At 46.0% G+C, this 461,373-nt stretch carries 339 protein-coding genes, 1 tRNA gene, 1 other RNA gene, 12 pseudogenes, 1 riboswitch and 1 other annotated feature (2 of these 355 running past the window's edge); of the genes and pseudogenes, 213 read left to right on the forward strand and 140 right to left on the reverse strand.

Annotated features, from left to right (window positions below; all coding sequences use genetic code 11):
* The 92 genes and pseudogenes from hslU to AD710_RS19335 all read left to right on the forward strand — a co-directional run.
* A protein-coding gene (gene hslU / locus AD710_RS15800) for an ATP-dependent protease ATPase subunit HslU (protein WP_049628465.1) crosses the window boundary here: on the forward strand, window positions 1-891 show its 3' portion. Its footprint begins 513 nt before the window's first position; only the last 891 of its 1,404 coding nucleotides appear in the window; its start codon lies beyond the left edge, outside the window; it ends in the stop codon at window positions 889-891.
* Between the two features lie 37 nt (window positions 892-928).
* On the forward strand, window positions 929-1,708 hold the full coding sequence (gene codY, locus AD710_RS15805) for a GTP-sensing pleiotropic transcriptional regulator CodY (RefSeq protein ID WP_013352252.1): 780 nt from the start codon (window positions 929-931) through the stop codon (window positions 1,706-1,708).
* Window positions 1,709-2,062: 354 nt separating this feature from the next.
* The gene (gene flgB / locus AD710_RS15810) at window positions 2,063-2,452 is read left to right on the forward strand and encodes a flagellar basal body rod protein FlgB (protein ID WP_016936126.1); all 390 of its coding nucleotides are present in this window, start codon (window positions 2,063-2,065) and stop codon (window positions 2,450-2,452) included.
* Entirely contained in the window at window positions 2,452-2,904 is a 453-nt protein-coding gene (gene flgC / locus AD710_RS15815) for a flagellar basal body rod protein FlgC (RefSeq protein WP_016936125.1), read from the forward strand. The genes flgB and flgC overlap by 1 nt, the downstream gene beginning before the upstream one ends.
* Before the next feature lie 10 nt (window positions 2,905-2,914).
* The gene (fliE, locus tag AD710_RS15820) at window positions 2,915-3,235 is read left to right on the forward strand and encodes a flagellar hook-basal body complex protein FliE (RefSeq protein ID WP_047475015.1); all 321 of its coding nucleotides are present in this window, start codon (window positions 2,915-2,917) and stop codon (window positions 3,233-3,235) included.
* A 42-nt stretch (window positions 3,236-3,277) separates the two neighbouring features.
* Window positions 3,278-4,888, forward strand: coding sequence for a flagellar basal-body MS-ring/collar protein FliF (fliF, locus tag AD710_RS15825; protein ID WP_049628466.1), 1,611 nt, complete (start codon window positions 3,278-3,280; stop codon window positions 4,886-4,888).
* Window positions 4,889-4,900: 12 nt separating this feature from the next.
* Window positions 4,901-5,917: a flagellar motor switch protein FliG gene (fliG, locus tag AD710_RS15830; RefSeq protein ID WP_003154256.1), complete on the forward strand. Its 1,017-nt coding sequence runs from the start codon at window positions 4,901-4,903 to the stop codon at window positions 5,915-5,917.
* Window positions 5,910-6,662: a flagellar assembly protein FliH gene (gene fliH, locus AD710_RS15835; protein WP_049628467.1), complete on the forward strand. Its 753-nt coding sequence runs from the start codon at window positions 5,910-5,912 to the stop codon at window positions 6,660-6,662. Before fliG ends, fliH begins: the two co-directional genes overlap by 8 nt.
* Window positions 6,659-7,975: a flagellar protein export ATPase FliI gene (gene fliI / locus AD710_RS15840; protein ID WP_016936121.1), complete on the forward strand. Its 1,317-nt coding sequence runs from the start codon at window positions 6,659-6,661 to the stop codon at window positions 7,973-7,975. Before fliH ends, fliI begins: the two co-directional genes overlap by 4 nt.
* 5 nt (window positions 7,976-7,980) lie before the next feature.
* Entirely contained in the window at window positions 7,981-8,424 is a 444-nt protein-coding gene (fliJ, locus tag AD710_RS15845) for a flagellar export protein FliJ (RefSeq protein WP_016936120.1), read from the forward strand.
* An 11-nt stretch (window positions 8,425-8,435) separates the two neighbouring features.
* Complete coding sequence (locus AD710_RS15850; RefSeq protein ID WP_049628468.1) at window positions 8,436-9,080, forward strand: MotE family protein; 645 nt, start codon at window positions 8,436-8,438, stop codon at window positions 9,078-9,080.
* Window positions 9,081-9,086: 6 nt separating this feature from the next.
* Window positions 9,087-10,430, forward strand: coding sequence for a flagellar hook-length control protein FliK (locus AD710_RS15855; RefSeq protein ID WP_049628469.1), 1,344 nt, complete (start codon window positions 9,087-9,089; stop codon window positions 10,428-10,430).
* The gene (flgD, locus tag AD710_RS15860) at window positions 10,431-10,862 is read left to right on the forward strand and encodes a flagellar hook assembly protein FlgD (protein ID WP_049628470.1); all 432 of its coding nucleotides are present in this window, start codon (window positions 10,431-10,433) and stop codon (window positions 10,860-10,862) included. It begins immediately after the preceding gene.
* A gap of 24 nt (window positions 10,863-10,886) precedes the next feature.
* Window positions 10,887-11,663, forward strand: coding sequence for a flagellar basal body rod protein FlgG (gene flgG / locus AD710_RS15865; protein WP_049628471.1), 777 nt, complete (start codon window positions 10,887-10,889; stop codon window positions 11,661-11,663).
* Window positions 11,664-11,702: 39 nt separating this feature from the next.
* Window positions 11,703-11,918 (forward strand): swarming motility protein SwrD, encoded by a 216-nt coding sequence (locus AD710_RS15870; RefSeq protein WP_003154243.1) that lies wholly within the window; start codon window positions 11,703-11,705, stop codon window positions 11,916-11,918.
* Entirely contained in the window at window positions 11,915-12,334 is a 420-nt protein-coding gene (gene fliL / locus AD710_RS15875; RefSeq protein ID WP_016936115.1) for a flagellar basal body-associated protein FliL, read from the forward strand. Before AD710_RS15870 ends, fliL begins: the two co-directional genes overlap by 4 nt.
* 33 nt (window positions 12,335-12,367) lie before the next feature.
* The gene (gene fliM / locus AD710_RS15880; RefSeq protein ID WP_016936114.1) at window positions 12,368-13,366 is read left to right on the forward strand and encodes a flagellar motor switch protein FliM; all 999 of its coding nucleotides are present in this window, start codon (window positions 12,368-12,370) and stop codon (window positions 13,364-13,366) included.
* Window positions 13,356-14,492, forward strand: coding sequence for a flagellar motor switch phosphatase FliY (gene fliY, locus AD710_RS15885; RefSeq protein WP_049628472.1), 1,137 nt, complete (start codon window positions 13,356-13,358; stop codon window positions 14,490-14,492). Before fliM ends, fliY begins: the two co-directional genes overlap by 11 nt.
* Window positions 14,493-14,518: 26 nt before the next feature.
* Entirely contained in the window at window positions 14,519-14,881 is a 363-nt protein-coding gene (gene cheY / locus AD710_RS15890) for a chemotaxis protein CheY (RefSeq protein ID WP_003154238.1), read from the forward strand.
* Window positions 14,882-14,895: 14 nt separating this feature from the next.
* The gene (fliZ, locus tag AD710_RS15895; protein WP_016936112.1) at window positions 14,896-15,549 is read left to right on the forward strand and encodes a flagella biosynthesis regulatory protein FliZ; all 654 of its coding nucleotides are present in this window, start codon (window positions 14,896-14,898) and stop codon (window positions 15,547-15,549) included.
* Window positions 15,542-16,207, forward strand: a complete 666-nt coding sequence (gene fliP / locus AD710_RS15900; RefSeq protein ID WP_016936111.1) for a flagellar type III secretion system pore protein FliP — start codon at window positions 15,542-15,544, stop codon at window positions 16,205-16,207. The genes fliZ and fliP overlap by 8 nt, the downstream gene beginning before the upstream one ends.
* 14 nt (window positions 16,208-16,221) lie before the next feature.
* On the forward strand, window positions 16,222-16,491 hold the full coding sequence (gene fliQ / locus AD710_RS15905) for a flagellar biosynthesis protein FliQ (RefSeq protein ID WP_013352270.1): 270 nt from the start codon (window positions 16,222-16,224) through the stop codon (window positions 16,489-16,491).
* Between the two features lie 6 nt (window positions 16,492-16,497).
* Entirely contained in the window at window positions 16,498-17,277 is a 780-nt protein-coding gene (gene fliR, locus AD710_RS15910) for a flagellar biosynthetic protein FliR (protein WP_049628473.1), read from the forward strand.
* The gene (gene flhB / locus AD710_RS15915) at window positions 17,277-18,356 is read left to right on the forward strand and encodes a flagellar biosynthesis protein FlhB (protein WP_016936109.1); all 1,080 of its coding nucleotides are present in this window, start codon (window positions 17,277-17,279) and stop codon (window positions 18,354-18,356) included. The genes fliR and flhB overlap by 1 nt, the downstream gene beginning before the upstream one ends.
* A gap of 33 nt (window positions 18,357-18,389) precedes the next feature.
* On the forward strand, window positions 18,390-20,423 hold the full coding sequence (gene flhA, locus AD710_RS15920) for a flagellar biosynthesis protein FlhA (protein WP_016936108.1): 2,034 nt from the start codon (window positions 18,390-18,392) through the stop codon (window positions 20,421-20,423).
* Window positions 20,423-21,514, forward strand: a complete 1,092-nt coding sequence (flhF, locus tag AD710_RS15925) for a flagellar biosynthesis GTPase FlhF (RefSeq protein WP_049628474.1) — start codon at window positions 20,423-20,425, stop codon at window positions 21,512-21,514. Before flhA ends, flhF begins: the two co-directional genes overlap by 1 nt.
* Window positions 21,511-22,401: a MinD/ParA family protein gene (locus AD710_RS15930; protein ID WP_049628475.1), complete on the forward strand. Its 891-nt coding sequence runs from the start codon at window positions 21,511-21,513 to the stop codon at window positions 22,399-22,401. Before flhF ends, AD710_RS15930 begins: the two co-directional genes overlap by 4 nt.
* The gene (locus AD710_RS15935; RefSeq protein WP_049628476.1) at window positions 22,401-23,468 is read left to right on the forward strand and encodes a protein-glutamate methylesterase/protein-glutamine glutaminase; all 1,068 of its coding nucleotides are present in this window, start codon (window positions 22,401-22,403) and stop codon (window positions 23,466-23,468) included. Before AD710_RS15930 ends, AD710_RS15935 begins: the two co-directional genes overlap by 1 nt.
* Window positions 23,469-23,473: 5 nt before the next feature.
* Complete coding sequence (gene cheA, locus AD710_RS15940) at window positions 23,474-25,492, forward strand: chemotaxis protein CheA (RefSeq protein ID WP_049628477.1); 2,019 nt, start codon at window positions 23,474-23,476, stop codon at window positions 25,490-25,492.
* Between the two features lie 22 nt (window positions 25,493-25,514).
* Window positions 25,515-25,988, forward strand: coding sequence for a chemotaxis protein CheW (cheW, locus tag AD710_RS15945; RefSeq protein ID WP_016936103.1), 474 nt, complete (start codon window positions 25,515-25,517; stop codon window positions 25,986-25,988).
* A gap of 15 nt (window positions 25,989-26,003) precedes the next feature.
* On the forward strand, window positions 26,004-26,633 hold the full coding sequence (cheC, locus tag AD710_RS15950; RefSeq protein WP_014417781.1) for a CheY-P phosphatase CheC: 630 nt from the start codon (window positions 26,004-26,006) through the stop codon (window positions 26,631-26,633).
* Complete coding sequence (cheD, locus tag AD710_RS15955) at window positions 26,630-27,130, forward strand: chemoreceptor glutamine deamidase CheD (RefSeq protein WP_016936101.1); 501 nt, start codon at window positions 26,630-26,632, stop codon at window positions 27,128-27,130. The genes cheC and cheD overlap by 4 nt, the downstream gene beginning before the upstream one ends.
* Window positions 27,131-27,156: 26 nt before the next feature.
* Window positions 27,157-27,921, forward strand: a complete 765-nt coding sequence (sigD, locus tag AD710_RS15960; protein ID WP_003154217.1) for an RNA polymerase sigma-28 factor SigD — start codon at window positions 27,157-27,159, stop codon at window positions 27,919-27,921.
* 27 nt (window positions 27,922-27,948) lie between these two features.
* Window positions 27,949-28,425 (forward strand): DUF6115 domain-containing protein, encoded by a 477-nt coding sequence (locus tag AD710_RS15965; RefSeq protein ID WP_049628478.1) that lies wholly within the window; start codon window positions 27,949-27,951, stop codon window positions 28,423-28,425.
* A gap of 144 nt (window positions 28,426-28,569) precedes the next feature.
* Window positions 28,570-29,310 carry a 30S ribosomal protein S2 gene (gene rpsB, locus AD710_RS15970; RefSeq protein WP_016936099.1) on the forward strand — a complete coding sequence of 247 codons (741 nt, stop codon included), beginning with the start codon at window positions 28,570-28,572 and terminating at the stop codon, window positions 29,308-29,310.
* Window positions 29,311-29,409: 99 nt separating this feature from the next.
* The gene (gene tsf / locus AD710_RS15975; protein ID WP_047474979.1) at window positions 29,410-30,291 is read left to right on the forward strand and encodes a translation elongation factor Ts; all 882 of its coding nucleotides are present in this window, start codon (window positions 29,410-29,412) and stop codon (window positions 30,289-30,291) included.
* Window positions 30,292-30,436: 145 nt separating this feature from the next.
* Window positions 30,437-31,159 carry a UMP kinase gene (gene pyrH / locus AD710_RS15980; RefSeq protein ID WP_016936098.1) on the forward strand — a complete coding sequence of 241 codons (723 nt, stop codon included), beginning with the start codon at window positions 30,437-30,439 and terminating at the stop codon, window positions 31,157-31,159.
* Between the two features lie 2 nt (window positions 31,160-31,161).
* A complete protein-coding gene (gene frr, locus AD710_RS15985) occupies window positions 31,162-31,719 on the forward strand; it encodes a ribosome recycling factor (RefSeq protein ID WP_016936097.1) in 558 nt (185 codons plus the stop codon).
* Window positions 31,720-31,844: 125 nt separating this feature from the next.
* Window positions 31,845-32,627 (forward strand): undecaprenyl pyrophosphate synthase, encoded by a 783-nt coding sequence (locus tag AD710_RS15990; protein WP_016936096.1) that lies wholly within the window; start codon window positions 31,845-31,847, stop codon window positions 32,625-32,627.
* A 3-nt stretch (window positions 32,628-32,630) separates the two neighbouring features.
* A complete protein-coding gene (locus AD710_RS15995) occupies window positions 32,631-33,428 on the forward strand; it encodes a phosphatidate cytidylyltransferase (protein ID WP_016936095.1) in 798 nt (265 codons plus the stop codon).
* A gap of 55 nt (window positions 33,429-33,483) precedes the next feature.
* Window positions 33,484-34,635, forward strand: coding sequence for a 1-deoxy-D-xylulose-5-phosphate reductoisomerase (gene dxr, locus AD710_RS16000; protein WP_049628479.1), 1,152 nt, complete (start codon window positions 33,484-33,486; stop codon window positions 34,633-34,635).
* 6 nt (window positions 34,636-34,641) lie between these two features.
* Window positions 34,642-35,910 carry an RIP metalloprotease RseP gene (rseP, locus tag AD710_RS16005; RefSeq protein ID WP_155816698.1) on the forward strand — a complete coding sequence of 423 codons (1,269 nt, stop codon included), beginning with the start codon at window positions 34,642-34,644 and terminating at the stop codon, window positions 35,908-35,910.
* Between the two features lie 31 nt (window positions 35,911-35,941).
* A complete protein-coding gene (gene proS / locus AD710_RS16010) occupies window positions 35,942-37,636 on the forward strand; it encodes a proline--tRNA ligase (RefSeq protein WP_049628480.1) in 1,695 nt (564 codons plus the stop codon).
* A 111-nt stretch (window positions 37,637-37,747) separates the two neighbouring features.
* A complete protein-coding gene (locus tag AD710_RS16015; protein WP_049628481.1) occupies window positions 37,748-42,061 on the forward strand; it encodes a PolC-type DNA polymerase III in 4,314 nt (1,437 codons plus the stop codon).
* A 240-nt stretch (window positions 42,062-42,301) separates the two neighbouring features.
* Window positions 42,302-42,772, forward strand: coding sequence for a ribosome maturation factor RimP (gene rimP, locus AD710_RS16020; protein ID WP_016936090.1), 471 nt, complete (start codon window positions 42,302-42,304; stop codon window positions 42,770-42,772).
* A 39-nt stretch (window positions 42,773-42,811) separates the two neighbouring features.
* Window positions 42,812-43,933, forward strand: coding sequence for a transcription termination factor NusA (gene nusA / locus AD710_RS16025; protein WP_049628482.1), 1,122 nt, complete (start codon window positions 42,812-42,814; stop codon window positions 43,931-43,933).
* Between the two features lie 13 nt (window positions 43,934-43,946).
* Window positions 43,947-44,222: a glucose-induced regulator RulR gene (gene rulR / locus AD710_RS16030; protein ID WP_003154193.1), complete on the forward strand. Its 276-nt coding sequence runs from the start codon at window positions 43,947-43,949 to the stop codon at window positions 44,220-44,222.
* 1 nt (window position 44,223) lies between these two features.
* Entirely contained in the window at window positions 44,224-44,526 is a 303-nt protein-coding gene (locus AD710_RS16035) for a YlxQ family RNA-binding protein (RefSeq protein WP_003154192.1), read from the forward strand.
* A 19-nt stretch (window positions 44,527-44,545) separates the two neighbouring features.
* Complete coding sequence (gene infB / locus AD710_RS16040; RefSeq protein ID WP_049628483.1) at window positions 44,546-46,696, forward strand: translation initiation factor IF-2; 2,151 nt, start codon at window positions 44,546-44,548, stop codon at window positions 46,694-46,696.
* Window positions 46,693-46,971, forward strand: a complete 279-nt coding sequence (locus AD710_RS16045) for a DUF503 domain-containing protein (RefSeq protein ID WP_016936087.1) — start codon at window positions 46,693-46,695, stop codon at window positions 46,969-46,971. Before infB ends, AD710_RS16045 begins: the two co-directional genes overlap by 4 nt.
* A gap of 16 nt (window positions 46,972-46,987) precedes the next feature.
* Window positions 46,988-47,341: a 30S ribosome-binding factor RbfA gene (gene rbfA / locus AD710_RS16050; RefSeq protein ID WP_003154185.1), complete on the forward strand. Its 354-nt coding sequence runs from the start codon at window positions 46,988-46,990 to the stop codon at window positions 47,339-47,341.
* An 83-nt stretch (window positions 47,342-47,424) separates the two neighbouring features.
* Window positions 47,425-48,354, forward strand: coding sequence for a tRNA pseudouridine(55) synthase TruB (gene truB / locus AD710_RS16055; protein ID WP_049628484.1), 930 nt, complete (start codon window positions 47,425-47,427; stop codon window positions 48,352-48,354).
* A gap of 19 nt (window positions 48,355-48,373) precedes the next feature.
* Window positions 48,374-49,315: a bifunctional riboflavin kinase/FAD synthetase gene (ribF, locus tag AD710_RS16060; protein WP_016936085.1), complete on the forward strand. Its 942-nt coding sequence runs from the start codon at window positions 48,374-48,376 to the stop codon at window positions 49,313-49,315.
* 165 nt (window positions 49,316-49,480) lie between these two features.
* Window positions 49,481-49,750 carry a 30S ribosomal protein S15 gene (rpsO, locus tag AD710_RS16065; protein WP_003154182.1) on the forward strand — a complete coding sequence of 90 codons (270 nt, stop codon included), beginning with the start codon at window positions 49,481-49,483 and terminating at the stop codon, window positions 49,748-49,750.
* Between the two features lie 173 nt (window positions 49,751-49,923).
* Complete coding sequence (gene pnp, locus AD710_RS16070; protein WP_016936084.1) at window positions 49,924-52,047, forward strand: polyribonucleotide nucleotidyltransferase; 2,124 nt, start codon at window positions 49,924-49,926, stop codon at window positions 52,045-52,047.
* A gap of 111 nt (window positions 52,048-52,158) precedes the next feature.
* Complete coding sequence (locus AD710_RS16075; protein WP_016936083.1) at window positions 52,159-53,118, forward strand: polysaccharide deacetylase family protein; 960 nt, start codon at window positions 52,159-52,161, stop codon at window positions 53,116-53,118.
* Window positions 53,119-53,158: 40 nt separating this feature from the next.
* Entirely contained in the window at window positions 53,159-54,394 is a 1,236-nt protein-coding gene (locus AD710_RS16080; RefSeq protein WP_016936082.1) for a M16 family metallopeptidase, read from the forward strand.
* 75 nt (window positions 54,395-54,469) lie between these two features.
* Window positions 54,470-54,727, forward strand: coding sequence for a YlmC/YmxH family sporulation protein (locus AD710_RS16085; protein ID WP_003154176.1), 258 nt, complete (start codon window positions 54,470-54,472; stop codon window positions 54,725-54,727).
* A gap of 156 nt (window positions 54,728-54,883) precedes the next feature.
* On the forward strand, window positions 54,884-55,774 hold the full coding sequence (dpaA, locus tag AD710_RS16090; RefSeq protein WP_016936081.1) for a dipicolinic acid synthetase subunit A: 891 nt from the start codon (window positions 54,884-54,886) through the stop codon (window positions 55,772-55,774).
* A gap of 2 nt (window positions 55,775-55,776) precedes the next feature.
* Window positions 55,777-56,367, forward strand: a complete 591-nt coding sequence (gene dpaB, locus AD710_RS16095) for a dipicolinate synthase subunit B (protein WP_049628485.1) — start codon at window positions 55,777-55,779, stop codon at window positions 56,365-56,367.
* 133 nt (window positions 56,368-56,500) lie between these two features.
* A complete protein-coding gene (gene asd, locus AD710_RS16100; RefSeq protein WP_003154169.1) occupies window positions 56,501-57,541 on the forward strand; it encodes an aspartate-semialdehyde dehydrogenase in 1,041 nt (346 codons plus the stop codon).
* A gap of 88 nt (window positions 57,542-57,629) precedes the next feature.
* Window positions 57,630-58,844 carry an aspartate kinase gene (gene dapG, locus AD710_RS16105; protein WP_049628486.1) on the forward strand — a complete coding sequence of 405 codons (1,215 nt, stop codon included), beginning with the start codon at window positions 57,630-57,632 and terminating at the stop codon, window positions 58,842-58,844.
* Window positions 58,845-58,874: 30 nt separating this feature from the next.
* Window positions 58,875-59,744 carry a 4-hydroxy-tetrahydrodipicolinate synthase gene (dapA, locus tag AD710_RS16110; protein ID WP_003154166.1) on the forward strand — a complete coding sequence of 290 codons (870 nt, stop codon included), beginning with the start codon at window positions 58,875-58,877 and terminating at the stop codon, window positions 59,742-59,744.
* Between the two features lie 178 nt (window positions 59,745-59,922).
* A complete protein-coding gene (rnjB, locus tag AD710_RS16115) occupies window positions 59,923-61,590 on the forward strand; it encodes a ribonuclease J2 (RefSeq protein WP_049628487.1) in 1,668 nt (555 codons plus the stop codon).
* A 115-nt stretch (window positions 61,591-61,705) separates the two neighbouring features.
* Window positions 61,706-62,443, forward strand: coding sequence for a ClpP family protease (locus AD710_RS16120; protein ID WP_049628488.1), 738 nt, complete (start codon window positions 61,706-61,708; stop codon window positions 62,441-62,443).
* Window positions 62,440-62,649: a YlzJ-like family protein gene (locus AD710_RS16125; RefSeq protein WP_016936075.1), complete on the forward strand. Its 210-nt coding sequence runs from the start codon at window positions 62,440-62,442 to the stop codon at window positions 62,647-62,649. Before AD710_RS16120 ends, AD710_RS16125 begins: the two co-directional genes overlap by 4 nt.
* Window positions 62,650-62,783: 134 nt before the next feature.
* Window positions 62,784-65,147, forward strand: coding sequence for an FtsK/SpoIIIE family DNA translocase (locus AD710_RS16130; RefSeq protein WP_049628489.1), 2,364 nt, complete (start codon window positions 62,784-62,786; stop codon window positions 65,145-65,147).
* Between the two features lie 124 nt (window positions 65,148-65,271).
* A complete protein-coding gene (locus AD710_RS16135; protein ID WP_016936073.1) occupies window positions 65,272-65,997 on the forward strand; it encodes a GntR family transcriptional regulator in 726 nt (241 codons plus the stop codon).
* 111 nt (window positions 65,998-66,108) lie between these two features.
* Window positions 66,109-67,341 (forward strand): bacillibactin exporter BcbE, encoded by a 1,233-nt coding sequence (locus AD710_RS16140; protein ID WP_049628490.1) that lies wholly within the window; start codon window positions 66,109-66,111, stop codon window positions 67,339-67,341.
* Window positions 67,342-67,444: 103 nt separating this feature from the next.
* Window positions 67,445-67,900, forward strand: a complete 456-nt coding sequence (locus AD710_RS16145; RefSeq protein WP_016936071.1) for a MarR family winged helix-turn-helix transcriptional regulator — start codon at window positions 67,445-67,447, stop codon at window positions 67,898-67,900.
* Window positions 67,900-71,019 (forward strand): MMPL family transporter, encoded by a 3,120-nt coding sequence (locus AD710_RS16150; RefSeq protein WP_049628491.1) that lies wholly within the window; start codon window positions 67,900-67,902, stop codon window positions 71,017-71,019. The genes AD710_RS16145 and AD710_RS16150 overlap by 1 nt, the downstream gene beginning before the upstream one ends.
* 151 nt (window positions 71,020-71,170) lie before the next feature.
* The gene (yfmF, locus tag AD710_RS16155) at window positions 71,171-72,451 is read left to right on the forward strand and encodes an EF-P 5-aminopentanol modification-associated protein YfmF (RefSeq protein ID WP_047474934.1); all 1,281 of its coding nucleotides are present in this window, start codon (window positions 71,171-71,173) and stop codon (window positions 72,449-72,451) included.
* Window positions 72,448-73,734: an EF-P 5-aminopentanol modification-associated protein YfmH gene (gene yfmH / locus AD710_RS16160; RefSeq protein ID WP_049628492.1), complete on the forward strand. Its 1,287-nt coding sequence runs from the start codon at window positions 72,448-72,450 to the stop codon at window positions 73,732-73,734. The genes yfmF and yfmH overlap by 4 nt, the downstream gene beginning before the upstream one ends.
* A 58-nt stretch (window positions 73,735-73,792) precedes the next feature.
* Window positions 73,793-74,521: an elongation factor P 5-aminopentanone reductase gene (gene ymfI / locus AD710_RS16165; protein WP_049628832.1), complete on the forward strand. Its 729-nt coding sequence runs from the start codon at window positions 73,793-73,795 to the stop codon at window positions 74,519-74,521.
* 75 nt (window positions 74,522-74,596) lie between these two features.
* Complete coding sequence (locus AD710_RS16170; RefSeq protein WP_003154150.1) at window positions 74,597-74,854, forward strand: DUF3243 domain-containing protein; 258 nt, start codon at window positions 74,597-74,599, stop codon at window positions 74,852-74,854.
* A gap of 129 nt (window positions 74,855-74,983) precedes the next feature.
* A complete protein-coding gene (locus AD710_RS16175) occupies window positions 74,984-75,775 on the forward strand; it encodes a DUF3388 domain-containing protein (protein WP_007409819.1) in 792 nt (263 codons plus the stop codon).
* Between the two features lie 18 nt (window positions 75,776-75,793).
* A complete protein-coding gene (locus tag AD710_RS16180) occupies window positions 75,794-76,681 on the forward strand; it encodes a helix-turn-helix domain-containing protein (RefSeq protein ID WP_049628493.1) in 888 nt (295 codons plus the stop codon).
* A gap of 74 nt (window positions 76,682-76,755) precedes the next feature.
* The gene (pgsA, locus tag AD710_RS16185) at window positions 76,756-77,337 is read left to right on the forward strand and encodes a CDP-diacylglycerol--glycerol-3-phosphate 3-phosphatidyltransferase (protein ID WP_016936065.1); all 582 of its coding nucleotides are present in this window, start codon (window positions 76,756-76,758) and stop codon (window positions 77,335-77,337) included.
* Window positions 77,338-77,354: 17 nt separating this feature from the next.
* The gene (locus AD710_RS16190) at window positions 77,355-78,605 is read left to right on the forward strand and encodes a competence/damage-inducible protein A (protein WP_049628494.1); all 1,251 of its coding nucleotides are present in this window, start codon (window positions 77,355-77,357) and stop codon (window positions 78,603-78,605) included.
* 171 nt (window positions 78,606-78,776) lie between these two features.
* Window positions 78,777-79,820, forward strand: coding sequence for a recombinase RecA (gene recA, locus AD710_RS16195; protein ID WP_016936063.1), 1,044 nt, complete (start codon window positions 78,777-78,779; stop codon window positions 79,818-79,820).
* 165 nt (window positions 79,821-79,985) lie between these two features.
* Window positions 79,986-81,167 (forward strand): serine hydrolase domain-containing protein, encoded by a 1,182-nt coding sequence (locus AD710_RS16200; protein ID WP_016936062.1) that lies wholly within the window; start codon window positions 79,986-79,988, stop codon window positions 81,165-81,167.
* 292 nt (window positions 81,168-81,459) lie between these two features.
* Window positions 81,460-83,019, forward strand: coding sequence for a ribonuclease Y (gene rny / locus AD710_RS16205; RefSeq protein ID WP_016936061.1), 1,560 nt, complete (start codon window positions 81,460-81,462; stop codon window positions 83,017-83,019).
* A gap of 60 nt (window positions 83,020-83,079) precedes the next feature.
* Window positions 83,080-83,874 carry a TIGR00282 family metallophosphoesterase gene (locus tag AD710_RS16210; protein ID WP_049628495.1) on the forward strand — a complete coding sequence of 265 codons (795 nt, stop codon included), beginning with the start codon at window positions 83,080-83,082 and terminating at the stop codon, window positions 83,872-83,874.
* A gap of 200 nt (window positions 83,875-84,074) precedes the next feature.
* Window positions 84,075-84,335 (forward strand): stage V sporulation protein SpoVS, encoded by a 261-nt coding sequence (gene spoVS, locus AD710_RS16215; RefSeq protein WP_003154135.1) that lies wholly within the window; start codon window positions 84,075-84,077, stop codon window positions 84,333-84,335.
* A gap of 256 nt (window positions 84,336-84,591) precedes the next feature.
* Complete coding sequence (gene tdh / locus AD710_RS16220; protein WP_049628496.1) at window positions 84,592-85,638, forward strand: L-threonine 3-dehydrogenase; 1,047 nt, start codon at window positions 84,592-84,594, stop codon at window positions 85,636-85,638.
* Window positions 85,639-85,650: 12 nt separating this feature from the next.
* Entirely contained in the window at window positions 85,651-86,829 is a 1,179-nt protein-coding gene (locus AD710_RS16225) for a glycine C-acetyltransferase (protein WP_156187180.1), read from the forward strand.
* A gap of 142 nt (window positions 86,830-86,971) precedes the next feature.
* Window positions 86,972-88,501 carry a tRNA (N6-isopentenyl adenosine(37)-C2)-methylthiotransferase MiaB gene (gene miaB / locus AD710_RS16230; protein WP_049628498.1) on the forward strand — a complete coding sequence of 510 codons (1,530 nt, stop codon included), beginning with the start codon at window positions 86,972-86,974 and terminating at the stop codon, window positions 88,499-88,501.
* 2 nt (window positions 88,502-88,503) lie between these two features.
* The gene (locus AD710_RS16235; protein ID WP_016936057.1) at window positions 88,504-88,935 is read left to right on the forward strand and encodes a regulatory iron-sulfur-containing complex subunit RicA; all 432 of its coding nucleotides are present in this window, start codon (window positions 88,504-88,506) and stop codon (window positions 88,933-88,935) included.
* Between the two features lie 255 nt (window positions 88,936-89,190).
* Window positions 89,191-89,736, forward strand: coding sequence for an outer spore coat protein CotE (gene cotE / locus AD710_RS16240; protein WP_016936056.1), 546 nt, complete (start codon window positions 89,191-89,193; stop codon window positions 89,734-89,736).
* Window positions 89,737-89,853: 117 nt separating this feature from the next.
* Window positions 89,854-92,439 carry a DNA mismatch repair protein MutS gene (gene mutS / locus AD710_RS16245; protein WP_049628833.1) on the forward strand — a complete coding sequence of 862 codons (2,586 nt, stop codon included), beginning with the start codon at window positions 89,854-89,856 and terminating at the stop codon, window positions 92,437-92,439.
* Between the two features lie 15 nt (window positions 92,440-92,454).
* Entirely contained in the window at window positions 92,455-94,320 is a 1,866-nt protein-coding gene (mutL, locus tag AD710_RS16250; protein ID WP_049628499.1) for a DNA mismatch repair endonuclease MutL, read from the forward strand.
* A gap of 87 nt (window positions 94,321-94,407) precedes the next feature.
* Window positions 94,408-94,666 (forward strand): annotated as a pseudogene (locus AD710_RS19335) (tyrosine-type recombinase/integrase); the annotation flags it as partial.
* A 336-nt stretch (window positions 94,667-95,002) separates the two neighbouring features.
* On the opposite strand, the gene AD710_RS16255 reads toward AD710_RS19335, so the two are convergent.
* Window positions 95,003-95,212 (reverse strand): hypothetical protein, encoded by a 210-nt coding sequence (locus tag AD710_RS16255; RefSeq protein ID WP_049628500.1) that lies wholly within the window; start codon window positions 95,210-95,212, stop codon window positions 95,003-95,005.
* A 741-nt stretch (window positions 95,213-95,953) separates the two neighbouring features.
* Here AD710_RS16255 and AD710_RS16260 point away from each other — a divergent pair.
* The 13 genes from AD710_RS16260 to AD710_RS16320 all read left to right on the forward strand — a co-directional run bounded on the left by AD710_RS16260 (window position 95,954) and on the right by AD710_RS16320 (window position 166,964).
* On the forward strand, window positions 95,954-96,631 hold the full coding sequence (locus AD710_RS16260; RefSeq protein WP_049628501.1) for an MBL fold metallo-hydrolase: 678 nt from the start codon (window positions 95,954-95,956) through the stop codon (window positions 96,629-96,631).
* Between the two features lie 314 nt (window positions 96,632-96,945).
* The gene (fabD, locus tag AD710_RS16265; protein ID WP_049628502.1) at window positions 96,946-97,815 is read left to right on the forward strand and encodes an ACP S-malonyltransferase; all 870 of its coding nucleotides are present in this window, start codon (window positions 96,946-96,948) and stop codon (window positions 97,813-97,815) included.
* A gap of 134 nt (window positions 97,816-97,949) precedes the next feature.
* On the forward strand, window positions 97,950-98,924 hold the full coding sequence (locus tag AD710_RS16270) for an acyltransferase domain-containing protein (protein WP_049628503.1): 975 nt from the start codon (window positions 97,950-97,952) through the stop codon (window positions 98,922-98,924).
* 1 nt (window position 98,925) lies between these two features.
* Window positions 98,926-101,166 (forward strand): ACP S-malonyltransferase, encoded by a 2,241-nt coding sequence (gene fabD, locus AD710_RS16275; protein ID WP_049628504.1) that lies wholly within the window; start codon window positions 98,926-98,928, stop codon window positions 101,164-101,166.
* 67 nt (window positions 101,167-101,233) lie between these two features.
* Window positions 101,234-101,482 carry an acyl carrier protein gene (locus tag AD710_RS16280; protein ID WP_016936047.1) on the forward strand — a complete coding sequence of 83 codons (249 nt, stop codon included), beginning with the start codon at window positions 101,234-101,236 and terminating at the stop codon, window positions 101,480-101,482.
* A 51-nt stretch (window positions 101,483-101,533) separates the two neighbouring features.
* Window positions 101,534-102,796, forward strand: coding sequence for a hydroxymethylglutaryl-CoA synthase family protein (locus AD710_RS16285; RefSeq protein WP_049628505.1), 1,263 nt, complete (start codon window positions 101,534-101,536; stop codon window positions 102,794-102,796).
* Complete coding sequence (locus AD710_RS16290; RefSeq protein ID WP_049628506.1) at window positions 102,793-103,566, forward strand: enoyl-CoA hydratase/isomerase; 774 nt, start codon at window positions 102,793-102,795, stop codon at window positions 103,564-103,566. The genes AD710_RS16285 and AD710_RS16290 overlap by 4 nt, the downstream gene beginning before the upstream one ends.
* 9 nt (window positions 103,567-103,575) lie before the next feature.
* Window positions 103,576-104,325, forward strand: a complete 750-nt coding sequence (locus AD710_RS16295; protein ID WP_049628507.1) for a polyketide synthase — start codon at window positions 103,576-103,578, stop codon at window positions 104,323-104,325.
* Between the two features lie 28 nt (window positions 104,326-104,353).
* Window positions 104,354-119,284, forward strand: a complete 14,931-nt coding sequence (locus tag AD710_RS16300) for a non-ribosomal peptide synthetase (protein WP_049628508.1) — start codon at window positions 104,354-104,356, stop codon at window positions 119,282-119,284.
* A 1-nt stretch (window position 119,285) separates the two neighbouring features.
* Window positions 119,286-132,692: a type I polyketide synthase gene (locus AD710_RS16305; RefSeq protein ID WP_049628509.1), complete on the forward strand. Its 13,407-nt coding sequence runs from the start codon at window positions 119,286-119,288 to the stop codon at window positions 132,690-132,692.
* 16 nt (window positions 132,693-132,708) lie between these two features.
* Complete coding sequence (locus AD710_RS16310) at window positions 132,709-143,214, forward strand: type I polyketide synthase (RefSeq protein WP_049628510.1); 10,506 nt, start codon at window positions 132,709-132,711, stop codon at window positions 143,212-143,214.
* Complete coding sequence (locus AD710_RS16315; RefSeq protein WP_049628511.1) at window positions 143,204-159,496, forward strand: non-ribosomal peptide synthetase; 16,293 nt, start codon at window positions 143,204-143,206, stop codon at window positions 159,494-159,496. The genes AD710_RS16310 and AD710_RS16315 overlap by 11 nt, the downstream gene beginning before the upstream one ends.
* A gap of 13 nt (window positions 159,497-159,509) precedes the next feature.
* Window positions 159,510-166,964, forward strand: a complete 7,455-nt coding sequence (locus AD710_RS16320; RefSeq protein WP_049628512.1) for a beta-ketoacyl synthase N-terminal-like domain-containing protein — start codon at window positions 159,510-159,512, stop codon at window positions 166,962-166,964.
* Window positions 166,965-167,103: 139 nt separating this feature from the next.
* On the opposite strand, the gene AD710_RS16325 is transcribed toward AD710_RS16320, so the two are convergent.
* Entirely contained in the window at window positions 167,104-168,315 is a 1,212-nt protein-coding gene (locus AD710_RS16325; protein WP_049628513.1) for a cytochrome P450 family protein, read from the reverse strand.
* 359 nt (window positions 168,316-168,674) lie between these two features.
* On the opposite strand from AD710_RS16325, the gene AD710_RS16330 reads away from it, so the two are divergent.
* Together AD710_RS16330 and AD710_RS16335 are read left to right on the forward strand one after the other, a co-directional pair.
* Entirely contained in the window at window positions 168,675-169,046 is a 372-nt protein-coding gene (locus AD710_RS16330) for a NucA/NucB deoxyribonuclease domain-containing protein (protein WP_231595085.1), read from the forward strand.
* Window positions 169,047-169,107: 61 nt separating this feature from the next.
* Window positions 169,108-169,863 carry a YoaK family protein gene (locus AD710_RS16335; RefSeq protein ID WP_047474880.1) on the forward strand — a complete coding sequence of 252 codons (756 nt, stop codon included), beginning with the start codon at window positions 169,108-169,110 and terminating at the stop codon, window positions 169,861-169,863.
* A 34-nt stretch (window positions 169,864-169,897) separates the two neighbouring features.
* On the opposite strand, the gene AD710_RS16340 is transcribed toward AD710_RS16335, so the two are convergent.
* On the reverse strand, window positions 169,898-170,260 hold the full coding sequence (locus AD710_RS16340; protein WP_016936035.1) for a protein YmzB: 363 nt from the start codon (window positions 170,258-170,260) through the stop codon (window positions 169,898-169,900).
* 182 nt (window positions 170,261-170,442) lie between these two features.
* Window positions 170,443-171,771: a serine protease AprX gene (locus AD710_RS16345; RefSeq protein ID WP_016936034.1), complete on the reverse strand. Its 1,329-nt coding sequence runs from the start codon at window positions 171,769-171,771 to the stop codon at window positions 170,443-170,445.
* A gap of 164 nt (window positions 171,772-171,935) precedes the next feature.
* On the opposite strand from AD710_RS16345, the gene AD710_RS16350 reads away from it, so the two are divergent.
* The 3 genes from AD710_RS16350 (at window position 171,936) to AD710_RS16360 (ending at window position 173,644) form a co-directional block, all read left to right on the forward strand.
* On the forward strand, window positions 171,936-172,169 hold the full coding sequence (locus AD710_RS16350; protein ID WP_049628515.1) for a hypothetical protein: 234 nt from the start codon (window positions 171,936-171,938) through the stop codon (window positions 172,167-172,169).
* 254 nt (window positions 172,170-172,423) lie between these two features.
* Window positions 172,424-173,131 (forward strand): poly-gamma-glutamate hydrolase family protein, encoded by a 708-nt coding sequence (locus AD710_RS16355; RefSeq protein WP_045926688.1) that lies wholly within the window; start codon window positions 172,424-172,426, stop codon window positions 173,129-173,131.
* A 60-nt stretch (window positions 173,132-173,191) separates the two neighbouring features.
* Window positions 173,192-173,644, forward strand: coding sequence for an OsmC family protein (locus tag AD710_RS16360; RefSeq protein ID WP_016936030.1), 453 nt, complete (start codon window positions 173,192-173,194; stop codon window positions 173,642-173,644).
* A 13-nt stretch (window positions 173,645-173,657) separates the two neighbouring features.
* Here the strand turns inward: AD710_RS16360 and erbB are convergent, their stop codons facing one another.
* The 3 genes from erbB to AD710_RS16375 form a co-directional block, all read right to left on the reverse strand.
* Window positions 173,658-174,011 carry an SMR family multidrug efflux transporter EbrB gene (erbB, locus tag AD710_RS16365; protein WP_049628516.1) on the reverse strand — a complete coding sequence of 118 codons (354 nt, stop codon included), beginning with the start codon at window positions 174,009-174,011 and terminating at the stop codon, window positions 173,658-173,660.
* A gap of 17 nt (window positions 174,012-174,028) precedes the next feature.
* Window positions 174,029-174,343 carry an SMR family multidrug efflux transporter EbrA gene (gene erbA / locus AD710_RS16370; protein WP_016936028.1) on the reverse strand — a complete coding sequence of 105 codons (315 nt, stop codon included), beginning with the start codon at window positions 174,341-174,343 and terminating at the stop codon, window positions 174,029-174,031.
* A gap of 138 nt (window positions 174,344-174,481) precedes the next feature.
* Window positions 174,482-174,808: a hypothetical protein gene (locus AD710_RS16375; RefSeq protein WP_049628517.1), complete on the reverse strand. Its 327-nt coding sequence runs from the start codon at window positions 174,806-174,808 to the stop codon at window positions 174,482-174,484.
* A 101-nt stretch (window positions 174,809-174,909) separates the two neighbouring features.
* Here AD710_RS16375 and AD710_RS16380 point away from each other — a divergent pair, with 101 nt between their 5' ends.
* From AD710_RS16380 to AD710_RS16420, 9 genes are all read left to right on the forward strand, one after another.
* Window positions 174,910-175,314, forward strand: coding sequence for a YmaF family protein (locus AD710_RS16380; protein ID WP_049628518.1), 405 nt, complete (start codon window positions 174,910-174,912; stop codon window positions 175,312-175,314).
* Window positions 175,315-175,412: 98 nt separating this feature from the next.
* Window positions 175,413-176,357, forward strand: a complete 945-nt coding sequence (gene miaA, locus AD710_RS16385) for a tRNA (adenosine(37)-N6)-dimethylallyltransferase MiaA (protein WP_016936025.1) — start codon at window positions 175,413-175,415, stop codon at window positions 176,355-176,357.
* 39 nt (window positions 176,358-176,396) lie between these two features.
* Entirely contained in the window at window positions 176,397-176,618 is a 222-nt protein-coding gene (gene hfq, locus AD710_RS16390) for an RNA chaperone Hfq (protein ID WP_003154064.1), read from the forward strand.
* 95 nt (window positions 176,619-176,713) lie between these two features.
* Window positions 176,714-176,989, forward strand: coding sequence for a YmzC family protein (locus AD710_RS16395; protein WP_049628519.1), 276 nt, complete (start codon window positions 176,714-176,716; stop codon window positions 176,987-176,989).
* An 82-nt stretch (window positions 176,990-177,071) separates the two neighbouring features.
* A complete protein-coding gene (locus AD710_RS16400; protein WP_016936023.1) occupies window positions 177,072-177,287 on the forward strand; it encodes a hypothetical protein in 216 nt (71 codons plus the stop codon).
* Between the two features lie 259 nt (window positions 177,288-177,546).
* Window positions 177,547-177,939 carry a class Ib ribonucleoside-diphosphate reductase assembly flavoprotein NrdI gene (gene nrdI / locus AD710_RS16405; protein ID WP_016936022.1) on the forward strand — a complete coding sequence of 131 codons (393 nt, stop codon included), beginning with the start codon at window positions 177,547-177,549 and terminating at the stop codon, window positions 177,937-177,939.
* Window positions 177,899-180,001, forward strand: coding sequence for a class 1b ribonucleoside-diphosphate reductase subunit alpha (nrdE, locus tag AD710_RS16410; RefSeq protein ID WP_007611605.1), 2,103 nt, complete (start codon window positions 177,899-177,901; stop codon window positions 179,999-180,001). The genes nrdI and nrdE overlap by 41 nt, the downstream gene beginning before the upstream one ends.
* Before the next feature lie 17 nt (window positions 180,002-180,018).
* Window positions 180,019-181,008, forward strand: coding sequence for a class 1b ribonucleoside-diphosphate reductase subunit beta (gene nrdF / locus AD710_RS16415; protein ID WP_049628520.1), 990 nt, complete (start codon window positions 180,019-180,021; stop codon window positions 181,006-181,008).
* 48 nt (window positions 181,009-181,056) lie between these two features.
* Window positions 181,057-181,677, forward strand: a complete 621-nt coding sequence (locus AD710_RS16420; RefSeq protein WP_049628521.1) for a hypothetical protein — start codon at window positions 181,057-181,059, stop codon at window positions 181,675-181,677.
* 48 nt (window positions 181,678-181,725) lie between these two features.
* On the opposite strand, the gene AD710_RS16425 is transcribed toward AD710_RS16420, so the two are convergent.
* Complete coding sequence (locus tag AD710_RS16425; RefSeq protein WP_016936019.1) at window positions 181,726-182,484, reverse strand: N-acetylmuramoyl-L-alanine amidase; 759 nt, start codon at window positions 182,482-182,484, stop codon at window positions 181,726-181,728.
* 307 nt (window positions 182,485-182,791) lie between these two features.
* Here AD710_RS16425 and spoVK point away from each other — a divergent pair, with 307 nt between their 5' ends.
* From spoVK to glnA, 5 genes are all read left to right on the forward strand, one after another.
* Window positions 182,792-183,760, forward strand: coding sequence for a stage V sporulation protein K (spoVK, locus tag AD710_RS16435; RefSeq protein ID WP_032864740.1), 969 nt, complete (start codon window positions 182,792-182,794; stop codon window positions 183,758-183,760).
* Window positions 183,761-183,888: 128 nt separating this feature from the next.
* On the forward strand, window positions 183,889-185,151 hold the full coding sequence (hflX, locus tag AD710_RS16440) for a GTPase HflX (RefSeq protein WP_016936016.1): 1,263 nt from the start codon (window positions 183,889-183,891) through the stop codon (window positions 185,149-185,151).
* Window positions 185,152-185,167: 16 nt separating this feature from the next.
* Window positions 185,168-186,433 carry a methionine gamma-lyase family protein gene (locus AD710_RS16445; protein ID WP_016936015.1) on the forward strand — a complete coding sequence of 422 codons (1,266 nt, stop codon included), beginning with the start codon at window positions 185,168-185,170 and terminating at the stop codon, window positions 186,431-186,433.
* A 109-nt stretch (window positions 186,434-186,542) separates the two neighbouring features.
* Window positions 186,543-186,947, forward strand: coding sequence for a MerR family transcriptional regulator (locus tag AD710_RS16450; protein ID WP_007410366.1), 405 nt, complete (start codon window positions 186,543-186,545; stop codon window positions 186,945-186,947).
* A gap of 57 nt (window positions 186,948-187,004) precedes the next feature.
* Entirely contained in the window at window positions 187,005-188,339 is a 1,335-nt protein-coding gene (glnA, locus tag AD710_RS16455; protein ID WP_049628523.1) for a type I glutamate--ammonia ligase, read from the forward strand.
* 469 nt (window positions 188,340-188,808) lie between these two features.
* On the opposite strand, the gene AD710_RS16460 is transcribed toward glnA, so the two are convergent.
* A complete protein-coding gene (locus AD710_RS16460) occupies window positions 188,809-189,903 on the reverse strand; it encodes an L-dopachrome tautomerase-related protein (protein WP_049628524.1) in 1,095 nt (364 codons plus the stop codon).
* 574 nt (window positions 189,904-190,477) lie between these two features.
* Here AD710_RS16460 and AD710_RS16465 point away from each other — a divergent pair.
* Together AD710_RS16465 and xynB are read left to right on the forward strand one after the other, a co-directional pair.
* Complete coding sequence (locus AD710_RS16465) at window positions 190,478-191,869, forward strand: MFS transporter (protein WP_016936012.1); 1,392 nt, start codon at window positions 190,478-190,480, stop codon at window positions 191,867-191,869.
* A 42-nt stretch (window positions 191,870-191,911) separates the two neighbouring features.
* A complete protein-coding gene (gene xynB, locus AD710_RS16470; RefSeq protein WP_049628525.1) occupies window positions 191,912-193,513 on the forward strand; it encodes a xylan 1,4-beta-xylosidase in 1,602 nt (533 codons plus the stop codon).
* 111 nt (window positions 193,514-193,624) lie between these two features.
* Here xynB and xylR read toward each other — a convergent pair whose 3' ends face one another.
* Window positions 193,625-194,779, reverse strand: coding sequence for a transcriptional repressor XylR (xylR, locus tag AD710_RS16475; RefSeq protein WP_016936010.1), 1,155 nt, complete (start codon window positions 194,777-194,779; stop codon window positions 193,625-193,627).
* A gap of 241 nt (window positions 194,780-195,020) precedes the next feature.
* Here xylR and xylA point away from each other — a divergent pair, with 241 nt between their 5' ends.
* The 3 genes from xylA to ppsA all read left to right on the forward strand — a co-directional run bounded on the left by xylA (window position 195,021) and on the right by ppsA (window position 200,950).
* The gene (gene xylA / locus AD710_RS16480) at window positions 195,021-196,358 is read left to right on the forward strand and encodes a xylose isomerase (protein WP_049628526.1); all 1,338 of its coding nucleotides are present in this window, start codon (window positions 195,021-195,023) and stop codon (window positions 196,356-196,358) included.
* 115 nt (window positions 196,359-196,473) lie between these two features.
* On the forward strand, window positions 196,474-197,976 hold the full coding sequence (xylB, locus tag AD710_RS16485; protein WP_049628527.1) for a xylulokinase: 1,503 nt from the start codon (window positions 196,474-196,476) through the stop codon (window positions 197,974-197,976).
* Between the two features lie 376 nt (window positions 197,977-198,352).
* The gene (gene ppsA / locus AD710_RS16490) at window positions 198,353-200,950 is read left to right on the forward strand and encodes a phosphoenolpyruvate synthase (protein ID WP_049628528.1); all 2,598 of its coding nucleotides are present in this window, start codon (window positions 198,353-198,355) and stop codon (window positions 200,948-200,950) included.
* Between the two features lie 295 nt (window positions 200,951-201,245).
* Here ppsA and AD710_RS19345 read toward each other — a convergent pair whose 3' ends face one another.
* Window positions 201,246-201,344 carry a YjcZ family sporulation protein gene (locus tag AD710_RS19345; RefSeq protein WP_076982999.1) on the reverse strand — a complete coding sequence of 33 codons (99 nt, stop codon included), beginning with the start codon at window positions 201,342-201,344 and terminating at the stop codon, window positions 201,246-201,248.
* A 506-nt stretch (window positions 201,345-201,850) separates the two neighbouring features.
* Here AD710_RS19345 and AD710_RS16495 point away from each other — a divergent pair.
* The 3 genes from AD710_RS16495 to AD710_RS16510 all read left to right on the forward strand — a co-directional run bounded on the left by AD710_RS16495 (window position 201,851) and on the right by AD710_RS16510 (window position 203,867).
* Window positions 201,851-202,036 (forward strand): hypothetical protein, encoded by a 186-nt coding sequence (locus tag AD710_RS16495; RefSeq protein ID WP_016936005.1) that lies wholly within the window; start codon window positions 201,851-201,853, stop codon window positions 202,034-202,036.
* A gap of 351 nt (window positions 202,037-202,387) precedes the next feature.
* Window positions 202,388-203,302 (forward strand): helix-turn-helix transcriptional regulator, encoded by a 915-nt coding sequence (locus AD710_RS16505; RefSeq protein ID WP_049628529.1) that lies wholly within the window; start codon window positions 202,388-202,390, stop codon window positions 203,300-203,302.
* 64 nt (window positions 203,303-203,366) lie between these two features.
* Window positions 203,367-203,867: a DinB family protein gene (locus AD710_RS16510; protein WP_049628530.1), complete on the forward strand. Its 501-nt coding sequence runs from the start codon at window positions 203,367-203,369 to the stop codon at window positions 203,865-203,867.
* A gap of 117 nt (window positions 203,868-203,984) precedes the next feature.
* On the opposite strand, the gene adhP is transcribed toward AD710_RS16510, so the two are convergent.
* Window positions 203,985-205,001 carry an alcohol dehydrogenase AdhP gene (gene adhP / locus AD710_RS16515; RefSeq protein ID WP_049628531.1) on the reverse strand — a complete coding sequence of 339 codons (1,017 nt, stop codon included), beginning with the start codon at window positions 204,999-205,001 and terminating at the stop codon, window positions 203,985-203,987.
* A gap of 252 nt (window positions 205,002-205,253) precedes the next feature.
* Here adhP and AD710_RS16520 point away from each other — a divergent pair, with 252 nt between their 5' ends.
* The 12 genes from AD710_RS16520 (at window position 205,254) to AD710_RS16575 (ending at window position 213,379) form a co-directional block, all read left to right on the forward strand.
* A complete protein-coding gene (locus tag AD710_RS16520; protein WP_442853079.1) occupies window positions 205,254-205,901 on the forward strand; it encodes a gamma carbonic anhydrase family protein in 648 nt (215 codons plus the stop codon).
* Window positions 205,902-206,142: 241 nt separating this feature from the next.
* Window positions 206,143-206,256 carry a hypothetical protein gene (locus AD710_RS16525; RefSeq protein WP_049628532.1) on the forward strand — a complete coding sequence of 38 codons (114 nt, stop codon included), beginning with the start codon at window positions 206,143-206,145 and terminating at the stop codon, window positions 206,254-206,256.
* 52 nt (window positions 206,257-206,308) lie between these two features.
* On the forward strand, window positions 206,309-206,599 hold the full coding sequence (locus AD710_RS16530; RefSeq protein WP_049628533.1) for a YozQ family protein: 291 nt from the start codon (window positions 206,309-206,311) through the stop codon (window positions 206,597-206,599).
* A gap of 244 nt (window positions 206,600-206,843) precedes the next feature.
* The gene (locus AD710_RS16535; RefSeq protein WP_049628534.1) at window positions 206,844-207,284 is read left to right on the forward strand and encodes a UPF0715 family protein; all 441 of its coding nucleotides are present in this window, start codon (window positions 206,844-206,846) and stop codon (window positions 207,282-207,284) included.
* A gap of 28 nt (window positions 207,285-207,312) precedes the next feature.
* Complete coding sequence (locus tag AD710_RS16540; protein ID WP_045926665.1) at window positions 207,313-208,074, forward strand: GNAT family N-acetyltransferase; 762 nt, start codon at window positions 207,313-207,315, stop codon at window positions 208,072-208,074.
* 173 nt (window positions 208,075-208,247) lie between these two features.
* Window positions 208,248-208,790, forward strand: a complete 543-nt coding sequence (locus AD710_RS16545; protein ID WP_049628535.1) for a GNAT family N-acetyltransferase — start codon at window positions 208,248-208,250, stop codon at window positions 208,788-208,790.
* A gap of 180 nt (window positions 208,791-208,970) precedes the next feature.
* The gene (locus AD710_RS16550; protein WP_049628536.1) at window positions 208,971-209,330 is read left to right on the forward strand and encodes a hypothetical protein; all 360 of its coding nucleotides are present in this window, start codon (window positions 208,971-208,973) and stop codon (window positions 209,328-209,330) included.
* A gap of 83 nt (window positions 209,331-209,413) precedes the next feature.
* Window positions 209,414-209,704 (forward strand): DUF3902 family protein, encoded by a 291-nt coding sequence (locus AD710_RS16555; RefSeq protein ID WP_116746182.1) that lies wholly within the window; start codon window positions 209,414-209,416, stop codon window positions 209,702-209,704.
* A 132-nt stretch (window positions 209,705-209,836) separates the two neighbouring features.
* A complete protein-coding gene (locus AD710_RS16560; protein WP_049628537.1) occupies window positions 209,837-210,316 on the forward strand; it encodes a DUF4944 domain-containing protein in 480 nt (159 codons plus the stop codon).
* A 340-nt stretch (window positions 210,317-210,656) separates the two neighbouring features.
* Window positions 210,657-211,304, forward strand: coding sequence for a DUF3885 domain-containing protein (locus AD710_RS16565; protein ID WP_049628538.1), 648 nt, complete (start codon window positions 210,657-210,659; stop codon window positions 211,302-211,304).
* Between the two features lie 171 nt (window positions 211,305-211,475).
* Window positions 211,476-212,549: an LLM class flavin-dependent oxidoreductase gene (locus AD710_RS16570; protein WP_016935993.1), complete on the forward strand. Its 1,074-nt coding sequence runs from the start codon at window positions 211,476-211,478 to the stop codon at window positions 212,547-212,549.
* 209 nt (window positions 212,550-212,758) lie between these two features.
* On the forward strand, window positions 212,759-213,379 hold the full coding sequence (locus AD710_RS16575; protein ID WP_049628539.1) for a lytic polysaccharide monooxygenase auxiliary activity family 9 protein: 621 nt from the start codon (window positions 212,759-212,761) through the stop codon (window positions 213,377-213,379).
* Between the two features lie 160 nt (window positions 213,380-213,539).
* On the opposite strand, the gene AD710_RS19350 is transcribed toward AD710_RS16575, so the two are convergent.
* Complete coding sequence (locus AD710_RS19350; RefSeq protein ID WP_016935991.1) at window positions 213,540-213,629, reverse strand: YjcZ family sporulation protein; 90 nt, start codon at window positions 213,627-213,629, stop codon at window positions 213,540-213,542.
* A 144-nt stretch (window positions 213,630-213,773) separates the two neighbouring features.
* Here AD710_RS19350 and AD710_RS16585 point away from each other — a divergent pair.
* Window positions 213,774-214,320 (forward strand): annotated as a pseudogene (locus AD710_RS16585) (GNAT family N-acetyltransferase).
* A 377-nt stretch (window positions 214,321-214,697) separates the two neighbouring features.
* On the opposite strand, the gene AD710_RS16590 reads toward AD710_RS16585, so the two are convergent.
* Together AD710_RS16590 and AD710_RS16595 are read right to left on the reverse strand one after the other, a co-directional pair.
* Window positions 214,698-214,880 carry a hypothetical protein gene (locus AD710_RS16590; protein WP_442853085.1) on the reverse strand — a complete coding sequence of 61 codons (183 nt, stop codon included), beginning with the start codon at window positions 214,878-214,880 and terminating at the stop codon, window positions 214,698-214,700.
* Between the two features lie 173 nt (window positions 214,881-215,053).
* Window positions 215,054-217,471, reverse strand: a complete 2,418-nt coding sequence (locus tag AD710_RS16595) for a peptidase G2 autoproteolytic cleavage domain-containing protein (RefSeq protein WP_049628541.1) — start codon at window positions 217,469-217,471, stop codon at window positions 215,054-215,056.
* Between the two features lie 276 nt (window positions 217,472-217,747).
* Here AD710_RS16595 and AD710_RS19660 point away from each other — a divergent pair.
* The 5 genes and pseudogenes from AD710_RS19660 (at window position 217,748) to AD710_RS16610 (ending at window position 220,594) form a co-directional block, all read left to right on the forward strand.
* A pseudogene (locus tag AD710_RS19660) lies at window positions 217,748-217,902 on the forward strand (TM2 domain-containing protein).
* Between the two features lie 147 nt (window positions 217,903-218,049).
* A complete protein-coding gene (locus AD710_RS16600; protein ID WP_016935986.1) occupies window positions 218,050-218,484 on the forward strand; it encodes a dUTP diphosphatase in 435 nt (144 codons plus the stop codon).
* A 212-nt stretch (window positions 218,485-218,696) separates the two neighbouring features.
* Window positions 218,697-219,521 carry a poly-gamma-glutamate hydrolase family protein gene (locus AD710_RS16605; RefSeq protein WP_049628542.1) on the forward strand — a complete coding sequence of 275 codons (825 nt, stop codon included), beginning with the start codon at window positions 218,697-218,699 and terminating at the stop codon, window positions 219,519-219,521.
* Between the two features lie 106 nt (window positions 219,522-219,627).
* A complete protein-coding gene (locus AD710_RS19910; protein WP_016935984.1) occupies window positions 219,628-219,777 on the forward strand; it encodes a hypothetical protein in 150 nt (49 codons plus the stop codon).
* Window positions 219,764-220,594 (forward strand): prohibitin family protein, encoded by an 831-nt coding sequence (locus tag AD710_RS16610; protein WP_016935983.1) that lies wholly within the window; start codon window positions 219,764-219,766, stop codon window positions 220,592-220,594. The genes AD710_RS19910 and AD710_RS16610 overlap by 14 nt, the downstream gene beginning before the upstream one ends.
* A 26-nt stretch (window positions 220,595-220,620) precedes the next feature.
* Here the strand turns inward: AD710_RS16610 and AD710_RS16615 are convergent, their stop codons facing one another.
* Complete coding sequence (locus AD710_RS16615) at window positions 220,621-221,070, reverse strand: YndM family protein (RefSeq protein WP_047474802.1); 450 nt, start codon at window positions 221,068-221,070, stop codon at window positions 220,621-220,623.
* A 156-nt stretch (window positions 221,071-221,226) separates the two neighbouring features.
* Between AD710_RS16615 and AD710_RS16620 the strand changes: the two genes are divergently transcribed.
* Window positions 221,227-221,655: a hypothetical protein gene (locus AD710_RS16620; RefSeq protein ID WP_047474799.1), complete on the forward strand. Its 429-nt coding sequence runs from the start codon at window positions 221,227-221,229 to the stop codon at window positions 221,653-221,655.
* Between the two features lie 338 nt (window positions 221,656-221,993).
* On the opposite strand, the gene lexA is transcribed toward AD710_RS16620, so the two are convergent.
* Window positions 221,994-222,614: a transcriptional repressor LexA gene (gene lexA, locus AD710_RS16625; protein ID WP_007611720.1), complete on the reverse strand. Its 621-nt coding sequence runs from the start codon at window positions 222,612-222,614 to the stop codon at window positions 221,994-221,996.
* 152 nt (window positions 222,615-222,766) lie between these two features.
* On the opposite strand from lexA, the gene yneA reads away from it, so the two are divergent.
* The 6 genes from yneA to AD710_RS16655 all read left to right on the forward strand — a co-directional run bounded on the left by yneA (window position 222,767) and on the right by AD710_RS16655 (window position 227,116).
* The gene (gene yneA, locus AD710_RS16630; protein ID WP_016935980.1) at window positions 222,767-223,078 is read left to right on the forward strand and encodes a cell division suppressor protein YneA; all 312 of its coding nucleotides are present in this window, start codon (window positions 222,767-222,769) and stop codon (window positions 223,076-223,078) included.
* 15 nt (window positions 223,079-223,093) lie between these two features.
* Window positions 223,094-223,744 carry a YneB family resolvase-like protein gene (locus AD710_RS16635; RefSeq protein WP_016935979.1) on the forward strand — a complete coding sequence of 217 codons (651 nt, stop codon included), beginning with the start codon at window positions 223,094-223,096 and terminating at the stop codon, window positions 223,742-223,744.
* A 68-nt stretch (window positions 223,745-223,812) separates the two neighbouring features.
* A complete protein-coding gene (locus AD710_RS16640) occupies window positions 223,813-224,046 on the forward strand; it encodes a DUF896 domain-containing protein (RefSeq protein WP_003153997.1) in 234 nt (77 codons plus the stop codon).
* A 165-nt stretch (window positions 224,047-224,211) separates the two neighbouring features.
* The gene (gene tkt, locus AD710_RS16645; protein WP_049628543.1) at window positions 224,212-226,215 is read left to right on the forward strand and encodes a transketolase; all 2,004 of its coding nucleotides are present in this window, start codon (window positions 224,212-224,214) and stop codon (window positions 226,213-226,215) included.
* A 150-nt stretch (window positions 226,216-226,365) separates the two neighbouring features.
* Entirely contained in the window at window positions 226,366-226,812 is a 447-nt protein-coding gene (sirA, locus tag AD710_RS16650) for a sporulation inhibitor of replication protein SirA (protein WP_049628544.1), read from the forward strand.
* A gap of 85 nt (window positions 226,813-226,897) precedes the next feature.
* Complete coding sequence (locus AD710_RS16655) at window positions 226,898-227,116, forward strand: YneF family protein (protein ID WP_003153994.1); 219 nt, start codon at window positions 226,898-226,900, stop codon at window positions 227,114-227,116.
* A gap of 73 nt (window positions 227,117-227,189) precedes the next feature.
* Here AD710_RS16655 and AD710_RS16660 read toward each other — a convergent pair whose 3' ends face one another.
* Window positions 227,190-227,363: an aspartyl-phosphate phosphatase Spo0E family protein gene (locus AD710_RS16660; protein WP_012117647.1), complete on the reverse strand. Its 174-nt coding sequence runs from the start codon at window positions 227,361-227,363 to the stop codon at window positions 227,190-227,192.
* Between the two features lie 201 nt (window positions 227,364-227,564).
* Here AD710_RS16660 and AD710_RS16665 point away from each other — a divergent pair, with 201 nt between their 5' ends.
* The 3 genes from AD710_RS16665 to AD710_RS16675 all read left to right on the forward strand — a co-directional run bounded on the left by AD710_RS16665 (window position 227,565) and on the right by AD710_RS16675 (window position 229,289).
* Window positions 227,565-228,272 (forward strand): cytochrome c biogenesis protein CcdA, encoded by a 708-nt coding sequence (locus AD710_RS16665; protein WP_049628545.1) that lies wholly within the window; start codon window positions 227,565-227,567, stop codon window positions 228,270-228,272.
* 84 nt (window positions 228,273-228,356) lie between these two features.
* Entirely contained in the window at window positions 228,357-228,719 is a 363-nt protein-coding gene (locus AD710_RS16670) for a response regulator (protein WP_016935975.1), read from the forward strand.
* A gap of 78 nt (window positions 228,720-228,797) precedes the next feature.
* The gene (locus AD710_RS16675) at window positions 228,798-229,289 is read left to right on the forward strand and encodes a CcdC family protein (RefSeq protein ID WP_095240656.1); all 492 of its coding nucleotides are present in this window, start codon (window positions 228,798-228,800) and stop codon (window positions 229,287-229,289) included.
* 27 nt (window positions 229,290-229,316) lie between these two features.
* Here AD710_RS16675 and AD710_RS16680 read toward each other — a convergent pair whose 3' ends face one another.
* The 4 genes from AD710_RS16680 to sspO all read right to left on the reverse strand — a co-directional run bounded on the left by AD710_RS16680 (window position 229,317) and on the right by sspO (window position 230,767).
* Window positions 229,317-229,745 (reverse strand): DUF2621 domain-containing protein, encoded by a 429-nt coding sequence (locus tag AD710_RS16680; RefSeq protein WP_016935973.1) that lies wholly within the window; start codon window positions 229,743-229,745, stop codon window positions 229,317-229,319.
* 232 nt (window positions 229,746-229,977) lie between these two features.
* Complete coding sequence (locus AD710_RS16685; protein ID WP_049628546.1) at window positions 229,978-230,349, reverse strand: Hsp20/alpha crystallin family protein; 372 nt, start codon at window positions 230,347-230,349, stop codon at window positions 229,978-229,980.
* 94 nt (window positions 230,350-230,443) lie between these two features.
* On the reverse strand, window positions 230,444-230,590 hold the full coding sequence (locus AD710_RS16690; RefSeq protein ID WP_003153984.1) for a small acid-soluble spore protein P: 147 nt from the start codon (window positions 230,588-230,590) through the stop codon (window positions 230,444-230,446).
* Between the two features lie 30 nt (window positions 230,591-230,620).
* Entirely contained in the window at window positions 230,621-230,767 is a 147-nt protein-coding gene (gene sspO, locus AD710_RS16695) for an acid-soluble spore protein SspO (RefSeq protein WP_003244839.1), read from the reverse strand.
* Between the two features lie 231 nt (window positions 230,768-230,998).
* On the opposite strand from sspO, the gene acnA reads away from it, so the two are divergent.
* From acnA to AD710_RS16725, 7 genes are all read left to right on the forward strand, one after another.
* Window positions 230,999-233,725, forward strand: a complete 2,727-nt coding sequence (gene acnA / locus AD710_RS16700; protein WP_049628547.1) for an aconitate hydratase AcnA — start codon at window positions 230,999-231,001, stop codon at window positions 233,723-233,725.
* A gap of 60 nt (window positions 233,726-233,785) precedes the next feature.
* Entirely contained in the window at window positions 233,786-234,295 is a 510-nt protein-coding gene (locus AD710_RS16705) for a TlpA family protein disulfide reductase (RefSeq protein ID WP_045925797.1), read from the forward strand.
* Between the two features lie 78 nt (window positions 234,296-234,373).
* Entirely contained in the window at window positions 234,374-234,499 is a 126-nt protein-coding gene (locus tag AD710_RS19360) for an FbpB family small basic protein (protein ID WP_012117651.1), read from the forward strand.
* A 63-nt stretch (window positions 234,500-234,562) separates the two neighbouring features.
* Window positions 234,563-234,709 carry an acid-soluble spore protein N gene (locus tag AD710_RS16710; RefSeq protein ID WP_013352427.1) on the forward strand — a complete coding sequence of 49 codons (147 nt, stop codon included), beginning with the start codon at window positions 234,563-234,565 and terminating at the stop codon, window positions 234,707-234,709.
* Window positions 234,710-234,733: 24 nt separating this feature from the next.
* Window positions 234,734-234,976 carry a small acid-soluble spore protein Tlp gene (gene tlp / locus AD710_RS16715; RefSeq protein WP_032864748.1) on the forward strand — a complete coding sequence of 81 codons (243 nt, stop codon included), beginning with the start codon at window positions 234,734-234,736 and terminating at the stop codon, window positions 234,974-234,976.
* An 85-nt stretch (window positions 234,977-235,061) separates the two neighbouring features.
* Window positions 235,062-235,478: a YbgC/FadM family acyl-CoA thioesterase gene (locus AD710_RS16720; RefSeq protein WP_016935968.1), complete on the forward strand. Its 417-nt coding sequence runs from the start codon at window positions 235,062-235,064 to the stop codon at window positions 235,476-235,478.
* Window positions 235,479-235,492: 14 nt separating this feature from the next.
* Window positions 235,493-235,792: a hypothetical protein gene (locus AD710_RS16725; RefSeq protein WP_016935967.1), complete on the forward strand. Its 300-nt coding sequence runs from the start codon at window positions 235,493-235,495 to the stop codon at window positions 235,790-235,792.
* A gap of 32 nt (window positions 235,793-235,824) precedes the next feature.
* Here the strand turns inward: AD710_RS16725 and AD710_RS16730 are convergent, their stop codons facing one another.
* Window positions 235,825-236,112 carry a HesB/YadR/YfhF family protein gene (locus AD710_RS16730; protein WP_016935966.1) on the reverse strand — a complete coding sequence of 96 codons (288 nt, stop codon included), beginning with the start codon at window positions 236,110-236,112 and terminating at the stop codon, window positions 235,825-235,827.
* An 86-nt stretch (window positions 236,113-236,198) separates the two neighbouring features.
* A complete protein-coding gene (gene plsY, locus AD710_RS16735; protein WP_016935965.1) occupies window positions 236,199-236,780 on the reverse strand; it encodes a glycerol-3-phosphate 1-O-acyltransferase PlsY in 582 nt (193 codons plus the stop codon).
* Window positions 236,781-236,931: 151 nt separating this feature from the next.
* Between plsY and AD710_RS16740 the strand changes: the two genes are divergently transcribed.
* The 3 genes from AD710_RS16740 (at window position 236,932) to parC (ending at window position 242,156) form a co-directional block, all read left to right on the forward strand.
* The gene (locus AD710_RS16740; protein WP_016935964.1) at window positions 236,932-237,339 is read left to right on the forward strand and encodes a CoA-binding protein; all 408 of its coding nucleotides are present in this window, start codon (window positions 236,932-236,934) and stop codon (window positions 237,337-237,339) included.
* 423 nt (window positions 237,340-237,762) lie between these two features.
* A complete protein-coding gene (gene parE / locus AD710_RS16745; protein WP_016935963.1) occupies window positions 237,763-239,730 on the forward strand; it encodes a DNA topoisomerase IV subunit B in 1,968 nt (655 codons plus the stop codon).
* A gap of 2 nt (window positions 239,731-239,732) precedes the next feature.
* Entirely contained in the window at window positions 239,733-242,156 is a 2,424-nt protein-coding gene (gene parC, locus AD710_RS16750; protein ID WP_049628548.1) for a DNA topoisomerase IV subunit A, read from the forward strand.
* Between the two features lie 69 nt (window positions 242,157-242,225).
* On the opposite strand, the gene AD710_RS20240 is transcribed toward parC, so the two are convergent.
* Window positions 242,226-242,351, reverse strand: a complete 126-nt coding sequence (locus tag AD710_RS20240; RefSeq protein ID WP_013352436.1) for a hypothetical protein — start codon at window positions 242,349-242,351, stop codon at window positions 242,226-242,228.
* A gap of 24 nt (window positions 242,352-242,375) precedes the next feature.
* Window positions 242,376-242,729, reverse strand: a complete 354-nt coding sequence (locus AD710_RS16755; RefSeq protein ID WP_049628549.1) for a hypothetical protein — start codon at window positions 242,727-242,729, stop codon at window positions 242,376-242,378.
* A gap of 378 nt (window positions 242,730-243,107) precedes the next feature.
* On the opposite strand from AD710_RS16755, the gene AD710_RS16760 reads away from it, so the two are divergent.
* The 4 genes from AD710_RS16760 (at window position 243,108) to AD710_RS16775 (ending at window position 247,728) form a co-directional block, all read left to right on the forward strand.
* Complete coding sequence (locus tag AD710_RS16760; protein ID WP_049628550.1) at window positions 243,108-244,526, forward strand: alanine/glycine:cation symporter family protein; 1,419 nt, start codon at window positions 243,108-243,110, stop codon at window positions 244,524-244,526.
* A gap of 157 nt (window positions 244,527-244,683) precedes the next feature.
* Window positions 244,684-245,496 (forward strand): hypothetical protein, encoded by an 813-nt coding sequence (locus tag AD710_RS16765; protein WP_049628551.1) that lies wholly within the window; start codon window positions 244,684-244,686, stop codon window positions 245,494-245,496.
* A gap of 1 nt (window position 245,497) precedes the next feature.
* Entirely contained in the window at window positions 245,498-246,106 is a 609-nt protein-coding gene (locus AD710_RS16770) for a DUF4166 domain-containing protein (protein ID WP_049628552.1), read from the forward strand.
* Window positions 246,100-247,728 (forward strand): YndJ family protein, encoded by a 1,629-nt coding sequence (locus AD710_RS16775; protein ID WP_049628553.1) that lies wholly within the window; start codon window positions 246,100-246,102, stop codon window positions 247,726-247,728. The genes AD710_RS16770 and AD710_RS16775 overlap by 7 nt, the downstream gene beginning before the upstream one ends.
* Before the next feature lie 765 nt (window positions 247,729-248,493).
* On the opposite strand, the gene AD710_RS16780 is transcribed toward AD710_RS16775, so the two are convergent.
* The 22 genes and pseudogenes from AD710_RS16780 to AD710_RS16895 form a co-directional block, all read right to left on the reverse strand.
* Window positions 248,494-249,663, reverse strand: coding sequence for a Gfo/Idh/MocA family protein (locus tag AD710_RS16780; protein WP_049628554.1), 1,170 nt, complete (start codon window positions 249,661-249,663; stop codon window positions 248,494-248,496).
* Entirely contained in the window at window positions 249,664-250,614 is a 951-nt protein-coding gene (locus tag AD710_RS16785) for a sugar phosphate isomerase/epimerase family protein (RefSeq protein ID WP_049628555.1), read from the reverse strand.
* A 17-nt stretch (window positions 250,615-250,631) separates the two neighbouring features.
* Window positions 250,632-251,914: pseudogene (locus AD710_RS20120) on the reverse strand (MFS transporter).
* 176 nt (window positions 251,915-252,090) lie between these two features.
* Entirely contained in the window at window positions 252,091-252,948 is an 858-nt protein-coding gene (locus AD710_RS16795) for an AraC family transcriptional regulator (protein WP_049628556.1), read from the reverse strand.
* A gap of 78 nt (window positions 252,949-253,026) precedes the next feature.
* Complete coding sequence (locus tag AD710_RS16800) at window positions 253,027-254,178, reverse strand: MFS transporter (protein ID WP_049628557.1); 1,152 nt, start codon at window positions 254,176-254,178, stop codon at window positions 253,027-253,029.
* A gap of 497 nt (window positions 254,179-254,675) precedes the next feature.
* Complete coding sequence (locus AD710_RS16805) at window positions 254,676-256,175, reverse strand: cellulase family glycosylhydrolase (protein ID WP_049628558.1); 1,500 nt, start codon at window positions 256,173-256,175, stop codon at window positions 254,676-254,678.
* Between the two features lie 500 nt (window positions 256,176-256,675).
* Window positions 256,676-257,947 carry a glucuronoarabinoxylan endo-1,4-beta-xylanase XynC gene (locus AD710_RS16815; protein ID WP_016935952.1) on the reverse strand — a complete coding sequence of 424 codons (1,272 nt, stop codon included), beginning with the start codon at window positions 257,945-257,947 and terminating at the stop codon, window positions 256,676-256,678.
* Window positions 257,948-258,023: 76 nt separating this feature from the next.
* A complete protein-coding gene (locus AD710_RS16820; RefSeq protein ID WP_049628560.1) occupies window positions 258,024-259,562 on the reverse strand; it encodes a glycoside hydrolase family 43 protein in 1,539 nt (512 codons plus the stop codon).
* 307 nt (window positions 259,563-259,869) lie between these two features.
* Window positions 259,870-267,726, reverse strand: a complete 7,857-nt coding sequence (locus tag AD710_RS16825; RefSeq protein ID WP_049628561.1) for a non-ribosomal peptide synthetase — start codon at window positions 267,724-267,726, stop codon at window positions 259,870-259,872.
* Window positions 267,727-267,814: 88 nt separating this feature from the next.
* Complete coding sequence (locus AD710_RS16830; RefSeq protein ID WP_049628562.1) at window positions 267,815-283,900, reverse strand: non-ribosomal peptide synthase/polyketide synthase; 16,086 nt, start codon at window positions 283,898-283,900, stop codon at window positions 267,815-267,817.
* 45 nt (window positions 283,901-283,945) lie between these two features.
* The gene (locus AD710_RS16835; RefSeq protein ID WP_049628563.1) at window positions 283,946-295,894 is read right to left on the reverse strand and encodes a non-ribosomal peptide synthetase/type I polyketide synthase; all 11,949 of its coding nucleotides are present in this window, start codon (window positions 295,892-295,894) and stop codon (window positions 283,946-283,948) included.
* A 19-nt stretch (window positions 295,895-295,913) separates the two neighbouring features.
* A complete protein-coding gene (gene fabD / locus AD710_RS16840) occupies window positions 295,914-297,116 on the reverse strand; it encodes an ACP S-malonyltransferase (protein WP_049628564.1) in 1,203 nt (400 codons plus the stop codon).
* 603 nt (window positions 297,117-297,719) lie between these two features.
* Window positions 297,720-298,505, reverse strand: coding sequence for a 3-hydroxybutyrate dehydrogenase (locus AD710_RS16845; RefSeq protein WP_049628565.1), 786 nt, complete (start codon window positions 298,503-298,505; stop codon window positions 297,720-297,722).
* Window positions 298,506-298,517: 12 nt separating this feature from the next.
* Window positions 298,518-299,174, reverse strand: coding sequence for a 3-oxoacid CoA-transferase subunit B (locus AD710_RS16850; protein WP_049628566.1), 657 nt, complete (start codon window positions 299,172-299,174; stop codon window positions 298,518-298,520).
* 17 nt (window positions 299,175-299,191) lie between these two features.
* Window positions 299,192-299,893, reverse strand: coding sequence for a CoA transferase subunit A (locus AD710_RS16855; protein ID WP_016935944.1), 702 nt, complete (start codon window positions 299,891-299,893; stop codon window positions 299,192-299,194).
* Between the two features lie 24 nt (window positions 299,894-299,917).
* On the reverse strand, window positions 299,918-301,363 hold the full coding sequence (locus AD710_RS16860) for a GntP family permease (RefSeq protein ID WP_049628567.1): 1,446 nt from the start codon (window positions 301,361-301,363) through the stop codon (window positions 299,918-299,920).
* Window positions 301,364-301,676: 313 nt separating this feature from the next.
* Entirely contained in the window at window positions 301,677-302,873 is a 1,197-nt protein-coding gene (locus AD710_RS16870; RefSeq protein ID WP_049628569.1) for a cytochrome P450, read from the reverse strand.
* A gap of 1 nt (window position 302,874) precedes the next feature.
* Complete coding sequence (gene bioB, locus AD710_RS16875) at window positions 302,875-303,894, reverse strand: biotin synthase BioB (protein WP_016935940.1); 1,020 nt, start codon at window positions 303,892-303,894, stop codon at window positions 302,875-302,877.
* 2 nt (window positions 303,895-303,896) lie between these two features.
* Window positions 303,897-304,598 (reverse strand): dethiobiotin synthase, encoded by a 702-nt coding sequence (bioD, locus tag AD710_RS16880; protein ID WP_049628570.1) that lies wholly within the window; start codon window positions 304,596-304,598, stop codon window positions 303,897-303,899.
* Window positions 304,595-305,749: an 8-amino-7-oxononanoate synthase gene (bioF, locus tag AD710_RS16885; protein ID WP_049628571.1), complete on the reverse strand. Its 1,155-nt coding sequence runs from the start codon at window positions 305,747-305,749 to the stop codon at window positions 304,595-304,597. Before bioF ends, bioD begins: the two co-directional genes overlap by 4 nt.
* Complete coding sequence (gene bioA, locus AD710_RS16890) at window positions 305,739-307,085, reverse strand: adenosylmethionine--8-amino-7-oxononanoate transaminase (protein ID WP_049628572.1); 1,347 nt, start codon at window positions 307,083-307,085, stop codon at window positions 305,739-305,741. The genes bioF and bioA overlap by 11 nt, the downstream gene beginning before the upstream one ends.
* Window positions 307,082-307,852: a 6-carboxyhexanoate--CoA ligase gene (locus AD710_RS16895; protein WP_049628573.1), complete on the reverse strand. Its 771-nt coding sequence runs from the start codon at window positions 307,850-307,852 to the stop codon at window positions 307,082-307,084. The genes bioA and AD710_RS16895 overlap by 4 nt, the downstream gene beginning before the upstream one ends.
* A 191-nt stretch (window positions 307,853-308,043) precedes the next feature.
* On the opposite strand from AD710_RS16895, the pseudogene AD710_RS16900 reads away from it, so the two are divergent.
* From AD710_RS16900 to AD710_RS16910, 3 genes and pseudogenes are all read left to right on the forward strand, one after another.
* Window positions 308,044-308,504 (forward strand): annotated as a pseudogene (locus AD710_RS16900) (GtrA family protein).
* 6 nt (window positions 308,505-308,510) lie between these two features.
* Complete coding sequence (gene galU, locus AD710_RS16905) at window positions 308,511-309,404, forward strand: UTP--glucose-1-phosphate uridylyltransferase GalU (RefSeq protein WP_049628575.1); 894 nt, start codon at window positions 308,511-308,513, stop codon at window positions 309,402-309,404.
* Window positions 309,405-309,478: 74 nt separating this feature from the next.
* Window positions 309,479-310,069, forward strand: a complete 591-nt coding sequence (locus tag AD710_RS16910) for an undecaprenyl phosphate transporter UptA (protein WP_016935933.1) — start codon at window positions 309,479-309,481, stop codon at window positions 310,067-310,069.
* Between the two features lie 55 nt (window positions 310,070-310,124).
* Here AD710_RS16910 and AD710_RS16915 read toward each other — a convergent pair whose 3' ends face one another.
* The 17 genes and pseudogenes from AD710_RS16915 to AD710_RS16995 form a co-directional block, all read right to left on the reverse strand.
* The gene (locus tag AD710_RS16915; RefSeq protein WP_049628576.1) at window positions 310,125-311,654 is read right to left on the reverse strand and encodes an acyl-CoA carboxylase subunit beta; all 1,530 of its coding nucleotides are present in this window, start codon (window positions 311,652-311,654) and stop codon (window positions 310,125-310,127) included.
* 17 nt (window positions 311,655-311,671) lie between these two features.
* Window positions 311,672-312,451 carry an enoyl-CoA hydratase gene (locus AD710_RS16920; RefSeq protein ID WP_049628577.1) on the reverse strand — a complete coding sequence of 260 codons (780 nt, stop codon included), beginning with the start codon at window positions 312,449-312,451 and terminating at the stop codon, window positions 311,672-311,674.
* 15 nt (window positions 312,452-312,466) lie between these two features.
* Window positions 312,467-313,366, reverse strand: coding sequence for a hydroxymethylglutaryl-CoA lyase (locus tag AD710_RS16925; protein ID WP_045927042.1), 900 nt, complete (start codon window positions 313,364-313,366; stop codon window positions 312,467-312,469).
* Between the two features lie 15 nt (window positions 313,367-313,381).
* A complete protein-coding gene (locus tag AD710_RS16930; protein ID WP_016935929.1) occupies window positions 313,382-313,594 on the reverse strand; it encodes an acetyl-CoA carboxylase biotin carboxyl carrier protein subunit in 213 nt (70 codons plus the stop codon).
* Complete coding sequence (locus AD710_RS16935; protein WP_049628578.1) at window positions 313,591-314,940, reverse strand: acetyl-CoA carboxylase biotin carboxylase subunit; 1,350 nt, start codon at window positions 314,938-314,940, stop codon at window positions 313,591-313,593. Before AD710_RS16935 ends, AD710_RS16930 begins: the two co-directional genes overlap by 4 nt.
* Window positions 314,941-314,961: 21 nt before the next feature.
* Window positions 314,962-316,614: pseudogene (locus AD710_RS16940) on the reverse strand (AMP-binding protein); the annotation flags it as partial.
* Window positions 316,615-316,646: 32 nt separating this feature from the next.
* On the reverse strand, window positions 316,647-317,789 hold the full coding sequence (locus AD710_RS16945; RefSeq protein WP_049628580.1) for an acyl-CoA dehydrogenase family protein: 1,143 nt from the start codon (window positions 317,787-317,789) through the stop codon (window positions 316,647-316,649).
* 139 nt (window positions 317,790-317,928) lie between these two features.
* Window positions 317,929-319,467, reverse strand: a complete 1,539-nt coding sequence (locus AD710_RS16950) for a glycoside hydrolase family 10-like protein (protein WP_049628581.1) — start codon at window positions 319,465-319,467, stop codon at window positions 317,929-317,931.
* Window positions 319,468-319,585: 118 nt separating this feature from the next.
* Window positions 319,586-319,966 carry a DUF1360 domain-containing protein gene (locus AD710_RS16955; RefSeq protein WP_045927036.1) on the reverse strand — a complete coding sequence of 127 codons (381 nt, stop codon included), beginning with the start codon at window positions 319,964-319,966 and terminating at the stop codon, window positions 319,586-319,588.
* Window positions 319,967-320,038: 72 nt separating this feature from the next.
* On the reverse strand, window positions 320,039-323,842 hold the full coding sequence (locus AD710_RS16960; RefSeq protein WP_049628582.1) for a non-ribosomal peptide synthetase: 3,804 nt from the start codon (window positions 323,840-323,842) through the stop codon (window positions 320,039-320,041).
* Between the two features lie 18 nt (window positions 323,843-323,860).
* Window positions 323,861-334,631: pseudogene (locus AD710_RS16965) on the reverse strand (amino acid adenylation domain-containing protein).
* Between the two features lie 25 nt (window positions 334,632-334,656).
* Window positions 334,657-342,303: a non-ribosomal peptide synthetase gene (locus AD710_RS16970; protein ID WP_049628583.1), complete on the reverse strand. Its 7,647-nt coding sequence runs from the start codon at window positions 342,301-342,303 to the stop codon at window positions 334,657-334,659.
* A gap of 15 nt (window positions 342,304-342,318) precedes the next feature.
* On the reverse strand, window positions 342,319-350,016 hold the full coding sequence (locus AD710_RS16975) for a non-ribosomal peptide synthetase (protein ID WP_049628584.1): 7,698 nt from the start codon (window positions 350,014-350,016) through the stop codon (window positions 342,319-342,321).
* Window positions 350,017-350,041: 25 nt separating this feature from the next.
* Window positions 350,042-357,700, reverse strand: a complete 7,659-nt coding sequence (locus tag AD710_RS16980) for a non-ribosomal peptide synthetase (RefSeq protein ID WP_049628585.1) — start codon at window positions 357,698-357,700, stop codon at window positions 350,042-350,044.
* Window positions 357,701-358,174: 474 nt separating this feature from the next.
* Entirely contained in the window at window positions 358,175-359,650 is a 1,476-nt protein-coding gene (gene dacB / locus AD710_RS16985) for a D-alanyl-D-alanine carboxypeptidase/D-alanyl-D-alanine endopeptidase (protein ID WP_049628586.1), read from the reverse strand.
* Window positions 359,651-359,669: 19 nt separating this feature from the next.
* On the reverse strand, window positions 359,670-360,638 hold the full coding sequence (locus tag AD710_RS16990) for an aldose 1-epimerase (RefSeq protein ID WP_049628836.1): 969 nt from the start codon (window positions 360,636-360,638) through the stop codon (window positions 359,670-359,672).
* A gap of 115 nt (window positions 360,639-360,753) precedes the next feature.
* On the reverse strand, window positions 360,754-362,142 hold the full coding sequence (locus AD710_RS16995) for an MATE family efflux transporter (protein WP_045926207.1): 1,389 nt from the start codon (window positions 362,140-362,142) through the stop codon (window positions 360,754-360,756).
* A gap of 228 nt (window positions 362,143-362,370) precedes the next feature.
* On the opposite strand from AD710_RS16995, the gene AD710_RS17000 reads away from it, so the two are divergent.
* A complete protein-coding gene (locus AD710_RS17000) occupies window positions 362,371-362,913 on the forward strand; it encodes an IseA DL-endopeptidase inhibitor family protein (protein ID WP_045926206.1) in 543 nt (180 codons plus the stop codon).
* 348 nt (window positions 362,914-363,261) lie between these two features.
* On the opposite strand, the gene AD710_RS17005 is transcribed toward AD710_RS17000, so the two are convergent.
* From AD710_RS17005 to AD710_RS17015, 3 genes are all read right to left on the reverse strand, one after another.
* A tRNA-Arg gene (locus tag AD710_RS17005) sits at window positions 363,262-363,334 on the reverse strand.
* Between the two features lie 39 nt (window positions 363,335-363,373).
* The gene (locus tag AD710_RS17010; protein WP_045926205.1) at window positions 363,374-363,919 is read right to left on the reverse strand and encodes a site-specific integrase; all 546 of its coding nucleotides are present in this window, start codon (window positions 363,917-363,919) and stop codon (window positions 363,374-363,376) included.
* 315 nt (window positions 363,920-364,234) lie between these two features.
* Window positions 364,235-364,465, reverse strand: a complete 231-nt coding sequence (locus AD710_RS17015) for an excisionase family DNA-binding protein (RefSeq protein WP_016936555.1) — start codon at window positions 364,463-364,465, stop codon at window positions 364,235-364,237.
* Between the two features lie 243 nt (window positions 364,466-364,708).
* Here AD710_RS17015 and ggt point away from each other — a divergent pair, with 243 nt between their 5' ends.
* Window positions 364,709-366,484, forward strand: a complete 1,776-nt coding sequence (ggt, locus tag AD710_RS17020; RefSeq protein WP_049628587.1) for a gamma-glutamyltransferase — start codon at window positions 364,709-364,711, stop codon at window positions 366,482-366,484.
* A gap of 46 nt (window positions 366,485-366,530) precedes the next feature.
* Here the strand turns inward: ggt and AD710_RS17025 are convergent, their stop codons facing one another.
* From AD710_RS17025 to AD710_RS17040, 4 genes are all read right to left on the reverse strand, one after another.
* Window positions 366,531-367,706: an MFS transporter gene (locus AD710_RS17025; RefSeq protein WP_049628588.1), complete on the reverse strand. Its 1,176-nt coding sequence runs from the start codon at window positions 367,704-367,706 to the stop codon at window positions 366,531-366,533.
* A 140-nt stretch (window positions 367,707-367,846) separates the two neighbouring features.
* Window positions 367,847-368,149 carry an ArsR/SmtB family transcription factor gene (locus AD710_RS17030; protein WP_045926203.1) on the reverse strand — a complete coding sequence of 101 codons (303 nt, stop codon included), beginning with the start codon at window positions 368,147-368,149 and terminating at the stop codon, window positions 367,847-367,849.
* A gap of 31 nt (window positions 368,150-368,180) precedes the next feature.
* Window positions 368,181-370,109 (reverse strand): threonine--tRNA ligase, encoded by a 1,929-nt coding sequence (thrS, locus tag AD710_RS17035; RefSeq protein ID WP_049628589.1) that lies wholly within the window; start codon window positions 370,107-370,109, stop codon window positions 368,181-368,183.
* A gap of 51 nt (window positions 370,110-370,160) precedes the next feature.
* Window positions 370,161-370,385, reverse strand: a binding site (T-box leader).
* A 365-nt stretch (window positions 370,386-370,750) separates the two neighbouring features.
* Window positions 370,751-371,614, reverse strand: a complete 864-nt coding sequence (locus AD710_RS17040) for a LysR family transcriptional regulator (protein ID WP_049628590.1) — start codon at window positions 371,612-371,614, stop codon at window positions 370,751-370,753.
* Window positions 371,615-371,732: 118 nt separating this feature from the next.
* On the opposite strand from AD710_RS17040, the gene AD710_RS17045 reads away from it, so the two are divergent.
* Window positions 371,733-372,713, forward strand: a complete 981-nt coding sequence (locus tag AD710_RS17045; RefSeq protein ID WP_049628591.1) for a zinc-binding dehydrogenase — start codon at window positions 371,733-371,735, stop codon at window positions 372,711-372,713.
* Between the two features lie 420 nt (window positions 372,714-373,133).
* Here the strand turns inward: AD710_RS17045 and gltD are convergent, their stop codons facing one another.
* Together gltD and gltB are read right to left on the reverse strand one after the other, a co-directional pair.
* Window positions 373,134-374,615 carry a glutamate synthase small subunit gene (gltD, locus tag AD710_RS17055; protein ID WP_045926200.1) on the reverse strand — a complete coding sequence of 494 codons (1,482 nt, stop codon included), beginning with the start codon at window positions 374,613-374,615 and terminating at the stop codon, window positions 373,134-373,136.
* A 16-nt stretch (window positions 374,616-374,631) separates the two neighbouring features.
* Window positions 374,632-379,191 carry a glutamate synthase large subunit gene (gene gltB / locus AD710_RS17060; protein ID WP_049628593.1) on the reverse strand — a complete coding sequence of 1,520 codons (4,560 nt, stop codon included), beginning with the start codon at window positions 379,189-379,191 and terminating at the stop codon, window positions 374,632-374,634.
* 145 nt (window positions 379,192-379,336) lie between these two features.
* Here gltB and AD710_RS17065 point away from each other — a divergent pair, with 145 nt between their 5' ends.
* Window positions 379,337-380,239 carry a glutamate biosynthesis transcriptional regulator GltC gene (locus AD710_RS17065; protein ID WP_049628594.1) on the forward strand — a complete coding sequence of 301 codons (903 nt, stop codon included), beginning with the start codon at window positions 379,337-379,339 and terminating at the stop codon, window positions 380,237-380,239.
* A gap of 58 nt (window positions 380,240-380,297) precedes the next feature.
* Here AD710_RS17065 and proB read toward each other — a convergent pair whose 3' ends face one another.
* The 4 genes from proB to AD710_RS17085 all read right to left on the reverse strand — a co-directional run bounded on the left by proB (window position 380,298) and on the right by AD710_RS17085 (window position 383,829).
* Window positions 380,298-381,416, reverse strand: a complete 1,119-nt coding sequence (gene proB, locus AD710_RS17070; RefSeq protein WP_049628595.1) for a glutamate 5-kinase — start codon at window positions 381,414-381,416, stop codon at window positions 380,298-380,300.
* Window positions 381,417-381,437: 21 nt separating this feature from the next.
* The gene (gene proC / locus AD710_RS17075; RefSeq protein ID WP_049628596.1) at window positions 381,438-382,286 is read right to left on the reverse strand and encodes a pyrroline-5-carboxylate reductase; all 849 of its coding nucleotides are present in this window, start codon (window positions 382,284-382,286) and stop codon (window positions 381,438-381,440) included.
* A 176-nt stretch (window positions 382,287-382,462) separates the two neighbouring features.
* Window positions 382,463-382,831, reverse strand: a complete 369-nt coding sequence (gene rtp, locus AD710_RS17080) for a replication termination protein (RefSeq protein WP_016936568.1) — start codon at window positions 382,829-382,831, stop codon at window positions 382,463-382,465.
* A 281-nt stretch (window positions 382,832-383,112) separates the two neighbouring features.
* Entirely contained in the window at window positions 383,113-383,829 is a 717-nt protein-coding gene (locus AD710_RS17085; RefSeq protein ID WP_049628597.1) for a 3-ketoacyl-ACP reductase, read from the reverse strand.
* A 129-nt stretch (window positions 383,830-383,958) separates the two neighbouring features.
* Between AD710_RS17085 and AD710_RS17090 the strand changes: the two genes are divergently transcribed.
* The gene (locus tag AD710_RS17090) at window positions 383,959-384,264 is read left to right on the forward strand and encodes a DUF948 domain-containing protein (protein ID WP_049628598.1); all 306 of its coding nucleotides are present in this window, start codon (window positions 383,959-383,961) and stop codon (window positions 384,262-384,264) included.
* A gap of 64 nt (window positions 384,265-384,328) precedes the next feature.
* Entirely contained in the window at window positions 384,329-385,090 is a 762-nt protein-coding gene (locus AD710_RS17095) for a hypothetical protein (protein WP_047474673.1), read from the forward strand.
* Between the two features lie 30 nt (window positions 385,091-385,120).
* Here AD710_RS17095 and AD710_RS17100 read toward each other — a convergent pair whose 3' ends face one another.
* From AD710_RS17100 to AD710_RS17110, 3 genes are read right to left on the reverse strand one after another with little or no spacing between them, the layout of a single operon-like run.
* Window positions 385,121-386,368: an RbtT/DalT/CsbX family MFS transporter gene (locus AD710_RS17100; RefSeq protein WP_049628599.1), complete on the reverse strand. Its 1,248-nt coding sequence runs from the start codon at window positions 386,366-386,368 to the stop codon at window positions 385,121-385,123.
* 36 nt (window positions 386,369-386,404) lie between these two features.
* On the reverse strand, window positions 386,405-387,883 hold the full coding sequence (locus tag AD710_RS17105; protein WP_049628600.1) for an FGGY-family carbohydrate kinase: 1,479 nt from the start codon (window positions 387,881-387,883) through the stop codon (window positions 386,405-386,407).
* Between the two features lie 18 nt (window positions 387,884-387,901).
* Window positions 387,902-388,903: a 2-hydroxyacid dehydrogenase gene (locus tag AD710_RS17110; protein WP_049628601.1), complete on the reverse strand. Its 1,002-nt coding sequence runs from the start codon at window positions 388,901-388,903 to the stop codon at window positions 387,902-387,904.
* Between the two features lie 121 nt (window positions 388,904-389,024).
* A riboswitch (SAM riboswitch) is annotated at window positions 389,025-389,117 on the reverse strand.
* A 146-nt stretch (window positions 389,118-389,263) separates the two neighbouring features.
* On the opposite strand from AD710_RS17110, the gene AD710_RS17115 reads away from it, so the two are divergent.
* Both AD710_RS17115 and AD710_RS17120 read left to right on the forward strand, forming a co-directional pair.
* The gene (locus tag AD710_RS17115) at window positions 389,264-391,318 is read left to right on the forward strand and encodes a molybdopterin oxidoreductase family protein (protein ID WP_049628602.1); all 2,055 of its coding nucleotides are present in this window, start codon (window positions 389,264-389,266) and stop codon (window positions 391,316-391,318) included.
* An 83-nt stretch (window positions 391,319-391,401) separates the two neighbouring features.
* Entirely contained in the window at window positions 391,402-391,686 is a 285-nt protein-coding gene (locus AD710_RS17120; protein WP_016936576.1) for a hypothetical protein, read from the forward strand.
* A gap of 45 nt (window positions 391,687-391,731) precedes the next feature.
* Here AD710_RS17120 and AD710_RS17125 read toward each other — a convergent pair whose 3' ends face one another.
* Window positions 391,732-391,956, reverse strand: a complete 225-nt coding sequence (locus AD710_RS17125) for a hypothetical protein (RefSeq protein ID WP_045926188.1) — start codon at window positions 391,954-391,956, stop codon at window positions 391,732-391,734.
* A gap of 198 nt (window positions 391,957-392,154) precedes the next feature.
* On the opposite strand from AD710_RS17125, the gene AD710_RS17130 reads away from it, so the two are divergent.
* The gene (locus tag AD710_RS17130; RefSeq protein ID WP_049628604.1) at window positions 392,155-392,733 is read left to right on the forward strand and encodes a MarR family winged helix-turn-helix transcriptional regulator; all 579 of its coding nucleotides are present in this window, start codon (window positions 392,155-392,157) and stop codon (window positions 392,731-392,733) included.
* A complete protein-coding gene (locus AD710_RS17135) occupies window positions 392,726-393,007 on the forward strand; it encodes a hypothetical protein (RefSeq protein WP_049628605.1) in 282 nt (93 codons plus the stop codon). The genes AD710_RS17130 and AD710_RS17135 overlap by 8 nt, the downstream gene beginning before the upstream one ends.
* A gap of 30 nt (window positions 393,008-393,037) precedes the next feature.
* On the opposite strand, the gene AD710_RS17140 is transcribed toward AD710_RS17135, so the two are convergent.
* Window positions 393,038-393,502, reverse strand: coding sequence for an SMI1/KNR4 family protein (locus tag AD710_RS17140; protein ID WP_049628606.1), 465 nt, complete (start codon window positions 393,500-393,502; stop codon window positions 393,038-393,040).
* Between the two features lie 13 nt (window positions 393,503-393,515).
* Window positions 393,516-394,511: pseudogene (locus AD710_RS17145) on the reverse strand (HNH/ENDO VII family nuclease); the annotation flags it as partial.
* Between the two features lie 120 nt (window positions 394,512-394,631).
* On the opposite strand from AD710_RS17145, the gene AD710_RS17150 reads away from it, so the two are divergent.
* On the forward strand, window positions 394,632-394,829 hold the full coding sequence (locus AD710_RS17150; RefSeq protein ID WP_049628607.1) for a hypothetical protein: 198 nt from the start codon (window positions 394,632-394,634) through the stop codon (window positions 394,827-394,829).
* Between the two features lie 87 nt (window positions 394,830-394,916).
* Here the strand turns inward: AD710_RS17150 and AD710_RS17155 are convergent, their stop codons facing one another.
* Complete coding sequence (locus AD710_RS17155) at window positions 394,917-395,222, reverse strand: hypothetical protein (RefSeq protein WP_016936335.1); 306 nt, start codon at window positions 395,220-395,222, stop codon at window positions 394,917-394,919.
* Between the two features lie 12 nt (window positions 395,223-395,234).
* Window positions 395,235-396,650, reverse strand: a complete 1,416-nt coding sequence (locus tag AD710_RS17160) for a hypothetical protein (protein ID WP_049628608.1) — start codon at window positions 396,648-396,650, stop codon at window positions 395,235-395,237.
* Between the two features lie 50 nt (window positions 396,651-396,700).
* Between AD710_RS17160 and AD710_RS17165 the strand changes: the two genes are divergently transcribed.
* Complete coding sequence (locus AD710_RS17165) at window positions 396,701-397,066, forward strand: DUF1433 domain-containing protein (protein ID WP_049628609.1); 366 nt, start codon at window positions 396,701-396,703, stop codon at window positions 397,064-397,066.
* Between the two features lie 89 nt (window positions 397,067-397,155).
* On the opposite strand, the gene AD710_RS17170 is transcribed toward AD710_RS17165, so the two are convergent.
* The 5 genes and pseudogenes from AD710_RS17170 to AD710_RS17190 form a co-directional block, all read right to left on the reverse strand.
* Entirely contained in the window at window positions 397,156-397,488 is a 333-nt protein-coding gene (locus AD710_RS17170) for a hypothetical protein (RefSeq protein WP_049628610.1), read from the reverse strand.
* Window positions 397,489-397,619: 131 nt separating this feature from the next.
* Window positions 397,620-398,066 (reverse strand): annotated as a pseudogene (locus tag AD710_RS20245) (M15 family metallopeptidase); the annotation flags it as partial.
* 7 nt (window positions 398,067-398,073) lie between these two features.
* Window positions 398,074-398,367 (reverse strand): annotated as a pseudogene (locus AD710_RS17175) (hypothetical protein); the annotation flags it as partial.
* A gap of 139 nt (window positions 398,368-398,506) precedes the next feature.
* Window positions 398,507-399,114, reverse strand: a pseudogene (locus AD710_RS19380) (peptidase G2 autoproteolytic cleavage domain-containing protein); the annotation flags it as partial.
* Window positions 399,115-399,269: 155 nt separating this feature from the next.
* The gene (locus AD710_RS17190) at window positions 399,270-400,016 is read right to left on the reverse strand and encodes an SDR family NAD(P)-dependent oxidoreductase (RefSeq protein WP_010334554.1); all 747 of its coding nucleotides are present in this window, start codon (window positions 400,014-400,016) and stop codon (window positions 399,270-399,272) included.
* A 168-nt stretch (window positions 400,017-400,184) separates the two neighbouring features.
* Between AD710_RS17190 and AD710_RS17195 the strand changes: the two genes are divergently transcribed.
* Complete coding sequence (locus AD710_RS17195) at window positions 400,185-400,553, forward strand: winged helix-turn-helix transcriptional regulator (protein ID WP_049628613.1); 369 nt, start codon at window positions 400,185-400,187, stop codon at window positions 400,551-400,553.
* Between the two features lie 688 nt (window positions 400,554-401,241).
* On the opposite strand, the gene csaA is transcribed toward AD710_RS17195, so the two are convergent.
* From csaA to AD710_RS17215, 4 genes are all read right to left on the reverse strand, one after another.
* Complete coding sequence (gene csaA, locus AD710_RS17200; protein ID WP_049628614.1) at window positions 401,242-401,574, reverse strand: chaperone CsaA; 333 nt, start codon at window positions 401,572-401,574, stop codon at window positions 401,242-401,244.
* A 67-nt stretch (window positions 401,575-401,641) separates the two neighbouring features.
* Window positions 401,642-402,352, reverse strand: a complete 711-nt coding sequence (locus AD710_RS17205) for an AraC family transcriptional regulator (protein WP_049628615.1) — start codon at window positions 402,350-402,352, stop codon at window positions 401,642-401,644.
* Between the two features lie 53 nt (window positions 402,353-402,405).
* Entirely contained in the window at window positions 402,406-402,972 is a 567-nt protein-coding gene (locus AD710_RS17210) for a TetR/AcrR family transcriptional regulator (protein WP_049628616.1), read from the reverse strand.
* Window positions 402,972-403,691 (reverse strand): MBL fold metallo-hydrolase, encoded by a 720-nt coding sequence (locus AD710_RS17215; protein ID WP_049628617.1) that lies wholly within the window; start codon window positions 403,689-403,691, stop codon window positions 402,972-402,974. Before AD710_RS17215 ends, AD710_RS17210 begins: the two co-directional genes overlap by 1 nt.
* Window positions 403,692-403,915: 224 nt before the next feature.
* Between AD710_RS17215 and AD710_RS17220 the strand changes: the two genes are divergently transcribed.
* Window positions 403,916-404,437, forward strand: coding sequence for a CcdC protein domain-containing protein (locus tag AD710_RS17220; RefSeq protein ID WP_016936586.1), 522 nt, complete (start codon window positions 403,916-403,918; stop codon window positions 404,435-404,437).
* 29 nt (window positions 404,438-404,466) lie between these two features.
* Here the strand turns inward: AD710_RS17220 and czrA are convergent, their stop codons facing one another.
* Window positions 404,467-404,772: a Zn(II)-responsive metalloregulatory transcriptional repressor CzrA gene (gene czrA, locus AD710_RS17225; RefSeq protein ID WP_173363131.1), complete on the reverse strand. Its 306-nt coding sequence runs from the start codon at window positions 404,770-404,772 to the stop codon at window positions 404,467-404,469.
* Between the two features lie 218 nt (window positions 404,773-404,990).
* Between czrA and AD710_RS17230 the strand changes: the two genes are divergently transcribed.
* Entirely contained in the window at window positions 404,991-405,656 is a 666-nt protein-coding gene (locus tag AD710_RS17230) for a lysozyme family protein (RefSeq protein WP_016936588.1), read from the forward strand.
* A gap of 61 nt (window positions 405,657-405,717) precedes the next feature.
* On the opposite strand, the gene AD710_RS17235 is transcribed toward AD710_RS17230, so the two are convergent.
* Window positions 405,718-406,257 (reverse strand): DUF420 domain-containing protein, encoded by a 540-nt coding sequence (locus tag AD710_RS17235; protein WP_016936589.1) that lies wholly within the window; start codon window positions 406,255-406,257, stop codon window positions 405,718-405,720.
* A 144-nt stretch (window positions 406,258-406,401) separates the two neighbouring features.
* Window positions 406,402-407,184: a VLRF1 family aeRF1-type release factor gene (locus AD710_RS17240; RefSeq protein WP_049628618.1), complete on the reverse strand. Its 783-nt coding sequence runs from the start codon at window positions 407,182-407,184 to the stop codon at window positions 406,402-406,404.
* 189 nt (window positions 407,185-407,373) lie between these two features.
* Between AD710_RS17240 and AD710_RS17245 the strand changes: the two genes are divergently transcribed.
* Together AD710_RS17245 and AD710_RS17250 are read left to right on the forward strand one after the other, a co-directional pair.
* A complete protein-coding gene (locus AD710_RS17245) occupies window positions 407,374-407,877 on the forward strand; it encodes a hypothetical protein (protein WP_395941011.1) in 504 nt (167 codons plus the stop codon).
* Between the two features lie 65 nt (window positions 407,878-407,942).
* On the forward strand, window positions 407,943-408,920 hold the full coding sequence (locus tag AD710_RS17250) for a S66 family peptidase (protein WP_049628619.1): 978 nt from the start codon (window positions 407,943-407,945) through the stop codon (window positions 408,918-408,920).
* 33 nt (window positions 408,921-408,953) lie between these two features.
* Here the strand turns inward: AD710_RS17250 and AD710_RS17255 are convergent, their stop codons facing one another.
* The 7 genes from AD710_RS17255 to AD710_RS17280 form a co-directional block, all read right to left on the reverse strand.
* Window positions 408,954-409,346, reverse strand: coding sequence for a hypothetical protein (locus AD710_RS17255; RefSeq protein WP_049628620.1), 393 nt, complete (start codon window positions 409,344-409,346; stop codon window positions 408,954-408,956).
* A 158-nt stretch (window positions 409,347-409,504) separates the two neighbouring features.
* Window positions 409,505-410,371, reverse strand: a complete 867-nt coding sequence (locus AD710_RS17260) for a 3D domain-containing protein (protein WP_016936592.1) — start codon at window positions 410,369-410,371, stop codon at window positions 409,505-409,507.
* A 235-nt stretch (window positions 410,372-410,606) separates the two neighbouring features.
* Window positions 410,607-412,385 (reverse strand): DNA helicase RecQ, encoded by a 1,779-nt coding sequence (recQ, locus tag AD710_RS17265; protein ID WP_047474646.1) that lies wholly within the window; start codon window positions 412,383-412,385, stop codon window positions 410,607-410,609.
* Between the two features lie 102 nt (window positions 412,386-412,487).
* A non-coding RNA gene (gene ssrS / locus AD710_RS19385) (6S RNA) lies at window positions 412,488-412,673 on the reverse strand.
* Between the two features lie 224 nt (window positions 412,674-412,897).
* A complete protein-coding gene (locus tag AD710_RS17270; RefSeq protein ID WP_003153791.1) occupies window positions 412,898-413,524 on the reverse strand; it encodes an FMN-dependent NADH-azoreductase in 627 nt (208 codons plus the stop codon).
* Window positions 413,525-413,669: 145 nt separating this feature from the next.
* Complete coding sequence (locus AD710_RS17275; protein WP_049628621.1) at window positions 413,670-414,161, reverse strand: TraR/DksA family transcriptional regulator; 492 nt, start codon at window positions 414,159-414,161, stop codon at window positions 413,670-413,672.
* Between the two features lie 88 nt (window positions 414,162-414,249).
* Window positions 414,250-414,630 carry a hypothetical protein gene (locus tag AD710_RS17280; protein WP_045926174.1) on the reverse strand — a complete coding sequence of 127 codons (381 nt, stop codon included), beginning with the start codon at window positions 414,628-414,630 and terminating at the stop codon, window positions 414,250-414,252.
* Between the two features lie 92 nt (window positions 414,631-414,722).
* Between AD710_RS17280 and AD710_RS17285 the strand changes: the two genes are divergently transcribed.
* Window positions 414,723-414,956 (forward strand): hypothetical protein, encoded by a 234-nt coding sequence (locus AD710_RS17285; RefSeq protein ID WP_045926173.1) that lies wholly within the window; start codon window positions 414,723-414,725, stop codon window positions 414,954-414,956.
* Here the strand turns inward: AD710_RS17285 and AD710_RS17290 are convergent.
* Complete coding sequence (locus AD710_RS17290; RefSeq protein WP_049628622.1) at window positions 414,943-415,425, reverse strand: Hsp20/alpha crystallin family protein; 483 nt, start codon at window positions 415,423-415,425, stop codon at window positions 414,943-414,945. The genes AD710_RS17285 and AD710_RS17290 overlap by 14 nt on opposite strands.
* Window positions 415,426-415,498: 73 nt before the next feature.
* Here AD710_RS17290 and AD710_RS17295 point away from each other — a divergent pair, with 73 nt between their 5' ends.
* Complete coding sequence (locus tag AD710_RS17295) at window positions 415,499-415,771, forward strand: hypothetical protein (RefSeq protein ID WP_016936599.1); 273 nt, start codon at window positions 415,499-415,501, stop codon at window positions 415,769-415,771.
* Window positions 415,768-416,001, forward strand: coding sequence for a hypothetical protein (locus AD710_RS17300; RefSeq protein WP_003153785.1), 234 nt, complete (start codon window positions 415,768-415,770; stop codon window positions 415,999-416,001). The genes AD710_RS17295 and AD710_RS17300 overlap by 4 nt, the downstream gene beginning before the upstream one ends.
* 44 nt (window positions 416,002-416,045) lie before the next feature.
* Here the strand turns inward: AD710_RS17300 and AD710_RS17305 are convergent, their stop codons facing one another.
* On the reverse strand, window positions 416,046-416,390 hold the full coding sequence (locus AD710_RS17305) for a PH domain-containing protein (RefSeq protein ID WP_003153783.1): 345 nt from the start codon (window positions 416,388-416,390) through the stop codon (window positions 416,046-416,048).
* Between the two features lie 373 nt (window positions 416,391-416,763).
* Complete coding sequence (locus AD710_RS17315) at window positions 416,764-416,967, reverse strand: DUF6501 family protein (RefSeq protein ID WP_007407979.1); 204 nt, start codon at window positions 416,965-416,967, stop codon at window positions 416,764-416,766.
* Between the two features lie 182 nt (window positions 416,968-417,149).
* Between AD710_RS17315 and AD710_RS17320 the strand changes: the two genes are divergently transcribed.
* From AD710_RS17320 to AD710_RS17330, 3 genes are all read left to right on the forward strand, one after another.
* Window positions 417,150-418,637 carry an aldehyde dehydrogenase family protein gene (locus AD710_RS17320; protein WP_045926171.1) on the forward strand — a complete coding sequence of 496 codons (1,488 nt, stop codon included), beginning with the start codon at window positions 417,150-417,152 and terminating at the stop codon, window positions 418,635-418,637.
* A 95-nt stretch (window positions 418,638-418,732) separates the two neighbouring features.
* Window positions 418,733-420,616 carry a terpene cyclase/mutase family protein gene (locus AD710_RS17325; protein WP_049628623.1) on the forward strand — a complete coding sequence of 628 codons (1,884 nt, stop codon included), beginning with the start codon at window positions 418,733-418,735 and terminating at the stop codon, window positions 420,614-420,616.
* Window positions 420,613-421,458 (forward strand): superoxide dismutase, encoded by an 846-nt coding sequence (locus tag AD710_RS17330; protein WP_049628624.1) that lies wholly within the window; start codon window positions 420,613-420,615, stop codon window positions 421,456-421,458. The genes AD710_RS17325 and AD710_RS17330 overlap by 4 nt, the downstream gene beginning before the upstream one ends.
* A gap of 39 nt (window positions 421,459-421,497) precedes the next feature.
* On the opposite strand, the gene AD710_RS17335 is transcribed toward AD710_RS17330, so the two are convergent.
* Entirely contained in the window at window positions 421,498-422,835 is a 1,338-nt protein-coding gene (locus AD710_RS17335; RefSeq protein WP_049628625.1) for a sodium-dependent transporter, read from the reverse strand.
* A gap of 204 nt (window positions 422,836-423,039) precedes the next feature.
* Between AD710_RS17335 and AD710_RS17340 the strand changes: the two genes are divergently transcribed.
* Complete coding sequence (locus AD710_RS17340) at window positions 423,040-424,011, forward strand: bile acid:sodium symporter family transporter (protein WP_049628626.1); 972 nt, start codon at window positions 423,040-423,042, stop codon at window positions 424,009-424,011.
* A 27-nt stretch (window positions 424,012-424,038) separates the two neighbouring features.
* On the opposite strand, the gene AD710_RS17345 is transcribed toward AD710_RS17340, so the two are convergent.
* The 9 genes from AD710_RS17345 to cdaS form a co-directional block, all read right to left on the reverse strand.
* Window positions 424,039-424,785, reverse strand: coding sequence for an MBL fold metallo-hydrolase (locus tag AD710_RS17345; RefSeq protein WP_049628839.1), 747 nt, complete (start codon window positions 424,783-424,785; stop codon window positions 424,039-424,041).
* 73 nt (window positions 424,786-424,858) lie between these two features.
* Window positions 424,859-426,106: a 2-oxoglutarate dehydrogenase complex dihydrolipoyllysine-residue succinyltransferase gene (gene odhB / locus AD710_RS17350; RefSeq protein ID WP_049628627.1), complete on the reverse strand. Its 1,248-nt coding sequence runs from the start codon at window positions 426,104-426,106 to the stop codon at window positions 424,859-424,861.
* A 15-nt stretch (window positions 426,107-426,121) separates the two neighbouring features.
* Window positions 426,122-428,956 (reverse strand): 2-oxoglutarate dehydrogenase E1 component, encoded by a 2,835-nt coding sequence (gene sucA / locus AD710_RS17355; RefSeq protein WP_049628628.1) that lies wholly within the window; start codon window positions 428,954-428,956, stop codon window positions 426,122-426,124.
* A 227-nt stretch (window positions 428,957-429,183) separates the two neighbouring features.
* Window positions 429,184-431,100, reverse strand: a complete 1,917-nt coding sequence (locus AD710_RS17360; protein ID WP_016936609.1) for a vWA domain-containing protein — start codon at window positions 431,098-431,100, stop codon at window positions 429,184-429,186.
* 10 nt (window positions 431,101-431,110) lie between these two features.
* Window positions 431,111-432,001 carry an AAA family ATPase gene (locus tag AD710_RS17365; protein WP_016936610.1) on the reverse strand — a complete coding sequence of 297 codons (891 nt, stop codon included), beginning with the start codon at window positions 431,999-432,001 and terminating at the stop codon, window positions 431,111-431,113.
* 77 nt (window positions 432,002-432,078) lie between these two features.
* The gene (locus AD710_RS17370; RefSeq protein ID WP_049628629.1) at window positions 432,079-432,669 is read right to left on the reverse strand and encodes a superoxide dismutase family protein; all 591 of its coding nucleotides are present in this window, start codon (window positions 432,667-432,669) and stop codon (window positions 432,079-432,081) included.
* A gap of 80 nt (window positions 432,670-432,749) precedes the next feature.
* Entirely contained in the window at window positions 432,750-433,991 is a 1,242-nt protein-coding gene (locus tag AD710_RS17375; protein ID WP_049628630.1) for a C40 family peptidase, read from the reverse strand.
* A gap of 322 nt (window positions 433,992-434,313) precedes the next feature.
* Window positions 434,314-435,525 (reverse strand): macrolide family glycosyltransferase, encoded by a 1,212-nt coding sequence (locus AD710_RS17380; RefSeq protein WP_049628631.1) that lies wholly within the window; start codon window positions 435,523-435,525, stop codon window positions 434,314-434,316.
* A gap of 118 nt (window positions 435,526-435,643) precedes the next feature.
* Window positions 435,644-436,270 (reverse strand): sporulation-specific diadenylate cyclase CdaS, encoded by a 627-nt coding sequence (gene cdaS / locus AD710_RS17385; protein WP_049628632.1) that lies wholly within the window; start codon window positions 436,268-436,270, stop codon window positions 435,644-435,646.
* A 277-nt stretch (window positions 436,271-436,547) separates the two neighbouring features.
* On the opposite strand from cdaS, the gene AD710_RS17390 reads away from it, so the two are divergent.
* Entirely contained in the window at window positions 436,548-437,909 is a 1,362-nt protein-coding gene (locus AD710_RS17390) for an MATE family efflux transporter (RefSeq protein ID WP_049628633.1), read from the forward strand.
* A 13-nt stretch (window positions 437,910-437,922) separates the two neighbouring features.
* Window positions 437,923-438,759: an STAS domain-containing protein gene (locus AD710_RS17395; protein ID WP_016936617.1), complete on the forward strand. Its 837-nt coding sequence runs from the start codon at window positions 437,923-437,925 to the stop codon at window positions 438,757-438,759.
* Window positions 438,760-438,797: 38 nt separating this feature from the next.
* Here AD710_RS17395 and bshB2 read toward each other — a convergent pair whose 3' ends face one another.
* From bshB2 to rarD, 4 genes are all read right to left on the reverse strand, one after another.
* Entirely contained in the window at window positions 438,798-439,463 is a 666-nt protein-coding gene (gene bshB2, locus AD710_RS17400) for a bacillithiol biosynthesis deacetylase BshB2 (RefSeq protein ID WP_015417637.1), read from the reverse strand.
* A gap of 17 nt (window positions 439,464-439,480) precedes the next feature.
* Complete coding sequence (locus AD710_RS17405; RefSeq protein WP_016936618.1) at window positions 439,481-439,831, reverse strand: YojF family protein; 351 nt, start codon at window positions 439,829-439,831, stop codon at window positions 439,481-439,483.
* Window positions 439,828-440,106 carry a hypothetical protein gene (locus AD710_RS17410; protein WP_049628634.1) on the reverse strand — a complete coding sequence of 93 codons (279 nt, stop codon included), beginning with the start codon at window positions 440,104-440,106 and terminating at the stop codon, window positions 439,828-439,830. The genes AD710_RS17405 and AD710_RS17410 overlap by 4 nt, the downstream gene beginning before the upstream one ends.
* 67 nt (window positions 440,107-440,173) lie before the next feature.
* Complete coding sequence (rarD, locus tag AD710_RS17415) at window positions 440,174-441,070, reverse strand: EamA family transporter RarD (RefSeq protein WP_016936620.1); 897 nt, start codon at window positions 441,068-441,070, stop codon at window positions 440,174-440,176.
* A 97-nt stretch (window positions 441,071-441,167) separates the two neighbouring features.
* On the opposite strand from rarD, the gene AD710_RS17420 reads away from it, so the two are divergent.
* Complete coding sequence (locus tag AD710_RS17420; RefSeq protein ID WP_016936621.1) at window positions 441,168-441,632, forward strand: hypothetical protein; 465 nt, start codon at window positions 441,168-441,170, stop codon at window positions 441,630-441,632.
* 34 nt (window positions 441,633-441,666) lie between these two features.
* On the opposite strand, the gene AD710_RS17425 is transcribed toward AD710_RS17420, so the two are convergent.
* Window positions 441,667-441,903, reverse strand: a complete 237-nt coding sequence (locus tag AD710_RS17425; RefSeq protein WP_049628635.1) for a hypothetical protein — start codon at window positions 441,901-441,903, stop codon at window positions 441,667-441,669.
* A 102-nt stretch (window positions 441,904-442,005) separates the two neighbouring features.
* Here AD710_RS17425 and AD710_RS20130 point away from each other — a divergent pair.
* Window positions 442,006-442,341, forward strand: a pseudogene (locus AD710_RS20130) (hypothetical protein); the annotation flags it as partial.
* 38 nt (window positions 442,342-442,379) lie between these two features.
* On the opposite strand, the gene AD710_RS17430 reads toward AD710_RS20130, so the two are convergent.
* On the reverse strand, window positions 442,380-442,724 hold the full coding sequence (locus tag AD710_RS17430; protein WP_016936623.1) for a transcriptional regulator YodB: 345 nt from the start codon (window positions 442,722-442,724) through the stop codon (window positions 442,380-442,382).
* A 129-nt stretch (window positions 442,725-442,853) separates the two neighbouring features.
* Between AD710_RS17430 and AD710_RS17435 the strand changes: the two genes are divergently transcribed.
* Window positions 442,854-443,462 (forward strand): nitroreductase family protein, encoded by a 609-nt coding sequence (locus AD710_RS17435; RefSeq protein WP_045926160.1) that lies wholly within the window; start codon window positions 442,854-442,856, stop codon window positions 443,460-443,462.
* 43 nt (window positions 443,463-443,505) lie between these two features.
* Here AD710_RS17435 and AD710_RS17440 read toward each other — a convergent pair whose 3' ends face one another.
* Together AD710_RS17440 and AD710_RS17445 are read right to left on the reverse strand one after the other, a co-directional pair.
* Window positions 443,506-444,108 (reverse strand): alpha/beta hydrolase, encoded by a 603-nt coding sequence (locus tag AD710_RS17440; protein WP_049628636.1) that lies wholly within the window; start codon window positions 444,106-444,108, stop codon window positions 443,506-443,508.
* A gap of 2 nt (window positions 444,109-444,110) precedes the next feature.
* The gene (locus tag AD710_RS17445; protein WP_049628637.1) at window positions 444,111-445,034 is read right to left on the reverse strand and encodes a ring-cleaving dioxygenase; all 924 of its coding nucleotides are present in this window, start codon (window positions 445,032-445,034) and stop codon (window positions 444,111-444,113) included.
* Between the two features lie 185 nt (window positions 445,035-445,219).
* Here AD710_RS17445 and AD710_RS17450 point away from each other — a divergent pair, with 185 nt between their 5' ends.
* Both AD710_RS17450 and AD710_RS17455 read left to right on the forward strand, forming a co-directional pair.
* Entirely contained in the window at window positions 445,220-445,420 is a 201-nt protein-coding gene (locus AD710_RS17450) for a DUF3311 domain-containing protein (protein ID WP_003153716.1), read from the forward strand.
* Entirely contained in the window at window positions 445,420-446,910 is a 1,491-nt protein-coding gene (locus AD710_RS17455) for a sodium:solute symporter family protein (protein WP_049628638.1), read from the forward strand. Before AD710_RS17450 ends, AD710_RS17455 begins: the two co-directional genes overlap by 1 nt.
* A gap of 35 nt (window positions 446,911-446,945) precedes the next feature.
* Here the strand turns inward: AD710_RS17455 and AD710_RS17460 are convergent, their stop codons facing one another.
* Together AD710_RS17460 and bglA are read right to left on the reverse strand one after the other, a co-directional pair.
* Window positions 446,946-448,424, reverse strand: coding sequence for a glycoside hydrolase family 30 protein (locus AD710_RS17460; RefSeq protein WP_049628840.1), 1,479 nt, complete (start codon window positions 448,422-448,424; stop codon window positions 446,946-446,948).
* 99 nt (window positions 448,425-448,523) lie between these two features.
* Window positions 448,524-449,966 carry a 6-phospho-beta-glucosidase BglA gene (gene bglA, locus AD710_RS17465; RefSeq protein ID WP_049628639.1) on the reverse strand — a complete coding sequence of 481 codons (1,443 nt, stop codon included), beginning with the start codon at window positions 449,964-449,966 and terminating at the stop codon, window positions 448,524-448,526.
* A 241-nt stretch (window positions 449,967-450,207) separates the two neighbouring features.
* On the opposite strand from bglA, the gene AD710_RS17470 reads away from it, so the two are divergent.
* The gene (locus AD710_RS17470) at window positions 450,208-450,933 is read left to right on the forward strand and encodes a GntR family transcriptional regulator (RefSeq protein ID WP_016936631.1); all 726 of its coding nucleotides are present in this window, start codon (window positions 450,208-450,210) and stop codon (window positions 450,931-450,933) included.
* A gap of 54 nt (window positions 450,934-450,987) precedes the next feature.
* Here the strand turns inward: AD710_RS17470 and ctpA are convergent, their stop codons facing one another.
* A complete protein-coding gene (gene ctpA, locus AD710_RS17475) occupies window positions 450,988-452,394 on the reverse strand; it encodes a carboxy-terminal processing protease CtpA (RefSeq protein ID WP_045926156.1) in 1,407 nt (468 codons plus the stop codon).
* 146 nt (window positions 452,395-452,540) lie between these two features.
* Here ctpA and AD710_RS17480 point away from each other — a divergent pair, with 146 nt between their 5' ends.
* Together AD710_RS17480 and AD710_RS17485 are read left to right on the forward strand one after the other, a co-directional pair.
* On the forward strand, window positions 452,541-453,242 hold the full coding sequence (locus AD710_RS17480) for a class I SAM-dependent methyltransferase (RefSeq protein ID WP_016936633.1): 702 nt from the start codon (window positions 452,541-452,543) through the stop codon (window positions 453,240-453,242).
* Between the two features lie 92 nt (window positions 453,243-453,334).
* Window positions 453,335-453,589, forward strand: a complete 255-nt coding sequence (locus AD710_RS17485) for a hypothetical protein (RefSeq protein WP_016936634.1) — start codon at window positions 453,335-453,337, stop codon at window positions 453,587-453,589.
* A 44-nt stretch (window positions 453,590-453,633) separates the two neighbouring features.
* On the opposite strand, the gene AD710_RS17490 is transcribed toward AD710_RS17485, so the two are convergent.
* Both AD710_RS17490 and deoD read right to left on the reverse strand, forming a co-directional pair.
* Window positions 453,634-454,452: a M15 family metallopeptidase gene (locus tag AD710_RS17490; RefSeq protein WP_049628640.1), complete on the reverse strand. Its 819-nt coding sequence runs from the start codon at window positions 454,450-454,452 to the stop codon at window positions 453,634-453,636.
* An 83-nt stretch (window positions 454,453-454,535) separates the two neighbouring features.
* Window positions 454,536-455,234: a purine-nucleoside phosphorylase gene (gene deoD, locus AD710_RS17495; RefSeq protein WP_047474591.1), complete on the reverse strand. Its 699-nt coding sequence runs from the start codon at window positions 455,232-455,234 to the stop codon at window positions 454,536-454,538.
* A 136-nt stretch (window positions 455,235-455,370) separates the two neighbouring features.
* On the opposite strand from deoD, the gene AD710_RS19680 reads away from it, so the two are divergent.
* Window positions 455,371-455,496, forward strand: coding sequence for a hypothetical protein (locus AD710_RS19680; RefSeq protein WP_003153701.1), 126 nt, complete (start codon window positions 455,371-455,373; stop codon window positions 455,494-455,496).
* A 40-nt stretch (window positions 455,497-455,536) separates the two neighbouring features.
* Here the strand turns inward: AD710_RS19680 and AD710_RS17500 are convergent, their stop codons facing one another.
* The 3 genes from AD710_RS17500 to AD710_RS19395 form a co-directional block, all read right to left on the reverse strand.
* Entirely contained in the window at window positions 455,537-455,857 is a 321-nt protein-coding gene (locus tag AD710_RS17500; protein WP_003153700.1) for a YodL domain-containing protein, read from the reverse strand.
* Window positions 455,858-455,916: 59 nt separating this feature from the next.
* A complete protein-coding gene (locus AD710_RS17505) occupies window positions 455,917-456,528 on the reverse strand; it encodes a phosphatase PAP2 family protein (RefSeq protein ID WP_016936637.1) in 612 nt (203 codons plus the stop codon).
* A gap of 74 nt (window positions 456,529-456,602) precedes the next feature.
* Complete coding sequence (locus AD710_RS19395; RefSeq protein ID WP_013352563.1) at window positions 456,603-456,776, reverse strand: YozD family protein; 174 nt, start codon at window positions 456,774-456,776, stop codon at window positions 456,603-456,605.
* A 119-nt stretch (window positions 456,777-456,895) separates the two neighbouring features.
* Between AD710_RS19395 and AD710_RS19915 the strand changes: the two genes are divergently transcribed.
* The gene (locus AD710_RS19915; protein ID WP_014418137.1) at window positions 456,896-457,039 is read left to right on the forward strand and encodes a hypothetical protein; all 144 of its coding nucleotides are present in this window, start codon (window positions 456,896-456,898) and stop codon (window positions 457,037-457,039) included.
* On the opposite strand, the gene AD710_RS17515 is transcribed toward AD710_RS19915, so the two are convergent.
* The 6 genes from AD710_RS17515 to AD710_RS17540 form a co-directional block, all read right to left on the reverse strand.
* Window positions 457,036-457,716, reverse strand: coding sequence for a hypothetical protein (locus AD710_RS17515; protein WP_016936639.1), 681 nt, complete (start codon window positions 457,714-457,716; stop codon window positions 457,036-457,038). The two genes, AD710_RS19915 and AD710_RS17515, sit on opposite strands and share 4 nt — an antisense overlap.
* Window positions 457,717-457,863: 147 nt before the next feature.
* On the reverse strand, window positions 457,864-458,088 hold the full coding sequence (locus AD710_RS17520) for a YozE family protein (RefSeq protein WP_016936640.1): 225 nt from the start codon (window positions 458,086-458,088) through the stop codon (window positions 457,864-457,866).
* A gap of 74 nt (window positions 458,089-458,162) precedes the next feature.
* Window positions 458,163-458,441 carry a YokU family protein gene (locus tag AD710_RS17525; protein ID WP_016936641.1) on the reverse strand — a complete coding sequence of 93 codons (279 nt, stop codon included), beginning with the start codon at window positions 458,439-458,441 and terminating at the stop codon, window positions 458,163-458,165.
* Window positions 458,438-459,859, reverse strand: coding sequence for a lysine 2,3-aminomutase (gene ablA, locus AD710_RS17530; RefSeq protein WP_049628641.1), 1,422 nt, complete (start codon window positions 459,857-459,859; stop codon window positions 458,438-458,440). Before ablA ends, AD710_RS17525 begins: the two co-directional genes overlap by 4 nt.
* A gap of 12 nt (window positions 459,860-459,871) precedes the next feature.
* On the reverse strand, window positions 459,872-460,714 hold the full coding sequence (ablB, locus tag AD710_RS17535) for a putative beta-lysine N-acetyltransferase (protein ID WP_049628841.1): 843 nt from the start codon (window positions 460,712-460,714) through the stop codon (window positions 459,872-459,874).
* On the reverse strand, window positions 460,692-461,373 hold the 3' portion of the coding sequence (locus AD710_RS17540; protein WP_049628642.1) for a peptidase. The gene runs 620 nt beyond the window's last position; only the last 682 of its 1,302 coding nucleotides appear in the window; its start codon lies beyond the right edge, outside the window; it ends in the stop codon at window positions 460,692-460,694. Before AD710_RS17540 ends, ablB begins: the two co-directional genes overlap by 23 nt.

Here is a 461,373-nt window from a genome sequence, read left to right on the forward strand (position 1 = left end):
GCGAGCCTTGAAGAGAAAAGAAAGCGCATGGCGCATCAGCTCGCATTGGGAGAGCTCGAAGACTATTACGTCTCCGTAGAGGTGGAAGAGCAGCAGCCGTCGATGTTTGACATGCTGCAAGGCTCCGGCATGGAGCAGATGGGCATGAATATGCAGGATGCGCTGAGCAATCTGATGCCTAAAAAGAAGAAACGCCGCAAAATGACGGTCAGAGAGGCAAGAAAGGTTCTGACCAATGAAGAGGCAAGCAAATTAATCGATATGGATGAAGTCAGCCAGGAAGCCGTGTTAAGAGCTGAAGAGGGCGGCATTATCTTTATTGACGAAATAGATAAAATCGCAAAAAACGGAGGGGCTTCTTCCTCGGCCGATGTCTCGAGAGAGGGCGTCCAAAGGGATATCCTTCCGATTGTCGAAGGCTCGACCGTCGTCACGAAATACGGCTCCGTCAAAACCGACCACGTGCTGTTTATAGCCGCCGGGGCATTCCATATGGCCAAACCGTCTGATCTGATTCCGGAGCTGCAGGGGCGCTTTCCGATACGTGTAGAACTGAGCAAGCTGACGGTGGATGATTTTGTGAAAATTCTCGTCGAACCTGATAATGCGCTGTTAAAACAATATCAGGCTTTATTGCAGACAGAAGGTATATCTCTTGAATTTTCTGACGAAGCTATTCGTAAGATCGCCGAAGTGGCTTATCATGTGAATCAGGATACGGACAACATCGGAGCAAGAAGGCTTCACACGATATTGGAACGTCTCTTGGAGGACCTGTCGTTTGAAGCGCCGGACGTGACGATGGAAAAAGTCGCCATCACGCCGCAATACGTTGAAGAAAAGCTCGGATCGATTGCAAACAACAAAGATCTAAGTCAATTTATATTGTGAAAATTTAATAACAGGAATTCTAGGAGGATTATTTAACATGGCTTTACTACAAAAAACACGAATTATTAACAGCATGCTGCAGGCTGCGGCAGGCAAACCCGTAAACTTTAAAGAAATGGCAGAAACGCTTCGCGACGTCATTGATTCTAATATTTTCGTCGTCAGCCGCAGAGGAAAGCTTTTGGGCTACTCTATTAATCAGCAGATCGAAAATGACCGCATGAAAAAAATGCTTGAAGACCGCCAGTTCCCGGAAGAGTACACGAAAAACCTTTTCAACGTTCCGGAGACATCTTCAAACCTTGATATCAACAGCGAATATACGGCTTTTCCTGTTGAAAACAGAGACCTGTTCCAAGCGGGCTTAACGACGATTGTGCCGATTATCGGCGGAGGAGAGCGTCTGGGCACATTGATTCTGTCCCGTCTGCAGGACCAATTTGAAGATGATGATCTCATTCTTGCTGAATACGGAGCAACCGTTGTAGGAATGGAGATTTTAAGAGAAAAAGCAGAAGAAATCGAAGAAGAAGCGCGAAGCAAAGCAGTTGTTCAAATGGCGATCAGTTCTTTGTCTTACAGTGAACTTGAAGCGATTGAGCATATCTTTGAAGAGCTTGACGGAAACGAAGGCTTGCTTGTGGCAAGTAAGATTGCCGACCGTGTAGGCATTACCCGTTCAGTCATCGTTAACGCGCTGAGAAAGCTCGAAAGCGCCGGCGTTATTGAATCCAGATCACTTGGAATGAAGGGGACTTACATTAAAGTTCTGAACAATAAATTCCTTATTGAATTGGAAAACCTAAAATCTCATTAATCCAAAAGCAGGATCCCTAAAAGCGGGGATCCTGCTTTTTTTTATGGACAATAGGTGAAAAGTTGGAGTTTAAAGTTGATTATTGGAATCTGATCTGAGATAATCCATCTTGCTGTGTGAGAAAAAGGGGAAGATACAGAAATTCAGCTATTTTCAGTCTTATATTAACCAAAAGCTTGTAGTCCAAATACTCTAGGACTTAATACCTATGTGCAAAATAGATACAAATGAGCACTTTTTTTTAGCCTAACTTCATAGACTTTAAGCCTGTTATTTCTTACAATAAGCATATGGTTTTACAATTCTCGACAAGGATTTTTAGGAGAAAAATATCTGAAATGGAGGTAAGTGGATTTGGACTTATTTTCTGGAACTATACAAAATCTTGAGAATGCCTTGGGGAGAGCGGACATTAAGCAAAAAGTCTTAACTAATAATATCGCCAATATAGATACACCGAACTATAAGGCAAAAAAAGTCTCTTTCCGAAATTTGTTAGATCAGGAAACATCCAATCTTGAGGCTGTAAAAACCGACTATCGACACGTTGACTTTACGGATTCGGGGGACGATTATTCCATCGTGTCCAGCGGTGACACATCGTACCAGCAAAACGGAAACAATGTCGATATCGACAAAGAAATGACAGATTTAGCCGAAAACCAAATTAATTATCAGGCTTTGGTTGAAAGAATGAGCGGCAAATTCAATTCCCTGAAAACAGTCTTGACAGGAGGAAAATAATGAGTGGCTTTCAAAGCTTAAATATTTCTGGGTCTGCTTTAACTGCACAGCGTGTCCGGATGGACGTCGTATCGTCCAACCTGGCCAATATGGACACAACGAGAGCGAAGCAGGTCAATGGCGAGTGGGTGCCTTACAGAAGAAAGCTGGTTTCTCTCCAATCCGGAGGCGAATCATTTTCGTCCCTTTTAAATTCCAAGATGAACGGAATCGGAAACGCCGGAAATGGCGTAAAGGTATCTTCGATTACGGAAGACCCATCCGCTTTTAATCTTGTTTACGATCCGGAAAATCCCGATGCGAATAAAGACGGATATGTACAAAAACCTAATGTAGACCCATTAAAGGAAATGGTGGATCTTGTCAGCAGCACGAGATCATATGAAGCAAACGTGACGGCATTGAACGCCTCCAAAGGCATGCTTTTAAAGGCTTTAGAAATCGGAAAGTAAGGTGATGTAAGTGGTTAACGCTATTACTCCTTTTCAGCTTCAACAAACCCAAAACACTCAAAACGTAACGAATCAATTAAATCAAGCTCAAAAAACTGATTCTTCAAATCAAACAAGCTTTTCGGAGCTTTTAAAAAACTCAATTGATTCGTTAAATGAGTCGCAAGTGAAATCTGACCAAATAACGAACGAACTGGCTGCAGGAAAGGATGTAAACCTTGACGAGGTCATGATCGCTGCCCAAAAAGCAAATATTTCTCTGACGGCCGCTACCGAATTCCGCAATAAAGCCGTGGAAGCCTATCAGGAAATCATGAGAATGCAGATGTAGTGGTCAGATGAAAGAGAATGACTGGAATGACCGGGGGTTAACATGAATCGTACTCTAACGCAAATGAAAACCAAAACGGCAGCGTTTTGGAATAACAGATCAAAAACACAGAAGATACTCATGGTAAGCGGCTTGGCCGCATTCATTATTTTACTCATCGTCGTTATTATTTTTACTTCGTCTGAAAAGATGGTGCCTCTTTATAAAGACTTGTCCGCGGAAGAAGCGGGGAAGATTAAAGAAGAGCTCGATACGAAAAAGGTGTCTTCTGAACTTGCTGACGGCGGCACGGTCATTAAGGTTCCTGAGAGCCAAGTGGATTCGCTTAAAGTGCAGCTTGCCGCGGAAGGCCTGCCGAAAACGGGTTCAATTGATTATTCGTTTTTCGGACAGAATGCGGGCTTCGGCCTGACAGATAATGAGTTTGACGTTTTAAAAGTTGAGGCGACTCAGACTGAATTGTCAAACCTGATAAATGAAATGGACGGTATTAAAAGCTCGAAGGTCATGATCAATATGCCGAAAGAAGCTGTGTTTGTCGGTGAAGATCAGCCGGAAGCATCCGCATCGATCGTTTTGCAGATTAAACCGGGCTACTCGCTTGATCAAAGCCAGATCAACGGGCTGTACCATCTCGTTTCTAAAAGCGTCCCGAACTTAAAAGAAGATAATATCGTCATAATGGATCAAAATTCTACATATTATGACAAAAGCGACAGCGGTGCAGGGTCCGTTTCTGACAGTTATGCTTCTCAGCAAGGTATTAAGTCGCAGGTCGAAAAGGATATTCAAAAACATGTCCAATCACTGCTCGGCACAATGATGGGGCAGGATAAAGTCGTGGTTTCGGTTACGGCAGATATTGACTTCACGAAAGAAAAACGCACTGAAGACATTGTCGAGCCTGTCGATAAAGATAACATGGAAGGCATAGCGGTAAGCGCTGAAAAAGTTGCGGAAACGTATAAAGGCGACGGCGCGGCCAACGGCGGAACAGCCGGAACGGGCAGCAATGACACCGCGAACTATAAACAGGCGAATGACGGTTCAAACAGCGGAGACTACGAAAAAAGCAGCAATAAAATCAACTATGAAGTCAACCGCATTCATAAAGAAATCGCAGAAAGCCCGTATAAAGTGCGTGATTTAGGCATTCAGGTCATGGTGGAACCGCCGAATCCGAAAAATGCCGCCTCATTATCAGCGCAGAGACAGGCTGATATACAGAAGATTTTAGGAACGGTTGTCAGAACGTCCCTTGATAAAAATGAAACGCAAAATCAAAACCTGACAGCCAATGATATCAACAATAAAATCGTTGTCTCCGTACAGCCGTTTGACGGGAAAACAAGCCTGAACACAAATTCGGCACAATCTTCGGGTCTCCCGATCTGGGTATACATTACAGGCGGGGTGCTGCTTGCAGCCATTATTCTGCTTATTATTCTCCTCATCAGAAAGAAACGCTCTCAAGAGGATGAGTATGAAGAATATGAATATGAAACGGCGCCAGAGCCGGTTCGACTGCCTGATATCAACGAAGAGAAAAATGAAACGGAAGAAACAGTCAGACGAAAACAGCTTGAAAAAATGGCTAAAGAAAAACCGGAAGACTTTGCAAAATTGCTTCGAAGCTGGTTGGACGAGGATTAGGGGGAATGGAAAATGGCGAAACGTGATCAGAACAAGCTTACAGGAAAACAAAAAGCAGCCATCCTCATGATTTCCTTAGGTCTTGATGTATCAGCCTCTGTGTACAAGCATTTGTCTGAAGAAGAAATTGAAAGATTGACTCTCGAGATTTCGGGAGTCAGAAGCGTCGATCATCAGAGAAAAGATGAAATCATTGAAGAATTTCATAATATCGCAATCGCTCAGGATTATATTTCTCAAGGCGGTTTAAATTACGCCCGCCAAGTGCTTGAAAAAGCGCTCGGAGAAGACAAAGCGGTAAGCATTTTAAACAGGCTGACCTCTTCATTGCAGGTAAAGCCGTTTGACTTCGCAAGAAAAGCGGAGCCCGAACAGATTTTGAATTTCATTCAGCAGGAACATCCCCAAACGATGGCGCTGATTTTATCCTACCTTGACCCGGTGCAGGCCGGACAGATTTTGTCTGAGCTGAACCCGGACGTTCAGGCTGAGGTGGCGAGAAGGATTGCGGTTATGGACAGGACGTCTCCTGAAATCATAAATGAAGTGGAGCGGGTTCTTGAACAAAAGCTGTCCTCCTCCTTTACGCAGGATTATACGCAGACAGGCGGCATAGAAGCCGTTGTTGAAGTGTTGAACGGCGTAGACAGAGGAACGGAAAAAACGATCCTTGATTCATTAGAAATACAAGATCCTGAATTGGCGGATGAAATCAAAAAACGGATGTTTGTCTTTGAAGATATTGTCACCCTTGATAACCGTGCGATTCAGCGCGTGATCAGGGATGTTGAAAATGACGACCTCCTGCTGTCATTGAAGGTTGCGAGCGAGGAAGTCAAAGAGATCGTCTTCAGCAATATGTCACAGCGTATGGTTGAAACGTTTAAAGAAGAAATGGAAATTATGGGGCCTGTGCGTTTGCGTGATGTGGAAGAGGCGCAATCAAGAATCGTGGGCGTCGTCCGCAAGCTTGAAGAAGCCGGTGAAATTGTAATCGCGCGAGGCGGAGGAGACGATATTATTGTCTAATATCATTAAACAGCAATCATCATTTTCTCCTGAACAAAAACGGCGCAAGCTTTCCTTGCAGGAAGTCAGGAAAACGCATCCCCAGCTCGACCTGGAGGAAGAAAATCCTGAAGCTCTCATGGCTTTTGCCAAAGCAGAAGCCGACAGGGTATCTGAAGAAGCGAAAAATCAGCTGGATTACACCCTCCGGCAGATTGAGGAAGAGAAAAGCCGCTGGGCGGATGAAAAACAAAGACTGATGGAAGATGCAAAGGCAGAAGGATATAACGAAGGCATGGCATTGGGAAAAGCCGAGGCTCAGGCCGAATACGCAGACCTCATCAGCCGGGCCAATGCCGTTATGGAAATGGCCAGACAGTCAGTCGAGGAAAAGCTGGAAAGCGCTGAGGAAGAAATCATTGAGCTTTCCGTTGCGCTCGCTAAAAAAGTATGGCGGCAAAAAAGTGATGATAAAGAAGCTTTTCTTCTGTTAGTCAAACAGGTAATAGCCGAAGTGAAAGATTATGATGACATTTCCATTTATGTGGACCCGGAATATTATGAGACGGTTCATCAGCATATGGATGAAATTCAGCAGCTGTTATACAAAGAATGCAGGTTAAGCTTGTATGCCGATGAAAAAGCTGCAAAGGGAACGTGCTCCATAGAAACACCGTTCGGACGGGTTGATGCAGGAATAGACACCCAGCTGATGCAATTAAAGCAAAAGCTTTTAACGGCGCTTGAGGCGGGAGCGGAGCAATGAAGACACAGTATTTAATAGACTCGATTGAAACAGCGGATCCGTACAAACGCTACGGTAAGGTTAAACGTGTCATCGGGCTGATGATTGAATCAAAAGGGCCCGAAAGCTCGATCGGAGATGTTTGTCTCATTTATCCGAAAGGTCATTCAAAAAAAGCGATTAAAGCTGAGGTTGTAGGCTTCCAGGATGAAAACATACTGTTAATGCCTTATCTGGAAGCGGCAAGCATTGCCCCGGGCAGCATTGTGGAGGCTACCGGCGAGTCTCTCCGTATCAAAGTAGGCGCAGGTTTAATCGGACAGGTTGTTGATGCGTTCGGTGAGCCTCTTGACGGCAGGGCGCTTCCGAAAGGATTGTCTCCCGTTTCGACGGAACAGCCGCCACCAAACCCGATGAAACGGCCGCCGATACGGGAAAAGATGGGTGTCGGTGTCAGGTCGATTGACAGTCTGCTGACAGTAGGAAAAGGGCAGAGAATCGGAATTTTTGCCGGAAGCGGAGTCGGAAAAAGCACTTTGATGGGAATGATCGCAAAGCAGACCGAAGCCGATCTAAACATCATCGCACTCGTCGGTGAACGGGGGCGCGAGGTGCGGGAATTCATTGAGAAGGATTTAGGCGAAGAAGGCTTGAAACGCTCGATTGTCGTAGTCGCGACTTCTGATCAGCCTGCATTAATGCGTTTGAAAGCGGCATATACAGCGACCGCCATTGCGGAATATTTCCGTGATAAAGGCCGGAATGTCATGTTCATGATGGACTCCGTCACGAGGGTTGCGATGGCTCAGCGTGAAATCGGGCTGGCAGCGGGGGAACCGCCGACAACAAAAGGATATACACCTTCCGTGTTCGCTATTCTGCCCCGTTTACTGGAAAGAACGGGTGCGAATGAACAAGGGACGATAACCGCTTTTTATACAGTTCTCGTTGACGGAGACGACATGAATGAACCGATTGCCGATACGGTGCGCGGAATATTAGACGGGCATATCGTTCTCGATCGGGCGCTTGCCAACAAAGGGCAGTTCCCGGCGGTGAATATTCTGAAGAGCATCAGCAGGGTTATGTCTAATATTTCAGACGCCGCGCATATAGAGGCGGCCAACAAATTCCGCGATCTTCTGTCAACTTATCAAAACTCTGAAGACCTCATTAATATCGGAGCTTACAAAAGAGGGTCATCGAGAGAAATTGATGAAGCGATTCAGTTTTATCCGCAGCTCATTCAATTTTTAAAACAAGGAACTGAAGAACCTGCTCAATTGGAAGACAGTATTGCGGTATTGACGAGTATGACAGGAAAAGAGGAATAAACATCGTGGCGTACCAATTCAGATTTCAAAAGCTGCTGGAATTAAAAGAGAATGAAAAAGACCAAACATTGTCTGAATACAGACAATCGGTTTCTGAATTTGAAACAGTGGCTGAAAAACTATATGAAAATATGAGCAAAAAAGAATCGCTCGAAAAAGACAAAGAATCAAAGCTGAAATGCGGGATGAGCGTTCAGGAAATGAGACATTATCAGCAATTCGTCTCTAATCTTGAGAACACCATCTATCATTATCAAAAACTTGTCATTATGAAACGAAATGAAATGAATGAGAAGCAGGAACAGCTCACCGAAAAAAACATTGAAGTAAAGAAATTTGAAAAAATGCGGGAAAAACAATTTAATATGTTTGCTCTTGAAGACAAAGCTGCAGAAATGAGGGAAATGGACGATATTTCAATCAAGCAGTTTATGATTCAGGGGCATTAGGAGCGAATAAAATGGCCGATAAAGAAAAGAGATCTGGAAAGTTCGGTTCAATCCTGCTTTTTATCATGATCCCGCTGATTTTTCTGATCATCGTCGCAAGCATCATCCTTTGGGCTGCCGGCGTTGATGTGATGAAGCCGATTCAGGAAACAGCCGCAAAAACGCCTGTTTTAAAAGAATTGGTTCCCGAAACGAAAGAAATGAAAAGCGCGGCGGAAAAGCAGAAGGAAGACAGAACGGCTTCTCTTGAAAAGACCATAAAGGAACAAAAAAGTGAAATCAACATTTTAAATAAAGATTTGGACACAAGCAAATCCGAAATCGACAATCTGAACCAGAAAATCCGTTCATTGAAACAGGAAGCTGAACAGCAGCAGAAAACGGAACAGCAGCAGAAAACGGAACAGCAGCAGAAAACGGATGAAACGAAAAAAGACGCTTCGGGTTCAGCGGGAAAAGATAAAATGATCAACATCTATAAAAGTATGGACAGCGGTAAAGCGGCAAGCATTATCGTAAAGCTGAAAGAAAAAGAAGCCCTCGATATTTTAAACGGACTAAGTAAAAAGCAGCTTGCTGAAATCTTGACGAAAATGACTCCTGAACAAGCGGCTAAATATACAGAAAAACTATCCGCTGACGGAAATAAGGAGTGATGTAAGTTGAAGCTGCTTGAAATAACGGGGAATCGCACGCAGACTGCGCAAAACAGCAATGTGAAGATGAATGTAAACAGCTTAGGCCTATTTCAGAACCGGCTTCTGTCGGAAATCACTTCTCAACAGAAGCCCGGAGATGAGGCGAAAACAAGTGATGCAGAGCTGAATGATGCTCTCTCGAAAATCGGTGATTGGCTGAAAGCCGGCCCGGAAGATAAAGAACTTCAGCTGAAACAGCTGCTTGAGGCGGTCAAAGCCCTTGAAGGAAAGCAAACGGCTGAAACAGCTCTTCCTTTATTGAAGCAGCTTGCTGAATCTGTTGAAGACATGTTAGCCGGCAAACGGCATGGGGTGAAGCCTGAAAAGATTGAGCCGGGTTCGCCCGCTAATGACGGGGATTCCGGGCGAGACGCGCTTGAAACAGGCCTCCTTTTCATTCAAGAAGCCGCAGCCCAGCTATTTGCGCATCAAGAGAATCAGCCGGACAGCGCACAGGCAAAGGCGGTTTATCAGGAAGGCGACCGTTTATTAGCAGCGTTGAAAAAACAAGGCGTACCGGACCGCGTGATTCAAGACCTGCGGCAGACGCTGTTTCCGAAAAATGAATCTGCATCTAAGCTTTATTCTATGTCGGCCGCTGAGCTGAAGAGCTTTCAAAGCGTCGCTGAGCAGCTTGCGGGCCTTTCTCAAAAAGGAACAAAGGAATGGAATATGGCTGAAACTGAGCTGAAAGCTTTTGTGTTATCTCAATCATCTGAATCGTCCCAAGAGTCTGCCGGGAAAACGGAACAGCAAAACGGCGGCACGATTTCTCAAGTGAAAGCATCTGACAGCAAATTGTCCGCGCATATACTGTTTTCGGGAACGAGAAGTCTTGCCGGCATTCAGCAAGCGTCCGCAGGAGCCGAACAGCCGCCGGCAGAAAATAAACCGTTAACAGACCAGGTCATCAGCGGCTGGAAACAGATGAAATACACGCCTTTCGGGAAAACGACCGGAAGCTTTACGATTCGTCTTAATCCTGAGAACCTCGGTTTTGTCACGATAAAGGTGACAAACGAAAATGGGATGTTTCAAAGCAAAATAATCGCATCAAGCCAGTCTGCGAAAGAGCTGCTGGAACAGCATCTTCCTCAGCTGAAACAGTCGCTTCCGAATATGTCGGTCCAAATCGACCGTTTTACCGTCCCGCTTCAAAGCGGGGATCAGCAGCCGGTTTACGGTCAGACAGCCGATCACAATAAACAGCAGCAGCAGGGACAGAGAGAGCAGAAAAACCAGCAGCAGTCAGGCGATTTCGGAGATATGCTGGAGGAGCTTTCTCTCAATGAAATGGAGGAAGAATAGTTGACATCTGTAAACTCGGATTATGCCGCAGCGGGCGCTTCTAATACGAAGAGCACCGCCGCCGTAAACAGCAGCACGAATTTAGGGAAAGACGAATTTCTGAAGATCTTAATGACACAGGTTCAAAACCAGGACCCGCTCAATCCGGTTGATGACAAAGAATTCATCAGTCAGATGGCGACATTTTCTTCATTGGAGCAAATGATGAATATGAATACGACGATGACTAAATTTGTAGAAAATCAAGATCCGTTTACGATGTATGTGAACTGGATCGGCAAAAATGTCACATTCAGCGACAGCGACGGGAAGGACCAGACAAGCCCTGTCAATTCAGTCAAACACTCAAACGGTAATTACGTGCTCGTGCTTGAAAATGGCAAAGAGGTCAGCCCGTGGGATGTCACGGCAGTCAGCGATACATCTAAATAAAAAGAAACCCAGGGGGAATTTAACATGTTACGTTCATTATATTCCGGTATCAGCGGCATGAAAAACTTTCAGACAAAACTAGACGTAATCGGCAATAACATCGCCAACGTCAACACAGTGGGATTTAAGAAAAGCCGCGTTACATTTAAAGATTTGATCAGCCAGACAGTCTCCGGCGGTTCAAACGTGACCAATTCAAAACAAATCGGCTTGGGTGCCGCGACTTCTTCCATTGATGTCGTTCATTCAACCGGCGCCCCGCAGGCTACACAGAATAAAACCGACCTAGCCATTGACGGAGACGGCTACTTTCAGATTAATACAGGTGCGGGAATCGTTTACACACGTGCAGGGAATTTCGGGAAGGACAATAAAGGCAACCTTGTTACGACTGACGGCTACTACCTTGAAAAAATCGGCGGGGGCAAAATCAATATTCCGACTGACGCGAAAGATTACAGTATCGGTGCAGACGGAACCGTTACATACACTGATGCAGGGGATGCGGTTCATGATGCCGGACAAATCGGTCTGGTCACGTTCCCTAACAGCGCCGGTCTGGAAAAAATCGGAGGAAACCTTTACAGACAATCATTAAGTTCAGGAGCTGCGAGTGCTGTCACCGCTCCGGGCGAAAACGGCTCAGGTAAGCTTTTGGCAGGCTATCTTGAAATGTCAAACGTTGATCTGACAGATGAATTTACCGAAATGATCGTTGCTCAGCGCGGTTTCCAATCAAACTCAAAAATCATTACGACTTCAGATGAAATCCTTCAGGAGCTGGTTAATCTGAAACGGTAAGGAGGGAGGGGAGGCGGTAAGGCCGCTTCTCCGGATTGAATGATTCAAGTCACCCGTTTAAACGGCCAGCCTTTTACGCTGAACGCGCTGTTTATCGAACAGATTGAGTGCTTCCCCGACACGACGATTACGCTGTCCAACGGCAAAAAGTTCGTAGTGAAAGAACCGGAAGAAGCAGTTCTTAAAAAAGTCATTTCGTTTTACCATAGCATACAAATATTTTCACTGGATCAGGGAATAGAGGAAGAAGAATGAAAAAAAAATTAGTCATTATTATGCTGATTATTTTAATTGTCGTTGCCGGCCTCGGAACGGCAGCATATTTTGTCGTCAGCGGACATTCAGACAAAGACAAAAAGCCTACAATCGATGAAGTCGTTGCAGCCACTGTGTCTGTCGACGATATCACGACGAACTTAAAGTCCGACAGCATCATCCGCATCGGCATCAAGCTTGAAACCGACTCGGAAAAAGCGAAGGAAGAACTTGAAAAACGCGATTTTCAGGTGAAAGACAACATCATTTCCATTTTAGCCGATACAAGCGCCGGAGAGATTGAGGGAGACAAAGGAAGAGAAGCGTTTAAACAATCCTTAAAAGAAAAAGTAAACAGCTATCTCCAAGAAGGAAAAGTTCAGAAAGTGTACATTACCTCCTTTAATCTGCAATAAAAACAAATTTGACAGAATACGGAGGTGAAGAAAATGTCTGGAGAAGTTCTCTCTCAAAATGAAATAGACGCACTGCTTTCAGCCATTTCGACGGGTGAGGCGGATGCGGAAGAGCTGAAAAAGGAAGTTAAAGAGAAAAAAGTAAAGGTATATGATTTTAAACGGGCGCTCAGGTTTTCGAAAGATCAGATACGGAGTTTAACCCGGATACATGATAACTTTGCGAGGCTTCTCACAACTCACTTTTCCGCCAAGCTCAGAACATATATCCATATATCTGTCAGCTCAGTTGACCAGGTGCCGTATGAAGAATTTATCCGCTCCATACCGAACATGACGATCCTGAATTTGTTCGATGTTCATCCGATGGAAGGCAGGATCATGATGGAGGTTAATCCCACCATCGCATACGCCATGCTTGACCGCGTCATGGGAGGCATCGGCATCACCCATAACAAAGCTGACAATCTTACGGAAATAGAAACGAACATTATTTCTAACTTATTTGAAAATGCACTGGGTAACTACAAAGAAGCTTGGCAATCCATTGCTGATATTGATCCTGAAATGACTGAATTTGAAGTGAATCCTCAGTTTGTGCAGATGGTTTCGCCAAATGAAACCGTCGTGGTCATTTCTCTCAATACGCAGATCGGTGAAATCAGCGGTGTCATTAATCTTTGTATTCCCCATGTCGTACTTGAGCCGATAATCCCTAAGCTTTCCGTACATTATTGGATGCAATCAGATCGGAATGAAGCGAAGCCCGAAGAAACGAAGTCGCTTGAAAAGCGCATCATGACGGCACAAATTCCCGTAGTAGCTCTCTTGGGAGCTTCTGAACTGACAATAGAAGAATTTTTAAGTTTGGAAGCCGGGGACTGTATAACTCTGGACAAATCAGTGACTGATCCTCTTACTGTATTGGTCGGAAACAAACCGAAGTTTTTAGGGCAGGCCGGCCGGGTGAATCGAAGACAGGCAGTGCAAATTTTAGATCACGACATAAGAGGTGAACAAGATGAACAATAGATTATCTCAAGATGAAATCGATGCTCTTCTTAATGGCACAGGAAGTCAAGAGGATACAGAACAGCCTCAAAAGGCGACCTTGTCTGAACTTGAGCGCGATACGATCGGAGAAATCGGGAATATTTCATTCGGCAGCTCAGCTACGGCGCTGTCCACTCTTTTAAATCAAAAAGTGGACATTACGACACCGAGTGTGACCGTCATTTCAAAAAGCAAAATCAGTGATGAATTTCCTCATCCGTATGTTGCCATTGAAGTGAACTACACAGAAGGATTTGACGGCAGCAATTTGCTCGTCGTAGAACAAAGCGACGCAGCCATCATCGCGGATTTGATGATTGGCGGAGACGGCCAAGGCGCCGATCCGTCCCTCGGGGAAATCCACCTGAGCGCCGTGCAGGAAGCAATGAATCAAATGATGGGCTCGGCTGCTACATCGATGTCGACCGTATTCAGTAAAAAGATCGACATTTCTCCGCCGCGGGTTGAACTTCTGGATGTGACGGAAGAAAAAGGGACGGACAGAATACCGGAGGATGACCTGCTCGTAAAAGTTTCATTCCGCCTGAAAGTCGGTGAATTAATCGATTCGAGCATCATGCAGCTTTATCCGCTTACGTTTGCGAAAGATCTGATCGCGGAGCTGATGAATACAGATCAGCCTGTGGCAGAAGCCGCAGAAGCCGTATCACAGCCGCAGGAAACATACGAAACGCCGCAGCCGGAACCGGCCGTTCAGCAGGAACCGCAGGCAAAACCCGAGCTTCCGAAGAGACAGGGAACCGCTAAAAAAGCTGCTCCCGTTCAAGTCGCTCCGGTGGAATTCCAGGCGTTTGACCAAAATGCATCGGCGGCGCACGGTTCAAGAAACAACCTTGATATGCTGATGGATATCCCGCTTTCCGTTACGGTCGAGCTCGGCAGAACGAAGAGAAGCGTCAAAGAAATCCTTGAACTTTCTGCGGGAAGCATTATTGAGCTTGACAAGCTGGCGGGTGAACCCGTTGACATCCTGGTCAATCAGCGGATCGTAGCAAAGGGCGAGGTCGTTGTTATAGAAGAAAACTTCGGCGTGAGAGTTACTGACATTTTAAGTCAGGCAGACCGCCTTAACAATTTAAAATAAGCGAACATAGAGGAGAGAAACAGATTATGGCACACAGAATTTTAATTGTAGACGATGCAGCATTTATGAGAATGATGATCAAGGATATTTTGGTGAAGAACGGTTTTGACGTTGTAGCTGAAGCTTCAGACGGAGCACAGGCGGTCGAAAAATTCAAAGAGCATTCACCCGACCTTGTGACAATGGATATTACAATGCCTGAAATGGACGGAATTACCGCATTAAAGGAAATTAAACAAATCGATCCGCAGGCGAAAATCATCATGTGTTCGGCAATGGGCCAGCAGTCAATGGTCATTGACGCGATCCAAGCCGGCGCAAAAGACTTTATCGTGAAGCCGTTCCAAGCGGACCGCGTGCTTGAAGCCATTAATAAAACATTAAGCTAAAGGGTGTACGACTGTTGAAAAAGAGTCATGGTTTACTAGCTTTGATTTGTTGTTTCGTTTTACTCAATGTACATCCGTTTCCTGCTTTTGCGGCGGAGTCTGATAATTCCACCGTCAACGAATGGTTTGACAAACAATCAACAAACAAAACAGAGAAAAAAAACGATACATCGAAACAAACGGCTGATCAAGAGATAGGGGATGCTTCTGCATCTTCTGTCTCCGCTTTTGATTTTGTAAAGATGATTGGGGCATTATTATTTGTCATTCTGCTGATCTATGGATTTGTCAAACTGATGAATAAAAGAAACCGTCTGCTGAAGCCGTTTCAATATGTAGAAAATATCGGCGGAACGTCAGTCGGCCAAAACCGTTCCGTGCAGCTGATTAAAGTGGGGAACAGCGTACTTGTAGTCGGTGTCGGCGAGACGATACAGCTTTTAAAAGAAATTGAAGATGAAAAAGAGCGAGAGGCGATTCTGAGCCAATACGAAGAGGCGATGTCCTCAAAAGTGGAATGGACCAAACTCGTAAATCCGCGTAAGGATGGAGAAAAAAAGCCGCAAACGATGCTTCCCTCGTTTTCAAAAGCGCTGAAAGAACAGCTGAGCGAGCTGAAACAAAGCCGTTCTGAAGGAAAAAAGAAAGGCCCGTATCATCATGAATGAATTTATTAATCTTTTTAATTCAAGCAGTCCGACCGAAGTCAGCTCTACTGTTAAGTTACTGCTGCTTTTGACCGTCTTTTCAGTGGCGCCGGGTATTTTGATTTTGATGACCTGCTTTACGAGAATCGTCATCGTCCTGTCTTTTGTGAGAACCTCACTGGCGACGCAGAACATGCCTCCGAATCAGGTATTAATCGGTCTTGCGCTGTTCTTAACGTTTTTTATTATGGCTCCGACTTTTTCAGAGATTAATAAGGATGCCTTAACGCCGCTGATGAACAACAAAATCAGTCTCGATGAAGCATATACAAAAGCCGAGAAGCCGATTAAAGAATACATGAGCAAGCATACAAGGCAAAAGGATCTGGCGCTGTTTATGAACTACGCCAAAATGAAAAAGCCCGAATCGATTCAGGATATTCCTTTGACGACGATGGTGCCCGCTTATGCGATCTCGGAACTCAAGACCGCTTTTCAAATGGGCTTTATGATTTTTATTCCGTTTTTAATTATCGATATGGTCGTGGCGAGCGTCTTAATGTCAATGGGAATGATGATGCTTCCGCCGGTTATGATCTCTCTGCCCTTTAAAATATTGCTTTTCGTTTTGGTCGATGGATGGTATTTAATCGTGAAATCTTTGCTTGACAGCTTTTAGGGTAGGTGCTAATTGTGAGTTCAGAATTTGTAATTTCCATGGCGGAAAAAGCCGTATACGTAACACTGATGATCTGCGGGCCGCTGCTTGCGATCGCGCTGATCGTCGGTTTGCTCGTCAGTATCTTTCAAGCGACAACTCAAATCCAGGAACAGACGCTTGCGTTCATTCCGAAAATCGTGGCGGTAATGCTCGGACTGATCTTTTTTGGTCCTTGGATGCTGTCGACGATTCTTTCGTTTACAACTGATCTGTTCTCTCATCTGAACCGATTTGCAGGGTAGAATCAAATGAATTCCATCATTGATTTATTTCCCGCTTTTTTATTGGTTTTTATTAGAATTTCTGCTTTTTTTGTAACGGTGCCGATATTCGGGCACCGGAATCTGCCGGCGGTTCACCGAATCGGTTTTGCTTTCTTTCTTTCGGTGATCTGCTTCAGTACGCTGAAACATGCGCCGTTAGTTGACATAGGGGAACAGTATATGCTGCTTGTTATAAAAGAGGCCGTTGTGGGCTTGAGCCTCGGGCTGATTGCTTTCATGATGCTGGCAGCCATTCAGATCGCGGGTTCCTTTATTGATTTTCAGATGGGTTTTTCCATCGCGAATGTCATTGATCCGCAATCAGGAACGCAAAGCCCGCTGATCGGCCAATTCGTTTATACGCTGGCGCTGTTATTTATGCTCAGCGTAAACGCCCATTATCTATTATTGGACGGGATTTATTACAGCTTTCAGTATATTCCGCTTGACCAGGCATTTCCGTCGTTTGGAAATGAGCACTTTGGACTTTTTATCGCAAAAAGCTTCAATGCCATGTTTATTATCGCTTTTCAAATGTCTGCGCCGGTTGTGGCCAGTCTGTTTTTAGTTGATTTGGCGCTTGGCATTGTGGCGAGAACGGTGCCGCAGCTGAACGTTTTCGTTGTCGGGCTTCCTCTGAAAATAGCCGTGAGTTTTATTATGCTGATCGTTTGTATGGCGGTGATGTTTGTCCTCGTCCGCAATATCTTCAGCCTTACCGTTGAAACAATGCGAAATTTATTGGCATTGGTCGGTGTGACGTGATGAGACTCAGACTGAATCTGCAATTCTTTGCCGGTGAAAAAACGGAGAAAGCCACCCCGAAAAAACGAAAAGATACAAGAAAGAAAGGTCAGGTCCCGAAAAGTACGGATGTGAATACAGCCGTTTCTTTACTGATTATCTTTCTTTCGCTGATCGCGCTCGGCCCTTACATGCGGGACAGACTGCTGTCCTTTATTAAAACGTTTTATACGAAATCGATAGCGTTAGATCTGTCAGCGTCTAACGTGCATGAGCTTTTTGTGGATACAGTGAAAGATATCAGCCTCATCCTCGCGCCGATTATGCTGGTCGCGCTTGTGGCAGGTGTCGTGAGCAACTACATGCAGGTGGGTTTTCTGTTTTCTGCAGAAGTTCTCAAACCTGACCTGAACAAGCTCAGCCCGCTGAAAGGATTTAAGCGGATATACAGCATGAGGGCGATTGTTGAACTGGTTAAATCGATTTTGAAGATTGCCGTAGTCGGTTTTGCCGCCTTTATGGTGCTCTGGCTGCATTATGGCGATATTCTCCGCCTTCCGCTTTTAACGCCTGCGGAAGTGCTCACATTCGTATCTAAGCTCACTCTTTGGATGGGGCTTGCGGGCTCAGGGGCTTTAATGCTGCTGGCCGGGCTCGATTACTTATATCAGCGTTTTGACTATGAGAAAAACATCAGAATGTCAAAGCAGGATATAAAAGATGAATACAAAAAATCGGAGGGCGACCCGATTATCAAGTCCAAAATTAAGCAGAAGCAGCGGGAAATGGCGATGAGGCGAATGATGCAGGAAGTGCCGAAAGCTGACGTCATCATTACCAACCCGACCCACTATGCGATCGCTCTAAAATATGATGAAAAGAAAATGGATGCCCCTTACATTGTTGCCAAAGGGGTCGATCATCTCGCATTAAAAATCAGGCAGATTGCCAAAGAACATGATGTCATGACGATTGAAAACAGGCCGCTCGCGCGTGCGTTATATGATCAGGTTGACATCGACCAGGCCGTGCCGGAAGAGTTTTTCAAAGTCATTGCGGAAATTTTGGCTTATGTCTATAAAACAAAACAAAAAGTATAGTGAATTTCAGATTCAAAAGGAGAGAAAAACAGCATGTCAACAAGAGATTTATCGGTTTTAATAAGTGTTGTCCTCATTGTGGCAATGCTGGTGATTCCATTCCCTCCATGGTTGTTAAGTATATTGATCATCATTAATATCTCTCTTGCGTTGATCGTGCTTCTCACCACAATGAATATGCAAGAACCGCTGCAATTTTCGATATTCCCGTCATTGCTGCTGTTATTGACGCTGTTTCGGCTTGCGCTCAATGTGTCGACGACTCGTTCGATTCTTTCTCACGGAGAAGGGGGAAAGGTTGTTGAGACATTCGGGAATTTCGTTGTCGGCGGAAATGTGCTGGTAGGGCTTGTTGTCTTCATTATCTTGATTATTATTCAGTTTATCGTCATTACAAAAGGCGCCGAGCGGGTATCGGAAGTGGCGGCGAGATTTACGCTCGATGCGATGCCCGGAAAACAAATGAGTATTGACGCGGATTTAAACGCCGGCATGATTACGGAGCAGGACGCGAAACACAGACGTGAAAAAGTCGCCCGGGAAGCGGATTTTTACGGCGCGATGGATGGTGCGAGCAAATTTGTCAAAGGGGATGCGATCGCGGGTATCATCATCGTGATGATCAATATTATTTTCGGGATCGTAATCGGCATGCTGCAGCAGGGGATGAGCATACAAGAAGCTGCTTCTCACTTTACAATGCTGACGGTCGGTGACGGTATCGTTTCTCAAATGCCGGCTTTGCTTATTTCAACGGCTACGGGGATTGTCGTGACGAGAGCGGCATCTGAAGGGAACCTCGGTCATGATATTACAGGCCAGCTGTTCGCTTATCCGAAGCTCTTATATGTAGCCGCGGGAACTGTTCTTTTGCTTGGTCTTCTCACGCCGATCGGGATTCTGCTGACGGGTCCGATTGCCGGTCTGCTTGCATTCGGCGCTTATAAGCTGTCCAAAACGGATAAGCCGAGCGAAGAAGAGGAAGAAATTCTTGAAGAAGAGGCTCAGGCGGATGAACTGAAAAGCCCGGAAAGCGTTGTGCAGCTTTTACATATTGATCCGATTGAATTTGAGTTCGGATACGGACTGGTGCCGCTCGCAGACGCGGGGCAGGGCGGTGATCTTCTTGACCGCATCGTCATGATCAGACGACAGCTGGCGCTTGAATTAGGGCTTGTCATTCCGGTTGTGCGCATCAGGGATAATATCGCGCTTCAGCCGAATGAATACAGATTGAAAATTAAAGGCAATGAAGTCGCTAAAGGAGAGCTCCTGCTTGATCATTACTTAGCGATGTCACCGACACCTGAAGATGACGTGATTGAAGGAATTGAAACGATTGAACCGTCGTTCGGGCTTCCTGCAAAATGGATCAGCGAAGCTGCGAAAGATGAAGCGGACATGCTAGGGTATACAGTTGTTGATCCGGCGTCAGTCGTATCTACGCATATTACGGAAAAAATTAAGCAGTATGCCCATGAACTGGTCGGCAGACAGGAAACAAAGCAGCTGATCGATCATCTGAAGGAAAATTATCCTGTGCTTGTTGAGGAAGTCACGCCAAATCCTCTTTCTGTCGGCGATATTCAAAAGGTGCTTGCTAAATTGCTGAGAGAAAAAGTTTCAATCAGAAACTTGGTGACCATTTTTGAAACACTTGCCGATTACGGAAGATTAACGACCGATTCAGATCTTTTGACGGAATACGCGAGACAGTCGCTTGCCAAACAAATCACGGCCCAATATGCGAGAGAGCATGAAACGCTGAAAGTCATCACATGCTCAGGCCGGGTCGAAAAAGCAATTGCAGACGGCGTGCAGCAGACTGAACAGGGCAATTACCTGTCGCTTGATCCTGAGGTTTCAGACAGTATCATCCGTTCTGTCGCTAAAGAGGCCGAGCAGCTTTCCATCCGGCAGGAGACGGCGATTCTTCTCTGTTCGCCTGCTGTCAGAATGTATGTAAAACAGCTGTTAGAACGCTATTTCCCTGATCTTCCGGTTCTTTCTTATAATGAGCTGGAAGCAAACGTTGAAGTACAGAGCATTGGAGTGGTGGATATTTAATGAAAATAAAAAAATTTACAGCCGCTTCAATGCAGGATGCCGCGAAGCAAATTAAAAAGGAACTCGGCAACGATGCCGTCATTTTACATTCCAAACAAGTAAAGAAGCGAAAATGGCTGGGGCTGCGGTCGCAGCCGGCTGTTGAAGTGGTCGCCGTTTTAGATCGTGACGTCAGGGAAACGAGAAAAACGCCGCCGGCTCCCGGTGAAGACATGAAAAAGACGGAAACGGCGAAAAAAGCCGAGCCTGTTCAGCCGCTGCATCTTCCGGATCATGGTACATCTGGTGATCTGGCACGTTATAAAGAAGTGCTCCCCGAACCAATAAAAAAAGCCGAGAGACTATTGAAGCAAGCAGGTCTTCCTGACAATACGCAAAACGCCGTTTTGAGTGAATTGCTACGTTCTTCGATTGCCGCCGGTGATTTAACTGAAGACAATGTCAGCCCGAAACTGCAGGATTTGTTAGTGAAAAAACTCCCCTCAGCAGACAGGTGGCAGGAAGGGATTCAATCAAAATACGTCGTGCTTTTCGGTTCGACCGGGGCCGGCAAAACGACCACACTTGCAAAACTTGCTGCCGCATCAACGCTGACAGAGCACAAAAAAATTGCATTTATGACGACGGATACTTACCGGATTGCCGCAGTCGAACAGCTGAAGACATATGCGGAGCTGCTTCAGGCTCCTCTTGAAGTATGTTATTCAAAGGAAGACTGTCTGAAGGCGCAGGAAAAATTCGCTGAATATGACCATGTTTTCATTGATACAGCCGGAAGAAACTTTAAAGAAGAGCAGTATATTACGGAATTGCAAGAGATGATTCCGTTTGAAGCAGGCTTACAATCCTTTCTCGTATTATCTTCATCTGCAAAATATGAAGATATGAAACAGGTGCTGAAACAATTTTCCGGTGTGCCGGTCAATCAATTCATTTTTACGAAAACGGATGAAACCGCCTCACTCGGCTCCGTGTTTCAAGTGCTTTCTGAATCGAGAATCGGGGCCGCCTATTTGACAAATGGACAGGATGTGCCTGAAGACATCCTGTCGGCTTCACCAGAACAATTTGTCAGGATGCTTTTGACATGAAACCCGATCAGGCAGAGTCATTAAGAAGAAAAATGAGACAGCGGCAAATGGCCAAGCCGGAGTTTTATGAAAAAAAAGCGAAGACATTAGCCGTCATCAGCGGCAAAGGCGGCGTCGGAAAATCTAATTTAACATTAAACATGGCTGTTGCCCTGCAGGAAAAAGGAAAAAAAGCACTCATCATTGATCTTGACATCGGGATGGGCAACATTGATGTGCTGATCGGTGCGGCATCTGCCCGCACTATTATTGATGTGATGGAGAATCGGTACGTGTTGGCTCAATCACTGTCCTCCGGTCCGAAAGGCCTTCACTACATATCCGGAGGAACGGGGCTTGAGGCGATCTATCAAGCTGACAGAGAGAAGTGGTCAGCATTTATGAATGGTCTTTCCGCTGTATTAAGCGATTTTGATTACGTTCTGTTTGATATGGGAGCGGGACTTTCAAAAGAACAGCTGCCGTTTATTTTATCGGCTGAAGACATTCTCGCCGTGACAACGCCTGAGCCGACGGCAATTATGGATGCCTACAGCGCGATCAAACATCTCACCCTCGCGGATGAGCGGCTGACCATAAACATTGCCGTCAATCGCGCCCGGGCCCAAAAACAGGCGCTGGACACATACAGCCGCCTTTCTTACGCGATTCACACGTTTTTAGGCGCGGAGGTGCGTTTCGCCGGCTCCATCCCGGATGATCCGCTGGTAAGTCAAGCTGTCATTGACCAGGTGCCTTTTTTAATAAAAAGTCCTCAAGCAAAAGCCAGCAGGTCCGTCCGTCTTTTGACGGATGTCTTGTTTCAAACGGAAGAAAACAAACCAAGAGAAGAGAAACCGGCATTTATTGAGAGATTATCTTCTTTTTTAATGAGGAGGACTTTATAGTGATTCGTGTGCTTGTCGTTGATGACTCAGCTTTTATGAGAAAAATGATTACCGATTTTCTGGCTGCGGAAGTGCAGATAGAAGTCATCGGGACAGCCAGAAACGGAGAAGAGGCGCTGAAAAAAATAGAGCTTCTCAAGCCGGATGTTGTCACGCTTGATATTGAAATGCCGGTCATGAACGGAACGGATACATTGCGGAAAATCATCAGCATATACAAACTTCCCGTTATCATGGTATCAAGTCAGACGCAGCAAGGAAAAGACCGAACGATCAACTGCCTGGAAATGGGTGCCTTTGATTTTATCACCAAGCCTTCCGGGGCGATTTCACTTGATCTTTATAAAATTAAAGAACAGCTGATTGAAAGGGTGATTGCCGCGGGACTGTCCTTCGCAAAAGAAACTGAGCCGGCGGTGAAAGAGCCCCTCACCCCGGAACGTCCGGCTGCTGTGGGATTTGAGAGGCCGAAAGCAAAATCTGCTAAGCAGGCCGTGTTCATTGCGACCTCTACAGGCGGACCGCGGGCTTTGCAAAAGGTGATTCCGAAGCTTCCGAAGGATTTAAAGGCGCCTGTATTTGTCGTTCAGCACATGCCTGAAGGCTTCACCGCTTCACTTGCAGACAGACTCAACCATTTGTCAGATATTCAGGTCAAAGAAGCGGAAAACGGTGAAGAGGCGAAAGACGGATGGGTGTACATCGCGCCCGGCGGAAAAAATATGACGGTTGCCGAGGAAGGCGGAAGGCTCCGCATCATTCTTGACGTTCTTGATACGGAAAGCCGGCATAAACCGTCAGCCGATTATTTGTTTCGTTCGGCAAGCCGATTGTCTGATTATGAAAAGGTAGCCGTCATTATGACCGGCATGGGCAGCGACGGAACCGAAGGCGTAAAAGAAATGCTCAGAACAGGCTGCGTTAAAACGATTGCGGAATCCGACGAATCCTGTGTTGTGTTCGGGATGCCGAAGTCAGCGATAAAAGCGGGCCTCATTCATGAGATTAAACATGTGGAAGAAATCGCGGCATCCATCACCGGATGTGTGAAAAAAGAGAGGGTGTGAATCAATTGGATATGAATCAATATTTAGATGTCTTTATTGATGAAAGTAAAGAGCACTTACAGACATGTAACGAAAAGCTGCTGCTGTTGGAAAAAGATCCGTCAGACCTTCAGATTGTGCATGACATCTTCAGAGCTGCCCATACGCTGAAAGGTATGAGCGCAACGATGGGATATACTGATCTGGCGCATTTAACTCACTTGATGGAAAATGTGCTGGACGCCATCCGCAACGGAGAGATGCCGGTCACATCAGATTGGCTGGATGTACTGTTTGAAGCGCTGGATCATCTTGAAGAGATGGTGCAGTCCATTATTGACGGAGGAGACGGCAAACGTGATATTTCTGAAGTGAGCGCAAAGCTCGATGTAAACGCGGTGCATGAGACTGCCGCTTCAGCTGAAACAGCAGAACCGCCGGCTTCAATGAAACAAGCTTCAGTTGAATGGAATTATGATGAGTTCGAACGGACTGTCATCGAAGAGGCAGAAGAGCAAGGATTCAGCCGCTATGAAATAACGGTTTCCCTGAATGAAAACTGCATGCTCAAAGCCGTTCGCGTGTACATGATATTTGAAAAGCTGAATGAAGCAGGTGAAGTCGCAAAAACGATACCCGCTGCGGAAGTGCTTGAGACGGAAGATTTCGGAACGAATTTTCAGGTGTGCTTCTTGACAAAGCAGTCTGCTGAGGAAATTAAAGACCTCATCAGCGGCATTTCAGAAGTGGAGAACGTCGAAATTTCTGTCGGCGCGCCGTTAAAAACGGCCGAAAAACCACAAGCAGCTGAACCGGTGAAGGACGTTCCGGTTAAAAAGACTGACAAGCAGCCGAATCCGCAAGCGAAAACGGAAGAACAGCCGAAGCATCACAGCGGCTCGAAAACGATTCGTGTCAACATTGAAAGACTGGATTCTTCAATGAACCTTTTTGAAGAGCTTGTCATTGACCGCGGACGTCTTGAGCAGATCGCCAAAGAGCTTGATCACAATGAATTGACTGAAACCGTTGAACGCCTGACCAGAATCTCAGGAGACCTTCAATCTATTATTCTGAATATGCGGATGGTTCCGGTAGAAACCGTCTTTAACCGTTTCCCAAGAATGATCCGCCAGCTTCAAAAGGAACTAAATAAGAAAATTGAATTGTCCATTATCGGCGCTGAAACAGAGCTTGACCGCACGGTGATTGATGAAATCGGCGATCCGCTTGTCCATTTAATCAGAAACAGCATCGATCACGGCATCGAAGCGCCTGAAGTGCGGGTGAATAAAGGAAAACCGGAATCTGGCCATGTCGTGCTTAAGGCATATCACAGCGGAAACCATGTCTTTATTGAGGTTGAAGATGACGGGGCCGGCCTGAACAGAAAGAAAATTCTCGAAAAAGCGCTCGAACGGAATGTCATCACCGAACGTGATGCTGAAACGCTTGAAGATAATGAGATTTACGAGCTTATTTTTGCTCCGGGCTTCTCGACTGCCGATCAAATTTCTGATATTTCAGGCCGGGGTGTCGGCCTGGACGTTGTGAAAAACAAACTTGAATCACTCGGCGGCTCGGTCAGTGTCAAATCCGTGGAAGGCCAGGGTTCTCTTTTCAGTATTCAGCTTCCGCTGACACTTTCAATTATCTCCGTTCTTCTCATTAAACTTGAAGAAGAGACATTTGCGATACCGATCTCTTCTATTATAGAGACGGCTGTGATTGAAAAGAAAGATATTCTGCAGACGCATGACAGAGAAGTGATTGATTTCAGAGGACAGATTGTTCCGATTGTCTACCTGAAAAAAGAATTCGGCATTACGGATTCAAAACAGGATGCGGATCAGTTCCATGTGATCGTCGTGAAAAAGGGCGATAAATCCACTGCTTTTGTCGTGGACTCTTTTATCGGCCAGCAGGAAGTCGTACTGAAATCACTCGGAGACTATTTAACGAACGTCTTTGCGATTTCCGGCGCTACGATTCTCGGAAACGGAGAAGTGGCGCTGATTATTGATTGCAATGCGCTGATCTACTAAAACGACACGAGGAGGTGCCCTTATGACTGCTGAAATCAAAACAGGTGAAAAAATGATTGTGTTTATGATAAACGGGAAAGAATACGCTATCTCAGTTTCCCAGGTGAAATCAATTGAAAAGTGGCAAAAACCGACGAGAGTCCCGGGTGTGGAACCTTATATCCGCGGTGTTATCAATCTGCGCGGGGTGATTACGCCGGTTCTTGATTTAAGAAAACGTCTGAACCAGCCTGAACAGGACATCACAGAAGAGACGCGGATTATCATTATTTCTTACCGCGACGCCGATGTCGGGTGGGTTGTGGATGAGGCTAATGACGTCATCACCGTGCATGAAAATGAAATTGAATCCGCGCCTGAAAGCCAGACAAAGGAAGCGGATGTGTGGATTAAACAGATCGTCAAGCAAGATAACAGGCTCCTCAATATTATCGATGCGCATGCGGTGCTGGATAAAGGTGCTTCTGCATCTGCATCCGGAGAGCCGAATGCTTAAAGGGGATAAGACAACATGAGTAAGTTTGAAGCGATCAAAGAAGAGCAGATGGATATTTTGCGGGAAGTCGGAAATATCGGGGCGGGTCACTCAGCCTCTGCCATGGCTCAGCTGCTGAACAGAAAGATAGACATGGAAGTGCCGTTTGCGACCTTATTGACATTTGATGAGCTCGCTGATTTTTTCGGAGGTGCCGAAACGCCGGTCGCCAGTATCTTTTTAAGAATGGAAGGCGACATGACCGGTTCTATCTTTCTCATCATGCCTTTTGATCAAGCGGAACAGTTTATCAGAGAGCTGATCGGAAATCCGGATTTTGATATTGACCAGTTGGGTGAAGATCATTTGAGTTCTTCTGCTTTACATGAGTTCGGCAATATTTTAGCAGGTTCCTATTTAACAGCATTGGCTGATTTGACGAAGCTCGAGATTTATCCGAGTGTGCCGGAAATCTCACTGGATATGTTCGGTGCGGTTATCAGTGAAGGACTGATGGAGCTCAGCCAAGTCGGGGAACATGCCATTGTCGTGGATACTTCTATTTTTGACCAAGGCAGCCGGCAGGAGCTCAAAGCCCATATGTTTATGCTTCCGGACTATGATTCTTTTGAAAAGCTCTTCGTCTCATTGGGTGCGGCTTTATGAGCCGTGCGGAAGCAGCAGTCGTTAAAGTGGGGATTGCGGATGTTCAAATCGCGCGTTATCCGGATAAAATCCGGACTTCGGGTCTCGGTTCATGCGTGGGACTGGTTTTATACGATAAAGACAAACAAACGGCGGGACTCGTTCACGTGATGCTTCCGGACTCCGGTTTATCGAAAACGGCGGAACTGAACCGCGCAAAATATGCAGACACCGCCGTAAAGACGACGATTGACATGCTTTTAAAAGCCGGATGCCGCAAGTTTGCCCTGAAGGCAAAACTCGCCGGGGGAGCCGAGATGTTTAAGTTTAAAATGACAAACGATCTGATGAAAATCGGCCCAAGGAACGTAGCGGCCATTAAAGAGCAGCTTTCATTGTATAACATTCCGGTCATCAGTGAAGATACCGGCGGCTCAAGCGGCCGGACGATTGAATTTGAGCCAAAGTCCTGCATGCTGCACATCCGAACTGTTAAACAAGGTGAAACAACGATTTAATTAAGGTATGAGGTAGGGGGATAACAATGCAATCCTTGAATTATGAAGATCAGGTGCTTTGGTCGCGCTGGAAAGAGTGGAAAGATCCTAAAGCCGGTGATGATTTAATGCGCCGTTACATGCCGCTGGTCACATATCATGTCGGCAGAATTTCCGTCGGACTGCCGAAGTCGGTGCATAAAGACGATCTAATGAGCCTTGGTATGCTTGGTTTATATGATGCCCTAGAAAAATTTGACCCCGGCCGGGATTTAAAATTTGATACCTATGCCTCGTTTAGAATTCGCGGTGCAATCATCGACGGGCTGCGTAAAGAAGATTGGCTGCCCAGAACTTCACGGGAGAAGACAAAAAAAGTCGAAGCGGCGATCGAAAAACTTGAACAGCGCTACCTTCGGAATGTGACGCCTTCAGAGATCGCAGAAGAACTGGGGATGACGGAGCAGGACGTAGTATCAACGATGAATGAAGGGTTTTTTGCCAATCTCTTATCAATTGATGAAAAGCTTCACGACCAGGATGACGGTGAGAATATTCAAGTCATGATCAGAGATGACAAAAATGTGCCGCCGGAAGAAAAAATTATGAAGGACGAGCTGATCGCCCAGCTTGCAGGCAAAATTCACGAGCTCTCTGAAAAAGAACAGCTTGTCGTCAGCTTATTTTATAAAGAAGAACTGACTCTGACCGAAATCGGACAAGTCCTGAACCTTTCGACCTCCCGGATTTCGCAGATTCATTCAAAGGCGCTGTTTAAATTAAAGCATCTGCTTGAAAAAGTAATTCAATAATGAACTCATGGTTAGCGAGTGAAAAACATGTCAACACTATTATGGCTTTTAAGCTTTATGCTTCACGGCATACTGCTTTATGCCGTCATTATTCTGTATACGAGGTTTTCAGCCCTCAAGGAGACGGAGCGTCAGCAGAAGAAGATTCTTGAAGAGACGGAAAACACCCTTGCTGCGTTTCTGCTTGAGTTAAAAGAAGAAAATGAAAGACTCGAAGATGCCAAAAACCGGGCTGATCAAGCGCCGGACGCAGAAGACACGGAATCCCGGCCCGTCAAACCGCAAAAAGAGCCTGATATTCCGGATCACATGGAAAAACTCATCAGTGCAACGGAACAGGCCGAAAGTGAGGAAAACAGCGGCGCGCATTCGTTTGAAGAACGCGTTGCAGAATTATATGAACAGGGGCTCACTCCCGCGGAAATTGCCAAACGGATGAAGAGCGGTAAGACAGAAATCGAGCTGTTTTTAAAATTTCGCGGCAAAGCTGTAAAGGATTCTTGATTGTCGCATAAAGCTGTGTTATATTATGTCTTGGTGTTAAATACACACGCTTAACGATTTATGCAGAGGGTGCTGCAGGCGGCAGTTCTGTACAAAAATGACTTAAGCGGAGGAAAAAAAACCATTATATTAGGAGGAAATAACATGTCAGTCATTTCTATGAAGCAATTGCTTGAAGCTGGTGTTCACTTCGGTCACCAAACACGCCGTTGGAACCCAAAAATGAAGCGTTACATTTTCACGGAGCGTAACGGAATCTACATCATTGACCTTCAAAAAACAGTCAAAAAAGTAGAGGAAGCTTACAACTTCACTAAAAATCTTGCTGCTGAAGGCGGAAAAATTCTTTTCGTCGGAACAAAAAAACAAGCTCAGGATTCTGTTAAAGAAGAAGCTCAGCGCTCTGGCATGTACTTTGTCAACCAACGCTGGTTGGGCGGTACATTAACAAACTTTGAAACAATCCAAAAACGTATTAAACGTCTTAAAGACATTGAAAAAATGCAAGAAAACGGTACGTTTGAAGTACTTCCGAAAAAAGAAGTTGTTCAATTGAAAAAAGAATTAGAGCGTCTTGAAAAATTCCTCGGCGGAATTAAAGACATGAAGGATCTTCCTGATGCATTATTCATCATCGATCCTCGCAAAGAGCGCATCGCTGTTGCGGAAGCTCGCAAATTGAACATTCCTATCATCGGAATCGTAGATACAAACTGTGATCCTGATGAAATTGATGTCGTAATCCCTGCAAACGATGACGCAATCCGCGCTGTCAAACTTCTTACTTCTAAAATGGCAGATGCAATCTTAGAAGCGAAGCAAGGCGAAGAAGAAGCGGAAGCTGCTGAAGAGACTGCACCTGAAACAGAAACGACAACTGCGTAACCTAATCAAAAGGTGATAAGAGGGACTGCCTTTTATCACCTTTTTTCAAGAAAAATGTATCTATACATATCTTGTTTACACATATAAGGAGGAATTTAAATGGCTATTACTGCACAGCAGGTAAAAGAACTGCGTCAAAAAACAGGCGCTGGTATGATGGACTGTAAAAAAGCGTTGACTGAAACTGACGGAGATATGGACAAAGCAATCGACCTTCTGAGAGAAAAAGGAATTGCGAAAGCAGCTAAAAAAGCTGACCGTATCGCTGCTGAAGGTTCTACTCTTATTAAAACTGACGGCAACAAAGGCGTTATCTTAGAAGTAAACTCTGAAACTGACTTCGTTGCAAAAAACGAAGGCTTCAAAGAGCTTCTGGACACGCTTGCTGACCACCTTCTTACAAACGCTCCTGCTGATCTTGAAGAAGCAATGGGACAAAAGATGGAAAACGGTTCTACTGTTGAAGAATACATCACAAGCAACGTTGCTAAAATCGGAGAGAAAATCACTCTTCGCCGTTTTGCTGTTCTTACAAAAGAAGACAGCGAAGCGTTCGGTGCTTACCTTCACATGGGCGGCCGCATCGGCGTATTATCTGTTCTTAGCGGAACAACTGACGAAGATCTTGCAAAAGACATCGCAATGCATGTTGCAGCGGTAAATCCTCGTTACATTTCACGCGACCAAGTGTCTGAAGAAGAAGCAAACCACGAGCGTCAGATCCTGACTCAGCAAGCTCTTCAAGAAGGCAAACCGGAAAACATCGTAGCTAAAATGGTTGAAGGCCGTCTGAACAAATTCTTCGAAGAAATTTGCTTATTAGACCAAGCTTTCGTTAAAAACCCAGACGAAAAAGTGAAACAAGTTGTGGCTGCGAAAAACGCATCTGTTAAAACATACGTCCGCTACGAAGTTGGAGAAGGTATTGAAAAACGCCAAGAAAACTTTGCTGAAGAAGTTATGAACCAAGTGAAAAAATAATGGCGGAAAGCCTCGGCGAATCTTTCGCGGCTTTTCAGGCAGTATAGGGGACACTACTTGTGTTCCCTATTTTTAAAACTATATTTACAAACTTTTTTTTCTCTTGCATAATAGGAAACGGCAATGTTTACACTTGGAGGTTATTATGGAAAAACCAAAATACAATCGTATCGTTTTAAAGCTTAGCGGAGAAGCGTTGGCAGGAGAACAGGGAAACGGGATTAATCCGACTGTCATCCAATCCATAGCTAAACAGGTAAAAGAAATCGCTGAGCTTGACGTCGAAGTGGCCGTAGTCGTAGGCGGCGGCAACTTATGGCGCGGAAAAACAGGCAGTGACTTAGGAATGGACCGTGCGACTGCCGATTATATGGGCATGCTTGCCACTGTCATGAACTCACTTGCCCTGCAGGACAGTCTTGAAACTCTCGGAATCCAGTCCAGAGTGCAGACATCAATTGAAATGCGTCAGGTCGCTGAGCCTTACATCAGAAGAAAAGCCATCCGCCACCTGGAGAAAAAACGCGTTGTGATTTTTGCCGCGGGAACAGGAAACCCTTATTTCTCTACGGACACAACCGCAGCGCTGCGTGCCGCTGAAATCGAAGCGGATGTGATCTTAATGGCGAAAAATAATGTCGACGGTGTGTATAATGCTGATCCGAGAAAAGATGAGTCAGCCGTTAAATACGAACAATTATCTTATCTCGATGTGTTAAAAGACGGGCTGGAAGTCATGGATTCTACGGCTTCTTCACTATGTATGGATAATGATATTCCGCTGATCGTCTTTTCTATTATGGAAGAAGGAAATATTAAGCGTGCCGTAATCGGCGAATCAATCGGAACGATCGTAAGGGGGAAATAACGTTGTCAAACGAAGTATTAACACAAACAAAAGAACGCATGGAAAAAGCGGTTGCCGCTTATTCACGGGAATTGGCGTCAGTCCGCGCAGGACGTGCCAACCCGTCTCTATTGGATAAAGTGACAGTAGAATACTACGGTGCCCAAACACCTTTAAACCAGCTGTCTTCCATCAATGTGCCTGAAGCGCGTATGCTTGTTGTCACACCGTATGACAAAACAGCAATCGGCGATATTGAAAAAGCGATCCTGAAAGCTGATCTTGGCGTAACTCCGACAAGTGACGGCACAATTATCCGCATCGCGATCCCGGCTCTGACGGAAGAAAGACGTAAAGAACTTGTCAAAGTCGTGAAAAAATATGCGGAAGAAGCGAAAGTAGCAGTCCGTAATGTCCGCCGTGACAGCAATGATGAACTCAAGAAGCTTGAGAAAAACGGAGACATTACAGAAGACGAGCTTCGTGCTTCCAGTGAAGACGTTCAAAAGCTGACAGACGAATATGTGTCAAAAATTGACAGTGTCACAAAAGACAAAGAAAAAGAAATCATGGAAGTTTAATGAAAAACTATGTACAATAGATAATGTGAAAAGACCCTCTCATGTTTACAGGGGGTTTTTTTGTTAATACTGTTGATTACATTGATCATCAGCAATGCAACCTTTTTGGGTGACGGAGGAATCTCATGCTCAACATACTCAAAAATTGGAAGAATCAGCAGAATGCGGCTTCCAACTTAGAACGGTATACAAAAGAAGACATACTGAAGGGTGAAATTCCCGCACACATCGCCATTATTATGGACGGAAACGGGCGCTGGGCGAAGAAACGCTCACTTCCGCGGATTGCCGGACATCATGAAGGAATGAAAGTGGTAAAAAGGGTGACAAAGCTCGCAAATCAGCTCGGCGTCAAAGTTCTGACGCTTTATGCGTTTTCCACGGAGAACTGGAAGCGCCCGAAGATGGAAGTCGACTTTTTAATGAAGCTTCCGGAAGAGTTCCTGAATACGTACCTTCCTGAATTGATAGAGGAAAATGTACAGGTGAAAATTATCGGAGACGAATCTGCGCTCCCTTCTCATACGTACAGGGCGATTGAGAAGGCTGTAAAAGATACAGAACAAAATGACGGGCTGATTCTCAATTTCGCTTTGAACTACGGCGGGCGCACGGAAATCGTCAATGCGGCAAAAGCATTGGCCGAACAGGTGAAAAGCGGCACGCTGAATATCGAAGACATTGATGAAGCGCTCTTTTCCGGGCATTTAATGACAGAATCACTTCAGGATCCGGAACTCCTTATCAGAACGAGCGGAGAAATCAGACTGAGCAATTTTATGCTTTGGCAGGTGGCTTACAGTGAATTTGTTTTTACAGATGTCCTGTGGCCCGATTTTAAAGAAGATCACTTTCTGCAGGCAGTGGGAGAATTTCAGCAGCGGGGCCGGAGGTTTGGCGGAATTTAGAGGATGGTGGAAATGAAACAAAGATTGTTAACGGGTGTTCTGGCAGCGGCACTATTTTTATTTTTGGTTATTTTCGGAGGATTGCCGTTCACCGTATTTGTTTACGTGATGGGAAGTATAGCGCTTTTTGAGCTTTTGCGGATGAAAAAGCTCAGATTTTTTTCTTTTCCGGGGCTGATCAGCCTCTTGCTGTTATGGCTGTATATGATGCCGGATGAGTATCATTTTTTTGACGCGAAAATGGAAGTGACGATTTTCGCCGTACTGATACTGCTCAGCTATACGGTGCTTGTGAAAAACACCTTTACGTTTGACGAAGTCGGGTTCATCGTCCTCGCGACGGTATATATCGGACTGTGCTTTCATTATTTTATTGAAATCAGAAACATTGAAACAAACGGGCTTTTGTATATCTTTTATGCCTGCGTTGTCATATGGTCAACAGACTCGGGCGCATATTTTGTCGGAAAGTCGCTCGGGAAGCGGAAGCTGTGGCCTGAAATCAGTCCCAACAAAACGGTGGAAGGGTTTCTTGGCGGTATTGCGATCGCTCTTATTTTTACGGCTGTTTTCCAGCTGTTTGCGCACCTTCCGATTTCATACCCGATTCTTTTGGTCATCACACTTGTTCTGTCTGTTTTCGGACAGATCGGGGATTTGGTTGAATCAGCGCTTAAGCGGCACTATGATGTGAAGGATTCGGGAAAAATCCTTCCAGGGCACGGCGGCATTTTAGATCGATTTGACAGCTTTTTGTTTGTCATGCCGTTCTTATACTTTCTGCTTGCGCTTTTTTCATGAGAAAGGCTAATATGAAAACAAGACCGATCTGGACGCATAGAATGGGAGTGGCATTTTGAAGAATATTTGTCTTTTAGGAGCAACAGGATCAATAGGAGAGCAGACGTTAGACGTATTGCGCATGCATCAAGATCAATTCCGTCTCGTCTCGATGACTTTCGGTAAAAATGCCGAGAAAGCGATACCGTTGATCAGAACGTTTCAGCCGAAATATGTAGCAGTCGGCGACATGGATACATATCAAAAAGTGAAAGAGGTGTCTTTTTCTCATGAATGTCAAATCGGCATCGGAGAAGAAGGCCTGATTGAAGCGGCAGTCATGGATGAAGTGGATATCGTGGTCAATGCGCTGCTCGGAAGCGTCGGTTTAATTCCGACTTTGAAAGCGATTGAACAGAAAAAAACAATTGCGCTTGCAAATAAGGAAACTCTCGTCACTGCCGGGCATATAGTGAAAGGACACGCAAAACAATACGGCGTTCCTCTTCTTCCGGTCGACAGCGAACATTCCGCTATTTTTCAGGCGCTGCAAGGCGAACAGAGCAAAAATATCGAGCGTCTGATCATTACAGCATCCGGAGGCAGTTTCAGAGATAAAACGCGGCAGGAGCTTGAGTCTGTAACGATTGCCGACGCCCTTAATCACCCGAACTGGTCGATGGGCGCAAAGATTACGATTGACTCGGCTACAATGATGAATAAAGGGCTTGAAGTCATTGAAGCGCATTGGCTGTTTGACATTCCGTATGAACAGATTGACGTTGTTTTACATAAGGAGAGCATCATTCATTCGATGGTTGAATTTCACGACAGAAGCGTCATCGCCCAGCTCGGAAATCCGGACATGAGGGTGCCGATTCAATACGCGCTGACATATCCGGACCGGCTGCCTCTGCCTGAAACAAAAAGGCTTGAATTATGGGAGATCGGAAGCCTCCATTTTGCGAAAGCTGACTTTGAAAGGTTCCGCTGCTTACAATTTGCCTTTGAATCAGGTAAAATAGGGGGAACGATGCCGACGGTTTTAAATGCGGCTAATGAAGAAGCAGTTGCCGCTTTTCTTGGCGGACGGATTTCGTTCTTAACGATTGAAGATCTGATTGAAAAAGCATTGAACCGCCACAGCGTTATTCAGGATCCGAGTCTTGCGGATATCCAAGAAGTGGACAAAGACACCCGGGGATACGTTAATTCAATACTCACATAAGGTGGTATGTTCGTGAATACAGTTATCGCGTTTATTATTATTTTCGGAACGCTCGTTTTCTTCCATGAGCTGGGGCATTTACTGCTCGCCCAAAGAGCGGGAATCCTTTGCCGTGAGTTTGCGATCGGTTTCGGGCCCAAAATCTTTTCATTTAAAAAGAATGAAACCGTGTATACGATCAGGCTCCTTCCGGTCGGCGGGTTCGTCCGCATGGCCGGTGAAGATCCGGAGATGATTGAAGTCAAACCGGGTTATACCGTCGGTCTTCTTTTTAATAAAGACGACGAAGTGGAAAAAGTCATCATTAATCAAAAGGAAAAATACCCCGACGCTTTAATTATCGAGGTAGAGACGGCTGATCTTGAGCACGAAATGAAGATTACCGGGTACGAGCAGGGGAAAGAAGATGAGCTGGCGGGCTTTACTGTCAGTCAGACCTCTTTTTTCATCGTAGACGGAGAAGAAGTGCAGATTGCGCCTTACAACCGTCAATTCGGGTCAAAACCCGTATGGCAGCGGATTAAGGCGATTGCTGCCGGTCCGATTATGAACTTCATCTTAGCGTATGTCATTCTCGTCATGCTTGGATTTATTCAGGGCGTGCCTTCGAATCAGCCTGAGCTCGGGAAGCTGACAGACAATGGACGTGCTGCGGCTGCCGGTTTACAAGAAGGCGACTATATCCAGAGCATTAACGGTGAAAAAATGCGGTCATGGACTGACATCGTGACAGCGGTAAAAGACAATCCCGGGAAAAAAATCGATGTCGCCGTCAAACGGGACGGCAAATCGTTTCATATCTCGGTTACCCCTGAAGCCGTAAAAGATGAAAACAAAAAAACAATCGGCCGCTTCGGCTCTTATGCGCCGACTGAAAAAGGCGCGTTCGCAGCGATCGCTTACGGCGCGACATCTACTGTTGATGTCACAAAGGCGATCCTGACCAACTTAAGCAAAATCGTGACAGGCCAGTTTAAGCTTGATATGCTTTCGGGTCCTGTGGGGATTTATGATATGACGGATCAGGTTGCAAAAACCGGCATCATCAATCTATTCCAGTTTGCGGCATTTTTAAGCATCAACCTTGGAATCGTCAACCTGCTGCCGATCCCGGCGCTTGACGGCGGACGGCTGCTGTTTTTATTCATTGAAGCAATCCGCGGTAAGCCGATTAACCGTGACAAGGAAGCATTTGTCGTATTTATCGGCGTAGCTTTCTTAATGCTTCTTATGCTGGTTGTCACATGGAACGATATCCAGCGTTTATTCTTATAATTGACTAGTAAAAAATCAGAGGTGCGAAGACATGAGACAAAGTTTGACGCTTATTCCGACCCTGAGAGAAGTGCCGGCTGATGCTGAAGCAAAAAGCCATAAGCTTCTGCTGAGAGCGGGATTTATCAGACAAAATACGAGCGGGGTTTACAGCTACATGCCCCTTGCTTACAGGGTCATTCAAAACATTCAGAAGATCGTGCGTGAAGAAATGGAAAAAATCAACGCGGTGGAAATGCTGATGCCGGCCCTTCAGCAGGCCGAAACATGGCAGGAATCAGGCAGATGGTATACGTACGGGCCTGAATTGATGCGTCTGAAAGACCGTCACGGCCGCGAATTTGCTTTAGGCGCGACGCATGAAGAAGTCATTACTTCTCTCGTGCGCGATGAGGTGAAATCTTATAAGCGTCTGCCGCTCACTCTTTACCAGATCCAGTCTAAATTCAGAGATGAAAAACGCCCGCGTTTCGGGTTATTGCGGGGACGCGAATTCATCATGAAAGATGCGTATTCTTTCCATGCCTCTGAAGAAAGTCTGGAGGAAACATACCAAAACATGTACGGCGCATACAGCAGCATTTTCGCACGGTGCGAATTAAACGTCCGTCCCGTTATCGCTGACTCAGGCGCAATGGGCGGAAAAGACACGCATGAATTTATGGCTCTTTCCGAAATAGGGGAAGACACCATCGCTTATTCCGATGAATCCTCTTACGCAGCCAACACGGAAATGGCCGAAGTTGTCATGAAAAGCGAGCCTTCCAATGAAAAACCCGAGGCGCTGGAGAAAATTGATACGCCGAATGTTAAAAGCATTGAAGAGCTGGCTTCTTTCCTTCAGATTGAACCGAGCGCCTGCATCAAATCCATGCTGTTTAAAGCGGATGACCGCTTTGTTCTCGTGTTAGTAAGGGGCGATCATGAGGTCAATGACGTAAAAGTGAAAAACCTTCTAAACGCGGAAGTGGTTGAGCTTGCGTCTCATGAAGAGGTAGCGGAGAAGCTTGGCACGGAGCCGGGATTTGCGGGGCCGATCGGCGCTGCCGGCGACATTGAGATTTATGCTGACCAGGCTGTGAAAGTCATGGTAAACGCCGTAAGCGGCGCGAATGAAAAAGACCGCCATTACAGAAACGTAAACCTCGAACGCGATGCGTCCGTAAAAGCATATGCCGATCTTCGAATCATTCAGGAAGGCGATCCGTCACCTGACGGAAAAGGCACGATCCGCTTCGCTGAAGGGATTGAGGTCGGACAAGTCTTTAAGCTCGGTACGCGTTACTCTGAAGCGATGAATGCGACATACCTTGATGAAAACGGGCGTGCGCAGCCGATGCTGATGGGATGTTACGGAATCGGCGTATCAAGAACGCTTTCAGCAATCGCCGAACAGCACCACGACGAAAAAGGCCTGATCTGGCCGAAAAGCGTTGCTCCGTATGATCTTCATATTTTGGCGCTGAATATGAAAAACGAAGCGCAAAAAGAGCTTGCCGAGCAGCTATACGGTAAATTCCAAGCCGAAGGTTATGAGGTGTTATACGATGACCGCGCTGAACGCGCAGGCGTGAAATTTGCTGACTCTGACCTGATCGGCCTTCCGATCCGCATCACTGTCGGTAAACGTGCAGATGAAGGCATCGTAGAAGTGAAAATCCGCAAAACCGGTGAATCTGCCGAAGTTTCAGTGGATGAGCTTTCTGAATTTATCAAGACGAAGTAATCACCATAACGAATCGTACAAAATCATGTTAAAATAGAGAAAAAAGAAGGTACCTCATCACCTGCGGAGGTACCTTCACTTATGATGTTTTAAGGGAGGGATACTGTCTGAATGGAACAGTTATCAGTAAACAGAAGACAGTTTCAGATTCTTCTTCAGCAGCTTAATATGACAGATGATACCTTCATGACATACTTTGAAGACGGAGAGATTGATAAACTGACAATCCATAAAGCAGAAAAGGCCTGGCATTTTCAATTTCGCTTTAAGGCTCTTTTGCCGTATCAAATATATGACTCATTCATGATGAGATTAACACAATCGTTTGCTCACATCGCCCGGGTCACGTCGTCCATTCAAGTCATTGATCCTACAGTGTCAGAGGAGCTTGTACAGGATTATTGGACACGCTGTATCGAAGAGCTTGAAGGAACCTCGCCGCCGATGGTGGCACTTTTGAATCAGCAGAAACCGAGGCTCAAGGGAAACAAGCTGATCGTGAAAACAAAAACAGATACAGAAGCATCGGCGCTCAAAAATAAATACAGCGCTCTGATTCAGCACAGCTATCGCCAATTCGGTTTTCCGGAACTGCAGCTGGATACCGAAACTTTCGTGTCTGACCAAGAAGTCCAGAAATTCCGCGAGCAAAAGCTTGCTGAAGATCAGGAGCGGGCGATGCAGGCGCTTATCGAAATGGAGAAGAAGGAAAAAGAGGGCGATGAGGATCAAGCGCCGTCCGGCCCGCTTGTCATCGGCTATCAAATTAAAGAGAACGAAGAAATCCGGACGCTTGACAGCATCATGGATGAAGAAAGAAGAATTACGGTGCAGGGCTATGTGTTTGATGCTGAAACACGCGAGCTGAAAAGCGGGCGCACGCTCTGCATTTTCAAAATAACCGACTATACAAACAGTATTTTAGTAAAAATGTTTGCAAGAGAAAAAGAAGACGCCGCCCTGATGAAAACACTGAAAAAGGGCATGTGGGTGAAAGCGCGGGGAAGCATCCAAAACGATACATTCGTCAGAGACCTCGTCATGATTGCAAATGACGTGAATGAAATAAAAGCCGAAACCCGTGAAGACACCGCTCCTGAAGGCGAAAAGCGGGTAGAGCTTCATCTGCATTCCCCGATGAGTCAAATGGACGCTGTAACGGGAATCGGAAAGCTTGTCGAACAGGCGAAAAAATGGGGGCATGAAGCGATTGCCTTAACTGATCATGCCGTCGTGCAGTCCTTCCCGGATGCCTATTCCGCCGCGAAAAAACACGGCATTAAAATGATTTACGGGATGGAAGCCAACATCGTAGATGACGGCGTTCCGATCGCATACAATCCCGCTCACCGTCTTCTTGAAGAGGACACATATGTCGTCTTTGACGTTGAAACGACAGGTCTGTCCGCTGTGTATGACACGATCATTGAGCTGGCCGCAGTCAAAATAAGAGGCGGAGAAATCATTGATAAATTTGAAGCGTTCGCCAATCCGCATCATCCGCTGTCAGCAACGACGATAGAGCTTACCGGGATTACGGATGACATGGTCCGCGACGCTCCCGATGTCGTTGACGTCGTCCGGGATTTTAAAGAGTGGATCGGCGATGATGTGCTTGTGGCTCATAACGCCAGCTTTGATATGGGATTTTTAAATGTAGCGTACAAGCGCCTTCTGAAAACGGAAAAAGCGAAAAATCCGGTCATTGATACGCTGGAACTCGCGCGTTTCCTGTATCCTGAATTTAAAAATCACCGCTTAAATACGTTATGTAAAAAGTTTGATATTGAATTAACCCAGCATCACCGTGCGGTCTTTGACGCTGAAGCAACGGGATACCTGCTGTTGAAAATGCTCAAAGACGCGGCTGAAAAAGATATTTTTTATCATGATCAGCTGAATGAGAATATGGGACAATCCAATGCTTACCAAAGATCGAGACCTTATCACGCAACATTGCTTGCCGTAAATGAGACCGGCCTGAAAAATCTGTTTAAGCTCGTGTCGATTTCTCATATTCAATATTTCTACAGAGTGCCGCGCATTCCGAGGTCACAGCTTAACAAATACAGAGAAGGCCTGTTAATCGGCTCTGCCTGTGACAGGGGAGAGGTTTTTGAAGGTATGATGCAAAAATCACCTGAAGAGGTTGAAGATATCGCATCCTTCTATGACTACCTTGAAGTGCAGCCGCCGGAAGTATACAGACACCTGCTGCAGCTTGAGCTCGTCCGGGATGAAAAAGCGCTGAAAGAAATCATCGCCAACATTACGAAGCTCGGGGAAAAATTGAATAAGCCGGTCGTTGCAACGGGAAATGTCCACTATTTAAACGATGAGGATAAAATTTACCGAAAGATCTTAATTTCTTCCCAAGGCGGCGCCAACCCGTTAAACAGGCACGAACTGCCAAAAGTGCACTTCAGAACGACAGATGAAATGCTGGAGGCTTTCTCTTTTCTGGGTGCGGAAAAAGCGAAAGAAATCGTAGTTCATAATACGCAGAAAGTCGCTTCGATGATCGAAGAGATCAAGCCGATTAAAGACGACCTGTACACGCCGAAAATTGAAGGTGCTGATGAAGAAATCCGTGAAATGAGCTATCAGCGCGCGAGAAGCATTTACGGTGAGGAGCTTCCTGAAATTGTTGAAGCGAGAATAGAAAAAGAATTAAAAAGCATCATCGGCCACGGATTCGCCGTTATTTATCTCATTTCGCATAAGCTTGTAAAACGGTCTTTGGATGACGGCTATCTCGTCGGCTCCCGTGGGTCCGTCGGTTCATCACTTGTGGCGACCTTAACGGAAATTACTGAAGTGAACCCGCTTGCTCCGCATTATGTGTGCCCGAGCTGCCGGTATTCCGAATTCTTTAATGACGGATCAGTCGGTTCCGGTTTTGACCTTCCGGATAAAAGCTGTCCGTCTTGCGGCACTCCTTTGAAAAAGGACGGACATGATATTCCGTTTGAAACGTTCTTAGGCTTTAAAGGTGACAAAGTACCCGATATCGACTTGAACTTCTCAGGTGAGTATCAGCCGCATGCCCATAACTACACGAAAGTGCTGTTCGGGGAAGATAATGTTTATCGCGCGGGAACGATCGGCACCGTTGCGGAAAAGACGGCTTACGGATATGTGAAAGGCTATGCGGGCGACCACAACCTTCATATGCGCGGCGCGGAGATCGACCGCCTTGTACAGGGCTGCACCGGCGTTAAGAGAACGACCGGCCAGCACCCGGGGGGCATTATCGTTGTGCCGGATTACATGGATATTTACGATTTTTCACCGATTCAATTCCCAGCTGATGCGACGGGGTCTGAATGGAAAACGACTCACTTTGACTTCCACTCCATTCATGATAACCTGCTGAAGCTTGATATATTGGGGCACGATGATCCGACAGTCATCCGGATGCTTCAGGATTTAAGCGGAATTGATCCGAAGACGATTCCGACAGATGATCCGGAAGTCATGAAGATTTTCCAAGGCACAGAATCGCTCGGCGTCACTGAAGAACAGATCGGCTGTAAAACGGGGACGCTCGGCATTCCTGAATTCGGGACGCGATTTGTGCGACAGATGCTTGAGGATACAAAGCCGACGACGTTCTCTGAGCTCGTCCAGATTTCCGGGCTTTCCCACGGAACGGACGTATGGCTCGGCAATGCGCAGGAACTGATACACAACAATACGTGTGAACTGAGCGAAGTGATCGGCTGCCGTGATGACATTATGGTTTACTTGATTTATCAGGGCCTTGAGCCTTCACTGGCCTTTAAGATCATGGAATTTGTCCGTAAAGGCAAAGGCCTGACGCCGGAATGGGAAGAAGAAATGAAAAAGAACAATGTGCCGAACTGGTATATTGATTCATGCAAAAAAATCAAATACATGTTCCCGAAAGCCCACGCCGCTGCATACGTGCTGATGGCGGTGCGGATTGCATACTTTAAAGTGCATCACGCGCTTTTATATTATGCTGCGTATTTTACCGTGCGCGCAGATGACTTTGACATTGATACGATGATTAAAGGCTCGACTGCCATCAGAGCGGTGATGGATGATATCAGCTCTAAAGGGCTTGATGCTTCGCCGAAGGAAAAAAACCTCCTGACCGTGTTAGAGCTTGCGCTTGAAATGTGTGAACGCGGCTATTCTTTCCAGAAGGTCGATCTATACCGTTCAAGCGCTTCGGAATTTATCATTGACGGCAACAGTCTGATTCCGCCGTTCAACTCGATTCCGGGGCTTGGAACCAATGCCGCTCTCAATATTGTAAAAGCGCGGGAAGAAGGAGAGTTCCTTTCAAAAGAGGACCTTCAAAAACGTGGAAAAGTGTCAAAAACCATTTTAGAGTATTTAGACCGCCACGGCTGTCTGGAGTCGCTCCCGGATCAAAATCAGCTGTCTCTGTTTTAAGCTTTGAGCACAGCCGTCTGAGCGGAGTTTGATTTGCATTAAATATATGGTTATGGTATAGTTTTATTGGAAATGCTAACGATTACCGAGGCAAAGAGTGGGGAAACCCGCTCTTTTGTATTGAACAGGCAATTTTGCCTCGACATGTCCATCGTTTTCTCAAAGCCCCTGCTCTTTAGAAGCAGGGTTTTTATGCAGAGGAACGGCTGATATGATATCGACAGCACAAGGAGGAAAAACATGAGCAAAAAAGTGACTGATACCGTTCAAGGAATGGCTCAGCCCATACTGGATGACCTTCAGCTTGAACTCGTAGACATTGAATTTGTCAAAGAGGGTCAAAACTGGTTCCTTCGCGTGTTTATTGATTCCGATAACGGTGTTGATATTGAGGAGTGCGCCAAAGTCAGCGAAGCGTTAAGCGAAAAGCTGGATGAGGCCGATCCGATCACTCAGAACTACTTTCTTGAAGTATCTTCTCCTGGAGCCGAGCGTCCATTAAAGAAAAAAGCCGACTTCGAAAAATCACTGGGTAAAAATGTGTACATGAAAACGTACGAACCGATTGACGGTTTAAAAGTGTTTGAAGGCAAATTGGCTGAATTTGATGGACAAACTGCTACAATAGAGATGACAATTAAAACAAGAAAGAAACGGGTCAATATTCCGTATGAAAAAATAGCTAACGCAAGATTAGCTGTAACATTTTAATCAATGAAGTATTAGTGTTTAAGGGGGGAGACCGCTAACATGAGCAGTGAACTATTAGATGCCCTCACGATTCTTGAAAAAGAAAAAGGCATCAGTAAAGACATTATCATCGAAGCAATTGAAGCTGCCTTAATTTCTGCGTATAAGCGAAATTTTAACCAGGCGCAAAACGTACGGGTCGATCTGAACCGTGAAACGGGCACCATCCGCGTGTTCGCCAGAAAGGATGTCGTAGACGAGGTATACGATTCAAGGCTTGAAATCTCGCTTGACGACGCTCAGCACATCCATCCGAACTACCTTGTCGGAGATGTCGTTGAAATAGAAGTAACGCCGAAAGACTTCGGCCGCATTGCCGCGCAGACGGCGAAACAAGTTGTGACGCAGCGTGTCCGTGAAGCTGAGCGCGGCGTGATTTACTCAGAATTTATCGATCGTGAAGAAGACATCATGACGGGAATTGTTCAGCGCTTAGACAGCAAATTTATTTACGTGTCTCTCGGCAAGATTGAAGCGCTGCTGCCCGTTAACGAACAAATGCCGAATGAGAGCTATAAACCTCACGATCGGATTAAAGTATTTATCACAAAAGTCGAAAAAACGACAAAAGGGCCGCAGATCTATGTATCAAGAACGCATCCCGGTCTTTTGAAGCGTCTTTTTGAAATCGAAGTGCCGGAAATTTATGACGGAACGGTCGAGCTGAAATCCGTTGCCAGAGAAGCGGGCGACCGCTCCAAAATCTCTGTCCGCACTGATGATGCTGACGTTGATCCCGTCGGTTCATGCGTCGGTCCTAAAGGCCAGCGCGTGCAGGCGATCGTCAATGAACTGAAAGGCGAAAAAATTGATATCGTCAACTGGTCTGATGATCCGGTTGAATTTGTTGCCAATGCGCTCAGCCCATCTAAAGTGCTGGATGTCATCGTCAACGAAGAAGAAAAAGCCACGACTGTCGTTGTTCCTGATTACCAGCTTTCTCTGGCGATCGGAAAAAGAGGGCAAAACGCCCGCTTAGCTGCGAAACTGACAGGCTGGAAAATTGATATCAAAAGTGAAACGGATGCAAGAGACCTTGGCATCTATCCGAGAGAGCATGAAGAAGATGACGATTTAGAGCCGCTCTTTATGGAGCCTGAAACAGCAGAATCGGATGAATAAGAGGTGACTTTAGGTGAATAAGCGAAAAAAAATTCCTCTGCGTAAATGTGTGGTAACGGGGGAAATGAAGCCTAAAAAGGAACTGATCCGAATTGTCCGTTCAAAAGAAGGAGAGATTTCAGTCGATCCGACAGGCAAGAAGAACGGGCGGGGTGCCTATATCACCCTGGAGAAAGAATGCATCTTAGCTGCGAAAAAGAAAAACACATTGCAAAATCAATTTCAATCACAAATCGATGACCAGATTTTCGAAGAATTGCTGGAACTGGCGGAAAAGGTGAAAAAATAACATGTCTGGAATGGAATGGTTTCCCTTGCTGGGTCTGGCCAATCGAGCTCGTAAGGTCGTGTCGGGCGAGGACTTGGTTATAAAAGAAATTAGAAATGCGCGTGCAAAACTTGTTCTGCTGACAGAAGATGCATCTGCGAATACTGCAAAAAAAGTATCCGATAAATGCAATTATTATAAAGTACCTTATAAAAAAGTCGAAAGCCGCGCGGATCTCGGCCGCTCTATCGGCAAGGAATCACGTGTCGTTGTCGCCGTCACTGACCAAGGTTTTGCGAATAAGCTGATCAGCTTGCTCGATTAATATTTTTGGGGGTGAACGAATGGCTAAAATGAGAGTATACGAATATGCAAAAGCCATCAATGTTTCAAGTAAGGAAATTTTGACTGCGCTGAAAAACATGGATATAGTAGTAAATAACCATATGGCAACGCTTGAAGAAAAGACCATTAAGCAGCTTGATGCGAAATTTAAAAAAGGCGGCGCCGGCGTTAAATCTCAAAAGCCTGCGGAAACGAACAAAAACAAGCAGCCGCAAGGGGTTAATCAGCAGCCTGCTGGGAATCAACCAAACAAAATTCGAGACGGAAAGAAGAATGACGTGCAGAATAATCAATTTAACAAAAACAAGAAGAACAACAACAACAAAAACAAAAACAAACGCAATCATAACAACAAAAATCAGCATCAGCAAAAACCGCTGAAGCCGAAAAAAGAGCTTCCTGAGAAAATTACGTTTTCCGGCTCTTTAACAGTCGGAGCTTTAGCCGAGGAACTTGGCAAAGAGCCGTCTGAACTCATTAAAAAACTGATGCTTCTGGGCGTAATGGCTACGATTAACCAGGAGCTTGACAAAGACACAATCGAACTGATCGCATCTGAATACGGTGTGGAAACAGAAGAAGTGATTGTGCTCGAAGAAACTGAGCTTGAAAAATACGAAGAGGCTGACAAAGAAGAAGATCTTCAAATCCGTCCGCCTGTCGTGACGATCATGGGCCACGTTGACCACGGGAAAACGACCCTTCTTGACAGCATCAGAAAAACAAAGGTTGTTGAAGGAGAAGCGGGCGGAATCACCCAGCATATCGGGGCTTACCAGATCGAAGAAAACGGCAAAAAAATCACGTTCTTAGATACACCGGGACACGCGGCGTTCACAACGATGCGCGCGCGCGGAGCGGAAGTAACCGATATTACCATTTTAGTCGTAGCGGCTGATGACGGCGTTATGCCGCAAACAGTCGAAGCCATCAACCATGCGAAAGCGGCTGAGGTTCCGATTATCGTTGCCGTGAATAAAGTGGATAAAGAGAGCGCGAACCCTGACCGTGTCATGCAGGAGCTGACTGAATACGGACTCGTTCCTGAAGCATGGGGAGGAGAAACGATTTTCGTTCCTCTGTCCGCGCTTACAGGCAAGGGAATTGACGAGCTTGTCGAAATGATTCTGCTTGTCAGTGAAGTAGAAGAGCTGAAAGCCAATCCGAACCGTCAGGCAAAAGGAACGGTTATTGAAGCTGAGCTTGATAAAGGAAGAGGATCTGTCGCGACACTTCTCGTTCAAACGGGAACATTGCATGTCGGAGATCCGATCGTTGTCGGTAACACATTCGGCCGCGTGCGGGCCATGGTCAATGATCTCGGCCGCCGCGTGAAAACAGCCGGACCGTCCACACCTGTAGAGATCACGGGCTTAAACGACGTACCGCAGGCTGGCGATCAATTCCTCGTCTTTAAAGACGAGAAAACAGCCCGTTCTGTCGGTGAAGCGCGCGCTTCCAAACAATTGGACGAACAGCGCAGCGACAAAGCGAAGCTGAGCCTCGATGATCTGTTTGAACAAATTAAACAAGGTGATGTCAAAGACATCAACTTAATCGTAAAAGCGGACGTTCAAGGTTCTGCAGAAGCGTTAACGGCCGCTCTTCAAAAAATTGAAGTAGAAGGCGTAAAAGTGAAAATCATTCACACAGGCGTCGGTGCGATTACGGAATCAGACATCATTCTCGCATCTGCTTCAAATGCAATCGTTATCGGGTTTAATGTGCGCCCAGACGGAAATGCTAAGAGCACGGCTGAAGCAGAAAATGTAGATATCCGCCTTCACCGTATCATTTACAAAGTCATCGAAGAAATTGAAGCGGCGATGAAAGGAATGCTTGATCCTGAATACGAAGAAAAAGTCATCGGCCAGGTTGAAGTGCGCCAAACATTCAAAGTGTCGAAAATCGGCACGATTGCCGGCGGATATGTAACAGACGGCCACATTACACGTGACAGCGGACTCCGCTTGATCCGTGACGGCGTCGTTATCTTCGAAGGCGAAGTAGACGTTCTGAAACGCTTCAAAGATGATGTGAAAGAAGTTTCACAAGGATATGAATGTGGTATTACAATTAAGAAATACAATGACATTCGCGAAGGTGACATCCTTGAAGCGTATGTCATGCAGGAAATCGAAAGAAAGTGATCGGATTTGCGGAATGTGAATGCATCATTTACGATGCGGGATCATTAAAGGAGAAACGGGCCGTTCTGAAGCGGATTATAACGAGGGTCCGGAATAAGTTCAACGTGTCGGCCGCAGAAATCGGCTATCAGGACACTTGGCAGAGGACCAGCTTCGGAATCGCCGTCGTCTCCTCCTCTCACGTTCAGGCGGAAAAGGAGATTCAGCGCGTACTCGCGTTTATTGACTCCTTTCCCGAAATAGAACGGACGATCACTAGAACAGAGTGGTTTTAACTTAGAGGTGATTGAATTGAGTATGAGAGCAAACCGTGTCGGCGAACAGATGAAAAAAGAGCTCGGAGATATTATCAGCCGAAAGCTGAAAGATCCGAGAATCGGATTTCTGACTGTAACAGACGTACGTGTTTCAGGTGATTTGCAAATAGCGAAGGTGTATATCTCCGTTCTCGGCGGAGAGAAAAAGAAAGAGGAGGCGCTGAAAGGGCTTGAGAAAGCGAAGGGATTTATCCGTTCTGAAATCGGCAGCCGAATCAGACTCCGCAAAACGCCAGAGCTTGAATTTGAATTTGATGAATCAATTGAATACGGCAACCGTATTGAAACACTGATTCACGAACTGCATTCAGATAAACCGTCTGAATAACGGGAAAAGAGGATGGGCGTTGTCGTCTGTCCTCTTTTCTGCGTTTTACAGGGATACAATGATAACAAAGGAGCGAAAGACAGATGGTTAACGGAGTTCTCCTTTTACATAAACCGGTCGGCATGACTTCTCACGACTGTGTAATGAAAATAAGAAAACTGTTAAAAACAAAGAAAGTCGGGCATACGGGAACGCTTGATCCGGAAGTGTCAGGCGTACTGCCGATCTGTGTCGGACGGGCCACAAAGATTGTTGAGTACGTCACCGACAAATCAAAAACGTACGATGCTGAGATCACTCTCGGTTTCTCCACATCGACTGAAGACCAGACGGGGGAAACCGTCAGCGTAAAACCTGTCAAGGAGCCGATAAAAGAAGCGGATATCAAAGCCGTTTTAGACGAACTGAAGGGGCCGCAGGAACAAGTGCCGCCGATGTATTCCGCGGTCAAGATCAACGGGAAAAAGCTCTACGAATATGCCAGAGCCGGTATTGAAGTGGAACGGCCGAAGCGGAATATCATGATTGAGGATATCGCGCTTACTTCACCTGTCACTTATAAGGATGATACAGCGTCATTCCGTTTCACAGTCACGTGCTCAAAAGGCACTTACGTCAGAACATTGGCGGTGACAATCGGTGAAAAGCTTGGCTATCCCGCTCATATGTCCCACCTCATCCGCACCGCTTCCGGCGATTTCAGCCTGGATGAGTGTTTTACGTTTGAGGAGCTTGAGCAGCAGGTTTCAGCCGGCACGGTTGCAGAGCATGCGGTGCCTATCGAAAGAGCGCTCAATCATTTGCCGAAATGGGTCATAAGTGATACATTAGCTAAGAAAGCTGAAAACGGGTCAGTGTTTGACATACCGGCGGAATTTTCTGCAATGACAGCTGACGCCCGTATAGCTGTCTGTACCGAAGCCGGAGAATGTGTGGCCATTTATATGCCGCACCCTTCAAAACATGGACTGCTGAAACCGGCTAAAGTGCTGATGCAAAAAAGCGAACAATAAGAAAAAAGGTGACCGTTCTGTGAAGACGATACATATTTCTCATCCGCATCATTTACAAAAAGAAGAGCAGCCGGCGTCTGTCATGGCCCTCGGCTACTTTGACGGCGTTCATTTGGGACACCGGAAAGTAATCGGAACAGCCAGACAAATTGCCGAAGAAAAAAACCTGTCGCTTGCCGTCATGACGTTTCATCCGCACCCCTCCCATGTTCTGGGCAGGGACAAAGAGCCAAAGGATCTGATTACGCCGCTTGAAGATAAAATCAGCCAGATCAGCCGTTTAGGCGCTGATGTGCTGTATATCGTAAAGTTTGATGAATCGTTTGCGGCTCTTTCTCCAAAACAGTTTGCCGAGGAGTATATTTTAGGATTGAACGCCCGGCACGCGGTGGGAGGCTTTGATTTTACGTACGGAAAATACGGAAAAGGCACGATGGCTACGCTGCCGGACGATTTAGACGGCAAGGCCGAATGCACGACTGTCGAAAAACAGACCGAGCAGGACAGAAAGATCAGCTCCACTTATATCCGGTCAGCGCTGCAGGATGGCGACGTGGAGCTGGCGCACACGCTCCTCGGCCAGCCGTATTTTATCAGGGGCACTGTGATCCACGGAGACAAAAGAGGCCGCACCATCGGCTTTCCGACGGCGAATATCGGTCTGCACAACAGTTATATCGTGCCGCCGACAGGCGTGTATGCCGTGAAGGCCGAAATAAAAGGCAGGGTGTATGAAGGCGTCTGCAATATCGGCTACAAACCGACCTTTTATGAAAAGCGTCCCGATCAGCCGTCAATTGAAGTTCATTTATTTGATTTTCAACAGGATGTATACGGAGAAGACGTTAAAATCGAGTGGTATAAACGCATCCGGAGCGAACGGAAGTTTAACGGCATCGACGAACTGACGGCTCAGATTGAGAAAGACAAACAAGAAGCGATCCGTTTTTTCAGCAAATAACGGAAAAAACATCAAAAGTACACAAATTTTATTCTAAAAGATTTGCATATGGGCGCGATTTTTAGTATCATATGTTTCGTAGTCTTAAAACCATTGCTTGGCAATCCGAAGTCACCGACGGTTGCTAGGTAACTGGGGCTAATTATAATATGGAGGTGAAACAGGATGGCAATTACTCAAGAGCGTAAAAATCAACTCATCAGTGAGTTCAAAACACACGAATCTGATACTGGATCTCCAGAAGTTCAGATCGCTATCCTAACAGACTCAATTAACAACTTGAACGAGCATTTGCGTACTCATAAGAAAGATCACCACTCACGTCGCGGTCTTCTTAAAATGGTAGGTAAACGTCGTAATCTTCTTACGTATCTGCGTAATAAAGACGTAACTCGTTACCGTGAGTTAATTAACAAACTAGGCTTACGTCGATAATCGTAAAAAGCGGGAGGATTCCCGCTTTTTTATCGTATTAAAGCGAAAAAAATAATAATAAAAAACAATGAAATCCTTTTACATACTACTTTGACATTGATATGTTCAATTCATTTCGTTCATAATAGGAGTAATTGATTATTTCACACATTAAGAGAGGAGCTCGTAATCGAATGGGACAAGAGAAACATGTCTTTACCATAGATTGGGCCGGCAGACAGCTTACAGTAGAAACCGGCCAGCTTGCCAAACAGGCAAACGGCGCTGTTATGGTCCGCTACGGCGATACCGCAGTGCTCAGCACAGCAACCGCATCAAAAGAACCGAAACCGCTAGATTTTTTCCCGCTTACCGTTAATTATGAAGAAAGATTATACGCAGTCGGTAAAATTCCGGGCGGCTTTATTAAAAGAGAAGGCCGTCCGAGTGAAAAGGCCGTTTTAGCCAGCCGTCTGATTGACCGCCCGATCCGCCCGCTTTTCGCAGACGGATTCCGTAACGAAGTACAGGTCATCAGCATTGTCATGAGTGTCGATCAGAACTGCTCATCTGAAATGGCTGCAATGTTCGGTTCATCACTCGCTCTTTGCGTTTCCGATATTCCGTTTGAAGGCCCGATTGCGGGTGTGACGGTAGGCCGCATTGACGGGGAGTTCATCATCAATCCGACGGTTGACCAGCTTGAAAAAAGTGATATTAACCTTATCGTTGCAGGCACAAAAGACGCCATCAACATGGTGGAAGCGGGAGCGGATGAAGTTCCTGAGGAAATCATGCTTGAAGCGATTATGTTCGGCCACGAAGAAATTAAGCGCCTGATCGCTTTCCAAGAAGAAATTGTTGCGGCAGTCGGCAAAGAAAAAACGGAAATCGCACTGTATGAAATTGATGCAGAGCTCAGCGAGAAAGTGAAAAGTCTTGCGGAGCCGGATCTGCTCAGCGCCATTCAAGTTCATGAAAAGCATGCGCGCGAAGATGCGATCAGTAAAGTGAAAGATGCAGTCGTCGCGAAATTTGAAGAAGAAGAGCACGATGAAGATACGATCAAAAAAGTGAAACAGACACTGTCTAAACTTGTGAAAAACGAAGTGCGCCGTTTGATCACAGAAGAAAAAGTCCGTCCTGACGGCCGCGGCGTCGATCAAATCCGCCCGCTTTCTTCAGAAGTCGGCCTTCTGCCGAGAACGCATGGCTCAGGGCTGTTTACGAGAGGACAGACCCAGGCGCTCAGCGTATGTACATTAGGCGCTCTTGGCGACGTTCAGATTCTTGACGGTTTAGGCGTGGAAGAATCAAAACGGTTTATGCATCATTATAACTTCCCGCAATTCAGCGTAGGGGAGACAGGCCCGATGCGCGGACCGGGACGCCGTGAGATCGGTCACGGGGCTCTTGGAGAGCGTGCGCTTGAGCCGGTCATTCCGAATGAAAAAGACTTCCCGTATACGGTTCGCCTCGTATCCGAAGTGCTTGAATCAAACGGTTCCACTTCACAGGCCAGCATTTGCGCGAGCACGCTTGCTATGATGGACGCCGGTGTTCCGATTAAAGCGCCTGTTGCAGGTATCGCGATGGGACTTGTGAAATCAGGCGAGTACTACACAGTATTAACGGATATTCAAGGAATGGAAGATGCCCTCGGTGACATGGACTTTAAAGTAGCCGGTACGGAAAAAGGCGTAACAGCGCTGCAAATGGACATTAAAATCGAAGGTCTTTCAAGAGAAATCCTTGAAGAAGCGCTTCAGCAGGCGAAAAAAGGAAGAATGGAAATCCTGAACAGCATGCTCAGCACGCTTGGTGAATCAAGAAAAGAACTTTCTCAATATGCACCGAAAATTTTAACGATGACAATTAATCCGGATAAAATCCGTGACGTTATCGGGCCGAGCGGCAAACAAATCAACAAAATCATTGAAGATACCGGTGTTAAAATTGACATTGAACAAGACGGCACCATCTTTATTTCTTCTACTGATGAAAGCAGCAACCAAAAAGCGAAAAAAATCATCGAAGATCTTGTCAGAGAAGTCGAAGTCGGCCAGCTTTACCTCGGTAAAGTCAAACGGATTGAAAAATTCGGCGCTTTCGTTGAAATCTTCAGCGGAAAAGACGGTCTCGTTCACATCTCTGAACTTGCGCTCGAACGGGTCGGCAAGGTTGAGGATGTTGTGAAAATCGGTGACGAAATCCTTGTGAAGGTAACGGAAATTGACAAACAGGGACGTGTCAACCTGTCGCGTAAAGCAGTGCTGCGCGAAGAGAAAGAAAAAGAGCAGGAACAACAACAATCTTAAATGAAAACCTAACAAGGAGCCTGGGAGACCCGGCTTCTTTATTTTGAGAAAGACAACCGCGGGTTCTACCTTGTCCTCTTTATACATAATGTGTGATGAGGGGGGAAGGACATGTTGAAAAAATTCGTGCCGTTTGCCGTTTTTTTATTTCTTTTTTTTGTTTCGTTTGAAATGATAAAAAACCCGTATACAGTTGATTACATAGACGCAATGAAAAAAGACGCAGTGACTGTGTCAGCATCAAAAGATCCGCTTTATGAGGAATTGCTGCAAAAAGCGCCGGAGTATGAAGTGAAGCCGCAAGATGCGAGGATTGATAAAATATGGAAGAGTATACCGGGATATAACGGTTTAAAGGTCAATGTGGAAAAATCCTATAAACAAATGAAAAAGGACGGAGAATTTCATGAAGATGATCTTGTCTATGAACAGGTAAAACCGAAAGTCCATCTCGATTCTCTTGCGCCCGAACCCATTTATAAAGGAAATCCCGATAAACCGATGGTCGCTTTCCTGATAAATGTCGCCTGGGGAAATGAATACGTGGAGCAAATGCTGCCTATTCTGAAACAGCATCAGGTCAAAGCAACTTTCTTTCTTGAAGGGAAATGGCTGAAAAACAATCAGGAACTTGGGAAAAAAATAGCGGCAGACGGACATGAAATCGGAAATCATTCATACAATCACCCAGATATGAGCAAACTGACTTCAGGAAGCATTTCCGAACAGCTTGACAAAACCAATGCACAAATCAGCGAGACGCTCGGCATGAAGCCGAAATGGTTTGCGCCGCCAAGCGGCAGCTTCAGAAAAGCCGTGGTCGACCTTGCGGCGGAAAAAGGAATGGGCACCATCATGTGGACCGTTGACACCATAGACTGGCAAAAACCGTCTCCGGCTGTTTTACAAACAAGAGTGTTGAGCAAAATACATAACGGAGCCATGATTTTAATGCATCCGACTGATCCGACTGCGAAAAGCCTGGAAACACTGATTACAAAAATCAAAGAAAAAGGCTATGCGCTCGGCTCGGTGTCTGACTTAATGGATGAAAACAGGCTGATGAAGTAGCAGGCGGCAGTTTGCCTGTCTTTGAATAGGAGGAACAAACTTGATAAAACGCTATACATGCCAAAACGGTGTAAGAGTTGTGCTTGAAAATAATCCAACGGTGCGGTCTGTGGCAATCGGCGTCTGGATCGGAACGGGATCACGCCATGAGACACCGGATACAAACGGTATTTCGCACTTTCTCGAGCATATGTTTTTTAAAGGAACAAATACCAGGTCAGCACGGGAAATCGCAGAATCCTTCGATCGGATAGGCGGCCAAGTGAATGCCTTCACTTCAAAAGAATATACGTGTTATTACGCAAAAGTGCTGGATGAGCATGCCAACTACGCACTTGATGTGCTGGCTGATATGTTCTTTCATTCTGCTTTTGACGAGGATGAACTCAAAAAAGAAAAGAACGTCGTATATGAAGAAATCAAAATGTACGAAGACGCGCCGGACGACATTGTCCACGATCTGCTGAGCAAAGCGACATACGGCAATCATTCGCTCGGCTACCCGATTCTCGGGACGGAGGAAACCCTTTCATCGTTTAACGGCGATTCTCTCAGACAGCATATGGATGACTTTTACACACCGGACCGCGTCGTCATTTCTGTCGCCGGAAATGTTACGGAACAATTCATTAAAGACGTGGAGAAATGGTTCGGTACATACGAAGCGAAGGGCAAAGCTAGCGGCATCAGCGAGCCTGAGTTTCATTATGAAAAGCTCACCAGAAAAAAAGACACGGAACAGGCGCACCTCTGCCTTGGCTTCAAAGGTCTGAAAGTCGGGGATCCGGATGTTTACGATTTAATCGTTTTAAACAACGTGCTGGGCGGAAGCATGAGCAGCCGTCTTTTCCAGGATGTGCGTGAAGATAAAGGGCTGGCCTATTCTGTATACAGCTATCACAGTTCTTATGAAGACAGCGGTATGCTGACGATTTACGGAGGCACCGGCGCCAATCAGCTCGATCTTCTGTCTGAAACCATTCAAGAAACGTTATCGGTGTTAAAACGTGACGGCATTACCCCGAAAGAACTGGAAAACAGCAAAGAGCAAATGAAGGGAAGTTTAATGCTCAGCTTAGAAAGCACAAACAGCAAAATGAGCCGGAACGGGAAAAACGAACTTCTGCTCAGAAAGCATAAGACGATGGATGAAATTATCGCTGAATTAAATGCAGTCAGCCTGGAAAGCGTCAACGGTCTCAGCCGCCGATTATTTACGGATGATTACGCATTATCGCTCATCAGTCCGACCGGAAATATGCCGGCCTCATCTTAAACGGGAAGTCTGCCTCTCTAGGGGGGCAGGCATTTTTTTTTGCCCGGAATCATATAGTACAAGGGGGTGGCTATCATGAGGCTCAGTGAACTGTCAGGTAAAGAAATTGTAGACATTAAACGGGCGGAGCGGCTCGGCGTGCTCGGCCAGACTGATTTGGAAATTAATGAACAGGACGGGCAAATTACCGCGCTGTTGATCCCGACGGTAAAATGGTTTGGATTGCGAAAACAAGGCCACGACATCCGTGTCCCCTGGAACCATATTCAAAAAATCGGGTCAGACATGATCATTTTAGACGTTCCCGGGGAGATCACTCCTCCTGAAGAGTAGACTGTATTCATTTTTCGCAAGCACCGGCTCAAACAGCCGGTGCTTTTTTTATGAAAAAGACGCTGTACATTCACCGCCCTTTCTCTTTGCACATACGATGAAGAGGAGGATGACACTTAAAAGATCCAGTAACTGTAAAGAAGGTGAACGTTTCAAATGTTAACCGGATTGACAATTGCGATTATTGGCGGTGACGCAAGACAGCTTGAGATTATAAGGAAGCTGACAGAACAGCATGCCGATATTTATCTTGCAGGATTTGACCAATTGGATGACGGTTTTACAGGAACCGTCAAATGTAAAATTGATGAGATTCCATTTCCGAAAATAGACAGTATCATCCTGCCTGTATCGGCAACGACCGGAGAAGGCATTGTCTCAACGGTTTTTTCAAATGAAGAAGTGGTATTAAAGCAGAGTTACCTTGAGCAGACACCGGAGCATTGCGTGATTTATTCAGGCATCTCTAATGCATACCTTGAGGGCATCGCCAGCGAAGCCGGCCGCAAGCTTGTTAAATTATTTGAGCGGGATGACATCGCGATATTCAACTCGATTCCCACAGTTGAAGGGACAATCATGATGGCGATTCAGCATACGGATTATACCATTCACGGGTCAAATGTCGCCGTTCTCGGCATGGGGCGCACCGGTATGACGATCGCCCGGACGTTTGCAGCGTTGGGAGCGAAGGTAAAAGTGGGCGCGCGGAGTTCGGCTCATTTGGCCCGTATATCGGAAATGGGGCTTTCTCCTTTTCAAATTGAAGAACTTACTGATCATGTAAATGATATTGATATTTGTATTAACACCGTACCGAGTCTGATTCTGAATCAAAGCGTTTTATCGCGCATGACGCCGAAGACCTTGATTTTGGATTTAGCATCCCGTCCGGGCGGAACGGATTTCAAATATGCTGAAAAACAGGGCATTAAAGCGCTGCTTGCTCCGGGTCTTCCGGGAATTGTGGCTCCGAAAACAGCCGGACAGATTATTGCGAACGTATTGAGCAAGCTTTTGGCAGACTTAAAGAAAGAGGGGAATTAGCCATGTCTCTGAATGGGAAAAGAATCGGATTCGGATTAACCGGCTCACATTGCACATATGAGGAGGTTTTTCCGCAAATAGAAGCACTTGTCAGACAAGGGGCTGAAGTCCGGCCGATTGTGACGTCGACCGTCCAATCGACCGATACGCGCTTTGGAGAGGGGGGAGATTGGGTCAGAAAAATTGAAGAAACAACAGGTTTTGAGGTAATTGATTCCATCGTAAAAGCGGAGCCTCTCGGGCCGAAACTTCCGCTCGACTGCATGGTCATCGCCCCCTTAACCGGAAACTCAATGAGCAAACTCGCAAATGCGATGACTGACAGCCCCGTCCTTATGGCTGCGAAAGCCACGATCCGCAACAGCCGCCCGGTCGTGCTCGGCATTTCGACAAATGACGGCCTCGGTTTAAACGGAACGAATTTAATGAGGCTGATGTCCGCAAAAAACATATTTTTCATCCCATTCGGCCAGGATGACCACGTGAGAAAACCGACATCTCTTGTCGCCAGAATGGATCTCCTTCCGATTACGGTAGAAAAAGCGCTTTTGCATCAGCAGGTTCAGCCTGTGCTTGTACAGCATCAGTCATAAAAAATCAAGACACATAAAATCATTCCGGAATAAAAAAATTCGGTCAATCCGTGACTATTCTATGGTAAAATAAAACGTAAAATGCAAAGTCAATTCAACAAATGATGCTTAATTGGCGGAAGGAGTTTTACAGATGGGAAGAGGATTACACGTAGCAGTTGTCGGAGCGACGGGAGCCGTAGGGCAGCAAATGCTGAAAACATTGGAAGACAGAAACTTTGAAATCGAAACACTCACACTACTATCCTCAAAGCGTTCTGCTGGTACGAAAGTAACGTTTAAAGGCGAAGAGTATACAGTGCAGGAAGCTGTTCCGGAAAGCTTCGAAGGCGTTCATATCGCGCTATTCAGCGCCGGCGGAAGCGTATCACAAAGCCTGGCGCCTGAGGCTGTAAAACGGGGAGCCATCGTAATTGACAATACCAGCGCATTCCGCATGGATGAAAATACACCGCTTGTAGTGCCTGAGGTGAACGAAGGTGATCTGCATAAACATAACGGCATTATCGCCAACCCTAACTGTTCAACGATTCAGATGGTGGCGGCGCTTGAACCGATCCGCAAAGCATACGGCTTGAAAAAAGTCATTGTATCTACTTACCAAGCTGTGTCCGGAGCCGGCAATGAAGCGGCGAAAGAACTGTACAGCCAGACGAAGGCGATTTTAAACAATGAGCCTGCAGAACCGTCCATTATGCCGGTTAAAGGGGACAAAAAGCATTATCAAATCGCTTTTAACGCCATTCCGCAAATTGATAAATTCCAAGATAACGGCTACACGTTTGAGGAAATGAAAATGATTAATGAAACGAAAAAAATCATGCATATGCCGAAGCTGGAAGTGGCTGCGACATGTGTCAGACTGCCGATTGAAACAGGCCACTCAGAATCTGTTTACATTGAGCTTGACCGTGATGACGCAACCGTGGAAGACATTAAACAGCTTTTAAAAGAGGCTCCGGGTGTTACGCTTCAGGATGATCCTGCGGAGCAGCTTTACCCGATGCCTGCTGATTGCGTCGGCAAACGGGATGTATTTGTAGGAAGAATCCGTAAAGATTTGGATAGAGCAAACGGTTTTCATTTGTGGGTTGTTTCTGATAACCTGTTAAAAGGCGCCGCTTGGAACTCGGTTCAAATTGCGGAAAGCCTGCAAAAACTGAACCTCGTATAAAACAAACGTATTTTCTATAGGCGAACAGAAGAGAGTAAGGCTCTGCCTGCTCTCTTCTGTTACGTCAGACTAATTTGGAGTGAAAATAGTGAAAATCATTGTTCAAAAATTCGGCGGAACATCCGTAAAAGATGACAAAGGCCGCAAGCTTGCGTTAGCACACATTAAAGATGCCATCAGTGAAGGATATAAAGTTGTCGTTGTCGTATCGGCGATGGGAAGAAAAGGAGACCCGTACGCGACGGATTCTTTGATCGGGCTTCTTTACGGCAGCCAGTCCGACATTTCTCCGAGAGAGCAGGATATGCTTCTGTCTTGCGGAGAAACGATTTCGTCTGTTGTTTTTACCAGCATGCTGAAGGAAAACGGCATAAAAGCCGCAGCTTTAACAGGAGCCCAGGCCGGCTTTTTAACCAATGCCCAGCATACTGACGCCAAAATTTTAGAAATGAAAACAGAGCGGCTGTTCGCGACACTCGCCAGCCATGATGCCGTCGTTGTGGCAGGATTTCAGGGAGCGACTGAAAAAGGCGACACGACGACGATCGGCAGAGGAGGAAGCGATACATCAGCAGCGGCGCTCGGCGCGGCGGTTGATGCTGAGTTTATCGACATTTTTACGGACGTGGAAGGCGTCATGACAGCTGATCCGAGAATCGTGGAAAATGCTAAGCCGCTTCCGAATGTCACATATACTGAAATCTGCAACCTTGCCTATCAGGGCGCGAAAGTCATTCATCCGCGCGCGGTGGAAATCGCCATGCAGGCAAAGGTGCCGATCCGCGTGCGCTCGACTTATTCAAAAGACAAAGGAACTCTGGTGACGTCCCATCATTCGTCTAACGTCGGCAGCGATGTGTTCGAACGGCTGATCACGGGGATTGCTCATGTAAAAGACGTAACGCAATTTAAAGTTCCCGCCAAAATGGGGCAATACAATGTACAGACAGAAGTCTTTAAAGCAATGGCGAACGCCGGCATCAGCGTAGATTTCTTTAACATTACGCCGAGTGAAATCGTTTATACCGTAGCCGGCAGTAAAACGGAAGCCGCGCGCAGCATTTTGGCCGAATTAGGCTATGAACCGACAGTGACGGAAAGCTGTGCGAAAGTGTCAGCGGTCGGTGCCGGAATAATGGGTGTGCCGGGTGTTACGTCAAAAATCGTCTCCGCACTTTCAGATAAAGGCATTCCGATTCTGCAATCCGCCGACAGCCATACGACGATCTGGGTGCTCGTTCATGAAAAAGATATGGTAACGGCCGTAAATGCGCTGCATGAAGTGTTTGAACTTTCAAAGTAAATGTGATTGAATCATGATGAGGTGAAAAAAATGAATGTCGGAAATATTTCTACAGCGATGATTACCCCTTTTGACAGTAAAGGGAATGTAGACTTTCAAAAACTGTCTACATTAATCGACTATTTGTTGAAAAACGGCACGGATTCTTTAGTCGTCGCAGGGACGACCGGCGAATCTCCGACACTTTCAACGGAAGAAAAAATTGCACTCTTTGAATTTACAGTCAAAGAAGTGAACGGACGCGTGCCTGTTATTGCGGGTACGGGAAGCAACAATACGAAAGACTCCATCAAACTGACAAAAAAAGCTGAAGAAGCCGGCGTCGATTGCGTTATGCTTGTCACGCCTTATTATAATAAGCCTTCCCAAGAGGGCATGTACCGTCATTTTAAAGCCATAGCTGAAGAAACGTCTCTTCCTGTTATGCTTTACAACGTGCCGGGCAGAACGGTCGCTTCGCTTGCGCCGGAAACGGCCATCAGACTTGCGGAGATTCCGAATATCTCTGCGATTAAAGAAGCGAGCGGTGATCTTGACGCGATTACGAAAATCATCGCCGAAACGCCGGAAGATTTTTACGTCTATTCAGGTGATGACGGGTTAACCCTTCCTATCCTCGCAGTCGGCGGAAGAGGAGTCGTGTCAGTGGCCAGTCATATTGTAGGTTCTGACATGCAGCAAATGATTAAAAACTATACAAACGGGCAGACGGCAACCGCGGCACTGATTCATCAGAAGCTTCTCCCGATCATGAAGGAGCTCTTTAAAGCGCCTAATCCGGCTCCGGTCAAAACGGCGCTTCAGCTGAAAGGCCTTGATGTCGGATCTGTGCGTCTTCCTCTTATTCCGCTGAATGAAGATGAACGCCTGAGCCTGAGCAGCGTCATCAGCGAACTGTAAGAAAAAATTTATACAGTTAAAATACGCGGTCATTCTCATTTTTATCGTGAGTTTGACCGTTTTGTCTACATATTGGTTTTCCCTAAACCTTCCGCTTCTTCTTGTTTTCTAAAATTGATATCAGTTATAATAGGAACAAGTGATGATGGACGGGTATGAGACTAGGAGGATACAGATTTTGAAAAAGAAAAATACAGAAAACGTCAGAATTATCGCCCTTGGCGGTGTCGGAGAAATTGGGAAGAACCTATATGTCATTGAAATTGACTCGGACATATTTGTAGTAGATGCGGGGCTCATGCACCCTGAAAATGAAATGCTCGGTATTGATGTCGTGATTCCGGATATTTCTTACTTGGTAGAACGGGCTGACCGCGTGAAGGCCATTTTTCTGACACACGGACACGATGAAAACATCGGAGGCGTCTTTTATTTATTGAACAAGCTGTCGGTGCCGGTATACGGAACGAAGCTAACGCTTGCTTTGCTGAGAGAAAAGCTCAAGCAGTACGGGCATAATCGAAAAGCTGATTTACGTGAAGTTCACTCCAAATCAGTCATTACATTTGAATCAACAAAAGTATCGTTCTTTAAAACGATCCACAGCATCCCGGATTCAGTGGGAGTCAGCTTTAAAACATCACTTGGCTCTATTGTATGCACGGGAGACTTCAAATTTGACCAGACGCCTGCTTATCACCAATCATGTGATATCGGCGAAATCGCCAAAATTGGAAACGGCGGTGTGCTTGCCCTGCTTTCTGACAGCGCCAATGCGGAGCGCCCGGGATATACTCCGTCAGAAGCACATGTAAGCGGTGAAATTTCCGATGCGATGTACAATTCAGACAACCGCGTCATCGTTGCCGTATTCGCGTCTAATATCAACCGGATTCAGCAAGTGATTCAGGCTGCCGCCCAGAACGGCCGCAAACTTGCAATCGCCGGAAAAAACCTGCAAAATGTGCTTCAGCTTGCGCGCAAGCTCGGCTATATTGAAGCAGAAGATGAATTGTTCATTCCGGTGCAGGATGTGAAAAAATATCCGAAACGGGAAGTGGCAATTGTTACAGCCGGAAGCCATGGTGAGCCGTTAGCCGCTCTTACGCGGATGGCCAAGCAGGCGCACAAGCAGCTTAACATTGAAGAAGGAGATACCGTTGTCATTGCATCAACACCGATTCCGGGACATGAATTGGTATATTCCCAAACCGTCAACCAGCTTGTCCGCGCCGGGGCTCAAGTCATTTTCGCCCAAAAACGCGTGCATGTGTCCGGTCACGGTTCGCAGGAAGAATTAAAACTCATGCTTAATTTGTTAAAACCGAAATATTTAATTCCGGTTAACGGTGAATTCAGAATGCAAAAAGCGCATTCCAAAATCGCTGAAGAAATCGGCATGAAACGCAGCGACATTTTCTTAATTGAAAAAGGCGACGTCGTTGAATTCCGCGGCCAGAATGTGAAAATCGGGGATAAAGTCACGTACGGAAACGTTCTGATTGACGGCCTAGGTGTCGGCGACATCGGCAACATCGTGCTGCGAGACCGCCGCTTATTGTCACAAGACGGCATTCTCATTGTCGTGATTACGCTTGATAAGCAGAAAAAGAACCTCGTATCGGGTCCTGAAATCATTACGCGCGGTTTCGTATATGTCAGAGAATCAGAAGGCTTAATTGTACAAGCTACTGAGCTCGTCCGCTCAATCGTGACAGAAGCGACGGAAACATCCGCCGTAGAATGGTCCACGCTGAAACAAGCCATGCGCGATGCGCTGAACCAATTCCTTTATGAAAAAACAAAACGCAAGCCGATGATCATTCCGATCATTATGGAAGTATAATGTACACAAAAGCCGGAGCGCATGATGCTCCGGCTTTGTTTTTGTTCATCTCCCGGATGGAAACCCGCTTCTTTGTTCATAATACAAAGAGACATTCGGAAAGGGTGAAGATAAAATGGAGCATCGTATGGAAAACACCGAAGAACAGCAGCCCGAAAAATCAGATGCGAAAGACAGCATTATGAGCAAAATTCAGCAGCTGGGAGAGACATCTCTGCCGCAAATGTCTCAAGATACCAATATTCACTGTCTGACAATCATTGGCCAAATTGAGGGGCATGTCCAGCTGCCGCCGCAAAATAAAACAACCAAATATGAACACGTCATTCCGCAAATCGTCGCCATTGAGCAAAATCCGAAAATTGAAGGACTTCTGATTATCTTAAACACCGTCGGCGGTGATGTGGAAGCGGGGCTTGCGATTGCAGAGATGCTCGCATCTTTGTCAAAACCGACCGTTTCAATCGTACTCGGCGGGGGACACTCGATAGGTGTGCCGATCGCCGTGTCATGTGATCATAGTTTTATCGCGGAAACAGCGACTATGACCATTCACCCCGTTCGGCTTACAGGTCTGGTTATCGGGGTTCCGCAAACATTTGAATACTTGGACAAAATGCAGGAGCGGGTCGTCAACTTTGTGACCCATCATTCAAATATTTCCGAAGAAAAATTCAAAGAACTGATGTTTTCAAAGGGAAACCTGACCAGGGACATCGGAACGAACGTAGTCGGAAAAGATGCGGCTGATTACGGATTAATTGATGCCGTCGGCGGCGTCGGACAGGCGATAAAAAAGCTGAATCAGCTGATTGAAGAACGAAAGGGCAAGGAAGGAATGATGATTCAATGATCCTTTATACCGTCATGCCTCAAGAAGTCGTTTACGGTCAGGAAAGAGAGCAAAGCGCGCATGAACAGGTAGACTATGCCGGTGTGCCGCTGTTAGTCGAAATGAAGGGAAATGAAGCTGAAGTCGTACAGATTTTAAGTACGAACCCGATGGATTTTCTGAATCCGGACATCGCTCCGGGGCAAAAAATCAAGTTGAAAATCTAACCGGCATTCAGTCCGTTTCTCGGGGGCAAAATATGCTATAATAGGGGAATCCTACAGAAAAACGCAGCCGGTAAAAGGCTGCTTTTCTTCATGATGTATGATTTTACATTTTTTAACGCAGTAAGGTGATGAGTGTGGCAAAGAAAAAACGGAAATCTAAAAAGAAACAAGAGAGTAAGCTCAATCTAAAATACGAACTAAGCGGACTGCTCTGCGTTGCAATCTCGATTATTGCTGTTTTGCAGCTCGGCGTTGTGGGACAGACATTTGTGTACTTGTTCCGTTTTTTTGCCGGAGAGTGGTTTATTTTATGCTTAATTGCGCTCTTCCTTCTGGGAATTTCGCTGTTTTGGAAAAAGAAGAGTCCAAGTCTTTTAACGAGAAGGAAAGCCGGATTGTACTGTATTATCGCCAGTATTTTGCTGCTGTCTCACGTACAGCTCTTTAAAAATCTGTCTCATCACGGGTCGATTCGGTCCGCAAGTGTCATCGGCAACACGTGGGAGCTGTTTATGATGGATATGAAACAGCAGGCCGCCTCGCCTGATTTGGGCGGCGGTATGATCGGCGCGGTACTGTTTGCAGCTTCCCACTTTTTATTTGCATCAACGGGTTCACAGATCATGGCGATCGTGCTGATCTTAATGGGGCTGATTCTTGTAACGGGGCGTTCACTGCAGGAAACGCTCAAAAAATGGACGAGCCCCGTCGGCCGGTTTATCCGCGGTCAATGGCAGGCGTTTCTTGAGGATATGAAAACGGTCAGAACGAATATGTCTTCGCCGAAAACAAAAACCAAATCGGGCAAAAAACAAAAACGGGTTCAAAAGAAAAAAGAAGTGCCTGAGCCAGAAGAAGAGGATGAGGAAATCATTTCGCCGATCATCCATTCAGAGCCGATTATTTCAAGCTTCTCAGACCGTCAGGAGAAGCGTGACGAACCGATGATTTCTGAAGAGACGCAGGAGACGGCTCAAATGGTAAAAGAAGAGCCCTCCGGCGGCGCTCAAGACAGTGACGAACCGGCGGCTGCGGCTCCGCCCATGACGTTTACAGAGCTTGAAAATAAGGATTACCAAATGCCTTCATTGGACATTCTGGCTGACCCGAAACATACAGGCCAGCAGACAGATAAGAAGAACATTTACGAGAATGCAAGAAAACTCGAACGGACTTTTCAAAGCTTCGGCGTAAAGGCGAAAGTGACGCAGGTTCATCTCGGTCCGGCGGTCACAAAATATGAGGTCTATCCGGACGTTGGGGTCAAAGTCAGTAAAATCGTGAATCTGAGTGATGACCTCGCACTCGCGCTTGCCGCGAAGGATATCCGGATAGAAGCGCCGATTCCGGGGAAATCAGCAATCGGCATCGAGGTGCCGAACGCTGAAGTTGCGATGGTTTCGTTAAAAGAAGTGCTTGAATCCAAGCTCAACGACAAGCCGGATGCGAAACTTCTGATCGGGTTGGGGCGAAACATTTCCGGGGAGGCTGTGCTTGCCGAACTGAACAAAATGCCCCATCTGCTCGTCGCTGGGGCCACGGGAAGCGGGAAAAGCGTCTGTGTCAACGGTATTATTACAAGCATCCTGATGCGAGCCAAACCGCATGAAGTGAAAATGATGATGATTGACCCGAAAATGGTTGAGCTGAATGTGTATAACGGCATTCCTCATCTGCTTGCGCCGGTCGTGACAGATCCGAAAAAGGCCTCACAGGCTTTAAAAAAGGTCGTCAATGAGATGGAGCGCCGCTATGAACTGTTCTCCCATACGGGCACGAGAAATATAGAAGGCTATAACGACCATATCAAGCGGTCAAATGCCGAAGAAGAAGTAAAGCAGCCTGAACTGCCGTACATCGTCGTTATCGTTGACGAGCTTGCCGATCTGATGATGGTCGCTTCTTCCGACGTGGAAGATTCGATTACGAGACTTTCACAGATGGCTCGGGCGGCAGGCATTCATTTGATTATCGCGACACAGCGGCCTTCAGTCGATGTCATTACCGGAGTGATTAAAGCCAACATTCCGTCGAGAATTGCCTTCAGCGTCTCATCTCAGACCGATTCACGGACGATTTTAGATATGGGCGGCGCTGAAAAACTTCTCGGCCGCGGAGATATGCTGTTTCTGCCTGTAGGCGCGAATAAGCCTGTGCGGGTCCAGGGAGCATTTTTATCGGATGAAGAGGTTGAGCATGTCGTAGATCATGTCATCACACAGCAAAAAGCGCAGTACCAAGAAGAAATGATCCCGGAAGAAACCGCGGAAACACACAGTGAAGTGACGGATGATCTGTATGACGAAGCGGTCGATTTGATTATCGGCATGCAGACGGCATCTGTCTCCATGCTTCAAAGACGGTTCAGAATCGGATACACGAGGGCCGCGCGTCTGATCGACGCAATGGAGGAACGGGGCGTCGTCGGGCCGTATGAAGGAAGCAAACCGAGGGAAGTACTATTATCAAAAGAACAATATGATGAGCTCTCTTCTTAAAAAGGAGAGAGCTTTCGCTTAAAATGATACCGCCAAAATCATTCCTATTTATTTTTTTATCAAAACATGATATAGTTGTCCCAATTGTTCAATAATTTATGAAAGTGGTTTACGGAGGGGAAACATGTCTACAAAAGCTGACAATCGTCACTTGTATTTAAAAGTGATTGAGCGAATCAAAGAGGATATACAAAACGGAATTTACACCGAAAAGGAAAAGCTTCCTTCTGAATTTGAGCTTTCAAAATCGATGGGTGTCAGCCGGGCAACTCTGCGTGAAGCTTTACGTATCCTTGAAGAGGAGCATGTGATTATCAGAAGGCACGGTGTGGGCACTTTCGTCCATACAAAACCGCTGTTTCTTTCAGGTATTGAACAGCTCAACAGTGTGACGAAAATGATTCAGCAAGCGAACATGGTGCCAGGTACGATTTTTTTGTCGTCTCAGGTTATTACACCGTCTGATGAAGATATCGCAAGATTCCGGCTTGAGCCTGAGCAGGAGCTTTTTTATTTGGAGCGCGTGAGAACGGCAAGCGGCACTCCGGTCGTTTACTGTCTGGATACGATTCCGATGGACATTCTGCCGAATTCTTTCTGTCATGAACAGGAATCCATTTTTGATCTCTTGGAAAAAAACTCCGAATCTGTGATCAGCTATGCCGTTGCTGATATTGAACCGATCGGATACCACGATACGATTTCACCGGTTTTGGAGTGCGAACCGGAGACGGCGCTTTTATTGCTGAAACAAACCCACTATAATCAGCATGATGAGCCTGTGCTGTATTCATTAAATTATTTCCGGGCTGATAAGTTCAGCTTTCATGTTGTCAGAAAACGTTTTTAAAACAGACGCGTCATGTGTCTGTTTTTTTATTTGCGCCGTTCGTACATACTTTGTTTGCTGCAAGGCACAATAAAACAGGAAACAACCAAGTATAGTGAATGGGTGAATAAGTTGAGTAAGAAGAAAAATGGAACGAAAAATATCATTGCTTTGGCTTCTGTACCGCTCGTCATGACACTCGGGAATTCGATGCTGATTCCTGTCCTTCCGATGATTGAAAAGAAGCTGTCCATATCGTCTTTTCAAGTATCGTTAATTATAACGGTATATTCGATTGTGGCGATTATTTGTATTCCGATTGCCGGATATCTGTCCGATAAATTCGGAAGAAAAAAGGTCCTTCTGCCTTGTCTTCTCATAGCCGGTGCGGGCGGCGCGATTGCCGCGATAGCTTCGACCGCGTTCAAGCATCCATATCCCATTATCTTGGCGGGACGGGTGCTTCAGGGAATCGGTTCGGCAGGGGCGGCTCCTGTTGTGATGCCGTTTATCGGTGATTTGTTCAAGGGGGATGATGAGCGGATTACCGCGGGGCTCGGCGACATTGAAACGTCAAACACAGCCGGGAAAGTACTAAGTCCGATTCTCGGGTCGCTCTTGGCTGCTTGGTTCTGGTTTATGCCGTTTTGGTTCATTCCGTTTTTTTCGCTCATCAGTTTTTTTCTCGTTTTGTTTATGGTGGATAAGCCGGAAAAAAAGCAAAAAGAAGTGCCTTCTATTTCCGAATTCGTGAAAAATGTGGGTCACATATTTAAGCGTGACGGCCGCTGGCTCTTTACGGTATTTATCATCGGCTGCGTGATTATGTTTTTGCTGTTCGGGGTTCTGTTTTATTTATCAGACTCGCTGGAGAAGAAGTACGGAATTGACGGTGTGGCGAAAGGAGCGCTTTTGGCAATCCCGCTTTTATTTTTATCCGTCAGTTCGTATATAGCAGGCAGAAAAATCGGGAAAGACCAAGGCAAAATGAAGTTTTGCATCGTTTTCGGAATGAGTACCGTGACACTGTCATTTATCGGCCTGTGGTGGAATCACAGTTTTTATTTATTATTTATCTTCTTGTGTGTCAGCGGTATCGGTATCGGAATGGCATTGCCGGCTTTAGACGCTGTCATCACAGAAGGCGTAGACAACGAGGAATCGGGAACCATCACCTCATTTTATAACAGCATGCGGTTTATCGGAGTAGCGGCGGGACCGCCGATATTTGCCGCACTGATGTCAAATGCGGGCTGGCTGATTTTCATTTTATCTGCTTTTTGCGGCATTGTATCAGTATTTTTAGCGCTGTTAAATATCTCTTCACAAGCAAAAGAAAAAAAGGAATCATTAAAGACGGTGTAATCTGCACTGTCTTTTTTTATTTGATTCTGAATATTGACATGATACCGTCAGCTCGTTATTCTTTAATAGTTAAACATATTAACTATTAAAGGAGGGGGAAAAGGTGCATGAAGAAAAAATAAAACAGCTCATTCAGCGTTATTCCGATGTATACCTGCACGTCTTAAAAAAAATTGACAGCATTATCGCCGAAAAAGTGAACAAAGAGCTGACATTGGATCAATATTACATACTCCGCTATATTATGCTCAATCCCGATTGCAAATCAATTGAACTGGCAGCAGTATGCCACGTCAACAAAAGCGCCATTACATCCATGACGAACCGCCTGTATGAAAAAGGATACATCAAAAGAGAACGGAGCCAAAGCGACCGCCGGAGCATTCTGTTAAACGTCACGGAAAAGGGGACGGAAGTATTTCACCGAGTGGAGCGGCGGATTGAGGATCTCGTTCGTTCATACATTATGCATTTTGATGAAGACGAGGCGGAAATGTTCGTTAATATATACGAAAAATTATATCGACTGATGATGACAGAGGAGGATCGGCAGACATAATGAAAAAGATTATCCAAGCCCGCTGGATTATCGCCGCGGCATGGATCGCCGCAACGGTGATGTTTATGCTTACAGCGCCTGATATGGCTGAATTGACACGGGAGAAAGGGCAGATTTCCGTACCGGACGGATATTCCTCTTCTTACGCCCATAAACTGCTTGATGAAATGTCTGATTCAGACGCACCGTCTTCTTCAGCCGTCATCGTATTTCACGAGAAAGGCTTAATGACAGACAAAAAAGCTCGTTTGCAGGAGGCTGTGAACACCTTATCTGAACATAAAAAAGCGCTTCATATTAAAACGGTGACCTCATATTTCGGGGAAAAAAATGAAGACGTCAAAAAACAGCTTCTGTCAAAAGACAGACAAACGATGCTCGTTCAGCTGCAGCTTGATACATCGAAAAATGACATCCTCAAAATAAAAAACAAAATTGATAAAGAACTGAAACCGTACGGTGTATCATACGGCATCACAGGCCAGTCGCTGATTGACGAAGATGTGTTGAAAAGCTCGCAGGACGGCTTAAAAAAGACTGAATATATAACGGTTGCCTTTATCCTGATCGTGCTGATTCTTGTATTCCGATCAGTGGTTGCTCCGTTTGTGCCGCTATTATCTGTATTAATTTCTTATTTAGTCAGCCAGTCCATTGTCGCATTTTTAGTCGATCAGCTGGATTTTCCGCTCTCAACCTTTACGCAGATTTTTATGGTTGCGATTATGTTCGGCATCGGCACAGACTATTGCATCCTGCTTCTCAGCCGCTTTAAAGAAGAACTGTCTCACGGCGCTGATATAAAAGAAGCGATCGTTGTGACCTATAAAACGGCCGGAAAGACGGTTTTATACAGCGGCGGAGCGGTATTGATCGGATTTGCCTGCATCGGATTTGCGACATTTAAACTGTATCAGTCGGCAGCTGCCGTTGCGGTCGGCGTCGCGGTGCTGCTGCTTGCACTCATGACGATCGTGCCGTTTTTTATGGCTGTTTTAGGAAAAAGACTGTTTTGGCCTGTTAAGGGCGATATTTCCCATCCGCAAAGCAAAGCATGGGAAACGGCAGGGCGGTTTTCATTTAAAAGGCCGCTCATCAGTCTTGCAATCGTGGCGGTATTCACCGTCCCGCCTATCCTTCTTTACAAAGGCGCTCTATCTTACAACAGCCTTGACGAAATCGGGGATAAATATGAATCCGTTCGCGCGTTTAATACGATTTCAGACGCATTCGGCCCCGGAGAACTTCTTCCGGCGACAGTTGTCATCAAAAATGACGACAAATTAAATACCGAAAAACACCTGATTGATATCGAAAAAATCAGCAGAGAACTTGAAAAGACAGAAGGTGTGAAAACGGTCAGAAGCGCCACGCGCCCTGCGGGAAACGGATTGAATCAATTATTTGTCACAAATCAGGCAAAACAGCTTCAAGAAGGGCTTGATAAAGGCAATACAGGACTTGAAAAAATAACGGACGGTTTAGGGCATGCCGCAAAGTCGTTAGCTGATTCACAGCCGCAGATTGAAGAGTCGGGAAAAAGCGTCAATCAGCTTATTGACGGAACACTGTCTCTGAAATCCGGGCTTTCTGATATAGGAGAAAACCTGAATAAACTGCAGGCGGGCGTCAATAAGAATAAAGCCGGTGTCGCTCAAATGAGAAAGCAGATTGAAGAACAGAAACAAATGCTCTCTATGCAGCTCAGCCAAAATAGCGGTCTCGCTTCAGAAACGCAAAACGCTTTAAAGCTGGTCAAAACCGTTCTGCCGATGAAAAATGAAGCGAGCAGGCAGCTTGCTGATTTGAACAAACAGCTTAACCGGCTGCCGTTTGCAAAACTGGAAGCATCGATACCGGCAGTGAAAGCTGATCCGTCCTATCAAGTGATCAAATCTGCTTTTACAGATGTACAGTCAGCCGTTTCCAAAGCAAATAGAGACGCCGAAGCGTTTTCTAAAGAGGTTGACAGTCAAAAGGATCATCTGCAGCAAGCGGAAAAACAATTTTCCCGACTGTCAGCCGCCCAGAAAAAGATTGACACCCAAATTAACGCAATGATTAACGGCCTGATCCAAATTGAAAACGGCCTTCAGCAAGTGTCAGACGGCCAGGGGGCTCTCGCCGGACAAATGCCGCGCCTTGAATCGGCGGCAGGGCAGCTCGCGGAGGGTCAGAAAAAAATGCAGAGCGGTCTCGGTGATTTTTCTTCCCAGCTCAGCGATCTTTCTTCCGGCCTTAACGATAGTGTAAAAGGGCTTAAGAAAGTGTCAAGCGGCATGATGGGGGCGAATGATTATCTGGGTGAACTTCATAAGGCGTCAGACAAAGAAATGGCCGGCTGGTTTGTGCCGAAAGACGCCTTGGAAAATAGCGATTTCACAAGCGTGTTTAATACGTACATGTCAGATGACAGAAAAACGACAGAATTAACCGTTGTTCTTGATAACAACCCTTATTCAAATACGGCTATTCAAGATATTGAAGCGATCAAAGCGAGCGTTAAAAGGATCATTCCGAACACGGATCTGAAAAATGCCTCTTTCGGCGTCTCCGGGGTTTCCAGCATGAATGCCGATTTAAAAGAAGTATCGGATTCAGATTTCAAACGGACGGCAATGTTTATGCTGGCGGGCATTTTTCTGATTCTCATCGTGATGCTGCGCTCCCTCATTATGCCGGTTTATTTAGTGGCTTCGCTCGTCCTGACGTATTTCGCATCCATCGGGGTGACGGAATACATCTTTACACACTTCTTCGGGTATCCGGGCGTAAACTGGGCCGTGCCGTTTTTCGGCTTTGTCATTCTGATGGCTCTTGGTGTGGATTATTCCATCTTTTTAATGGACCGCTTTAATGAGCTGAAAAAAGAAGGGACGGAAGCCGCGATGATCAGCAGTATGAAAAATATGGGCTCGGTCATCATTTCGGCGGCCATTATTTTAGCGGGAACTTTTGCGGCCATGCTGCCGTCAGGCGTTCTCTCCCTTTTGGAGATTGCAACCGTGGTATTAACCGGCCTCCTCATGTATGCAATTGTTGTCCTTCCATTTTTTGTACCGGTCATGGTGAAAATATTCGGAAGAGCCAACTGGTGGCCTTTCAATTTGAAAAAATAACGTACAATGCCTCTGCCTGTTTTCTGGCAGAGGTTTTTTGTTTCCTTATAAATCCTCCAGTTGATATAATTACATCTGCGCACTCTTTTTTGCGAATGCTGAATTTTGGTCATAATACATACTATTAAAGAATGAACGAAGGAGGTTTCACATGACTTACGTAAATGAAATGAAGTCAAAGCACGGCGGAATCACCGCCCACATCGTAAAGACTGAGAAATTTAAAACCGTTTCACTGACGTTTAAAATGCTGGCTCCTTTAACAAAAGAGCTCGTAACAAAAAGGGCGCTGTTTCCTCATGTGCTTCTCCGCGGTACAGAAAGCCGGCCGAAAACCGCTGATTTGCGTTCTTATTTCGATGAGCTGTACGGGACATCCGTTTCCGCTGATCTGACAAAAAAGGGAGAACGTCATGTTATTACGTTCCGGCTTGAGATTCCCAATGAAAAATATCTGAAGGACCGCACACCATTATTGGAAAAAGGGCTTCAGCTTTTATCAGAGCTTGTCTTTTCGCCTGCTTTGGAAAACGGCGCCTTCCTGCCCCTTTATGTCACGCAGGAAAAACGGACGCTGAAACAGCGGATTCAAGCCGTATATGACGATAAAATGAGATATTCTAATCTCCGTCTCGTTCAGGAAATGTGCAAAAGCGAACCGTATGCCCTTCACGTCAACGGCGAGATCGATGATGTCGAACACATTACGCCGCAAGATCTGTATGAAGCCTATCAAAAAGCCATACGCGAAGATCAGCTGGACCTGTATGTCATCGGTGATGTTGACACAGATCAAGTGAAAACGGCTGTTGATACGTATTTTAAAACGGACGAACGGGCGCAGCAGCCTTTAGAAAGAAGCACGGCGAATGAACAGCCTGACCCGAAGGAAGTCATTGATGAAGAGGACGTCAAACAAGGCAAACTGAATATCGGATTCCGGACCAATACGACATACACAGACCCGGACTATCCGGCATTGCAAGTGTTTAACGGGCTGTTCGGAGGTTTTTCTCATTCAAAGCTGTTTATAAATGTCCGTGAAAAAGCGAGTCTCGCCTATTATGCAGCCTCAAGGGTGGAAAGCTTCAAAGGGCTCCTGATGGTCATGTCAGGCATTGAAGTGAAAAATTATAAGCAGGCCGTCACCATTATTGAAGAACAATTTCAGGCTATGCAAAACGGTGATTTTTCAGAGGACGATATCGCCCAAACGAAAGCCGTTATTAAAAACCAAGTGTTAGAAACGATTGATACGGCATACGGCTTAGCGGAATTTCTGTATCAGCAGGCTTCAGCCCAAGTGGAGATACCGATCGAAACTTTCCTTGACAATATCGAGAAAGTGACGAAAGAGGACATTATCAATGTCGGAAAGAACATCAAGCTGGATACGACTTATTTCTTAAAAGGGACGGGGGGAGCATCTTGACTAAACCGATAAACTACGAACAGCTGCAAGAAACGCTGTATCATGAAAAAATGGCAAACGGCCTTGATGTCTATGTGCTGCCGAAACAGGGCTTTAATAAAACATACGCCGTGTTTACGACAAAGTACGGTTCCATTGACAATCAGTTCGTTCCTTTAAATAAGGAAGAAATGGTTCACGTCCCTGACGGAATCGCGCATTTTCTTGAGCATAAACTGTTTGAAAAAGCGGACGGCGACGTGTTTCAGGATTTCAGTAAGCAGGGGGCATCGGCAAATGCCTTTACTTCATTTACACGAACCGCTTATCTGTTCTCCAGCACTTCAAATGTAGAGAAAAACCTGGAAACACTCGTGGATTTTGTTCAAGATCCGTATTTCACGGAAAAATCAGTGGTAAAAGAAAAAGGTATCATCGGCCAAGAAATTAACATGTATGATGATAATCCGGATTGGCGGCTGTTTTTCGGTCTTATCGAAAATATGTATAAAGACCACCCCGTGAAAATTGACATTGCCGGAACGGTAGAAAGCATCTCACATATTACGAAAGATCTGCTGTATGAGTGTTATGAAACATTTTATCACCCGAGCAATATGCTGCTCTTTATCGTCGGTCCCGTTGATCCTGAAGCGATCATCAGCCAGGTGCGGAAAAACCAGGAGAAAAAGCCGTTTACAGATCAGCCTGAAATCAAACGTGAAGAAGTTCAGGAGCAGGAAGCGGTTTTCCGCCGGGAGCAGGAATTAAAAATGAACGTCCAAGGCTCAAAATGTCTTGTCGGCTTAAAGGCGAAAAACCCTTATAAAACGGGGCGGGAGCTGTTGAAGCACGAGCTCAGCATGAACCTCATGCTTGAATGTCTCTTCGGAAAAAGTTCACCGCATTACGGCGACTTGTACGACAAAGGCTACATTGATGAAACCTTCAGCTTTGATTATACGGCTGAATACGGATTCGGTTTTGCCTCTGTCGGAGGAGATACACCGGAGCCGGATAAGCTTGCTGACGAATTAAAACAGATGCTGCTTGATGCGGGATCAGCCGTGACTGCGGAAAAACTTGACCTGGCGAGAAAAAAGAAAATCGGGTCATTTTTAAAAGCGCTCAATTCGCCTGAATATATCGCCAACCAATTCACGCGCTACGCCTTTTTAGATATGAGTCTGTTTGATGTTGTAACCGTACTGGAGCAGATCACCCTGGAAGACGTAGAGCGGGTCATTAAAGAAGAAGTGTCAGAAGACAGGCTGACAGTCTGCAAAGTCGTGCCAAAATCATAAAAAAACATCCCTCACGCCCTGAGGGATGTTTTTCTGGGGAAAGAAGGAATGTTGATTGATGAAACAGACAGCGCTCGTCACCGGAGCAAGCGGCGGAATCGGACAAAGTATAAGTGAAGTCCTCGCAAAAAACGGATATGACGTGCTTTTGCATTATCATTCTAATAAAGAAGCCGCACACAGGCTTGCGGAAAGATTGAGCGCATCATTCGGTGTAAAAGCTTCCGTTATTCAGGCGGATCTGTCCTCACCGAAAGGCGCGGAGACACTCAGCCGCTCCGTTAAACAGCCTGTGGATGCTCTGATATTAAACAGCGGCAAAAGTCATTTCGGCCTGATTACGGACGTGACGGATGACACGGCCCGGGAGATGGTGCAGCTGCATGTGACGAGCCCGTTTTTGTTGGCGCGTAATCTGGTGCCCGGCATGATCCGGAAAAAAAGCGGTGGCATCGTCGCGATCGGTTCCGTATGGGGAGAAACAGGCGCATCGTGCGAAGTGTTATACAGCATGGTCAAAGGAGCGCAGCATTCGTTCGTCAAAGCGCTTGCCAAAGAGCTCGCTCCGAGCGGCGTCCGCGTGAACGCAGTCTCACCGGGCGCCGTTGATACGAATATGCTTGATCAGTTTACGTCTGATGAAAAAGAAGCATTGGCAGAGGAAATACCCGCGGGCCGGCTGGCAAATCCCGAGGAAATCGCCGAAGCGGCAGCGTTTTTATTATCGGAGAAGGCTTCCTATATTACCGGACATATATTATCGGTAAACGGCGGCTGGCACTGCTGAAAAAAATGTGTGTATAGTTTGCATCTGCACGGACAAAATAATTTTGTAACAACAGATGAAATGGAGGAAGCCAACATGTCAGTACTAGAAAACTGGGATAATTGGAAGAATTTCCTTGGTGACAGATTGAACTATGCACAGGAAAAAGGGATGAGTGATGAAACGATCACTGACCTCGCTACAGAAATCGGCGGTTACCTTGCGAACGAAGTCGACTCGAAAAACCATCAGGAAAAAGTGCTTGCTGATCTTTGGAGCGTTGCTTCTGAAGATGAACAGCGCGCCATTGCAAATATGATGGTGAAGCTTGTTGAAAATAACAGCACTCATTAAGAGGGGAGGATTTTCTCCTCTCTTTTTTTATGTTTTCCTCTATAGAGCAACATTCTTCTTTCTAATTAGAGAAAAATGTTTTATGATAAAGGAAGGTAAAAATTTGCCACAATGGAGGGGGTATATCATTTGGCAAAGCTCGAATGGTATTTTGAATATGAAATTCAAGTGAACCGCCCCGGCCTGCTCGGGGATATTTCATCTCTTCTCGGGATGCTGTCAATTAATATTGTCACAATTAACGGTGTCGACCTTTCCAGAAGGGGAATGCTGCTCAGATGCCGGCATATAGATCAAATTAAACGATTGGAATCAATTTTAAAAACAATGGAGACCATTAAAGTAACGAAGCTGAGAGAACCGAGGCTTCGCGACCGTCTCGCAGTCCGTCACGGAAGATACATTCAGCGTGATGCCGATGATAAAAAAACCTTCCGCTTTGAAAGGGACGAGCTTGGCCTTTTGGTTGACTTTATGGCTGAGCTGTTTAAAAAAGAAGGGCACAAACTGATCGGAATCCGGGGAATGCCGCGGGTCGGAAAAACGGAGTCCATCGTTGCCTCAAGCGTCTGCGCCAGCAAAAGATGGCTTTTCGTATCTTCAACGCTGTTAAAACAAACGATCCGCAGCCAGCTGGTTGCCGATGAATACAGCACGGAAAACGTGTTTATCCTTGATGGCATCGTTTCGACAAGACGGGGCTCTGAGCGCCATCTTCAGCTCGTCAGTGAAATTATGAGGCTCCCGGCGACAAAGGTCGTGGAGCACCCGGATATTTTTGTTCAAAATTCGGAGTATACGCTCGATGATTTCGATTATATTATCGAACTCAGAAATGATCCTGACGAAGTCATTACATATGAACATGCAGAAGAACCGCAAATATTTGATCAGACCGGTTTTTCAAGCTTTGATTTTTAATATTGGAAGGTGTTTGTTGTGACAGAATTAGCAATCCGGCTTAAAGAAGCCAGAGAGGAAAAAGGGATGTCATTGGATGAACTCCAGGCGGCGACGAAAATTCAGAAAAGATACTTAACCGCTCTGGAAGAAGGCTCCTATGACGTCATTCCCGGCAATTTTTATGTGCGGGCGTTTATCAAGCAATACGCAGAAGCTGTCGGGCTTGATTCAGACCAATTATTTGAAGAATATAAAAAAGACATCCCGAACACGTATCATGACGATGTGTCGGAGAAAATCTCCGGTCTCGCCATGCAAAGGGAGCTGCCTAAGTCCTCAAAGGCGGCGGAATGGCTTCCGACCGTTCTTATTGTCATCGGTGTGATTATCGTCATTGCGATCGTGTATGCGATTATTCAGTTTGGAATAAGCAAGTCCGGGCAGACTGACAGCAATAAGGCCGTCACCCAAAGTGAGAGCAAGTATGAGATTCCTAAGGATTCTGCGCTGAAAAACGACGGTAATACAAATGACGGAGCGCACACTGACAGCAAAAAAGACAAAAAAGCGCCAGAGCAGAAAAAGAAAGAAAAGAGCAGTGAAAAGACAGAGATCAAAGCGGCCGGAACAGAAGGCTCCGCTTCTTCATACAATGTTTCCGGAGCTTATAAGTACAAGCTTGAACTGATTGCTTCCGACAACGCTTGGATCCGCGTCCGTGATGACAGCGGCGGTTCCTTAAAAGAAGGGACGCTGCAAAAAGGCGAAACCTACAAAAAAGACATCACAGATCAAAAGCAGATTGAAATACGCACGGGCTATGCCCCTAATCTGAAAATTAAAATCAACGGAGAGGTTCTGTCTTATGAACTCAATCCGCATGATGTGATGGCGCAGACCATAACAATCAAGATGAAAAAATAAAAGGGGAAAAAGTCATCTGAACGATTAAGATGACTTTTTCTTCACGTCCGAGTACATATTATTGGAGGGGCTTTATGTTTAACTTACCGAATAAAATCACACTGGCAAGAATCGCTTTAATTCCTGTATTTATGATTATCATGCTTGTTCCTTTTCAGTGGGGCAGCCTTCATATAGGGGATGAATCGATTCCGGTCGCACATCTTACGGGAGCTGTTTTATTCATTATCGCATCAACGACTGACTGGGTGGATGGCTACTACGCCAGAAAGCTGAACCTCGTGACAAACTTCGGGAAATTTTTAGATCCGCTGGCTGACAAGCTGCTTGTGTCTGCGGCATTAATTACGCTTGTGCAGTTTGACCTGGCGCCGGCGTGGATGGTCATCGTCATCATCAGCCGCGAATTTGCCGTAACAGGACTAAGACTTGTGCTGGCGGGAACGGGGGAAGTCGTAGCCGCCAATATGCTGGGGAAAATTAAAACATGGGCTCAGATCATCGCTGTTGCAGCGCTTTTACTTCATAATCTCCCGTTTGAGCTCGTTTCTTTCCCGTTCGGCGATATCGCTTTATGGGTGGCCGTGCTCTTCACAGTCATTTCCGGCTGGGATTATTTTGCGAAGAACTGGGATGCGTTAAAAACATCTAACTAAGAAAGAAGGACTTGAACATGGAATTAGCAAAAAAAGCGGAAATCATTGCAGTCGGCTCAGAGCTTCTGCTCGGCCAGATCGCCAATACGAACGCTCAGTTTATCAGTAAAGAGCTGGCGGAAATCGGCGTAAACGTGTTTTACCACACCGCTGTCGGTGACAATCCGGAGCGGCTTAAGCAAGTTATCCGCATTGCCGAAGAGCGCTCGGACCTGATTATTTTTTCAGGCGGCCTCGGACCGACCAAGGACGATTTAACAAAAGAAACCATTGCAAACACGTTGGGACGCCCGCTCGTTTTGAATGACGAAGCGTTCCGGTCGATTGAAGAGTATTTCGCGAAAACAAAACGGACCATGTCGCCGAATAACCGCAAACAGGCGCTCGTTATTGAGGGCTCGGACGTTTTGGCGAATCATTTCGGCATGGCGCCGGGAATGCTTGCAGAGCACGGATCAAGGCTTTATATGCTGCTTCCCGGACCGCCGAGCGAGCTGCGTCCGATGTTTGAAAATGAAGCGAAGCCGCTGCTTCTTAAAAAGCTCGGTTCAAATGAGAAAATCGTTTCAACCGTGCTGCGGTTTTTCGGAATCGGTGAATCTCAGCTTGAAGCTGATTTAGAAGATATCATTGACGCGCAGACGAATCCGACGATTGCGCCGCTTGCTGCTGACGGCGAGGTCACGCTGCGTTTAACGGCGAAACATGCCGATGAAAAAGAAACAGAACGGCTTTTAAAAGAAACGGAAGCCGCCATTTTAGAACGTGTCGGTGAATTTTTCTACGGATATGATGATACGTCCCTGGTGAAGGAGCTTTCAAAAGCATGCAGACAGAACGGAATCATGATTTCCTCTGCCGAAAGCTTTACAGGCGGACTGTTTTCAGAGTGGGTGACTGATTTAAGCGGCGCGTCTCAACTTTTTGCAGGGGGCGTGGTCTGTTATTCCGACAGCGTGAAACAGCATGTGCTCGGTGTGAAAGCCGAGACGCTCGCAGATAGTGGAGCAGTCAGCAAAGAGTGCGCGCGCGAGCTTGCCGCCGGTGTCAGAAAGCTGACCGGAAGCGATATCGGTATCAGCTTTACAGGAGTTGCGGGTCCGGATCCGCAGGAAGGGCATGCCCCGGGCCGCGTCTTTATCGGCATTTCCGCGGAAGGAAAAGAAGAGGTGCATGAATTTAACTTTGCCGGATCAAGAACCGGCATCAGAAAGCGTGCCGCTAAATACGGCTGCCATCTCATTTTAAAAATGCTGGATCAAAAATAAAGTTTTAAAAGGGCGTTTTCTCTGATTTTTAATTTTTACGAAGGGAATTATGTTCTTTTGAAGAAAAGCGAACGCGGAAAAAATCCGAATATGCGTTCGCTTTTTTCTTGGCAAATGTCAGTAAACAAGGTATAGTATATGTAGTGGCAAGATAAAGGAGGAAAAAAATAAATGAGTGATCGTCAGGCAGCCTTAGATATGGCTCTTAAGCAAATAGAAAAACAATTCGGCAAAGGTTCCATCATGAAGCTCGGGGAAAAAACGGATACAAGAATTTCAACGGTGCCGAGCGGCTCCCTTGCACTTGATACCGCTCTCGGAATAGGCGGATATCCGCGCGGACGGATTATTGAAGTGTACGGACCTGAAAGCTCAGGTAAAACGACCGTAGCGCTTCACGCAATCGCTGAGGTTCAGGAAAAAGGCGGACAGGCAGCATTTATTGATGCTGAGCATGCCCTTGATCCTGTTTATGCGCAAAAGCTCGGTGTCAATATCGAAGAGCTGCTTCTGTCTCAGCCGGATACGGGAGAGCAGGCGCTGGAGATTGCTGAAGCGCTGGTGCGAAGCGGAGCTGTTGATATCGTAGTCATTGACTCTGTTGCGGCGCTTGTTCCAAAAGCTGAAATTGAAGGTGACATGGGTGACTCACACGTCGGTTTACAGGCGCGTCTCATGTCTCAGGCGCTCCGTAAGCTTTCCGGGGCCATCAATAAATCTAAAACAATCGCAATCTTTATTAACCAGATTCGTGAAAAAGTCGGCGTTATGTTCGGAAATCCGGAGACGACACCGGGCGGACGCGCGCTGAAATTCTATTCTTCCGTGCGTCTTGAAGTGCGCCGTGCTGAGCAATTAAAGCAGGGCAACGACGTGATGGGGAATAAAACGAGAATTAAAGTCGTAAAAAACAAAGTCGCTCCTCCGTTCCGTACGGCTGAAGTGGACATCATGTACGGTGAAGGAATCTCCAAAGAAGGGGAAATCATCGACCTTGGAACTGAACTTGATATCGTGCAAAAAAGCGGCTCGTGGTATTCTTATGAAGAAGAACGCCTCGGACAGGGCCGTGAAAATGCCAAGCAGTTCTTAAAAGAAAATAAAGACATCATGCTGATGATTCAAGAACAAATCCGTGAACATTACGGTTTGGACAATAACGGTGTTACGGAAAAATCGGAAGAAACTCAGGAAGAGCTTGAATTTGAAGAATAAAAGCACGATCAAAAGGGCGGAATAAGCAATTTCCGCTCTTTTTTTGTGTGTTTAAAAAACACTGGCTGTTTCGGAAAATTTTATCTGAAATGTTACAACTTTTTTCACCCTTCACTCGTCTAACATCATGGCGAAAGTTGAAATTATATCTGAGGAGGAAAAAAGATGACGAGCCCCCGCCGCACAAGAATTAACAAAAAAAGAAAGAAGAAATTGATGAAAACGGGAGGGCTGTTTCTTTTTCTGCTGCTTGTCACTGTTTTTATTATGATCTGGACCGTCACAGCGCATCACCGGGAGAAGGATTCTGTTAAAAGTGCTCCCGCCGCTCAATCTGATTCTTCAAATGACCAGACTCAACAAAAAAAAGAAAAGACGCAAAAAGAGAAAACACCTAAATCAATCGATCACAATAAACGGATCAGCAATTACTTGCAACAGATCGGGTTCAGCGGCACAGCAATGGTCGTAAAAGATGGAAAAGTTGTGCTGAAAAAAGGTTTTGGCTATGCGGACCGAAAACAAAAAATCAAAAACAATCCGGAAACATCATATTATATCGGTTCTTCACAAAAGGCGTTAATCGCGACGGCTGTCCTGCAGCTTGAAGAAAAAGGGCTGCTCCAGACGAGTGACCCCGTCAGTACATACTTGCCGAATTTTCCTAACGGCACGCGCATCAAACTGAAAAATCTGCTCAATCATACGTCCGGCATAAACGGACATATTGAGGGTCAGGGACCGATTTCTCCCATTGATTTAATTAAGGATATAGAATACCGCGGAATTAAACGGCAGCCTGGGGTTTGGGATTATAGAGATTCCAATTATTCAGTGCTCGCCTATATCGTATCTCAGGTCAGCGGGGAGTCATACGAACAGTATATAAAAGACCACGTATTCAAACCGGCCGGAATGAAGCATGCCGGATTTTACAAAACATTTGCTGAAGCCAAATATCCTGCCGTCGGCTACAAAGTTGATGAGAGCGGACAGCTTGTAACGCCTCACATTTTGGACTTATCACAGCTGTATGGGGCGGGCGACATGTATATGAGTGCTGAAGATCTTTATAAATTTGATAAAGCGGTCGTCAACGGTACGCTTCTTTCAAAACAAAGCTTTACAAAAATGTTCACAGCCGGAAGCAGTGCCGCTTACGGCATGGGATTTTACATTGATCCGGGAAGCTATTCCAACCACGGTGTAATGCCCGGTTACAACATTTTGAACAGCTTCAGCCATTCGGCAGGCAAATATGTCATTTTACTGTCAAATATTCAGAATAACGCCAAATTAGGGCAGGTAAACAATAGAATTTACCAATTGCTTAACCAGCCGGACTAAACGAGCCTTCATTTGCGAAAAGCAGATGAAGGTGTGGTATGATATATACATGGCGAAGATTCTGAGCCGAAGGCGAATCGTTAAGCTGGCAAGCTTGACAAGTATTTCCGACACAATTACAATGAAGTTGTAACATTTGTTTTTTTAACATGATTGTTAAACCATTTAAACTTGACAAGGGCATGAGAGATTCATTCCCTGTGAAGGTTCTGTATGTTGAGAAAATCTGACAATGTACATGCCGGCACTTATTTAAGCAACAACCAAGTTCATAGCAAGAGGAGGTGAAAGTATGACCCTAATGACGGTTCTCATCTCCATTTTGCTGACTCTGCTCGGTTTAGTTGTTGGCTACTATGTTCGTAAAACCATTGCCGAAGCAAAGATTGCGGGCGCACGCGGTGCTGCCGAGCAAATCCTTGAAGATGCAAAGCGTGATGCTGAAGCACTGAAAAAAGAAGCTCTGCTTGAAGCAAAGGACGAAATCCATACACTTCGAATAGATGCTGAACAGGAAGTTCGTGAAAGACGAAATGAGCTTCAAAAACAAGAAAACCGTTTACTTCAAAAAGAAGAAAATCTTGACCGTAAACATGAAGGAATTGATAAACGGGAAGCGATGTTGGAGAAGAAAGATCATTCTCTGAATGAACGACAACAACATATTGAAGAGATGGAAAGCAAAGTGGATGAGATGATTCGTATGCAGCAGTCAGAACTCGAACGCATTTCGAGCCTGACACGGGATGAAGCGAAACAAATCATTCTTGACCGGGTTGAAAATGAGCTTTCACATGATATCGCCATCATGACAAAAGAAACCGAAAACCGTGCGAAAGAAGAGGCGGACAAAAAGGCGAAAAACATTCTGTCGCTTGCTTTGCAGCGCTGTGCAGCAGATCATGTTGCCGAAACGACGGTATCGGTCGTCAATCTTCCGAATGATGAGATGAAAGGACGTATCATCGGCCGTGAAGGGCGTAACATCCGTACGCTTGAAACGCTTACAGGTATCGACCTGATTATTGATGACACCCCTGAAGCAGTCATTCTTTCCGGATTTGATCCGATCAGACGGGAGACGGCAAGAATCGCTCTTGATAAACTCGTGCAGGATGGCCGTATTCACCCGGCGCGCATTGAAGAAATGGTTGAAAAATCCCGCCGCGAGGTTGATGACTATATCCGGGAAATGGGTGAACAGACGACGTTTGAAGTCGGCGTTCACGGACTTCATCCGGACCTGATCAAGATTCTCGGCCGATTGAAATTCCGTACAAGCTACGGGCAAAACGTACTGAAACATTCCATGGAAGTGGCGTTTTTAGCCGGTTTAATGGCTTCCGAACTTGGAGAAGATGCAAAGCTTGCCAAGCGGGCCGGTCTTCTGCATGACATCGGAAAAGCAATTGACCATGAAGTGGAAGGAAGCCACGTGGAAATCGGAGTGGAGCTTGCGACCAAATATAAAGAGCATCCAGTCGTCATTAACAGTATTGCGTCACACCACGGAGACGAAGAGCCGACTTCCATTATCGCCGTTCTTGTCGCTGCCGCTGATGCACTGTCAGCCGCAAGACCGGGTGCGAGAAGTGAAACGCTCGAAAACTATATCCGCAGACTTGAAAAGCTTGAAGAAATCTCCGAGTCTTACGAAGGTGTTGAAAAATCATTTGCGATTCAGGCAGGCCGTGAAGTTCGCATCATGGTGAAACCGGACTCCATTAATGATTTAGAAGCCCATCGTTTGGCGCGTGATATCCGTAAACGAATTGAGGACGAGCTTGATTATCCGGGCCACATTAAAGTGACCGTGATCAGAGAAACTCGAGCCGTAGAGTATGCAAAATAAAGTGATGCTTAGCGCATCACTTTATTTTTTTGAGCCCCAGAAAAGAAAGGAATGGAATTTATGAGAATTTTATTTATCGGGGATGTTGTCGGTTCCCCGGGCCGCGACATGGTAAAAGAATATGTCCCGAAACTGAAAGCGAAACATAAACCGCATTTTACGATTATTAACGGAGAAAATGCAGCACACGGAAAAGGACTGACGGAAAAGATCTACCACAGCCTGATGGAAGCCGGAGCCGATGCCATTACAATGGGAAACCATACGTGGGATAAAAGAGAGATCTTCGACTTTATTGATGATGTGCCGCATCTTGTCCGGCCGGCGAACTTCCCGGAAGGTACGCCGGGCAAAGGCATTACCTATATTAAATCGAACGGAAAAGAGCTTGCCGTCATGAATTTACAGGGACGGACGTTTCTTCCGCCGCTTGATGATCCGTTTGCTAAAGCGGATGAGTTAATAGAAGAAGCGAAAAAGCGCACACCGTACATTTTTATTGATTTTCACGCCGAAGCGACAAGCGAAAAAATTGCGATCGGCTGGTACACAGACGGAAGAGCCTCTGCCGTGGTTGGCACACATACACACGTACAAACGGCAGATAACCGCATTTTGCCGAAAGGAACGGCATATATTACTGATGTAGGTATGACGGGTCCGTATGACGGAATCCTTGGTATGGACAGAGAAACGGTCATCAAGCGGTTTAAAACCAATCTTCCTGTCCGGTTTACCGTTGCGGAAGGGAAAACAACGCTGAGCGGAGTGCTCATCGACATCGATGAGCAAACGAAAAAAGCCGTAAATATCGAACGGATTTTAATCAACGATGACCATATGTTCTTTGAATAGGTGATCATGTGTTTATTTTATAAAAATATTAAAAGGAAAAGCAGGAATATAGCAACTTCTTAGTGAATATAGTAGAAATGGAAGGTAGCCCGCTATTTTTGAAAAGCATTGTGGGGGATGGCTTTTTGGATAGCAACATCTAATAATGATTGTTCTAATGAACACTCACTTATCCATTGTAAAACTAAGGGGGAGCAGAAATGGAAATCTTAAAAGTTTCAGCGAAATCAAGTCCAAATTCAGTGGCAGGCGCGCTTGCCGGCGTATTAAGGGAACGCGGAGCTGCCGAAATTCAAGCAATTGGGGCGGGTGCCTTAAATCAGGCTGTTAAAGCGGTTGCGATTGCCAGAGGCTTTGTCGCGCCAAGCGGCGTAGATTTGATTTGTATTCCGGCTTTTACAGATATACAGATTGACGGAGAAGAAAGAACGGCGATTAAGTTAATCGTCGAACCCCGTTAAACCAAAACCTGTTCATTCTCAACCTGCTTGCATAAGGCGAGCAGGTTGTTTTTATTGCTGTCATATTTTCTCACAATATTATATTGATAGTACGAAGAGATGATAAATGGCTTTATTCATATAATATTCAAAAAAAATCCCGCCCATTTTTCCGGACGGAAGCAATTGTATTTACTGAATAGACACTGCTGTTTACCTCCTTCTTAAGCCATGTTACAATCCAGTTATTACAGTGTATTTTTGAGGGGGAGTGTACATGTTGGAAGGAAAGATGAAAGCTGTCGTCAAAAATGAAAACGCTTTCGGAGCAACTTTGAAAGAAATTTCCATACCTTCCATTAATGAGAATGAAGTTCTCATTAAAGTACAGGCCGCATCTATATGCGGTACAGATGTGCATATTTATAATTGGGATCAATGGGCGCAGGAACGAATCAAAACACCTCAAGTATTCGGACATGAATTCAGCGGTATCGTAGCAGAAACAGGCAAGCACGTCACAAATGTCAAAACAGGTGACTATGTATCGGCGGAAACCCACTTCGTCTGCGGAATTTGTGTCCCCTGTTTAACAGGAAAACATCATGTGTGCACTCATACAAAGATCCTTGGCGTGGATACAGCCGGATCCTTCGCTGAATATGTCAAAGTGCCGGCTCAAAACATTTGGAAAAACCCTGCTGACATGGATCCTGCCGTCGCCTCAGTTCAAGAGCCGCTTGGCAACGCGGTGCATACGGTGCTGGAAAGCGGCCATCTGGCGGGCGGCACCGCTGCAATTATCGGCTGCGGGCCGATCGGACTCATGGCGGTGGCTGTGGCTAAAGCGGCCGGCGCGTCCCGCATTGCAGCAATTGATAAAAATGATTACAGACTGGCTCTTGCAAAAAAATTAGGAGCCGTAATCACGATTTCAGCTGACAAGGAAGACCCGCTTAAGGTCATTGACGCCTTAACGGGCGGAGAAGGAATAGACCTTGTCTGCGAAATGTCAGGGCACCCTGCAGCAATAATACAAGGGTTAAAGATGGCCGCCAACGGAGGAAGATTTCATATGCTGAGTCTGCCGGAACACCCGGTGACGATTGACCTGACAAATGACGTGGTGTTTAAAGGGCTGACCGTTCAAGGCATCACAGGCAGAAAAATGTTTGAAACATGGCGGCGGGTATCACATTTGCTTGAATCCGGCCTTGTTGATCTGACTCCGGTGATTACCCATCAGTTTCCGCTTGAAGAATTTGAAAAAGGGTTTGACCTGATGAGAAAGGGCCAGTGCGGCAAAGTCATTTTGATTCCATAAAGGGAGGGTTCTATCATGAAAGAATTTGAATATCTAAAAGCAGAGCTTGATAAAATGAAAGAAAATAACACGTGGCAGCAAATGAAACAAATTGAAACGAAGCAGGGGCCGTCGGTGGCAGTCAAAGGGGAGAACGTTATTCAGCTTTCATCGAACAATTATCTCGGTCTGACGTCGCACCCAAGGCTTGTCAAAGCGGCCAAACGCGCTGCGGAGGAATTCGGAGCGGGTACGGGGTCCGTCCGGACAATCGCGGGAACATTTACGATGCACAATGAGCTGGAGAAGAAACTGGCAAACTTTAAAAAAACAGAAGCGGCACTTGTTTTTCAATCAGGATTTACAACGAATCAAGGCGTTTTATCAAGCATTCTTACAAAAGAGGATATCGTGATATCTGACGAATTGAACCACGCTTCCATTATCGACGGGATCAGGCTGACGAAAGCAGATAAAAAGGTGTACCGCCATGTCGATATGGCCGATTTGGAAAGGGTGCTGAAAAAATCAATGAATTACCGCATGCGCCTCATCGTCACGGACGGCGTATTCTCAATGGACGGAAACATCGCTCCATTACCTGACATTGTCAAACTTGCAGAGGCGTACGATGCTTTTGTCATGGTTGACGATGCGCATGCTTCCGGCGTACTCGGAAAAAACGGAAGGGGAACGGTTAATCATTTTGGGCTTGACGGAAGAGTTCACATTCAAGTGGGCACATTAAGCAAAGCCATCGGGGTTCTTGGCGGATATGCCGCAGGGTCGCAGGTTCTGATCGATTATCTGCGCCATAAAGGCCGTCCTTTCTTATTCAGCACTTCTCATCCGCCTGCGGTAACGGCCGCATGCATAGAAGCCATTGACGTCCTGCTGGAAGAGCCGGAGCATATGGAAAAGCTATGGGAGAACACGGCGTATTTCAAAGACAAACTGGTTCAAATGGGGCTGACCCTTACAAAAAGCGAAACACCGATCGTGCCGGTATTAATAGGTGAGGAAGAAAAAGCCCAGGCATTATCAGACCTTTTATTGACCCGCGGCGTCTTTGCACAAAGCATCGTATATCCGACGGTCGCTCAGGGAAAAGCGAGAATCCGCACCATTATTACGGCGGAGCATACAAAAGAGGAGCTTGACCGGGCGCTTGAAGTGATCCGTTCAGCGGCAAAAGAGCTTCAGCTTGTATAAGAGGGAAATGATTCCCTCTTTTTTATTTCTTATTGATTCTTATTCTCAATAAGGTGTACAATAATAGGCTGGCGGTTGTGCCAAACGCTTTTAACCAGTATACTTGAGGGTGGAAGTTTCGGTTGAAAGGAGACATTCGAACATGAATGAAAAGCAAAAGCAGGAAAGCGGACAAGTAAATCCAGCGGACAAAAAATCCGAAAAGGATTACAGTAAGTATTTTGAAACCGTATATATTCCGCCTTCTTTAAAAGATGCGAAAAAACGGGGCAAAGAATCCGTTCAATATCATAACGATTTTAAAATCTCAGAAGAATTTAAAGGTCTCGGAGAAGGCAGGAAGTTTTATATCCGCACGTACGGATGCCAAATGAACGAGCATGATACGGAAGTCATGGCGGGTATTTTTATGGCGCTCGGTTATGAAGCGACAAATTCGGTCGATGATGCGAATGTCATTTTATTAAACACCTGCGCCATCCGGGAAAACGCTGAAAACAAAGTGTTCGGTGAGCTCGGTCATTTAAAAGCGCTCAAAAAAAATAACCCGGATCTGATTCTGGGTGTATGCGGCTGTATGTCACAGGAAGAATCAGTCGTAAACCGCATCCTTAAAAAGCACCCGTTTGTCGATATGATTTTCGGCACGCACAACATTCACCGCCTGCCGGAACTGTTATCAGAAGCCTATTTATCAAAAGAGATGGTTATTGAAGTGTGGTCGAAGGAAGGGGATGTCATTGAAAACCTTCCGAAGGTCCGCAACGGAAAAATTAAAGGCTGGGTCAACATTATGTACGGCTGCGATAAGTTCTGCACATACTGCATTGTGCCGTATACCCGCGGAAAAGAGCGGAGCCGCCGTCCTGAAGAAATAATCCAGGAAGTCAGAAGACTTGCAAGCGAAGGCTATAAAGAAATCACGCTGCTCGGTCAAAACGTTAATGCGTACGGAAAAGATTTTGAGGACATGACGTACGGACTCGGTGATTTAATGGACGAACTGCGTAAAATTGATATTCCGAGAATCCGGTTTACGACGAGCCACCCGCGTGACTTTGATGACCATCTGATCGAAGTGCTCGCCAAAGGCGGCAACCTGCTTGACCATATCCATCTTCCGGTTCAATCAGGAAGCTCGGCGATGTTAAAAATGATGGCGCGCAAATATGACAGAGAACGCTATCTGGAGCTTGTCGGAAAAATTAAAGCGGCGATGCCGAACGCTTCACTCACTACCGATATCATTGTCGGTTTCCCGAATGAAACGGATGAACAGTTTGAAGAAACCCTTTCGTTATATCGCGAAGTGGAATTTGACAGCGCATATACGTTTATCTACTCTCCCCGTGAAGGCACGCCTGCAGCGAAGATGAAAGACAACGTTCCGATGAGGGTCAAAAAAGAACGTCTTCAGCGCCTCAATGACTTGGTGAAAGAAATTTCAGCCAAAAAAATGAAGGAATATGAAGGCAGGACTGTCGAAGTATTAGTTGAGGGAGAAAGCAAAAATAACCCTGACATTCTTGCCGGCTATACGGAAAAAAGCAAGCTCGTCAACTTCAAAGGGCCGAAAGACGCCATCGGCAAGATTGTACGCGTCAAAATCGAACAGGCGAAAACATGGTCGCTTGACGGTGTGATGGCAGGAGAAGCAATCGAGGTGAAATAATAATGACGCTTTACTCTAAGAAAGACATTGTCCAGCAGGCAAGAAACCTTGCGAAAATGATTTCTGAAACAGAAGAAGTTGATTTTTTCAAACGCGCCGAGGCGCAGATTAATGAAAATGAAAAAGTCTCTGCGATTATCAATCAGATTAAAGCTCTGCAAAAGCAAGCCGTTAACCTGAAGCATTATGAAAAGCTTGAAGCTTTGAAACAAGTGGAAAGTAAAATTGACGCCCTGCAGGAAGAGCTTGAAGGAATTCCGATCATTCAGGAATTCAGAGATTCCCAGATTGAGGTCAATGATCTTCTTCAGCTTGTCGCCCATACGATTTCCAATCAGGTGACAAATGAAATCATTACGTCTACCGGCGGCAACCTGCTGACAGGAGAAACCGGTTCAAAAGTAAAACATTCGAACAACAGCTGTTCTCTTTAAACACGGGGCCATCATCGGCCCGTGTTTTTTTGTCTTTCAAGAACTAATTGTTATATGTACTAAATATTCATCTTATCTGTTGTTTCGGCCCATTTTCCCTCAAAAAGTTTTATCAGACTTAAAAGTAAAGTTTCTGGGCGAGGCTGCATACAATGAAACAGAAACTTTGTATTTTTATATTTTTATTATAAAAATGCACATGAGACAAATGCCCAGCATAAGATAACACGAAGAAGAACAAGGAGGCCTATCGGAATGTCTGAATACAGGGAAATTATTACGAAAGCGGTAGTTGCGAAAGGCAGAAAATTCACCCAGTGCACAAATACAATCTCACCTGATGAAAAACCGTCAAGTATATTGGGCGGCTGGATTATCAATCACAAATATGATGCCGAAAAGATCGGGAAGACTGTAGAAATTGAAGGGTATTATGATATAAACGTCTGGTACTCTTACGCTGATAATACAAAAACGGAAGTTGTAACCGAGAGAGTGAAATATGTTGATGTGATTAAACTCAGATACAGAGATACTAATTACTTAGATGACGAACACGAAGTCATCGCCAAAGTGCTACAGCAGCCGAATTGTCTTGAGGTCACCATTTCTCCTAACGGAAATAAAATCGTCGTTCAGGCCGAGCGGGAGTTTTTAGCGGAAGTGGTCGGGGAAACGAAAGTAGTCGTAGAAGTAAATCCAGACTGGGAAGAAGACGATGATGATGATTGGGAAGACGATCTTGACGAAGAATTAGAGGATATTAACCCTGAATTTTTAGTCGGAGATCCTGAAGAATAAGCAGAGGCTAGGGGAGTCAGCACCCCAAGTCTCTTTTTTATATATAAAGATATCACTCTTTTGTTTATGTTATAATGGGATGCGGAAAACAGAAGATACATAGTGAGGGATTAAATGATGGCTAGTTATACGCCTATGATACAGCAATACTTGAAAATAAAGGCAGAGCATCAGGATGCCTTTTTATTTTTTCGGCTAGGTGACTTTTATGAAATGTTTTTTGAAGATGCAAAAAAAGCGTCACAAGAGCTTGAAATTACACTGACGAGCAGAGACGGAGGTTCAGCTGACAAAATTCCGATGTGCGGCGTGCCTTATCATTCTGCGGCGGCTTATATTGAACAGCTGATTAAAAAGGGCTATAAAGTCGCGATCTGTGAGCAGACGGAAGATCCGAAGGCGGCTAAAGGCGTTGTGAAACGGGAAGTCGTCCAGCTGATCACGCCGGGAACCGTGATGGACGGAAAAGGCATTCATGAGTCGGAAAACAACTTTATCGCTTCGGTTTCCGAATTTCGTGACGGATACGGCCTTGCTTTATCGGATTTAACGACCGGAGAAAACCTGGCCGTATTTATTGAGCGGATTGAAGATGTCATGTCAGAGATTTATTCAGTCGGCGCAAAGGAGATTGTCGTCTCAAGCAATTTTAATGAAAAGACAGCAGCCCAGCTGAAAGAACGGTGCGGCGCAACGATCTCCATCGAAGACGGAGAAATGACAGAACAGATCGAAATCGCAAAGCACTTGCCGGGCGAAGAGCTGACAAAGACGTTTATGCGTTTATATACGTATTTGCAGAAAACGCAAAAACGGAGTCTGGATCATCTGCAGCCGGTTCAAGTGTATGAATTGGAAGAAGCGATGAAAATTGACCTGTATTCCAAGAGGAATCTTGAACTGACGGAAACGATCCGTTCAAAAAGCAAAAAAGGCTCGCTGCTTTGGCTTTTGGACGAAACGAAGACAGCAATGGGCGGCCGGCTTCTCAAACAATGGATTGACCGTCCGCTGATCAGAGCATCCCAAATCGAAGAACGCCAGGAAATGGTGGAGACGCTGATCAATCATCTGTTTGAGCGTGAAGATCTGCGCGAGCGCCTTAAAGAAGTGTATGATTTAGAGCGTCTTGCGGGCCGGGTCGCATTCGGAAACGTCAATGCAAGGGATTTAATCCAGCTGAAAGAATCATTAAAACAGGTGCCGAGCATTAAAGAGCTTGTAGGGTCTCTGAACCATAAAAAAGCAAAAGAACGCGCCGGCTTGATTGATCCGTGCAATGATCTGCTTGATCTGTTAGAGGATGCGCTTCATGAAAATCCGCCGTTATCTTTGAAAGAAGGCAACTTAATAAAAGACGGCTATCACCAGAAGCTTGATGAGTACCGTGACGCCAGCAAAAACGGCAAAGACTGGATTGCCAGACTGGAGCAGCAGGAACGCGCTTATACGGGCATCCGTTCATTAAAAGTTGGCTTTAATAAAGTGTTCGGCTATTATATTGAAGTCACAAAAGCAAACCTTCATCTGCTTGAGGACGGGCGGTATGAGCGGAAGCAGACGCTCACAAACGCCGAACGGTACATTACGCCGGAATTAAAGGAAAAAGAAGCGCTTATTTTAGAGGCGGAAAACAACATTTGCGAGCTGGAATATGAGCTTTTTGCCGAACTGCGAGAAAAAGTTAAGAAATTTATTCCGCGTCTGCAGCGTCTTGCTAAGCAAATGAGTGAGCTGGACGCGCTGCAATGCTTTGCCACGATCAGTGAAAACAGGCATTACACAAAACCCGTCTTTTCTGATAACGAGGTCAAAGTCATTGAGGGGAGACATCCTGTCGTTGAAAAAGTGATGGACAGTCAAGAATACGTGCCGAACAATTGCCTGATGGGCGATTCACGGGAAATGCTCCTGATTACGGGTCCGAATATGTCGGGTAAAAGCACGTATATGAGACAGATCGCACTCTTGTCCATCATGGCCCAGATCGGCTGTTTTGTGCCCGCAAAAGAAGCGGTTCTGCCGATTTTTGATCAAATCTTTACGAGAATCGGGGCTGCGGATGATTTGATTTCCGGACAAAGCACCTTTATGGTGGAAATGCTGGAAGCGAAAAACGCGATTGTAAACGCCACAAAAGACAGCCTGATTCTGTTCGATGAAATCGGACGCGGGACATCAACGTACGACGGAATGGCGCTGGCACAGGCAATTATTGAATATGTTCATGATCATATCGGCGCTAAAACACTGTTCAGCACGCATTATCATGAACTGACGGTGCTTGAAGATAAGCTCCCTCAGCTGAAAAACGTTCATGTGCGCGCCGAGGAATATAACGGCACGGTCGTGTTTCTCCATCAAATTAAAGAAGGAGCCGCAGATAAAAGTTACGGCATTCATGTCGCCCAGCTTGCCGAGCTCCCGGATGATCTGATCAGCCGCGCGCAGGAGATCTTAAAACAGCTTGAGCAGACAGGAGATAAACCGGAGCTTCCGGCGGCACCTGAGAAAAAGCCCGCCGTCAAAGAAGAACCGGCACAACTGTCCTTTTTTGCTGACAGTGATAAAAAACAGAAGGCACCGGCTGTTTCTCATAAAGAAAAACAAGTGCTTGAAGCCTTCAAGTCAATCAATATTCTTGATATGACGCCGCTTGAGGCAATGAATGAAATGTACAAACTGCAAAAAAAATTAAAATAGAAAGAGGTGACGGACTTGGCAAAAGTCATCCAGCTGTCAGATGAACTTTCAAATAAAATAGCGGCCGGTGAGGTGGTGGAACGGCCTGCATCTGTCGTTAAAGAATTGGTGGAAAACGCCATCGACGCAAACAGCACAGTCATTGAAATCGATATAGAGGAAGCGGGACTTTCGTCGATTCGGGTGCTTGACAACGGCGAAGGTATGGAAACCGATGATTGCAAACGGGCTTTCCGCCGCCACGCGACCAGTAAAATCAAAGATGAAAACGACCTGTTCCGAGTGAGAACACTCGGTTTCCGCGGAGAAGCTTTGCCAAGTATCGCGTCTGTTTCTCATCTGGAAATCAAAACGAGCATCGGCGAGGGAGCGGGAACTCATCTCATTCTTCAAGGCGGGAATATCATTTCTGAACAGAAATCCTCCAGCAGAAAAGGAACGGAGATCATCGTTACCAACCTGTTTTTCAATACACCCGCCAGATTAAAATATATGAAAACCGTGCATACGGAACTCGGTAATATTACGGATGTCGTCAACCGGATCGCCCTTGCGCATCCGGAAGTATCCATCCGCCTCCGCCACCAGGGGAAAAATCTTCTGCAGACAAACGGCAACGGAGACGTGCGCCATGTACTGGCCGCGATTTACGGGACGGCGGTTGCGAAAAAAATGATACCGCTCCATGTCAGCTCGCTTGATTTTGAAGTCAAGGGCTACATTGCGCTGCCGGAAATCACGCGTGCATCCAGAAACTATATGTCATCTGTCATTAACGGTAGATACATTAAGAATTTCCCGCTTGTAAAAGCGGTGCATGAGGGCTATCACACGCTTCTGCCGATCGGCCGCCATCCGATTACGTTTATCGAAATTACGATGGACCCGATTTTGGTCGATGTCAATGTCCATCCGTCGAAGCTTGAAGTCCGCCTCAGCAAGGAGACGGAACTGCATGAGCTGATCCGCGACGGGATAAAGGAAGTATTTCAAAAGCAGCGGCTTATTCCGAGCGCCCAGCTTCCGAAAAAATCAGCGCCGGCGTCGGTCAAAAACGAACAGCAATTCATAACGTTCGAGGAAAGTGCCCCTGAGCGGAAACTGCCGGAAAAAATGCCGGAACCGTCGTACTCGCCGATGAAGCTGAGTTCGGTCGTAAAAGAGCCGGCTTCGGTAATAGAAGAAGAGTTCCTCCCGAAGGAAGCGGATGATGACGTGCCGTCGGAGATCAGCATGCCGGAACCGGAAGCGCCTGTTTCCGATATTCCGGAGCCTGTCTCTGAAGAAATACGGGAAGAAAGGGTCCCGGTGATGTATCCGATCGGCCAAATGCACGGGACCTATATTTTAGCCCAAAACGAAAACGGGTTATATATCATTGACCAGCATGCGGCTCAAGAGCGGATTAAATACGAATATTTCCGGGAAAAAGTCGGGCAGGTTGAGCCTGAAGTGCAGGATATGATCGTGCCGCTCACCTTTCATTATGCGGCAAATGAAGCGCTGATTATTGAACAGCACCAGCAGGAGCTTGAAAGCGTCGGGGTATTTTTAGAAGCATTCGGCACGAACAGTTATATCGTCCGCTGTCATCCGGCCTGGTTTCCAAAAGGAGAAGAGGCTGAATTGATTGAAGAAATCATTCAGCAGGTGCTTGACGCCAAGCGGATCGACATTAAAAAGCTGCGGGAGGAAGCGGCCATTATGATGAGCTGTAAAGGCTCGATCAAAGCGAACCGCCATTTGCGCAACGATGAAATCAAAGCGCTCTTGGACGATCTGCGCCGAACGACAGACCCGTTCACATGCCCGCACGGCCGGCCGATTATTATTCATCACAGCACGTATGAGATGGAGAAGATGTTTAAGCGTGTGATGTAGAATGGGTTCGTGTGGGATGTATCCCTCGTGCCCACATTTTGCCCACTGATTTTTAGCTGTTTAGGTATTATCAAACCGATTAATGCTGAATATCTTTTCAAAAGCCGCGAAGGGATCAACAAGCCCATTTCCCGATCGATGGCCGATAAGATTTTAAGGGATGTCACTGAGCATGTCGGTTTGGATGATATAGGCACACACGCTGAGAAAAACATTCGGATACCATTTTTATAAGCGAACAAAAGACGTTGCCATGCTGCAGGAGATTTTTAATCACTCAGACCAGCGGACAACCCTTCGATACTTTGGAGTCAATCAGGATGCCATGAAGAAATTTAAAATATAAGCAGGCTCATCTCATAAACAAGATGAGTCTTTTTTCTGCATATTTCTATTGATTCCCTTCAAAAAGCATACGTGGAATTCATTTTAGGTGTATGGCTTGAAAACAGAGGGGGAAAGGGCTGAAACATCAGGGGAAACAAGATTTAAACTTGTTTTAATGTTTAAAGGGTCAAATGATTATAAAAGTAATCGGAAATCTAGGTGATTATCATGATTTTTATGAGTACCTCCTTTTACAAATTCACAGGGAGATGGAGGAAGAATTTAAATAAATTTGAATTTGGTGAGCTGACAATCTAAAAAAGTCAAAGGGGACTAGTAATTAGCCCCCCTAAATTTAGTTCTTCCTACGTTTTTTTCTGTTTTTGATTAAACTGAAAACGACTAAGAGAACGACACCGACAGCAACGACATAAAATGAAATTTCTGCTGCTGGGGTGTTAATATTCTTAAGAACAAGGATAAGCCCTATTAAAACTATAGGAATGATGTAAGTTAGAATTCTTATCGCTTTTGGGCTCGGTTCAGCGTTTCTTTTATTTTCCATAATTACCTCCGTCTAAAGCTTAACACAGATTAAATTTGCTCATCACCAACAATAGTCCCATTTAAAGGGAAAACATAAGAGTTTAAGTCATCCATCAATCGGCGTACGTGCCGTTTGGTTCAGAAGATACTTTATCTTTCTGGCATAAAAGATTACTCAGGAGAGAATGCACCGGCTGTTCCAAGTTTTGGACTGTACTCTGGCAAAAGAAAGTAAAGAAACAACATCTTGTGTGTGAGTTACGTCGTATTTTTTCTGATTCGAATTGTGGGTTAATGCCAGCTCATAAGCATAACATTGAAATTCGATGTCAGGAACTAAGGTATTCTGATATATTTTGAGGAAGCCGAATGGGTTTAGTTTAGCTTGAAGAAAAGGAATGAAATAAGAATCAAGATTGAGAGTCTTTTAAAGACTGATCATACTCTCTGGCTATTTCGGCAATTCCTTTTCCAAATAAAAACTCGATTTGTTTTTATTCTTTTTATCCGGAAATTATACCATTCTTCATTTTCTGAATAAAATCTCCTAAAGTATTCATGTAAATGAATATTCTTATTTACTTATATATTACGATAATAAATGTTAAATACCGACGGCTGGTTCTTTTGGTTGATTTGAACAGTTTTTTATCTTTACCGGAAAATCCATGGAAAAACGTGTTGTCATCTGGTAAAGTGGTTACAGCCGGCTGGGCGGCGGCAGCAGTCTGCCCGGATCTTTTGAATGGGAATGGTGACAATGGATCATACATATGAAGTGCATCAAATTAAAACCTATCACCAGATGTGGTCCAACTATTGTTATATTATCGCAGACCGTTCAAAAAAATCTGCGATAGCGGTGGACCCGTCCTGGGAAATCGACAAAATAACCGATAAACTGCATGAATTGGATGTTGATTTATCAGCTGTTTTATTAACACATTCACATTATGACCATGTAAACTTGGCGGAGCCGCTTCAGCAAATCTATCACTCTGATGTATACATGTCGTCAGCTGAAATCGATTACTATCAATTCCGGTGCAGAAACTTAATAGCGCTTGAAGACGGCCAGACCTTTGCGGCGGGGGGATTTATCATCAAGAGCATACTGACTCCGGGACATACGGCCGGAGGGATGTGCTATTTGCTTTCTGATCACCTTTTTACCGGTGACACCGTGTTTACCGAAGGTTGCGGTATATGTCAGGACAGAGGCAGTTCTGCGGAAGATATGTTTAACAGTATACAGCGGATCAAAGCCTCCATTCCGCCGCATGTACGAGTATATCCTGGGCATTCTTTCGGGGAGAAACCGGGTCGAAAAATGGAGAGTCTTTTGAAAAACAATATTTACTTTCAAATTGACAAAAAAGAACATTTCGTGAATTTCCGCACCAGAAAAAATCAAAAAGGGCTGTTTCATTTTAAGTAGCGTATAATTTAGTTCTATTTAACTGCTTTTTCTTTCGGGATTAGAAATGTCTGAAATGAAATAATAGTAATTGCTTTCTTTTTGTCGATTCATGCCTGAGTAACAAGGGTTTGCGGGAAGGAGCGCAAGGCAGGATGGGTGGGACATTCTGCTTATATCCGTTCCGAAAGACCTAAACACGCCTTCTCCTGGGAAAAAATAGGCATTATTCAGGAGTCCGCATAGGATAAATTAACTTGACATGGTATTTTTGTGAAGTTACTATCAATTTGAACATGCTTCTTAACTGAATCCGAGAAAGGATGGCTGAGAAAATGATTGCATACTTATTCCCAGGACAAGGTTCTCAAAAACAGGGAATGGGAAGTTCATTGTTTGATGAATTTAAAGACTTAACTGAGCAGGCTGATGACACACTCGGATATTCTATGAAACGGCTTTGTCTTGAGAATCCGTATTCCAACCTTCACAAGACGCAGTTTACTCAGCCCGCTTTATATGTAGTCAACGCGTTAAGCTATTTGAAAAAAATCCAAGACAATGACATAAAGCTGGATTATGTGGCCGGCCACAGTTTGGGAGAATATAATGCGCTGTTTGCCGCAGGCGCTTTTGATTTTATTACGGGCTTGCAGCTTGTCCGTAAAAGAGGCGAATTAATGAGTATGGCCACTGACGGAAAAATGGCCGCTGTTATGGGATTAACTGCACCTCAAGTGGCAGACGTCCTTCAAACGAACGGATTACATACGATTGATATTGCCAATATGAATTCTCCTCATCAAATTGTCATCTCCGGACGAAAAGAAGACATTGAAAGAGCCAAAAGCGTATTCGAAGGAATAAAAGATGTGACGATGTTTCATCCGTTAAACGTAAGCGGCGCTTTTCACTCGAGATATATGAGTGAAGCAAAACAAGAGTTCGAAAAATTTTTACAGTCATTTCATTTTTCTGCTATATCAATTCCTGTCATTTCTAACGTCCATGCCAGACCTTATGAACAAGACGAAATCCCCTCCGTTCTGGCTGATCAGATCGACCATTCAGTACGATGGCACGACAGCATCCGCTATCTCCTGAACATCGGGCGGATGGAATTTGAAGAAGTAGGCCCGGGCCATGTGCTGACAGGACTTATTCACCGCATCAAAAAAGAAACTGAAGCTTCACCCGCCATGTAGCGGAACATAAGACAAAATTCTTTTCTCACACAACATTGCCCAGTCATACAACATCACGATCACTTCACTTCACGACATCACGAAACACTCACAAATCAATATTTTAAAAAAATATGCAGCGAAAAGGAGAACAAATGAGCCAGCCAATTGTTTTCATGTTTTCCGGACAGGGTTCCCAATATTATCACATGGGAAAAGAGCTGTTTGCACATAACGCCGTTTTTCGGCAGAAAATGCTCGACTTGGACGATTTTGCCGCCAGCCGTTTCGGTGTTTCTGTCCTTAAAGAGATTTATCATACAGCCAATCGTCTGTCCGATCCATTTGACCGCCTTCTTTTCAGCCATCCCGCCATTTTTATGGCTGAGTACGCACTCGCGTATGCTTTGGAACAAAAAGGCATACGTCCCGATTGTGTAATCGGAGCGAGCCTCGGTGAATATGCGGCGGCCGCTGTGTCAGGTGTGCTCAGCCCCGAAGACGCTTTAGATTGCGTGCTGGAGCAGGCCGAAATCATTACGGAAACATGCCGCAACGGCAGCATGCTTGCGGTACTGGGGAATCCGAAATTATACCAAGATGATCCGCTGTTCCATGAAAATAGTGAATTGGCCGCTGTTAACTATCAATCTCACTTTGTCATCTCTGGAGAGCGGGGACACATCAAAAAAATCATGGACGACCTGAGAGAAAAGCAGATTCCTCATCAGCTGCTGCCGGTATCATACGGGTTTCACTCAGCGATGGTTGATCAGGCGGAGCATCCGTACAAGCGCTTTTTGGCTCAGAAATCAATCCGGACTCCGTTTATTCCGTTCATTTCCAGTGCGACTGGAGAGGCTGAGACGGATATTCAAGCGGACTTTTTCTGGAATGCCGTCAGAAAGCCGATTCGATTCCGCGAAGCGCTTCAATTTGCTGAAAGCCGCGAAAAGGGATTGTATATCGATGCCGGGCCTTCCGGAACATTGGCCGCATTTGCCAAACAGATTCTTCCCGCAGGATCGGCTGAACGCATCCGTACCATTATGACGCCGTTCCATAAAGAACAAACCCATTTGCAGCAAATCGAAGACATCATTTTATCATCGCCCGGAAGGAGACTGTAAGATGATCAGCTTTGTTTTTCCCGGCCAAGGTTCACAAAGAATTGGGATGGGAGAGGAGCTGTTCGGCCGCTACTCTGAATTAACCGCAAAGGCCGATCATATTCTCGGATATTCCGTTCAGGAGCTGTGCAGGGACGGAGAACGTCTCAATCAGACTCAATTCACTCAGCCGGCACTCTATGTCGTCAATGCCCTGAGTTATTTGAAAAAAACAGAAGAAACCGGCTTGAAACCGGATTTTACCGCCGGACACAGTTTAGGAGAATATAACGCGTTATACGCCTCGGGAGCCTTTGATTTTGAAGAAGGCTTGCAGCTGGTCAAAAAGAGGGGCGAACTGATGAGCCGCGCAAAAGGAGGCGGCATGGCAGCGGTGATCGGCCTGACTCATGAGCAGGTGACGGACGTTTTAAGAGAATATCAATTACATATGGTTGATATCGCCAACATGAACACACCGCAGCAAATTGTCCTTTCCGGATATAAAGAAGATATTGAAAAAGCCGCAGCCGTATTTGAATCTGTAAATGGCGTGAAAATGGTTCACCGCTTAAATGTCAGCGGCGCTTTTCATTCCAGATACATGCTCGAGGCGAAGGAGGAGTTTTCACGGTTTATTGAATCTTTCCATTTTAAGCGGCTGTCCATTCCGGTCATTTCAAATGTGACGGCAAGGCCTTATGAGCAGAGTGAGTTGAAAGAGACACTCGCCGCGCAAATAACGGGATCTGTGAACTGGACAGACAGCATCCGTTTCTTAATGGGACGAAAGAACATGAGCTTTGAAGAAATCGGTCCGGGAAAAGTGCTGACCGGACTGATTCAAAGAATTACAGCTGAAGCGAAGCCGATAACAGATGAAATCAAAGCTCCGGCTGCGGCTGAAAAAAGCACAATTACGGCGGCATCTTTAGGCAATGAAGAGTTTAAACGTGATTATCGGCTGAAATACGCCTATCTGGCCGGCGGCATGTACCGCGGAATCGCTTCGAAGGAGATGGTCGTCAGGCTGGCCAAAAAAGGAATGATGGGCTTTTTCGGAACGGGCGGATTGAGCATCGGACAGACGGAGGACGCCATTTTGTCAATTCAGCATGAGCTTCGTGACGGCGGTTCCTTCGGCATAAATGTTGTACATAATATGAAGCATGCAGATTCTGAAGAAAAAATGGTTGATCTTTTACTGAAGCATGGGGTGCAGAATTTGGAAGCATCAGCATTTTTAACGGTTACTCCCGCTTTAGTCAGGTTTCGCGCTAAGGGATTAAAGCGAGGTGCTGACGGACAAGTGACAGCGCGTCAGCGGATTATCGCCAAACTGTCCCGTCCGGAAGTAGCGGAAGCGTTTCTCAGCCCGGCGCCTGATCATATGTTGCAAAAGCTTGCAGCCGAAAACAAGATTACCGCTGAGGAAGCGAATCTGATGAGAGAAATACCCGTTGCGCATGACATCTGCGTGGAGGCCGATTCGGGCGGCCATACTGACGGCGGAGCTGCCTACAGCCTCATGCCGGCGATCGTCCGTTTAAGAGATGACATGATGAAAAAATATCGATACGGCAAAACCGTCCGTATCGGAGCCGCAGGGGGTATCGGAACGCCTGAGGCTGCCATGGCCGCATTTATGCTCGGCGCTGATTTTATTGTGACCGGGTCCATTAACCAATGCACCGTTGAAGCGGCGACAAGCATTCCCGTCAAGGATCTGCTTCAGCAGATGAATGTACAGGACACGGCTTACGCGCCGGCCGGCGATATGTTTGAATCAGGCAGCAAAGTGCAGGTATTAAAGAAAGGACTGTTCTTCCCGACCCGCGCCGCTAAACTGCATGAACTGTATCAGCGTCACGGCTCAATTGAAGAAATTGATGAAAAGACAATCAGACAAATAGAAGAGAAGTATTTTAAGGCAAGTGTAAGCAGTGTTTATGAAAAAGTGAAGGCGCACTATTCGAGAGAAGACATTTCAAAAGCCGAACGGAATCCGAAACAGAAAATGGCGCTCATATTCAAATGGTATTTCAGGCAAAGCTCCGCCTCGGCGATTAAAGGAGATCCCGCTGCCAAGGTAGATTACCAGATTCATTGCGGGCCGGCATTGGGAGCCTTCAATCAATGGGTGAAAGGTACGGAGCTGGAATCCTGGAAAAACCGCCATGCCGATGGAATCGGCCTGCGGCTGATGGAAGAGACGGCCTCGCTTTTGAATCAGAAGTTACGTTCATTTTTGCAAACGTGTTGACAAGACGAAATGATAGATTGAAAACATGGAATATTCATAAAAAGGATGAAACAGGGAGGAACTGACAATGAGTAAAGATAGAATCTTTGAATTGCTGCAGAACACAATTTACGAGGTTTTGCCTGATTTAGAAGGCGAACGGCTCTCACATGAAGACCGTTTAGTTGATTTGGGGGCGGATTCGGTGGATCGTGCAGAAATTATCACGATGATGCTGGAGGAATTATCTTTGCAGATCCCGCGTGTGGAGTTGACAGGAGTCTCAAACATCGGCGAATTGGCTGAAAAGCTTTATGAAAAGGTACAGGCCGTCTGATAAAACGGCGCAAAAATCTGAAGCTCAAAATTCATATTGGAGGCGAAGTTCATGACTGCTGCCGGAATAGAAGCGATAAATGTGTTTGGCGGGACGGCATACCTCGATGTCATGCAGCTGGCGGAGTACAGAAACTTAGACCCTGCCAGATTTGAGAATTTACTGATGAAAGAAAAAGCGGTGGCGCTTCCCTATGAAGACCCCGTTACATTCGGCGTTAACGCGGCAAAGCCGATTATCGACCGATTGACAGAGGCTGAAAAAGACAGAATCGAGCTGCTGATTACCTGCTCGGAGTCCGGCATCGACTTCGGAAAATCACTCAGTACATATATTCATGATTACTTAGGCCTCAACCGGAACTGCCGTTTATTTGAACTGAAGCAAGCCTGCTATTCAGGAACGGCGGGCCTGCAGATGGCGCTTAACTTTATTTTGTCGCAGACGTCCCCAGGAGCGAAAGCGCTTGTCGTTGCGACGGATATTTCCCGGTTTTTAATTGCCGAAGGCGGCGATGCGTTAAGCGAAGATTGGTCTTACGCAGAACCGAGTGCCGGAGCGGGTGCCGTCGCCTTATTGATCGGTGAAAATCCGATCGTATTTCAGGCGGATGCGGGCGCAAACGGCTACTACGGCTATGAGGTGATGGATACATGCCGCCCGATCCCGGACAGTGAAGCCGGTGACGCTGACTTGTCATTGATGTCTTACCTTGATTGCTGTGAACAGACATTTCGCGAGTACAAAAAACGTGTGCCGGGCGCTGACTACAAAGAGACGTTTCACTACCTTGCCTTCCATACGCCATTTGGCGGCATGGTAAAAGGAGCCCACCGGACGATGATGCGCAAGTTTGCAAAAGCGAAAAACGCTGAGATCGAACAGGATTTTCAAACAAGGGTAGAGCCGGGGCTCCGCTACTGCCAACGAGTCGGCAACATTATGGGTGCAGCCTCTTTATTGGCTCTTGCCAGTACGATTGACCAAGGGGCATTCGGCACTTCTAAACGGATCGGCTGTTTCTCCTACGGGTCAGGGTGCTGTTCGGAATTTTACAGCGGTGTTGTAACGCCTGAGGGACAGGCGCGGCAGCATTCTTTCAAGATAGAACAGCATCTGAACGACAGATACAGGCTGTCCATGGAGGAGTATGAAGAACTGTTTAAAGGCAGCGGTTTGGTCAAATTCGGAACCCGGAGCGTCAAATTGGACATGAATATGATTCCGAACATTTTAGACCATCATACCGGAAGCCCCCGTTTATATTTGGAAGAAATCACGGAATTTCACCGGAAATACAGGTGGATCCCGTGACCTATGAGACGATAAAGGTCCGTTTTCAGCAAAACGTCTGTTTCATCACCTTTTATCGGCCTGAAGCCAACAATACGATTAATGAGCGTTTAGTGGAGGAATGTCTGCATGTTCTTTCTGAATGTGGGGACTCCGTCACCTCCGTAGTGCTTGAAGGGCTGCCGGAGGTATTTTGTTTCGGGGCGGATTTCGATGAGATGTACGAGAAAATGAGACAGGGCATGCAGCATGCGGAATCACAGGAGCCGCTTTACCGTTTGTGGCTGGCATTAAAATCCGGGCCGTACATCACCATCGCCCGCGTGCGCGGAAAAGTAAATGCGGGAGGTGTCGGATTTGCTGCCGCGTGCGATATCGTCATCGCAGACGAGAGTGCTTCATTCAGTTTATCTGAACTGTTATTCGGGCTGTATCCCGCATGCGTTCTGCCGTTTTTAATTCAAAGAATCGGATTTCAAAAGGCGCATTATATGACGATTATGACAAAGCCCGTGCCGGCAAGGCAGGCACTTGAATGGGGACTTTGTGACGTATGCGTTTCGGACAGCGCAACAGAGCTGAGAAAGCATTTGCTGCGCCTTCGCCCGCTGTCGAAAAAAGCAGTCATCCGCTATAAACGATATATGGATTCCTTAAACGACCTTGTTCATCGTTCGAAATCCGCTGCTTTAGCCGAAAATCAAGCGATGTTTTCAGATCAGGATAACCAATCAGCCATCATCCGTTATGCAGAAACGGGGCGGCTTCCTTGGGAAACGGAGAACAGTTAGGAGGATATCATGCCGAACGCCGCAGTTGAACTGCTCGAAATTGAATCGGAAATTATCCAAGTGACAATGCAGGATAAAACCCACAAAAATGCCTTCTCCAAAGAGCTGACGGATGGATTGATGGAGGCTTTCGCCCGTATTAAAAAATCGTCCGTCTATAAAGCTGTGATTTTAACAGGCTACGGTCATTACTTTGCTTCCGGAGGCACACAGGAAGGCTTACTCAGGATTCAGCAGGGCATCACGAAATTTACGGAAGACCGGATGTACTCTTTGGCGCTGGAATGTGATATCCCCGTCATTTCCGCGATGCAGGGTCACGGAATCGGAGGCGGGTTTGTCATGGGGCTTTTCAGTGATTTTGTCATTTTAAGCAAAGAAAGCGTGTATACCGCAAACTTTATGAAATACGGCTTCACCCCCGGAATGGGCGCTACCTTCATCGTTCCGCAGAAGCTTGGGCCAAGCCTCGGACATGAAATGCTGTTAAACGGAGGCCATTACCGCGGCGGTGATCTGGAGAAAAGAGGGGTGCCTTTTCCAGTGCTTCCGAGGCAGGAAGTATTGGGATACGCACAGGAACTGGCCCGTGAGCTTGCGGAAAAACCGAGAAACTCGTTAATCACATTGAAAAGGCACTTGGTGACGCCGTTTCGCGAGCAGCTTCCGGCCGTCATTGAGAAAGAGTTAATCATGCATGACCAGACGTTTCATGATGATGAAGTGAAAAAACGAATCACGACGATGTACGGAGTATAAGACATACAGATGAAATGGAGGCAGCTCTATGAAAAGTGATATGAAGGCAAGCGGGTTACTCAAGCCATCTGTCAGCTATGGAAAATCATTGCGGCTTTCAGCGGATCAGCCGATGACGATTCCTGAAGTCCTGCATAAAACCGCCGCCGCAGCGAATGATCAAAAGGGCATCACATATATACAGCCTGACGGCACCGAAGTGTATCAGACTTACAGCGGTTTGAAAAAGATCGCTCTTTCGATTGTGAAAGGACTCCGCCAATCAGGCGTGAAAGCCCATGATGAAGTCATTTTACAGCTCAGTGACAATTCTCAGCTGATTCCTGCCTTTTGGGGCTGTGTTTTTTTAGGAGCGATCCCGGTTCCGCTTGCGGCCGCTCCGGCTTATACAGAAATGAACAGCGGGACGCAAAAACTGAAAGACGCTTGGACGCTTTTGAATCAGCCGTATGTCATCACAAGCCGTGAAGTGCTGACGGAGATGACTGAATGGGCGAAGGATCAGGAGCTTTCTGGGTTCTGCGCTTTGGCGGCAGAAGATCTTTCCGCGCATGAAATGGATACAGACTGCCATTATCCCCGTCCGGAAGATCTGGCGATGCTGCTGTTGACCTCGGGAAGCACGGGCACGCCGAAAGCCGTGATGCTCAGCCATGAAAACGTCGTCTGCATGGTCAAAGGAAATATTCAGATGCAAGGCTATACAAGTGAGGATGTCACGTTTAACTGGATGCCTTTTGACCATGTCGGCGGCATCGGAATGCTTCATCTGCGTGATGTTTATCTCGGGTGTGAAGAAATCAACATACCGAGTGAATCCATTTTGATGGACCCTTTAAAATGGCTCGATCTGATTGATCATTACCGTGCTTCAGTCACGTGGGCGCCCAATTTTGCCTTCGGACTTCTCGCCGATTTCGCAGAAGAGATTCAAACGCGGAAATGGGACTTATCCTCCATGCGTTATATGCTGAACGGAGGGGAGGCCGCGGTTGCGAAAGTCGGACGCAGAATTATGGAGCTTTTAGAGCCGCACGGTCTGCCGGCTAATGCCATCCGTCCCGCATGGGGAATGTCTGAAACGTCTTCAGGGGTTATTTTCTCAGATGAATTCACGCTGGAAAACACGAGTGATGACGACCGCTTCGTGGAGATCGGTCTGCCGATTCCGGGGTTTAATATGAGAATTGCGGATGACCGCAATCAGGTGGTGGAAGAAGGAGAAATCGGCCGCTTCCAAGTGTCGGGTCTGACTGTGACGAGCGGATATTATGAGCGGCCGGACTTAAATGAGACTGTCTTTACAGAAGACGGCTGGTTTGAAACGGGAGATCTCGGATTTCTGCGGGAAGGCCGTCTGACGATAACGGGCCGCACGAAAGATGCCATCATTATCAACGGTGTGAATTATTACAGCCACGCCATTGAATCAGCCGTTGAGGAATTGCCGGAAATTGAAACGTCATATACAGCGGCATGCGCCGTCCGGCCGAATCAAAGCACGACAGATGAGCTGGCGATTTTCTTTGTGACATCCGTTCCGTTGGATGAGAGCCGCCGGACGAAGCTGCTTCATCACATTCACCAGCATGTGACACAGCGAATCGGCGTCACCCCTGACTATCTGCTTCCGGTTGCGAAAGAAGACATTCCTAAGACGGCAATCGGAAAAATCCAGCGCACCCAGCTGAAACATTCATTCGAACAAGGGCAATTTGCTTCATTACATAATAACGGGCAAGAAGACGGCACTTCGGAATCAGCTTCTAAAGAGAAAGAAATTGAACGGGATTTTATCCGCTTTCTGAAAGAGGAACTTTCCATCGCGGATGAACTTGTTGATTCAAATACACCGCTTCAAAGTCTTGGCGTCAATTCGATTAAGATGATGAAACTCGCCAGATCAATCGAAAAAACGTATCATATCCGGCTGACGGCAAGAGAGCTGCACAAAAACCCGACGATTGGCGCTTTAGCCGCTTATACTGCTGAAAAATCGGCAAGCATGTCCGCTGACCAACACCCGGCAAAAGCCGAACCGCCGGCAGAACGGGAGAGCAAACAAACGGCGCCAGCGCTTTCAGAAGTTCAAAAAGGGCTGTGGACATTGCAGAAAATGTCGCCGGAATCGGCTGCATACCATGTCCCGCTCTGTTTCCGATTCACATCAGAAATCGACAAAGAGAAACTGAAACAGGTGTTTCAGCTTGTATTAAAACAGCACTCGATACTCAAAAGCGCCGTAAAGGAAACAGACGGCGGGTTTTATTTTGCAGAAGCGGCTGATCCTTTTGTATTTTCGGAAGAAGATATTTCTGACGTAAATGAATCACAAATATCAACTCTGATACGAAAAAAAGTGAAAGAGCCGTTTGTCAAAGAAGGCGGGCCTTTGCTGCGTGTGCAGCTGCTTTCAAAATCCATCTCGGAACATTATCTTTTAACGGTCATTCACCATATCGTGTTTGACGGTATTTCATCCATTACATTTATTCACAGTCTGCTGGATCACTATCAGGCGCTGCTGCAGGGAGAAGAATTTACAGCTGGTGCTTCCGTACATTCAGATTACGCGGTTTGGGAAAAGCGGTACTTGGCAAGTGAGGAAAGCAAGAAAGACCGCGCTTACTGGATGGAACAGCTCGGAGGCGACCTGCCCGATCTTCAGCTTCCGCCGATGCGCACGGACAGCAGTGCTCCGGAGTTTACAGAAGAAACGCTGACACGCAGGCTTCCTGAACGGCTGCTGAAAAATGTCACGGCATTTGCCGCATCGCGTTCGATTCATTTGTCCACCGTCATGCTGAGCTGCTACATGGTGCTTTTAAGCAAGTATACGGATAAGGAAGATATTGTGACAGGCATGCCTGCAATGGTCAGACCGGAAGAACGCTTTGACGGGGTGATCGGCCATTTCCTTAACATGCTTCCCATCCGGAGCAGAGCCGGACGGAAAGAAACATTTGCTGACTTTGTTCAAAAGGTGCAGGATGCGGTTTTGGACGGACTGGATCACTCATTTTATCCGTTCCCGAAAATGGTGCGTGATGTTCATGCGACACCTCGGCAGAACGGTTCGCCTATTTTCTCTAATGCTTTTTTCTATCAGAATTTTTTGCAGCATTCAAGCTATCAATCGATGCTTGATGAATACAAGGAATTCTCCTGTGAGTTTGTAAAAGGCATTCATCAGGAAGGGGAATATGATCTTGTATTTGAAATGTGGGAAGAAGCATCGGGCATGGATCTTACGATTAAATACAGCACTGAATTATTTGATGAAGCCGGGGCAGCCAGACTTTTTAACCAATTTGTACAGGCAGCAGAATCTTTGACGGCAAACGCGGATATGCCGCTTGAGAATGTTTCTCTCATGGCAAAAAGCGAGGAGCAAAAGATTTTTAAGACTTGGAATGAGACAAGCCGCGAGTATCCGGATGCCTGCTTCCATGAATTATTCGAACGTCAGGCGGCAGAAACGCCTGATGCCTGTGCGGTTATATATGAACAGCAAAAACTGACATACCGTGAACTTGATGAAAAAAGCACGAAACTGGCGCTCTATTTGCAGGCGCACGGCGCGGGGCCTGATGATCTCATCGGCATTTATACAGATCGTTCATTGCATATGGCTGTCGGCCTTCTCGGCATTTTAAAAGCCGGGGGAGCGTATGTGCCGCTTGATCCTTCTTACCCCGCTGACAGATTGGAATATATGATTGCTGACAGCAGGATCTCAATGTGCCTGACGACAGCTGATTTAGAGCACTCTTTGAACTGGGGAGGCGTACAGACAGCAGCCATTGATCGGGATTGGTCTGATATTGAAGAGACCGCGGGGGAAAGAATGGCGCTGAAACGGCTGGTGACGCCTGAAGACCTGGCGTATGTCATTTACACGTCGGGCAGCACAGGCAAACCGAAAGGCGTTATGATTCCGCATCGGGCGCTGACCAATTTCTTGATCTCGATGGCGCATGAACCGGGGCTTTCGTCCGAAGATAAACTGCTTGCCGTCACGACATATTGCTTTGACATCGGGGCATTGGAGCTGTACCTTCCCTTAATCACAGGAGCGGAATGCCATATCTGTAAGACAGAAGTCACAAAAGATGCCCGGAAGCTGAAAGAATTGATTAAGGAGTACAAACCGACGATCATGCAGGCGACGCCGTTTACGTGGAAAATGCTCTTTCATTCCGGATGGACAAATGAAGAAAAGGTGAAAATCCTTTGCGGCGGTGAGGCGCTTAGCGAGCAATTGAAGCAGCAGTTTCTCGATACGAAAAGTGAGGCTTGGAATATGTTCGGGCCGACAGAGACGACAATCTGGTCCGCGGTGCAGCGTATAACGGAAAATGAGAGCGCGCTTACGATCGGGCGCCCGATCGCCAACACCCGTGTGTATATGATGGATTCCAACCTCAACCCTGTTTTAGAAGGGGTGCCGGGAGAGCTTTGTATTGCGGGAGACGGATTGGCAAGAGGGTATTTCAACAAGCCTGAGCTGACGGACAAAGCCTTCGTCAGCCACCGGCTGGAACAGGGATCAAAGCTTTATAAAACAGGCGATATGGCGCGTTTTCTTCCCGGCGGCCGCATTGAATACATGGGACGGATGGACAGCCAAGTCAAAATCCGCGGCTATCGGATTGAACCCGGAGATATTGAGAGCCGGCTGAATGCCCATCCGGCCGTACAGGAAAGCGTTGTTGTTGTAAACAATCACTCCGGAAATGAAAAGCTTTGCGCATTTTATATCCTGAAAAACGGAGAAAAGCTTCCGTCTTCAAAGGAATTGCGCAGGCATTTGAAACAAGCGCTGCCGGCCTATATGGCGCCAGCTTCCTTTATCCGTCTTGAAGAGCTGCCGCTTACGCCGAACGGAAAAGTTGACCGCAAGCTTCTTGCAGCGCGCGATCTGACAGAGAAAAAGCCGGAAACAAAAACATTTTCTTCATCTCATATTCAGCAGGCGGTGCTTGCGATTTGGCAGGACGTATTAAAAAGCAGTGACATAGCGCTTGATGACCGCTTTTTTGATGCGGGAGGGGATTCGCTCCTTGCCGTAACTGTCACTGACCGGATGACGCAGGAACTGGATTGTGATTTCAGTGTGACGGAGCTGTTTGAATACGCGACGGTAAAAGACATCAGCCGGTATATCGCTGAACAAAAACCGCCAGAAGCCGTTTTTGCATCTGTATCAGAAAAGAAAGTGAATGCAGAAAACCGCAAAAACCTGATGGGGAAATTTCCCGATTATTATGATGAAAGCGTCGCGGTTATCGGTATATCCTGTGAGTTTCCGGGAGCGAAAGACCATTATGAGTTTTGGAATAACATCAAAGAAGGCAAAGAAAGCATCACCTTCTTTTCAAAAGAGGAGCTCCGCCGTTTCGGTGTTTCTGAAGAGCTGGCTGATCATCCCGGCTTCGTCCCGGCTAAAGCCGTTTTAGAAGGAAAAGAAATGTTTGATCCGGGTTTCTTCGGCTTTTCACCGAAAGATGCGGAATATATGGATCCTCAGCTGAGAATGCTTTTGCTCCATTCATGGAAGGCGATTGAGGATGCGGGATATGTCTCAACAGACATTCCGGAAACAAGCGTGTATATGTCTGCAAGCGCCAACTCTTACCGCAGCCTGCTGCCGGAGGAGACGACAGCACAGCTGGAAACGCCGGATGGCTATGTGTCATGGGTGCTTGCCCAAAGTGGGACGATTCCGACGATGATTTCTCATAAACTCGGGTTGAAAGGGCCGAGCTATTTTGTCCATGCCAACTGCTCATCTTCTTTAATCGGCCTGCATTCGGCTTTTCAAAGCCTGCAGTCCGGCGAAGCCAAGTACGCCCTTGTCGGCGGTGCGACCCTTCATACGGAATCAAGTGTCGGGTATGTTCATCAGCCTGGGCTGAATTTTTCAAGCGACGGGCATATTAAAGCGTTTGACGCGGCTGCTGACGGAATGATCGGCGGTGAAGGGGCCGGTGCCGTGCTTTTGAAAAAAGCGTCCGATGCCGTTAGGGACGGCGACCATATTTATGCGCTGCTGCGCGGAATCGGCGTCAATAACGACGGAGCGGATAAGGTCGGATTTTACGCGCCGAGCGTCAAAGGACAGGCTGAGGTCATTCAGAAGGTCATCGATCAGACGGGCATCCATCCTGAAACGATCGCGTACGTTGAAGCTCACGGCACGGGAACAAAACTCGGCGACCCGATCGAACTGTCCGCGCTTCAATCTGTGTACGGCCGATATACAGATAAAAAACAATACTGCGGCATCGGTTCAGTCAAAACAAATCTTGGGCATTTGGATACAGCCGCCGGAATGGCGGGCTGCATCAAGGTCGTCATGAGCTTATATCATCAGGAAATCGCGCCGAGCATCAATTACAAAGAGCCGAATCCTCATCTTCATTTAGAAGACTCTCCGTTTTACGTTGCGGAAGGGAAAAAAGAGTTAACCCGTGAGAACACAGCACACCGCATGGCTTTAAGCTCTTTCGGGCTTGGCGGAACAAATACACATGCGATTTTTGAAGAATATCCCGAGGTGTCTGAAGCAGCAGAATGGACAGGTCCGTACATTATTCCGCTGTCTGCCAGAAAACAAGACCGTCTGAAGGAGTACGCAAAACGGCTGCTGGCTTTTCTCGATGCAAAAACGGACGCCGATCTTGCGGATATTTCCTACACTTTCCAAGTCGGAAGGGAAGCGATGGAGGAGCGTGCGGCCTTTATCACAAGCAGCGCTGCGGAGCTGAAGCGGCAGCTTGCCGATTTTATCAATGATAAGCCGGCTGTAGAAGGCTGCTTCAGGGGAGAAAAACAGCAGGCAAAAGACATCGCCTGGCTTTCTGATGATGATGACAGCGCTGAACTCATTGAGAAATGGCTTGCGAAAGGAAAAGGTTCGAAGCTATGTGAAATGTGGAGTAAAGGTGTCGCTATCAATTGGCACAAGCTTTACAAAGACAAGCATCCGAAGCGGATCAGTGTGCCGGTCTACCCGTTTGCAAAGGAACCGTACTGGCCGAAAAAAACTGAAACGAAAACATCTGCCGCACATACCGAAATCTCAGTTTTACACCCGCTCGTGCAGCAAAATACGTCAGACTTGGCCGTTCAGCGGTTCAGCTCACGGTTTACAGGTTCTGAATTTTTCCTGAAGGATCATGTGGTCAGAGAAAAAGCGGTGCTGCCGGGAGCGGCATATTTGGAAATGTCTTATGAAGCGGTAAAACGGGCGCTTGGCGGCTTATTAAAGGACCAAGACAGAATAACGCTCCATCATACGGTCTGGATGAAACCGATCGTCGTTCACGAACAAGAGCGCCAAGTCCATATTGCGCTGTTTCCTGAAGAAGACGGCATCATCTCGTATGACATTTACAGCGTAAACGCTGACGATGAAGAAGTGCTGCACAGCCAAGGACGGGCTGAAATCATAAAGGCAGACCGAGAGCCTGAGGCAGACCTTTCTGCCATACAAAGCAGGTGCACAGCGGACATTCTAGATCCGGCGTCCTTTTACCGGGAAGGCAGGAGCAGGGGGATGTTTCACGGAAAAGCCTTCCAAGGCATTAAGTCCGCCTTTATCGGTGAAAGAGAAGTGCTTTCTGCCATACAGCTTCCGGATTCTGTTTCTCATACGAACGGACAATTTACGCTTCATCCGAGCATCATTGATTCGGCTATTCAGACGGCCACGATCTGCATTATGCAGGAGTTTTCCGGACAAAAGCTGATTCTGCCGTTTGCGCTGGAATACCTTGAAGTCATCAAAGCGTGCACGCCGACTATGCGGGCGCATGCACGCTTCAGCGAAGGATATCAAACCGGTGATTCCGTGCAGAAAGCCGACATTGACCTGTACGACGAAACAGGAGCGCTTTGCGTGAAGGTGAGAGGCTTCTCTACGAGAGTGCTTGAAGGCGATGCAGAATCGGCTCAGCCATCCGGCTCGGAAAAGGTCTTGTTTACACCGGTGTGGAAAGAAGCTGCGGCATCCGAGAAAGCTTCTGTCCATGCTGATGAGCATTTGATCATTCTTTGTGAAGATGCAGTTCATCTAAAAGATGAAGCGGCATCCGGCCTGAAAGACGCCGAACTGCTGATTGCGGAAGGTGAGGGCGGAACAGCCGCTGAACGCTTCCAAACCTATGCGCGGATGATCGCTGAACACATCCGGCGGATTATGAGCGAAAAAAGGCAGGGCCGCATTCTGATTCAGACCGTTATTTCAGCAGACGGCAGCCAGCAATTGTTTGCCGGATTAACAGGTTTGTTAAAAACAGCCGAGCTGGAATACGGAAAACTTGACTGTCAGCTCATCGAAATAGATTCAATCGGCGAAATGCCGGCTGTCGCTCAAAAACTGAAAAACGATAGTCATCGGCCGCATGATAAACACATCCGTTATAAAGGAGAAAAAAGGTATGTGAAGGCCTGGGAAGAAATGCATCCTGCAGGAAGCGGACCCGTCTGGAAGGACGAAGGCGTATACCTGATTACCGGAGGCGCCGGAAGCTTAGGTTTGATGTTTGCAAAAGAAATCACTGATCGCGTAAAACACCCGAAGATCATTCTGACTGGCCGCTCAAATGTGACAGAAGCCAAGCAGCGTGAAATCGCCATGCTTCAACATGCAGGCGCACATGTCATCTGGAAAAAGCTGAATGCGGCAGACCGGCGGGAAAATGAGGCGCTGATAAAAGAGATTACGGCGGAATTCGGGGAGCTTAATGGAATTATTCACGCTGCGGGCGTGATACAAGACCGCTTCCTGCTGCAAAAAACGAACGAAGAATTCCGGGAAGTGCTGGATCCGAAAGTGATCGGCACCGCTTATTTAGATGAAGCCAGCAAAGACTGCAGCCTTGACTTTTTCGTATTGTTCTCCAGTGTCTCCGGCGTTCTCGGTAATGTCGGGCAGGCTGATTATGCCGCCGGAAACGCGTTTATGGATGCGTACGCCGCTTACAGGCAGTCCCTTACGGAGAATGGTCTGCGGCACGGAAAAACGGTCGCCTTTAACTGGACGCTGTGGAAAGATGGCGGTATGCAGGCGGGAGACGAGACGGAGAGAATGATGAAAAAAGCTTTCGGCATGGTTCCGCTTCAAAAGGATGCCGGCCTGTCTGCATTCTATGAAGGTCTGGCTCAGGAAAAGCCGCAAGTGTTAGCAGCTGAAGGCTATAAGGCAAAGTTAAAACAGACGTTCCTATCCATTTCTGAAGCTGACAAGCAGCAGGAGAAGACGGCAGAGCCTGTATCAGCCGTTTCATCAGGCAGATGGCACGATTCGCTTATCCGAATGGTCAGTTCGATTTTAAAAGTCAGCCAAGACGAGATTGATATCGATACGGAGCTGAGTGAATACGGCTTTGATTCTGTATCATTTACCGTTTTTACGAATCAATTAAATGAGGCGTATCAGCTGGAGCTGGCGCCGACGATCTTCTTCGAGCACGGCACGATCCGCAGTTTAGCGGAATATTTGACAGATGAGGATGCCGGCTCTCCTTCTCAGCCGGAAGAAAAACAAGATGAAGAGGAAGCTCTTCCGATGCTTCATACCGCTTTGACAGACATGGTAAGCGGAATATTAAAAGTCGGCCGTGAGGATATTGAGATTGAGACGGAATTGAGTGAATACGGTTTTGATTCGGTAACGTTCACCGTCTTTACAAATCAATTAAATGAAGCGTATCAGCTGGAGCTGGCGCCGACGATTTTCTTTGAGCACGGGACGATCAGCGGCCTGGCCGGATATTTGGCAAAAGAGCACCCGGGCCGTTTCGGTGAAAAGAAGAAAGAGACGCCGAAAAAAGAGCAGCCAAAAGCCCATAAGCCGAAAACGCAGAGAAGAAAGCGTTTCGCGACGGTAATGCACGCTGCGGCAGAGACAAAAGAACCGCGCCGCTTTGACCCGGTTGCGATTGTTGGAATCAGCGGCCGATTCCCGGGCGCGAAGGACATAGAGGAATTTTGGCGCAATCTGAAAGAAGGAAAAGATTCTATCACAACGATTCCGAAAGACCGCTGGGATTGGGAAGCGTTTAGTGGCGACCCGAATCTTGAAGGGAATAAAACGAATATCAAGTGGGGCGGCTTTATCGACGGAATAGCTGAATTTGATCCGCTGTTCTTTGGAATTTCACCGCGGGAAGCCCAATATTTAGATCCGCAGCAGCGGCTGTTATTGACTTATGCGTGGCGGGCGATAGAAGATGCGGGCTGTAAGCCGGAGAGCCTTTCCGGCACAAATACGGGCGTCTTCATCGGAACCGGAAATACCGGTTATAAAGATTTGTTCACAAGAGCCGGTCTTGCGCCGGAAGGACATGCAGCAACAGGCAGCATGATTCCTTCCATAGGTCCGAACCGTCTGAGTTATCTGTTAAATCTTCACGGGCCGAGCGAGCCGATTGAAACAGCATGTTCAAGCTCGCTTGTGGCGATCCATCGGGCGGTATCCGCCATAGAAAACGGAGAATGTGACATGGCGATTGCCGGAGGGATCAATACGATTTTGACGGAAGAAGCGCATATCAGCTACAGCAAAGCAGGCATGCTCAGCAAAGACGGAAAATGCAAAACCTTTTCCAAAGACGCCAACGGGTATGTCAGAGGAGAAGGCGCGGGCATTCTGATGCTGAAGAAATTGACAGATGCCGAACGGGACGGAAATCCGATTTACGGCGTCATCCGCGGGACGGCTGAAAACCACGGCGGCCGGGCGAATACGTTAACCTCGCCGAATCCGAAACTGCAGGCTGACTTATTGGTGAAAGCATACCGGAAAGCGGGAGTAGACCCGAGCACCGTCACTTATATTGAAGCGCACGGTACAGGAACGGAATTGGGTGATCCGATTGAAATAAACGGTTTGAAAGCGGCGTTTCACGAGCTGGCGAAAACAAATCAAGAGCCTGAAGTCTCCGGTCACCGCTGCGGCATCGGTTCGGTCAAAAGCAATATCGGCCATTTAGAGCTTGCCGCGGGAGTATCAGGCGTCATGAAAGTGCTTTTGCAAATGAAGCACAAAACGCTGGTGAAAAGCCTTCATTGCGAGACGATCAATCCTTACATTCAGCTGGATGACAGTCCTTTCTACATCGTGCGGGAAAATCAGGAGTGGACCGCTGCGGAAGATAGAAACGGAAATGCGATTCCGCGCCGGGCCGGGGTCAGCTCATTTGGCATCGGCGGGGTCAACGCCCATATTGTCATTGAAGAGTATGTCCCGAAAGAAACCGCTCAGCCTGAGCACAGCCCGGAAAATCCGGCAATCATCCTTTTGTCAGCCAAATCAAAAGAAAAACTGTTTGAACAGGCGCAGCAGCTGCAAAAAGCGATCCGCCAAACGCCGTACACAGATCAAGACTTGGCGGCTGTCGCTTATACGCTGCAAACCGGAAGAGACGAAATGGAAGAGCGTCTGACCATTCTTGCAGCGACGATGGCGGAATTGGAAACAAAGCTGGAAGCATTTACGGAAAATGAGAAAAACATCGCCGGACTGTATACCGGCCAGTCCCACCGCAATAAAGATACGTTTGCACTGTTTACGGCGGATGAAGATATGGACATCGTCATTGACGCCTGGATCAGAAAAGGAAAATTCGCCAAGCTGGCAGAGGTATGGGTGAAAGGCGGCGTGTTGAATTGGAACCGGCTGTATGAAAAAGGCACGCCGCGTTTACTCAGTCTACCGTCTTATCCATTCGCAAAAGACACGTATTGGGTGCCTGAGAATCCTGACAAAAATAAGGTCCATACAGAGGAACGGATCAAACGTATTCTGACGAAACAATGGGAACAGAGCCCGCTTGAACTGCGTGAACCGTATACACGCCCCGTTGCGATTTTGACCGGCGGGGACACGATCAATCTCGCAGAAGAAATCGCAGCGCATATCCCGAATCACCGTATCATCACCGCATCAGGCTTTACCGGTGAATATGACTGGCATGCGTTTGACGGAGTCATCGACCTCCTCGGCGCAGCGAAAGAAGATTCTGAAGACATGACCGGTATCCAATGGCTTCAGCAATTGATTGAGCATGGGCATAAAGAAGGAATGACACTGCTTTGTGTCACGAAAAACCTTGAGTCAATAGAAAAAGAGGCCAATCAAATAACAGGAGCAAAACGGGCCGGTCTGTACAGAATGCTGGCGTACGAGTACAGCCATCTGTCATCAAGGCATCTCGACCTTGAAGGAGCGCTTTCGGACGACATATTGGCGAAGCAAATTGCCGATGAGTTTCATGCCCGTACTGATGATGCGGAAGTATGCCGTAGAGGCGGCGTGCGTTACCGTGCCGTATTGAGAGCCTCAGAAAACATAGAGATGAAAGGCGGGCGAATTGATTTTCCGCACGGCCATGCGCTGCTGATTACCGGGGGCACGAGGGGGATCGGTCTTTTATGCGCACGCCATTTTGCCGAACATTACGGAGTGAAAAAACTGGTGCTTACCGGCCGTGAGACCCTTCCGCCGCGAAATGAGTGGACGGGCCGCCTGAATGAGGTGCCGGATTCTGTAAAAGCGAAAATTGAAGCCGTTCTTGACTTGGAATCCAAAGGTGTACAAGTGAAGGTATTGTCAGTCCCGTTAGCGGATGAAGCCGGACTGAGACAAGAACTGGATCAGATCAAACAGACGCTTGGACCAATCGGCGGGGTTATCCACTGCGCGGGTATGACCGATAAAGAGACGCTCGCATTCATCAGAAAAACCGATGAGGATATACAGCGTGTGCTCGAGCCGAAAGTAGACGGGCTTCAGGCGTTATACAATGTGCTCAGCGGTGAACCGCTCAAGTTTTTCGTCCTGTTTTCTTCCGTGTCAGCTGCGATACCGGCGCTTTCAGCAGGACAGGCCGACTATGCCATGGCCAATGCGTATATGGATTATTTTGCAAACTCATACAAAGAGCAGCTGCCGATCGTAAGCATTCAGTGGCCGAACTGGAAAGAAACCGGAATGGGCGAAGTAACGAACAAAGCTTATAAAGAGAGCGGGTTATACAGCATCACGAATGCAGAAGGATTACAGCTTCTTGACGGCATACTTCTCTCTTCAGCCAGGGGCCCTGTGCTGCCGGCCGTTTTGAATCCTAAGCTGTGGAAACCGGAGCAGTTCATGCGGCAAAGCAGCCAGGATAAGCCGATAAGTCCGGCTGCGGTAAAACCGAATAAAACAGCTGATTCGGCTGCGGACAATGAACAATTAACAAAGAAAACAGAAGAGTGGCTGACGGGATTATTTTCTGAAGAGCTGCGGATTGACCAGGATCAGCTTGAGACAGACGTATTATTCCAAGATTACGGAGTGGACTCCATTATCCTTGCCCAGCTTTTGCAGCGGATCAATCGGAATCTCTCAGCATCGCTTGACCCGTCCATTCTGTATGAATATCCGACGATTCAATCTTTCGCAAATTGGCTTCTCGATGGATATACAGAAGTTTTGTCAGATCTGTTTGATATGGCGGCGGGGCCTGTTATGAAGGCGCCGGCTGAGCCGGTAATTGAAACACAAGCCGTTAAGGCGGAAGAAGAGCCGGCCGGAAAACAGATTCACGGGGAAGATATCGCGGTCGTCGGCATGTCCTGCCGGTTTCCCGGGGCAGCTTCCTTAGAGGCATACTGGTCACTTTTGGCTGAAGGCCGTTCAGCCGTCCGTCCTGTCCCGGCTGAGCGTTGGGGTTTGAAGACACCTTATTACGCAGGAATGCTTGATGGAATTCATCAATTTGATCCGGATTTCTTTCTGCTGGCTGATGAGGATGTGAAGGCAATGGACCCTCAAGCTTTGGCTGTTCTGGAAGAATGTCTTAATCTGTGGTATCACGCGGGCTATACGCCGGATGAGATAAAAGGAGAGGCAATTGGTGTGTATCTTGGCGGACGGAGCCGGCACAGACCGGGTGAAGAGAAACTGCTGGACGCGAAAAATCCGATCGTCGCGCTGGGCCAGAACTATTTGGCCGCAAATCTCTCTCAATATTTTGATATGCGCGGCCCGAGTGTTGTCCTCGATACGGCTTGCTCTTCTGCTTTAGTCGGAATGAATATGGCCGTGCAGGCCCTTGCAACAGGAGAAATAAAAGCGGCCGTTGTCGGCGGTGTAAGCCTGTTTGAATCTGAAGAAACCCATAAATTGTTTGAACAGCGCGGCATTTTAAGTGCATCGCAGTCGTTCCATGTATTTGACGAACGCGCCGATGGAGTCGTACTGGGTGAGGGTGTCGGAATGGTTCTTTTAAAAACCGTGTCTCAGGCCGTTAAAGACGGAGATTCCATTTATGCCGTGGTGAAGGCGGCTTCTGTCAATAATGACGGAAGAACGGCGGGGCCGGCTACGCCGAGCCTTGAAGCGCAAAAGGCCGTCATGAAGACAGCTCTTGAAAAAAGCGGAAAACGGCCGGAAGACATCACTCATATTGAAGCGAACGGCTCAGGTACGGTCGTCACTGATCTATTAGAACTGAAGGCCATTCAATCCGTCTACCGCACAACAGATGGCGGACCGCTCGGAATCGGATCTGTGAAACCGAACATCGGGCACCCGCTTTGTGCGGAAGGAATTGCAAGTTTCATAAAAGTTGTGCTCATGCTGAAAGAAAAGAGCTTTATCCCGTTTTTATCAGGTGAGCATGAACTTGCACATTTCGACAGAGAAAAGGCCAATATCCAGTTCAGCCGCACTCTGACAGACTGGCCGTCACCAATACCGGCGGCAGGAATAAACTGCTTTGCCGACGGCGGAACAAACGCCCATGTCATTGTAGAAGCGTGGCAGGAAGACGAAGGACGCCGAATCAAGCGCCATCCTTTAACACCGCCTGCATTAAATAAGCGGCTGATTTCGCAGGGCAAAGAAGAAACGAACGAAAAAGCTGCGGCAAACATCTGGGATACCTATGAAGTGGAGGTTTAACGTGAAGAACTTCAATAAGCAAATCACTTTATCGCTGAAAAATCCGTTTATTTTACATCATGACGTTTACGGAGAAAAAGTCCTTCCGGGATTGGCTTATATTGATATGTTTTATCAGATTTTCAAAGAGCGCGGGTATTCATATGACGGGCTTCAGCTGCGCCATTTATCCATATATCAGCCGCTTATTGCGAAAGAAGACAGCGCCGTCAAGCTTACGGTTGAATGTACAAAGGTAAAAGAAGGGCGCTGGAAACTGACCGCAAAAGGGACTGAGGTCAGCGGCGGACGAGTGCAGCCGGACGAACGTATTTACGTCAAAGCAGAAATGCATGAGACGGCTCCCGCAGTTTTCAGTGACACGCTTGATCTTGACTCTGTCAAACGCGAGGCGGAACGCACCATCGATTTAAATGAGCTGTATGCACAATGCAGAAGTCAGGAATTGGTTCACAGCGGATATATGAAAGCAGAAGGAGAAGTGTTTGAGGAGCGGGACGGCGTCACCTTTGATTTATCGCTCGGAAAAGACGCGATGGGACAGGCCGGAGGGTTTTTGTTCCATCCGACTCTTCTTGACGGAAGCGGCGTCGGCGCAAACCTATTGATTTCATCGCTGTTAAATGGGGAAAAGAGGCTGTTTCTGCCTCTTTTCTATGAATCTTTTACAGCTTCCGAACCTTTGCAGGGCGGATGCATCACGAGAATCAAACGTTCGTCGCTCCGGCAGGAAAAGGAGCTCATTTACATTACACTGGAGTTTTTTAACGCATCCGGCCGGAAAGTAGCTGAGCTGAAAGATTTCACAAGCAAGCTCGTGCGGGATGCCGAGCTGATCAATACAGAACGAAAGACTGCTGAGAAGTCTCCTGAAAAAGCCGGTTTACCGGAAGTTGCGGCATCACTTGAAGGCGGACACCCGCATGAGGAAGCAGAGCGGTATGTCATGAATCTGATGGCGGAAAAAATCGGCAAGCCGCTTGAACAGATTGATTCTCAAGTCGGCTACTATGAAATGGGGCTGACATCGTCCGGACTGCTTGACGTCGTCGAAACGATCAGCGAAAAAATCGGCGAAACTCTTTCACCGACTTTGCTGTTTGAATATACGACGGCAGCAGAGCTTGCGGCTTTCCTGACTGAGCAGCACGGGAGCCATTTCAGCGCGCCTCAGGCAAAAATGGAGAAGCAGCCGCAAACAGAAAAAAGGCGGAAAAGCAGTGTGCCGCAAGATGAAGATATCGCCATTATCGGGATGGCCGGCCGCTATCCGCAGGCCGAAAATATTCACGAATTCTGGGAAAACCTGAAAGAAGGAAAAAACTGTGTCACCGAAATTCCAGAGTCTCGCTGGGACTGGCGCCGATTTGAAAATGTAAAGTCGCCTTCGGGAAAGAGCATTTCAAAATGGGGCGGATTTATTGATGATCCGGATTGCTTTGATCCTCAATTTTTCCGGATTACGCCGCGGGAAGCTGAAACAATGGACCCTCAGGAACGGCTGTTTTTACAAACATGCTGGGAAACGATTGAGGATGCCGGATATACGCCGAAGTCGCTCGCGGAGGCGCGCGGACAAAATAAGAGACAGCGCGTCGGCGTCTTTGCCGGGGTGATGCACAAGGACTATACGTTGGTCGGAGCTGAGGCTTCTTCTGAAGATCATGTATTCCCGCTATCTCTTAATTATGCGCAGATCGCAAACAGAGTTTCATATTTTTGTAATTTTCACGGGCCGAGCATGGCGGTCGATACGGTCTGTTCATCTTCGCTGACTGCGGTTCACCTTGCTGTGGAGAGCATTCGGCGCGGGGAATGTGAATCGGCTGTTGCCGGAGGCGTCAACTTGTCACTGCATCCGAATAAATATCTGACATACGGTTTATGGGACATGTTTTCAACAGACGGGGTCTGTCATACGTTCGGGAAAGACGGAGACGGCTATGTACCGGCTGAGGGAATCGGTGCCGTTTTATTAAAACCGCTGCGGGAGGCGGTAAAAGACGGAGACCGGATTTACGCGGTAGTAAAGGGCAGTGCCGTCAATCACGTGGGAACAGTAAGCGGGATTTCTGTGCCGAGCCCGGTCGCGCAGGCCGATTTAATTGAGGAATGCCTGGATAAAGCGGGAATCGATCCGCGCACGGTCAGTTATATTGAGGCGCACGGGACCGGAACGTCTCTCGGCGATCCGATTGAGGTTCAAGGCCTTGTCAAGGCGTTCCGCCAGTATACACAGGACAAGCAGTTCTGTGCCATCGGATCAGTGAAGTCCAATATCGGACATGCTGAATCGGCGGCGGGCATCAGCGGGTTAAGCAAGGTCGCCCTGCAGCTTCACTATAAAACGCTGGTGCCGTCTCTGCATTCCGAGGAGCTGAATCCGTATTTAGATTTTGAACAATCACCGTTTTATGTCCAGCATCAAACCGAAGCATGGCAGCAGCCTTCTGTGACGGAAAACGGAAACGAAACAGTATATCCGCGGCGTGCCGGGATCAGTTCTTTCGGGGCGACAGGTTCAAATGTGCATCTCATTCTGGAAGAATTTATTCCGGAAGAATCACACAGAACAAATGCTGAACCTGCGGAAGAACAGACATTCATTTTCCCGGTTTCTGCCCGAAACGAAGAACGGCTTAAAGCGTATGTTGCGAAGCTCTCTGCATTTATTCATCCCGGCGTGCCGCTTGAGGATGCGGCATATACACTTCAGGTCGGCCGTGAGCAAATGGAGGAGCGGGTTGTTTTCACCGCACAGAATATAACACAGCTTAAAGAACGGCTGGGAGATTTTCTGGCGGGGCAAACGTCCGGCGGATGCTGGCGGAACAGAGCTGATAAAACGAAACAGGCAGAGCTTGCTCCTGACTTGATACATAAATGGCGTTCTTCCGGAAGTCTGGAGATGATTGCTGAGAAGTGGGCCGGCGGAGGAACGATGGATTGGAATCTCTTATACGGTGAAAACAAACCGAATCGGATCAGCCTGCCGACATATCCGTTTGAAAAAACACGGTATTGGGTGCCCGAGGCGGCGAAAAAAGATTTGTTACCGCAAAAAAATGCAAGCATGCTGCATCCGCTCCTGCATGAAAATGTATCAAACATGTCAGGCGTCCGTTTTCGCTCCTCTTTTAGCGGCGGAGAATTTTTCCTGCAAGATCACGTCGTCAAAAACGAGCGGACGTTACCGGGCGCGGCTTATCTGGAAATGGTCCGGGCAGCCGTTGAACACGCGGCAGAAACGAAAGAAGAAGGAACAGTCCGCCTGAAGCATGTCGTATGGATACGTCCGTGTACAGCGGCGGATGAGTCGGCAGAATTGTATCTCCGTCTTTATGACGAAGAAAATGGGGACATGGGATTTACGGTTTATCGTGAATCGGCTTCATCAAAACAAGAGCCCGTTCTCTATGCGCAAGGAAGCGCGGCGTTTGTCCAGGCGGGCGAACCGGCGAAAATCGAGATTGACAAATTGAGAGAATCACGCCGTCTGATCACACCTGACGCTTGCTATCAAGCTTATAAACAGATGGGGATTGAATACGGGGATGCTCACAAAGCGGTCACGGCAATCTATGCAAAAGACAGCGAAGTGCTTGCGAAACTCTCACTCCCGTCATCTGTTTCTCATACAAAAGATCAGTTTGTCCTCCATCCGAGCCTCTTGGATGCGGCATTCCACGCGACAATCGGGTTGATGCTTGATAGAGACGGAACTGACATAAGGCCGATGCTGCCGTTTGCTTTGGAGCAGATTGATGTGCTGAAAAGCTGTAAAAGCAATATGTGGGTTTCCATTGCGTACAGCGGCGATAGCAAGCCTGAAGATGCCGTGCAGAAGCTGGATATTGATATATGTGACGAACAAGGCAATGTATGTGTGAAAATGACTGGTTATTCCGCACGGGAAATTGAAACGGATAAAACAGATACACTATTTTTGGAGCACGTATGGGAAGAGAAGGCCGCTGTACATGAAAAAGCGCCAGTCCATTTCAAAACCCGTCACGTGATGATATCTGACCGGTTTACAGAACAGATGAACAGCATACAGACAGACTTCAGCTGTTACGTGCTCCGTGATCAGCATAAGAGTGAAGACGAACGGTTTGAAGCCTGTGCAGTTCAGGCTTTTGAAGAAGTGAAGAAAATCATCGCTTCAAATTCCGGCGGGCGCGAGCTTATTCAGATTGTCGTGCCTCAAGAAGCGGATACGCAGCTCCTTTGCGGCTTAACGGGGCTTTTGAAAACAGCGGCGCTTGAAAACCCGAACCTGACCGGCCAGCTGATTGAAGCGGAGCCGGACGTCAAGGCAGACACGCTGTCACGATATGTAAAAGAATGCAGCGCTCACCCTGATGACAAGCATATTCGCTATGAAAACGGCAGGCGCTATACTGCGCAATGGCAGGAAACGGGTCTTGAACAGTTTGGCGCCGAAAAGCCGTGGAAGGATAAAGGTGTTTATCTGATCACTGGCGGTGCGGGCGGTCTCGGATTTTTGTTCGCCAAAGAAATCGCCCGGCATGCAAAAGGCGCCGTTCTTATTTTAACGGGGCGTTCTCTGTTGGATAACCGTAAAAAAGCCCAGCTGCAAGAGCTGTCCGGCCTTGGCGCACAAGCCGTGTACAAACAAACGGACATGACAGATAAACAAGAAGTTCAATTGCTCACAGCGGACATCTGCCGGCAGTACGGCGGCTTAAACGGTATCATTCACAGCGCCGGAACGATAAAAGACAACTATATTCTGAAAAAGAACAAAGATGAACTCCGTGATGTACTGGCGCCGAAAGTCTCCGGGCTGGTTCATCTTGATGAAGCATGTAAGGACATAGAACTTGATTTTCTGATTCTTTTCTCTTCCGGAGCGGGAAGCGCCGGAAGCGCGGGCCAAGCAGATTATGCGATGGCCAATGCGTTTATGAACGCTTTCAGTGAAAAAAGAAACCGGCAAAAGGCCCGAAATGAACGCCATGGACACACTCTTTCAATCTGCTGGCCGCTTTGGAAAGACGGCGGGATGACGGTTGACGCCGAAACGGAAGCCATGCTGACAAAAGAAAGCGGCATGGTCCCTATGAAAACAGAAAACGGCATTCAAGCCTTGTACCGCGGGTGGGCAAAAAAGACATCCCAGATCATGGTGACGGAAGGCTACGCCGCAAAAATCCGGGCGTTTCTGAAAAAATCAGCGGATGATCAAGAAGAAACGGAAAGCGAACCAGAAGTATCGGCAGGCTTTTCATCAGGCGGAGAGAACATGCTTGCGGAAAAAACGGAGCATTTCTTGAAACAGGTGCTTTCGGAAGTAACCAAACTTCCTGTCGGCAGCATTGACGCCAAGGCGCCTATGGAAGATTACGGAATTGATTCAATTATGATTATGCATTTGACGGGACGGCTGGAAAAGAGCTTCGGTTCATTATCAAAAACATTGTTTTTTGAGTACCAGAATATTGAATCGCTGGCGCAATATTTTATGAAAGCTCACCGCGGCACGCTGCTGGAAGTGACCGGAATGAAAATGGAGGAACCCCCAGCAGCCAAACCGGATCTGCCGGAGAAAACAGAAGAAAAGCCTGTATCCTATCGCAGTGAAGGCAAAAAAGGCTTTGCGCAAGTCCGCACAGACATGCGGAAAATCCAGCAGCTTCCGGAGCGTGAAGATATCGCGATTATCGGTCTGTCAGGACGATATCCGCAGGCCGAAAATCTTCAGGAATTTTGGAAGAACTTGAGTGAAGGCACCGACTGCATAACGGAAATTCCAAGCGGCCGCTGGGATCACAGCCTTTATTACGACGCTGATAAAGATCAAGAAGGCAAGACGTACGGAAAATGGGGAGGATTTTTGAAAGACGTGGACAAATTTGATCCGCAATTCTTCTCTATTTCGCCCCGGGATGCAAAATTGATGGACCCGCAGGAGCGGTTATTTCTGCAATGTGTCTACGAAACGATGGAGGATGCCGGTTATACGCGCAAAAAGCTGACCGGAAAATCGGGTGACCTGCAGGGCGCCAATGTCGGTGTTTACGTCGGCGTCATGTATGAGGAATACCAGCTTTACGGAGCCGAAGAACAGGCGCGCGGAAAATCGCTCGCCTTGACCGGAAATCCGTCATCCATCGCGAACCGGGCTTCCTATGTATTCGGTTTTAACGGTCCGAGTATGGCTCTTGATACGATGTGCTCTTCTTCTTTAACAGCCATTCACCTGGCGTGTCAAAGCTTGCGGAACGGGGAATGCGAGGCGGCATTTGCCGGGGGCGTCAATGTATCCATCCATCCGAATAAATATTTGATGCTCGGCCAGAACAGATTTTTATCAAGCAAAGGGAGATGTGAAAGTTTCGGCGAAGGCGGAGACGGTTATGTGCCCGGTGAAGGAGTGGGCGCCGTACTCCTCAAGCCGCTTTCTAAAGCGAAAGCGGACGGTGATCATATTTACGGCCTGATCAAAGGAACGGCCGTGAACCATGATGGAAAAACAAACGGGTATTCCGTCCCGAATCCGAACGCCCAAGCCGCGGTTATCAAACAGGCGTTAAAAGACGCGGGAACCGATCCGAGGGCGGTCAGCTACATCGAAGCCCACGGCACTGGAACTTCACTCGGCGATCCGATTGAAATCACAGGTCTGACAAAAGTCTTTTCAGAACTAACACAAGATAAACAGTTTTGCGCCATCGGCTCAGCAAAATCCAATATCGGGCACTGTGAAAGCGCAGCAGGCATCGCGGGGCTGACGAAGGTGCTGCTGCAAATGAAACACAAGAAGCTTGCGCCGTCACTGCATTCCCTGACGCTTAACCCGAATATTGATTTTCCGAGTACGCCGTTTAAAGTGCAGCAGACGCTTGAAGAGTGGAAAAGACCGGTCATAAATGATAAGGAACTGCCGAGAACCGCGGGGCTTTCCTCTTTCGGAGCCGGCGGCGTCAACGCTCACATCGTCATCGAAGAATATACCGCTGATGAGGATAAAGAGACGGCTTTTGCCGCACCTCATCCGTCGATGATCGTCCTTTCCGCAAAAAATGAGAAACGGCTTCAAGAACGGGCGAAACGGCTTCTTGATGCACTGCGGAGCGGGCGTTACAAGGAATCGGATCTGGGCCGGATCGCCTATACGCTTCAAACCGGCCGTGAAGCGATGGAAGAGCGTCTCGGTCTGATTGTCAGCAATTTGCGCGAGCTTGAAGAAAAGCTTGACGGATTTACCGGCGGCAAAGATTCAATTGATCAGCTCTATAGCGGACAAGTCAGACAGAATAAAGACACGATGGCGCTGTTTGCGGCTGATGAGGACATGGAAAAAACCATTGAGGCATGGCTTGAAAAAGGCAAAGCCGCAAAGGTATTAGAGCTTTGGGTAAAGGGCCTTCCGCTCAATTGGGATAAGCTGTATCAAATGGGCAGACCGCAAAAAATCAGTCTCCCGGCTTACCCGTTTGCAAAAGACCGTTATTGGATCGACACATCAGCTGATGCAGCTGTCAAAAAACCGGTGGAAACAAAGCCTGCACCGATCGCACCGGAGGCCGCTCCGGAACCGGTCATTGAAGCAGCACCTCTTTGCGAGGAGACTTCGAAAGAAAAACCGTCCAACATTACATTGCAGCCTTTGAGCGGCACGGAATCAAAAAGAACGGCACAGCCCGCTGACCGTCCGGCGGTTTCCGTTGAAAAAGTAAGTGCCGAATTAACGGAAAGTTTGGCGGACGTTTTATATATGGATCCCGGCGATATCGACGGAGACGACACTTTTATTGATATCGGTATGGATTCAATCACTGGTCTTGAATGGATAAAGGCCGTTAATAAAACGTACGGCACGTCTCTTACGGTGACGAAAGTATATGATTATCCGACCATCCGCCAGTTTGCGGCCTTCTTGCAAAAAGAGCTCGGGACAGCACCGATCCTTGAGGAAGTAACCGAACCGCAGAAAACGGAGGCCGTGAACAAACCGTCCAACATACTTCTGCAGCCTTTAACCGCTCATAAGCAGCCGGTGATACAGGCAGAAGCGGATATTCTCGAGGCGATGTCTGAAACGGCAGCTTCCGCCGAACCGGAAGAACCGATTGAAGCGGTGCATGACGAGTTATCAAAAGCACTTGCTGATGTATTGTACATGGAGCGGCATGAAGTAGATATTGATGAGGCCTTTATTGACCTGGGCATGGATTCAATTACCGGGCTTGAATGGATAAAAGCCGTTAATAAACGGTACGGCACGGACTGTAACGTAACGAAAGTGTATGATTATCCGACCATCCGTCAATTTGCCGATTTTCTGCGCACGCATCCGTCTGTCTGCGGCAGAAAAAAACAGGCGGTTCCCGTACGTCCAAAGCCGCTTACGCAGCAACATGCCCTGCAGGAGAAAACACCTGCCGAGCCGGAGAGATTAACGGTTCAAAAGGAATCTGAACCGGTGCAGGCCAAACGGGAGCCTAATGACGAGATGGCGGACGCGATAGCCATCGTAGGCATGTCGGGCAAATACCCCGATGCACCGGATCTTAAGACGTATTGGGACAATTTAGTGCGTGCGAAAAACGCCATTCGCGACATCCCGCTTTCCCGCTGGGATGTAAACCAATACTATGATCCGACCTTAAACAAGAAGGGCAAAGTATACTGCAAATCAATCGGTATGCTTGACGGCATTGAAGAATTTGATCCGCTGTTTTTTAATATTTCTCCGTCTGAAGCTGAACTTATGGACCCGCAGCACCGGATATTTTTACAGGAAGGCTTTAAAGCCTTTGAAGATGCGGGCTACAGCTCAAAAGAATTAAGCGGGAAAAATTGCGGCGTTTATTTAGGGATTATGAACAATGAATACGGCATGATGTTAAATAAACATCAGACAGGAGGAAGTGCAACGGGCAACAGTTTCAGCATCGCGGCGGCCCGCCTGCCTTATTATCTCAATTTGAAAGGGCCGGCGATTCCGATCGATACGGCATGCTCTTCATCTCTCGTCGGGACTCATTTGGCGCGTCAGGCGCTGTTGAATCATGAAATTGACATGGCGCTTGTCGGCGGCGTGACCTTGTATTTAACGCCTGAATCATACATCAGCATGTGTGAAGCCGGAATGCTGTCTCCTGACGGCCAATGTAAAGCATTTGATAACAGCGCAAACGGATTTGTGCCTGGCGAAGGCGCGGGGGCGCTCGTTCTGAAAAGGCTGAAAGATGCGGAAGCCGATCAAGACCATATTTACGGAGTCATTATCGGATCCGGAATTAACCAGGACGGAAAAACAAACGGCATTACCGCACCGAGCGCGAAAAGCCAAATGGATTTAGAGCGCCAAGTGTATGAAACGCACAACATCCACCCTGAGAGCATCACCTATGCGGAAATGCACGGCACTGGCACAAAGCAGGGGGATCCGATTGAATTAGAAGCTTTATCTTCTGTATTTAAGGAAAAAACGGACCGAAAACAATTTTGCGCCATCGGTTCGGTTAAATCGAATATCGGACATACGTCGGCGGCGGCAGGCGTAGCAAGCGTTCAGAAAGTTCTGCTGTCGATGAAGCATCAAAAGCTTGTGCCGAGTCTTCATTTCAGCACGCCGAATGAACATTTTGATTTCGATGACTCGCCTTTATTTGTCAATACCGAACTCAAACCTTGGGAAACAGGCGGAGCACCGCGGCGGGCCTGTGTCAGCTCATTCGGCTACAGCGGCACAAACGCTCATCTCGTCATTGAAGAGTACCAGCCGAAAGACCGGGACAGCCGAAAACCTGATGAGACAAACATTTTTGTACTGTCGGCGAAAAAAGCGCGGCAGCTAAAAGCCTATGCCGAGTCGATGATCGAATTTGCAAAAGCCAATCAGGATATCCATCTTTCAGATATGGCGTACACGCTTCAAACCGGGCGTGACGCAATGGACTACCGTCTTGCGGTTACAGCCGGTTCGAGAGAAGAACTGATCAGCCGTTTAACCGATTTTGTATACAGCAATACGGGTGAAGGGATATATGAAGCCCACATCAAAACGGCAAAAAAAGAAATCAAAGCATTTGAAACGGACGATGATATGAAGCAGCTTGTCAGGTCATGGTTCGATAAGAAAAAATATGGCAATATAGCGGAATTGTGGGCAAAAGGGCTTCACGTGGACTGGAACAGACTCTATCAAGGCGAAAAACCACGCAGAATCAGTCTGCCGGCTTACCCGTTTGCCAAGGAGCCGTACTGGCTGCCTCAAGTGAAATCTGCATCGGAGGAAACGGAAGACCGGCGCGAAGCTGTACTTTTAGAAAAGCAGTGGGTTCCGTGTGAGATCGAGTCTGCCGATGAAAAAAGCGTTCAGAAGGTCATGATTCTGGCTGATGCAAGGACAAGGGGACTTGCCGAAGAGACTGCAAAGCATTTCGATGACTCGTTCATTCTCCCGGTCGATTCGGCAGACACTGCAGCTAGCGATTGGAATCACATAGATGGCGCAATCGATCTGACGGGATGCGGAGACGAAGACCTTTCACTGGAAGGGATCAGCCGGCTCCAGGCTCTGATTGATACAAGCCGCCGTCAAGTGCGGCCGCTGACGCTGCTGTATGTAACAACAGGCTTGGAGCCGTTTCAGCAGAAAACGATTCATCTCGCAGGAGCGGCAAAAAGCGGCCTGTACAGAATGCTGCAAAGTGAGTATCAAAACGTGACATCAAGACACATGGATGCCGATACAGATACAAATCAGCAGACACTTGCCAAACAGATTGCGGATGAATTTTCAGCGGACAGCACAGAACCGGAAGTCTGCCTCCGAAACGGACAGAGATACCGCGCTGTATTCAGGGAGATTCCAAAATGGGAGCGATCAGAACAACAGCCCGCACCGTTCCCGGAAGATCATGTGCTTTTCATTACCGGAGGGACGAGAGGGCTCGGTCTTTTATGCGCACGCCATTTCACAGAAAAACACGGCGTGAAAAAAGTGGTGCTGACAGGCAGGGAGCCGATTCCTCCCCGCCATGAACGGTCAGCTGTGAATACACGGCTGAAAGAGAAAATACGGGCGATTGAAGCGCTAGAAGCAAAAGGTGTGCAAGTAGCGGTCATCAGTCTGAAATTGTCTGACCGTGATGCGGCGGCAGCGGAAATTGAAACGATCCGGCGCACGATGGGACCGATCGGCGGGGTCATTCACTGTGCAGGCTCGGTTAATTCAGTAAATCCGGCGTTTATCAGAAAGACTGCTGACGACATACAAGAGGTGCTGGAACCGAAAGTCGCCGGGCTTCAAACTTTAAGCAGCCTTTTTACAAATGATCCTTTGCGATTCTTCGTCTTATTTTCTTCCGTATCTGCTGTCGTTCCGGCGCTTGCCGCGGGGCAGTCGGATTATGCGATGGCAAATGCGTACATGGATTACTTCGCGGCTGCTCATCAGCATCAATATCCGATGGTCAGCATTCAATGGCCGAATTGGAAGGAAACCGGATTGGGTGAAGTCCGCACAGAAAGCCTGAAGCAGACCGGACTTTTAGGACTGACGAATGCGGAAGGGATTGACTTGCTGGACCGCATTTTGTCTGAAAACATCCGCCCGGCCGTTCTGCCGGCCATCGTTGATCGAAGCGGATGGCATCCTGACAGGCTGCTCAGTCAAAAGAAAAAACAAAAAGAGGCTGAAGCAGAAATAAACGGTCAAATCGAGGAAAAACAATCAGACTCAGACCTTCTTTTTGATACGAAGGCATGGCTTGTAAAACTGTTTTCTGATGAGCTGAAAATCGCTCCGGATGAACTGGAAACAGACGAACCGTTTCAGGATTACGGGGTTGATTCGATCATTTTAGCGCAGCTTTTACAGCAAATGAATCAAGCGCTCAAAAAGGACTTAGATCCGTCTGTTTTATATGAACATCCGACGATTGACGCGTTTGCCGAATGGCTTGTATCCAACAGTCAGCCGCTGCTCACAAGGAAGGAATCTGATGCAGAAACCGCGGTTCCCGCCAATGTGCAAACCGTTCAAGCTGAACAAAACCGATATGCCGAAAATGAAGACATTGCCGTCGTCGGAATGAGCTGCCGCTTTCCGGGAGCGGAATCGTTAGAACAATATTGGGATTTGCTGAGAAACGGCAGGTCCGCGATCGGCTCCGTGCCGGCCGAACGATTCGGTTACGAAAATCAGTATGTTGCGGGCTTGATTGAACATATGGATCACTTTGATTCCGATTTCTTTTTCATACCGGAAAACGACGCGAAAGCGATGGATCCTCAGGCATTGGCGGTGCTGGAAGAAAGCGTAAGGCTTTGGTGCCATGCCGGCTATACCCGTGAAGAAATCAAGGGTATAGAAGCCGGTGTGTATATCGGAGGCCGCAGCCAGCATCAGCCTGATCCTGAAAGCCTTGCGAATGCCCGCAATCCGATCGTTGCGGGCGGGCAGAACTATTTAGCTGCAAACGTTTCGCAATTTTTTGACCTGCGGGGGCCGAGCATCGTGCTTGATACGGCTTGTTCGTCGGCTTTGACAGGAATGAATATGGCCGTACAGGCACTGAGAAGCGGCGATATCAAAATAGCGGTAGTCGGCGGTGTCAGTATGCTGAACACGGATGCGGCGCACCGGATGTTCCAAGAGCGCGGGCTGTTAAACGAAAAACCGGTATTTCATGTATTTGATAAGCGTTCAGGCGGCGTTGTCCTCGGAGAAGGAGTGGGCATGGTGCTGTTAAAAACGGTAAGCCAGGCGCAAAAAGACGGCGACACGATACACGCAGTCATTAAGGCCGCCGCCATGAATAATGACGGCAGAACGGCAGGACCGTCAGCCCCTAATGTTCAGGCGCAAAAAGACGTTATGCAAAGCGCGCTTTTAAAAAGCGGTAAGAAGCCGGAGGATATCACTTATATCGAAGCAAACGGATCGGGTTCCGCTGTGACTGATTTACTTGAGCTGAAGGCGATTCAATCCGTATACCGCTCAGGTCAGCATGTTCCGCTCGGCATCGGGTCAATCAAGCCGAACATCGGGCACCCGCTTTGTGCAGAAGGGATCGCAAGCTTCATAAAAGTCGTATTAATGCTGAAACACAGACAAACGGTTCCGTTTCTCTCAGGGGATGAACCGATGCCGCATTTTGATATAACAAAGACCGATTTGTATTTTAATAAAACAGCCGGCGAATGGGATGCAGCCAGACCGTCTGCGGCCATCAACTGCTTTGCCGACGGCGGAACGAACGCCCACATCATTCTGGAAGCTTGGGAAGAAAAAGATACCCGACTGAAAAGAAAGCCGCTGCCTGCACCGTCATTAAGACGTAAGGGTCTCGTAAAAGAACCTGATGCACCGGTGAAGAAACAAGAGCTTCCTGCCAAGAAAATGTTCTGGAAAGCATTTAAATAGAGAGGAGTGGGAAGAAATGATATCGGAAAAAATCAATATTTCACTGGATCATCCTATCATGAAGGGCCATACGGTCTTTGGTGAAGCGGTATTGCCCGGTCTTAGTTATATCGATTTGATTTATCAGGTTTTTCAGGAGCACGGTTATTCATACAATGAGCTCGAACTGAAGCATGTCACGATTTATCAGCCTTTAACCGTCAGTGAAACGGCTGCAATCATTCTGACCATTCAATGTTCTGAAAGCGGAGATGGAAAGTGGCTCATCTCCCTTTCCGGACAGAAACAGCAAGATGACCAGCTGTCAGACAATATACAATATGCGACGGCTGAAATGGTGAAAAGAGACGCAGTCACATTTGACGAAACCATTGATTTCAGCGAGCTGAAGCAGTCAGTCCGATCTTTGGATCTCGATGACATGTATCACCGCTGCCTGGATCATGACCTGGTTCATTCCGGGATGATGAAATCGAGCGGACGATTATACGAAACAGAAGACGGCATGCTGGCTGAGCTTTCTTGCGAAGAAGGAAAGGATTTCTTTTTATTCCATCCCGCCCTTTTGGATGCGAGCGGTATCGGGGCAAGCAGCTTGCTTTCTGAAACAAACCGGCTTCACCTGCCTTTATATTATGAATCGTTCAAAGCCGCCGGCAGGCTTCAATCAGAGTGTACGGCGCGTATTGCCGCTTCCGGCGTCCGTCAGGAAAAAGAACTTACAACGATGACAATCGAGTACTTCAGCCGTTCCGGACAGAAGGTGGCTGAGCTTAAAAACATTACGGGAAAAGCGGTTCGGCTCGAAGAAGACGGGCACACAGCAGGACAGAATAAACAGGATGCAAAAGAGCCGGAAAGCGCAGATGAAAAAGACATCATTCTGTTTTTGAAGAAGCTTTTGGCTGATAAGCTTGGTCAGCCTTGGGAGACGCTGGACGTTCTTGCCGGCTACTACGAGCTCGGGCTGGATTCATCTTCTTTGCTTGAGGTTGTCCAGGATATCAGTAAAAAGGCGGGTGCGGAACTCGCGCCCACTCTTCTCTTTGAATATACGAATATAAAAGAACTGGCAGCCTATCTGAAAAAGACCGTTTCATTTGAATGTGCGGAACGTGCAGCCGAATCACCGGACGTGCCAGAACATCATGAAAACACCGGTGACATTGCGATTATCGGAATGGCCGGCCGCTATCCGAAAGCGGAAAATCTGGCGGAGTTTTGGGAAAACCTTAAGGCGGGCACGGATTGCATCACTGAAGTTCCGAAGTCCCGCTGGGATTGGAAAACATATAAAAACGTAACGTCCCCATCTGGAAAGACCGTATCAAAATGGGGCGGTTTCATCGACGATGCCGACTGCTTCGATCCGCAGTTTTTCAGAATCTCACCGCGTGAGGCGGAAATGATGGACCCGCAGGAACGCCTGTTTTTAGAAACCTGCTGGGAAACGATTGAAGATGCGGGGTATACGCCTGAAACGCTTGGAAATAAAGGGGCGAAACAGCATCCGATCGGCGTTTTTGCAGGGGTGATGCATAAAGATTATTCCTTAATCGGCGCAGAACAATTATCGGAAACTGATCCTTTTCCGGTTTCGCTGAATTATGCGCAGATCGCCAACAGAGTGTCCTATTATTGTGACTTCCACGGGCCGAGCATCGCGGTTGATACCGTTTGTTCCTCATCATTGACCGCCGTTCATCTGGCGATTGAAAGCATCCGCCGCGGCGAATGTGAAGCCGCGCTTGCGGGCGGGGTGAACTTGTCGCTCCACCCGGCGAAATATCTGAGCTACGGAAGCGTCGGCATGCACTCAAGCGACGGCCGCTGCCGCACGTTCGGCGAGGGCGGTGACGGCTATGTTTCCGGAGAAGGAGTCGGTGCGGTATTACTCAAGCCGCTGGAAAAAGCAGAACAGGACGGCGACCGGATTTACGCAGTTATTAAAGGAAGCGCCGTTAACCACGTCGGGAAAGTAAGCGGGATTACCGTCCCGAGCCCTGCTGCACAGGCAGAAGTCATTAAGACATGTCTGAAAAAAGCGGGGATCAGCCCGCGGACCGTCAGTTATGTGGAAGCTCATGGAACGGGCACTTCGTTAGGCGACCCGATTGAAATTGAAGGTCTGTCAAAAGCGTTCAGCGAAGGGACGCAGGATCAGCAATTTTGTTCCATCGGTTCAGTCAAATCAAATATCGGCCATGCAGAATCGGCGGCGGGCATCAGCGGATTAACAAAGGCGGCGCTGCAGCTTCATCACAAAACGCTTGTCAAATCTCTGCATTCCGCGGAATTAAATCCATACGTGAAATTTGAGAAGTCTCCTTTTTACGTACAGCAGCAGACTGCTCCTTGGAAGCAGCCGGCAGCGGAAGAAAACGGAAAAGTCACGTATTATCCGCGCCGGGCCGGGCTCAGTTCCTTCGGGGCATCAGGTTCGAATGCCCATATCATTTTAGAAGAATACATTCAGCCGGAACACAAAGCGCCTGCACCTGAGAACGATGCAGCCAAAATCATCCCGCTGTCCGCAAGAAATAAAGACAGGCTTCTGGCCTATGCGGAAAAACTAGCCGGGTCGCTTTCCGAAAAGACGGTGCTGTCTGAACTGGCTTACACGCTTCAGACAGGACGCGAAGCAATGGAGGAGAGAGCGGTCTTCCTTGCAAATGACACCCGCGAATTGAAGCAAAAGCTGAATGATTTCGTAAAAGGAAGCGACAACATCCCCGGATTTTGGCGCGGACAAGCCGAGATGCCGGAACTGAGCGAACCTGCTCCTGAAACAGGTGATCCGGTACAGCTTGCCGGTTTATGGGCAGAAGGGAAAACAGTAGATTGGAATAAGCTGTACGATGCGGATAAACCGCGTAAAACAAGCGTTCCGACATATCCATTTGTAAAAGAGCGCTATTGGATTCCGCAGCAGAAAAAACACGGGAAAAGCCTGTCAGGCACTGTGCTGCATCCGCTTTTACATGAAAATACGTCAGATTTTTCACAGCAGCGTTTTACTTCTCTTTTTACGGGAGATGAATTTTTCTTGTCTGACCATGTCGTCAACGGACAAAAAATTCTGCCGGGCGTCGCCTATTTAGAAATGGCCGCAGAGGCGGTGAAAAAGGCCGCGGCCGTAACGGACAAAGGCCATAGCGTCACACTCAGACAGGTCGTTTGGGTCCGGCCGGTCATGATTGAAAACAAACCGAAGGAAATACATATTGCCCTTTATCCAGAAGATAACGGTGAGATTACCTATGAAATATACAGTGAGGCAGAAGTAAACAGCGAAGATCCGGTTATTCACAGCCAAGGTGAAGCGGTCATTGCCGCACAGGGCAGTGCTCAGTTAGATATAGAGTCTGTCAAGGCTTCCTGCGATTTAGGGATCGTGACGGGGGAAGAATGTTACAGTGCTTTTGAAAAGATCGGCCTGGATTACGGAGAGGCATACAGGGGCGTACAGCAATTGCTGATCGGGGAAGACCGGTTACTGGCCCGTATTTCACTCCCGGATTCCGTTCAAGACGATAAAGAGCTGTATACGCTTCACCCGAGTATAATGGATGCCGCTTTTCACGCCTCCGTCGGTCTGCTTGTCCGCTCGATTCATGACAATGCAGACAGCCATGAGCTTTCTTTGCCGTTTGCGATGCAGGAAGTGGAAGTGTTCGGGCCGTGTCCTGAACAGATCTGGTCATATATCCGGTATACAGAAGGCAGCAAAGCAGATGACAACGTAAGAAAATTTGACATTGATATGTGCGATGATGCCGGTACGGTTTATGTTCGGATGAAAGGCGCGTCCGTCCGGGCGCTTGAACCAAGCCAAACAGCGGTCGGTGAAACTTCAGAGGCGCCTGTCGGCCATACGATGATGATTCCGGCATGGGAGCCCGCTGCACTTATAACTACCGGGAAAGCGAAAACGGCGGATAAGCAGACTGCGGTTTTCGGAGGAACTGACAGAAGCCGCGCGCGCATCAAAGAGCATCTGCCGAATGCTTCTTACTATCCAATCAGAAGCACGGATGATATCACATCTCTTGCAAACTTGCTTGAAGGACAAAAAGAACTGGAGCAAATCATTTGGCTCGCGCCGCAGGCTGAGAGTGCTGACATCCTTAAGGAACAGGAGCGCAACGTTTTTCATGTGTTCAAGCTGATGAAAGCTTTGCTTGCCTTAGGATACGGAGGGAAACATCTGGACTGGTGCTTCGTCACTGCAAATGCCCAGCCGTTTTCAGATCAGGACAGTGCTGATCCGTCACAAGCAGCGGTCAGCGGACTTGCCGGGACGATGGCGAAAGAATATCCGCATTGGAATATCCGCATGATTGACACAGAAACGGACGGCATCTGGCCGATCGGCGAGGCGCTTTCTCTTTCTGCCGGGAAAAACGGAAGAGTTTGGGCATACCGCAATCAAGAGCTGTATGAGCGGCAGCTGATACCGCTTGACAATATGCCGAAAAACGGCACGCTGTACCAAACAGGCGGGGTTTATGCCGTGATCGGAGGCGCCGGGTATCTCGGTGAGGCATGGAGTGAATATATGATCCGCCGCTACAAAGCACGCGTCATTTGGATCGGAAGAAGCACGCTGAATGATTCGATACAGGCGAAACTCGACCGGCTCAGCGCATTCGGCCCGGCGCCTGAATATGTTTCCGCCGATGCCGCTGACAGGGATTCCTTAGAGCGGGCTTATCAGCTCATAAAAGAGCGTCATACAAAAATTAACGGCGTCATCCACTCGGCAATGGATCTGTCTGAGCAAAGCTTAAATAATATGAAGACAGAAGAATTCCAATCGGTGCTGCGGGCAAAAGCCGATGTAAGTGTATCTATGGCGGAGGTATTTGGACGGGAGCCGCTTGACTTTGCGCTCTTCTTCTCCTCGCTTGTGGCATTTATCCATAATGTGAAACAAAGCCATTATGCCGCAGGATGCGCCTTTAGTGACGCATTTGCGAAGGAACTTGCTCAGAAATGGAACTGCCCGGTCAAAGTCATGAATTGGGGCTACTGGGGCAGCAGCGAGGCGGCTGAAGACGGCAATTTTATTCAGCTGATGGATCAGATCGGATTGGGATTGATCGAACCGGACGCTGCGATGGAGGCGCTGGAAACCCTTTTGACGCTGCGGGTTGACCAGGCTGCTTTCATTCATACGACAAAACCGGTCGCAGTAGAGGGAATGAATGAACGAGAAAAGATGTCTGTTTATCCGCCTCAGCCGCTTGTATCAGGACAACAGCTGAAGGTTGCTCCGCCGGGCGCACGTCTTGTAAGAGAGACCGGGCATCAGGAACTTGATGATTTTCTGTATCAGCTATTGATCGCCCAGCTAAAAGAGGCGGACTTGCTGACGCCGCAAAGCCTTAAAGCGTATGAGCCTGAACACGGCTATTTTAAAAAATGGCTCAATCAAACGATCGCTTTCCTTCTGGAACATGGTTATCTGGAAGGGAATGCGGATTCATATAAATTGTCGGCGCGAGCCGAAGACACAACCGCCTCGCTATGGCAAAAATGGGAGCAGGAAAAAGAGGAATGGCTCAATAACGCCGATACAAAAGCGATGACTGTTTTAGCCGAGACGATGCTTAAAGCACTGCCGGACATTCTGCGCGAAAACGTGCCTGCGACAGACATCATGTTCCCGCACTCTTCAATGGAACTCGTTGAAGGAATTTATAAACACAACCAAGTCGCGGATTACTTCAACGGCGCCCTGTCAGATACATTAACAGCCTATGTGAAAGAAAACATCAGTAAAAATCCAAAAGCCGAGATCCGCATCCTGGAAATCGGAGCGGGCACTGGCGGCACAAGCGCGGGGATATTTGAAAAGCTTAAGCCGTATCAAAACCATATCAAAGAGTACTGTTACACCGATGTATCGAAAGCTTTTCTCGTGCATGCGGAGACAGAATACGGCAAACAGAATCCTTATCTGACTTATAAACTTTTTAATGCAGAAGAACCGCTTTCCGGTCAGGACATAGAGCCGGGCGCATACGACATCGCCGTTGCCGCCAATGTGCTCCACGCGACAAAAGACATACGCCAGACGCTGAGAAACGCCAAAGCCGTTTTAAAAGACAACGGTTTGCTGCTCTTAAATGAGATGGCGGGCAACAGCCTGTTCCCGCATATTACTTTCGGTCTGCTTGAAGGCTGGTGGCTGCATGAAGATTCCAACCTTCGAATTCCGGGATGCCCGGGCTTGTATCCGGAAAGCTGGAAGCGCGTGTTAGAAAGTGAAGGCTGGCATTCTGTCTTCTTCCCGGCAGAAGCGGCACATGAATTAAGCCATCAGATTATAGCGGCAAAAAGCAATGGCATTGTGCGCCAAAAAACGCTTAAAGCTGAGACCGGAAAACGGACCGCACCACAAAAAGCGCCGGAACTTCAGCCGCAAACAACGGCCGAAAAAAGCACAGCCTTAACAGAAAAAAGCACCGAGTACTTGAAAACGTTAATCGGAGAAACGTTAAAAATTCCGCCGGCTCAAATTGATCCGAAAGCGCCGCTTGAAAAATACGGAATTGATTCTATCGTCGTCGTACAGCTGACAAATGCGTTACGAAATGTGTTAGACCAAGTCAGCAGCACTTTATTTTTTGAATACCAGACGATTGAGGCTCTCGTCGGCCACTTAATCAAAACGAAAAAAGACGAGATGATCAAACTGACGGGACAAACGCCTGTTCAGGAAGAACCGGCGGCATCAAAACCGCAGGCTGTACAGCCGGCTAAGCCGCTTCGCACTGACTGGCGGCGGAAAGAAAAACAGGCAGCCAAAGAGACCGCCCGGCAAAGTTCAGTTCGCGACGTGGCGATTATCGGCGTATCCGGACGCTACCCGCAGGCCAAAACAGCGGCTGAGCTTTGGGCAAACATTAAAAAAGGAAAAAACTGCATAGAAGAAATCCCGCGGGAGCGCTGGAACTGGCAGGATTACTACGATGAAGAAAAAGGTAAAGAAGGCTCTATTTATACGAAATGGGGCGGCTTCATTGAGGATATGGACAAGTTCGATCCGCTGTTCTTTCAGATTTCTCCTTTGGAAGCGGAGCGAATGGACCCGCAGGAGCGATTATTTTTAGAAACGGCGTATGCGAGTATCGAGGATGCCGGCTATACGCCTGACAACCTGTGCCAAAGCAGAAAAATCGGCGTTTTTGCCGGAGCGATGAACAAAAACTACCCGACAGGCTACGGCTACTGGTCCATTGCCAACAGAGTATCTTACCTTTTTGATTTCCAAGGACCGAGCATTGCCGTTGACACAGCCTGCTCTTCTTCCTTGACGGCCATTCATCTGGCGCTTGAGAGCCTATACAGCGGTTCAAGCGAATGCGCGATTGCCGGCGGCGTAAATCTTGTGACCGACCCGGTCCATTATATGAATCTGTCAGTCATGAACATGCTTTCTGCAAGCGACACGTGCAAATCGTTCGGAGACCGCGCGGACGGTTTTGTCGACGGAGAAGGGGTAGGCGCGGTCGTATTAAAGCCGCTGGATCAAGCGATCGCCGATAACGATCACATTTACGGTGTAATTAAAGGAAGCACCATTAACAGCGGGGGCAAAACGAACGGCTACACCGTTCCGAATCCGAATGCGCAGGCCGCCTTAATAAAAGAGGCTTTCCAAAGAGCAAACGTCCCGGCGCGCACCGTCAGTTATATTGAAGCCCACGGCACGGGGACCGCATTAGGCGATCCGATTGAAATTGCCGGATTAACGAAAGCATTTGAAGAGGATACAACAGACAAACAGTTTTGCGCCATCGGCTCTGCGAAATCAAATATCGGCCATTGTGAAAGCGCAGCAGGCATTGCGGGTCTGACAAAAATATTATTCCAGCTGAAAGACCGCCAAATCGCGCCGTCCCTGCATGCGAAAGAGCTGAATCCGAATATTGAGTTCGCGTATACGCCGTTTGCCGTTCAGCAGGAGCTCGGTGAGTGGAAGCGTCCCGTCATCGGCGGAAAAGAGCTTCCGAGAAGGGCCGGGTTAAGCAGCTTCGGCGCGGGGGGAGCAAACGCCCACCTCGTCATAGAAGAATATATGGCAGACAAAGAATATGATGAGACGCCGGCAGATCAGCCCGCCATCATCGTCCTGTCTGCGAAAAACAGCGAACGGCTCACCGAAAAAGCAAAACAGCTTAGAGACGCCATCCGTGAAAAAAGATACAGCGGCCGTGATCTGATGAGCATAGCCTATACTCTTCAGACGGGCCGTGTGCCGATGGAAGAGCGTCTCGGCTTGATCGTTCATTCACTGCCTGAACTTGAAGAAAAACTGAATGGATTTATCGCCGGACAAGACAGCGCCGGACTGCACCGCGACAGCACGGAAGAAAACAAACGGTTGCTTGCCGTATTTGCGGCCGATGATGACATGGAAACCATCATTGACGCTTGGATCAGCAAACGGAAATATTCTAAGCTGCTTGAGCTTTGGGTAAAAGGATTGGACATCGATTGGGCGAAATTATACGGAGACCGTCCTCCGGTTCGCATCAGCCTGCCTGCTTATCCGTTTGCGAAAGAACGCTTCTGGCATCAGCCGCCTGTACAAAGTAAAACAGTGCCCGTTAAGGCGCCGGCTGATGAAAGTGATCCGGCGGAGCAGTTTGAAGTGATGGCTTTTAGAGAAGTTCTTAAAGAACAGGCTCTGCCTGCTGCCGGAGAAAAGAAAATTAAAACGGTGATTTCTTTCTTAACTGATGAGAAGAAGCAGCAGGAAGCCGTCTCTGTGATCAAATCGTATGACAGTGAAGCTGACGTTATTTTTATCGCTCAGGGAAACCGGTACGAGGGCTTATCTGCCGGCCGCTGCCAAGTGGTGCGGGAAGATCCGCAATCATATGTAGACGCTTTTGCGGACATTCAAAAAGAGTACGGTGAAGCATCTGCCATTTTGTATTTATGGGCGCTTGAAGATAAAAGCTGCATCGAAGATTTTTCATGTATCGTCTATATTCTCAAGGCTATGGCCGAGACCGGTCTGCAGCCGGAAAGACTGTTACTGGCGGGTGAATATACATCCGGTCTGGAAAAATGCTACTTGGAATCATGGATCGGATTTGAGCGTTCGCTCGGCATGGTCCTCCCGAAAACGGGCATTACCGGCCTCTTCAGAAAAGCCGGCGCAGCCATGACAGACTGGATGGGAACCATTTGGGACGAGCTGAAGGCTGAAACAGACCATACCGTTTTCCTCGAAGAAGGGAAACGATATGTCTATCACACTGAACCGACCGGATTGACGAAAGAAAACAGCCGGATCAGAACCGGGGGCACATATCTCATTACGGGCGGATTAGGAGGGCTCGGCTACTTATTTGCCCGCCGCCTCGCCCGGAACTATCAGGCAAATGTCATTCTCACGGGGCGATCGCCGATCAATGAGGAAAAGAAAGAAAAAATGAAAGACTTGGAAAATCTCGGCGCAGGTGTTCTTTACGCCGAAGCCGATGTTTGTGATCCGATCGGAATGGGCGACTGTATCAAACGCGCGAAAGAACGATTCGGAGCCATTCATGGCGTCATTCATGCGGCTGGCATCGAAAGCAGAACATCCGTCTTTGAAAATGAAATCGGGAATTTCCGCAGTACGCTTGAACCGAAAATAAACGGAAGCCTGCTTCTTGACGAGTGGCTGAAAAATGAAACGCCTGATTTCATCTGCTACTTTTCATCCACATCGGCTGTTTTAGGAGATTTCGGCTGCTGTGATTACGCAGTGGCGAACAGGTTCCAAATGGCATACGCCCATTATAAAAATGAACAATCAGAAAGCGGAAACGCTTTTGTCATAAACTGGCCGGTCTGGAAAAACGGCGGAATGGCCGTCGGCGGTGAAGAGACGACGGGCATGTATCTGAAATCAAGCGGCCAGCGCCTGTTAGAAACAGATGAAGGCATTGAGCAGTTTGAGCGCATCATTTCTCAAGACAATACACAGTGCCTTGTCATTGCCGGCAAAAGAAGCCGTGCCGAGCGATTTTTAGGCATCCGGCGGGACGATTCATCAAAAACGGAAGTTCTTTTGGAAACCGTGAGCCGCCGCATCCCGGAAGAAAGCACGGAAAAACGGCTCGAAGCGGATTTAAAAGAGCTGATACACAATCTGCTGAAAATATCCAAGGATAAGCTCGTTCTGCATAAAAACTGGGCGGAATTCGGATTTGATTCCATCTATTTAGCCAAATTTGCCTCGCTTTTGTCGAGCCATTACGGCATTGAAGTCACTCCGGCGTTATTTTTTAGCTATGCCACGCTCGGAGACGTCATGGGCTATTACCTGACAGAACACAAAGAAACGATCGAAACGTTTTACAGAACGGAAGAAACCGAAACAGAAACCGCCGCTCCGGAAAGCAAGGAGTATACGGATCAGGAGATCATCGCCATGATGAAACAGGTCTCCGAGGGGACATTGGATTTTAAAAGAGTGCAAGACATCATAGAAGGGAGTAAGACCTATGAATCATAAAGAACTTCTCGATGCCTACAGATCAGGAACGCTCACCATCGCTGAAGTAGAACAAAAGCTTCAGGCTTTCAAGCGGACGACTGCAAAACGTCCGCTTTCCGAAGGCCAGAAAGGTTTGTGGATGCTTCAGAAAATGTTTCCGGAGATGAGCGCATACAACATTCCGTTATGCTTTCGTTTTCAAAAGCTGGATATCGAGACATTCAAAACGGCCCTTTTTTCCGTGCAGCGCCAGCACCCTATTTTGACGAGTGTGATAAAAGAGGAAAACGGCCTTCCGTATCAGGCTGAAGATGCGGATCGGCATTTTTCGATTGAAGAAATAGATCTTTCCGAATTAAGCAGGCGTGATGCTCTTTCGTTTATTAAAGAAAAAGCAAAAGAACCGTTCGCGCTTGAAACAGGTCCGCTTTTGCGCGTTCAAGTGTTCCGTCAGGCGGAGCCGATTGTGTTAATCACCATTCACCATATCATCTTTGACGGCGTCTCTCTTATGACGTTTATGTCATCGCTGCTGGACGCCTATGTAAAAGCAAGCGAAGGCAAAGAACCGGAAATGCTTCAGCAGGCCGCAGATTATCACGACTTTGTGAAATGGGAAAAGGAGCTGCTGGAAAGCGAAGCGGGAAAAACGCATCTCTCTTATTGGAAAAAGCAGCTTGACGGACCGCTGCCGGTGCTTGAGCTTCCGGCGGATTACCCGAGATCATCGGTTCAAACGTGCAGGGGGCAGGCGTATCAGCGCTTGCTTCCTGATGAACTGAACCGGCAGATTAAAGTTTGCGCCCGAAAACATAATGTCAATGAATCCGTTGTGTATCTCGCTATTTTCAAAGGCTTGCTCTATCAATATACGAATCAGGAAGATGTCATCGTCGGCATGCCGACGATGGGGCGTTCTGAGGCTCAATTTGAATCTGTGATCGGATACTTTATTAATATGATCGCGGTCAGAAGCAGGGAGACGGGCGCCAAATCCTTTGCCGCGTTTTTGAAGGAGCTCCAGCTGACCCTTGCAGAAGGGCTGGACCATGCCGCGTATCCGTTTCCGGCGCTTGTCAAAGAATTGAAGACGGAACGCTCGCCTGCGGTTTCGCCTGTTTTTCAAACCGCGTTTTTCTATCAAAACTTCTTCCAGACAGAAGGAGCGGAAAAGCTGGCGGAACGATATCAATCACTAGGCATTGAAATGATAGAAGACATTCATCAGGAAGGCGAATTTGAGCTTGCGCTTGAAGTCTATAAAAAAGAAACGGGAACCGTCCTGCAATTTCTGTACAACCCGGATGTCTACAGCCCTTCTTCCATCGAACGGATGGCGGAGCATTATATGAAACTGGCAGAAAAGGTGCTTTCTGATCCGGAGATCGCTTTTGCAGCCTGTTCCGGCCTGCTCAATCAAAAACGGGAGGAAAGCCGTCCATCTCATCAGCCGAATAACCGCTGCATTCATGACGTGTTTGCAGAAAAAGCCGGGCGATACCCTGACAGAGCAGCCGTCACATTCGGTGAGACAAGCCTTACATATCGCGAATTAGATGAACGAAGCACGTCGCTCGCTGTGCATCTGCAAGAAATGGGCGTCACACCGGAATGCCCGGTCGGTATCTGTACGGAGCGTTCTTTTGAGATGGTCATCGGCATCCTCGCCATTTTAAAAGCGGGAGGTGCGTATGTCCCGCTTGACCCGGCTTTTCCAAACGAACGGATGGCACACGTATTGACTGACAGCGGCGTTTCAATCGTATTAACGCAAGCAAAAACAAGCGGCGTGATTGAGCGGTTAACCATCGGCGGCGTGAGCACGGTGGAGATTGAAAACAGCGGACCTGTCAGCGGAGCGAAACTGATGCCGCGTTCAAAACCGCATCATCTCGCTTATATTCTTTATACGTCCGGAAGCACGGGAAAACCAAAAGGCGTCATGGTAGAGCACAGAGCCATCATGAACACACTGCAGTTTTTAGAAGCGGAGTATCCGGTCGCACATGAGGATGCCTATTTGTTAAAAACGAATTATGTGTTTGACGTTTCAATTTCAGAATTATTCGGCTGGTTTATCGGAAACGGACGGCTTGTCATTTTGCCGCCCGGTGCAGAAAAAAATCCGCAGCTTTGCATGGAATATATCCAGACTCACCAGGTGACGCATCTGAATTTTGCCCCTGCCGTGTTTAATGTATTTTTAGAAACGGTAAAGCGGCATATGGCATTTACAGAAGGCGGTCCTTTGAAATATGTGATGGTAGCCGGAGAGGCGTTTCCGAAAGACTTGGTCAAAAAGTCGGTTTCCATCTTCAAAAAGGCCAGAATTGAAAATATATACGGCCCGACGGAAACATCCATTTATGCCGCGTACTACAGCTGCGGCGACAAGGACATCACAAGCAGGAATACACCGATCGGGAAACCGATTCAAAACACGAGGCTTTATATCCTCGATGAAAAGCTCAGCCCCGTCCCTGACGGTGTGGCCGGAGAGCTTTGCGTAGCCGGCGCCGGACTGGCCAGAGGCTATTACAATCAGCCTGAGCTGACGGCGGCATCGTTTATTGATAATCCGTTTAGTGAAGGAGAAAAGCTTTACAAAACAGGCGATTTGGCCAGATGGCTGCCTGACGGAAATATAGAATATGCCGGCCGTATTGACAGTCAAGTGAAAATCCGCGGCTTCCGCATTGAATTGGGAGCGATTGAAACAAAATTGAGCGAGCATCCGGATATCCTTGATCAGGCGGTTGTTGTGCAGGAAAAGAACGGACATAAAAAGCTGATTGCTTATTATACGGCCCGCTCCGGTCATTCGGCAGATGAAAAAGCGCTCCGCGAACATCTTTTATCAGGTCTGCCGGATTATATGGCGCCTGCCCATTTTATCCGTCTCGATGCGCTGCCGTTAACACCGAGCGGAAAAGTGAACCGCAAGGACCTGGAACAGCGCAAGGTGATCGTTCACCGGTCTGAAAGGACGGGCAGACTGCCGTTGTCAGAAGCGGAAGCGAAAGTGACCGAAATATGGGAAGACCTGCTGAATACGGCAGGCATCAAAACCGAAGACGGCTTTTTCGATGTAGGGGGCGACTCGCTTTTGGCTGTTGCGGCGGCAGAACGCATTAAACAGGCGCTGGAATGTGATTTTACCGTCACGGATTTATTCGAACACTCGACGATTCAGGCGATCAGCCGTTTTATTGTTGAAACAAAACAGGCGGATGAACCAGAAACGACCGGCCAAGATGAGAGAGAAAGAGAACAAACACCGCAAAACGGGATGCCGTCTTACCTTGAAGACAGTGTGGCAATAGTAGGGATTTCCTGTCAGTTTCCCGGCGCGAAAAATCATCATGAGTTCTGGAAGCAGTTAAGAGAAGGAAAGGAAAGCGTCCGTTTCTATTCGGAACAAGAGCTCCGGGAAGCTGGCGTCCCGGAAGATTTGATCGAAAATCCAAACTATGTGCCGGCATTATCGGCGATAGAAGGAAAAGATCTCTTTGATCCTGAGTTCTTTCACATTTCTCCGAAAGATGCTGAATTTATGGATCCTCAGCTGCGGCTTCTGCTGCTTCATTCCTGGAAAGCTGTCGAGGATGCGGGATATGTATCCAAAGAGATTCCGAAGACAAGCGTTTATATGTCGGCGAGCAATAATTCGTATCGGTCGCTTTTGCCGGAAAAAACGACAGAAGGCCACGAATCACCTGACGGCTATGTGTCATGGGTGTTAGCGCAGAGCGGTACGATTCCGACGATGGTTTCCCATAAGCTCGGATTAAAAGGGCCAAGCTATTTCGTTCATTCCAATTGCTCGTCATCACTGGTCGGTCTTTATTCAGCCTGCAAAAGCATAACGAGCGGAGAATCAGAATACGCGCTCGTCGGCGGAGCAACTCTGCACGCTTCGACCAGCATCGGCTATGTGCATCAAGCCGGATTGAATTTTTCAAGCGACGGGCATGTCAAGGCATTTGACGCTTCAGCCGACGGTATGGCGGGCGGAGAAGGAGCGGCTGTCATTCTGCTGAAAAAGGCGTCACAAGCCGTACAGGACGGAGATCACATATACGCCGTGCTCAGAGGCATCGGTCTGAACAATGACGGAGCGGATAAAGTCGGTTTTTACGCACCGAGTGTAAAAGGCCAGACGGACGTCATCCAGCATGTTTTAGACAGCACGGGCGTTCACCCGGAGACCATTTCTTACATTGAAGCACACGGCACGGGAACGACATTGGGTGACCCGATTGAAATGTCTGCGCTGCAGCAAGTGTATAAACGTTACACGGATCGGGAGCAGTATTGCGGGATCGGCTCCGTAAAAACGAATATCGGCCATCTGGATACAGCAGCGGGCCTTGCCGGATGTATTAAAGTTGCGATGAGTTTATATCATCGGGAGCTGGCGCCTACCCTTAATTACACATCACCGAATCCGAATATCACATTCAGCGGTTCGCCGTTTTATGTGGCGGACAAGAGAAAACCGCTTCCGGAGAGAGACACGCCGCACCGCGCAGCGTTAAGCTCATTCGGACTCGGAGGAACAAACGCACACGCTATTTTTGAACAGTATGAAAACAAAACGATCAGCGGATCAAATGACGGACAGCCGCCTTATATCGTTCCGCTCTCAGCGAGAAATCATGAGCGTCTGACTGCCTATGCGTCTTGTCTTTCTGACTTTTTGAATGACGCCGAAAACGATGTGTCCTTGCATGATCTGGCATTTACGTATCAGACCGGACGTGAAGCGATGGAAGAGAGAGCCGTTTTTATCTGTCATGATCGTCACGATTTGAAGCGGCAGCTGCAGGATTTCATCAATGGCAATGACCAAAACATCTTACGGGGCGAAAAGGTGAGAAATAAAGAAGCGTCATCTCAGGAGCTGGATGAGCTTGCGGCATGTCAGACACGGGATGAAAAGCTGAAAGCACTTGCGGCGCTTTGGATAGAAGGGGTGCGTGTCGATTGGGGCTTATTGTATGAGGATTCCGCGCCGCAAAAAATCAGTGCGCCGACCTACCCGTTCGCAGAGGAGCGCTTCTGGCCGGAAGAAACCGTGAAGCAAACAGATGCGAAGCTTTTGCATCCGCTGGTACATCAGAATACATCCGTTTTGCAGGAGCAGCGGTTCAGTTCGGAATTCACGGGAAAAGAGTATTTTATTGCCGAGCATATCATTAAAGGAATGGCGATCGTGCCTGCTGCCGTCACCCTTGAGATGGCACGGGCCGCGGCGGAGAGAAGCATCGGCGGGGTAACAGACGAATCTCTGGGCCTGCGTTTAAAGAATATCGTATGGGTCCGCCCGGTGATAGCCGATCAGGAGGCTGTCCGTGTTCATATCGGACTTTATGAAGAAGAAGACGGGCAGATTCAATACAGAATGTACGGCGGGAATGATTCAAGCGGTGAAGCAGACCTTCTTTATAATCAGGGCATCGCTGAAATCATCCGGAAAGAACCGGAAGAAACAGCGGATCTTGATGAGCTGAAGCGCCGATGCGCGCAGGGAACAATCGAATCTCAAGCGTTTTACAAAGGAATGATCGGAGCTGATTACGGGCCGGGCTACAAAGGTGTCCAGCTTGTATACAAAGGCGAAGACCGGATGCTTGCTAAATTGAAGCTTCCTGAATCCGTCTCTCATACAAAAGCTGATTATATCCTTCATCCGAGTATGATGGACGGTGCGCTTCAGGCCGCCGAATATTTGCAGAACGTGACAAGAGCGCAACTTGCAGAAAGCGGAGAACCATTCAAAGCCGCATTGCCGTTTGCTTTAGAGGAGCTGGACATTCTGGAGCCATGCGCTGATGACATGTGGGTGCACGTCACATTCAGCGCGAACAATAAAGCCGGCGATCCTATTCAAAAAGCCGATATTGATTTATATGACAATAACGGCGTGCTTTGTGTTCGGATGAGAGGTTTCTCAACGCGGATTATGGAAGAAAACGCGGGTGCCGGCGTTTCGGTCAGCCGTACCGAGACATTGCTGGCTGAACCGGTCTGGAAAGAGCAGCCGGAACCGGCGGACCGCGAGCCGTCGTATGAACAGCATATCATTTTCCTCTGTGAGTACGATGAGGCCGTTAAACAAGCAGTCGAAGCAAAGCTTAAACATGCAAGCGTCTTGATCTTGGACGAGCGTCCCGCATCCATTGCAGAGCGGTATCATTCTTATGCGGGCCAGCTGTTTGCCTGTATGAAAACCATCATGAAAAATAAGCCGAAAGGCCGCATCCTTCTTCAGGCTGTCACGCGGTCAGCCGGCTTACAGCAGGTGTTCTCAGGCATTACCGGTCTTTTCAAAACGGCATGTCTTGAACAATCCAAGCTGATCTGCCAAATGATAGAAGCCGATGATAAAGAAAGTGCTGAAGGCATAGCGGAAAAAGCGGCGGAAAACCGCAGGCATGCCGAAAGCGTCCATGTGAAATATGAAAACGGCAAGCGCTTTGCCACTGATTGGAAAGAACTGGACATTTCTGAAGCGGAGCCTGACATTCCGTGGAAAGATAAAGGCGTTTATCTCATTACAGGAGGTGCGGGAGGTTTAGGCCTGATCTTTGCAAAAGAGATTGCAACCCGCACAAAAGGCGCCGACATCATATTAACCGGCCGATCCGCTCTCGGAGAAAAGCAGAAAGACATGATGGAAACAGTGCGTTCTGCCGGTGCATCTGTCTTTTACGAGCAGACCGATGTCACAGATGAAGCAGAAGTATACCGTCTCATCCGCAATATCCGCAAACGGCATGGCAAGCTGGACGGGATTGTACACAGTGCCGGTGTTATTAAAGATAACTACATGGTGAAGAAGACGGCGGAGGAATACCAAGACGTTCTCGCTCCGAAAGTGAAGGGTCTTGTCTATCTTGACGAAGCGTCACAGCACGAGAAATTAGATGTCTTTATTGTCTTTTCCTCCTTATCGGGTGTGCTTGGAAGCGTCGGCCAGGCTGACTATGCATCCGCAAACGTCTTTATGGAGATGTATGCCGAGTACCGCCGTTCTTTGAAAGCCGCAGGACAAAGATACGGAAAGACGCTTTCTGTCAGCTGGCCGTTATGGAAAGAAGGCGGAATGCAGGCAGGAAAGCAGACAGAAGATATGCTGATGCAGGAGGCGGGAATCGCACCGCTCGGCACAGAAGCCGGCATCAAGGCCTTATATCAAGGCTTGATGAGCGGGACAGCCCGGATGACGGTTCTTGAAGGAGATGGGAAAACCATGAAAGAAAAGCTGTTCCGCAAAGAAGATGAACGTCCGGAAGCAGAGACCGGCGTACGTCATGACATTGATGCTGACAGCCTCCTTGAAAAAGTGAAGCATCTGTTAAAACAGCAGACGGCCTCACTGTTAAAAGTGAAGCTTGACAACATTGATCCTCATGAAGAAATGACAAAATACGGGTTTGACTCAATTTCGATGACCGAGTTTACGAACCGGTTAAACAAAACGTACCGGCTTACGTTAACGCCGACGATTTTCTTTGATCATCCAACAATCCATGAATTTGCCGTTCATTTAATCGGTGAATACGAAGAGGAATTCGCGGGACGTTTTGCGGTAAATACAAAAACGGTCCAATCACAAAGCCCGGTAAAAGAGGCTCAAAACACGCGCCCGTCCGTTAAGCGCCGCCGCACTCTGCCTGAGACACCGCCGCAGACAGTGCAGCGGGACCAAAAGCCGGAGCCGATCGCAATCGTAGGCATCAGCGGAATTTTTCCGATGGCCGAAGACATTGAAGCTTACTGGCAGAACCTGAAAGAAGGCAAAGACTGCATGACCGAGATTCCGAAAGACCGCTGGGACTGGCGGGACTACTACGGGGATCCTGCAAAAGAAGCCAATAAAACAAACGTCATCCAGGGCGGATTTATTGACGGAATTGCAGAGTTTGATCCGTTATTTTTCGGAATCTCGCCCCGGGAAGCGGAACAGATGGACCCTCAGCAGCGTCTCTTGCTGACGTATGCGTGGAAAGCGATTGAAGATGCCGGATATGCATCAAAGAGTCTCTCAGGCACAAAAACAGGTGTGTTTATCGGGACTGGAAATACCGGTTACGGATCTCTTTTAGCCAACGCCGATGCGACGATTGAAGGGTCGTCCGCAGCCAATACAAGCCCGTCTGTCGGCCCGAACCGTGTCAGCTATACGCTCAATCTGCACGGACCGAGCGAACCGATTGATACGGCCTGCTCAAGCTCACTCGTTGCCATACATCATGCCGTTTCTTCAATTGAGGAAGGGACGTGCGACATGGCTTTGGCGGGAGGAATCAATACGATCATTCTTCCGGATGTGTATATCAGCTTTGACAAAGCGGGGGCGCTGAGCAAAGAAGGGCGATGCAAAACATTCTCCGATCAGGCTGACGGTTTTGCTCACGGGGAAGGAGCCGGGCTCTTTTTCCTCAAAAAACTGAAAGCGGCGGAGGCGGATGGAGACCATATTTACGGCGTCATTAAAGGAAGCGCGGTGAATCATGGCGGCCGCGCGGCATCTTTAACAACGCCTAACCCGAAACAGCAGGCGGAAGTCATTAAAGCCGCATACAAAAAAGCGGGCATAGATCCGAAAACAGTCTCTTATATCGAAGCGCACGGCACGGGAACAGAACTTGGAGATCCCGTTGAAATTAACGGTCTGAAGCAAGCATTCAGCTCATTTACAGACGGAAAAGAGAAAGCGTCCGGCTATTGCGGCTTAGGCTCAGTCAAAACGAATATCGGCCATTTATCCCTTGCGGCGGGAGCAGCGGGAATCATTAAAATCTTGCTGCAGATGAAGCATCGGACATTGGTAAAAAGCCTTCATTGTGAGACGGTAAATCCGTACATTCAGCTTGAAGACAGCCCGTTTTATCTGGTGCGGGAAACGATGGAATGGAAGACGCAGACGGACGAACACGGAAACGATGAGCCGCGCCGCGCGGGCATCAGCTCATTCGGCATCGGAGGGGTAAACGCCCACGTCGTCATCGAAGAATACATTCCGCAAGAAAAAGCGGAAGCAGATGATTCGCATATCAACCCATGTCTTTTCGTTCTATCCGCCAAAAATGAAAAACGCCTGAAAGAACAGGCCGAACAGCTGAAACGTGCGCTTACTGAAAAACGATACGATCAATCCAGCCTCGTTTCTATGGCTTATACCCTCCAAATCGGAAGGGACGCCATGGAAGAACGTCTGGCGGTTATTGCCGGGTCCGCAGAAGAACTGCAGGAAAAACTGTCACAGTTTATCAACGGGGATAAGAACGCGGACTTGTACAGAGGAAGAATAGACAAAGGCACGCTGCAAATGCTGACGGAAGATGAAGACATTCAAGAAGCCGTTGAAAAATGGATGGCACGCGGCAAATACGCGAAGCTGCTTGAATTATGGGTCAAAGGGCTGAACGTCAATTGGGCGAAGCTGTACGGAGACCGGCCGCCTAAGAGGATAAGCCTGCCGACATACCCGTTTGCAAAAGACCGCTATTGGGCGGAAAATCGTCCCGGAAAACATGAAAAAACAGCCATTGTTTCAGCCGGAAAACGAGACGTGCTGCATCCGCTTCTGCACAGAAATACATCAAACCTTGCCGAACAGCGGTTCAGCTCAATCTACACCGGGGAAGAATTTTACCTTGCGGACCATGTTGTACAAGGCGTGCCGATTTTACCGGGAGTGGCACATCTTGAAATGGCGCGCGCAGCAATGGAACAGGCATCTGAAGTGCCGGCCGGACAAGGAAGCATCAAACTTAAGAATACGGTTTGGGTGCGGCCGATCACCATTGAAGACGAGCCGGTCCATGTCAACATCCGCCTCGTTCCCGATCCTGCAAACAATGTTCAATTTGACATTTACAGCGGCCGGGAAACAGATCAGCCGTCCGTTTACAGTCAAGGTTCAGTATCAATCCGCCCTGACGCCGAGGCACCGGTCATTGATCTGCAAAAACTGAGATCACGATCCGCCGAGGCACCGTTTTCTGCAGAAGAAGTGTACGATATGTACCGCAAAATCGGTTTTGATTACGGCCCGGCTTTTCGGGGTGTCAAAGCGATTTATACAGGTGCCGATTTCGTACTGGGCAGACTGTCGCTTGATCCGGCTTGTTCAGACACGGTACGGCAGTATGTCATGCATCCGGGCTTAATGGACTCTGCGTTGCAGGCATCAAGCATATTAACCGGAACAAATGATGAAAAGCTGATGCTTCCGTTTGCGGTTCAGGAGCTCGAAGTATTCAGCGCATGCGCTGCCGAGATGTGGGTTTACGCCAGACTTTCCGAAGACCATAAAGCCGGCCAGGTTGAAAAACGCGATCTTGATATTTGTGATGAAAACGGCAAGGTTTGCGTAAGGCTGAAAGGTTTGTCATTCAGAACGGCAGAAAAAGAACCTGAGAAAAAAGAAAAAGCTCCGGAAACGCTCATGCTTGAGCCGGTATGGACCCGAAGCGATGAAACTGCCGCTCAAACGGAACCGGTTTTTGCCCGGCATATCGTGTTGCTTTGTGACACAGACGCCGGATTGAAACAAGCCGTTGAAGCTGCGGGGGCCGAATGCATTGAACTGACCTCCCCGCACAGGAAAGCGGCGGCGCGCTTCCGTGATTATACAGGACGGATATTGGAGACGCTGCAAAAACTGCTGAAGGAAGAGACGGAAGGAGACGTCCTCATCCAGACGGTTCTCACTAAAACAGATAAGCATCAGCTGCTCTCAGGGATTTCAGCTTTGTTAAAAACGGCCGGCCTGGAACATAAAAAACTGAAAACCCAGCTGATTGAAATAGAACCGGCGGAAAACGGCAGAATCACAGACATCATCAGAGAAAATAAAACACGGGCTGATGACAGCCATGTCAAATATGAAAACGGCATCCGTTACAGCGCAGATGTCAAAGAAACGGCCGTCTCCGGCAATAAAATACGTATTCCGTGGAATGACGGAGGCATTTATCTTATTACCGGAGGAGCCGGGGGCTTAGGTTTTATTTTCGCAAAAGAAATCGCCCGCAAAGTCAAAGAGCCGACACTCGTTCTGACAGGCCGTTCCGCATTAAGCGAGAATCAGCGGAAGCAGCTGCAATCGCTTGAATCACTCGGAGCAAAAGCGGAATACAGACAGGCTGATGTGACAAACGCTCAAACTGCGGCAGAGCTGGTCAATACAATTGAAACGGAATACGGCGGCCTTCACGGCATCATTCACAGCGCCGGTGTGATGAAAGATCAGTATATCGCAAAGAAAACAACCGAAGAGTTTTACAGTGTATTGGCGCCTAAAACCGACGGATTTGTCAACCTTGATGAAGCAACCGAGCATTTAGCGCTGGACTTTTTCATCGTTTTCTCATCCATATCCGGCGTCACAGGGAATGCGGGACAGGCGGATTATGCGGCGGCAAACGCATTTATGGACAGCTATGCGGCATACCGCAACGCACTGGTTACGGCAATGTACCGCCATGGACATACATTGTCGGTCAATTGGCCGCTTTGGAGAGACGGCGGAATGCAAGTCAATGAAGAAATGGCAAAGCTCACCGAAAAAAGAACCGGTGTCGTGCCGATGCGCACTGAAACCGGAATAGAAGCTCTTTACAACGCATGGAGCACGGGGAAAACAAGCGTGCTCGTCATGGAAGGAAACCGCGCCGTAATGCGGGAGAAACTACTTCAGAAGACGCCTGCAGCCGCTTTTGCACCTGTTAAGAAAACGGAGGAAACGCCTGCACCGAAGGACTTGACGGCGAAAATTCAGGAATTGCTGGCAAAAGAGGTTTCCGCACTTCTGAAAATAAACATTGATGAAATCGATATTGAATTGGAGTTCAATCAATACGGGTTTGATTCCATTACGCTGACGGAATTCGCCAACAAGCTGAATGACACTTATAAGCTTGATTTGACACCGACCGTATTTTTTGAATATGCGACGATTCAAGCCTTGGCACATCATCTGGCCGAAGACTATCACACCCAATTTGCCGGCAGCACACAGCCGAAAGAAGAGAAACAAAGCCGCATAACAGATGACGGCAGCATGAGACTGACAGGGAACAAGCGCTTTGCAAAAACTGCCGTACAGCCTGTTCAGACTGCGGTTGAACATAAATCGGAACCGATCGCCATTGTCGGTATGAGCGGAGTGTTTCCGAAGGCCGCAAATATTGATGAGTATTGGCGCAACTTAGAAGAGGGAACAGATTGCATAACAGAGGTGCCGGCGGATCGCTGGGACTGGCGGGAGTATTACGGCGACCCGCTTAATGAAGCCAACAAAACAAATGTAAAGTGGGGCGGATTTATTGACGGAGTTGCGGATTTTGATCCGCTGTTCTTCGGAATTTCACCGCTGGAAGCCGAACAGATGGATCCGCAGCAGCGCTTGTTAATGATGTATGCGTGGAAAGCGATTGAAGATGCGGGATATTCCGCTAAAAGCCTTTCCGGCACGAAAACAGGCCTGTACATCGGCACGGGAAATACCGGATACGGCTCACTGTTTTCCGACTTGGATATTGGCGGTGCATCAGCCGCAAATATGAGTCCGTCTGCGGGACCGAACCGTGTCAGCTATATGCTCAATCTGCACGGGCCGAGTGAACCGATCGACACTGCGTGCTCCAGCTCGCTGGTCGCGATTCATCACGCCGTATGCGCCATTGAAAACGGGAACTGCGACATGGCGATCGCCGGCGGCGTGAATACCGTCGTCACACCGCAAGGCCACATCGCTTATGACAAAGCCGGCGCGCTGAGCAAAGAAGGGAAATGCAAAACATTCTCCGACAGGGCGGACGGATTTGCCGTCAGTGAAGGTGCCGGAATACTGTTTTTGAAAAAGCTGTCAGAAGCAGAAAAAGCGGGCGATCACATCTATGGCGTCATTAAAGGCAGCGCGGTCAATCACGGCGGACGCGCGAACTCCTTGACGACGCCGAATCCGAAAGCCCAGGCGGAAGTCGTCAGAACGGCTTATGACAAAGCCGGCATTGATCCGAGAACCGTCACTTATATTGAAGCGCACGGAACCGGAACGGAGCTTGGCGACCCGGTCGAAATCAACGGACTGAAATCGGCCTTTCAAAAGCTGTACGAAAAAACCGGCGATCCCGCCGTTTACGCGAGTCACTGCGGTCTGGGCTCGGCAAAAACCAATATCGGCCATCTGTCGCTTGCAGCCGGTGTCGCGGGTGTGATCAAAGTGCTGATGCAGATGAAGCATAAAACCCTTGCAAAAAGCCTCCACAGCGAGGTCATCAACCCGTATATCAAACTGAAAGACAGCCCGTTTTACATCGTACAGGAAAAAAGAGAATGGACGGCATTGAAAGACGAAAACGGCAGCGATCTGCCGCGCCGTGCGGGAATCAGTTCTTTCGGCATCGGCGGCGTAAACGCCCATGTCGTCATTGAAGAATATATCCCGAGGGAAGAAAGAAAAACAGCCATTTTCACACACCCTCAAATCTTTGTGCTGTCGGCCAAAGAAGAAGACCGTCTGCAAGAACAGGCACACCAGCTGGCACAAGCTTCTTTTACCGATGAGGATCTTACGGGTATTGCTTACACGCTTCAGCAGGGACGTGATGCCATGGAAGAGAGAGCGGCCGTTATCGCTTCCTCCGCCGAAGAACTGCGGGACAAGCTAAAGAGCTGTGCGAAAGGGAATTATGACGCAGCGGGCATCTATAAAGGGAAAGCGGGTAAAGCCGCGCTGAAATCCATTATGGCAGGCGCAAACGGCGAACCGGATACAGAAGAACTGATCAGCCGCCGGGAGAATGACAAGCTTGCGGAATTATGGGTGCAGGGTGCCGATATCAAATGGGACGGCCTATATGCTGATATCAAGCCCCAACGGATGAGTCTTCCTGCTTATCCGTTTGCGAAAGAGCGGTACTGGATCACAGACAACCGGCCGAAAGCAGAGAAGCCGCAAGCTGTGCCGACGGCCAAGGTGCTGCATCCGCTGCTTCACGAAAACGTATCGGATTTAACAGAACAGCGGTACCGATCTGAATTTACGGGGCAGGAGACGATTTTCACCGATCATCTGATTAAAGGCAAACCGGTCATGCCGGGCGTCGCCTACTTGGAAATGGCTAGGGCGGCAGTTGCTCAGGCGGTCAAAGGGCAAAAAGAACGTCCGTCTGTCATCCGCCTGAAAAACATCGGTTGGGTTCGGCCGATCGAAGCGGGAAGCCGCCCGATTGAAACGCAGATCAGCCTCGTTCCGAGGGAAAACGGTGAGATCGTGTATGACATTTACACTGCTTCACAAACAGAAGCAAGCGGCAGGCAAATACACTGTCAGGGGACTGCCGGCATTCTCAGCGCCGATGAGACTCCGCATCGTGATATAGGCGCCCTGAAAGCTCAATGCAGCCGCAGCATGCTGACTTCTGAGCAGTGTTACAGCTTATTCGGAAAAATCGGTATTGACTACGGTCCCGGACAACAAGGAATCAAGCAGATTCATATCGGAAGCAATCAAGCATTGGCTGAGCTCCGGCTGCCTTCCTTCCTCGAAGAAACGGCAGATCAATACGTTCTTCACCCGTGTATGCTTGATTCAGCTTTGCAAGCGACAATCGGGCTGAAGCTGCACGCAGATGATAACCAGCTGTCACTGCCGTTCGCTCTCGAGGAACTGGACATTTTCAGTCCGTGCACGACAAGCATGTGGGCGTATGTCAGCTCACGGGGAACGGACGAGAAAATACAGCGGCTGGACATTGACTTATGCGATGAGACAGGCCGGGTCTGTGTCAGGATTAAAGGGATTTCTTCCAGAATGATGGAAGGCCCTGCGCCGGAAACATCATTAAATGGAGCAAACCTTCTGGCTCCGGTATGGGATCTTGCGGAATTCAGTGACCGAAGCCCGGCATATAAGACGGAAGAGGTTGTCTTTATCGCAGGGGATGAGGAGAGCGCAGCTTTTCAATTGCATCATCCTTATGCGAAAAGGCTTCATATCACCCCGAAGGATGAAATAGAGGCTGTTGCAGCAAAAATGAAAGCAAGCGGGACATTCGGCCATATCGTATGGATCGCCCCTGTTCACAGCGCTGCTGACATGGTGAAAGCTCAGGATACGGGCGTCATCCAGATGTACAGAGTGATCAAGGCCATGCTTGCTTTAGGATATGGAGGCAAGCGAATCAGCCTGACTGCAGTCACCATAAAAACACAGTCCGTACAGCCGGCGGACATCATTGATCCGGCTCACGCAGGCCTTCACGGTTTAATCGGCTCGCTCGCAAAAGAGTATCCGAACTGGCAAACAAGGCTGATTGATGCCGGATGCCCGGAAGATGTTTCAAAGGCGGAGCTGTTCTCGGCGCCGTTCGATGAGCAAGGCCATACATGGGCGTACCGGAACAATCTCTGGTACAAACAGCGCCTCATTCCTGTACAGCAGCCGATGTCAAGCCGGCCCGCTTACCAAAAAGGCGGCGTCTATGTCGTCATTGGCGGCGCCGGAGGTATCGGCGAGGCATGGAGCGAATATGCCGTAAAAACGTATCAGGCACGCGTCGTTTGGATCGGCAGACGAAAACATAACGGCGCCATTCAGGAAAAAATCGACAGACTCAGCCAGTTCGGCCCGGATCCGATTTATGTTGAAGCAGACGCGGCAGATCAGGATGAACTCACACGGGCGTATGAAACGATCAAACGCACGTACCCGCAAATAAACGGAATCATCCATTCCGCAATCGTTTTAGAGGATCAGAGTCTGGCAAATATGCCGGAAAGCCGTTTTAAAAGCGTGCTCGCTGCAAAGGTTAATGTCAGCGTGAATATGGCCCATGTTTTCCGAAATGAGCCGCTGGACTTTGCTTTGTTCTTCTCGTCTGTACAATCATTTGCACGAGCGGCCGGACAAAGCAATTACGCCGCCGGATGCAGTTTCAAAGATGCCTTTGCCGCTCATTTGGCTCAAACGCGGCCGTATAAGGCGGCGGTGATGAATTGGAGCTACTGGGGCAGTGTCGGAATCGTCTCATCTGCCGACTATCAAGAACGGATGAAACAGGCGGGAGTCGGATCAATTGAAGCGCCCGAAGCAATGGCGGCGCTTGAACGATTGCTCGGCGGCCCGTTGAACCAGTTCGTCATGATGAAACAGGCGGAAGAGCCTTTGGAAAAACCGGAAGAAATGATAGAAGTATACCCGGAACATCACGGCTCGGCGATGCAAAAACTGCGAAGCTATCAGCCTAAAGTAACTAGACGTGCACAACAATTGAGTTAAGGAGGGGACGGCTTTGCAAAACACTGAAGATCTTCTTTACAAACTATTGGCAGGCCAGCTGAAATCTGTCGGATTCTTTACAGAAAACGAGACACAGCCTGTATTGCAGGGGTTTTACGGCAGGTGGCTGGAAGAAAGCATCTCCATCTTGGTGCAAAAAGGCTTTTTGAAACAGTCAGGCAGTACGTATGTGTTAACAGGTCCGATAGAGCGTGCGGACGTGCTGTGGAAAGAATGGGATGAAAAGAAAGCTCCTTTACTCAAGGACAGCAGCAAACAGGCGATGATCACTTTAGTGGAGACAGCCCTCAGAGCTTTGCCGGATATTTTATCCGGCAGAGTTTCTGCCACTGATGTTCTGTTTCCTGATTCCTCAATGGAATTGGTAGAAGGAATTTATAAAAACAATGAAACGGCAGACTACTTTAATGAAGTGCTCGCTGACACATTGACGGCTTTCATTGATGAACGACTTAAAGAAGACCCGAATGCAGAAATCCGGATATTAGAGATCGGAGCGGGGACGGGCGGGACAAGCGCGACCGTTTTCAAAAGATTAAAAGAGTACAAACATCATGTAAAAGAATATTGTTATACCGATCTGTCAAAGGCCTTTTTCATGCATGCTGAAAAAGAATACGGCCCCGACAATCCGTATTTGACTTATAAGCGCTTTAACGTGGAGGAGCCCCCGGCTTTACAGGGTGTAGAGGCGGGCGCATATGACGCGGTGATTGCGGCAAATGTGCTTCACGCGACAAAAAATATTCGCCAGACGCTTCGCAATGCCAAAGCGGTGCTTAAAAAGAATGGGATTTTGCTATTGAATGAGATCAGCAGCCATTCGGTTTATTCTCACCTGACATTCGGTCTTTTAGAAGGCTGGTGGCTGTATGAAGACGCCGAACTGCGTATTCCCGGGTGCCCGGGGCTGTATCCTGAAGCGTGGCAGTCCGTGCTGGAAAGCGAGGGATATCGGTACGTTACATTTATGGCGGAACCGTCACATCAGCTCGGCCAGCAGATCGTGGCGGCAGAAAGCGACGGCGTCATCAGGCAAAAACAGCAGGATGCGCAGGCGGCTGAAGAAACTGCAGCTTCCAAAGAGCCGGCTGATTTCACAGAACCGGCTTTCTCAGTGACAGACCGGACCGTGCAATTCATAAAAGAAACGTTAGCCAAGTCGATAAAGCTTGCTCCCGAGCGCATTCAGCCGGAAACGAGCTTTGAAAAATACGGCATTGACTCCATTTTGCAGGTGAATTTCATCCATGAACTGGAAACATTGACGGGCGAGCTGCCGAAAACGGTCTTATTTGAACACACGAATACGAAAGAACTTGCCGAGTATTTGCTGGAAACTTACCCGGATAAGCTTCAACAGGCATTTGGAGCTGAAGAAGCGCCTCCTGAAACTGAGCATCGGGAACCTGTAATGGCTGAACCGGTGCCGCTCGTCACGGAAACGCGGCGATTTATCACTGAACCAAAAGAGCCGGACGCGCCAAAGCCAGAAAAAGAAACCGCCGCCGCTGATCGATCTGAACGTGACGACATTGCCATTATCGGCATCAGCGGCCGCTACCCGGAGTCTGAAACCCTCGATGAGCTGTGGGAGCATTTAAAAGCCGGAGATAGCTGTATCTCAGAAGCCCCGGAAAACAGATGGAAATCCGGTCTTCTGAAAACAATGGCAAAAGAAACACGAAAAGAAGATCGCAAAACAAGGTACGGCGGATTTCTGCAGCATATTGACGCTTTTGACCATCACTTGTTTGACGTTAAGGAAGACCATGTGATGGAGATGACGCCTGAGCTCCGGTTAAGCCTTGAAACCGTATGGGAAACATTTGAGAATGGAGGCTACTCGTTAGAAAGATTAAACAAATGGCAGGAATCAGACAGCGGCATCGGTGTATTTATGGGCAGTATGTACAATCAATATTTCTGGAATATCCCGTCATTGGAAAAAGCCGCGCTCAGCTCTAACGGAGGGGATTGGCATATCGCCAACCGCATTTCTCACTTTTTCAATTTAACGGGTCCGAGCATGGGCGTTACGACCGCATGCTCCAGCTCACTGAGCGCCATCCATCTCGCCTGTGAGAGCCTGAAGCTTAACAGCTGTTCTATGGCGATTGCCGGAGGGGTCAATCTCACACTTGAACCGTCTAAATATGATGCGCTTGAACGGGCGAATTTGCTTGAACAGGGAAGTGAAAGTAAAAGCTTCGGAACCGGCACAGGCCTGATGCCGGGAGAAGGGGTCGGGGCAGTGCTATTGAAGCCGCTCTCCAAAGCGGTTGCAGACAGCGATCATATTTACGGCGTCATTAAAAGCAGCGCATTGTGCCATAGCGGCGGACGGCAGATGTACACGGCTCCGGATCCGAAACAGCAGGCGAAGCTCATGGCGGCTTCCATCAGCAAAGCCGGAATCAATCCGGAAACAATCAGTTATGTTGAATCAGCGGCAAACGGCTCTGTATTGGGAGATCCGATTGAGGTCATTGCCCTGACAAACGCGTTTTCGCAATATACCGGTAAAAAACGTTTTTGCGCGCTTGGATCCGTCAAGTCAAATCTCGGCCATTTAGAGGCGGCTTCCGGTATGTCCCAGCTCACGAAAGTGCTGCTGCAAATGGAGCGGGAAACGTTAGTTCCGACGATTAACGCAAAACCGCAAAATCCGAATATCTCGCTTGAAGAAACGGCCTTTTATCTGCAGGAGAAAACCGAGTATTGGGAGCGTCTGAAGGATGCCGAGACGGGAGACATCATCCCGCGGAGAAGCATGATCAATTCCTTCGGGGCAGGCGGGGCATATGCAAACCTGATCGTAGAAGAATATATCAGTCCGAATTCCGATCATGACCGTCACGGCAATGAGGAATATATTTTCCCCGTGTCAGCGAAAACGAAATGGAGTTTTGAAGCCTATCTTGACAGGCTGGCGGCTTTTTTAGAAAAAACGCCATCTCTTCATCCGGCCGCCATTGCATCCGCTCTGCAAAAAAGAACGCATCATTCGGAGTATCGGGCGGCATTTACGGCTTCTTCCGTACAGGAACTGCTGAACGAGCTGGCCTCTTACCGCGCGGATCAGCCGGGGCGGAGCCGCTCCGATTCTGCCGTCGGCCATCGGGCGCGGCAATGGGAAAAAGGAGAGAATATCGCATTTGATCAGTTGCAGCAAGAGCACGCCGTTCATCTGCCTGCTTATGCTTTTGACCGCCGGACTTCTTTTCAGTTCGGTGAATCAGAAAACGCTGCCGGCGTTCAGGTGATATACAGTGATGATGATCCATATGTGCAGGGGCATCAATTCAGCGGAGAACCTGTCCTCGTCGGCGCTACATACAAAAGCCTGGCAGCCGAGCAGTTTTATCATCTCTTTCCTGAAGCGGAAGGAGGACAAATTAAAAAACTGAATTACGTCAATCCCATTGCTGTAAAAAAAGGCGATCGCATCGAGCTGAAAACAGAATCGAAGCAAAACGGGGATGCATTTGAACTGAGCATGATGTACCGCAGCCGCACGTCTCCTGATTGGAGCATAGCGGCGTATGCCGAGTGCAGTCCGTATCCGTTTCAGAAGCAGCACGCGGATCTGGCGGCCATTCAGCGTTCTTACCGGGAAGCGGGGATAGATAAGTTATACGGCGACGGCACGGGAACCGTCGTGTGGGGAGAAGAATTTAAAACGATCACACGCCTGTACAAAGGCACTGATGCGGTGTTAGCAAAGCTGAACCTGAGTAATATCGGCTCACAACAAGCGCATCATTACGCCATAAATCCGTTAATCGCCAACAGTGCTTACTTGGCCGCGCTGTCTTTATTGGACCAAGCCGATGCGGAAAGCTATCTACCGTTCGGCATTAATGCCGTCACCTTCAGCAGCCCGGCAGATCTAGATGATTGCTGGCTGCACATCAAGCTGGCCAAACAAACAGGGGAAATGATCCTGTTTAACGCAGATGTCATCAGCAGCCGATCTGAAGTGGTGATGTGTTATGAAGGCTATGCCCTGAAACGGTTCCGTCCGGAAGCCAAACAGATCAATCAGCCGGCCCGAACGGCTCTTAAAAGCCCGGGGGATCTGGTTTCTGCCGGCAGTCTGACAGATCATATCCGCAGCTATGTCCTTGGCAAGCTTGCCAAAATGATGAGTGAACCTGTGCCATCCCTGCGTTCTGATGTAAATATTATGGAATTGGGGCTTGATTCAGCGAGCCTGATCGGACTGACAAAAGAGATCGGCCAAGAGGCAGAAATCGATGTGAATCCGACATTGTTTTTCGAGTACCCGACGGCAGAAGAGCTGACCCGCCACTTCGCTTCAGCGTATGAGAGTAAGTTTTCTCAATTGCTTGCCGATCATAAGCATTCAGAAGAGGCTAAGGTCACGGAAACAGAAGAGCGCACTTTGCCGAAGGAACAGCATACGCCTTGTGATAACGGTAATATCAAACAAGGAATCGCCATTATCGGTATGTCAGGCCAGTTTCCGCAATCTCCGGATGTCCAGTCTTTTTGGGAGCACATCGTAAACGGAGATCACTGTATTTCAGAAATTCCGGCGAACCGCTGGGACTGGCGCCGTTACGCCGATGATGAGGATGACACAGGTCTCAAATGGGGCGGTTTTATTGACGGTGTCGGAGAATTTGACCCGCTCTTTTTCGGAATTTCTCCTAAAGAGGCTTCACAAATGGGGCCGGAGCAATTTCTGCTTTTGATGCATACATGGAAGGCAATGGAGGATGCGGGCCTGACGAGTAAGACGTTATCAAGCAGACCGACGGGCGTTTTCGTTGCCGCGGGTAATAGCGACCCGAACAATGGAACAGCCATTCCGTCCATTATCCCAAACAGGATATCATATGCCTTGAATTTACAAGGACCGAGTGAATATTACGAGGCGGCCTGCACGTCAACACTAGTGGCTTTGCACAGGGCGGTTCAATCAATCCGTTATAACGAATGTGAGCAGGCTGTCGTGGGCGCCGCCAATATTCTGCAGTCGCCGAAGGGCTTTATCGGTTTTGACTCAATGGGATATTTAAGCAAAAACGGCCGGGCGAAATCTTTCCAAAAAGATGCCGATGGCTTTGTCAGAAGTGAAGGCGCGGGCGTCATCATTATCAAACCGCTTGAGGCGGCAATTGAAGACGGCGATCATATTCACATGGTCATAAAAGGAACCGGGGTGTCTCATGGCGGTAAAGGCATGTCGCTTCACGCGCCGAATCCGGCGGGGATGAAGGCTGCGATGAAAAAAGCGTACGAAAACACCGATGTTGACCCGCAAACCGTCACATACATTGAAGCACACGGCATCGCCTCCGAAATGGCAGATGCGCTTGAGTTCAATGCAATCCAAGCGGGTTACGGCGATTTTACGAATGAGGAGGAAAGCGCGCCTTGTTACATCAGCACCGTGAAACCTTGCATCGGTCATGGCGAACTCGCTTCCGGACTGGCCGCCCTTATAAAAGTGGCGATGGCCATGAAACATCATACCATCCCGGGGATTCCCGGTTTCACAGCCGCAAATGAGCAAATGACCAATCAGCAAAGCCGCTTCCGATTCACTGAAGACAATCAAGAATGGACACAGCTTACCGACCGTACAGGCAGTCCGATTCCGCGCAGGGCCGCAATTAACAGCTATGGATTCGGCGGCATGAATGCGCATGTCGTTTTGGAACAGTACAGCCCGAGCCCTAAAGACAAAGAATCTGTGCATGAACCGCAGCTTATCGTGCTTTCTGCTAAGAGCGAAGGCCGGCTTAAGGCGGCCGCAGGTCAGCTGGCCGATTTCATACAAGCTGAACATACTCCGTCACTGCGGGATATTGCTTATACGCTCCAGACCGGCCGCGAGGCGATGCATTGCCGCCTGGCATTTGTTGCCCGCAATCAAGATGAACTGCTGGAAAAGCTGAAAGACTACAGAGCATTTTCCGGAGAAAGCAATGGAGTGAAAAGCTTCTTTACCGGCAGTCAGCAGACTGGAGCAGGAGACATCGGCATTTTACTGGAAGGGACGCTCGGTACAGTCGTCACGGAGACGCTTTTGGCTGAAAACAATCTGGAAAAGCTTGCATTTTGCTGGGTGAAAGGTGCGGATATACCGTGGGACAGACTTCACCAAGGCAAATCTGTTCAAAGAGTGCCGCTTCCGACATATCCTTTTGAAAAACATAAGTATTGGAACGGCAGTCAGACAGAAGACATCAGCCTTGAACCGATTCTAGAGAATCAACAGCTCCGCCGCGGGGGCGCGGCTGACATAGTGGCTGACATTTTAGGAATGGACGCAGCGGAAATGGACCCAAATAAGCCGCTGACTGAATACGGCTTCGATTCAATGTCCTGTATTCAGCTTCTGAAAAAACTTGAAGACACAGACTGCCGAGTAAGTCTGGAAGCTCTTCAGAACTGCGGCACTCTTCAGGAGCTCAGCTTGCTGTTAAAAACGAACCAATCGCAGGATGGGGAAGGGAAATTTCCCGAACTCGTCAAGCTCAATGAAAGAGAAACAGGACGTCCTGTTTTCTGGTTTCATGGAGGAACGGGAGGCGTCGAAGCGTATCAGCCATTCGCCAAAAAAAGCCAGCGTCCCTTTTACGGCATTCAGGCAAGAGGTTTGACAGGGAAAGATCCGCTGCAAGGAATCGGAGAGATGGCCGCTTCTTATGCGAGAATCATTCAAGCGGTACAGCCGAAAGGCCCTTATGACCTCGGCGGATATTCCTTGGGCGGAATGCTCGCATATGAAACGGCGCGCCTCTTGCAGGAGGAAGGTCATACGGTGAAAAGCGCCGTCATGATTGATACTCCGTATAGTGAAAAATGGAAAGAAAGAAAACCATCTGTCAAGTCAGTCATGCTGCAAACGATCAATACGATGCTTACGGCATATCTCAAGCCTGAAAATCCTGAAGACGCATTAATCAGCAGGGAAGACATTAACGTGCAGGCTGGGGAAGAGGCTGTATTGAATGAATTGATCAGCCTTGCCAAAGAGCGCGGACTGCCAAAACCGGAAGAAGCGATCCGGATTCAGATGGAGCAAATGATGAAGACGCAGCTTGCTTACGGAATGGAAGAGTATGATATGAAGCCGCTGCCGCATCCGGAAACGCTGCAGTGCTACTATTTCCGTAATAAAAGCGGCTTGTTCCTCGGAGATCTTGAACGTTATCTGACAGCAGCGGAAGAACAAAACCTGTTAGACCATGAGGCGTATTGGGAGGAATGGGAACGGCAGATAAAACAATTTCACCTGCTGGATGTTCATTCTTCTAATCATGTTACAATGCTGTCGGAATCAAAGCCGCAAAACGCCATTAAGGCATTCTGTGAAAAACTGTACGCAAATAAAGGAACAATAAGCGCCAATTTCCTTAATTCTTTCAGAAAAAAGCTGGACGAAACAAATGAGTTGGTAAAACGGTAATATAGAAAGAGCTGCCGGAGCAATCCGGCAGCTCTTTTTGACTAATGAGAACTAAATTTACTATGTACTAAATTTTCATAGTAATTTGTTGTTTCCTGTTAATAAGATATTTAAAAACCCCCAAATATGGGGGCGGATATTATAATCTGACAGGCAGTGCTTCAAGCCCTCTTAAAAACACATTCTTTCTCCATGATAAATCCTCAGGCGCTCCCTTCAGCTCTATATTCGGAAACCGTTTTAAAAGCGCTGTAAAGGCAATGGATGCTTCCATCCGGGCGAGCGGAGCTCCGAGACAGAAATGAATGCCGAAGCCGAAAGAGATATGGCGATTCGGTGTTCTCGCTATATTTAATGTATCAGGATCATCGAAATATTCCGGGTCCCGATTGGCTGAACCGATGCCGATAAATATCATATCGCCTTTTTTAATGGAAACATCTTTATAGGTGAAATCTTCAATCGCCCAGCGATTCGCCATCATGATGACGGGAGAGGTATAACGCAAAAGCTCTTCGACCGCCATCTGGATAGTTTCAGGCTGCCGCTTTATCTTCTCCAGCTGGTCTTTGTGCAAAAGAAGCGCCAGTGTGCCGGAGCCGAGAAGGTTAACCGTTGTTTCAAGTCCGGCAACAACTAACAAAAACAGCATGGAATAAAGCTCTGATTCACTCAGCTTTTGGCCGTCCTCTTCTGCGTAAATCAGCTTGCTCGTCAAGTCTTCACCCGGATGTATTCTTTTTTCTTCGATCAGTGTTTTCATATATTGTTTAAACTCTCTGAGCGCCTGATTGGTCGCTTCTCGTCCGCTTTCTGACGTGTCGACCATCGCGTTTGTCCACACCTGAAATGAGGCGCGGTCCTCTTTCGGAATTCCGAGCAGCTCTGAAATGACGATAAACGGAAGCGGAGCGGCGAAATCTCTCATGATATCAGGATCTGTTTTTGTTTCCATTTCATCCAGCAGCTCTTCTGTAATCCGTTCTATCCCGGTGCGAAGCTGCTCAATCATCCGGGGAGTGAACCCCTGATGCACCAAAGACCGCAGGCGTGAATGATCCGGCGGGTCCTTTGCCAGCATATGCTCTGATACAAAATCGATATCTTCACTGACATTCAGCTTTGCGATCAGCTCTTTCGGCATGACCCGTTTTACATCTCTCGTAATTCTGCTGTCCTTTAAAAACGCCATACAATCATCATAACGCGTGATGAGCCAAGCCGGAAAGGTGCCTCCGAAACGCTGCAGTTCGAATTTATGTATGGGATCCTGCTCTCTGAATGTGCTTAAAACCGCAAAAGGGTTTTCGTGAAACTCGGATGAGTGTGGATGAAACATTATTTTTTCCATCGTGATTTCCCCGCCTTCATGTTTTTAAGAAAGACTTAAGACATAACAAACTGCCGGTGCCTGCCGGCCGATCGGCATTCCTCCTTTTATCCGCTGAAGACACTGATTACAACGGCGCATAAGTATGTCTAAAATATATAAGGAATCAGAAGCTTGTTCAATAGAAAAACCGTAAAGCCGTCATTTTCGTTGGTTATCACCAAAACAGCAAACTTTTTTTACCAATTCATCATGTGTGCCGAATCCGGCTAATATACATATTTACGCTTCATATCAACTTCTTAAGGAGGCTGTGAATGACTGCGTTTATGAAATGGGCGGCAAGTCTGCTTTTGGTGATCTCTCTTCAGTTCAGCTTTATGAGCGCCGGCACTCTTTCGGAGAATACTGCCCGAGCCGCGTCCAGATACGATCAGGTGCTTTATTTCCCGCTGTTAAAATATCCGGAGACGGGAAATCATATAAAAGACGCCATTTCGGCAGGGCACTCTGACATTTGTACAATTGATCGCGGCGGAGCTGAGGATAGAAGGAAAGAATCATTGAAAGGAATTCCGACAAAGCCCGGATTTGACCGTGATGAATGGCCGATGGCGGTCTGTACAGAAGGCGGGGCTGGAGCTGATATCAGATATGTAACCCCTTCGGACAATCGCGGGGCCGGCTCATGGGTCGGAAATCAAATGAGCAGGTATTCCGACGGCACGAAAGTATTATTTATCGTTCAGTAATCTTCTCCGGCGCGCCGGAGTTTTTTTTATGCTATGAAAAGGCGGCGTACCGGCTGGACATATGAAATGGCGAAGAGTAAACTTATATGTTGGACTCAGCATGAGAAAGGATTGGATCACATTGACGGTGACTACATACCGAAATATTGCACTTTTGCTTCTTTGTTTAACTGCGGGAATTGTGGATGTGATCGGTTATTTAAGTTTAGGACACATCTTTACCGCCAACATGACGGGGAACATCGTTTTGTTCGGCATGGCGATCGGCAACTCATGGCATCTTGCCGTACTCAAATCTTTAACCTCGTTAATCGGATTTATTGCAGGCGTTATTGCCGCGGCTTGGCTTGTCGGCAATAAACAGAAATCATTCTGGCCCCCTGCGGTCACTGCCGCATTGATCATTGAAGGGGCTGTTTTGCTTTTGTTTGCTCTGTTCTCCTGCTTTTTTGCAGAATCCATTTCTGTTTATGTGCTGATTATGCTGCTCAGCTTCGCAATGGGAATGCAGACAACAGCCGCGCGAAAACTTGGTGTAGCCGGGATTTCCACGACTGTATTAACGGGGACGCTTGCTAATTTTTTTGAAGATCTCACCGCAAGGTTTTACAAAGCGGACAAGCGGAAGCAGTTTACGAGAGATGCGGTATTGCGCGCGCTTGCCTTGGTGCTGTATTGCTTTGGGGCGGTTATCGGCGCATTTGCCGAACCGAATTATAAATTCGCCGTGATCTGGCTCCCGATTATCATTATTTTAGGTATTATGCTTTGCGCATTTACAATGTTCCACGGTTACTCGGAAGAAAAAAAACAATAAAAAAACGCCGCTGATTCACGGCGTTTTTTTCGTTTTATTGCTCTTTTCGGGTCCCGATTGTATAAACGGCCCGATCTGTATGTACCTTTAATCCGTCTTGCTCTTTTTGGATGGTAATCTCGCCGAGCAAAGGGATTTCATACGCATCTTGAGGGAGCGGGACATTTCCTTCCTCCGTATAGGTTGTGCCGTGTCCTTTTAGGACGAGTTCTTCGTCAGCTACATAGTCATCGGGATGATTTGTCCGGCGGACGAGAACATCATCAAGGTGAAGCATGATCTGGTCCATATCAGAAATCTCGTTCCGGCTGTCTGTCAGCTCTCCTTTTCTGATATCAAGCGTTTGTCCGATCTGCTTTTGCAGCCATTCTGACAGTTCGGTGTTTGTAAGTGCCATTGATATTCCTCCTTTTATCTACACCATACTTATTCCCTATTTTTTTAGAAATACACTGCTCCGCTTAATCTTTTTTTCTGACAGCCGGTTTTGAAGAGTTACTAGTTTCTTCATTATAATTGTTTACTAAAAACGGGGTCATCTTCCGGTGCAGACGGCCCCGTTTACTCATCATATAAAGATTATTCTTTCGGCACGGCGTTTTCGGCGTTCACTGCACCCGCTCCGTAAATGTTCGGATCTTCATTTGTCCATTTATCCGGACTTTCCTTGATCAGTGTTTTCACTTCGTCAGGCGTAAGCTGCGGGTTCTGCTGGAGGATTAAAGCGGCAATGCCCGCACAGATCGGAGTGGCCATCGACGTGCCCGACAGACTGAAATACAACGACCCTACACGATTTGATTTTTGTAATTTGTCAAGGTATGAACGAGGTGAACGAAGGGACACGATATCGACTCCGGGCGCGAGAATATCAGGCTTTTCTTTTCCGTACACCGTCGGGCCGCGGCTTGAGAAAGAAGCAGCCGTATCGTCTTCATTCGCGGCCGTATCATTGTCATCATAGGCGCCTACCGTGATGACCTTCTCACTGACGCCGGGGCTTGAAATCGTTTGAGCTTCCGGACCGGAATTGCCGGCGGCGACGCAGACGACGATTCCTGCGTTCCATGCTTCTTCAACGGCCTTGACGAGCGGATCGTCCGTTTCTTTGTCATATCTGAGCGCTTCTCCGCCCAGTGACATGCTGATGATCCGGATCGGATTGTCAGTGTGTTTTTTATTATATTGTATGCACCATTCCACACCTTCAATGATATCAGCCAAGGTTCCCGAGCCTGTTTTGTTTAAAACTTTGACACCGATCAGATTGGCTTCAGGCGCGGGTCCCTGATATTTTCCGGAAGACGATGCGCCGCTGCTCGCGATATCACCGGCGCAATGGGTGCCGTGGCCGTTGTCATCATACGGTTCCGTCCTTTGATTCACAAAGTCTGCAAATCCGGTAATTCTTCCTTTTAAATCGGGGTGCTGATAGATTCCGGTATCAATGACGGCAACGGTTACGCCTTTTCCTGTTAATACGGTGCCGTTTCGGGTCACTTCTTTTGCATGTGATGATTCGGCTGCCGTATCGAGAAGTGCTTTTACTTCCCGGTTTAAATAGACTTTACGGATATCCCGGCATTGAGAAAGAAGCATGTGAAGGGCGGCCGGGGTGACTTCAGCGCTGCAGCAATTGATTGTGTGAAACTGCTTTTTGATCGTGCAGCGTTTTTCATTTGACAGGACCTGGCCTGTGCTGTGAAACCCGGATTCATGGCAGCCTTCCTCGAATTCAATGATGACTGACATTTTCTTTCTGTTTTTCACCTTTTTTTCGAAAAAACGATGGAGAAAGCAAGGCGTCCATTTGAAAGGTTTATATAACTGTAATACATTTTCTCTGAGCGGCCCGTCCAGCTTATGAGCATTTGACCGAACCATTTGTACCATTGAGTAACCAAACATATATACTTTTCCTCCCATTCTGGCGATTCTCTCTATACCATATGAACAGGCAGTATATTCGGTCCGTTTGTTTGTCCTTTCTGAGAGTTGGTTACTTGCGGCTTTTTCATTTGAAAAAGAACGTTTGTTCGCTTATAATGGAACCGACAGAAGGAGGTATATACATGAACATAATATTGAGACATTCCTTGGAAAAGCAGCTTCCGATTGATATTATATATATGAAAAAAGACGGCTCCATTTCAAAACGGACCATTATTATTAAAAAAGGGGATGAGCGGGCTGTAACGGCATTTTGCTGTACAAAAAAGCAGATGAGAACTTTTTTGACGGGCTCCATTCTGTCCTGCGCATTTGCTTCGGGAGACGGATATTCATTTTTAAAAGCGTATTCTTGATGCCATCTGTTTCCGGCTGTGAATCTCCCGCCCCTGAAAATTCGGGCATTCCTCCCTTTTTTTTTGCCTCTCTCAACCTTTTTTCACTGATGCCCGGCATTTGAGCGCTTGAACCGTGACCATCCATTGATTTTTCGAAACCGGGAAGTTTTTCACTGATGATAATGTTAATAGAATGTTAAGATAAGACCTATTGACAAAAATCCAAATAATGAATATCTCATTTTTCAGAAAGGAGCAAAGAAGGAGAGCTGATGAAAAGAATTATACTTAATGTCATCATTATCGTAGCAATGGTCTTACTAATAAGATGTGCTCACTATGCGTCAGACCCTGATCCCTCGAATTCTTCAGATACATACACAGATTTTAAAGATCTGGCTGAACATGAAGACCCCGATGATTATCATATATCGTACAATAAGCGAGAGGGGAGCCCTGTATTGATCATGTCGCCGCACGGAGGGAGAATTGAGGGCGGGGTGAGCGAGATCGTCCGCTCTTTCAGAGATGATTATTCAACCTACCTGTTTGAGGGATTAAAAGCGCATGATAACCAGACTCTTCATATTACGAGCACCAAGTTCGATGAGCCTTTAGCAGTCGAAAGCATTAAGCAGCACCATTATGTGATCGCAGTTCACGGTTATAAAGGCGACGAGAAAAATACCCTTGTCGGAGGAAGCGACCGGAAGCGGGCGGAAAAATTGGTGAGAGCTTTCAAACGAAATGGATTTCCTGCAGAATTGGCAACCTCAAAAACCGGTCTGGCCGGGGTTGACACAGAAAATATCAATAATCAGGCGCAAACAGGTCTGAGCATACAGCTTGAGATCAGCAGAGAACAGCGGGAAGCGTTTTTTGATAATTTCGACTACCGTGAAAGAGAATTCACAAAAACAGACGAATTTTACCGGTTTGTCCGTACGATAAAAAGAGTGATCAATCAAGAGTATTCATGAGCTTATCATAAGACAAACCAGTGAAAGATGAGTAAACTTGAAAAAAAGGAGGATGGTCCCTTGGCAAAACATCATTTTTATTTAAAAGCAAATTGGCCCGGAAATCGGAATGACGTCGGCGATATTAAAAGCGGCCGGCTGGAAACGGCTGTGTCCATTCCTAAGGAAATGGACGGTCCGGGAGAAGGCACAAATCCTGATGAGATGCTGCTTGGAGCGGCCGCGACCTGTTATATTATAACGCTTGCGGCAATGATGGAAAGAAGCGGTCTGGATAAAGAAGATTTACATATGGAATCTGAAGGAATTGTAGATGTAACAAACGGTGTGTTCACGTATCAAAAAATCATTCACCGCCCGTTTATATTATTAAAGCCGGATGCAAACGAAACGGATTTTGCACTGGCCAGGAAGTTAGCGCAAAAAGCGGAATCGTCGTGTATGATTTCACGAGCGGTTCAGGGAAACGTGGAGATGGAGCTTGAGGTTGAAGTAAAAGCCGCCCGCGCATGACGAATTCAAACGGTCAGCTCCGGGCCGTTTGATTTTTTTTCGTTTTTTGAGATTTGGAACGGTTGAGCAGGATGACGCCCGTGATGACCAACACAAGACCGATCATCATTTTGATCGTCATGGCTTCGTTAAAAACAATAAAGCCGACGATTGCAGTTAAAGCCGTGCCGACACCTGACCATGTCGCGTATGCGGTGGATAAATCAAGGCTTTTCAGTGAGAAGCTCAAAAACATAAAAGAGGCTCCGATTCCGGCAATGACGCCGAGAGCGGGCCACAGGTGCGTAAAACCGTCCGACAGCTTCAGCATCGTGCTCCCGAACACTTCTGATACAATGGCTAATGCCAAGCAAAGTAATCCTTTCATCAGCATGCCTCTCCTTTCTACCAATTCATCAAAATGACACCGGCCAATAAGAAAAAGAGTCCGATGACGGCCTGCTTGTCCAGTTTTTCCTGAAACCACTTCGCTCCGATAATGGACGCAAGCACCGTTCCGGCCCCGCTCCATGTAGCATAGGATAAGCTGAGCGGAATAAGATTCAGTGTCAGTGAAAGCATATAAAAGGCCAATGAATAGCCAGCCACTACAAGCGCGCTCGGCACAAACCGCGTAAATCCGCGGGAGACCTTCAGCATGGCCGCACCCATTGACTCTGATAAAATAGCAATTGTGAGGAAGATATAACCCAGAATCATATCCAATCCCCCTCTCATCATCATCTTCATGCCTTTTGTTTAAGGCAGTAAAATAAAATAATATCCGAACTTTACCCGGCAAGTCAAGACATTCGGCCTATATAAAAAGGCCCCTGAAAGGAGCCCTTTTTGATTGTCTTAGTAGTAATACGGATAACCTCCGTACGGATAGTAAGGGTAGCCGTAACCTCCGTACAAATACGGATTGAACAAAGCGCTTCCGACAAGTCCCCCGACAAGCCCTCCGACAAACGGTCCGCCGTAAAAACCAAACGGCCGTCCGAACCCGCCAAACCAAGGCCGGCCAAAACCAAAACCCGGCCGTCCGAATCCGAATCCGAATCCAGGCCGTCCGAATCCGAATCCGGGCCGTCCGAACCCGAACCCTGGCCGGCCAAAACCAAATCCAGGCCGTCCAAACTGTCTCATATCACTATCTGCTGCGTATGCGTATTCTTCATTCATAATTAAGGTACCTCCAAGAATAAATTTTAGATGATAACAGAGTATTCAGCCCACCAATTTTTGATTGGGCGTTTATCAAAAAAATAAAGGAGTGAGCTTTTGTGGGCCTGTATCAGTCCGATTGGTCAAAAAAACCTCCGCACACACACGCTTACCGGGCTGTAACGGATGTTGTGCAGGGGCACTACCATTTGATCGAAGGCTTCTCACAGCCTGAGAACGGCAGCAATACGGATCAGCATACACATTTCTATACGGGCATCACCTCATTTGAAAACGGCCATTTCCACAGATATTACGGTATTTCCGGCCCTGCCATTCCGAGGGTTGACGGAACGCATTACCATGAGCTTTCAGAGACCACCTTTGCCGCCTACAATGAGCCGATTCAGATCCAGTACGGCGGCGTCGTTTACGATCCGCGGGAGGAAGGCCGGAAAACGCACCGCCACACGCTCAAGGGAAAAACGAAAGAGGTTGTCGGCAACGAGCCGATCGGGTGGTAATTGACGTTTAGCGCTCAGGAAAAAGGGCAAAATGGATAGGTGCATGGAGCAATGAATGCTATAATTAGGGGGAGATTTATAAAAGAGAGTGATACATATTGAAAAATACAAAACAGCCTGTCGTCATACTTGTCGGCCCGACGGCAGTCGGAAAAACAAAACTGAGCATCGGACTCGCAAAAATGCTGAATGCGGAAATCATCAGCGGGGATTCCATGCAGGTATATAAAGGGATGGACATCGGAACGGCCAAAGTCACCGAAGAAGAGACAGAAGGCGTGCCGCATCATCTGATTGATATTTTGGAGCCGTCCGACACGTTTTCAACGGCCGATTATCAAAAAATGGTGAGAGAAAAAATCAGCGAGATTGCCGCCAGAGGAAAGCTCCCGATGATTGTCGGAGGGACGGGTCTGTACATCCAGTCTGTGCTGTATGATTATACGTTTACGGAACACTCCGGTGATCCTTTATTCAGGGAGCGCATGGAGAAACTGGCTGCCGAAGAAGGGGCTGAGGCTCTTCATGCCAAACTTGCGGCGGCCGATCCGGAAGCAGCGGCAGCCATTCATCAAAACAATACGCGAAGAGTCATCCGCGCTCTCGAAATTCTGCACATATCGGGCAAAACAATGTCAGAACATCTTAAAACTCAAAAACGGGAGCTGCTTTACAATGCGGTGCTCATCGGTCTTACAATGGACAGAGAAGTGCTGTACGGCCGGATTAACGAGCGTGTTGACCTGATGATGGAAGCCGGCCTTCTTGAGGAAGTCAAGCGGCTGTATGATATGAATATCCGGGACAGCCAATCGATTCAGGCGATCGGCTATAAAGAGCTGTATGAATATCTTGATGGAAAAGTGCCGCTTTCTCAGGCCGTGGAGCAATTAAAACAAAATTCAAGACGTTATGCGAAACGTCAGCTGACCTGGTTTCGCAATAAAATGTCCGTTTCATGGACCGATATGACGCCGCCTGTTGATCTTGAACAGAAAAAAAAGGAAATTTTCGAGTGTATAGCAGGAAAACTGGAAATTTAATCGAAACAGTATTGTATTGAGAACCAAGGAGGACGAAACATGAAACCGATTAATATTCAGGACCAGTTTTTGAATCAAATCCGAAAAGACAATACGTTCGTCACGGTATTTTTACTCAACGGCTTTCAGCTTCGCGGCCAGGTAAAAGGCTTTGACAACTTTACCGTCTTACTCGAAACGGAGGGGAAGCAGCAGCTTATTTATAAACATGCCATCTCCACGTTCGCCCCGCAAAAAAACGTTCAGCTTGAGCTTGAATAAACTTTTGCCAAAGACCATGAACAATGGTCTTTTTCTATGCGCATCTGTATATTGCCGGCTGTATATCGGCAACATAAAAGGGGGCTTGGAAAGCGATGTTCGAAAGTGAGAATGAACTGAGAAGAATCAGGATAACGCTCGTCTGGATCGCTGTTTTTTTGCTGTTTGGAGCATGCAGCAATCATGAAACGGTGGTGACGGATGATGACGGCGGCTCGGCGGATACCGAACCGCAGACAGAAGGCACGGTGCAGCTGGAGCATAACCATTTCGGCGTCGTCGAAGACGGTTATTTAAAAATATATCGTTACGACGAAAAAACGAATAAAGTCAAACTGAAAAAAGAAACGACGTTAGATGAGCTTGAATAAATTTCACAAGCTTTCGAATTTACAAAGCGGGCCGCACAAGCTACACTAGTTACTGACATTGATCATGCAGAGGGTGAGACGATTGAAACACAAGGTGATAATCAACCATTGGGAAGAAACCTGTGAAGATGATTCCTGCTATGAATATGGAACCAGCATCATTGTTGACGGCAAAGAACTGCTCAGAGAGGCTTCCATCACAAGCGCTCTGAAAGCCGTGCTGAAAGAAATCGGTGCTGATGCGGAAATAGAAGAGACCGTTGAAAGCGAAAAAAAATGTGATTCTTACAAAAAATAAGAATAAAAGTCTAGACTACTAAGCAGTTTTTTTTCATGTTATGATAGACATCGGCTTACACATGACACCTTGAGTAGGATGAGAGATGATTCTCGTTCTGCTCTCTTTTTTGGGCGTTAATCGGGGCAGAACCAAGGTCCGCTCTTTCAAAAATATGAACTTTTTATAAATCGATCTCAATATGTTGTGTTTTTCTGAGAGGTTAGTATACTATATATAGTGTTAAGAGATTCATTATTTTTGATAGGTCGTGATAAGGATGGTTCAAATCATATTTGATTCAAAGACAGGGAATGTTCAGCGTTTTGTGAATAAAACAGACTTTCAGCTGATCCGCAAGGTGGATGAAATGGACCACGTGGACACTCCGTTTGTTTTGGTCACCTACACGACAAACTTCGGCCAGGTACCGGCATCAACACAATCATTTCTCGAAAAATACGCCCATCTCTTATTAGGAGTCGCTGCGAGCGGCAACAAAGTATGGGGCGATAACTTTGCAAAAAGCGCCGATACCATTTCAAGACAATATCAGGTGCCGATCTTGCACAAATTTGAACTCAGCGGCACAGCGAAAGACGTTGAATTGTTTACTCAGGAGGTAGAAAAAGTTGTCACAAAACCAAGTGCCAAAATGGATTCAGTTAAATAACGAAATTATGATCCAACAAGATGGAAAATTCCAGTTTGATAAAGATAAAGAGGCTGTACATAGCTATTTTGTTGACTATATCAATCAAAACACAGTTTACTTTCACGATTTGAAAGAGAAGCTGGATTATTTAATTGAAAACCAATACTACGAAGAAGAATTCTTAAGCCTGTATTCTTTTGAAGACATTAAAGAAGTGTTTAAGACAGCTTACGCAAAGAAGTTTCGTTTTCCTTCCTTCATGAGTGCGTTTAAATTCTATAATGACTATGCTTTGAAAACGAATGACAAAAAAAGAATCCTCGAGCGTTACGAGGACCGGATCTCAATTGTTGCGCTGTTCTTCGCAAACGGCGACACTGAGAAAGCGAAAGAATATGTGAATCTGATGATCAATCAGGAATATCAGCCGAGCACACCGACATTCTTAAATGCGGGCCGCAAACGCCGCGGAGAGCTTGTCAGCTGTTTCCTCTTGGAAGTCAATGATTCCTTAAACGACATCTCAAGAGCGATCGACATCTCCATGCAGCTTTCTAAACTGGGCGGCGGGGTTTCTCTTAACCTGTCTAAGCTCCGTGCGAAAGGTGAAGCGATCAAAGATGTGGAAAACGCCACAAAAGGCGTCGTAGGCGTGATGAAGCTTCTTGATAATGCGTTCCGCTACGCTGACCAAATGGGGCAGAGACAAGGCTCAGGCGCGGCATACCTGAACATCTTCCACCGGGATATTAATGATTTTCTTGATACGAAAAAAATCTCGGCTGATGAAGATGTCCGCGTTAAAACCCTTTCCATCGGCGTCGTGATTCCGGACAAGTTTGTCGAGCTTGCGCGTGAGGATAAAGCCGCTTATGTCTTTTATCCGCATACGATTTATAAAGAATACGGCCAGCATATGGACGAAATGGACATGACGGCGATGTATGAGGAGCTTGTCGACAACCCGCGCGTCAAAAAAGAAAAAGTGAATGCGCGCAAATTGCTTGAAAAGCTTGCCGTTCTCCGTTCTGAGTCAGGCTATCCGTACATTATGTTCCAGGATAACGTAAACAAAGAGCACGCGAATAACCACGTATCAAAAGTGAAATTCTCGAACCTTTGCTCTGAGGTGCTTCAGGCGTCACAGGTTTCAGCTTACACAGATTATGACGAGGAAGACGAAATCGGCCTGGACATTTCCTGCAACCTTGGTTCTTTAAATATTTTAAATGTCATGAAACATAAATCGATTGAGCGCACGGTGAAACTCGCGACGGATTCCCTGACTCATGTCTCCGAGACGACGGATATCCGCAACGCGCCGGCAGTCAGACGCGCAAACAAAGCGATGAAGTCGATCGGTCTAGGCGCGATGAACCTGCACGGCTACCTTGCCCAAAACGGCATCGCTTACGAAAGCCCGGAAGCAAGAGACTTCGCGAATACGTTCTTTATGATGGTGAACTTTTATTCCATCCAGCGTTCAGCTGAGCTTGCAAAAGAAAAAGGCGAAACGTTTGAGCATTATGAAGGCTCCACTTATGCAACGGGAGAATATTTCAATAAATATATCGAAAAAGAATTCTCGCCGGCATACGAAAAAATCGCTGCGCTCTTTGAAGGCATGCACATCCCGACAATCGAAGACTGGAAAGAGCTGAAGGCGTTTGTCGCTGAAAACGGCATGTACCACAGCTACAGACTGTGCATCGCGCCGACAGGCTCCATTTCCTACGTCCAATCCAGCACGGCATCCGTTATGCCGATTATGGAACGGATTGAAGAAAGAACATACGGAAACTCCAAAACGTATTATCCGATGCCGGGGTTAGCGTCTAATAACTGGTTCTTCTACAAAGAAGCTTATGATATGGACATGTTCAAAGTGGTGGATATGATCGCGACAATCCAGCAGCATATCGATCAGGGAATCAGCTTTACCCTGTTTTTGAAAGATACGATGACAACTCGTGATCTGAACCGTATTGATCTGTATGCCCACCATAGAGGCATCAAAACCATTTACTATGCAAGAACGAAAGATACCGGGCAGGACAGCTGTCTTTCTTGTGTCGTTTGATTAAAGGAGAGTTTACAGTGACAAAAATTTATGACGCAGCAAACTGGTCAAAGCATGAAGATGATTTTACCCAAATGTTTTACAACCAAAACGTAAAGCAGTTCTGGCTTCCCGAAGAGATCGCATTAAACGGCGATCTCCTCACTTGGAAGTACTTGGGTAAAAATGAGCAGGATACGTACATGAAGGTGCTCGCCGGCCTGACACTGCTTGATACAGAGCAGGGGAACACGGGCATGCCGATTGTGGCCGAGCACGTAGAAGGCCATCAGCGAAAAGCGGTTCTTAATTTCATGGCGATGATGGAAAACGCGGTGCACGCAAAATCATATTCAAATATTTTTATGACACTTGCTCCGACTGAAACGATCAACGAAGTGTTTGAATGGGTAAAGCAGAATAAGTACCTGCAGAAAAAAGCCCAAACCGTTGTCGGACTGTATCGTGCCATCAAAAAAGACGATGAGATTTCGCTGTTTAAAGCGATGGTTGCTTCCGTTTACTTAGAAAGCTTCCTTTTCTACAGCGGTTTCTATTATCCGTTATATTTCTACGGACAGGGAAAACTGATGCAAAGCGGTGAAATCATCAACCTGATTCTTCGTGATGAAGCGATCCACGGCGTCTATGTCGGACTGCTTGCCCAAGAAATATACAATAAACAAACAGAAGCGAAAAAGGCGGAACTTCGTGAATTTGCGATTGAGCTTTTAGAAGAGCTTTATCACAATGAGCTTGAGTATACTGAGGATCTGTACGATCAAGTCGGGCTGTCTCATGACGTAAAGAAATTCATCCGCTATAACGCCAATAAAGCTTTGATGAACTTAGGGTTCGATGCTTACTTTGAAGAAGAGGATATTAATCCGATCGTATTAAACGGATTAAACACCAAAACGAAATCACATGATTTCTTCTCCATGAAAGGGAACGGCTACAAAAAAGCGACGGTAGAACCGATTAAAGACGAGGATTTTTATTTCGGCCAAGATGAAGAGCAGATATAATATCTGCTCTTTTGGCTTGAATGGAGAGGTATGACAGGAGGAACCGACATGGATAAAATGGATGAAATCATCTTAGCTGCGCCGCGGAGTGACGTCTTCCAAAATGAAACGTTGACATTCCAGGGAGTCAACAGCGAAGATGAGCGTATCGTGAAGATTATGGCTCAAATTGAGGAGCATTTTTTAGAAATCAGGAGAGGCGACGCGGAAGAGGACCCGCGTTTTAAACAGCCGATTCCGTATGTCGTTATTCGCCGCGATGATGAAGTGTTTGTGTATGAGCGTCTCGCGGGCGGCGGAGAATCGCGCCTCCATAATAAACTTTCCCTCGGTTTCGGCGGACACATGAATCCTATGGAGGGAGCGGCTTCATTTGCGGAGGTGCTGAAACAGAATACCGACCGGGAGTTAGCAGAAGAACTGCATATTCTTCAGAAAGACAAACAAAACATTGTCACACTCGGTTTAATCAATGATGATGAAAACAGTGTCGGAAAGGTGCATATCGGTATCCTTTCTGCGCTCAAATTAGCGCCTGGAGCACAAGTCGAAGTGAAAGAAAAAGAGCAGATCGCCGGCCGCTGGATGAAAGTGAACGAATTAAAAGAAGAAGACGTGTATCAGCGGCTTGAAACTTGGTCTCAGTTTGTCGCCGATATTCTTCAATAACAGAAAAACCCCTGTTCCTCCTAAATAAGGGAGAACAGGGGTTTTTCATTAGTTTAACGTAATGACAGTATCAAATCCCGCTTTTTTGGCCTGCGCTGCTAAAGATTCAGCATAATCTCTGGAAGAGAATGCGCCAATCTGTACTTTAAATAAGCCGTCTTTCGGAAGCACAATCGCATCAAAACCTTTAGACACCGCATTGGCGGCAAGCGCATCAGCATTTGCTTTCACATTGAAAGCGCCGATTTGCACTTTATACAAGTCAGTCTTTTTTTTTAGCCCGAAAGCCTGCTCCAAGCCCTTGGCATGTCCTCTTGCAAGGCTTTCAATAAAACTGGCTGTTTTCAGTTTATTTGCATCAGCTGCCGTATCAACAAAACCATTCTCCGTCAAAATCGCCGGCATACTTGTCTCCCGCAGCACATGGAAGTTGGCTGTTTTTTTCCCTCGGTCATTAAAACCGGATGCTTGGATTACTTGCGTGTGAACGGCTGACTGGTAAGTCGAAGTCGGCGCTCCGACACCGGGGTAAATATAGCTTTCGAATCCGGTTCCGCCGCCTGAGTTAATATGAATGGATAAAAAATAATCTGCGCCCCAGCTGTTGGCGGCATCCGTTCTTTCCGTCAGACTGACCGTCTTATCGCTTGTCCTGCTCATCGTGACAGAAACCCCTTCATACTCATTCGTCAGAATCGTGCGCAAAACCAGCGCGATCTCCAGCGTGACCGCTTTTTCTTGAAGCCCATTTCCGGTTGCGCCTGAATCAGTTCCGCCATGACCGGGGTCTATAAAAATTTTAACCATTCTCCATCACCTCATTACAGCATATGATGATATTTAAAAGGTGCTTGTACGGCTGTCATTCATAAAAAAAATGAGAAATACACCCAGCATTTCCCGGAAAATAAAAATAAATGGTTTGTCCTTCCGTTTCAGCTGAATACAATAAGAAATGAAAAATATTTCTCGGGAAAGCGCAGGATTCAGCATCATTCCCGAAGAGAACGGAAAATGCGACAGATAAAAGGGGTAATCGGGCCTCATGATGATAGGCGGGTGTCACGGAACGCCTTTATCATGAATAAGATAAAGAGAGAACAGAGAGGTGAGCATGTTGGAGCGCGCTGTAACCTATAAAAATAACGGACAAATTAACATCATTCTTAATGGCCAAAAGCAAGTGCTGACAAATGCGGAAGCTGAGGCGGAATATCAGGCCGCCCTGCAAAAAAATGAAGCCAAGCACAGCATTCTGAAAGAAATTGAAAAAGAAATGAACACATTAGTGGGTATGGAAGAAATGAAGCGCAACATTAAAGAAATTTATGCGTGGATATTCGTCAACCAAAAACGGGCCGAACAAGGGCTGAAAGTCGGAAAACAAGCTCTTCATATGATGTTCAAAGGCAATCCCGGCACCGGAAAAACAACCGTCGCGAGACTGATCGGCAAGCTTTTCTTCGAAATGAACGTGCTTTCCAAAGGACATCTCATCGAAGCAGAACGTGCCGATCTGGTCGGTGAATACATCGGTCACACGGCGCAAAAAACGAGAGATCTGATTAAAAAATCGCTCGGGGGTATTTTATTCATTGATGAAGCATACTCACTTGCAAGGGGCGGAGAAAAGGATTTCGGTAAAGAGGCGATTGATACGCTTGTCAAGCATATGGAAGACAAACAGCATGAATTTATTCTGATCCTGGCAGGGTACTCGAGAGAAATGACACATTTCCTGTCATTAAATCCCGGCCTGCAATCGCGTTTTCCTATCAGCATCGATTTTCCGGATTATTCTGTCGCTCAGCTGATGGACATTGCAAAGCGCATGATAGCGGAGCGGGAGTATCAATTAAGCCAGGAAGCCGAGTGGAAGTTAAAAGATTACTTAATGACGGTGAAAAGCACGACAAGCCCCATTAAATTCAGCAACGGACGCTTTGTCAGAAATGTGATTGAAAAATCAATCCGCGCTCAGGCTATGAGGCTTTTAATGGGGGACCAATACTTAAAAAACGATCTGATGACGATTAAGAGTCAGGATTTATTTATAAAAGATGACACGGCAGCTCATGAATAATCCTCTCAGCCGGTTTGAGAGGCCTTTTTTTATTTCTCTCTTTAAAACCCGCCGGATGTGTGGTATACGTCCTGCGGGTTTGGTATGATAGTACTACTGCCCAATACGACACAGAAAGGAACATCCATTTGAACGAACAGGAAGAAAAAAAAGAAACGGTCATTTTAGTCGGCTGCCAGCTTCCGCACATGACCGACGAGCACTTTGAACATTCCATGGACGAGCTCGCTTCATTGACAAAAACGGCTGACGGAACGGTGCTGACCCGGATTACACAAAAACGGAACAGAGCGGATGCCGCTACATATATAGGCAAGGGGAAAGTAGACGAGCTGAAGGCGCTGTGTGAAGAGCTTGAAGCGGATCTGGTCATTTTTAATGATGAACTGTCACCGAGCCAGCTTAAATCACTCGCCACGGCAATTGAAGCGAAGATCATCGACCGCACGCAGCTTATTTTGGATATTTTCGCAAAAAGGGCGAAGACGAGGGAAGGAAAGCTTCAGATCGAATTGGCCCAGCTTCAATATGCACTGCCGCGTCTGAGCGGACAAGGAATCAATCTCTCCAGACAAGGCGGCGGAATCGGGACGAGAGGGCCCGGTGAGACAAAGCTTGAAACAGACCGGCGCCACATTAGAAACCGCATACACGAAATTAACGTGCAGCTGTCAACGGTTATCCGCCACAGAAGCCGTTATCGGGAGAGACGCAAGAAAAATGGTGTGCTTCAGGCTGCGCTCGTCGGATATACCAATGCCGGGAAATCAACGTGGTTCAATAAATTAACAAGCTCAGACAGCTATGAAGAAGATCTGCTGTTTGCAACACTTGATCCGATGACAAGAAAGATGGCGCTTCCAAGCGGTTACAGCGTCCTTTTGTCTGATACGGTCGGCTTTATTCAGGATTTGCCTACGACGCTCATTGCCGCTTTCCGTTCAACGCTTGAAGAAGTGAAGGAAGCTGACTTGATCATTCATGTCATTGATTCTTCCAATGAAGATTATGCCGGGCATGAACAGACTGTTCTCGGACTGTTAAAAGAGCTTGAAGCAGATGATATTCCGGTGTTAACCGCTTATAACAAAAGGGATGAAACACTTCCTGACTTCATTCCGACAGCAGGGGAAGGCCACATCATGATCAGCGCCAGAATCGCCGGGGATGAAGCGAAATTGAAAGCGGAAATCGAAGCTTATTTGCGCCGGGAGCTGATGACGCCGTATGAAGTTCATGTACCCGCCGCTGAAGGCAAATTGATGTCGCGCATTAAATCAGAGACTATGATCGACAGCCTTTATTTTAATGAAGAAAATGAACGCTACGAAGTCTCGGGTTATGTGCAAGAAGAACAAAGCATACTTGGAGAACTGAAGAAATTCATGTAAGGAAGGTATACACAACATGTTTGAGACACTGACACACGGCACTCTATTGCAAAAAACCGCCGAAGAAACAGAAGCGGAAATCGCCGCCGTTCATAAAAGAATAGAAGAAATCAGTGAACGGAATGAATGGAGAGTCCTGCAAAGCTACAGAAAGCATAAAGTAAGCGATACGCATTTTACACCTTCAACCGGATACGGTTATGATGACATCGGCCGGGATACTCTGGAAGAGATCTATGCTGATGTGTTCGGAGGAGAGGCGGGGCTTGTGAGACCGCAAATCATCTCGGGGACGCACGCGATCTCAATCGCGCTGTTCGGTGTGCTGAGACCCGGAGACGAATTGCTTTATATCACAGGCAAGCCGTACGACACCCTCGAAGAAATCGTCGGGGTGAGAGGCGGGGAGTATTCAGGCTCGCTTAAAGAATTTCAAATCGGGTATCATGCAGTCGATTTAACCACAGAAGGCAAAGTGGACTTCGAAGCGGTCCGTGCTGCAATCCGTCCGAATACAAAAGTGATCGGTATTCAGCGTTCAAAAGGATATGCGAACCGCCCGTCTTTCAGGATAAATGAGATTGAAGAGATGATTCGTTTCGTAAAAGAAATCAAAGAAGATGTCATTGTTTTTGTGGACAATTGCTACGGAGAATTTGCGGAAGAGCGGGAACCCTGTCACGTCGGAGCGGATCTTATGGCCGGCTCCCTGATTAAAAACCCGGGCGGCGGCCTTGCCAAAACGGGGGGATACCTTGTGGGGAAAGCCAAGTGGATTGAAGCCTGCTCTTACCGGATGACCTCACCGGGAATCGGAAGTGAAGCCGGTGCATCGCTTTATTCACTGCAGGAAATGTATCAAGGTTTCTTTCTCGCTCCGCACGTAGTGGCGCAAAGCTTGAAGGGAGCGGTATTTACCGCCCGTTTTCTTGAAAAGCTGGGATTTTCGTCAAACCCTGCATGGAATGCGCCGAGAACGGATCTGATCCAATCTGTTGAGTTTCAGGACCCTGATAAGATGATCGCTTTTTGCCAGGCGATACAATATGCGTCCCCGATTAATGCGCATGTCACGCCTTATCCGAGCTATATGCCGGGATATGAAGACGATGTCATTATGGCAGCGGGCACTTTCGTACAGGGGGCGAGCATTGAATTATCGGCAGATGGCCCTATCAGACCGCCTTACGTCGCGTATGTCCAAGGAGGATTAACCTATGCGCACGTGAAAAATGCGATTTGCAGCGCAGTTAATGCTCTAATGGAAAAAGGGCTGATCTGAGCCGTTTGCAATTTTCAAAGAATTTGATGTTAAGATTCCTTACATTGTGTTGACACAAAATATAACATCACCTATAATGAGACTAAGATAAGAAAAGGAGGAAATTGAGATGAGTGATAACATTCGCCGCTCAATGCCTTTATTTCCAATAGGAATTGTCATGCAGTTAACAGAACTTTCTGCCCGGCAAATTCGATATTATGAGGAAAATGGACTGATATTTCCAGCGAGAAGCGAAGGAAATAGACGATTATTTTCATTCCATGATGTAGATAAACTGTTAGAAATCAAAAATTTGATTGAACAAGGCGTCAATATGGCGGGGATCAAACAAATTCTAGATAAGGCATCTGCCGAACCGGAAGAAAAATCCGAAAAAACTGCCAAACCGATGAAGCACAATCTGTCTGACGACGAACTCAGAAAGCTTCTGAAAAACGAACTGATGCAGGCAGGCCGATTCCAGCGGGGGAACACCTTCCGCCAAGGTGATATGTCCCGATTCTTTCATTAATCCGTTAGCAACTGTTTTGCTATATACATTTACCTTTTAGAGGAGGAGTTTTACGAAATGGCAAAGTACACAAGAGAAGACATCGTAAAATTAGTAAATGAGGAAAACGTAAAGTACATCCGCCTTCAGTTTACAGACATTCTCGGAACGATTAAAAACGTGGAAATTCCTGTGAGCCAGCTTGAAAAAGCACTTGATAATAAATGTATGTTTGACGGTTCTTCCATCGAAGGTTTTGTCCGCATCGAAGAATCTGATATGTACTTATATCCTGATCTGAACACATTTGTTATCTTCCCATGGACAGCTGAAAAAGGTAAAGTAGCACGCTTCATCTGTGATATCTACAATCCGGACGGCACCCCGTTCGAAGGTGACCCGCGTAACAACCTCAAACGGATTCTGAAAGAAATGAAAGAACTCGGTTTCAGCGATTTCAATCTTGGACCTGAGCCTGAATTCTTCCTGTTTAAATTAGATGAAAAAGGCGAACCGACACTCGAATTAAACGATAAAGGCGGATACTTCGACCTGGCTCCGACTGACTTGGGAGAAAACTGCCGCCGCGATATCGTGCTTGAGCTGGAAGAAATGGGCTTTGAAATCGAAGCATCTCACCATGAAGTCGCTCCCGGCCAGCACGAAATCGATTTTAAATATGCCGGTGCCATCCGTTCTTGTGACGACATCCAAACTTTCAAACTTGTCGTCAAAACGATTGCCCGCAAACACGGTCTGCATGCGACATTCATGCCAAAACCGCTGTTCGGCGTAAACGGTTCCGGTATGCACTGTAATCTATCACTCTTCAAAGAGGGCGTTAACGCATTCTTTGATAAAGACGCTGATCTTCAGCTAAGTGAAACAGCAAAACACTTCATTGCCGGTATCGTAAAACACGCGACAAGCTTTACAGCTGTCACAAACCCGACAGTGAACTCTTATAAACGCCTTGTTCCGGGCTATGAAGCACCTTGCTACGTGGCATGGAGCGCGCAAAACAGAAGCCCGCTGATCCGTATCCCGGCTTCCCGCGGCATCAGCACGCGTGTTGAAGTCCGCAGCGTAGACCCGGCGGCAAACCCGTATTTGGCATTAAGCGTATTGCTTGCAGCAGGCCTTGACGGAATCAAAAATAAACTTGAAGCGCCAGCTCCGATTGACCGCAACATCTACGTCATGAGCAAAGAAGAGCGCATGGAAAGCGGAATCGTGGACCTTCCGGCGACACTTGCGGAAGCTCTCGACGAATTCAAATCAAACGAAGTCATGGTTGCAGCTCTCGGTGAGCATCTGTTCGAACACTTCATCGAAGCAAAAGAAATCGAATGGGATATGTTCCGCACACAGGTTCATCCGTGGGAGCGCGAACAGTATATGTCTCAGTATTAATCTCTCAATCCCTTGGCACTATTGGTGTCAGGGGATTTTTTGATTTTGACCACCAAAAATACTAAACATATATTTTCTTCATAACCATCAACTGATGAATTTTAAAGTTTCTCTGGGATATGGGAGTATAGGTCGGAAGTGATGGTTATATTTTTATGTCCAAATCTTTCTTGGACAAATTATTGTTTCCCTAGTTTCAAAAAGAAGAAAAGTGTGACAAACTGTAAAATACAGATGGGTTACACTTAATAAAAAGACCAGGGTGTTGGTATCACCCCGGCTCTGTAATAAAAGCTGCCCATCAAAGGGTTTGCTCGATGTGGTTTCATGATAGACCTATTCCTTCAGGTTCTGAGGCTCAAGGGAGGTCTGTTTTTTTCTTATATACGTCAACAGGCCGATTATAAACGGCTCGAATAACCATTTATATTTAATGAGGATATTATATGATTTCCTTCAATTTTCATTTTCAATAGGAAGGAGCAGGTAATTCATCGATTTTTATACGAAGTAAACTATAAGGTTTCTGTCGTAAGTCTTTTCCATAATGAAATCTAGCCTGCCGATGTAATTGGTTCACGATGACGTATAAGTATCCATCCGGACCAATCGAAAAAGTATCCGGCCATAAAATTCTCGGATCATGTGCGATGGTTTCCATTATGCCATTCGGCAGTATTTTTCGAATACTATTGTTCTCGTAATCTCCGGCATAAACGGCTCCTTTTGCATCTGTAATCATTCCATCAGACGCACCTTTTTCTCCCCAATACGCCACATGATAAAGTAAATCCATGTCCGGTATATTTCTATCTCTCAGGGCTTCTGTTGAGATCGAGAACAAATGGCGGCTGGTCAGTGGACAAAAAAATAATACCTTTCCGTCAGGAGAAATCGCAATACCGTCGGAGGCCAGCCTAAATGGGGAAGTTGAACCATCCCTGTTACGATTCATCAAAATTTTGCCTTCTACTTTCGGTATAAAATAGGAATCCGGTGAAGTTGGATTTGCTCCATTTAACCGTCTGCATGCATTTCCGGTTTCCAAATCAACGACGATAATCGCTCCTGGTCCTTTGGAAGAAGAATCCGTTATATAGGCATAACCTGCAGTTCCAACACGAAAATCAAATCGGACATCATTCAGGTAAGTTGTTGGCAGGACAACATCTTCTGTAAAGGTATACACTCTTCTGATTGTATTGGTTTTTAAATCAACAGCGACTAATTTTGCCCCGGCTTTAATTGGTTCAGAAAAATTGGGCGCCGCTGTATCTAGTACCCAAAGCGTTCCCCTTCCATCAGCAACTACACTTTGGACACTGATGAAACTCATTTTGATAGTCTCGGGGTTAACCAAATTGGTTTGTAAATCAGGATAGGGCTGCAATTTATCCCCAACTATTTCTGCCACCGTAAATTTAACATCGTCTCCCCATTTCGGAAAACAAATGAAAATACGACCAGTTTCCGAAACCGTAACACCGGTAGGCATAGCTCCATAAAATGCATAAACCAGTTCTAAATCACCAAAATACTTTTCAAAAGGCAGCATAGGTTTCATAATATCCTCCTCAACCAATTAAACGGGATATGACTTATATATGATTCGCATTTTTTCTAGTGCATGTTTATTAATAAGTTTTTAAACGAAAAGGTGATGGAAGTGCTTATCATTTATTAAGTCAGTCAGGAATAAGGGATTTTTACTTATACGTCTGTCGAAGCAGTTGGCAATTACACTATGGTATGTCCTTGGCCGGTTTTAAATTTTCTGAAAAAGGAGTTGAAAAAGCAGATCAGATTTTATAAGATTAAATCAAGTTAGTTTGTTTACGCAACAAACTAAGGAATCCGATTAAATTGCCCGTAATTTAAATGCATGATGGAAGGGGGATAAGAGGCTCGAAAGAAGAATTTAAAAAACGAAAGCACGGGGCTTTTATCCTTTCCGGGCATATAAGATGAAATTGCAGCCATCTGATCACCATTTATCTGATGAAAATGCTCTGTGAAAGTCATCGGCTATCAGTTTTATGAAAGCGCTTTTATGAAGTGCGCACTGCCCAATAAATTTGAAGACATGTTATATCCTTTCATACTGGTTCCTTATGAAAGATCGAAAAGGGGAGGAAATCATGCTCAGTGAAAATGTAAAGAAGATCAGCATGGCTGAAAAAGTTGGATATGCGTCTGGGGATTTTGCATGTAATTTAATTTATGCAACGGTGTCTACTTATCTTTTGTTCTTCTATACAGATGTATTTGGTTTATCGGCAGCCGCCGCCGGTACGATGTTTTTAGTGGTCAGAATTATCGACGCCCTCGCTGATCCTTTTATCGGAACAATAGTAGACAGAACAAATAGCAGGTTTGGGCGCTTCAGACCGTATCTTTTATTCGGAGCTTTTCCATTTGTCATACTGGCCATCCTCTGTTTTACAACCCCCGATTTTTCAGATATGGGGAAATTAATATATGCCTATATAACATATGTCGGCTTGTCGCTTACATACACAGCGATAAACGTTCCGTATGGCGCGTTAACTTCTGCCATGACCAGAAATAATCAAGAAGTTGTTAGTATAACATCTGTCCGTATGTTATTTGCGAATCTTGGGGGACTTGTCGTTGCATTTTTTGTTCCCTTACTGGCTGCTTATTTAAGTGATACTTCAGGCAGCGAATCTCTTGGCTGGCAGCTAACCATGGCCATTATGGGATTCATAGGCGGGGGCCTTTTAATCTTTTGTTTTAAAAGCACAAAAGAGCGTGTCACTCTTCAAAAATCTGAAGAAAAAATTAAATTTTCGGATATATTTGAGCAATTTCGTGTTAATCGGCCGCTTGTTGTATTAAGTATTTTCTTTATTATTATTTTTGGAGTAAATTCAATAAGTAATTCGGTCGGCATCTATTACGTGACATATAACTTAGGAAGAGAGGATTTAGTGAAGTGGTACGGTTTGTTAGGAAGTTTGCCCGCTCTGGTCATTTTACCTTTTATTCCAAAGCTTCATCAATTATTGGGGAAGAAGAAATTACTAAACTACGCATTATTACTGAATATGATCGGCCTCTTAGCTTTATTGTTTGTTCCGTCAAGTAATGTATTCCTTATCCTTTCCTTTCGATTACTGGCTGCTGCCGGAAGTCTCACTGCCGGGGGATACATGTGGGCGCTTATTCCTGAAACAATAGAATATGGAGAGTACAGAACCGGGAAAAGAATGGGCGGGCTCATATACGCTATTATCGGATTTTTCTTTAAATTCGGCATGGCCTTGGGAGGGGTTATACCTGGGCTGGTTTTAGATAAGTTTGGATATGTGGCAAATCAGGTGCAAACGGCGGAGGCATTGACGGGAATTTTAATTACAACCACCATTATTCCCGTGTTCTTACTGGTTTTAGCCATGATTGATATTAATTTCTATAACTTAGATGAGAAAAAATATAAAAACATGGTTCGAGAATTAGAGAATAGAGACAAAGTTTATTTGGATCATATTGATGATTTCAAAGCTTAAAATATGATGAGTCAACAGAAAATAGCTGAGGAGGCGTTCCGCATGAAGATTATCAATCCGGTACTTAAAGGATTTAATCCCGATCCAAGTATTTGCAGGGTGGGAGAGGATTATTATATCGCCGTATCTACATTTGAGTGGTTTCCGGGAGTCCAGATACACCACTCAAAAGATTTAGTGAATTGGCACTTAGTTGCACATCCATTACAGAGAGTTTCGCAATTAGACATGAAAGGAAACCCTAATTCAGGCGGGGTCTGGGCGCCATGTTTAAGTTACAGCGACGGAAAGTTTTGGCTGATCTATACGGATGTTAAGGTAGTAGATGGCGCCTGGAAAGATTGCCACAATTATTTAGTGACTTGTGACACGATTGATGGTGATTGGGGGGAGCCGATCACATTAAATAGCTCGGGATTTGATGCTTCTTTATTCCATGATACGGATGGAAAAAAATATTTATTAAATATGTTATGGGATCAGCGTATTGATCGGCACTCATTCGGAGGAATTGTCATGCAGGAATATTCTGATGAGGAGCAAAAGTTAATTGGAAAACCGAAAGTAATATTTAAAGGAACTGAAAGAAAGCTGACGGAAGCGCCGCACCTTTATCATATCGGGAACTATTATTATTTATTAACTGCAGAAGGAGGAACGCGGTTCGAACATGCTGCTACAATTGCCCGTTCTGCAAATATTGAGGGGCCATATGAAGTTCATCCTGATAATCCTATCTTAACGTCATGGCATGATCCGGAAAATCCGCTGCAAAAATGCGGGCATGCCTCCATCGTTCAAACACATACAGGTGAGTGGTATTTAGCTCATTTAACGGGGCGTCCTATTCATCCGGACGATGATTCAATTTTTCAGCAGCGAGGATATTGTCCTTTGGGCAGAGAAACAGCTATTCAAAAACTCTATTGGAAAGATGAATGGCCTTATGTAGCTGGCGGAAAAGAAGGAAGTTTGGAGGTGGAAGCGCCTTCTATACCTGAAACCATATTTGAAGCAACGTACCCGGAAGTTGATGAATTTGAGGACTCAACATTAAATATCAATTTTCAAACATTAAGGATTCCGTTTACAGAGAAATTAGGCTCATTGACTCAAGTGCCAAATCATTTACGGTTATACGGTCATGAATCATTAACCTCAACATTTACTCAGGCATTTGTAGCCAGACGCTGGCAAAGTTTCCATTTTGAAGCGGAAACAGCTGTTAAGTTTTATCCGGAGAATTTTCAGCAAGCCGCTGGATTGGTGAACTACTACAATACTGAGAACTGGACGGCTCTTCAAGTTACGCATGATGAAGAATTCGGCCGTATTCTTGAATTAACAATATGTGATAACTTTTCTTTTTCACAGCCATTAAACAATAAAATTGTGATCCCCGGTGAAGTAAAGTATGTCTATTTAAAAGTGAATATCGAAAAGGAAAAATATTATTATTTCTATTCGTTTAACAAAGAAGACTGGCATAAAATTGACATTACATTAGAATCGAAAAAATTATCAGATGATTATATCCGCGGAGGAGGATTCTTTACAGGAGCTTTTGTAGGGATGCAGTGCCAAGATACCAGCGGTCACCACATTCCGGCTGACTTCAGATATTTTCGTTATAAAGAAAAATAATGTGCACAAGAAAAAGGAGCTTCTATTTAAGAACTCCTTTTTCATATCGTGTCCTATGTGAAAAATTCCTTCAGAAATACTCCTGTTCAGCGTGAAAAAACAGCGTAAAACTTAATGATTAACCATATCAAGAAAATGATCAATCACAATAGAGGACATTCCCAATGCCGATGCATTTTTTCCTAAAACAGATGGTAATAATTCATAACTATTGCCTAATTGGGAATAAACCCGGGACGACACTTCGCTTCTGATTGAATTTAAAACCATAGGATGCGATTCAATGATGCTGTTTCTTAAAATGATGGCTTGCGGATTGAATGTATTCAAAATATTGGTCAGGCCTATCCCTAAATAGAAGCCAAAATTTTGTAATGCACGTAAAGTTCCAACATCATTCAGATGGGCGAGGTCTATGATATCTTGATTGGATACTTTTTTTTCTTTCGTCTGAAGAGATTTTAATAAAGCCTTCTCTGAAGCATACAATTCCCAGCAGCCCCGGTTTCCGCAGCTGCATTTCGGACCATTAAAGTCTATTGTCATATGTCCCATTTCTCCAGAGAATCCGCCAACCCCTCTATATAAATCATTGTTGATAATAACGCCGATTCCTATCCCGGTACCGATACTTGCATAAATCATGTTATCGTGATTTTTTGCAGCGCCGAATACTTTTTCTCCATATGCGCCGGCATTTGCCTCATTTTCAATAAAAACAGGCACATTGAACTTCTCTTGGATGATAGGTTTTAAGTCAATATTTCTCCAGTTGGAGTTCGGAGTGAAAACAATTTTTTGATTTTTATCAATTAATCCGGGAACGCATATGCCTATACCGATAAGCCCGTACGGAGATTGCGGCATATTCGCAATAAAGTGATGAATCATCTCAATTAAAATATCTTTCGTTATTTCAGGAGAGCTGCATTCCAAATGATGGTGTTGATCAAGGACGATCGTCCCTTCAAGGTCTGTTAAAATGCCGTTAATATAATCCACTCCGACATCTATTCCTACGGAGTATCCTGCTTTTTTATTAAAAACAAGCATGACAGGTCGTCTGCCGCCGCTTGATTGTCCCTGACCGATTTCAAATACAAGGTTTTCTTTCATTAATGTGTTTACCTGTGATGAAACAGTAGATTTATTTAATCCGGTCATTTCAGATAATTTTGCTCTTGAAATAGGTGAGTTTTTAAGGATTTCTTTTAATAATAACTTTTGGTTTACTTTTTTGACAAAGGCTTGATCAGCGATATCCACTTCATCCACTCCATTTGTATAATCTTTAAATTAAGTTGAGTTTTCTGTGTTATCATGCTAAGCGTCACACATAGCGAATCCAACCTTATTATATCTAATGTATTCGTGAAAAACTAAAAAAAATATTGAAAATACTGATGAGGTTATATAAGATGAAAATATATTAGTTTGTTTAAGCAACAAACTAATATGCGAATATGACATAAAATGCGCTTGAATTTATTTTTAAGGGGGAAATGTCATGGCTCAGTCTCATTCCGGTACAGCCGGCTATTTTGAAAGCGTAAACAAAGTGATTTATGAAGGGAAAGATTCCACGAATCCTTTAGCATTTAAATATTATAATCCTCAAGAAGTAATCGGCGGAAAGACAATGAAAGAGCATCTGCGGTTTTCTATTGCTTATTGGCATACATTTACCGCTGACGGTACAGACATGTTTGGAGCGGCTACGATGCAAAGACCGTGGGATCATTATAAAAGCATGGATCTGGCGAGAGCGAGGGTAGAAGCAGCATTTGAGATGTTTGAAAAACTGGATGCGCCATTTTTTGCTTTCCATGACCGGGATATCGCACCTGAAGGAAGTACGTTAAAAGAGACAAATCAAAATTTAGATATTATCGTGAGCATGATGAAAGAATACATGAGAACGAGCGGCGTGAAGCTATTATGGAATACTGCAAACATGTTCACGAATCCCCGTTTCGTCCATGGTGCCGCGACTTCTTGCAATGCAGATGTGTTTGCGTATGCCGCAGCACAAGTAAAAAAAGGGCTGGAAACAGCAAAAGAGCTTGGCGCCGAAAACTATGTATTTTGGGGCGGACGTGAAGGATACGAAACATTGTTAAATACGGATTTAAAATTTGAGCTTGATAATCTGGCCAGATTCATGCATATGGCAGTGGATTATGCGAAGGAAATCGGGTATACGGGGCAATTTTTGATTGAACCAAAACCGAAAGAGCCGACCACTCATCAATATGATACAGATGCGGCAACAACCATTGCCTTTTTGAAGCAATATGGCTTAGACAGTCATTTTAAATTAAATCTCGAAGCCAATCATGCCACATTAGCCGGGCATACATTCGAACATGAATTACGAATGGCGAGAGTGCATGGCCTTCTTGGATCTGTTGATGCGAATCAAGGTGATCCGCTTTTAGGCTGGGACACAGATGAATTTCCGATAGATTTATATTCTGCGACATTAGCCATGTACGAAATCCTGCAAAATGGCGGCCTTGGAAGCGGCGGATTAAACTTTGACGCAAAGGTCAGAAGATCTTCTTTTGAGCCTGATGATTTACTTTATGCCCATGTTGCAGGGATGGATGCATTTGCAAGGGGATTGAAAGTCGCTCACAAATTAATCGAAGACCGTGTGTTTGAAGATGTGATTCAGCATCGTTACCGCAGCTTTACCGAAGGGATCGGTCTTGAAATTGCAGAAGGAAGAGCTGATTTTAAGACACTTGAGCAATATGCGCTAAACAATCAGCCAATTAAAAACGAATCAGGGAGACAGGAGCGGTTAAAAGCGATATTGAACCAATACATTTTAGAGGTATAACAAAGAAGCTTGGTCCGCTAAAAAGTTTCAGCAGGGAAAGCCGAGTTGCCCCGGAACTTCCCGTTCTGGCGGGAAGTTTCAATGGGGATCTATTGAGAGGGAAAGGAGTGAAAAAATGAAGTATGTCATTGGGATAGATCTTGGAACGAGCGCCGTTAAAACCATTTTAGTCAATCAAAACGGCAAGGTTTGTGCAGAAACGTCCAAAAGATATCCGCTCATTCAAGAGAAGGCGGGGTATAGTGAGCAAAATCCCGAAGACTGGGTGCAGCAAACCATTGATGCATTGGCTGAATTGGTTTCTGAATCCGGCGTTCAAGCCGAAGATATAGACGGGATAAGCTATTCAGGACAAATGCATGGGTTAGTCCTGCTTGACCAAGATGGGCAGGTGCTGCGTTATGCGATTCTTTGGAATGATACCCGAACGACGCCTCAATGTATGAGGATGACCGAGACATTTGGCGATCATCTGCTTGATATCGCAAAAAACCGTGTCCTGGAAGGGTTTACATTGCCTAAAATGTTATGGGTGAAGGAACATGAGCCTGAACTTTTTAAAAAAACTGCTGTTTTTTTGCTTCCGAAAGACTATGTGAGATTCCGTATGACCGGTGCCATTCACACCGAATACTCCGATGCGGCGGGAACGTTACTTTTAGATATTACCCGCAAGGAGTGGAGCGATGATATTTGCAATCAATTTGGTATTTCTGCAGATATTTGTCCTCCGCTTGTTGAATCCCATGATTGTGCGGGATCGCTGCTTCCGAATGTCGCGGCGGAGACAGGGCTGATGGAACAAACAAAAGTGTACGCCGGGGGAGCAGATAATGCTTGCGGTGCAATTGGAGCCGGTATTCTTTCATCCGGAAAAACATTATGCAGTATTGGGACGTCAGGGGTCATACTTTCCTGTGAAGAAGACAAAGAAAGGGACTTTAAAGGGAAAGTGCACTTTTTTAATCATGGAAAAAAGGATTCTTTTTATACGATGGGAGTCACGCTCGCTGCTGGATACAGCTTAGACTGGTTTAAAAGAACGTTTGCGCCAAACGAATCGTTTGAGCAATTATTGGATGGGGTGGAAGCTATTCCGATAGGAGCAAATGGACTGCTGTATACTCCTTATTTGGTTGGTGAAAGAACGCCGCATGCTGATTCATCTATTCGGGGAAGCTTGATCGGAATGGATGCGTCCCATAAAAGAGAGCATTTTATGAGGGCGGTAATGGAAGGCATCACATTCTCTTTGAATGAATCAATTGAGCTATTCCGCGAAGCGGGAAAATCAGTTGATTCTGTTGTCTCTATTGGCGGGGGAGCTAAAAATGAAACGTGGCTTCAAATGCAAGCTGATATTTTCAATACGCGGGTGATTAAGTTAGAAAACGAACAAGGTCCGGCCATGGGAGCTGCTATGTTAGCTGCTTTCGGGAGCGGGTGGTTTGAATCCCTTGAAGAATGTGCAGAGCAATTCATACGTGAGGCTGCTGTATTCTATCCGGAAGAACAAAATGTTCAAAAATATAAAATACTATTCGATTTATATAAGAACATTTACACTCACACAAAGGATCTCAATGCAGCATTGAAGCGTTTTCGGGAAAATGAATGATAAGTGCGGTTCGTCAAGAGAGTGTTTTTGTCGGGAGATCAATGACAGAATAATTAAATGCTAAAAAGCTTTGATGGCAAAGCTGCTAATAAATAATGTCATTTATCGGAAGAAACAGATAATCATTCGGACTCCGTGGAGATAGCCTTTCTGCAATGGATTCACAGATATCATTCAACTTCAGGAGTTCCTTAGGAAATTAAAAAAGAACCCCGCCAAATTGGCCAGGTTCTTTTTATATTGCACAAAAACAGACACGGTGATATAATCAGATCACGCGTGCTTTCTGTGTGTGAGTTCATAATTATCCATCTTATATTATGATTATATCATGCTGAAAAGCTCTTGTCAATTTTTTTTGAAGGGGAGATATAGAATGAGTTCTTTGGTTCTCGGTATTCACGAAATTGAAAAAACACAGCCTTTGCTCGTTGGAGGAAAAGGGTTGCATTTAGGGGGATTATCAAAAATTCAAGGAATACAAGTACCAGAAGGCTTTTGTGTCACAACAGCAGGATATCAAAAAGCCATTGAACAAAACGAAACGTTACAAGCGCTGTTGGATCAACTGACCATGCTGAAAGTGGAGAATCGGGATCAAATCGGTAAAATCAGCAGGGAAATTCGGCAAACCATTATGGAAGCAGAAATTCCTTCCGATGTAGTTAAAGCAGTTGCTTGCTATCTCTCCCGGTATGGCGAAGAACATGCCTATGCCGTGCGTTCTAGTGCGACTGCTGAAGATTTACCGCACGCCTCTTTTGCCGGTCAGCAAGACACCTATTTAAATATTACCGGTGTCGATGCAATCTTGCAGCATATCAGTAAATGTTGGGCGTCCCTATTTACTGATCGCGCGGTCATTTACCGTATGCAAAATGGATTTGATCACAGCCAAGTTTATTTATCCGTTATCATCCAAAGGATGGTTTTCCCTCAGGCTTCGGGGATCTTATTTACCGCTGATCCGGTGACCGGAAACCGAAAGCTGCTATCCATTGATGCCGGTTTTGGACTTGGTGAAGCACTGGTCTCCGGCTTAGTATCCCCCGATTGTTATAAAGTACAGGACGGGCAAATCGTCGATAAGAGAATAGAAACTAAAAAAAAGGCTGTCTATGGACGAAAAGAAGGCGGAACGGAAACACAAGCGATTGATCTTGATCAGCAAAAGATTCAAACACTGACTGATGAACAAATTTTACAGCTGGCACGTATCGGGAGGCAGATCGAAGCTCATTTCGGCCAGCCGCAAGATATCGAATGGTGTTTGGACCGCGATACTTTTTATATTGTCCAGAGTCGTCCGATCACAACGTTATACCCCGTTCCTGAAGCGAACGATCAAGAAAATCACGTCTATATCTCTGTTGGTCATCAACAAATGATGACGGACCCCATAAAACCCCTTGGATTGTCTTTTTTTCTGTTGACGACTTCTGCACCCATGCGTAAAGCCGGCGGAAGGCTATTTGTTGATGTCACACATCATCTGGCATCCCCTAAAGTCAGAGAAGTTTTCTTAAAAGGCATGGGGCAGCACGATCCGCTCTTAAAAGACGCACTTATGACCATAATAGAGCGACGTGATTTCATTAAGCCGATACTTGATAAAACGGCACCGATTCCCGGAAAAGGCAATGCAGATATGCCGGATCAAACTGAAAACGATCCGGCAATTGTTTCTGATTTGATTAAGAGCAGTGAAACATCGATAGAAGAGTTAAAACAAAACATCCAGACGAAATCAGGATCTGATTTATTTCGTTTTATTTTGGATGATATCCAGGAATTAAAGAAGATTTTATTTAACCCAAAAAGTTCGGTATTAATTCGAACTGCAATGGATGCTTCATCATGGATTAACGAAAAAATGAACGAGTGGTTAGGTGAAAAAAACGCAGCAGACACGCTTTCTCAATCTGTACCCCATAATATTACTTCAGAAATGGGGCTTTCGCTATTGGACGTCGCCGATGTGATCCGTCCTTATCCAGAAATAATTGCTTATTTAGAGGATGTAAAAGATGATTCCTTTTTGGATGAGCTGGTGAAATTTGAAGGCGGACAGGAAATCCATGACGCCATCTATGCTTTCCTCAACAAGTACGGAATGCGATGTGCCGGAGAAATTGATATGACAAGAACTCGATGGAGCGAAAAACCAACTGCACTTGTCCCTATGATTCTTAATAATCTCAAAAACTTTGAGCCAAATGCCAGCCGGCAGAAATTTGAGCAAGGGCGGCAGGAGGCATTGAAGAAAGAACAAGAGTTATTAGATCGATTGAAGCAATTACCGGATGGTGAACAAAAAGCCAAAGAAACCGAACGAATGATCCGCATCATCCGGAACTTCAGCGGCTTCAGAGAATATCCAAAATACGGAATGGTCAGCCGCTATTTTGTTTATAAGCAGGCTTTACTGAAAGAAGCCGAACAACTCGCCGAAGCGGGTATTATTCAAGAAAAAGAAGACATATACTATCTTACTTTTGAAGAACTTCAAGAAGTCGTACGCACAAATATATTGGATTACCAAATCATCAGTACACGAAAAGACGAGTACAAAGTATATGAAAAACTATCTCCGCCGCGTGTTATCACGTCTGACGGCGAAATCGTTACAGGCGAGTACAAACGAGACAATCTCCCGGCCGGAGCGATTGCAGGGCTTCCTGTTTCCTCGGGAGTCATAGAGGGGCGGGCACGTGTTATTTTAAACATGGAAGATGCCAATTTGGAAGAAGGAGATATATTAGTTACCACCTTTACCGATCCCAGCTGGACACCATTGTTTGTATCCATAAAAGGCCTGGTCACTGAAGTTGGCGGACTGATGACCCATGGAGCGGTTATAGCGCGTGAATACGGCTTACCTGCAGTTGTTGGAGTTGAAAATGCAACCCAATTGATAAAAGATGGGCAACGAATCCGCGTACATGGAACAGAAGGCTGTATTGAAATATTATAATAGCGGGTGTGTGCAGCGGGACATCAAGTATTCCCCGCATTTGTACCAATGACAATAACAAAGGTCGAACAATAAGAAAAGCCGGAACCTCTTAAATGAGGAGTCCGGCTTTTTTTATGTGAAAATGAATTAATATGTGAAATCCGCATTCTATAAAAAACCTTTAGAGTAAAAATGAAATATTTACTTTATGGTCTTCTTTCCAAAAGTGAAAACGCCATAAAAAGATCTTATGGCGTCTGTCCGAACTGTGAGATGCAATTTTCTTGGGAGACGAATATGGTTCGTCAATGTGCTAATAAAGGAAAGCAGCACCTACAATGATTAACAAAATGAAAAGCACAACGATCAAGACGAAAGTGCTTCCGCCATAATTTCCACCGTAGTTTCCCATGTTGCCACCTCCTCTTGTTAGGATAGTATATACTATGCCGAACGATAAATTTCGACATGGATTTTAGTCTAAAAGAGAAAAAATGAAGTTTTTGTCTAAAATGAAGGGCTGATGAATGAGGTTTTATTTTCGGTTCTCCTTAGGCTATGGCATGTTTAGTTGAGAGTAAGAACCTTTAGGATATGCCGTTTTCTTCACGATGGAAGCAAAGTTATCCTCGCACGAAATAAATTAGATAATGAGAAATAATCAAGAAAGAATGATTCATCATTTCCCGGGCAAGCGCAGTATACGACAAATAACATGTATTTTCCTTTTTTCGTTTTGGAAGGGGACGCATTAAAGTGAACGAACAAGATTGGACACAGGGGAAGGTGATGCCTGTTGGGCGGGCACAGATCAACCGGAACGAAGTAACTTCCCCGGTCATGAGTAAAGCTTTATCCTGAAACTTTTATAAAGCAATAACGTATTACTTTTATAAAGATAAATAAGGGGGCTTCTGAATGGGATTAAAACATTTCTTTAATATAGAGTTAAAATGCTCCATCTGCGGGAAAACATTAAAATCTGGTGATGGGCTGACAGCTCATATTACCCTTCCGAGTGAGAAAATGATGCCTGTGGGGAGAATGGACAAAGTGTTAAGTAAATTCGCTGATAAGGTTTACTGTAAAAAGTGTAGTGAGTAGATCGTCAGTGTCATGAGGAAGCTCTGGCGGGTTTCCTCATGATATATGTGGTCAATTCAAATTGGAAAAAAGCGAAATTGTAATGATTAAAGTAGACAAAGAACTCAAGGATACCAAAGAGATCATTTTTCGTTTACTTTGCTTTTTGGAAGGTTTGCTTAGTTCGTGGATCACTGCACCTCATAAAAGCATGGATGCTAGAATAATAAGACTCATATGTAACAGTGCTCCTTTGCTTGTTTTAAGAAATTTTACCATCTATAAGACGGAAATGTCGATGAAATGAACAAAACAAGATCTTAATAACTATTACCGCTGATCTTAATCAATGATGAGGAAAGGAATTGAGAGTTGAAATTAGAACGTTTATTATCAATCATATTCAAACTCTTACATAATGAAATTTTATCTGCTTCCAGTTTAGCTGATGAATTTCAAGTATCATCGCGGACAATTTATAGAGATATCGAAGCGATTTGTGCTGCTGGAATACCGATCGTTTCATATCAAGGTGCTAACGGCGGTTTCGGGATTATGAAAGGATACAAATTTGATAAAAGTTTAATCGGATCTCACGATGTATTAAATCTAATCACTGTATTAAGCAGTTTATCGAGTCTTTTTGAAGATAAGGAAGTTGAACATACGATAGATAGATTAAAACCTCTGGATACAAGCGGCAACAACAGAACGTTGTATGTTGAGTTGGAAAGCCTTAGAACAGAACCGAATTCCTTAAGGCATCTGCGAAAAGCTATACATGAAAAAAAGGTGGTACGCTTTGATTATGTCAGCAATAAAAATGAATTTACCTCACGTGAAGCAGAACCAATCCATCTCCATTATAAGTTCCGTAATTGGTATGTATATGGTTATTGCAGAGAACGTCAAGATGTTAGAGAATTTAAAGTATCACGTATGATGAATATAACGCTGACTCAAGAAGAGTTTATGCACAGTCACAAAGTGAAAGATGATTCATCTTATTCAGACTCCAATGCGGAAGGGTTTGAGGATGTTGTCATTTGGGTTGATCATAATTCCCTGGCAAAAGCTTTAGATCAATTTCAGAACGCGTCAAAAGTCATGAACAGTGATGGAAGTATGACGTTTACCATTTCTGTTTATCAGCCTCTGCATGCCGGATGGCTTATATCAATTCTCTTAAGCTTTGGCAGCGGAGCTAAAATGATAAAACCGGTGCAGCTGCAATCAAAATTAATCGCTGAAGCCAAAAAAATAATGAAAGTTTATCAAGATGTATGACGATCTGCTGTCATATATCTTTTTTTATAATCATAAGCATCAACTTTAAAGGAGAAGATGTTAAATGAACCATGCAAAAAATATGTATCAGTACCATGTTTGGGCGAATAAAGCGTTATTAGAAAGAATAAAGGAATTACCAAGTAACGTTCTTTATGAAGAGGTTCGCAGTTCATATCCTACAATTGCTCAAACGTTCAGTCACATCTGCGCGGTGGATGCTATGTGGCTGCAAGTACTTAAAGGAATAGACATGCAGGAAGCAGTGGAAGGTTCTGCGGCTTATGCAGAAAGGACTCATTTATATTCTGCAGATGAATTTGCGGCGTCTTATGATGAACTGGCTTCACAGTTTGAAGAATGGATGAATAGCCAAACAGATTTAGAACAAAAAATGAACATAAATAATCCTTGGTTAGGTTCCAGAGAAACTGCTTACTCAGAAATTTTATTCCACGTTGCCAATCATGGCACTTATCATCGGGGCAGCATAACAACTATGTTAAGACAGCAGGGTTACGCTTCAGCAATGAATGACCTTGTATTATATTGGTATCAGGATTAGTTCAGTACTTGCAAAATGAATAACCGCCGTTTGGTCAGAACTCAAATGACAAAGGTGAGGGCGCTGCGCAAGAATAGAGCTCAAAGGCTGCCGTATCATTCCCGGCAGCCTTAATCATTAGGAAGTAAAATCTATAACCATACGGCCGGTCACTTTCCCTTGCTCCATTTCTTCAAATATATCATTCACGTCTTCAATCGGGCGTTTTGTCACTTTAGGTACAACTTTACCGTCTGCAGCAAATTGAAAAGCTTCCCTCAGGTCTTCTCTGGTTCCTACTAATGAACCTACTACTTGAATACCATCTAACACAAGACGGGGAATATCTAATTCCATCTTGTCGACCGGTAAACCGACAGCCACTACACGCGCACCGGCTTTTACAACATCAATCGCTTGATTGAAAGGGATTTTTGAGACAGCAGTAATGACCGCGGCATCCAGACCTAAATCGCCGGTCACTTCTTTAGCCTTCTTGACGGGGTCTTCGTTTAAACTGTTTACAACCGTGTCAGCGCCTAAGCTCTTAGCAAAGTTCAGTTTTTCATCGCTAATGTCGAAAGCAATCACTTTAGCGTTAAAGACATTTTTTGCATATTGAACAGCCAAGTTGCCCAAACCGCCGACTCCAAATACACCGATCCATTGACCAGGTTTAATTTCACTGACTTTTACTGCTTTATAAGTTGTGACACCTGCGCAGGTAATGCTGCTTGCGGCTGCCGGATCTAAATGTTCAGGCACTTTCACTGCATAATCAACCGCCACGATTGCTTCTTCAGCCATTGCGCCATCAACTGTATAGCCGGCATTTTTCACATCCCGGCACAAGGTTTCACGGCCTGTTAAGCAATATTCACAGCGGCCGCAGCTTTCAAACATCCACGCAATGGAGACGCGGTCTCCTTTTTTCAGGTTTGTTACGCCTTCACCAATCTCGGTTACAATGCCTACTCCCTCATGACCTAAAGTGACGCCTGTCACATCCCCGAAATCAGCATTTTTAACATGCAAGTCAGTATGACATACACCGCAGTATTCCATCTTAACTTTGGCTTCACCGTGTCGCAAAGGACGCAATTCTTTTTGTACGATCGCTATATTTTTGTCCTTCGTTGCTACTACTGCTTTCACAACATACACCCCTTTCAAATACTTACAGAAAATTGGTACTTATCATACAATTTAGCACAATACTCTTCTTTTGAAAACCCTTACATAACTTTGCAGACAAGTATCTCTAAAAATTTATTGAGGGCGCACGCTATAAAGATACTAGTAATTATTTGTTATCCGAATAGTGTTTAAATAGGAATTTGTCGTCTCTCTATGAACGGAATTTACATAGTATATATAATAGTACGTTTTCAAAGGAGGTCTTTTTTTTTGAGTGATAGAAAGCTGACAGAAGAAAACCTTGATAATCACCAGCCCGCTAACTTTGCGCCATTCATCAGCCCTAATCCTGTTACGTCATTTAATCCGGTTCGGAGATACCCTAAAATTGATAAAACATCATTTATCAGTCCATTTTCCAGTGTGATAGGAGACGTGAGAATAAAGGACAATGTTTATGTCGGGCCGAATGCTGCTGTTCGCGCAGATGAAGGGACGCCCTTTTATATTGGGTCAAATACAAACCTTCAAGATGGCGTCATTTTACATGGTTTGTTAAAACAATTTGTTTCAGTCAAAGATAGGGCATATTCCATTTATATCGGAAACAATGTAAGTGTCGGACATGATGCCCTTATTCATGGCCCTTGTTATCTTGGAAATCACACGTTCGTCGGTTTTAAAGCCATCGTGTTCAATGCGATTGTAGGCAAAGGATCATTTATTTCATACAACGCTGCCATAACAAATGGTGTACGCATTGCACCGAATCGGTTTGTTCCTCCCGGAGCAGACATAGACTCACAAGAAAAAGCTGACAGATTGAGAAGAGTGACAGAAGAGGAACGTGAATTTGCACGGGAAGTGCAGCGCGTTAATCAAGAATTTCCCGCTTCTTATCAAGCGTTATTCAGTTGAAGAAAAACAGATAAATCCCCATCTCAGAAGGAGGGGATTTTTTTTATGAAGTGCGGTCATTAGGTGTGATGGGCTGATTGATAAGGAGAATTTATAGGCAAAGGTTATCCTTGAAAGCCTTAATTCAAAGCGATTGTCTGAAGGCTTCTTTTTAAGAAAATCCACCGAATAGCGTATGAATATGATCCCCATAGACACAATAAGAACAGTCTATATTCTATCTGAAAGGGAGTGAGAACCAGTGAGCAAAAAAGGAATCCAAAATTCAAGCGTTGAACAATTAAAAAAAGACCATGAGACCGAAACCGCTTTTAAAGCAGATGATTCCAAAAAAGTTCAAACCAAAAACAAATGAAAATACTTAGTTACACTCGTCAAACAAAATTGATCAATATGGAGTGAATAACATGGCTGAACAACATGGCGCAGACAGACCGGACGATTACAAAAGATTTTCTTCTTTGGACAAGGACTATGATTTTCAGCAGCAATCTTTAGCCGGCGATACCAAAGCAAACCAGACAGACACGGAAACACAAACTCATCATAAAGAAACTGCAACAACAAATACGGCAGGGGAATATTTTGAAACATCAGATTATGAGGGTAATACACAACTGGAAAGAGGATTGGCTGAAACACATGAACAGGTCAGCGATGACTATTTTGAAGGAACGATTGATCAAAATTTGGAATAGTCATATAACGGAACTTTCTTGCAGAAGTCAGTTCCGTTATATTGATACTTACCGGCCTTTGGATTTGAACATGATGAACCGGTTGAAGATTATTATAGTCAAGGTATCTCCTTGACCTTTTTTATGGGCAAAAAAAAGATTTCAAAAATTATAGATCTTTTAAAGTGATCAATATATACTGATTTAAATAACAGGAAGAAAATGAAAAATTAGAGAACTGAATTTTAAAAAGCGGGTGAAATAAATGGAAGGGGCGGCGCGGAGCAGCTTAAAATGTTATGTTTTCACATTGGCGTTTTCAAGCATGTCTTTTGGTCTTGTTTTTGGATTGTATATGTTTGTATACTCGGGTTTTGTGCCATTCGCATTAGTCACTGTAGTTATCATTGCTTTTTACGCTTTCGTCACTTACTTTTTATTTGCTGTTCCTGTGCAATTTTGGTTAAGAAAGAAGCCGAAAAAGTGTAGTTTGATTCATCTTTTCATTTATACAGCAGTCGCTTTTTTAGCTGTGTTCTTGTTCTGGTGCATGGGTAGTCATTCCATTGATGTTAGAGTTTTCGAGAATTTCATTTATTACATGATGAGCATTACTGCTGCGTTAATCTATTGGTTTTGGGACTCTATATTTCTGAGAAAGCAGTTTTTTTATAGAAAAAACATGAGCTTAACAATTTCGGGTTAAACGCTGATCTTGGAATGGGGAGATCATAATGGAATACATTGAATTGAAAAAGGACAATATTGATGACAATCATATTTGCTGCGCACTAGGTGCGAAACAATATGAGAAGGCCGTAACGGAAAAGAAAAGCTGGCTTAAAGATCGAATGGCTGATGGTTTGGTGTTTTATCGATTAAACGAGCGGGCAAAAGTTTTTATTGAATATTTACCTGCAGAAAAAGCGTGGGTTCCGATAAGCGCTCCTAATTTTATGTATATTAATTGTCTTTGGGTCTCGGGGAGATATAAGAACAGCGGACATGCGAAACACTTGTTAGATAAATGTGCGGAAGATGCCAAATCCCGCGGTATGGATGGAATTGTTCATATAGTTGGTAAGAAAAAACTTCCCTATTTAAGTGATAAGCATTTCTTCGAGCATATGGGATTTACTTTGCAAGATGAAGCAAAACCCTATTTTCAGTTAATGTCATTGACCTGGAATGAGCATGCAGCTCTTCCTGTATTTAAAAAACAGGTTAAAAGTTGTTCTTTTAATGATGAGGGGATCACAATATTTTATACAGCTCAATGTCCATTCGCAGTCGGAGTGTTAGAGGATTTGAAGGAACTGACTGAAAAGAAAGGGCTTCATTTTCAGGCTCATCGATTATCCTCCAAAGATAAGGCCCAAACATCACCGGCAATCTGGACAACTTTCAGCGTGTTTTATAATGGAGAATTTCTCACTCATGAAATGATGAGCGTGAATAAGTTTGAAAAGTTACTCAATAAGCTTTTAATGGCTTAACTGGTTCTTCTCCCTATTCTGGGTAATGAGGTTCATTAAAAAAAACCGTCAGCATTAAACATTATTGATTTGGACAAAAATGATAACATATATAGTACAAATAGATTGAGATCGTTCTTTAACAAACGGGCGAGGCCTGTTGAAGATACATTTCAAAAAAAGGAGACTAACAAATGCAAAAAATTGAAACCCCTCGCTTAGTTTTAAGAAATTTTACCGAGGAAGATTCGCACGGTCTTTTGGAATATTCGGCACATCCGAGAGTGAACTGCTTTCTTGATGACAGAATTTCTACGATAGAAGAAGCAGTCTTAAACGTTCAAAAAAGAAGCAGAGATGATTCTTATATTGCTGTTTGTTTAAAAGACAGTAATGATCTGATCGGAGAACTATTTTATTTAAAAGAAGAGCCTGATACATATTCCGTTTGTTGGAATTTCAATGCTCGATTTGAAGGGAAGGGATACGCCAGTGAAAGTGCAAAGGCTTTCTTTGAGTATCTCTTTATGCAAAAAGACGCAAGAAGGCTCTATGCATATGTTGAAGATGATAACGACAAGTCACAAAAATTATGTGAAAGATTAGGAATGCGTAAAGAAGGTTATTTTCTTGAATTTATTTCGTTTACAAAATATGAGGATGGAACACCTAAATATGAAAACACTTTCCAATACGCACTGCTAAAGAAAGAATGGTTAAAGCAAAAACATAGTTAACGCAAAAAAACTCGCCGAGGGCAGTTTTTTTGCGTTTAAGTTAAAAATTTACCGATATTACCAATAGATTACGGAATTGAAAAATGCTTAGTTTAGTAACGATCAAATGAGATTCAGGTTTGGAAAAGCAGTGAAAATCATTTATCGTAAAGTTGTTAAATTCGAGAGAGGGTGAATGTGATGGAAAGCCTAAATAACTCTTACAATATCACGAAAGATCCAAAGTTTTTAGCATTTTGCAGTTTAGCGACAGAAGGTGCAGGAATTAGTTCGAATCAGCAATGTTCAATTGGTTTTACTGAATTCAAAGAAGCGCTGGAGAATGGCAAAGTGGTTGAAAATCAAAATCTGCAAAGCAGTTCAGAGTTACATCACAAGTTCGATTACTGGAAGTCCAAAATCACTGGAGGACGAGCTGTAACTGAAACCGATAACCAAGTGCTGGATATCATCAAACAAGCATACAATCTTGGACTGGTTACGAAGGATAATATGCTGTTGAGAAGTCAAGCCATTAACGCGTATCAAACATCTATTTAATTTTAAGAAAAAAAACGTTAATCATGAAAAGATGGCGTTACCTGATGTGATCTAATAAAACTAATGGTGAAAGGAACTCTAACTTGAAGTCACATTTAGTTTCGTTCGTATTAGCTTTGATAGGATGTTTATTCAGTATTTATATGCAATCAATGGCTTATTGGAGCAATGACTCAATGCTGTGGTATTGGGTCGGTGCGATTTTGTCGTATATATTTGCTGCAGGATCATTCATTACGCTGAATTTTAACAAAAACAAGGACTCAGTTCTGTCGATAAGTTGCCTCATTTTAATGATTCTAACTGTTATGCTTATTTTAGTTACAGTTTTTTGGACGGCTTTTATTATAATCGCAGGGCAATCGGGGATGTGATACTAAGGGGAACATGGCTTATTTTTCGTATTTTTTTGATGACTGGAATCTGAACCTCTATTTATTAAGTTTTCGAATTTAAATGTAACAATTCTAATGTCCATACGTTCTAAATGATAAAGGCGGGATGCAATGAAGAAGTATAAAGTCATTAAAACATTGCTGATTATTATCACTGTTCTGACCATAACGGCCGGAATTGCACTATTTTCTTTAATTTCAGGAGAGAAAGTCAAATATATCGGCTATAGCCAGAACAAGGCGTGGGAAGCGTCAATTGAAAAATCAGGAAAGACCTCTATCGGTCCTAATTATTTCTTGAATTTGTACTACAGAGGCAATAAAGAGAATAAAAAGAAAACGGTGATTAAGAGATTAACATTATTTATTGACGGCCGGAAATATGGAGAAGATAAAGACTATCATCTTTCAGAATACACCGGAGAGAAATTAGCAGGCGGCGGAACGGGGGAAGATCATATTCAGACGTTTGAATATATGCCGGAAAATGAAGTGATCGGTCATGAAATCACTGTAGAAGCAGTATGGAAAACCGATCATGAGTCCTATAAAGAAAAATTTAAACTGAAAAGAATACATTGGTATGACTGAACTAAAAAGGGCGGTATAACCCTCTCTTTCATCCAAAACAATTAGCTTTGTCTGTTTTTCTCGATTTTCTAAATTGATCTGGGTCGATTAAAGAGTCACTTGCTGCCTATGTATAAGAAAGTAATACCCTGGAATGTGTAAAATCAATGAACAGCTTCGGAAATGGAAGGATCAGTGAAGGTGAGCTTGTGAAAAAAGGATCAGGATGGATGTGACCAGCATCCACCCTGATCAATGGGGTTCACAGTGTTCTATTTCATTGTATTCCAATCGGAATAATATTACAAGACGAAAAAATAAAAAGTGGGTCGATCATTAACAGAAAGTGAGAATGTTTTGAATGAAAATAAAGGATTATCTGAAGGAAAGGTTTCCGGCTTTAAAATTAATGCCGAGCATTTATCATCAATGGGACGTTGGAATTCACTTTTCTCTTGGCCGTAATATATATCAATTTAATGAAAACGGTGAGCTGAATCTTGAGTATTTTCAGTGTGTCCATCATCAAATGACCGAAATTTTTAATGAGCTGTTTGAACAAAACGATGACTTATTCCTTGTTGCAAACATATATAAGCACAAAACTCAAGGTAATGACGCCAGCAAATTAAAAATTTATCAGCCGTTTCTGAAGTGCAAGGATGATTTATATCGGATTCAGGTGGAGACCTGTCCGTATCCGTTCGAAGAAGATGATGCAGAAGAATACGAGATGCAGCAGTTTTCTTTATTATGTAAACGGAAGGATTTGCGTATTACCCCATTACTTAAGGCAGCTGCTCACGAAGATTTTCCGCTGAAGCCAAGGTTCGGGGGTTACACCGTTGAGTATCCCGATGTTTTCTTTGTGAATATTGCAAAAGACATTATTTTCTTTATATATGATGACAGAGGGTGTGAAGTTATCGCCCTTGATACCGGAAGAATACGTGCGCTTTATGACCAAAATCACGATTGGATTGAAAGTGAACGCATGCATTCGAATTAGCTTATTCGAGGTGTGTTCTTACTTGCGCGGTTTCGCATTTGTACGTGAGGAATGTAACGGAACTTCTGGGTGCTAAGATGCTGTATTTATTTGGATGAATTCCATTTTGCAAAACGGCTGAATAGAATAACAGCATAAAAGTTTTTTTACACAGTGCAGGAGGAGAGATACGTGAGGGCTGAACATCATGATGGTATGGAAATTGGAATTTATTCATTTGCAGAATTATACCCCGATCCTCTGACAGGGAAAACAGTCAGCGCAAAGCAGCGGGTAGAGGAATTGATAAAGCTGGCGAAATTGGCTGACGACGCAGGGCTTGATGTATTCGGCGTAGGCGAGCATCATCGTCTTGATTATGCAGTGTCGTCGCCGCCGGTCATCTTATCAGCGATTTCACAGCTCACCGAAAACATTAAGCTTACGAGTGCCACGACTGTATTATCCACCGCAGATCCCGTCCGTTTATTTGAGGATTTTGCAACGCTTGATCTGATATCAAACGGAAGGGCGGAGATCATTGCGGGACGCGGTGCATTTTTAGACTCGTTTCCTCTTTTCGGTTATGATGTGGGTTATTATAAAGAACTGTTTGAAGAACACGTTGAGCTTTTTTTGAAATTAAATTCGGGGGAAGAATCGGTCACCTGGAAAGGACGTTACCGGCCGCCGCTGAATGACGCAGAAATTTCCCCTCAGCCTTTTCACGGAAGCATTCCGCTGTGGTTAGGTGTTTCAGGAACTCCGGAAAGTGCGGAGCGGGCCGGAAGAGCAGGCGCCGGTCTGGCATTAGCTGTATTGAGCGGTGATCCGAAATCATCTAAACCGCTTGTTGACAAATACCGAGAAGCAGCTTCTAAAGCCGGTCATCCGCCGGAACATGTGAAGGTTGCTGTAACCGGGCATACGTTCATTTCAAAAACGAATGAACAGGCAATACAAGAATTTTACCCGTATCATTCTAATTATTGGTCTCATGTTCATTCATACCACGGGATTCATGAACCTTTAACGAGGGAAGATTTTGAGCGGGCGTCCGGTAAAGAAACAGCCTTATTTGTCGGAAGCTCACAGCAGATCATTGAAAAAATCATGCACCAATACGAGCTGTTTGGCCATCAGCGGTTTCTCGCGCAGATCGATATAGGCGGTATGCCGTTTAAAAAAGCTGCGGAAAACATCGAACGATTAGCATCAGAAGTAGCACCGGTGATCCGAAGAGAAACCGGCAAATCAAGCGATTAAATGGAGTCAGGCGGAGCGGGCCGGTTTTTGAACATCGCGGACTCGACATCAGAAACGGTCCGGCTTTTTTAATGATTATAAAAAACAAAGGGAAGAGCGCGAACCTCATTGCTTTTTCCTATCAAGAAAAGGAAGGTCATTTCATCCTCCATCGTGAAGTGTATATACTGAAAGGTTTATATTTACAAAAGAGGGAGGATGATGTAGAGATGAAGGGTTTAGTCAAAGCTGCAGTTTTAACTGTTACTCTCGGTATTGGAGGCGCTTTCTATTCAAGTGATGCATCTGCACACGGGTATATAAAAGATCCCGTCAGCAGAGCGTACATGGGAGCATTAGAGAAACAGACAATGGGCTGGACGGCCGCTGCTCAGAAATATGGCTCCGTCATTGATAATCCTCAGTCTGTTGAAGGGCCGAAAGGATTTCCGGCCGCAGGTCCGCCGGATGGAAGAATTGCATCTGCAAACGGAGGATCGGGACAAATTGATTTCGGACTGGACAAGCAGACTGCAGATCATTGGGTAAAACAGAATATACGCGGCGGCTTTAATTCTTTTACTTGGCACTATACCGCACCCCATGCGACATCAAAGTGGCACTATTATATCACCAAGAAAAATTGGAATCCTAATAAACCTTTGTCGAGGGATGAATTCGAATTAATCGGAACGGTAAACCACGATGGCTCCAAGGCAGATACGAATCTGACTCATAGAATTTTTGTGCCGACTGATCGAAGCGGTTATCATATCATTTTAGGGGTATGGGATGTCGCGGATACTTCCAATGCCTTCTATAATGTCATTGATATAAACCTTACACAGTAATCTATGAAATGACTGATCGGCTGCATTCATGCATTGCCGATCTTTTTCGTTTGAAAGAGTTAGTTAAAGGAGGAAACAGCAAAGCGCCATAATGAATTCATTATGGCGCCTTACGATCATAGAGGTAATGCTGACATGGATGCGGAGGTAAGGGAGACTCTTAATAACCGCCGAGGAAAGAAGCACCGACGATGATTAATAAAATGAATAGCACCACGATTAACGCAAAGGAGCTACCATAACCGCCCATATGATCTCACCTCCCTTAAGAGGATTAATACATATTATGCTGAATGTAAAAGTTTGATAGGGATGCTAGTTTATTTTTGAAAAAAAGTTCGTCTGCATATATTTTCTTCTCACATTTCCATCTTTTAAAGGGGGGGGATCGTAAATGCTTCCTGTAATAGAAACGGACAGACTTATTCTTAGAGAAGTTGAAAAGAAAGATGCAAAGCAAATATTTGCTTGTTTTTCAGGATGCAAATGTAACACGCTATTATGGTTTGGAACCTTTTGATTCAATGGAACAGGCTGAAAAAATGATTGGCTGGTTTAAAGATCAATATCATGATAAAAAGGGAAGCCGTTGGGGAATTGAGAGAAAAGATGCGAATGGAATAATCGGAACTATTGGTTTCAACTCTTGGGTGCCTAAGCATAAGCGGGCGGAGGTCGGTTATGAGATTCATCCGAATTATTGGAGGAATGGCTATGCTTTTGAAGCGTTGGAGAATGTTCTGTCTTTTGGGTTTGAAAAGCTTGGGCTGAATCGTATAGGCGCTGTTGTTTTCATTGAGAATGCAGCGTCTCATCAATTATTGATAAAGGCGGGGTTTCAATCAGAAGGAATTTTGAGAGGATATATGTATCAAAACGGACTGCCCCATGATACACGTGTATATTCTATACTGAATGAGGACGTTGATGAGACGCTATAAAGCAATCTTTCAGCTGCGTCTCCTGCAGAAGGAGTTTGATTGTAAGAAACGATTCCAATAATCACCAACAAGATAATCAACACAAATATGCTCCACAGAGTTATTTTTAAACATTTTGACATGACATACCCTCACTTTGAAAGACTTTACCGGATCTGTGATCGAAGACCATTTCAAGTATATTCATTATAAAGGAGAAAAATGAGCAGTATCTCGGTGCAAAAATAAAAAACTTGCGGTGCGCTGCCGCAAGTTTTTTCGCATTAAGGTCTGTGGAATTCAATATGCTGATTATCACGATCAAAATCTTATTTAGAAATGCACATTAACAAAAACACCCGGAGTTCACCGGGTGTAAAAAGCGTTGATATGTCATGTCAGCAACATTTTTTGCATTTTCTTTTATAGACAACGATGTAATCATAATCAAGATGCTTTTTGTCTTGTTTCTTCTTCTTTTTTTGTTTAGGCTGCTTTTCTTCCTTTTTACCGTGATCATAATGTCCGTCCATATCCATATCCATATCCATTTCCATTTCCATATTCATATCCATGTCCATATCCATACTCATATCCCTCCTTTTTCATCTGACGGTAGTATTCTATGACAGAAGGAACAGATGGCTTGGACAAATGAAACGATATGCTGTAAAAGAGGCGTCTCATCCGGTATAAAAAAACAGGATCATACCCGTCCGATAGATAGGGAGGAAATGATCCTGATATGAAAATACTATTTGATAACCGCTATTGCAATGCCGTACCCTTTTTCTGGACTGTATAAGGCGGTCAGTTTCAATACCTTCCAGCCTTCCGCGGCTTTTGTACCGATTCCGTTATGGGCCGTGATATAATCTCCCGGGTTTACCGTACTGTCTACCCGTACGTAGTGCCGGCCGCTGAGTCCGACAATATGCCATTCGTCTCTGGCGGCGCGCGCTTCATAGTCAGCTTCAAGAGCCGGACTGCAGTCTGGGTTTTGTTTCGGCACGCGTATCGTTTCTCCTGTTTCTTCGTCAGTTACATTTTCATATATGAAACCGCCGAACTCGTTTGTCAAAAAACGGCTTTGCCATCCGAAGCTTGCGGCTCCTGATATAAAAGCGGCTGTTTCTGAAATGACGCCGAGCATATAATCACCAACGTGAGCCGGCTCGATTTTTTCTCCCCTCACTGTGACGATCGTCCCGGCGGGAATCGTCTGGCCGTTTACACTTTCAAAATATTCTCCGTACCCTGACAGGGAAGAGGTGACGGCTCCGGCGAAAGTTCCGTGGCCGCCCGCTGAGTCCAGTTTCCACTTAATGGACTGATGCCCTCCGGCAACGGTGTACGGTTCTTCCAATGTAATGCTTTCTGATGACAGAATAGTTCTGGAGACTTTGCTGCCCGTAACATGTACATTGTTTGAAGCAGCGATAAATGCCCTTGAACCTTCAGAACTTGAACCTCCGGAAGAGCTGATGATCGCATTTCTGTCACCCCTTGCCGTAATATCGCCTGTGCCCGCAATAACGGCGCTTGTCGGGTTAAATGCAAAACCCGAGCTTGTCGCAAGCTGTGCGCCTCCTTTTAAATTGACGGGGATCTGCTCGTAAGTCTGTCCTTTTATAGAAGCGGCAGCCCTGTAGCCTTCCGCCTGCACGCCGAGAATGACAGCCTGGCTGTTAGGGGACGTAATTCCGACAGCACCGCCATCTCCGATCATCGTTCCATTCATAATATTTACGTTATATTGCCCTCCGCCAATTGAGATGCCTTTGGGGGAAGACTTGTAAATATCAAAATTTGAAATTTTAACATAATCGGTTTTATTTGATCCGCCGGATATATTGATGTCAACACCGGCTTGTGTAAAACCGCGTATTTTAATGCCGCTGATCGTAATATTTTGACTCCGGTATTGAAGGGCTACGACAGGATTCCCGCCATAATCATAAGAAGGATCGCCAATAGCTGTGAATCCGTTTACATTTACGTTTTTATAGGCCGAGATAACCAGCGCCCTTGGCGTCACGCTGTCATAGAGAGCGTTGAAGACCGGTTCAATCGCGGTGCAGTCGGTTAAAGTAACATCATAAGCCGTCGTACTTTCGGGGTCTGAGGCCTGATGGTGTCCGATATGACGAATATCAAACGAACGTACATCACGATACGAAACATGGCCGATAATATGAACATTTTGGGAAGCCGGCCACAGGCTGTGCGCCTTTACTTCAATTCCGCGGATATTTCCGCTCGTATAGTTATTCAAAAGCCACACATGTTTAGAGCCGTCATCAATTTCAATGCCATTCGAATTTGCGCTGCCCTCGGCATGCTCTGTGCCGCGCGGGTTTCCTGAATGACAGTTGGAAATGAAAATATATTCGCTGTAATGGGTGGTAATACCGTCGTCTCCGGCGCCGTACGCCACACAGTTATCTATCCATATATAACGGCAGCCGTCTTTCGTCCATTCTGTTTCAGGCAAATGATCATAAGCCGGGGATGTGATATCGATACCATGCAGACCTGCGTTAACCGCTTCAACATTCTTGATCCAGCCGTATTGCACATTGGCAAACGTTAAACAGCTGGAAAATTGTCCTCCAGGGTTTCGGACTCCGCATTGACGATCAGGATTCCAGTCTAAAGTCATGCCCTGGACAAAAATATTACGGTTTCCATTTTCGTAGTTATCATTGGTAATGACCCATTCATATGCGGGAGTGTCCTCATGGAGTTTAATTACGGTAATCCCTTGTCCCTCACCGGAGATGGTAGTCCACGACGGAAGTTTTATCCCTTGAACCAAAAATTCTCCTGCGGGAACATTTACTTTGACGCGGCCGTTCCCGATCGCTCTCCGAAAGGCTTCCGTATTGTCCCGGCCGTCAGGGACCGCTCCGTAATCCTCCACATTTACTTCCCGGGTGATTTTATTCATAAGCATTTCGTATTCAGTATCAAGCCGTTCTTTTAAAAGTGAGGTGACCATTCCTTCCGCCGTCACCCGGGCATCTGCGATCTCAAGATTATCATCTGTTGCGGAATGCTTAATAAAATTCTGCATCCTTGCTTTGAGATGTTCCAATTCAGAGGAATGAGCAGGGTGAGACTGCAATGCGGCGTTTAAAGACGGATCAGGAAAGTTTTTAAATTGAACCATTCTAAAGACACCTCTTTCTTTTGATATAAGCGCTTGACGCAGGGGAGAACAAAAAAGCCGCGCGCCTTATGCGCTTATTCATCAAATTCTTTGTTGAGAACGAAATCCCTTTTAAAATCAGATTGAATTTTAAAAAAACGTCCTTATTTCAGGTGAAAGATCAGAACTAAGAAAGTTTTTGAAAACTAGTATAAAATTTACCTTTATATATAGAGAGAGTGTATTATAAGTGGAGCTGTGCTGTGAAAACGATGGAAAAAGATTGTTGGGGACGTTATGATAAGTAAGAAAAGCAGAATTGCGGCTGCAATATTAGCATTTTTTCTAGGCGGTTTCGGCATTCATAAGCATTTATTGAATGTATTATTTATCTCTGCGGAAGCGAACAAGTATTTGATCAAAAGTATAATGATTATTATGACCAACAGTAATCAAAAGCCTGTGTGGGAAATCCCTTTTATCGGTTTCTTCTCAATTAAGCGTTAAATCCTTTCCTCAGCTGCTCAGTTAAAATGGTATAATGGTGCACGGATTGGTCATTATACGACTAAAATAGGGAATCAAAAGGAGCGGCGAACATGACTTTACAAATTAAAATTAAATATTCAGATGATACACAAACGAGAATCAGTAAAATTGAACAGGGGGATTGGATCGATCTGCGGGCTGCAGAGGATATAACAATCAAAAAAGGTGAGTTCAAACTTATCCCGCTCGGAGTTGCGATGGAGCTGCCGGAAGGATATGAGGCCCATGTCGTTCCGCGTTCAAGTACATATAAGCATTTCGGTATTATTCAGACAAATTCAATGGGTGTCATCGATGAATCTTATAAAGGTGACAATGATTTCTGGTTTTTCCCGGCATACGCACTTCGGGATACCGATATTTCCAAGGGAGAGCGGATCTGCCAATTCAGAATCATGAAGAAAATGCCTCAAGTGGAATTGATCGAAGTGGACAAGCTCGGAAACAATGACCGAGGCGGTCTGGGATCAACAGGCACAAAATAAAACGATTAAAGACTGCTGTTAAGCAGTCTTTTTATTGATTTCGAAGCGCCAGCCGCGCTAGCATATTGATAAATGATTTCCCGATATTCCGTCTTCAGCATTCCGTCTATCTAGAAGCCGCTCTGATGTTTTTATTCTTTAAGATGAACGGAGGTCTTGTCCAACGTATATAATATTGTGACAAAAGTGTAAACAAAAGAAAGGATGATGTTATGAAAAAAAGGGTTAGAAGAGAAGACCGTAAAGCTGCTGGCAAAGAGGCAGAGCAGAAGAAACCGTCCAAAGTCACCCTGTTCTGCCGTTCGCTTCAAAGGCTGAAGCATTTGTATTGTAACATAAACATACAATTGCCATCAATAACCAAAAAAGGAATTTTAGTTTTAATTTTATCGTTTTTTCTTCTGCCGTTTTTACGGGCTGATGCCGCTTCAGATACTTACGGCAGTTTCGAAGAATTAAAACTGCATGAGGTCCCCTCCGTTTTTTCTATTTCATCGAAAGAACATGACCCTTCTGTTCTCATATTAGCTATACACGGCGGAGGCATAGAGCCGGGGACCAGTGAGTTGGCCAGAAAAATTGCCGAAAACCGGAGCCTGTATTTATTTGAAGGGCTAAAATCAGCCGGCAATGCTGAGCTGCATTTGACCAGTTCGCATTTCGACGAACCTAAAGCCGTTCAAATGGTGAAAGAGCACTCAAATGTCATTTCATTGCACGGTTACGGCAGCGACGATAAAAAGATAAAAATCGGCGGTACAGACAGAGAACGGGCCGAACTTTTGACAGGTGTGCTGAAACGAAACGGGTATCCTGCCGTTCTTCTTGGCATAAATGATAAATACGCAGGTGTCAGTCCGAACAATCTTGCCAATCAATCTTCATCCGGATTAAGTATTCAAATTGAAATGAGCACCGGTTTTAGAAAATCACTGTTTGACACCTTTACGCTTAAAAGCAGAGCGTCTACACAAAACGATACCTTTCTCCAATTCACAAAAACGATTTCTGATTTTATCAATGACAATTATAAATAAGCACGCCGCTTTTTGCCGGCGGAGCTTTTTCTTTTGAAATTTATGAAACTTTAAGTTCTTAAGATCGTATACATAACTGACAGGATGAAAGAAAAGAGGTGGGCGAATGAAAGTGATGATTGGGTCTGTCATTCTTCTTGCCATCATCGGATTCGGTTTATGGCTGATGCTGAGTCCAATCTTTAAACAAGTGGGAAGCGGAGCCAAAAAATTTAAAAAGTCATGGGAGGAAGAAGATCAGCATGAGCGAAAATAAGCGGAGAAACACAAAAAAAATACTCGGCGGTGTGATTATAGGCGCAGCCCTTTTAATTGCAGGCGTTACGGCGTCATTATTTATTGAAAAAATACCGAATGGTTATGTCGGAGTTGTATACTCACCGAACGGCGGGGTAAAATCCGAAACTTTGGATCAAGGCTGGCACTTAGTCGGTTTGTTTAATAAAGTAACGGAATATCCGGTGCGTATGCAGACCGTAAATAATGAAAATATAAAAGTGGCAACCTCAGACGGTAAAAATATTGAAATGGATATCGCTTACAACTATGTTGTGCAGCCTGATAAAGTAGTCGATCTGTTTAACAAATTCGGGGCGGTAGACGTTGAAACGATTGAAAATACATATTTAAAAACAAGACTGTGGGACGCGGCGCGAAAATCAATCAGCAAATACTCGGTTATTGACACATACGGGCAAAAATCTGCAGAAGCCGCTGCCGATGTTCAAAAAAGGTTTGCTGAGGATATGAAGAACCTTGGATTTTTAATTGATGATCTGACGCTTGGCGTACCGAAGCCGGATAAAGCCACACAGGAAGCCATTGATGCAAGAGTGAAGTCTTCACAGGAGCTTGAACGGACGCAGACTGAAATTAAAATAGCTGAAGCAGAAGCGAAAAAGAAAAAAATTGAAGCGGAGGGGATCGCTGATTATAACCAAATCATAAAAAAATCAATGTCTGATGAAATGATCAAATATAAATGGATTGAAAAATGGGACGGAAAAACACCGAAAGCGACAGGCACAGACTCACTGCTGCAGCTGCCGCTGGACGATCAGAAGCAAAAATAAAAAGGAAGGAGGCGGATGCCTCCTTTTTATGTTTTTTCTTCAGAATCTTTTTCCGGCATTAATTCTTCAGACGCCTCGGTTTGATATCTCAATTGTGTACTGTCTGTCCCTGTTTCGCCCTGATAATCTTCAGGCAGCACAAATTGCTGCAGATACCGGTGGAAAAATGCTTCAAAAACAGAAAGGCAAAATGCAGAAATAACCGCTGCCGCTGCAGGGGAGACATTAAACCCCCCAATGTTCATTAGAAATATCCATAATATAATGAATGAAATTCCGAAATCAGCTGCAACGGCTGTAAAATTGCTTGTTCTCGGCAGAATCATGCAATCACCCAAAAAGTAAGTGATCAAACTTAAAATCAAGGTAATAAAAAGAACGTTTAAAAAAGTTACTTGGTACATCAGATCCAGAACAATGTACAGCAAAGCAAGTGTGAGCGCTGTTTTAGAAGCGAAAGCAATTACATGTTTCATTTGAACCACCTTCGTTATTTCGTTTAGTCTTCATTGTAGGCAATCAGCAAATTTTTAAACTGGTATATAGTGGTTATGAAGTGTGCGTTTTAATAAAATGTAAATAGACATCACCCTATTCACAAGTTAAAATATGTAAAAAAAGGGGATGCAAAATTGAAAAAATGGTGGATATGTATTGCTGTTTTTTTATTATGTTTTTGCGGAGTACACTCAGCAGAAGCGGCTACCACTGAATTCGGATCAAAAACAAGCTTCATTATGGAGGGAGATGTAAAAGAGTTTTTTATTGAAAACCCGGGGGCTGTATCAGCTGATGATTACCTATTAGGATACAAGTTCACCATTGTGAACAATTCTTCATGCAATTTAAACGTAAAACTCCAGCGGATGGCGCTGAACGGAAACTTTTATACATTAAGTTCTAAAAGCTACAGCGGCAGCTGGTTAAACCTAAGTGCCCAGGACAAAAAATCAATTGATCCGTATCACAAATACAGGATTCTGATTGAAAGCTCTTCAAACGTCTGTGAACCTGTTCATATTAAAGGGTTATACGGCGTGGAATATTATCATTTTGATTGAAAATAGATACCCGCAAAGGCAGCGGGTTTTTTTACACCTCATCAAAACCTATTGTACTATGTACTAAATTTTCAAAAATACAATGTAATCCGCCCGCTCCAGGTAAAGGTAGATGTATATCAAAATCAGCCCGCACAAATACAAAAGTTGAAAAATGGATAAAAAGTTTCCTTTAGGAAACATTATTTGTTGACTTCAAAAGTGAGATAACAGATAATAAAGATGTAAGTTTTTCCTCCTTAGCAGGTTCGTTTCTTAAGCCAGGGCGAATCTGCTCTTTTTTTGCAAAAGAAAAACCCCTTTCAGAGGGGTTTTACGATAAATAAAGTTTAATAGAATTAATGAACGGCTCTGAATACGCCGATCACTTTCCCTAAAATACTTACGTTTTGCAGGATAATCGGTTCCATCGTCGGATTTTCCGGCTGCAGCCGCACATAATTGTCTTCTTTATAGAAGCGCTTGACCGTGGCTTCATCATCTTCGGTCATAGCCACCACGATTTCCCCGTTATTGGCCGTGTTCTGCTGTTTGACAATGACGTAATCTTTGTCAAAAATGCCGGCGTCAATCATACTTTCTCCCATGATTTCTAACATGAATACGTGTTCTCCCGGAGGAACCATCCGGTCAGGAAGCGGAAAATACTCGTCGATATTTTCAACAGCCGTAATCGGAATACCAGCCGTCACTTTTCCGATGACCGGGACATTGACAACCTGGCTTTTCGGAATTTGGACTTCTTCTTCATCCAATACCTCAATCGCTCTCGGTTTAGTAGGGTCCCGTCTGATCAGGCCTTTTGTCTCCAGCCGCGCCAAATGTCCGTGCACGGTTGAACTGGAAGCCAGTCCTACTGCTTCTCCTATCTCTCTTACAGAAGGCGGATATCCTTTCGTTTTTACCTCTTCTTTAATAAAACGCAGGATATCAAGCTGCCTTTTTGATAGCTTCGTCATATTTCGCACCTCAAAACGTCGATTTTAAGTAGATTATAGCATGATTTTCCTGACAGTACAAACATAGGTTCGAAAAAAACGATTGACAGAAACGTTTGTTCGTATATACTGAAAGGTATAAAAAGCGAACAAACATTCTGGAGGTTGTTTAAATGGCGAAGGAATCTATCATATTTGTCGGACTGTTTACTGCGATTTTAAGTGCCGTTATTTTACTTGTTTCATGTGCGGGAAATGATCAGGCGCTCAGCCAATATGTTAAAATAAAGGTTCAGGACGGAGATACTCTGTGGTCACTTGCGGATCAAGTAGCAGAGAAGAAAAATATTAACAAAGAAGATTTTATTGAGTGGGTGACGGAGAATAATCATCTCCAAACTGCTGATATAAAGCCCGGAGACGAACTTATTCTTCCGGTTAAGAAGGAGCATCCGGCCGTATATCAGCTGGCCATTGTCAATTAGAGAGGAAAGAGAGAAATGAAGGCGCTCATTTATGCCCGGGTAAGCACAAACAAAGAACAGCAGCAGACGTCTTTAAAAAGACAGGAAGAGGAGCTCAGTGAGATCGCTGCAGCAAACGGCATGGAAGTCGTAAAAGTCATTTCAGAGAAAGCCAGCGGTTACGAAATGGACCGCGACGGAGTATTTGAAATGCTTGATGAAATTAAAAAGTCACATATTGACGCGATATTGGTGCAGGATGAAACAAGACTGGGAAGAGGAAACGCCAAGATCGCGCTTTTGCATTGTATTTACAGGGAGAACGTAAAGATATATACGACGGCTCATAAAGGTGAGCTGGAGCTTTCCGAAGCTGATACGATGGTACTCGAAATCGTCAGTATTGTTGAGGAATATCAAAGGAAAATTCACAATATGAAAATCCGGCGGGGAATGAAAAGAGCCGTAAAAAACGGCTATAAACCTGAACGGAATCTGAAAAACAGACATGAAAACAGCGGAAAAGAAAAAAAAGAGGTTCCTGTTTCGGAAATTATCAGGCTGAGAGCCAACAAGCTTACCTTTGCAGAAATCGCAGCCACCTTAAGAGGATTCGGCTATGATGTATCCAAAGCCACGGTTCACCGGCGTTTTCAGGAATATATCGCAGACAGTGAAGGCAGCTGACATGCTTCAGTTGTAAAAAAGACTATGTTTTAGTAGTATATAATCAACACGCACCAAAGGAGCTTATTATGATTTCTAAAGAAAAAATCGCACGAATTAACGAATTGGCTCAAAAAGCTAAATCAAACACGATAACAGATGAGGAAAAAGCCGAACAGCAAAAGCTTCGCCAGGAGTATTTGAAAGGGTTCCGCTCCTCAATGAAAAATACGTTAAAGAGCGTAAAAGTTATTGATCCGGAGGGTAATGATGTCACTCCTGAAAAATTAAAAAGGGAGCAACAGAAAAATAATCTTCATTAAACAGAAAGAATACGGCAATACGTATTCTTTTTTGTATATACTAATATCAGGCTGTGATTTGCGACAATTTTCAACAAGTTTATCTCAAATTTAAGCTGAAAGAGTTGAGAAAAAGTCAGCATCGCTTTATGATGAAAAGGTACAACAATAAGGAAGGGGATTATAATGGATACAATTGAAAAGAAATCAGTTGCCACCATACGTACACTATCTATAGACGCAATTGAAAAAGCTAATTCCGGACACCCAGGGATGCCGATGGGAGCTGCTCCGATGGCTTACACGCTGTGGACGAAGTTTATGAATGTAAATCCGCAGAATCCGGGATGGTTTAACCGCGACCGCTTTGTTTTATCAGCAGGACACGGTTCAATGCTTTTGTACAGCATGCTGCATTTAAGCGGGTATGACCTCAGCATTGAAGATCTGAAACAGTTCCGTCAATGGGGAAGTAAAACACCGGGACATCCGGAGTTCGGGCATACAGCCGGAGTCGACGCAACGACCGGGCCTTTGGGACAGGGTATCGCTATGGCAGTGGGAATGGCAATTGCAGAACGCCATCTGGCTGAAACATATAACCGTGATTCATTCAACGTAGTTGATCATTATACATATAGTATTTGCGGAGACGGCGATTTGATGGAAGGCATTTCTTCTGAAGCCGCTTCTCTTGCAGGCCATCTGGAATTAGGCCGCCTGATCGTATTATACGATTCTAATGATATTTCTTTAGACGGCGATTTAAACCGCTCTTTCTCTGAAAATGTAAAACAGCGTTTTGAAGCCATGAACTGGGAAGTCCTTTATGTTGAGGACGGAAATAACATCGCTGAATTGACGGCTGCAATTGAGAAAGCGCGCCAGAATGATAAAAAACCGACATTAATTGAAGTGAAAACGACAATCGGTTTCGGTTCTCCAAACCGCGCGGGCACATCCGGTGTTCACGGCGCTCCGCTGGGACTAGAAGAGAGCAAGCTGACTAAAGAAGCGTACGCTTGGACGTTTGAAGAAGATTTTTATGTTCCAGAAGAAGTATACGCGCATTTCAACGAAGCTGTAAAAGAAGCCGGCGCGAAAAAAGAACAGGAATGGAATGAACAGTTCGCGGCTTATAAGGAAAAATACCCTGAGCTTGCTGAACAGCTGTCACTCGGAATGAAAGGCGAACTGCCGAAAGACTGGGATCAGGAAGTTCCTGTCTATGAAAAAGGCAGCAGCCTTGCTTCCCGCGCATCTTCAGGTGAGGTGCTGAACGGCATCGCCAAGAAAATTCCTTTCTTTGTCGGAGGATCTGCTGACCTTGCAGGTTCAAACAAAACGACAATCAAAAACGCAGGGGACTTCACGGCCAAAGACTACGCCGGGAAAAACTTCTGGTTCGGTGTCCGTGAATTTGCGATGGGCGCTGCTTTAAACGGAATGGCGCTTCACGGCGGCCTCCGCGTATTCGGCGGCACATTCTTTGTGTTCTCAGATTATTTAAGACCTGCTATTCGTCTGGCGTCATTAATGGGGCTTCCTGTCACTTATGTATTTACGCATGACAGTATTGCCGTAGGAGAAGACGGACCGACTCACGAACCGATTGAGCAGCTTGCATCTTTACGCGCGCTTCCTAATCTTTCTGTGATCAGACCTGCTGACGGCAATGAAACCGCAGCTGCGTGGAAGCTAGCCGTTCAAAGCCAGGATCATCCGACAGCTCTTGTGTTGACACGCCAAAACCTGCCGACAATTGATCAGCAGGCTGAAGAAGCGTATGCCGGAGTAGAAAAAGGGGCTTACACCGTTTCCGAAGCAAAAACTGATTCACCGGACGCCCTTCTTTTAGCGACAGGTTCTGAAGTCGGACTTGCGATTGAAGCACAGGCGAAGCTTGCTGACGAAAACATTCATGTATCTGTAGTCAGCATGCCGAGCTGGGACCGTTTCGAAAAACAATCGGCCGAGTACAAAAACAGCGTACTTCCTCCGAATGTGACGAAACGTCTTGCGATTGAAATGGGATCAAGCTTCGGATGGGGCAAATTTACCGGTCTTGAAGGAGACGTTCTCGCAATTGACCGTTTCGGTGCTTCAGCTCCGGGAGAAACAATTATGAAAGAATACGGGTTTACTGCAGAAAACGTGGCTGACCGCGTGAAGAAACTGCTAAACAAATAAAGAAAGAAAAGAGGATGAGTCAAATCATCCTCTTTTTCCTGTTTATACGACAAAAATAGAAGGGGCGCCGTAACAGTAATAGACAATTCTTTCTTTTCTCCTTTTGTATAATAGAAAGCAATACGCAGCGCTGTAAAAGGGGATGAGGAAATGGAACGTCATTACTATACGCACCTGATTAAGGATGAGTTTGCGAACCACTACTTCGGGCGGGAAACCGCTATGTTTGAATTGTTTCGAGACTATCATTGGACAAACCTGACACCCCAAGAATATCAACTGACAAAAAAGCAAGTTCACTATATAACAGAACCGATTCCGGTGATACATATGCATCAGCGTCTCCAGCTTCATTTAAACCGAATGTGTTACAGTCGTTTAGATTCAATTTATCAGCTTACACTGCCCGGAGAAAAGGGCCGCGCCACCTTCATGATGAAAGACAGTTTGATTGAGATTGCAGCTTCGGGAGATTATGAGGCGGAAACGATTTTCTTCGAGATTCTCCGTAAAATCAGCCCCTGCTTTCTTGCGATGGATTTTAAGACAAGGCGTTATGGGTGGTTAAATCCGGTCAGAGAAAGAAATTTTGTCTAAAAACGAGCAAAAAGAGATGTAAATGTTGTATAATAGCCTTTGGTTTAGTACACTTTAAACTAGACAACATGAAGGAGGAAATAAAATGACTTTATGGGTTGGCATCCTAGTGGGCGTTGTCGCATTGCTCATAGGTGTTGCACTCGGGTTTTTTATTGCTCGTAAATATATGATGAGCTATTTGAAAAAGAATCCGCCTATTAATGAACAAATGTTACGCATGATGATGATGCAAATGGGAATGAAACCTTCTCAAAAGAAAATTAATCAAATGATGAAAGCCATGAATAATCAAGCGAAATAATACGTAAAGATTATGATATAGAGATACATGGTTATAAAAATAAAAAACCCGGAGAGGGTTTTTTATTTTGGCGTCATGTTTCACCCCAACTGCCGGTGTGCAGTTCCTTTTGATATTGTATGAGAAGGTGGTCAAGCTCCTGGCTGAGTTCTATCGTAATGTTTGATGTCATTCCGTTTGTCATGACGATTTTAAGCAGCTCTGCCCGTTTTTTTTCAATTTCATTTAATAGATGCTCTCTAATCACAGGGATATATCCTTTCATACATAAATCTTTCACTTGAATCGCTATTATTATATCCACATTTATACTGTTTTTCAAATAAGAAGGAGTATAATATCTTGATGTCAAATTAAATTATATAAGCTTTTTCTATAAAAAGTAATCCTTCATGGGAAAGTGTTAAAAAAATGAAATGATTTTGTCATAACTCGAAAGGAGTGTGTCATGGTGAGTTTTAATTACTTTCTGACGTTCGGGGCCGGGTTTCTGTCTTTCATTTCTCCCTGCTGTCTGCCGCTGTACCCCGCTTTTTTGTCATACATAACCGGTGTCAGCATGGACGAGGTGAAAACGGAAAAGGTGATGCTGCAAAAACGGGGGCTCGTGCATACACTTTGTTTTTTGCTTGGTTTCTCCGTGATTTTTATTGCACTTGGATACGGCACCTCGTTCATCGGCAGTTTTTTTACCCGTTATCATGAAGCGATCCGCCAGTTTGGCGCTATCATGCTGGTGCTTTTCGGGCTCATTACGGCGGGTGTGTTTCAGCCGAAAATCATAATGAAAGAGCGGCGCATTCATTTTAAGCACCGGCCCGAGGGGTTTATCGGCTCTGTTCTGATCGGCCTGGCGTTTGCAGCCGGCTGGTCGCCGTGCAGCGGGCCTATTTTAGGCGCCGTGTTTTCACTGGCCGGTACAAATCCTTCTTCAGCAGTGCCGTATATGTTTTTATATGTTTTGGGATTCGCCATTCCTTTTCTAGTTCTTTCATTTTTTATTACCAGAATGAATTGGATTCGAAAGCACCAGCTGCTTATCATGAGAACCGGCGGCATTGTTATGATTGTCATCGGAATTATGCTGTTTTTTAACTGGATGAGTTATATTCTGATCGTTCTGTCAAATCTTTTCGGAGGGTTCAAGGGGCTGTAAGAGATTGATAACTTTTGAACTATTATATACCCTTTCTTTTTTGGTACAATAAGACTAGTTAATGTTAAATATGTGGAGGGGAATATGACACGAGTTTTAGTTGTAGATGACGCCAAGTTCATGAGAGTGAAAATCAGAGAGATTCTGGAATCGGCGAATTATACAGTGGCCGGAGAAGCGGCTGACGGCGAGGAAGCTCTGGCCGTTTATCAAAAAATCCGTCCCGATCTGGTGACAATGGATATTACCATGCCGGTTAAAAACGGAATACAGGCGCTTCAGGAGATTTTAGCTTTTGACCCGAAAGCCCATGTCATTATGTGCACCGCCATGCGGCAGCAGCGGATCGTTCTGGAAGCGATTGAACTGGGCGCTAAAGATTTTATCGTTAAACCGTTTGAAGGGTCTAAAGTGCTGGAGGCCGTAGGCAGGGTAACGGGAACATAAACGTATTTTCTTTTCACATTGGTTTTTTTATGTTTTTGGAGTATAGTATATAGTATCAAACTCCGTGCAAGCAAAGGAATGATAAAGATGATGATTATAATTTCATCCGTTATTGCAGCGGCCATGGCAATCTCTGTAATGATCGTGAGGATTAAATCCTCCGATAAGCCCGCTTCACCAAAAAAAATAATTCTCCCGCCGATTTTCATGAGTACGGGAGCGCTGATGTTTCTTTTTCCGATTTTCAGAGTGACGGGCGAAGAATTTTTGGAGGCCATTACGCTGGGCGTGATCTTCTCTATTTTTCTGATAAAAACATCTAAATTTGAGATTAAAAATAATGAAATCTATTTAAAACGGTCAAAAGCATTTGTGTTTATCCTAATTGGTTTGCTGGTTATCAGAATCGCTATGAAATCCATTTTGAGCACGACGATTGATTACGGAGCTTTAAGCGGAATGTTTTGGATTCTGGCTTTCGGAATGATTGTCCCGTGGCGCATCGCGATGTTTATGTCGTACCGCAAACTTGCCAATGAACTGAAGACCGCTGATATTCAGATGAATTAAAACCTTTCCGTCCGCCGGAAAGGTTTTTTATTTGAGCAGGGTTTGATAAGGAGTAAGGTCAATCTGTTTTTCGCGGAGATGTTTTTTCAAAAACTGATGATCCCGCTTAGGGGTGGCCAGTATGTAACCCCTGATGATTAAATCCCGGTTTATTTGTTCTGCCTCCTCTTGTAAAGAGATTTCACCGATTTTTCCGGCGATTTTAGCTTTGGCTACATCCCGAAAGAGCTCTGGCACGGGGGCGACCAGTTCATCCAAAAACGCCTTGTCGCCTTCATCCCAAAGGTGTCTGCTTTTTTCAATATAATAATCCTGCCAATCCAGTTCTGACCGGCCGTCTTCTTTCGGTAAGCGTTTTAAAAATTTTCGGAACATAAAGAACCCGCCGATGGACAGCAATCCGATCATTACGATGACCCAAAATAAAATAAACCACATAAACCAGCCTTCAAGCATTGTTTTATCTCCTCCTTACTTTAACCATATTGTAAACGAAGACAGAATAGAAGAACACATGAAAAAAGAATAGAAAAAATGATAGATGTCCAGTCAATCCGGTTGCTAGAACATATTCTATCGTATAGTGATTCTGCTATTTGGCCATGGGAGATTCACTTCGAGGGTATATGACTGATATGACCGGAAAAAAAAGCCGCTTTCATTGAGGGATGAAAACGGCTTTTTTATGTTATAGAGGAAATTGAAAGGAAAAAGAGGCAGGGGTTTCATTTGACTCCTTGTTCATGGAGACGGTCAGAATATGGTTTGTGAAATCAGTGAAAATATGTTTGTCATTCAGATAAAAAGGCAGCATCATTTGTTTGTTTAACGTCTGTTCAAGCGTTTTAACAGAGAGCATGAACTCATTTCCCGAAAGAGTGACGGTCATCGCCTGCACCGGCTTCAGCGCCGTCAGGTCAGCTTCAATGATGTATTGACGGCTTGTTTCATATAGGTCGATCGGAAGCGTCTCGTCATACCAAGCATACGGGTCCTCGTAAAACTGCCGCAGCCATTCTTCGATATCATCAAATTCTTCAGCGTGATTTGAATGATTCATGGAAGCATCCCTCCATATTAAAAAAGCCTTGCTATAACGTATGCAGAAGCTTTGAATGGGTGAAAGCACAAAAAAACAGACACCGAGGTCTGTTTTACATATCGTGGCTTGTATTATGTTTTTGTCTTGTATGGTTGCGGTTTTTCACTTTTTTGCTTCCGCTTAATGGTTCCGGCTGGCCGGGATTATGGCCCTTCGGAGCATTTTTATGCATATCTTTGCTCGTATTTTTATTTGTCATGTTAAAGCCTCCTTTTTTAAGGGGTGACGGCTATTGGTTTGTTTTTCTTTTTTTATTGTTCTGCCGTTCTGCTTCGGTCAGGACAAGCTGGTCATTTTCAATATAACCCGCGCCTTTACCTTGGCTTTTTGCATCATTCATGCCGTTTATCACATGATTGGCTTTTCGTTTTACCATGATCATCACCTCAACTTTAATATGGCTCTTTACTGCCCGTTGTATGAGACTTAAAACAGGACAAAATTTACCGGAAATTATTCTGATAAGACGATCTTATTGTATTTAATAAAAACATTGATATTTACTTATGTATGATTTTATACTAAGATGAAATTGTGAGAAAATTGTGATGGAATGTGAACATTCATCTAAAGAACGATCTTGATCTTTGAAGGGGGATTTTGGAGAATGACAAATCAGCAAAAAGTCGCAACACAAGACGTTTTCCAAGCAAGAAAAACATTTTCTTCAAACGGGAAAACATACCACTACTATTCATTAAAAGCATTGGAAGACGCAGGGGTCGGCAATGTTTCAAAACTTCCTTATTCTATTAAGGTTCTTTTGGAATCCGTTTTGCGTCAGGTAGACGGACGCGTCATTACGAAAGAACATGTTGAAAATTTAGCAAGATGGGGTACTGCTGAATTAAAAGATATCGATGTGCCGTTTAAACCGTCACGGGTTATCCTTCAGGACTTTACCGGCGTTCCGGCCGTAGTTGACCTGGCATCTTTAAGAAAAGCCATGGCTTCTGTCGGCGGTGACCCTGATAAAATCAATCCTGAAATTCCGGTTGACCTGGTCATTGACCACTCCGTACAAGTCGACAAAGCGGGTACGGAAGACGCGTTAGCCATTAATATGGACTTAGAATTCAAAAGAAATGCAGAACGTTATAAATTTTTAAGCTGGGCAAAGAAAGCGTTTAACAACTATCAGGCCGTTCCGCCTGCAACAGGTATCGTCCACCAGGTAAACCTTGAGTTTTTGGCTAGTGTCGTTCATACGAAAGATGAAGACGGAGAGCTTGTGACATATCCTGATACTTTGGTGGGAACAGACTCCCATACCACGATGATTAACGGAATCGGCGTTCTCGGCTGGGGTGTCGGCGGTATTGAGGCGGAAGCAGGAATGCTCGGCCAGCCTTCATATTTCCCTGTTCCTGAGGTCATCGGCGCGAAACTTGTCGGAAAATTGCCTAACGGAACGACGGCAACTGACTTAGCGCTGAAAGTCACTCAAGTGCTGCGCGAAAAAGGCGTAGTCAATAAATTTGTTGAATTCTTCGGCCCTGGTGTTGCTGAGCTTCCGCTTGCGGATCGGGCGACTATTGCCAATATGGCGCCGGAATACGGAGCGACTTGCGGATTCTTCCCGGTTGACGAGGAAGCACTTTCTTACATGCGTCTGACCGGCCGTGAAGAAGAACAGATCGATGTCGTGGAAGCATACTGCCGCAACAACGGTTTATTCTATACGCCTGACGCAGAAGAGCCGATTTTTACAGACGTTGTAGAAATTGATCTGTCAAAAATTGAAGCGAACCTATCAGGCCCGAAACGTCCGCAGGATTTAATCCCGCTTTCTGTCATGCAGGAAACGTTTAAAAAACATCTCGTCAGCCCGGCCGGCAACCAAGGATTCGGAATGGATGCTGCTGAAGAGAACAAAGAAATCTCATTTAAACTTAACAGCGGCGAAGATGCGGTCATGAAAACAGGGGCAATTGCAATTGCCGCCATTACAAGCTGCACAAACACATCTAATCCTTTTGTATTAATCGGTGCCGGATTGGTAGCGAAAAAAGCGGTAGAATTGGGATTGAAAGTGCCGAATTATGTGAAAACATCACTTGCACCGGGATCTAAGGTTGTTACTGGATACTTAGTCAACTCAGGCCTTCTTCCTTATATGAAGGAGCTCGGTTTTAATCTTGTCGGTTACGGCTGTACGACATGTATCGGAAACTCCGGACCGCTTTCTCCAGAGATTGAAGAAGCGGTTGCTAAAAATGATCTTCTGATCACTTCTGTCCTGTCAGGCAACAGAAACTTTGAAGGCCGGATCCATCCGCTTGTCAAAGGAAACTACCTTGCTTCACCGCCGCTTGTCGTCGCGTACGCATTGGCAGGCACTGTGAATATTAACTTGAAATCTGACCCGATCGGTGTCGGAAAAGACGGGCAAAACGTTTACTTCGATGACATCTGGCCGTCAATGGATGAAATCAATTCCCTCGTCAAACAGACTGTGACGCCGGAATTATTCCGTAAAGAATATGAAACGGTATTTGACGACAACCAGCGCTGGAATGAAATCGAAACGACGGATGAAGCACTTTACAAGTGGGATAAGGATTCTACTTACATCCAAAACCCGCCGTTCTTTGAAGAAATGTCTGTAGAACCGGGAAAAGTTGAGCCATTAAGAGGGCTTCGCGTTGTCGGCAAATTCGGAGATTCCGTGACGACTGACCATATTTCTCCGGCCGGAGCGATCGGAAAAGACACGCCGGCGGGCAAATACCTGCAGGAAAAAGGCGTTTCTCCTCGGGACTTTAACTCTTACGGCTCACGCCGCGGAAACCATGAAGTCATGATGAGAGGAACATTCGCCAATATCCGCATTAAAAACCAAATCGCGCCTGGTACAGAAGGCGGATACACTACACACTGGCCTACCGGTGACGTGACATCTATTTATGACGCATGCATGCGGTATAAAGAAGATAAAACGGGTCTTGTCGTCCTGGCCGGCAAAGATTACGGAATGGGCTCTTCACGTGACTGGGCTGCAAAAGGAACAAACCTGCTAGGCATCAGAACAGTCATTGCGGAAAGCTTTGAAAGAATTCACAGAAGTAACCTCGTCTTCATGGGTGTGCTGCCGCTCCAGTTCAAACAGGGTGAAAACGCGGATACACTCGGTTTAACCGGTAAGGAAGTTATCGAGGTGGATGTTGATGAAACTGTACGTCCACGCGACTTGCTGACTGTCAGAGCTATCAGTGAAGACGGTACGGTAAAAACATTTGAAGTCGTTGTCCGTTTCGACAGTGAAGTGGAAATTGATTACTATCGCCACGGCGGCATCTTACAAATGGTGCTTCGCGATAAAATGAAACAGTAGCAGAATGACAAAAGAGAGAAAGCGGCCTGCTTTCTCTCTTTTTATACGGGAGGCCTTGAGATGCTTGCAAAATGGCTGGGCGTATTGTTACTTATCGGGTTGTTAGTGTATGCGGGCTGGAACATTTATTCTGCACAAACAAGTCCGAAAGAAGGGACAGAAGAAGGGATGAAGGCTCCTGACTTTACACTCGACACACTGTCAGGAAAAAGCAGCTCCCTTTCTGATTATAAAGGTAAAAAAGTGCTCCTTAATTTCTGGGCGACGTGGTGCAAGCCATGCCGGATGGAAATGCCCGATATGCAGGAGCTGCAGAAAGAAAATCCTGATATTGCGGTAGTAGCCGTTAATTTTACGTCCTCTGAAAAAAATATACAGGCTGTGAAATCATTCGCTGATACTTATCAGCTGACCTTTCCAATTCTGATTGACAAAAGCGGGATTAACGGAGATTTCAACGTGCTTTCCTATCCGACATCATACATATTAGACGAAAAAGGAACCATTCAGCACATCCGAGTAGGCACGATGACAAAAAAAGAAATGAAAGAAAAACTGGATCTCAAGTAGAGGTTCAGTTTTTTTTATGCGAAAGGCTTATCTTTTAAAAAATTGGAAAAAATGAATGAAAACACGGAGGTGAGAAGATTGAAAAAAATGAGAAAACGTTCTTTTCATGAATTGGTTATGGAGAATAAACGTGAGCTGATGACCAATACGGAATATTTGAATCAGCTTGAAGAAAAGCTGGAGCAGCGGTTCAAACAAAAATAACCTTTAATTTGCAGTCATGTTTGCGCCTCCTTTTGCGAAATATACTCTTAAGGAGGGATGAACATGGGCACAAACAAGAAAGACGGCCAGCCGCAGTACGCTCCGAGCCACTTAGGGACAAAACCCGTTAAATATAAACGAAACAAAGGGGAAAAGTTTCATGACAAGTCAAACGGACATCCGATTGTCATGCAGACGAAAGGCGAATAATATCATTAAAGGAGAGCTGACATGATGACAAATCATAACCAAAGACCGAACCCGGACGACCGTTCTGATAACGTTGAAAAGCTTCAGGATATGGTACAGAATACAATCGAAAATATAGAAGAAGCGAAAGAATCAATGGAGTTTGCGACAGAAGAGGAAAAACAGCGCATTCAGGAGAAGAATGCCAGACGCAATGAAAGCATTGAATCATTCCGAAGTGAAATTCAGGATGAATCGGCTGCGAGAGAAAACGGCTATCAATCGTAATAAAAACCAGGGAAACCTGGTTTTTTCTCTTTCCGCCTCGTTGTGATAAAATAGGGCTAATCTGATAATAAGGGAGCAGAGAACGTTGCATGTGTCAAAAAAAGAAATAGAAGTGCGTTATGCGGAAACAGATCAAATGGGCATCGTCTATCATGCCAATTACTTAGTCTGGATGGAGGTCGGGAGAACGGCGCTCATTAAGGACCTCGGATTTCTGTACAAGGACATGGAAGAAAGAGGGGTGCTGTCACCTGTAGTGGATATCAGCATTTCTTATAAAAAGCCGCTCCGCTACGGAGAAACAGCAGAAGTACATACGTGGATTGAAGAATATAACGGATTTAAAATCATTTACGGCTACCGCATCTATAATCCGGATCAAGAACTTGCGATCGAAGCGTCATCCTCTCACATATGCGTCGATAAACAGAGCTTCAAACCGATTCAGTTCCGCAAGGCCTTTCCTGATTGGCACGCCGCTTACGAAAAGGCAAAAAAATAAGGAGCGGCTCAGTTATGGCATTTGGAATTACACGTAGAGAACTGGAAAGATGGAAGCGGGATGTATCGGAAGGAAAAATCGCTTTTTTAACGCATTATTGGCTGGACGACCGCTTTCCGGAGGCTAAGACCGTGACGAAGGCCGGGTCAAGCGATCTCGATAAGCTGATCCGATGGGGATCGGAATACGGGCTGAAGCCTGAGTGGATTCATCATAAAAATGCATTTCCCCACTTTGACCTGCTCGGTGAAACGCAGAAACGCATATTAGAAAAAGAACATCTGACTGATCATATCAGAAGGTTCAAACTGTAAAAAAAAGAACGCAGCGGATGCGTTCTTTTTTCTTACACGTAATCAAATACCGGCTCTTCTGACTGATCTGAATATGTGACGGACAGATCGTGATTATCAAAGTACCATAAGTCGCTTTCTTCAATAAAAAAGGTAATGCCTTCAACTTCCGTGCTGATTCCGACGTTCATCGGCTGGTCTTTTGAAACACCGAGAGAAAAGCCTTTCTGGACGCTGCTGCATCCTCCGTAACGGACAAAGAAACGGACTTGATCGCCTGTTTCCAGTTCAAGCTCTTCTTTGTACCAATCCAGCGCGCCTTTCGTTACTTTCATGTTCATCCGGTACACTCCCTTTTTGTTTCTCATAAAGAAATTATCTCTATTATAAACGCATATGGCATTTTGATGTCAAAATTGAAGTTTCATCAAAACCATTTGATTTTCGGTTCTGTTTTGTTCATAATCCGTTTGATGTTTGCCCTGTGTCTGTAGATAACAAACGCGGTCAAGAGCGTCACTACGATTAATAAATAAGGGTCTTTTACAAACAGACAGTAAATAATCGTATAAATCCCTGTTAACATTGAAGACAGAGAAACAAATTTCGTAAGGAATAAAAATACGAAAAACACTGCAACCATCGTTACGAATAACAGAGGAGCATAAAACAGCAGGACGCCTCCTGAAGTGGCTACGGCTTTTCCGCCCTTGAATTTTGCGAATACGGGGAATACATGACCGATCACTGCCGCCACTCCTGCGAGAAGAGGGTGAATGGGAACGTGCAATAAATACGGCAGCGCCGCGGCCAAGGTGCCTTTTAAAATATCGGCTGCAACGACGACAGATCCCGCTTTAACGCCAAGCGTGCGAAAAGCATTTGTGGCGCCCAAATTACCGCTTCCATGTTCTCTAATATCAATCCCTTTCGCAAGTTTGCCTACGACTAAACCTGACGGGATGCTGCCTATTACATAGGCCAAAATAATCAATAAAGCAATCAACATCTACATTTCTCCTTTTCAATGTCCCTTCACTTTATTTTAACACGAGTTGTTATTGTCTGATGACAAGTTTTTTGAGAATTAAGCTGACAAACCGCTTTTTTTGAATCCGGTGAAGCTGTCGTGTACAATAATACAAAAGGAGATGGTAAAGATGCAAAATCCTTCAAAGTCAGAGATTAAAGAAATTCTTGACCGAAGCAAACGTATCGCCGTCGTCGGGCTGTCAGACCGTCCCGACCGGACTTCTTACATGGTTTCCAAAGCGATGCAGGATGAAGGGTACGAGATTATTCCTGTCAATCCGACGATTGATGAAGCGCTTGGCGTTAAAGCCGTCGCTTCATTAAAAGACGTTGAGGGACCGATTGATATCGTCAATGTGTTCAGACGCTCTGAGCAGCTTCCCGGCGTCGCTGAAGAGTTTTTACAGACGGATGCTCCCGTTTTTTGGGCGCAGCAGGGCCTGGCAAATGAAGAAGCGTACCGCATGATTACTGAGAAAGGGCGGACGGCCATTATGGATTTATGTATAAAAGTCGCCCGCGCTGTTATAAAATAGGAACAAAAAAGGCAAAAATCCTTGGCAAATCAGGGGTTTTTGTTTTTTTATTGAAAGAATACTCTTTGCGTATGATGTTGAAACAGATACAATAAAGCATGAACAGCTTTTTTAGAAACCCCTGCATTAAAGGGGGCTGCAGTCTGTTTGCGATGGACGGCATAAATCTATATAATAGAAAGCGAACATAAGTTCTTGTTCCCGGAAAAGAGCACCAAAAAGATGAAAAGCCGTTCGAATGTATGTCTTGCGGCCTAAAAAACGAGCCATTCGCTTAAAGATGTTGCGAAATCAAGCATATTGGTTATAATTGTGAGTCCGAGGAGAATTGGACCGAAGCTTGCGCATACTGAAAAACAAAGACATGAAAACATTTAAAAAGAGAATGATTAAGAGCAGGTTTTTTGAAAGGGGTTTGTACGTTTGGCTAGAAAACAGCAATTTGATTACAACGAAGATGCCATACAGGTGCTTGAAGGCCTGGAAGCCGTCAGAAAAAGACCGGGAATGTATATCGGTTCGACGGACGCACGCGGCCTGCACCATCTGGTATATGAGATCGTCGACAATTCCGTCGATGAAGTCCTTGCCGGCTACGGAGATCATATTATCGTAACGATACATAAGGACAACAGCATCTCCGTGCAGGACAGAGGGCGCGGAATGCCGACCGGAATGCATAAGCTCGGAAAGCCGACACCGGAAGTTATTTTCACCGTGCTGCATGCGGGAGGGAAATTCGGCCAGGGCGGCTATAAAACAAGCGGAGGTCTGCATGGTGTCGGCGCATCTGTCGTAAACGCTTTATCAGAGTGGCTGACAGTTACCATTGAGCGTGACGGCTATGTTTATAAACAACGGTTTGAAAACGGCGGCAAGCCTGTGACTTCACTTGAAAAAATCGGTACGACCAAGAAAACGGGAACGCTTACCCATTTTAAACCTGATCCGTCAATGTTCAGCGCAACGGTTTATAATTTTGACACGCTGTCGGAACGTCTGCGCGAATCCGCCTTCTTATTAAAAGGCTTAAAAATAGAATTAATTGATGAGCGGAACAACGTAAAAGAAGTATTTTATTATGAGAACGGAATTGAAGCATTTGTCGCCTATTTAAACGAAGAAAAAGACGCTTTATGCGAAGTGGTTTCTTTTGAAGGCGAGCACCACGACATTGAAGTCGATTTTGCTTTCCAATTTAATGACGGATACTCAGAAAATATGCTGTCATTCGTTAATAACGTCAGAACAAAGGACGGCGGCACCCACGAATCAGGAGCCAAAACGGCAATGACACGAGCGTTTAATGAATATGCGCGAAAAGTCGCGCTTTTAAAAGAGAAAGACAAAAACCTAGAAGGCGCCGATATCAGAGAAGGGCTGTCCGCGATTATTTCTGTGCGTATCCCTGAGGAACTGCTGCAATTTGAAGGCCAGACAAAAGGGAAGCTTGGCACAAGTGAGGCGAGATCCGCCGCAGACGCAGTCATTTCTGAGAATCTTGCTTATTTCTTGGAAGAAAACCGCGATACAGCGACCCTGCTCGTCAAAAAAGCGATTAAAGCAAGCCAGGCCCGTGAAGCTGCCCGTAAAGCGAGAGAAGAAGCGAGAAGCGGTAAAAAACGCAAAAAATCAGAAGCGACGCTGAGCGGAAAACTCACACCGGCCGGTTCCAGAAATCCAGCGAAGAATGAATTGTATCTCGTGGAGGGTGACTCTGCCGGAGGTTCTGCAAAACAGGGAAGAGACCGGAAATTCCAAGCCGTGCTGCCCCTTCGCGGAAAGGTCATCAACACAGAGAAAGCAAAGCTTGCAGACATTTTCAAAAATGAAGAGATCAATACAATTATTCATGCGATCGGCGGGGGAGTCGGCGCAGATTTTGAGATAGACGACATTAACTATGACAAGATCGTCATCATGACCGATGCGGATACTGACGGCGCACATATTCAAGTCTTGCTGTTAACGTTTTTCTACCGCTATATGAAACCTTTAATTGAGCACGGAAAAGTCTTCATCGCGCTTCCGCCTCTTTACAAAGTCAGCAAAGGAAGCGGCAAGAAAGAGATTATTGAATATGCTTGGTCCGACGAAGAAATGGACGGCGTTTTAAAGAAAGTCGGCAAAGGCTATACCATTCAGCGTTATAAAGGTCTGGGAGAAATGAACGCAGACCAGCTCTGGGAAACGACGATGAATCCCGAGTCGCGAACGCTCGTCAGAGTCAAGATTGACGATGCGGCACGCGTAGAGCGCCGCGTAACGACATTAATGGGAGACAAAGTAGAACCGAGAAGAAAATGGATTGAAAAGAATGTTGCCTTCGGATTAGACGAGGAAAGCAATATTTTAGAAAATGAAAACTTGTCGGTCGCTGAGGAGGTTTAATAGTGGCACAGCCAGAATTATTTCATGATTTACCGTTAGAAGAAGTAATCGGCGACCGTTTCGGACGCTACAGTAAATATATTATCCAGGACAGGGCGCTGCCCGATGCACGTGACGGGTTAAAGCCGGTGCAGCGGAGAATTTTATACGCCATGCACGCAGACGGAAATACATTCGATAAAAATTTCCGGAAAGCGGCAAAAACGGTCGGGAACGTTATCGGTAATTATCATCCGCACGGAGACAGCTCCGTTTATGAAGCGATGGTGCGGATGAGCCAGGATTGGAAAGTGCGGAATGTGCTGATTGAAATGCACGGCAACAACGGAAGCATTGACGGTGATCCGCCTGCTGCCATGCGTTATACGGAAGCAAGATTATCTTCTATCGCATCAGAGCTTTTGCGGGACATCGATAAAAATACGGTTGAATTCGTTCCAAACTTTGATGACACAAGTAAAGAACCGGTTGTTCTGCCCGCTATGTTTCCTAACTTGCTGGTCAATGGATCTACCGGGATTTCCGCGGGCTATGCGACTGACATTCCACCTCATCATCTGGGTGAGGTCATTGATGCTGTCATTAAGCGGATTGAATCGCCCGATTGTACCGTCGATGACTTGATGCAGGTGATTAAAGGGCCTGACTTTCCGACAGGAGGCATCATCCAAGGTGTTGACGGCATTCGGAAGGCCTATGAAACCGGTAAAGGCAAAATTATTATCCGCGGCAAGGCTGAAGTGGAAGCCGTAAGAGGCGGACGGGAGCAGATCGTCATTACAGAAATCCCGTTTGAAGTAAACAAAGCCAATCTCGTGAAGAAAATGGACGAATACCGCATTGACAAAAAAGTTGAAGGTATTTCTGAAGTCCGGGATGAAACGGACCGCACGGGACTGCGGGTGGTCGTTGAGTTAAAGAAAGAAGCCGATGCAAAAGGCATCTTGAATTTCTTATATAAAAACACTGACCTGCAGACAACGTATAACTTTAATATGGTCGCCATACATAACCGCCGGCCGATGCTGATGAGTCTTACGGCCATTCTGGATGCGTATATTTCCCACCAGAAGGAAGTGGTGACAAACCGCTCCGTCTTTGAATTGCAAAAAGCAAAAGAGCGGCACCATATCGTTGAAGGACTGATGAAGGCACTGTCTGTGCTAGATGAGGTCATTGCCGTCATCCGGGCAAGCAGCGACAAGAAAGATGCGAAACAAAACTTAATTTCTAAATTCGCATTTACGGAGCCTCAGGCGGAAGCGATCGTATCTTTGCAGCTGTATCGTCTGACAAATACGGATATTACGGCATTAAAAGAGGAAGCGGAAGAGCTCAGCAAGAAAATTCAGGAGCTTGAAGCCATTTTAAGTCATGATAAAAAGCTGTTAAAAGTCATTACCAGCAGCCTGAAAAAAGTGAAAAAGACTTATGCCGACAGCAGACGGTCGGTCATTGAAGAGAAGATTGAAGAAATTAAAATCAATCTCGAAGTCATGGTTGCCTCTGAGGACGTCTATGTGACAGTCACGAAAGACGGCTATGTAAAACGAACAAGCCAGCGGTCATTTGCCGCTTCTAACGGCCAGGATTTCGGGATGAAGGACACGGACAGGCTGATTCACCAATTTGAAATGAATACAACGGATGTGCTCCTGCTCTTTACCAATAAGGGAAGCTATATATATTGTCCGGTTCACCAGCTTCCTGATATCAGGTGGAAAGACATGGGGCAGCACGTCACGAACATCACCACGATGGACCGTGACGAAACCATCGTGAAAGCTATACCGGTAAAAGAATTTGATCCATCTTCATATTTATTGTTTATGACGAAAAACGGTATGGTGAAAAGAACTGAAATGACGCATTACAAAGCGCAGCGTTACTCAAAAGCGCTTGTTGCTCTTAACCTTAAAGGGGACGATGAGCTGATTGATGTTCATGTCACAGACGGCGGCTGCCAGCTGTTTATCGCCACCCGGCTCGGGTACGGCTTATGGTTCGGTGAAGATGAAGTAAATGTAGTCGGAGCCCGTGCGGCCGGTGTGAAGGGCATTAATTTAAAAGACGGCGATACCGTCGTATCAGGACAAATCCTGCATGAAGCAGATTCGCTTGTCCTCGTCACACAGCGGGGAGCCATCAAACGGATGAATCTCTCTGAATTCGAAAGAACATCCAGGGCTAAGCGCGGCGTCATCATGCTGCGTGAGCTTAAAAAGAACCCGCATCGTGTTGTCGGAGTATTCGCGTGCGCTTTAGCCGACATGATCGCTGCGGAAACCGAAAAAGGCGAGAGAATTGAAGCCTCCGTGAAATCCTTGCGGGCTAATGACCGATACAGCAACGGCTCCTTCTTTACAGATGAAGATGAGACAGGGCCGGTCACAGATGTATGGCGTATCCCCGCGTCTGATGTTTAAGAGTAAAAATAAAATAAAGTAAAAAAAACCTCCGCTCAATTGGTCCTAAAGCGGAGGTTTTGCTATTTATTAGCTCTCGTGGCTGCCGAATAAGTCCGTGATAGCGTGAACGACTTCAATTCCCTGCCACACAAATAAATTTAATGCAGTGAATGAAAATAAGCCTAAAATCACCATTCGTAAGATAAACAACATGTTGAACAACCTCCTCATTTTATGTTACATAGATAGGCGATGTTGAACATGAAGCTCATCGAAATACGAGGACTGATAAAATTTAGCGATTAGAAAGCTTTTCTTTCGCTGTCTTCTCCGGGAAGCGGGGCGTTTTCTGTCTGATATCACGATCAATGAGACAGAAGCGGCAAAAAGCGCCGTCAAAAAAAATGAGCCCGTCAGCGATTTTTTCTCATCGTCAGCATTTTGGCCGGCCTTCATTTCGTGTATTTCCTGCTGATCGGCTACGGCTTTAAAATGATGAGCAGTATCAAACGCATGGGGAATGGAGAGCAAATGAAAGCTTGCAATCGCTAAAAATAAAATAGAAGCTTTTAAAAACAAGATTTTTTTCAAATGTTCTCCCCCCTTCATAAGTCTGAATATTTTTATTATAATACCCTAATTTAAATTGAAAGTAAACACATTTATTAAATTTAAAAAATTATTATGTTGGTTAAGTATATACCATTCCGTCCGTCTTTTCATCTCTTTTATTCTTAAAGGCCTATTTGTTATGATATGCACGCAGCCCTTCTGATGTGACAACATTTTTCAGGTTACAGGATAAAGAAACGGGGCATACCAGCAATAAGCATGATGAAGAAACCGAAACATTTTCTTAAAAAAACTTCTCAACATCTGTTGTTGTGATATAATAATACCCGTTGTGTTAAAAGATCTAACATATGCAGCAAAAATGACAGTAAAAGATATGTAAAAGGGAGGTTAAACATGGAGGCTTTCATCAGTGAAATCATAAATGTTCCAAATGATTTTATTTGGAAGTATCTTGTTTATATTTTAGTAGGAATCGGATTGTATTTCACATTCCGTTTTCGCTTCATTCAATTCGAATACTTTATTGAAATGTTTAGAATCGTCGGGGAGAAGCCGCAAGGAAATAAAGGAGTGTCTTCAATGCAGGCATTCTTTATCTCGGCCGCTTCGCGTGTCGGTACCGGAAACTTGACCGGTGTCGCGCTGGCGATTGCAACAGGCGGTCCCGGCGCAGTATTTTGGATGTGGATCGTAGCAATTGTCGGTATGGCTTCAAGCTTTGTGGAAAGTACCTTGGCGCAGCTGTATAAAGTGCGCTCAGGTGACGAATTCCGCGGCGGTCCGGCATATTACATGGCGAAGGGTCTCGGCGCCCGGTGGCTCGGTATTTTATTTGCCGTATTGATTACCGTTTCTTTCGGACTTATCTTTAATGCCGTGCAGTCAAATACGATTTCTGTCGCGTTTGACGAAGCTTTCCATGTGAATAAAACAATTATCGCCATCATCTTAGCTGTATTAACGGCTTTCATTATATTCGGCGGGCTGAAACGTGTTGTATCCGTTTCGCAATTAATCGTTCCGATCATGGCCGGTATGTATATTTTGATCGCGTTGTATGTTGTGATTGTGAATATTACCGCGGTACCTGAATTGCTTGCGACGATTGTGAAAAATGCGTTTGGTTTTGAGCAGATCGTCGGCGGAAGCTTAGGAAGCATCATTATTATCGGTGCGCAGCGCGGCCTGTTTTCAAACGAAGCGGGTATGGGGAGCGCGCCGAATGCCGCAGCAGCTGCACACGTATCGCATCCGGCTAAGCAGGGATTAATCCAGACGCTAGGCGTATTTTTCGATACATTTATCGTTTGTACATCGACTGCCTTTATCATTTTATTGTACAGCTTTACGCCTAAAGGCGACGGCATCCAAGTGACACAAGCCGCACTGCAGCACCATCTTGGAGGCTGGGCCCCGACGTTTATTGCAATTGCGATGTTCTTATTCGCATTCAGCTCAGTCGTCGGCAACTATTACTATGGTGAAACGAATATCGAATTTATTAAAACAAGCAAAACATGGCTTAATATTTATCGCGTATTCGTCGTAGTGATGGTGGTATACGGATGTTTGGCTGACTTCCAGATTGTCTGGGACATGGCAAACTTGTTCATGGGTCTCTTAGCTCTCATTAACTTAGTGGCAATCTTGCTGCTGAGTAATGTAGCCTATAAAATCTATAAAGATTATGCCGCTCAGCGCAAAAAAGGACTTGATCCCGTATTTAAAGCAGAGAATACTCCGGAACTCAAGCATATTGAAACATGGGCGGAAGAAGAAAGTACAAGCCCTGAACACAAGGCTGCCAACTGAGGAATATGCATATCATTTACGAAACCCTTCACGTTTAATGTGAAGGGTTTTTTTATGTTAAAAACCAGCTTCATATTCCTGAAATCTTATTGCGGAATTTCATACATCCCTATGATAATATAGGAATTGTTTACAAAAGAAGGGAAGAGGAGGGAGCATGAAACAGAAGCCGATATATGTCGAGATCAATATAGCGTCTGATATAGAAACGCTTTGGGAATATACGCAAAATCCGGTTCTTCATAAGGAATGGGACCTGCGCTTTTCTGACATTACATATCTTCATAAGTTACCGGATGAACCGCAGAGATTCCTATATGAAACGCGAATCGGTTTTGGGCTGAAGGTGTCCGGCACGGGTGAATCAATGGGTGACATAAGGCCTCAATCGTCAGAAAGGGTGTCGGCGCTTGCTTTTGCATCGGATCATCCGCTGTCTCTGATAAAAGACGGCCGGGGCTACTGGAGGTATATAGAGCGGGATAACGGGGACATCACATTTTTGACTCAATATCAATATGAAACGGCCTGGGGTCTGCCGGGAAGATGGATAGACCGGTTTTTATTTCGTCCGCTGCTCGGCTGGGCTACCGCATGGAGCTTTGATGCGTTGCGGCTTTGGATAGAACAAAACCGACATCCGAAGATATCAGTCCGTTTCGGGTTTGTCTATGTCCTGATGTGTCTCGTATTCAGTCTGTATTGGTTTTTTCAAGGTTTTCATGATAGCTGTGCCGATGCAGAGATCGTGAAGGGAGCGCTGAAGACAGGATTAGGGATATTATGGATGCTGCCTATGCGGAGAAAGCGGCTGATCCACACCGGACAGTCAGCCTTCTTTTGTATAACGGCAATGCAGTATTCCGGCGGCGGATTCGCTATTCCATTAGGATTACTTACGGTAGCGGGTATGATTCTTACATTCCTGCTGCCGAGCGCCGCGCATACAAAACGAAAGAGAGAGAAGTGAAATGACGGATTCAATGTATGAAAAAGCGATTATTCATTATCAATTCCTGCATCCGATGCTGCAGAAACGGTACAAACTTGCCGGATCACGCACGTTTTGCGGAGAAGGGGTTATGTCAGAAATTAAGGGAGGTTCGTTGTTTGTCAGAATGCTTTTAAAGACAGGCGTTTTTTTCAGATGTTTTTTCTCAGAGAGGGGAACAGATATCCCTTTTACCATTGAGAACAAAAACAGGAAAAATGGTGTGGAGTGGAACCGAACCTTTTTCTTTAAAGGCAAAACCCGGTTTTTTGATGCGGTCATGGAATATGACGAGCGGGAAAACAGAATTCTTGATTACTTCGGTAAACCTCATATCCTGCTGTCTGAACTGCATTTAGAAGCGGCTTCAGACGGAGGGCTTGTTATTACATCCGGAAAGCAGTGGCTCCTGATAGGCGGAAAGAAAATCCCGCTTCCGGCTTGGCTGTGCGGCAGTTCAACCGTTTATGAGGCTTATGATGAGGAATTGAATTGCTTCAGCATAAAGGTTCATGTGAAAAACCGGATACTCGGCACAATTTTCTCTTACCGGGGGACTTTCCGGGAAAGAGAGGGAGAAACATGCTGAAGCGTCATCTCATGGTAGGCGCGGTTTGCTTTTTGGGATTTGCGGCGGCTGAAGCACCGCATATATCAGCTGCTGAGACGTTTGTTTTATTATCCGTGCTATTTTTCGTTCCTGCTGTATTCCGCTTTGCGTTTCGGCCGTCAAAGACCTTAGAGAATGTGCTATTACGGAGTTATCCCATTGCCGCTTTATGTGCAGTGCTTGCGCTGATTACAGACTTCAGCTTTTTTGCCTTTGTCTGGCTCATTTATACGCTTGGACTTGCACTGTATGCTGTATGGCGGCTGATGAAAACAAATATCCACAGAGCGGAAGAGATGTCTGTTATGATGGGTTTCGTTTATTTGGCCGGCGGCGGATTTTGGTTTTTTGCATATATCCTTAAGATTCCTATCATGGATTTCAGTCCGCTTATCGTGCTGCTGACGGCGGTGCACTTTCACTATTCGGCTTTTCTCATTCCGATCTTTAACGGATTGCTCGGCAGGATCCTGCGGGAGAACCGCGTTCTTTACAGGCTGAGCACGGTCATCATCCTGATTTCGCCGATCCTTATCGCCCTGGGGATTACATTTTCAAAGACACTTGATGTGATTGCTGTCGCTCTGTATCTGACGGGTCTGTATGTTAATGCGTATCTCGTCTTTAAGGTGCCGTTTGCTGTGAAAACAGGCAGGTTCTTGATCAGGAGTTCTTCGGCTGTGTTAATGATTACAATTGTTTTTTCTTTGATATATTCGTTCGGTGTCTACCGCGAGGAGGCAACGCTCACGATCAGTCAGATGATTTGGGTTCACGGAGCAGTCAATGCATTCGGCGTTATTCTGCCGGCATTGACGGGATGGATAATAGAAAATCCGAGACCGTTTGATGAGGGCAGTGAAAGAACGTTCAGCCGAATTTACGGGAAGGGAACGATAGGCAAAAATTTTTTGACTGACATTCATGCAGCAAATGAAATCCATTATACCGGCCTTCAGGATCAGATGAGAGAACTGCATTCTGAAGACTTTTCAACTGAAAAACTGGCTCCGGCCGTTATTTCCTTTTATGAAGAGACAATTGATTATGACATCAAGGCAAAAGTGACGTGGAGCGGATGGTTTCGTCCGTTCGCGCGCATGTACGAGCCGTTCAGCAGAAGAGCGGGGCAGATCCACCTGTCAATGAATCCGGATTGGTATACCATGCACACTCGCATGAAAGGAGTCGATTCTGACAGAGACGGCAGAAAAAATGTCCGGGCATGGATCAGAACAAATGACAAGCAGGAAACCGTTTTTACTGCGCTGTATTCAGCGTACAGGTCAAAAGGAGAGGGATACATGAATATTTCTCTCCCGCTGCCGTATGGCCAAATGACGGGCATTTTAAAACCTTATGCGCATAAGCAGAATCTTATTTTGACGAGCAGACGCCGAAAAAGCGGAGCGGGTGATGAAGGGATTTATCTGCAGACGAAATGGGGGGCATGCCATCTTCCTCTGGCAGAGACATTTCTTATTGCGGCCCGGAGCGAAACAAGCTTGAAGGCCGTTCATCATATGTGGCTGTTCGGCCTGAAGTTTTTAACTGTGCGGTATCGGATCACTCACACATCCGCAGGTAAGCAAAGCAAATAACAAGCTGTAAAGCCGTCTGTTCAAGACGGCTTATTTATCATGTGAATATAGAGAAGCATCCTGAAATTATGAAATGGAAGCGCTGTCGTAATTGTGTTGTACTCAACATTCGTCATTTGCCGACTTATTTGAAATCGCTGTGCGCAGCCAGTGCAAAAAATCTTCGAAAATGAGCAAGGAAAGAGCAGAAAAGTATTACCAGACATGAATTTTTCATTTGTGTGTTCATTGGATAAATAATTTGTTATGGTTTGGTTTTGTCATCATAAAAATTGCTTTTGCGACGTTTGCAGTGTTAGGTTTGATTCAGCTGTATCAACCGGAGTTAAATTTGTGCGTGACAGATTAATAATAGCGCAAACGGAATATGCGGTTATTTTGCTATACATTTCTTTTTCGTCTCATTGACTAAAGTATACTTAGTTTATGAGACAGGAAATTCATCTCTTTGTTTAACTTCCTAGAATATATATTATGTAAACTAGATGAAAAGAAATTCATATGTCTTGATACAAGAGATCTATGCCCTTTTCAGATTTGGTTCTTGGGATCGACATATCTCCATTAAACAAAATGCTCGTTCAACCAAAAATAAAATAGAGAGCCTCAAACAGGCTCCCAGCAAAACTTTAAATATACAAACCTTGTTTAATCGATCTTAAAGTGAACTCATTCGACCATTCAGGACCGTCTGGATAAGCAAAAACAGCATTTGTGATTAATCCCATCAAACTTCATTTCTCAACGCCTTTCTATGATATGATTTTAAATATAGTCAACCCATACAGCGCCATTATTTGCAGAGTGCACGCAATTTTCTACCCATCTTACACCCTCTATGCCCGCTCTAATATCTGGAAACCATATTTCGCTTGAACCTTTAATGCCTAGTCGTGTATTTTCCATCGCTTTAGCGAATCTTGCATATAAATTTGACCAAGCTTCGAATAACCCTTCAGGATGTCCCCCACTAATACGATCCTCTTCTATGGCTAGTGGGTGCAGGTAAGGCATACCTCTTTCTAATATTCGTACTGGTTCCCCTTGAATTTCGTATCGAAGCTGGTTAGGTTGTTCACTCCACCATTCAATGCTCGCTTTTGAGCCTACAATTCTAATCTTTTGACCATGCATAGATCCTGCATTTATAGCTGAAGACCACACCGTTCCAACCGCTCCATTGTCATATTTCATGATTGTATAAGCATTATCTTCTAAAGGAGCACGCTCTTTGATAAAGCTTTGCCGCGTACACATTAACTTTTCTATTTTTAAGTTTGGTAACATGATTTCAGATAAAAATAGCGGGTGTGTACCTAAGTCACCTAAAACATAACTTGGACCAACCATTTTAGGATTTACACGCCATTTTGTGCTTGCGCTCTTCTTTTCGACTGCCTCTGAGTGAAATCCGTGTGCAAATTGCATATTGACAAGGCGGATGTCTCCTAATTTCCCTTCCTCAATCAGCTGTCTTCCTTGTTCAATCATTTGATGGCCCGAATAACCATATGTGATGCCAACAATTTTATTCTTCTCTTCTGCTAACTTTAATAGCTCTTCTGCTTCTTGTGTTGTAAAACAAAGTGGTTTTTCACAAATTACATGAAGGTCCGAAAGTAGTGCAGCCTTACAAATTTCATAATGCGTACCATTTGGTGTGGCAATCGAGACAGCTTCAATACCGTCACTTCTTTTTTGTTCTTCTTCAAACATTGTCCGATAATCTGAGTAACATCGTGAGGGGTCGATATGTAGGTTGATTCCAAAGGATTGCCCTCTTTCTGGATCAATATCAAATGCCCCTGCAATCAGCTGAAAATTCCCATCTCGTAAAGCGGAAGATCTATGAATATACCCAATTTGACTCCCGCGTCCTCCGCCGACCATCGCCCAACGAATGGGACGCTCGATTATTTTTTCACCATTAATCATTTAACGATTCCTCGCTTTCAATTCATTTGCAAATCCAAGTTTGTTCAGAAAATCTACACTTTGTTTGACATCCTCTAAGCTTGTATCAGCATCTCGCGGGTCACGTTCTTGTTCAAACGTCACATATCCTGAATAGTTTAGTTCTGTTAATAGATGTCGAATTTTATGATAGTCAATGACTCCTTGACCGATTGGGCACATGACTCCTTTAGCACATGCTTCAAAAAAACGTGTGCGCTCTTTCATCACTTGGTCATACGTGTCTAAATGAATATCTTTAAAATGCAAGTAGTCTAATCTGTCAGCACATCGTTCGATCCATTCGATAGGATCCATTTTTGAATAGTATAGATGCCCAGTATCTAAACACAGACCTGCTGTTTCATGAGGGATTTCATGTAACAATCTATTGATTTCATCTTCAAACTCAATGTATCCACCTGCATGAGGATGAATCACAGCCCGGACTCCGTAGTTATTCCATGCATGTTCTGCAATCTTTTTAATATGCTGGATCATCTGTTTCCATTTCTGTTCTGATAGACGAGGAGCCTCTTCCGGTCTTCCTGCATGTTTATTCCTCTCTTCGTGCCCCCAGTCGATGACAACTAAATAAGGAGCTTGATACTGATGATGCTTTAATACAGGGGCTGCGGGTAATTTGGTAATAAAAGAACAGATATCGTCCACTTGTTTTATTAGATTTTCAATATTTTCTTGATCTACTAAATTGTCAAAAATAGTACCTGCAATAATCGTTAAATCCAGTTCTGTTAAAACCTTTGTGACTTTTTGTATGTCAAAAGGGATATATCCATAAGGTCCTAATTCAATTCCTTGACAGCCAGCTTGTGAGGCTTCATTTAAGACTCTTTCCCATGGAGGAAGGTATGGATTTTTGGGATCATCAACACCCCAGCAGCAAGGGGCACCTGCAATTTGAATAGACATAGACATTTCTCCTCGCTTTATGGTGTTTTATCTAACACATTCATTTGTATTGCTGTCTTCTTTATGTTTTGTTCTAACTCCTCATGAGTTTTCAAAAATGTTGTTAAATATCCGCTAAATAAATATAAGGCTGCAAAGATGAGAATGACGCCGCTTGTTCCTAACGGCTCTATAAAGAGGCTGACTATGAATGGTGCGACAAACACGCTTAAACCAGATCCTAGATTGTGTACAGACATTGCGGCTCCTCTGTCTTTTGCTGGAGCCATAGAAGGGATTAGCGCCGTAATTGGTACATAGCCCGCTAAAAAAAATCCAAATAAACATGAGATCAATATCATTCCGATTAAATTGTGGCCAATTATCATCGGGGCTATATAGATGGCGATGGTAGATAGAGCACAGCTACACATCCAAACCAAATGATCGTTTTTCTCCATCCGATTTGATCTCCAATAAAACCAAATAATAAGTTTGATAAAATATTCACAACGAAAATGGATGACCAAATTTGTAACCATTCTTCAGTTGAGTAACCGTATTTTATGAGATAACCAGGTAAAAATATGGCAAATCCATACTGGCCTAATGTTCCGATTATTTTGACTATTGCACCTGCAGCTAATCTTGGACGCTCAAACATATAAAATATTCCGCTTAATAGCTCCTTGATAGATGATTGATCTTTTGTATTTTGTTTCACTTCATCTTTTGTCAGCACAAGTGCGATGATGGCCCCTATCAATACAAAGAAGATGCCTGTGTATAATACATAAATATGACCAATAATAGGTATTGCTAGAGACGAATAAAATGGCCCTGCAACATTCAATCCACATGTAAATACGAACCAAAACCACCCTACGGCTCGTGCCAATATTTTTTGCTCTGCCCGATACGTGATCCAAACGATAAATGAATAAGCAAATAATGGGTATCCTACACCTCTTAACACATATGTAACGAGCATAACAGGGTAGTTCAAGTTGGAAACACCTAGAGCGATAAAAGGAATAGAAGATATCGCAAACATGATAAATCCAGCCCACATCACCCTTCTAATTCCCCAAATTTGAGCTAAGACTCCTGATACCCAAGCAGCTATTCCGACAGCTAAACCATATGCCGCAAATAATTGAGCTGACTGTGTGACTGATAGTCCCCTTTCGACTAAATAAGGTGACAGCCAGCCTTGTTCCAATCCATCTCCAATCATGAAAAGTATCATGCCAAGATATCCCCATCTTAGCGAGTATGGAATCCCTATTTTAGTGAAAAAAAGCTTATTCTTTTCACTCATTTTCTTCCCTCCTTCACAAAAGAAAGCGCATACAATATGTTTGTATATTTATTATAAATCTCAAAAACATTTTGTTCCTTCAAATTATTGTTTAAATATATTGGAGTTTCGTCATATTTATCGTTATTTTCATCAAAAACCTTCACGATCTTGTGTTAAAAATAGCCTAGTTTCATTTAAACACCCCGCCATAATTGACGATATTTTTTAGGAGATATGCCAATCAGTTTTGTAAATAAAGATGTAAAATAGTTTGGGTTATCATACCCGGTCATACCGGCTATTTGAGTAACCGTAAAATTTGTGTTGATTAGCAGTGATTGAGACTCGCCAATCCGTCGACGAATCATATACTGAATTGGTGAGAATCCGGTGTGTTTCTTAAATAAATGGGCAATATAATAAGGGCTCGCATTCATTTCTTTTGCTATAGAAGAAAGTGTGATATTTTCAGCATAATGAAGATCAATATATGATTTGATGTTTAAAAATAGAGAGCAGCAGACTTCTTCTGTCATGAGCGGTTGTTCTTTAGGGATGGTTAACAGCAAAGAGATAAGAGCAGATAGTAAATAACTGCATGTTTCTTGGTGACCAGCTTGATTTGTTTTGACCTGGAAAAGAATCATTTCTAATAAGGTTTCTATTTGTTGAGCTTGATCTCCACAGTTCCATACACACGACATTGATTCGGGTATTAAGTGATTCTCTGGTAAGCCTGGGCACTTAACATTTTTCATTCCTACGCAGTACACACTCATTTTAGATGTTTGATCCATATACTCGTCATGCAAAACATGACTATTATAGATTAAGATATCTCCTTGTTTGACATCATATATGTTATTGCCAATCAAGTGCCTTCCGTTGCCTTTTTTGATAAAAACAATCTCTAACATTTGCTTATGCATATGCATTGTTCGCGGTAAAGTAGTATGTTGCTCAGTGGCATGACAAACATAAACGAGTTCTGGTAATGCTTGATCTAAACACTTGGGGGAAGTAACTTGTTGATGTACTAAATATTGCCCCATAGATTCATCTCCTATATGATTTATGAAATTATACCTTTAAGAAAACTTTATATTTTGCCAATGCTGTCATGATAAATATTATACTTTCATCGCTTTGCTTTTCCATCTCGCAGCAAGTAATGTTGCGATTCCACCTAGCAAGGAAGCAAAGTAAAAGCCTGCACTAAGTCCAAACCAAGAGTTAAAAATTCCTGCGATAAAGGGTCCGCCAAAAATTCCTATTGCATAGAGCGCTTGATATGCACCAACAACCGTAGATTTCATGTGATCAGAAGCCGACTGATAACACATACCTAGTAATAGAGGGAAAATAACACCTAATGAGAGACCCATCATCGCTTGTATGATGAAAAAAATAGCTGGATGAGTGGTGATAGGCATTGTAAAAATACACATTGTGGCAAACATAAATGAGCCGATTAAAACCATCCATTGTTTTCTTATCGAAGAAGCGATTTTACCTATTATTAAAGGTGCGATTGCATGTGGAATCATAAAAGAGAAAGTCGTCAATCCTAACTGGCTTTTAGGAATCCCAATACTTAATGCATAAGCTGATGTAAACCCAAACGTTGTAATAAAAATCATAGCGTGTGCCAAAATGGATAAAAACGATAGTTGAAGAAGCGTTTGTTTCTTCAAAGTGAATAAAAGCGCTTTCGATTCTATTTGACTGCGAGTCCTAGAATGTTTCGGTTCAGATATAAACAGCAGTAAAACAAATGCAAGGATACAGAGCAAACTACCAAGAAAATATGGTGCATGCCACCCCCATTGACTCACTAAATACCCACTCAGCCCCATTCCAAGAAGTTGTGCAAATACGACAATAAATGAAATCAGATTCATTGCTTGATTGGATTCATGTTCATGGTAATAACTTGCATACATCACAGTAAACACGACCCAGGTTGCGGCCGCTAATCCAGCGAAGCAGCGGGCAATTAAAGCAAAAACCAAATCTTCTGTTAAGAAAAATATGAGGCAGCTGATCGTGCTGGCTAAAATCCCGAGCAGAATAAAAGGTTTTCTTATTTCCAAATAATCCGCTAATATTCCTAATGGGAGTCTGCATAAAAGCTGCAGGAGCCCATAGCTGCTTAATATGAGACCGATTAAGAGATAGTCTCCCCCTAATGTCTCCAAATAGGGGGATAAAACTGGAACATATAGAAATTGTGAAAACCAAAAGATGAATGAAATAATCGAGAATATCACTGTATATTTCATGCTTCATTTCCAACTTGTGATCAACGCATCGTTCAAATCAACAACCTGCATCAACCATTTTTTCCTTCCGTAAAATTCAACCCCATATCGTATTTTTGAACTGGTGAAGTGATGTTGACAAACAAAAAATGTGTACTCTTTGAAACCGCGTATAGGTTTTAAAACTTATGACCACAAAAATGATTAACAATTAGATACTTGATGTTGAATAATGGGTAACTTTTGGTTAACTATAGCTACATCATAATGTTAAAAGCGCTTTCAGTCAATAAATTATTAGAAAAAACAAAAAATATAAAGTTGCAATGTATAGCATAACAATCGTTAACATCAATTTTTAAGAATTTTATAAAGTAATTAAGATTTTTTAATCGAATTGTTCTTGTCTTGGTACACCATCAAAGTTTCATCCGCCACGTAAACTTCTTTGTTTTGTATTGCTGTTTTTAAGATCATAAAAGCGGACATCGTGTTGCTGATGTCCGCCTAAAGCTTGACTAATTGGGTTCTGTTCCCCAAATTTGTTTTCCTTGATAATATAATGTGATTTTTTTCGTTGTTTTAAACGTATTTGATTGGAAAAAGGAATAATCGCCGCTTTGTGCATAATTGCTCCAGTCATCGTTGTGAAGACGAAGCTGAATATTCCCTGTGCTTGCTCCCGGTGACAGCGTTCCTTTTTTAAACCCCAGTTCCAGATAGGTATCTGCACCTTGCTTAGGTTTATGCAGCGTCACAAACTTGTGGGTCAGATTGCCGCATCCAATCTGCGCGTAGTCACAGTCAAAGTTTTGGCCTTTGTTTTTCGCGTTATACCAGTAGCGGGCAGTGATATCTTTTAAATCAACCTTGGTATTCCCGTTATTTTTTATGTGAAGCTGAGGGCGGATTTGGTTGCTGTTCACACCCCCATCCCCTGCTTTGTATTGTACAGAAATGCCGTTTTCCTGAGCGGGGTTATCTTGTGCTGGCGTTTCAGGGCGTTCTTTCGTTGAATCTTTGTTGCCGAGAATGTTTTCTCTTACGAATGTTCCTGAGGCAGTTAAATCTGACAGCGGCCAGCCGCCTGTTTTAGATGCTCCCGGCTTTAACGCTGAGGATGATTCCTGCTTATCAGAAAGATTCCAGTTCACCCAGCTGATTTTCTTGCTGTCGAGATAATTCAGCCATTCCCGCGACTGGTCAAGGAATACACCGCCATTTCCAGACGCGTCGCTTGTTCCCCATTCCGTCACGAAAATAGGCGCTCCTTTACTGAGTGCATAGTTTGCTTTATCACGTAAAGATTGGCCGTGTGTGCCGGCATAAAAATGAAGCGCGTACATGACGTTTGCATCTTTTAGCTGATCATCGGCTGCATCATTCACATCCTGGCTCCATGTACCGGTACCTACAATGATGGGATTGTCGGGGTCATTTTTGCGGATCACGGAAATCACTTCTTCCGCATACGGTTTAATATCCCGCTTCCAGTTCACATCACCGTTTGGTTCATTTGCAATTTCATAAATGACGTTTGGCGTATTTTTGTAAAGACTTGACATTTCCTTGAAAAATTCTTTCGCCTTCTCTTTATTTTGGTTTGGATTGCCGTCATTTAAGATATGCCAGTCAATGATGACATATATCCCAAGCTCTTTTGCCGCTTCAACCGCTTCTTTTACTTTATTTTTCACGGACGGGTTGTCAATATAACCGCCATCTGCCGTATACATCGCCGCGCGGAAAACGGTGATGCCCCAATCGTCTCTCAGCCATTTTAAGCTGTCTTTATTGACGAAATCGCCATACCATTGCAATCCGTGTGAACTGATCCCTTTCAGCTGTACCGCTTTGCCGTCTCGGTTTACGAGCTGTGTCCCTTTTATGCTAAGCTGACCATTCTTGGCTACTGGCGTTTTAGTCCCTGCTGCAGATGCCGGCGAAGCCAGCATGCCGCTCATTGTCAAAACCGCAATCAATAAACACGTAATAAAAATAGAGATTGACCGTTTCATATCTGATCTTTTCCTCCTTCACATCATTTTGGCTCTCACTTCTTATGAGCACGAACTCATTGTAAAAATCTTTCTCATGATTGTCTATCAACCTAATTTCTTGTTTTTGGGAGGTTTAAAAGCCTGTCAATTTGCTCTATCTCTATTGAATAAGATACACCTGACACATATAGAACAAAGAAAACTGGACGGAATCGGGACTTTACACGTCATTTTTCAATCGAATCGAAAAATTAAATTTATTTCCAACGTAGATATGCTAAATGTGATGAGTCTCAATATAGCATTGAATCTTATGATTGCTGTAAGAGGACGAGCCCTTATTCTGTACTGGTTAATTTAAGGTTGATGTAAGGTTCGGATTAATACGGGTTAAGGTTGGAGTTGTACAATGAGATTGTACTTCAGTGAGGGATTCAGTCAGACCCACAGAAAATAAGCCAATTTTCTTTTTGGAGTCAGAAAATTGGCTTATCGCTATGATCTATCAGATGCTTTTATTAACGCTTTACAACAAATGTTGTCACGCTCTGAGCCGGCAGATGGGCCCAAAAGTGATTGTCCGTTACTTTGAGATCCGTTCCGGGCTGAAGATTGCTGTTGCTGCTCGTGATCCATCTGGATACTTGAGAAGCGGATCCGTTCTGCAACACAAAGTTTTGGTTGACCCCTGTATTGGTTTTGTTAATGGCGACAATCACGACCTTGTTGTCACCTTTATAGGCTGACACGTAAACATTCGGATTAGGGTTTTTCGTTGCATCAATCCTTACATATCCAGGGCGCACAAATTTAGAGAAATGGGCCATATTGTAGCCTCGTTTGCTGATCGTGCCATCTTCTTTCATAGGACCATATGATCTTCGGATGTACCACCAAACATAAGCTTGTAAATCCCCTTCTACCATCGAACTGTGAATATGTTGCGAAACATCCAAGGCCTCGGGCCATCGATCCGCCGAGTTGTTATCACTGTTCGGATAGTATACTTCCGTCATCCAAAGGTCTTTCCCCGCTCCTTTTTGTTTAAAAAGAGGATAAGGGAATTGACTGACCTGAGTTCCGTACAGGTGGGTTCCGAGAATATCCATATTGGCAAGGGCCTGAGGATCGTTCAAAATCGGGTCCGACAAATTCTTTAAGTATTGAAATGATTCAGGCGCAATGACGCGGGCATTGATTGAGCCGGCGTTTTCTCTCATAAAGCGAAGTATTTCTTGCGGCGTCCACCACGTCCACTCGTGAGCGTAATCAGGCTCGTTTTGGATGGAAATCGCATACAGATTCACACCATTACTCTTCATGAAGTTAACGAAATCGTTAAGATGCTGCGCGTATGCGGCGTACTTATCGTATCTCAGCCGCTTAGCTGATGTGTCACCATTATGATTGAAAGTCTCGACCATATCGTTTGGCGGATTCCAGGGAGAAGCGAAAACGATTGCTCCATGTTTGATCGCACTCTTTGCAGTCTCTACTTCTTTGTACCAGTTATTTCTATTTTCATCTACATGAATTCTTAAGATCGAAAAGCCTAACTGGTTCTGTCCATTGCCAAAAGCAGTTTCTCTTTGAGCAGCTGTTAAATCTCCAACCCAAGCCGGGTGGTTCATCCCTCCAAAACCGCGAATCACTTGTCTTTCTGCGGAAATGTTAACTGTTACATCATTTGCCGCCAAGACCTCAGCAGCGCCTGGGCCCATTAACATTACTGACAGCGTAGTGAAACATACCAATAATAGACAAATTGTTTTTTTTACGCTCGACATCATTTTTTCTCTCCTTTATCTGTCTTTTACCGTATTAGAAAAATGTGTTCTGTCCTGCTTTTATATCACAAAACTGATGTTATCTTTGCGTAAATTGCCAATAATCAAAATTAAACAAGTTTCCTGAACCTGTTCCGGTAAATACAAAGAATACGTTGTGCACACCGGCTGCGCCGCTTACCGCAGTTTCTATTTCTCTCCAATTTTGTGTTCCGCCTGTGGAAGGGACATTCAGTGTTCCCGCAAGTTTACCAGTTGGACTATCGAGACGCACTTCTATTTTCCCGCCAAGAGCGGATGCTACATTTGCTTTAAACGTCCTGGCACCGCCTGACCCGAAGTCTGCATTTCCTACAGCAACCCAGTCTCCGTTCTGAATGTTTGTTATATGTTGATTATTTACCGGCCCGCCGGGTGCAGAGGAATTCTCGGTCAAAATCCGTCCATTCCAGGCAAACGTTTCAGCTTCTACCCGGTGATATGGATTCAAGTTAGAAAGCTGTTTTACGCCTGTATAATTTGCCGCTACCTCTTGAATCGATCCGTCTGAATTATGCACAAGCTTATTAATATGGGGAGAACGGTATCCTTTGCCGGCCCCGAACAGAGCGGAGCTGACAGTTTGAGTATGATACACCGTGTACCACTCGTTTTTAAAATTGAAAACAGCATGATGGTTGTTTCCGCCGCCTCCGAAAAATGCACCCGGATTTTTCAGGAAGTGCCCTCTATATGTAAAGGGACCCATGGGACTTGAGCTGGTCATGTAGCCGATCTCACCTGGGGGTTTATCGGCCGGGTGCGCGCCGCTGAAATTGATGCAATAGGAATAGTAATATGTCCCGTTATATTTGTGCATTCCCGAATCTTCAAACATGAAAGGCGCATCGATCGTAGATGCACTTCCGGCAACACTGGTCATATCAGGCCCTAATTTCATGACTCTTGCTGTTTTAGGGTTTGCCCATTGCTCCTGTGTCGGATTTGAACCTCCGGGGATGCCTCCGCCGGCATACAGGTAACCGGTACCGTCGTCATCTACGAATACTGCCGGATCAAAAAGCCATACAACGCCGGACATTCCTGGTGTACTTGGCGTCACCAGCGGTTTTCCGATCGGGTCTGTCCACGGACCGGTCGGGCTGTCTGCAGTGAGAACCCCGATACCGCCGCCGCTGTTTGCGAAATAAAGGAAGAATTTGTCCTTGCCATTTATCTTTTTAACGGCGACTGACGGGGCCCAGGACGCACCTGCCCACTTTGCGATCCCCCGGCCGCCATTAGCACCATAGGCACCTGCTACCGGAATGGCTCCGTGGTCTGTCCAGTTCACCATATCCGCTGAAGATATGACGAATACTCTATTCAAATTGGCAAATGAATTATCCTTAATCGTTCCGTTGCTGTTATATTCATAATCATCACTTGACATATAGATGTAGACTCTTCCGTTATAAGTCAGTGCAAACGGATCTGCGCCCAGATGATGGTCGATCAGCGGGTTTGAATTCCCTGCATGTTTTGCAATTGGCGTACTGGCAGCATACGCAGACTTCCCAGATAAGCAGCTCAATAATAAAACAAGAACCCATAAACATAAGCTACATTTTTTCCTCATTACTTAATATCCCCCTTTTCCTAAAATAAGGGTCCTTTTGGGAAATTGCAGTGTTGGCAGCATATGACGACTTCCCAGATAAGCAACTCAATCATAAAGCAAGAACCCCTAAACATAAGCTACACTTTTTTGTCATGACTGAATATCCTTCTTTTTCCTTAAAATGAGGTTTTTCTTTTAACATTTGATGACAAATGGTCATGGAGAACGCATTCGAGGAAACCGTTTCAAATACATGAGTTTACTCTCTTCTTTTTCGTACAAAATGCCGCTGACTGTCATCCAGCGGCATTTTACACTGGATCATTTACATTTTGTCAAACTTCGTATTTCCCGCAAATGATCCCATTGACAGTTGTTCTTCAAGAACAAGTCCGTGATGATGCCGTTCTTCAATCCGTTTAATAATAGATCGAATTGCATCCGTATTTTCTTCGATATTGTGAGGTTCAAAGATCGTCACGTGATCTCCTTTTAATTTGTACTCAAGATAATGCTGTGCTGTTGATTGTGTCCAGCCCCTATCATCGGTTACATCGCCGCATAGTAAATGATGGATGTTGGCGTTAACGGCGCCGGAATTGATCAGTTCATTGTGATACGCAAGATAGCCTCTGATTTTATCCTTAATCGAAGGAATGGTTAATATTTCTCTGTAGTAGTCCGGAATAATGTCCATATTCAGATGGACGATCTCTTGGATTTCCTCTTCCGATAAATGAGTTACCGAATCGGTGATTTTAGAATCCAGCATAATCACATCAGATACGGTGCGGCCCCGCTTCTCCAAAGCTTTGGCAGCCTCAAAAGCCAAATTCGATCCGGAAGAGTAACCAAGCAGAACAAAAGGCCCTTGTTCTTGAATGCGTATCATGCTTTCTGCATACCGGTCAACGATCTCTTTCTCATGAGACGGCTCTTCTAAAAAATCTGCCGCATAGACGGTGCAGCCGCCATCAAGTCTTTTCGCCATTTCATTATAAACGAGTCCATACCCGATTAAAGGCGGGAAACAGAACACAGGGATTGAATCTTCCTGGTTCAGCTTGACGAATACGTTATGATCCGTCTCGGATTCGAAAACTGCAGCTTGAATGGCGCGTGCCATTGTTTCGATGGTAGGAAAATCGTATACGGCTTGATAATGCATGTTGATTCCCATACTGGCGTTAATTTGATGAATGAGCTGCAATACTTTAAGTGAATGGCCGCCAACGTCAAAGAAGTGATCTTTAATCCCGGGGTCAGGCAGAGCTAAAATATCCTTCCATATATCGGCCAGCTGCTTTTCAATTAACGTTCCGGGCGCTGCGTATTCGGTTCCGGTAAGCCTATTTCCCTCAGGAGCCGGCAACGCTTTTCGATCGATTTTTCCATTAGCGGTTATCGGCATCTTCTCTACTTGTACAAAATAAGCCGGAATCATATACGCGGGCAGATTGTTCAGCAAATGACGCTTCAGCTGCGCCGTATTTAATGATTCGTCTCCTGACAAGTAAGCGCACAGCTGTTTTGAGCCCTCTTTTTCAATCGCGATGACGACCGCTTCTTTGACAGCATCAAGTTGTAGTAAAGATGCTTCGATCTCGCCGAGTTCTATCCGGTAGCCTCGGATTTTCACTTGATGATCGATTCGTCCCAAATACTCGATATTGCCATCGGGCAGCCATCTTGCCAAGTCGCCTGTCCGGTACATCCGCTTCCCTGCTTCAAATGGGTGAGCTGCAAACTTCTCAGCCGTCAGCTCCGGGCGGTTCAAATAGCCCCGTGCGAGCCCGTCTCCGGCGATACACAGCTCTCCTGCCACACCGAGCGGTTGAAAATATTCCGATTCGGGGTGTACGATATACAATTGAATGTTGGAAATCGGTTTACCTATCGGAACTGAGTTAAGCGTTTCTCCCGCTTCGCATTCAAAATACGATACATCGATCGTCGCTTCGGTCGGCCCGTATAAATTGATGATTTTAGCCTCACCCGCCGGTGTGATCAAGCGATGAAACCCGGCAACGTGCGCAGGCGTCAAAGCCTCGCCGCTTGCAAATACATATTTTAATGACGCCAGCTTTCTCTTTAATTCCTCGTCGGATTTCTGCTCCATGGACTCAAGAAAAGCATGCAGCATCGCAGGCACAAAATGCATAACGGTGACATTTTTCTGCGCAATCGTATCTAAGATGACGTCAGGGTTCTTTTCTCCTCCGTTTGGAAGCAATACCGCTTTAGAACCAGTCATCGACCACCAGAACAATTCCCACACCGATACATCAAAGGTGATTGGGGTTTTTTGCAGAATGACATCCTGCTTATCCAGCGGGTAATGTTCCTGCATCCAAACGAGACGATTGATTACGGATCGGTGTTCCACCATAACCCCTTTCGGTCGGCCTGTTGATCCCGAAGTATAGATAACATAAGCTAAGTGATTCGGTCCGGCCGTCTGTTTTAAGTTTGAACCATCTTCCCAAGAGAATCGCGGATCTTCCAGGTCAAGTACTTTTCCCGTAAAAGGCACGCTTTTCCTCAAGTGACTCTGTACTAACAACAGCTTCGTATCCGAATCCTCCAATATATAGTGAATCCGTTCTTCCGGATAGCTCGGATCGATCGGCACATACGCGCCGCCGGCTTTTAAGATCCCGAAGAGTCCTACGATCATTTCCAAGGAACGTTCGGCCATAATCCCGACCGGCTGATCCGGCTGCACGCCTTCTGATTGCAATGTCCGGGCAAGTTGATTGGCTCTTTCATTCAGTTCCCGGTATGTCAGCTGGCTTTCCCCGTATACGACAGCCGTTTGATCAGGCGTACGCTGTGCTTGTTCCTCAAACAATTTATGAAGCGTCTTTTCCTTTGGATAATCTGCTTCCGTATCATTAAATGCCTCTATAAGGAGCGAACGTTCATCCCCTGTAAGTATATCCAAGTCTTGGACGCGAATCGCCTGACTGTTCACCATCTGCTTAATGATTTGCATAAAATGCTCTTCCATCCGCTTGACACTTGCATGATCATAGACGTTGCTATTGTATACAAAATGAATGTCGATTTCTCCCGCGGGCATGACAATGAAATTGAAATCGTAATGGGTATGCTCTTCCATATGGAAATTGATAATGTCCAGCGCGTCACGATTCGGTTTCATATGTTCCATTTGTTTCTCGACCGGATAATTTTCAAATACCATGATATGACTGATCAGCTGCTGCTTTTGTTCGGTTTGAGCCTGAATTTCATATAACGGAAATGTATCATACCCTTGAGAAGCCAATGCCTGCTCCTGGCTCATTTTCAACACTTGTTCCACAGTCATTTCAGGCTGAGCGGTAATACGGACGGGAATGGTGTTGATAAATAAACCGACCATGGACTCGATACCCGGAATTTCTGCTGGGCGGCCGGAAACAACCGACCCGAAAACGACATCCTGACTGTTGTTGTATCTTTGCAGCAATAGTCCCCACGCACTTTGAATGAACGTATTCACGGTGACGTGATGCTTGCTTGCAGTCTGTCTGATTTCTTCTGACAGCTGTTTTCCGAGCCGGCATGCAAGCCTTTGTTTTTGATATCCCTTGGCTTGGTTTGAGACAGGTTCTTTCAGTACAACGGTTTGTCCTTCATAACCGTCCAAATATTTTTGCCAATAGGCTGAAGCGTGCTTATGATCCTGGTCTTCCAGCCATTCGATATATCGGCTGTACGGGGTGACGGCTTCGGGCTCCGGTTTTCTTCTATCAATAAGCTCATAATAGGTTTCAAACACTTCTTTCGTAATAAGAGGCAGACACCAGCCATCCATTAAAATATGATGGAAGCTCCATATCAATCGGGCTTGGTCATCCTCTGTACGAAGGATTGATACGCGCATTAACGCATCTTGAGTAAGGTCGAATCCTCTTGCCTTATCTTTTTGTACAAAGCCGGCAATGAACTCGTTTCGTTGTTTATTCTTCATGCTTCGAATATCTTCAACGGTTATTTCGATCGGTTTTTTCCGGAATACGATCTGCAAAGGCTGATCTTTCCATTCCGTATAAAAATGAGTCCGGAGAATCTCATGTCTTTCCGCCAGCTGCGACAAACTCATTGTAAATGCCTCGATATCCAAGTCGCCTTTGAGATCAAAAGCGGCTTGTTCAAAGTAAGCTCTGGAAGCCGAATCGATTAAACTATGGAACAGCATACCTTTCTGCATGGGAGTTAAAGGATATATATTTTCAATCTCGCCGATATGCTGTGTTTGCTGAACAAATTGATCTAATTCCTCGATTGTTATGTCCTTCAGCGAGATATCGCTTGGCGTCAGGTGAATGTGTTCTTGGGCTGCGCAATGTTCGATGACTTCTTTTAGGCTGTTCTTTAAGAGAGCTGCACATGTTTCCATTGTTTCTCTTCGATATTGTTTACCGCTGTAACTGATGGCCAATGACAGCCGGCCGTCTGAGATCATGCCGTTAATGTCAAGCGTATAGGCAATGGGATGTCTGTCGCTTGCAATTTTCCCTCCGGAGTAAGGAGATACCTCGATTCCTCCATTTTCGAAATCTTGATCAAATTGTCCGAGGTAATTGAAGCTGATTTCCGGATGTCCGGTCCATTCTGATGCCTTCGGATGATCGGACAAATATTTCATCAGGCCATATCCTATTCCTTTTTGGGGAATCTGACGCAGCTGTTCTTTCACCGTCCTAATCCGCTGGGAGATGTCCCGGTCCGCCTGGATTTGAAGAGAAACCGGGTATTGGGTTGTGAACCAGCCCACCGTACGTGAAATATCAGCGTCTTGAAAAATAGATTCCCTGCCGTGTCCTTCCAGATGAACATGAATTTCTTCATGCCCCGTCCAGCGATGAACAGCCATTCCGAGTCCGGTCAGCAATAAATCATTAATGTCAGTCGTATAGGCCCGGTTCGATTTTTTTAATAAACGCTCGGTTTCTTCCTCTGTCCATTGGACGATGATCGTTTCCCGGTCTTCGGCCAGACCGGTCTCCTGCTCATTATCCTTTGGCAATTTGTGTTGCGAGATATGTTTCTGCTCAAGCCAATATTGATTTTCCGCTTCAAATTCCGGACTTTCTGCATAACGTTTCAATCGTTCAGCCCATAACAGATAGGAATCCGTCTTCTTAGGGAGCGTGATCGCTTCTCCGTTTTGGAGCTGCTCATAAGCTGACGTTATATCCTCAAGTAAAATCCTCCACGATACGCCATCTACAACCAGATGATGAATCGCAATCAGCAAATGATCGCCATCCTGACATTGAAACAATCCCAGTTTCATGAGCGGTCCATCGGCTAAATGGATGGATTGCTGAATGTCATTTGCTATCGTTTCTATCGTTTCGGCAGGGTTGTTTTCTTCGAGTAAAGAGAACACGTCGAGGCTGAATAATTCTCCTTCACTGATCCCGCGGGTTCTGGCTTCGTATTCATGATCTCCCTGAACATAGACCATGCGCAAAGCATCGTGATGCTCGGCAATCTTCTTCATGACTTTCTGAAGCTTCGATTCGTCCAAACCCTCTTTAAAATAAAGCATGACAGATTGATTATAATGGTGCGGATCAGGGTATTGCCGGGCGAAAAACCAATGCTGAATCGGCGTCAATAAGGTACGGCCTTTGATCTCCCCTTGTTCTGCGATTCGGGAAACGGGCTCAATAAAAGGAGCAAGCCCGGAGATCGTCGGGTGTTTGAACAAGTGTTTGATGTCAAGCTTATACCCGGCTTGATATAAGCTTGAGGTCACCTGAATCGACTTAATCGAATCTCCTCCCAGCTCAAAGAAATGATCATCGATTCCGACCTGTTCTGCGCCTAATACCGATTCCCACACCCCGGCCAGTATTTTTTCCAGTTCTGTCCGCGGAGCTGTATAAGGATTGCCAGTGAGATTTCCCGTTGGAGCAGGCAGCGCCTGACGATCTATTTTTCCGTTGGGAGTAAGCGGCATCGCTGCCAGCTGTACAAAATAAGCAGGGATCATATAGGACGGAAGCTGCCGGGACAGGCGCTCCCGAATTTCGCCTGCGGTTAAAGAATGCTGTGCGGTATAATAGGCGCACAAGGATGTTTCCCCGTTGGTTTCTTGTGCCGTAACGAGAGCTTCTTGAATCGGCGGTATTTGGAAAAATGCGGATTCGACTTCCCCGATTTCAATGCGGTAACCGCGGATTTTCACCTGGTGGTCGATCCGGCCTAAATATTCGATATTTCCGTCCGGCAGCCGCCTTGCTAAGTCTCCGGTCCGGTACATTTTCACCTCTGGCACAAAGGGGTGCTGCAAAAATCTTTCCGCCGTTAATTCCGCTCTGTTCAAGTATCCTCTGGCGATGCCGTCCCCGCTGATATAGATTTCTCCCGGAACGCCGTCCGGCACCGGCTTCATGCTCTTATCCAGCACGAAAATGTTCATGTTGTCCGCGGCGGTTCCGATCGGCACTGATTCCCGTCTGTCGTTTTGCAGATCAAAGGAATAAATCATACAGCCGACGACTGTCTCTGTAGGCCCGTATTCGTTAAAAATTTCGATTTTTCCGTCGAATTTCCCGCTGATGCTACGGGCGAGCCGCGTGCTTAAATTGTCACCGCCGACAATGAATTTCCGAATGGTGCACTCAGCAGGGATATTCATCTCTTTCAATAACTGCAAGTGCGCCGGGGTCAGCTTGATAATATCCGTCCTTGAATCCTGAATAATGCAATCAAGCAAGGCAGCACTGTTTTCTCCTCTGTAGACAATAATGGAATTTCCTGTAATGAGCGGAGTGAAAACAGACGTTATCGTCAGATCAAAAGCGATGGACGAATATAGGGGAAAGTTGGTTTTTTCCCCTTTGACATAGACCCGGCGGGCCCACCAAATATAATTGGTTAAGCCCTGATGCTCAATTGCCACTCCTTTAGGCTTGCCTGTGGAGCCTGACGTATAAATGACATAAGCCAAATCCTTCGTACTGCTGATCGGTTCCAGGTCAGAGCCGTCTTCGTGGTAAGAGCTTTCCTGATCGAGGAAAACCATTGTGCCCGCAAGTTCCAACTGTTTTTGAAGATGGCTCTGCGTCAGAATGATATCAGCTTGGGAGTCTTCTGCTATATACTGTATGCGATGCTTCGGATAATCCGGGTCAATTGGCACATAGGCCCCTCCCGCTTTTAAAACGGCCAGTATTCCCACGACCAGTTCGATCTCATGTTCGCAAATAATCGCAGTGAGCCGGTCCGTCTTTACCCCCTTTTTCCTTAACGTTCGGGCTAATTGATTGGCACGTTCATTGAGCTGACGATATGTGAATTGCTTTTCTCCGCAAATAACGGCTGCTTGATCCGGTGTTCGTTTCATCTGTTCTTCGAATAACTGATAAACCGTCTTATCCCGCGGATATTCAGTTTTCGCAGTTTGATTGTCAACGAGAAGTGTATGTGTCTCCGATTCTGGCAAAATATCCACTTGGCCGAGGGGGAGGTCAGGCTGAAATAATATGACAGAAAATAGCCGGTTTAAATGTCCGAGCACCTGCATCATATACTGACGGTCATAGACTTGTTCATTAAAACATAACTTTAGGTCAATCAAGTCTTCACCCATAACAAACTGAAATAAAGCATCTGCAGCAGCCGTTTCTATGAAACCATCAGAATGAATTTGCTCTAGTGAAACGACTGTATGGATGATCGGCAAATGATTTGCATTGTAGTTCAGCCTCAGCTGTCCGGCCATTTTATCAAAGGGAACGTCCTGATATAAGATCGCTTCGTCCAGCGTATGTTTCAATTCATGGAAAATTGATTTAAACGTACTGCCGGAATTGATATGCTGTTTGATTAACATGAGCTGGTCTGAACGAAGATCTTCATCAGTTTCGTCTTCAAAGGTTGGAACCCCTGTAATCACGCCCTCTTCCCCCGTGTATTTGTATATAAGGGATTCAATTCCGATCAGGAGAACCAGATAGACGGCCATTGGCGTTTGGTTCGTCATGGTCAGGATGCGCCGTGATACATTCGCACTCAATGAACTGTGAATACAGTCAGATCCGCTTGTTATATCACGCTTTACTGTTGAGTCGGACACTTGAAACGAAGGGAATGCACTGGGACGGTCTTCCGTGTGAAACATTCGGCCCCAGAACAACTCCTGTTGTTTGAATTCTGACATTCATATCCCTCCAGTTGGTTTCATTCCTGTTTTCAGGCAGCTGGCGGCAGCCGCGGCATTCATGCCGGGACAGCCGCTGCCCCCGTGATTAGAAATCCAATTCGATTGTGCTTGCAAGATGTTTACTTTTGTTTACTTTTTCGCTTAATTGAATGTCTTTTAAAGGAATGGATGGGTTTCTCATAATCGCCGAAAGAATCATGACGTAATCCTTGGCCAATACAGCAATGGTTTTCTTTTTAAACAGTTTCGTACAGTAATCAAAACTGCCCTGAATATCATCTTGATCTATTAAGAAGTTCAGCTGTAAATCAAACTTGGCTGCCGTCTCCGTTTGTTCATAAGGTCTGACTGCGAGAGAATCCACTTCAATATCCGTTTGTTCGGTATTTTGCAGGACAAACATCGTATCAAACAATGGATTGCGGCTTAAGTCCCGTTTCACACCCAGTTTTTCAACTAATTCTTCAAAAGGATACTCTTGATGTTCAAAAGCCTTCAGCATGGTTTCTTTCGTTTCCGTTATATAATCCAAAAATGTCTTTTCCGCCATCGGAGCGGTGCGGATGGCTAATGTATTGACAAACATTCCGATAATGGGTTCCAAATCCGCATGCGGTCTCCCTGCAATAGGGGTTCCGACGACGATATCATCCTGACCGCTGTATTTTGCCAGCAGTATGGAATAGGCCGAGAACAAAATCATGTAAGCGGTCGTTCCGGTCAATTCTTCCAGCTGCTTTATCCCTTGGGTGACAGTCTTATCGAGCGTAAAATTGTGCCTTTTTCCATCAAAGCTTCTAACCGGCGGTCTCGCAAAATCTTTCGGAAGCTCGAATGACGGGAGCTCTTCATGAAATACACCAAGCCAATACTCTTCCTGCTTCTTGATTCGTTCTCTCTGTTCTTTTTGATGTTTCCATTCCGTAAAGTCTTTGTACTGAATACGGAGCGGAGCTAACTCTTTTTCGTCATACATTTGAATCAGTTCTTCGACAAAAATATTCATGGAGGCGCCGTCCGTGATGATGTGGTGCATGTCAAACATGAAAATATGCAGGTCTTGTTCTAACTCGATGAGTCCGGCCCTGAGTAATGGAGCCTGGCTGAGATCGAACGGCCGCACGAAGGTGCGGAAACATTCCTCAACCTCGTCAGCTGTTGCCTTGTATCTTTCCATCGAAAACTCCACTTGCGGTTTGATCACCTGCATCAGTTCTCCGCGGACCATTTCAAAACCGGTACGCAGCGATTCATGACGCTGGATCAGTCTTTGGAAAGCGGTTTGCAAGCGATTTATGTCGAGTTTTCCTTCTAATGTAAGGATTCCCGGCATATTGTAGCTCAGTTCTCCGCCTTCTATTTGTGTTGACAGGTAAACCATCTTCTGCACGGACGATACGGGATAGACATCTTTTGCTTTAGCTTTCGGAATGTAATCCGGTCCGTTGGTTTCAGCTTCTGCAATAGCCTGTGCCATTTTTTCAACTGTCGGACATTGAAAGACCTCTCTTAATGAAATGTTTTTGCTGAATTGCTTATGAATTTTGGCGATGAGTGTCATCCCCCGCAACGAGTGGCCGCCCAAATCGAAAAAGTTATCTTTTACACCTATTTCTTTTACCTTCAAAACGTCTTGCCAGATGCATATCAGCTGCTCTTCCATATTCGTCCGTGGAGCAACGTAGTCGGTTCCCGTTTGCAAACCTGCTTCAGGCATCGGTAATGCTCTTCGATTTACTTTTCCATTGCCGGTTAGCGGCAGTTTCTCCAGCTGGATGAAGTATGAAGGGATCATGTATCCCGGTATTTGACCAGCAAGTTTTTCTTTCAGCTGACTGATCGAGAGTGATTGCTCCGCTGTAAAATAGGCATATAAATCACTTTGGCCATCGGTATTTTCTTTTGCTAGAACAACTGCTTCCTGTACGTGCTTGAGAAGAGCGGCCTCCACCTCACCGAGTTCAATCCGGTAACCGCGGATTTTGACCTGGTGGTCTCTCCTTCCCGCATATTCAACGTTTCCGTCAGGAAGGTAACGGGCCAGATCGCCTGTTTTATACATCCGCTGATTCGAGTCATATGGGTGGGGAACAAAAGTTTCGAGTGTCAAAGGCTCCCTGTTATGATAGCCTCTGGCCAGGCTCACTCCTGAAATACAAAGTTCACCGACGATTCCGACAGGCTGAAGCGTTCCGGCTTCATTCAAAATGAAAATCTCCGTATTTGAAATCGGTTTGCCGATCGGCTGAAGCTCCTGATCTGTATCAGGATCGACGGTATACATGGTTACGACATGCGTCTCCGACGGGCCATAATGATTATGCAATGTGACTTGATGGCGTGCCAGCATGTCACGCAGCATCCTTGTTGCGATGAGCTGTTCTCCCGCAGCGATGATGTGATCTACGCACTCGGCAAACGGTTCGAAATAGTGTTTCTCCGAGGCAAGAAGCTTAAGGAACGCGGTCGGAAGAAATGCTGTTTGTATCCTGTGCGTTCTGACAAAATCATTGAGCTGACGTATGTCACGTTTTGCCTCATTGCCGATGACAAAGAGTGTTCCTCCGCTTGAAAGCGCGGAGAACATTTCTTGATAGCAAACATCAAAGCTCATTGCGGCAAATTGCAGCACTCTGTCAAACTGCAGCTGCGTATGATCCTGCTCATAAGCGAGCAGATTCGTCATCGTCTTGTGCTCCAGCTGAACGCCTTTCGGCTGCCCCGTTGTGCCTGACGTGTAAATAACATACATTAAATCATTTTCCGAGCAGGAAAGATTAAGATTGTCTGCTCTGCCTTGATATATCATCGGATCATCAAGCAGAAGCGCTTCTCCTTCAAAGAGCGGCGGAATAGCGTGACCTGCACAAGTCAAAAGCACATCGGCGCCGCTGTCTTTCAGCATAAAAGCCCGCCGTTTTTCGGGAAGCTCCGGATCGATAGGGAGAAATGCTGCGCCGGCCTTTAATATGGCTAAAATGCCGATGATCATATGTGCTGAGCGATCCGTGAGAACGGCAACAACCTGATCAGTGCAGGCACCCTTATCTTGAAGGAGGCGCGCCAGCTGATTGGAACGTTCATTCAGCTGACGATAAGTCAGCGTCTGATTTCCAAACTTGACGGCTTCATGGTCCGGGTTAAGCTCAGCCTGCTGCTCAAAAAGCTGATGAACCGTAGTTGGAATTCGTTTTTCCGCAACTGCAGTATCGTTAAAGAGTTGCTGAATGTCTCTTTCCTCTTCCTTGGTCATCATATTCAGACGAGCCAGCTCGGCATCAGGCTGTTTAATAATCGAATCAATCAGCTGCACAAAATGCCCCATCATACGTTCGATCGTTTCCGGTTTAAACAGAGCCGTCAAGTATTCCATCGTGAACTGAATACCCGACTCTTCTTCCACAGCCGTTAAGGTTAAATCAAATTTAGCCATCGTATGTCCGTTTGGATATGGTTTGAAAGTGACGTCATTTATCTCTAACTGTTCCTGCTCCGTGTTTTGAAGCACAAACATGGTGTCAAACAATGGATTACGGCTCAAGTCTCTGGCGATATTCAGTTGATCGATCAGCGCTTCGAACGGATAATCTTGATGCTCATAAGCTTTTAATGCATTCTCCTTCACCTCGGACAGATACTGAGAGAACGTCTTCCCTTTTTCAGGGTAATTTCTCATGGCCAATGTATTCACAAACATTCCGATAATCGGTTCCAAATCGGCGTGCGGTCTTCCCGCTATGGGACTGCCGACAATAATGTCTTCCTGGCCGCTGTATTTTGAAAGCAATAATGTATAAGACGCAAGGAGCACCATATATAAAGTCGATTCAGTTTGGGATGCCAGCTGCTTTAATCCGGCGCTTTTTTGCTTATCAAGCGTAAACTGCATTGTGGCTCCCGCAAAATCCCGTGCCGACGGCCGGATATAATCGGTCGGCATATGAAGGACAGGAACGTCGCCGCTGTACAGCTCTAACCAATAGGCTTCTTGATTTTGGATCTGTTTTAACCGCGCTTCGCCGGTCTGCCATACCGCGTAGTCCTTGTACTGGATGCGCAAAGGCGGTAATGTTTCTCCTTCATAAATGCGGATAAATTCTTTAATCAATACGCTCATGGATGTTCCGTCAGAAATAATATGGTGCATATCAAACATCAGAATTCCGCGGTCAGGTTGAAGTTCAATCAGCCCCACGCGAAGCAGCGGCGGCTCATCCAGATGAAAAGGACGAATAAATTGGCGGATATAAAGGTCCGCATCATTTTCTTCTGCCTGATACCACTCTACTTCGAACTTTGCGTGATCTAAGACATACTGAACGGGTTCTCCGTCAGCCATTTTAAAACCGGTGCGCAAAGATTCATGGCGCAAAATCAGCGTGCGGAAGGCTTGCTGCAGCTTGTCACGGTCAAGCTTGCCTTCGACAGCCATCAGTCCCAGCATGTTGTAACTGAGTTCTCCGCCTTCCAAGTGATTCAGGATGTACAACCGTTTTTGTGCTGAGGATACCGGGTAATAAGGTCTTTTTTCAATTGCAGGAATCGCATCATATCCGGTCAGCTCCGTCTTCGTGATCGTCTGTGCGAGCTGTTCAATGGTTGGGAAACGAAAGACGTCCCGCAAAGGAATTTGGACATGCATTTGCTTTTGTATTTTTGCAATCAGCGCCGTTGCCCGCAGGGAGTGTCCGCCGATCTCAAAAAAGTGATCTCTGATCCCCACCTGCTCTAATCCGAGGACATCCTCCCAAATTGCTGTCAGCTGGATTTCTGCCGAAGTTTGCGGCGGGACGTACTCTATGCCGCTGTCACGCTTTTTGACCGGAGCCGGCAATAACTGGCGATTCAACTTCCCGTTTGGCGTCAGCGGCATCTTATCCAGCTGAACAAAATGAGCCGGGATCATATATCCCGGTAAATGCCGGGCCATTCTTTCGCGAAGTTCACTGATCTGTATTGTCTTATCCGCAGCAAAGTATCCGCACAAGTAATATTCATCATCTGCATCTTTAAGGGCAGCTGCGGCGGCTTCTTGAATATCAGGAACGTTCAGCATCACCGATTCGATTTCACCGAGTTCAATCCGAAAACCTTGAATTTTCACCTGATGATCAATCCGGCCGATATATTCAATATTTCCATCCGGCAGAAGGCGGGCCAGATCACCGGTTCTGTACATTCGGTCCTCCGGTACAAACGGATCGGCAACAAATTTTTCGTCCGTCAGTTCCGGCAGGTTCAAGTAACCCCGCCCGACACCGTCCCCTGCAATATACAGCTCGCCTTGGACGCCCGCCGGCTGCAGCCGTTTTTTTGAATCAAGAATGTACATGCGGTTTCTGCCTAACGGCTTGCCTATAGGGACATAGTTTTGGCTGCGTGCCCACGCATCGGAAGAACATTCAATGTTGAACAGAGACGCGTCTACGCAAGTCTCCGTAGGCCCATAAACATTGGTAACCCCAGGTGAAGCGCCATGATCGCCGAATAATTGCATGAGCTTATTTACCGTCGTTTTGGAAAGAGCCTCTCCTCCGATTAAAAGATGCTGAAGCGTGACTCCCTGCAAATCACCTGCAGCTATCAAAAGCTTTAAGTGGGCAGGTGTTCCGTCGGTGATGTCAATCGAATGCTGCCGATAGTAACGGCATAAGGCAGCACCGTCTGACACAATCTCTTTCGGAACAATAAACAAGGTATGTCCTGACAGCAAGGAAGCATACATTTGCTGAACAGAAGCATCGAAATAATATGGAGCGAGCATGGCTACATTCAGCTCCGCCTCATAGGCAGAGTATACTTGGCGGCTCAGCCCTTCTATCAGGTGAATGACCTGGCGATGTTCAATTAACGTGCCTTTAGGCTTGCCTGTCGTACCGGAAGTATAAATGGCATAGGCCAGTTGACTGGACTGATAAGAGAGTGCAAGACTGCTGTCTTTTTCGTGATAGAAATGTTCCTCCATGAGATCGATACATGTTCCTGAAAAGCCGATGTTATCCTGCAGCTTCCCGCGGTAAAGCAAAACGCTGATGCTTGAATCATTTAAAATATAACTGATGCGTTCAGACGGAGAATCAGGATCTATCGGCAAATATGCGCCGCCCGCTTTTAAAACTCCCAAGATGCCTACAATCATCTCAAGCGAGCGTTCAGTCATAATACCGACAAGCTGATCCGTCCGCACACCTTTTGCCTGCAAGGTTCGCGCAAGCTGATTGGCACGCCGGTTCAGTTCTTCGTAGGTGAATTGTTTACCCTCGAATACAACCGCTGTATTGTCCGGAGTACGATGCGCTTGCTCCTCAAACAGCTCATGAATCGTTTGTTCACGCGGGTAATGCATGTCATTAGACTGAAAGCTGCTGAGCAGATGTTCTTTTTCTTGCTGAGAGAGAAGCTCCAATTCTTCTATTTTGACAGACGGCTGCTGTAATACTTGCTGCATGAGCTGTTCAAAATGTCCGCAGAGCCGCTCCACTTCTGATTTTTCATATTCGTTTTCATTAAAACCGAAATGAACGGCCAGCTGTTCGCCAGGTATGACAACCACATTCAAATCATAGTGGGAGTGTTCCTGCATATGAAAATTCGTAATGTTCAGCTCCGTACCATGATGTCCCGTCTCTTCGACCTGCTGCCCGATCGGATAGTTTTCAAAAATCATGATATGGTCAATCAGGTTCTGCTTTTGTTCCGTTTGGGCCTGAATTTCGTATAAAGGATAAGTATCATATGCTTGGGAAGCCAACGCTTTTTGTTGAACCATTTGCATCGTATCGGCAAAAGAGTTGTCCTCATCGCAGCAGACCCGAACCGGAATGGTATTGATGAACAGGCCGATCATCTGTTCCACATCAGGAATTTCCGCCGGCCTTCCCGACACGACACTGCCAAAGACAACGTCTGCGGACCCGCTGTATTTCTGTAATAAAATTCCCCACAACGTTTGGATCAAGGAATTTAAAGTCACTTGATGCTGGTTTGCGATCTGCTGTAATTGTTTTGTCTGTTCGTGATCAAATTGGCAGATCACATTGGCATAAGCGTATTCTTTTTGTTCATGCTGCGGTGTTTTATGAAGAAGCGCGGTTTCACCTTTATATCCTTCAAGATACTCGCTCCAGAACCGCTTTGCTGCTCCCTGATCTTGGCGGTCAAGCCACTCGATATAGTCGCTGTAAGGCGCTGCAGATGACGGTTCTTTTCCCCTTCCTTTTTGTAAGGCGCTATAATGATCAAACACTTCATTTGTGATAAGAGGCAGACACCAGCCATCCATGACAATATGATGGAAGCTCCAAATCAAATGATAGCTGCGGTCTTCCATGCGGAAAATTGCTATTCGCATCAGCGGATCGCGAGCCAAGTCAAATCCTTTTGCCTTGTCTTCTCTTTGATAGGCTGCGATTACATCCTCACGCCGGTGATCCTCTATGTCACGCAAATCTGCAAAATGAATTTGCGGTTTTTGCGTTTTATAGACAATTTGTAAAGGAGTATCGTTCCAGCCGCTGTAAAAACGGGTTCTGAGCACGGCGTATCTTTCAAACAATCGCTCCAAGCTTTGTTTAAACCAATCAATCTTTAACTCTCCCTGCAAATCGAACGATGCTTGTTCAAAATAAGAATGTGAGTCCTCGTCCAGTAAGCTGTGGAAGAGCATTCCTTTCTGCATCGGAGTGAGCGGATACACGTTTTCAATCTCACCTGTACGCGGCAGTTGAATAAGGAGCTTATCCAATTCGTCAATGGACATGCCTTTTAACAAAATATCGCTTGGTGTCAGTTCCGATTGTTCTTTCTGAACGCAATGCGTAATGATTGACCGCAGGCGGCTTTGAATTGTTTCCGATAACCGCTTGATTGTTTCTTTTGCGTACTGTTTGCTGCTGTAGCTGATCGTGAGCTTGAGCCGGCCCTCGGTGATCATTCCGTTTATATTCAATACATACGGTCTTTCTTGATTTCCGCTCGAGTCTGAACCGCAAGAGTAAGAAGATAATTGAACCCCATGCTGCTGTAAATCTTGGTCAAACTGTCCCAGGTAGTTAAAGCTGATCTCAGGATCGAGCTTCGATGGCATTCCGCCGCTTAAGTACCTTGCTATTCCATATCCGATCCCTTTATGCGGAATTTGGCGCAGTCCTTCTTTGGTCGTTTTGATATAATCAGAGATTTCTTTGCCTGGCTGCACGTGCAGCACAACCGGGTACAGACTAGTAAACCAGCCGACCGTGCGCGATATATCCATATCCTGAATGATCTGTTCTCTTCCGTGTCCCTCTAAATGAATCGGAATCCGGTCAAGCCCCGACCAATGGGATATAGAAAGACCAAGAGAAGTTAAAAGCAAATCATTTATTTCCGTGTTATAAGCGCGATTCGCTTGTTTTAATAAGAGCTCCGTTTCCTCTTTCGTCCATTCCGCAGTTGCTGTTTCACTGTCTTTTGCAGTTGTATGGGTTTCCTGAAAATCTGTAGGCAGCGGTTTTACTTCGGTTTGTTCGATCTTTGTCCAATATTCCTGTTCTTGTTTTATCGTTTCACTTTGCGCATATTCTGAAAGTCTCTTAGCCCATAATTGGAAAGAGTCTGTTTTTTGCGGCAGTTGAATCACTTGCCCGTTCTCGGCTTGCCTGTAGCCGGTCACGAGATCCTCCAGTAAAATGCGCCATGACACCCCGTCTACCATCAAATGATGGATGGCAATGAGCAAATGATCTCCATCTGCACATTGAAACAATCCGGCTTTCATTAACGGGCCATCACTTAAACGCATACTGCCTTGTATCTCATCAGCCTTGGCTTCAATGGTCTGCCCTGGGTCGGATTCTGCTTTCAGATTCAGGACTTCAAGGTTGTACAGTCCGCTTTGGGCGATCTCTGCATGATGTGCCTCGTAACCCTTTTCCGTAGTCTGGAACGTCATCCGGAGCGCATCGTGATGTTCTGTTATCTTTTGCAGGGTTTGACGAAGCGGCGTTTCCCGAAAACCTTCCGGCGCATGCAGCATGACGGCTTGATTATAATATTGCGGATCTATTGTTGTTTGTTCAAAAAACCAATGCTGAATAGGAGTCAGGCTGACTTTTCCTTTGACCTCACCTTGATCGGCTATACGCAGATTCTGCTTGATATGCTGACTCAATTCAGCAATCGTAGCATATTGAAACAAGTCTTTGATTTCCATTTTGTATCCGCTATGTTTTAATCTGGATGACACTTGGATTGACTTAATGGAATCTCCGCCAAGTTCAAAGAAATTATCAAGAATACTGATATTCTCTGCGCCTAATACCGATTCCCAGGCAGAAACTAATATTTCTTCCGCTTTTGTTCGGGGAGCTTTATACTCTGCTCTGTCCTGCAGCTCGAAATCCGGAGCCGGCAGCCCTTTTTTGTTTATTTTTCCGTTAGACGTTAAAGGCATTTCATCAAGCTCGATAAAATAAGCCGGAACCATATAACCCGCCAGGCTGTGAGACAGTTGTTTCCGGAGCCGGGCTGCCGTTGTTTGCCCGCCGCTCACGTAATATGCACACAATTGTTTAAACCCGTGGGCATCAACTCTTGCTGTAACGACCGCTTCCTTGACCGCTTCTTCTTGAAGCAGCGCTGCCTCGATTTCGCCTAATTCGATACGGTAGCCTCTGATTTTCACTTGTTCATCTATTCTGCCCGCGTATTCAATGTTTCCGTCCGACAGCCACTTCGCCAAATCTCCGGTCTTATACATCTTGGCTCCCGGTTCGAACGGGTCATCGACGAATTTCTCTGCCGTCAATTCCGGACGGTTCAAATATCCTCTTGCTACCCCGGCGCCGCTGATATAGATTTCTCCCGGGACACCGATCGGCGCGGGTCTCATATTCTCATCAAGAACGTAAATGCTCGTGTTTGCCGCAGCGGTTCCGATCGGTACCGATTCCCGTCTGTCTTTTGCGGCATCATAACGATAAATCATGCAGCCGACAACAGTTTCCGTCGGTCCGTATTCATTGCATATTTCAATCCGGCCTTCGAACTGTTCATGAATACTTTGGGCTAACCGGGTGCTTAAGTTTTCCCCGCCCACAATCATTCTTCGGACAGCCGTTTGATCGGCGATGTTCATTTCCTTCAAAACCTGCAAATGGGCCGGGGTCAATTTAATAATATCCACCCTCGGGTCCTGCACAATCGATTGAAGCAGAGCTGTTTTATCCTCTCCGTCATAGACGATGATCGTATTACCTGTGATAAGCGGTGTAAAAATAGAAGTCACCGTCAGATCAAAAGAGATGGAGGAGTACAGCGGGAAGTTGGTTTTCTCGCCTTTTACATAAACTTCTTTCGCCCACCAAATATAATTGGTCAAGCCCCGGTTCTCGATTAATACGCCTTTTGGCCGGCCTGTAGAGCCTGACGTATAAATGACATATGCCAAATGGCTTGCATCACTTATCGGCTCAAGGTCAGAGTCATCTTGATGATACGACTCTTCATCATCCAGTAAAATCGTGACGCCTTCATAGGAAAGCTGTTCCCTGACATCTCGCTGCGTCAAAACGATTCCGGCTTGGGAGTCATCCAGCATATACCGGATGCGGTCTTGCGGATATTCCGGATCTATAGGGACATAGGCGCCGCCTGATTTTAAAACGGCAAGGATTCCGACCACCGATTCGATGCTGTTTCTGCTGATGATGGCTACCGGATGATCCGTCTGTACACCCATCGCTCTGATCGTCCGCGCCAGTCGGTTTGCCCGCTTATTGAGCTCTCCGTACGTGAGCTGCCTGTCCTTATCAATGACGGCCGCTTGATCGGGCGTACGCTGCGATTGCTCTTCAAATAATTGATGTACCGGCGTCTGCGGAAATGGCGCTGCCGTGTCGTTAAGCGTCCGCAGAAGGGTTCTTTTTTCACTTTCCGTTAACAAATCTACTTGATCCACCCGGATATCCGGATCTGTCACGACTTGATGCAGGATTTGCATGAAATGTTCCCGAACCCGCTCTATGCTTGCCCGCTCATACACATTGGCATTGTATTCAAAAGAGATGTTCATCTCGTCGCCCGGTATAACGGTCATATTAAAATCATAGTTGGTCTGCTCTTCCATTTGTACGTTGGAAATGGTGATGGATGATCCGTTTTGCCGGCCAATGCTCTCCATATACTGATCAACAGGATAATTTTCGAAGATCATTAAATGTGTAATTAAATCTTGCTTTTGCGTTGTACGTGCCTGAATATCGTACAACGGGTGTGTCTCGTATTGTTGAGATGCTATAGCCCTTTCCTGCGCCTCTTTCATAAGCTCGGCAAACGTTGTCCCGGCTTCACACCTGAACCGGACGGGAATGGTGTTAATGAATAAGCCGATCATTGTTTCCACATTCGGAATTCCAGCCGGTCTTCCGGATACGACACTCCCAAAAACAACATCTTTGCTTCGGTTATATTTTTGCAGCAAAACCGCCCATGCCGTCTGCAGCAGCGTGTTCAGCGTGACTTGGCGCCCGCCGGCCGTCTGCTTCATTTTTAAAGTGAGGTCGGTGCTTATGTCACACGTCACTTTCTCCGGAATGTATCGTTCTTCTGGTGCATGGTGATCCTTAGGAAGGCCGGTTTGCTCTTCATATCCTTCCAAGTATTGATCCCAATAAGTCATGGCCTCTTTTGCATCTTGCCGGCCGAGCCATTCAATATATTGACTGTACGGAGTAATTGGCGATTGTTCAGGCTGTTTTTTGTGAAGCAAGGCAAAGTAATGCTCGAATATTTCTTTTGTAATCAGCGGCAGGCACCAGCCGTCCATCAGAATATGGTGAAAACTCCATATGAAACGGTATGTCTTTTCATCCGTACGGAGAATGAGTAACCGCATCAATGCGCCTTTCTCTAAATCGAACCCCCGCATTTTATCTTCTCTGGCATACTGCTGAACCATCTCTTCTCTTTGTGATTCCTTCATCTCGCGTAAGTCAATGAATTCAAAACCGATCTTTTTCGTTTTCAATATGATTTGCAGCGGCTGATCCTTCCAGCCTCTGTAAAAATTCGTCCGGAAAATATCATATTTTTGCGATAAGCCATCCAAGCTTTTTGAAAATGCATCAATGTCTAACTCTCCGTGCAGATCAAACATCGTTTGCTGAAAATAAGCACCTGAATTCGGATCAAATAAGCTGTGAAACAGCATGCCCTTCTGCATCGGCGTTAATGGATAAATATTTTCCGCTTCGCCTAATTCACGCGTCTGCTCCAAAAGCTGTTCCAGTTCGTCGATTGAGATGTCTTTCAACAGGATGTCACTTGGTGTGAGAGAAGTCTGCTGCCGGCTTACGCAATGCGCAATGACTTCTTGCAGACTTTCTTTCAAGTTCCGTGCAAATTGCGCCATAGTCGGTCTTTCGTATTGTTTGCTGCTGTAGCTCAGTGTCAGCGATAATGTCCCTTCAGAAATCATGCCGTTTACATCTAGAACAGCCGTTCTCTCTTGGTTTTCGTCCATCGATAACCCTGTGGAAAAAGGCGATATGCGCAAAGCTTGATGATTCAGGTTTTGATCAAACTGACCCAAGTAATTAAACGATATTTCCGGTTTCAGCTGCAGGCTGTCGGCTTCGGGATGCCCGGATACATATTTGATGATGCTGTAATTCATTCCTTTATCCGGGATACGGCGCAGCCCTTCTTTCACGGTCTTAATCCGCTGTGACAAGTCTTTTCCGGCTTCCATTCTCAGGACGACAGGGTACTGGCTTGTAAACCATCCTATCGTGCGGGAGATATCCGCATCCGGAATAATCTGCTCCCTCCCGTGCCCTTCCACATTTACGGCAATGTCTTCCATGCCAGTCCACCTGTGAACGGCGAGACCTAACGAAGTCAGCAGCAGATCGTTGATATCCGTGTTGTAGGCGCGGTTGGCTTGTTTTAACAATTGCTCCGTTTCCTCTTTTGTCCATTGAATCGTCACTTCTTCGCTGTCTCTTAATAATGAATCTTCGCTTATTTTGTCTTTAGGCAATGGCTGCGGCTTCGTGCTTGAAAGCTCGGCCCAATAAGCAATCTCCTCTTCCATGTCGGTTTCTTTCGCATATTTGGACAATTGATCAGCCCAGAATGGAAATGAATCTGTTTTTTGCGGAAGCTGGATGGTTTGTCCGCGCTCTGCCTGCTCATAACCGCTTGCAAAATCTTCGAGTAAAATGCGCCACGATACTCCGTCAATCACCAAATGATGAATTGCAATCAGCAAATGATCTCCGTCGGGGCATTGGAACAAACCAAGTTTCATCAAAGGCCCCCGGTCTAATGCCATGCTTCTTTGAATCTCATTCGCTTTATCGGAAATTGCCTGAGCAGGATCGGTTTCGCCTTTATAATTCATCACTTCCAGATGATATAATTCACTTTCATCCGTTCCTGTAATTCGCGGAGCGTACCCGTTCGGTGTTTTTTCAAAAATCATCCTCAAGGCATCGTGATGCGACGCAATCCGTTCCATCGTCCGGCGAAGCGGAGCCTCTTTCAAGCCTTCCGCCGAATATAACATGACGGCCTGATTGTAATGGTGAGCTTGCGGCATTTTTTGTTCAAAAAACCAATGCTGTATCGGGGTCAGGTTTGTGCTGCCGGTCACTTCCTCTTGATCAGCCATCCTGCCGATCGGCAAGACAAATTGACTTAGTTCTGCAATCGCGGGATATTTAAACAGATGTTTCATATCAACCTTGTATCCGGCTTGATACAATCTGGAAGACACCTGAATTGATTTAATCGAATCTCCGCCATAATCAAAGAAATTATCCATAATTCCGATACGCTCTGCCCCTAATACTTCTTGCCAGATAGACGCCAGCAGTTCTTCTGTTGTGTTCCGCGGGGCTATGTATTCGTTATCCGTCAGCGTATTTTCTTCATCAGCAGGCAAAGCTTTCAAATCAATTTTTCCATTGGAAGTGAGCGGTATGCGTTCCAAATGGATAAAGTAGGAGGGAATCATATAATCCGGCAGTTTACGGGATAATTCGGCTCTGAACTGCGCAGCAGTCACAGAAGGCTCGCCGACATAATAGGCATACAATTGCTTGGCTCCGTCTGCGCCTTCCCGCGCAATGACTGCAGCTTCACTAACATTTTCCAGATTGAACATAGCCGCCTCTACTTCGCCGATTTCGATTCGGTAGCCGCGGATTTTCACTTGATGATCGATCCGCCCTGCATATTCGATTCTTCCATCTGGCAGCCATCTGGCGAGATCCCCCGTTTTATACATCTTTTGACCGGAGAGATGCAAATGCTGAACAAATTTTTCCTCCGTCAGCTCAGGCCGATTCAGGTAGCCTCGGGCCACCCCCGCTCCTCCGACATACAGCTCTCCCGGTACGCCGATCGGCTGGATTTGCTGGTGCGCTCCTAAAATATAGGCTTGATGGTTAGCCACCGGTTTGCCGATTGTGATCTGTTCATCAGCGGACTGAACAGGGTGAAAGGTCGATACCACGCTGTTTTCTGTCGGTCCGTATTCATTATTGAGCCGAATGTGAGGCTGCAGAGAATACAGCTTCTCAACTGTGTCTGTTTCCAGCTGCTCTCCGCCTACAACAACATGCTGAACATCAATGAAGTCGTCCGCATTCATCTCTTCGATCATCGTTTTCAAAAGACGGGGAGAAGTTGAAAAATGTGTAATCCGCTCTTGTTTCAAGACATTTTGAATGGCGAAAAGGTCTTTATTTTCTTCATTCGGCAAAAGGTGCAAAGTCGCACCCGAGATAAGCGGGCCGAAGAAATTTAAAATGAACGCATCAAAAACATACGGGTACAAGACAAGCACGCGATCCGCTGAAGAATGCTTGAAAAACGCCTTCTTCCAATGGAGCGAATTCACAATACCGCCGTGTTCAACCATGACTCCTTTCGGCTTTCCTGTTGTGCCCGACGTATAAATGACATAGGCTAAATGGCTGTGTTCCGCTACTGGTGATAACAATGAGCAATCGGCATGGTATGATGTTTCATCATTCAAATCAATCACCGGGCCGTCAAAGGTGAGATTGTTTTTTAAATGACGCTGAATAAGGAGAACGTCTGCATTCGCATCATGAAGCAAATATTGAAGCCGCTCGTTTGGATATTCAGGGTCCAGGGGCACATAAGCGCCCCCCGCCTTCCAAACGGCTATAATGGATACGATCATCTCTAATGAACGATCAGCCAGAATGGCGACCAATGTATCGGCTTGAACCCCGCAATTACGCAATGTTCTTGCCAAACGGTTTGCCTTTTCATTCAATTCCCTGTACGTCAAATGGGCGTTTTTAAACTTGACCGCCGCGTGCTCAGGCGTTCTTTCTGCCTGTTCTTCAAATAATTGATAGACGGTTCTGCTCCCGGAGTAATCTCTGCCGGTATCATTAAAATCAAACAATAGTTTCTGTTTTTCCGCTTCGGGTATCATTTCTGCTGTATGGATCTCCGCTTGAGGGTGAAACAGGATCACAGACAGCAGCTGATCCAAATGGGCTGTCATTTGATCCATATAGCGCTCATCGTACAGATTGCCGTTATAAAAAAGCTTTAAATGAATCCCGTTGTTCTCCAAATCAAAGTGAAAAAGCGTATCGGCTGCAATGTCTTCTTTAAATTGCAAAGAATGAATTTCGTTAAGCGAAACGACAGTATGAATCAGCGGCAGACGCTCATCATTGTAATGCACGTTTAGATGCTGAACCATTTTTCTAAACGGCAGGTTTTGATTTTTCAGAGAATCATTAACGGCTTCTTTCAGCTGTTCAAACACGGTTTTAAATGTACTCTCGTTTGAAAGCGTATTTTTCAAAAGAACAACGGTGTTAACGGCTGACTGGCTGCTTTTTTGCTTCGATACCGTTGGAATGCCGAGAATCAGGCTCGTTCGATCGGTATATTTATACAGCAAGCATTCAATACCTGCTAATAAAATCAAATAGACCGCCATATCGGAATGATTCGCCATTGTCATGATTCTTTGAGATACTTCCGGAGATAAGGAACGGCAGATGTATTTTTCCTGATAGCCGGTACGGGCCAATGACGCATTATCCGCTGCTTTAAAGTAAGGGAATACGCTTAGGCCGTCTTCTTCGTCAAACAGGTTTTCCCAGTACGTTTCTTGATTTCTAAATACCGACATTGGAGCACCTCATTTTATATAATTTAAAGAAATAAATGCTTTTCCCTAAAAGTTCAATTGAATAGAATCAAGCGCGTTCTCTTCTTCCTCAATACTTCCGCTCAATCCGATTTGATCGATCAGAATGTCCGGCTGTTCCAGAATCGCTGATAGGATGTGTAAATAGTCGTTTGATAGAATCTCGATTCTGCTTTTCTTAAACAGTTTTTTCGAATATTCAAACAGCCCGTGATAGTTGTCGTGATCCGCCTGAATCGACAAGGTCAAATCGAACTTGGCAACCGGATGATGAAATGGATATGGCTTGAGCTGCAGGGAATCAAATGTCAATTCAGCCTGGTCGAGATTTTGCAGCACAAACATCGTATCGAATAAAGGATTGCGGCTTGAATCTTTCGGAAGATGTAAATGCTGTATCAATTCTTCCAACGGATAGTCTTGATTTTTATAGGCGTTCAGCATGTTTTCCTTTACTTCGTTTAAGTAGGCATCAAATGTTTTACGGCCCGCCGGGTGATTCCGAATGACTAACGTATTGACGAACATTCCCACAACGGACTCCACATCCAAATGAGTCCGCCCGGCAGACGGCGTTCCTACGATAATATCCTCTTGTCCGCTGTATTTAGATAAAAGAATCGTATAGGCCGCCAATAAAATCATATACAGTGTTGCGCCTGTTTCTTCTTCCATATGGCTTAAACGCTGTTTCAAGTGTTCCGGTATAACAAATTCGAAGGATTCGCCTTCGTAATCGCGTATGGCAGGTCTCTCATAATCCGCAGGCATATCCAGTACGGGAATGTCATCGTGAAACTGCTCCAGCCAATACGCTTCCTGGCTCTTAATGTTCCGTCTCTGAATGTCCGATTGCTGCCAGACCGCATAATCTTTATATTGAACTGAAAGCGGGTCCGGTTGGTTCCCTGCGTAGAGCCGGCTCAGATCGTTCATCATAATATTGACGGACACGCCGTCAGAAATGATATGATGCATATCAACCACAAGCACATGCCGCAAAGGTTCAAGTTCAATTAATCCCGCTCGCATCAGAGGCGGTTTGGCTAAATCAAACGCTTGGATGAATTCAAGCACACGGTCTTCCGCTTCTTCTTCGCTTGCTTGAATTTGTTCTATTGTAAATTCGACGCTCTGATGAATTCGCTGCGCCGGCTCACCTTCATATAATTCAAAGCTGGTCCGCAACGCTTCATGACGCTCGATTAATTTTTGGAAAGCGTCGTTTAACCGGTCGGGATCAACGTCTCCTTCCACGCTCATGGCACCCGTCATATTGTAAGTCAGTTCGCCGCCTTCTGCGTGACTTAACAAATACATCCGTCTCTGAGCTGAAGAAACCGGATAATAGGACATTTCCTTTGCGGCCGGGATCGGTATATATTGATTTTTGTCCATGTGTAACGTCTTTTCAGCCAATTGTTCAATGGTAGGAAACTTGAATATGTCTTTTAGAGACAGATTCACATCCAGCTCTTTTTGAATTCTGGCGGCTAAGGCCGCTGCGCGAATGGAGTTTCCTCCGAGATCAAAGAAATTATGTTTAATCCCCGCACGGCTTATTCCGAGCACTTCCTGCCATAAATCTGCGAGTTTGGACTCCGCCTCATTGCCCGGCGGAACATATTCAGCTGTCTGCTGAAGACTCGCTTCTGGCGCGGGCAGTGCCTTACGGTTTATTTTCCCGTTGGACGTTAACGGCATATCGTCCAGACGGACAAAATAAGAAGGAATCATGAAGTCCGGAAGCTCGGATGACAGTTGTTCCCTAAGCTGCGCAGCCGCTATAGGCTTGTCGCTTACGTAATACGCGCATAATTGTTTTAAGCCGTCTTCTTCTTCTTTCACTGTAACCGCGGCTTTTTGCACCGCTTCCGCGTTATGCATCGCCGCTTCAATTTCCCCAAGCTCGATTCGGTGTCCCCTGATTTTGACTTGTTCATCAACGCGCCCAATATATACAAGATTTCCATCCTTCAATCGTTTAGCCAAATCCCCTGTTTTGTACATCTTCGCTCCCGGTATAAATGGGTTTTCAATAAATTTCTCTGCCGTTAAATCCGGGCGGTTCCAATACCCTCTGGCCACACCCGGTCCGCTGATATACATTTCGCCGATTACCCCGACCGGAACCAGGTTTCTGCTTGCATCGGCCACATAAATATCCGTATTGGCAGCCGGAGTGCCGATCGGTACAAATTCCCGCTTGTCCCGTTCTGCGTCGAAGTGATAAATCATACATCCGACGACAGCTTCCGTCGGTCCGTATTCATTGAAAATGTCCAGCCGGCCTTTAAACTGCTCGCTGACACTTTTGGCCAGACGGGTGCTTAAATTTTCTCCGCCCACAATCATTTTCCGTATTGCGGTGCCGCCTGCTATATTCATCTCCCTGATGACGTGCAAATGTGCCGGTGTCAATTTGATCATGTCTATTCTTGTGTCCTTTATAATCTCAGAAAGCACGGTGCTTTTGTCCTCTCCATCGAAGACAACGATGGTATTTCCTGTAGCCAGCGGTGTAAATATCGAAGTCACCGTCAGATCGAAAGAGATGGAAGAGTATAATGGGAAGTTGGTTTTCTCACCCTTTACATAAACCTCTTTCGCCCACCAAATATAATTAGCCAGCCCTTGGTGCTCAATGAGTACACCTTTCGGATTTCCCGTAGAACCCGACGTATAGATCATGTAGGCCAAATCATGTGCATTGCTATCCAATTCAAGATTCGAGCGGTCCTCATGATATGAACTTTCCTCATCCAAAAGCACAACGTCACCATCATACGGTAATTGATCTTGCAGGCTCTGAAGTGTCAACACAACCTCCGCTTTTGAATCTCTCAGCATATATTGAATCCGATCTTCCGGATATTCAGGGTCAATAGGCACATATGCACCGCCGGATTTCAGAACTGCCAAAATTCCAACAATCAGCTCAAGGCAATGCGGAGAAAGGATGGCAACGAATTGATCCGCTTGTACGCCTTTTATCCGTAACGTCCGCGCCAATTGGTTCGCCCGTTCATTGAGCTGTCTGTACGTATACTGCTCATTGCCAAAAATAACGGCTGCATGATCGGGCCGCTGTGCCGCCTGTTTTTCAAACCATCGGGTTACTGTTTCCTTATGCGGATACGGCGTCTTTGTGTCATTACACTCCGTCAGCAATTGATGCCGTTCGGTTTCAGACAGCATAGGAACGGAAGACAGCGTCATCTCCGGCTGCTCCACAAGGCTGTTTAAAATGCCGGTATAGTGTCTGGTGATCTGTTCAATGGTGTCTTTTTCAAACTGTCCCGATTTAAAATCAAAATGCATCTCGATTTGTTGTCCGGCATCTTCGATCGTCAGCATCAAATCATATAAAGAGACTCCGGGATTTCGCTCTTTCACCTTAAACGTACATTCATCATGCCGGATCTCATGAAATTCAATATTTTGAAACACAAACATCGTGTTAAACAGCGATGTTCCCGTTGTTTCCCGCTGGACATTTAATTTCTCCACAAGCCTGTCGAGTGGATAGTCTTGGTTTTCGAAAGCGTCAAGCGTCTGCCGCTTTACTTCTTCCAGGTAATCCGAGAACTTTCGATTGGCGTGCGGCTTCGTTCGGATTCCGATGGTTTGTATGAAAATACCGATGATATTTTCAATATCCGGATGATTTCTTCCTGAAGCAGGCGTACCTACGACAACATCTTCTTGGCCCGTATATTTATGTAGCAGCACTTTGTAGGCGGCCAGCATCACCGTATAGAGAGTCGTTCCCGCTTTTTGCGCCAGCTCTTGCAGCGAACGGATGACATCAGGCTGTAAGGAGCACGTCACGCGCTGTCCCTCGGAAGACTGCTCCGCCGCTTTTGAGCCGTCTGTCGGCAATTGAAGGACCGGGATTTCGTCTTGAAATTGTTCCAGCCAATATGCCTCCTGCCGCTTCATGGCATCCTCATTCAGCCATTGGTTTTGCCATTCTGCGAAATCTTTATATTCAAATTCAATATCCGGTAGCGGTTTTTGATGATATAAAGCCAGCAATTCATTTGTAAGGATGTTGACGGAATAACCGTCCGAAATGATATGGTGCATATCGATGAGCAGTTCGGCCTGCTCGTTTTCAATCTTGATCAGCTCCGCGCGAACCAAAGGAGCTTGTTCCAAGCGGAACGGTTTTACAAATCGGTCTGCATAAGCTTCAAATTCGTTCCGGCTCATGGTCCGGACTTTAACGTTAAAATCGACTTCGTTTTCAAGTTTCTGAACGATTTCCCCGTCTATCATTTCAAAGTATGTGCGAAACGCTTCATGCCGCTCTATGACTTGCTGAAGGGAAGAAATCAAGGCTTGCTCATCGTACTTCCCTATAATTGATATTTGCCCGAACATATTTTGAGCCAGCTGATCCGGCTCCATTTGGTGGAGGAAATAGACTCTTTGCTGCGCCGGCGATGTCGGGTAATACGCTTTTTTCTCAGCAGCTTTGATTGGGAGGTGCATGACTTTCGTTTCATTCTGAATGAAACGTGCTAATTCCTTAACAGTCTGATGATTGAAAAATTGTCCGATGGAAACTTTTTGCTGAAATGTCTTCTGAACTTTGGAAAGCATAAGCGTGGCTTGGAGTGAGTTTCCTCCCAGTTCCAGAAAGCGATCTAATCTGCCAACCCGCTCAAGGCCGAAAAGCTCCTCCCAAATCTGCGCCAGCTGCCGCTCCGTTTCATTTGCCGGCGCCTCGTAGGCATCAGCAAGGTTTTCCGTATTGCTTACGATTGAAGAAACCCGCTTTTGGTGTTCAGCGTAAAGTTCTTGTAAATGATGCTGTTCTTCATCGGAAAACATCACCAAGGCGTTAAGAGGGACTGAATCCCCCTCAACCATCTTTTGTAGCAATGTCGTAAAGCCCGCTCCCCACTTTTTCATGATCTCCGGACTGACGACATTCGTATTAAAATCAAAATCAAGAATGTATTCTTGATCCACATCCGTTACGTTAAGAAACAGATCGTATGAAATGCATTTCATAGGGTAAGCAACGAGCTCAGCTTCCGCCTTTCCGAAGTGAAGCTTTCGAAAAGGCCTGTCCAAATTAAAAATAATACGCATGTCCGGCACATGATCGTGCGGAAGTTCTCTGGCCGTCAGTGTCATCGGAACGGCTTGATGGCGCATGGCTTGATTCACGTTTTCTTTCATCCGGCCCAGATAGCCGGATAAAGTACTTTCTGAAGAAGCCGTGTTTTTTACCGGAATCATATTGACGCAATTTCCAATCAGATCATGCTGTTTCATATGGGATTGACCGGCTGTCGGCATCCCGATTACAAGGCCCGTCTGTTTGGTAAGCCGGTGCAGAAAAAGGTGAAATGCACCAAGCATCGTTACAAATACGCTATTTTTCATCCGAATGCTTAAAGACTTTAAGGCCTCGCTTAAAGGCCGCCCAAGCCGGACGGTACACCGGTCTCCCTCGTATCCGTTCTGATGGCGGGGAGAAGCGGCGCCCGGCAGGACTGCCTGCTGTATCGGTTCTGAGAAATGATGCCGCCAATACCGGACTCCTTCTTCATAATGGCCGCTGTCAATTTGCGCCTGCTGCCAGTCTAAATATTGGCGAAACGAAGCAGCGGCCTCTTTTTGCTGAATTGATTTTCCTTGTACGATTGCCGCGTAGCTGGTCTCCAGCTCTTGAACAAAAACGGCGATCGACCATCCATCAGCAATGATATGATGGAACGTGAGCACAATCAGGTGTTCATTGTGGGCCGATGTAAGCACATGGATTCGAAACAAGGGCTTTTGTTCTTGGAAGTGAAACGGCCGCTTGGCATCTTCAGTCAGCCATTTCTGAATTTCTGTTTCCCGCCGCTCTTCCTGGTGACCGGTAAAATCAATGACAGGTATTTCTATAGCCATTCGTTCCTGCACTTGCTGTACTTCGTCATCGGGATGAATCACCGTACGTAAAGCTTCATGACGGTCGACGATATGCCGGACGGCTTGTTTTAATGGTGTATGCTGCAGTTCGCCCTTTATTTTCAGCATAATGGACTGGTTTAAAGCTGCAGAAGCTTCATTCCCATAATGGGATGCCATGACCAATTGTTTTTGTTCATCTGAAAGCTCGTACGCCCCGGATTTGTTATGCCCGCCGTCATCAGGAGAATCCGGGCCTTCCGGAATAAATCCGCCTCGGCGAAGATCCTTCACCGTGTCTTTAACAGCTTGAATGATGTGTTCAATATCATCCGCGGTATGCGCTGTGGATAGGAAGCAGTTGCGTCCTTCCCACACATAGATCCCTTTATAATTGAGATGGTAAAAGAACAAGTCGTTATCAAGCGATGAGACAAACCGGAATAAAGAACCGAATTGAACCATGCGGATAGGCACTTGCGATTGTTCAAAGAAGCGATTTAGCCGATCAACCAGGGAGGCTGTTTTTTGATTCAGCTGTTCATACAGGTGTTCTCCCTCGGTTTGTAAATGGCGAAGCACGGCTAACGACATTCTCATGGTAAGCGGGTGAGTATTGAATGTGCCGGCCACAAACGTGCGTTTCGCCTCATCTTGCGGATAGGAATCGTCCCCATACTGCCAGGTTCCCCCGTCGATCGCATTCATGAACTCAGCTGTTCCGGCAACAATCCCTAACGGCTGTCCGCCGCCGATGATTTTTCCGTAGGTCACTAAATCAGCCTGAATACCGAACCATTCCTGGGCGCCGCCGAGACCGATCCGAAATCCGGTAATAATTTCATCGATAATCAAAGCTGTTCCGGATTGCTGCGTGATCGCCCGCAATTCTTTCAAAAATGCCCGCGGCTGCAAATCCGGCCTGCGGCTTTGTACAGGTTCCACCAGTACGGCTGCCAATTCATCACCGAGGCTGCGAATCACATCGAGCGAATCGGGATTGTTGTAATGTAAAATAATCAAATCATCCATATAGCTCTGCAGTATACCCGGAGCCAGCGGATTCGCAGACGAGGCTCCGCCTTTAGTGCCGGCAACCCCTAATACCCCGTCAAACGTACCGTGATAAGATCCCGAGAAGGCCACAACTTTCTTTCTTCCTGTTGCCGCCCGCGCTAAACGAAGGGCAACCATGACAGCCTCTGTTCCGGAATTATAGAAAGCGACCCTTTCCACCCCAGTGCATGTGCGGATCCGATCCGCAACTTCTCCTGCGACATCCGACATCGGGCCGAGCGGAGGCAATGATGAACGGACTGAATCATCGATAACCTGTGTAATAAAGGAAGGATGGTGTCCGAAAAGGTTAACCCCGAATCCCATGGTGATATCAATGTATTCATTGCCGTCAACATCCCACATCTTGGAACCGTCAGAACGTTCAGCGATAATCGGGTACACGATTTCCTTCCAATATGAACGGAAGCTGGACAAGTTGCGATTATTTGCATGAGCAAATCGGGTTTTGTCCGTATACTGTTTGGAACCTTTCGTTTTATCTGCATATTTCACGATGAAATCTTCTAAATATTGTTTTTGCCGTGCGGTATAGTGTCCCTGTTCATGCAGGTTCTGAGGCTGAAAAGGAACATAAGGTTTCGTTTCTCGAGTCAATGTCTTTTCTGCAGTGACAGCCGGAGGCCCCTGCTTGACAGAAGGAATTGGTTTCTCTTGGGTTTTATCGTGTTCTTTCACATCGGAATGATGACCGCCGTTTTTCAGCAAATTAAAGCTATTTAACTGAGCTTGCAAGGTGTCCTGGATTAATTGATTCTGAGAAGCGATTATTTTTTCGAGCATATGCCCTTGATGATCTTCTCTGTGACCAGATTCAGGCTGTGCTTCTGGAATGACCAGTGTTTCCTGCGCCGGAACATTCTCTTGAGCCGGAGCGGATGCATGAGACGATGGAACGGTCTCAGCCAAGTAATCGATGACACTTTGAAGGTTGTTCATCGTATCAAAAAAACGATCCATCGGGATGTCTATCCCAAATTCATCCGCGATAGCTTTTTTGACCTGTGACAGCATGATAGAATCCATTCCGAGCCCGATAAAATGGGCATTCAGATCGAGTTCCTCCGCTCTGATTCCGGAAGAATTGCTGATGACAGTTTTCAGGAAGGATTCAATATGCGCCTTCGATTGATTGATGTTCAATGCGGCTTCTCCTTTCTCTTGGCCCTCGTTTAGGCGCAATTGGTCAGCTTCAGCCCAGCAGCGGTTCCGTTCAAACGGATACAGGGGCAATGGCGTTTTTTGTACGGTTTCACCGGCGTAAATGGCGCTCCAGTCTATAACGGCTCCCTGCACAAATAATTCGGCGGCGCGATTCAGCCATGCGATCCGTTCATCATGTGTACGTATACGCTGCTCCATCAGAGCGGCTGCTTGTTTATTCAGCTCCTCTTTATGGGCAGGCAGCATTTCCTTCGAGTTCTTATAACCAACGTATACTCCGGGAAGATGTCTGTCTCCTTGGATTACAGAAGTCAGCTTGTCACATAATTCCTGCTTACTGAATACAATCATGGCAATGCCATGATCCAAATGAGCCCTGCCCGTGCCGGCTGTATAGCAAATGGACTTCAATGAAGCTTGGCTGTCATCTGCTACATATTGACGGTACTGCTGTGCGAGTTCATAGAGTGATTTTTCAGTATGAGCGGATAAAACAAATAGGTGCGGCTCATGTTCGTCCTCGGGTGCATCCTCATTTTGAGAAGTATATTCCTCCAATACCACATGAGCGTTCGTTCCGCTAAAACCGAACGAGCTGATTCCGCCTCGCAGCGGCTCATCACCGGATGTGAACTCCGCAGCTTCCTGATTCACATAAAATGGTGAAGAGTGAAAATGAATGAGCGGATTAGGTTCGTTAAAGTGCGCTAAAGGCGGGTTTTTCTTATGATTCAGCATGAGGACAGATTTGATCAGTCCGACGATGCCTGCTGCTTCAAACAAATGACCGATGTTCGATTTAACAGAACCAATCGCACAAAATTGCTTTTTTGCCGTGTGTTTTTCAAACGCTTTACAAAGCCCGTTAAATTCAACCGGATCGCCGAGCTTCGTTCCGGTGCCATGCGCTTCGATGAAAGACAGCGTTTCAGGAGCAATGCCCGCGTCTTTCCAGGCCGTCTCAATGACCTCAGTCTGAGCTGCCGGATTCGGTGCGGTAATCCCGGCGGTCGTTCCGTCTTGATTTATCGCGCTTCCTTTAATCACGCCGTAAATATGGTCTCCGTCGCGAACTGCATCCTGCAAAGGTTTTAACAGGACTGCCGCCGCGCCTTCACCCGAGCCGGTGCCGTCTGAATCTTTGCTGAACGTTTTCGTGTACCCGTCCGAGGATTCCATATCAAGTCCGATACGGATCGGCAAGAGCGATGTCCGGATCCCGCCGGCAAGTGCCATGTCACAATCGCCGGAAATTAAAGATTTGCATGCCATATGAACGGCGGCAAGCGATGAAGAGCAAGCTGTATCCACTGTGACCGCCGGCCCTTTTAAATTTAAGAAATAAGCGATCCGGCTGGCTAACACGGAAGGAAGATTGCCTACTATATATTGATGAAGTTCCTCCGGATAATTCGCAGAAAGGAGGCGTTCATAATCGTAGCCCACCTTCGAGTACCCCGCATATACCCCGACCCGGCTCCCGTTTATCCCGTCCCCGGCATAGCCCGCATCTTCAATCGCATGCCATGCAGACTGCAAAAACAGTCTTTGGTTAGGATCCATAAACTGAGCGGTTTTAGGCGCTAAACCGAAAAACGAATAATCAAAACGGTCGATTTCATCTAAATAACCGCCCTTCACAAACTGATTCTCATTGAATTCACTTTGGATGGACTTTAAATAATCCGCCGCATCTTTCAGCCGGGATGCAGGGTATTCTCGAATGCTGTGCTCTCCTTTTTCTAGCAAATCCCAAAAATCACTTTTGGTCGATGCTCCCGGGACATTGAGCGACATCCCGATAATGGCGATATCTTTCGGTGTCACATGGTTTGGTTTCGCTGTCACGTCCTGCTTGATCTCAGCACGGCTTTCAGACAGATATGCCGCTAAATCAGTAATAGAAGGATACGTAAAGAGATCGGAGACGGCAAGCTCGCGTCCAAATCTCTGTTCTATACGCTCGGCAGCCTGTGATAACTGTAATGAATTTGCGCCCATATCAAAATAACTGTCAGTGAGGTGAACCTTTTTCCCATCGAGCACATCGGAAAAGATAGACAGTAATTCCGTTTCGATTTCATGAATGGGAGTCTGTCCGGTTTTTTCCGGGCCGCTCTCCAAACATTCATTAATGGCGGCAGACTCTAATGAAAAATCCCCTGCCTCATACTGTCTGGCCAGTTCATATCGTTTCACCTTCCCGCTCGTCGTTTTTGGCAGCTTTTTGATCGGGAGTACTTCTTTTATGCTCCAGCCGCCCCGCTGGTATAAATGCTTTTTGATCTCTTTGACAAGCGGGGCAAATTTTTCAGGCGATTTTTTGAAAACAACAAAGAGCACGATTTCTCCGCTTTGTGTCTTTTGGTCATATACCCCGCAGGCGGCAACCCTTCCTAAGTCAACCTCTTCCATTTCAATCGCAACCCGTTCAATATCGTGCGGGTAGATATTTTTTCCGTTCACGAAAATAATGTCCTTTTCTCTTCCGGTTACGACTAAGTTGCCACTTTCATTAATGAATCCGAGGTCTCCCGTTTTTACCCAGCCGTCAGAAGTCAGCGCTTTTTCCGTACTCTCGGGGTTGTTATAATACCCTTGAGTCACATTGTCTCCTTTAATCTGGATGTGACCGATGATTCCGTCTTCTGCTCTTTCATTTGCTCCGTCGGAGATCCGAAGCTGACAATAGTCAATGGGTTGTCCCACTTCGACGAATGAAGCGCAATGTTGATCCTCTTTGCTGACTTTTACAGCTCGTTCACCAAGATTTAAATAGTCACGATGCAAATAAACAGGAACGAATTCTTTACCTATTTTAGAAAACGCTGCGCCAACCGAAGCTTCCGCTAAACCGTAAACATTCAAAATAGCGGATCTTTTCAGATTGAATGCTGCGCATCTTTTCAAAAATTCGTCACAGAGCTCCGGCAATATCGGTTCTGCACCGTTTGCGATGACTTTGATATGGGATAAATCCCAGTCTGGTTCGTTTTTCAGAAATTTAAGGAAGTAGTTGTACCCGAAATTAGGAGAGGATAGAATACTGGCTTTATGTTCATGAGCTTTTTTCATCCAAAGAATAGGTCTGCGAATAAATAATTCTGTAGGCATTAGATTTTGATTGATTCCGGTTATGAAGGGAACAAGGTGGCAGGCGATGAGCCCCATATCATGCGTTAAAGGCATCCATGATAAGAAAGAGTCTTTCGAATGAATGGCTAGGGCAGTCCCAATGGCGCACGTGTTATGTATTAAGTTGTGATGCGTTAACATGACTCCTTTTGGATCTCCTGTCGATCCGGAAGAAAATTGGATAAAAGCCAGTTCATCCGCATCAGGTTCATAAAACGAAGCGGGGTAATCGTAGGTTTGATCTTGAATGATGTCAGATTTTTCGTTTAATTGATGATGGAAATCCTGTAAATCGTGTTCTGCAGCGTATTTCTTTATTTTGTCCAATACTTTTTCAGAGGCAATCAGAAACGGATGATTTAATATATTCCAAATGCGCCACACCTTCAGCTTATGGTCATCATCTTCTCCGATACTGACCGGTACCGGGATCATTCCTCCTAATATACAAGCCCAAAAAGCAACGACAAATGATTTGTTTTCTTGGATTTGAAATACAATTTCCTGCTTCGGCTGAATGCCGATATGCTGTAAATAGCCAAGAAAGCCTTTCGCTTCTTCAAACAATTGGCGGTAAGAGACAACTGTCTCTTTTTTATCGGATTCGATAAAACGGATTCCGCGATCAGAGATATTGCTTCTTTCCCGAATGACATCTACTAAGGTTTGGAATTGACTGGTATACATAGGTCCCCTCCTGGGCGCTTTATTTTAAAATCCGCAATTCTTCCCATGCCGGAAGCTGTTTAGCCTTGCAAATTAATTTGCATAAATGGATCGAATGTTCGAGCTCTTGTTCTGAGAGCTCATTTTCATGTCTTTCCATTCTCTCTTTCAGCTCTTGGATTTGCGTAAATAATGACGTCGTCATATTGGAATAAGCCGCTGAATCCTTGTTATAATTTCGCGCAATAACGGATTGAATCATCAATTTATTCAGCTGTTTTTTGCGTAAACGGACAATATGCTTCTTTCTTTCCGCTGAATTGGAAAGCGGGTGAATATCAGATGTCTGTCCAAAGGGATAAGGTACAATGTGATTCGTTATTTTTTTCAGCAGACCGGATAAGACATTGTTCGGCCCCATTTCGATGACTTCCGTGACTCCGTGTAAAAGCAAGTAATGCATTGATTCCGCCCATCTTACCGGCATCGTCATGTGCTGCTTGAGATGTTCGCAGATCGAATTTCCGCTGCTGTAAGGGCGCGCGGTGACATTTGAAATGATCGGCCATGCGGCATCCCGGAAGGAATACTGGTGTAATGCACTCTGGAATTGTTCGGATGCCGATCTTATCATTGAACTGTGAAAAGGTGCACTTACATTTAAATAAGTGTATGCCGCCCCCTTTTCCTCCGCCATCCTGATGACACGCTCCACAGCTTGCCGGTGTCCGGAAATGACATGCTGCCGGTCTGAATTCATGCAGGCTACACCTGCCGGAAAGTCTTCTGTCGACACTTTCGCACACATTTCTTGCAATGTTTGAAGAGAGAGCCGGGTCACAGCAGCCATCGTTCCCTGCTGCTGAGGATCCGCATTTTGCATAAGAATTCCCCGCCGCCTTACAAGTGTAACGGCATCATGAAAAGAAAGGGCGCCGGCACAGACAAGCGCCGAGTATTCTCCTAAGCTGTGACCTGCAAGAAAGCGCGGCTTAACCCCTATTTCTTGCATATACACTTGAAACGCAATCACACTGACCGTTAAAATAGCGGGCTGCGCATTCATTGTTTTTGTTAATTCATTCATATCACCGGTAAAACACAGCTTTTTTATATCCAAGGAGATCGCGTCGCCCGCTTCTTCAAATAATCTTTTTGCGACCCCGAAATCATTCCAAAATTGTTTGCCCATTCCTACAAATTGAGATCCTTGTCCAGGAAATAAAAAGGCAAGATTGTTCATGAGCTCCCTCCGATCGTATTGAACATTGATCCAATATCATACAATATATCCCTTTATATAACATCGTAGCATGATTATAACAAAGGTGTATAGAATACTTTCGGAGGAGTTATTGTTCGATTTCACAAACGAACTGGTTATAATTGTTCATAAAATACAAGATGGAGCTGACACTGAAAAATCAGTCTTAAAGAGAGGTGATAAGATCCGGCCTGGAAGCCTGTTACCGACTCTTCTTCACTCAGGGTGCGCCCTTGATGCTTCATATTTTTTGGGTATATCGGCATAATTGTGTCAGAAATTACATCTTTTCTGTTTATTGTAAAAGTCCATTTGTATATCTGTGAAGGATTGTAAACTGGGGGTGCAGGAATGGAATTGGAAGAGGAAAATCAGCAGTGAAATGCGGCGCAGCACATACGGATGATCCCGCTCCATACCGATTGATGCATTCTCAATCGATTAAATTCCGGCTGTTTTTTTGTTTACATTGTTTTGTAACCTTCCGTCAGCATTCACCATCTTGCTTATCAAGAACCCCAATCTTATTTGGACAGAAAAAAACAGCCGCTCAGAACGGCTGTTTTTTCATGGGTATCAGAACTATTGAGCGGTATACCCGCCGTCCATAACGACGGCCTGACCGGTGACGCCTTTTGCTTTGTCGCTGGCCAAAAATACGGCGTAATCCGCAATTTCCTTCACTGACAGCAGCCGTTTTTGGGGAACGAGCGGAAAGATGACGTCCTCCAGCACCCTTTCGTACGGTACATTCCTTGTTGCGGAAATATCCTTTAACTGATTGCGGACAAGCTGAGTGTCCACATATCCCGGGCAAAGCGCATTGACGGTAATGCCGTCAGCCGCGCCTTCAAGTGCGCCGACTTTCGTTAAGCCGATGACGCCATGCTTGGCGCTGTTATATGCCGCTTTTCCGTAAAAACCGATCAGTCCGTTGACAGACGCCATATTGATGATCCGTCCGAACTGCTGTTTTTTCATGACGGGGAATGCATGTTTCATGGTGAGAAACGGTCCAGTCAGCATGACACGGATGAGCCTTTCAAACTGTTCCGCGGGAAATTCCTCGATGGGGGCGATATGCTGAATGCCCGCGTTATTTACGAGAATATCGAGCCGACCGAATTCTGTCAGAGCTGTTTGAATCATATCGGCCGTTTGTTTTTCATCTGTTACATCACACGTGATGCTGATGGCATGGGCGCCTTCTCCGCTGAGTTTTGCAGCAGCTTCTTTTCCCGCCTGTTCATTAACATCCGCTATGAGAACGGAGGCTCCTTCACGGGTGAACTCTTGAGCGATTTCAAATCCGATTCCTCTGGCTGCCCCTGTCACTACAGCTGTTTTGTGTTTCAGCATTGAATGCATGATGATACCTCCTTATTTCCGCCGGGACGTTAATGCTTCACTGACAGTGAACCGGCCTTCGGTTTTCTCGAGGACTTCCTCTAATACCGCGCCTTCCTGCAATTCGGTCAGCGTCATACGGCCTTGGCAGAAATCGAATACCGCCAAATCTGTGATCAGCCGATCGACGACCTGCCTGCCGGTTAAAGGCAGCGTACATTCCGATTTCACTTTGGACTCTCCATATTTATTCACATGCTCCATGATGACAACGATCCGTTTTGCTCCGTGAACCAAGTCCATGGCGCCGCCCATTCCTTTAATCATTTTTCCGGGGATCATCCAGTTCGCCAAATCTCCCCGTTCGGACACTTCCATGCCGCCGAGGATGGCGACATCAATGTGCCCCCCGCGAATCATAGCAAACGATTCGGCACTGTCAAAATACGAGGCTCCTTTGACTTCGGTAATGGTTTCTTTCCCGGCGTTAATAAGATCTGGGTCCTCCATTCCGGCAAGGGGATAAGGGCCGATTCCGAGCAAGCCGTTTTCCGACTGAAGCATCACATTGTAATGATCCGGGATTTCATTGGCGACAAGCGTCGGCATGCCTATCCCTAAATTCACATTCATTCCGTCTTTAATTTCCTTTACTGCCCGTGCGATCATTCGTTTTCTGCCATCTTTCATAAGATCAGCTCCCTTCTTCATGCTTCCCGGACGGTGCGGCGTTCGATCCGTTTTTCTTGTGTTGTGCTTTTGAGCACATGCTGAACAAAGATACCCGGTGTATGAATGTGATCCGGATCAAGCTCACCGATATCGACGATTTCTTCAGCCTCTGCAATCGTCACTTTGCCTGCCATGGCAGCGAGCGGATTGAAGTTTCTCGCCGTCTTTCTGAAAACCAGGTTGCCCAGAGGATCAGCTTTCCAGGCCTTTACGATGGCGGCGTTCCCTGTAATTCCTTTCTCCAGAAGATAGGTGCGTCCTTCAAATGTCTTCTGTTCTTTTCCTTCGGCTACTGATGTCCCGACGCCCGCAGATGTATAAAAACCCGGGATGCCCGCCCCTCCCGCGCGAATTCGTTCTGCGAGCGTTCCTTGGGGAACCAATTCGACTTCCAGCTCCCCGCTTAAAAACTGCCGTTCAAAGGTTTTGTTTTCTCCCACATAGGATGCGACCATTTTTTTGATCTGCCGATTTGCAAGCAAGAGGCCCAATCCCCAGTCATCAACACCGCAGTTATTACTGACAACGGTCAGGTTTTTCACGCCGCTGTCCCTGATCGCGAGAATTAATTGTTCCGGAATGCCGCACAGGCCGAATCCTCCTGCGATGAGGGTGTCTCCGTCTTTGATCAGTTCAGCAGCTTCTTTAAACGAATCCATGATTTTCCCTTTTCCCATATTCGCTTCCCCTTTCTGTTTTGGCTACACAAGGCCCGTCAGACTGTAAATACCGATGATGACAAACACAGCCGCTGTTTTAATGACGGTAATGGCAAAGATATCTCTGTAGGATTGGCGGTGAGTCAACCCTGTGACCGCGAGCAGCGTAATGACGGCGCCATTATGCGGAAGAGTGTCCATCCCGCCGGAGGCCATCGAGATCACCCGGTGCATGACTTCCGGCGGGATGTGAAATGTATGGATTGCTTCTGTATACGTTGCGGACATCGTACTTAAAGCGATGCCCATTCCTCCTGAGGCCGACCCTGTAATCCCGGCAAGCGCAGTGGTCGTCACCGCTCCATTGACAAGCGGATCAGTAAACGTCTGCGATATGCCGCTGCTGACTGCTTTGAAGCCGGGAAGCGCTGCAATGATGCCGCCAAATCCGTATTCGGCTCCTGTATTCATTGACGCCAGCAAGGCGCCCCCGATGCCCTCATTCAGTCCTTCCTTCAAATTGAAGAGCACTTTTTTCCAATCGAACAAAATTGTTGTCATGATACCGATGAACAGTGCGAGCTCTACTGACCAGATCGCAGTGACGGAAGAAAGATCAATCTTTCCGAACGCTTCTAAACCGAGCGGCGCAAAATCAAATCCGTCGGGATACCAATACGGGAGCCACATCGTGAAGCATTTGTTCAATACCCCGACAAGGATAAGCGGAATAAAGGCGAGCACTTGCCGCGCGGTACTGGGTTCTGCCTCCTGCAGTAAATCAGGCGTGTTTTTTTCATAAGCCAGACCTGAGGATTCCTTTGCAGCGGAAACTTCAGACGGAAACCCAGCATAGCCTTCTCCTGCATCGGCCGCTTTCTTGCGCCGGAATTCTAAATAAAACATCCCGGCCGTAAGCACAAACGCTGCACCAATCAGTCCGAGCCAGGGAGCGGCATAAATGTTTGTTTTAAAAAATGCTGTCGGAATGACATTTTGAATTTGCGGTGTGCCGGGAAGCGCATCCATTGTAAATGTAAAAGCGCCCAATGCAATCGTTCCGGGTATCAGACGTTTGGGAATATCAGCTTTCATAAATAGGTTTTTAGCAAACGGATAGACGGCAAACACCGCTACGAAGAGACTGACGCCGCTGTACGTTAAAATCGCACCCATTAAGACGATGGCAAGAATGGCTCTTTTTGCTCCCACAAGCCTGACGATTGTTTTTGCGATCGACTCGGCGAGCCCGGATATTTCAACAACCTTGCCAAAAACAGCCCCCAAAAGAAATACGGGAAAATACAGCTTAATAAAGCCCGCCATCTTCTCCATAAATATATTCGAGAAGAAAGGAAGTACGAAGCTCGGATCTGTCAGAAGCACAGCAAACAGCGCGCAAATCGGGGCAAATAAAATGACTGAAAAGCCTCGATAAGCCGCAAACATCAGCAAGCATAATGCCAATAAAATAATGACAATGTCCACAAATCCCCCTCTTTTCTGCTTCATGATAGCGAACGCTTACAAATTGATTCGAAGGAAGAAAATGCAACAACCATGCCAAGCTTACATCATGCTTGGTTTTCCGTTTTTTTAAAACGAATGAATTCCGGACAATCGGAAGTTTCCGTTTTGGCGGAAAGAAAAGGAAGCCCTTGTTACGTTATATTGAATGGCTGAGCGGTGAGTTTTTTTGGATAGGAGAGAGAGGATTTTTGCTTTATAAATATGTATTCTTTTTTCTTTCATTTATTTCCTGCAGGAGGAACCGGTAAAATCCGACCCTCCTGCATGGTCATCAGCCGATGACAACTGGAAGCTCTGTGAGCGACCTAAAACCAATGAGCTTCCGGTATTCAAGCCTGGGTGCGGCCAGCCGAAGCTTAGGCATCCGCTCTAACAGCGTGAGAATGGCTATTTGTGCTTCAATGCGCGCTAATCGTGAACCTACGCAAAAATGGGCGTTCTTTCCGAATGCAAGATGCGGATTCGGTTTTCTTTCAATGTCCATTTTGTGAGGCTGATTGAATATGCTTGGATCGCGATTGGCTGCACCTAAAAGGATATATACCTGCTCTCCTTTTTTTATGATCTTTCCATTTATTTCGCAGTCTTCTGAAGCGGTGCGGGCCGTCAGCTGTGTAGGGCTGTCATAACGCAAACATTCCTCGACTGCAGTTTCAATAAGCGAGGGGTTTTCTCTCAGTGCGCTAAGCTGTTCAGGGTGTTTCAATAAAGTATACACACCGTTGCTTATGAGGTTTACCGTCGTCTCGTGTCCGGCTATGATAAGTAATACACATGTCGCGAGTACTTCCTCTTTTGAAAGCTGTTCTTCTACAATAAACCTGCTGATCAAGTCTTCCTGAGGCTGGATTTTCCGCTTGTGAATCAAATCTCTGAAATATGACGTCATCCTGCCTGCGGTGCCGCTTGCTCTGACTAACGTCTTTCTTGACCGGGTAAAATCAATGGCCTGAATGACGTCTGCCGTCCATTGTCTGAATTGATATCTCTCCTCTTTCGGCACTCCGAGTATCTTCGCAATGATGAGGCTTGCCAATGGAAAGGCAAACTCTGAAACAAGGTCTGCGGTTTTTTTGTTTTGGACTTGATCCAATAAGTCATGCGCCGTTTCTTTTATACAGGGGCGGAGTGATTCCGCCGTCTTTGCGGTGAATTCTTTCCCTATAACCATCCGGATCCGCTTATGGTCTGATTGATTTTTAAATAACAGCATATCGTGCTGGATATGCGATAGATTTTGATATTTCGTTGAAGCTTCCGGAAGAGGAACACGGTTTTTAAACCGGTTGTCTTTCAGAATCGCTTCCGCCTCTTTATACCCGGTGACATACCAGCCCGGATATTTTAATACGGTTCCTTTATAAACAGGATCAATGGCCCGCAGTTTGTCATAAAACGGGTAAGGGTCATTCCAAAAATCTGAATCCGCCTGGAGGGACGGATGTGAAATTGATACGCCCGCCGTCATCTTATACCTCCGTTTTGCAGGCGGATTGTAAGCCGGCTTTCATTTCTTCGACGGATTCAACTTCAAAACCTAGATCATGGAGCATTTTATGATCCTCTGTTTCATGCTGTCCTGAGGTTGTTAAGTAATCACCGACGAATATAGAGTTTGCCGCGTACAGACCGAGCGGCTGCAGCGAACGCAGGTTGACTTCCCGTCCTCCTGAGATACGGATTTCTTTTGCCGGATTGATAAAACGGAACAAGGCGAGCACTTTCAGGCAATACACCGGATTTAATTCGCTTACCCCTTCTAACGGAGTTCCGTCAATCGCATGCAGAAAATTAACCGGGATGCTGTCTGCGTCAAGCGCTTTCAAGCTGTTCGCCATATCAATGACGTCCTGTTTCGTCTCTTTCATGCCGACGATGACACCCGAACAAGGTGACATCCCTGATTGTTTCGCCATTTGTACAGTGTTGACCCTGTCGTCATACGTGTGTGAGGTCGTAATGTTTGCGTGATTTCTTTGTGACGTATTGATGTTATGATTGTACCGGTCGACTCCTGCCTGTTTCAGCCGCTCCGCCTGTTCCGGCTTCAACAGACCGAGGCATGCGCAGATTTTCAAACCGTACGTTTCTTTAATTTCTTTGACAGCATCAACCACTTGATCTACTTCTCTGTTCGACGGTCCCCGCCCGCTGGCGACGATGCAGTATGTTCCTATATTCAGGTCATGGGCGCGTTTTGCCCCTTTAAGCAATATATGCTTATCCACCATCCGATAAGACTCAATCGGCGCTTTTGATATTGCAGATTGTGAACAGTACCCGCAATTTTCGGGACACAGGCCTGACTTTGCATTCATAATCATATTCAGCTTTACCTTTTTTCCGTAAAATCGTTTTCTAATATGAAAAGCGGCATGCATCAGCAATAAAAGATCCTCATCAGGGCAATTTAAAATGGCAAGCGCTTCCTGGTTCGTTACTTCCGCCCCGTCCAGCACTCTCTCTGCAAGATCCATCCATTGATTCATGTTTATCTCCCCATTTGTGTCAGATTCATGAAAGAGGAAACATCTACATGTTTCTCAATCATGTGTTGAATGTTTTCTGCTGAAACGTGATCCAGCTTCGGTGTCATTCCTAAAATCGGAACTTTGCATAAGGTTTCAATGATGCTCGGGTTTGTCTTTTCGTCCAGCCCCGGCCGGCTCTTTACGCCGTTGATAATGATGCCGAGAACCTCTATCCCCATTTTTTTCGCATATTCAACGGTTAAATACGTGTGGTTGATGGTTCCGAGATCAGGCCTGGCCACAATCACTGCCGGCAGTTCCAAGGCTTTTATCAGATGACTGACTAAGTAATTTTCACCAAGCGGGACGGAAATGCCGCCTGCCCCTTCGACGATGAAACACTCATGACGATTTTTGATCTTTCTCCAGTGGGCCGTGACCTCTTCTATGCTCACGGATTTTCCTTCAAGCATGGCGGCCGTGTACGGTGCAAGCGGCTCTTTCCATTCAAATGGCGTAATCTCTTCATGAGACAGTGCGGTTTGTGACATGTTTTTCAACAGCGAGGTGTCACTTTCCGGATGAGTCCGCGGCACCCCGCTTAAAAACGGCTTAAACACTCCGACATCCGCACGTTTCTGCCTGAATGCCGCGGCTAGTCCGCAAGAGACGATAGTTTTTCCGACGCCCGTATCTGTTCCTGTGACAAAAAAACTTCTCATTTGTTTATATTCAGCTCTTTTCTAATGGAATCAAATGCTTCTGTAAGCCCATCTATGTCCTGTAAGCTGCGGTCCGCCGTGACGGTCAGCCTGATTCTGCTTTCACCGTCAGGAACGGATGGCGGGCGGATGGCCGGGGCGCAGATTCCCTTTTTCTCCAGCAGTGCAGCAACTGAAACCGCTGTTTTTGCATCACCGATGATGACGGCGATGATTGGTGTATCTCCGCCTCTTACGGTAAAACCCATATCGGCCAGACGGGTTTTGATCGTTTTGACAGACGACAGCAGTTCACAGCGCGTATCGTACATATCTGATATGATGTCAAATGCCGTATGGGAAGCCGCACAAATTGACGGCGGAAGGGCCGTCTGAAAAATAAACGTCCGCGCATGATTCAGCAAAAAATCAATGAAAATGTTTGACCCCGCGGCAAAACCTCCTTCCGTTCCGACCGCTTTACTTAACGTGCCGATGACAACATCAGGACAAACACCAAAATATTCACTGGTTCCCCCGCCGTTTTCCCCGAGTACACCGGTTGCATGCGCGTCATCTGCTATCACAAATGCCTGATACTGCTTTGCAAGCGCCATTATGCGGTCAAGAGGCGCAATGGTGCCGTCCATGCTGAAGACGCCGTCCGTGACGATAAAGCGGCGGTTCCTGGACTGGACGGAGGCAAGTTTTTCCTCAAGATCAGCCATATCAATATGGCGGTACACGATGGTTTCCGCTTTCGATAAACGGCAGCCGTCAACAATGCTCGCATGGTTCAATTGATCGCTTAAAATGACATCGCCTTTTTGCGGCAGTGAAGCAAGCACGCCTATATTCGCCAAGTAACCGCTGGAAAACAATAAAGCAGCTTCCGTCTGTTTAAAATCTGCGATTGTTTGTTCAAGTGTTTCATGCCAGAAAGTATTTCCTGTCGTTAACCGGGAACCGCTGCTTCCTGCTCCGAAGCAGTTTAGCGCCGTTTGCGCGGCTGTGATCAGGCGCTCATCTTTAGACAGGCCTAAATAGTCATTGGATGCCCAGATCTTTTCCCCTTTGTTTTTGAGAGCGGTTTCCTGTTTCCGCAGCGTCCGATACAGCCCGTCTCTTTTCACCGCATCGAGCCTTTCGAAGAGCCATCCGTCAAAATCCACGGCCGGTCACCTCGGCTATCGCTTCTTTCATAATGGAGATCATGGCTTTTAACTGATCAGTCGTGCTGGCGAGCGGCGGAAGAAAGGCGATTACGTCTCCGAGCGGCCTCGTCAGCATACCGAGCTCTCTCATTTTCAAAGACACCTTATATCCAACACGCTTTTCAGGCGGGTAAGGCTGTTTTGTCCCCTTATCCTGCACGAGCTCTATGCCGCACATGAAACCGAGCTGGCGGACATCGCCGACATGAGGAAGCTGCTTCAGATCATGAAGAAACATCGCTGCCGTTTTTGATTTTTCGGCAACTTGTTCAACGATGCGCTCTGATTCAAATAAACGGAGATTTTCAATTGCCGCGGCACAGCCCAGCTGATTTCCTGTATAGGAGTGGCCGTGGAAAAATGTTTTCATTTTGTCGTAGTCATCGTAGAAGGCTTTATAAATGGCTTCTGTGGCAAACGTCACAGCGATCGGCAAATAGCCTCCCGTAATTCCTTTCCCTGCCGCCATCAAGTCCGGCTGGACATTTTCATGCTCACAGGCAAACATTTTTCCGGTGCGGCCGAACCCCGTCGCCACTTCGTCAACGATCATTAACACATCATATGCCGTACACAGCTTTCGTACGCCTGCCAGAAAACCTTCAGGCATGACGATCATGCCGGATGCGCCTTGCACCATCGATTCAATCGTAAGTGCGGCAATCTCTTCGTGATGCTTTGCGAGCAGTTGTTCGAGCGCGTTCAGACATTCATCCCGGCACTGTACGGGGTCGCCGCTTTCAGATCTGTATACGTAAGGAATCGGCGCTTTGTAGCTTTCAAACATCAGCGGGCCGTATACATGGTGAAAGAGTTCAATAGAACCGACGCTGACCGCTCCGATCGTATCGCCGTGATAGCCGTTCTGCATCGAAATGAATGTCTGCTTTTTGGGCCTCCCTATGTTTTTCCAGTATTGAAAGGCCATTTTCAGAGCGATTTCCATTGCTTCCGCTCCGCTGTCAGAGTAAAAAACACGTGTCAGATTTTCAGGTGCAATGCCCGTCAGCATCTCGGCAAGTTCTGTCGCGGGAACATTCGTCATGCCCAGCAAGGTCGAATGAGCGATTTTTTTAAGCTGTTGTTGAATCGCCTCATCTATTTCTTTTTTGCGGTGGCCGTGTACATTGAGCCATACTGAGGAAAAGCCGTCATAGTATTCTTTGCCGCTTGTGTCTTTCAGCATGATTCCGTTTCCGCTTTCAATTATTAACGGATCCTCATCGTAATCTTTCATTTGTGTGAAAGGCAGCCAAAGATGCTTTTTGCTTTTTTCAATCATTGATTGTTTCATATGTTCCCCTCCCGCTGAATGAATACAGGCTGTTTCTCTAAAAAATGGATACAGCTCTCTGTATCTGTGATTCCATCTGTAAAGAAAATCCGGCAGCCGCTCTCATCGCCGTCATTCTTCATCTTGGTAATCCGCTGATAGCCCAGCTCTTTTGAGGCAACGTAGCCCGTTATGTAATCAGGGTCATCTGACCAGCACACTTCAGCTATGATTCCCGGATGCGCGCAAACCTTTGCCGCGATGGCATGTGCTTCTTTGATTCGTGAATTTTCCGGCATGTTGTGATCTAAAGCCCATTTTTGAAAATCGTGTGCCGGCCAATCCATTCGGGATACCCGCACACCTCTTTCTCTTCTGCCGTCAACGCGTTTTCCTGTCCGGATGTCAAACAGGACCGCTCCTCTTGCTTCTGCATATTCCACGATGTTTTGATAGGCTTTCTCTATCATGCACGGAGGAATCCCTGCTTTTTGCAAAAGCGTCCGGGCGATTGCTTGTCCTTTCTCTGCCGTATCTGTTTGATGTACGGTAATCGGCAAAGGGCGGATCGTTTTGATCGGTTCATTGACGCTTTCAAGCTGGATCTGCATAAAATCAGGCGTCCCTCTTGAATGCGAGAAGCCTTTATGTAATAAGCCATTCACCGCTTCCTGTATTCCGCTGTAAGTGATAAGCCGTTCTCCGCCGGAAATGTGTTTCCCGCCCTGTTCATGAGGGGCGTTTCGGGAAGCTCTCATTCTGACGCTGTAATATGTTTCTTCCTCCATTCCTTTCCCCTCCTTTCTCTTGCCTTGAAAAATAATGTTAACCAAAATAATTAAAGGTTAACACTTATACAGAATATTAGTGCTCCTCTTGAAATATGTCAACCCAAACTATCAATCTGTTAACTTAACGTTTTCATGTTTTGTTCATATTTTAGTCATTGTTTTTTCAACGCTGTCCGCTAAAGTAATCGATATCAACAAATAGGACAGCCATCCGCATTTTATTAGAGGGGAGGTCACCGTTATGCTGAAAGGAAAAATAAAGACATTAGGCCGTTTCTGTACGGTCGGGGCCGGCAATACGCTGATCGATTTTGGGGTCTTCTTTCTGCTTACCGCCTGCCGTGTCCCTTATCTGCCGGCACAGATCTGCTCCTATTCGGCCGGAATGATCAACAGCTATGTGTGGAACCGGAATTGGACGTTTCGTGTAAAGCGCAAGGCTGACGGGAAAGAGATCGTGCGCTTTCTTATCATTAATCTTGCCGCATCGGGGATCACCTTTTTGCTGCTGTACGCATTTCAAAAAGGCGGCTGTTCGCTTTTGGTGAGTAAGCTCGCCGCCACTATCGGCGGAATGATGATGAATTTTATCGGAAACCGAATCTGGGTATTCGGAGATTCGCTGAAAAACATACAGGATCAGGAGTGAAGATGAATGAGAAAAAAAGTGAGAAAAGCGGTCATTCCCGCAGCGGGTTTAGGAACGAGATTTCTGCCGGCGACAAAGGCGCAGCCGAAAGAAATGCTGCCGATCGTTGACAAACCGGCAATCCAATATATCGTAGAAGAGGCCGCCGAGTCAGGGATTGAAGATATTCTGATTATTACAGGGAGAAATAAGCGCTCGATTGAAGATCATTTTGACCGGTCGGCGGAATTGGAATTCAACCTGCGGGAAAAAGGCAAGACGGAGATGCTGAAGGAAATGCAGCAGATTGCCGAATTGGCCAATATTCATTACATCCGCCAAAAAGAGCCGCTCGGCTTAGGTCATGCGGTGCTGTGTGCGGAGCATTTTATCGGAGAAGAGCCTTTTGCCGTTCTCTTAGGTGATGATATTATGGTATCTGACACTCCCGCGCTCTCGCAGCTCATAGACGTCTATAACCAACACGGCACAGAAACGATCGGCGTACAGCCCGTCGATCCCGCCGATGTCAGCAAATATGGTATTATACAGACGGGGCAGCAGAACGGTCATGTGTACCAGGTTGAGGATCTGATTGAAAAGCCGGCTGTTGAAAAGGCGCCCTCTCACATCGCCGTGATGGGCCGTTACATATTAACCCCTGCCATTTTTAAAGCGCTGAAGACGATCGGAAGAGGCGCAGGCAACGAAATTCAATTGACAGACGCGCTGCGCGAAGTGTGCCGCACCCAAAGTATCTATGCGCGGGAGCTCGAAGGAAGACGGTTTGATATAGGCGACAAGCTCGGCTGTTTTAAGGCCGGCACGGAGATCGGGCTGCTGCGGAAGGAAATGAGACCGAAACTCTTAGCTTATTTAGAAGAGGTGTTAAAAAGAGAATCTGAAGAAAACGTGCATTAAAAAATAATTTGTAACCATTTTGCTTGTCAATCAGTCATATAATTGGGTAAAAAGATAAAGAGGTTGTGAACAGTGTGGGCAATTTTATTAGTGAAATATTATCCTGGCTGACAAGTATGGGCTATTTCGGGATTGCGCTCGGATTAATGATCGAAATCATTCCGAGTGAAATCGTTTTGGCCTATGGAGGCTATATGGTGTCAGAAGGCACGATCAGTTTTATCGGCGCCGTTATCGCCGGCGTGATCGGGGGAACGATCGCGCAGTGCTTTATTTACTGGATCGCCCGTTATGGGGGGCGGCCGTTTTTGGACAAGTACGGCAAGTACTTGCTGCTGAAAAAGCATCATATTGATGTTGCCGAAAACTGGTTTCGCCGTTACGGTGCGGGTGTAGTTTTCTCGGCCCGGTTTATCCCGGTCGTCAGACACGCGATTTCCATCCCGGCCGGCCTCGCGAAAATGCCGCTTTCCAAGTTTGTCACCTTGACGACGCTTGCGATTATTCCGTGGTCTGTCATTTTCGTTTATCTCGGGTATCAGCTCGGCGGACAGTGGAAAGATGTAGACAGCTATGCCGGAATGTACACGACTCCGATCATTATATTGGCTCTTGTATTTATTGTTGTTTATTTTGTCGTGAAAAAGATGAGATCAAGACTATGAAAAAAAGACTGCATAGAAGAACGGCCGCGGGCCGGATCTATGCGGTCTTTTTTATTTATACCGGGTATACGGGGTGTTTCCGGTGTGTGAAAGTCAGTTGTTTAGACATGTAAGCAGTGAGGCGTTTATTGAGTTCGTCCCGCAAGGAATCAGCGGGAACGATGCCGTCAATCACCATTTCAGAGGCAAGACGGTAAAGGTTAATGTCTTCCTTGTATTCATCTCGCTTTTCCTGAATAAAAGCCGGCCTTTCTTCTGGAGCGAGTTCGCTGATTTTGTTTGCGTAGACCGCATTTACTGCTGCTTCTGGCCCCATTACGGCAATTTGCGCAGTCGGAAGCGCTAAGCAGCAGTCCGGTTCAAAAGCCGGGCCCGCCATCGCATATAATCCCGCACCGTAGGCTTTTCTGACAATAACAGAAAGCTTCGGAACAGTCGCTTCCGCCATTGCTGAGATCATTTTCGCGCCATGCCTGATGATGCCCGCCTGCTCAACCTTCGTTCCGATCATAAATCCGGGGATGTCTGCCAAAAACAGAAGCGGAATATGAAATGCATCGCACAAAGCGATGAATTTTGCGGCTTTATCCGCCGAATCGAGAAATAAAACCCCGCCTTTGACACGCGGCTGGTTGGCGATAATGCCGACCGGCTGTCCGTGAATCCGCGCAAGTCCCGTTATTAATTCCTGCGCAAATAACGGTTTAATCTCAAAAAAAGAGTCTTCATCGATGACACGTTCAATTAAATCCAGCATGTTGAACGGTGCGTTTTGATGTGCCGGAATGACATCTGAGAGCGGTTTTTCAAAATCTTTCGGGTTCTTGGATTCGCTGACAGGCGCTTTTTCCGTATAATTTGCCGGAAAGTAGCTGAGATATGTCCGCGCCATCGTGATTGCTTCCTGTTCCGTCCGGGCGAGGAGATCACCGCAGCCTGATACGGAACAATGCATACGGGCGCCGCCCATTTCTTCAAGCGATACCTTTTCGCCGATTACCATTTCCGCCATGCGCGGAGAGCCTAAGTACATGGATGCATTGCCTTCAACCATAATAACAATGTCGCAAAAGGCAGGAATGTAAGCGCCGCCCGCAGCGGAAGGACCGAACAATAAACAGATTTGCGGTATGCGTCCCGACAGCTTTACTTGATTATAAAAAATGCGGCCGGCTCCCCTTCTGCCCGGGAACATGTCGACCTGATCGGTAATTCTTGCACCTGCTGAATCGACTAAGTACAGAAGCGGACACTGCAGTTTTTCAGCCGTTTCCTGAATGCGGATGATTTTTTCCACCGTCTTCGCGCCCCACGAGCCCGCCTTTACGGTTGAGTCGTTTGCCATCACACAAACGGTTCTGCCGCCGATGGTTCCGATCCCGGTAACGACCCCGTCAGCCGGCAGTCCGTCTGACATGCACTCGGCGAAAAAAGCGTCTTCAACGGATATGCCGTCATCGAATAAAAGTTTCAGCCTGTCTCTTACAAAAAGTTTTCCCTTCTTTTCATTGCTTGCGTGATATTTCGCGGCTCCTCCCTTTTCAATCGTTTTGCTGCGTGTCTGCCGTTCTTTTTCGTAATCCATCCGAGTCCCTCCATGTTTTATTTTCCTTTGTATTCAGGGGGTCTTTTTTCTTTAAAAGCGCGCAGCCCCTCTTCTCTGTCAAGTGTCGGGATGACTTGTGCATATGCTTTTCGTTCGATTTCGAGCCCTGTATTGAGATCAGTCTCCAGCCCCTTGTTTATCGCGAATTTTGCTTGTCTGACGGCGATCGGCCCATTGGCGGCGATGCGGCCGGCCAGTGCTTTTGCTTTTTCCAAAAGTTCTTCGGTTTCACATACATGCTCGACCAGCTTTATGTCTTTTCCCTCTTGGGCCGTGAGCCTCCGGCCGGTGTAGATCAACTCTTTTGCCGCACCGGGTCCGATAAGCCTAGGCAGTCTCTGTGTTCCGCCCGCCCCGGGTATGATCGCAAGGCCTGTTTCAGGGAGGCCGAGGCCCGCCCGGCTGGCGGCGATTCTGATATCGCAAGCGAGGGCGAGTTCAAGTCCGCCGCCGACTGCCGTTCCATTCAGCGCTGCAATGGCCGGCTGCGGGAGTGCTTCAATTGAGGCGGCGGTTTCACCGATACGCCTGACGCTTTGTTTGACTTGTTCATGATTCATCCCCGCTCTTTCTTTTAAATCAGCACCAGCGCAGAATGTGTTTCCGAAGCCGGTGAGAATGACACAGCGAATGGATGGCGAATTTTTGATGTCTGTAATCACACGCTGTAAATCATCAATCATTTCTGATGACAGTGAGTTGGCCGCATGCGGGCGGTTCAGCATGATCAGGCCGATTGTTTCTTGACAGACGGAAAACAATACACAATCTCCCATGGCTTCTCCTCTCTCTCATTTCGTTCTGAAGACCTGCAGGTTTCTGCTTGGCAGGTCTTTGCCGATTTTATCCCCGATCCAGCCGGCGGCTTCAAGTAGTTTATTCATGTCCGTCCCGGTATCAATCCCCATTTGTTCAAGCATATAAATGACGTCTTCTGTGGCGGCGTTTCCTGCTGATCCCGGAGCATACGGACAGCCGCCAAGCCCGCCTGAGGAGGTATCAAAGGATGTAATCCCCATATCAAGAGCGGGAATGATATTTGCAAGAGCCGTGCCTCTTGTATCATGGAAATGGAGTGCGATTTTTGAGGCGGGAATTCTCGGTAAAAGAGCTTCAAGCACGGCTATGACCTGCAAGGGGTTCGCCGCGCCGATTGTGTCGCCGAGTGATAATTCATCAACGCCCATTTCAAGAAGCGTGTCTGTGAGCCGGATGACTTGTTCGATCGGTACGTTTTGTTCATACGGGCATCCGAATACGGTGGAAAGATAAGCTCTCGTTGCCATGTTTTCAGATTTTGCTTCAGAAATGACCTGCCTGAGCTCTTGAACGGTCCGGTCAATCGGTTTGTTGACGTTTTTTTGGTTATGGGTTTCGCTTGCTGATAAAAACACACAGGCTTGATCAATTCTGCCTTCTGCCGCATGCTCCAGCCCGATGAGGTTTGGAACGAGAGCCGCGTATACTGTATGTTCTGTTCTGGCAATTCCCTTTGCAACGTCCAGACTGTCACGCAGCGCCGGAATCCACCTCGGATTCACGAATGAAGTCACTTCGATATAGGAAAGTCCTGTTTTTGAAAGCATATTGATCCACTCAATCTTATCTTCTGTATCCACCCACGCGGACTCATTCTGCAGGCCGTCACGGGGTCCCACTTCGTTGATGCGGACATGCTTCGGACAGTTCATTCTGCACCTCCCGTTTTATTGGAGCTCAATCAGGACCTCTCCTTCATCGGTGAAATCACCTTCTGCTTTTCTCACTTCTTTCACCGTTCCGGATACATCAGCAATAATCGGAATTTCCATTTTCATTGATTCCAAGACAGCTACTTCCTGTCCTTTTTCGATGACATCGCCCGGTTTTACATGAATTTTCCATAGATTTCCTGCCATCTGAATTTTTATCTCACTCATTTGGACGCCTCCCCGTTCATGGTTTGTAAAAATCCGGTTGTCGCTTCACCCTTTTCAAACGCTTCTGAATGGGCAATCTTTGACAGCAGGGGAATATTGGTTTTAATCCCTTCTACATGGTATTCGCCAAGAGCGGTTTTCAGTTGTTCAATGGCTTGTTTTCTCGTATTCGCCGTGACGATCATTTTGGCAATCATCGGATCGTAAAACGGAGAAATGGTGCTTCCCTTTTCAACGGCGCATTCGTGTCTCACTGACGGATGCCGTAATACGGAGAAAGACGAGATGGTGCCGGGTGACGGATAAAAGGTGACCGGATCTTCCGCATAAATCCGCACTTCGATCGCATGCCCGTGATGTGTGATGTCTTTCTGTGAAAAAGTCAGCGGCTGACCCGCGGCAATTTTCAGCTGTTCTTCCACAAGATCCAATCCTGTAATTTCTTCTGTCACCGGATGCTCTACCTGCAGTCTTGTATTCATTTCTAAGAAATAGATTTGTTTCTTTTGGTCGACGAGAAACTCTATGGTGCCCGCATTTTGGTAGCCGATCGATTTAGCGGCTTTAACGGCGGTTTCGCCGAGTCTTTGTCTTAATTCATCATCAACAAACGGGGACGGCGCTTCTTCTATCACTTTTTGATGGCGCCTTTGCACTGAACAGTCACGTTCAAACAGATGAACGGTATTGCCGAAAGAATCTGCGAGAATCTGAATTTCAATATGACGGGCGTTTTCAATGACTTTTTCCATATACATCGCGCCGTCTCCGAAAAAGGATGCAGCCCGCTTTTGATTGCCTTCAAACGCTTTGGCCAGCTCTTCTTCTGAATGTACGATCTGCATGCCGATTCCGCCGCCTCCAGCGGACGCTTTCAGCATGACCGGAAAGCCGATGGCGCGGGCCTCGGCTAAAGCCGAGTGTACATCGGGCAACGGTTCTGAAACACCGGGAACGATCGGGACCTTTGCTTTTTGCATCGTTTTTCGGGCTTCTATCTTGCTGCCCATCTTGGCGATGATGTCACCGGGCGGGCCGATAAACGTGATTTGTTCCTTCCGGCAGCGTTCGGCGAACGAACTGTTTTCTGACAGCAGTCCGTAGCCGGGGTGAATGGCGTCTGCTCCGGCGGCTTTAGCGGCTTCTATGATTCTGTCGATATGTAAATAGCTTTCATTTACTCTCGATTTACCGATCGGATAGGCCTCATCTGCCGCTTTTACATGGAGCGCATTCTGATCGGCTTCTGAATAGACAGCTGCCGAGGGAATGCCGAGACGTTTGCAGGTGCGGATAATTCGTAAGGCGATTTCTCCTCTGTTGGCAATCAGGATTTTTGTGAACAAATGTGAAGCACTCCTTTTTCATTAAGTTAACTTGAGCTCTTCAATCGTTTTTTCCCGCAGCTTGAATTTCTGAATTTTTCCTGAGGCTGTCATGGGATATTCATCTGTGAATAACACATACCGGGGGACTTTGTAGCGGGCGATATGTTCTATGCAAAAGGTTCTGATGTCTTCTGTGGAAGCGGTTTGTCCGTCTTTGAGCCTGATCCACGCCGCGGCTTCTTCTCCGTATTTCGGATCAGGCACGCCGACAACTTGAACGTCTGCTACTGCGGGATGCCGATATAACATTTCTTCAATCTCCCGGGGATAGATATTTTCGCCGCCTCTTATCAGCATGTCTTTCAGACGGCCCGTGATTTTGCAGTACCCGTCTTCATCCATGACCGCCAAATCACCCGTATGCAGCCAGCCGTCTTTGTCTATCGCTTCTTCGGTCGCTTCTTGATTTTTATAATAGCCTTTCATGACATGATATCCGCGGGTGCAGAGCTCTCCCTGTTCGCCCCGGGCGGCCTCCTCGGATGTTCCGGGCCGAACGATTTTGATTTCGATATGAGGAAGCGCCCGCCCGGCTGTTTCCACTCTTCTTTCAAACGGATCATCCGTTCTTGTCTGCGTAATGACAGGTGATGCTTCGGTCTGTCCGTAGGCAATGGTAATGCCGGTCATCCCCATTTTGCCGATCACTTCTTTCATGACTTCCGCCGGACATGGCGAGCCGGCCATAATTCCGGTTCGGACGTGAGAAAGATCATATTCAGAAAAACGGCTGTCATTTAGGAGGGCGATAAACATCGTCGGCACACCGTGCAGAGCCGTGCAGGCTTCTTGCTCCACCGTTTTCAGAACGGCCGGCGGAGAAAACTGTTCAATCGGGATCATCGCTGCACCCGCGGAAACACATGCCAGCACGCCGAGCACACACCCGAAGCAGTGGAAAAACGGCACGGGAATGCATAAACGGTCACTTGGGGTAAGCTTCATGCACTCTGCGATATTGGCCGCGTTATTGACGATATTAAAATGTGAGAGCATGACACCTTTCGGAAATCCGGTCGTACCCGATGTATATTGCATTTGAATGCAATCATCCTTATCCAGGCTGTCCATCCTTCCGTTAAGCGCTGCATCCGTTACAGACTCGGCACCCTTCAGCAAAGAATCCCACCGGTGCATGCCGGGCGGTCTTTGATCACCGATATATAACACCGTCCGTAAAAAGGGATACCGTTTCGAACACAGCCTGCCGCGCTCACAAGTTTTCAGCTCCGGAATCAGCTTATTCACCATTTCAACATAAGATGTCTGCCTGTATGAATCCATGATAATCAGGGACGTGACGTCTGAATGTGTCAGCAGGTAATCGAGCTCTGCGATTTGAAAATTCGTATTGATGGTGACCAGGACGGCGCCGATTTTCGCCGTTGCAAATTGCGCCGCGAGCCATTCCGGTATGTTGGATGCCCATATGGCCACATGATCTCCTTTTTCAACTCCCAGCTTCATCAGCCCTTTTGCGGTTTGCCGACATAACCGGTCAAACTCCGCATACGTATAACGAAGGCCGCGCTCAGGGTAAACAACCGCTTCATGATCCGGAAAAAGCTCCGCGGTCCGCTCAAGCAGCTTTCCTGCTGTTAAATGGATAAGTTCAGCCATATGACCTGCTTCCTTCCATTCTTGTTTTGGTAAACGTTTTCATTTCACTTCAAGAGCTGTCTTGCAATGACCATTCTTTGAATTTCTGACGTTCCTTCGCCAATCTCCATCAGCTTTGCGTCACGAAGCATGCGTTCGACACCGCACTCCTTCATATAGCCGGAACCGCCGTGAATTTGGATGGCCTGAAGGCATGTTCTGACGGCCATTTCTGAAGCATAGAGCTTGGCGAATGCCGCTTCTTTCGTAAATGGCAGGTTTTGATCCTTCAGCCAGGCCGCTTTAAGCACCATTTGTCTGGCAAGGTCAATTTCCATCGCCATGTCAGCGAGCTTAAATTGGATGGCTTGAAATGACGATATCGGGCTTCCGAACTGCTTGCGTTCCTTCGCATATGACAGCGACGCCTCCAACGCTCCTTGAGCGATACCGACAGCCAGCGCCGCAATCGAAATCCGTCCGCCGTCTAATGTATATAAAAATTGCTTGAAACCTTTTTCAGGATCACCGAGCAGGTTGTCGGCAGGCACCCTGACATCCTCCAGCACAAGCTCGGCCGTATCAGATCCTCTCACACCCATCTTGTCGTACGGACTTGTGATCGTAAATCCCGGTGTGTCTGTCGGGACGATGAGAGCTGAAATGATCGGTTTTCCGGCGGAGTTCTTTCCCGTAACGGCGGTGACAATGACCGTGCGGGCATAATTGGCGTTAGTGATCCAGCATTTCTCTCCGTTTATCACATAGTCAGCACCCATTTTCTCGGCTTTTGTCTGTGTTCCGCCGGCATCTGAACCGGCATTCGGCTCCGTCAATCCGAATGATCCGAGCGCTTTTCCGGAAGCTAGCGGAGTAAGGTGTTCTTGTTTTTGCTGTTCAGTACCGAAATAGTACAATGGGCTTGCACCGAGTGACACGGCTGCCGCATAGCTCAGCCCCGTGCTTCCGCAGGCTTTTCCGATTTCTTCAACTGCCGCTGCATAGGAAATGGTGTCACCGCCCGCTCCTCCGTATTCTTCCGGAAACGGAATTCCGAGAAGCCCGAGTTCGCCCATTTTTTTAAATGTGTCTATCGGAAAGGCGGCTGATTGATCAACCTCATGGGCTTTCGGGGCAATTTCATTTTTGGCGAAATCTCTGACCATTTCGCGCACCATCTGCTGTTCTTTTGTCAGTTGAAAATTCATTAACCTTCCTCCTTCTGCTGCTTTCTACATTTTATTAATGGGGATCTTTATTCATTCCATCCAAATAAAGTCTGAACATTCGGACTCATCCGCCGCAAAAAAACTGACAGCGCGGCAACTGTCAGTTTGTTTAGAAATGCTATTTAACCGTCCGTTTTGCGGAAGGACGGCTTTCATGGTGAAGCCTGTCAACGGAAGTAACGATATAGGTGCAGGCGCCTTTCGCCTGGATATCAGTATCTGAAAATGTCTGCGTCCGTGGTGCTGTTTTTCTGACTGTATCAATTAAATAAGGCTGCTTTCCCTTTTCTGCGCGGTAAATGGCGTAATAAGCCGTTTTCTCACCGTTGGATTTCGCATCTTCGATATAGAGTGTACTGCCTGAAGCGTTCTTCTCCGCCCGTTTGACAGCCGGTTTTTTTAAAGCGGAATGTCCGAGCCAAGGCATCTCGGGTATTAATGCGGGCCGGCTGTACATGTCATTGATCAAGCGGTTTTTCACATCGAGCGGGTTACGGTTCAGATCCTTTAAACTGAAATGCATGCTGCCTTTAATCCAAGCTGATTCCCTGTTAAGAGCAATCTGTCTTCCGTATTCCTCCGGATCGGCCCAAGGCGGATCAGCGTTGTTGTTGATTTTATAAGCTGCCTGCCCGATATATAAATGCACGGGACGATTTTTCACTTCATTGCCCCACCAATCCGCTAAGACGTCATATGCCGCCGCTTTAAAGCCGATACTCCAGTAAATCTGCGGTGCGATGTAATCAATATATCCTTTTTGGATCCATTCTCTCGTATCAGCGTATAAGTCATCGTAGTTCCGCACTCCGGCGGCCGTTTTGGAGCCTGTCGGGTCATCTGCGGCATTTCTCCATACGCCGAATGGGCTGATTCCGAATTTGACATAAGATTTTTCTCGTTTAATGGCCTGATTGATCTCTTTTACAAGCTGGTTGACGTTATCCCTGCGCCAGTCATCAACTGATGCAAAGTGAGCTTTTCCGTACCGTTCGTATGCCGCCTGATCGGGAAATTCCTTTCCGGCGATTTTATAAGGGTAAAAATAGTCATCCATATGAACCGCATCAATGTCATATCGGCTGACCACCTCTTTGATCCCATCCGTTATAAATTGCCGTACTTCGGGAATGCCCGGATTATAATACAGCTGATTTCCGTATGCGGCGACCCAGTCCGGATGAGAACGGGCGGGATGATCATCTGAAAGCGCATTCAAATTTGTGTGATTCATCGTGATCCGGTAAGGGTTGAACCAAGCGTGGAATTCAAGATTCCGTTTATGTGTCTCTTCAACTAAAAAAGCAAGCGGATCGTAGCCCGGATTTTTGCCTTGCGTTCCTGTCAAATACTCTGACCATGGACCGTAATCTGATGGATAAAAAGCATCAGCCGTCGGTTTAATTTGAACGATCACGGCGTTCATCCCCATTGCCTGAACGTCATCCAGCAGCTTGCTGTATTCTTTTTTTTGCTCATCGGGTGACAGCCCTTTTTTAGAGGGCCAGTCGATATTGGTGACAGACGCGATCCATACGGCTCTCATTTCCCTCTTCGCCTGAGTGCCGCCAGCTTTTTCCGGTGCTGAGACTGTAAAGATGCCTGCTGTCAGTAAAACGGCCAAAAACCATATGATGCTGGAACGGCAGCCTTTCATGTTTTTCCCCCTTTCAGCTTTACGGTATTCCGAAGCATTCCGGGCGGTGAATCAAAAAGCCTGTTTTATTCTTCTCAGCCTAAAAAAAAGAAAAAAGTCCTAAAGCGGTTGAAACGCTTCAGGACTTTTTATGTTTCATGGCGGCGAGCACGTCAATGACCTTCGTTCCGACACCGACACAGGTTTCAAGAATGGCCTGCGCTCCGGCAATGGACAAAATGAAAATAACCGGATGTGCATAGCGGGGCCAGACCAAATAGCAGATGCCGATCAATATGGCGCACCAGACACCCGCACACCAATAACATTGCAGCATATAACCGAATGCGGAGGAAGGGACTTTTTTTTGGACGGCGCGCCCGTTTTGATCGATGGTTTTTTCTTGCTTTAAAAAGGGTTTTCTTATGAATTCGGTAATCTTATCAAATACAATTAAATGGGTCAGCCGATAGCTGGCAAGGATGATCATTACATATGTAAGCCAAGATAGGTTCGTCATGACAAAGCCTCCAAAAACCTGGTTTGATTCCCCTATCTTGCCCTCTGTCATCCTGAACCATTCTGCCGGATGCTACATATTCCGTTCCAAGCGTCTGCCGCTGTTTGCAACGATGTCCAGTATGACCTCGGCATTTTTGTGTGCAAACTCGGGTTCAAACATATCTTTATGGGCTCCCTCGCCCTGATATTCCTGATAGAGTCCCGTTGTGGCGCCTTCCCATTTCTTCGGCTCAGGCTCAGCATTGTGCTCTTCCTTTATGCCGGCCTCAATAAAATGGAGGTTTGCCGCAATTTGGCCGTCATTTATCAGTTCCGCCCAGTACGTTTGATAGCGCTCTGTTTTTCTGATGACCGCTTCCCTGACGGCTTCCGGAACATTTTCGGCTGTTGCGTTTGTTGGCTGCGGCGGCAGTGTGTCAAGCTTTCTGTACGCGTCTGCGATAATGACGTCGCTGATTTCTAAGCCGCGCTTTTCCATTGCTTTTGCCGCCTCGAATGCCGTATTGCCGCCCGCTGAATATCCGAAGAGGATATAAGGGCCTTCCGGCTGGATTTCCAGCATTTTATCAATGTATTGTTCCATTCTGCTGTCTTCTTCAATAAAGTTAAAACCGTACACAGCAGCCCGTCCATTTAATGCTGCCGCCAGATCTTTGAAGAAAATACCGAAACCTGAGATTGGCGGAAAACAGAAAAGGTTGCGGCCTTTCGGCTGATTCAATCTGCTGATATGCTGTTCGGCAGATTCTGACAGTTTGCTGGAATACAGCTTTTCAGCCAATTGTTCAATTGTCGGATATTCAAATATCATTTCAATCGGGACATCCATCTGCTGTCTGGTCTTCAGCTGGTGAATGACTTGCAATGCTTTCAAAGAGTGCCCGCCAAGCTCAAAAAAGTCATCCTGTATGCCCAGCTCCCCGCAGCCGAGTATCGGCGACCAAATGTCGATCAGCTCACGCTCTACCCAGTTTCGCGGGGGAACGGCTTTTGATGACGTCTTTTTCCGTTCTGGCGCAGGGAGTCTGCGGCGGTCCACTTTGCCGTTTGCGGTAAGCGGCATACGGTCAAGCTTTACCACATACTGCGGAATCATATAGTCGGGAAGCGGCCTTGCCAATAGGGAGCGAATGGTTCTTTCTTCAACATGCGCGCCTGTATAATACGCACAAAGGATGGCTTCTTGTCCTTCGTCTGACACGATGACTGCCGCTTCCCTGATTCCCTCAATTTCAGTCAGCCGCGCTTCAATTTCGGCCGGCTCGATACGCTTTCCGCGAATCTTGAATTGACGGTCGATACGGCTGATGTATCCGATGCTTCCATCCGGCAGCCAATAAGCCAAGTCGCCTGTTTTGTAAATCTTTTCTTCAGGATGAATCGGGTGGCTGACAAATGCTTCACTTGTTAAGTCAGGCCTGTTTAAGTAGCCTTTGGCAACCCCGTCGCCGCCGACACAAAGCTCACCGGGCACGCCGATCGGCGCAAGTCCGCCATTTTTCTCAATGATATACGCGGTTGAATTAGTGATCGGTTTTCCGATTGGGATCGGCTGAGAAAAATCATGCTTGATTTCATAAAAGGTGGAAAATGTCGTATTTTCCGTCGGTCCGTATATGTTATAAAGGCTGAGATTCGGACAGCGGTGTCTGACCTTATTGATGAGCGCCGGTGACAAAGCTTCTCCGCCGACATATAAGGTGTGCAATCCGGAAAACATCTCCGGATCCGCCTGAGCAAACTGGTTAAAGAGCGCCGTCGTCAAAAACAGAATCGTAATACGATTGGAACAAAGATAATGGCCGAACCTCTCAGGCGCAAGCATTGTCGTGCGGTCAACCACATGAAGGCACGCTCCGTTCAAAAGCGCTCCGAAGATTTCAAACGTCACTGCGTCAAAACCGATGGACCCTGTCAGAATGAGACGGTCCGTCGTGCCGGCCGACGTGTAATTGCTGTTTGACACGAGCGATACGACGTTGCGGTTGGAAATCATCACGCCCTTCGGTTTTCCTGTGGAACCGGATGTATACATAATATAGGCAAGATCATCAGGTGACGTAACGGTATTCAGTTTTCCTGCGTCAGCGGTTTGTTTCTCAGCGGCAGCCGGGATAGAGATGATGTGAGAAAAGTCAATATCAGTCTCAATCCCGTTTTGTACCGTTAACAGCTGTGCCCCGCTCTCAGTGAGCATATCGGCGATCCTGTCGGAAGGCAGATCTGCATCGAGCGGAAGGTACGTCCCTCCCGCTTTCAAAACAGCGAGAACAGCGATGATAAATTCCGGTGAGCGTTCGGCTAAAATCCCGGCAATTCCCTTTTGCGCCAAACCGTTTTCCAGCAGGGTGCGGGCGAATGCAGTTGACCGTTCATCAAGCTCCCGGTACGTCAACGTCAGCCCGCCGGCGTGAAGCGCCTGATGATCCGGGGTTTTCTCCGCCTGACGGCTGAATAGGCTGATGATGCTTTCGTCTCTTTCATAAGTTGTTTTCGTGTTATTAAATTCGCCGATTATTCTTGATTTTTCCTTTTGTCCGAGCATCGGAAGCCGGTCAGCAGGAACATCGGGATTAAAAGCGGCGCCGCGCAGCGCTTCTTCCAAGTGTCCTTTTACGCTCTCTATCCATACTTCGTCATAAACGTTCGCATTGTAGCTGAATTTGATAATCAGCTCATCGCCGGGCGCTATGATGAGGTTAAAGTCATAGCCCGATTGTTCCGACACGTTGACATTCCCGATTCTAAACGGCGCATCCGATTCCTTTTCCGCGTCTCTCATCTGCTGCTGAATCGGATAATTTTCAAACACGATAATATGGTCGATTAAATCCTGTTTCAGCTCAGTCTGAGATTGGATGTCGGCAAGCGGATGATAACTGAACGCCTCTGAATCAAGCATTTCTTTCTGGCAGCGGCCCAGCAGTTCTCTAAAGCTTTCATCACCCGTTTTAATGCGTACCGGGACAGTATTGATAAACAGTCCGATCATGCTTTCCACGCCGTCAATGACAGAAGGCCGCCCTGATACGACGGCTCCGAACACGGCATCGTCCGTCCGGTTGTAGCGCTGCAGCATCAGGCCCCAGACGGTCTGCATAAGAACTGCAAGCGTTGTTCCCTCTTCTTTGGCGGTCGTTTTCAGCTTGTCCGTCAGGTTTTGATCTAAAGAAAACAGCAGTTCTTTCTTGCGGTAGCCTTTTTCCAGGGGCCGGACCGATATTTTCGGCAGTCCTGATGGTGTCTCAAAGCCCGCTAAATATCCTTTCCAATACTCAGAAGCTGCGTCGTTGTCCTGATCGGTCAGCCATGTAATATAAGTGCTGTACGGCTTAGCGGGCTCCAAGGTGACGGGTGAGCCAGATTCAATCGCCCGGTACATATGCATAAATTCCTGAAGGACGATGCCGAGGCACCAGCCGTCCATGAGGATGTGATGATGGCTCCAGACGCATACATATTCTTCGTCAGCTGTTTTAAACAAAGAAACACGCATCAGCATATCTTTTTGCAAGTCAAAGCCCTTTAAGCGGTCACGTTCCTTAAATCGCTGTATATAGCTGTTTTGTCCCGCTTCATCCAAATGTGTAAGATCTTCGCGGTGCAGCCGGAATTCCCGCTCACGAAGCACGACTTGGCGGGGGCCGTTCAGCTGAGCGACATGAGGTAAAAATACCGTTCTGAAAATATCGTGGCGGCTGATGACAGACTGTACGCTTTGCTCAAACAATTCCGGACGAAGCCGGCCTTTTATGGTGAAGACGGATTGCTCGATATATGCAGCCCCCTCCTTTTGCAGAAAGGAATGAAAAAGCATTCCTTCCTGCATTCGGCTGAGGGGATAAATATTTTGGATATTTTTCGTTTTGTCCATGTGTTCCTCCCGCTCGATTTAGTGGAAGCTGAGTAAGTCGGCAATATCCTGCAATGCTTCCTCGGTCAGCTCCCGATCATCAAAGTCACTGACGGTTTTCTCCGTATCGGTTTTACTGAGGCAATGTTCCGACAGTTTCAGGAGAAAATACCGGCAGCTTTCGGACAGCCGTTCGATCGTATCCTGCCGGAAGCGTCCCGTTTCATAGGAAATGCTGACGGTCATCCGGCCTTTTGCCGCAATCGCGCTGATTTCAAGTGACTGCTCCCGTTTCCATGTATCCGTCACATCATCTCCGCTGCCCAAAGGAGAAAACTGAAACGCATCAGGCTGTTCCGTTTCTGCCGGATTCCCGCCGGGCACATCGAATTGTCCGAGATAGTTAAAGCTGATCTCCGGTGCTTTCCCGAAAGTCATCCCGGCAAGCTTCGGCGGTGTCAAATATTTAAGGACGCCGTATCCGTTCCCTTTATCCGGAATGCGCCGCAATGTGTCTTTGACGGTTTTCAATGTGCGAATTTCATATTCTTCAAGAGGTTCATAAGCTCCCGCCCGGAAAAGCACCGGGTAAATGGAAGTGAACCACCCCACCGTTCTGCTGATGTCCGCACCGCCCTGCTCCGATTGGCGTCCGTGTCCTTCAAGGGCAATTTTCAAAGCATCCCGCGGCGACCATTTCTGAACAGCGAGCACGGCGGAAGCCAAAAGCACATCTTGCGTATCCGTATTGTAGGCGCTGTGCACATCTTTCAACAGCGCATTTGTTTCACTTTCTGTCAATGTGAAAGATACCGTGTTCCGTTTTTCCGCAGAAGTTTCAGATCGTTCTGCCTGCTCGCAAGGAAGACTTTCTGTTTCATAGTGTTCTATCTCCCGCCAATACTCCGCCTGCTGAAGCAGCTGTCGGCTTTCAGCATAATCCTCCAGCTGCTCCGTATATGATTTGAATGACATGGTTTTCGGCGGAAGATTGATTTCTTTTCCGGAGACAGCCTGCTCATAGGCAGAAGCCAAGTCTTCCAATAAAATCCGCCATGACATCCCGTCGACGGCGAGATGATGGACGGTAAGAAACAAGTAATCTTCTGCTTCAGAGCGGAACAGCCCTGCCTGTACAAGCGGCCCGTTCTCCAAATCCATGTTTCTCTGAAGCTCTGCGACGCGGCGTTTTATAAAACGTTCCTTTTCATCCTCATCGCCTGCCGCTTCCAAAATAGTCAGGCTGTAAAGCTGCTCATCTGGGAGGCCAGCCGGTCTGTTGAAGAGGAAGAGGCCTTTCTCTCCGTCTTTTTTGCATACAAGACGCAAGGCATCATGATGAACGGTAATGGCTTTTAACGTCTTCCTCAAAGCCTCTTCATCAATTGCATTTGTTCTCGTCAGCATAACGGACTGATTAAAATGGTTTGCTTCCTTCATGTCCTGTGCGAAGAACCATTTTTGAACAGGTGACCACTTCACTTCTCCTTGTGCGGGAGCTTGGCTGACCGGCTGCCGCTCTGTACGGACATAAGGCGCCAGTTCTTTAATTGTCGGCCGGCTGAAAATATCTTTTACAGCGATCTGTTTTCCTGTCTGGTGTAATCGGGCCGAGACTTGCAGGGCTTTGATGGAATCGCCGCCAAGCTCAAAAAATGATTGATCCGCTGCAATGTTTTCAGTTCCGAGCACGTCGCTCCAAATCGCGGCCAATTCCTTTTCAATGGCGCTGGCCGGTTCTGTAAACGCCCGTCCCGTTTGCATTTTTTTCCGCGGCTCAGGAAGCGCGCGGCGGTCAAGCTTCCCGTTCGGTGTGACCGGCAGGGCCTCAAGTGTTTCAAAGAGCGCCGGCACCATATAAGCGGGCATTTCATTTCTGAGCGCCTGCTTCACCATTTCGCTTTCTGTTCCTTCTTCTGTCACGATATAAGCGCATAATTCCGTTTGGCCTGCTGATGCGGGCAGAGCAGTGACGGCTGCTTCTTTGACACCTTTTATGCCTGTTAAGGCGGCCTCAATTTCTTGCAGCTCCACCCGGTAGCCTCTGATTTTGACTTGCTCGTCCATTCGGCCGATATATTGCAGCGTGCCGTCCGGCAGCCATTTTGCCAGATCGCCCGTGCGGTACATGCGCCGGTTCTTCTGGAACGGGTCTTGGACAAAGGCTTGAGCCGTTTGCTGAGGAAGATTGCGGTACCCTCTTGCAAGGCCGGAACCTGAGATGCAAAGTTCCCCTGTTACACCGATCGGCTGCAGATGATCCCCGTTTAAAATATAAACGTGTGAATGATCAATCGGCCGGCCGATTGTAATCTCCTCATTTTGTTCTATATGTCTTGCCGCTGCAGTGGCGACGCTGTTTTCCGTCGGACCGTACTCGTTGGCAAGTTCCGTGTGAGGACAAACCGATAAACTGCGGCTGATAATATTTTGATCGACCGCTTCTCCCGCTAATGTGACAATCCGGAGAGACTCGGCATCTCCCGGCTCCAGTACGTCAAGCAGTGTACGGTACAGCACGGGAACAATAATCATGTGAGTAATGCGACAATAAGCGAGATAGTGTTTAATGGCCAGAATATCTTTCGCTTCGTCTTCAGCTAAAACCGCCACTTTCGCGCCGGAAATCAGCGGTGTGAACATACTGGTTACAAATCCGTCAAAGGAAAATGAAAAGAGCTGAAGAACCGTATCTTTCTCATTCAGATCATAAAATCCGCTCCGCCATTGAAGGGTCTGGCTGACGGATCGATGTTCGACCATAACCCCTTTCGGCCTGCCTGTTGTCCCTGACGTATAAATGATGTAAGCCAAATCCTCTGGCGCCGACAGTGACTGAATCGGTGAAGCGTCCTGTTCCTGGATATCTTCCAATGCGAGTACTTCACCTTTAAAACGATCAGGCACTTGATCTATCGCGCCCCGTACGGTAAGAAGAATCGCTGCGCCGCTGTCTGAGGTGATATATTGCTTACGTTCCTCCGGATATTCAGGATCTATCGGGACGTAGGCGCCTCCGGCTTTCCAAACTCCGAAGACTGCCGCTATTTGTTCCGGCGATCTTGGTATCACAATGCCGACGGCTGCATCAGGTCCGATCTGCCGTTTTTGCAGAGCTCTGGCGATTTTATTCGACCATTCATCTAATTCTTTATATGTGACCAATGTTTCCCCGCTGATAAGGGCCGCAGCATCAGGTGTTTTTTGTGCCTGGGTGATGAACAGTTCATGAACTGTTTTTTCCGGCAGCTGTTTATCCGTCATGCCGTTAAAATCCGCAAGAATCCGGTTTCGTTCCGGTGCTGTCAGCATATTGATCTCCCGTAAAGAGGATTCCGGTTCACGGACAATGTGTTCAAGTATCGTTAAAAAGTGGGAAGCCCAGCGTTCCATCGTTTCTTTCCGGAATAAAGCCGCGGCATATTCAAACAGAAAATGAATCTGTCCCCCGCCTTCAGAAGCCTGCAAAGTGAAATCAAATTTGGAAACCGGACGGGACATGTCCGCAGGCTGAATATGCAAACCGTCCAGAAGTAATTCCTCATGCTCCATATTTTGTACGACAAGCATCGCATCAAACAGCGGATTGCGGCTTGTGTCCCGCTGCACGCCGAGCCGTTCCACAAGCTCTTCAAACGGATAGTCCTGATGTTCATACGCTTCCAGTGCGGCCTGGCGGACTTCCGCCAAATAATCGGTAAACCGTTTGTCCCCCTTCGGCTCCGTTCTGATGGCGAGTGTATTGACGAACATCCCGAGAATCGGTTCAAGGTCTTTGTGCGGGCGCCCGGCAATCGGCGAGCCGACGATGATATCTTCCTGTCCGCTCAATCGCGCGAGCAGCGTATTGTACGCGGCGAGAAGCACCATATACAAAGTGGAGCCGTGATCGCGTGCGATGCGGTGAAGGCCGGATGCCGTTTCAGCGTCAAGCGTGCACGAGACGTTGCCGCCCGCAAAGCTTCTGACAGCCGGACGAGGCTTGTCAGCCGGAAGCTCAAGCACCGGAAGCTCACCTTCAAGCCGCTTCAGCCAGTAGGCTTCCTGCTTCTGGTATCCTTCCTTCTGCTGAAACGCCCGCTGCCAGACGGCATAGTCTTTATATTGAAGACGCATCGGCGCAAGCGAGCGGCCGGCATACAGCTCGCCGAATTCTTTAATCAAGGTGTTGACGGACACACCATCGGAAATAATGTGATGCATATCCGTTAATAAAAGATGGCGTTCGTCCGATTCTTTCACGAGAGCCGCGCGGAAGAGCGGCGCTTCATTCAGACAAAACGGCCGGACAAATGCGTCTGCTGACTTAGCCTCATCCAGCTGAAACGGCACGCTGTCATGGATGCGCTGCACCGGTTCGCCGTCAGGCCCCGTTTCAAAGGACGTTCTGAGCGACTCGTGCCGCTCCACAAGCTGCCGGAACGTCTCCTCCAGCCGGCCGCGGTCAAGCGGGCCCGTCAGTTCCAGCACTGCCGGCATATTGTAGCCGATACCGCCGTCTTCAAGCTGCTGGAGCACATACATCCGTTTCTGCGCTGAAGACACCGGATAAGTGTCCTGTGTTTTCGCCGGCTGAATCGCTTCATACGGGCTCTCTTCGAGGTCCTGAATGACCTTAGCGAGCTCTTCCACCGTCGGCCGGGCGAAGATGTCCTGTAACGGCACCTGAACGCCGAATTCCTTGGCGATGCGGGAGAGCCGTCGCTTTTAACGAATGGCCGCCCCGCTCAAAAAAGTGATCCCGGATGCCGACGGGGCCGTTTTTCAGCACTTCTTCCCAAAGGGCGCAAAGCTTCATTTCCGTAACGTTCCGCGGGGCGGTGTACGCCTGTCTGCCTGCCGCTCCGTCAGGAGCCGGCAGCGCGCGGCGGTCAAGCTTTCCGCTCGGTGTGACCGGCCACTCGCTCATCTCTATAAGCTGAGCCGGCATCATGTAGGCCGGAAGGCGTGTCGCAAGCTCCGTCCGCACGTCATCGCTTTCCCGTCCTTCGATATAGGCGTAAAGCGCGGTCTCGCCGTGTTCGGTCCGGGCAGTGACCGCCGCCTCACGAATGCCGTCAATGCGCCGGATCGCCGCTTCGATTTCTCCCGGTTCAATCCGGTAGCCGCGGACTTTCACCTGTCCGTCTGACCGGCCGAGCCATTCGACTAGCCCGTCTTCTGTCCAGCGTGCGATATCGCCCGTCTGATACATGCGCTCTCCCGGATAAAACGGATCATCGAGAAAACGCTCTGCCGTCAGTTCAGGCCGGTTCAAATAGCCCCGGGCCACCCCTGCCCCCGCGATGTAAAGCTCTCCGATACATCCCGGCGGGAGAAGCCGTTTCTTTTGATTTAAAACATACAGCCGCATGTTATGTCCTGGAATGCCGATCGGAACATTGTGAAATTCACTTCCTCGGCGTAAATCAAAGTACGAGGCTTCCACAGTCGCTTCTGTCGGTCCGTAGGAATTTGTCAATTCCGTTTTCGGCAGAAGGTCATAAAAACGGGAAACCAGGTGCGGGCCCAATTGTTCGCCGCCGGCAAAAACCCTTTTTAAGCTGGTCTTTTTGACGGACTGTTTTCTGGAATTTATATATTCCAAGAAAGCATGAAGCATAGAAGGCACAAAATGGGCCGCCGTTAAGCGGTTATTCTCCAGTGCGTTCAGTATTATTTCAGGGTCTTTCTCGCCGCCTTGCGGAAGAAGGAAAACAGAAGCTCCCGCGATCGGCCACCAAAACAGCTCCCAAATCGAAGCATCGAAAGAGTATGATGTTTTATGCAAAATGATGTCAGAATCACTTAATCCATAACGCGTTTGCAGCGAGTATAAAAAGTTTACAGCTGACTGATGTTCAACCTGCACGCCTTTTGGGCGTCCGGTAGAACCGGATGTGTAGATAATATAAGCCAATGAATCGGGTTTTACGGGAACATTCGGGTTGGCCGCGGCTTCCGGGTTTCCTGTTTGCCCGCTTTTCAGCGATATGATCTCTCCGTCAAAAAGATCTGCGGCCGAAAGTTCCGGTTCCGCAAGTAAGAATCTTACGCCGCTGTCTTTCAGTAAAAAGCGAATCCGCTCTTTCGGGTAATCGGGATCAATCGGCAGATATGCACCGCCTGCTTTTAAGATGGCGTAAATGCCGATCAGCATGTCAGGAGAACGCCGGCCCATGATGGCGGTTTTATCCTCCAGCCTTATCCCCCGCTTTATCAGCTGGTGCGCAAGCTCATTTGCCCTTTCGTTCAGCTCTTGATACGTAATCGAAATGTCGTCAGTTAAAATTGCCGGACGGTCCGGCGTTTTCTCCGCCCGCTGTTCCAACAGAGCATGAAGAGGCTGCTCAAGCGGAAACGCTGTTTTCTGCAAGGGGCTGAAATCATGAAGCAGGGACATTTCTTCTTTTTCTGATAAGACGGAAATATCGTCTAATTCCAATCCCGGATCAGCAGCGGCGTTTTCGGCAAGTGTTGCAAAAAATCCCGCCCATTTTTGAATCGTTTTTCTCTCAAACAAATCGGTACTGTATTCAAACTGGCAGTACAATTCCCCAGCGTTTTCCGAGATGTACAGCGACATATCAAATTTAGAAATCGGCAGGCTGATGTCTGCCGGCTGCAGTTCAAGCCCGTCTGCCCTAAGCTTTTGCTGTTCCATGTTCTGCAACGCAAATGTTGTATCGAACAGCGGATTTCGGGACATATCCCGCGGCACACCGAGCTTATCGACGAGTTCCTCCAACGGATAATCCTGATGTTCGTAGGCCTCAAGCGCTGTTTGACGAATCTCCTGTAAATAATCTTTAAATGTCTTGCTTCCTGCGGGGCGCGTCCTGACTGCAAGCGTATTGACAAACATGCCCAGAACGCTATCAAGATCGGCATGAGGCCTTCCCGCAATCGGAGACCCGACAATCATATCTTCCTGTCCGCTTAAACGGGCTAACAGAACGGTGTACACACCGAGCAGCGTCATATACAGTGTGCATTTGTTTTCTTTCGCCAGCTTTTTCAACTGTGCCGTATGTTTTTCGCTGATGACAAATGACACCCGGTCACCGGAAAAGCTCCGCACCGGCGGACGCGGCTTATCAGCCGGCAATTCAAGTACGGGAAGCACCCCGGCAAGACGGTTCAGCCAGTACTCCTCTTGTTTTTTGTATGTTGCGCCGGCCATGAATGATTGCTGCCAAACGGCATAATCTTTGTATTGAATCCGTAACGGAGGCAGACTTCTCCCAGCATACAGTTCACTGAATTCACGTATCAAAAGGTTGACGGATACGCCGTCTGAAATAATATGATGCATGTCAGCTAAAAGCAGGTGCCGGTCTTTTTCAATTTGGACAAATCCGGCCCGGAAAAGAGGCGCTTTGCCGAGGTCAAACGGCCGGATAAACGCTTCAGCTGATTGTTCTTGTGTAAATGCAAACAGAACCTCGTCATGAATCCTCTGCACCGGCCGGCCGTCTTTTTCTTCAAAGGACGTTCTTAGCGGTTCATGCCGCCGGATCAGTTCCTTGAACACGGCTTCTATCCTGTTTGGGTCAAACGGCCCCTTCACCTCTAAAACGGCTGGAATGTTATAGCTGACTCCTCCATTTTCAAGCTGGTGAAGGACGTACATCCGTTTTTGGGCGGATGAGACAGGATAGGTTTCTTTCGTTTCTGTTTTTTCTATAGAGGCGAACGGATTCTCTTCTGCTTCGCTGATGATATTGGCGAGTTCTTCTACGGTCGGATGGCTGAAGACATCGCTCAGCGGAATTTGCACGCTGCACTCTTTGGCTATTTTTGCCACAAGCGCCGTCGCCTTTAATGAATGGCCGCCAAGCTCGAAAAAGTGATCGTGAACACCGATCGGGCCGCTCTGAAGCACTTCTTCCCATATCCGGGTCAGTTTCAGCTCCGTCACATTCCGGGGAGCCGTGTATTGACGGCCTGCGGCGTACCCCGAAGCTTCCGGAAGGGCACGCTGGTCGACTTTTCCGTTTGCAGTGAGCGGAATCGTGTCAACAAAAGCCCATTTAACCGGAATCATATAATCAGGCAGCTCTTTCGCCAAATCGCTCCGCAGCTGAGAAGGATCAGTTGCTTGTGAGACGCTGCAGTAGGCGCATAATTCATTTTCGCCCGACTCATTCGTTTGAATCAGCACGGCAGCTTCTTTCACGGCATGATGATTTGCCAGAACGGTTTCAATTTCTTTCGGTTCAATCCGGTACCCTCTGATCTTCACTTGATCATCTGTCCGGCCGATGTATTCAATTTGGCCGTCCGCACGCAGTCTTGCCAAATCTCCGGTACGGTACATGACGGCACCCTTTCTGAACGGATCCGGCAAAAATTTCTCTTCGGTCAGTGCCGGATTGTTCACATAGCCTCTTCCTGTATTCGCTCCGGAAATATACAATTCTCCCGCAATTCCGAGAGGCTGAAGCTGTCTGTTTTTGCTGAGAATATACATCTTATTATGATGGATCGGTTTCCCGATCGGCGGGTGTTCGGGTATGTCATCTCCCGCAGAAATCGTATACGTTGAAACCACATGGGTTTCTGACGGCCCGTAATGATTATGCAAATGCATACCGTGTAAACGGAGCGTCTGCCTGAACAACCGCGAGACGGTCAGCTGCTCTCCGGCCGTAATGACATGCTTCACACAGCGGGGAAAAGACTGTGCATAATCGTCTTCATTGAAAAGCATTTTGACAAAGGCAGTCGGGAAAAATACCACTTCCGCTTTATGCTGATCGATAAACGAATACAGCTGAGAAACATCTCGTTTGATTGATTCCGGCACGATACAAAGAGTGCCGCCGCTCAAGAGTACTGAAAATAACTCCTGGTAGCAGACGTCAAATGCCACAGATGCGTACTGCAGCACATTTGTGCAAAAATCAATGTCTGTGTTCGTCAATTGGTCAGAAAGCAGGTTGGCCATATTTTTATGTTCGAGCAGCACACCCTTCGGTTTCCCTGTCGTTCCGGATGTATAAATCATATAAAGCAGGTCGTCCGCTGTATTAATGGATTGCACATTGCTTCCGTCCGCTTCTGTCCCGGCTTCTTCTATGTATGTAACTTGCAGCGTTTGTTCCGAGGGAACTGTCTGATGCCGCTCTGTTACAACATGGACGCAGCCGCTGTTTTCAATGATATAGCGGATACGCTCCTTTGGACTGCCGGGATCTATCGGGACAAAGGCGCCGCCCGCTTTTAAAATACCGAGAACGGCCGCCGCTAAAGAAGGGGAACGGCCAAGCATGACGCCTACCGGCTCCTCCCGCTTTAATCCGCGTTTTTGCAGAAGGCGGGCCAACTTATTAGCCGATTCGTTCAGCTCTTTGTACGTCACTGACTCGCCTTCATACTTGATCGCGATTTGATCCGGCGTTTGTGCGGCCTGCCGTTCAAACATCGCATGAATTGTGTCATATTCAGGCTTTTCGGTTTCTGCAGAAATTGGAGCAAGCAGCTGCTCTTTTTCCTCAGGAGTTATGATTACAAGGTTATCCGGCGTGATATCAGGTTTGTCGAGAATCTGGGAAACGATACGTGTCAAATGACCTTTGATATTTTCGATAAATTGGCGGTCATACACGTTTGAATCGTATCTCATTTTCAAATGAATCTCGTCACCCGGCGCCACCATAAGATAAAAACTGTAATTGGTTTCGTCTTCCATGCTGAAATCATGGATGTGGAAAAGATCTTTCGTATCCCCCTCGCTGTTCAGCACGTCAAGCTCCTGTTCAACCGGATAATTCTCAAAGACGAGAATATGGTCAATTAAGCCTTGTTTTACTTGTGAATTCGCTTGTATGTCATAAAGCGGATGGTAGCTGTACGCCTGCCCTTTCAAAACGTCCTTTTGCACGTTTTTGATCAGTTTTTGAAACGGGATGTCCGCTCCGCTGATCCGGACAGGGACGGTGTTAATGAACAGGCCGATCATTCGCTCGATGCCTTCAATTTCAGACGGCCTTCCTGAGATGACAGAACCAAAAACCGCATCCTCTGTCTGATTGTACGCCTGGAGCAAAATGCCCCAGAGCGTGTGGAAAATGGTGCTCAGTGTGACCTCTTCTTTCACGGCCAGCTCTTTCAGCTTGGCTGTGTCTCCTTTTGAAAAGGAAAACGTCACTTCCTCCTGTCTGCTGCCGCCGGCTTTTTTCTGTTTCGGCAGAACAGTCTGCTGCTCAAAGCCTTCAAGGTATCGCTCCCAGTACGAAGCGGCTTTTTCTTTATCTTGCTCCATCAGCCACTTGATATAGGTCCTGTACGGCACAGCGGGCTCAAGCGTTAACGGTGTTTGGCGGAGCCGCGAGGCGTATATCTGGAAGAACTCTTTCAGCACGATTCCGAGACACCAGCCATCCATAATGATGTGATGGAAACTCCATATGCATGTGTATTCACGTTCTCCGGTTTGCAGCAGCGTCACCCGCATCAGCATGTCCTTTTGCAGATGAAATCCTTTCTCACGGTCTCTTCGTTTGGCTTCTTCGATATATTTTGTTTGATCAGCCTTATTTAAATTGGTGAGGTTTTCTTCAATGATGCTGACGTTCCGCTCTTTTAATACGACCTGCTGCGGAACGGACACGTTCTGGCTGATAAAGATCGTTCTGAAAATATCATGTCTTTCGAAAAGAACATGGACGCTCTCTTCAAACACGCGGGTATCAACCTTCCCCGTGATTGAAAAGGAGGCCTGTTCGGCGTAAGCCTGTGATTCCTTTTGCAGGAGGGAATGAAAAAGCATTCCTTCCTGCATATAAGACAGCGGATAAATATCCTGAATTGCATTCTTTTTTGTCATGTTATGATCTCCCCGTCGCCTTTTTCTACAGTTCCTCGACAAAACTCGCTATGCTGTCCAAATCATCAGATGTTAACGTTTTGCTGCTAAAATCACTAACGGTTTTTTCTGATTCTTCTTTGCCGGTGCAGTGCGCCATAATATCACGCAAATATTGTTGTAAGGTTTGCAGCAGCTGTTCCATCGTTTCTTTGCGAAAGCGGCTCGGCGGATAGCTCAAACTGAAGTGAAGCTTGTGCTGTGCAGCCATCGCGCTCATTTCCACCGCTTGTTCCCGCCGCCATGTCGGCGTAATGTCGTGCCCGCTCGCAAGACCGGATAAACTGAACGTGTGCTGATCTTCTGTATCATTGAATTGCCCTAAATAGTTAAAGCTGATTTCAGGCGCTAGTCCGAACCGAATTGTTTTTTGCTCAGGCGGTGTCATATATTTTAAAATACCGTAGCCTATTCCTTTATCCGGTATTCTTCCGAGTGTGTCTTTTACTGTTTTTACCGCGGTCCCAAGTTCTGAACCGGCTGTATTCAAGTCAATGAGCACCGGATACATGGAAGTAAACCAGCCTACGGTGCGGCTGATGTCAAGCTCCGGCATGATATGCTCCCTTCCGTGCCCTTCCATCGCGATGCGGAGTCTGCCTCCTGTCCAGTCCCGTAAAGCCAAGGCTGCCGCAGTCAGAAGAATATCCTGCGTATCGGTATGGTAGGCCCGGTTGACCTGCTGCAGCAAAACGGACGTTTCTTCTTCTGAAAGTGTAATGCTTACCGTTTGCCGAATACTGTCGGCTCCCGTCTGATGCAGCGGTTTTTCATAAGGAAGTGAGGCGGCGGTTTCTTCTTCAATAAAACGCCAATAGTCTTCTTCACGCATCAGCTTGCTGCTTTTTGCATATTCTGAAAGCCTTTCTGCGTACTGCTTAAAGGAATCAGTCTTTGGCGGAAGCTGAACCGGCTGACCTTTTACGGCTTGAGTATAAGCGGCTGATAAATCCTCCAGCAAAATACGCCATGACACTCCGTCAACTGCCAAGTGATGGATGGTAATGAATAAATAATCCCCAGACCGGGTTTTGAACCAGCCGGCTTTTAATAATGGCCCTTTTTCAATATCCATCCGCTGTTGGAGTGCAGCCACCTCAGTTTCTATTTCTCTTTCCCATGAATCCGTTTCAGACAGATCCCATATATCCAAGCTGTACAGTTCATCCTTTTGGATGCCTTGATTGATTTGTCTGAGACTTCCGTTTTCTGCATTGACGGTGATCCGGAGTGCATCATGATGAATGACGAGATGCTGCAAAGCTTCTTTGAGCGGCTGTTTACGCAAAGCGTCCGAGCTGAACATCATGACGGACTGATTGAAATGATTTCTGTTTTCCATCCGCTGTGATAAAAACCAGTGCTGAACGGGGGTCCAAGGAATATCTCCTTCAACCGGCCGCTGATCGATGACTCTTTCCGCTTTCCGGATAAGAGGCGCGAGTTCCTTAATGGTCGGATGGCGGAACAAGTCACTTGCCGCCATTTTCCACCCATAGCGTCCGAGCCGCGCGGAAACTTGCAGCGCTTTGATTGAATCGCCGCCCAATTCAAAAAATGAGTCTTCAATTCCGACTTGCTTTGCGCCGAGCACTTCCTGCCAGATCGCGGAAAGCTGTTCTTCAAGCTCATGGCGGGGAGCTGTGTATGCGGTTTGAAGCGCGAGCTCCGGTTCGGGCAGATTTTTCCGATCCAATTTACCGTTCGGCGTAAGCGGCAGCCTCTCAAGCTCCATCATATAGGACGGAACCATGTAATTCGGCAGGCGCTGAGAAAGTAAAGAACGCACTGTTTCTGTGTTCATGTCCGCCTGCAGGCTCATGTATGCGATCAGTTCTTTATTGCCGGACTGTCCGGTTCTGACTGACACTGCGGCTTCTTTCACGCCGTCCAAGCTCCTCAGAGCGGCTTCAATTTCTCCCAGCTCCACCCGATAACCGCGGATTTTCACTTGATCATCCATTCGGCCGGCATACTCGATCGTTCCGTCCGGCAGCCAGCGGGCTAAATCTCCGGTGCGGTACATTCGTTCTCCGGGAACAAATGGATTAGGGACAAATTTTTCTTCCGTCAGCTCAGGACGTCCGAAATATCCTCTCGCCACACCGTCCCCGCCCGTGCATAATTCGCCGATGACGCCGATCGGCTGAGGTGTTCCCCTGCCGTTTATGATATACGCGGTTGAATTTCCGACAGGGCGCCCGATCGGGATCGAATGATCGTATGATTGTTCAATCAAAAAGCATGTCGAGAACGTTGTGTTTTCCGTCGGTCCGTATCCATTCCATACTGCAAGATGCGGCAGTGCTCCCCGAACCCGGTTGACATGGCTTGGAGACAGTGCTTCTCCGCCGATAATCAATCGTGATAATCCCGAAAACACATGTTCATTTTGTTCAGATAAATGGTTAAACAGAGACGATGTAAGCCAAAGTGTCGTTATACCGTTTTGCTGTATAAATGTTTCCAAAACATCAGAATCGAGATAGGTTTCCTGGTCACTTACATATAAAGAAGCGCCGTTTAAAAGCGGGCCGAATATCTCAAATGTCGTGACGTCAAATCCTAATGATGAAGTAAACAACAGTCTGTCTTTCGGCGTGAAATCAATATAATTGCTATTTTTCACAAGACGGATCACGCTTCTCTGTTCAACCATGACGCCTTTTGGCGCACCCGTTGACCCGGACGTATAAATCATATAGGCCAATGATTCGGGTCCGCCGAGCGGTTCGGGATTTTCCGAACTCAAGCCGGCCTTTGTTTGAATATCCTCTATGAATAAACGTTTTCCTGAAAGCGGCAGACCGTCAACTTTATCAGATTGAAGGAGAATATCAGCTTTGCAGTCTTTAAGCATCCATTCAGCCCGTTCCCGCGGCACATCGTCAGCGATAGGCAAGTAGGCGCCACCCGCTTTTAATATTCCGAGAATACCGGAAACAAGCTCTGTTGTGCGGCCGGTTAATAGTGCGACCACACTTTCCGGACCGGCGCCATTTGATCGGAGCGCCGCAGCAATTCTGTTAGCCCGTTCGTTCAGCTCTCTGTATGTCAAGATTTGTCCGCGATATACAACTGCCTGGGCATCAGGTGTTTCTTCCGCCTGCCGCTCAAATAAACGGCTGATGGTTTCGTGTTTGGGATAATCGCTTTTCGTCTGATTAAATTGATAAATGACGCGATTTGTTTCAGCATCATCCAGCACGTGAATGTCACCAAGCGGTATTGTTTGGTCTTCAATCACTTTCGTAAGAATACGGGTAAAATAAGAAAGCCATTTTTCGATTGTCTGTTTTTGATAGATATCTGCATTGAATTCAAAATCAAAGCTGATGGTGCCGTCAGACCCTTCTGCCGCATAAAGCGTGGCATCAAATTTTGCTGTTTTATGGCCGGTATCCGCAGCTTGAGTCAAATGCAGCTCATTTAAAACCAAGGATTCACGCTCCATATTCTGGAGCACAAACATCACGTCAAACAGCGGATTGCGGCTCATGTCCCGCTGCACGCCGAGCCGTTCCACAAGCTCTTCAAACGGATAGTCCTGATGTTCATAAGCCTCAAGTGCAGCCTGGCGGACTTCCGCCAAATAATCGGTAAACCGTTTGTCCCCTTTCGGCTCCGTTCTGATGGCGAGTGTATTGACGAACATCCCGAGAATCGGTTCAAGGTCTTTATGCGGGCGCCCGGCAATCGGCGAGCCGACGATAATGTCTTCCTGTCCGCTCAACCGCGCGAGCAGCGTATTGTACGCGGCGAGAAGCACCATGTACAAAGTGGAGCCGTGATCGCGGGCGATGCGGTGAAGGCCGGATGCCGTTTCAGCGTCAAGCGTGCACGATACGTTCCCGCCCGCAAAGCTTCTGACAGCCGGACGGGGCTTGTCAGCCGGAAGCTCAAGCACCGGAAGCTCACCTTCAAGCCGCTTCAGCCAGTAGGCTTCCTGCTTCTGGTATCCTTCCTTTTCCTGAAATGCCCGCTGCCAGACGGCATAGTCTTTATATTGAAGGCGCATCGGCGCAAGCGAGCGCCCTGCGTACAGCTCGCCGAATTCTTTAATCAAGGTGTTGACGGACACACCATCGGAAATAATGTGATGCATATCCGTTAATAAAAGATGGCGTTCGTCCGATTCTTTCACGAGGGCCGCCCGGAAGAGCGGCGCTTCCTCCAGACAAAACGGCCGGACAAATGCGTCAGCTGACTCGGCTTCATCCAGCTGAAACGGCACGCTGTCATGGATGCGCTGCACCGGTTCGCCGTCATGCCCCGTTTCAAAGGACGTTCTGAGCGACTCGTGCCGCTCCACAAGCTGCCGGAACGTCTCCTCCAGCCGGCCGCGGTCAAGCGGGCCCGTCAGTTCCAGCACAGCCGGCATATTGTAGCCGACACCGCCGTCTTCAAGCTGCTGGAGCACATACATCCGTTTCTGCGCTGAAGACACTGGATAAGTGTCTTGTGTTTTCGCCGGCTGAATCGCTTCATACGGGCTTTCTTCGAGGTCCTGAATGACCTTAGCGAGCTCTTCCACCGTCGGCCGGGCGAAGATGTCCTGTAACGGCACCTGAACGCCGAATTCCTTGGCGATGCGGGAGACGAGAGCCGTGGCTTTTAACGAATGGCCGCCCCGCTCAAAAAAGTGATCCCGAATGCCGACGGGGCCGTTTTTCAGCACCTCTTCCCAAAGGGCGCAAAGCTTCATTTCCGTGACGTTCCGCGGTGCGGTGTACGCCAGTCTGCCTGCCGCTCCGTCAGGAGCCGGCAGCGCGCGGCGGTCGAGCTTTCCGCTCGGTGTGACCGGCCACTCGCTCATCTCTATAAACTGAGCCGGCATCATGTAGGCCGGAAGGCGTGTCGCAAGTTCTGCCCGCACGTCATCGCTTTCCCGTCCTTCGATATAGGCGTAAAGCGCGGTTTCGCCGTGTTCGGTCCGGGCAGTGACCGCCGCCTCACGAATGCCGTCAATGCGACGGATCGCCGTTTCGATTTCTCCCGGTTCAATCCGGTAGCCGCGAACTTTCACCTGTCCGTCTGAACGGCCAAGCCATTCGACAAGCCCGTCTTCTGTCCAGCGTGCGATATCACCCGTCTGATACATGCGCTCTCCCGGATAAAACGGATCATCGAGAAAACGTTCTGCCGTCAGTTCAGGCCGGTTCAAATAGCCCCGGGCCACCCCTGTCCCCGCGATGTACAGCTCTCCGGCAACGCCCGCAGGCTGAACGGTTCCCCCACCGTCTAACACATAAAGACGGGCACCCGGAACGGGTTTTCCGATCGGAAGCCTTGTCCGTCCGCTGTCCCGTTTTCGGTCACAGACGTAAAACGCCGCATCAACCGTCGCTTCTGTCGGCCCGTAGCCGTGAATGAGCACGGTCTCCGGCAGAAGATCGGCAAACCGGTCAGCCGTAAGCGGTGAAAGAGCTTCCCCTCCGGCAAACACGCGTGTCAAGGTTTTGCCGAGGCGGATTCTTGTTTCCTCAGGCTTTGTTTCCAGCGCGTCTAAAAAGCTGTTGACCATCGCCGGAATAAAATGCGCGGTCGTCACCTTTTCCGAGGCAAACGCTTCAATCATCCGCGCGGGATCTTTCTCCCATCCGGCCGGAAGCAGATACACGGAGGCGCCGGACATCGTCCACCAAAACAATTGCCAGATGGAAGCGTCGAAAGAAAAAGATGATTTCAGCACGATCATATCCTCTTCTGTTAACGGAAACTGCCCTTGCATCCCGGATAAAAAGGCGGCGGCCTGACGGTGTTCAACAGCCACCCCCTTCGGTGTTCCCGTCGAACCGGACGTGTAAATGATATAAGCGAGCGAATCGGCATCCGCTTCTTCAGAGACAGCCCCTGTCTCCGTCTCACCTGTAAGGGCAGAAAGAGACACTTCTAGCGTCTCGCCGGAAAAACCGGGAACGGATAACCCTGACTGTTGAAGCAGGAGACAGGCGCCGCTGTCATCGAGCATATATTGCAGCCTGTCCTCCGGATATTCCGGGTCAAGCGGCACGTAGGCGCCGCCTGCTTTTAACACGGCAAGCACTGAAATCACCATCTCCGGCGAGCGTTCAGCGAGCACACCGACCATGCTTTCTTTGCGGACGCCTTTTTGGCGGAGCCAAAAAGCGAGCCTGTCTGTGTACCGGTCAAGCTCGGCGTACGTCAGCATACCGTCCGGAAAACGAAGCGCCGGACGATGCGGCGAAAGCGCGGCGCGGCGGGTAAACAGCCCGTGAAGCGTCGGAGCCGGCGGTTCAACCGCATCTGTCCGGTTAAACCCATCCAGCATATTTCTGGCTTCACACGCATCCAGCAATGCGATCTCGGAGGCGCTCATTTCAGGGTCGGAAATGACTGATTTCATCATATGCCGTAAAAAGGTTTCAATCTTCTTCATAAAAACACGATCGTATATACCGGTATCAAAGTTTAAGCGGATATAAAGAGAACTTCCCGGAATCACCTTTACGCTGCATCCGTAGTTTGTGACTTCCTCCATCGTGAAATCCTCTACCGCAAAATCAAATGAACCGGCCTGACTCACATTTTTAATTTCACGCTGGGCCGGCACATTTTCAAACACGATAATATGGTCAAACAGCGCCTGCTTCAGAGGGCTTTGCGCCTGAATGTCATACAGCGGATAATAGCTGTACGCTTCTGCTTGCAGTGTCTCCTGCTGTAAATGCCTGACGAGCTCCAGGAAAGAAAACGAACCGCTTTTTACCCGCACGGGAATCGTATTGATAAACAGCCCTACCATTTTTTCTACGCCCGCCAGATCCGACGGCCGGCCGGAAACGACAGAACCGAAAACGGCGTCTTCACAGCGGCTGACACGCTGCAGCAAAATGCCCCACAGTGCCTGAAACACCGTATTCAGCGTTGCTCCCGCCCTTGCCGCAATGTTCTTCAGCTCATTTGTCTGCTCTTCAGAAATAGTGAAAACAGCCTGCTCAAGCTCGCCGTTTGGTTCGGCGGATTTTTTCGGAAGAGACGCCGTTTGCTCAAGATCGGCAAGTCTCGTTTTCCAAAATGACTCAGCTTCTTTACGATCTTGCTTCATGAGCCATTTAATATACTTTCCATATGGCTGAACAGGCTCGAGAGACGGGAGCCGCCCGTCTCCGAGAGATTGATAGATCATCAGAAATTCCTTCATGACAATTCCGAAGCACCAGCCGTCCATGACGATATGATGGTGGCTCCAAATACAAACATAGCGTTCGGGCGCTTTTTTCAGAATGGAGACTCTCATGAGAGGGTCTGATTGCAAATCAAAGCCTTTATCTTTGTCTTCTTTACTGAACCGGTCGGCATACATGTCTTGCGCCTTCTCATCCAAATGAGAAATATCATGAAACTGAACGCGGCTCGGCCTGTTTTTTAACACGACTTGGCGGGGCTTCGCTACATTCTTATGAATAAACGTCGTACGGAAAATATCGTATCGTTCAAAAACAGCATCTATACTTTTTTGGAATCGTTCCCGGTCAAGCTGTCCGCTGATCGTAAACACTGCTTGTTCGAAGTAGGCTCTTGAGTCATGATCCAAAAGAGAATGAAAAAGCATGCCCTCCTGCATAAAAGATAAAGGGTATATATCTTGTATTTCCGGTTGCTGCCCCATTGCGCCTCTCCTTTTCTATAGTTTGTTGACGGCTCCCATAATGTCACTCAGATCTTCCAGCGTTAACTCTTCATCACTGAAATCAGCAGCGCTCCATTCACGCTCCTCTTTGCCTGTGCAATGCGTGATGATCTGCTTGAGAAAAGTATGAAAATGCCCCGTCAAAACTTCAATCGTTTCTTTTTGATAATGAAAACGGTTATACACCACATTCAAGCTGAGACATTCCGATGATACGGAGCCGCTGATATCAAGTGTGTACGGACGTTCCCAGTCTGGGCTGACTTCATTTCCCGCTTTTACGGGAGAAACATCGAAGCCGGTGGAACGGATCTCCCGGTCAAACTGCCCCAAATAGTTAAAACTGATTTCAGGAGAATCAGATTCAGCCTCTCCCCAGAATTTGCTTATATATTTCAGCACCCCGTATCCCGCTCCTTTATGCGGAATGCGGCGCATCATGTCTTTTGTCCGCTTAATGTGATAACCGAGACGCCCGCTGTCATCAGCCTGATCTTGAAAACTTGCATCAACCAATACCGGATAAATTGACGTAAACCAGCCGATGGTTCTGCTGATATCAAGATGCTCCAGGTGCTCTTCCCTTCCGTGGCCTTCCATGCTGATTTTGAATGTCTCGTTTCCGGTCCATCTGTTCAGCGCAAGGCTTAACGCCGCAAGCAATAATTCACCCGTCTCCGTTGTGTACGCTCTGTTTGCCTCCGTTAACAGCTGCTCAGTCTCCTGTTTTGTCAATGTAATGGTCATCACATCTGTATCTTTAAGGAGATTGGAAGAGATGCGGGCATCTTTCGGAAGCGGTTTGACCGCCGCTTCTTCTCTTTCAGACCAGTAATCTGCTTCCTGCAGCAGCCGACGGCTTTTTGCATAATCAGAAATCTGCTTTGCATAAGTCTGATAGGAATCAGTTTTCGCCGGAAGAACGGCTTCTTTTCCAACAAGCGCCTGCCTGTAGCACGCGGTGAGATCTTCAAATAAAATCCGCCATGACACTCCGTCAATGACAAGGTGATGAATGGAAAGCAGCAGATGATCGCCATCTGCGGCGTGAAATAAACCGACAGCTACGAGCGGACCGGTCTCCAGCCGAATAGAAGTTTGAATACGGGCGGCCGCCTGTTCAATTGCGGCGTGCTCCTCTTGTAATGACCCTGTCCCTCTCACGTCAAGCGTTTCAAACGTAAAGAGTTCTTCATCAGAAAGGTTCTCAGCTCTGTTATATTGCATCACCGATCCATTTTGCGTGCCGCATATCATCCGTAATGCGTCATGATGAACCGCCAGATGCGCCAGCGCTTTTCTCATGGCAGATTCATTGATTCTGTCCGCACTGCGGAGCATAACGGTCTGATTAAAATGATCATGCGGCAATGATTGTGACAAGAACCAGTGCTGGATCGGCGTCAACGGCACTTCTCCCGTGACGGGAGCCTGATCAATTACGCGGCGGACTTTCCGGAGCCGCATCGACACCTCTCCCAGTGTCTGATGCTCAAACAGCTCACGGACGGTCGTTTCGTAGCCCTGCTGCTTCAGCCTCGCACATACTTGCAGCGCTTTAATCGAATCTCCGCCGAGATGGAAGAAATGAGCATTGGGGCCAAGGCCTTCAACACCTAAGAGTTCCTCCCAAATGTCAGCCATCATTTCTTCAGTTTCATTCCTCAGGCTGATATCATCTCCGGGATTTTCGTTTAATTCAGGCTGCGGGAGCGCCTTCTCATCCAGCTTCCCATTCGCCGTCAGAGGCAGTTCATTAAGCTCTGTCAAGCGTGCGGGAATCATATATTCCGGCAGGAAAGCTCTGAGAGAGGCCTGAACCTCTGCTTCTTTTAACTTTTCGTTTCCGTGTAAGACGGCATAGGCGTAAATGGAGTGCTGACCGTGCTGATCAGCACGTGTGATCACGGCGGCCTCTTTCACGAAAGAAAGCTTCTGCAGCGCTGATTTAATTTCCCCCAATTCAATTCTGTGGCCTCTGACTTTTACTTGCGCATCTTTCCGCCCGACATACTCCAGCTCGCCATTTGAGAGCCTTTTGGCGATATCGCCCGTCCGGTAGAGCCGCATGCCGGAAACGTGCGGATTCGGGATGAAACGGGAGGCAGTTAAATCATCTCTATTTACGTATCCCCTCGCGACGCCTTCTCCGCCGATATAAAGCTCACCGGGAATTCCGATCGGCTGCGGATTCATATAGGCGTCCATGACAAAAGCATGAAGGGTTTCCAGCGGTCTGCCGATATTGCTTTTATTTCTCTCAATATCTTCCATATTCAGTTTTTTGTATGTGACGTGAACCGTGGTTTCCGTAATGCCGTACATGTTCACAAGCTCCGTCTCCGGGTACTTCTCTTTCCAGCTTTTCAGCATGCCGGGCTGAAGCGCTTCTCCGCCGAAAATGACATATCGAAGCTTCAGCTTGTCCGTATGCCCGGCTTCTTCATGAATGAGTCCGGAAAAAGCGGTCGGCGTTTGGTTCAGCACCGTTACGCCTTCACTTAGCAGCAGTTGCCGGTACAAATGCGGATCACGGGCTGTTTCTTTCGGCACGATGACTACTTTTCCGCCGTATAAAAGCGCACCGAATATTTCCCAAACAGAAAAATCAAAGCAATAGGAATGAAACAGCGTCCAGACGTCTTCTGGCCCAAAATCAAACGGCAGCCCTTTATGTGTGATAAGGCTGATGACATTGCGGTGTTCCGTCATAACGCCTTTCGGTTTCCCTGTTGTGCCCGATGTGTAAATCACGTAAGCCGGCTGTTCAGGTGTTATCGTTTCTTTCGGATTGTCTGCTGAAAAAGATTCAGGCTTATCAATGTATAAAACCGGCAGACCGTCCATTCCGGAAATCCCAAGACCCGATTGCGTCAAAAGAACACGCGCGCCGCTGTCAGTCAGCATAAATGAAATCCGCTCGTCCGGATATTCAGGATCAATCGGCAGATACGCCCCTCCCGCTTTTAAAATACCGAGAATCCCAATCAGCATATCCGGAGATCGTTCAGTCATCATCCCGACAATCTGTCCTGAGCGGAGCCCGTTTTCTGAGAGCATATCGGCGATTCGATCCGCCTTCTCATTGAGCTCGCGGTAGGTGAGACGCTCATCGGCCATGACGGCTGCGATTTGATCCGGCGTTTTTTCCGCCTGTGTTTCAAATAAACTGACGATCGTTTCATGCCGCGGATACTCAGCCGTTTGATTATCAGCTTCCAGAAGCATCTGCCGCTCGTTTGTGTCCAGCAAATGAATGTCAGACAGCTTCCGATCGTAATCCGACGCGATTTGTCCTAAAAGCTCTTTAAAATGACCGGCCCACCGTTCGATCGTTTCTTTTTCAAACAATGCGGTACTGTATTCAAAATGAAAATCCAGGGCGCCATCCGGCCGTTCCTCAGCATGTAGCGTCAAGTCGAATTTTGAAATGTCATGCTTCACTGCATGTGCAGAAACGTTTAAGCCCGGAAGATTCACTTTGAAATCATCACTGTTTTGCAGAACGAGCATGGCATCAAACAGCGGATTGCGATTGACTTCCCGATGTGTATCAAGCTTTTGGGCGAGTTCTTCAAACGGGAATTCCTGATGTTCGGCTGCGCCGAGGGCGAGCATTTTCACCTCTTCTAAATAAGCGCGGAATGTCTTATCACCTTCCGGCCTGCTTCTCATGGCCACGGTGTTAACAAACATGCCGATAACCCCTTCAAGCTCCGCGCGGCTTCTGCCTGCCGCAGGTGAACCGACGACAACATCTTCCTGTCCGCTCAATTTAGACAGGAACAGGGAATAGCCGGCCAAAAGAATCATATACAGCGTGGAACCCGTCTCATCCATGAGCCGGCGCAAATTCTCCGCCGCTTCCTTTTGAAGACATGTTCGAACCGCGGATCCGCTGAAATCAGGAAGCTGAGGGCGCTTTTTATCCAGCGGCAGATCAAGAACGGGAATGTTTTCCCCGAGCGCATCCAGCCAATACCGCTCATGTTTTTTGAACTCTTCAGCGGCAGACCGGTCATGCTGCCAGACGGAAAAATCTTTGTACTGCAGTTTTAACGGCCGCAATTCCTTCCCTCTGTACAAATCCGTCAATTCCTGTATCAGAACGCTCATTGACACACCGTCTGCGATAAGATGGTGCATATCGAGCAGCAGAAAATGGCGGTCTTCATTGACTTTGGCTAAAGTCACCCTCAAAAGCGGCGCTTTTTCCACGTCAAACGGCTTAACGAAAGTTTCCATCGTCTCATGAAGAAGTGACTCGGACGGCATGTGAAGCTCTGTGAGTTCGAGATCGGCATGTGAATGTATGTGCTGCATCGGCTCCCCGTTTCGTAACACAAATGATGTACGTAACGCTTCATGCCTTTGCAGCAGCACTGAAAAGGCTTCTTGCAGACGGTCCCGATTGAGCCTGCCGCTCAGTTCCAGACAAGCGGGCATATGATAGCCCGTGCTGTCTGAAGCAAGCTGGTGAAGGGCATAAAGCCTTTTTTGAGCAAAAGATAACGGGTACAAGTCCTTCGGCTTTGCAGGCGTGATTTCCGCATATTCTCCTCTTTTCCTCTGTTCAAGGGAGCGGGCCATGCTCTCAATGGTCGGATGTTCAAAGACGTGGCGGACGGCAAGTTCAATTTGCAGCCGTTTATGTATGTTTGAAACAAGTGATGCGGCTTTCAGCGACTGTCCGCCGATTTGGAAGAAATCATCTCTCATACTGATGCGGTCCCGTTTCAGCACATCTTGCCAAATAGACAGCAGCTCAGTCTCAAGCATTGTGCGGGGCGCTTGATAATCACCGGTTCTCTCAGCTTCTTCCGGTTCAGGAAGCGCGGCTCTATCAAGTTTTCCGCTCGCAGACAGCGGCATTTCCGTCAGTTTGGTAAAGCTTCCCGGTATCATATAAGCAGGTAATGTCCCCGCCAATTCGGCGTGCGGATCAAATGTCACACCCGCGTTTTGCAGTACGACATAAGCTGCAAGCTCCTGATCTCCGTCCGCCGTTTTGCGCACGATAACTGCCGCCTCTTTTACCCCGGACAGACTTCTGAGTGCCGTTTCGATTTCTCCTAATTCGATTCTGTAGCCTCTGACTTTCACCTGATCATCAAAACGCCCCATATATTCAATTGTTCCGTCCGGTAAAAACCGGGCTGCATCCCCCGTTCTGTACAGCCGTTCACCTTCACGAAACGGATGAGGGGCAAAGGCTTTGTCCGTCAGCTCTTTTTGCTGAAAATATCCGTGTGCAAGACCTTTTCCTGAAATACACAGTTCACCGACGGCTCCGACCGGCTGCAGCTGGACACCGTGCATGATATAGACGGATGTATTGGAGATCGGGCGTCCGATCGTAATCCGGCTGCTTTTTTGCAGATTGCGCAGGATCGTCGCTGCCACACTGTTCTCCGTCGGGCCGTATTCATTCAGCAGCTCGGCATTCGGGCATACATTCCGGCTCGCTTCCACGATATCAGGGGTTGCCGCTTCCCCGGCAAATGTTATCGCCCGAAGCGTCTGCGCATCTTTTTTTGTCAGAGAATCAAGCAGGACGCGATACAGAGACGGAACGATCAGAAGATGGCTTACCCCGTGGCGGGCGATTTTCTGTTTCATTGAAAGAACGTCTTTTGCATCGTCTTCATCAGTCAACAGTACACAAGCGCCGGACAGCAGCGGAGTGAAAAGACTTGTCAAAGAGCCGTCAAATACGTATGAAAAAAGATGAAGCGCTATGTCGCCTTCTGACATGCTGTATTCTTCACGCCGCCATTGCAATGTATTGCTGATCGCTTTGTGTTGTACAAGCACACCTTTCGGCCGGCCTGTCGTTCCCGAGGTGTAAATGACATACGCCCAATTTCCGCTGCCGGACACCGGCGGAAGCGGTCCGGTCTGCCGGGAAACCGTTTCCTCCAAGATGACGACGTTTCCCTTGAAATGAGGCGGAATGAGGGGGAGCAGGTCTTTTTCAGTCACGAGCAGTGAAGCTTCACTGTCTCTCAGCAAAAATGAGATCCGTTCAGGCGGATATTCCGCATCAATCGGCATATAAGCGCTGCCCGATTTCCAAATTCCGAGCAGAGCGGCGACCGTATTCATCGATCGGCGCAGCATAACAGCGGTGATCTGATCGGGACGGGCGCCTTTTTCCCTTAACGCATGCGCAATCTGATTCGCCCGCTGATTTAATTTCTTATAGCTCCAGCTTATCCCGTTATATCTCAACGCTTCCTGGTCGGGCGTTTTGGCAGCCTGTTCTTCAAAAAGCCCGTGAACGGTTGTCTCAGGATACGGACGGTTTGTGTCGTTAAACGAATGAATCAAGGCCTCTTCCTCCGGCGGCACGAGACTGATGCTTGATAAGAGCCTGTCCGGATCCTCTGTTACACAGGAGATGACCTCAAGAATATGCCCTTTGATCCGTTTCATGTCCTCCCGATCATAAATGTCAGCATTGTAGCTGAATTTCACATAAAACTCTTCCCCCGGAACGATGACGACGTTGAGATCATAGTTCGTTTCTTCCGCCATCGAAAAGTTTTCAAGAGAGAGAGCATGGCTTTCAGTCTGCTGCCAGCCGTTTACCGCAGCCTGCATCTGAACCGGATAATTTTCAAAGACAAGGATATGGTTCAAGAGATCTTTTTGCAGACCGCTCTCGTTTTGAATGTCATAAAGCGGATAATAGCTATGCTCTTCCGCTGCGAGTGAATCTTTTTGCACTGCTTTAACAAGCGATGTAAAAGTCATATCCTCTGCTGCGCGCACCCTCACCGGAACGGTATTGATAAACAGCCCGGCCATGGATTCAATGCCGCCAATAGCTGACGGCCTGCCGGAAACAACCGAACCGAAGACCGCATCTTCAGTCCCGTTGTAACGATGGAGAAGCAGGCCCCAAATGCCCGTAAATATAGTATTCAGCGTGACCCCGATGCCCCGGGCGATGTCTGTCAGTTTTTGTACGGTTTCAGGCTCAAGGGAAAATTGAAAATGCTCAGATGTATAACCGTTTTGCGCCGGCTTATTCTTCGTTTGCGGAACAGAAACGGTTTCTCCGTAATCTTTCAAATAGCCGGACCAGAACGCTGACGTTTCTTCTTTATTCCGGCTTCGTAGCCATTTGATATAAGTGCTGTAAGGATCCGGACTGCCGAGGTTTACAGGCCGCCCGTTCCGGATCGAATAATACATGCTGAAGAAATCTTTCAGCACAATGCCCAGGCTCCAGCCGTCCATCATAATGTGATGGTGAGTCCAAACACATGTATGGCGGTTTTTTCCCGTATGAAAAAGAGCAAGGCGCATTAAGGGGCCTTTTTGCAGATCAAACCCCTTATGCCGGTCGTTTTCCTTAAATTCGTCAATGATGCTTTGCTGCTGTTCTTCCGAATAATCTGAAATGTCTTCAGTCCGTACGGCAGTGTCACGGCGCGAAAGGACTACCTGCTGCGGCCCTTCAAGGTCAGGTACTTCTTTTATGAAAATTGTTCTGAAAATATCATAGCGGCTGACAAGCATATCAAGGCTTTTTTGAAATGTATCAACGCATAAATCTCCGCTGACCGTAAACGAAATCTGCTCGACATATGCGTTTGATCCGGAGTCTAAAAGCGAATGAAACAGCATGCCTTCCTGCATATATGATAAAGGATAAATATCTTGGATTTCTGTCGCTTGTGTCACGAATGCCACACACCTTTTTATGAAATTAAAGTCCTTTTACGAGATCTTCAATGCTTGATAATGCTTGAGCGGTCAATTCCTTATGGCTGTAATCAGTCAATGTTTTTTCCCGCTCTTTCTTGCCAGAACAGTGGGCGATGATGTCCTCAAGATGAGTTTGGAAACGATTCATGAAAGACTCGACTGCCCCCGGTGCAAATACGCTGGTATAAACGGCTTTTACCTCCAGACGTCCGTCCGCCGTCATCGCGTTAATATCCAGGTCAAACTCGCGGATGCGCCCGGCCGCTATATCATGCTGCGGCTTGAATGGCGACATCTTCAGTCCTCCCTCAAGACCGTCAAACGCACCGAGATAGTTAAAGCTTATTTCTGGGTCTTTATAAAGAATGTTTCGCGAATATCTCAGCAGCCCGTAGCCGGTTCCGTAATGAGGAATCCGTCTCATCATGTCTTTTACCGTCTTTATACGGTGAGCGGTTTTTTCGCCTGAGCCGTCCGGCACTCTCATATCTAAGAGCACCGGATAAACAGATGTAAACCAGCCTGCCGTTCTCGAAATATCAATGTCAGGCATATGTCCCTGGCGTCCGTGTCCTTCAGTGCTGATAAGCATCCGTTCAGAACCCGTCCACTCATGAAGCGCCATTCCAAGCGCCGTTAAAAGCAATTCATGAACATCCGTGCCGTATGCCTGCTGTGTTTCTAAAAGCAGCTGTTTCGTGAGCCCGCTGCTTAATATCCACGATGCCGTGCGCGCGTTTTCCTGCATCCGTCCGGCATTTCCATCATTTATTTTCGGCAGCGGCGCTGTTTCAAAAGACATCACATTGTCCCAGTACGCGGCTTCTTCAAGCAGCGCTTTGCTTTTGGATATGTCAAAAAGTTGTTCGGCATATGTGATATAAGAATCGCTTTTCGGCGGCAGTTTGATTTGTTGGCCTTCTAATGCCTGCTGATAAGCTGTCTGCAGATCTTCAAGCAATATTCTCCACGACACGCCGTCCGTGATAAGGTGATGAATCGTGATCAGCAGATGGTCGGCTTCTTTCAGCCGGAACACTCCGAGATGAAACAGAGGCCCTTGATCAAGGCGCATGGCCTGCTGTATTTCTTTTTCCTCGGCTGCTATCCGTTTTTCCGGCTGTGTTTCTTCTGAAAGATCTATGACGTTAAGCGTAAAGATTTCTTCATGCCGCTCTGTGATTCCGCGGTTATATTGAACAACTTCCCCATGCTCATTTTCAGTGAATGTCATTCGCAGCGCATCATGATGCGCTGTCAGCGAGCGAACCGCCTGAGACAAAGCATTTATCTGGAATCTTTCTTCACTGCACAGCATGACTGATTGGTTATAATGAAGATCAAAAGCACCCGGTTCCTCAAAAAATCTTTTCTGGATCGGTGTCAGCGGAGCGCTTCCTTCTATCGGCCCCTGATCAGCCATTGCAACAGCCGGCGTGAGGTGCTTCGCGAGTTCTGCAATCGTCGGGAACTGAAACAAATCGCGGATCGACATGTTCCAGCCTTCTCCGGCCAGTCGGGCTGACACTTGAAGCGCCTTAATGGAATCTCCCCCAAGCTCAAAGAAAGAGTGATGAATGCCCGCTTTCTGAATATGAAGCACATCTTCCCAAATCCGGCATAACAGCGCCTGTTTTTCATCGCCGGGCGCGACAAATGCCTGTGATGAATGTATCTCTTCTGCCGGCAGAGCCGATTTATCAAGTTTGCCGTTCAGTGTCAGAGGCATGCTGTCTAAACCGATAATATGAGACGGCATCATATAAGCAGGAAGCTCCTGCATGAGAAACTCGCGAAGTGATGAGATATCAGCTGTTTTAGGTACGATGTATGCCGCTAATCTGCCCTGTCCTTCGGCATCTTTCATCACGGTCACAGCCGCTTCTTTGACTTGATCGTGTTTCAAAAGCACACTTTCAATTTCTCCCGTCTCAATTCTGTATCCTCTGATTTTCACCTGCTTATCAATCCGCCCTTGAAAACGAAGAGTGCCATCCGGCAGCCAGCAGGCTTGATCTCCGGTTCTGTAAAGTATTTCTCCCGTTTGAAACGGGTCGCTGAATGCGCCCTTTGTCAGCTCTGGCTGTCCCCAATATCCTTTGGCGACGCCGGTGCCTCCGATATACAGCTCTCCGAAAACGCCGATCGGCTGAACCTGTTTGTCTTTGTTTAAGACGTACATTTGCACATTCGGAAGCGGAACACCGATCGGCACATCATCTTCCCGCGGCTTTTCGCTCATTTTGGCTTCATAATACGAAGAATCAATTGTCGCTTCTGTTACACCGTAGCTGTTTATGATCCGCATGTTTTCTCCGAAACGCTTATGAAGCGTATAAAAATCCTTCGCTTTGATCATATCTGAGCCCAGCACCAGTACTTTTACACTTTGCAGCGCTAGTTTCCGGCGATATATATATTCCATAAACGGAACAATCAGCGCGGGTGTCGACTCCATAAATGTGATACGGTGCTGATCAATGAGCTGATAAAGCTGTTTCGGCTCAAGCCGGACGTCATCCGGACAAATGACAAGCGTTCCTCCATTTAGCAAGGCGCGGGCAAGATCTCCTGAAAAAACATCAAATGAGAAACTCGCCATCTGCAGCACCTTGACCGGTATACGGTCAAGCTCATAAATGCTGCGCCATGCAAGTGCTGCATGGGTAAAGCTGCGATTTCTGACTTCGACTCCTTTCGGCGTTCCCGTCGTTCCCGAAGTATATATGATATAAGCAGTATCATCCGGAGACACTGCCGGATGAATATTCTCCGCACAAATATCGTATTGTTCTTCCTGATCGAGCTGAATGAGCAACAAATTGTGATCCGCGAGCTGTGAAGCAAGCTCTTTGTATTCAGACTGCACCAACAAGACGGATGCCGCGCTGTCCTTTAATAAATAGCGAATCCGTTCCTTAGGATAATGTGAATCAATGGGGATATACGCCCCTCCCGATTTCATGACGGCAAGAACACTGACGATCGCTTCAATCGAACGATTTGCCAATATAGCAGCTCTTTTTCCCGGACCGAATCCATTTTTGTGTAATGTTCGTGCAAGCCGATTTGCCCGCTCATTAAGCTGCGAATAGCTGATCTGTTGTGTTCCTTCAATGACGGCCGTCTGATGAGGCGTTTCTGCTGCTTTCGCTTCAAATAGCTGATGGAACAGTTTGTTTTTTTCCGAGAACTCGGTTTGTGTATTATTAAATTCAGTCAGTATCTTTTGCTTTTCCTCTTCTGTCAACATATCAGCTTTTGATAGTGTGACTTCCGGTTCGGCGGCAACATGGCGCAAGAGATTCAGTAAGTGGCCCATCCAGCGTTCAATCGTTTCTTTCATAAAAAGCTCGGTGCTGAATTCCATTTCAAAGCGGATGTTTCCATCGGATTCAGCAGCTGATAAGGTCAGGTCAAAACTTGATACATCATGTTCGGTATGCTCTGATCGTGACGCCTTCAGCCCGGCCAGATTTATCTCCTCTCGCTCCATATTCTGAAGAATAAACATCGCATCAAACAGCGGATTGCGGCTCATGTCCCGCTGCACGCCGAGCCGTTCCACAAGCTCTTCAAACGGATAGTCCTGATGCTCATACGCTTCCAGTGCGGCCTGGCGGACTTCCGCCAAATAATCGGTAAACCGTTTGTCTCCCTTCGGCTCCGTTCTGATGGCGAGTGTATTGACGAACATCCCGAGAATTGGTTCAAGGTCTTTGTGCGGGCGCCCGGCAATCGGCGAACCGACAATGATATCTTCCTGTCCGCTCAGGCGCGCGAGCAGCGTATTGTACGCGGCGAGAAGCACCATATACAAAGTTGAGCCGTGATCGCGGGCGATGCGGTGAAGGCCGGATGCCGTTTCAGCGTCAAGCGTGCACGATACGTTCCCGCCCGCAAAGCTTCTGACAGCCGGACGGGGCTTGTCAGCCGGAAGCTCAAGCACCGGAAGCTCACCTTCAAGCCGCTTCAGCCAGTAGGCTTCCTGCTTCTGGTATCCTTCCTTCTCCTGAAACGCCCTCTGCCAGACGGCATAGTCTTTATATTGAAGACGCATCGGCGCAAGCGAGCGGCCGGCATACAGCTCGCCGAATTCTTTAATCAAGGTGTTGACGGACACACCGTCAGAGATAATATGGTGCATATCCGTTAATAAAAGATGGCGTTCGTCCGATTTTTTCACGAGGGCCGCCCGGAAGAGCGGCGCTTCCTCCAGACAAAACGGCCGGACGAATGCGTCTGCTGACTCGGCCTCATCCAGCTGAAACGTCACGCTGTCATGGATGCGCTGCACCGGTTCGCCGTCATGCCCCGTTTCAAAGGACGTTCTGAGCGACTCGTGCCGCTCCACAAGCTGCCGGAACGTCTCCTCTAGCCGGCCGCGGTCAAGCGGGCCCGTCAGTTCCAGCACAGCCGGCATATTGTAACCGATACCGCCGTCTTCAAGCTGCTGGAGCACATACATCCGTTTCTGCGCTGAAGACACCGGATAAGTATCCTGTATTTTCGCCGGCTGAATCGCTTCATACGGGCTCTCTTCGAGGTCCTGAATGACCGTGGCGAGCTCTTCCACCGTCGGCCGGGCGAAGATGTCCTGTAACGGCACCTGAACGCCGAACTCTTTGGCGATGCGGGAGACGAGAGCCGTCGCTTTTAACGAATGGCCGCCCCGCTCAAAAAAGTGATCCCGAATGCCGACGGGGCCGTTTTTCAGCACCTCTTCCCAAAGGGCGCAAAGCTTCATTTCCGTGACGTTCCGCGGTGCGGTGTACGCCTGTCTGCCTGCCGCTCCGTCAGGAGCTGGCAGCGCGCGGCGGTCAAGCTTTCCGCTCGGTGTGACCGGCCACTCGCTCATCTCAATAAACTGAGCCGGCGTCATGTAGGCCGGAAGACGTTTCGCAAGCTCTGCCCTCACGTCATCGCTTTCCCGGCCTTCGATATAGGCGTAAAGCGCGGTCTCGCCGTGTTCAGTCCGGGCGGTGACCGCCGCCTCACGAATGCCGTCAATGCGCCGGATCGCCGCTTCGATTTCCCCCGGTTCAATCCGGTAGCCGCGGACTTTCACCTGTCCGTCTGACCGGCCGAGCCATTCGACTAGCCCGTCTTCTGTCCAGCGTGCGATATCACCCGTCTGATACATGCGCTCTCCCGGATAAAACGGATCATCGAGAAAACGTTCTGCCGTCAGTTCAGGCCGGTTCAAATAGCCCCGGGCCACCCCTGTCCCCGCGATGTACAGCTCTCCGGCAACGCCCGCAGGCTGAACGGTTCCCCCACCGTCTAACACATAAAGACGGGCACCCGGAACGGGTTTTCCGATCGGAAGCCTTGTCCGTCCGCTGTCCCGTTTTCGGTCACAGACGTAAAACGCCGCATCAACCGTCGCTTCTGTCGGCCCGTAGCCGTGAATGAGCACGGTCTCCGGCAGAAGATCGGCAAACCGGTCAGCCGTAAGCGGTGAAAGAGCTTCCCCTCCGGCAAACACGCGTGTCAAGGTTTTGCCGAGGCGGATTCTTGTTTCCTCAGGCTTTGTTTCCAGCGCGTCTAAAAAGCTGTTGACCATCGCCGGAATAAAATGCGCGGTCGTCACCTTTTCCGAGGCAAACGCTTCAATCATCCGCGCGGGATCTTTCTCCCATCCGGCCGGAAGCAGATACACGGAGGCGCCGGACATCGTCCACCAAAACAATTGCCAGATGGAAGCGTCGAAAGAAAAAGATGATTTCAGCACGATCATATCCTCTTCTGTTAACGGAAACTGCCCTTGCATCCCGGATAAAAAGGCGGCGGCCTGACGGTGTTCAACAGCCACCCCCTTCGGTGTTCCCGTCGAACCGGACGTGTAAATGATATAAGCGAGCGAATCGGCATCCGCTTCTTCAGAGACAGCCCCTGTCTCCGTCTCACCTGTAAGGGCAGAAAGAGACACTTCTAGCGTCTCGCCGGAAAAACCGGGAACGGATAACCCTGACTGTTGAAGCAGGAGACAGGCGCCGCTGTCATCGAGCATATATTGCAGCCTGTCCTCCGGATATTCCGGGTCAAGCGGCACGTAGGCGCCGCCTGCTTTTAACACGGCAAGCACTGAAATCACCATCTCCGGCGAGCGTTCAGCGAGCACACCGACCATGCTTTCTTTGCGGACGCCTTTTTGGCGGAGCCGAACAGCGAGCCTGTCTGTGTACCGGTCAAGCTCGGCGTACGTCAGCATACCGTCCGGAAAACGAAGCGCCGGACGATGCGGCGAAAGCGCGGCGCGGCGGGTAAACAGCCCGTGAAGCGTCGGGGCCGGCGGTTCAGCCGTTTCTGTACGGTTAAACGCAGTTAACACCCGTTTCTTTTCTTTTTCATCGGCCATATCAATATGCCGAATCAGCCGGTTTGGATTTCTAACGGCATTTTCAACGATCGTCAGCAAATGAGTTTGAATCCGTTTAATCGATGTTTCAGTAAATAAAGCGGATTGATAATCAAAATTCAGCTCAATCAATCCCGTATCTGTCCGCTCCTTAATTAAAATGGACAGCTCATTTGCCGTATGCCCGCTGAAAAACATCGCCGTTTCATAATCGAAGCCCTCCGCCTGATGCCACGCGAGAGGCTGGTATTGCATCGAAATCCCGATGATATTTTGCAGATCGTGATGAACCTGCCTTAATTCATTGACAAAAAGATTGTAAGGATATTTCTGGTGCCGCATAACAGACAGCTGCTGTTTTCCTACACTGCGGACAAAAGACAGGAACTCCGCATCCGGATCTGCCGTCATTCTGATCGGCAGTGTGCTGACAAACATGCCGAGCATATCCTTTTCGAGCTTGGAACCCCGGTTTCCGTAATAAGTACCGATGGCAATATCCTTTTTAGCCGTCAGACGGCTGATGCATATGTATAACGAAGCCATAAACAGAGAGATGATGCTGACATTATGATCTTTGCAAAAACGCCGGATTGATTGTTCTAAGGAGTGGGAAAGAGTGATTGTATCTCTGGAAGCTGCAGTGCTTTGTCTAAGATGAGAGGTTCGTTCCGCAAGTGAAAGGTGTTCAGGAACAGTTCGGTACGTTTCAGTCCAAAATGAACGATCTTTTTGAAAACGGGAAGATTGTAAATATTGCTGTTCTTTTTCCATGTAGCTGAGATAGGATGGGCTTTGATGGTCGGCCAAATCCTCGCTTCGCATGATTTTTTGGTAGATTTCAATAAGCTGATTGCCGAGCAGATTGAGCGAGATACCGTCCATGATAATATGGTGAAATTTTGAATAAAGCCAAACTTCTTCGTCTGACATGACAAGCAGAGTAAATTGATACAGCGGTGAATGAAACAGCTTGAACGGAACACGCGTCTGTGTGTCAATCCATGCATCCCGCTCTGATTGATCAATATGAGTAAAATCAACGGTCTCTAAAGAAATCGGCCGATGCCCGGCCAGATACAGCTGGGGTTCTGAGCCGTCCCCTTCCGTCAGTTGAAACCTGAGCGAATCATTTTGCAAGATAGAGAAATCTAAAGCACGGCGCAATACGTCAAAGTCGATGTTCCCCCTGAATTTGACGCACGCCGCGAGATTGCAGATACTTGTGCCCGGCTCGAGCAGCTCTGTAAACCAGACTCTTCTTTGGGCGTGAGTTAAAGAATAAACAGTGTTCTTCAATGGAATCCCTCCATTTCAATTTAAGAGGATAAGAAAGTGAAATAATTACAATTAAAATTCGACAGCATATGACTAAATCATCCATATAGCATTATTTTAAAACATATTTTAGAAATCACAATAAAAAATTAAATTTTCTCTAACATTTTTTAGAATATAGTATATTGTACTTACTTAGATTCTTCATTTCTATAATTTTTATACCATGTAAAACGGTATGTATGCACATCACAAACTGGTTCTTAAATACTATAATAAGGAATAAAATGTATAATAAATCGCATCTTCAAAAAGATTTTTCCTCCCGGAAAGAAGTTTTTATAATAAAAATGAAAAAACGGTGACACATAAGAAAAGAAAGTGTCAAAAAGGCGGAATATTGAAGATATTATTTTTTGAAGAGATTGTTTCATAATAGCAATATAATATTCGTTTTCCATCAAAAAAAGCCGGATCCTATAAGGATCGGCTTTTTTATTGATTTGCCAGCACGACTGCGATTTTGTCTTCAATGTCTTTTCCGTCATCTTCGTCAAGCAATCCGTTTTGAAGCACGGAAAAAATAAGCGTATCCCCTGTTTTTGTTTCCGCATAGCCGGCGATTGAACTGACTGATGTTAGTGACCCGGTTTTCGCTTTAATTTTGCCTTCTGCCGGAGTATTCTTCAGCCGATTCCGAAGGGTGCCTCCCGTCATTCTGTCACTTGCACCGGCGACAGGGAGCGAACGAAGGAAAGCCGGGTACCACTTTTCTTTCTGAACGGCATACAAAAGCTCTCCGATTTGGCCGGCGGATACGCCATTAATATGAGAAACGCCGGATCCGTCTCTGGCAATCAATTCATCCGGATTCAGCCCGAACGATTTGAGCTCCGATTTCATCACGTCCAAACCCTTTTCCCAACTGCCCTCGCCTTTTTTCACTTTCCCTATTTCCTTGATTAGAATTTCGGCGTGCCCGTTGTTGCTCAGTTTCATAAACGGGATCAATAATTCCGAAAGAGGCATGGATGTCCGTGATGTGACTGGCTGGGTGTGATGCGGCATGCGCCCGGCTTTGACCTTCCCTTTTACAGTGATGCCCTGTTTAGTAAGCGCTTGTTTCCATAAATCTAAAGCATAGGACGACGGATCCCACACTGCCGCCCATTCTCTTGCCTTTGCCGCGCCCGCCGGCATGGTTCCCTTTATCGTAATCACATTGCCCCCATGCTCCCGTTCAACCGTCAAATCTTTCTTTTCATCAGAAGTGGCGGTTTTCACTTCATTTTTCACACGTACGATGTCCGTATGGGGAGAAATCGTAATATGCGCCTTTTTACCGGGCTGTTTCGCCGGGCTGATTTCCGCAATCACCGTTCCGGTATCATAATCCTCATTCGGTGAAGCGGTAAGAGCTGATACTTGCGCGCCATAATATTGGCCTTCATCGCTCCACGGCAGATCAACTGAATACCTGGTATCGTCATACCGTGAATCATCCCCGACCAGATCTCCTTGAATGACACGGATGCCTCTGGCTTTGACTTGTTTAGCCATCTTCTCAAAATCAGAAGCCAATAGGGTCGGATCGCCACTTCCTTTGAGATAAAGGTTTCCGCGCAGCTGTTTTCCCTTCACGGCGCCGTCTGCCCGTACTTCTGTTTTAAAGGTGTAATCTTCTCCGAGAACGGAAAGCGCCGCAGATGCCGTCAGCAGCTTCATCAGTGATGCAGGCCTCAGCCGCATATCTTCCCGGCTGCCAAACAGCACCTCCCCTGTTTTTGCGGATCGGACACTGACGCCTGCCGCGGCGCCCTTTAAGGCAGGTTCTTCATTCAGAATGTGTTCCAGCTCTTTTTGCAACGCATTTTTTTGTTCGGCCGCTTTGGCGGAATCATCAATATAAGGAACGGCGGCTATGACCAAAAGGAGAAACACCGCGGTCAAGCGTTTGACATATGTTTTCAATGTTATCCCCGCCTCTTTCTTATTCTTCGTCATGCAAAATGGTGATCCGGGATGACGCGGCCGCTTCTTCGCCCGGTTTCAGTATCTGAAGCCCCGTCAGTGATGCAGGCTGATTCAGATTAAATGCATCTGTAACGGAGGTATAAGGCTCAAGACTGACAAACCCTTGCTTTCCGTCACCGTTATATACCACCCAATGCTTAAAAGACGTGTCTGCCTGATACAAAACGGATAGCTGCTCATCAGGATGATAAATAACAGCTTCGTTATTGCCGCCATTCCGTCCGGAAGAAAGAAAAACATCGTCAAACTGCTTATTTTTCAAAGACATTCCGTTACGGAACGCTTCTTTATCAGGCACATCCAATAAACGGCCCGTCGGCACGAAACGTTCATTTAATTCCCACATGCGGTCAGCCGTCAGAAAAAGACGTGATCGCTCTTCATTGAAACCAAAAGTTGAATGATAGCCCAGCCCCCAAGGAAAAGCCTCGGTTCCCTTGTTGATAATCAGCGCCCGCTGCGTAAACACATTGTTTTTTAATGTATAAGTCATCCGGACAATGACATCGTGCGGAAATTGTTTATGGACACGGGGAATTTCTGTAAGATCAATTTCTGTTTCGACTGTCAGTTCATCCGCCTCTTCTTTCGCCGCCGCCAATTTCCAATGCTGGTTGTGAAGAAAGCCGTGAATATGATTATGTTTATCCTCTTCGTTTATGTCAAATTGATACGTGCGGCCGTCAAAACGAAACGTCCCGTCCGTAATCCGGTTCGGAGGGAATAAAACGGGAATACCGTACAGCATCGGTTTTTCGCGAAATTGTTCCGCGGTTTCCGGTTCTCTCAGAATCTGCATACCGTTTCTTTTATCCCGGATCGCAATGACATGTGAGCCCCATTCCGGCACAATAATGCATTCAGCCTGTTCAGTTTCCGCTTTTACGGCCGAAGCCCCTAAATAAGTCGTATGTTCAATCGTCATAAGCACCTGCCCTTTCCTTGTTTTCTAGCATGTATAGGAATTCCATTTTCTAAACTCATTTTCCTTCTCTGAAAAAAACATCGCCCGTATGAACTGAGCGATGTGCGGTAAAACCTTATTGAATCAGCCGCGTAATCTGTTTTTTCTTCCATACAAACCGGTAATAGCCGTACTGCAGCAGCAGGCTGATGACAAAAGCTGCCGGATAACCGACCCAAATGCCGAGAATGCCGAGTTTCGTGTAATGAGATAGTATAAAGGCGATAGGCACCTCAATTCCCCAAATTGCAAAAATGCTGATAACAGTCGGCCATAATACCGTACCGCTCGCCCGCATTGTCGCTGAAACGATCTGAGCGTGACCGAAAATCAGATAGCTCCAAAGTGTAATCATAATAAGATTGCGGGCAATATGAAGCGTATCCTGATCGGTTAAAAACAAAGCCAGTATCTGCCGGGAGAAGGTGTAAATCAGCACAATCAAAACCCCGCCGATCAAATAATTCAGGCCGATGCCGACTTTGATGACCTGCTTCAGCCGGCCGAATTGATTGGCTCCTATGGATTGGGCGGCAAAAATTGAAACGGCGATACCGAGGCTTACCGCCGGCATCTGCACATAACTCGCCACTTGGTTGACAACCCCGTAAGCAGCCGTCGCATTTGATCCGTAATGATTCACAAAAGAGATGACCGCGATTTCAGAAAGCGATACGAGAATCATATTGATGCTCGACGGAATACCGAGCCGCAGTAAAAGCGCGAGCAGCTTTTTGTCCATTTTAAGAGAGCGGAACGCAGTCCGGTCAAATGCAAGCGGGTGCTTCTTTTTCCGCAAATAAACCATCAGCACGATAAATGTCACGATGTTTGAAATGACCGTTGCATACGCTGATCCGTAAATGCCGAACTTCGGAAGTCCGAAAAGTCCGAGAATCAATAAAGGCAAAAGCCCGATGTTAATGACCGTACTGACGATTAACGTATAAAACGGGGTCTTTGAATCTCCCGTTCCGCGTAAAAATGTTGTATAAGCAAAATATAAAAACATCAGCGGCATCGCGCAAAACAGAATGCGCGCATATCGGACACTGACATCTATTACGTTTTCCGGCGTTCCCATCAGCCGCAAAATATCAAGCGTAAACACACTGCCGACAACTGCCAGAACAATTCCGAGCATAAAGGTAAACGTCAGCGTAGTGCCGACAATCGCTTTCATTCTCTCTTCGTTTTTCGCGCCGTAAGCCTGCCCGATCAGAATGGAACTTCCTGAACCGATTCCGATTGTAAAGGAAATCAGCAGGAAAAAAAGCGGAAAAAAAGACGATACAGCGGCAAGCGCATCGACTCCGAGCCACCTTCCGACAAACACCATTCCGACCAACTGGCCGACAGATTGCAATACGTTGCTTAATAGCAGCGGGACTAAAAATAATGACATAGACCGCCAGACAGACTGGCCGGGGCCTTCCGCTGTCTCCAGATTATCTTGTACCTCCATATGTAGGACTCCTTTTTTGATTTTCTTCCATTTTATTATTCAGCAGACAGCTTGTAAAAACCTTTTGTTCAATGAAACTCTTTATCTTTTTCTTCCGTCTTACATGGAAATAAATCATAAAAATAAAAAGTGCGGAAAATATTTCTGAAAAGGTATTGTAATCTTACCGTAATTATTGTAACATTTGTAACATAAGAGAAAGAGATTCGTTGAAGGAGAGATTAAATCATGAAAAAATGGCTATTATTCCTTACTACTATTACATTGATTCTATCACTGGGCACTGCGGCGACTGCCAAAAATACGCCTAATGACCTAACACAAAAACAAGCACTTCAGCTGGCTCTGTCAGCAAGAGAACATTTTTGGAACACCATGAGCGGAGGAACGCTTAAGTCTAAAGCAAACTGCACATCCGAGCAGTTCGAATATCAAAATCTTCAATATGTATTCATGTGCAAAGAACTCGGAACAAAAGCGAAAGCCGTAAAATATCTGACACCCGCTTTTACAAAGCAGGCGATTGATAAAGGGCTTAAAGAGTACCACTTCACTGTAAAAGACGGCAAATTGGCTGTTCCGGTCGGCGACGGAGATAACCTCCTGAATTGGAAAAAAGCAAAAATGACCCTTCTTTCTAAAAAAGGAAGCGTCCAAACGTACCGCTTCACTGTACCGACTCTTGACGGTTCTCCGTCAGCAAAACGCGACGTTACATTCGTAAAAGAAAACAACGTTTGGAAAGTCAATCAATTTGATGCTGTTATATAAAGAAAAGCCCGCTTTTAGCGGGCTTTTTTGAATGATGCAATGGCGGGGAAAGGCTTTTCATGTCACGAAATATTTAGAGCATATGAGGGATTAATTATTATTTGAGTGTAATTAAAAAACTACGTGAAGAAGATACACGAAACACCCTTTATCTGTTTGAAAAAATGCCTGACGTGAAAACATCTGTTTAAAAATGTGCAAAATTTGTGTAAAAAAAATAAAATCGCATCGTTTTTCAGTGGGTTTTCACAAAAATAAAAAGCTTACAAAAACGACAAAAACCCTTGTGTGACAAGGGTTTTTCTGTTTTACCGACATTATTAATCTGCACCTATCTTATGCTGAAAACGCTCTAGGAGAGATTCGAACTCCCGACCTGCAGTTTAGGAAACTGCTGCACTATCCGCTGTGCTACTAGAGCCTGCTTATATAGTAACGCTGGCGGCCGTTTTTTTCAAGCCTACAGCCCGCCGAACACTTTATAAGCCGCTCTCGTCGTATCCTCATCTATTCCGATATAACGCATCGTAATAGACGGAGAAGAATGATTTAATATCCGCTGGAGTTCGGCAATATCTTTCGTCCTCTGATAAAAATGATACCCGAACGTCTTTCTCAGCGTATGCGTCCCGATCTCCTCCAATCCGCACGCAGCAGCTGCTTCTTTTAATATTCTGTATGCCTGAATCCGCGAAATGGGCTTATTCGTCCGTTTCGATTTAAACAAATAGTCATTCTCTTTCATATCTTTTGTATATGCGTATATGTCGGCCTTTAGAGATTCCAATATCAGAATTTTTCTTTTCTTTCTCGTTTTGCTCTCAGTCGCCCATACATGATCTTTGTTTCTGACATCCTTCACGCGAAGCGGCAGAACATCAGAAATCCGCAATGCGCTGTTCATGCCGAAAATAAATAAAAAATAATCACGTTCACTTTTCTTCATTAAATACTGTTTGACTTCCTGGATCTTCTCCAAACTTCGAATCGGCTGTACGATATGCATCAAAAAACCCCTTATAATTGGTAAAGTAACATATTGAGCATTATGTTACTATTATAGCTGAAACCCATTGAATGATAAAGGATAAAACCTCTTATGTAACATAATATACATAGTGTTACATAAGGAGAATAAGACACCCGTTTTCAAAAAGATCTCCAAAAAAATCGATTATATCCCCGTGACGGGATTTTGAGGCATCGGAGTCTCTTAGTATTCAAAAAAGAAAACAGCGCCCTTAAAATGAAATCTGAGCGTCCAATTTTTTTGTGAACAGCCGACGAAATGCAAAAAAAAGACACAATATGAAATTGTGTCCTAATCTTCGTCTTTTACATCAATGTCTTCAGGGAGCGGTTCATTTAAAAACTCTTGTATCATTTCTTTATATTTTTCCAGCTGTTCAAGATGGGTTTGAAATTGTTCTTTGTTGATTAAATATTGCTGCCCGTCGTGGACCGCTCTTATTTTATTCGTCAAAATAAGATTGTGTACATATTCTTCAGGAAGACTGGTAAACTCCGCTGTCTCTTTAATGGTTAAATACATGGCTCACGTTCCTTTCATATGTCATGTGAGTGAATTCTGTTTTGTTTATTGTAGCTTATTTTTTGCCTTAATGCTTGTTTCACAGCTTTTTCTGTCCGGTTTCCCATTTATCCCATTTCCGACTGATTACATTCACACAGAAACCCCGTCTTTTTGCACACCGGACTATTCCGTTTGTCACTTGTGAAAACAGCACATTTTACTTACTCTATAATTGTAAGCGGAAAACAAAGGAGGCAGACTATGAAAAAGAAAAAGTTTATGAATCTCTGTTTTATCGTTCTGCTCAGTACTTTGCTCGCAGCCGGAAGCATCCCTTATCATGCTCAGGCTAAGAAACACCCGTTTTCCTATGATGACTACAAACAGGTAGATGTCGGCAAAGACGGCATGGTCGCCACCGCCCATCCTCTCGCTTCACAAATCGGTGCCGACGTGCTAAAAAAAGGCGGCAATGCAATTGACGCCGCGGTTGCCATCCAATTTGCATTAAACGTAACCGAACCGATGATGTCGGGTATCGGCGGCGGCGGATTTATGATGGTTTATGATGCAAAAACGAAAGACACCACCATTATCGACAGCCGGGAACGCGCACCGGAAGGCGCAACACCGGATATGTTCCTGGATGAAAACGGCAAAGCCATTCCTTTCTCTGAGCGGGTTACAAAAGGGACTGCAGTCGGTGTTCCGGGAACATTAAAAGGACTTGAAAAAGCGCTCGACAAATGGGGCACCCGCTCCATGAAACAACTCATCACCCCTTCCATTAAACTTGCCTCAAAAGGCTTTCCGATTGATTCGGTTTTAGCTGACGCCATCTCAGATTATAAAGACAAATTATCACACACTGCTGCAAAAGACGTGTTTCTTCCAAACGGAGAACCTTTGAAAGAAGGAGACACACTGGTCCAAAAAGACTTAGCCAAAACATTTACAGCTATTAAGTACAAAGGCACAAAAGCGTTCTATGACGGAGCATTCTCCAAAAAGCTCGCGGAAACAGTACGGGAATTCGGCGGCTCAATGACAGAAAAAGATATTAAAAACTTCAATGTGACGATTGACGAACCGATCTGGGGAGATTACCAGGGCTATCATATCGCAACTGCTCCTCCTCCAAGCTCCGGCGGTGTTTTCCTGTTGCAAATGCTGAACCTTCTGGATGATTTTAAGCTTTCCCAATATGATATCCGTTCTTGGCAAAAATATCAGCTTCTCGCAGAAACAATGCATTTGGCTTATGCTGACCGCGCCGCATTTGCCGGGGATCCAGAATTCGTCAACGTCCCTCTCAAAGGTCTCTTGAATCCAGATTATATCAATGCCCGCAGACAGCTGATAGATATTAATAAAGTGAATAAAAAACCGAAAGCCGGTGATCCTTGGGCTTATCAGGAAGGCGCTGCAAACTATAAACAAGTCGAACAGCCGACTGATAAACAAGAGGGTCAAACGACTCACTTCACGGTAACCGATCGCTTCGGCAATGTTGTATCTTATACGACAACGATTGAACAGCTGTTCGGTTCCGGCATTATGGTTCCCGGATATGGCGTTGTTTTGAACAATGAATTAACAGACTTCGACGCAGTGCCGGGCGGCGCAAATGAAGTGCAGCCGAATAAACGTCCGCTCAGCAGTATGACTCCGACCATTTTATTTAAAAATAACGAACCCGTCCTGACTGTCGGCTCCCCCGGCGGAGCAACGATTATTTCTTCCGTTTTGCAAACGATCCTGAACAAAGTCGAGTACGGCATGGATCTAAAAGCGGCGGTCGAAGAGCCGAGAATTTACACAAACAGTATGACGTCCTATCGTTATGAAAAAGGAGTGCCGGAAGAAGCCCGCGCAAAACTGAACGAAATGGGGCATAAATTCGGCAGCAGTCCGGTTGATATCGGAAACGTGCAAAGCATCCTGATTGATCGTGAAAACGGCACCTTCACCGGCGTTGCCGACTCCAGCCGAAATGGAGCTGCAATCGGCGTAAACTTGAAGAAATGTGAAAAATAACAAGACAAAAAGCCTCATTTCTCAAACTGAGAAACGAGGCTTTTGTTTATTCGGCACTGTATTCGGATGAGGTTTTTTCAGACATTAACAACATAAGTGAAAGCACACCGCACATCGCAATGACAACACCGCCTGCACCAATCCATGTCACTGACGCAAGAGACAGATGAGTGACAACAATGCCCCCGATACCTGCCCCGGCAGCCATAGCCAGCTGCATCATAGACTGGTTGAGGCCAAGTAATACACCTGATGATTCCGGCTCCATCGTTGCCAAATGATATTGCTGAGCCGGCCCGGATGACCAGGCGGAAAAGGACCAAAAAATAAGCACTGCCGCCGCTCCGGCAGCAGAATGTGTAACAAAGGGCAATAACATGAGCATGATAGCATGAAGCGCCATTCCGCCGGTCAATGTGACACGCGCCCCCCATTTGTCTGCACTGAAACCGCCTGCTTTAGAGCCGGCAAGACTTGCAACCCCGAAAATAAGGAGCAATGTGCTCAGCATTCCGCTGCTGGTATGAGTAACGTTCAGTAAAAATGGCGAAAGGTACGTATACGCAACCGAATAGCCTCCAAGCCAAAAAAACGTGATGGCCAGGCCGACAGCCACTTTTCGTTTCTTCAAAAAAGAGAGTTGCTGAATGAGCGGCACGGGTTTATCTCCTTTTATCTCAGGCAGCGCGAAACGTATAATCAGCATGGCAATGATTCCGAGTGCCGCAATACCGGCGAAAACCATCTTCCAGCCGAAAGCTTCAGACACGGTTCTTCCGATCGGCACACCGATAATGAGCGCCGCCGTAAATCCCATAATGACTGTCGCAAGAGAGCTTGCCTGCTTTCCCGGAGGAGCGATTTTTGCTGCGATCGTAAGCGCGGTTACCACCACGCTTCCCGCTCCAAGCGCCATGATCACCCGCGCTCCCGCAAATAAGCCGAATCCCTGCACAAGGAAAGAAATGATATTCCCGATAACAAACAGCCCCAGAGCATAGATCATCAGCTTCCTTCTGTCCAGCCTTGCTGTCAGAACCATCACGACGGGCGTTCCGATTGCATAAACGAGTGAAAAAATTGTAATCAGCTGCCCTGCCGCTGCCACAGTGACGCCCAAAGAACCTGCAATTTTATCAAGCACTCCGGATATTACATATTCAGAGGTCCCAACTAAAAAGCTGATAATCGCTAAAATATAAACCTTCCATGTATTTTGCATCTGATACACTCCTTCATTGATGATTTATATAAAGATATATTGTGATATATCGATATAAAAGATTATAAACAGAAACAAATCGCAATATGTCGATGTGTAATCAGAAAAAGAAACTGAATCCCTCTTCAAAGGATTCAGCCCTACATTTCGCGCTGAAAATAATCGGCCATCGCCTTTATCGCTTCTTCATCTCTTTTATAATAGGTATATTTGCCGATCCGTTTCGTTTGGATAAGGCCCGCCCGCTGAAGGATGGAAAGATATTGAGACGCCGTTGACTGTGTCATCTGAAGCTTATCGGTGATCTGACTCACACATACTCCGATTTCATTCATATCAATGCCATCATGCGGGGCGAAGTGATGGTCCGGCTCTTTCAGCCATTGTAAAATCTCAAGCCGGGACTCATTAGACAACGCTTTAAAAACATCAATAGGTTTCATACGTTTTATTATATCGTGATTTTGCGATATGTCAATGTCGATTTACTTGATTCTCTTGTTTTGTTTCATTTATGATCCGGGAAACAAAATCACTCACACTCTCTTCAAATGTGTCGTCCCGTCCGTATTGTCTTACCTGTACAGATTGATGGCGGCACTCGTGATCCCCCACAACAGCAATATACGGTATTTTTTTCATTTGTGCTTCTCTGATTTTATACCCGAGTTTTTCATCCCGCTGATCAAGCTCAGCCCTGATACCCGCTTTCTTCAGCTGCCGGTGCGCCTGTTCTGCGCAGTCCCGGTGTGCGGTATTTGATACCGGGATGATTTTTGCCTGTACCGGAGCAAGCCATAAAGGGAACGCTCCCCCGAAATGTTCGGTAATGATTCCGAAAAATCTGTCAAGAGATCCGAATACCGCCCGGTGAATAACAACAGGACGGACTTTTTGATTTTTTTCATCAATATATGTTAAATCAAATTTCTCCGGCATTTGAAAATCGAGCTGGACAGTAGCGCATTGATGGCTTCGATTCAGCGCATCTTTTATATGAATATCAATTTTCGGGCCGTAAAATGCGCCATCCCCCCGATTAAATCGAAAACGATATCCCTGTTCTTTTAATACTTTCTCTAATGCGCTCTCCGCCCGGTCCCACAAATGTTCGCTTCCCATGTAATTGTCCGGTCTTGTTGACAGCTCAATATCATAGGAAAAACCGAATGCGGTGTACACCTCGTGAATCAGCTGAAGCGCTGAAGTAATTTCGCTCTCGATCTGATCGGGCGTTACAAAAATATGCGCATCATCCTGGCAAAAGGACCTGACGCGAAGCAGGCCATTGAGCGCCCCGCTGAATTCGTGACGGTGCACCTGCCCGAATTCAGCCATCCGAATCGGAAGATCGCGATAAGAACGAAGCTTTTCTTTAAAAATGAGCATGTGGCCGGGACAGTTCATCGGCTTTAACGCGAAGCGCTGATGATCGGCTTCTGAGAAATACATATTCTCTTTATAATGATCCCAATGGCCTGATTGCTCCCAAAGACGCTGGTTCATCATCATAGGGGTGCGCACTTCCTGATAATGATAGGCATCCTGCTTTGAACGCAGAAATGATTCAAGCGTATTTCGGATGAACTGACCGTTCGGCAGATAAAAAGGCATACCCGGCGCTTCTTCTGAAAACATAAAAAGCTGTAATTCCGCTCCCAATTTTCGATGATTTCTCTTCTCCGCCTCTTTTATCAGCTGAAAATGCCTGTTCAGCTCCTTTTTTGAAGAAAATGCCTTCCCATAAATGCGCTGCAGCATTTTTTGATTGCTGTCGCCCCGCCAATAAGCCCCTGACACATGAGTGAGCGAAAAAGCTTTTATCTGACCGGCAGACGCCAAGTGCGGCCCCCGGCATAAATCAATGAAGTCGCTCTGACGGTAAATACTGATTGTATCCTGCTGCGGAATATCGGCTAAAAGCTCGAGCTTCAGCGGCTCGTGAGCAAACAGATGCTCTGCCTCTTCTCTGGAGATTTCTTCTCTGATGATTTCCGGATTTTCTGAAATGATTCTGTTCATTTCTTTCTCAATGGCGGCCAGGTCTTTTTCTGTAATCGTTTCATTCATGTCAAAATCATAATAAAAGCCATTCTCAATAACGGGACCGATCCCTAAACAGGCCTTCGGATACAGACGTTTTACCGCTTTCGCCAATACGTGCGCTGCTGTGTGTCTCATCACTCCCAGCCCCTCTTCAGATTGAAAACTGCACAGTTCAATTTCAGCGTCTTCATGAATGCTTCTTCTAAGGTCATATAACGATCCGTTTACCTTGCCGGCGGCTGATGTCTTTTTCAAAGCCGGACTGATTGATTGGGCTATCTCTTCTAACGTAACACCTTTTTGGTATTCTTTTTGTTTCCCATCAGGAAAAGTAATCACAATGTGCGGTTTCTTCACGGTCTGATCTCTCCTTTATTTTTAAGAAAATAAAAACACACTCATCCCAAAGCAAGGGGCGAGTGTGTGTCAGACCCGCGGTTCCACCCAAATTCCCGCCGCTTCAAGCGGCGGCTCATTGTTGCCGTAACGCGGCTGTACGGTATCGGCTGCTTTCGTTCACCGATACAGCTCAAAAGGCGGTAAGCCCATTCTTCGTGCCGGGAAGGTCTCAGCCTTGCCTTCCCTCTCTGTATGGCCGGTTCGAATGACTCATGTCCTTATCATTGCTTTTTTCTTATATCAACATAAAAACACACTCATCCCAAAGCAAGGGACGAGTGTGTGTCAGACCCGCGGTTCCACCCAAATTCCCGCCACTTCAAGCGGCGGCTCATTGTTGCCGTAACGCGGCTATACGGTATCGGCTGCTTTCGTTCACCGATACAGCTCAAAAGGCGGTAAGCCCATTCTTCGTGCCGGGAAGGTCTCAGCCTTGCCTCCCCTCTCTGTATGGCCGGTTAAAATGACTCATGTCCTTATCATTGCAGATTCTTTATCCGAAAAAACTTTCTTTTATTATACATAAAATTTCGGGAAAAGAAAGTTTTTTTAAAAAAATCGGTAAAAAATTCGGCATATTCTGCTGTCCTGTTACGTCATCATCCATTCGGGAACGCTTTTAATCCAGTCAGCAGTTCTTCAAACGCCGATGTCAAAAATAAATCACGCCGGTAGATGAATGATATATTCATATCCCGAAAACGTTCAGGGAGCTGATGATGAAAAAGATTTTCCCGGTTTTTAAAATAACGGGCGGCTGACGCAGGCAAAAAGGAAACACCCAACCCTGCCTGCACCGCTCCAATAATGGCTTCCAGCGTTCCGAATTCAATGATTTTCTGTGCAGGCACTGCCTCTTCTTTCAATATGTTTTTTATTTTACGGCGGTGCGAACAGCCGGCGGCAAAAAACAGAATAGGCTCTCGCAGCAGGTTTTGCAAGCTGCCTTCCCGCACATTTGAGACCACGATCAATTCTTCTTGGAATACGGCGGATTGTTTAAGGTCTTCGTGTTCGACCGGCCCATAAACAAAAGCCCCGTCCAGCTCATACTGCAGGACGCGTTGCACTAAGGTATGTGTATCACCGGTTGACAGTGACAGCTGTACTTTCGGATATCGTCTGCAATACTCCGTGAAAAATTGAGGGAGATGGACGGCTGCCGCCGTTTCTAAAGAACCGATGCGGAGCGGGCCGTTCGGATGCCCTGCCTCTTGCGCATTTTTTTGCGCCTCATATAGCAGCTGCAAAATTCTGTCTGCATCTTTCAATAAGCTTTCACCTGCTGGCGTCAGCGTCATTCCCCGATTCGTCCGGTAAAACAGCTGTGTTTGCAATTGCCGTTCCAGCTGCTGAATCCGGTTTGTCACATTTGATTGAACATAATGCAGACTTTCGGCCGCCTTTGAAATACTGCCTTTGCGGGCGACAGCCTGAAAAATCTTTAAGTCTCCGCTTTCCATGTAAGGACACCTTCTTGCTATGATTTTTATTGATAGCCGGCTATCAATTTTCCTTCATTTACTGCAGCTGTTACAGCCTGTAAAATTTTTCTCATCAACCATAAAGGAGAGAAAAATAATGGATGCCATTATCATACACGAAAATAGCTTTCATTTCAGGCAGATACCTGACAAACATCCGGGGAACGGAGAAGTCAAAATAAAGCTGAAAACAGCCGGATTAAACCATCGCGATTTATTTTTGATGAAAAACCACGAAACCGGAAACCGTGAATTTATTCTCGGTTCAGACGGCGCGGGAATCGTAACTGAAATAGGACACGGCGTCCGTTCTCATTTACTGCATGCGGAAGTCATCATCAACCCGGTGCTGAATTGGAAGACTGTTGAGGATGTACCAGACGTCCCTGATATTTTAGGCGGTCCAAGCGACGGAACTTTTTCACCTTATGTCATCGTTCCTGCGGAAAATGCCATTGTAAAACCCGATCATCTGACATGGGAGGAAGCGGGCGTGCTGCCGTTATCAGCATTAACCGCTTATCGCGCCTTATTTACAAAAGGACAATTGAAAAAGGGCGAACACCTTATCCTTCCGGGCATCGGGAGCGGCGTGGCAACATACGCCTTACGAATGGCAAAAGCAATCGGAGCGACAGTCAGCGTCACCTCCCGCAGTGAAAACAAAAAACAAACCGCACTGTCATACGGTGCAGACCGGGCAATTGACAGTTACGGCGACTGGAATGAAGCGCTGAATGGCCAAAAAGCAGATATCATACTTGACGGTGTCGGTCCCGCTTTATATCAACACTACCTTGACATTATGAAACCGAATGGCCGGATCGTAACATTCGGTGCCAGTTCAGGTGATCAGCTAGGATTTCCTATTCGCTCGCTGTTTTTTCCGCAGATTCATATTCTCGGTACATCAATGGGAAGCAATGAGGAATTCGCGCAAATGCTGGAATTAATAAAACGCTGCGGCATCCGCCCCATTATCGACCGTATGTACCCTCTTAGAGAAGCAGCAGATGCCATTAAGAGAATGCAAGAAGGACGGCAGTTCGGCAATATCGGCTTTCATATAGATGTCTAAAAAGAGGAGCGGACCCCTCCGTTCTCTTTTTTGTTTATGAGCCTTCCGCTCTGACATACTCTTGATATTATTTCTTTCAAATAAAAAAGTGTTTTCCTGGTTTTTAAAACTTTTCGATGATACAGCCACACGACGGGTAAAGTGCCCGTCAAAAAAATGCACAGCAAAAGTGTCTTTAAACGGCGCCGCCCGAGCTTGCACAGCGCTTCTAGATATCTTTTGTCAGCACAATCCTTTACGTAACGTTTTGCGGCAGCTATCAAAACAGGCCTTCTTTCGTTCACCGATTTGAAACTGCTGAACGGAAGAACAAATTATACGTCGCTCTGTTTCAGAAAGCAGATCATGCTGACAGTTCAGTTCCATGACATATGAAAAAACCGGCTGAGCCCAGCCGGTTCTATAATTAATCCCCTTTATTTACGGTAAAACAGTGCTCCCCATTAAATAACTGTCGACTTCGCGCGCTGCTTCCCGGCCTTCATTAATCGCCCATACAATCAGGCTTTGGCCTCTTCTCGCATCCCCTGCGGCGAAAACACCGTCAACATTCGTTTTATAATCCCCATATGCCGCCTGAATTTTATGATTTGCCGAATCGACACCAAACTGCTTCAATAATGGCTGTTCAGTTCCTTCAAAACCGATGGCGATAAACACCAGCTGAGCAGGCCATACTTTCTCCGTTCCGGGCAGTTCATGAAATTCATACTTACCGAATTCATTTCTGACTTTTTCCATTTGGATGGTGTGGATCTCTTTTAAGCGGCCTTGTTTATCGGCCACCATTTTTGTCGTCTGAATTGAATATTCTCTCGGATCTTTGCCGAACTTTGCCTGCGCTTCTTCATAGGCGTATTCAAGGGTGAAGACGTGCGGCTGTTCAGGCCACATATTGTCATTCGTGCGCGTCTGAGGAAGTTTAGGATGTTTCCCGAACTGATGCACGCTGCGCGCTTTTTGGCGCAGCGCGGTTGCTACGCAGTCAGCTCCTGTGTCTCCCCCGCCGATCACGATGACGTCTTTCCCTTTAGCGTCTATGAATTGTTTATCTTTGAAGTTGGAATCTAAGTAGCTTTTCGTCGCCAGTGTTAAATAATCCATTGCGTAATGGACGCCTTTTGCTTCCCGGCCTTCAATCAGCAGATTGCGCTGCTTTTGGGCGCCTGTGCACAAAATGACGGCATCAAATTGTTCTTTGAGCTCATCAGCCGTTATGTCAACGCCGATTTCGGTATTTGTCACAAAATCTATACCTTCCTGCGTCAAAAGCTTAATACGGCGTTCGACGACATTTTTCTCAAGCTTCATGCTCGGAATGCCGTACATCAGCAGGCCGCCGGCTCTGTCAGCACGTTCATAGACCGTTACGGAATGACCGGCTTGGTTCAGCTGATCAGCGCTTGCCAGACCTGCCGGGCCTGAACCGACGACAGCGACTTTCTTACCTGTGCGTTTCGCTGGAATTCTCGGCTGAATCCATCCGTTCTCAAAACCTTTGTCAATGATCGTCCGCTCGATGTTTTTAATTGAAACAGCCGGATCTGAAATGGCCAGTGTACAAGATCCTTCACAAGGAGCGGGACAGACCCGCCCTGTGAATTCAGGAAAGTTATTCGTTTTCAGAAGGCGCTCCAGTGCTTCTTTCCAGCGCCCCCGATAGACGAGGTCATTCCATTCCGGTATTAAATTATAAATCGGACATCCGGATGTAAAACCGTTAATATCAGCGCCGATTTGGCAAAACGGTGTGCCGCAATCCATACACCGCGCCCCCTGCCGCTTTGACGCTTCATCTGAAAATGGAGCCGAATACTCTTTCCAATCTTTTAAGCGAGTGAGAGGGTCCCGCTCAGCCGGTTTTTCTCGTTTTTCTTCCATGAATCCAGTTGGTTTCCCCATGTTCCTCTCCCCTTTCTTACTGCACTACCGCTTGTTTTTGATCTTTGGCCGGCGTTTTGTGAGCCTTTGTGTTGGCTTCAAAAGCATACATAATGGCGTCTTCTTCTGATAAACCCGCCGCTTTTTGTTCTTCGATGCTGAGGAGCATTTGTTTATAGTTTTTCGGAATGACTTTGATAAAGGTCTCTGCGGCGTCTTCCCAATGATCCAGGAGGTCTGCGGCTTTTTTGCTGTTTGTCAGCGCCGCATGCCGTTTGACCATTTCTTTCACTTCTTTGATCTCCGTTTCATCCGTCAGTTTTTCAAATGAAATCATTTCCATGTTGCATTTGCGTTTAAATGCTTTGGCATCATCGCTCAGGACGTATGCGATACCGCCTGACATCCCCGCTCCGAAGTTTTTGCCGACTTCACCGAGGACGACAACCCGGCCGCCTGTCATGTATTCACAGCCGTGATCTCCGATACCTTCTACAACGACATTGACTCCGCTGTTGCGGACCGCAAAACGTTCACCGGCGCGCCCGTTAATGTACGCTTCCCCGCTTGTTGCTCCGTAAAAGGCGACGTTCCCGATAATAACGTTCTCATGCGTTTCGCAATTGAACGCATCAGGCGCTTTCACGATGATTTTTCCGCCGGACAGCCCTTTTCCTACATAGTCATTTGAATCCCCGGTCAAATGAAGCGTCATCCCTTTAGGGACAAATGCGCCGAAACTCTGTCCTGCTGATCCGGTGAAATGAAGCCTGATCGTATCATCCGGCAGTCCTTCCGCTCCGTAGCGTTTGGAAATTTCACTTCCCGTCACGGTTCCGGCTACGCGATTTGTATTATTGATCTTGATTTCCGCTTCCGCTTCCTGACCGGCTTCAATTGCAGCCTGCACCGCCGGAAGAATTTCAGTCATATCAAGTGACTGGCTGATTTTATGATTTTGCGCAGTCCGGAAAGTCCGCACGCCTTCAGGCTGATACAGCAGCGTTGATAAATCAAGCTGTCCCGCTTTCCAATGCGCTTTTGCACGTTCGCTGACATGAAGAACGTCCGTACGGCCGATCATTTCATCCAGTGTTTTAAAACCTAACTGCGCCATATATTCACGCACTTCTTCCGCGACAAACAGCATGTAGTTTACGATATGATCAGGATCGCCCATAAACTTTTTACGAAGCTCCGGATTTTGCGTCGCGACACCTACAGGACATGTATCTAAGTGACAGGCGCGCATCATGACGCAGCCTAGAACGACGAGCGGCGCTGTGGCAAAGCCGAATTCTTCCGCGCCTAGCAAGGCGGCCATCACGACATCGCGCCCTGTCATCAGCTTACCGTCCGTTTCCAATACCACACGATCCCGTAAACCGTTCAGCATCAGCGTTTGGTGAGCTTCTGCAAGACCAAGCTCCCACGGAAGACCTGTATGTTTAATACTCGTTTTCGGTGAAGCACCCGTTCCGCCGTCGTACCCGCTGATGACGATGACATCCGCCGTACCTTTTGCCACACCGGCCGCAATCGTGCCGACGCCGGCTTTTGACACGAGCTTGACGCTGATTCGCGCGTTTCGATTTGCATTTTTCAAATCATGGATCAGCTGAGCCAGATCTTCAATTGAATAAATGTCATGATGAGGAGGCGGTGAAATCAGCCCGACACCTGGTGTAGAACCGCGGACATCCGCGACCCAAGGATATACTTTGTTGCCCGGAAGCTGGCCGCCTTCTCCCGGCTTCGCCCCTTGCGCCATTTTGATCTGCAATTCATCCGCATTGACGAGATAATGGCTTTTTACGCCGAAACGGCCGGATGCGATCTGTTTAATTGCACTTCTTCTGTCGTCACCATTTTCATCCGGAATAAAACGTTTCGGGTCTTCTCCGCCTTCTCCGCTGTTGCTTTTTCCGCCGAGCCGGTTCATCGCTATTGCCAAAGCTTCATGCGCTTCCTTGCTTAAGGAACCGAACGACATCGCCCCTGTTTTAAAACGTTTCACGATGGACGCAGCTGATTCGACTTCTTCTAATTTTAAAGGTTTGCGGTCTTCTTTGAAGGCGAACAGATTACGTAAAAACCCGATTCGTTCTTCATCCGCTGCATGAGAATATTGCTTAAACAGGCTGTAATCATTCTTGCGGCACGCCCATTGCAGAGTATGGATGGTTTTCGGATTGAAAGCGTGGTGCTCTCCCCCGTTCCGCCATTGGAATTCACTACCCGGCTCAAGAGTTTGACTGTAATCATCCTTGTAAGCCGCTTGATGACGCTGTTTCGCTTCTTGCGCAATCGTTTCGATATCGATTCCGCCAAGCTGGGATGCAGTTCCCGTAAAGTATTTGGAGATGACGTCTTCACCGATGCCGACCGCTTCAAAAATTTGGGCGCCCCTGTAACTTTGCACAGTTGAAATTCCCATTTTTGACATCACTTTCACGACGCCTTCTGTCACGCTCTTTCCGTATTTGCTGACAGCTTCCTCATACGGAATATCAAGCCGTCCTTCATCGATTTCCTGCTTATACGTAGCGTAAGTCAAATACGGATTGACAGCATCGGCCCCATATCCGATGAGAGCCGCAAAGTGATGAACTTCACGCGCTTCGCCTGATTCAACGATAATGCTTGCTTTAGTGCGCAGACCTTGACGGATCAAATGCTGATGCAGCGCACTGACGGCCAAAAGCGGCGGAATCGGCGTCAATTCTTTACTCATTGCCCTGTCAGATAAAATTAACAGAGATACGCCTTCCTTGATCGCTTTTTCCGCCTGCTGAAACAAATTCTTCAGGCCTTTTTCCAGGTCATCGGAAAACAGCGTGCGGATGTTCTGGCTCTTAATGTCAGGATGCACAAGTGTTTTCAGCGCATAAAACTGTTCGTTAGATAATACAGGAGTATACAGTTTAATGCGGCGGGCATTTCTTTCACTCGGATGCAGCAGATCGCCTTCAGCTCCGAGCCATGTCACCGTGGAGGTCACCAGCTGCTCGCGGATCGCGTCAATCGGCGGGTTTGTGACTTGCGCAAACAGCTGTTTAAAATAATGAAACAGTGATTGGGCACGATCGGATAAAACGGCGAGCGGCGAGTCATTTCCCATGGAGCCGAGCGGGTCTTTGCCTTCTTTAATAACAGGAATTAAATATTTCTGAATATCTTCATACGTATAGCCAAACGCTTTTTGCCGGACGAGAAGATCATCGAATTGTTCCTCTTCCCGGATTTCCGGATCAGGATTCACTTGAACCAATTCCTCTTCAAGCCATTTTTGATACGGGAATTCATTGGCGATTTCCGTTTTTACTTCTTCATCTGAAATAATCCGGCCTTCCTCTAAGTCAATGAGCAGCATTTTTCCGGGTTCCAGTCGTTTTTTATGAAGAATGTTTTCCTGCTCCACTTCAATAACGCCCACCTCAGATGAGAAAATAATATGGTCATCTTTTGTCACATAGTAACGTGCCGGACGCAGGCCGTTACGGTCAAGGATGGCGCCGATTTGTTTACCGTCCGTAAACGAAATGGCGGTCGGTCCGTCCCACGGCTCCATTAAAGAGCTGTGATATTCGTAAAAAGCCCGTTTCGCTTTAGACATGTGAGTGTTTTCGGTCCATGGTTCCGGGATTAGCATCATTGCCGTATGTGCCGGCTTCCGTCCCGCCATCACGAAAAATTCAAACGCATTATCAAGAATAGATGAGTCACTGCCCTCAGCATTTAAAATCGGCAGCACTTTATGAAGATCGTCTCCGAAGCTTTCTGAAACGAACTGCTGCTCTCTCGCCCGCATCCAATTGATATTGCCCCGAAGCGTATTGATTTCTCCGTTATGGATCAGATAGCGGTTCGGATGGGCACGTTCCCAAGTAGGAAAGGTATTTGTGCTGAACCGTGAATGTACGAGTGAAAATGCAGATACGAAGGTTTCATCCTGCAAATCCAAATAAAACGCGTCAACCTGCTCAGGCGTTAACAAACCTTTATAAACGATAGTCTGGCTTGACAGGCTTGCGAAGTAAAAATCAAGCTGTTTGTGAACGCCCCAATTTTCAGCCTGCTTCCGGATGACATACAGTTTGCGTTCAAAAGCAAGGCTGTCTTTCAAATCGTTTGCGGCACCGATAAATACTTGGCGCACGTATGGGCAAGTACTTTGTGCCACTGTTCCGATTTTTCCGACATTAACGGGAACGGTTCTCCAGCCGAGAACGGTCTGCCCTTCCTGCTCAATGAATGCATTCACCTGTTTTTCGATCTTTTTTCTTTCCTTTTCATTTTGCGAGAAAAAGACCATTCCTACCCCGTAACGGCCTTTTTCAGGCAGCTTCATTTCTCCGCACTCTTTCTTAAAAAAAGCATCAGGGATCTGAACCATCAGGCCGGCGCCGTCTCCCGTATTCGGGTCACTGCCCTGTCCTCCTCTGTGATCCAGCTGGCAAAGCATCTGCAGTCCTTTTTTGACAATGTCATGTGAAGGTTTCCCTTTTAAATGGGCATACAAGCCGATTCCGCATGCATCATGCTCAAATTCCGGACGGTAGAGACCTTGTGCTTTCGGCATTTGATTGTAAGTCATAATTCCTCTCCCCCGATCAGTTTCCGTTAATTATCGGTCATAAAATCTGACAACTTTAAATTAATTGTAAGTTTTCAAAACAATATAAACAATATATAATTTAGATCAAATACATCTCAAAATGAGATAGATAGGTGTGAACGCAATGGAATTACGCCAGCTTCGGTATTTTATGGAGGTAGCAGAACGGGAACATGTGTCAGAAGCGGCTGATCATCTTCATGTCGCCCAATCCGCCATCAGCAGGCAGATTGCAAATCTTGAAGAAGAGCTGAAGGTCACTTTATTTGAACGGGAAGGCAGAAATATTAAGTTAACGCCGATCGGCAAACAATTTTTAGAACATATTAAAACAGCGATGAAAGCAATTGATTACGCGAAGGAACAAATCGATGAATATCTTGATCCTAATCGCGGAACCGTCAAAATAGGATTCCCGACGAGCCTTGCAAGTCAGCTTTTGCCGACAGTGATTTCAGCATTTAAAGAGGAGCACCCGAACGTTGAGTTTTTGCTCCGCCAAGGATCTTATAAGTTTTTAATTGAAGCCGTAAGAAACAGGGACATAGATGCGGCGCTGCTCGGCCCCGTTCCGACGGAATTTCCCGACATAACAGGCAATATCTTATTCACAGAAAAGATTTACGCGCTTGTTCCGCTGCATCATTCGCTTGCCAAACAAAAAAATATCCATTTAATTGATCTGCGCGGCGACCAATTTGTTTTATTTCCTGAAGGATTTATTCTCCGCAATATGGCGATTGACGCTTGCAGACAGGCTGGCTTTGCGCCGCTTGTATCAACGGAGGGCGAGGATTTAGATGCCATTAAAGGATTAGTCTCCGCAGGCATGGGCGTTACTTTATTACCTGAAAGCACCTTTGCGGAAACCACACCTCGGTTCACGGTCAAAATTCCGATTGAATTCCCTCAAGTGAAGCGCACCGTAGGCATTATTAAGCCAAAAGGCAGAGAACTGGCTCCGTCTGCGAATGATTTCTATCATTTTGTCATTCAATTTTTCTCCAAACTTGAACAATATCAATAAAAACAAACCCGAGCTTCAAAACGAAGCCTCGGGCTTTGCCATGTTTTATTGATTTTTCTCAGCTGATCGGGATGGACAGTTCAACGTGGCAGACAAACGCTTCCGGATCGATGACTGATTGACCGGTCTGTTTATGCGGCGTTTCTTTATATGTCTTCAGCTGAGCTGAGGAATAATTGACGATGCCGAGCCCAAGCTCTTCTCCCTGCTGATCAAGCAGTCTGACAACCGCCCCGCTGCTGAATCTGCCGTTAATCTGTTCGATATCCTGCGGTGACAGCGCCACATTTCCGTTCGCTATATCGCGGCTGCTTTTCTTCTCCATCACAATCTCGCCTTCGGGGCCGGAATTAAATGCAAGCCATTGTTCTTTGTGGTTTAACGGGAGGGTTCCTTCCGCTTCAAAATAAGTTCCTTCAGCCGCCTCTTCTACCGCTTGAAGCAGAATGTCCGGGGCGTTAGCCTGCCCGAGGAAACCTTTAATACCGGAGGCCATCACAATTTTAAAAGCATCCAGCTTTGAACGCATTCCGCCGGTTCCCATCTCACTCCCGGCATCTCCCGCGCTTGCTTCTATTTCCGGGGTGATGTCACTTACATGTCTGATTCGTGCCGCTTCCGGGTTGCTGCGCGGATTATCATCATATAATCCGTCGATATCTGATAAAATCACAAGCATGTCGGCATCAATTAAGCCTGCGACCTTTGCCGCGAGTGTATCATTATCACCGAATTTCAGCCGATTGACTGTGACGGTGTCATTTTCATTAATAATCGGAATAATGCCTCGTTCCAAAAGGACGTTCATCGTATTGCGGACATTATGATAGCGGTATTCATCAGAAAAGTCGCTTCTTGTAATTAAAATTTGTGACGCGACATAACCGTGCGCTAAAAACAGCTTTGAATAAGCTTCCATTAATAATCCCTGCCCGATGGAAGCAGAAGCCTGTTTTTCAGGGAGGCTTTCCGGTTTCTGAATAAAGCCGAGCTTCCGATAACCTGCCGCCACTGCGCCGGAAGATACTAAAATCACTTCATAACCGCTGTCTTTCAGCTGTGCGATTTGATCCACCAATGTCTCCAGTTTTCTTCTGCTGATTTCTCCGTGCAGGCTCGTCAGTGAGCTGCTGCCGATTTTCACCGCGACTCTTTTGATCTCCGTCCGAGACGTCACTGTATCACTCCTGTTTTTATTTTATAGTGCTGCTGTTTTTTCAATTGTTTTGCTGATCTCAATAGAACGTTCAGTCGCATGTTTAATGGCTTTGGCAATGGCTTCCCCGCCGCCTTCAGACCTGAGCGCATCAAGGCCGGCTGCAGTCGTGCCGTTTGGAGAGGTGATGTTTTCTCGAAGCACATCCGGTTTTTCCCCCGTCTCCATCAGCATTTTTGCTGCGCCTAATAATGTTTGCGCGCCGATTTTGCGGGACAGTTGTTTATCTAAGCCGGCTTCTTCACCTGCTTTTTCGATAAACTCCATTAAATAATAAAAGTACGCCGGTCCGCTGCCTGCGATGCCGGTGAAAATGTCCATCTGATCTTCCTTGATCACATATACTTCACCGAGACATTCCAGAAGGGATACCGCAGTCTGTGCTGAACTTTGAGAGACATGGTCTCCGAAAGCCGCAGCTGTTGCCGATTCGCCGATCATGCTGGATGTGTTCGGCATGACTCTTACAACCGGCTGATTCTCATGTAATGATTGTTGTATAAATGAGGTTGTTATGCCTGCCAAGACAGACAGGATGATTTGATGAGGTTGAATACGCCGTTTCAGCGTCTCCAGAGCGATTTCAGCATCCTTCGGTTTCATAGCTAAAATAAAGACATCAATGTCTTCGGTTTTCATGCTGTCAAAAGCTGTGCCTTGAATTCCGTATTGATGTTCCAATTCAGCGAGTCGCTCTGTATTTCGGCGGTTTGTCACGCAGATGTTTTGATTGGGAATTTTTTTTGCGCGGACCATGCCTGATATCATTCCTTCAGCCATTGATCCTGCTCCTATAAAAGCAACTTTCTTTTGATCTAAGATCGGTAACATCTCCCTTGTTCGTATTTTGTTCGCATTTTTCACACGTTTTTTATGTTATCATGTCAGGAGTCAATGTCAAGTTTGAAGGTTTTATTGATATGTATTGTTCCCTGTCTGCTATTATGTATAATGAATCACAGAACACCCCGCCTGAGCCCGGGCGGCGGGGTGTGTTCCGGACAGATTTAAAAATTATCGGAAAGGGCTTTTTCTATCAGCTTTTTGCAGCGGTCAAGCTCTGTCTTAAGCTGTTTTTTGTAAAGTTTCGCAGCTTCATAGTCTTTAAATTGATAGAGAACGACTTCCTGGAGTTTGGCTCCTTCTTTTTTGACCTTTACCTGTTTTAAGATCCCGTCATCCAAGAGTTCGTGGAGTGAACGGTATACCTCAGTATGATTCGGCTTAAAACCGATGGGTTTAAATTCGGAGCGCAGCACCTCGAGAAGCTTCAGTCCGTAAAGCCGTTCCTGCTCTGTCATTGTAATCATGTAAAGCTTTAAAAAAGCCCTTTGTTTCACTAAAAAACCGGTTGAACTTCTTTTTTCTTCTTTCAATATGTGCACACCCTTCCCTCCAACAAATTATTCCATGTACTAAATATTCTCTTTATATTCCGTTTTCCCTTTTATTGTGCGGACAGTTTAATTTGTATTTATTTGTTTTTTAGAGCGGCAGGAAAAAACATAATTGAACATTTGGTACATAGTTTATTTAGTTTAATTATAACTGATATCGGTTTCTTTTTCATTCCTTTTTTCGCACAAATCCTTTATATCTGCTCATTCAGTTTTAAGGAAACAAAAAAAGACCTGTCTAAAAAGACAGATCCCGTTTTTTAAGGATTGGTTGACCATAAACCGGCAGCTTTAATGAAAATGCGCGGATGTAATTTCAATTGAGCAACCATATATTCTGCAAGATCCTCAGGCTGCATGACTTTTTCCGGATTGCCGTCTGTCAGATTTAATTCAATTGACATATCGCTGGCAACCGTGCTCGGAGTCATTGCGCTGACACGGATATTGTGTTTTCTGACTTCCTGCATGAGAGATTCAGTCAGACCGAGAACGGCAAATTTCGAAGCGCTGTACGCACTTGTCGCCGCGGCGCCTCTTTGGCCGGCCGTAGAGGAAATATTAATGATATCTCCTGATTTTCTCTCAATCATTTCAGGAAGAACGGCGCGTGTCACATGGTATACACCCATTACATTAACTTGAATGATGGCTTCCCACTCTTCTGGCGTAAGATCTAAAAATCCGCCGAATTTGCTGATTCCGGCATTGTTAATCAGGATGTCAATCTCACCGAGATCTTCTTTAATAGAAGCGACGGCTTGTTCGACCTCTTTTTGGCTTTTCACATCGGCAGAAGCGAATGATGCCTTTACACCAAGGGCTTCCACTTCTTCTGCAACCTTCTTAACATTTGCTTCAGTGCGGCCGATTAAACCGATATTGACTCCTTCTTTCGCTAAAGCAATAGCGGCGGCGCGGCCGATTCCTCTGCCCGCACCCGTGATAAGAGCCGTTTTGTTCTGTATGCTTTCCATGTCTTTCACCCTTTCTGAATGTCCTTATGTACGATTTCACATTATAAGCAGAAAAAAAACAATTAGCAAATAAAATGATTCATCAATCTCTATAAAGGGTATCAACTGAAAAAAAGGAGTGAAAAGCAGATGATTATCATTTTGTATATCAGTGCTGCCGTTGCGGCTGCCGCCTTGGTTTATTTAGCCGTATCAGCCGTGCGTTTTAAAAGAAACACAGCACCTGATATAAAGAAGATTAACGTCACGGCAGCGTCCATGCAGACGTCCGTTGAAGAAATCAAAACAGAAACCCGTCTGTTATCACAAAAGCAGAAAGAACTGCAGGAAGACTTTCTCACTAAAAAAACAGCCGTGCAAACGACGGCTGCTGAAGCAAAAGGAACGACTCATGTCCTGAAGATGCTCTGGGACGCCGGTAAAAGTGATTTATGAGCCTGCATGTCATCCGCCGTTTTTGCTGACACTAAGAGAATGAGCGGGTTCAAGGAGGCATAATATGATTTGCAATCGTGAGCGGCTTGCACATTTTTTGCGCCAGCTTAAAGCATTATCATCTTCGGGAGAATTTACAAAATCGGATTTGCTGACTCCGGAGTTCCATTTAGCAAAAGACGGAGATTTGGATATATATTATTCGCCTCATAATGAGTATATCAACCCTCATGCTGCAGTTGTCATCTCCGGAATTACACCCGGTTTTTTTCAGATGCAGCGGGCTTACAAAGCAGCGGCACAGCTTTTAAAAAACGGCGAATCTCTTGAGGTGGTAGCATATGAGACAAAAAAAGCGGCCGGGCTTTCCGGTTCCATGAGGCAGCACATGATCGAAATGCTTAATGAATGCGGTCTGCCGGCCGCGCTCCGAGTTGAGAATTCATCCTGTTTATTTGGTTCAAAACGGGAGCTGCTTCATACGACATCCGTTATCAAACACCCTGTTTTTTATAAACAGAAAAACTATACGGGACATCAGCCGCTAATCAGCAGGTCAGCTCTTCTCAGCCGTTATGCGCTGAAATATTTTCCGGACGAAATAGAAATGATGAAAAAGGACATTCTGCTTATCCCTCTCGGTAAAGCAGCAGAATCCGCCTGCCGCATGCTGAAGAAGAACGGGAGGATGAATCATGCGGTCATTTTGGAAGGCTTCCCGCATCCGTCCGGCGCAAACGGACATCGTTTCAAACAATTTCACGAAAACAAACAATCGTTACGTGAACAAATTCAGCGCTTTGCCGAGTTTCTTCAGAAGCTGTAAAAAACGCCCCGAGCCTTCGGGGCGTTTCTGTTAAGAAGCATATTCAGGCAATGATTTATCGTGTTTTGCCGTTTTTTCTTCAGGTATTTTGATTTGATTTGTCAGGATTGCACTTGCGAAATAGAGCGCCGCGAAAATCCATACTACGCCTTGTGCGCCGACAAGCCCGATAAACGCCCAGGCAAGCGCGGGGCCGACAAATGCCGACAGGCCCGCGGCCAGATTTAACACAGACATGGCAGCACCTTTATCGCTGCCGGCCGCCGTCGGCACGATAGCTCCGATCGGAACGAATCCGGCCAGAAGCCCTCCCCAAATAAAGCCGACAATGCTGACGAAAAGCAAGTTCCCATGTGATACAACAGGAGCATAATATAATAAAAGGGTAAAAATGCCGCAGCCCGCTCCTCCGAACCACATGACAGTCTTTTTCCAGCCGAACGCATCGCCGACTGCACCGAAGATTAAGTTAAAGACGATATTGCCGAGAAAGATCGTGCCCCAAATCTGCAGCCATACATTTGTAGAAATGCCGTGCTGCGCCATATGCATTGGGAGAAATACCGGAAATCCGTATGTTCCGATACTGTTGATGATCCGAACAATCCCCCCTGAAAGCACACGCGGATTTTCAGCAAGGATGGTGATTCCTTTCATTAATTCCTGCACCTTTTCCTGTTTACTTGCTTTTTTCTTTTCAAAGCGGTCCCTATTTAAAATCAAAGCAAAAAACGCGCCGAGGCATACCCAGAAAATTGAACTCCACAGCGTATTCAAATAGCCGAAGGATTTGATGGCCCAGCTAGAATACCAGGCTCCGAATACAAACATGCCGCAGCAATATGCAATCCAGAACCAGCCGACCGCCGTACTGAGCTTGTTTTTCGGCGACCGGTAAATCACCCATGTCAAAAAAGAATAGGCAAACAGCGGATAGCCCAGCCCTTTAATAAAATACGTGACATACATTACCGGCAAATTAAGATTTTCAAATCCGTATGCGATAAACGCGGCTGTTCCGATAACGTAAAATAACAGCCCCATAAACATCGTCCGCTTTGCGCCGAAGGCTTCGAGGCAGACGCCTGAAAACCAAGACGCTATTGCGAGAGAAATACCGTAAACCGTAAACAAGGATGCTGATTGCTGTACCGTCAAGCCGTTTTCAACTAAAAACGGGCTGAGCCAGCCTTGTTCAAGGCCGTCCCCCATCATAAACAGCACGACCCCTAAAAATCCCCAGGCAAGCTGTTTCGGAATTCCTATTTTATTAAGCATTTTTGTTCCTCCTCAGCAATCTTTCATGTTGTCATCTCATCCCCAAGTCAGGCTTTCACCGCTGGGCTGAAAATGCGCAAATAATTTTTGCGTATGTTTCCATTCTTCATATAGGAAGAGATCCGTCTGATCCGATTCGGGTTCAATTAGCTTTGTGCGGTTCGAAAGTTCTTCTTTCACACCGAGAGCTTCGTTGCAGATCATCGCCGCCCCCATTACGGATGCCTGGCTGAAGCCTTCTCTCTTATAAATCTTCTTTTGCAGAAGGTTAGCAAGAAACTGTGTCAACGCATCACTTTGGAAACCGCCGCCGCACACCTTCACATCATTTTTTGAAAAGGAAGTCACTTCTGTTAACGCCTCATAGTTCCATTTGATTGAAAAAGCGATTTCCATCAGAGCGGCTTTGACAAAATGCGCTCGGCTTAAACTTTGGGACAGCGGGGCATCAAAAATAAATCCGCCTTTTGCGAGTGCGTTTTTCTCAGACGATAAATAGGAGCCTAACGCAGAAACACAAGCTTGATCATGTTTCGGCAGACTGGCGATTTCCCGTTCCATGACGCTGTAGGATTCATTCGGATAAAAAATGGATTTTAATTTTTGATAATTGAGTCCTGTTACACCCGGATTAGTTTCAAGAAGCCATTGACCTTCTTCTGTATGGCAATTCAGCCATGCATTCTCTAAACTTTCGGTTCCGGTCTCCGCTGTTATCTTTGTAATCGGCGTCGTCGTGCCGGATACGATGACGATATCTCCCGGCTTTGCATCTGCACTTTTAATGGCAAGCTGTGTGTCTCCCCCGCCTGCAATCACAGGCACTCTTTCAGAAAGACCGAGAACCGCCGCTTTTTTAAACGTTAACATTCCGACAACCGTCCCGGATCGGACGAGTGAAGGAAGAATGGCAGAAGGCACCCCGAAGATGCTGCATAATTTCTCTGACCACGCCTTTTCCCTTACGTCAAACAGCAGTGTTTCAGCGGCCTGTGACGGTTCATAGCTTAAAATTCCGCTCAGCTCAAATGTCACCCAGTCACTGATGCTTGTGATGTACTTCACTTCTTCCCATAATGACGGCTGTCTTTTTTTTAACCCGACAAGTTTCATGGCGGAAAATAAAGCGCTCGGAAGGCGTCCGGCGCGCTGATGCACTTCTTCTTTTAACTCGATCTCCCCCTCCCATTCGCGCCCTCTATTATCAATGTTGGGCAGACCGAGAAACGCCTTTTTATCTTTATTGATCAGAACAATTCCCTGCCTCTGGCTTGTTGAGGTGATGCCGATTAATGTAATATGAGGGCTTTTGGCAATAGCCTTTTTTGCCATAGCGCTGATTTGCGTCCATAATCTTTCCGGCGAGAAATAACGGCCGTCTGGATAAAGCGGATCCGTCACATATTCAATGTCTTCCCTTTCCAGTGCGGTCACGTCGCCGCCGGCAGTCACAACCGCGACTCGCGCATTCCCTGTCCCGATGTCAAATACAAGGTAGCCTTTTTGTTCAGCCATTACAGCCTCCTCCTTTTTCTATCCTTCCATCTCAAGTTCTCTTTTGTTATAAAGTTCACGTATTGAGCAGAGCTGATCTTTTTTCCATTTGAAAAGCGCCTCATTTAAAATCCTCACATGGTGATCCTCCACCTCAAAAGTTGCGCCCGCTAAATGGGGAGTCGCGAACACATTCGGCAGTGAGATCAATTCATAATCAGAAGCTTCAGGCGGTTCGTGATAAAACACGTCAAGGATCGCTCCTTTAATCCGCCGTTCTTTCAGCACCCGCAGCAGCTCTTTTCGGTCTGTAACCGCTGCTCTTGATGTATTGACAAAAACAGCTTCTTGCTTCATCAATTGAAAGTGCCGGGCGCCGATTAGGCCGATGGTTTCTTCGGTGCGCGGCAAATGAACGGAGACAATATCACTTTCAGAAAATACCCGTTCAATCGTCGTTTTTTCATACTCCCTGTTCTCATGATTAACAAAGGGGTCATAGTACAGCACCTTGCAGTCAAAAGCCGCCAACAGCCGGGCGATTCTCTGTCCGACAGCTCCGAAACCGATAAGGCCGACTGTTTTCCCCGTCAGCTCATTTCCCCTGAATTTGACGTAAGCCTGCAAATAATCACCATTCCACTTCCCGTCCTTCAGCCATTGATGAGAAGAATACGTGTGGCGCAAAAATGAAATGACATTTCCGATAAACATTTCAGCAACAGCCTGGGCATTGCGGGCCGGTGTATAGAAGACGGGAATTTTTCTTTTAGTCGCCGCCGTGATATCCACATTAGACGGCATCCCTCTGCAGACGCCGATAAAAGCGGAATCCGGCAATATATCAATCACTCGCTCTGATACCTCATCAAGTTCGGTAATAAGCCCCGACGCGTTTGTCTCTTGAATCATCCGGATTAATTCATCTTCCCGATAGGCCCTGCCGTGCTTCTTCCACGGCAGGTGCACAGTCCGCCCGAACAGATCTGTCAGCTCCTTCAGCCCCTCGTCGTGATATGGTGCGGTAATTAAAACCGTCATGGTCCAAAACATCCTTTTCACATAAATTTTTTCACAAAAAAATCTCTTTCCCCGAAGAAGGAAAGAGATTCATATACCGTCTTTATCCGCATGAAGCGCACAAATATGTATAGACCATTCTTTCCTATCTTTCAAGCATACGCTTGCTGGAATTGGCACAATAAATGTTGCCGAGGTTTCATAGGGCCAGTCCCTCCACCTCTCTTGATAGAAAATAAAATGATGAAATTGTCAGGCTTTTAAAAAGAATAAACTCATCATAGATAAGTCTTTCCGTGATGTCAATACTTTTTTTCTGAATTGACGATCTATTTCGAAATGTTATAATGCTTACAATATAAAAAAAGAGGAGAAATGGCTATGAATTCTGCTGCAAAACAGCCAAACGGCGTCTTTAAATCGGTGTGCTCCCTGGACTGTCCCGATCAATGCGGCTTACTTGTGACAAAAAAAGACGGAAAAATCGTTAACATTCAGGGAGACCCGGATCACCCCGTCACATCAGGGAATATTTGCAACAAAGTCAGACACATGGCTGAGCGCATTTATGATGAAAAACGTTTAACCGTCCCGTTAAAACGGATCGGCGAAAAAGGCAAAGCCGTGTTTGCGCCTATTTCATGGGATGAAGCAATCAATACGATCAGTGCGCGCTGGAAAGAGCTTATTGCCGAAGAAGGAGCGGAAAGCATTCTCCCGTACAGCTTTTACGGCAATATGGGAAAACTGGCGGCAGAGGGAATGGACCGCCGTTTTTTCCACCGACTCGGGGCGAGCCAGCTCGAACGGACGATCTGCAGCAAAGCCGGATCGGAGGGCTACAACTATACAATGGGAGAAGGCGCAGGTACTGACCCGGAAGAGACCATACATGCAAAGCTCTTTATTTTCTGGGGAATCAATGCCGTCAGCACGAATATGCATCAGGTCATGATTGCTCAAAAAGCCCGGAAAAAAGGAGCTAAAATTGTCGTTATCGATGTACATAAGAACCAAACAGGCCGGCTTGCCGATTGGTTTATTCCCATTCGCCCCGGCACAGATGCCGCACTCGCTCTCGGTATCATGCATGTTTTATTTGCCGAGAACCTTCACGATGAAGCATTTCTCACAGAGTACACCGAAGGCAGTGAAGAATTAAAAGCGCATGTCAAACAGTATGATCCTGAAACGGTTTCTGTTATAACAGGCGTTAAAGCAGACGATATCAGACGACTTGCGAGAATGTACGGCGAAACCTCCCCTTCCCTTATCAGGATCGGAAACGGCATTCAGCACCATGACAATGGCGGAATGATCGTCCGCACCGTCGCCTGCCTTCCGGCTGTGACAGGACAGTGGCTCCGCACCGGGGGAGGCGCAATCAAGCACAACAGCGCGATATTAAACTATAACAGACAAGCGCTCCAGCGGCCTGATCTGCTTTATGGCAGGAAGCCAAGATCATTTAATATGAACAGACTCGGAAGCGTTCTTTTAGAAACAACACCGCCCGTACGCTCCTTGTTTATTTACGGAACCAATCCCGCGGTAGTTGCCCCGGAAGCGAATAAAGTCAGAAAAGGCCTGCAGCGGGAAGATTTATTTACAGTCGTTCACGATCTGTTTTTAACGGAAACCGCCAAATATGCGGATATCGTGCTCCCTGCTTCATCCGCCTTTGAAAACACGGATTTTTACACGTCTTACTGGCATCATTTTATTCAGCTGCAAAAACCGGTGATCGAACCATATGGGGACAGCAAATCGAATACGGCAGTGTTCCGTTTGCTTGCCGGGGCGATGGGCTTTACCGAGCAGGAGCTTCAGGATTCCGATGAAGAATTAATCAGACAGGCGCTGGACTTTCCCGCCAATCCGTATATCGAGGATATTGATTACGATTCGCTTTCATCCCATTCTTTCATGAGAGCCAATCGGAAAAAACCGCTTTTTCCTGGCAAGCTCAAGACACCGAGCGGAAAAATTGAGTTATATTCTGAAAAGATGAAACAGGACGGTTATCCGGCGCTGCCGACACACATCCCTCTTGAGAGCGATGATGATTTCCCGCTGTTATTTGTCCCGGGACCGAATCATAACTTTTTAAATTCGACATTTTCGAATAATGAAAAACACGTAAAACTGGAAAAAGCGCCAAAGCTTTTTATTCATACAAAAGATGCTGAGCGCCGGAACATCGAAGACGGGGAAACCGTGAGAATATGGAACAACCGCGGCGAATGTGAATTGACAGCTTCAGTCGGCGAACAAGTGCTTCCCGGCGTTGCAGTCAGCCAAGGTCTTTGGGCTGACGCGGATGATAAAAAACAGCTGGTCAATTCACTCACTCCCGATCGGCTTGCAGATATGGGCGGAGGCGCTGTTTTCTTCTCCGGAAAGGTGCAGGTGGAAAAGATCGGAAAGCAAAAATAAGCTCCCCCGCTCTTACTGAAAGTGAATCCTTTCGGCGGATTTGACCGTATAAAACATAATGACTTTTATTGGAGGTTTGCTGTATGGATATTATTACCGGCATTGGCATCGCTTTAGCCGGATATTTCATAGGAGACGGATTAAAAAACTTTAAATCACCTGATCCTCATGAACACACTGACCAAATTCTCATCAAAGAAAAAGATCTTCACTTCTACATTGGCTATTATTTAGGAGTGACTAAGGAAGAAGCAAAACAAATCGTGCCTGACACTTCCGATATTCCGCATATCACCAGAAACGGAAAGCGGTATGTACAGAAAACTGCATTACGAGAATGGCTGACTGCCATGCTGGAAAAAGAATAACAGCTGCCGTGAATAGCGGGAAGAGAGTTCTTCTCTTCCCGTTCATTAAGATTTGCCGCCCTGCCTCTCTTCAACCCCAAACATACGACAGATATCATTCTTACTTAACGAAACATCCCCTTCTTTGGATTTCAAATAAAACCCTTTCGTATATAACCGTATGACTTCCTCATATGCAAGCTCATGACGAAGGAGCGCCATTAAACGCCCGTCTTTTTCATCCTGTTTATTGAACCATTCATACTGTTCTGACCAGTTCACTTTCTGCATGTCAAACACCTTCTCGCTTTGGATTAATGCCCTTTTCGCATTTATTATACTTATTTCACCTTTTGAAAACACTCCGACTGCCTGTGACATTTGTAAAACAGCCGTACCTCCCCCTTTTAGTCACCATATTGACTTATTTCCCATTTCAATGTATATTGTAATTGTCAACATGGTGACAATTTATATTGGAGATCACTTATGGATATTAATTTACTAATGAAAGAACTGCATTTTATGCAACAAAGTTATGCATCACTGTTTTCGGTTGTCAATAAGGTGCAAACTCGCGGAGACGAATACTTAGAAATGTTGACTTCCCGACAGCACATGACTCTTATCGCTATTGCTCATTTACCGACGGAAGATACCACACTTATGAATATCGCTAAAAAGCTGGGCACAACAAAACAAACCGCTAACAAATTAATTTCAAGCCTTGCGAAAAAAGGATATGTTCACACTGTGCCAAGCAAACTGGATAAACGTGCAATCAATATTGAAATTACCCCTGAAGGAACAAAAGCGTTAATTTCCTGTTCAGAAAAATCCACCTATTTTTTAGCGGATATGTTTCACGAATTCACAACTGAAGAAGTTGAAACATTCTGGAGGCTATTGCAAAAACTTTATCGTTTTGATGGTGAAGAACAGGATGGTTTTGAAGAAAAAGCACATTTGAAAGTTGAAGACCAGGCTCAATTCATCCCAGATGGCTATGAAGAAAAAATCATGGCTGAATTTTCAAAACGGCGATACGGGAGTGCAGACGATGAATAATATGCTTTATCGAAAAGTAAAAGAGGCAAGGAATAAGATAAAGGAAAAAAGCTATGAGCAGAAAAATAAAATTGCTCAATTTATCTCTCATGCCAAATATAAAATTCATCGCAAACGCAAACTGGACCGAGCCGGCAATTATATATCAATTGCCATTGGACTCTTTATCCTAACTGCCTCGTGGCTGACCGAAACACAATGGCTGCTTTGGATAGGTGCGGCGAGTATTTTGAGCAATGCCTGTTTGCTCATTATAAATCCTGTTAAAAATTGAAAAAAGCTCTCTAAAAGAGAGCTTTTTTTATTAATCGTCCCAGTCTTCATCTTCTTCCCAGTTTTCTTTCATCTCATGAAGTCTTTCATAAAAGAACTTTATAAAATGGGCAGAATTAAGTTCTTTATAGCCACCGAATTCACTCCAAATAACAACTGGACATTCTCCTTCACTGTTGATTTTATTGGTATCTAAGCAATACCCAAAAAAATCAACATGTTCTATGACTACTAAGCCATTTGGCAACCCCCTATATTCATGATATTCCCTGGTTGTTTCTACAACTGAAGCACCGCCAAAATCATAGCCTAATAAATCGATTCCATAAACCCCGCCAGAACCATAGCTTCTAAGAAACCATTTGTAGCTATCTGGCAGCGTGACTTGAAGGTCTTGCTCAATTTTTAAAATTTTATCTTCTCCAACCCCACCCGTAAAATCTTTTTCTTTTGCATTATCTGCTATGAATTCTTTTACTTTCAAATAAAAATCCATGGTTTATAACCTCTTATTCTTTCTCATATTGTTTTGCTCTCCACTTCCAATACCTTGTCTTAAAATTATTGTACTGTTTCTCCAGGTAAACATCATTCCTGAAGCTTTCTCCATTACCTTTAAGGCCATGTATTACGTCGCTATACTTTGTATGTAAACTATTAGGTATCTCAAGCAACGGTCCACTTTCTTCTTGTATGAGGTGATGTAAGTTAATCTGTGTTCCGTCTTTAGCATAAGGAGACTTACCATCTTTCATTAATTCCAGGTTGGTTTTTCCTTTTGGAGTTTTTTGATTAATATCAATGTCATTTAAGGTATAGACTCTACGGCTTACATCTCTAATTTGTCCTTTAACTTTTACTTTGCCGTCTATTTCAAAGGCACCGTACTTTTCTTTATTTAACCAAGGAAGGTTTATTACTTGACCGGTAAACGGCTTTCTCGTTCCATCCGGGATTTTCTTTGCATTGGTCAAAAGTTCATTTTTAAGGTTTTGGCTGTCAACCACATTGTATGGTACGTTATCAGCTAGAGCAAATTTGTACTTTGGATGATAGGGAAGCAGATCTGGAAGGTTTACATCCTTAAGTTTCTTCCCTGCCTGTCCTGCCTTGTTTATGATCTTCCCCGCCGCATCAGCTTTGTTAATAGCTCCTGCGCCTTTGGTTCCGACGACGACCACAGCCACTGAACCGACCGCATATGTCACCCATCTTGATCGGGAATACGCATCTCCGTTCACCATATCTTTTTGATACGATTCTTCTATTGCTGTTGCAATAGCATCGTATGTTTCAACTGGATGAAGCACTGCATTCCCCAGTGCTGACAAGGTTTCTCCCGGATCGGTTATAAAGTCCCATAGACCGGTTACCGTGTCTTTCCCGACATCATAAAGACCGACGCCGGCTCCTTTTAAAATATCCCAAGTCACTTCTCCGGCTTCTTCCATCTGTTTTGCTTGTTCAAGCTGAATGACATATTGCTGTTGGGAAGGTTCAAGGTTTTAAGAATGAAAAAAGAATACTTTAAAAGATAATACTAACGAAGTATTTCTTCAAATCCCATCTCCATAAATTGGTACTAATATATGTTATTAGCACACTGATTAAGGGGGGAAGATATAATGAAAAACACGGCAAGTATTGAGATTAGATACATAGAAGATCTCAACGATAAAGAAGGACACTTCTTCTACAAATCTACAAAAGAAGAGTTAAGTAAAGATGAGGAAGAGTTTGATTTAAGCATGGGCGATTTACTCTGGGGCTTGCAGATGGAGATTTGTACGTTCGAGTTCTCCGAACTGAGTATGATCCACTAAATCTAGATAAGTTTGTTTATTATGTTTCAAAGTATGAAGAAGATTAAAAACAACAGACCCCTCACTCTTGTGAAGAGTCTGTTTTAATTATTTAGTCCTTATACTCCTCAGAAAAGCACTTCTATTCTCTGTAGCATTTGTCAGCATAGTCGCATTTTCATTAAGCCTTTGGACTAATGCTTCTTTAGCTTTACCTTCAAATGAAGAGAGTAAAGCAACATACACTTCAGCTATAACCTGTTGTGCTGAAGAAAAGTCTGATGCGTTTTTTGTGTCTTCTTTTAGGTTCTGGCAATGAGTTTTTAAACTTGAACCCACAATTTTTTTTAATTCCTCATTCTGTTGTAACCGTCTGTAAAATTCATCTGCATCCATATTAACTCCATATGGCAATTTAAATCCCCCTTATAACCGTAACCAGCTTGCTAATTCATTATCCTTATCTTTTAAATCCTCAGCCATTTTAACAATAAACTCACTAATATCCTCTAAATCTCTAATCAAATAATGAAGAGAAGCCTCAGTTTGATACTGTTCTTCTGAGTCATAAAATGCTGCCCCATCTTTCACATAAGGTGCGTGAAACAATACAGCTTTATCAACATCGCTTGGTTCTAGATCCTTGAATTCTCCCAATCTCTTACCACAAATCGATTTTACGTCATACACCATTTTGCTGTGATCATGAGGGAATCGTTCAATTGCTTGTTTCTTTGTTTTTAAGTCTTCGATAGCTGCCTGTAATCGTTTAGCTAATTCTTTTGCATATTTAGCATCGACTTTAATGGTTTGCCCATTCATACCTGAATAAGCTGAGAACGATTCGATATTCTGGTTATAAACACCGTTGCTGCTATCAACACTCTGGATATTACCATTCTTATCAAATTTAAAATTCGAATCATTTAAACTATGAGTATCAGGATTTTTTGCAAATGCTTGGCCATAGAAAGAAGTAATCAAGTTGGTCAAAATACCAGGAACTCCGTAAGAAGAAATTAGTCTTTGAGCTCGATCTTGACGTGCGATGCTTGGATCTTTCGTGTATATCGTTGTTCCGTTGTGTCTGTCGTATTCTAAAAACCAACCTGATCCCACCATATCATCAGGATTAATGATTGCTTTATGATACAAATCAAATTCGCCATTTTTGATTTTATTCTGTGTTTCTTCATCGTGCAGTTTAACAATGGAAGGGTTGTTAAAAGCTACACTGTAAACGTTATTGTTTACACCAGCGTATTCCGCATCTGCCCCTCCAAGTGAGTGACCTGTTGTCGAAATCACTGTGTTAGTGCCAGCATACTTTTTCACTTCATTGGCAACGAGCTTATCACCTTGATCAAATTGAGATGTCTTAGTGACAATTTTGTATTCTCCACTCTTAATCATTATTGCTTGTTCCATACTGCCGTTATACTTGGCAATAGCTTTAGAGTTTTCGGACGCATCTTTTTTCATTATGTATTGGACTTTCTTTTTCGGGTCTTTACCCATGACTACGTTGCCGCCATCTGCACTTATAACATCAGCTTTAATTTGTTCCTGATTTGTTCCTTGAAAACCTACAACAACATTTTCTGGTTTTTTTGGTTTTACCCATTTACCTTCTTTTTTCTTGGCTTGGACAAATACGTAAACATCTAGGCCTGTATCTGGATCTTTTTTGATTTTCTCCACGTAAAAAGCCTTGTTTGATCCATTTTCGATTGGAGTCTTATTTTCATAGGCTTTTTTCATTTTCTTTTCACTGTATGTATTTTGACTGAGAAAATAATAGTCTTTATCAGTTAAATTAGGTATGTCAGTCTTTGTATTCATGTACAATACCCCTTCCTTCATGTAAAATGTAAGACAGAAAGGATGGTTTTATGAAAAAATACATAATTATCCTTATAGCTCTGGTTATTATAACACTTGGAGGGATATTTATGAAGGAACAACACGACAAAAAAATGGAAGCCCAAGAAACTCAGCAAAAAGAAGAGTTGTACTCTTTGGCTAAAAAAAGAATGACTGACTTTATTAAAACAAACTATAAAGATGTTGACCGAATTGATTACACTGACGATTATGAAATTAATCCAATGGGCGGCATTGAAATCAATGGTTTCCTTAATGGAAATAAGAAAAAAGAAATCTGGGGAATCTATGATAAAGGAAATGATGAAGTAGGTTCATTTACTGTCGATGCCACTCGGAAACCTGAGTGTGAAGATAAAGTATGCGAGTATTAAAAAAACCCCCTTCACATTATTGTGAGGGGTTTATTTGTTTGGGCAGTCTACATGCCAACAGGAGGATCAAACTTTGCGATTACCATCTTTTATTCTCCTTTTTCTTCTTTATGTCTACAGTAGCCACATAAATCATCTTCTTCAATGTGAACAGCTAAAAGCATTTCTTCCCAAGGAATTTGTTCATAATCCCTTCGGCACTGTGGGACATAATTGATGGCTCCAACACCATGTCTTAAAAATGTATACCACTGCTTGTCAGTTAATCCTTCAGCACCCTTATCAATAATCAAACGGGCAATCCCTAATGCCACGGGATTTTCAATCAAATTATTCGCCAAAACTTCTTCCAGATAATAAGCAAACATGTCTCTTTCTCCTAAAATACGGGCTTTCAATTCTTCTTCTTCATATTTATCCATTAATTGTTACCCCCTCTATAAGTATCCTTAGTATACGGGACAACTAAAACAATAGTTTCAAACGTTTAGGTCTTTTTTCCAAATAAATAAAAGAATTCCCTCGAAAATTTTCAAGGGAACTATTTATTTACTTAAACTTGTTTACCGAATTGACCAGAAATGTATCTCCGTTTCCCATCATAAATGAATTCCCAATAACCCTTAGCATTGTTTGAACCTCTTACAGAGCCTGAGATGTTAATTGTCTCACCAAGTTCCAAAATACCGACGTTCTTAGCGTTATTACGGTCTGGTTTGTCCATAACGATTGCAGCGCTTTTTACACCGACAATTTTGATCTTACCAACCGATTTGATGCCTGATGGCTTAGAAGGTCTTACAATCTTAACTGGTTTAGCAGATGAAGCTTTGCCGAATGTATCAGTACCATACCCTTTATAGTTGAATTGAAGGTGTGGCTGATCTACAAACCCTGTCCAATCTCCACCCCATTCAAAGCCAATTGATTTGGCATAAGCAATAAATTTCTTAATATCAGATGCACCATAACCATTCCATTTAGTATCAGATTTAGAATAACCACCAATCGTAAATTATCAGATTGGCTGTTCCACCTGTTCCGCTAAGTGGTACTGATTTTACTGCACCTCCGTATGGTACGAATTCAACCGGAATTGAGCCGAAAATGATTTCCGGATCTGTTTTCACATGCCCCCTTAAAATTAAAAACGCTCCCCATTTTGCGTACATTGTTGTCCGCGTACCTGCTGTAGCCCCATTCTTTAGCATGATGTTGGCATATGTGACAGCTCCGTTCCATTTCTTACGCTCAGCATCAGAGGTATGTCGGATTTGATTAAAACTATGTGCAGTGAACTGTTGTAACAATTCTTCCATTTTAGCTTTGAAATCTGATGTGAACTGTTGAAGTAGCTCCCCTACTTTATCCTTAAATGACTTATTCACATGAATATCCTCATCATTTAATACTGATTCCTTATAAATCGTTATTACCTCCTTATCTGATAAATGCTATTGCTACACCATATCCCTTATTAGAATCATATGGCTGCTTAATTATCATGACTGTTAATCCTGTGTTGTCTTCCGCTTTGGATCCCTTACCATTCTTAGCTATAATCTTATCACCTGCTTGAACAGTATCACCAATACGTAAATGCACCTGTCCAATAAGTCCAACAATATGCCACTCATCACGCTCCTGTCGTGAAGTGTAGTCTAATTCAGGATCATAGTCCGGATTGGGCTTAGGAAGGCTTTTCTTTTCAGTTTTTATGTTCCCATCCTTATCTGTGTATTCAACTTCAGTTTCTTCATAGATCAATCCACCGAAATCATTTCTTAAGTATCTGTCATTCCAATCTCAGCACTACCTAATACAACGCCCGCTGTCTCAGAAATAACACCTAGCATCTCATCACCTTTTTAAGCCTTGCGAATCTTATCTCCTTCAAGGGTTACAAGGTATCCACTTTCAATCTTTTTGCCATCTGCAGATTCAAAATACTCAGCATAGTCCTTGAAGTTTGAAGCACTTTCAACACGACCAGCACCTAAAATGTTACCGTTTTGTGAGTCTATTTCCCATTTAGCATTAGTGGTAGCCCCAGGAAAATGCGAATTTACAACGTTAATCAAATTCAAACATAAAAAAGTCGAATTCCCTGTCCTTTAAGGAGAACGACTTTTTTATACGACTTCTTCAAGTAAATCCCCATTAACCTTTTTTGGGGACTATTTGTAATCTCTGCGCAGTGAAATTATACCTGTGCTAGCCCGCCATCTACGAACAATTCAACACCCGTCAAGTAACTGCTTTCGTCTGAAGCAAGGAAAGATACAGCGTTTGCTACTTCTTCAGGTGTCCCAACTTTTCCAGCTGGAACAGTATTTCTCGTATTTTCCATGGCTCCCTCAAGTGCATCACCAAAAAGCTCATCGTATGCAGGTGTAAGAATAACTCCTGGACTAACCACATTTACACGGATTTCAGTGCCTTTCAGGTCAAGAATCCAGTTGCGAACTAGTGCTCTTAATGCTGCTTTAGATGCTCCATATACACTAAACGCTGGGTTGCCAATTGATCCAGCAGTAGAGCCCGTTACAATAATAGAACCTACTTTGTCCGGGAATAGTGATAACGCTTTTTGAACAGTAAAGATGGTTCCTTTAACGTTAATGTCGAACGTTCTATCAACCTGCTCTTCAGTAATTTCACCTAATGGAAGGAAGTTGCCGATGCCTGCATTAGCAAAAAGAATGTCCAACTTACCTTTTTCCTGCTTTATAATGTCATATAGTTTGTCTAAGTCTTCAAGCTTAGAAATATCACCTTGAACACCGGTTACGTTCTTGCCAATTTGGTTAACAGCTTTATCAAGTTCGTTTTGTCTACGTCCCGTGATATAAACATATGCACCTTCGTTTACAAATTTTTGTGCTGTAGCAAGACCAATCCCACTTGTTCCACCCGTTACAAGCGCTATTTTACCTTCAAATTTACCCATACTTAACACTCCTTTAGAATTAATTTTATTTTATGTCTAGTACCTTTAAGTACTTGAAGAACAACTTACAAGATATAGTATCCTTCAGTAAGCACATTATCGGAAGTACCCACTTTTTTGTGATATAGTAACTAAAAAGTAACAAATGTGGAATGGAGAGCTTTAGACATGAAAAAATTTAGCTGTGGATTTGAAGTGACAAAGGAAGTTATTGGCGGAAAATGGAAAGGCCTTGTATTATACTTTTTGATGAATGGACCAAAGAGAACGAGTGAATTAAAGCGCATTATCCCAAATATAACTCAGAAAATGCTGATTCAAACACTTAGAGAGCTTGAAGCCAGTGGACTTGTGAGCAGAAAGATGTATAATCAAGTACCGCCGAAGGTTGAATATTCATCCACTGAACTTGGAGAATCTCTTAAACCTATCTTGCAGGAGCTCTGTCAATGGGGAGTCCATTATGCAGAGCAAGAGTATGCAGAAGGTGAATATGAAATTGTACAACCAGAACAACTAAAGTTAGGATTGATGTAGCTGCTGAAGTAAATGCTAAACAACTTCAATACCATCACCTAACAGATGAAGAACAGTCAGAAATAAATGAGATATTCAATTTTGAAAGTAAGTTCTAATAAGAAGTGTCATGAACTATATTCAGGAGAACTTTGATGACATTCAAAAAAGAGCTGTTTCAAATGTTAAAGAGAAGGTTCAGAAACTTAGCAAAAAGATAAATGAAGACATCAGTAATAACATTTAATGCCTATATGGTCTCTTCGCATGCATTTTTTACACAAAAAGACCTGGATTTTAATTCCAGGTCACACTTACACCTTGTAATCACTTTATTTTCAGTACGTTTTGATTGATATAACAACGTTTTTGACAGCTCATAATAATGGATTTGGGGTCACACTCAGGTCACACTTCGGGTCACAATTTGCTCAAATCCCCTCTTGCATTTGTCGAACTGCTTTATTCAAGATCATAGAATTTGAACAAAACCTTACACCAAGTAGTCATGGTGATCGGCAAAACAAAGACAGATATAACATATATTAAAATATCTCTTGCATTTCTACAGCCGCCATGCTATATTCATATAGCGATGAGCTGAATTGTGTAAGCCGATGCACATGCCCTTGCGGCGCACACGAATGTGGCGTGTGGTGTATCGCCTCAATACGCAAAAGACGTTTGCTTCTGCAAACGTCTTTTTTTATTATCCGATTTTCGTTCCGTTCGGTACGGTCTGCTCGGGCGTAAGCAGGACGACGTCTCCTTTTTCCGGGATGCCGCCGAGAACGAGCACCTCTGATTTGAATCCGGCGATCCGCCGCGGCGGAAAGTTGACAATAGCGGTAACCTGCCTGCCTGTCAAATCACCTGGCGCATACCGTTTTGTAATTTGGGCGCTTGATTGCTTTATGCCGATTTCTCCGCCGAAATCTATTGTCATCTTAATAGCCGGGACCTTTGCTTCCGGAAATACTTCTGCTTTTACGACCGTTCCTATTCTGAGATCAAGCTTCATAAAATCTTCGATGACTGCCATGTCAAAACTCCTTTTTTACAATCATGATACCAAAAAAAGACACAATTTATTTAACCGATCTTTGGGCTTATTTATCTGTTTGAAAGGTGTTTCGATAGGCGCGCGGTGTTATTCCCTTATGTCTGACAAACCACCTGGTAAAAGAAGACAAGTTTTGAAAGCCGACCTCATGACTGATGTCTGTCAGCCGGCATTTTGTTTCAATAAGCAATTGTTCCGCTTTCTTCAGACGGAGCTCGGAAATATAAGCTTGCGGGCTTTTCCCCGTCTGCCTTTTAAACCAGTCAGAATAATAAGCCGGGTGGTAATGTTCGATTGCGGCAAGCTCTTTAATAGTAAAAGTCTTTGAGAGATTTCGGCGGATATACGTGATTGAATCATTTGTACGGCTTTCTTGCATCTTTTCAGCAATATATTCTGCAAGCAGACTCAATGAATGAGACGACTGCTGCTTTGCCTCTTCTGTCAGCAGAAACCGAATCGAAGTCCAAAAGGAATCAAGCTTATTGATCACACCGGGGTCAAATGAGCCTCTTAAAAAATATGCCGGCATGTCAAGAACGAGACATTCATTTCGCTCCAAAGAACGGAACCGGTGTTCATGTCCTGGCGGAATATACAGCATTTGATCCGGTTTTAATCTCACCTCACGTCTTTCTGTTTCCAAGTCCAGCTGTCCTTCGAGAGGAAAGAGCATTTGACAGTATGTGTGAACATGGGAATCAAAAATATGTGAATAAGTGCGCCGCTCACAAACGATGTTCTGTAATGAATCCATTTGCCCCTCCTTTTTGGATGATCTGTTTCGTGTTTTTAGTTTACATAATAATATTATTGTTTATTTAATTGTAAACCTCTTAAAAAAGCAACAACGGCAAACTTCCGGCTTTCCTTAATTGATTCAGTCAATTCAAATGCACTCTGTTTCCTCAGCGCAGCAAAACCGTGAAGCAGGCTTCTCAGTCCTCTTGCGGCATGGATTGCGTTTTCGGGACGTGCATAACCGTTTGCTGTCAGCAGCCTGACAACAAGATTCACAAGCTGGCTGGACAGATTCTCCATTCGGCTGTCTTTTATTTTTTGAAATGTTGCTTCATATAATCCGGGATTGGCTTCAGCGAAATTGATATAGGCATCAGCAAGTGAAAGCATGACCCTTTCACCTGTCAGTCCTTCTGAGGATGCCGCCATGTTTTCATATAACATGGTTAAACCGGAGACGGCCAGCTCTGTCTTAATTCCTTGAAGACCATTGACAAAATTATAAAGGGAAGGCGGTTTTACGTTTAAGGACTTTGCAACGGCCGCAAGCGTCACTTCATTCAGCCCTTTTTCGTCAGCGATGCCTGCTGCGGCTCTCAATATCATGTCCAGGCTCATTCCGACTCTCGGTGACATTATAATCGGCCTCCCCGCAGGCTTCGTTCGGCTTCATCAGCAGCCTCAGCCATCATTTCAGCAGGATGATAGAGAACATTTCCATGACCAGCGGCCAGACAGCTTGGTTGATGAGCGATAAGCGTTCTTGCTGTTTTTACAGCTTCTTCTTTATTCCAGGTGGCAAAGGCGGGAAACGGAAATCTCCATTTCAGCTTTCCTGAAACCGCAAGGCCGCCCCGTACTTGAAAGGCATCTCCGACGATCAGCATATTATCTCTCAAATCTTTAAAAGCAAGACTCCCCGGCGTATGACCGGGAGCGGGAATGACAAGCAAAGATCCGATCCGCTCGCCGCCTTTCAGCAGGCGATCAGGTTCGGTCTGAATATTTTTCGGCACTCCTCCCTTTATCGGCGTTTGTGCTTCATGCTCAAATAATGAAGTGTCACCTTTCAGCAAGAAAGAATCACGTTCAGAAATACAGACATCAGCATCTGGAAATTCCGCAGATAATGAGTCAAGCGAACCGATGTGATCTCCATGCGCGTGGGTGAGCAATATGGTATTCAGCGGTTTCCCAAGCTGCTGCAAAGCTTGTTTGATTCCTTTATGGCTGTTGGGAAGGCCGGCGTCAATCAGGGTTACCCCTTCTTCCTCCTCAACCAAATAACAATTCACCGGGAAAAGCACCGGAAAAAAGGTCAGCTGCCAAACGTTTCCGTATTGTAAGATTCTCATCAATATCCCCCTAAAACTAATGTTATTAGTTTTATTATAACTAATACCGTTAGTTTATCAAGCGTTTTCTGTTTAAATCTTAAAAAAGGCGCGGGCGCTTCTCTCATGCCAAAAAAAGAAACGCGCATACTGTGATAAAAGATGCTTTCAGCCTGCGAATAAATCAGACTACTAAAACCAGCCGGATAAGCATACACTACTCAACGGAGGGGGAGTTCCACATCATGCATATCACACTTCAAAGCATCTGCCCTGTCTTAATGATTGCCTTTTTTCTGTATAAAAAGGTGAAACGGTCCGTCGGCTTTCAGCCTTTGAAACCCCGCTGGCTTTATACAAGAATGATTTTGTTTTCATTGCTGGCCGCCGCTCTGGCTTTTTTCAGCATCACACACCCGGCTTTATACGGGTATCTTATATTCGGCACTTTTTGCGGCTGGCTTCTGGTTCTGTTTGCCAAACGAAACATTTCTTTTGAAGAGCGCCGCGGAAAAATGTATTTTCGGACTCATCTGTGGATTGAACTTATTCTATTAACGTTATTCCTATCGAGATTTGTTTATCGGGTTATTGAAATTTACCGGGTCACAGCGGATTTTACCCATCCGGAGGCATACAGCCAAACGGTCGGCGCAGATCCGCTGACCATCAGTGTCTTTTATTTCATCGCTGTTTATTACAGCGGCTTCTCTTTTTATGTTTTAAAAACGAGCAGAGACCAGACAAATAACAGTCAATATGGCTGACATCCCTGCCTAAAAAGCAGGGATGTTTTTTAATCGTGCCGCGTATGGTGAATCATTTGCTGAAGCACATCTAACACATGTTCATCCTCAGGAGAATAATAGATGGATGTTCCTTCTCTGCGTGATTTGACGAGGCGCAGATTTTTAAGAAAACGCAGCTGATGAGAAACGGTAGACTGCAGTAAATTCAGCTTTTCTGCGATATCATTTACCGCGTGCTCACCCTGTGACAGCAAATGGAGAATTCTGATTCTGGTCGGATCAGACAGCGCCTTAAAAGTCTGGGCAACCAAAAATAATGTTTCCTCATCTAAATCGACAGCGGGGTCATTCATGTTTCCGGATTCGTGAAATTCAGTCATATACCTCACCCTTCTTTTCTCAAGTAGCCCAATTATACCAAATGTCAATTGATGCAGATACATCCTGTGCCTGACAAAAGAACCGTTATTTTAAATTTATGTTTCAAATACGGGTTTCTGCTTGGTTTCGCGCATTCATCTGTGTCATAATGAAAAAGTCATAATGCTCCTGAAATTGAGGGTGAAACACAGTGGAGAAAAAGAAAAAAGGCTGTTTCGCTGCTGCGGGTCTTATGATGATATGTGTTTTTGTCATGGTGTCCTTCTTTCTCATCCTGTTATTTTCAAATAATGAATTGCTCAAAAGTCTTCCGTTTGATGTCAAACCGATCGTGCTTGAACGGCTGACGGATTACAAACCGCTTGTGGAGGACGAGCTGGATGAAAAAGGGCTCACTAGATATACATCGCTGGTACTCGGCATGATATATCAGGAGTCAAAAGGAAGAGGAAATGATCCCATGCAGTCTTCAGAATCTCTGGGTTTAAAGCGAAATCAAATCAAAAACCCTCAAACCAGTATCAAACAGGGAATCAAACAATTCACTCTCATGTACCAAACAGGCAAGAGAAAAGGCGTAGACTTGGATACGATTATACAAAGCTACAACATGGGAGCCGGCTATATTGATTTTGTGGCTGAACATGGAGGATCGCATACTGAGGAACTGGCAAAACAATACTCCGAGCAGCAGGTCAAAAAGAATCCGAAACTTTACACTTGCGGAGGGAACAAAGGCAATTTCCGTTATCCCTACTGCTATGGTGATTACACGTACGCAGAAAAAGTAAAAGCAAAAACAAAAACCGTTGAACAATCCTTAAATGTAACAACACTTGAAACGCTTGAAGAGTAAAAGGCGCCCTGTCTGAGGCGCCTTTTTTCAATAGAAAAAACCGCGCGAAGCACGGTTTTTTTTAATAATACGGCGATATCATTAAGTATACAATGACACCCGTCAGACTGACATACAGCCAGAGCGGCATCGTCCATCTGGCGATTTTTTTGTGGCGCTCAACCTGCATGCTGAAACCTCTGATCAGCGTAAACAGCGCAAGCGGCACGATGATGGCGGAAAGGCAAATATGCGTAATCAAAATAAAGAAATAAATCCCCCGAATGATGCCGTGGCCGCCGAATAAAGTATTCTCAGCTATCGAGTGATACACGACATAGCAGATCAAAAACAGCAGAGTCGTCGTAAACGCCGCCAAAATAAAGCGTTTATGCGCTTGAATGTTTTTTTGCTTAATCATAAAGAGCGCTGCCAGCAAAAAGATAAAAGTAAAGCTGTTAAAAATGGCATTTAACATCGGCAGAATATGAATATTGGCAATGCTGACCTGACCCGATTTCGGCATAAAAAACAGCACCGCAATTAACCCGTTGATCAAAACGGTCAATGTCAGCACGATACCGGTATAACTTTTAGGTTTGTTGTTTTCTGTCTGATTCATCTTATGACCTCTCTCAATTTTACTGACTATCCAAATGGTATGAGAATTCAGCTTTGATGTCAACGGTTTCGCCCGCTTCGTCAGAAATTAGACAAACTTAAGCCCTAAAAAGACCGGGTGTTTGAGACCCGGCCTTTCGTCATATTATGCTTCCTTCAACAGTTCTTCTATCACCTTATGTTCGTTTTCATTCAACAGATTTTTTGGAATGATCCGATCAATCGGTTTGTTCATATGCTGATCGAGAATGTCGGCTGTTTCCTTATCCCCCGCGATTACGAGGCGCTCCCATTTATGTGATGAGGCCTTTTGATCAAGGTTTGAAGCCAATCGTTTATACAGCCTGTTTTGATTTTCTTCGACGTGGGCTTTAGCAGCGTCTTCGGCCATTGATGCGGAGCTCTCGCTTACATCCTGCGGTTTCCAGGATTCATTGATGACGTCGTATTGATAGTGCTCTACACCTTCAATTTTTCCGAGTACGGTTTCGATAATCTTCACTTCATTTTGCTGGGTGAGAATAAAAGCCGTGCTCGGATATTGTTCACGGAGAAGTTCCAATTGGTCAAGGACGGCCGTTTCTTCCCAATAAAACCGTGTTTCGACAGGAACTTGCAGCTCAATCGTCTCCCATATACCGCTTTCCCCCGATGCAAAAAATACGAGACTTCGCGGCATTTCTTTACCGAGCCCATCGATATATTGATAGACACGTTCCATGATGCGGACGAGGGATTTTTCTTCTTTTGGATCACTGACAGACAGATACTCCTTTAATCTCCGAAAACCGGTTTTTAAAGCGATTTTCCACTCTCCCCCCTGCTGATCCGGATTTCTCATATCCGTATTTACATATAAGGAAAGCATTTTATCAGGAGATTCCGTCATTACGTACTTCAATTTGCCGATGAGCGAGTCAATTGCCATCATAGATTCCTCCTTTTTCCGCTTCTCCCTGTTCCTTTCCCTATCCCGGCCTCCTTAAAAACGTCAATCTGCATATATACGGCAGACTTTTCTAAAAAAGTTTTTGCAAAACCCATTTACAAACCAAGACATCATTTACTACAATGGATACTTGTGTTTGACTAAGACGTTTTACGCTGTGAAAGGAGTATGATTTTGTTTACTGCAGAAGAAAGAGATCAGAAAGAGCTGGAAAAAGAGCTTCATAAGCTTGAATTTCAGATTTTCAGAATGCGGGAGAATCTGATAGATGTATCAAAAGACGCGCGAGTGCTTGGTATTGATCAATCGAACAATGACGATTGGATCATTGTTTCCTCGATTGATGATGGCCAAACATGTAAGATTATGCTGACTGACTGTGAATCAGCCTACCGGGGAAGAGGATGTTTTTCACTGATTGCTTCCTATTATGAAAATGCCATTCATATCGGGGACATTAAAGGCCCGCCGAACCACGGCTACGGTTCGATCTGCATGAAATTTTTAAAACATATCGCCAGGGAGCAGAATATCCCGAAAGTGACGGGCGACATCGCTAAGCGTGATTGGGATCATGTCGACAGACTCGTTCATTTTTATGAAAAGCATCAATTTGATGTCTGGATTGACAAGGATACACAATCAGGCGGCATTAAATGGGTCGACCTGTAAAAAAGTGATAGAAAAACCCCCTTTTCTATGGTGTAATAGATAAAACCATATAAGGAGGGTTTTTTTTGTATCCGGAAAAATTGAAAAAAGGTGACGGCATTCGTATTGTTTCTCCGGCAACGAGCATGTCCGTTATGACAGATGAAAATATAAATGCCGCGAAGACAAAATTGGAGGAGCTGGGTTTTTGTGTGTCTTTTTCAGAGCATGCGAAAGAAATAAATGAATTTGATTCATCATCCATTGAATCGCGTGTCCGGGATCTGCACGAAGCTTTCGCTGATCCTGACATCAAAGCGATTTTGACGACACTCGGCGGGTTCCAATCAAATCAGCTGCTTCGTTATCTTGATTATGAAAACATCAAACAGCACCCGAAAATCCTTTGCGGCTATTCAGATATTACCGCCCTTGGCCATGCCATTTATCAAAAAACCGGGCTTGTCACATATTCCGGCCCCCATTTTTCTTCATTCGCCATGAAAAAAGGATTGGACTATACGATTGACTCTTTCTTAGCCTGCTGCGCTTCTGATAAGCCGTATGAAGTAAAGCCTTCGGCCGAGTGGAGTGATGATAAATGGTATATGAACCAGGAGGACAGACGTTTTTATCCGAATCCGGGTCCGCTCGTCATTCAACCCGGTTATGCGGAAGGAACACTGATCGGAGGAAACCTCTGCACCCTGAATCTTCTGCAAGGCACGGAATACTTTCCGGAGATGGAACAAGTGATTCTGTTTATAGAAGATGATCATATGTCTGACATTCATATGTTTGATCGGGATTTGCAGTCACTCATTCATCTTCCCGCTTTTTCAGCCGTGAAAGGAATTGTCATCGGACGGTTCCAGCATGCTTCAAATGTGTCTGAAGAAGCTCTCTGCGCCGTCATCCGTACAAAAAAAGAACTGTCGTCTATGCCCGTTATCGCAAACGCTGACTTCGGCCATACTTCTCCTATGATGACTTTCCCGATCGGAGGAACATGCAAAATAGAAGCCGGCTCAGAAGGCGGACGAATATGGATCGATCGGCATTAATACATAAAGACGGGAAAACCGCCCCGTCTTTTATTATTTCGGTGTCTTATGCCGCGGCGTTCGCGGAGCGATCATAATTCGTCCGCCAGCCGCTGCCGTCACCCATACGGAAGCTCCTTCATAAAAACGGCTGATTTCTTCATGACACGCGGCATGTGCCAGTTCACGTTTATCATGCGTTCCGTCTTGTTTTTTCACTTTTAAAATAAGTACAAGCTCGTGTCTGCCATTCGTCATCACGCCGGTACGTTTCACCTTTTCAATAACGGCGGGCCTTCCCTTCCCTCTTTCAAGCGCCTGAAACAGCCTGACAGCAGGCATAGACAGTCCGATAACGAGCACAATGGCGCAAGCGGTGCATATTCCTGCTTGAAATATCGGTGATTCTGTGAAGGTATTCCACAACAATATAAGTTCCGGCTCCATTCGATTCATCCCTTCAGATGCCGCTTTCACATCCATTCCTTATTATATTAGAGAAACGCTTTTTCTTTTTCCGCATATAACGATTATACACAGACAAAAAAGGGAAGAAAAAAAGAACACAAAGCATTTCGCCTTGTGTTCTTCATCTCTATATGAAACTAGTCTAACACTTTAACATTTACTGTTCTGACGCCCCAGTTGTTAGCGTCACTTTTCTTTGCAACAAATACGTCAATTTTATTTCCTTTAATTGCGCCGCCTGTATCTGCTGCTGTTGCCACTCCGTAACCTTCAACATAAACCTTAGAGCCAAGCGGAATGACACTAGGGTCTACCGCGATGACTTTTGCATCAGGGTTTTTGTTTAAGTCAACACCGGTTGCCGTTACACCGGAAATGCCGCCGTCGTTAGCGGAGTAAGCAGTTGCAGTCATTGTCAGCTGCTTTTTAGGCTCTTGTTGGTTTGTATTTGATTGAACAGGCTGCTGTTTTGCTTCGACAGCCTTCACTTCTTGTTTAGGTTGTTGTTCTTGAACAGGTTCTTGTTTAGGCTGCTCTTTTTGGACAGCTTCTTGTTTTGGCTGTTCTGTCTCGGCAGCTGGTTTTTGTTCAGGTTGCGGCTGGCTGGCTTGAGCCGGCTGTGCAGCCTGTGCCTGACCTTTCACCTTTAATGTTGTGCCTGCGTAAATGATATCTGATTGCAAGTTATTCAAGCTTTTCAGATTACCGACTGATGTTCCGAATTTCTGAGCAATTTTCCAGAGGCTGTCGCCCTGCTTCACTGTGTACTGCCCAGATGTGGTTGTTTCTACTGAAGAAATAGTCAGTTTCTCTCCTTCAATGATTAAATCAGAAGATAACTGATTCCATTCTTTTAAGTCCTTTAGGTTCACTCCGTTTTTTTGCGAGATCCCCCAGAGCGTGTCACCCTTTTGCACCGTGATTTCTTTAGCAGAAGCGTGAGCTCCGAATGCAGTTGTTGAAATTGCTGCAACTGCGACAAAGGACATAATCGTCTTCTTCATAAGTAAATCCTCCCTTGTTAGCTTTTTATTGGCGGCTAACAGGTGATATCGTAACATATGAAAATGTCAGTTCAATAACAAAACGATTTGAATTAGATTACAGTTCCTTTACATGAAACATTTCTCTCACTTGGTAAGTCTTGCTGAAACCTTGATACAGCAAGGGTTTTCAAGCTTCTGATTTTTCCGGCGCAGATGAAAAACACAATGTGCAAATTTCTAAAAAAACTTTTTTTCACTCTGTTTCTCTTACATAATTTCGGATTTCTTCTAAAAAAAGCGCTCCGTATTTCAATCGTTTTTGTTCCCCGACCCCTTTTACGGAAAGAAGATCATGATCCGTTTTCGGGAGTTTCGCAGACATTTCTTTTAACGTCTGATCCGAGAACACGACAAATGGAGGCACGCCCTGTTCCGCTGCGATCTCTTTGCGGAGACGCCGGAGAATCTCAAATAATTCATCATTTTCGGTGACGGCGGCGGCCTGTAAGGCTTCTTTTCTCGCGACTGCACTCTTTCCAAGCAGAACGTCTCTTCCTTTTTGGGTGACCATAAGCGTCGGAAAAGTCCCGTCTGCCATTCTGATGTATTCATCTGAAATAAGGAATTCGATAAAATCACTGATTTCCGCTGCGGTTTGATGCTTCATAATGCCGTAAGTGGACAGGCTGCTGAAGCCGTTTTCCAGCACTTTTTTATTTTTTGACCCGCTAAGCACTTGCGCCACCATCGTTTTTCCGAAACGTTCATTCATTCTGATGATGCATGACAATACCATCTGCGCTTCTTTAGTGACGTCATGCGCGCTTCTTGTATCAGTGCAATTGCCGCATGCTCCGCAAGCTTCCGCCTCATTCTCGCCGAAATATTTCAGAATAAACCGCTGCAGGCAATCTTCGGTATGACAGTAATCCACCATCTGCCTCAGTTTTTTGAGATCCTGCTTTTGTTTTTCTTCTCCGGCAGCCGATTGATCTATCAAAAAACGCTGCACCATAATATCCTGCGGCGAAAACAAGAGCACGCACTCGCTATTGAGGCCGTCGCGCCCTGCCCGTCCGGCTTCCTGGTAATAGCTCTCCATATCTTTCGGAATCTGGGCGTGCAGAACGAATCTGATGTTGCTCTTATCGATTCCCATTCCGAAAGCGGACGTAGCAACCATCACTTGTATCTGATCGTTAAGAAACCGCTCCTGCTGATCTTTTCTGTCATCATCCGCCAATCCGCCGTGATAACGGCCGGCATTGATGCCGCTGCGTTTTAATTTCTCATATAAACGGTCCGTTTCTTTTCTTGTTGCTGTATAAATAATGCCGGCTTCGTGTTTATTTCTTTCCAGGTACTGCTCGATAAAACGGTCTTTGTTTTCGCCCTTTACGACTTTGAATGTTAAATTCTCTCTGGCAAAACCGGTATACACAGTTTGTTCTTTATTGATGTGAAGCTGCTTGCAGATATCATCATGAACCTCAGGCGTAGCCGTCGCCGTTAATGCGATGATGACGGGCGGCTCTTTTAATTCATTAAAAAGGATTTCGATGTTCCGGTAACTCGGCCTGAAATCATGCCCCCATTGCGATATACAGTGAGCTTCGTCAATGGCGACAAGAGGAACCGTAATATTCTGCAGGATGTGAATGAATTCAGGAGAAGTCAAACGCTCTGGCGTGATGTAAAAGAGCCGGTAAGCCCCTTCCTTCAAACCGGTCAGGCGCTCATGAATGTCACGGCTTGTCTGAGTGCTGTTAATATAAGCTGCCGCGATACCCGCTTCTTCAAGCGCATCGACTTGGTCTTTCATTAAGGAAATAAGAGGGGAAATAACGATTGTGGTTCCTTCAAACAGCAGTGCGGGAATCTGATAGCAGATTGATTTCCCGCCCCCCGTCGGCATAATGCAGACCGTGTTTGTTCTCTCCTCTGCAACTGATTGTATCGCCTGTTTTTGCCCCGCGCGAAGGCTGTCGTAGCCAAAATAATGCGCCAGAAGGGATTCGGCTTTATCCAGCATATGTCGTAAAACCTCACTTTGTCTTTGATTCTTTTATTTTATCATACTGATAAAGTACGCTGCTCAAGGTCAAAATAAAAAGCCATCTCCGCAAGGGAAATGGCTTTCGCTACGTATGCCGTACGCAAGTAAGAAAGTTTTAAACCACCACTCCTCAAAGTGGGTGTTTGCAGAAGCGTTCCTGTCGTCCTCTGCAATGGAGGCATGACATTCCAGCTTCGATATAAAACTCCCTATTACAGCTTAAAGGTTAAAACTTAATTAACAATACGAACAATGTAGCTTCTCTTATATCCTACACCATCAGTCGTATTTTGGCAAGGGGGTTAATTCTTTTACAGAAAACCTTTTTTCTGTGCAAAAAATGCTTTTTTCTCGATAAAAGTTGTTTTTTCGACAAAATATCAATATATCAATATAAGATTGCTGCGAAAGCTGTCACCAGTTTCTTCTATATATAATAGAAAAAACTCTCACACCCTATAGGGGTGCAAGAGTTTTCGGCAATTAGATTAGAATTTTGCAGCCAGATCTTTCGCTTCTTGCAGTCCTTTTTCAATGATCGCTTGAGCGTTATCAGGCGCAGCATTGTGGCCTTCAACGACAACTGTGTGAAGATCTTGAACTCCCCAGAAGCCGAGAACAGTTTTCATGAAGTTTAATGACATTTCAAGAGATGCCATCGGTCCTTCAGAATATACACCGCCGCGTGCGTTTAAGAGCGCTACTTTTTTATCTCCCATCAGACCTTTAGGGCCTTCAGGTGTGTATGTGAAAGTAACCCCTGCGCGAGACAGGTAATCAACATAAGTATGAAGCACAGCAGGCACTGTGAAGTTCCAAAGCGGGAATGCAAACACGACTTTGTCAGCTTTGACAAATTGGTTTAAGTAAATGTCAGCTGTTGACGCTTGTTTTTTCTCTTCGTCTGTCATTTCAATTCCTTTTGAAGCTTTGAATGTTCCGTTAATCATATCTCTTCCGAGGTAAGGAAGGTTTTCTTTATGAAGATCAAGTTCAATTACTTCATCATTCGGATTGTTTTCTTTATAAGCAGCGAGAAACGCTTCATATAATTTTACTGATACGCCTTCTTCAGCCGTACGGTCACTTGATTTTACAAATAATACTTGAGACATTCTAAATTCCTCCCGGTAATCTTTTAATATTCACTTACAAATAGTATGTTACTTTCTTTTTTATATAAAGTCAACGTTTTTATTTCGATTCTGAGATTTTTTTATGGAATAAAAAAACAGGTACATGTGAATGTACCTGCTGATATTATTGTGAATCCTGCTCGCGATCCAGAATTTCGTAAGTTTGTGAGCTTTTTTGATCAACGGTTTCTTTATTTGAGAGGTCTTTCACCTGCTCGTGAAATTCCCTTTCATATGACGGGGCGTCTGTTTCCACATCCCCCTCTGCTTCCCGTTGCGCATCAACGGTCATTCTGGCGTACGGAACGGCTTCAAGCCTTTCATAAGGGATTTCTTTTCCCGTTTTTTCGCATATTCCGTATGTTCCTTTATCCATCCGCTCAAGCGCGGCATTCACCTCATCTAAAAGATTCTGATCGACTTCATCCAAGGTCTGATTCGTAACCCTGTCCAAATAAATGCTTCCGTGATCAGCCAAGTGATTATCTACTCCGTTTGACAGTTCTCCCGTGTCTTCCCTCATTGAATGTTTTTCTTTTGATTCTCCTTGAAGATCGTCCTTTAAATCGATTAATTTATGATAAAGGCTGTCCCGCTGTTCTTTTGATAATGACATATTCAGCATCTCCTTTTTCGTCTGTATTCCTGCTGCTCTCAGTTCAGTTATTACATACCCTCAAAAAAGGCGGCTGAAACAATGGGTCTCAATGTGTTCTCCCCCTGATGTTGACACTAGGTGTCTGCTGTTTTGTCTGTCTTTTTTCTTTCACCGGATCATTATCCTGGTTGTCCCGAAATTCTTCAGGGCAGGCTTTTTTGAGTTGGTGCTCCGGCGTATGGTATGTGGCGCCGATATTCAGCATTCCGCTCAGCTCTCCTATATTCAGCTTTTCAAAGTCAATGTTGTATTCCACTTTGTCCACTTTTACGCTCTCGATATGGACATACGTTTTTTCCCCTTCAACCGTTTGCGGTTCAGAATGACATTTATTCTGAAGCTCATCAAGCTGCTGTTCCACTTTCTGAAGCCTGTCTAATTCTTCTTCACATACTTTTTTGAAAAGCTCTTTCATTATTTTTTTCAAAGAAAATCACTTCTTTCCCCGTCACTCTTGGAAAGTTCTAGGTGTCCCGCATTGCGAATATATAAACATGGTATACAAAAAGGAGGTGAATGATGATGTTTTTTCCATCGGTTATTAACTTTGAGCATATAAAAATGAACGGAATCAGCAGCGGAGCGACTTTTAACACCGGTTCTTCCGTTATACTGAGGCGCACTGCCGCTAATAAAAGAAATGAAGGATATGGTGAACAAAGCGGAGATTGCACTGTAGTCGCTATCCCCATCATGAGTATTGATGATTCAGATCTGATAGACGGCACCGCAAATAAGGTCAGCCTTCGATAATAATATGGCTTGCATCCCCCAAATGTTTAGCAATTGATATATATAAAATTCCGTCTTTGAATACCGCCTGCATCCCCTTCGTTCCCTGAGCGGAATGAGGAAGGTCGAGTTTTTTTTCGAAATCGCCGTATTTTCCGGTCTTCTGTTTAAAATCCTGTTCATTGAAGAAGGATTTTCTCGTGCCTTTTACGACAATATATTCTCCGTAAGACAAAAGCTGAACATCTTGTTTCCGATAGCCGGGCAGATACAGCAAAAATTGGAGTTCATCATGGGTTTCCACTATATCTATAAGAGGAAAAGCATCCTCATTCCTTCTCATTTGCCCTTCTCCCTGCTGAAAGGGAAAATGAGAATGACCGTTTTGGAACGACTTCAATTGCTCATCATCAAAAATGTTTTTCCAAAAATCACCGCCAGACATGTTTTGCGCCATTTCCATCCATTGCTTCATCTTGTCGAAATCCATTTTTTTATCGTCCTCCTGTCTAAGCATACGGTCATAACAGCCGGCATACACCTGTATTAAAGGAGGTTTGCCTGTGGTTCAACCAACTCCATATATCAATATTAATATTTTCATGTTGAAAATTAATTCCTTTGAAAATGCTTCAGCGGTGAATGTCGGACAGAATTTACTGGCGGAATGGCAGAATTCCGATAAAAAGAATCAGGGGTACGGACAGAATTTCGGGGATGCTAGCGGCTTTTTCGGCACGAATGGGAAAGTGGATGACAGAGATCAAATTGATGCTCCGTCTACCTTCGAGTCAGCATGCGGCAAAATCCCCGCCGGGAAAGGAGACCCATTATGATGTTTTCGCCGGTTTTGGTAAATGTAGGGGGCTTTAAAGTGAATGCGGTCGACCGCGGCTCTTCCATTACGATCGGCCCGTATCAGCAAATCGATTATTTTTTATCCAATAAGATTAACTATGGATTCGGTGAAGAAAATGGTGATTTGGCGCCGATTTATATCCCCATCAGTTCTATTGCTGATCCGGATCTCATTGATTCGAACTCCGGAAAAACAAGCATTATCTAATAAAAAAGCCATCCGCCTGCATTCGGATGGCTTTTATGTCATATTTAGCTGCATAAGTATTTTGTTAAAATGGCTTGAACCTCGGTCAAGTCCGTTTCTTTTGCAAATTCCAATTCGAATGTTTTTCCCCTTGTCATTAATACTAGGCCCGTATCAGGATCAAACATCCCTGCTTCTTGAATGGCGAAGCTTTCAATTGTTTTATATGGAAGGAAGACGCGCACTTTCTTTTTGGAGAACATTTTATTATCAAAGAAAATCACTCGTTTATTTGTAAAGCATATTTGGTCAACCCGCAGTTTATAAATCGTTTCGATCCGTTCTCCCTCAACGAGCAAAGCCTCCAGCTTTTTTGTGTCGGTTGATCTGCTGACAGAAAAAATTCCCAATGAAGAACCCCACTTTCTGCTTCTATACTATATTTTATCAAATACATAAAAAAATAAGTTCTTTATCCCTATATAAGAATACGACATAGACAGCATTTAAACCATTACGAACAGATTACATTTTCAGAACGTTCATCGGATAGGCCTTTTCGCGAAAGGTGCTCTGTTATGAAGTAATACGGTTTTGCAGAAGAAAAGGTTTCAAGAAAACCATATTTTTTTCGAAAAGTCAGTTTTTTCTTATCGCCGTAAAAAACCGCGGCCTCTGAATGCCGCGGTTTCAACAAAACATCAACGATCTGTATCTTCAATTGTTCCTTATTTGTCTGTGCCTTTTTCCGAACATGCTGAAGCAAAATAAATTCATTCAGCTTTAGACTTCTTCAAAATACTCTTTGTAGAAGCCGCCGACTTTATTTGTGTTGTCCACGACAAAAATAAATTCTTCTGTTTCATTTTTGACTTCATACTCTTTGCCGGGCGTCAGTACGTTTTTGACAATGTATTTTTTCGCATCTGTATGTACGCATTTTACCTTTTTAACACTTTCTTTTGTCTGCCAATTATTATGAATCATCTGTAAAACTCCTTTTCTTCATCGATAAGCTTATTGTAGCCGTTTTTTCTTGTGAATTGCAATAACGGTTATCAATTGATTTTACTTGGGTCTGTATTATAAAATGACTGTATGCGCTTACTTTGCGCGGACATCAAGATGCTCAAAACAGACCATAAAAAATTTCGGGAGGTTTGTTACGAATGAGTTCTTTAACGATGCAGATCACAAAAAGGCTGGAAACATTTTTGCAAGGCACGAAGAAGCTTTATATTGACGGAAAATTTGTTCCGAGCGCTTCAGGATCAACCTTTGTCACACCGAATCCGGCAACCGGAGAAACTTTGATGACGCTTTACGAGGCACAGGCAGAAGACATTGACAGTGCAGTGAAAGCGGCACGCAAAGCCTTTGATCACGGCGAATGGCGCACTATGCCGGCCGCTTCCAGAAGCAGGCTGATGTATAAGCTTGCCGATTTAATGGAAGAGCACAAGACTGAACTCGCGCAGCTTGAAACACTTGATAACGGGAAACCGATTAATGAAACGACGAATGGAGATATTCCGCTGGCAATTGAACATATGCGTTATTATGCCGGGTGGTCCACAAAGATAACCGGACAAACGATTCCGGTCGCCGGCTCATATTTTAATTACACCCGTCATGAGCCTGTCGGCGTCGTGGGGCAAATCATCCCTTGGAACTTCCCGCTCCTTATGGCGATGTGGAAAATGGGCGCCGCCCTTGCCACAGGATGTACAATCGTTTTGAAACCGGCGGAGCAGACACCGCTGACCGCCCTCTATTTAGCTGAATTAATTGATCAGGCGGGCTTTCCTGACGGCGTCATCAATATTGTTCCCGGGTTCGGCGAGACGGCCGGGGAAGCGCTGACCAACCATGACGATGTCGATAAACTCGCTTTTACCGGTTCTACAGAAATCGGCAAAAAAATTATGGAGAAAGCCGCGAAAAGTATCAAGCGCGTAACGCTGGAGCTTGGCGGTAAGTCACCTAACATCATTTTGCCTGACGCCAACTTGAAAAAAGCCATTCCCGGCGCTTTAAACGGGGTCATGTTTAATCAGGGGCAGGTATGCTGTGCCGGCTCCCGTGTCTTCATTCACAAAGATAAATATGATGAGGTTGTAAGCGAAATGGTTTCATATGCGAAATCACTTCGGCAGGGAGCCGGTCTTCACCAAGATACGCAAATCGGTCCGCTCGTCAGTAAGGAACAGCATGAACGCGTGCTTTCTTATATTGAAAAAGGAAAAGCAGAAGGCGCCAAAGCCGTTACAGGCGGAAGCTGTCCGTTTGAAGAAGGGTATTTTGTCTCCCCGACAGTATTTGCGGACGTGGATGACAGCATGGCCATCGCAAAAGAAGAAATTTTCGGCCCGGTTTTAGCCGCTATTCCGTATGATACGGTAGATGAAGTCATTGAGCGTGCGAACCGCTCGGAATACGGCCTTGCAGCCGGACTTTGGACTGAGAATGTGAAAAACGCCCATTACATTGCTGACCGTCTCCAGGCCGGCACCATCTGGGTCAACTGCTACAATGTATTCGACGCGGCCTCTCCTTTCGGCGGCTATAAGCAATCCGGCCTCGGACGGGAAATGGGCTCTTACGCGCTGGATAATTATACAGAAGTGAAAAGCGTCTGGATCAGTCTGGAAGATTAATAAAACGAGAAACTGCTGCCTGCCAGCAGTTTCTTTTTTGTGTCATGCCGCCTTTTGCATATGAATATATATGCTTCTGAAGGAGTTGAGCGAGTGTGAGCACAATTCGTGAAAAAGTCAGAAGCCGCCAAAAGAAAACCATCTCCCTATTAAGAGAAAAGCAAAATGCTGACGGCTCATGGTCATTTTGTTTTGAAGGCCCGATTTTGACAAACGCCTTTCTGATCCTCCTTCTCACTTCTCTCGGAGACAATGATAAAGAACTGATCGCTGAGCTTGCAAAAGGCATCCGCGCGAAGCAGCGTCCGGACGGAACATTTGCCAATTATCCCGATGAACGGAAGGGAAATGTGACCGCCACTGTACAGGGCTATATGGGCTTGCTGGCTTCCGGCTTATATAACCGTTCTGAAGCGCATATGATTCAGGCCGAACGTTTTATCATCTCTAACGGCGGCTTGCGGAACGTACATTTCATGACAAAGTGGATGCTTGCGGCAAACGGCCTTTATCCTTGGCCCGCACTGCACCTGCCATTATCTTTCTTAGTGATCCCCCCCTCTTTTCCGCTGCATTTTTATCAGTTCAGTACATACGCGCGGATCCATTTTGTGCCGATGGCTGTGACGCTTAATAAAAGATTTTCACTGAAAAATCCCAACGTTCCGTCTCTCGCGCACTTAGATCCGCATATGACCAAAAATCCGTTTACATGGCTTCGTTCCGATCAGGAAGATGACAGAGATCTCTCTTCTCTATTTGCGCATTGGAAACGGCTTTTGCAGATTCCCGCCGCCTTTCACCAGCTTGGTCTCCGTACGGCCAAAACATATATGCTTGACCGGATTGAAGAAGACGGCACATTGTACAGCTATGCGAGCGCCACTATTTTTATGGTGTACAGCCTGCTCGCTCTCGGTGTATCACGCCACTCCCCCGTTATCAGAAAAGCGCTTGCCGGCACGAAAGCTTTACTCACGTCTTGCGGTAATATACCGTATCTGGAAAATTCCACGTCGACCGTTTGGGATACGGCGCTTCTCAACTATGCGCTCATGAAAAGCGGCATTTCAGATAACGATCAGATGATAACCAGCGCCGCCCGCTTTTTGCGTGAACGGCAGCAGACGAAAGTGGCGGATTGGGCCGTCCACAACCCGCATGCAGAGCCGGGAGGATGGGGTTTTTCAAACATCAATACGAATAATCCTGATTGTGATGACACAGCGGCAGTGCTTAAAGCCATTCCGCGAAAACTTTATCCCGGCTCATGGGAACGCGGACTGAGCTGGCTTTTGTCCATGCAAAACAGTGACGGGGGCTTCTCTGCTTTTGAGAAAAATGTCAATCATCCGCTGATCCGCCTGCTCCCGCTTGAATCGGCTGAGGAAGCTGCCATTGATCCTTCAACAAGCGACTTAACCGGACGGGTGCTTCACTGTTTAGGGGAAGCGGGGCTTTCTTCGGATCACCCCCAGATTGAAAAAGCCGTCCAATGGCTGTTCCGCCATCAAGAAGAGAACGGTTCATGGTACGGCAGATGGGGCGTCTGTTATATTTACGGAACGTGGGCTGCGCTGACGGGTATGAAAGCTTGCGGTGTCAGCCAAAACCACCCGGCCGTAAAAAAAGCGATCCGCTGGCTGAAGTCTATTCAAAATGAGGACGGTAGCTGGGGAGAATCCTGTAAAAGCGCAGAAATCAAAACTTATGTCCCCCTTTCTTACGGAACGGTTATACAGACGGCATGGGCTGCGGAAGCCTTGCTGCAATACGAAAAACCACATCACCAGGCCATCACAAAAGGCATATCTTTTCTTATTGAAAACCGGCATTACGAGGGAGCTCCTTTCAGCTATCCGACTGGAATCGGCCTTCCGAAACAATTTTACATCAAGTATCACAGCTACCCGTATGTATTTTCTTTGCTTGCGCTCAGCACTTTTATGAAAGTGAGTGAAAAGGAGGAAGAAAAATGAAACGGCACGCTTATCAAACCGAGATGCTGAATTGGTGTGAAACCTTGAAGGAACAAGTCATTCAGCAAGGCCGGTTCGATCGCTTCGCGGCACAAATCGACCGGATTTTTCACACTCTTCAGGATGATGGATTAACGGAGGCGGAATGGTACGAACAGGCATCAGGACTTTACCGGGACATTACCCAATCGGAAGAGCCGGATGAGCCCAGAGCTTTTGTGCCGATCGGCAAGCATGTACTGCCTAAACTGCCTTACAGTTATTCCGCACTGGAACCGCATATTTCAAGGGAAATCATGAAACTTCACCATACAAAACACCATCAGAGCTATGTTGACGGCCTGAATCATGCTGAACTGGAGCTGAAAAAAGCGCGGCAGATGAAACAGTACGACTTAGTGGCGCATTGGGAGCGGCAATTGGCGTTTCACGGCGCCGGCCATTATTTGCACAGTATTTTCTGGTTTTCCATGAACCCAAACGGAAAAAGACGGCCGACAGGCGCTCTCTTTCAAATGATTGACTCATCATTCGGGAGCTATTCTGCTTTTAAAGAACAATTTTCTCAGGCAGCTAAAAAAGTCGAAGGCGTTGGCTGGGCTATCCTTGTCTGGGCACCGCGCTCGGGGCGGCTGGAGATTTTGGCAGCTGAGAAGCATCAGCTTTACAGCCAATGGGACGTCATTCCTTTGCTCCCTTTAGATGTGTGGGAACACGCCTATTATTTACAATATAAAAACGACCGATCGGCTTACGTGGATCAATGGTGGAATGTCGTTGACTGGCGGGAGGCGGAGAAACGGTTCGAGCAAGCGCACCGCGTAATGTGGCCGCTTTATTAAAAAAGCCCCCGTTTTGAACGGGGGCTTGCTTCTTTTCCTTTAAAAAATACCGAGCACGTGCAGAAAAACGATAATAATGGCTACAGGAGACACATAACGGATTAACAGGAGCCAGACTGCAAACCATTTCCGTTTAATGCCTGAACCGCTTTTCAGTTCATCAAACAGCGCCTGTTTCGGAATTTTCAGCGGGACGAAAACAGCAATTAAAAGCGCGCCCAGCGGCATTAAGACATTGCTGACGAGAAAGTCCGCAGCGTCAAAAATACTGCGGTGAAAAATTGAAACATCACTCAACATTCCATATGACAGCGCAGAAGGCACGCCGACAATAAAGATGGCAAGTCCCCCAATCCATGCATACCGCTTTCGTTTTGCCGAATCGCCTTTTGACAAAACGGCAACCAAAATCTCAAGCATTGAAAAAGCCGATGTCAGTGTCGCAAATAAAAACAGCAGCAAAAAGGCGAGTAAAAACACGATACCGAACGGCATATGGTTAAAGACGGTCGGAAGCACGTTAAACAAAAGCTGCGGGCCCTGATCCGGCTTGAGGCCGAATGAAAACACCGCCGGAAAAATCGCCACGCCCGCCATCACCGCAACAAGGACATTTAATACCGTCACTGATACAGCGGATTGAACAATATTTTCTTCTTTTTCTAAATACGCACTGTATGTAACCATTACGGATACTCCGACGCTTAACGAGAAAAATGACTGTCCCATCGCATATAAAATGGTATTGGCGTCCATCGCGCCGAAATCGGGCATGAAGAAGAATTTTAACCCCTTCGCTGCATCATGAAGCGTAACGGAGCGGATCATTAAAAGAATAAAGAGAATAAACAGAGCCGGCATCAGCACCTGACTTACTTTTTCGATGCCGCTGCTTACCCCCTTTGCAACAACTAAAATCGTCAGCACGATAAACAGCAGCTGGCCGAAAACCGCTACATAAGGGTTTGAAATGGTATCGATAAATAACGTATCAAATCCGGATGTGAGCGATAAACCGCCTGTAAAGCCCTTTATAATGTAGATTAATATCCATCCCCCCACTACGCTGTAGAAGGATAATAGAATAAAACACGTAATGATTCCGAGATATCCGATCCAATGCCACTTTTTCCCCGGCGCAAGCGCCTTATAAGATTCAACGGCGTTTTTTTGCGTTTTTCTGCCGATAATAAATTCAGCAAGCAGAAGCGGCAGTCCGATTAAAATCGTAAATAAAATAAAAACGAGCAGAAAAGCGCCGCCTCCGCTGGTTCCCGCTACGTAAGGGAACTTCCATATTGCGCCGAGCCCGATTGCAGAGCCGGCCGTAGCTAAAATAAATCCCAGCTTAGATGACCATTGATTAGCTTCTTTCACTTCAGCACTCCCAATTCATTTCAGTATAAAAATCAATTGTAAGAATATATGTCTGAATAGTCAAGAAGACATTAGTTGACATAATATAATTATAAAAAACTTATATTTAATATTGAATTATTCAGAATATTATTTATAATGGAATACAGAAAAGTCAGTCAGATTTTCTGACTTGATTGATTAGATGAAAAAGGAGCTGTGTTTATGGAATGGATGAAAAAAATAAGCGGGTTTGCGGGACAAACTTTCGGCTTATGGGTGATCGTCTTTGCTGGTTTAGGATTTGCCTATCCTGATTTGTTTTCTTGGATCAGTTCTTATATGACGGTTTTTCTAGGTATTATTATGTTTGGAATGGGGCTTACTCTTCAAACAGACGATTTTAAGGAATTAATCAGGAAACCTTGGCATGTCATCATCGGGGTCGTTGCTCAGTTTACGATTATGCCGCTTACGGCTTTCTGTTTATCAGCCGGGCTCCGCCTCCCCGCAGAAATTGCAGCGGGCGTCATTTTGGTCGGATGCTGTCCGGGCGGCACCGCCTCAAATGTTATGACCTTTTTGGCAAAAGGCAATACGGCGCTTTCAGTTGCGGTCACTACAATCTCAACATTGCTTGCTCCTATTGTAACGCCGGCACTTATTATGCTGTTTGCAAAAGAATGGCTCCCTGTTTCTTTCGGCTCACTTTTTGTTTCCATTATGCAAGCCGTGCTTTTACCGATCATCCTCGGTGTAATTGTGAAGCTGCTCTTCAAAAAACAAGTCGGCCAAGCCGTTCACGCGCTTCCTCTCGTGTCGGTAATCGGCATCGTAGCGATTGTATCCTCTGTTGTAAGCGTAAATCGTGAACATCTGCTTCAATCAGGACTGCTGATTGTGACAGTCGTCATCTTACATAACGGAATCGGATATTTGTTAGGATTCCTGACCGCAAAGCTGTTCAAAATGGATTATGCTTCGCAAAAAGCGATTGCGATCGAAGTCGGGATGCAAAACTCCGGACTGGGCGCGGCGCTTGCGACAGCACACTTCTCCCCTCTGTCAGCCGTACCGAGTGCGATTTTCAGCATATGGCACAATCTGTCAGGATCTGCTCTTGCCACCTACTGGTCTAAGAAAAAAGGGAATAACAGCGCAGAAGAGGATGAAACAGCAAAGATTCCGCTTTCATAACTGAACAAGGATAGGGCGGCTGCCGCTCTATCCTTGTTTTTTCTGCAGATCACGAAACAGGCGCAAAAGCGCTTTTTTTACATTCCCCTGAAATAAACCTCCATGATAACAAATCAATTGGCTGATATCATAATCGAGCAGCCGCTCTACGGAACGGACCGCATCTCCCATATATAACGTATAACCGTGATGAGCAAGGTTCAGCTTTCCGTCTTCAATAACGACCGCATCGCCTGTGATCATTATTTTTTCGGCAGGCAGATAAAGGCTGATATGGCCGGGTGTATGACCCGGCGTGGCCACAATGCGAATGCCTCCGCACCAAGGAAGCAGCTCGCCGTCAGTAACTGTCCGGTGAACCGGAGCCGATTCGGCTGATTGAAGCGAGCGGATGAACTGTTTTGCATGAGGTTTTGCTTCCTCTGGCAATGAACAAAACGTTGATTCAGCCTGTTCAAGCCGTAAAGATTTTTTGGAGCCGTCAATATACGGCGCTTCATGTTCGTGTGCTGTCACGCTGATATCCGGATACAATCGGAGCAATGCAGTGAGTGAGCCGATATGGTCTATGTCGTGATGCGTTACAATGATTTTTGTCAATGAATGAAGCGGCATACCGTGCCGGGCAGCAGCATGTTGAAGATGGTTTGTAAAACCGGGATATCCGCAGTCTATTAAAATCGTGTCATGTTCGTCTTGCAGAAGAACCGGCGTGATAGAATGCCCTTCTCCATTATGTTCAAATTCAATCTCAAGCGGATAATAGTTTTTCATCTGCATTTCTCCCCTTCCTCAATAAAAAAAGTACACCGCTTGTAAAAGCAGTGTACTTTTTATCTAACACTAATTATCCTTCCAGCAACAGCTGCTCCGGATCTTCAAGCAGGTTTTTAATGGTGACAAGGAATCCGACCGCTTCTTTGCCATCTACAATTCTGTGATCATATGATAAAGCGATGTACATCATCGGACGGTTTTCAGAGCGCTCGGCATCAATCGCTACTGGGCGCAGCTGAATTTTATGCATACCTAAGATTCCGACTTGAGGGCTGTTTAGGATTGGTGTTGACATAAGCGAGCCGAATGTACCTCCGTTTGTGATCGTGAAGGAGCCTCCTTGCAGCTCACCTAATGTTAATTTATTGTTTCGCGCTTTCTTCGCAAGCTCGCCGATTTCTCTTTCAATGCCGGCGAATGTCAGACGATCAGCGTCACGCACGACTGGGACGACAAGCCCTTCTTCAGCCGCGACAGCGATACCGATATCATAAAACTTTTTCACGATCAGCTCATCGCCTTGAATTTCAGCATTAAGGCGCGGATATTTTTTCAATGCTGCCACGACGGCTTTTGTGAAGAAAGACATGAAACCAAGTTTTACTTCATTTTGCTCAAGGAATTGGTCTTTACGGCGTTTTCTTAAATTCATAACGGCCGTCATATCCACTTCATTAAACGTCGTCAGCATTGCAGAAGTCTGCTGCACTTCAACCAATCGTTTCGCGATCGTTTGTCGGCGGCGGGACATTTTTTGAACTTCTACAGGTTTGTCAAAGCTTTGCTGTGTTTTTTGAGCCTGCTGTTTCGGCTGTGCCGCAGGTTTTGGAGCCGGCTTTTCATAAGCTTCCACATCATGTTTGCGTACGCGGCCGAGCGGGTCCCCCGTCGGAATTTGTGAAAGGTCAATTCCTTTTTCCCTTGCCAGCTTGCGTGCAGCCGGAGACGCAACCGTTTTTGATTTTGTTTCTGATTGTGCTTCCTGGCTGACTTCTTGAGCAGCCGGTTCAGCTTTTGCTTCCTCTTTCGTTTGTTCATTGGCTGGAGCACTTTCTGAAGGGGCAGGTGCAGAACTTTCGCCAGCGCCTTCTGTAATGGTGCCGATAATTTCTCCTACTTGGACGGTATCACCCGAATCTTTCAATACCTCTTTTAGAACACCCGATTCTTCTGCTGTCAATTCAACATTTACTTTGTCCGTCTCCAGTTCAAGCAAATACTCACCCTGTTCTACATAGTCACCGGGCTGCTTTAACCATTGGGCTATCGTTCCTTCTGAGATTGATTCTGCTAATTCAGGTACCTTAATTTCCGCCATTTTTACATTTCCCCCTTAGTTTTTGCGAGTCAAGCTATCAGATACAATGCGTTCCTGTTCTTTTTTGTGGACTGTCGGATCTCCTTCTGCGGGACTGGATCGTCTTCTTCGGCCGATGTATTGAACATTTACTCCTTTCGGCGCGATTTCCGTCAGATACGGGCTGATATAACTCCAAGCCCCCATGTTCTGCGGCTCTTCCTGAACCCAAACGATCTCTTGCAGGTTCGGCAGTTTGGCGAAAAGTTCTTTCGTGTCTTTTGCCGGGAACGGATACAGCTGTTCGATTCTGGCAATATGAAGCCAATCTTTATCGCCTTCCATTTTGTTAAAGTGATCGCTGATGTCAATTGACACTTTTCCGCTTGATAACACGACGCGGGTCACTTTTTCGTAAGCGTGGGAAAGACCGGATTGCTCATAGACCGGCTTGAATCTGCTTTCGCTCAGTTCCTGCACTTCAGATACCGTATTCGGATTGCGCAGCAGGCTCTTCGGTGTCATGATCACAAGCGGGCGGATTTCCTCACGAAGCAGCATTTTCGCTTGTCTTCTTAAAATATGGAAATATTGAGCCGCACTTGTCAGGTTGGCCACCGTCCAGTTGTTTTCTGCCGCCAGCTGCAGGAACCGCTCGACGCGGCCGCTGGAGTGTTCAGGCCCCTGTCCTTCGTAACCGTGAGGGAGCAGCATGACTAATCCTGATTTTTGTCCCCATTTTGCCCGTCCTGCAGAGATGAATTGATCAAAATAGACTTGAGCCGCATTGGCAAAGTCCCCGTACTGCGCCTCCCACATCACGAGCGTTTCAGGTGAATACACGTTGTACCCATATTCAAAGCCGAGAACCGACCCTTCAGAAAGCGGGCTGTTATGCACCGTAAATGAAGAAGCACAGTCGTCTAAATGATGGAGTGCAACAAATTCTTCTCCTGTTTCGCTGTCATGCAGCACAAGGTTTCGCTGAGCGAACGTTCCGCGCTCTGAATCCTGTCCGGTCAGCCGGATCGGCGTGCCGTCTTTCAAAATGGAAGCAAACGCAAGCGATTCAGCCAATGACCATTCCACTTTACGATCATCATCAAACGCTTTGGCGCGTCTTTCCAAAATTCTTTTCAGCTTGCCGAACACGTTAAAGGATTCCGGCCAGTTGATGAGTTCGCCGTTCAGCTTGCGGAGAACATCAAAATCAATGGCTGTGTCAACGTCAGGAAAACCGTTGGACACCGGTTCCGGCAATTCGATTTCCCGTACGGCGTCTTCTTTTTTGGCGGGCACCTTTTTATAGGCGTCTTCAATACGTTTTGTCACTGCCGTTTCAATGTTTTGCGCTTTTTCCTCGCTGATCAGGCCTTCACTTACGAGTTTTTCCGCAAAGATCCGCTTGACAGTCGGGTGTTTTCTGACGGCGTCATACAGCATCGGCTGTGTCGTGGACGGCTCATCCATTTCATTGTGGCCGTACCGTCTGTAACCGATTAAATCGATTAAGAAATCTTTATTGAAACGCTTCCGGTATTCGACCGCAAACTTAACGGCTGACAGGCATGCTTCAGGATCATCCGCGTTGACGTGAACGATCGGGATTTCATAGCCCTTCGCCAAATCACTGGCATATTTTGTAGAACGGGATTCATCGCTTTCAGTTGTAAAGCCGATCATATTATTGGCGATGATATGAATGGCCCCTCCGACCTGATAGCCTTTCAGAGAGCTTAAGTTCAGCGTCTCAGCGACAATTCCTTCTCCCGGGAACGCTGCGTCACCGTGAATTAAAATGGCGAGCGATTTTGTTTCGTCTTGAACCGGGTACCCCTTTTGCGTTCTTGTTTCCTGTGCCGCCCGCGTACTTCCTTCAACAATCGGATTGATGAATTCCAGGTGGCTCGGGTTATTCGCGAGCGTAATCCGCGCGCTTTTGGTTTCGGCATCCTGAAGCTGTCTGTCTGCACCGAGGTGGTATTTTACATCTCCCGTCCAGCCGTAGCTGATTCCGGTCGAGCCTTCAGACGGTACAAGATCTTTATTCGGCGCGTGCTGGAATTCTGAGAAAATAATCTCATATGGTTTTCCGAGCACATGCGCGAGGACATTTAAACGGCCTCTGTGCGCCATTCCGATATTGACATTGGTTGTGCCTGCTTTCACAGACTGGGCGATAATGTCGTCAAGAACCGGCACAAGCGCGTCTAATCCCTCAATTGAGAAACGTTTCTGACCGACGAATGTCCGGTGTAAAAATTGTTCAAATCCTTCTACTTCCGTCAGTCTTTCTAAAACGGCTGACAGTTTTTCCGGTGAATTTTTCCGGAAGAGTTCTCCCGATTCAACCATTTTTGTAATCCATGCGCGCTCTTCAAAATCATGCACATGGTCAAATTCAAAGGAGATGGTTCTTTTATACGTATTGCGTAAATGCTGGATGGCTTCTAAGCCGTTCGTTATATTGGCAGGTGCGTCTTTACAGATGACAGACGCGGGTATTGCTTTCAGTTCTTCTTCTGTAAGCCCGTACTCGGATAACGGAAAGAGCTCGCTCTTTTTTTGATCCTTTCTGAGCGGATTGACGGAAGCGTTCAGATGGCCATAGGTTCGAATATCTTCTGCAAGTTTAACTGCTGCTGCGATCTTTTGAATCAGATCTGCGGTGACGCGTCCCTGTTCCTTTGTTCCCGATGCCTCTTTTATCTGGCTTGGCGGAGCGCCGAGTTCGTCAAACATGTCTTTCAGATCCGGATCAATGCTGTCTGGATCTTCAGCATATTGGTCGTACAGCTCCAGTGCGTAGCCGAGGTTCGGTCCGTAAAAATCTTCCCAATTCATTCTTTGTTTCATATTATTTTGAAACATTTGAATATTACCCCCAACCTAGATAATCAAGTGATCATTTCACTATCTTGAAATAACTTTTGAACGCTGTGCCCAAAATTATGTAATAAAAACGCTTCCAAGGATATTTTACCACTGATTGCGTTTGGATTCTACCTTGATTGTTCACAAAATAGTAAAAAAAACATATCCATAACGAAAAAATTAAATCATTTTAAAATAAAAAGCGAAAAAGCATAGGAAAAAGCTTATCCTATGCTTTTATGAAGCAGTTTTTTCAAGAGCGGATACAGCACATCGGGGAGCTGATCGACATCCGGAACAAAAATACTGTACTTTCCGTACATATCCTGAATGGTTTTCATCTGGGATTCTTCTATCGCGGTATTGGACAGAAAAACATTTATGACTTCGATCCCTCTTTTTCTCGCTTCGATGACAGCCTCGCTCGTATCGACGATGCCGTTTTGCTCGTAGCCGAACGCTGCGGGCTCCCCGTCTGAAAACACGATTAAAAATTTTTGTGCCTCACTCCGCCTCATCAGCTGTTTTGTCATTTGTCTGATGGCATATCCGTCTCTGTTATCTTCCTCCGGCGCAAGCTGCATGATCAAAGGACCCGCCGCCTGCAGCAGCGACTCTTCAAACGGAATCACCGTATTGAAGAAGTTCGGCTGGCTCGTTTCGGTCGCTTCGTTTGTATCCTCCCAAAAACCGACGATCTGGTGCGGAACGGACACTGATTTCAATGCTTCATGAAAAAGGACGATCCCTCTCTTTGTTTCATCCATTTTGTCGAACATACTGGCCGAACAATCGACAAGCAATGTAAACACAGCGTCAATTTCTGAAGACGGATCCTGCTTTTTATAGAAAAGGCGCGGATTCCGTTCCGTAAAGTAGCGGAGCAGCTTGCGGTTCAGCCTGCCTGCATGAAGATCGGTCCGCGGGAGCGTCTTTTTGTGCTCAAGTGTTTTTTGTATCATCTGCTTCAGGCGCTTTTGATATGATTCTATCGTTTTCGCCTGCTCTTTATAAGACTGTTCATCTTCCAGAGACGCTTTGTGCGGTGTTTGGTAAACCGGGAAGGCAAATTTGTTTTCTTTTCCGTCAGCCAGTCCCGCTCCCCCGTGTTCATCCTGTCTGGATTCAAGCGCTTCCAGCTGGGAATAATCCTCTCTTTTCGTCTGGCGTGCTGAGCCTTGAACGGAGCCGAGCGCCTGATCACCGTCATCGCCTTCTCTGGCGGCGTCATTCCCAAGGTCTGATTTCGCGCCGTGTTCAATATCAAATTGAAGGAAACTTTTTGACGGCGCTTCAGTTTCCCGGTGCCACGTATTCATTTTCTCTTCATGGATATCTTCATCTCCGTCGGAAGACTCAGGAAGCGTGATATCGTCGCTTAATGACGGCGCTCTTTTGATGCTTTCGAATAAAGGCTCTTCAGCCGCTTTTTCGTAATCAAGTTCCGGCAGAAAGAAATAGGTGTTCAGCATATCTTTCTCCAGCACTTCATCAAGGCCTTCCATGAGGTCTTCTGTTATTTTTGCGATCTGTTGCGTAGATTCGGCCTCATAAACCCGGATGAGCTGGCGTTCAATATACGGTATCATCATATCAATATCTTCCTGCATGGAGGGAATGCCTTCAAGCGGAGACTCAGCCGTCAGTTTGACAAACATCGCGCAATACAAAGCGTCGGTGAAAATACTCCGTTCCAAATTCAATGTCAGCTGTGTTGTGAAGTATTTCCTGTACATTTCTCTCCGCTTCTGAAATACACGTTTCGTTCCCGGCCGCTCTTTTTTGATCAGCTCTTCAATTCTGATATCTTCAAGCAGCATGAACAGCTGCTTTGCAAAGCTTTGGCGGGTGAAGTGCCGGCGGACGTCATTTAAAAACCCGGCAAATTCACGGAATGAGCTGCTACGTGTTCCGACAGCGCGCAAATACACATCGCTTTTCAAGCCGGCTTCCATATCCCCGGCTGATCTGTCTTTCCAAAAGTGGCTCATGTAAATTTTCTTTTCAAAGGGATTGTAGTAAGACTGCACGCCGTATTCCACTTCCACTTCACTGCTTCTGGTCAGTGTTTTGGCCAGATCAGTCAGCATCATGAACAAAAACGAATCGATCGTGCTGTCGTTAAATTTGATAAACTTCATTGTATATCCCTCATTCGAACAGCGTTTCTGCAATATTTCTGACAGCGGCTTTCTCTCTGTCGTCATCAAGCTTTTCCACGATGCCTCTTTCAATCGCCCGTTTCGGCGGAATATACGCAGCCAAGTCGCACGTATCAATGAGAGCCCTGATTGACGCCGCTTCCTCTGACACTTGTCCGTTATGCGCTTGTGCGATTAAATCAGAAGACAATGTCATGAAACGTTCAATTAATTTCTCATCTTTTAAGACAGACTGAGAGGTCAGAACCTGCTTCAGAAGGCTTCCTTTAATATACGGAACATCAATAATGACAAAGCGGTTTTTAAGGGCTTCGTTCAGCGGCACCGTGCCGACGTAGCCTTCATTAATGGCGGCGATGACACCGAATCCTTCGCTCGCCTTAATTACTTCTCCTGTAAACGGATTCGTCATCATTTTTCTGTAATCAAGCACGCCGTTTAAAATCGGAAGGGTTTCAGGCTTTGCCATATTGATTTCGTCAATGTATAAAAAATGCCCCTCGTTCATTGCCGTTGTTACCGGTCCGGGAACGAATTCAATTGTCGCCTTTCCGTGTTCATTTTCAATCGTTTTATAACCGACAAGCGCTTCTGCATCAAGGTCTACGGAGCAGTTGACGCTGTGCATCGGTTTATGAAAATAGTTCGAAAGCGTTTCCGCCAATTTTGTTTTCCCTGAACCCGTAGGTCCTTTTAATAAGATATTTTTTCCCATTGTCAAAGCGATGATCGCATCGAATATAATCGCTTTATCTTCGGCCTCATAGCCCGATGATCCGATTAAATCCTGAAATTCTTGGGAAACGGGATGATTCTGATAAGCTTGCAGTTTGTTTTGTATATCTTGGGGCAGTGATAAGTGCTGTAATTCTGAAGTCATAGGTGATGTTTCCTTTCCATTCATATTCCATAACCGAGTATACTAAAAAAGCCCTTGTATACTCAATACAAAAGGGCTTATTCCCTGCGGGCGCTTTTTGTCAGAGGAGCGCAGGCGATTCTGGCTCCGGAATTTCCGCTCGGGTTTGTTAAATAATCATCCGTATGTTCATGAATGACGAACGCGCTCCCGTCCCGGTCAAGCAGGCTGAGTCTGCTTCCTTCTTTTAAAGAAGTCTGCGGCGCGTTCATTATGACATCTACTTTACCGTCAGCCCCCACTTCAAGATTGGGGAGATCCCCGGCGTGATGCCCCATCGGATTGTTGAAGCCGTGCTCTTTGTTCAAAGGGTTGAACGGGCCGCCGGCTGATTCGAAATCAGGTGTCTGGCACACCCCTTTATCATAAATATGAAACCCGAGAGAAGCGCCCGGCGGCAGATGTCCTGCTGATATATGGATGTCTGACCCTTCCTCATCAGAATCTTTCACTTCAATATATCCGATGTTTTTACCTTTTTGATTGATGAGTCCGGCATGCTCGCGGTATGCTGACGCCTCCAATGCGCGGCTTTCTTCATGTTTTTTAGGAGGAACTGGAGCGGGACTGCCTCCGCAGCCGCCAAGCGTGATTGATGCGAGCATGAGAAAAAGCAAGAGACGGTTCATGCTTTCTCCCCCTTATTTTTATCAATCAGTCTTGTCAAAACATAAATATGGTAAACAAAAAAAGCCCCGAAAGGCTTTTTTTAAAAATAACTGCGCGCTCCTAAATAAGCTTTTTTCCAATATGGATTGCTTAAGTTTGAAATTTCAACCCCGGAGGAACTTGCGTGAATGAAATCTCCTCCGCCCAAATATATTCCCATATGAGAAGGACCCGCTTTATATGTCGTAAAGAAGACGAAGTCGCCTGCTGACGGCTGGCTGATTTGTTTCATTGTATTCCAGTATCCGGCGGTGCTCAGACGGGAAACAGAGCTTACCTTATTTAAAAGGTAATAGATATAGCCGCTGCAATCGAACCCCGCAGGCGTATTGCCTCCCCATCGGTAAGGCACGCCGACATATTTTTTTGCTTCGCCTATCATTCTGTCAATCTTTGACCCTGTCACCGGAGGTTCGGGAGTATGAGGTTTGTTTGGCTTTGCCGGCTTGTTTTCCGGCTGGCGCACAGGGTCTTCTGTTTTTTCCGTCCCGTTTATCACGAGAACTTGTCCGATTTGCAGCACATCAGTTGTCAGTTTATTTTTTTCTCTGATGAGCTGGGCGGTGATGCCGAACCGATTGGCAATTTTCCAGAGGGAATCGCCTGCTTTTACTTTGTATGTGGACGGCTTCTCAGAAGGGTTTGGATGAGATGGCGGTGTCGTGCCGCTGTTTCCGTTATGTGGAGAGCCTTTGGTTTTTAACACTTGGTTCGGATACAGCAAGTCTGACGTTAATTGATTCAGCTTTTTCAGTTCAGCGATGGTGATGCCGATTTGATTGGCGATTTTCCACAGCGAATCACCCGGTTTTACAGTGTAAGTCCCTGATGCGGCTTTATCAGGTTTGGTCTGTTTGCCGCCTCTGTCCGTGCCGGGGGCAGAACCTTTAATTTTCAGTTTTTGGCCCGGATAGATGACATCTGAGCTCAAACGGTTCAGGCTTCTCAGCTCCGAAACACTCATGCGGTATTTTTTTGCGATCACCCATAAGGAATCTCCGTATGTAACCGTGTAAGCGCCCGTGCTTCGTTTTTCCTTTTGTTTTGTTTTATGTGTGCTGCTGCCGTCAGGAATGTTCAGCCGCTGTCCGGGGTAAAGTATCGTTGATTTCAATTTGTTTTCCACCTGGAGGGCTGAAATGCTTGTATGATATTGCCGGGAAAGCTTCCAAAGAGAATCGCCGTTTTTTACTTGAATGGTTTTTGCTTCAGCAGGATGCACGGCGAAGGTTGAAGTCATTACTGCAGATACAGCCAGACCGGCTGCGATTTTTTTCTTCATATAACGAAAAACCTCCTATTTATCATTGCTGAAAGGGGCGTTCCTTTTCTTCAAACGCCGCCTGTTATACAGGATTCATGCAGAAGTCGACATCATTTCCGTTTCATTTACACCTTAAATCATCACTAATGCCACACATTTTACATAAATAGAGACCATTTCACAAAAGACTTTGGAATCATTTTCATAACATGGCTTTTTTCCGCGACATTCCACCTTTCTTGTCTGTTTTTCATACAATTCTCTTTGCGGCAGGAAAAATCCTCCCGAAAAACAGGCAAAAAAAAGCCCGCTTCCTTTAAAGGAAGCAGGTAATGAGCGATTACAGCACCCGGGTCACGGCAGTTTTCACGTCTTCTAATATCAATTCCGCTGCACGCTGTGCTCCGCCGGCCGCTTTCAGGGATTCTCCGATTTCATCAGCTTTTTTCTGATATTCAGGATTTCCACTCAATTCTTTTATTGCTTCAGTAAGCAATTCCACTGTCACATTTTCTTTTTTAAACATCTTGCCCGCTCCCGTGTTTTCCACTTGGCTTCCGACGGCGAACTGATCTGCGCCCATCGGAATGACGATCATCGGGGTTTTGTAGTAAAGGCCTTCGCTCGTACTGTTCATTCCGCCGTGCGTGATAAATAAGTCCGCTCTCTTTAAAATCTCAAGCTGCGGAACATAAGGCTTTACAATGACATTCTCCGGAATTTCATCCAGCTCAGCCGGGTCAAGATGTTTGCCGATTGACATGACGGCTTTCCCGTTAAAGCTTCTGGCTGCTTTTAAGCATTTATTAAACAATTCTTTCTGGTTGTTAAAAATCGTTCCCATTGAAATAAACAGGACGTTTTCCCCTTCAAGCTGTTCAAACGGGAAATCATGGGACGCCTCCCTGTCGGTTATGGACGGACCGACAAAGAGATAAGAATCTCCGAACTCTTCTTCTTTCGGCTGAAACGCTCTTGAAGTAAACACGATGGTTTTTCTGCCGTCATTTGAGAAAATATCATACGGCGTATTAATGTCTGTGCTGAATTCTTCGTTGAGCTGGCTGACCGCTTCGGTATAAGCCGGATAATGGGATGATTCCTCTGATACAAGGTTTATATTTGAGAAGACTTCTTTAATAAATGCTTCATTCATCGCAAATGTCGTACAAAGTGAATATGCCGGCAGTTTCAGCATGTTTCTCACAAGCCTGCCTGCCAGAAAATGATGATCGTATATGATGTAGTCGTAGGATTCATCTTTTACATCCTCAAGAATGCGGAGTGCGGCTTTTTTGGAAGTCTCAATCATTAATAGTAAAAACTCTGTAGCGTCCCGCTGTTCATCACCCGTTGCGTTTTTTCCGAATTCATCTTTTCGGAAATCCTCATATTCACGGAATTCCGCTCCGCTTGACACGATTTTATTCTCATATTCCTTCACGCCGTAATATACGACATGTTCCCCTCTTGCCTTCAATTCTTTTACGACGCCTAAAGACGGATTGATATGGCCTTCTCCCGGAAAGCCGATCATCAATACATGTGCCATCTTCCCACTCCCTATTCTTTTAAATTTTATGTATATTTAAACGATAACATCAATACAGAAAAAGGTAAAGATGTTCACCTTATTAATATTAAATGGGTACAATATTCCCATTTTCTTATTATTTCGTATGAAGCGTCCGCGGCGAAACAAGCGGATACAGCCCGCCGTCTTTAGCAAAGGACATTTTCCCCGTTTCTTCTGAAACAACGAGCACGAGTGCATCAGTCACAGCCGAAAGACCCATCGCGGCCCTGTGGCGTGTCCCGTATTTGACGCCGACATTTTTTGTTGTGAGCGGAAGCACATTGGCCGCCGATATAACCCGGTTTTCTCTGACCAATACGGCCCCGTCGTGAAGCGGATTACCGGGGTAAAAAATACTCTCAATTAAAGCTGAACTGATTTCAGCATGCAGACTTGTCCCTTTTTGTATCATTCCGTCCAGCGGATCTGCCCGTTCAATCACAATCAGCGCTCCGTGCTTCTCTTCTGCCAGATGCTGCACGGCTCTCGCCAGCTCTGTATAAGAAGGCGTGAAATGTTCGATATATGTCTGCAGGTAAAATGACGAAGCGACAGCCTGCATTTCCTGAAACGTATGTCCAAGTTCATCTAGTTCGCAAAGCAGGCATTGATCTTTTTCATCCAATGTCCGCAGTATCATTGCGGCATCCTCCGTAATTTGTTTCAAATACGTTTGAACGGCAGCGGTAAACGCACTTTCCGTCATTTGAGTGTGGCGCATGTCACATCAGCTCCTTTTCCTTATTTTCTGCATCGCGCGCATGGATATGCGCCGCAATGCGCACGATAATCAAGAAAGGAGGCGGGATTTGTATGGAACTCACAAGGCTGCTGCAGTATATCTGCACCTTTTTAGGTGTCATTTCACTTTCATTCATTTATGCCAAAATGTTTAAAAAGCCGAAACCGGATAAAAAAGAGTAGGCCGGGTTTCATTGCTTTTTATACATAAAATGTTATAATTTCTCTCGTTAAAATAAAGAAACGGGGAACCTAACTTGAGAGAAACGAACACGATCGGCCAAAAGGTCAGACAGCTGTTACATATCTTCATTCCGATTTTGATTACACAAGCCGGTCTTTCTTTGATTACCTTTTTGGACACGGTGATGTCAGGGAAAGTGAGCGCCGCGGATTTAGCCGGCGTTGCAATCGGTTCAAGCCTGTGGACACCGGTTTATACGGGACTGGCAGGAATTTTGATGGCCGTTACGCCCGTTGTGTCGCAGCTGTTAGGCGCAGGCAGACAAAAGGAAGCGCCGTTTTCTGTCATTCAGGCTGTTTACGTAGCGGCCATTCTTAGTGCGGCGGTCATCCTTATCGGCTTTTTCACTGTTGATGTGATTTTGGGTCATTTGGGCCTGGAGCCTCGTGTCCGGACGATCGCCAAACACTTTTTAGGGTTTTTATCTCTTGGCATTTTTCCTTTGTTTGTGTACGCCGTTTTGCGCTCGTTTATCGATGCACTGGGCAAAACGAGAGTCACTATGCTTATTACGCTCTGCTCACTGCCCATCAATTTTGTCTTGAATTATGTGTTTATTTTCGGGAAATTCAACATGCCGGCATTGGGCGGAGTCGGTGCGGGGCTTGCTTCCGCCCTGACTTACTGGTGTATTTGCGCTATCAGCTTTTTTATCGTCTCAAGATTTGAGCCGTTTGCCGGATACTCTGTATTCCGGAAACTGTACCGATTTTCTCCGTCTGAATGCAGAAAGCTTTTGAAAATCGGTTTGCCTATCGGTTTTGCCGTATTTTTTGAAACGAGCATTTTTGCGGCTGTCACACTGCTTATGAGCCATTTCCAGACGGTGACGATTGCAGCCCATCAAGCGGCAATGAATTTTGCTTCCCTCTTGTATATGCTGCCGCTCAGCGTATCCATGGCGCTGACCATATTAGTCGGCTTTGAAGCAGGGGCAAAACGCTACAGGGATGCCCGGTCATACAGCTATATCGGCATTGTGATGGCCCTTTGTTTTTCTTTATGCACGGCTGCTTTCATTTTGCTGTTCAGACCGCAAATCGCCGGAATGTATACATCAGAACCGAACGTGCTTATGTTGACGCAGCACTTTTTAATCTATGCTTTGTTTTTCCAGCTTTCTGATGCCGTGGCAGCTCCGATCCAAGGCGCTCTGAGAGGATATAAGGATGTCAATTATACACTCGGTGCGGCTTTTGTTTCGTATTGGATCATCGGGCTTCCTCTCGGTTATGCAGTCGGCACTTATACGAGCCTCGGGGCATACGGCTACTGGATCGGTTTAATTGCGGGACTCGCCGCAGGAGCTGTCGGATTATTCTTCAGACTGCTCAAGCTGCAAAAGCGTGATGTGAAAAAAATGATGATTTCATAGAGGAGGAACAGAAATGCCAACACATAAACTGCTGTACGATTATTTAACCGAACGGGCGGAGGAAATCAGTCAGACATGGTTTGATACCCTTCATGATACGGATCCTGATTCTGTTTATGCTTCTTCTGACCCGGCGGTAATCACGAACCTGAAAAAACAAAATCTGACGTTTAATTATCAAATCAATCGGATTTTTTCTGAAAAGAAGGAAGTTTATACAGCGGCATTGGAAAAGTGGGCGTTCGAAGCTGCACAGGATAAAGAACATTTAAAAACTCCGATCCATTACATCATTCGCGAGTTTATCAGAGTTCGTGATTTGTATGTCGGCCATGTAAAGCAGTTTACCAAACTGCATTCAGACACCGTCACAGAAGAAGATGCTGAAGATATATTCCACACGCTGATTAAATCATTTGATGTGGTCATTCATATTTTCATAGAAGAGATGTATAAAAACACACACATTCAGCTTGAAGCGCAAAAGGAGTTGATCACCGAGCTGAGTTCGCCTGTCATAGTGCTTTTTGACAATGTCGGACTGCTGCCGCTGATCGGGGATATTGACACGGCAAGAGCCAAAATGATCTTAGAAAATACGCTGCACCAATGTTCAGAGAAACGGATCACGCAGCTGTACATTGATTTATCAGGCGTGGCCATGATTGATACGATGGTTGCCCAACAGCTTTTCACTTTAATTGAATCACTCGGAATGCTCGGCGTGAAAGCGACATTATCCGGAATCCGGCCTGAAATCGCCCAAACCGCGGTGCAGCTCGGCCTGAGTTTTTCAAATTTATCAATACGGTCTTCGCTTGCGGAAGCGATCGCTTCCGATCTGACATAAAAAAAGGATAAGGCTGAAACGCCTTATCCCTTTTTTTATCAGTCTTTCCACGGATATGTCCAATACACTTCTTCTTCAAACCAGGTTTGGAGAACCGGCTCGTTATTTTTTATTTTTTCTTCCAGCTCTCTCAGCATACCTTCTGTTTGAGTGCGATGCGCTTTTAAGGCATTCATTTTAATATCGGCGACCTCTTTAATATCAAGAATGACATCAGGCTTGCCGACGGCTTCCTCCCTGTTGCGGGTGATGGCCATGCAAAGCGTGCGCGGGCGGTCCTCTTTTTTCTTTCTGTAAAGCGCTCTGATGACCGCTTCGCCGCATGCATCATGATCCGGATGGACGCCGTGTCCCGGATAGAATGTGACAATCAGACTCGGTTTTACATCGTCGATAATCTCTTCCATCATATCCGCGAGCCACTCGTCATCTTCAAATTCAAGTGTTTTATCACGAAGCCCGAGCATTCTCAGGTCAGTGATATCCATTGCTTTACATGCGTCTATCAGCTCTTGCTTTCTTAACAGCGGCAATGTTTCACGGTTTGCGAAAAAGGGATCCCCCATGTTTCTGCCCATTTCTCCAAGCGTTGCGCATGCATACGTAACGGGAATATCTTTTTGTCTGTGTAAAGCAATCAGCCCTGCCACTCCGTATGATTCATCATCAGGGTGAGGCAGGATGACGAGTACGTGTTCTTTCATGATTTTCACCCTTTTCTTTAAACTGTAAACGGCTTTTCGCTGATTTGAAGCGAAATCGCCAATTTTCCGCCCGGCAGATGCCCTGCCATTAACAGACGGTCTTCGTCATCTACTGTATATTCAGTCAGGCCTTCTGCATAAATCCAGCCCTCTTCAGTTTTCAAACCGACGCGGTACGGGCCGTTCCCTTTGATTTTCGCCTGATGGTACGTCACTTTTGCATTGCGTATATAGGCTACAACCGTCATGTTTTTCTCATTCAGATGCGCTGAATAAGAACCGGTCGTTGTTTCCAAATGGATATATACAGGACGATCGGCAAATCGTTCTAAAGAAGTTTGCACATCTTCTTTTATGATCGCTTTCATAGCTGCTCCCCTCTTTCTTCTTTTAAAAATTGCAATCGCTTCGTATGTAGTTCAACCAATTCATATTTCTCAATCGGCTGCAGCCGGGAATCTACAATTCGCTGCACCGCCAGAGCAAATTTTTCCTCGGGCGTCTTTCGGAGCCTCGGATGTGTTCTTTGATCAAGCAGTTCCAGATCAATTGCCTTCTCCGCTTCTTCAAGGGTTGAAGCCGGGAGTGTGCGATTGTTCCACAGCGCCTGATAGGCTTTTACGATGTGTTTATCAGTGCCCATTGTACAGCTCCTTTACATACTCGTAATGATTATACATAATTTAAGCTATCACTGGAAAGCGAAAGGCTTAGCGGCTTTTTAACGGCCGTTTCCATTTTATCTGTGAAAAGGTAAACAAGAGCAATGCTGCCCATATACAAATGAAGGTAAACGCTTTTTGCCCGGAAAACGGCTCATGATATACAAATACGCCGAGCATAAGGGTAATGGTGGGCGATATATATTGCAAAATGCCGACTTGATACAGCGGCAGTCGCTTTGCCCCTTCTGCAAACAGTAACAGCGGCAGGGCTGTAAATACGCCTGCGAAAAAAAGGAGCGCCCATGTTTCTGCACCCAAGGACCCGGAAGTGCTCCCGTCAGCCGCATAACCTAAATAAATAAGAGCAGCCGGAGTAATCAGGAGCGTTTCCAAAGTCAGTCCGATTGTGCTGGACATGCGGGTTCTTTTTTTGCATAGGCCGTACAGGCCGAAACTGAACGCAAGCAGCAACGCGATATAAGGAACTGCGCCATACTGAAACGCCGATATGATCACGGCCGCTCCGGCAATCGAAACAGCTGCTGTTTGCAGTCTGTTCAGCTTTTCTTTAAAAAATAGGATGCCCAAAAGAACGGAAACGAGCGGATTAATATAGTAACCGAGACTTGCTTCAAGCAAAAAGCCGTGGTTAACTGCCCATATGTACACAAACCAATTAATGGATATTAAAACAGAAGCGAAAAAAAGCGCCAGCAGGCCCCCTTCAGATTTTAAAAGACACAGTTCACGCCATCCGGTTTTCCACTTTTTAAGCACAGTTAAAAGCACACACATGAAAACAAACGACCATATAATTCTGTGAGCTAAAATGTCCAATGCGGGTATATGTTCAAGCAGCTTCCAATAGACCGGAAACAGCCCCCACATGGCAAATGAACAAGCGGTATAAATGATTCCTTTTCTTGCGGTATTCCCTTGCACTGCCTTCCCCTTCCTTTCTGTAAACAGATTATATTATATCACGGGAAGGTTATGGCGGGCATATACTATGTTGTCCGTTAAGAAAGGGTGAGATGCCGTGTTTGATTGGAACAGATATTTTCCCTTCCAAAATCAGTTCTCTAAAGAAACGTTTAAAAATGCAGATCCGAAAGATGTCGAGACATATGTCAACCGAGTAATGGAAAGCGTATTCGGCGCCGGTTATGCCGGGCAGTTCCCTTTTCGCGACCCGATGTCCCAAAAGGCCGAGCCGGTCGAAGCAGAACCGCCCAAGCCGGAAATTGACCTGTTTGAAACATCCGATCATGTTTTTGCGAAAATTCCCGCTGAGCAAGATGAACTCGACCGGATCAGGATTAAGCATACGTCACACAGCCTCGTGGTAGAGAACAGCAGTCTGGCGGAAGGAAAAAAAGAAATTGTTCTTCCGAGCCTCGTCAAACGGAAAGGAACAAAGGCAGTCTATAAAGACGGGATGATTGAAGTCATGTTTTCAAAACTGGAAGACTACAATTTATCGGAAGTGGAGATTTTAAGATAAAAAAACGGCCCGCGTGATGCAGGCCGTTTTTTCTTTAATAAAATGGCGGGTAACCGCCGACTCCCGGCCCGAAACCGCCATATGGGCCTCCGTATCCGTAACCGGCGAAACCGTACGGATACCGGGGTCTCGTAAAACCTGTGGCAATCACGCCTCCTAGAAGACCGCCTAAAAATCCGCCGAATAAAGGAGCGCCGAACAAAAAAGGACTTCTCACCGGAAATCCGGCAGGTCCGAAATTCCCGCGATACAACGCATGACGAGGGTACATGTTTTTCCTCCTTTATGTCTGCTTATTCTTAAAGGTATTCATAAAGTGCGGAAATTGATTGGGCGATAGTAAAAGTGATGGATGTTGGTTAGTGAGTTGTAATGCGGATTTAAAGGATTAGAGGAAAGTCCTGTTTGCAATGGCGTATATCATAAAACATTTGATATTTGCTCCTGCTGCGGGTTTGAGTTCGGCTACAGTGAAGACCATGATGTAAGATTAGGGTTTATTGTAACGCCTGATCATTTACTTGAAGCGGCATTTCAATTGTACCGGAAACAGTAGATTGAGAGAGGGATGAGATTATTTTCTCCAGATGATGTTCCGGCGGAATGTAAAAATGGTCATTCCCTTACATTCGATGCTTTATTGAGGCAATTAAAAGGCTTAAATCTCGATCTGAGCAATTTTGACATCAATGGTTTTGACAAAGATTGACCATTTCATTAAGAAAAGGCTGCCTTGGGCAGCCTTTATTATTCATGACACGATTCGTCTTTGACAGGCCCCCCGGGCTCGCAAAAACTGTCTGCCCATTTTTGCATTTCCTGAAAAACGGCTTGCAGGGCCATGCCTTTATCAGTCAGCTTATAAATGACTTTGACAGGCGTTTCAGGCAGCACCTGGCGCTCGACGATCTCATTTTGTTCCAGCTCTTTGAGCCGCTCCGCGAGCATTTTTTGGCTGATCGTCGGTATGGTTTCGGTCATATCTTTAAAACGTTTCGGCCCGTCTATCAGTACATGGATAATGAGGCCGTTCCAGCGCTTTCCCAAAAGAGAAAAAGCGGATTCCATTTTAGGACACATTGTATATCCCATGTGAGTTCATCCCTTCATCTATGAATTGACAAGTTTTCTGTAATCCATTAAAATTAGTTCTCAAGTTACATTTAGTAAGCTTCTAACTTTTCTATTATAATAACACGTTTATCCGAAGGAGGAAACAAGATGACATCCGTATTAGACGTTTTGAAAGAACGCGCATCCGTTAAAGAATACGATAAAGATGCGGTCATTACAAAAGAGGAATTAACAGAACTTCTGGACATTACAACGCAAGCCCCTTCCGCCTGGAACCTTCAGCATTGGCATTTCCAAGTATTCCACAGTGATGAGGCAAAAGCTGCCCTGCTTCCGGTTGCCTTTAATCAAAAACAGATTATTGAATCTTCAGCTGTCATTGCCGTATTAGGCGACTTAAAAGCAAACGAAAATGGTGAAGACGTTTATGCTGAACTGGCTGAGCAAGGCAATATTACAGAAGAAATCAAACAGACGCTGTTAAGCCAGATTAACGGTGCATACCAAAATGAACAGTTTGCCCGTGATTCAGCATTTTTAAACGCTTCTTTAGCGGCGATGCAGCTGATGATTGCTGCAAAAGCTAAAGGCTATGATACTTGCGCGATCGGTGGATTTAATAAAGAGCAATTCGTGAAGGAATTCGACGTGAGCGAACGTTTCGTTCCCGTCATGCTGATTTCAATCGGTAAAGCCGTTAAGCCTGCGCACAAAAGCAACCGGATCCCTGTATCACAAGTGTCAACTTGGCTGTAAGATGAAAAAAACCCTTAGTCCGCATAAACGGACTAAGGGTTTTTTATAGGAATCGCTCACTGTACCAGGTTCGTGCCTGCTCGGCTTCCTGCTGTGTGAGCTGATGGCCGCCCTCCTGCCAAACAAGAGAAACGGATGCACCAGCAGCAGTCAGATATTGATAAAGCTCCTCCGATTCTTCTTTTGTACAAAGCGGATCCCGCTTCCCTGCACCGATAAAAACAGGAAGCCCTGCCATATCAGGGAGCTTCACTCCGCGAATCGGCACCATCGGATGATGAAGAACCGCCCCTTTCAGTACGTCTTTATAATGAAACAAAAGACTTGCCGCAATGTTGGCACCGTTTGAATAGCCGGCAGCAATCACGTTTTCTCTGCTGAATCCGTACATTTGCGCCGCTTCATCAATAAAATTCTTTAATTCTTCCGTCCGTTCAATTAAATCTTCCTCGTCAAATACGCCTTCTTTCAGCCGCTTAAAAAAACGGGGCATGCCGTTTTCAAGCACTGATCCTCTGACGCCGAGCAAGCTTGCTTTCGGATCGATAAAACGTCCGAGCGACAGAAGATCGTGTTCATTTCCCCCCGTTCCGTGCAAAAGCAGCAAAACATTTTCTGACGTTCCTTGTTCAAATACATGTTTCATCATCATTCTCCTTTCTCCATTTTGGGAAGAATAGCGGTTATTTGACCGCGGTGCTCTTCCAGCCATTCCGGAAGTTTCAGCTCTGTACCGAGATTTTCAAAGGATTCATCCGTCATAAATCCCGGTTCATCGGTTGCCATTTCAAATAAAATGCCGCCGCTTTCTCTGAAATAAATTGATGTAAAGTAAGATCTGTCAAGAATGTCAGATGAAGCAAGATGAGAATCAGCCAGAATATTCTTCCATTCCGCCTGCTCTTTTTTAGTGGTGCGGAAAGCGACATGATGAACTGTCCCGTAACCGCCGACACCTGCTTCTTTCGGCGCAAGGTCAACATCAATGATATGTCCGATCCGTGCCTCCGATTGCAGTCTGACAATCTGATTTTCTTCCCCTGTCTTTGAATAGCCGAAGCGTTCCATTAGAAATTGAATGGTTGCTTCAGGACGGTACGAGTACAGTAGAACACCCCTCATGCCTGTAATCGCTTCTTTTTCAGTAATGCCCGCAGGAGTCCATTCACTCTGTCCGCTTCTTTCATCTTCCATTATGGCAAGCGGCAGGTCTTCTGTATCATCAAAGAGAAGCACTTGTTCAGAAAGCATAGTCTGCTCTTTTACAGGTATGCCGTTTTCTTCAAGCCGGCGCTTCCAAAACGCGAGTGCCCCTTTCGGCACAGAGAAATAAATTCTTCCGGCCTGCCCTTTTCCCACGGTTCCCGGGCGGCTGCCCTGAAAAGGGAAAAATGTAATAATCGTGCCGGGTTCTCCGTTTTGGTTGCCGAAATAAAAATGATACGTGGCCGGGTCATCAAAATTAACGGTTTTTTTAACGAGCCGCAAGCCTAATACTTCAGTATAAAACCGCAGATTTTCAGCAGGATCTTTCGCAAATGCGGTAACATGGTGCAATCCTTGAGTATTCATTGTATTCACTCCTAAATATCTTGACTTCGAGATATTAACTATTCTAATTTACTATGAATGAAGTTGCAACTAAAGTGTTTCGGTTAAAAAAGTAATAGAATTCTTTTTTTTCTGAAAAATATCTTGTGATCTTATCTGACAACTGCTATGATAAGGAGCATTATCAGGTTTCAGGAGGAAAGTAAATGGTCAGAAAAGCACTAATTTTCGTTCTTATTTTAATCCCTTTCAGCCAGCTGGCCCTTTTGTCAGTCGCTAATCGGGTTCATCCGATCATCATCGGGCTGCCGTTTTTTCATTTCTGGCTGCTTTTATGGATCGCAGTCACTCCATTATGTTCGTTTCTTATTTATAGACTGCAGAAGAAACAAGGAGGACTGGACTGATGCCCGCAAATATAACAGCATTGATCATTACAGCCGTCATCGTTTTAACCGTTGTCTGCATCGGCTTTATAGCCGGGAGAGACAAATCATCACGCACTTCTGTTGAAGAATGGTCTGTCGGGGGCAGACGGTTCGGCGGGCTGCTCGTCTGGTTTTTAGTCGGCGCGGACCTCTATACGGCTTATACGTTTTTAGGCTTGACAAGCACCGCCTACACAGGGGGAAGCGTAGCTTTTTTTGCAATTCCGTATTCTGTTTTGGCGTATTTTATTGCTTATTTCTTTCTGCCGAAGCTGTGGAAAGTGGCAAAAATCCATAAATTAACGACGCTTGCCGATTACGCCCGTGAGCGCTTTGACAGTAAGCTTTTGGCCAGTCTTGTCGCCATTGTCGGCGTTCTTATGCTCATTCCTTATATCTGTCTCCAGCTGAGCGGCATTCAGGATACGCTTCAGGTGGCCGGAACGGGTGTCATTAATGTTAATATGGTCGTTATCATCTCCTTTATTCTTGTAGCGCTGTATACCTTTTTCAGCGGAATTAAAGGACCGACGTTTACGGCAATTATTAAAGACATTCTGGTGTGGGTGATTATGCTGTTTATGGTCGTGTCGCTCCCGCTGATCCATTTTCACGGGTGGACGCCGATGATTCACACCTTGGCGGAAAAAGCGCCGCAAATGCTGACGATCCCAGACTCGGGGCCGAAAGGAATTCCTTGGTTTATCACCGCTTCCATCGTATCTGCCTTGGCGCTCTTTATGTGGGCGCATGCGGCAACTGGTGTATTCACGGCAAAAAGCGCGGATGCCGTCCGCAAAAACAGCATGTTTCTTCCGCTTTATAATATTGTTTTGATTCTTGTTATTTTTCTCGGCTTTATCGCATTTCTTGTCCTGCCGGAAGATACTAACCCGCGGCTCGCTTTATTGAAGCTGATTCAAACGTCATACGGCGGGGTCGCCCAAGGCTTTGCTTATTCCACGATCGCTCTTGCTTCTTTGATTCCCTGCTCTATTATGGCGATCGGAGCATCAAACTTATTTGCGAATAACTTATATCGGGATTTGATTCACCCGAATGTGTCACCAAACAAGCTGACGATGATCACCCGTTCAATGGTATTTGTCGTCATCGGGCTCGCGCTTTTATTCGGCATGCTGTTCCCGACTGCGCTCGTTACGCTTCAGCTTCTCGGCGTTTCCGGCATGGTGCAGATCTTTCCGGCGATCGCCGTCAGTCTGTTTTGGAAAAATCAAACGAAAGAAGCGACAATTATCGGCCTTCTCGTCGGTCTTATCGTGACATTCACCGTAAATATCACCCAATCCGCCCACGGTATATATGAAGGCTTTTGGGGTTTGACCGCTAACATGGCCGCCGTTATTATCCTTAACCCGTTTTTTGTAAAAAAAGCGGCTTCAAACGCCGTCAAAGACGGTTTATTCAAAAAAGCGCCCTCTGATAAACTGAATCAAAAAGGCGCTTAACAAAAAAAAGCCGGCACATCAATGTGCCGGCTTTTTTACTTTTTGTGCTGCCATTTGTAGGTGGCGACGGTTTTTGCCGGGATGACGGCTTCGAACTGCCGGTTCCCTGAAACAATGTGGAATTTTTGGTCAGCGGATGACTGGTTGATGACGACTGTTACAATAGATTGATCAGGATTAAGGAACGAGACATTCGTGACGGTGTTTTTGGAGCCGTAATTACTTTCTATCCGTTTGGCTCCGCGCTCGACAAATTTTGAAAAATTGCCCGTCATATGATAGATCGGGATATTCCAATAGCGGTCAGGGTTTTTAGCATCCTGAATAAACAGCGTCGGGTCCGGGGTGCCTATCCAATGGTGCGTCTTGATTTGACTGTCGAGCATCGTCACCCACGCATTGTAGCTGGACGCGCCATTGCGAAAATACTGCGCGATCCGGTCCGCCCCTGCCGTCCCCCAGACGGACCGCTCCGTTAAGTGAATGGATTTATCAGGGTACCTTCTTCCGATTTCCGACATAACGGAAAGGTCTCCGTCATAATCATGGAAAGCAATGCCGTCTGCCGCCTGATTTCCTTTTTTATCATCTAAAATCGGCGGAATATAGTTCCACGCCCCGCTTGCATTGTGATCATAAATCCAAATTTTCGTGTCAATTACGTGTTTTTTCAATTCTTTTTTCACGGCTATCGCCAGTTTGCGCTGCTGAGACGGCGGCATGTACATGCTCGGATAGTCGATTTCCAGCAAAGGTTCATTTTGAAGGGTCATCGCATAAATCGGGATTCCCTGCTTTTCGTATGCTTCAATAAATTTGCGAAAATAAACGGCCAGCTCACCAATATATTGATCTTTCAGCTTTCCCCTCTTGAGGTTTTCATTCGTTTTCATCCATGCCGGCGGGCTCCACGGTGAGGCAATGATTTTCAGCTTCGGATTGATCGCCAGCGCTTCTTTGATGGTTGATGTAATGTGTAAATCAATATCCTTTTGAATCGAGAAATTTTTGAGTTGTGGATCTTTTTGGCCCTCAGGCATATCGTCATATGTGTAAAATTCCTGTGCCGTAAAATCTGATGTCCCTATCGTTATGCGCATGACGTCCATGCCGATGCCTTCATTGGGATCAACCAGTTTTTTTAACACTTCTTTTCTTTTTCCGGGAGACATTTTCGATAAATTATGGATGGTCGATTCTTCCAAAGATGATCCTATACCTAACACACTTTGATAACGGTGCGATGGATCAATATACACGGCAGCGGAGTCAGAAGGCTTCTTTTTTGTCCATGTAAGCGGTGTTTGTTCGTCTAAGGCGTATTTCACTTCTAGCGGCCCGTCATACCACGTACGGGAAGCCGGATCTTTTTCCGAGCTGTACCACACCCTGACTTTATTTTTGTCCGGAGCATTCCGATCAGCCGCATGTGCTTCGGTTTCCAAGCTGCTTGAAAATAGAAAGGAAAGCAAAAGAAAAGCAACCGTAATGGACAGACCTTTTTTAAGAAACATTATCATCATTCCCTTCCTGGTTTATGAATACGCTTTCAAATATGCTGATAAACAGAAGGCTTCACACAGTTGTGAAGCCTTCTCTTTTAACATACACCTTTAGGATACAAATGAGCCGTTTGTTTCAATCACTTTTTTATACCATTCAAATGAGTCTTTCTTGAATCGCTTCATTGACCCATTGCCTTCATTATCCCGATCAACATAAATCATACCGTAGCGTTTTTTCATTTCACCGGTTGTAAATGATACGATATCGATAATTCCCCATGGGGTATACCCCATTACATCCACACCATCATATGTGACCGCTTTTTCCAAAGCTTTTATATGTGACGCTAAATATTCTATTCTCGCTGCGTCATGGATTGAACCGTCCTCTTCTAACGTGTCAATAGCGCCGAATCCGTTTTCCACGATAAATAACGGTATCTGGTAGCGGTCGTATAAGCGGTTTAATGTGTACCGTAAACCGGTCGGATCAATCGCCCATCCCCAATCACTCGCTTTAATATAGGGATTTTCCACACCGTTTGGCAATCCTCCGTTTACGACATCCCCGGTATTATCGTTTATCACGTCACTTTTTACGGTAGTGGACATGTAATAACTGAATCCGAGATAATCCACCCTGCCGTTTTTCAAAATCTCTTCATCACCGTCTTCAAAGCGGATCCGGTAGCCCTCTCTTTCAAACTCTTTTAACGCATAACTCGGATAATATCCGCGAACCTGCACATCCGGGAAGAAAAAGCGCTGCCTCATCGTTTCCTCAGCCAGCATCACATCTTCCGGATTGGATGAGTAAGGATAAATCGGGACATGTGATACCATCGCTCCGATCCTGAAATCTGGGTTGATCTCCTTTCCCTTTGAAACAGCCAATGCGCTCGCCAGCAATTCGTGGTGGCCGGCCTGGTACATGACTTCTTTTGCGTTTTCGTTTTCTTTGACGGCGACACCTGAGTTCGTCCATAAAAAGATCGGATTATTCACATCCATCTTGTTGTTGATTTCGTTAAACGTCATCCAATACTTCACTTTATGTTTATAGCGTTCAAAACACACTTCAGCGAACTTTACAAAAAAGCCGATTGTTTTTCTGCTTCTGAAACCCCCGTATTCCCTCGCCAAATGCAGCGGCATCTCAAAATGCGACAACGTAATCACCGGTTCAATCCCATACTTCAGCAATTCATCAAACACCCGGTCGTAAAAAGCCAATCCTTCCTCGTTAGGCTCCGTTTCATCGCCTTTAGGAAAAATTCTGCTCCAGCCGATAGAGGTTCTTAAACATTTCAGTCCCAGCTCGCTGAATAATGCGATGTCCTCTTTATAACGATGATAAAAATCGATGGCTTCATGATTCGGGTAAAATTCCCGCGCTTCAATTGTATCTGTTATTTTCCTGGGCACACCATGCGCGCCCGCCGTCATAACATCCACTACACTCGGCCCTTTGCCGCCTTTGTTCCATCCCCCTTCAAATTGATGGGCGGCTAGAGCGCCTCCCCATAAAAAGTCTTTTGGCAATGTTCCCATCATTCATGTCCTCCTTTTTTGACCGCCGCTTGTCACGCCGAATAGATCCGCTTTGCAAGATTGGAAGAATGCTTTGCATTTACATGAAAAGTCAGTTTTCTTATTATACATAAACATTATAATTGTACCGGTACAATTTATCAATGCATAAACAATCATATTTATTTCACAAAATGGCTTTTCAAAACGATTATGCTATAATTCTGAAAGAAGCGGGACAATAAATGAATGAGGAATGTATATGTTAAAATACCAGCAAATCGCGATGGATATTGAAAAATACATAGAAGAGCATCAGCTTCAGCAAGGGGATAAACTTCCTGTGCTGCAAACCTTAATGACCCAGTTTAACGTGAGCAAAAGCACGATCACAAAGTCCTTGGATCTATTAGAAAAAAAGGGAATTGTGTTTCAAGTCAGAGGAAGCGGCATTTTTGTCAGGCGGAATAAAAGAAAAGGGTATATCAGCCTGCTTTCTAATCAGGGATTTAAAGAATCGCTTGAAGATTTTAATGTCACCTCCAAATTATTGGCGCTGGAAGTGAGAAAGCCCACACCTGAGGCTGCACAAAATCTGAATATGCCGTCTGATGGCGAGGTGTATTATGTCAAACGTATCCGGTATATTGACGGGAAGACATTATGTATCGAGGAGTCATTTTACAACAAATCGATTATTCCGTACTTGAATAAAGAGATCGTATCAGAATCAATATTTGATTATATTAGGGAAGGTCTCGGATTGAAGCGCGGTTTTTCAGATCTATATTTGTATGCGGGAATGTTAAATGAAGAAGAAGCGGAGTACTTAGGACTGTTTACCGGAGCGCCTAAGCTTTGCGTTGAAACGATTTTTCATTTAACCAACGGCCAGCCGTTCGACTTTTCAAAAGTCACCTATCACTATGAACAATCACAGTTTTTCATTCAGGCGAACAGCTACCTTTTTGAACAGGAAACGACGTAAGCAGGATTGCAAACAGAAAACACCCAATGCGTGACAGACGCACTGGGTGTTTTTTTACTTCTTCATGTTCTGATTTAATGTTTCAACGGCTTTTTTCATTTGTGTATCGTTGTCTGCAAGCTGTTTTTGCAGATCTGTCATCAATTTTGCCGTTGTGTCTCCTGTTAAAATGCCTGTTTCTTTCAGTTTCTCTTTTGCCTGAAATTGTTTGACGGCTTGTTCAAATGCTTTGTCATATGTGCCGTTTACATTCACGCTGTATCCCAGCGCTTTCAGCATTTTTTGCGCATTGGTGACGTCCGTTCCGGAATCCCCGTATTTGTACGTTTTTTTCGCATCTAAAAACGGCAGGTTCGCATAATCAGGCAGCTTAACCTGATATTGCGGTTTGATGCCTTTTTTATGAATCCATTCTCCGTCCGCTGTCAGCCATTTTGCGATTGTCAGTTTAACGGTTGAACCGTCGCTGTAATCCTTTGCCGTCTGAACGGTCCCTTTTCCGAACGTTTTCTCTCCGACCAGCGGAATCCCCGATGATTCATGCAGCGCAGCTGACATGATTTCCGCGGCGCTCGCGGTGCCGTCATTGACGAGGACGACTGTCGGTTTTGTCACTTTGCGCTCTTTCGTTGCTTTCATGACCTCTTTCGTGCCGTCTTTGTATTCGACCTGCATAATATTTTTTCCTTTATCGATAAACATGTTGCTCATTTTGATGGCTTCATCCATCAGGCCGCCCGGGTTGCCTCTTAAATCCAGAATGTATCCTTTCGCTCCTTGTTTTTCGAGTTTGTCAATGGCTGAATTCAGCTCTTTTGCCGTCGATTCGGAGAAAGATGTGATTTGGATTTCGCCGATGTCTCCTTTTTTCATTTCAGAGTACACCGTTTCAACCGGAATGGTGTCACGTTTGATCGACAGGTTCAGATCGCCGACACCCGCTCTGTGCAGCACAAGCTTGACGCTTGTCCCCTTTTTGCCGCGGATTAACGCGACAGCTTCGTTTACATTCAGGCCTTTGACGCTTTTGCCGTCAACCTTCAAGATCTGATCATTCGGTTTAATCCCCGCTTTTTCCGCAGGAGACCCTTTGATCGGTGATACGATCAGAATGCTGCCGTCCTTTTCTTCCACTTGTGCGCCTATACCTTCAAACGAAGCGGAAATTGTTTCTTCAAATGACTTTCCTTCCTGAGGATCCATATAAGAAGAATACGGATCATCCAGGGAACTGATCATGCCTTTTATCGCTCCGTCTACTAATTTGCTGTCATCTGTTTTTTGATAGTAATCACTTTTAATCTGCTCATAGGCTTTATTGAATTTCTCAAATTTGCTGTTCGTCAAAGCAGCCGAGCCTTGTCCGAAAATGGTCGTATTGCCCGTAATAAACAGCGTAAGCGCCGAGGCTGCGACCGCAGTGATCAATATGATAAAAAACAGTTTAAATTGCCGCTTCAAGAAAACACCACCTTTTTATTCTTACATTATTATCATAGACGAACGCTCATTCGTCAACTTCAAACGTGAGGCGCCCTTCTTTCCCGTTTACCCAAACCTATGCTTTTCTCCCAACATATGCTGAGGAAGAAAGGAGGATTCGGACTTTGAGCAAATATTTAGAAATGCTGTCCTTATTCGGAGTCGGAGGGGCTCACCCCGGCGGACTCGCTTTTTCTAAAGCTGTTCTCGCAAAAGCGGCTCCTCCTCCTGGCGAGCCGATCCTTGACGCCGGCTGCGGAACGGGACAGACGGCCGCTTATCTCAGCCACCTGCTGTATCCCGTCACCTGTGTTGATAAGGATCCCCTTATGCTTGAAAAGGCAGCAAAGCGATTTGCCGCTGAAGGCTTAACCATTCAAAGCTATTTGGCGGAGCTTGAGCGGCTTCCGTTTACTGAAAATCAGTTTTCTGCCGTTCTCTCTGAATCAGTTCTCACCTTTTCAAAGCTTGATTCATCGCTGTCTGAAATACTGCGGGTCCTTAAACCAGGGGGCATGCTGATCGGCATTGAGGCAGCTTTGAAAAAACCCCTGCCGGAAAACGCTGTCACGCAGTTAAAAGACTTCTACGGTTTTACCGTATTGCAGGATGAAGCGGCATGGAAGCAGATACTGCTTCAGCAAGGCTTTCAAAAAGCGGATTTCATTCCCGCTTTCTATGAAAACAATGCGCAGGAACCGACTACAGAAATGGATTTATCGCCCGTTATCCAGCCGGTTCACTACGATACGCTGACGGCTCATTACGATCTTATGCAGAAGTACGGTGAATATATGGGGCACTGCGCTTTTGTAGCTTACAAGTAAAACGGCGATTGTCCTCCTGTTTTCGTCCAACCTTTTTTACGCACTCTATCATAAGCTGACATAGAAAGATAGGTTGGATAGGAGGAGAAAAGATGCAAAACTATTATCATCTTTGCCGGCAGCACCATGGAAAAGTAGCAAGAATTACAGAACGAAACGGCAGAGTCCACGTCGGAAGAATCGTACGGGTGACAAAAAGTAAAGTGTATATCGCCCCTGTCGGCGGCCGTCACAGAGGGTACGGATTCGGTTATTGGGGAGGAGGCTGGGGAGGCTGGGGAGCAGCCTACGGTATCGGCCTTGGTTTAATTACCGGATTTGCGCTTGGAGGTTTGCTCTTCTGGTAATAAAGAAAGCCCGCTAAATTTATTCTTTAGCGGGCTTTTTCTTATTATACTTTCTTTACTTCATTAAAATATTCTTCAAGAGTTAACTGATGGTCATGGATGGCTTTTGCCGCTTTTTTGCCTACATAACGCAAATGCCATGGTTCATACTCATACTTTGTTACATTTTCTTTGCCTTTTGGATAGCGGATGATAAAGCCGTATTCATACGCATGGTCTTTCACCCATTTGCCGTCAGCCGTGTTTCCGAACGCTTCATTCAGCTCATATCCGTTGCTTTTGCTGGAAATATCCATGGCAAGCCCCGTCTGGTGTTCGCTTTGCCCGGGGTATGCGACGGCTTCTTTCGCTTTCTTTTCACCTTTCAGACTGACTTCAATATCGAAAATCACTTTTTGTCTGTCATAAGAGCGGTATCCTGAAACGGCAACCAGGTCATAGCCTTCTTTTTTCCCCGCGTTGAACAATTCCGCCAAAGCATCGGCGGCAGGTTTGCGGATATATCGTTTCTCAATTTTCTCAGTGAAAGAAAATTCAACTTTCGGGATGACGAGATCCTTCGGTTTATAATCTCCCGGCAGCGTGTATGTCTTATTCACGAGCGCAAGTGTATTTGTCGGGTTTTGAATGGTTTCAAGCCCGTTCACTTCTTTAATGTCATTAAAATATTTGCTCTCCAATACAAAATCGCTGTCTTCTGTCTTCGTTGTTTTTTTGCTTGATGTGTCATCTGATTGTTTTGTTTGAGCCGTTGTTTTTGTGTCCTTATGGCTGTCGCCCCCTGAAATGCTGCAGCCGGTGCCCACGATTGCGGTTACGCTGAGAGCAGCAGCAAGCGAGAACCATTTAGTGGATTTCTTCATTTTACCCTTACCTTTCTTTTTTTGAATCAGAGCGGTGCATAAAGAAGAGGGCTGCTTTTATCAGCATGACCCTCATCTCAAGTTTACGATACAGTATGCAGCGCCAGTTTTATCATATCATGAAAAGTCGTTTGACGCTCTTCTGCGGTTGTCTCTTCTCCCGTTAACACGTGATCGCTTACAGTCAGGATAGACAGCGCTTTTTTGCCGTATTTTGCGGCAAGCGTATATAAAGCAGTCGTTTCCATTTCTACGCCGAGGACGCCGTATCTCGCAAGCTTTTCGATTTGCGAGTCTTCATTGTAAAACTGATCGGCGGTGAATACGCTTCCGACGGCTACAGGAAGGTTATTTTTTTGCGCTTCCTGGTACGCTTTATGAAGAAGGTCGAAATCTGCGCAAGGCGCATAATCCACACTTCCGAAAGCGACACGGTTCATCTGTGAATCGGTTGAAGACGTCATAGCCAAAATCACGTCGCGCACCTTCACGTCATTACGGATGGCTCCGCATGAACCGACTCTGATCAGGTTTTGAACATCATAGCTTTGAATCAGTTCATTCACATATATAGAGATAGACGGAACACCCATCCCGGTGCCTTGCACTGATATTTTTTTACCGTTATATGTACCCGTAAATCCGTACATTCCTCTGACTTCATTATAGCATTCCACATTTTCAAGGTAAGTTTCCGCAATAAATTTCGCTCTCAGCGGATCTCCCGGCAAAAGCACTGTATCCGCAATTTGACCTTTTTCTGCGTTTATATGTACACTCATTTCCATTTCCTCCTGCCTATTCAAACTCCCACCCATTGTACACTGAATAACGGTAAGAGACAATCATCAGCATTGATCAGAGCGATCTTGGGCAGAATATGCGGGATGACAGCCTAAGGAAAAGGAGTGAGCATAAATGGGCAAAAAACAGCGCAACCGGGTGACCGGCCAGAAAAAGAACAATCACGTACCCGTTTCAGACGTGATTGCGGCTGATGAAGCGCATGGAAAAGAGCATTCCGCTGCTAAACGGAAGCCTTAAAACAAAACGGAAGCCGGCTGAACATTCAGCCGGCTCCGTCTTACCTCGGCTGGACGAGCAAACGGTTGATTTTGCTCCATCCCGCAGGGTTAAGCCTGTAATAGGTCTTTCCTTTTCTTCCTTCGTCTATGAGTATGACATCGCCGGTCGCTATGAATCTGGCTTGATAGTCATTTGGAACCGTATCAGGCACATTAAAAACAGAAAATGCCCTTTCCAGTGCGTCTTGATGATTGTCAGCGGCCAGCTCTGTCCGATAGACGACCCTGTATCCCTTTTTCTCGCCGTAGCGGGGTGTTTGAAAAATCGTCACATCATAGGCACAAGTCTTTTTTTTAAACACGGGCAGCGATAACAGCATCAAGATCCCTCCCTCTTATTTCTTAATAGTATTAGCGTTTTTTCTCATTTTTCCTGTCTCTATTTTTGTCGAAACGGGTGATACTTTTCGTCAAAGAGCGCAAATAGAGAGACGAGGCAAAGTCCGAGACTGAATCCGGCAAGTACATCCGTCGGAAAATGCGCGCCTAAATAAATTCTGCTGAGCCCGATCAGGATGACGAGAACTCCGGTAAAAACGGAGACAGCCCGCTTTCTTTTCGTGAAGAAAGGAACGTGCTTGATTAAAAAGTAAGCGATGACGGGATACATCACTGCCGAATTCATGGAGTGGCCGCTCGGAAAACTGTATGAGGTTTCATGGACGAGCGGCTCAAAAGCGGGTCTGGCTCTTTCGATCAATTCTTTTATTTTTATGTTAATTATTCGTTCAATGAGGAAGAGAAGCGGCAAAAACACAACATCAGGCGTTTTTTTGTACATATACAGGGCTGCTCCCGTCAATAGAAGAAGCGGTAAAAGCACCGCGGTCGTGCCGAGCTCTGTTATCCATAACATCAATTCATTCAGCCAGGCAGCCCTGATCCTGACCGCCGCTTCTATCACCCTCTCGTCAAAAACCCGGACAGCATCGATCCGGATGGCTGCTGCGAGCAGAATAAACAATGCGAAAAGACCTGCTGGCTTGTACAACGTTTTCCCCCCATTTTTCATTCTCCCGAGCCGATTGAAAAAACCGAAGCTTTTTTCACTTCGGTTCCGCAGTTTCAGTCTTCATCAAGCTCTTCGTCTATCATACATTTTTCTAATAAATAATCAAAGGTGATGTCGGCTATTTCAAAGATCTCCTCTTCACTCGGTATGTACCCGCGCATAGCAAGCTGACTGTAAAAAAAATCGGCTATCTCTTCTGTGTCAATCACAAGATCTATTTCTTTCATGCAAACACCGCCTCCTTTTTTATGTTTTATGAAAAAACCCTTCAAATTATACCCGAAAGTTCTAATCGCTTTGTCTGCTCATATACTTTTAAAAAAACAAGCCCCCGGAGGGAGAAAAGATGATGACGAAAATGATGGCTTTTTTGGACGGAGATGGATTTGATATCGTATTGGAAAAAGTGCTGAAAGGAATGTCGTTTGTAATCTTTGCCGGCTGTCTGCCCTGGTTTTTATATGTCACCGTCCGTTTTTTTGCCGGCTAGCTGAAATGCTCCCGCAGGCTTTCCAGCACAAAATTCATCATATCTTTATATTCTTCGTCACCGAACATATCATAAAGAATCTTATAATCGTTATAAATATCAAGGAGCTCATCTACAATCGATACCGCCAGCACATGCAGGGTATCAAGATCATCAGCATCGCCTTCAAACTGAAGAAGAGCGGACGCGGCGGTATCCTCGCCGATCTCATGAGATGCTTCCCCAACATAGTGGACAAACAGCAGCTGATGCACAAACTGATCCATTTCATATTTTCTCAGAACCAGCGTGAGATCCTCTTCCTCCGTTTCAAGCCACTCTCCGTCTTTCAGCCGAGTCAGCTCATAAATAATATCCTCCCAGCCATCCTCTAAATATCTCCATATTTCAGTTCTGTGGCCGATGATACGGAATAATTCTTTTCCGTAGTCCTTTACATATACGACGTCGCCGATCAGAAACTCATATTCAATATCCAATTTTTCCATATCAACAATTACGCCCTCATAATCTTTATAAAGCTGGATGGACGATTCAAAATAAAGCACTTCATTATGGTTGACTTCGTAAAGATAATGTTTATCAATTTGATGAACCTTCGTAATGGTGCCGACGGTTCCGTACATCACGACGACCACGATATCTCCCACTTGAAATTTCGGTTTATTTGGCTTCATGCTGTCTCCCCCTTGCCGCGGACTGTCATACGCTATCGTATGCCGGCCGTCATTATTTCGCATGGGCATGAAAACCACAGGAAATATCCATTTCTGCACCTGTTCAACATGTCAAAAAAACCGCACAATGTCATGTGCGGTTTTTCGTCAGGCGTGATGCACCTCGGTCTCATATTTTTCCCAAGCCTCATCAAATGTCGACATCGTTTCTAAATAATCGGCGCTCAGTTCTAAATACGAACTGAGCTCATGATAATCGCTTGACGTTTTCGGAAAGCCATGGTCTTCATATGCCTGATTCGCAAATCGGCTGATTGCGTCCTGCGGCTTAGGATGCCTGTATTTCATTAAATAGTGGTAAAAGGATTTCATGGGTTTCCCCTCCTGATGACTGTCTTTTGTTGTACTATTATACATTTCAAAAGTGAAATTACAACAAAAGAAGACTAGGAGAAGTCAAAATAATTCCGTTTCAATATCCGTTCTGTCTGCATCAGCTCTTGATATGTGAGTGTTTCCGGTAATTTTTTGGCGTCGACTAAAAAAAGCTGATTTTCGATTTCGCCTATGACCGCTTCCTCCTGATACGTCATCCCGCAGGAAGAACAAGCGAACGCGGGTGTGTCTGTAATTTCTATGGCCCTCGTACCGTCAGGAAGCTCCCAGTATACAGCCGACTGACAAGCTGACGCCTTCTGATTGCCGCACCACTCGCATGGCTTCACGGCGATTCACCTCCGACTTCCGAGCCTTCTTTTTGCTCTTTCTTCTGCTGTGCTATAAATTTCTTTTCTTTTAATTCATCTCTCTTTTCCCTCCGGTCTTTCAGCGTTTCATGATCAGGGTTAGAAGTAAACGCTTTCCTCCTGCTGATTCGCGATACATTTTCCGGTGTGAAAGAGACCTCTTTATCCGCGAAAATAGCGCTTAGTCCGACCGGTTCGCGTTTGGCCATCGTTCCCGGAAAAACAGATTCAAAATAGTCGTCGGCTTGATTCGGGATATAGTTTTCCGGTTCGGGATAAGATGTAATCACCCCTTCAAAGTTTCTGATCACAACTTTCTCCGGACTTTGGGAGAGCAAATAGTTCGGCTGCAGGGCAATTTTTCCGCCTCCGCCCGGGGCATCGACGACAAAGGTCGGCACGGCAAAGCCAGTTGTATGGCCTCTCAGCCCTTCAATGATTTCCAGCCCTTTTGACACGGGCGCTCTGAAATGACCGATTCCCTCTGACAAATCACATTGATAAATATAGTACGGGCGGACGCGGATTTTCACTAAATCATGCATGAGCTTTTTCATAATCGGCACCGAATCGTTAATGCCCGCCAAAATAACGGCCTGGTTTCCGACCGGAACACCTGCGTTGACAAGCTTTTCACACGCCTCAACCGATTCTTCCGTCAGTTCGATGCTCGTATTAAAATGAGTGTTCAGCCAGACCGGATGATATTTTTTCAGAATCTGACAAAGGTTATCCGTTATCCGCTGCGGAAAAACGACAGGCGCTCTCGTTCCGATCCGGATAATTTCGAGGTGAGGAATGTCGCGAAGGTTTTTCAAAATATATTCGAGAATCTGATCGTTAATTAAAAGTCCGTCACCGCCGGAAATGAGACAGTCACGTATTTCAGGCGTTTCCCGAATATAAGCGATCGCCGCATCAAGCTGTTTTTTCGGCACGCCCATCCCGATCTGCCCGGAAAAGCGCCTTCTGGTGCAGTACCGGCAGTACATCGAGCATTGGTTTGTCACGAGAAAAAGAACGCGGTCGGGATAGCGGTGCGTAAGGCCGGGCACCGGCGAATCTTCATCTTCAAACAGCGGATCTTCGAGGTCATATTTCGTTTTGTGCATTTCTTCTGACAGCGGCACGGACTGCATGCGGATCGGACATCTCGGGTTATCGGGATCCATTAAGGAAGCATAATAAGGCGTAATGTTCAGAGGAATCGTTTTTACAGACATTCTGACGCCTTCTTCTTCCTCTTCGGTCAAATGAATGACTTTTTTCAGGTCATCGACGGTTCTTACGGTATGAGTGAGCTGCCACAGCCAATCATTCCACTTTTCTTCCGGCACATCCTTCCATAATTCAATCTCCTTCCAATGACGCTTCGGCTGAAACCACTTATTTGTCAAACGAATTCCTCCTTATGAATGGCTGAAACGTAATGTCTTGCACCATATATTCATATTTTCGAGCCCTTCTGAAATCCGGCAGTTGTTCACAAGCCTGCCTCTGTAGCCGTATCCCGCATGATACAAAACGGCATTCATCCCGTAAGAGGCTGCACGGGCCAAGGAAAAAAGATGAATGATTCCCCGGCCCGAAAGTTCCTGCTCCAAGGCTTTAAACAGGTGTGCCGTTACGGAATTTCCTCTGTAATCTGACAAAACTGCGCAATCGGTCATTTCAGCGTGCCCCAATACGGGATTGAGATCCGCGCTTGCCGCGCCGATAAGACGTTCCTGATCGAAGGCGGCATAATAGATGGTGTTTTCTCTCATTGTTTTTTTTATATAAAGGGGGTTAAAGACAGGAGTCGGATAGGTGAGAAAAACATGTTTATATAAGTGCGATAAGCGGTCTGCATCATCTTCATCCGCTTTTCTGAATATAAGCTTGCTTTCTGTCTCGGTCAGTTTCCGCCGCTGTGTCTCATATAAACGGTCAACAGTCGAATCTTCCGATACATATGAATCAGACTGTCTCCGTTTCTCTGATAAATAACGCACCATCACAGCAGCCTCATGCCCATTGTAATATCCGTCTATGACCCCCTCAAGAATAAAGAGATGCTTGACAAGTTCCGGCTCATCACCGCGCTTGGCAAAGAAAATCACCTTTTGGGCCCCTTCTTGCTTCGCTTCTGCCAAAACAGCCGGGATAAGCGCCTCGGGCTGCCCGTCATAACGAATGACCCTGATCCGCTCGTTGAAACGGTCTGCATCAATCTCGGCCGATCCGCTTTCAGCCCTCAGTTCCTTTATCAGCTCTGCCACCCCCATCTGCTACCCCGCACCATTCCATCATAAAAAGAGAAATGATTTTGACGGCATCAATTAACGCCCGGACTTCAATATATTCATTTGCCTGGTGCGCCGCTTTGACTTCTCCCGGCCCGAAAACAATGACCGGCGTCTGCCCCGCATGATGCAAAAGCCCCCCGTCCGTTCCCCACGGAGACGCTTCACGTATCGGTTTTTCCCCTTTCATTTTCTCAAAAGATGATTCCAAAGCGGAAATCAGCGGATGGTCATCCGGGAGATCGTTCGGAAGCCACTGAGCTCCAAACCATTCAACTTCCGCCGGATGGTGTTTAAACCACTCATCCCGGTACTCCAAATCTTTGAGCCAGCTTGCGAGCTCTTCTTTTACGGCTTCAGGCGTTTCATCCGGAGCTATCCCGCACCTGCCTTCTATCACGACACGGTCAGCTACCGAAGATGGCCACGTTCCGCCTTGGACGGTGCCGATATTAATGGGAACCGGAATCGGAACATCCCGGTAAAGCGGGTCAGTGATGCGGGCGTTGCGGACGTGTTCCAGCTCTTTAAGCGCTGTGATGACATGCAGGCTTTTTTCAATCGCGCTCACCCCTTCATAGCGGGTGCCGCCGTGTGCGGACAATCCTCTTACCGTAATGCGGAAC

The organism is Bacillus sp. JFL15, from assembly GCF_001184225.1.
GTDB lineage: Bacteria > Bacillota > Bacilli > Bacillales > Bacillaceae > Bacillus > Bacillus siamensis.

What these genes read in the sequence shown, in the direction of transcription:
- codY (WP_013352252.1), top strand. Translation starts at nt 929, where the DNA reads ATGGCTTTACTACAAAAAACACGAATTATTAACAGCATGCTGCAGGCT.
- flgC (WP_016936125.1), top strand. Translation starts at nt 2,452, where the DNA reads ATGAGTGGCTTTCAAAGCTTAAATATTTCTGGGTCTGCTTTAACTGCA.
- fliF (WP_049628466.1), top strand. Translation starts at nt 3,278, where the DNA reads ATGAATCGTACTCTAACGCAAATGAAAACCAAAACGGCAGCGTTTTGG.
- fliG (WP_003154256.1), top strand. Translation starts at nt 4,901, where the DNA reads ATGGCGAAACGTGATCAGAACAAGCTTACAGGAAAACAAAAAGCAGCC.
- fliI (WP_016936121.1), top strand. Translation starts at nt 6,659, where the DNA reads ATGAAGACACAGTATTTAATAGACTCGATTGAAACAGCGGATCCGTAC.
- AD710_RS15850 (WP_049628468.1), top strand. Translation starts at nt 8,436, where the DNA reads ATGGCCGATAAAGAAAAGAGATCTGGAAAGTTCGGTTCAATCCTGCTT.
- flgG (WP_049628471.1), top strand. Translation starts at nt 10,887, where the DNA reads ATGTTACGTTCATTATATTCCGGTATCAGCGGCATGAAAAACTTTCAG.
- AD710_RS15870 (WP_003154243.1), top strand. Translation starts at nt 11,703, where the DNA reads ATGATTCAAGTCACCCGTTTAAACGGCCAGCCTTTTACGCTGAACGCG.
- fliL (WP_016936115.1), top strand. Translation starts at nt 11,915, where the DNA reads ATGAAAAAAAAATTAGTCATTATTATGCTGATTATTTTAATTGTCGTT.
- fliM (WP_016936114.1), top strand. Translation starts at nt 12,368, where the DNA reads ATGTCTGGAGAAGTTCTCTCTCAAAATGAAATAGACGCACTGCTTTCA.
- fliY (WP_049628472.1), top strand. Translation starts at nt 13,356, where the DNA reads ATGAACAATAGATTATCTCAAGATGAAATCGATGCTCTTCTTAATGGC.
- cheY (WP_003154238.1), top strand. Translation starts at nt 14,519, where the DNA reads ATGGCACACAGAATTTTAATTGTAGACGATGCAGCATTTATGAGAATG.
- fliP (WP_016936111.1), top strand. Translation starts at nt 15,542, where the DNA reads ATGAATGAATTTATTAATCTTTTTAATTCAAGCAGTCCGACCGAAGTC.
- fliR (WP_049628473.1), top strand. Translation starts at nt 16,498, where the DNA reads ATGAATTCCATCATTGATTTATTTCCCGCTTTTTTATTGGTTTTTATT.
- flhB (WP_016936109.1), top strand. Translation starts at nt 17,277, where the DNA reads ATGAGACTCAGACTGAATCTGCAATTCTTTGCCGGTGAAAAAACGGAG.
- flhA (WP_016936108.1), top strand. Translation starts at nt 18,390, where the DNA reads ATGTCAACAAGAGATTTATCGGTTTTAATAAGTGTTGTCCTCATTGTG.
- flhF (WP_049628474.1), top strand. Translation starts at nt 20,423, where the DNA reads ATGAAAATAAAAAAATTTACAGCCGCTTCAATGCAGGATGCCGCGAAG.
- AD710_RS15930 (WP_049628475.1), top strand. Translation starts at nt 21,511, where the DNA reads ATGAAACCCGATCAGGCAGAGTCATTAAGAAGAAAAATGAGACAGCGG.
- cheW (WP_016936103.1), top strand. Translation starts at nt 25,515, where the DNA reads ATGACTGCTGAAATCAAAACAGGTGAAAAAATGATTGTGTTTATGATA.
- cheC (WP_014417781.1), top strand. Translation starts at nt 26,004, where the DNA reads ATGAGTAAGTTTGAAGCGATCAAAGAAGAGCAGATGGATATTTTGCGG.
- cheD (WP_016936101.1), top strand. Translation starts at nt 26,630, where the DNA reads ATGAGCCGTGCGGAAGCAGCAGTCGTTAAAGTGGGGATTGCGGATGTT.
- sigD (WP_003154217.1), top strand. Translation starts at nt 27,157, where the DNA reads ATGCAATCCTTGAATTATGAAGATCAGGTGCTTTGGTCGCGCTGGAAA.
- AD710_RS15965 (WP_049628478.1), top strand. Translation starts at nt 27,949, where the DNA reads ATGTCAACACTATTATGGCTTTTAAGCTTTATGCTTCACGGCATACTG.
- rpsB (WP_016936099.1), top strand. Translation starts at nt 28,570, where the DNA reads ATGTCAGTCATTTCTATGAAGCAATTGCTTGAAGCTGGTGTTCACTTC.
- tsf (WP_047474979.1), top strand. Translation starts at nt 29,410, where the DNA reads ATGGCTATTACTGCACAGCAGGTAAAAGAACTGCGTCAAAAAACAGGC.
- pyrH (WP_016936098.1), top strand. Translation starts at nt 30,437, where the DNA reads ATGGAAAAACCAAAATACAATCGTATCGTTTTAAAGCTTAGCGGAGAA.
- AD710_RS15990 (WP_016936096.1), top strand. Translation starts at nt 31,845, where the DNA reads ATGCTCAACATACTCAAAAATTGGAAGAATCAGCAGAATGCGGCTTCC.
- AD710_RS15995 (WP_016936095.1), top strand. Translation starts at nt 32,631, where the DNA reads ATGGTGGAAATGAAACAAAGATTGTTAACGGGTGTTCTGGCAGCGGCA.
- rseP (WP_155816698.1), top strand. Translation starts at nt 34,642, where the DNA reads ATGTTCGTGAATACAGTTATCGCGTTTATTATTATTTTCGGAACGCTC.
- proS (WP_049628480.1), top strand. Translation starts at nt 35,942, where the DNA reads ATGAGACAAAGTTTGACGCTTATTCCGACCCTGAGAGAAGTGCCGGCT.
- AD710_RS16015 (WP_049628481.1), top strand. Translation starts at nt 37,748, where the DNA reads ATGGAACAGTTATCAGTAAACAGAAGACAGTTTCAGATTCTTCTTCAG.
- rimP (WP_016936090.1), top strand. Translation starts at nt 42,302, where the DNA reads ATGAGCAAAAAAGTGACTGATACCGTTCAAGGAATGGCTCAGCCCATA.
- nusA (WP_049628482.1), top strand. Translation starts at nt 42,812, where the DNA reads ATGAGCAGTGAACTATTAGATGCCCTCACGATTCTTGAAAAAGAAAAA.
- AD710_RS16035 (WP_003154192.1), top strand. Translation starts at nt 44,224, where the DNA reads ATGTCTGGAATGGAATGGTTTCCCTTGCTGGGTCTGGCCAATCGAGCT.
- infB (WP_049628483.1), top strand. Translation starts at nt 44,546, where the DNA reads ATGGCTAAAATGAGAGTATACGAATATGCAAAAGCCATCAATGTTTCA.
- truB (WP_049628484.1), top strand. Translation starts at nt 47,425, where the DNA reads ATGGTTAACGGAGTTCTCCTTTTACATAAACCGGTCGGCATGACTTCT.
- rpsO (WP_003154182.1), top strand. Translation starts at nt 49,481, where the DNA reads ATGGCAATTACTCAAGAGCGTAAAAATCAACTCATCAGTGAGTTCAAA.
- pnp (WP_016936084.1), top strand. Translation starts at nt 49,924, where the DNA reads ATGGGACAAGAGAAACATGTCTTTACCATAGATTGGGCCGGCAGACAG.
- AD710_RS16075 (WP_016936083.1), top strand. Translation starts at nt 52,159, where the DNA reads ATGTTGAAAAAATTCGTGCCGTTTGCCGTTTTTTTATTTCTTTTTTTT.
- AD710_RS16085 (WP_003154176.1), top strand. Translation starts at nt 54,470, where the DNA reads ATGAGGCTCAGTGAACTGTCAGGTAAAGAAATTGTAGACATTAAACGG.
- dpaA (WP_016936081.1), top strand. Translation starts at nt 54,884, where the DNA reads ATGTTAACCGGATTGACAATTGCGATTATTGGCGGTGACGCAAGACAG.
- dpaB (WP_049628485.1), top strand. Translation starts at nt 55,777, where the DNA reads ATGTCTCTGAATGGGAAAAGAATCGGATTCGGATTAACCGGCTCACAT.
- asd (WP_003154169.1), top strand. Translation starts at nt 56,501, where the DNA reads ATGGGAAGAGGATTACACGTAGCAGTTGTCGGAGCGACGGGAGCCGTA.
- dapA (WP_003154166.1), top strand. Translation starts at nt 58,875, where the DNA reads ATGAATGTCGGAAATATTTCTACAGCGATGATTACCCCTTTTGACAGT.
- AD710_RS16120 (WP_049628488.1), top strand. Translation starts at nt 61,706, where the DNA reads ATGGAGCATCGTATGGAAAACACCGAAGAACAGCAGCCCGAAAAATCA.
- AD710_RS16125 (WP_016936075.1), top strand. Translation starts at nt 62,440, where the DNA reads ATGATCCTTTATACCGTCATGCCTCAAGAAGTCGTTTACGGTCAGGAA.
- AD710_RS16135 (WP_016936073.1), top strand. Translation starts at nt 65,272, where the DNA reads ATGTCTACAAAAGCTGACAATCGTCACTTGTATTTAAAAGTGATTGAG.
- AD710_RS16150 (WP_049628491.1), top strand. Translation starts at nt 67,900, where the DNA reads ATGAAAAAGATTATCCAAGCCCGCTGGATTATCGCCGCGGCATGGATC.
- yfmF (WP_047474934.1), top strand. Translation starts at nt 71,171, where the DNA reads ATGACTTACGTAAATGAAATGAAGTCAAAGCACGGCGGAATCACCGCC.
- ymfI (WP_049628832.1), top strand. Translation starts at nt 73,793, where the DNA reads ATGAAACAGACAGCGCTCGTCACCGGAGCAAGCGGCGGAATCGGACAA.
- AD710_RS16170 (WP_003154150.1), top strand. Translation starts at nt 74,597, where the DNA reads ATGTCAGTACTAGAAAACTGGGATAATTGGAAGAATTTCCTTGGTGAC.
- pgsA (WP_016936065.1), top strand. Translation starts at nt 76,756, where the DNA reads ATGTTTAACTTACCGAATAAAATCACACTGGCAAGAATCGCTTTAATT.
- AD710_RS16190 (WP_049628494.1), top strand. Translation starts at nt 77,355, where the DNA reads ATGGAATTAGCAAAAAAAGCGGAAATCATTGCAGTCGGCTCAGAGCTT.
- recA (WP_016936063.1), top strand. Translation starts at nt 78,777, where the DNA reads ATGAGTGATCGTCAGGCAGCCTTAGATATGGCTCTTAAGCAAATAGAA.
- AD710_RS16200 (WP_016936062.1), top strand. Translation starts at nt 79,986, where the DNA reads ATGACGAGCCCCCGCCGCACAAGAATTAACAAAAAAAGAAAGAAGAAA.
- rny (WP_016936061.1), top strand. Translation starts at nt 81,460, where the DNA reads ATGACCCTAATGACGGTTCTCATCTCCATTTTGCTGACTCTGCTCGGT.
- AD710_RS16210 (WP_049628495.1), top strand. Translation starts at nt 83,080, where the DNA reads ATGAGAATTTTATTTATCGGGGATGTTGTCGGTTCCCCGGGCCGCGAC.
- spoVS (WP_003154135.1), top strand. Translation starts at nt 84,075, where the DNA reads ATGGAAATCTTAAAAGTTTCAGCGAAATCAAGTCCAAATTCAGTGGCA.
- tdh (WP_049628496.1), top strand. Translation starts at nt 84,592, where the DNA reads ATGTTGGAAGGAAAGATGAAAGCTGTCGTCAAAAATGAAAACGCTTTC.
- miaB (WP_049628498.1), top strand. Translation starts at nt 86,972, where the DNA reads ATGAATGAAAAGCAAAAGCAGGAAAGCGGACAAGTAAATCCAGCGGAC.
- AD710_RS16235 (WP_016936057.1), top strand. Translation starts at nt 88,504, where the DNA reads ATGACGCTTTACTCTAAGAAAGACATTGTCCAGCAGGCAAGAAACCTT.
- cotE (WP_016936056.1), top strand. Translation starts at nt 89,191, where the DNA reads ATGTCTGAATACAGGGAAATTATTACGAAAGCGGTAGTTGCGAAAGGC.
- mutS (WP_049628833.1), top strand. Translation starts at nt 89,854, where the DNA reads ATGGCTAGTTATACGCCTATGATACAGCAATACTTGAAAATAAAGGCA.
- AD710_RS16255 (WP_049628500.1), bottom strand. Translation starts at nt 95,212, where the DNA reads ATGGAAAATAAAAGAAACGCTGAACCGAGCCCAAAAGCGATAAGAATT.
- AD710_RS16260 (WP_049628501.1), top strand. Translation starts at nt 95,954, where the DNA reads ATGGATCATACATATGAAGTGCATCAAATTAAAACCTATCACCAGATG.
- fabD (WP_049628502.1), top strand. Translation starts at nt 96,946, where the DNA reads ATGATTGCATACTTATTCCCAGGACAAGGTTCTCAAAAACAGGGAATG.
- AD710_RS16270 (WP_049628503.1), top strand. Translation starts at nt 97,950, where the DNA reads ATGAGCCAGCCAATTGTTTTCATGTTTTCCGGACAGGGTTCCCAATAT.
- fabD (WP_049628504.1), top strand. Translation starts at nt 98,926, where the DNA reads ATGATCAGCTTTGTTTTTCCCGGCCAAGGTTCACAAAGAATTGGGATG.
- AD710_RS16280 (WP_016936047.1), top strand. Translation starts at nt 101,234, where the DNA reads ATGAGTAAAGATAGAATCTTTGAATTGCTGCAGAACACAATTTACGAG.
- AD710_RS16285 (WP_049628505.1), top strand. Translation starts at nt 101,534, where the DNA reads ATGACTGCTGCCGGAATAGAAGCGATAAATGTGTTTGGCGGGACGGCA.
- AD710_RS16295 (WP_049628507.1), top strand. Translation starts at nt 103,576, where the DNA reads ATGCCGAACGCCGCAGTTGAACTGCTCGAAATTGAATCGGAAATTATC.
- AD710_RS16300 (WP_049628508.1), top strand. Translation starts at nt 104,354, where the DNA reads ATGAAAAGTGATATGAAGGCAAGCGGGTTACTCAAGCCATCTGTCAGC.
- AD710_RS16310 (WP_049628510.1), top strand. Translation starts at nt 132,709, where the DNA reads ATGATATCGGAAAAAATCAATATTTCACTGGATCATCCTATCATGAAG.
- AD710_RS16315 (WP_049628511.1), top strand. Translation starts at nt 143,204, where the DNA reads ATGAATCATAAAGAACTTCTCGATGCCTACAGATCAGGAACGCTCACC.
- AD710_RS16325 (WP_049628513.1), bottom strand. Translation starts at nt 168,315, where the DNA reads ATGGAAAAAATAATGTTTCATCCACACTCATCCGAGTTTCACGAAAAC.
- AD710_RS16330 (WP_231595085.1), top strand. Translation starts at nt 168,675, where the DNA reads ATGAGCGCCGGCACTCTTTCGGAGAATACTGCCCGAGCCGCGTCCAGA.
- AD710_RS16335 (WP_047474880.1), top strand. Translation starts at nt 169,108, where the DNA reads ATGAAATGGCGAAGAGTAAACTTATATGTTGGACTCAGCATGAGAAAG.
- AD710_RS16340 (WP_016936035.1), bottom strand. Translation starts at nt 170,260, where the DNA reads ATGGCACTTACAAACACCGAACTGTCAGAATGGCTGCAAAAGCAGATC.
- AD710_RS16345 (WP_016936034.1), bottom strand. Translation starts at nt 171,771, where the DNA reads ATGTTTGGTTACTCAATGGTACAAATGGTTCGGTCAAATGCTCATAAG.
- AD710_RS16350 (WP_049628515.1), top strand. Translation starts at nt 171,936, where the DNA reads ATGAACATAATATTGAGACATTCCTTGGAAAAGCAGCTTCCGATTGAT.
- AD710_RS16355 (WP_045926688.1), top strand. Translation starts at nt 172,424, where the DNA reads ATGAAAAGAATTATACTTAATGTCATCATTATCGTAGCAATGGTCTTA.
- erbB (WP_049628516.1), bottom strand. Translation starts at nt 174,011, where the DNA reads ATGAAAGGATTACTTTGCTTGGCATTAGCCATTGTATCAGAAGTGTTC.
- erbA (WP_016936028.1), bottom strand. Translation starts at nt 174,343, where the DNA reads ATGATTCTGGGTTATATCTTCCTCACAATTGCTATTTTATCAGAGTCA.
- AD710_RS16375 (WP_049628517.1), bottom strand. Translation starts at nt 174,808, where the DNA reads ATGAATGAAGAATACGCATACGCAGCAGATAGTGATATGAGACAGTTT.
- hfq (WP_003154064.1), top strand. Translation starts at nt 176,397, where the DNA reads ATGAAACCGATTAATATTCAGGACCAGTTTTTGAATCAAATCCGAAAA.
- AD710_RS16395 (WP_049628519.1), top strand. Translation starts at nt 176,714, where the DNA reads ATGTTCGAAAGTGAGAATGAACTGAGAAGAATCAGGATAACGCTCGTC.
- nrdI (WP_016936022.1), top strand. Translation starts at nt 177,547, where the DNA reads ATGGTTCAAATCATATTTGATTCAAAGACAGGGAATGTTCAGCGTTTT.
- AD710_RS16420 (WP_049628521.1), top strand. Translation starts at nt 181,057, where the DNA reads ATGGATAAAATGGATGAAATCATCTTAGCTGCGCCGCGGAGTGACGTC.
- AD710_RS16425 (WP_016936019.1), bottom strand. Translation starts at nt 182,484, where the DNA reads ATGGTTAAAATTTTTATAGACCCCGGTCATGGCGGAACTGATTCAGGC.
- spoVK (WP_032864740.1), top strand. Translation starts at nt 182,792, where the DNA reads ATGTTGGAGCGCGCTGTAACCTATAAAAATAACGGACAAATTAACATC.
- AD710_RS16445 (WP_016936015.1), top strand. Translation starts at nt 185,168, where the DNA reads ATGTTTGAGACACTGACACACGGCACTCTATTGCAAAAAACCGCCGAA.
- AD710_RS16450 (WP_007410366.1), top strand. Translation starts at nt 186,543, where the DNA reads ATGAGTGATAACATTCGCCGCTCAATGCCTTTATTTCCAATAGGAATT.
- glnA (WP_049628523.1), top strand. Translation starts at nt 187,005, where the DNA reads ATGGCAAAGTACACAAGAGAAGACATCGTAAAATTAGTAAATGAGGAA.
- AD710_RS16460 (WP_049628524.1), bottom strand. Translation starts at nt 189,903, where the DNA reads ATGAAACCTATGCTGCCTTTTGAAAAGTATTTTGGTGATTTAGAACTG.
- AD710_RS16465 (WP_016936012.1), top strand. Translation starts at nt 190,478, where the DNA reads ATGCTCAGTGAAAATGTAAAGAAGATCAGCATGGCTGAAAAAGTTGGA.
- xynB (WP_049628525.1), top strand. Translation starts at nt 191,912, where the DNA reads ATGAAGATTATCAATCCGGTACTTAAAGGATTTAATCCCGATCCAAGT.
- xylA (WP_049628526.1), top strand. Translation starts at nt 195,021, where the DNA reads ATGGCTCAGTCTCATTCCGGTACAGCCGGCTATTTTGAAAGCGTAAAC.
- xylB (WP_049628527.1), top strand. Translation starts at nt 196,474, where the DNA reads ATGAAGTATGTCATTGGGATAGATCTTGGAACGAGCGCCGTTAAAACC.
- ppsA (WP_049628528.1), top strand. Translation starts at nt 198,353, where the DNA reads ATGAGTTCTTTGGTTCTCGGTATTCACGAAATTGAAAAAACACAGCCT.
- AD710_RS19345 (WP_076982999.1), bottom strand. Translation starts at nt 201,344, where the DNA reads ATGGGAAACTACGGTGGAAATTATGGCGGAAGCACTTTCGTCTTGATC.
- AD710_RS16495 (WP_016936005.1), top strand. Translation starts at nt 201,851, where the DNA reads ATGGGATTAAAACATTTCTTTAATATAGAGTTAAAATGCTCCATCTGC.
- AD710_RS16510 (WP_049628530.1), top strand. Translation starts at nt 203,367, where the DNA reads ATGAACCATGCAAAAAATATGTATCAGTACCATGTTTGGGCGAATAAA.
- AD710_RS16530 (WP_049628533.1), top strand. Translation starts at nt 206,309, where the DNA reads ATGGCTGAACAACATGGCGCAGACAGACCGGACGATTACAAAAGATTT.
- AD710_RS16535 (WP_049628534.1), top strand. Translation starts at nt 206,844, where the DNA reads ATGGAAGGGGCGGCGCGGAGCAGCTTAAAATGTTATGTTTTCACATTG.
- AD710_RS16540 (WP_045926665.1), top strand. Translation starts at nt 207,313, where the DNA reads ATGGAATACATTGAATTGAAAAAGGACAATATTGATGACAATCATATT.
- AD710_RS16545 (WP_049628535.1), top strand. Translation starts at nt 208,248, where the DNA reads ATGCAAAAAATTGAAACCCCTCGCTTAGTTTTAAGAAATTTTACCGAG.
- AD710_RS16550 (WP_049628536.1), top strand. Translation starts at nt 208,971, where the DNA reads ATGGAAAGCCTAAATAACTCTTACAATATCACGAAAGATCCAAAGTTT.
- AD710_RS16560 (WP_049628537.1), top strand. Translation starts at nt 209,837, where the DNA reads ATGAAGAAGTATAAAGTCATTAAAACATTGCTGATTATTATCACTGTT.
- AD710_RS16565 (WP_049628538.1), top strand. Translation starts at nt 210,657, where the DNA reads ATGAAAATAAAGGATTATCTGAAGGAAAGGTTTCCGGCTTTAAAATTA.
- AD710_RS16575 (WP_049628539.1), top strand. Translation starts at nt 212,759, where the DNA reads ATGAAGGGTTTAGTCAAAGCTGCAGTTTTAACTGTTACTCTCGGTATT.
- AD710_RS19350 (WP_016935991.1), bottom strand. Translation starts at nt 213,629, where the DNA reads ATGGGCGGTTATGGTAGCTCCTTTGCGTTAATCGTGGTGCTATTCATT.
- AD710_RS16590 (WP_442853085.1), bottom strand. Translation starts at nt 214,880, where the DNA reads ATGGACATGGATATGAATATGGAAATGGAAATGGATATGGATATGGAT.
- AD710_RS16595 (WP_049628541.1), bottom strand. Translation starts at nt 217,471, where the DNA reads ATGGTTCAATTTAAAAACTTTCCTGATCCGTCTTTAAACGCCGCATTG.
- AD710_RS16600 (WP_016935986.1), top strand. Translation starts at nt 218,050, where the DNA reads ATGACTTTACAAATTAAAATTAAATATTCAGATGATACACAAACGAGA.
- AD710_RS16605 (WP_049628542.1), top strand. Translation starts at nt 218,697, where the DNA reads ATGAAAAAAAGGGTTAGAAGAGAAGACCGTAAAGCTGCTGGCAAAGAG.
- AD710_RS19910 (WP_016935984.1), top strand. Translation starts at nt 219,628, where the DNA reads ATGAAAGTGATGATTGGGTCTGTCATTCTTCTTGCCATCATCGGATTC.
- AD710_RS16610 (WP_016935983.1), top strand. Translation starts at nt 219,764, where the DNA reads ATGAGCGAAAATAAGCGGAGAAACACAAAAAAAATACTCGGCGGTGTG.
- AD710_RS16615 (WP_047474802.1), bottom strand. Translation starts at nt 221,070, where the DNA reads ATGAAACATGTAATTGCTTTCGCTTCTAAAACAGCGCTCACACTTGCT.
- lexA (WP_007611720.1), bottom strand. Translation starts at nt 222,614, where the DNA reads ATGACGAAGCTATCAAAAAGGCAGCTTGATATCCTGCGTTTTATTAAA.
- yneA (WP_016935980.1), top strand. Translation starts at nt 222,767, where the DNA reads ATGGCGAAGGAATCTATCATATTTGTCGGACTGTTTACTGCGATTTTA.
- AD710_RS16635 (WP_016935979.1), top strand. Translation starts at nt 223,094, where the DNA reads ATGAAGGCGCTCATTTATGCCCGGGTAAGCACAAACAAAGAACAGCAG.
- AD710_RS16640 (WP_003153997.1), top strand. Translation starts at nt 223,813, where the DNA reads ATGATTTCTAAAGAAAAAATCGCACGAATTAACGAATTGGCTCAAAAA.
- tkt (WP_049628543.1), top strand. Translation starts at nt 224,212, where the DNA reads ATGGATACAATTGAAAAGAAATCAGTTGCCACCATACGTACACTATCT.
- sirA (WP_049628544.1), top strand. Translation starts at nt 226,366, where the DNA reads ATGGAACGTCATTACTATACGCACCTGATTAAGGATGAGTTTGCGAAC.
- AD710_RS16655 (WP_003153994.1), top strand. Translation starts at nt 226,898, where the DNA reads ATGACTTTATGGGTTGGCATCCTAGTGGGCGTTGTCGCATTGCTCATA.
- AD710_RS16665 (WP_049628545.1), top strand. Translation starts at nt 227,565, where the DNA reads ATGGTGAGTTTTAATTACTTTCTGACGTTCGGGGCCGGGTTTCTGTCT.
- AD710_RS16670 (WP_016935975.1), top strand. Translation starts at nt 228,357, where the DNA reads ATGACACGAGTTTTAGTTGTAGATGACGCCAAGTTCATGAGAGTGAAA.
- AD710_RS16675 (WP_095240656.1), top strand. Translation starts at nt 228,798, where the DNA reads ATGATAAAGATGATGATTATAATTTCATCCGTTATTGCAGCGGCCATG.
- AD710_RS16680 (WP_016935973.1), bottom strand. Translation starts at nt 229,745, where the DNA reads ATGCTTGAAGGCTGGTTTATGTGGTTTATTTTATTTTGGGTCATCGTA.
- AD710_RS16685 (WP_049628546.1), bottom strand. Translation starts at nt 230,349, where the DNA reads ATGAATCATTCAAATCACGCTGAAGAATTTGATGATATCGAAGAATGG.
- AD710_RS16690 (WP_003153984.1), bottom strand. Translation starts at nt 230,590, where the DNA reads ATGACAAATAAAAATACGAGCAAAGATATGCATAAAAATGCTCCGAAG.
- sspO (WP_003244839.1), bottom strand. Translation starts at nt 230,767, where the DNA reads ATGGTAAAACGAAAAGCCAATCATGTGATAAACGGCATGAATGATGCA.
- acnA (WP_049628547.1), top strand. Translation starts at nt 230,999, where the DNA reads ATGACAAATCAGCAAAAAGTCGCAACACAAGACGTTTTCCAAGCAAGA.
- AD710_RS16705 (WP_045925797.1), top strand. Translation starts at nt 233,786, where the DNA reads ATGCTTGCAAAATGGCTGGGCGTATTGTTACTTATCGGGTTGTTAGTG.
- AD710_RS16710 (WP_013352427.1), top strand. Translation starts at nt 234,563, where the DNA reads ATGGGCACAAACAAGAAAGACGGCCAGCCGCAGTACGCTCCGAGCCAC.
- tlp (WP_032864748.1), top strand. Translation starts at nt 234,734, where the DNA reads ATGACAAATCATAACCAAAGACCGAACCCGGACGACCGTTCTGATAAC.
- AD710_RS16725 (WP_016935967.1), top strand. Translation starts at nt 235,493, where the DNA reads ATGGCATTTGGAATTACACGTAGAGAACTGGAAAGATGGAAGCGGGAT.
- AD710_RS16730 (WP_016935966.1), bottom strand. Translation starts at nt 236,112, where the DNA reads ATGAACATGAAAGTAACGAAAGGCGCGCTGGATTGGTACAAAGAAGAG.
- plsY (WP_016935965.1), bottom strand. Translation starts at nt 236,780, where the DNA reads ATGTTGATTGCTTTATTGATTATTTTGGCCTATGTAATAGGCAGCATC.
- AD710_RS16740 (WP_016935964.1), top strand. Translation starts at nt 236,932, where the DNA reads ATGCAAAATCCTTCAAAGTCAGAGATTAAAGAAATTCTTGACCGAAGC.
- AD710_RS20240 (WP_013352436.1), bottom strand. Translation starts at nt 242,351, where the DNA reads ATGTTGTTTATCTTACGAATGGTGATTTTAGGCTTATTTTCATTCACT.
- AD710_RS16760 (WP_049628550.1), top strand. Translation starts at nt 243,108, where the DNA reads ATGGAGGCTTTCATCAGTGAAATCATAAATGTTCCAAATGATTTTATT.
- AD710_RS16765 (WP_049628551.1), top strand. Translation starts at nt 244,684, where the DNA reads ATGAAACAGAAGCCGATATATGTCGAGATCAATATAGCGTCTGATATA.
- AD710_RS16770 (WP_049628552.1), top strand. Translation starts at nt 245,498, where the DNA reads ATGACGGATTCAATGTATGAAAAAGCGATTATTCATTATCAATTCCTG.
- AD710_RS16775 (WP_049628553.1), top strand. Translation starts at nt 246,100, where the DNA reads ATGCTGAAGCGTCATCTCATGGTAGGCGCGGTTTGCTTTTTGGGATTT.
- AD710_RS16780 (WP_049628554.1), bottom strand. Translation starts at nt 249,663, where the DNA reads ATGATTAATGGTGAAAAAATAATCGAGCGTCCCATTCGTTGGGCGATG.
- AD710_RS16785 (WP_049628555.1), bottom strand. Translation starts at nt 250,614, where the DNA reads ATGTCTATTCAAATTGCAGGTGCCCCTTGCTGCTGGGGTGTTGATGAT.
- AD710_RS16795 (WP_049628556.1), bottom strand. Translation starts at nt 252,948, where the DNA reads ATGGGGCAATATTTAGTACATCAACAAGTTACTTCCCCCAAGTGTTTA.
- AD710_RS16800 (WP_049628557.1), bottom strand. Translation starts at nt 254,178, where the DNA reads ATGAAATATACAGTGATATTCTCGATTATTTCATTCATCTTTTGGTTT.
- AD710_RS16805 (WP_049628558.1), bottom strand. Translation starts at nt 256,175, where the DNA reads ATGAAACGGTCAATCTCTATTTTTATTACGTGTTTATTGATTGCGGTT.
- AD710_RS16815 (WP_016935952.1), bottom strand. Translation starts at nt 257,947, where the DNA reads ATGATGTCGAGCGTAAAAAAAACAATTTGTCTATTATTGGTATGTTTC.
- AD710_RS16820 (WP_049628560.1), bottom strand. Translation starts at nt 259,562, where the DNA reads ATGAGGAAAAAATGTAGCTTATGTTTATGGGTTCTTGTTTTATTATTG.
- AD710_RS16825 (WP_049628561.1), bottom strand. Translation starts at nt 267,726, where the DNA reads ATGTCAGAATTCAAACAACAGGAGTTGTTCTGGGGCCGAATGTTTCAC.
- AD710_RS16830 (WP_049628562.1), bottom strand. Translation starts at nt 283,900, where the DNA reads ATGTCGGTATTTAGAAATCAAGAAACGTACTGGGAAAACCTGTTTGAC.
- AD710_RS16835 (WP_049628563.1), bottom strand. Translation starts at nt 295,894, where the DNA reads ATGTATACCAGTCAATTCCAAACCTTAGTAGATGTCATTCGGGAAAGA.
- fabD (WP_049628564.1), bottom strand. Translation starts at nt 297,116, where the DNA reads ATGAACAATCTTGCCTTTTTATTTCCTGGACAAGGATCTCAATTTGTA.
- AD710_RS16845 (WP_049628565.1), bottom strand. Translation starts at nt 298,505, where the DNA reads ATGCATTCAATGCTGAAACACAAAACAGCTGTAGTGACAGGGGCAGCC.
- AD710_RS16850 (WP_049628566.1), bottom strand. Translation starts at nt 299,174, where the DNA reads ATGAAAGATGGCAGAAAACGAATGATCGCACGGGCAGTAAAGGAAATT.
- AD710_RS16855 (WP_016935944.1), bottom strand. Translation starts at nt 299,893, where the DNA reads ATGGGAAAAGGGAAAATCATGGATTCGTTTAAAGAAGCTGCTGAACTG.
- AD710_RS16870 (WP_049628569.1), bottom strand. Translation starts at nt 302,873, where the DNA reads ATGACGGCGGGCGTATCAATTTCACATCCGTCCCTCCAGGCGGATTCA.
- bioB (WP_016935940.1), bottom strand. Translation starts at nt 303,894, where the DNA reads ATGAATCAATGGATGGATCTTGCAGAGAGAGTGCTGGACGGGGCGGAA.
- bioD (WP_049628570.1), bottom strand. Translation starts at nt 304,598, where the DNA reads ATGAGAAGTTTTTTTGTCACAGGAACAGATACGGGCGTCGGAAAAACT.
- bioA (WP_049628572.1), bottom strand. Translation starts at nt 307,085, where the DNA reads ATGAAACAATCAATGATTGAAAAAAGCAAAAAGCATCTTTGGCTGCCT.
- AD710_RS16895 (WP_049628573.1), bottom strand. Translation starts at nt 307,852, where the DNA reads ATGGAGGAAGAAACATATTACAGCGTCAGAATGAGAGCTTCCCGAAAC.
- galU (WP_049628575.1), top strand. Translation starts at nt 308,511, where the DNA reads ATGAGAAAAAAAGTGAGAAAAGCGGTCATTCCCGCAGCGGGTTTAGGA.
- AD710_RS16915 (WP_049628576.1), bottom strand. Translation starts at nt 311,654, where the DNA reads ATGGATTACGAAAAAGAACGGCAGACACGCAGCAAAACGATTGAAAAG.
- AD710_RS16920 (WP_049628577.1), bottom strand. Translation starts at nt 312,451, where the DNA reads ATGGGAGATTGTGTATTGTTTTCCGTCTGTCAAGAAACAATCGGCCTG.
- AD710_RS16925 (WP_045927042.1), bottom strand. Translation starts at nt 313,366, where the DNA reads ATGAACTGTCCGAAGCATGTCCGCATCAACGAAGTGGGACCCCGTGAC.
- AD710_RS16930 (WP_016935929.1), bottom strand. Translation starts at nt 313,594, where the DNA reads ATGAGTGAGATAAAAATTCAGATGGCAGGAAATCTATGGAAAATTCAT.
- AD710_RS16945 (WP_049628580.1), bottom strand. Translation starts at nt 317,789, where the DNA reads ATGAATTTTCAACTGACAAAAGAACAGCAGATGGTGCGCGAAATGGTC.
- AD710_RS16950 (WP_049628581.1), bottom strand. Translation starts at nt 319,467, where the DNA reads ATGAAAGGCTGCCGTTCCAGCATCATATGGTTTTTGGCCGTTTTACTG.
- AD710_RS16955 (WP_045927036.1), bottom strand. Translation starts at nt 319,966, where the DNA reads ATGACGAACCTATCTTGGCTTACATATGTAATGATCATCCTTGCCAGC.
- AD710_RS16960 (WP_049628582.1), bottom strand. Translation starts at nt 323,842, where the DNA reads ATGGACAAAACGAAAAATATCCAAAATATTTATCCCCTCAGCCGAATG.
- AD710_RS16970 (WP_049628583.1), bottom strand. Translation starts at nt 342,303, where the DNA reads ATGGGGCAGCAACCGGAAATACAAGATATATACCCTTTATCTTTTATG.
- AD710_RS16990 (WP_049628836.1), bottom strand. Translation starts at nt 360,638, where the DNA reads ATGACGATTGAACATACGACTTATTTAGGGGCTTCGGCCGTAAAAGCG.
- AD710_RS16995 (WP_045926207.1), bottom strand. Translation starts at nt 362,142, where the DNA reads ATGGAGGTACAAGATAATCTGGAGACAGCGGAAGGCCCCGGCCAGTCT.
- AD710_RS17000 (WP_045926206.1), top strand. Translation starts at nt 362,371, where the DNA reads ATGAAAAAATGGCTATTATTCCTTACTACTATTACATTGATTCTATCA.
- AD710_RS17010 (WP_045926205.1), bottom strand. Translation starts at nt 363,919, where the DNA reads ATGCATATCGTACAGCCGATTCGAAGTTTGGAGAAGATCCAGGAAGTC.
- AD710_RS17015 (WP_016936555.1), bottom strand. Translation starts at nt 364,465, where the DNA reads ATGTATTTAACCATTAAAGAGACAGCGGAGTTTACCAGTCTTCCTGAA.
- ggt (WP_049628587.1), top strand. Translation starts at nt 364,709, where the DNA reads ATGAAAAAGAAAAAGTTTATGAATCTCTGTTTTATCGTTCTGCTCAGT.
- AD710_RS17025 (WP_049628588.1), bottom strand. Translation starts at nt 367,706, where the DNA reads ATGCAAAATACATGGAAGGTTTATATTTTAGCGATTATCAGCTTTTTA.
- AD710_RS17030 (WP_045926203.1), bottom strand. Translation starts at nt 368,149, where the DNA reads ATGAAACCTATTGATGTTTTTAAAGCGTTGTCTAATGAGTCCCGGCTT.
- AD710_RS17040 (WP_049628590.1), bottom strand. Translation starts at nt 371,614, where the DNA reads ATGGAAAGCGGAGACTTAAAGATTTTTCAGGCTGTCGCCCGCAAAGGC.
- AD710_RS17045 (WP_049628591.1), top strand. Translation starts at nt 371,733, where the DNA reads ATGGATGCCATTATCATACACGAAAATAGCTTTCATTTCAGGCAGATA.
- gltD (WP_045926200.1), bottom strand. Translation starts at nt 374,615, where the DNA reads ATGGGGAAACCAACTGGATTCATGGAAGAAAAACGAGAAAAACCGGCT.
- gltB (WP_049628593.1), bottom strand. Translation starts at nt 379,191, where the DNA reads ATGACTTACAATCAAATGCCGAAAGCACAAGGTCTCTACCGTCCGGAA.
- AD710_RS17065 (WP_049628594.1), top strand. Translation starts at nt 379,337, where the DNA reads ATGGAATTACGCCAGCTTCGGTATTTTATGGAGGTAGCAGAACGGGAA.
- proC (WP_049628596.1), bottom strand. Translation starts at nt 382,286, where the DNA reads ATGTTACCGATCTTAGATCAAAAGAAAGTTGCTTTTATAGGAGCAGGA.
- AD710_RS17085 (WP_049628597.1), bottom strand. Translation starts at nt 383,829, where the DNA reads ATGGAAAGCATACAGAACAAAACGGCTCTTATCACGGGTGCGGGCAGA.
- AD710_RS17090 (WP_049628598.1), top strand. Translation starts at nt 383,959, where the DNA reads ATGATTATCATTTTGTATATCAGTGCTGCCGTTGCGGCTGCCGCCTTG.
- AD710_RS17095 (WP_047474673.1), top strand. Translation starts at nt 384,329, where the DNA reads ATGATTTGCAATCGTGAGCGGCTTGCACATTTTTTGCGCCAGCTTAAA.
- AD710_RS17100 (WP_049628599.1), bottom strand. Translation starts at nt 386,368, where the DNA reads ATGCTTAATAAAATAGGAATTCCGAAACAGCTTGCCTGGGGATTTTTA.
- AD710_RS17105 (WP_049628600.1), bottom strand. Translation starts at nt 387,883, where the DNA reads ATGGCTGAACAAAAAGGCTACCTTGTATTTGACATCGGGACAGGGAAT.
- AD710_RS17110 (WP_049628601.1), bottom strand. Translation starts at nt 388,903, where the DNA reads ATGACGGTTTTAATTACCGCACCATATCACGACGAGGGGCTGAAGGAG.
- AD710_RS17115 (WP_049628602.1), top strand. Translation starts at nt 389,264, where the DNA reads ATGAATTCTGCTGCAAAACAGCCAAACGGCGTCTTTAAATCGGTGTGC.
- AD710_RS17120 (WP_016936576.1), top strand. Translation starts at nt 391,402, where the DNA reads ATGGATATTATTACCGGCATTGGCATCGCTTTAGCCGGATATTTCATA.
- AD710_RS17125 (WP_045926188.1), bottom strand. Translation starts at nt 391,956, where the DNA reads ATGCAGAAAGTGAACTGGTCAGAACAGTATGAATGGTTCAATAAACAG.
- AD710_RS17130 (WP_049628604.1), top strand. Translation starts at nt 392,155, where the DNA reads ATGGATATTAATTTACTAATGAAAGAACTGCATTTTATGCAACAAAGT.
- AD710_RS17135 (WP_049628605.1), top strand. Translation starts at nt 392,726, where the DNA reads ATGAATAATATGCTTTATCGAAAAGTAAAAGAGGCAAGGAATAAGATA.
- AD710_RS17140 (WP_049628606.1), bottom strand. Translation starts at nt 393,502, where the DNA reads ATGGATTTTTATTTGAAAGTAAAAGAATTCATAGCAGATAATGCAAAA.
- AD710_RS17150 (WP_049628607.1), top strand. Translation starts at nt 394,632, where the DNA reads ATGAAAAACACGGCAAGTATTGAGATTAGATACATAGAAGATCTCAAC.
- AD710_RS17160 (WP_049628608.1), bottom strand. Translation starts at nt 396,650, where the DNA reads ATGAATACAAAGACTGACATACCTAATTTAACTGATAAAGACTATTAT.
- AD710_RS17165 (WP_049628609.1), top strand. Translation starts at nt 396,701, where the DNA reads ATGAAAAAATACATAATTATCCTTATAGCTCTGGTTATTATAACACTT.
- AD710_RS17170 (WP_049628610.1), bottom strand. Translation starts at nt 397,488, where the DNA reads ATGGATAAATATGAAGAAGAAGAATTGAAAGCCCGTATTTTAGGAGAA.
- AD710_RS17190 (WP_010334554.1), bottom strand. Translation starts at nt 400,016, where the DNA reads ATGGGTAAATTTGAAGGTAAAATAGCGCTTGTAACGGGTGGAACAAGT.
- AD710_RS17195 (WP_049628613.1), top strand. Translation starts at nt 400,185, where the DNA reads ATGAAAAAATTTAGCTGTGGATTTGAAGTGACAAAGGAAGTTATTGGC.
- csaA (WP_049628614.1), bottom strand. Translation starts at nt 401,574, where the DNA reads ATGGCAGTCATCGAAGATTTTATGAAGCTTGATCTCAGAATAGGAACG.
- AD710_RS17205 (WP_049628615.1), bottom strand. Translation starts at nt 402,352, where the DNA reads ATGGATTCATTACAGAACATCGTTTGTGAGCGGCGCACTTATTCACAT.
- AD710_RS17210 (WP_049628616.1), bottom strand. Translation starts at nt 402,972, where the DNA reads ATGTCACCGAGAGTCGGAATGAGCCTGGACATGATATTGAGAGCCGCA.
- AD710_RS17215 (WP_049628617.1), bottom strand. Translation starts at nt 403,691, where the DNA reads ATGAGAATCTTACAATACGGAAACGTTTGGCAGCTGACCTTTTTTCCG.
- AD710_RS17220 (WP_016936586.1), top strand. Translation starts at nt 403,916, where the DNA reads ATGCATATCACACTTCAAAGCATCTGCCCTGTCTTAATGATTGCCTTT.
- czrA (WP_173363131.1), bottom strand. Translation starts at nt 404,772, where the DNA reads ATGAATGACCCCGCTGTCGATTTAGATGAGGAAACATTATTTTTGGTT.
- AD710_RS17235 (WP_016936589.1), bottom strand. Translation starts at nt 406,257, where the DNA reads ATGAATCAGACAGAAAACAACAAACCTAAAAGTTATACCGGTATCGTG.
- AD710_RS17240 (WP_049628618.1), bottom strand. Translation starts at nt 407,184, where the DNA reads ATGGCAATTGACTCGCTCATCGGCAAATTGAAGTACGTAATGACGGAA.
- AD710_RS17245 (WP_395941011.1), top strand. Translation starts at nt 407,374, where the DNA reads ATGATTTTGTTTACTGCAGAAGAAAGAGATCAGAAAGAGCTGGAAAAA.
- AD710_RS17255 (WP_049628620.1), bottom strand. Translation starts at nt 409,346, where the DNA reads ATGGAGCCGGAACTTATATTGTTGTGGAATACCTTCACAGAATCACCG.
- AD710_RS17260 (WP_016936592.1), bottom strand. Translation starts at nt 410,371, where the DNA reads ATGAAGAAGACGATTATGTCCTTTGTCGCAGTTGCAGCAATTTCAACA.
- recQ (WP_047474646.1), bottom strand. Translation starts at nt 412,385, where the DNA reads ATGCTGGATAAAGCCGAATCCCTTCTGGCGCATTATTTTGGCTACGAC.
- AD710_RS17270 (WP_003153791.1), bottom strand. Translation starts at nt 413,524, where the DNA reads ATGTCTCAAGTATTATTTGTAAAATCAAGTGACCGTACGGCTGAAGAA.
- AD710_RS17275 (WP_049628621.1), bottom strand. Translation starts at nt 414,161, where the DNA reads ATGTCATTATCAAAAGAACAGCGGGACAGCCTTTATCATAAATTAATC.
- AD710_RS17285 (WP_045926173.1), top strand. Translation starts at nt 414,723, where the DNA reads ATGATGTTTTTTCCATCGGTTATTAACTTTGAGCATATAAAAATGAAC.
- AD710_RS17290 (WP_049628622.1), bottom strand. Translation starts at nt 415,425, where the DNA reads ATGGATTTCGACAAGATGAAGCAATGGATGGAAATGGCGCAAAACATG.
- AD710_RS17300 (WP_003153785.1), top strand. Translation starts at nt 415,768, where the DNA reads ATGATGTTTTCGCCGGTTTTGGTAAATGTAGGGGGCTTTAAAGTGAAT.
- AD710_RS17315 (WP_007407979.1), bottom strand. Translation starts at nt 416,967, where the DNA reads ATGATTCATAATAATTGGCAGACAAAAGAAAGTGTTAAAAAGGTAAAA.
- AD710_RS17320 (WP_045926171.1), top strand. Translation starts at nt 417,150, where the DNA reads ATGAGTTCTTTAACGATGCAGATCACAAAAAGGCTGGAAACATTTTTG.
- AD710_RS17330 (WP_049628624.1), top strand. Translation starts at nt 420,613, where the DNA reads ATGAAACGGCACGCTTATCAAACCGAGATGCTGAATTGGTGTGAAACC.
- AD710_RS17340 (WP_049628626.1), top strand. Translation starts at nt 423,040, where the DNA reads ATGGAATGGATGAAAAAAATAAGCGGGTTTGCGGGACAAACTTTCGGC.
- AD710_RS17345 (WP_049628839.1), bottom strand. Translation starts at nt 424,785, where the DNA reads ATGAAAAACTATTATCCGCTTGAGATTGAATTTGAACATAATGGAGAA.
- odhB (WP_049628627.1), bottom strand. Translation starts at nt 426,106, where the DNA reads ATGGCGGAAATTAAGGTACCTGAATTAGCAGAATCAATCTCAGAAGGA.
- sucA (WP_049628628.1), bottom strand. Translation starts at nt 428,956, where the DNA reads ATGTTTCAAAATAATATGAAACAAAGAATGAATTGGGAAGATTTTTAC.
- AD710_RS17360 (WP_016936609.1), bottom strand. Translation starts at nt 431,100, where the DNA reads ATGAAGTTTATCAAATTTAACGACAGCACGATCGATTCGTTTTTGTTC.
- AD710_RS17365 (WP_016936610.1), bottom strand. Translation starts at nt 432,001, where the DNA reads ATGACTTCAGAATTACAGCACTTATCACTGCCCCAAGATATACAAAAC.
- AD710_RS17370 (WP_049628629.1), bottom strand. Translation starts at nt 432,669, where the DNA reads ATGAACCGTCTCTTGCTTTTTCTCATGCTCGCATCAATCACGCTTGGC.
- AD710_RS17375 (WP_049628630.1), bottom strand. Translation starts at nt 433,991, where the DNA reads ATGAAGAAAAAAATCGCAGCCGGTCTGGCTGTATCTGCAGTAATGACT.
- AD710_RS17380 (WP_049628631.1), bottom strand. Translation starts at nt 435,525, where the DNA reads ATGGCACATGTATTGATGATCGGCTTTCCGGGAGAAGGCCATATCAAT.
- cdaS (WP_049628632.1), bottom strand. Translation starts at nt 436,270, where the DNA reads ATGCGCCACACTCAAATGACGGAAAGTGCGTTTACCGCTGCCGTTCAA.
- AD710_RS17395 (WP_016936617.1), top strand. Translation starts at nt 437,923, where the DNA reads ATGCCAACACATAAACTGCTGTACGATTATTTAACCGAACGGGCGGAG.
- bshB2 (WP_015417637.1), bottom strand. Translation starts at nt 439,463, where the DNA reads ATGAAAGAACACGTACTCGTCATCCTGCCTCACCCTGATGATGAATCA.
- AD710_RS17405 (WP_016936618.1), bottom strand. Translation starts at nt 439,831, where the DNA reads ATGAAAGCGATCATAAAAGAAGATGTGCAAACTTCTTTAGAACGATTT.
- AD710_RS17410 (WP_049628634.1), bottom strand. Translation starts at nt 440,106, where the DNA reads ATGGGCACTGATAAACACATCGTAAAAGCCTATCAGGCGCTGTGGAAC.
- AD710_RS17425 (WP_049628635.1), bottom strand. Translation starts at nt 441,903, where the DNA reads ATGTACCCTCGTCATGCGTTGTATCGCGGGAATTTCGGACCTGCCGGA.
- AD710_RS17430 (WP_016936623.1), bottom strand. Translation starts at nt 442,724, where the DNA reads ATGGGATATACAATGTGTCCTAAAATGGAATCCGCTTTTTCTCTTTTG.
- AD710_RS17435 (WP_045926160.1), top strand. Translation starts at nt 442,854, where the DNA reads ATGACATCCGTATTAGACGTTTTGAAAGAACGCGCATCCGTTAAAGAA.
- AD710_RS17440 (WP_049628636.1), bottom strand. Translation starts at nt 444,108, where the DNA reads ATGAAACATGTATTTGAACAAGGAACGTCAGAAAATGTTTTGCTGCTT.
- AD710_RS17445 (WP_049628637.1), bottom strand. Translation starts at nt 445,034, where the DNA reads ATGAATACTCAAGGATTGCACCATGTTACCGCATTTGCGAAAGATCCT.
- AD710_RS17450 (WP_003153716.1), top strand. Translation starts at nt 445,220, where the DNA reads ATGGTCAGAAAAGCACTAATTTTCGTTCTTATTTTAATCCCTTTCAGC.
- AD710_RS17455 (WP_049628638.1), top strand. Translation starts at nt 445,420, where the DNA reads ATGCCCGCAAATATAACAGCATTGATCATTACAGCCGTCATCGTTTTA.
- AD710_RS17460 (WP_049628840.1), bottom strand. Translation starts at nt 448,424, where the DNA reads ATGTTTCTTAAAAAAGGTCTGTCCATTACGGTTGCTTTTCTTTTGCTT.
- bglA (WP_049628639.1), bottom strand. Translation starts at nt 449,966, where the DNA reads ATGGGAACATTGCCAAAAGACTTTTTATGGGGAGGCGCTCTAGCCGCC.
- AD710_RS17470 (WP_016936631.1), top strand. Translation starts at nt 450,208, where the DNA reads ATGTTAAAATACCAGCAAATCGCGATGGATATTGAAAAATACATAGAA.
- AD710_RS17485 (WP_016936634.1), top strand. Translation starts at nt 453,335, where the DNA reads ATGCAAAACTATTATCATCTTTGCCGGCAGCACCATGGAAAAGTAGCA.
- AD710_RS17490 (WP_049628640.1), bottom strand. Translation starts at nt 454,452, where the DNA reads ATGAAGAAATCCACTAAATGGTTCTCGCTTGCTGCTGCTCTCAGCGTA.
- deoD (WP_047474591.1), bottom strand. Translation starts at nt 455,234, where the DNA reads ATGAGTGTACATATAAACGCAGAAAAAGGTCAAATTGCGGATACAGTG.
- AD710_RS19680 (WP_003153701.1), top strand. Translation starts at nt 455,371, where the DNA reads ATGGGCAAAAAACAGCGCAACCGGGTGACCGGCCAGAAAAAGAACAAT.
- AD710_RS17500 (WP_003153700.1), bottom strand. Translation starts at nt 455,857, where the DNA reads ATGCTGTTATCGCTGCCCGTGTTTAAAAAAAAGACTTGTGCCTATGAT.
- AD710_RS19395 (WP_013352563.1), bottom strand. Translation starts at nt 456,776, where the DNA reads ATGAAAGAAATAGATCTTGTGATTGACACAGAAGAGATAGCCGATTTT.
- AD710_RS19915 (WP_014418137.1), top strand. Translation starts at nt 456,896, where the DNA reads ATGATGACGAAAATGATGGCTTTTTTGGACGGAGATGGATTTGATATC.
- AD710_RS17515 (WP_016936639.1), bottom strand. Translation starts at nt 457,716, where the DNA reads ATGAAGCCAAATAAACCGAAATTTCAAGTGGGAGATATCGTGGTCGTC.
- AD710_RS17520 (WP_016936640.1), bottom strand. Translation starts at nt 458,088, where the DNA reads ATGAAATCCTTTTACCACTATTTAATGAAATACAGGCATCCTAAGCCG.